At 58.5% G+C, this 376,046-nt stretch carries 338 protein-coding genes, 8 tRNA genes, 2 other RNA genes and 1 pseudogene; 142 read left to right on the top strand and 207 right to left on the bottom strand.

Translation table 11 applies throughout. From position 1 onward, the window contains the following. Positions 1-369: 369 nt before the first annotated feature. From D6851_RS10130 to D6851_RS10120, 3 genes are all read right to left on the bottom strand, one after another. The gene (locus D6851_RS10130; RefSeq protein WP_238474029.1) at positions 370-1,515 is read right to left on the bottom strand and encodes an NHL repeat-containing protein; all 1,146 of its coding nucleotides are present in this window, start codon (positions 1,513-1,515) and stop codon (positions 370-372) included. Positions 1,516-1,596: 81 nt separating this feature from the next. Further along, positions 1,597-2,670, bottom strand: a complete 1,074-nt coding sequence (locus D6851_RS10125; RefSeq protein WP_210210344.1) for a pyridoxal phosphate-dependent aminotransferase — start codon at positions 2,668-2,670, stop codon at positions 1,597-1,599. Positions 2,671-2,751: 81 nt separating this feature from the next. Next, positions 2,752-3,570, bottom strand: a complete 819-nt coding sequence (locus D6851_RS10120) for a sulfite exporter TauE/SafE family protein (RefSeq protein WP_238474028.1) — start codon at positions 3,568-3,570, stop codon at positions 2,752-2,754. 366 nt (positions 3,571-3,936) lie between these two features. Here D6851_RS10120 and D6851_RS10115 point away from each other — a divergent pair, with 366 nt between their 5' ends. Together D6851_RS10115 and phoA are read left to right on the top strand one after the other, a co-directional pair. Further along, the gene (locus tag D6851_RS10115) at positions 3,937-5,160 is read left to right on the top strand and encodes a mechanosensitive ion channel family protein (RefSeq protein WP_120324747.1); all 1,224 of its coding nucleotides are present in this window, start codon (positions 3,937-3,939) and stop codon (positions 5,158-5,160) included. 86 nt (positions 5,161-5,246) lie between these two features. Beyond that, the gene (phoA, locus tag D6851_RS10110; RefSeq protein ID WP_120324746.1) at positions 5,247-6,677 is read left to right on the top strand and encodes an alkaline phosphatase; all 1,431 of its coding nucleotides are present in this window, start codon (positions 5,247-5,249) and stop codon (positions 6,675-6,677) included. 58 nt (positions 6,678-6,735) lie between these two features. Here phoA and D6851_RS10105 read toward each other — a convergent pair whose 3' ends face one another. Then, entirely contained in the window at positions 6,736-7,128 is a 393-nt protein-coding gene (locus D6851_RS10105) for a response regulator transcription factor (protein WP_120324745.1), read from the bottom strand. A 316-nt stretch (positions 7,129-7,444) separates the two neighbouring features. Between D6851_RS10105 and D6851_RS10100 the strand changes: the two genes are divergently transcribed. Continuing rightward, on the top strand, positions 7,445-8,419 hold the full coding sequence (locus tag D6851_RS10100) for a MarR family winged helix-turn-helix transcriptional regulator (RefSeq protein WP_120324744.1): 975 nt from the start codon (positions 7,445-7,447) through the stop codon (positions 8,417-8,419). A gap of 2 nt (positions 8,420-8,421) precedes the next feature. Here the strand turns inward: D6851_RS10100 and queF are convergent, their stop codons facing one another. After that, positions 8,422-8,889, bottom strand: a complete 468-nt coding sequence (gene queF, locus D6851_RS10095; RefSeq protein WP_120324743.1) for a preQ(1) synthase — start codon at positions 8,887-8,889, stop codon at positions 8,422-8,424. 116 nt (positions 8,890-9,005) lie between these two features. Here queF and D6851_RS10090 point away from each other — a divergent pair, with 116 nt between their 5' ends. The 4 genes from D6851_RS10090 (at position 9,006) to D6851_RS10075 (ending at position 13,497) form a co-directional block, all read left to right on the top strand. Beyond that, a complete protein-coding gene (locus D6851_RS10090) occupies positions 9,006-10,247 on the top strand; it encodes a superantigen-like protein SSL4 (RefSeq protein ID WP_120324742.1) in 1,242 nt (413 codons plus the stop codon). Positions 10,248-10,316: 69 nt separating this feature from the next. Further along, positions 10,317-11,162 carry a 3-mercaptopyruvate sulfurtransferase gene (sseA, locus tag D6851_RS10085; RefSeq protein ID WP_120324741.1) on the top strand — a complete coding sequence of 282 codons (846 nt, stop codon included), beginning with the start codon at positions 10,317-10,319 and terminating at the stop codon, positions 11,160-11,162. Then, positions 11,159-12,361: a cystathionine beta-lyase gene (gene metC, locus D6851_RS10080; protein WP_120324740.1), complete on the top strand. Its 1,203-nt coding sequence runs from the start codon at positions 11,159-11,161 to the stop codon at positions 12,359-12,361. Before sseA ends, metC begins: the two co-directional genes overlap by 4 nt. Further along, a complete protein-coding gene (locus D6851_RS10075) occupies positions 12,358-13,497 on the top strand; it encodes a mechanosensitive ion channel family protein (RefSeq protein ID WP_120324739.1) in 1,140 nt (379 codons plus the stop codon). The genes metC and D6851_RS10075 overlap by 4 nt, the downstream gene beginning before the upstream one ends. A gap of 158 nt (positions 13,498-13,655) precedes the next feature. Here the strand turns inward: D6851_RS10075 and D6851_RS10070 are convergent, their stop codons facing one another. Beyond that, a complete protein-coding gene (locus tag D6851_RS10070; RefSeq protein WP_120324738.1) occupies positions 13,656-14,198 on the bottom strand; it encodes a TetR/AcrR family transcriptional regulator in 543 nt (180 codons plus the stop codon). A gap of 19 nt (positions 14,199-14,217) precedes the next feature. Between D6851_RS10070 and D6851_RS10065 the strand changes: the two genes are divergently transcribed. The 7 genes from D6851_RS10065 to D6851_RS10030 all read left to right on the top strand — a co-directional run bounded on the left by D6851_RS10065 (position 14,218) and on the right by D6851_RS10030 (position 19,890). Next, positions 14,218-15,336 (top strand): Rieske 2Fe-2S domain-containing protein, encoded by a 1,119-nt coding sequence (locus tag D6851_RS10065; RefSeq protein ID WP_238474027.1) that lies wholly within the window; start codon positions 14,218-14,220, stop codon positions 15,334-15,336. A 203-nt stretch (positions 15,337-15,539) separates the two neighbouring features. Then, positions 15,540-15,839: a hypothetical protein gene (locus tag D6851_RS10055; RefSeq protein ID WP_120324735.1), complete on the top strand. Its 300-nt coding sequence runs from the start codon at positions 15,540-15,542 to the stop codon at positions 15,837-15,839. A gap of 88 nt (positions 15,840-15,927) precedes the next feature. After that, positions 15,928-16,689, top strand: a complete 762-nt coding sequence (gene cobA, locus D6851_RS10050) for a uroporphyrinogen-III C-methyltransferase (protein WP_120324734.1) — start codon at positions 15,928-15,930, stop codon at positions 16,687-16,689. Next, complete coding sequence (locus D6851_RS10045) at positions 16,686-16,985, top strand: DUF2849 domain-containing protein (RefSeq protein ID WP_120324733.1); 300 nt, start codon at positions 16,686-16,688, stop codon at positions 16,983-16,985. The genes cobA and D6851_RS10045 overlap by 4 nt, the downstream gene beginning before the upstream one ends. Next, positions 16,985-18,619, top strand: a complete 1,635-nt coding sequence (locus D6851_RS10040; RefSeq protein WP_120324732.1) for a nitrite/sulfite reductase — start codon at positions 16,985-16,987, stop codon at positions 18,617-18,619. Before D6851_RS10045 ends, D6851_RS10040 begins: the two co-directional genes overlap by 1 nt. Further along, on the top strand, positions 18,612-19,061 hold the full coding sequence (locus tag D6851_RS10035; RefSeq protein WP_120324731.1) for a DUF934 domain-containing protein: 450 nt from the start codon (positions 18,612-18,614) through the stop codon (positions 19,059-19,061). Before D6851_RS10040 ends, D6851_RS10035 begins: the two co-directional genes overlap by 8 nt. A 4-nt stretch (positions 19,062-19,065) precedes the next feature. Further along, positions 19,066-19,890 (top strand): phosphoadenylyl-sulfate reductase, encoded by an 825-nt coding sequence (locus D6851_RS10030; RefSeq protein WP_120324730.1) that lies wholly within the window; start codon positions 19,066-19,068, stop codon positions 19,888-19,890. 101 nt (positions 19,891-19,991) lie between these two features. Here the strand turns inward: D6851_RS10030 and D6851_RS10025 are convergent, their stop codons facing one another. From D6851_RS10025 to D6851_RS10000, 6 genes are all read right to left on the bottom strand, one after another. Beyond that, positions 19,992-22,568, bottom strand: a complete 2,577-nt coding sequence (locus tag D6851_RS10025; RefSeq protein ID WP_120324729.1) for a TonB-dependent receptor plug domain-containing protein — start codon at positions 22,566-22,568, stop codon at positions 19,992-19,994. A 295-nt stretch (positions 22,569-22,863) separates the two neighbouring features. Next, the gene (locus D6851_RS10020) at positions 22,864-24,852 is read right to left on the bottom strand and encodes an NAD(P)/FAD-dependent oxidoreductase (protein ID WP_210210343.1); all 1,989 of its coding nucleotides are present in this window, start codon (positions 24,850-24,852) and stop codon (positions 22,864-22,866) included. A gap of 15 nt (positions 24,853-24,867) precedes the next feature. Further along, positions 24,868-26,343, bottom strand: a complete 1,476-nt coding sequence (locus D6851_RS10015; RefSeq protein WP_238474026.1) for an amino acid permease — start codon at positions 26,341-26,343, stop codon at positions 24,868-24,870. Between the two features lie 29 nt (positions 26,344-26,372). Continuing rightward, positions 26,373-26,912 (bottom strand): hypothetical protein, encoded by a 540-nt coding sequence (locus D6851_RS10010; RefSeq protein WP_120324727.1) that lies wholly within the window; start codon positions 26,910-26,912, stop codon positions 26,373-26,375. A 23-nt stretch (positions 26,913-26,935) separates the two neighbouring features. Further along, entirely contained in the window at positions 26,936-28,249 is a 1,314-nt protein-coding gene (aptA, locus tag D6851_RS10005; protein WP_120324726.1) for an omega-aminotransferase AptA, read from the bottom strand. Between the two features lie 120 nt (positions 28,250-28,369). Then, positions 28,370-29,296 carry a LysR substrate-binding domain-containing protein gene (locus tag D6851_RS10000; RefSeq protein WP_183030053.1) on the bottom strand — a complete coding sequence of 309 codons (927 nt, stop codon included), beginning with the start codon at positions 29,294-29,296 and terminating at the stop codon, positions 28,370-28,372. Positions 29,297-29,693: 397 nt separating this feature from the next. On the opposite strand from D6851_RS10000, the gene D6851_RS09995 reads away from it, so the two are divergent. The 4 genes from D6851_RS09995 (at position 29,694) to D6851_RS09980 (ending at position 35,790) form a co-directional block, all read left to right on the top strand. Beyond that, positions 29,694-31,193 (top strand): CoA-acylating methylmalonate-semialdehyde dehydrogenase, encoded by a 1,500-nt coding sequence (locus tag D6851_RS09995; RefSeq protein WP_120324798.1) that lies wholly within the window; start codon positions 29,694-29,696, stop codon positions 31,191-31,193. 302 nt (positions 31,194-31,495) lie between these two features. Beyond that, positions 31,496-32,125, top strand: a complete 630-nt coding sequence (locus tag D6851_RS09990) for a (2Fe-2S)-binding protein (protein ID WP_120324724.1) — start codon at positions 31,496-31,498, stop codon at positions 32,123-32,125. Continuing rightward, the gene (locus tag D6851_RS09985; RefSeq protein WP_210210342.1) at positions 32,122-34,386 is read left to right on the top strand and encodes a xanthine dehydrogenase family protein molybdopterin-binding subunit; all 2,265 of its coding nucleotides are present in this window, start codon (positions 32,122-32,124) and stop codon (positions 34,384-34,386) included. The genes D6851_RS09990 and D6851_RS09985 overlap by 4 nt, the downstream gene beginning before the upstream one ends. Positions 34,387-34,455: 69 nt before the next feature. Next, positions 34,456-35,790, top strand: a complete 1,335-nt coding sequence (locus tag D6851_RS09980) for a c-type cytochrome (protein WP_183030052.1) — start codon at positions 34,456-34,458, stop codon at positions 35,788-35,790. Positions 35,791-35,832: 42 nt separating this feature from the next. Here D6851_RS09980 and D6851_RS09975 read toward each other — a convergent pair whose 3' ends face one another. The 5 genes from D6851_RS09975 to obgE form a co-directional block, all read right to left on the bottom strand. Then, the gene (locus tag D6851_RS09975) at positions 35,833-38,406 is read right to left on the bottom strand and encodes a TonB-dependent receptor (protein WP_183030051.1); all 2,574 of its coding nucleotides are present in this window, start codon (positions 38,404-38,406) and stop codon (positions 35,833-35,835) included. Between the two features lie 222 nt (positions 38,407-38,628). Beyond that, entirely contained in the window at positions 38,629-39,042 is a 414-nt protein-coding gene (locus tag D6851_RS09970; protein WP_120324721.1) for a VOC family protein, read from the bottom strand. 171 nt (positions 39,043-39,213) lie between these two features. Then, positions 39,214-40,128: an NAD-dependent epimerase/dehydratase family protein gene (locus D6851_RS09965; RefSeq protein ID WP_120324720.1), complete on the bottom strand. Its 915-nt coding sequence runs from the start codon at positions 40,126-40,128 to the stop codon at positions 39,214-39,216. Then, positions 40,125-41,258 carry a glutamate 5-kinase gene (gene proB / locus D6851_RS09960; RefSeq protein WP_120324719.1) on the bottom strand — a complete coding sequence of 378 codons (1,134 nt, stop codon included), beginning with the start codon at positions 41,256-41,258 and terminating at the stop codon, positions 40,125-40,127. Before proB ends, D6851_RS09965 begins: the two co-directional genes overlap by 4 nt. Before the next feature lie 158 nt (positions 41,259-41,416). Beyond that, positions 41,417-42,472 (bottom strand): GTPase ObgE, encoded by a 1,056-nt coding sequence (gene obgE, locus D6851_RS09955; RefSeq protein WP_120324718.1) that lies wholly within the window; start codon positions 42,470-42,472, stop codon positions 41,417-41,419. Positions 42,473-42,824: 352 nt separating this feature from the next. Here obgE and D6851_RS09950 point away from each other — a divergent pair, with 352 nt between their 5' ends. Next, the gene (locus D6851_RS09950; RefSeq protein WP_120324717.1) at positions 42,825-44,336 is read left to right on the top strand and encodes a catalase; all 1,512 of its coding nucleotides are present in this window, start codon (positions 42,825-42,827) and stop codon (positions 44,334-44,336) included. A gap of 89 nt (positions 44,337-44,425) precedes the next feature. Here the strand turns inward: D6851_RS09950 and D6851_RS09945 are convergent. The 26 genes from D6851_RS09945 to D6851_RS09820 all read right to left on the bottom strand — a co-directional run bounded on the left by D6851_RS09945 (position 44,426) and on the right by D6851_RS09820 (position 71,281). After that, positions 44,426-44,501: transfer RNA gene (locus D6851_RS09945), tRNA-Ala, on the bottom strand. Positions 44,502-44,592: 91 nt separating this feature from the next. Continuing rightward, positions 44,593-45,465, bottom strand: a complete 873-nt coding sequence (locus tag D6851_RS09940) for a hypothetical protein (protein WP_183030050.1) — start codon at positions 45,463-45,465, stop codon at positions 44,593-44,595. 153 nt (positions 45,466-45,618) lie between these two features. Next, positions 45,619-46,359 (bottom strand): Bax inhibitor-1/YccA family protein, encoded by a 741-nt coding sequence (locus D6851_RS09930; RefSeq protein ID WP_120324714.1) that lies wholly within the window; start codon positions 46,357-46,359, stop codon positions 45,619-45,621. 137 nt (positions 46,360-46,496) lie between these two features. After that, a complete protein-coding gene (locus tag D6851_RS09925) occupies positions 46,497-47,303 on the bottom strand; it encodes a pyrroline-5-carboxylate reductase family protein (protein ID WP_120324713.1) in 807 nt (268 codons plus the stop codon). A gap of 102 nt (positions 47,304-47,405) precedes the next feature. Beyond that, positions 47,406-47,912 (bottom strand): type III secretion system chaperone family protein, encoded by a 507-nt coding sequence (locus tag D6851_RS09920; RefSeq protein WP_120324712.1) that lies wholly within the window; start codon positions 47,910-47,912, stop codon positions 47,406-47,408. Between the two features lie 159 nt (positions 47,913-48,071). Further along, the gene (locus tag D6851_RS09915; protein WP_147395458.1) at positions 48,072-49,667 is read right to left on the bottom strand and encodes a tetratricopeptide repeat protein; all 1,596 of its coding nucleotides are present in this window, start codon (positions 49,665-49,667) and stop codon (positions 48,072-48,074) included. Positions 49,668-49,737: 70 nt separating this feature from the next. Beyond that, positions 49,738-51,270 carry a cell division protein FtsZ gene (gene ftsZ, locus D6851_RS09910; protein ID WP_120324710.1) on the bottom strand — a complete coding sequence of 511 codons (1,533 nt, stop codon included), beginning with the start codon at positions 51,268-51,270 and terminating at the stop codon, positions 49,738-49,740. 116 nt (positions 51,271-51,386) lie between these two features. Continuing rightward, entirely contained in the window at positions 51,387-52,670 is a 1,284-nt protein-coding gene (gene ftsA / locus D6851_RS09905; RefSeq protein WP_120324709.1) for a cell division protein FtsA, read from the bottom strand. Then, positions 52,671-53,582: a cell division protein FtsQ/DivIB gene (locus D6851_RS09900; RefSeq protein WP_120324708.1), complete on the bottom strand. Its 912-nt coding sequence runs from the start codon at positions 53,580-53,582 to the stop codon at positions 52,671-52,673. It abuts the gene before it with no gap. Further along, positions 53,579-54,544, bottom strand: a complete 966-nt coding sequence (locus D6851_RS09895) for a D-alanine--D-alanine ligase (RefSeq protein WP_120324795.1) — start codon at positions 54,542-54,544, stop codon at positions 53,579-53,581. Before D6851_RS09895 ends, D6851_RS09900 begins: the two co-directional genes overlap by 4 nt. 8 nt (positions 54,545-54,552) lie before the next feature. Next, a complete protein-coding gene (murB, locus tag D6851_RS09890; RefSeq protein WP_238474025.1) occupies positions 54,553-55,515 on the bottom strand; it encodes a UDP-N-acetylmuramate dehydrogenase in 963 nt (320 codons plus the stop codon). Continuing rightward, the gene (gene murC, locus D6851_RS09885; RefSeq protein ID WP_120324707.1) at positions 55,512-56,927 is read right to left on the bottom strand and encodes a UDP-N-acetylmuramate--L-alanine ligase; all 1,416 of its coding nucleotides are present in this window, start codon (positions 56,925-56,927) and stop codon (positions 55,512-55,514) included. The genes murB and murC overlap by 4 nt, the downstream gene beginning before the upstream one ends. Then, positions 56,924-58,117, bottom strand: coding sequence for an undecaprenyldiphospho-muramoylpentapeptide beta-N-acetylglucosaminyltransferase (murG, locus tag D6851_RS09880; protein ID WP_120324706.1), 1,194 nt, complete (start codon positions 58,115-58,117; stop codon positions 56,924-56,926). Before murG ends, murC begins: the two co-directional genes overlap by 4 nt. Further along, on the bottom strand, positions 58,114-59,337 hold the full coding sequence (locus tag D6851_RS09875; protein ID WP_120324705.1) for an FtsW/RodA/SpoVE family cell cycle protein: 1,224 nt from the start codon (positions 59,335-59,337) through the stop codon (positions 58,114-58,116). The genes murG and D6851_RS09875 overlap by 4 nt, the downstream gene beginning before the upstream one ends. Continuing rightward, on the bottom strand, positions 59,334-60,701 hold the full coding sequence (murD, locus tag D6851_RS09870) for a UDP-N-acetylmuramoyl-L-alanine--D-glutamate ligase (RefSeq protein WP_120324704.1): 1,368 nt from the start codon (positions 60,699-60,701) through the stop codon (positions 59,334-59,336). Before murD ends, D6851_RS09875 begins: the two co-directional genes overlap by 4 nt. A gap of 10 nt (positions 60,702-60,711) precedes the next feature. After that, on the bottom strand, positions 60,712-61,782 hold the full coding sequence (mraY, locus tag D6851_RS09865) for a phospho-N-acetylmuramoyl-pentapeptide-transferase (protein ID WP_120324703.1): 1,071 nt from the start codon (positions 61,780-61,782) through the stop codon (positions 60,712-60,714). Then, positions 61,783-63,240, bottom strand: a complete 1,458-nt coding sequence (locus tag D6851_RS09860) for a UDP-N-acetylmuramoyl-tripeptide--D-alanyl-D-alanine ligase (RefSeq protein WP_120324702.1) — start codon at positions 63,238-63,240, stop codon at positions 61,783-61,785. It abuts the gene before it with no gap. After that, positions 63,237-64,703: a UDP-N-acetylmuramoyl-L-alanyl-D-glutamate--2,6-diaminopimelate ligase gene (locus D6851_RS09855; protein ID WP_120324701.1), complete on the bottom strand. Its 1,467-nt coding sequence runs from the start codon at positions 64,701-64,703 to the stop codon at positions 63,237-63,239. Before D6851_RS09855 ends, D6851_RS09860 begins: the two co-directional genes overlap by 4 nt. Further along, positions 64,703-66,424, bottom strand: a complete 1,722-nt coding sequence (locus tag D6851_RS09850) for a peptidoglycan D,D-transpeptidase FtsI family protein (protein ID WP_120324700.1) — start codon at positions 66,422-66,424, stop codon at positions 64,703-64,705. Before D6851_RS09850 ends, D6851_RS09855 begins: the two co-directional genes overlap by 1 nt. Further along, on the bottom strand, positions 66,421-66,936 hold the full coding sequence (locus D6851_RS09845; protein ID WP_120324699.1) for a hypothetical protein: 516 nt from the start codon (positions 66,934-66,936) through the stop codon (positions 66,421-66,423). The genes D6851_RS09850 and D6851_RS09845 overlap by 4 nt, the downstream gene beginning before the upstream one ends. Beyond that, positions 66,933-67,874 carry a 16S rRNA (cytosine(1402)-N(4))-methyltransferase RsmH gene (gene rsmH, locus D6851_RS09840; protein ID WP_120324698.1) on the bottom strand — a complete coding sequence of 314 codons (942 nt, stop codon included), beginning with the start codon at positions 67,872-67,874 and terminating at the stop codon, positions 66,933-66,935. The genes D6851_RS09845 and rsmH overlap by 4 nt, the downstream gene beginning before the upstream one ends. Continuing rightward, complete coding sequence (locus D6851_RS09835) at positions 67,871-68,371, bottom strand: division/cell wall cluster transcriptional repressor MraZ (protein WP_238474024.1); 501 nt, start codon at positions 68,369-68,371, stop codon at positions 67,871-67,873. The genes rsmH and D6851_RS09835 overlap by 4 nt, the downstream gene beginning before the upstream one ends. Before the next feature lie 229 nt (positions 68,372-68,600). Further along, a complete protein-coding gene (locus tag D6851_RS09830; RefSeq protein WP_183030049.1) occupies positions 68,601-69,500 on the bottom strand; it encodes a Gldg family protein in 900 nt (299 codons plus the stop codon). Positions 69,501-69,516: 16 nt separating this feature from the next. After that, the gene (locus tag D6851_RS17755; RefSeq protein WP_238474030.1) at positions 69,517-69,861 is read right to left on the bottom strand and encodes a hypothetical protein; all 345 of its coding nucleotides are present in this window, start codon (positions 69,859-69,861) and stop codon (positions 69,517-69,519) included. A 44-nt stretch (positions 69,862-69,905) separates the two neighbouring features. Further along, positions 69,906-70,901: a cysteine synthase A gene (locus tag D6851_RS09825; RefSeq protein ID WP_120324696.1), complete on the bottom strand. Its 996-nt coding sequence runs from the start codon at positions 70,899-70,901 to the stop codon at positions 69,906-69,908. Between the two features lie 62 nt (positions 70,902-70,963). After that, positions 70,964-71,281, bottom strand: coding sequence for a 2Fe-2S iron-sulfur cluster-binding protein (locus D6851_RS09820; RefSeq protein ID WP_120324695.1), 318 nt, complete (start codon positions 71,279-71,281; stop codon positions 70,964-70,966). Positions 71,282-71,387: 106 nt separating this feature from the next. Between D6851_RS09820 and D6851_RS09815 the strand changes: the two genes are divergently transcribed. Further along, a complete protein-coding gene (locus D6851_RS09815) occupies positions 71,388-72,005 on the top strand; it encodes a DNA-3-methyladenine glycosylase family protein (RefSeq protein ID WP_120324793.1) in 618 nt (205 codons plus the stop codon). Between the two features lie 28 nt (positions 72,006-72,033). Here the strand turns inward: D6851_RS09815 and D6851_RS09810 are convergent, their stop codons facing one another. Continuing rightward, positions 72,034-72,651 (bottom strand): hypothetical protein, encoded by a 618-nt coding sequence (locus D6851_RS09810; RefSeq protein ID WP_120324694.1) that lies wholly within the window; start codon positions 72,649-72,651, stop codon positions 72,034-72,036. Positions 72,652-72,824: 173 nt separating this feature from the next. On the opposite strand from D6851_RS09810, the gene D6851_RS09805 reads away from it, so the two are divergent. After that, the gene (locus D6851_RS09805) at positions 72,825-74,783 is read left to right on the top strand and encodes a S9 family peptidase (protein ID WP_120324693.1); all 1,959 of its coding nucleotides are present in this window, start codon (positions 72,825-72,827) and stop codon (positions 74,781-74,783) included. A 61-nt stretch (positions 74,784-74,844) separates the two neighbouring features. Here D6851_RS09805 and D6851_RS09800 read toward each other — a convergent pair whose 3' ends face one another. Continuing rightward, positions 74,845-75,132 (bottom strand): 4a-hydroxytetrahydrobiopterin dehydratase, encoded by a 288-nt coding sequence (locus D6851_RS09800; RefSeq protein ID WP_120324692.1) that lies wholly within the window; start codon positions 75,130-75,132, stop codon positions 74,845-74,847. A gap of 53 nt (positions 75,133-75,185) precedes the next feature. Here D6851_RS09800 and ccmA point away from each other — a divergent pair, with 53 nt between their 5' ends. Next, positions 75,186-75,764 (top strand): heme ABC exporter ATP-binding protein CcmA, encoded by a 579-nt coding sequence (gene ccmA, locus D6851_RS09795; protein ID WP_120324691.1) that lies wholly within the window; start codon positions 75,186-75,188, stop codon positions 75,762-75,764. Between the two features lie 41 nt (positions 75,765-75,805). Next, positions 75,806-76,435 (top strand): heme exporter protein CcmB, encoded by a 630-nt coding sequence (gene ccmB / locus D6851_RS09790; RefSeq protein WP_183030059.1) that lies wholly within the window; start codon positions 75,806-75,808, stop codon positions 76,433-76,435. A gap of 93 nt (positions 76,436-76,528) precedes the next feature. Here ccmB and D6851_RS09785 read toward each other — a convergent pair. Further along, positions 76,529-76,614 (bottom strand) — tRNA-Tyr (locus tag D6851_RS09785). 143 nt (positions 76,615-76,757) lie between these two features. Between D6851_RS09785 and rlmB the strand changes: the two genes are divergently transcribed. Together rlmB and D6851_RS09775 are read left to right on the top strand one after the other, a co-directional pair. Next, on the top strand, positions 76,758-77,549 hold the full coding sequence (gene rlmB / locus D6851_RS09780; RefSeq protein ID WP_120324689.1) for a 23S rRNA (guanosine(2251)-2'-O)-methyltransferase RlmB: 792 nt from the start codon (positions 76,758-76,760) through the stop codon (positions 77,547-77,549). A 22-nt stretch (positions 77,550-77,571) separates the two neighbouring features. Continuing rightward, positions 77,572-78,432, top strand: a complete 861-nt coding sequence (locus tag D6851_RS09775) for a hypothetical protein (RefSeq protein WP_120324688.1) — start codon at positions 77,572-77,574, stop codon at positions 78,430-78,432. Positions 78,433-78,587: 155 nt separating this feature from the next. On the opposite strand, the gene D6851_RS09770 is transcribed toward D6851_RS09775, so the two are convergent. The 8 genes from D6851_RS09770 to D6851_RS09735 form a co-directional block, all read right to left on the bottom strand. Continuing rightward, a complete protein-coding gene (locus tag D6851_RS09770) occupies positions 78,588-78,860 on the bottom strand; it encodes an HU family DNA-binding protein (protein ID WP_120324687.1) in 273 nt (90 codons plus the stop codon). A gap of 246 nt (positions 78,861-79,106) precedes the next feature. After that, on the bottom strand, positions 79,107-81,497 hold the full coding sequence (gene lon, locus D6851_RS09765; RefSeq protein WP_120324686.1) for an endopeptidase La: 2,391 nt from the start codon (positions 81,495-81,497) through the stop codon (positions 79,107-79,109). 429 nt (positions 81,498-81,926) lie between these two features. After that, positions 81,927-82,268, bottom strand: coding sequence for a YbaB/EbfC family nucleoid-associated protein (locus D6851_RS09760; protein WP_120324685.1), 342 nt, complete (start codon positions 82,266-82,268; stop codon positions 81,927-81,929). Next, a complete protein-coding gene (locus tag D6851_RS09755) occupies positions 82,265-84,184 on the bottom strand; it encodes a DNA polymerase III subunit gamma/tau (protein WP_238474023.1) in 1,920 nt (639 codons plus the stop codon). The genes D6851_RS09760 and D6851_RS09755 overlap by 4 nt, the downstream gene beginning before the upstream one ends. Positions 84,185-84,240: 56 nt before the next feature. After that, positions 84,241-84,335: signal recognition particle sRNA small type (ffs, locus tag D6851_RS09750), an RNA gene on the bottom strand. Between the two features lie 60 nt (positions 84,336-84,395). Continuing rightward, on the bottom strand, positions 84,396-84,674 hold the full coding sequence (locus tag D6851_RS09745) for an ETC complex I subunit (protein ID WP_120324683.1): 279 nt from the start codon (positions 84,672-84,674) through the stop codon (positions 84,396-84,398). Between the two features lie 32 nt (positions 84,675-84,706). After that, positions 84,707-87,124, bottom strand: coding sequence for an ATP-dependent helicase HrpB (gene hrpB / locus D6851_RS09740; RefSeq protein ID WP_120324682.1), 2,418 nt, complete (start codon positions 87,122-87,124; stop codon positions 84,707-84,709). Between the two features lie 111 nt (positions 87,125-87,235). Beyond that, on the bottom strand, positions 87,236-88,258 hold the full coding sequence (locus D6851_RS09735) for a polyprenyl synthetase family protein (protein WP_120324681.1): 1,023 nt from the start codon (positions 88,256-88,258) through the stop codon (positions 87,236-87,238). A 65-nt stretch (positions 88,259-88,323) separates the two neighbouring features. Between D6851_RS09735 and D6851_RS09730 the strand changes: the two genes are divergently transcribed. After that, on the top strand, positions 88,324-88,641 hold the full coding sequence (locus tag D6851_RS09730; protein ID WP_120324792.1) for a chorismate mutase: 318 nt from the start codon (positions 88,324-88,326) through the stop codon (positions 88,639-88,641). Positions 88,642-88,686: 45 nt separating this feature from the next. On the opposite strand, the gene D6851_RS09725 is transcribed toward D6851_RS09730, so the two are convergent. The 5 genes from D6851_RS09725 to D6851_RS09705 form a co-directional block, all read right to left on the bottom strand. Next, positions 88,687-89,079, bottom strand: coding sequence for an acyl-CoA thioesterase (locus tag D6851_RS09725; protein WP_120324680.1), 393 nt, complete (start codon positions 89,077-89,079; stop codon positions 88,687-88,689). A 67-nt stretch (positions 89,080-89,146) separates the two neighbouring features. Continuing rightward, on the bottom strand, positions 89,147-90,562 hold the full coding sequence (locus tag D6851_RS09720; protein ID WP_420797106.1) for a sensor histidine kinase: 1,416 nt from the start codon (positions 90,560-90,562) through the stop codon (positions 89,147-89,149). Positions 90,563-90,578: 16 nt separating this feature from the next. After that, positions 90,579-91,256 (bottom strand): response regulator transcription factor, encoded by a 678-nt coding sequence (locus D6851_RS09715; RefSeq protein ID WP_120324679.1) that lies wholly within the window; start codon positions 91,254-91,256, stop codon positions 90,579-90,581. A 101-nt stretch (positions 91,257-91,357) separates the two neighbouring features. Continuing rightward, positions 91,358-91,663, bottom strand: a complete 306-nt coding sequence (locus tag D6851_RS09710) for a PepSY domain-containing protein (protein WP_120324678.1) — start codon at positions 91,661-91,663, stop codon at positions 91,358-91,360. Between the two features lie 99 nt (positions 91,664-91,762). Continuing rightward, a complete protein-coding gene (locus D6851_RS09705; RefSeq protein ID WP_120324677.1) occupies positions 91,763-92,476 on the bottom strand; it encodes an SIMPL domain-containing protein in 714 nt (237 codons plus the stop codon). Positions 92,477-92,584: 108 nt separating this feature from the next. Here D6851_RS09705 and D6851_RS09700 point away from each other — a divergent pair, with 108 nt between their 5' ends. Further along, a complete protein-coding gene (locus D6851_RS09700; RefSeq protein WP_120324676.1) occupies positions 92,585-94,381 on the top strand; it encodes an ABC-F family ATP-binding cassette domain-containing protein in 1,797 nt (598 codons plus the stop codon). A 28-nt stretch (positions 94,382-94,409) separates the two neighbouring features. Here the strand turns inward: D6851_RS09700 and D6851_RS09695 are convergent, their stop codons facing one another. Continuing rightward, complete coding sequence (locus tag D6851_RS09695; protein ID WP_120324675.1) at positions 94,410-94,883, bottom strand: DUF6456 domain-containing protein; 474 nt, start codon at positions 94,881-94,883, stop codon at positions 94,410-94,412. A gap of 96 nt (positions 94,884-94,979) precedes the next feature. Between D6851_RS09695 and D6851_RS09690 the strand changes: the two genes are divergently transcribed. Together D6851_RS09690 and D6851_RS09685 are read left to right on the top strand one after the other, a co-directional pair. Continuing rightward, positions 94,980-95,552, top strand: coding sequence for a helix-turn-helix domain-containing protein (locus tag D6851_RS09690; protein ID WP_120324790.1), 573 nt, complete (start codon positions 94,980-94,982; stop codon positions 95,550-95,552). Then, positions 95,549-96,730: a glycosyltransferase gene (locus D6851_RS09685; RefSeq protein ID WP_120324674.1), complete on the top strand. Its 1,182-nt coding sequence runs from the start codon at positions 95,549-95,551 to the stop codon at positions 96,728-96,730. The genes D6851_RS09690 and D6851_RS09685 overlap by 4 nt, the downstream gene beginning before the upstream one ends. Positions 96,731-96,754: 24 nt before the next feature. On the opposite strand, the gene secF is transcribed toward D6851_RS09685, so the two are convergent. Genes secF through yajC form a run of 3 tightly spaced genes read right to left on the bottom strand, consistent with a single transcriptional unit; the run spans position 96,755 to position 99,711 of the window. Continuing rightward, positions 96,755-97,732, bottom strand: coding sequence for a protein translocase subunit SecF (gene secF / locus D6851_RS09680; protein WP_120324673.1), 978 nt, complete (start codon positions 97,730-97,732; stop codon positions 96,755-96,757). 12 nt (positions 97,733-97,744) lie between these two features. Then, positions 97,745-99,346 (bottom strand): protein translocase subunit SecD, encoded by a 1,602-nt coding sequence (gene secD, locus D6851_RS09675; protein ID WP_120324672.1) that lies wholly within the window; start codon positions 99,344-99,346, stop codon positions 97,745-97,747. A 44-nt stretch (positions 99,347-99,390) separates the two neighbouring features. Continuing rightward, positions 99,391-99,711, bottom strand: a complete 321-nt coding sequence (gene yajC, locus D6851_RS09670) for a preprotein translocase subunit YajC (RefSeq protein ID WP_120324671.1) — start codon at positions 99,709-99,711, stop codon at positions 99,391-99,393. 181 nt (positions 99,712-99,892) lie between these two features. On the opposite strand from yajC, the gene D6851_RS09665 reads away from it, so the two are divergent. The 5 genes from D6851_RS09665 to accC all read left to right on the top strand — a co-directional run bounded on the left by D6851_RS09665 (position 99,893) and on the right by accC (position 103,208). Next, positions 99,893-99,969 (top strand) — tRNA-Pro (locus D6851_RS09665). A 254-nt stretch (positions 99,970-100,223) separates the two neighbouring features. Next, entirely contained in the window at positions 100,224-100,637 is a 414-nt protein-coding gene (locus D6851_RS09660; RefSeq protein WP_120324670.1) for a holin family protein, read from the top strand. Positions 100,638-100,845: 208 nt separating this feature from the next. After that, positions 100,846-101,280: a type II 3-dehydroquinate dehydratase gene (gene aroQ / locus D6851_RS09655; protein ID WP_120324669.1), complete on the top strand. Its 435-nt coding sequence runs from the start codon at positions 100,846-100,848 to the stop codon at positions 101,278-101,280. Between the two features lie 67 nt (positions 101,281-101,347). Then, positions 101,348-101,854, top strand: coding sequence for an acetyl-CoA carboxylase biotin carboxyl carrier protein (gene accB / locus D6851_RS09650; RefSeq protein WP_238474022.1), 507 nt, complete (start codon positions 101,348-101,350; stop codon positions 101,852-101,854). Between the two features lie 4 nt (positions 101,855-101,858). Further along, on the top strand, positions 101,859-103,208 hold the full coding sequence (gene accC, locus D6851_RS09645; RefSeq protein WP_120324668.1) for an acetyl-CoA carboxylase biotin carboxylase subunit: 1,350 nt from the start codon (positions 101,859-101,861) through the stop codon (positions 103,206-103,208). A 71-nt stretch (positions 103,209-103,279) separates the two neighbouring features. On the opposite strand, the gene D6851_RS09640 is transcribed toward accC, so the two are convergent. Beyond that, complete coding sequence (locus tag D6851_RS09640; RefSeq protein WP_120324667.1) at positions 103,280-103,756, bottom strand: Lrp/AsnC family transcriptional regulator; 477 nt, start codon at positions 103,754-103,756, stop codon at positions 103,280-103,282. A 205-nt stretch (positions 103,757-103,961) separates the two neighbouring features. On the opposite strand from D6851_RS09640, the gene D6851_RS09635 reads away from it, so the two are divergent. From D6851_RS09635 to D6851_RS09625, 3 genes are all read left to right on the top strand, one after another. Continuing rightward, the gene (locus D6851_RS09635; RefSeq protein WP_120324666.1) at positions 103,962-105,617 is read left to right on the top strand and encodes a sensor histidine kinase; all 1,656 of its coding nucleotides are present in this window, start codon (positions 103,962-103,964) and stop codon (positions 105,615-105,617) included. Between the two features lie 20 nt (positions 105,618-105,637). Then, entirely contained in the window at positions 105,638-106,633 is a 996-nt protein-coding gene (locus D6851_RS09630; protein ID WP_420797105.1) for a polysaccharide deacetylase family protein, read from the top strand. Between the two features lie 66 nt (positions 106,634-106,699). Next, positions 106,700-106,775: transfer RNA gene (locus D6851_RS09625), tRNA-Ile, on the top strand. Positions 106,776-106,829: 54 nt separating this feature from the next. On the opposite strand, the gene D6851_RS17750 is transcribed toward D6851_RS09625, so the two are convergent. After that, positions 106,830-106,982: a hypothetical protein gene (locus D6851_RS17750; RefSeq protein WP_183030047.1), complete on the bottom strand. Its 153-nt coding sequence runs from the start codon at positions 106,980-106,982 to the stop codon at positions 106,830-106,832. 182 nt (positions 106,983-107,164) lie between these two features. Between D6851_RS17750 and D6851_RS09620 the strand changes: the two genes are divergently transcribed. Together D6851_RS09620 and D6851_RS09615 are read left to right on the top strand one after the other, a co-directional pair. Then, on the top strand, positions 107,165-108,154 hold the full coding sequence (locus D6851_RS09620) for a helix-turn-helix transcriptional regulator (protein WP_183030046.1): 990 nt from the start codon (positions 107,165-107,167) through the stop codon (positions 108,152-108,154). Between the two features lie 87 nt (positions 108,155-108,241). Next, the gene (locus tag D6851_RS09615) at positions 108,242-110,425 is read left to right on the top strand and encodes a TonB-dependent receptor (RefSeq protein ID WP_120324664.1); all 2,184 of its coding nucleotides are present in this window, start codon (positions 108,242-108,244) and stop codon (positions 110,423-110,425) included. 43 nt (positions 110,426-110,468) lie between these two features. On the opposite strand, the gene D6851_RS09610 is transcribed toward D6851_RS09615, so the two are convergent. Further along, complete coding sequence (locus D6851_RS09610; RefSeq protein ID WP_120324663.1) at positions 110,469-110,681, bottom strand: hypothetical protein; 213 nt, start codon at positions 110,679-110,681, stop codon at positions 110,469-110,471. Between the two features lie 441 nt (positions 110,682-111,122). On the opposite strand from D6851_RS09610, the gene D6851_RS09600 reads away from it, so the two are divergent. Then, positions 111,123-111,749, top strand: coding sequence for a glutathione S-transferase family protein (locus tag D6851_RS09600; protein ID WP_120324662.1), 627 nt, complete (start codon positions 111,123-111,125; stop codon positions 111,747-111,749). 21 nt (positions 111,750-111,770) lie between these two features. On the opposite strand, the gene D6851_RS09595 is transcribed toward D6851_RS09600, so the two are convergent. From D6851_RS09595 to D6851_RS09570, 6 genes are all read right to left on the bottom strand, one after another. After that, positions 111,771-112,628: a pirin family protein gene (locus D6851_RS09595; protein WP_183030045.1), complete on the bottom strand. Its 858-nt coding sequence runs from the start codon at positions 112,626-112,628 to the stop codon at positions 111,771-111,773. Between the two features lie 325 nt (positions 112,629-112,953). After that, positions 112,954-113,982, bottom strand: coding sequence for a FecR family protein (locus D6851_RS09590; protein WP_120324660.1), 1,029 nt, complete (start codon positions 113,980-113,982; stop codon positions 112,954-112,956). Then, the gene (locus D6851_RS09585) at positions 113,975-114,535 is read right to left on the bottom strand and encodes an RNA polymerase sigma factor (protein WP_238474021.1); all 561 of its coding nucleotides are present in this window, start codon (positions 114,533-114,535) and stop codon (positions 113,975-113,977) included. Before D6851_RS09585 ends, D6851_RS09590 begins: the two co-directional genes overlap by 8 nt. A gap of 73 nt (positions 114,536-114,608) precedes the next feature. Continuing rightward, positions 114,609-117,569 (bottom strand): TonB-dependent receptor, encoded by a 2,961-nt coding sequence (locus tag D6851_RS09580; protein WP_120324659.1) that lies wholly within the window; start codon positions 117,567-117,569, stop codon positions 114,609-114,611. A gap of 112 nt (positions 117,570-117,681) precedes the next feature. Next, the gene (locus tag D6851_RS09575) at positions 117,682-120,426 is read right to left on the bottom strand and encodes a TonB-dependent receptor (protein WP_120324658.1); all 2,745 of its coding nucleotides are present in this window, start codon (positions 120,424-120,426) and stop codon (positions 117,682-117,684) included. 216 nt (positions 120,427-120,642) lie between these two features. Next, positions 120,643-121,347, bottom strand: coding sequence for an NPP1 family protein (locus D6851_RS09570; protein ID WP_120324657.1), 705 nt, complete (start codon positions 121,345-121,347; stop codon positions 120,643-120,645). Between the two features lie 238 nt (positions 121,348-121,585). Between D6851_RS09570 and D6851_RS09565 the strand changes: the two genes are divergently transcribed. Further along, positions 121,586-121,662 (top strand) — tRNA-Pro (locus D6851_RS09565). Between the two features lie 126 nt (positions 121,663-121,788). Here D6851_RS09565 and D6851_RS09560 read toward each other — a convergent pair. From D6851_RS09560 to D6851_RS09550, 3 genes are all read right to left on the bottom strand, one after another. Next, the gene (locus tag D6851_RS09560; RefSeq protein ID WP_120324656.1) at positions 121,789-122,976 is read right to left on the bottom strand and encodes a pyridoxal phosphate-dependent aminotransferase; all 1,188 of its coding nucleotides are present in this window, start codon (positions 122,974-122,976) and stop codon (positions 121,789-121,791) included. A 55-nt stretch (positions 122,977-123,031) separates the two neighbouring features. Continuing rightward, positions 123,032-123,856, bottom strand: a complete 825-nt coding sequence (locus D6851_RS09555) for a sulfite exporter TauE/SafE family protein (protein WP_120324655.1) — start codon at positions 123,854-123,856, stop codon at positions 123,032-123,034. A gap of 99 nt (positions 123,857-123,955) precedes the next feature. Beyond that, positions 123,956-126,583 (bottom strand): TonB-dependent receptor plug domain-containing protein, encoded by a 2,628-nt coding sequence (locus tag D6851_RS09550; RefSeq protein WP_120324654.1) that lies wholly within the window; start codon positions 126,581-126,583, stop codon positions 123,956-123,958. 384 nt (positions 126,584-126,967) lie between these two features. Between D6851_RS09550 and D6851_RS09545 the strand changes: the two genes are divergently transcribed. The 3 genes from D6851_RS09545 (at position 126,968) to D6851_RS09535 (ending at position 130,600) form a co-directional block, all read left to right on the top strand. Next, positions 126,968-127,633 carry a response regulator gene (locus tag D6851_RS09545; protein ID WP_120324653.1) on the top strand — a complete coding sequence of 222 codons (666 nt, stop codon included), beginning with the start codon at positions 126,968-126,970 and terminating at the stop codon, positions 127,631-127,633. Between the two features lie 9 nt (positions 127,634-127,642). After that, positions 127,643-129,166 (top strand): sensor histidine kinase, encoded by a 1,524-nt coding sequence (locus D6851_RS09540; RefSeq protein WP_120324652.1) that lies wholly within the window; start codon positions 127,643-127,645, stop codon positions 129,164-129,166. Between the two features lie 105 nt (positions 129,167-129,271). Beyond that, entirely contained in the window at positions 129,272-130,600 is a 1,329-nt protein-coding gene (locus D6851_RS09535) for a dicarboxylate/amino acid:cation symporter (protein WP_120324651.1), read from the top strand. Positions 130,601-130,654: 54 nt separating this feature from the next. Here D6851_RS09535 and D6851_RS09530 read toward each other — a convergent pair whose 3' ends face one another. The 4 genes from D6851_RS09530 to D6851_RS09515 all read right to left on the bottom strand — a co-directional run bounded on the left by D6851_RS09530 (position 130,655) and on the right by D6851_RS09515 (position 134,866). After that, entirely contained in the window at positions 130,655-131,218 is a 564-nt protein-coding gene (locus tag D6851_RS09530) for a CHAP domain-containing protein (RefSeq protein ID WP_238474020.1), read from the bottom strand. Between the two features lie 139 nt (positions 131,219-131,357). Beyond that, a complete protein-coding gene (locus tag D6851_RS09525) occupies positions 131,358-132,917 on the bottom strand; it encodes a PH domain-containing protein (protein WP_238474019.1) in 1,560 nt (519 codons plus the stop codon). A gap of 17 nt (positions 132,918-132,934) precedes the next feature. Beyond that, entirely contained in the window at positions 132,935-133,408 is a 474-nt protein-coding gene (locus tag D6851_RS09520) for a PH domain-containing protein (RefSeq protein WP_238474018.1), read from the bottom strand. A gap of 69 nt (positions 133,409-133,477) precedes the next feature. Beyond that, positions 133,478-134,866, bottom strand: coding sequence for a M20/M25/M40 family metallo-hydrolase (locus D6851_RS09515; protein ID WP_120324783.1), 1,389 nt, complete (start codon positions 134,864-134,866; stop codon positions 133,478-133,480). A 257-nt stretch (positions 134,867-135,123) separates the two neighbouring features. Here D6851_RS09515 and ettA point away from each other — a divergent pair, with 257 nt between their 5' ends. Continuing rightward, entirely contained in the window at positions 135,124-136,806 is a 1,683-nt protein-coding gene (gene ettA, locus D6851_RS09510; RefSeq protein WP_120324782.1) for an energy-dependent translational throttle protein EttA, read from the top strand. A 207-nt stretch (positions 136,807-137,013) separates the two neighbouring features. Here ettA and D6851_RS09505 read toward each other — a convergent pair whose 3' ends face one another. Beyond that, positions 137,014-138,381, bottom strand: a complete 1,368-nt coding sequence (locus D6851_RS09505; RefSeq protein ID WP_120324650.1) for a chloride channel protein — start codon at positions 138,379-138,381, stop codon at positions 137,014-137,016. A gap of 232 nt (positions 138,382-138,613) precedes the next feature. Here D6851_RS09505 and D6851_RS09500 point away from each other — a divergent pair, with 232 nt between their 5' ends. Beyond that, complete coding sequence (locus D6851_RS09500) at positions 138,614-139,459, top strand: RcnB family protein (protein WP_120324649.1); 846 nt, start codon at positions 138,614-138,616, stop codon at positions 139,457-139,459. A 45-nt stretch (positions 139,460-139,504) separates the two neighbouring features. Here the strand turns inward: D6851_RS09500 and D6851_RS09495 are convergent, their stop codons facing one another. Next, complete coding sequence (locus tag D6851_RS09495) at positions 139,505-140,041, bottom strand: cytochrome b (protein ID WP_120324648.1); 537 nt, start codon at positions 140,039-140,041, stop codon at positions 139,505-139,507. A gap of 115 nt (positions 140,042-140,156) precedes the next feature. On the opposite strand from D6851_RS09495, the gene D6851_RS09490 reads away from it, so the two are divergent. After that, the gene (locus D6851_RS09490) at positions 140,157-140,837 is read left to right on the top strand and encodes a prolyl hydroxylase family protein (protein ID WP_120324647.1); all 681 of its coding nucleotides are present in this window, start codon (positions 140,157-140,159) and stop codon (positions 140,835-140,837) included. Between the two features lie 61 nt (positions 140,838-140,898). Here the strand turns inward: D6851_RS09490 and D6851_RS09485 are convergent, their stop codons facing one another. Continuing rightward, positions 140,899-142,506, bottom strand: coding sequence for a lysine--tRNA ligase (locus D6851_RS09485; RefSeq protein WP_120324781.1), 1,608 nt, complete (start codon positions 142,504-142,506; stop codon positions 140,899-140,901). A 130-nt stretch (positions 142,507-142,636) separates the two neighbouring features. Between D6851_RS09485 and D6851_RS09480 the strand changes: the two genes are divergently transcribed. The 4 genes from D6851_RS09480 to D6851_RS09465 all read left to right on the top strand — a co-directional run bounded on the left by D6851_RS09480 (position 142,637) and on the right by D6851_RS09465 (position 148,541). Then, positions 142,637-143,512: a mechanosensitive ion channel family protein gene (locus D6851_RS09480; protein WP_338014747.1), complete on the top strand. Its 876-nt coding sequence runs from the start codon at positions 142,637-142,639 to the stop codon at positions 143,510-143,512. A gap of 66 nt (positions 143,513-143,578) precedes the next feature. Next, positions 143,579-145,120, top strand: coding sequence for a tannase/feruloyl esterase family alpha/beta hydrolase (locus D6851_RS09475; protein WP_120324646.1), 1,542 nt, complete (start codon positions 143,579-143,581; stop codon positions 145,118-145,120). A 116-nt stretch (positions 145,121-145,236) separates the two neighbouring features. Next, entirely contained in the window at positions 145,237-147,987 is a 2,751-nt protein-coding gene (locus D6851_RS09470; RefSeq protein ID WP_120324645.1) for an ATP-dependent DNA helicase, read from the top strand. Between the two features lie 20 nt (positions 147,988-148,007). Further along, entirely contained in the window at positions 148,008-148,541 is a 534-nt protein-coding gene (locus tag D6851_RS09465) for a SixA phosphatase family protein (RefSeq protein WP_120324779.1), read from the top strand. A gap of 99 nt (positions 148,542-148,640) precedes the next feature. Here D6851_RS09465 and D6851_RS09460 read toward each other — a convergent pair whose 3' ends face one another. The 8 genes from D6851_RS09460 to D6851_RS09425 all read right to left on the bottom strand — a co-directional run bounded on the left by D6851_RS09460 (position 148,641) and on the right by D6851_RS09425 (position 153,648). Next, on the bottom strand, positions 148,641-149,027 hold the full coding sequence (locus D6851_RS09460) for a MerR family transcriptional regulator (RefSeq protein ID WP_120324644.1): 387 nt from the start codon (positions 149,025-149,027) through the stop codon (positions 148,641-148,643). Next, positions 149,027-149,326 (bottom strand): integration host factor subunit alpha, encoded by a 300-nt coding sequence (locus tag D6851_RS09455; protein WP_183030057.1) that lies wholly within the window; start codon positions 149,324-149,326, stop codon positions 149,027-149,029. The genes D6851_RS09460 and D6851_RS09455 overlap by 1 nt, the downstream gene beginning before the upstream one ends. A gap of 125 nt (positions 149,327-149,451) precedes the next feature. Then, the gene (locus D6851_RS09450; protein ID WP_120324643.1) at positions 149,452-150,417 is read right to left on the bottom strand and encodes a beta-ketoacyl-ACP synthase III; all 966 of its coding nucleotides are present in this window, start codon (positions 150,415-150,417) and stop codon (positions 149,452-149,454) included. Next, entirely contained in the window at positions 150,414-151,472 is a 1,059-nt protein-coding gene (plsX, locus tag D6851_RS09445; RefSeq protein ID WP_120324642.1) for a phosphate acyltransferase PlsX, read from the bottom strand. Before plsX ends, D6851_RS09450 begins: the two co-directional genes overlap by 4 nt. Positions 151,473-151,502: 30 nt before the next feature. After that, positions 151,503-151,682, bottom strand: a complete 180-nt coding sequence (gene rpmF, locus D6851_RS09440) for a 50S ribosomal protein L32 (RefSeq protein ID WP_120324641.1) — start codon at positions 151,680-151,682, stop codon at positions 151,503-151,505. Positions 151,683-151,834: 152 nt separating this feature from the next. Beyond that, positions 151,835-152,521, bottom strand: coding sequence for an MBL fold metallo-hydrolase (locus D6851_RS09435; RefSeq protein ID WP_120324777.1), 687 nt, complete (start codon positions 152,519-152,521; stop codon positions 151,835-151,837). Between the two features lie 94 nt (positions 152,522-152,615). Continuing rightward, entirely contained in the window at positions 152,616-152,918 is a 303-nt protein-coding gene (locus D6851_RS09430) for a hypothetical protein (RefSeq protein ID WP_147395457.1), read from the bottom strand. Between the two features lie 61 nt (positions 152,919-152,979). Further along, positions 152,980-153,648, bottom strand: coding sequence for a LexA family transcriptional regulator (locus D6851_RS09425; RefSeq protein ID WP_338014746.1), 669 nt, complete (start codon positions 153,646-153,648; stop codon positions 152,980-152,982). A gap of 110 nt (positions 153,649-153,758) precedes the next feature. Between D6851_RS09425 and D6851_RS09420 the strand changes: the two genes are divergently transcribed. After that, on the top strand, positions 153,759-153,947 hold the full coding sequence (locus tag D6851_RS09420) for a hypothetical protein (protein ID WP_120324639.1): 189 nt from the start codon (positions 153,759-153,761) through the stop codon (positions 153,945-153,947). Beyond that, a complete protein-coding gene (locus D6851_RS09415) occupies positions 153,937-154,290 on the top strand; it encodes a hypothetical protein (RefSeq protein ID WP_238474017.1) in 354 nt (117 codons plus the stop codon). The genes D6851_RS09420 and D6851_RS09415 overlap by 11 nt, the downstream gene beginning before the upstream one ends. 42 nt (positions 154,291-154,332) lie before the next feature. Here the strand turns inward: D6851_RS09415 and D6851_RS09410 are convergent, their stop codons facing one another. The 5 genes from D6851_RS09410 to D6851_RS09390 all read right to left on the bottom strand — a co-directional run bounded on the left by D6851_RS09410 (position 154,333) and on the right by D6851_RS09390 (position 160,283). After that, positions 154,333-155,283, bottom strand: a complete 951-nt coding sequence (locus D6851_RS09410; RefSeq protein ID WP_338014745.1) for a D-2-hydroxyacid dehydrogenase — start codon at positions 155,281-155,283, stop codon at positions 154,333-154,335. A gap of 111 nt (positions 155,284-155,394) precedes the next feature. Further along, entirely contained in the window at positions 155,395-156,846 is a 1,452-nt protein-coding gene (cysS, locus tag D6851_RS09405) for a cysteine--tRNA ligase (protein WP_120324638.1), read from the bottom strand. Positions 156,847-156,907: 61 nt separating this feature from the next. After that, a complete protein-coding gene (cobT, locus tag D6851_RS09400; RefSeq protein ID WP_120324637.1) occupies positions 156,908-158,728 on the bottom strand; it encodes a cobaltochelatase subunit CobT in 1,821 nt (606 codons plus the stop codon). 4 nt (positions 158,729-158,732) lie between these two features. Continuing rightward, the gene (gene fsa, locus D6851_RS09395) at positions 158,733-159,389 is read right to left on the bottom strand and encodes a fructose-6-phosphate aldolase (protein WP_120324773.1); all 657 of its coding nucleotides are present in this window, start codon (positions 159,387-159,389) and stop codon (positions 158,733-158,735) included. Positions 159,390-159,527: 138 nt separating this feature from the next. Further along, positions 159,528-160,283 (bottom strand): DUF4197 domain-containing protein, encoded by a 756-nt coding sequence (locus D6851_RS09390; RefSeq protein ID WP_120324636.1) that lies wholly within the window; start codon positions 160,281-160,283, stop codon positions 159,528-159,530. Between the two features lie 66 nt (positions 160,284-160,349). Here D6851_RS09390 and D6851_RS09385 point away from each other — a divergent pair, with 66 nt between their 5' ends. Then, a complete protein-coding gene (locus D6851_RS09385; RefSeq protein ID WP_120324635.1) occupies positions 160,350-162,527 on the top strand; it encodes a primosomal protein N' in 2,178 nt (725 codons plus the stop codon). A 9-nt stretch (positions 162,528-162,536) separates the two neighbouring features. Here D6851_RS09385 and tatC read toward each other — a convergent pair whose 3' ends face one another. The 9 genes from tatC to D6851_RS09340 all read right to left on the bottom strand — a co-directional run bounded on the left by tatC (position 162,537) and on the right by D6851_RS09340 (position 169,992). Beyond that, positions 162,537-163,361, bottom strand: a complete 825-nt coding sequence (gene tatC / locus D6851_RS09380; protein ID WP_120324634.1) for a twin-arginine translocase subunit TatC — start codon at positions 163,359-163,361, stop codon at positions 162,537-162,539. Between the two features lie 8 nt (positions 163,362-163,369). Continuing rightward, positions 163,370-163,852 (bottom strand): Sec-independent protein translocase protein TatB, encoded by a 483-nt coding sequence (tatB, locus tag D6851_RS09375; protein WP_120324633.1) that lies wholly within the window; start codon positions 163,850-163,852, stop codon positions 163,370-163,372. A gap of 21 nt (positions 163,853-163,873) precedes the next feature. Next, complete coding sequence (gene tatA, locus D6851_RS09370; protein ID WP_420797107.1) at positions 163,874-164,119, bottom strand: twin-arginine translocase TatA/TatE family subunit; 246 nt, start codon at positions 164,117-164,119, stop codon at positions 163,874-163,876. A gap of 36 nt (positions 164,120-164,155) precedes the next feature. Continuing rightward, positions 164,156-164,809, bottom strand: a complete 654-nt coding sequence (gene scpB / locus D6851_RS09365) for an SMC-Scp complex subunit ScpB (protein ID WP_120324631.1) — start codon at positions 164,807-164,809, stop codon at positions 164,156-164,158. Beyond that, on the bottom strand, positions 164,809-165,579 hold the full coding sequence (locus D6851_RS09360; protein ID WP_183030056.1) for a segregation and condensation protein A: 771 nt from the start codon (positions 165,577-165,579) through the stop codon (positions 164,809-164,811). The genes scpB and D6851_RS09360 overlap by 1 nt, the downstream gene beginning before the upstream one ends. A 26-nt stretch (positions 165,580-165,605) precedes the next feature. Continuing rightward, complete coding sequence (gene nagZ / locus D6851_RS09355; protein WP_120324772.1) at positions 165,606-166,634, bottom strand: beta-N-acetylhexosaminidase; 1,029 nt, start codon at positions 166,632-166,634, stop codon at positions 165,606-165,608. Between the two features lie 118 nt (positions 166,635-166,752). Continuing rightward, a complete protein-coding gene (locus D6851_RS09350; protein WP_120324629.1) occupies positions 166,753-167,481 on the bottom strand; it encodes an SPOR domain-containing protein in 729 nt (242 codons plus the stop codon). 3 nt (positions 167,482-167,484) lie between these two features. Then, entirely contained in the window at positions 167,485-169,230 is a 1,746-nt protein-coding gene (gene argS / locus D6851_RS09345) for an arginine--tRNA ligase (protein ID WP_120324628.1), read from the bottom strand. A 111-nt stretch (positions 169,231-169,341) separates the two neighbouring features. Further along, positions 169,342-169,992 carry a hypothetical protein gene (locus D6851_RS09340; protein ID WP_120324627.1) on the bottom strand — a complete coding sequence of 217 codons (651 nt, stop codon included), beginning with the start codon at positions 169,990-169,992 and terminating at the stop codon, positions 169,342-169,344. 75 nt (positions 169,993-170,067) lie between these two features. Here D6851_RS09340 and ispH point away from each other — a divergent pair, with 75 nt between their 5' ends. From ispH to rnhA, 3 genes are read left to right on the top strand one after another with little or no spacing between them, the layout of a single operon-like run. Further along, entirely contained in the window at positions 170,068-171,039 is a 972-nt protein-coding gene (gene ispH, locus D6851_RS09335; RefSeq protein WP_120324626.1) for a 4-hydroxy-3-methylbut-2-enyl diphosphate reductase, read from the top strand. A 12-nt stretch (positions 171,040-171,051) separates the two neighbouring features. Next, positions 171,052-172,032: a homoserine kinase gene (thrB, locus tag D6851_RS09330; protein WP_120324625.1), complete on the top strand. Its 981-nt coding sequence runs from the start codon at positions 171,052-171,054 to the stop codon at positions 172,030-172,032. Between the two features lie 14 nt (positions 172,033-172,046). After that, on the top strand, positions 172,047-172,490 hold the full coding sequence (gene rnhA / locus D6851_RS09325; protein ID WP_120324624.1) for a ribonuclease HI: 444 nt from the start codon (positions 172,047-172,049) through the stop codon (positions 172,488-172,490). A 67-nt stretch (positions 172,491-172,557) separates the two neighbouring features. Here rnhA and D6851_RS09320 read toward each other — a convergent pair whose 3' ends face one another. Both D6851_RS09320 and D6851_RS09315 read right to left on the bottom strand, forming a co-directional pair. Next, positions 172,558-173,655: an NAD(P)/FAD-dependent oxidoreductase gene (locus D6851_RS09320; RefSeq protein WP_120324623.1), complete on the bottom strand. Its 1,098-nt coding sequence runs from the start codon at positions 173,653-173,655 to the stop codon at positions 172,558-172,560. Then, positions 173,652-174,614: an alpha/beta fold hydrolase gene (locus tag D6851_RS09315; protein WP_120324622.1), complete on the bottom strand. Its 963-nt coding sequence runs from the start codon at positions 174,612-174,614 to the stop codon at positions 173,652-173,654. The genes D6851_RS09320 and D6851_RS09315 overlap by 4 nt, the downstream gene beginning before the upstream one ends. A gap of 140 nt (positions 174,615-174,754) precedes the next feature. On the opposite strand from D6851_RS09315, the gene D6851_RS09310 reads away from it, so the two are divergent. From D6851_RS09310 to D6851_RS09280, 7 genes are all read left to right on the top strand, one after another. Further along, positions 174,755-175,237, top strand: coding sequence for an A24 family peptidase (locus D6851_RS09310; RefSeq protein WP_183030055.1), 483 nt, complete (start codon positions 174,755-174,757; stop codon positions 175,235-175,237). 74 nt (positions 175,238-175,311) lie between these two features. After that, a complete protein-coding gene (gene cpaB, locus D6851_RS09305; RefSeq protein WP_120324620.1) occupies positions 175,312-176,337 on the top strand; it encodes a Flp pilus assembly protein CpaB in 1,026 nt (341 codons plus the stop codon). Continuing rightward, entirely contained in the window at positions 176,334-177,857 is a 1,524-nt protein-coding gene (locus D6851_RS09300; protein WP_120324619.1) for a type II and III secretion system protein family protein, read from the top strand. The genes cpaB and D6851_RS09300 overlap by 4 nt, the downstream gene beginning before the upstream one ends. 14 nt (positions 177,858-177,871) lie before the next feature. After that, positions 177,872-178,549, top strand: a complete 678-nt coding sequence (locus tag D6851_RS09295; protein ID WP_120324771.1) for a CpaD family pilus assembly protein — start codon at positions 177,872-177,874, stop codon at positions 178,547-178,549. Between the two features lie 3 nt (positions 178,550-178,552). Further along, entirely contained in the window at positions 178,553-179,857 is a 1,305-nt protein-coding gene (locus tag D6851_RS09290) for a pilus assembly protein CpaE (protein ID WP_120324618.1), read from the top strand. Positions 179,858-179,890: 33 nt separating this feature from the next. Beyond that, on the top strand, positions 179,891-180,862 hold the full coding sequence (locus D6851_RS09285) for a type II secretion system F family protein (protein ID WP_120324617.1): 972 nt from the start codon (positions 179,891-179,893) through the stop codon (positions 180,860-180,862). A gap of 19 nt (positions 180,863-180,881) precedes the next feature. Next, a complete protein-coding gene (locus D6851_RS09280) occupies positions 180,882-181,889 on the top strand; it encodes a type II secretion system F family protein (RefSeq protein ID WP_120324616.1) in 1,008 nt (335 codons plus the stop codon). Between the two features lie 21 nt (positions 181,890-181,910). Here the strand turns inward: D6851_RS09280 and D6851_RS09275 are convergent, their stop codons facing one another. Next, a complete protein-coding gene (locus D6851_RS09275; RefSeq protein WP_120324615.1) occupies positions 181,911-182,879 on the bottom strand; it encodes a quinone oxidoreductase family protein in 969 nt (322 codons plus the stop codon). Positions 182,880-182,983: 104 nt separating this feature from the next. Here D6851_RS09275 and D6851_RS09270 point away from each other — a divergent pair, with 104 nt between their 5' ends. After that, positions 182,984-183,862: a LysR family transcriptional regulator gene (locus tag D6851_RS09270; RefSeq protein WP_120324614.1), complete on the top strand. Its 879-nt coding sequence runs from the start codon at positions 182,984-182,986 to the stop codon at positions 183,860-183,862. Between the two features lie 35 nt (positions 183,863-183,897). Here the strand turns inward: D6851_RS09270 and D6851_RS09265 are convergent, their stop codons facing one another. The 4 genes from D6851_RS09265 to D6851_RS09250 form a co-directional block, all read right to left on the bottom strand. Next, positions 183,898-184,377, bottom strand: a complete 480-nt coding sequence (locus D6851_RS09265) for a MarR family winged helix-turn-helix transcriptional regulator (protein WP_120324613.1) — start codon at positions 184,375-184,377, stop codon at positions 183,898-183,900. Positions 184,378-184,452: 75 nt separating this feature from the next. Beyond that, a complete protein-coding gene (mtnP, locus tag D6851_RS09260; RefSeq protein WP_120324612.1) occupies positions 184,453-185,331 on the bottom strand; it encodes an S-methyl-5'-thioadenosine phosphorylase in 879 nt (292 codons plus the stop codon). 112 nt (positions 185,332-185,443) lie between these two features. Next, complete coding sequence (clpB, locus tag D6851_RS09255) at positions 185,444-188,023, bottom strand: ATP-dependent chaperone ClpB (RefSeq protein ID WP_120324611.1); 2,580 nt, start codon at positions 188,021-188,023, stop codon at positions 185,444-185,446. A gap of 160 nt (positions 188,024-188,183) precedes the next feature. Then, entirely contained in the window at positions 188,184-189,014 is an 831-nt protein-coding gene (locus tag D6851_RS09250) for a hypothetical protein (RefSeq protein WP_120324610.1), read from the bottom strand. A gap of 219 nt (positions 189,015-189,233) precedes the next feature. Here D6851_RS09250 and D6851_RS09245 point away from each other — a divergent pair, with 219 nt between their 5' ends. Then, positions 189,234-192,146, top strand: a complete 2,913-nt coding sequence (locus D6851_RS09245) for a M16 family metallopeptidase (protein WP_120324609.1) — start codon at positions 189,234-189,236, stop codon at positions 192,144-192,146. Between the two features lie 49 nt (positions 192,147-192,195). Here the strand turns inward: D6851_RS09245 and D6851_RS09240 are convergent, their stop codons facing one another. The 7 genes from D6851_RS09240 to rpsU all read right to left on the bottom strand — a co-directional run bounded on the left by D6851_RS09240 (position 192,196) and on the right by rpsU (position 199,281). Further along, positions 192,196-194,337 (bottom strand): AsmA family protein, encoded by a 2,142-nt coding sequence (locus D6851_RS09240; RefSeq protein ID WP_238474016.1) that lies wholly within the window; start codon positions 194,335-194,337, stop codon positions 192,196-192,198. Positions 194,338-194,430: 93 nt separating this feature from the next. Further along, positions 194,431-194,889 carry a tRNA (cytidine(34)-2'-O)-methyltransferase gene (locus D6851_RS09235; protein WP_120324607.1) on the bottom strand — a complete coding sequence of 153 codons (459 nt, stop codon included), beginning with the start codon at positions 194,887-194,889 and terminating at the stop codon, positions 194,431-194,433. Positions 194,890-194,926: 37 nt separating this feature from the next. After that, positions 194,927-196,423, bottom strand: a complete 1,497-nt coding sequence (gene gatB, locus D6851_RS09230; protein ID WP_120324606.1) for an Asp-tRNA(Asn)/Glu-tRNA(Gln) amidotransferase subunit GatB — start codon at positions 196,421-196,423, stop codon at positions 194,927-194,929. A gap of 1 nt (position 196,424) precedes the next feature. After that, positions 196,425-197,906, bottom strand: coding sequence for an Asp-tRNA(Asn)/Glu-tRNA(Gln) amidotransferase subunit GatA (gatA, locus tag D6851_RS09225; protein ID WP_120324605.1), 1,482 nt, complete (start codon positions 197,904-197,906; stop codon positions 196,425-196,427). Positions 197,907-198,030: 124 nt separating this feature from the next. Beyond that, the gene (gene gatC / locus D6851_RS09220; protein ID WP_120324604.1) at positions 198,031-198,333 is read right to left on the bottom strand and encodes an Asp-tRNA(Asn)/Glu-tRNA(Gln) amidotransferase subunit GatC; all 303 of its coding nucleotides are present in this window, start codon (positions 198,331-198,333) and stop codon (positions 198,031-198,033) included. A 96-nt stretch (positions 198,334-198,429) separates the two neighbouring features. After that, a complete protein-coding gene (locus D6851_RS09215; protein ID WP_120324603.1) occupies positions 198,430-198,978 on the bottom strand; it encodes an FKBP-type peptidyl-prolyl cis-trans isomerase in 549 nt (182 codons plus the stop codon). Positions 198,979-199,074: 96 nt separating this feature from the next. Further along, positions 199,075-199,281 (bottom strand): 30S ribosomal protein S21, encoded by a 207-nt coding sequence (gene rpsU / locus D6851_RS09210; RefSeq protein ID WP_120324602.1) that lies wholly within the window; start codon positions 199,279-199,281, stop codon positions 199,075-199,077. Positions 199,282-199,577: 296 nt separating this feature from the next. On the opposite strand from rpsU, the gene crcB reads away from it, so the two are divergent. The 5 genes from crcB to D6851_RS09185 are packed head-to-tail and all read left to right on the top strand — an operon-like array spanning position 199,578 to position 202,750. Beyond that, positions 199,578-199,988 carry a fluoride efflux transporter CrcB gene (crcB, locus tag D6851_RS09205; protein ID WP_120324601.1) on the top strand — a complete coding sequence of 137 codons (411 nt, stop codon included), beginning with the start codon at positions 199,578-199,580 and terminating at the stop codon, positions 199,986-199,988. Beyond that, positions 199,985-201,184 carry an RluA family pseudouridine synthase gene (locus D6851_RS09200; RefSeq protein ID WP_120324600.1) on the top strand — a complete coding sequence of 400 codons (1,200 nt, stop codon included), beginning with the start codon at positions 199,985-199,987 and terminating at the stop codon, positions 201,182-201,184. Before crcB ends, D6851_RS09200 begins: the two co-directional genes overlap by 4 nt. A 3-nt stretch (positions 201,185-201,187) precedes the next feature. Next, complete coding sequence (locus tag D6851_RS09195; RefSeq protein ID WP_120324599.1) at positions 201,188-201,844, top strand: HAD-IA family hydrolase; 657 nt, start codon at positions 201,188-201,190, stop codon at positions 201,842-201,844. Further along, positions 201,837-202,052: a hypothetical protein gene (locus D6851_RS09190; RefSeq protein ID WP_120324598.1), complete on the top strand. Its 216-nt coding sequence runs from the start codon at positions 201,837-201,839 to the stop codon at positions 202,050-202,052. Before D6851_RS09195 ends, D6851_RS09190 begins: the two co-directional genes overlap by 8 nt. Next, the gene (locus D6851_RS09185; RefSeq protein WP_120324597.1) at positions 202,049-202,750 is read left to right on the top strand and encodes an ATP12 family chaperone protein; all 702 of its coding nucleotides are present in this window, start codon (positions 202,049-202,051) and stop codon (positions 202,748-202,750) included. Before D6851_RS09190 ends, D6851_RS09185 begins: the two co-directional genes overlap by 4 nt. Positions 202,751-202,759: 9 nt before the next feature. Here D6851_RS09185 and D6851_RS09180 read toward each other — a convergent pair whose 3' ends face one another. From D6851_RS09180 to D6851_RS09160, 5 genes are all read right to left on the bottom strand, one after another. Continuing rightward, positions 202,760-202,993, bottom strand: coding sequence for a hypothetical protein (locus tag D6851_RS09180; RefSeq protein WP_147395456.1), 234 nt, complete (start codon positions 202,991-202,993; stop codon positions 202,760-202,762). 145 nt (positions 202,994-203,138) lie between these two features. Next, positions 203,139-203,744: an ABC-type transport auxiliary lipoprotein family protein gene (locus D6851_RS09175; RefSeq protein ID WP_120324595.1), complete on the bottom strand. Its 606-nt coding sequence runs from the start codon at positions 203,742-203,744 to the stop codon at positions 203,139-203,141. 14 nt (positions 203,745-203,758) lie between these two features. Further along, the gene (locus D6851_RS09170; RefSeq protein WP_120324594.1) at positions 203,759-204,697 is read right to left on the bottom strand and encodes an MlaD family protein; all 939 of its coding nucleotides are present in this window, start codon (positions 204,695-204,697) and stop codon (positions 203,759-203,761) included. 9 nt (positions 204,698-204,706) lie between these two features. Then, positions 204,707-205,693: an ABC transporter ATP-binding protein gene (locus D6851_RS09165; protein WP_120324593.1), complete on the bottom strand. Its 987-nt coding sequence runs from the start codon at positions 205,691-205,693 to the stop codon at positions 204,707-204,709. Then, on the bottom strand, positions 205,690-206,799 hold the full coding sequence (locus D6851_RS09160) for an ABC transporter permease (protein WP_120324592.1): 1,110 nt from the start codon (positions 206,797-206,799) through the stop codon (positions 205,690-205,692). The genes D6851_RS09165 and D6851_RS09160 overlap by 4 nt, the downstream gene beginning before the upstream one ends. Positions 206,800-206,885: 86 nt before the next feature. Here D6851_RS09160 and D6851_RS09155 point away from each other — a divergent pair, with 86 nt between their 5' ends. From D6851_RS09155 to D6851_RS09145, 3 genes are all read left to right on the top strand, one after another. Beyond that, positions 206,886-209,597, top strand: a complete 2,712-nt coding sequence (locus D6851_RS09155) for a valine--tRNA ligase (RefSeq protein ID WP_120324770.1) — start codon at positions 206,886-206,888, stop codon at positions 209,595-209,597. Positions 209,598-209,736: 139 nt separating this feature from the next. Continuing rightward, positions 209,737-210,471: a 7-carboxy-7-deazaguanine synthase QueE gene (locus D6851_RS09150; protein WP_120324591.1), complete on the top strand. Its 735-nt coding sequence runs from the start codon at positions 209,737-209,739 to the stop codon at positions 210,469-210,471. Beyond that, on the top strand, positions 210,468-211,922 hold the full coding sequence (locus D6851_RS09145; RefSeq protein ID WP_120324590.1) for an MATE family efflux transporter: 1,455 nt from the start codon (positions 210,468-210,470) through the stop codon (positions 211,920-211,922). The genes D6851_RS09150 and D6851_RS09145 overlap by 4 nt, the downstream gene beginning before the upstream one ends. A gap of 54 nt (positions 211,923-211,976) precedes the next feature. On the opposite strand, the gene D6851_RS09140 is transcribed toward D6851_RS09145, so the two are convergent. The 5 genes from D6851_RS09140 to D6851_RS09120 form a co-directional block, all read right to left on the bottom strand. Further along, positions 211,977-213,680, bottom strand: coding sequence for an ATP-binding protein (locus tag D6851_RS09140; RefSeq protein ID WP_120324589.1), 1,704 nt, complete (start codon positions 213,678-213,680; stop codon positions 211,977-211,979). Positions 213,681-213,778: 98 nt separating this feature from the next. Further along, positions 213,779-214,534 (bottom strand): TIGR02186 family protein, encoded by a 756-nt coding sequence (locus D6851_RS09135; RefSeq protein WP_120324588.1) that lies wholly within the window; start codon positions 214,532-214,534, stop codon positions 213,779-213,781. Further along, positions 214,531-215,442 carry a sulfite exporter TauE/SafE family protein gene (locus D6851_RS09130; protein WP_120324587.1) on the bottom strand — a complete coding sequence of 304 codons (912 nt, stop codon included), beginning with the start codon at positions 215,440-215,442 and terminating at the stop codon, positions 214,531-214,533. Before D6851_RS09130 ends, D6851_RS09135 begins: the two co-directional genes overlap by 4 nt. 70 nt (positions 215,443-215,512) lie before the next feature. Next, positions 215,513-216,631, bottom strand: a complete 1,119-nt coding sequence (locus D6851_RS09125; RefSeq protein ID WP_183030043.1) for a hypothetical protein — start codon at positions 216,629-216,631, stop codon at positions 215,513-215,515. A 188-nt stretch (positions 216,632-216,819) separates the two neighbouring features. After that, the gene (locus D6851_RS09120; protein ID WP_338014744.1) at positions 216,820-218,238 is read right to left on the bottom strand and encodes a glycosyl transferase family protein; all 1,419 of its coding nucleotides are present in this window, start codon (positions 218,236-218,238) and stop codon (positions 216,820-216,822) included. A gap of 103 nt (positions 218,239-218,341) precedes the next feature. Between D6851_RS09120 and nhaA the strand changes: the two genes are divergently transcribed. Next, positions 218,342-219,562, top strand: coding sequence for a Na+/H+ antiporter NhaA (nhaA, locus tag D6851_RS09115; protein ID WP_420797104.1), 1,221 nt, complete (start codon positions 218,342-218,344; stop codon positions 219,560-219,562). 99 nt (positions 219,563-219,661) lie between these two features. Here the strand turns inward: nhaA and D6851_RS09110 are convergent, their stop codons facing one another. Both D6851_RS09110 and D6851_RS09105 read right to left on the bottom strand, forming a co-directional pair. Continuing rightward, positions 219,662-220,102, bottom strand: coding sequence for a VOC family protein (locus D6851_RS09110; RefSeq protein ID WP_120324584.1), 441 nt, complete (start codon positions 220,100-220,102; stop codon positions 219,662-219,664). A gap of 121 nt (positions 220,103-220,223) precedes the next feature. Next, a complete protein-coding gene (locus D6851_RS09105) occupies positions 220,224-220,970 on the bottom strand; it encodes a TorF family putative porin (RefSeq protein ID WP_120324583.1) in 747 nt (248 codons plus the stop codon). Between the two features lie 260 nt (positions 220,971-221,230). Between D6851_RS09105 and D6851_RS09100 the strand changes: the two genes are divergently transcribed. Continuing rightward, positions 221,231-222,064: a metallophosphoesterase family protein gene (locus tag D6851_RS09100; RefSeq protein ID WP_120324582.1), complete on the top strand. Its 834-nt coding sequence runs from the start codon at positions 221,231-221,233 to the stop codon at positions 222,062-222,064. A 42-nt stretch (positions 222,065-222,106) separates the two neighbouring features. Here D6851_RS09100 and rnpB read toward each other — a convergent pair. The 4 genes from rnpB to D6851_RS09080 form a co-directional block, all read right to left on the bottom strand. Continuing rightward, positions 222,107-222,519, bottom strand: an RNA gene (rnpB, locus tag D6851_RS09095) — RNase P RNA component class A. Positions 222,520-222,528: 9 nt separating this feature from the next. Further along, positions 222,529-223,230, bottom strand: a complete 702-nt coding sequence (locus D6851_RS09090; RefSeq protein WP_120324581.1) for an N-acetylmuramoyl-L-alanine amidase — start codon at positions 223,228-223,230, stop codon at positions 222,529-222,531. A 1-nt stretch (position 223,231) separates the two neighbouring features. After that, positions 223,232-223,873: a histidine phosphotransferase family protein gene (locus tag D6851_RS09085; RefSeq protein ID WP_120324580.1), complete on the bottom strand. Its 642-nt coding sequence runs from the start codon at positions 223,871-223,873 to the stop codon at positions 223,232-223,234. A 161-nt stretch (positions 223,874-224,034) separates the two neighbouring features. Continuing rightward, entirely contained in the window at positions 224,035-224,394 is a 360-nt protein-coding gene (locus D6851_RS09080) for a M67 family metallopeptidase (RefSeq protein ID WP_120324579.1), read from the bottom strand. 96 nt (positions 224,395-224,490) lie between these two features. Between D6851_RS09080 and D6851_RS09075 the strand changes: the two genes are divergently transcribed. From D6851_RS09075 to mtgA, 3 genes are all read left to right on the top strand, one after another. Continuing rightward, on the top strand, positions 224,491-225,447 hold the full coding sequence (locus tag D6851_RS09075) for an RluA family pseudouridine synthase (RefSeq protein ID WP_120324578.1): 957 nt from the start codon (positions 224,491-224,493) through the stop codon (positions 225,445-225,447). A 117-nt stretch (positions 225,448-225,564) separates the two neighbouring features. Further along, the gene (gene rpoH, locus D6851_RS09070; RefSeq protein ID WP_120324577.1) at positions 225,565-226,479 is read left to right on the top strand and encodes an RNA polymerase sigma factor RpoH; all 915 of its coding nucleotides are present in this window, start codon (positions 225,565-225,567) and stop codon (positions 226,477-226,479) included. A 182-nt stretch (positions 226,480-226,661) separates the two neighbouring features. Next, positions 226,662-227,333 (top strand): monofunctional biosynthetic peptidoglycan transglycosylase, encoded by a 672-nt coding sequence (gene mtgA, locus D6851_RS09065; RefSeq protein WP_120324576.1) that lies wholly within the window; start codon positions 226,662-226,664, stop codon positions 227,331-227,333. 177 nt (positions 227,334-227,510) lie between these two features. Here mtgA and D6851_RS09060 read toward each other — a convergent pair whose 3' ends face one another. After that, positions 227,511-227,717 carry a hypothetical protein gene (locus D6851_RS09060; protein WP_120324575.1) on the bottom strand — a complete coding sequence of 69 codons (207 nt, stop codon included), beginning with the start codon at positions 227,715-227,717 and terminating at the stop codon, positions 227,511-227,513. Positions 227,718-227,873: 156 nt separating this feature from the next. Continuing rightward, on the bottom strand, positions 227,874-230,345 hold the full coding sequence (locus D6851_RS09055; protein ID WP_120324574.1) for a TonB-dependent receptor: 2,472 nt from the start codon (positions 230,343-230,345) through the stop codon (positions 227,874-227,876). Positions 230,346-230,712: 367 nt separating this feature from the next. Between D6851_RS09055 and D6851_RS09050 the strand changes: the two genes are divergently transcribed. Next, positions 230,713-231,681, top strand: a complete 969-nt coding sequence (locus tag D6851_RS09050) for a cation diffusion facilitator family transporter (protein WP_120324573.1) — start codon at positions 230,713-230,715, stop codon at positions 231,679-231,681. Here D6851_RS09050 and D6851_RS09045 read toward each other — a convergent pair. The 3 genes from D6851_RS09045 to D6851_RS09035 form a co-directional block, all read right to left on the bottom strand. Beyond that, positions 231,678-232,628, bottom strand: a complete 951-nt coding sequence (locus D6851_RS09045) for a bifunctional helix-turn-helix transcriptional regulator/GNAT family N-acetyltransferase (protein WP_238474014.1) — start codon at positions 232,626-232,628, stop codon at positions 231,678-231,680. The genes D6851_RS09050 and D6851_RS09045 overlap by 4 nt on opposite strands. Positions 232,629-232,819: 191 nt before the next feature. After that, positions 232,820-234,085, bottom strand: a complete 1,266-nt coding sequence (gene clpX, locus D6851_RS09040; protein ID WP_120324571.1) for an ATP-dependent Clp protease ATP-binding subunit ClpX — start codon at positions 234,083-234,085, stop codon at positions 232,820-232,822. Positions 234,086-234,336: 251 nt separating this feature from the next. Next, positions 234,337-235,041 (bottom strand): ATP-dependent Clp protease proteolytic subunit, encoded by a 705-nt coding sequence (locus tag D6851_RS09035; protein ID WP_120324570.1) that lies wholly within the window; start codon positions 235,039-235,041, stop codon positions 234,337-234,339. A 117-nt stretch (positions 235,042-235,158) separates the two neighbouring features. Between D6851_RS09035 and D6851_RS09030 the strand changes: the two genes are divergently transcribed. Then, the gene (locus tag D6851_RS09030; RefSeq protein WP_183030042.1) at positions 235,159-235,599 is read left to right on the top strand and encodes a lysozyme inhibitor LprI family protein; all 441 of its coding nucleotides are present in this window, start codon (positions 235,159-235,161) and stop codon (positions 235,597-235,599) included. Positions 235,600-235,757: 158 nt separating this feature from the next. On the opposite strand, the gene tig is transcribed toward D6851_RS09030, so the two are convergent. Next, the gene (gene tig, locus D6851_RS09025; protein WP_120324568.1) at positions 235,758-237,368 is read right to left on the bottom strand and encodes a trigger factor; all 1,611 of its coding nucleotides are present in this window, start codon (positions 237,366-237,368) and stop codon (positions 235,758-235,760) included. A gap of 41 nt (positions 237,369-237,409) precedes the next feature. Then, a tRNA-Leu gene (locus D6851_RS09020) sits at positions 237,410-237,494 on the bottom strand. A 190-nt stretch (positions 237,495-237,684) separates the two neighbouring features. Between D6851_RS09020 and D6851_RS09015 the strand changes: the two genes are divergently transcribed. Together D6851_RS09015 and D6851_RS09010 are read left to right on the top strand one after the other, a co-directional pair. Beyond that, entirely contained in the window at positions 237,685-238,020 is a 336-nt protein-coding gene (locus D6851_RS09015; protein ID WP_120324567.1) for a hypothetical protein, read from the top strand. Positions 238,021-238,052: 32 nt separating this feature from the next. After that, positions 238,053-238,373 (top strand): DUF3297 family protein, encoded by a 321-nt coding sequence (locus D6851_RS09010; RefSeq protein ID WP_120324566.1) that lies wholly within the window; start codon positions 238,053-238,055, stop codon positions 238,371-238,373. Between the two features lie 93 nt (positions 238,374-238,466). Here the strand turns inward: D6851_RS09010 and D6851_RS09005 are convergent, their stop codons facing one another. Then, positions 238,467-239,135, bottom strand: coding sequence for a CHAP domain-containing protein (locus D6851_RS09005; protein WP_120324565.1), 669 nt, complete (start codon positions 239,133-239,135; stop codon positions 238,467-238,469). Between the two features lie 206 nt (positions 239,136-239,341). Here D6851_RS09005 and der point away from each other — a divergent pair, with 206 nt between their 5' ends. From der to D6851_RS08990, 3 genes are all read left to right on the top strand, one after another. Next, entirely contained in the window at positions 239,342-240,760 is a 1,419-nt protein-coding gene (der, locus tag D6851_RS09000; RefSeq protein ID WP_120324768.1) for a ribosome biogenesis GTPase Der, read from the top strand. A gap of 22 nt (positions 240,761-240,782) precedes the next feature. Then, positions 240,783-241,184 (top strand): metallopeptidase family protein, encoded by a 402-nt coding sequence (locus D6851_RS08995; protein ID WP_120324564.1) that lies wholly within the window; start codon positions 240,783-240,785, stop codon positions 241,182-241,184. A gap of 139 nt (positions 241,185-241,323) precedes the next feature. Continuing rightward, positions 241,324-242,583, top strand: a complete 1,260-nt coding sequence (locus tag D6851_RS08990; RefSeq protein WP_120324563.1) for a GGDEF domain-containing protein — start codon at positions 241,324-241,326, stop codon at positions 242,581-242,583. A gap of 83 nt (positions 242,584-242,666) precedes the next feature. On the opposite strand, the gene bfr is transcribed toward D6851_RS08990, so the two are convergent. The 4 genes from bfr to D6851_RS08970 all read right to left on the bottom strand — a co-directional run bounded on the left by bfr (position 242,667) and on the right by D6851_RS08970 (position 246,122). After that, a complete protein-coding gene (bfr, locus tag D6851_RS08985) occupies positions 242,667-243,161 on the bottom strand; it encodes a bacterioferritin (protein WP_120324562.1) in 495 nt (164 codons plus the stop codon). A gap of 135 nt (positions 243,162-243,296) precedes the next feature. Further along, positions 243,297-243,488 carry a (2Fe-2S)-binding protein gene (locus D6851_RS08980; RefSeq protein WP_120324561.1) on the bottom strand — a complete coding sequence of 64 codons (192 nt, stop codon included), beginning with the start codon at positions 243,486-243,488 and terminating at the stop codon, positions 243,297-243,299. Positions 243,489-243,578: 90 nt separating this feature from the next. Further along, a complete protein-coding gene (locus D6851_RS08975; RefSeq protein ID WP_120324560.1) occupies positions 243,579-244,856 on the bottom strand; it encodes a DUF418 domain-containing protein in 1,278 nt (425 codons plus the stop codon). Positions 244,857-244,898: 42 nt separating this feature from the next. Continuing rightward, the gene (locus tag D6851_RS08970) at positions 244,899-246,122 is read right to left on the bottom strand and encodes an SPOR domain-containing protein (protein WP_238474013.1); all 1,224 of its coding nucleotides are present in this window, start codon (positions 246,120-246,122) and stop codon (positions 244,899-244,901) included. 386 nt (positions 246,123-246,508) lie between these two features. Between D6851_RS08970 and D6851_RS08965 the strand changes: the two genes are divergently transcribed. Next, on the top strand, positions 246,509-247,825 hold the full coding sequence (locus D6851_RS08965; RefSeq protein WP_183030041.1) for an SPOR domain-containing protein: 1,317 nt from the start codon (positions 246,509-246,511) through the stop codon (positions 247,823-247,825). A gap of 39 nt (positions 247,826-247,864) precedes the next feature. On the opposite strand, the gene D6851_RS08960 is transcribed toward D6851_RS08965, so the two are convergent. Continuing rightward, positions 247,865-249,094: a dihydroorotase gene (locus D6851_RS08960; protein ID WP_120324557.1), complete on the bottom strand. Its 1,230-nt coding sequence runs from the start codon at positions 249,092-249,094 to the stop codon at positions 247,865-247,867. After that, positions 249,091-250,143: an aspartate carbamoyltransferase catalytic subunit gene (locus D6851_RS08955; protein ID WP_120324767.1), complete on the bottom strand. Its 1,053-nt coding sequence runs from the start codon at positions 250,141-250,143 to the stop codon at positions 249,091-249,093. Before D6851_RS08955 ends, D6851_RS08960 begins: the two co-directional genes overlap by 4 nt. Positions 250,144-250,266: 123 nt before the next feature. Between D6851_RS08955 and sppA the strand changes: the two genes are divergently transcribed. Beyond that, positions 250,267-252,159: a signal peptide peptidase SppA gene (gene sppA / locus D6851_RS08950; protein WP_120324556.1), complete on the top strand. Its 1,893-nt coding sequence runs from the start codon at positions 250,267-250,269 to the stop codon at positions 252,157-252,159. Positions 252,160-252,283: 124 nt separating this feature from the next. Then, positions 252,284-252,358 (top strand) — tRNA-Val (locus D6851_RS08945). Positions 252,359-252,397: 39 nt separating this feature from the next. Here the strand turns inward: D6851_RS08945 and D6851_RS08940 are convergent. Beyond that, positions 252,398-253,693, bottom strand: a complete 1,296-nt coding sequence (locus D6851_RS08940; protein ID WP_238474012.1) for a sulfotransferase family protein — start codon at positions 253,691-253,693, stop codon at positions 252,398-252,400. A 168-nt stretch (positions 253,694-253,861) separates the two neighbouring features. Here D6851_RS08940 and serS point away from each other — a divergent pair, with 168 nt between their 5' ends. From serS to D6851_RS08915, 4 genes are read left to right on the top strand one after another with little or no spacing between them, the layout of a single operon-like run. Continuing rightward, a complete protein-coding gene (gene serS, locus D6851_RS08935; RefSeq protein WP_120324555.1) occupies positions 253,862-255,142 on the top strand; it encodes a serine--tRNA ligase in 1,281 nt (426 codons plus the stop codon). A gap of 31 nt (positions 255,143-255,173) precedes the next feature. After that, entirely contained in the window at positions 255,174-255,929 is a 756-nt protein-coding gene (surE, locus tag D6851_RS08930; RefSeq protein ID WP_120324554.1) for a 5'/3'-nucleotidase SurE, read from the top strand. Next, positions 255,926-256,711 carry a M23 family metallopeptidase gene (locus D6851_RS17555; RefSeq protein ID WP_183030040.1) on the top strand — a complete coding sequence of 262 codons (786 nt, stop codon included), beginning with the start codon at positions 255,926-255,928 and terminating at the stop codon, positions 256,709-256,711. The genes surE and D6851_RS17555 overlap by 4 nt, the downstream gene beginning before the upstream one ends. Positions 256,712-256,714: 3 nt before the next feature. Then, a complete protein-coding gene (locus D6851_RS08915; RefSeq protein WP_120324553.1) occupies positions 256,715-257,797 on the top strand; it encodes a potassium channel family protein in 1,083 nt (360 codons plus the stop codon). Between the two features lie 12 nt (positions 257,798-257,809). On the opposite strand, the gene D6851_RS08910 is transcribed toward D6851_RS08915, so the two are convergent. Next, positions 257,810-258,211 carry a DUF1761 domain-containing protein gene (locus tag D6851_RS08910; protein WP_120324764.1) on the bottom strand — a complete coding sequence of 134 codons (402 nt, stop codon included), beginning with the start codon at positions 258,209-258,211 and terminating at the stop codon, positions 257,810-257,812. Between the two features lie 78 nt (positions 258,212-258,289). Here D6851_RS08910 and rimO point away from each other — a divergent pair, with 78 nt between their 5' ends. The 9 genes from rimO to D6851_RS08865 all read left to right on the top strand — a co-directional run bounded on the left by rimO (position 258,290) and on the right by D6851_RS08865 (position 269,613). Beyond that, complete coding sequence (gene rimO / locus D6851_RS08905) at positions 258,290-259,660, top strand: 30S ribosomal protein S12 methylthiotransferase RimO (RefSeq protein ID WP_120324552.1); 1,371 nt, start codon at positions 258,290-258,292, stop codon at positions 259,658-259,660. Between the two features lie 87 nt (positions 259,661-259,747). Further along, a complete protein-coding gene (locus tag D6851_RS08900; protein WP_120324551.1) occupies positions 259,748-260,164 on the top strand; it encodes a secondary thiamine-phosphate synthase enzyme YjbQ in 417 nt (138 codons plus the stop codon). A 47-nt stretch (positions 260,165-260,211) separates the two neighbouring features. Next, positions 260,212-261,030, top strand: a complete 819-nt coding sequence (locus D6851_RS08895) for a transglutaminase-like domain-containing protein (protein WP_238474011.1) — start codon at positions 260,212-260,214, stop codon at positions 261,028-261,030. A gap of 162 nt (positions 261,031-261,192) precedes the next feature. Beyond that, complete coding sequence (gene zwf, locus D6851_RS08890) at positions 261,193-262,626, top strand: glucose-6-phosphate dehydrogenase (protein ID WP_120324550.1); 1,434 nt, start codon at positions 261,193-261,195, stop codon at positions 262,624-262,626. Then, positions 262,619-264,430: a phosphogluconate dehydratase gene (edd, locus tag D6851_RS08885; protein ID WP_120324549.1), complete on the top strand. Its 1,812-nt coding sequence runs from the start codon at positions 262,619-262,621 to the stop codon at positions 264,428-264,430. Before zwf ends, edd begins: the two co-directional genes overlap by 8 nt. Before the next feature lie 3 nt (positions 264,431-264,433). Continuing rightward, complete coding sequence (gene glk, locus D6851_RS08880; RefSeq protein WP_120324548.1) at positions 264,434-265,426, top strand: glucokinase; 993 nt, start codon at positions 264,434-264,436, stop codon at positions 265,424-265,426. Next, positions 265,423-266,049: a bifunctional 4-hydroxy-2-oxoglutarate aldolase/2-dehydro-3-deoxy-phosphogluconate aldolase gene (gene eda, locus D6851_RS08875; protein ID WP_120324547.1), complete on the top strand. Its 627-nt coding sequence runs from the start codon at positions 265,423-265,425 to the stop codon at positions 266,047-266,049. Before glk ends, eda begins: the two co-directional genes overlap by 4 nt. Then, positions 266,046-268,838 (top strand): phosphoenolpyruvate carboxylase, encoded by a 2,793-nt coding sequence (locus D6851_RS08870; protein WP_120324546.1) that lies wholly within the window; start codon positions 266,046-266,048, stop codon positions 268,836-268,838. The genes eda and D6851_RS08870 overlap by 4 nt, the downstream gene beginning before the upstream one ends. Positions 268,839-268,926: 88 nt before the next feature. Further along, on the top strand, positions 268,927-269,613 hold the full coding sequence (locus tag D6851_RS08865; RefSeq protein ID WP_238474010.1) for a L,D-transpeptidase family protein: 687 nt from the start codon (positions 268,927-268,929) through the stop codon (positions 269,611-269,613). A 16-nt stretch (positions 269,614-269,629) separates the two neighbouring features. Here the strand turns inward: D6851_RS08865 and tilS are convergent, their stop codons facing one another. The 5 genes from tilS to D6851_RS08840 all read right to left on the bottom strand — a co-directional run bounded on the left by tilS (position 269,630) and on the right by D6851_RS08840 (position 275,242). After that, the gene (gene tilS / locus D6851_RS08860; RefSeq protein ID WP_120324544.1) at positions 269,630-270,622 is read right to left on the bottom strand and encodes a tRNA lysidine(34) synthetase TilS; all 993 of its coding nucleotides are present in this window, start codon (positions 270,620-270,622) and stop codon (positions 269,630-269,632) included. Further along, positions 270,588-271,538 carry a tetratricopeptide repeat protein gene (locus tag D6851_RS08855; RefSeq protein ID WP_238474009.1) on the bottom strand — a complete coding sequence of 317 codons (951 nt, stop codon included), beginning with the start codon at positions 271,536-271,538 and terminating at the stop codon, positions 270,588-270,590. The genes tilS and D6851_RS08855 overlap by 35 nt, the downstream gene beginning before the upstream one ends. A gap of 125 nt (positions 271,539-271,663) precedes the next feature. Further along, complete coding sequence (locus D6851_RS08850) at positions 271,664-272,497, bottom strand: helix-turn-helix domain-containing protein (RefSeq protein ID WP_120324542.1); 834 nt, start codon at positions 272,495-272,497, stop codon at positions 271,664-271,666. Positions 272,498-272,626: 129 nt separating this feature from the next. Next, positions 272,627-274,897 carry a phosphoenolpyruvate--protein phosphotransferase gene (ptsP, locus tag D6851_RS08845; RefSeq protein ID WP_120324541.1) on the bottom strand — a complete coding sequence of 757 codons (2,271 nt, stop codon included), beginning with the start codon at positions 274,895-274,897 and terminating at the stop codon, positions 272,627-272,629. A 189-nt stretch (positions 274,898-275,086) separates the two neighbouring features. Continuing rightward, positions 275,087-275,242 carry a YdcH family protein gene (locus tag D6851_RS08840; protein WP_120324540.1) on the bottom strand — a complete coding sequence of 52 codons (156 nt, stop codon included), beginning with the start codon at positions 275,240-275,242 and terminating at the stop codon, positions 275,087-275,089. A 190-nt stretch (positions 275,243-275,432) separates the two neighbouring features. On the opposite strand from D6851_RS08840, the gene D6851_RS08835 reads away from it, so the two are divergent. The 8 genes from D6851_RS08835 to D6851_RS08800 all read left to right on the top strand — a co-directional run bounded on the left by D6851_RS08835 (position 275,433) and on the right by D6851_RS08800 (position 284,243). After that, positions 275,433-275,630, top strand: a complete 198-nt coding sequence (locus D6851_RS08835; RefSeq protein WP_120324539.1) for a YdcH family protein — start codon at positions 275,433-275,435, stop codon at positions 275,628-275,630. 147 nt (positions 275,631-275,777) lie between these two features. Next, positions 275,778-276,281 (top strand): DUF1465 family protein, encoded by a 504-nt coding sequence (locus D6851_RS08830; protein WP_120324538.1) that lies wholly within the window; start codon positions 275,778-275,780, stop codon positions 276,279-276,281. A gap of 64 nt (positions 276,282-276,345) precedes the next feature. Then, positions 276,346-277,215, top strand: coding sequence for an MBL fold metallo-hydrolase (locus D6851_RS08825; protein WP_120324537.1), 870 nt, complete (start codon positions 276,346-276,348; stop codon positions 277,213-277,215). Then, on the top strand, positions 277,212-277,883 hold the full coding sequence (locus D6851_RS08820) for a DUF4230 domain-containing protein (RefSeq protein WP_238474008.1): 672 nt from the start codon (positions 277,212-277,214) through the stop codon (positions 277,881-277,883). The genes D6851_RS08825 and D6851_RS08820 overlap by 4 nt, the downstream gene beginning before the upstream one ends. Further along, positions 277,880-278,884 (top strand): quinolinate synthase NadA, encoded by a 1,005-nt coding sequence (gene nadA, locus D6851_RS08815; RefSeq protein ID WP_120324535.1) that lies wholly within the window; start codon positions 277,880-277,882, stop codon positions 278,882-278,884. Before D6851_RS08820 ends, nadA begins: the two co-directional genes overlap by 4 nt. A 183-nt stretch (positions 278,885-279,067) precedes the next feature. Continuing rightward, entirely contained in the window at positions 279,068-280,426 is a 1,359-nt protein-coding gene (locus tag D6851_RS08810; protein ID WP_120324762.1) for a DUF2254 domain-containing protein, read from the top strand. A gap of 117 nt (positions 280,427-280,543) precedes the next feature. Then, positions 280,544-282,937 (top strand): TonB-dependent receptor plug domain-containing protein, encoded by a 2,394-nt coding sequence (locus D6851_RS08805; RefSeq protein WP_120324534.1) that lies wholly within the window; start codon positions 280,544-280,546, stop codon positions 282,935-282,937. Positions 282,938-282,947: 10 nt separating this feature from the next. Continuing rightward, the gene (locus D6851_RS08800) at positions 282,948-284,243 is read left to right on the top strand and encodes an aminotransferase class V-fold PLP-dependent enzyme (protein WP_238474007.1); all 1,296 of its coding nucleotides are present in this window, start codon (positions 282,948-282,950) and stop codon (positions 284,241-284,243) included. A gap of 58 nt (positions 284,244-284,301) precedes the next feature. On the opposite strand, the gene D6851_RS08795 is transcribed toward D6851_RS08800, so the two are convergent. Continuing rightward, positions 284,302-286,125: a DUF885 domain-containing protein gene (locus D6851_RS08795; RefSeq protein ID WP_183030039.1), complete on the bottom strand. Its 1,824-nt coding sequence runs from the start codon at positions 286,123-286,125 to the stop codon at positions 284,302-284,304. Positions 286,126-286,277: 152 nt separating this feature from the next. Between D6851_RS08795 and D6851_RS08790 the strand changes: the two genes are divergently transcribed. After that, positions 286,278-287,138 carry an HpcH/HpaI aldolase/citrate lyase family protein gene (locus tag D6851_RS08790; protein ID WP_120324532.1) on the top strand — a complete coding sequence of 287 codons (861 nt, stop codon included), beginning with the start codon at positions 286,278-286,280 and terminating at the stop codon, positions 287,136-287,138. A 48-nt stretch (positions 287,139-287,186) separates the two neighbouring features. Here D6851_RS08790 and D6851_RS08785 read toward each other — a convergent pair whose 3' ends face one another. Next, positions 287,187-287,510, bottom strand: coding sequence for a hypothetical protein (locus D6851_RS08785; RefSeq protein WP_147395453.1), 324 nt, complete (start codon positions 287,508-287,510; stop codon positions 287,187-287,189). A gap of 7 nt (positions 287,511-287,517) precedes the next feature. Continuing rightward, entirely contained in the window at positions 287,518-288,189 is a 672-nt protein-coding gene (gene lipB, locus D6851_RS08780; RefSeq protein WP_120324530.1) for a lipoyl(octanoyl) transferase LipB, read from the bottom strand. Between the two features lie 64 nt (positions 288,190-288,253). Here lipB and D6851_RS08775 point away from each other — a divergent pair, with 64 nt between their 5' ends. After that, a complete protein-coding gene (locus D6851_RS08775; protein ID WP_147395452.1) occupies positions 288,254-289,090 on the top strand; it encodes a hypothetical protein in 837 nt (278 codons plus the stop codon). Between the two features lie 88 nt (positions 289,091-289,178). On the opposite strand, the gene D6851_RS08770 is transcribed toward D6851_RS08775, so the two are convergent. The 3 genes from D6851_RS08770 to D6851_RS08760 all read right to left on the bottom strand — a co-directional run bounded on the left by D6851_RS08770 (position 289,179) and on the right by D6851_RS08760 (position 290,916). Continuing rightward, on the bottom strand, positions 289,179-289,790 hold the full coding sequence (locus tag D6851_RS08770; protein WP_120324760.1) for a class I SAM-dependent methyltransferase: 612 nt from the start codon (positions 289,788-289,790) through the stop codon (positions 289,179-289,181). Between the two features lie 142 nt (positions 289,791-289,932). Next, entirely contained in the window at positions 289,933-290,277 is a 345-nt protein-coding gene (gene arsC, locus D6851_RS08765; RefSeq protein ID WP_120324528.1) for an arsenate reductase (glutaredoxin), read from the bottom strand. A gap of 66 nt (positions 290,278-290,343) precedes the next feature. Continuing rightward, complete coding sequence (locus D6851_RS08760; RefSeq protein WP_120324527.1) at positions 290,344-290,916, bottom strand: (2Fe-2S)-binding protein; 573 nt, start codon at positions 290,914-290,916, stop codon at positions 290,344-290,346. A 203-nt stretch (positions 290,917-291,119) separates the two neighbouring features. On the opposite strand from D6851_RS08760, the gene D6851_RS08755 reads away from it, so the two are divergent. The 5 genes from D6851_RS08755 to D6851_RS08735 all read left to right on the top strand — a co-directional run bounded on the left by D6851_RS08755 (position 291,120) and on the right by D6851_RS08735 (position 295,262). Then, the gene (locus D6851_RS08755; protein WP_120324526.1) at positions 291,120-291,656 is read left to right on the top strand and encodes a 2,4'-dihydroxyacetophenone dioxygenase family protein; all 537 of its coding nucleotides are present in this window, start codon (positions 291,120-291,122) and stop codon (positions 291,654-291,656) included. Between the two features lie 11 nt (positions 291,657-291,667). Continuing rightward, entirely contained in the window at positions 291,668-292,201 is a 534-nt protein-coding gene (locus D6851_RS08750) for a 2,4'-dihydroxyacetophenone dioxygenase family protein (RefSeq protein ID WP_120324525.1), read from the top strand. A gap of 68 nt (positions 292,202-292,269) precedes the next feature. Further along, complete coding sequence (locus tag D6851_RS08745) at positions 292,270-293,121, top strand: SDR family NAD(P)-dependent oxidoreductase (RefSeq protein ID WP_120324524.1); 852 nt, start codon at positions 292,270-292,272, stop codon at positions 293,119-293,121. A gap of 16 nt (positions 293,122-293,137) precedes the next feature. Next, entirely contained in the window at positions 293,138-294,259 is a 1,122-nt protein-coding gene (locus D6851_RS08740) for an NAD(P)-dependent alcohol dehydrogenase (protein WP_120324523.1), read from the top strand. Between the two features lies 1 nt (position 294,260). After that, positions 294,261-295,262 (top strand): alcohol dehydrogenase catalytic domain-containing protein, encoded by a 1,002-nt coding sequence (locus tag D6851_RS08735; RefSeq protein ID WP_120324759.1) that lies wholly within the window; start codon positions 294,261-294,263, stop codon positions 295,260-295,262. A 10-nt stretch (positions 295,263-295,272) separates the two neighbouring features. Here D6851_RS08735 and D6851_RS08730 read toward each other — a convergent pair whose 3' ends face one another. The 7 genes from D6851_RS08730 to D6851_RS08700 form a co-directional block, all read right to left on the bottom strand. Then, complete coding sequence (locus D6851_RS08730; RefSeq protein ID WP_120324758.1) at positions 295,273-295,683, bottom strand: DUF1489 family protein; 411 nt, start codon at positions 295,681-295,683, stop codon at positions 295,273-295,275. Positions 295,684-295,707: 24 nt separating this feature from the next. After that, positions 295,708-296,592 carry a kinase gene (locus tag D6851_RS08725; protein ID WP_183030038.1) on the bottom strand — a complete coding sequence of 295 codons (885 nt, stop codon included), beginning with the start codon at positions 296,590-296,592 and terminating at the stop codon, positions 295,708-295,710. Next, a complete protein-coding gene (locus D6851_RS08720; protein WP_210210341.1) occupies positions 296,589-297,554 on the bottom strand; it encodes a 2-hydroxyacid dehydrogenase in 966 nt (321 codons plus the stop codon). The genes D6851_RS08725 and D6851_RS08720 overlap by 4 nt, the downstream gene beginning before the upstream one ends. A 52-nt stretch (positions 297,555-297,606) precedes the next feature. After that, positions 297,607-298,458 carry a molybdate ABC transporter substrate-binding protein gene (modA, locus tag D6851_RS08715; RefSeq protein WP_120324521.1) on the bottom strand — a complete coding sequence of 284 codons (852 nt, stop codon included), beginning with the start codon at positions 298,456-298,458 and terminating at the stop codon, positions 297,607-297,609. Next, complete coding sequence (locus D6851_RS08710; RefSeq protein WP_120324520.1) at positions 298,427-299,884, bottom strand: NAD-dependent succinate-semialdehyde dehydrogenase; 1,458 nt, start codon at positions 299,882-299,884, stop codon at positions 298,427-298,429. Before D6851_RS08710 ends, modA begins: the two co-directional genes overlap by 32 nt. A gap of 174 nt (positions 299,885-300,058) precedes the next feature. After that, entirely contained in the window at positions 300,059-300,952 is an 894-nt protein-coding gene (gene nudC, locus D6851_RS08705; protein ID WP_120324519.1) for an NAD(+) diphosphatase, read from the bottom strand. A 10-nt stretch (positions 300,953-300,962) separates the two neighbouring features. Continuing rightward, positions 300,963-302,258: a serine hydrolase domain-containing protein gene (locus D6851_RS08700; RefSeq protein ID WP_120324518.1), complete on the bottom strand. Its 1,296-nt coding sequence runs from the start codon at positions 302,256-302,258 to the stop codon at positions 300,963-300,965. 128 nt (positions 302,259-302,386) lie between these two features. Between D6851_RS08700 and D6851_RS08695 the strand changes: the two genes are divergently transcribed. Further along, positions 302,387-302,608, top strand: coding sequence for a hypothetical protein (locus D6851_RS08695; RefSeq protein WP_120324517.1), 222 nt, complete (start codon positions 302,387-302,389; stop codon positions 302,606-302,608). Positions 302,609-302,626: 18 nt separating this feature from the next. Here the strand turns inward: D6851_RS08695 and mutY are convergent, their stop codons facing one another. After that, entirely contained in the window at positions 302,627-303,652 is a 1,026-nt protein-coding gene (gene mutY / locus D6851_RS08690) for an A/G-specific adenine glycosylase (RefSeq protein ID WP_120324516.1), read from the bottom strand. Positions 303,653-303,666: 14 nt separating this feature from the next. On the opposite strand from mutY, the gene D6851_RS08685 reads away from it, so the two are divergent. The 4 genes from D6851_RS08685 to D6851_RS08670 all read left to right on the top strand — a co-directional run bounded on the left by D6851_RS08685 (position 303,667) and on the right by D6851_RS08670 (position 309,329). After that, on the top strand, positions 303,667-304,293 hold the full coding sequence (locus tag D6851_RS08685) for a DUF721 domain-containing protein (protein ID WP_238474005.1): 627 nt from the start codon (positions 303,667-303,669) through the stop codon (positions 304,291-304,293). After that, the gene (locus tag D6851_RS08680; protein ID WP_120324514.1) at positions 304,290-305,000 is read left to right on the top strand and encodes a DsbA family protein; all 711 of its coding nucleotides are present in this window, start codon (positions 304,290-304,292) and stop codon (positions 304,998-305,000) included. Before D6851_RS08685 ends, D6851_RS08680 begins: the two co-directional genes overlap by 4 nt. 129 nt (positions 305,001-305,129) lie before the next feature. Next, the gene (locus D6851_RS08675) at positions 305,130-305,876 is read left to right on the top strand and encodes a thioredoxin domain-containing protein (protein WP_120324513.1); all 747 of its coding nucleotides are present in this window, start codon (positions 305,130-305,132) and stop codon (positions 305,874-305,876) included. Between the two features lie 27 nt (positions 305,877-305,903). Then, the gene (locus D6851_RS08670) at positions 305,904-309,329 is read left to right on the top strand and encodes a chromosome segregation SMC family protein (protein ID WP_120324512.1); all 3,426 of its coding nucleotides are present in this window, start codon (positions 305,904-305,906) and stop codon (positions 309,327-309,329) included. A 1-nt stretch (position 309,330) separates the two neighbouring features. Here the strand turns inward: D6851_RS08670 and soxR are convergent, their stop codons facing one another. Then, a complete protein-coding gene (soxR, locus tag D6851_RS08665) occupies positions 309,331-309,789 on the bottom strand; it encodes a redox-sensitive transcriptional activator SoxR (RefSeq protein WP_120324511.1) in 459 nt (152 codons plus the stop codon). Between the two features lie 123 nt (positions 309,790-309,912). Here soxR and D6851_RS08660 point away from each other — a divergent pair, with 123 nt between their 5' ends. After that, positions 309,913-310,284 carry a VOC family protein gene (locus tag D6851_RS08660; protein WP_120324510.1) on the top strand — a complete coding sequence of 124 codons (372 nt, stop codon included), beginning with the start codon at positions 309,913-309,915 and terminating at the stop codon, positions 310,282-310,284. 125 nt (positions 310,285-310,409) lie between these two features. Further along, complete coding sequence (locus D6851_RS08655; RefSeq protein WP_120324509.1) at positions 310,410-311,630, top strand: MFS transporter; 1,221 nt, start codon at positions 310,410-310,412, stop codon at positions 311,628-311,630. A gap of 103 nt (positions 311,631-311,733) precedes the next feature. Here the strand turns inward: D6851_RS08655 and astD are convergent, their stop codons facing one another. Next, positions 311,734-313,146 carry a succinylglutamate-semialdehyde dehydrogenase gene (gene astD, locus D6851_RS08650; RefSeq protein WP_120324508.1) on the bottom strand — a complete coding sequence of 471 codons (1,413 nt, stop codon included), beginning with the start codon at positions 313,144-313,146 and terminating at the stop codon, positions 311,734-311,736. Between the two features lie 87 nt (positions 313,147-313,233). Continuing rightward, positions 313,234-314,640, bottom strand: a complete 1,407-nt coding sequence (locus tag D6851_RS08645; RefSeq protein ID WP_120324507.1) for a protein adenylyltransferase SelO family protein — start codon at positions 314,638-314,640, stop codon at positions 313,234-313,236. 122 nt (positions 314,641-314,762) lie between these two features. On the opposite strand from D6851_RS08645, the gene D6851_RS08640 reads away from it, so the two are divergent. The 5 genes from D6851_RS08640 (at position 314,763) to D6851_RS08620 (ending at position 320,626) form a co-directional block, all read left to right on the top strand. Further along, on the top strand, positions 314,763-315,647 hold the full coding sequence (locus D6851_RS08640) for an alpha/beta fold hydrolase (protein WP_120324506.1): 885 nt from the start codon (positions 314,763-314,765) through the stop codon (positions 315,645-315,647). A gap of 25 nt (positions 315,648-315,672) precedes the next feature. After that, positions 315,673-316,830: a glycosyltransferase family 4 protein gene (locus tag D6851_RS08635; RefSeq protein ID WP_120324756.1), complete on the top strand. Its 1,158-nt coding sequence runs from the start codon at positions 315,673-315,675 to the stop codon at positions 316,828-316,830. 124 nt (positions 316,831-316,954) lie between these two features. After that, positions 316,955-317,752 carry a tetratricopeptide repeat protein gene (locus tag D6851_RS08630; RefSeq protein WP_120324505.1) on the top strand — a complete coding sequence of 266 codons (798 nt, stop codon included), beginning with the start codon at positions 316,955-316,957 and terminating at the stop codon, positions 317,750-317,752. An 11-nt stretch (positions 317,753-317,763) separates the two neighbouring features. After that, positions 317,764-319,122: an outer membrane protein assembly factor BamB family protein gene (locus D6851_RS08625; RefSeq protein WP_120324504.1), complete on the top strand. Its 1,359-nt coding sequence runs from the start codon at positions 317,764-317,766 to the stop codon at positions 319,120-319,122. A gap of 112 nt (positions 319,123-319,234) precedes the next feature. Beyond that, complete coding sequence (locus D6851_RS08620; RefSeq protein ID WP_238474004.1) at positions 319,235-320,626, top strand: methyltransferase family protein; 1,392 nt, start codon at positions 319,235-319,237, stop codon at positions 320,624-320,626. A gap of 24 nt (positions 320,627-320,650) precedes the next feature. Here the strand turns inward: D6851_RS08620 and D6851_RS08615 are convergent, their stop codons facing one another. Together D6851_RS08615 and D6851_RS08610 are read right to left on the bottom strand one after the other, a co-directional pair. Beyond that, complete coding sequence (locus D6851_RS08615; RefSeq protein WP_120324503.1) at positions 320,651-322,021, bottom strand: glutamate--cysteine ligase; 1,371 nt, start codon at positions 322,019-322,021, stop codon at positions 320,651-320,653. A 59-nt stretch (positions 322,022-322,080) separates the two neighbouring features. Beyond that, a complete protein-coding gene (locus D6851_RS08610; RefSeq protein WP_120324502.1) occupies positions 322,081-322,845 on the bottom strand; it encodes a 16S rRNA (uracil(1498)-N(3))-methyltransferase in 765 nt (254 codons plus the stop codon). Between the two features lie 39 nt (positions 322,846-322,884). Between D6851_RS08610 and ubiA the strand changes: the two genes are divergently transcribed. Beyond that, positions 322,885-323,817, top strand: a complete 933-nt coding sequence (gene ubiA, locus D6851_RS08605; protein ID WP_120324501.1) for a 4-hydroxybenzoate octaprenyltransferase — start codon at positions 322,885-322,887, stop codon at positions 323,815-323,817. Between the two features lie 26 nt (positions 323,818-323,843). Here ubiA and D6851_RS08600 read toward each other — a convergent pair whose 3' ends face one another. Both D6851_RS08600 and D6851_RS08595 read right to left on the bottom strand, forming a co-directional pair. Beyond that, entirely contained in the window at positions 323,844-324,584 is a 741-nt protein-coding gene (locus tag D6851_RS08600) for a hypothetical protein (RefSeq protein WP_120324500.1), read from the bottom strand. A gap of 316 nt (positions 324,585-324,900) precedes the next feature. Then, positions 324,901-325,347: a glycine zipper 2TM domain-containing protein gene (locus tag D6851_RS08595; RefSeq protein ID WP_238474003.1), complete on the bottom strand. Its 447-nt coding sequence runs from the start codon at positions 325,345-325,347 to the stop codon at positions 324,901-324,903. Positions 325,348-325,510: 163 nt separating this feature from the next. Here D6851_RS08595 and rarD point away from each other — a divergent pair, with 163 nt between their 5' ends. Further along, positions 325,511-326,425, top strand: a complete 915-nt coding sequence (rarD, locus tag D6851_RS08590; protein WP_120324499.1) for an EamA family transporter RarD — start codon at positions 325,511-325,513, stop codon at positions 326,423-326,425. Here rarD and D6851_RS08585 read toward each other — a convergent pair. Next, a complete protein-coding gene (locus D6851_RS08585) occupies positions 326,402-327,724 on the bottom strand; it encodes a dihydroorotase (protein ID WP_120324498.1) in 1,323 nt (440 codons plus the stop codon). The two genes, rarD and D6851_RS08585, sit on opposite strands and share 24 nt — an antisense overlap. Positions 327,725-327,899: 175 nt before the next feature. Between D6851_RS08585 and ygfZ the strand changes: the two genes are divergently transcribed. After that, positions 327,900-328,634: a CAF17-like 4Fe-4S cluster assembly/insertion protein YgfZ gene (ygfZ, locus tag D6851_RS08580; protein WP_120324497.1), complete on the top strand. Its 735-nt coding sequence runs from the start codon at positions 327,900-327,902 to the stop codon at positions 328,632-328,634. 36 nt (positions 328,635-328,670) lie between these two features. Here ygfZ and D6851_RS08575 read toward each other — a convergent pair whose 3' ends face one another. The 4 genes from D6851_RS08575 to rplU form a co-directional block, all read right to left on the bottom strand. Continuing rightward, positions 328,671-329,291, bottom strand: coding sequence for a TetR/AcrR family transcriptional regulator (locus D6851_RS08575; RefSeq protein WP_120324496.1), 621 nt, complete (start codon positions 329,289-329,291; stop codon positions 328,671-328,673). A gap of 178 nt (positions 329,292-329,469) precedes the next feature. Further along, positions 329,470-330,039 (bottom strand): GNAT family N-acetyltransferase, encoded by a 570-nt coding sequence (locus D6851_RS08570; protein WP_120324495.1) that lies wholly within the window; start codon positions 330,037-330,039, stop codon positions 329,470-329,472. 202 nt (positions 330,040-330,241) lie between these two features. Next, the gene (rpmA, locus tag D6851_RS08565; protein ID WP_120324494.1) at positions 330,242-330,511 is read right to left on the bottom strand and encodes a 50S ribosomal protein L27; all 270 of its coding nucleotides are present in this window, start codon (positions 330,509-330,511) and stop codon (positions 330,242-330,244) included. Positions 330,512-330,537: 26 nt separating this feature from the next. Beyond that, a complete protein-coding gene (gene rplU / locus D6851_RS08560) occupies positions 330,538-330,843 on the bottom strand; it encodes a 50S ribosomal protein L21 (protein WP_120324753.1) in 306 nt (101 codons plus the stop codon). Between the two features lie 253 nt (positions 330,844-331,096). Here rplU and D6851_RS08555 point away from each other — a divergent pair, with 253 nt between their 5' ends. Continuing rightward, the gene (locus tag D6851_RS08555) at positions 331,097-331,627 is read left to right on the top strand and encodes a hypothetical protein (RefSeq protein WP_120324493.1); all 531 of its coding nucleotides are present in this window, start codon (positions 331,097-331,099) and stop codon (positions 331,625-331,627) included. Between the two features lie 240 nt (positions 331,628-331,867). Here D6851_RS08555 and D6851_RS08550 read toward each other — a convergent pair whose 3' ends face one another. The 14 genes from D6851_RS08550 to coxB form a co-directional block, all read right to left on the bottom strand. Further along, the gene (locus tag D6851_RS08550) at positions 331,868-332,329 is read right to left on the bottom strand and encodes a molybdenum cofactor biosynthesis protein MoaE (protein WP_120324492.1); all 462 of its coding nucleotides are present in this window, start codon (positions 332,327-332,329) and stop codon (positions 331,868-331,870) included. 4 nt (positions 332,330-332,333) lie between these two features. Continuing rightward, entirely contained in the window at positions 332,334-332,573 is a 240-nt protein-coding gene (locus D6851_RS08545; RefSeq protein WP_120324491.1) for a MoaD/ThiS family protein, read from the bottom strand. A gap of 7 nt (positions 332,574-332,580) precedes the next feature. Then, positions 332,581-333,588 carry a GTP 3',8-cyclase MoaA gene (gene moaA, locus D6851_RS08540; RefSeq protein WP_120324490.1) on the bottom strand — a complete coding sequence of 336 codons (1,008 nt, stop codon included), beginning with the start codon at positions 333,586-333,588 and terminating at the stop codon, positions 332,581-332,583. A 4-nt stretch (positions 333,589-333,592) separates the two neighbouring features. Further along, positions 333,593-333,934, bottom strand: coding sequence for a Rossmann fold domain-containing protein (locus D6851_RS08535; protein WP_120324489.1), 342 nt, complete (start codon positions 333,932-333,934; stop codon positions 333,593-333,595). A 2-nt stretch (positions 333,935-333,936) separates the two neighbouring features. Further along, entirely contained in the window at positions 333,937-334,308 is a 372-nt protein-coding gene (locus D6851_RS08530; protein ID WP_120324488.1) for a dihydroneopterin aldolase, read from the bottom strand. Between the two features lie 48 nt (positions 334,309-334,356). Beyond that, entirely contained in the window at positions 334,357-335,250 is an 894-nt protein-coding gene (locus D6851_RS08525) for a class I SAM-dependent methyltransferase (protein WP_120324487.1), read from the bottom strand. After that, positions 335,250-336,650: a threonine synthase gene (gene thrC, locus D6851_RS08520; protein WP_120324486.1), complete on the bottom strand. Its 1,401-nt coding sequence runs from the start codon at positions 336,648-336,650 to the stop codon at positions 335,250-335,252. Before thrC ends, D6851_RS08525 begins: the two co-directional genes overlap by 1 nt. 73 nt (positions 336,651-336,723) lie before the next feature. Beyond that, complete coding sequence (locus tag D6851_RS08515) at positions 336,724-337,317, bottom strand: SURF1 family protein (RefSeq protein WP_120324485.1); 594 nt, start codon at positions 337,315-337,317, stop codon at positions 336,724-336,726. A gap of 132 nt (positions 337,318-337,449) precedes the next feature. Then, a complete protein-coding gene (locus D6851_RS08510) occupies positions 337,450-338,271 on the bottom strand; it encodes a cytochrome c oxidase subunit 3 (RefSeq protein WP_120324484.1) in 822 nt (273 codons plus the stop codon). A 60-nt stretch (positions 338,272-338,331) separates the two neighbouring features. Continuing rightward, on the bottom strand, positions 338,332-338,904 hold the full coding sequence (locus D6851_RS08505; protein ID WP_120324483.1) for a cytochrome c oxidase assembly protein: 573 nt from the start codon (positions 338,902-338,904) through the stop codon (positions 338,332-338,334). 1 nt (position 338,905) lies between these two features. After that, positions 338,906-339,034: a hypothetical protein gene (locus D6851_RS18205; protein ID WP_274379052.1), complete on the bottom strand. Its 129-nt coding sequence runs from the start codon at positions 339,032-339,034 to the stop codon at positions 338,906-338,908. Next, complete coding sequence (locus tag D6851_RS08500) at positions 339,031-339,957, bottom strand: heme o synthase (RefSeq protein ID WP_120324482.1); 927 nt, start codon at positions 339,955-339,957, stop codon at positions 339,031-339,033. The genes D6851_RS18205 and D6851_RS08500 overlap by 4 nt, the downstream gene beginning before the upstream one ends. A 138-nt stretch (positions 339,958-340,095) precedes the next feature. After that, positions 340,096-341,811, bottom strand: a complete 1,716-nt coding sequence (gene ctaD, locus D6851_RS08495) for a cytochrome c oxidase subunit I (protein ID WP_120324481.1) — start codon at positions 341,809-341,811, stop codon at positions 340,096-340,098. A gap of 34 nt (positions 341,812-341,845) precedes the next feature. Next, positions 341,846-342,934, bottom strand: coding sequence for a cytochrome c oxidase subunit II (gene coxB / locus D6851_RS08490; RefSeq protein WP_238474002.1), 1,089 nt, complete (start codon positions 342,932-342,934; stop codon positions 341,846-341,848). Between the two features lie 243 nt (positions 342,935-343,177). On the opposite strand from coxB, the gene pyrE reads away from it, so the two are divergent. From pyrE to D6851_RS08450, 8 genes are read left to right on the top strand one after another with little or no spacing between them, the layout of a single operon-like run. Then, positions 343,178-343,759 carry an orotate phosphoribosyltransferase gene (pyrE, locus tag D6851_RS08485; RefSeq protein ID WP_120324480.1) on the top strand — a complete coding sequence of 194 codons (582 nt, stop codon included), beginning with the start codon at positions 343,178-343,180 and terminating at the stop codon, positions 343,757-343,759. Further along, a complete protein-coding gene (locus D6851_RS08480; RefSeq protein WP_120324479.1) occupies positions 343,756-344,502 on the top strand; it encodes a pyridoxine 5'-phosphate synthase in 747 nt (248 codons plus the stop codon). Before pyrE ends, D6851_RS08480 begins: the two co-directional genes overlap by 4 nt. Next, positions 344,499-344,909: a holo-ACP synthase gene (acpS, locus tag D6851_RS08475; protein ID WP_120324478.1), complete on the top strand. Its 411-nt coding sequence runs from the start codon at positions 344,499-344,501 to the stop codon at positions 344,907-344,909. Before D6851_RS08480 ends, acpS begins: the two co-directional genes overlap by 4 nt. Positions 344,910-344,942: 33 nt before the next feature. Beyond that, complete coding sequence (gene lepB / locus D6851_RS08470; RefSeq protein ID WP_120324477.1) at positions 344,943-345,836, top strand: signal peptidase I; 894 nt, start codon at positions 344,943-344,945, stop codon at positions 345,834-345,836. Further along, positions 345,823-346,920, top strand: coding sequence for an AI-2E family transporter (locus D6851_RS08465; RefSeq protein ID WP_120324476.1), 1,098 nt, complete (start codon positions 345,823-345,825; stop codon positions 346,918-346,920). Before lepB ends, D6851_RS08465 begins: the two co-directional genes overlap by 14 nt. After that, positions 346,910-348,196, top strand: a complete 1,287-nt coding sequence (locus tag D6851_RS08460; RefSeq protein ID WP_120324475.1) for a DUF3089 domain-containing protein — start codon at positions 346,910-346,912, stop codon at positions 348,194-348,196. The genes D6851_RS08465 and D6851_RS08460 overlap by 11 nt, the downstream gene beginning before the upstream one ends. Further along, the gene (gene ruvX, locus D6851_RS08455) at positions 348,178-348,660 is read left to right on the top strand and encodes a Holliday junction resolvase RuvX (protein ID WP_120324474.1); all 483 of its coding nucleotides are present in this window, start codon (positions 348,178-348,180) and stop codon (positions 348,658-348,660) included. The genes D6851_RS08460 and ruvX overlap by 19 nt, the downstream gene beginning before the upstream one ends. Before the next feature lie 2 nt (positions 348,661-348,662). Next, positions 348,663-349,238 carry a septal ring lytic transglycosylase RlpA family protein gene (locus D6851_RS08450; RefSeq protein ID WP_120324473.1) on the top strand — a complete coding sequence of 192 codons (576 nt, stop codon included), beginning with the start codon at positions 348,663-348,665 and terminating at the stop codon, positions 349,236-349,238. Between the two features lie 5 nt (positions 349,239-349,243). Here D6851_RS08450 and D6851_RS08445 read toward each other — a convergent pair whose 3' ends face one another. From D6851_RS08445 to argH, 4 genes are read right to left on the bottom strand one after another with little or no spacing between them, the layout of a single operon-like run. Continuing rightward, complete coding sequence (locus D6851_RS08445) at positions 349,244-350,059, bottom strand: siroheme synthase (protein WP_120324472.1); 816 nt, start codon at positions 350,057-350,059, stop codon at positions 349,244-349,246. 7 nt (positions 350,060-350,066) lie between these two features. Next, the gene (gene lysA / locus D6851_RS08440; protein WP_120324471.1) at positions 350,067-351,326 is read right to left on the bottom strand and encodes a diaminopimelate decarboxylase; all 1,260 of its coding nucleotides are present in this window, start codon (positions 351,324-351,326) and stop codon (positions 350,067-350,069) included. A 7-nt stretch (positions 351,327-351,333) separates the two neighbouring features. Then, positions 351,334-351,579, bottom strand: a complete 246-nt coding sequence (locus tag D6851_RS08435; RefSeq protein WP_120324470.1) for a hypothetical protein — start codon at positions 351,577-351,579, stop codon at positions 351,334-351,336. Next, positions 351,579-352,955 carry an argininosuccinate lyase gene (argH, locus tag D6851_RS08430; RefSeq protein ID WP_120324750.1) on the bottom strand — a complete coding sequence of 459 codons (1,377 nt, stop codon included), beginning with the start codon at positions 352,953-352,955 and terminating at the stop codon, positions 351,579-351,581. Before argH ends, D6851_RS08435 begins: the two co-directional genes overlap by 1 nt. Positions 352,956-352,974: 19 nt before the next feature. On the opposite strand from argH, the gene D6851_RS08425 reads away from it, so the two are divergent. Continuing rightward, positions 352,975-353,586 (top strand): TlpA family protein disulfide reductase, encoded by a 612-nt coding sequence (locus tag D6851_RS08425; RefSeq protein ID WP_238474001.1) that lies wholly within the window; start codon positions 352,975-352,977, stop codon positions 353,584-353,586. A 63-nt stretch (positions 353,587-353,649) separates the two neighbouring features. Here D6851_RS08425 and D6851_RS08420 read toward each other — a convergent pair. The 8 genes and pseudogenes from D6851_RS08420 to D6851_RS17915 form a co-directional block, all read right to left on the bottom strand. Beyond that, positions 353,650-353,725: transfer RNA gene (locus D6851_RS08420), tRNA-Val, on the bottom strand. Between the two features lie 296 nt (positions 353,726-354,021). Beyond that, positions 354,022-357,963 (bottom strand): cadherin domain-containing protein, encoded by a 3,942-nt coding sequence (locus tag D6851_RS08415; protein ID WP_183030037.1) that lies wholly within the window; start codon positions 357,961-357,963, stop codon positions 354,022-354,024. A 281-nt stretch (positions 357,964-358,244) separates the two neighbouring features. Next, positions 358,245-370,202, bottom strand: coding sequence for a cadherin domain-containing protein (locus tag D6851_RS08410; RefSeq protein ID WP_183030036.1), 11,958 nt, complete (start codon positions 370,200-370,202; stop codon positions 358,245-358,247). A gap of 823 nt (positions 370,203-371,025) precedes the next feature. Next, positions 371,026-371,807: pseudogene (locus tag D6851_RS08405) on the bottom strand (IS5 family transposase). A gap of 60 nt (positions 371,808-371,867) precedes the next feature. After that, positions 371,868-372,677, bottom strand: a complete 810-nt coding sequence (locus tag D6851_RS08400) for a cadherin repeat domain-containing protein (RefSeq protein ID WP_147395451.1) — start codon at positions 372,675-372,677, stop codon at positions 371,868-371,870. 310 nt (positions 372,678-372,987) lie between these two features. Further along, a complete protein-coding gene (locus tag D6851_RS08395) occupies positions 372,988-374,067 on the bottom strand; it encodes a transposase (protein WP_120324465.1) in 1,080 nt (359 codons plus the stop codon). A 54-nt stretch (positions 374,068-374,121) separates the two neighbouring features. Continuing rightward, the gene (locus D6851_RS08390; RefSeq protein ID WP_120324464.1) at positions 374,122-375,720 is read right to left on the bottom strand and encodes a cadherin repeat domain-containing protein; all 1,599 of its coding nucleotides are present in this window, start codon (positions 375,718-375,720) and stop codon (positions 374,122-374,124) included. 129 nt (positions 375,721-375,849) lie between these two features. Then, positions 375,850-376,046: hypothetical protein (locus tag D6851_RS17915; protein WP_210210340.1), on the bottom strand; the 197-nt coding region annotated here is incomplete at its 5' end.

The raw sequence follows: 376,046 nt of genomic DNA, 5'->3' as shown, positions 1-376,046 counted from the left end.
CAGCAGCGGCCCGATCAGCGCCCACTCCTCATCCGCTACACCGATCCGCTCGCCCAACGCTGCCTCCAAAAGGTAGCCTTGAATCAAGCGCTCAGTCTCAGGTCAAGCTTTGTCCACGAAGCCTAATGTTTCGCGACTGGGATGGCTGGCGTGAGAGCGATAATGAAAGTGAAGAGCGACAAGCGGGATAGTGGCATATAAAGATTATTCCGTTCCATATGTATTCTATGTTCACTAAGCCTATTCAGTCTATATAGATGAATAGGATCAAAGAATAAGAGAATATACGCTTCCATCACATTGATTAGATGGCTAGTTTGCTTTTGAAGTAGAAAGTTTTGCCGAAACGCTTATCCCGAGCATCACCTGTCAATCATCAAATCCGGTAAAGACAAAGCGCTGAACCCTGCGGCCAGTCCCGACTTCGGTTGTGTAGACATTGCCCTGACTATCCACGTCTACGCTATGCAGCCAGATGAACTGGCCGGGATATCGGCCATTCTTGCCGAAACTGCCAAGAATTTCGTGCGTCTTGCGTAGCAAAATCCACACCCGGCCATTCATCATGTCAGCCACATAAACATACTTGCCATTGGGGCTGAAAGCGACATCCGAAGCAGTACGCGTCCCGCCGGTTTCAGGGGCAATGACAATATCGCGCAAAAATTCGACACCCTCCGGCGTTTCCCGGAACAGCTGCAAACGGTTGTTCCGGCGATCACAGACATAGACGGTCCGTTCAGGTCCCCGGACCACGCAATGGACGATGTCGCCAAAACTTGTGGATTCGGTGTCAGCACCGCCATCACTGGAGCTGGTCGCCTGGCTCTGGTCAAAGGCGCCTTCGCGCGCGGGCGCAGAGGGACGCTTTCCATAAGCTCCCCACATGTAAGCAAGATCCAGCGCATCTGAATCAAATGCCGCAATGCGTTTATTGATGTAGCCGTCGGCAATCAGAATGCGTTCGTCATTTGCGCTGATGTCTGCCGGGTTGCCCAGCGCAGTTTCCGACAGATTGCCCCCGGTTGTGCCCCGCCTCCCGATCTGACGGATATACTCTCCATCCATAGTGAAGTTGAGGACTACATGATCGCCATCACCGTTCCCGCCGATCCAGATCGTTCCATCATCAGCGGCATGAAGGCCATGCACATTGGCAGGCCATTGATTATCTCCGCTAAACTCCGCAGCATAATCCGCACCGCCCCAGGCCAGCAGCAAATTCCCTTCTTGATCGAAGCGCATCACATGAGGCGGCGTAGTGCAGCATGCCACAGCAGATGGTGGGTTCGTATCAAGTCCACGATCAGTTGGACTGAGTGAATTAGGCCGAGTCAGAATCCATATCGTATCTTCCTGATCAACCGCCAGGCCGGGCACCTGCCCCAGAATCATTTCTTCAGGCAAACGAGGCCAGGATGCATCTGCCTTGAAAACAGGGAAGGGAACCGTGTGCTCCAGTCTTTCACTACTGATATCAACCAGCACGTCGGCCGCAGCTGGTGATACAGACACGCATGCCAAACCCGCTGCTAATGCAATCCTGTTTCCAATCCTCACCATGTGGCCCCGGCTCCTCTCCTGCCAGCGACTGATCTATACCCGGAGCTTGTCGATAATCTCCGGCAAGGCAGCCGCATATCGCTGCACATCGTCCATCTTACCTGTGCTGACGCGGGAATATTGTGTCCAATCGCCATAAGCCCCGCGGATCGAAACCCCTCTTTCCGCCATGGCCTTTTGCACCGCATCCGCATCAGGCACTTCAACATACACGAAATTGGTCTGAGAGGGCAGAGCCGTCAGCCCCGCCCGCGACACGGCATCGAGGATCATTTCCCTCCCTTCCCGAATCATCGCTTTAGAGCGTGTGAGAAAGGCTGTATCGTTGTAGGAACCGATGGCTGCCGCAAGACCGGAGACATTGCCGCCAAAGCTCATCAGATAGCCACGGATCAGACTAGCATTTTCCTCGCTGGTAATCCCATAGCCGACTCGCATACCGGCCATGCCATAGATTTTCGAGAATGTTCGGCAGACAATGACATCTTTCCCGTCACGGACCAGATCAATCAACGAGTTACCCTCTGGGTCATCGACCAGCTCATTATAGGCTTCGTCCACAAGCAATGTCGCTTTGGGCAAAACCTGTCCGGCGAAACGGCGCATTGCGGCCGGATCGGCCAGCATCGCGGTAGGGTTGTTCGGGTTGCAGATATGGACCAGCGAAACGCTGTCATTCATCGCTGCCTGCATGGCCGGCAGATCGACATTCATATCGCCTGCCAGTGGCACGCGGATAGCCTTGGCGCCCTGCCTTTCACCATATTGCACCGTCGTGTCCCAGAAGAGCCCGGGACACAGAATGGATCCCTTACGCCCCCAGGCCAAAGCAACGGCGGAAAGGATTTCCGTCGATCCCGAACCGACAACGACCTGCGAAGGCGATACATTATGCCGCTCCGCAATCATTTCGGTCAGCTTGCGAACACCTCTATCGGCATAATAACAGCCTTTCGCCATTGTATCGGATACGGCCTGCAAGGCGCTTGGCGCAGGGCCGAATGGGTTTTCATTTCGACTGAGCTGCGCATTGCCTGCAAGAGGACCGAACAGCCCGCCAACCTGTTTTGCCTGTGCCGTTGCCGCCAGGACCTGCGTATTTGCCATGGCGGCAAGTCCTGTAGCTGCGGCCGATCCTGTTAGAAACAATCTGCGATTTACATCTGTCATCATCTGCCCCCTGACTGTTTAGCTATTGGTCATCATCGTCACGCCTACAACGACCAGATATACTCCGAAAACTTTGCGCAGCAGCGCTGGGCTGAGCTTGTGCGCCGCCGCCACGCCCAGCGGAGCGGTCAGCATAGATGTCGCAATAATGGCTAGCGCGGCAGGTATATTGACATAGCCGAACGATCCCCACGGCGTACCTGGCTGCGCCAGCCCGATGGCAATAAAACCTATAGTGCCAGGTATCGCGATAATGGCGCCCATACCCGAAGCTGTCCCGATGGCACGATGAATGGGCGTGCCGCAACTCGTCATCACAAGGGTTGCAATCGTTCCCCCGCCAATGCCGAGCAGCGCGGACAACATGCCCAAACCTCCGGCAAGACTCATCCGCACAGCACCATCTGGCATAGCTGCAAAGGCACGCCGCTCAGCTTTTGCCGGGATGAGAAAATAGGCGGCAAAGAGCAACACGCCGACACCGAAGATCATGGCCAGCGTCACACTGGATACACGCCCTGCAACGAAGGAACCCAGCACGGTCCCCAATACCACCCAAGGTGCCCAGCTTCGCAATACGCTTACATCCACCGCGTCACGCCGGGCGTGAGCCGAAACCGAGCGCAGCGAAGTAAAGATAATCGTCGCCAGAGAGGTTCCGATCGCAACATGCGTCACCTCACCCGGCGAAGCTCCCAGTAATGGCAGGATCAGCATAAGGGCCGGAACCACGACAAAGCCGCCCCCAATACCAAAAAGTCCACCGGCGAAACCGGCCCCCGCCCCTGCAGCGAGAAGCGCGAGCAGAGGAACGAACAAGGATGAATAGTCAGTCACGTTGGATACAAATACACCGGATTACGAGACCGTCCAGCCCGAATAGCGTTTTACAGCAAGGAACGCGTCATTTCGGCAAAAATTGCCTAATTTTGTTGAAAATAATGCGTCAATCAAAGGATATTAGCGTCAAATTTGCAGGATTCACAATGCTTAAAGACTATCAGCATAGATTATCATCAAAGCTCTCCTTCGCTCTATATTGAATACAATGAGACTAACGTCTCACCCTTCGCAAACGCAGCGCGACAGGCGCTGAGACAGTCAAAATTTGTCAATTGAAATCCAGCACTCTAGGCACAACGCTCTCGGCAATTATCGCCACTTCAGACCGATCACGATCAGAGAAGAGCCAGCCATTTTATCATGACTTCCCTATCAAGTGCCTCCGACCTGATTCCTACTATCGCAAAAGACCTGCCTTTCTGGGTCGAGACCCTGATCGGTATCGCCGTTCTCGCTCTGGCTTCCAGCCTTGCCAATCTCATCGTCAAAAAGGTGATCCTGCGCTTTGCTATCCAGCTTTTGCCGCATGACACCCCCGCTCCGGCAGCAATTGTCGCTCGTCTTGCCAATATTGTGCCGGTGCTGATTGTGTCGGGCGGTGTTACAGCCATTCCGCATCTTTCGCCCGAGCTGGTATCGCTTACGCGCAATATCTGCACGGCTTTCATCATTCTCACAATCGTTCTGGCAATCAATAACGCACTCAATTTTGCCAACGAATTGTATCGCCGCCGTCCCGATGCGGCGAGCAGGCCAATCAAGGGTTATATTCAGGTTCTGAAAATCGCGATGTTCGCCGGTGCCGCGATTCTGATCATTGCGGCTTTGCTCGAACAATCCCCGCTACTGATACTCTCCGGACTTGGTGCGATGGCCGCAGTTCTTCTGCTGGTATTTCGCGACACGATCCTCTCTCTGGTGGCATCTGTTCAGCTCACATCGAACGACATGCTCCGCGTCGGCGACTGGATCGAGATGCCCGATCTGAACGCCGACGGGGAAGTGTTCGACATCGCACTGCACACGGTGAAAGTTCGCAATTGGGACAAAACGATCACCACCATTCCAACCCATCGACTGATATCGGAAAGTTATAAAAACTGGCGGGGAATGGAAGAATCCGGGGGACGACGGATTATGCGTGCACTTCCTATCGATCAAAATACAATCGGTTTTCTTACCGAGGAGCAGATCAGTAACCTTCATCGCTTCGCACTGATTTCCGATTATCTGGACGAAAAGTCGAAAGAATTAACCGAATGGAACGGAATGCTGGACGATGGCGATCCGCTCAATCAACGCCGGATCACTAATATCGGAACATTCCGAGCCTATGTGATTGCCTATCTCCGTCACCATCCAAGCTTGTGGAGCAATCGCATATTGATGGTCCGTCAGCTCGACCCAAGCGCCCAGGGCCTGCCTCTACAGATCTATTGCTTTACGCAAACCACTGCCTGGACCGAATATGAAGCCATTCAAGCCGATATATTCGATCATCTGATCGCTATTCTGCCCGAATTTGGATTACAGCTTTTCCAACAGCCCAGCGGTCGTGATTTTCGAGCGCTGAGAATCAATTGAACGCCCGCTCCGGCTTTTGTCATTATCATGTCATACATAGGGCGAAATGGGCCCTCTCAGGTTGCCCCCATTTGTCAGGAGTGATTATGCCCCGCCTATTCCGTTCCGTTCTTCTGAGCGGCGTGCTCGCCACAAGTATTACCCTGTCTGCCGCCGGTATGGCGCAGGACAGCCCGAACCTGTCTCGCGCGGCCAAGGGCGTTTTGAGTGAAAAAGGTGGAGCAAGGCGGTTGAAGGCCACCGATATGACCGACGAATATCGTAGGTTGCTAAAGGATGGTGACGTTCACAACGTTATTTTGCTGATCGGCGATGGGATGGGCGATTCCGAGATCACTGTTGCGCGCAATTATGCAAAGGGCGCCGGTGGTTATTTCGAAGGTATCGATGCTCTGCCGTTTACAGGTCAATACACGCATTATTCGCTCCACCGGGAAACCGGTAAACCGAATTATGTAACGGACTCAGCTGCCTCAGCCAGTGAGTGGGCTACCGGAGTTAAGACTTATAATGGCGCGATTTCCGTTGATATTCACGGCCAGCCGCATCCCAGCCTGCTTATGCTCGCAAAACAGGCTGGCTATGCCACAGGTGACGTTTCCACCGCCGCTATTCAGGATGCGACACCAGCAGCTCAGATCGCCCATGTCGTGCAGCGCCGCTGCTACAGCCCTTCGGTTACCAGCGAAAAATGTCCTGAAAATGCGCTCGAAAATGGTGGTGCAGGCTCCATTTCGGAGCAGCTGCTCGATTCGCGCCCCGATGTGACACTAGGGGGCGGCTCGGCATCCTTCGAAGACACCGCAAAAGCCGGCGAGTGGGCCGGTAAAACTCTTTCGACTCAAGCCTTAGAACGCGGCTTTACCATTGTACGCAATGCTCAGGAGCTGGCTGCTGTCGATACAGCCAATCAGCGCAAACCTTTACTTGGGCTGTTTTCAGAAGACACTATGCCGACCCGCTGGACCGGGCCTCGGGCCACTCACTACGGCAATATCAATGAAGCACCCGTGCGCTGCACCGCTAATCCCGAACGCACTAACGACATTCCCAAGCTTGCTGCAATGACTGCCAAGGCGATCAATCTTCTGAAATCCAATCCAAAAGGCTTCTTCCTGCAGGTCGAAGGCGCATCGATCGACAAACAGGACCATGCTGCCAATCCTTGCGGCCAGATCGGTGAAACTGTCGATCTCGATGAAGCCGTGCAGGTTGCATTGAATTTTGCCAGGGCCGACAGACACACTCTGGTAATCGTAACCGCAGACCACGCCCATACCAGTCAGATTGTTTATAACGATGTGAAGTCACCTGGACTCACCCGGTCGCTCATCACAGCAGACGATGCGGTCATGACAGTCAATTACGCTACCCAGGAAGAAGGTTCACAGGGCCATACCGGAACGCAGCTTCGGGTAGCGGCTTTCGGTCCGCATGCTTCTAATTTTCTGGGACTGACCGATCAGAGCGATATGTTCTTTACCATCAGCAACGCGCTTAATCTGGACAGTAAGTAAATCGTCCGGCGAACAGGACCGCCCCGGATGCCAGTAAAGATACGTGGCCTCCGGGGCGTCAAAATGTCGGCCGGGCACGGCGGAATTTTTGATCCATGAGCTGTTCTGCGCGAAACACGAGCTCATCCGGATCAAACGGCTTTGTCATGTAGTCATCCGCCCCTTCGTAGAAGGCGATATTCTGGCTCTGCTTAGCATCAATAGCAGTAAGCATGAGAACCGGTACCATGACCAGACTTTCAATCACACGCATCTCACGCAGTACCATTCCGCCGTTCATAACGGGCATATTCTGATCGAGAATAGCAAGATCCGGTGGACGAAAACGCATAGCACGCAAAGCCTCGTCCCCGTCCTGTAGCCACCCTACAGCGTGGCCGGCATTCATCAACGCATCGATTACAATCTGCGCAACGATTTCATCATCCTCTGCGTAAATGATGCGACCCATTTTCACGCTCTCACTATGTCAGGCAAGGCGTACATTTGTGCATTTTTTGCGCCTTGCGATGATAACAAAGTTAATTTGTACCGTGATTTTATTAATAATTTCTATAGGTTATATACAGTGTTTCACCCTAAGGCGGAGAAGCGGATAAGGCGCGGTTCTGTTTATTTTACCGAGATAATTTACACTCCCATGAAGCGATCAAAGGCATTTTTAACGTTTTCTTTTACTTATTGACCAACGATATTAGTAGCTTTCGAATACTAACATTCGGTGGTATTTGGATTGGATAACAATCAGGTAATCGGCAGTCATTACTATGCAAACTGCACTTCTCGCTTCGGAACAGGATACGTTTAATTCCGACACGGAATTAATGCAGCAGTTTCTTTATAAGCCTGGATTTCTTGCCGCACGCATTGACCAGATTTGCACGGTTCTGTTCGCCGAACTGACACCGGATGTCACTTTACCACAGGCGGAACTGATGCTGCTGATCGATCGTCGCGGGGCGATGTCACAGATTGATCTGGCCCGGGCTGCAGGAAATGACAAATCAACAACGGCCTATATTGTCAGTAATCTGGAAAAAGCTGGCCGCATGATACGTTACAGCGATGCGAAGGACCGACGCGTCCTGCTGGCCGATCTGAGCGATAGGGCACGCGACGAAATGACAGCAATAAGGGAACATTTTGCCAGGCTTCAGGTCTGGCTTGCCCAAGGCGATAGCGCAGAAGCCCATCAGGCCCTTATCTCTATATTACAAAACATCGCTCGCGATGGTGAAACCGCCGCTCCTCCCTGGCAACGCGATCCGTCAGAAGGCGCGCCCGATCTCGACGATGCGACAAGCTTTCTGGTCCGCCGCTTACTACAGGCTCTTCAAGCAGAATGTATCGCTCGCACAGCCGGGCTTAACGTTACACTGCGGCAATTCTCGCTGCTGTTCATTCTGCGTCATCGTCGCTCGATCACACAGGGAGCCTTTTCACGACTGTTCGGGCTCGATCCTTCGACCTGTTCGGTCATCATGCGCGGGCTGGAAAAGCGCGGAATGATCGGCTGGAAGCGTTCGCAGACCGATAAGCGGGAGCGTATCTACCAGATCACCGAACTGGGCCAACAGACATTTCCGGAATATTACGAGCAAGTCCGTATCGCCCAGCGATGGATCATGCGCCAGAATAGCCAGGACGATTTCGCTTTAATGGTCGACCAAATGCGCCGGATCGTGCGCGTCCATAATGCAGTGCTGCGCTATCCGGGCATGGTGGCCGAACTCATCGGATAAATCTAACCACGCCCGCGATAGGAGGCGACTCCCTGATCGGGCACCCACAGGCCTTCAGGTGGCGAACCGCTCTGCCAGAAAACATCGATCGGAATACCGCCCCGTGGATACCAATATCCACCAATCCTGAGCCAGCGTGGCTTCATTTCATCAAACAGGCGCTGACCGATTCCGACCGTCACGTCTTCATGAAAACCGCAATGATTGCGAAACGAACCAAGAAAAAGCTTCAGGCTCTTGGATTCCACGATCGTTTCCTCCGGCGCATAGTCCAGCACCAGATGAGCGAAGTCGGGCTGCCCTGTCACCGGGCAGAGCGACGTAAATTCAGGTGCCGCGAAACGGATCAGATACAGGCTGCCTTTGCGCGGGTTCGGCACATAGTCCAGTACCGCATCTTCGGGCGAGACCGGCAAGGCACTTTGCTGGCCGAGGTGAAGTGGATGGGTCTGTTCGGGAGTGTCACTCATGCAACGCTGATGCCCTGATCGAAGCCATCGCACAAGTAGTCGGTTTGACGTGAATAATTCAGCCGCTATTCAGCGCTTCCCCGCTTGGCGCATTTTTAGCGCATAACATCCGAGCTATGACCATTCGTCACCTTATCCTTACCGGCCTGGCCCTCCTGATCGCTGCCCCCGTCTCGGCGAATCCGAATTCCATAACCGGATTCCAGCTACCCCCTTCAAGCGATGAGACTCCTGAAGTGCAAGGGCCGGTGGTTGAAGATGAACCGGCTCCCACAACGCCCCGGAACGCACCTGCTCGCGAGCCTGAACCGGCACCGGAGCCGCAAGAAGATTCAAGCCCTCGACCGGCAGTCACTCCGCAACCCAAGCAAACACCGCGCGCCACGCAAATACCGACGCCTGAGGTACAAGTACCCGCGCCCGTTCCGCAAACCCAGGCACAGCCTCCACGGTCAACGCCATCCCCGACGCAGCAAAGCAGTGAGCCGGCCACCACGGCAGAGAGCAACGCAGCATCTGCGCCCGAACAGGCACCGACCACAACGGAGCATGAAGGCACTGTCGAGCCAGCAGCGCCCGAAACCGCAGCCGCACCGGCTCCGGAACCAGCAGTCAATAAGGAACCGGGTGAAACTGCATTCTGGCCATGGTTGATTGGCTTCCTGGTGCTGGTCGTCGGTGCGGCGGGCGGTTTCGTCTGGTGGAAACGCCACAGCGCTTTGCGCAAGCCTAAACGGATCGAACCTCCCATAGTTTCTCCTGTCGCAAAACCAGCCCCAAGCCAGCCGATACGCCAACCCGAACCGCCCCCCGTACCGGTTGAGCCAGCCTCTTCCAGCGAGGAGATCGAGAAAGAAGATAATACGGAAGCATCCCAGCAGGGTCCGCTGAGGATTGCACTGGATGTGCGTGAATTATCGCTTACCCTGCTGAACGCCACATTATCTTACCGGCTGATGCTGAGCAATAATGGCGAAGGGCCACTACGAGATCTCGCGCTCAGCGGTGATCTCATCGCTGCCCACGCCTCACTGACCCGCGAAGAGCAACTGGCCAGCGAACTGCACACCATGGAGGAGCTGGAACGAATCGATTATCTGGCACCGGGCAGCAATTACGTCTTCAACGGCGAATTTCGCCTGCCTTTCGGCCACATTCGACCGATCCGTCAGGGTAACGCCTCTCTTTTTGTCCCACTCGCTCGATTCCGCGTTTCTGCCGAAGGGCTGCCTAAAACATTGATCCAGACATCGCTTGTCGGTCTTCGACCCGCCCGCTCAGGAGGTGGTTTGCAGCCGTTCCGCCTCGATCAGGGGCCACGCGTCTATACCGAATTATCGCAACGCGCCTTTGCCTGATCCGAACTCAGCCGGGTTGGACAACTCGCCCCTCGACGGCTCGTGCTACACAGTCTACCCCTTAGAGCCATGGAATCTCTTGTTTCGACCAGATGGCTGGCGGCAAGGCTGGATGATCCGGACCTCGTAATCCTCGATGCGTCCAGCCATCTCCCCACCGCGCAGCGCAATGCTGCGGCAGAATTCACCGAAGCGCATATTCCGGGTGCCCGTTTTCTCGATCTTTCACGCCTGATCGATCCTGAAAGCCCCGTTCCCGCCGCTCTTCCCCGCCCCGATCAGCTGGCCGAACGATTGACCAGACTGGGTGTGAGCGAGACCAGCCGCATCGTGATCTATGATGACAGCGATGTGAAAACATCCGCTCGCGCTTGGTTCATTCTCCGTCATAACGGTGCCCGCGATGTAGCGATTCTCGATGGCGGACTTGCCAAATGGCGCGCTGAAGACCGGCTTCTTGAACATGGTTATAATGAAGGCGGTGGCGGCCAATTCACACCTTCTCAGGGGCCCGGCGAAGTCCGTAGCAAGGCCGAGATACTCGTCAATTGCACCAGCCAGTCAGAACAAGTGCTCGATGCACGCGATTCCGGACGGTTCAGCGGCATAACGCCCGATTTTCGCGGGAATATTCCCAGCGGCCATATTCCCGGCTCGCATAATTTGCCTTTCAACTTCCTCTATCGGGAAGATGGCACCTTCAAATCCACAGACACCATACGGGCTATGTTCGAACAGGCCGGAATCGACCTGTCCAAACCGCTGATCACGACTTGCGGCAGCGGCGTTACCGCCGCAGTGCTTCTGTTCGCAGCTCATCTTCTGGGTAAGGACGATGTCGCTCTGTATGATGGCAGCTGGAGCGAATGGGCCGCCGATCCCGAAACCCCCAAAGCGACAGGACCCGCTGAATGAGTTCGCATAAAGACTGTAAGCCTGCCACCCGGATCGTTAGTGGTGGGCGCCGCAAGGAATGGACATGGCCGGTAGTTAATCCACCTGTTTGGCGCGGTAGTACGCACCTCTATGAAAACAGTCAGGATTTACGCGGCGGCCATCCCAATGCAGACGGGCATTTCCATTATGGCCGCCGGGGTTCGCCAACACAGTGGGCTCTGTCGGAAGCCCTGACCGAACTGGAACCGGGTGCCTATGGTACGGTACTGTTTCCAAGCGGTCTTGGAGCGATCTCCGGCGCGTTGCTAAGCGTGCTCAAAGCCGGCGATGTGCTGCTGATGACCGATAATGTCTATGAGCCGAGCCGGGATGCGGCGCGTACCTTGCTGGCCGATTTCGGTATCGAGACACGCTTTTTCGACCCGCTGGATCTGGACGGTTTTCCCGATCAGTTCTGCGACAGGACAAAAGCCGTTCTGCTCGAAGCACCGGGCAGTCTGACGCTGGAAGTCTGCGACATTCCGGCCCTTGCCGCCATTGCGCGCGACAAGGGCGCACTCAGCCTGATCGACAATACCTGGGCCAGCCCGCTCGGCTTCAACCCGCTCGTCCATGGCTGCGATATAACTATCATGGCTCTGACCAAGCATGTCGGCGGACATTCCGATCTCATGATGGGCAGCGTGGCAGCCGGGGAAGAATTGTACAATCGGGTGCGGCTGAAGTCGCAGGCGCTGGGCATTGTAGTCTCGCCCGATGACGCAGCCCTCGCCTTGCGCGGTTTGCGCAGCATGCATGTCCGGCTGAAGCAATCTACAGCTACAGCGCTGAAACTGGCGGAATGGCTGAACACCCGCCCGGAAGTTGCGCGGGTCATGTGCCCCATGCTGCCCGGTGCACCGGGGCATGATCTCTGGGCCCGCGATTTTACCGGTGGCTGCGGTTTGTTCAGCTTCCTTCTGCGCGATTGCGATGTACAGGCGCAATCGCGCTTTATCGATGCGCTGGAACTGTTCGGGATCGGCTATAGCTGGGGCGGGTATGAAAGTCTCGCCACACCTTTCGAACCCAGCCGCGCTCGCAGTGCAACCGCCTGGCCCCCCGAAGGCATATCGCAGAGCGACCGATATGGGATCAGGCTTGCCATCGGGCTCGAAGACGCCGATGATTTGCTGGCAGACTTGGCCCAGGCCTTTGAAAAAATGGAACCCGGATGACAGCTTCCGCCGATACAGCGGCTCCTGAAACAGGCAATTCACTCACCAGCCTGCTTTACCCGCAGGCTGGTGAAGCTGCGTCGTCAGCCTCATCGACAGCTACTCCGGCGGCACAACCCACCGAGCAGGCTGTCGGAGCTGCGGAAAGTATCAAGGATGCCGTTACTCAGCATTCGGTGACAATCGGCGGAATTATCGAAAAGCTGGATGCCATCGGCTTTACTGTCGGTTCCACTCGCATTTCCGTGTGGAGTGCGCTTCTGGTCGTCATGGTGCTGGCCGCCATCGTTGTGTGCGCGCAGGTCGGCAGCAAATTGGCGCATAGTCTTTTCAACCGTCTGACACGGCTCAATCCGGCGCAACAATTGCTTGGCGAAAAGCTGCTGACTCTGGTGGTCTGGGCAATCGCCATTCTGATCGGGATCGATATTCTCGGCATTAATCTTACGGCTTTGACTGTGTTTTCCGGGGCTTTCGGCCTTGCCATCGGCTTCGGTCTGCAAAAGACATTCGGCAATCTGATCGCCGGAATCATTTTGCTGATGGACCGTTCGATCAAGCCGGGTGACGTGATTGCGATTTCGGATCAGGCAGGCAATTCCACCTTCGGGCAGATCCGCAAGATCGGGATTCGTGCGGTTTCTGTGACCACCAGAGACCGGCGCGAATATCTGATTCCGAACGAACAATTGATGATCAATCAGGTGGAAAACTGGTCTTATTCCAGCAAGGTTGTGCGGATTCAGGTGCCGGTGGGAATTTCCTATCAATGCGATATCAAACTGGCCGAAGAGCTGATGCTGGAGGCCGCCAAGAAGGCCAAGCGGGTGCTGGACACGCCGCCCCCTTCCGTCTGGCTCGACAATTATGGCAACAGTTCGGTCGACTTCGTGATTCAGTGCTGGATCAACGATCCTGAAGATGGTGTGGGTAATGTCCGTTCCGAAGTGCTGAAAAATCTGTGGTGGCTGTTTCAGGAAAAAGGGATTGAAATTCCGTTTCCCCAGCGTGACCTTAATTTGCGCTCCAACGCACAATTCGACCAGCTTATAGCAGCAATATCTCAACGCATCGAACAAAGAGGGGGTGACACGGGTACCGCCCCTTCCTCAGACGGGGCGCAGAACGGCTCCTAACAGGGCCAGAAAGCCGCCGAACGGGGCCAGAACCGAAGCGAGCAGAGCCATTGTCCGCCCGACCCGCTCGCGAAATGGTCGAAGCCATCGGTAAGGCTTGCCCTCACCTGAGCGGAAGGCCAGCTTCGCTCCTCCACAATCCGCCTTACCGCGGAATCTCAGCGTCTTTTGGCAGCTATACTATGGATACCTTCGATGAGCACTTCGATCGCATACCCGATTTCTCTGGCCCCTTCGCGACCCGCCACATTGCGCCCAAGAGTGGTCCAGCCTGTAACCAGAGCTTGAACTGAAGTCTGAGCGAAGGCCGCCTGGTCAGCGTCGGCACCTAACCGCGTTAACTGGCCGATCAAGTCCATCCTCAATGCTGACAGAGTTTCATTGTCAGGCCGGGCCTGGAGTATTAATTTCTGAATATCGGGAATATCGACCTGCGCTTGCCAAAGCGACATCCCGAAAGCTTTGAGCCAATCCTCCCAGTTGGAACAAGCCGGCACCTCTTCCACGCATTTCCGGAATATCCGACCGGACATTAAAGTATAGAGGGCCTCTCGATCCTTAACATGCCAGTAGAGCGAAGAAACGCTCGCATCGAGCCGCTTGGCAACCTTGCGCAAGGATACACCCGACAAACCCTCTTCTTGAAGAAGCTGGATCGCCTCCGCGATTATCAAATCGGCTGAGAGTTTCGAAAATGACATATCTGCCCTTGACCATACCTTGGGAAAAAGGGAAACCCTGAACAAAACGAACAGTGTTCGATTCGTTGGGAGATGGATTATGTACCCCTTCAGGGAAGGTTCTTTCGCACCCCGCAACTGCTGGTATGTTGCGGCATTTAGCACAGAAATCACCGAGAAGCCGCTCGCGCGCACAATCCTTGGCCTTCCGGTAGCGCTATATCGCAAGGCGGATGGCGAAGCCGTTGCTGTGGGTGGCCGTTGCCCGCACCGCAATTTCCCGCTTGGCAAAAGTACGGTAAACGGCGATGATATCGTATGCGGATATCACGGGATCGCTTTTGGTCCCGATGGCCGGTGCACCCACATCCCATCACAAAAGGTCGTGCCTGGAACATATAAAATCCCCACCTACCCGCTGGTGGAACACGGGATCTGGCTGTGGATCTGGATGGGTGATCCGGAAAAGGCAGATCCTTCCCTTCTTCCCGACCTCGAGGAGATTGGCTTCTACACTGAAGGAACCAAGGCTGAGCCGATCTTCTTCAACGAGGTCAAATGCCGGTATCAGTTGCTGAACGACAATCTGCTCGACCTCACTCACCTCGCGTTCCTGCATGGCACCAGCATCGGTGTGCTTGAGAATGCGACAGTTCCGGAAGTCGTAACGCAGGACGCCAATGTCCTGCGCAGCAGACGCCATATCGTCGGGGCTCCCGCCACACCTCACATTCAGAAGCGTTTCGGCTATACCGGAGCAGTCGATCAGGTCGTTGGCATGGATTTTTATCTCCCCAGTTTTCATGCCGGCTTCTCAAATCACATATATGCAGCCGATCACCCGGAGCTGGCGGGCGAGCCGATCCAGCGAGGCCTCGTCTTCCACGCGATCACGCCCGCTACCCGGACGACCAGCTACTATTTCTTTGCAATCGCAACGATTGGCGAGCAGGCGAATGTTGAAAACGCGAAAAAGAGCCTGGGACCGGTCATCGAAGAGGATATCTTCGCCTCGGAGGAAATAGAGAAGATGATCGAACTTGTCGGTGGAAACCCGACTGAACTCATGATCAAAACCGATCGCAATGCGGTGCTTGGACGGCGCATGTTGCAGGCGATGATGGATGAAGAAACCGAGGCGGCCAAAGTTCCGGCCTGACCAAGAGCCATAACCGATAACATCATGGACTACCTGCGGGTCCAGAAGAGAAGGTGCGGCCTTTTACAGCAGAAGTTCCTGCGCGCGCCGTTAGGGGTCGGCGATTTCCGCAAGAATGCCGAGGTCGATCGTATCTACCCTCCGGAGAAGGTAGACATCTTCAAAAGACTTACGGGTACGGACCGGCGGTACCCCGGAGCTGGATGACACGCACTTCTGCGAAATTGCGTCCAGCGAAGGGGGAAACCGGTTTCATTGCCGCCTCGGTGCTGCGCTACAAGCCGCTGCCTTATGACGCTGAACTTTTCGAGGTCGGGACGGTCGCGCCTGCCTTTGAGGATGCGGTAATATTCTGTGGAGCTTTCCCGGCTCATGCCGCCGATCGGACCTGTCCTGCGGCATCGTCTCTCTCCCCTGCACGGCGTGAATCGTGCCATTGTGAGGGCCGATATTTACCGTGGCGGGCGGAAGAACGCGAAGAAGGCGCCATAGCCTGTCTTTAGCTCCCGGGCTCAGAGCCTAAAGCTTACCTACCCTGCGCCAAAACCATTCTCGCTGGCACTCTGCGGCCTGCTTCGCCATCTCGGGGCCATGGAACAGGCAGGAACAGTCTATCTCGTGGGGGCAGGCCCCGGCGATCCCGACCTTCTCACTTTGCGCGCCGCCCGGCTGCTGATGGAAGCGCGGCTGATCGTGCATGACGGGCTGGTGGACCCGAAAATTCTCTCCATGGCACGGGCCGATGCCCGGCTGATTTCGGTCGCCAAGCGCCGCTCGAAACATACGCTGCCGCAGGAGGAGATCAATGCGCTCCTGATCCGCGAAGCGCGTGCGGGGCGCGATGTGCTGCGGCTCAAAGGCGGCGATCCGCTGATTTTCGGACGCGGCGGCGAAGAAGCAGAAAGCCTGCGGGCGCATGGGGTGAAGGTCGAAATCGTCCCCGGCATCAGTGCGGCCAACGGTGCGGCCGCGGCGGCACAGATAGCGCTGACCCATCGCGACCATGCCAGCATCGTCAGCTTCGTGGCCGGCCAGTGCAAGGGCCTGTCGGATCAGAACTGGGTCGGCCTGGCCGGAAAGGGCCGCACGCTGGTAATCTATATGGGCGTCAAAACCGCACCGCTGATCGCCGAGAAGCTGATGGAAGACGGCCTTTCGCCCGATATGCCGGTGGCAGTGATCGAAAATGGCGCCCGCCCCGAAATGCGCGTATTGCGCAGTTCTCTCGCCGGGCTGCCCGATATGGTCAGCGCCGAAAAAGTCAAAAGCCCCGCTCTGATCGTGATCGGGGATGTCACCGCGCAGGCCGATGATGCCGCGCTGAACCACATCGCGCTGGAGGCGCAGAAATGAAAATCCTGACGGGCAATGATCTGAAATCGGGCGCTGTCGTGTGGTGGACCGGCAAAGGCTGGTCAATCCATGTCGACGATGCCGTCGATGCGGGTGAGGAATGGGAAACCGTGCTCGCCAGCGAGGAAGCGGAGCGCCGGGTGAATGTGCCCTATGCCGTGGAAGCGGAACAGCGCGCTGACGGCAGCATCCGCCCGGCCCATATCAAGGAACGCATTCGCGCGCTCGGCCCCACGGTCCGCGCCGATCTTACGCTCAAACCCAACGATCCCGATGCGATCGCAGAGGTAGTCTGATGTATCAATATGACCAATATGACCAGGCGATGGTCGATGCCCGGGTCGCGGAATTTCGCGACCAGTGCCGCCGCCGCCTCGAAGGCCACCTGACCGAAGACCAGTTCAAGCCGCTGAGGCTGATGAACGGGCTCTATCTCCAGCTCCATGCCTATATGCTGCGCGTGGCGGTGCCCTATGGCACGCTGAACAGCCGGCAAATGCATATGCTGGCCGATATTGCCGACAAGTATGACCGTGGTTACGGCCATTTCACCACCCGCCAGAACATTCAGTATAACTGGATCAAACTGGAAGATGCGGCCGATATTCTGGCCGACCTCTCCAAGGTGGAAATGCACGCCATCCAGACCAGCGGCAATTGCATCCGCAATATCAGCTCGGACCATTTCTCCGGCGCAGCCGCCGATGAAGTGATCGATCCGCGTCCCTATGCCGAACTGATGCGTCAGTGGTCGAGTTTTCATCCGGAATTCAGCTATTTACCGCGCAAGTTCAAATTCTGCGTGATCGCTTCCGAAAAGGATCGCGCGGCGATGCGGCTGCACGATATCGGCATTCGCATTCTGAAGAATGAAAAGGGCGAAGTGGGGGCGCGTTTCCATGTCGGGGGCGGCATGGGCCGCACGCCGATGATCTCCCCGGTGATCCGCGATTTCGTGCCGGTGGATCAGCTTATCACTTATGCCGAAGCCTGCCTGCGCGTCTATAACCGCTATGGCCGCCGCGATAATAAATATAAGGCGCGTATCAAGATCCTCGTCCATGAACTGGGCAAGGAAGAATATACCCGTCAGGTCGAGGAGGAATTCCAGCATCTGCTCGATCAGGGTGTGGAGCCGCCTTATGCCGAACTGGAGCGGATCAAAGCCTATTTCGCCGATCCCGCTTTCGAAGAGGGACTGAGCGACGATCTCGATCTGTCCGATCCCGATTTCGCGCTGTGGGTGAAGACCAACACCAATCCGCATAAGCAGGCAGGCTATGTCAGCGCGGTAATCAGCCTGAAGCCGGTGGGCGGCATTCCGGGCGATGCCACGGCCGAACAGATGCATCTGATTGCCGATCTGGCGAAAGACTACAGCTTCGATGAACTGCGCGTGATGCACACGCAGAATATCGGGCTGCCCCATGTGAAGAAGGCAGATCTCTACGCCATCTGGCAAAAGCTCGATGCCGCAGGGCTCGGCACGGCCAATCTCGACCAGATCGGCGATATGATCGCCTGCCCCGGCCTCGATTATTGCAGCCTTGCCAATGCCCGCTCGATCCCGGTGGCGCAGAAGATTTCGCAGCGTTTCGACAAGAACGGCAAATCCGCTGCGCTGGGCGAATTGAAGCTCAAGATTTCGGGCTGCATCAATGCCTGCGGCCATCACCATGCCGGCCATATCGGCATTCTCGGCGTGGACCGGAAAGGCAAGGAGAATTACCAGCTCTCCTTCGGCGGTTCGGAAGGCGAAGATACCTCGCTCGCCAAGATCACCGGCCCCGGTTTCGACGAAGACGGCGTAGTCGATGCGGTGGATAAGGCCACCGATGTCTATCTGCGCGAAAGGCAGGATGGCGAACGGTTCCTCGATACTTATCGCCGCATTGGCATGGCTCCGTTCAAGGAAGCGCTTTATGACTGAGACAGCTCCCGAAAATCACGTGCAGTTCCGCTTCCGTGACGACGCTCAGGTGAGCGATCCGGCGGTAACGGTGGATGCCTTTCTGGGGCAGACCAATGCTGCGGCTGTGCGGATCGAGCCGGGCGACGATGCCCGCCAGTTGCTGCCGCATCTCGACCGTATTGCGCTGGTGGAAGTGAATTTTCCCGCTTTCACCGACGGGCGCGGTTATTCCGCCGCCCGGTTGCTGCGCGAGGAAGGCTATCAGGGCGAATTGCGCGCCGTGGGCGATGTGCTGATCGATCAGCTTTCGCATATGAAGCGCTGCGGGTTCGATGCTTTCGCACCCGACGCTCCGCTGAATGAAGAAGACGCACAGGCCGCCTTTAACCGCTGGCCCGAAGTCTACCAGTCCGCCGCCGACGATCGCCAGCCGATCTGGGCCTTGCGGCATAAGGGGTAACAGCATGACTGACAGCACGAATATCGCTCATGACGAAACCCGGTCGGTCGACCGGATCGATACGGCTGCGCGCTTTTCGGAAGCGGATGCCATCCGCCTCAACCGAATGTTTCGCGGGCAGGAGACGATGGACGTGCTGTATGCTGTGCTGAAAGACGGGCTTGCCGGCGATGTCGCGGCAGTGTCCAGCTTCGGGGCGGAAAGCGCCGTGCTGCTCCATCTGATGGCGCAGGTCGATCCGGCGACCCCGGTCCTGTTTCTCGAAACGGGCAAGCATTTCCCCGAAACGCTGGCCTATCGCGATGAACTGATCGAAAAGCTGGGCCTTACCAATCTGGTCAATCTGACGCCGGATGCAGAGGAACTGGCCAAAAAGGACGATAACGGACTGCGCTGGTCATGGGACCCGGATGGCTGCTGCGAAATCCGTAAAGTGAAGCCGCTGGCCGGGGCACTGGCGCATTATGACGCATCGCTGACCGGACGCAAAAGCTTCCAGTCCAGCACCCGCGCCAATCTGCCGCGTTTCGAAATCGATCATTCGGATGCGCAGGGCCGCCTCAAGATCAACCCGCTGATCGACTGGCAGGCGGAAGATTTGCAGGCCTATATGGACCGGCACGACCTGCCGCGCCATCCGCTGGTGGCGCAGGGCTATCCCTCCATCGGCTGCATGCCCTGCACCAGCAAGGTGGCGCCGGGCGAAGATCCGCGTTCGGGCCGCTGGGCCGGCTGGGACAAGACCGAATGCGGCATTCACAGCCCGAACAATCCCGATAATAAGGGTGACGAAGGCGATCTGCCTCCGGGCTACGAACCGGCTTTCTGAGGGTCGAAAGAATATTGGCGCTTCGGCGCGGTCTGTCATCATAAAAAGGGCGGCATCGCATGGATGCCGCCCTTTTTCGATATCGGTGGATCGCCTGTCCGTCAGAACGAAGCGTTGAGCCTCACATACCAGAAACCGCCATTATAGCCGAAAGGCGAGCTGTCGACATAGCGGTTGCCGCTCACCGTCGCCTGGGTCGGCACATACCAGTTGGAATTGGGCTGGCCGGGCGCGCGGATATCCTTATCCGGATAATTGTCGAAGAGATTCTCCGCCCCGACTGCCAGAGTCACACTGTCAGTGACCCGATAGCGCGCTTCGAGATCGGCCACGAATTCGCTGCCGACATTAAGCGGACCGCCATCTTCGGGCTGCGCCCAGTTCGTGAAGCTATCGTAGAAATAGCCCCGCGCGGTCAGCGAGAAACGGCCGAGCGACCAGTTTTCGGTCAGCGTGGCCTGCCATTTGGGCAGGCTGTCTTCGATATTGCCTTCACGCATTTCATCGACCACCGCCGGATCGCGCGAAAGCACTTTGGTAGCATTGTAATTCAGCGCCAGAGTGGTTTCGAACCGGCCGATACCGGTGCTGGTGCGGTGGCTCGCGGTGAGATCGACACCCTGCGTGCGCGTCTTGAATCCATTGGCGAAATAACGCACCAGCCCGACTGTCGCCCAGTTGGTCAGCCCCGCCTGACGCAGGATCTGCCGCTGTTCATCATTCTCGATCAGAATGAAGCTGGCTATGCCCATCCGGTCACGCACTTTGATGTTGTAGTAATCGACCGTGAGATTGAACCCGCCGCCCGGCGTCAGAACGAAACCGGCCGACAGATTGGTCGACTTTTCAGGGACAAGCGGCTTTGACCCGAAAGCGATAGAGGCCGGATTATCCGCCGGTAGTGTCAGCAGCTCCACGGGGTTCGGACCGAAAAAGCCGGTAATTCCCGCTGTGGTAAAAAGTTGCCCCGGTGTCGGCGCACGGAAGCCCGTGCTGGCCGTCCCGCGCACCGCCAGCATTGGCGATACGGCATAGCGGGCCGAAATCTTGCCATTGGTGGTGCTGCCGAAATCGGAGAAATGCTCATAGCGCCCGGCAAGGCCGAGCGTCAGCCCTTCGACAATGTCGGTTTCCACATCGATATAGCCGGCATAGCTGCGCCGCGAACGGTCTACCGCAAAGCTCGGTGAATAGCCGGGAAACCCACTGACGCCCGGTGCCTGCGTGGCGAACCCTCCGCCGCTGAGCGGCTGCACGGTGTAAGGCCCCGCCACATAAGAGGGATTGTCTCCGATACCGATTTGATAGGCTTCGGTGCGGTGTTCGGCCCCGATGGCGATCGTTACCGGAGAGGCCAGACCGATCTCCCAGGGATAGGCCAGATCGGCATTGAAATTGGTCTCACGCTGTTCGAGCGAGCCCATATAGAAACTGGTCGGCGAATCCGGGCCAAGCGAGGCATTGAGCGAATTGTCCATCGAATATTCGACATGGCTCTGCCCGTAACTGGCACTCACATCGTAAGTCACGCCGCTATCCAGTTCGCCCTTATAGCCACCAACCAGCGAAATATCGGTGATCTTGCCCTGAAATTGCGGTTTGAACCCGTTGGGATAAAGATCGGCGAAATTATAGGTTGCCCCATCGGTATCCCAGCTCCCGTCAGGCAACTGATCGAGATAGATATCGTTAAACACGCTGGAGCGCGGATAAAGCGCCGTGCCGGTCCCGTTCTGGTCGGGGCCGGTTGCATCCACCGGCTGACGCCAGTTGAATTCGACCTGCTGCTTGCTCCAGCCATAATTGCCGAACATATACAGTTCCGAACTGTCCGACAGCGCAATACCGCTATTGACGAACAGGCGATAGGATCGCGATTTGGGATTGCCGATCTTCTGGATCGGGTCGGTCACCTCCACATCGGGGCGCGATTGCGACACCGCCAGCGCACCGATCCGCTGCCCGCCGCGACTGGTATAGCCGGAATCGAGAAATTCGCCCGATACATTCATGAAACCGTCGGGGCCGAGCGGCAGGCCGACATTCATGGCTGCCTGATAATCCTTCCCGTCGCCTTCATAATACTGGCCGTAGCGCGTGCGCACATCCACACCCTCGCTGGCTTTGCGCAGCGAATAATTGATGACCCCGGCAATCGCATCGGACCCGTATTGCGCCGAGGCGCCGTCGCGCAGCACTTCGATACGCTCGATCGCAATGCTCGGAATCTGCGACACGTCCGGCCCCTGCGCCCCGCTCGCCAGCGGACCGCCATTGAGCTGAACCATCGCCGAGCGATGCCGCCTTTTGCCATTCACCAACACCAGAATCTGATCGGGCGGGAGGCCGCGCAAGGTGGGTGGACGGACGAAACCCGACCCGTCGGACAGGATGCCGACAAAGCGCCCGACATTATAGGACGGGATCAGCGAACGCAGAATATTGTTCATGTCTCCCGAGGACTGGCTTTCGAGATCGCCTGCCGTGAATACATCGATCGGTGCGGCGGATTCGAGCACCGAACGGTCGGTCCGGCGGGTGCCGGTGACGATGATCGTATCTTCCTCATCCGCCATATCCTGCGCCGCTGCCTGTGCCTGCGCTTGCGCCTGTGCAGGCATGGCGCAGGCGCAAGCCGCCGCTATGGCAAACATACTGGTTACATTTCGAAACATCATTGGCTTCCCCCATCTGTGAAACACATAGCCCGAACAGACGCTGCGGATCTTTCCCGCAGCGCTGGCCCCTGAGTTCGAAGCGGCTTTCAGCCCGAACCCGCATTACGCATTGTCATGTTCGTTGGGATACAATCATCGCACAGATCTGCGGATAAGGGAGTGGTCAAGTGCGTACACTATGTTGCCTTTTAAGCACCGATTCCCTGAATTCAGGTGTTTATATCTCATTCCCCATACGAAAGAGCTGCCATCCTTGCGGATGACAGCTCCTCATATAGCACTATATGTGTACGATTTAGGTGCGACGAGCGAAAGGATAGGTCTCGCGCTCGATCGTTTCGCTGACCGCCCGATGCGCTTCGAGAATGGCCGCATCCGTATGCGGGCTGGCGGCCGCATCGGAATTGGCAATCGAAATCAGCCCGTAAGGCTGGCGTCCGACCACGCAGGGGCGACTATTGGTTTCGCTATAGACCCATTCGACCGGATCGTAGAGGCTGTTATAGGTATAGGCATAGCCATGCGGCCAGCGGTTCACCGTGATCGCGGCAATATCGCGCGCCGGATCGAAGCCCGCCGGGCCGAGCAGACGAGCAAGCTGGCTGCGGGTCTCGCGTTCGAATGTCTCGAAGCTCATTTCCAGAAGTTCGGCGCGGCCGACGCGATGCTGATCGCGGCGCGGCAGGCCGGGCTTGTTCATGAATTTGGTCAGGTGCAGCGCAATCGGCTGGTCGGCCGAACGGGCATGCGACAAGGCCCCCAGATCCACTGCTTCGGTCAAGGCCACCGTATCGTGGAACATGGTCGGGCAGGAGAAGGTCGAAACGCCCAGATTCTTGAACGCTTTCCAGTTGCGCAGCGCGACACTGGTATAGACCAGCGGCCCCTTGACCCCGTAATGCAGCGCTTCCTGCTGTTCGGCGGGAAGTTCGGGCATCATATAGGGGATCACCATGTTCCAGCAGGCCAGGATCACCGATTTGCCGCGCACCGATTTGAGCTTATCGCCATTGGCATAGGTCACCACCGCTTCGGTTGCCGTGGCGGGATCGCCATCGTGCCGGACATTCACGACAATGCTGCTGAGGCGGATACGCACCGGGTTGGAGGGCAGATCGAGCTTGCCGTAATCGAAAGTGGCAGTCCCCATATCCTCCTGCGTGCGCGCTTTCGTGGCATTGGGCACCAGTGAAGAGACCAGCAGCCGCGCGAGCGTAGCGTTCCCGTCGGGGAAATGGATCGCATCCCAGCTTTCCTTCTGCCGCCCGTGCTGCCCGCCGGGCAGATCGGCGAACAGACCTTCGGGAATATCGCCAAGCCCCAGGCTCTCGAAGCCGGGATAGCCCTGCACCCAGCCGAACAATGCAGGCGTGGCATCGGCACCGACACAGAAGCTCGGATTGCCCATCTGCTGGAAAAACCACATCGCTTCGGGATCGAGCTTCACATAATTGAGATAATAGTCCCGGAAAGATGTCGTCGCGAGAAGCTCCTTCTTTTCGGCAACGCTCATCCCGGCCAGATAATCGGGCTGATCGGGCGAAACCAGACGCATCATGTCAGCCCGCGCTTTCGGGGAAAGCGGGGTTCTTTCGAGAAATTCCGTGGTGAACATGGCGCGCATATCGCCGAAATTCGTCGGTGCACCCTGAGGAACGACCAGCCGGTCTTTCTTCCAGGTTTCCTTGTCGAAGAAATGGCCGCGCCGCAGCCCCATCGAGCTGTAAAGCTTCTCTGTATCGGTGTTGGCGGCGCGATAGCGTTCGGCATCGATACCCATATCGTCGAGCACTTGCCGCGCCCAGCGATTATAGCGCTGCGGCGCCTCGATATTGAGCGTACCGCCATTGATGACCACGAGCTTGCCATCGACCATGAATTCGTTGCGCTTGGCATGCCCTCCAAAATCATCGTGATTTTCGAGGATCAGGATACGCGCATCGCGGCCAACCAGCTTGCGATAGAAATGCGCGGCGGACAGGCCGCTGATCCCGCCGCCGACAATCACCAGATCGTATGTCTCGCCCTGATCGGCGACATCATCGATCGGAAGCTCGCCATCGCGCAGCAAATGGGCCACTTCGAAGGAACCGGGATGGCTGCCGCGCATACCGGTCTTGGCGGGTGGATAGCTCTCGGTGGCGGCTCCGGCGAGGCTGCCCGCCATCGCCGGGCTGCTCAGGCTGGCGGCTCCGATCGAGCCGATCGCCACAGCCGTTCCATTGAGGAAATCGCGCCGCGCAATCGGGCACCCCATTCCCAGGCGACGATCATCATCAGTCATGGCAGGACTCCTTGTTCAATTTGCGTCAATATGGGCGAGCGGGTCGAGCGGGTCGAGCGGGTCGAGCGGGTCGAGCGGGTCGAGCGGCTCGGCCTTGCCTCGTCTGAGAAAGAAATAAAGCAGCGCGAAAAAAGCGGTCACGGCAATGCTCGACCAGAATTCGGCAGCCATTCCGGGCGTGGCGGCCATCGCTGCCAGAATGATGCAGATCGCGGCCACCCCCAGATAGCTGCCCCAGGGGAAGAACCATGTGCGAATGGTCAGCCTTTCGGGGCATTCGGCTTCGAAACGCCGGCGCAGGCGGATCTGCGAAAGTGCGATCATCAGATAGACGATCAGCATCAGCGCGCCCGATGCGTTGACGAGGAAGCTGAACACCACTTCGGGCGACAGGACCGACGCGGCCAGAGCCACATAGCTGAACAGGCTCGCCATCACGATCGCCCGGACCGGCACTTTGCGCTTATTGACCGAGACGAGCGCCTGCGGTGCATCGCCGCGCCCCGCCAGCGTGAATAACACGCGCGAAGTCACGTAAAGGCCCGAATTGAGGCAGGAGAGGACCGCCACCAGCACGATGACCTTCATAATCATCGCCGCGCCGGGAATACCCACAGCCGACAGAGCGGCGGTGAAAGGCGATTGCCCCGGCACAATGGTGTTCCAGGGCACCACCGCCACGATCAGGAAGACCGACAGGATGTAAAATACAAGGATACGCAGCGCGACCGTGCTGGTCATACGGGCCACCGTGCGTGACGGCTCGGCGGATTCAGCAGCCGCAATGGTGGCGATTTCCGCCCCCACAAGCGCGAAGATCACGCTGGTCGTCGTAGCCAGTACCGACATCGCACCATTGGGCGCAAAACCGCCATATTCGGTGAGATTGCCGAAAGTCGGCCCTGCGGGATTGAGCACACCCAGCGCATAACCACCCGTTATCAGGATAAAGACGATAATCCCGGCCACCTTGATCGAAGAGAACCAGAATTCGAATTCGCCATAGGATTTGGTCGACATCAGATTGACCGCGGTCAGCACCGCCATCAGCCCCACACCGATCAGCCAGGTCGGCAAGAGGATCCAGCTACTGATGATGACCGCACCGGCAATCGCTTCGATCGCGACGACAACCACCCAGAAATACCAGTAGAGCCAGCCGGAAAGGAAACCGGCCAGATGGCCCAGACCCAGCCGGGAAAATTCCGGGAAAGACTGAATGCCGGGAATAGCCACTGCCATTTCACTCAGCATTCGCATAATGATCAGCACAATCGCCCCGGCCAGCCCGTAACTCAGGATAACCGCCGGTCCGGCAGAAACGATGGCGGTGCTGCTGCCGACGAACAGGCCGGCCCCGATAATCCCGCCAATCGCGATCATCGACACATGCCGCGCCTTGAGCGAGCGACCGAGTTCGGCTTCCGATTCCCCCGGATAGACGTCTGCGCCGGTATGGATATCGGCCTCGCTCTGCATCGTATTACTCATGGATATGTCCCGCCCATTGCTTGCGCCCCTTATTTCTTGCGGACCCATTTAAGGTCATATTCGATGGTCCAGTGCTCGCCATCATCCTCCGAGCCTCTGGACAGTTCACGGATCGTTCCATCGGGCATGGCGGTCAGCGTCCAGTGCCGCACACGGACACCCCCCTCCGCTTCGGGCGCTGGCTGCCGCGTCACATAACGCATCTCGCCCGGCCCGACCCGTTCGCCGCGGAAGCGCGATGTCGATCCCGTGTCGCTGGCCCAGTGATAGCCCCAGTCGCCATGCAGCGGAGAATAGCTGAACAGGCCGATTCCGTTACCCGTCTCCCGTCCCCCGGTGACCGTCCAGTGTTCTTCTATCGCACAGTCCCTCAGCACCGGTTCCATGCGGACTTCGGCAATTTTTACCTCTCCGGCATAGACATCCCACTCGCCGAGCGTGAAATCCTGCTGGCGAAAGCCTTCCTCCGCCCGGCAGCGATCCTTATCGGGAACAGGCTGCGCCTGCGCCGGAAGCGCCGTCATGGCCGCCAGAAACACGAAAATCGACTGTCCGAAAAACCGCATCATCCGTTCCCTGTTTCCTCGCCCGCTCAATCGACGCTGCTCAATGTGTCACGCAGAGTTTCCACCATCCGGTCGATATGATGTTCTTCCACTGTCAGTGGCGGGGACAAAGCGACGATATCGCCCGTCACGCGGATCAGGACACCCGCTTCCCAACAACGGCGATACACTTCGAACCCGCGCGTGCCGGGACCTTCCGGGCCCGCTTCGAGCTCGATCCCGGCAATAATGCCAAGATTGCGAATATCGGTGACATGGCGGGTTCCACGCAGTGAATGGATCGCATTCTGCCAGTAAGGTTCAATCGCGGCGGCACGTTCGAACAGGCCATCTTTCTGATAGACATCCAGCGTTGCCATAGCCGCAGCGCAGGCCAGCGGATGGCCCGAATAGGTGTAGCCATGCGGCAATTCGATGGCTCCCGCCGCCGCAGCCTCGCACAGCGTGTCATAAATATCCCCGCGCGTGAGGACCCCGCCCATCGGCACAGTGCCGTTGGTCAGCCCTTTGGCCATGGTGATGATATCGGGCGTGACGCCGAAGCGCTGCGCGGCAAAAGGCGTGCCCAGACGGCCGAAGCCGGTAATCACTTCATCGAAAATCAGCACGATACCATGGCGGTCGCAAATCTCCCGCAGGCGCTGGAGATACCCGGCCGGCGGCACGAGAACACCGGTGGAACAGGCCACCGGCTCGACGATGCAGGCCGCAATCGTATGCGCACCGTGCAGCGCCACCATTCGCTCCAGATCGTCGGCCAGATCGGCGCCATGAGCAGGCATTCCCTGCGAATAGCGGTTGCGCTCCGGGTCATGTGTATGCCGCAGGTGATCCACTCCCGCCAGCATCGCGCCGAACATCGCCCGGTTGCCGACAATCCCGCCCACCGAAATGCCGCCGAAATTGATCCCGTGATAACCCCGCTCGCGTCCGATCAGCCGGGTGCGGGTGCCCTCGCCCCTCGCACGCTGATAAGCCAGCGCTATTTTGAGCGCCGTTTCCACTGCTTCGGAACCCGAATTGCAATAAAAGACCTGTCCGAAGCTTTCCGGCGCCATGCCGACAAGGCGGCTGGCCAGCGCGAACTGAATCGGTGTGCCCATCTGGAAGGGCGGTGCATAATCGAGATCCGCCGCCTGCGTCTGGATCGCTTCGACAATATGCGGATGGCCATGACCCGCATTGCTGCACCACAAACCAGCGGTACTGTCGAGTATCTCGCGCCCATCGCTTGTCTGAAAATACAGACCCTGCGCCCCTACGATCATCCGCGGTGCCGCCTTGAACTGCCGATTGGCAGTGAACGGCATCCAGTAACTCGACAGATCGTTTACACTCATGCGCGCCCCTTCCCGAAAAATGCTTCGGAAACGGGTCTAATGGGCTCCCTCGCCGGTCAGAAGATGACAATAATGAAGGAAGCGGTGCCCGATGGGCAACACCTCTGATCTGACCCGCCATCAGGCCGGCTCATTGGCCATGGTGCTTTGCAGCCATTTGCGGAATCGCACGATGACCGGCGCATTCCAGCGATCTTCGCGCGCCAGAAACGTATAGGCACCGAAATTGACCGGCTTGAAATCGCCCGTCCGCGGCGTGATCCGCACCAGCCGGCCTTTCTCCAGATCGTCGCTCAGCAACATGTGATTGGCGAGCGCAATACCATGCCCCTGCCGCGCGGCATTCAGGGTCAGATGCGCATGCCACAGGCGCGAACCGGGCATCCGATCTTCGATATCGAGCCCCTGCGCCCGCAGCCAGTGCAACCATTCGAGATCGTTATTCTCATGCAGCAAAGGGCAATCGAGCAGATCCGCCGCCGTCTGGATCGGTGGCAATTGCGCCGCACAGGCCGGGCTGGCTACCGGAAACACATAAGGCCGGGCGAATTCGAACCGCCGGGCAAACCGCGAAACATCCGCCTCTTCCCATTCGCGCAGATAGCGAATGTCGCCATGCACTTCCTTGGTACGAAAATCCGGGCTGTTATCGGCCGGACGGAAATCGACGCTGACATTCGGGTTGCTGGCAATGAAATCGCCCAGATGGTCGGCCAGCCAGAGAAAGGCAAAACCTGGTATACACCACAGGCTGAAAGACAATTCATTGCCCGAATGCAGCAGCTTGCCGGTCGCCGTGGAAATGGTCGTCAGAGCGGAATAGATTTCTTTGTAATATTCCTCGCCTTCGCTGGTCAGCTGATTGGCCGATCCATTGCGGATAACCATCTGGGTATCCAGCCAGTTTTCCAGAGACCGGATATGCCGGCTGACCACCGCATGATCGATCCCCAGCTCCTTTGCGGCACGCCGGATACCGCCGAGACGGCCAACCGCCTCGAACGCCCGCAGCGCTGCAAGAGGAGGAAACAAACGGCTGTTGGACAATGAGCAACCCCTTAATTCTTCTGACGCTATGCCCTTTATGGGATACATTCTAGCCATACAGAGCCATTTTCCAACGATTTCAGACAAGTTTTATCAATAAACAACCAATCCTCGCAGGAATCCGCCAGTTTGCGGTGCCTCCTGGGCACCATGTCCTGACATGATGGCAACTTGTGCCGCAGGCCGGACAGCGAAAAAAAGGGTTTGCAATACAGGGGCGGATCAGCGGAGGCCGCATCATTATCATGGCATACTGGCCTCACCGGTATCGGAGCTTGCTAATATCATGCCCGGCCACGCCGCGCCCGATGGCGGCATATGCTGCATTACCTGCCCGGCCCTGCCCGATCATTCCGCCGGCCACAGCCCGGCCAACTTAAATTATCAAAGGGAAATCATGTCCTATACCGTTCCGAATTTCATCGACGGCATGCGCCAGCCTTCCGAAAATGCGCAGATGGGCGATATTTTCGATCCCAATCTGGGTCGCGTGCAGGGGCAGGTCGCTTTTGGCGATGCCGCGCTGATCGAAACCGCCATCGCTTCGGCCCGCAAGGCCCAGCCTGCCTGGGCCGCGGTCAATCCCCAGCGCCGCGCGCGTGTGATGTTCAATTTCAAGGCACTCATCGAAGCCAATATGGAAGATCTGGCCCGGCTCCTGTCCTCCGAACACGGCAAGGTGATCGACGATGCCAAGGGCGACATTCAGCGCGGGCTCGACGTGATCGAATTCGTCTGCGGCATTCCGCATCTGATGAAAGGCGATTACACCGAAGGCGCCGGCCCCGGTATCGATGTCTATTCCATGCGGCAGCCGCTGGGCATCGCCGCCGGGATCACACCGTTCAATTTCCCGGCCATGATCCCGCTCTGGATGCTGGCCCCCGCCATTGCCTGCGGCAATGCCTTTATCCTCAAACCTTCCGAACGCGATCCCTCGCTGGCCATCCGTCTGGCGGAACTGGCGATCGAAGCGGGCCTGCCCGCCGGTATCCTCAATGTCGTGCATGGCGGCAAGCCCGTGGTCGATGCGCTGCTCGACCATCCGGCCATCGCCGCTGTCAGCTTTGTCGGCTCGTCAGATATCGCCCAGCAGGTCTATGCCCGCGGCACGGCCGCCGGCAAGCGCATGCAATGTATGGGCGGTGCGAAGAATCACGGTATCGTTCTGCCCGATGCCGATCTGGATCAGGCCGTGGCCGATATTATCGGGGCCGCCTATGGCTCGGCCGGGGAGCGCTGCATGGCTCTGCCCGTAGTCGTGCCGGTGGGCGAAGAAACGGCACAGGCCCTGCGCGAGAAGCTGATAAAGGCCATAGCCGATATCAAGGTCGGTCACTCGACCGACCCCGATGCCGATTACGGCCCGGTGGTAAGCGCTGCGCATAAAGCCCGTATCGAAGACTATATCCGCATGGGTGTGGAAGAAGGCGCCGAACTGGTCGCGGACGGGCGCGGCCTCAGCCTTCAGGGATATGAGGAAGGCTATTTCCTCGCCCCCACTTTGTTCGATCACGTCACACCGGGAATGCAAAGCTATCGGGACGAGATTTTCGGCCCGGTGCTGCAAATCCTGCGCAGCGACACGCTGGACGAAGCCATCGATCTGGCCACAAACCATCAATATGGCAATGGTGTGGCGCTCTTCACGCGCAACGGAAATGCCGCCCGCGAATTCGCTTCCCGGGTCGAGGTCGGGATGGTCGGCATTAATGTGCCGATCCCTGTGCCGGTTTCCTATCACAGCTTCGGCGGCTGGAAACGCTCCGGCTTCGGCGATCTCAATCAGTATGGCGAAGACAGTATCCGCTTCTTCACACGGGCGAAAATCGTCACCCAGCGCTGGCCTTCAGGCGGCGCTGTATCGGAAAAAGGCTTCCTGATCCCGACCATGTGACGAAGCACCGGCGGGAAGGACTTCGGTCGCTGTTTCCTTCCTGCCGGTTCATTTGCAAAAAGCATACAAACTATATTCATGGGAATATAGAAAACCTGACCTGTTGCAAAGTCGCATGGGTGAATGAATCTCACCAATGCAGCGAAAATAAACCGCTTGCCGCCTATACCCTCAAGCCTCTAATTTACGGTATTCCTGCAGAAAGACTTTGCAAATCGGGTGGCACCCTCAGGAAAACACCTAATACGGATACAAAGTGCCGGTCAGAGGCTTTCGGGCAATAGTAGAAAGGTGACGCAGCAATGCAGCTTCGGATCAATGGTGAACTGCGCGAAGTCGATGCGGACGGGGATACGCCGCTGCTCTGGGTGCTTCGAGACGATCTTGGCATGACCGGCACGAAATATGGCTGCGGCCTCGCGCAATGCGGGGCCTGCTCGGTTATGGTCGACGGCACGGTCACACGCTCCTGTGTCACACCGGTGGACAGTGTGGTCGACAGCGCCATCACGACTATCGAAGCGATCGAGCAGGACGAAACGGGCAAGCAGGTCGTGGAAGCCTGGGTCAGGCATCAGGTGCCCCAATGCGGCTATTGTCAGTCAGGTCAGGTGATGGCAGCCACCGCGCTGCTCAAGGAAAACAGCGCGCCCTCGCTGGACGATGTGCGCGATGCGATGGTCAATCTGTGCCGTTGCGGCACCTATAATGCGATCCACGCCGCCATGCTGGATCTGGCCGGTATCGACGATACCGTAAACGAGGCAGATTCCGGTGGCGTGCTGATAAGCGATTACAGCACCACCGCTATTGTTGCAGGCGCTGCTGTGGCCGGCGGTGCGGCGGTTGCCGGCGCAGCTTTGTATCAACGCTCGAAAAAAGCAAAGACTGCCAGTCAGCAGGATTCCCACCCGGAGGATGAAAGCGCATGAGCATCCGCATGACCCGTGCCCGCAGCGATCAGCAGCGGCATTTTCCCACCGGAGAGCCGACCAATATTTCACGGCGCCGCTTCCTGCTCGGTTCCGCCGGTGTCGCAGGCGGTGCCCTCGTTCTGGGTTTCGGCATTCCGCTCGGCGCGCCGAAGGCCATGGCGCAATCGGCTCCTCCACCCATCCAGCCAACCGTTCCCGCTTTCATCGAAATCCGGCCCGATGACACGGTGCGTTTCCTGAGCCCCTTCATGGAAGGCGGTCAGGGCGTGCATACGGCTATGGCACAAATCGTGGCCGAAGAACTCGATATGGATCCTTCCGTATTCGTGGTGGAGAGCGCGCCGGCAGGAAAGGTCTTTCAGGTCATGCAGGGCGGTATGCGCATTACCGGCGGCAGCATGTCGGTGCGGCTGACCTATGACTTCATGCGCCGCCTGGGCGCTTCGGCCCGCGCCATGCTGCTGCAGGCGGCTGCCGGGCGGCTCGGCGTTGCGGTCGATACGCTTTCGACCGAGCCGGGAGTCGTGTTGCATAAGGCCTCGGGCCGGTCGCTGCGCTATGGCGAGCTTGCCCCCTCTGCGCTCGACCTTCCGGTCCCCGATCAGTCGACGCTCAAACTGAAAGACCCCGCGCAATTCCGCTGGATCGGCCAGCCGGTCGCACGGCTGGATGTGTATGAAAAGTCGGTCGGCAAGGCGATCTATACGATCGACTGTGCAGTGGACGACATGCTCCATGCTGCCGTGCAACATGCACCACGTCTGGGCCAGACGATCGGCACTATTCGCAATGAAGATCAGGTCAATGCGATGAAAGGCGTGCATTCGATCCATCGGCTCGACGGTGCCGTAGCGGTCGTGGCGCAACGCTGGTGGCATGCCAAACAGGCGGCCGAAGCATTACTGGTGGACTGGCGCGATCCCGAACCCGATCCCGAACAGCGTTATATGCCTGCCGATTTCAGCAGCGATGCTTTTCTGGACAGTCTCGCCGCGTCCACCGATGCCGGAGAGGAAGCGGAAAGCGAAGGCGATCTGGCCGGGGCTATGGATAATGCCAGCCAGACGATCGAAGCAACCTATCGCAGCCAGTATCTGCATCATGCTCAGCTCGAACCGCCGAGCGCTCTTGCCCGATTCAATCCGGACGGAACGCTCGATGTCTGGGCGCCCAATCAGGCGCCCGATATGTTTCAGGGCGATATGGCGCGCGTCGCCGGGCTCGATCCATCGCAGGTGACAATTCACAGTCCTCTGCTGGGCGGTTTCTTCGGGCGGCATTTCCTCTATCCCTCGGGCAATCCCTATCCGCAGGCAATCAAGCTAGCCAAAGCTACCGGACGGCCCATCAAGCTGATCTGGAGCCGCGAAGAGGAATTTTTGCGCGATCCGCTACGTCCGATTGCCGCTGTCCGCTTTCGGGCCGGACTTGATGACAAGGGCATGCCCGTCGCTATCGAAGCTGTCAGCGCCTGCGAAGGGCCGACCGAAGGCATCGCCAATAAACGCGGCCCTTCTATCGATGAAAGCGCGCTCGAAGGCCTGACCAAAAAAGCCTATGCGATCCCCAATCGCCGCATCGCACAACATTTCGTGAAGAACCCGGTGATGCTCGCTTACTGGCGTTCGGTCGGCAATTCGATGAACGATTTCTTCTATGAAACCTTTCTCGATGAAGTGGCCGATAAGGGCGGCATCGACCCCTTCGAATTGCGCCTGAACCTGCTGCGCGACAATGACCGGCTGACCACTCTGCTGCGCTCTGTAGAAGAGCTGGCCGGCGGATGGAAGCGAGGCCCCTTCACGGCAGCGGACGGCACACGTCGCGCGCGCGGCGTGGCGATGGCTTCCCCTTTCGGCAGCGAAGCGGCGGCCATGGCGGAAGTTTCGCTGCGAGACGGTGAAGTGGTTGTCCACGATGTCTGGGAAGCAATCGATCCGGGCAGCATCGTCAACCCTGCCATTATCGAAGCACAGGTCAATTCGGCGGCAGCGCTGGGATTGTCGCAGGTGCTAATGGAAGAAGCCGTCTACAAGGAAGGCGAACCCGTCGCGCATAATTACGATCTGTATCAGATCCTGCGACCGGACCAGATGCCGCGCGTTCATGTCAAGATCGTCGAAAGCGGAGCCCAGATGGGCGGCATCGGTGAGCCGCCTCTGCCCGCCGTTCCGCCCGCAGTGGCCAATGCTGTCTCCACGCTCACCGGCCAGCGTGTACGCAGCATGCCGCTATCGCGCCTGACATTCGAAAGCTGACAAGCTTCACTTCTCCCGTGAAGCGCCCGATACGGGCCTTCACGGGACCCAATCACATGGGAAGACCCGTTGAAAAAAGCTCTCTGGATCCTCTTGCCAGCCATCGTCATCATCGCTGCGGCTACGGCATGGTTCGTGAACCGGACACCGGCCTCCCCGTTTGACGGGCAGGAAAGCGGAGCCGCCTCTCCGGCGCTCATCGCGCGCGGGGAAAAGGTGGCGCGTGCTGCCGATTGCGTGGCCTGTCACGGCCTGCCCGATCAGCCGGCCTTTTCCGGCGGGCTGGAAATGGCCACCCCGCTCGGATCTATCTATGCGACCAATATTACACCGGACAAGGATACAGGGATCGGCGGCTATAGTCTGGCCGATTTCGACCGGGCCGTGCGCTCGGGCGTCACGCCGGACGGGCATCGCCTCTATCCCGCCATGCCCTATCCATCATACACAAAGCTGAGCGATGCGGATGTCAAAGCGCTCTATGCCTTCTTCATGAACGGCGTACCGGCAACGAAGAAAGCGAACCGGAAAAGCGAAATTCCCTGGCCGCTCAATATGCGCTGGCCGCTAGCCTTGTGGAATGCCGTCTTCACCGATCCGGGCCGCTATGAAGCCAAAGCCGGGCAGGATGAATTGTGGAACCGGGGCGCCTATCTCGTGCAGGGAGCAGGCCATTGCGGCAGTTGCCATACGCCGCGCGGCTTTGCGATGAACGAAAAAGCGCTCGATGACAGCGATCCGCTCTATCTGGCAGGCAATGTGCTCGATGGCTGGTATGCCCCCAGCCTGCGGGCCGACCCCAATCGTGGCCTCGGTCGCTGGAGTGAAGCGGAAATTTTCCAGTTCCTCAAAAAAGGCCGCAACCGGCATGCAGTGGTTTATGGTTCGATGACCGAAGCCTTCAACAATTCGCTTCAGTTCATGGACGATCAGGACCTCAAGGCCATGGCGCATTATCTCCATGCACTGCCCGGCGATTCCTCGCGCGACGGTGAACCCTGGCAGTATGAAGCGAAAATGGATGCCGGTCTCGCCGCAAGCAGCGGGGCTCAGACCTATATGAGCCGGTGCAGCTATTGCCACGGGCGTGACGGACGCGGGCAGGCCCCGTGGATTCCTCCGCTGGCCGGGGCCGCATCTTCTCTGGCGAAAGACGGTAAAGTGTCGGCTATCAATGCCACACTCAACGGTTCGGGCCGGGTCGTCGCGCAGGGCATACCCGATGCCTATCGTATGCCCGCTTATCGCAATCAGCTATCCGACAGGCAAATCGCCGAATTGCTTTCCTTCGTGCGCCATGCCTGGGGCAATGAGGGTGGCGATGTTTCGGAAGACGATGTGGCCGACCTGCGCGAAAAAACCGATCCGGCCAGCACTGATCCCATCGTGCTGCAAATGCATTAAGCAGGTTTGAAGGGGACCGGCGAACCGGCCCCCTCCCTTTCGTCAGTATCGCAGCGCTGCGGTGACACCGATGCTGCGCGGCTCCCATGTCCGGTCGGTCCAGACCAGCGCACCGGCATGAGTCCGGGCAAGACTGGGTGCCTGATTGGTCAGGTTGCGGGCAAATAGCGAGAGGTCGATAGAGGAGAAGCGCAAACCTGCGCGAACATTGACCTGCTCGGTCTTGCCGATCGGGTTGAGCGTTGCATCATAACTGACTGTCTGCGGATCGGTATCGCCAGTCTGCCGCATGGCACTGCTATAAAGGTAATCCGCATGGAGATAGAATTCATCATCGGCCAGCGGAATCGTGTAATCGCCTGAAAGGGTAACCTGCCAGGGTGCCCCCGAATCCGGTATCGCGGACCCTTTGGAATAGACCACTGCCCCGGCCGGCGCGATTTCACTGTCGAAGCGTGTATGGTTATAGGCCACTGTCAGCCCCAGAGTGAGCGGGCGCATCGGGTGCAATGTCAGGTCGAGATCGAACCCTTTGGCCGTCGCATCGTCCAGATTGGTGACGAAGCTCTGGTAACAGGCATTGACGAAAACCGAAGACTGAATGTTCTTCCATTTGAGATAATAGCCGCTCACCGCATAACGCAGCAGATTACCGCCAATCGCCCCCTTGGCCCCCGCTTCATAGCTCCACACCGAATCTGAATCGTAACTGGTCGGCGCCGCGCCATTGCCGTTTTCATCGGTATATCCAAGCATCACCAGCCCTGCATTGCAGGCCGGGGGCAATCCGGCCTGACCGCCGCCGGGGCGGAAACCCTTGGTGGCGCTGGCATAAATCATATTCCGTTCGTCGAGATCGTAAGACAGCAGGAATTTGGGCGAGAAGGCGGTTTGCGCGGTTTCGTTCTCCGCCGAAAGATAATTGATGGCATAGGCGCCTTCGCCCGGTGTGCATCCGCCTTCCTGCGTACAGGGCCGGCCGAGCGGTGCGTTGAGATTGTTCTGCGGACCGGAATAATCGGAATCGAACCTGTTTTCGACCCGCGAAAGCCGCGCGCCGACAGTCAGCTTCAGCCGATCGGTGATGTTATAATCGAGCTGGGCAAAGGCGGCATATTGCTTGTCCAGCGTGCGGAAGTGGCCATACCATGTCAGGACACCGTCAATCGGATCCTGACCGTACCAGTTCAGATAAGCGCTCGATCCCGGTCCGAAAGGCGCGCCGTCCTGCACCGCCCCGTAAAGCCGGGGCAATTGCCCCATGAAATTGGACCGGACTGGCTGTTCGGCCACCTGATCGGCATGCTGATAGAACAGGCCCGCAATCCAGTTGAACGGACCGTCACTATCGGTCGGTTGCAGGCGCAGCTCCTGCGTCCAGTTTTCCTGCCGGTTGATATAATTGGCGTAGCTGAAATTCCCCGGCTGCGGAACCGGGAAGCCCGCATAAGTCAAATCATAGAGAATATAGGAATTGTAGTAGGAACTCGATTTGCGGTTGAAATAGGCCGTATCGGAAATCAAGGTCAGGCCACCGATTTCCCATTCGGCATTGAGCGAAGGCAGCCAGAATTTTTCGCGCGAAGGCTGATGGACCGGCCCGTCGATCGGCACATGCGCATCGTCCACGGTCGGTTCGAAACGCGGCGCCTGAAAGTCCCCGCTGCCGTAATCGGACATGGTGGCCCAGAATGTCTGAACCGATTCATGCCGGTAAACACGCTGATAATTGAGCGAGGGTGAGAGAGTCAGATTGTCACCCAGCCTGATTTTCAGCGCCCCGCGCAAAGCAAGCGTTTCGGCCCAGTTGGAATCCTTGTCGGTCCGTTCATCGCGGTCGAAGCTGACCGAATCCACTCCGGCCGCCCCGGTCGGATCTTCTACATTGGCCGTGCCAGTATAATAATCGATCCAGCCGGCATCGCGCCGGAAAAAGGCGCTCGCACGAAACCCGATCCGGTCTTCGACAAGCGGACCGCCCACTGCCCCGCCTATTTCATAAGCTGTGCCACCATTCTTGGTCGTCGACACTTCAGCGCGCCCATAAGCGGAATATTCGGACAGGCCCGGCTGAGTCTGGATAAACCGCACCGTACCGCCTTCCGAGCCTGCACCGAACAACGTGCCCTGCGGCCCGCGCAGCACCTCGACCCGCTCCAGATCGAAAATGGTCGGATAGAGATTGCCGGGCGAGTAGCCGATAGCACGCGACTGGATCGGTGTATTATCGATATAAACTCCCGTCGTCGCGGCACCGGCCGTCGAGGAAATCCCGCGTATCGAGATATTGCTCCCCCCGGTCGGTGAAGGCGTAAGAACCAGACCTGGGCTGAAAGCCGCCAGATCCGCCGCAGACTTGACCGCACGAACATCCAGTTGCTGCTGATCGAGAGCCAGCACACTGGTCGGCGCTTTGAGAATGGATTCGTCACGGCGATTGGCACTGACGATAATTTCGGGAAACCCGCCATCGTCTGCCGCCGCAGCCTGCCCCTCTCCGCTCTGCATCGCATTGCCGGTTTCCTGCGCATAAGCGCCGGTGCCAGTCACCATCGCAATGGCCAGCAAGGCCCCGCCGGCAAGAAGAGACCGCCCCGTCCTGATCGTACACCTCATCAATATGCCCCCGTCTGTTGTCGGATTATTGCCTGTGTGTCTGTTCGACAGGCACAGCTTTTCACATCGGGGCGCCGAAGGAAGGTGATTTGATCCGACCGGGCGGTGTAAATCTGACACCGCCATAGAAAGGTGGAAACGGTCGGGCTTGCAGACCGGGAGGCAAACCTCTCAGCCGGTATGCTTTTTCCTGGAGGGCATTCTGCCCTTCTTCGATGAAGCCTATTCCGGAGCCTGTTCAGCCAGCGGTTGCCACAGCTCGATCTTGGTCCCGTCGGGATCGAGAATCCACGCGAACCGGCCGCCAGGGTCACCATCGTCACGTTTGAGCACAGTCACACCTTGCGCTTCCAGCCGCTCCAGCATGGCGGTGAGATCGTCCACCGCGAAATTGAGCATAAATTCGCGCCCGGAAGGTTCCATATAATCGCTCGAACGGTCAACCGCATTCAGAACCAGTACCGGCGGGTGATCGGGTGCATCGTATGGCAGCAGCGCACCGCCCCAGGATTCGATTCGAATGCCCAGAACATCTCTGTACCAGGCCATCAGAGCTTCCGGATCGTCGCTTTTCAGGAAAATACCGCCCACCCCGGTCACGCGGCCTGCCGGTTCTGCGCAGAGTGGCGCAGGCATTATCGATAAGCCCAGTATCGAAAGGGCCGGCACAATGCCTACAAACAGCCTGCAAAACCACAACACAGCATCAACACCCCCGGTGATTGAGCGTTCTTTCACGATCTGTTTCTATGCTGCCCGGTGCTGCACCGCAAGCGGTATTCCACACAGCTCGTTGCCGGCTCAGCTCTACAACCAGCCTTCCTTGCGATACCATTCGGCGGTTTCAGCCATACCCGTTTCGCTGTCGACAGATGGCGTCCACAGACCGGCAGGCGGGGCCTTGTCGGGCGCGCAAACCCAATCCGGATAGCACATATAACGCACCCGGTCGGCGGTCAGCTTTGCACCGGTGCCGCGGAAAAATCCATCCAGCTTCGCCACCCATTCAAGGGTGGTTTGCGAAAGATGCGGCACCCATATTGTCTTGCGTCCCACAGCGCGGCCGATCAGCCGTGCCAGTTCGCCATGCGCCCAGCCGCCCTCCTGCCCATCATCGGGCTCCAGAACAGCCTGACCAGTATCATTACGCACCGGCAGCAGCGCCAGCAGCAGCCGGGCAAGATCCGCGACATGAATGATCGACGCCCGGCCATCGGCAGGCGGCATCGGCACGATGCCCCAGCGCGCGGCACGGAACAATTCGAAGATTTCCTTGTCGCGCGGGCCGTAAATCGCTGGCGGGCGCACAATGGTCCAGTCCATTCCGCTCGCTGCAACGATACGTTCTGCATGACGTTTCGACGCACCATATTCAGACAGATCCGGCTCACGCGCCGACAGCGAAGAAACGAAAACCAAGCGCGGCACACCGGCAGCCACAGCGGCTTCCACCACTTGCAGCGTGCCGTTCACATTGCCTTTCTGAAACCCCATCCGATCGGGCGCATTGACCACACCGGCGACATGAATCACGGCTTCTGCATTGCGCATCAGACGCTTCAGGGCGCGGCGATCGGCAAGATCGCCCGTCACCCATTCCACCCCTACGCGCGGTGGCTGCGCCTTACGAGTCAGAGCCCGGATCGGGATATTCTGTCGTGCGGCTTCTTCCAGCAGCGTCTGGCCAACGAATCCCGTCGCACCAGTGACAGCTATTGTCACAGCACCACCAGCTGATCTCTGTGAATCACGGCAGAACGCGGCGAATAGCCGAGCAGATCTTCATGTTCCTCGCTGCGATGGCCCATGATCTTGTCCACATCTTCACGATCATATTCGACCATGCCCTGTGCGATTCGTTCACCGTCTTCATTCTCGACCGCTACAGGCTGACCGCGATTAAACCCGCCACGCACATCGATAATTCCGGCAGCCAGCACGCTGCCGCCATCTTCGAGCGCCTTGGCACAGCCTTCATCGACCACCAGCGCACCGCGCATGCGCTGACGTCCGCCCAGCCATGCCTTGCGTGCCGTGTCATGGCGGCGAGGCAGGAACAGCGTTCCGGTATCGCTTTCCAGCGCATTGCGGAAAGGCGCATCTTCCATGCCATTGAGAATGGCGAGCGCGATCCCGGCGCGTTCGGCGATTTCCACCGCCTGCAATTTGGAGGTCATGCCCCCTGTACCCACGCCCGAGCTGGAATCGCCGCTGGCCATTTCGTGATGGTCCTGCGTCACGCCCTTGATGGTTTCGAGCAGATTGGCATCGGGGTCTTTCGGGTCGCGGTCATACAGGCCATCGACATCGGAAAGCAGGACGACAGCCTGTGCCCGGCCTGCCTGCGCCACACGCGCGGCCAGCCGGTCATTATCGCCGAAACGCAATTCATTGGTCGCGATCGAATCATTCTCGTTAATCACCGGCACGGTGCCGGCTTTCAGCAGACGCCCCATCGTAGCCGAGGCATTGAGATAGCGCCGCCGATATTCGAGATCTTCCAGCGTGAGCAAAAGCTGCGCCGCGACGAGACCATATTGCGAAAGAAGCTGCGCCCACAGACCCGACAGGGCAATCTGGCCAACCGAGGCAGCGGCCTGTTTATCGGCCAGTGAACCGCGCCCGCCTTTTTCGAGGCCGAGTCTGGCCGCACCGAGCGCCACAGCGCCGGAACTGACGACGAGGACCTGTTGCCCTCTCTTGCGCGCGTCCGATATTTCCCCGGCGAGGCTGTTGAGCCATACATTCCGGACCTCCCCGTCTTTTCCGACGAGCAGAGACGAACCGATCTTGAAGACCAGTCGCGGAGTTTTGATGGGATCGGCGAGATCGGATAGCGTTGCAATAGACATGGCCGGTCCTTTAGCGAAGCTTGATGAGAATGAGAACAGCCCTCCCGTGGCTTATTCTCCTAACAAGTCGCCAGCCCGGAACGTTCCAGCGCAGATGAACTGAATTTTACGGCATCAGAATTCATTAGCGCATCATTCCGGCACTGGCAGCAAAGCGGTCAAAGCGGAGACCAGGGTTTTTCTTCCGCTTCGTCCTCGATTTCATTGCCAGGATGCTCTGTCATGGTTTTGTGCGGCAGATAGCCAAGAATAGCATCGAGCAGCGCCTCCACGCCCGCGCCGGTCGCACCGGAAATGGGAAAGACCTTCTCCGCACCCACGGCTTTCAGCTCTTCCGCAAACCCTTCGAACAGCTCTTCATCGGCAAGATCGAGCTTGTTGAGGGCTACCAGACGCGGCTTGTCTTCCAAACCCGCGCCATAGGCTTCCAGCTCGCCTTCCACGACTTCCATCGCCCGCGCCGGATCTTCGCCCGAAATATCGATCAGATGAATCAGTACCCGGCAGCGTTCGATATGGCCGAGAAACCGGTCACCGATACCTGCCCCCTCGGCGGCGCCTTGGATCAGGCCCGGAATGTCGGCCAGTACGAATTCGCGCCCTTTGTGATTGACCACACCGAGCTTGGGAACCAGCGTGGTGAAGGCATAGTCGCCCACCTTGGCGCGTGTGTTGGTCACCTGATTGATGAATGTGGATTTACCGGCATTGGGCAGTCCGACCAGCCCGACATCGGCCAGCAGTTTGAGCCGCAGCCATACCCACATTTCCTCACCCGGTTCGCCCGGCTGATGCTGGCGCGGTGCACGATTGGTGGAGGTCTTGTAGCTGGCATTACCGCGCCCGCCGATACCGCCATGCAGCAGCGTGACACGCTGGCCTTCTTCGACCAGATCGACCAGCACATCCTCTCTGTCTTCGGAAAGGATCTGTGTGCCGACCGGCACTTCGATAATCAGATCGTCGGCCCCCGCACCCGTACGGTCTTTACCCATGCCATGGCCCCCGCGCTTCGCTTTGAAATGCTGCGCATAGCGAAAATCGATCAGCGTATTGAGCCCGGGCACCGCCACGAACACGACATCGCCACCCTTCCCGCCATTGCCGCCATCGGGGCCGCCATATTCGATATATTTTTCCCGCCGAAAGCTGACGGCACCCGGCCCACCGGCCCCCGAACGGAGATAAATCTTGGCTTGATCGAGAAAATGCATGGTGTGTTTCTATGCTGTCCGTAAGTGGCGCGGAAGGGGGTTTGTCCGGAAAGACAATAAACCGGGATAACGGGACCGAAGCGCAATGTCAGCCGCGCCCGGAGCAATGCAGCCTGTCCCGATATTCCGGCAGAAACGGCCCTGCCGAACATAATGATCGATACCGGCCATAGACCGTCCGCCCTCCGCCGGGCCGAACGAAAGCGCGCCTTTAAGCGATATCCTTCACCATGACAAGCCGAACCGCCCGATGACCCAACACTCTGTCGTCGCCGCGCATCTGCGGAACCTTTGGGTTTTGTGGTTCGTAACATTCAGGCAGGACGATTATTAATGGGAAAGGCGTATTATCATGGCCAGCGACAAAACCTCCTCACCGCCGACGACAACCGATGCCGGTATTCCGGTCCCTAGCGACGAACACTCCCTGACGATCGGGCGCGACGGCCCGATCGTGCTCAACGATCACTATCTGCTGGAACAGATGGCCAATTTCAATCGGGAGCGGATTCCCGAGAGACAGCCCCATGCCAAAGGCAGCGGCGCTTTCGGCTATTTCGAAGTCACCAGCGATGTCAGCCAATATACCAAAGCCAAAGTTTTCCAGCCCGGTGCCAAATGTGATGCACTGGTACGCTTTTCGACCGTGGCGGGTGAACGCGGCAGCCCCGATACTTGGCGCGACCCGCGCGGTTTCTCGGTCAAAATCTACACCGAAGAAGGCAATTTCGACATGGTCGGCAATAATACGCCGGTCTTCTTCATTCGTGACCCGCTGAAATTCCAGCACTTCATCCGCTCACAGAAGCGACGCGCGGATAACGGTCTGCGCGATCACGATATGCAATGGGACTTCTGGACACTGTCTCCAGAAAGCGCGCATCAGGTCGCGATTCTGATGGGTGATCGCGGCATTCCCAAAACCTGGCGCGAAATGAACGGCTATTCCAGCCATACCTATATGCTTATCAATGCGCAGGGTCAGAAATTCTGGGTCAAATTTCACTGGAAGACCGATCAGGGCAACGATTTCCTGACTCAGGATGAAGCCGACAGGCTGGCCGGTGCCGATGGCGATTATCATCGCCGCGACCTGTTCAATGCTATTCGCGACGGCGATTACCCGAGCTGGACGCTGCAATGGCAGATCATGCCCTATGAAGATGCCAAAACCTATCGGATCAATCCTTTCGATCTGACAAAAGTCTGGCCGCATGCCGATTATCCGCCCATCGAAGTCGGCAAATTGGTGCTGGACCGCAATCCGACCGATTTCCATACAGAGATCGAACAGGCCGCCTTCGAACCCAATAATATGGTGCCCGGTATAGGCCTTTCACCCGATAAGATGCTACTGGCACGCGGCTTTTCCTATGCCGATGCCCATCGCGCCCGGCTGGGCGTGAATTACAAGCATATTCCGGTGAACAAGCCGAAATGCCCGGTCCATTCCTATAGCAAGGATGGTGAGATGCGCACGGAGAACGTCTCCGACCCCGTCTATGCGCCCAATTCCTATGGCGGCCCGGCAGCGCAGGATCCGGGCGGCGAAGCCGGACTGTGGTATGCCGATGGCGATATGGTGCGCGAAGCCTATACGCTGCGTGAAGATGACGACGATTTCAGTCAGGCACGCAATCTGATCCGCAATGTGATGGATGAGAGCGCCCGCGCAAGGCTGGTTAACAATGTCGTTGGCCATTTATGCGATGGCGTGAGCGAGAAAGTCCTCCTGCGCGCTTTCGAATATTGGCGCAATATCGACGAAGAAACCGGCCGCAAGATCGAACAGGGCGTGCGCGATACACTCGGCGGAGAGTCAAAAGCACCCGGGCTTGCTTCTGCGAAAAGTATCGGCGGCTAATGAAACAAGCAGTAGCGTTTTTGCAACCCTGCTCTCCTTGCAGTCAGGGTTGCAGAGCGCTCTTTCCTTGCGATGGTTACCATATTCACTGGTGGAGCCGAGGGGAATCGAACCCCTGACCTCGTCATTGCGAACGACGCGCTCTCCCAACTGAGCTACGGCCCCGTTCCAGCGATGTTACCGGCATAAGGCCGGAGAAAGCAGCCCGCCTCATAGCGAAACTATACAGCGAGCTCAAAAAGAAATTCCCGACATATTACCGGCCGCCGGAAGAAGTTCCTTTGCCTGCCTCTATGGCGGAAACGATGCTCCCGGTGACCGGACTTGAGGTCATGAACTGTGCGCCCACAACAGGTGTCAGGCTTCCTTCCCGCACCGGGGCGGCTGCACCGGAGGAAGCGGCCTCCTGCCCCTTATCCCCCGACAGAATATCAGCCGAAACATAGCCGGGCTGAGAAGCGCCATATTCAGCACCGTATCTGGCGTCCCAGGACTGCACCGCAACCCGGTAATTCTCATAGTCGGTATAGAATTCCTCGAAAGCGGCTTCGAACTGAACCAGCGTGGTAGCCGCATAGCTATCGATATCATCCGGTTCCATCAGAAGATAATTATTCGCCGCAGCCAGAGCTGCCTCGCAAAAATATTTATGGGCTGGAGGAAGAGCGAAATAATTATATACCTTGGTCATATAATCTTCCCGCTCGCTCTTATAGGACCGGCCATATTTTTCACGATATTGTGCGTCGAGCGCTCTGTTGGTCGAACTCAGCCGCTTTTTATGATCCTCGAGCATCTTGCTATAGGCCTTCAGGATCGGCTGATACTGCAATTCATTGCAATTGAGCGCTGCGACATTGAAGCCCGAGCGCATATTCCAGGTCATCTGTGCCGGATTGAGATTGTGATTGATGGTATCGCGCACGCCATCGGGCCCCCTTTGCGGAATAGCCATAACCGGCGGAGCGCCGCCCGGTGGTGTCGGACGGGCGGGAACAGGCTCGGGCTCCGGTGCCGGTGGCGGGGGTGGAGGCGGGGGTGGCGGCTCAGGTGTCGCGCAGCCAGCGAGCAAGGCCAGACCGGTGACGGCCAAAGTCTTGCGAAACGGTATGCGACGAATAGACAACATCTTCCCTGCTTTCTCCCGACAAAACGGCATCCCCGATATATGAGCCGTTTTTCCCAAGTCTTGAGTATGTAACCTACAGATCGCAACATGCAAAGAAAATGCCCGGGAATCACTGTGGAATCCCGGGCACGTTCAGTCGTTTTTTCTATGCGGTCAGTTGCGCTGTCCCATGAAGGAAAGCAGGAACTGGAACATATTGATGAAGTCGAGATAGAGGCTCAGCGCACCCATCACGATGACTTTGTCCACGAATTCCGTGCCGCGAACGCTGTAATACTGACGCTTGAGCATCTGTGTGTCATAGGCAGTGAGGCCTGCGAAGATCAGCACACCCAGGAAGCTCACGGCCCACATCAGACCGGTCGATTGCAGGAACATGTTGATAACGCTGGCAATCAGCAACCCGACCACACCCATAATCAGGAAGGTGCCCATGCCGGACAGATCCTTCTGCGTGGTGTAACCGAACAGGCTCAGACCGGCAAAAGCGCCCGCCGTAGCGAAGAAGGTCGCCGCGATGGAAGGCCCGGTATAGACGAAGAAAATCGTTGTCAGCGACATTCCCATGAGAACGGAGAATGCCCAGAACATCCCCTTGAGCGCGCCCGCGGAAAAGCGGTTCGCACCGAAACTCATCGCCAGAACGATCGCCAGCGGTGAAAGGAAAATGAGGAAGCGCAGCGGTGATGCGAAAAGCGCATAGCCCAGTCCGCTCGCGAACAGCCCCAATGCCACGGCACCGGACAGAAGAACGCCCGAAGCCATGTAATTATAGATTGAAAGCATATAGCGGCGCAGGCCAGCATCATAGGCGACGCCGGACGCCTCACCCCGCAGGCTCGGAGACGATCCCATACCCCGCTGGGTCGTCCGAGGGTCGTTCCAATTTGCCATTTGTAGTACTACTCCATTGAAAGCCCACGCAAACAGGGCCGGTTTCTTCACCAATATCGCGATTTGACCGTCAATTTTCAAGAAATACCGGATCACCTGAAATGTTTCGTTACATTTTCGGCTTTCCGGGATTTTGTTCAGTCTTTGGCGCGCGCCTCTTCAGCCATTGCAACACTGCGGTCCCGGGCCGTGGCAAGCGTTTTTTCCATCAGACGATTGATCGCTTCACCCTCATCCAGCACATCGAGCCCGGCCTGCGTTACACCGCCGGGGCTGGCCACACGGCGGGCCAGTTCTCCTGCATTATGCGGTGAGTTGGCGGCCAGCGCTGAAGCGCCTTCGACCATTGCTACCGCAAGGCGTTCGGCCTGCTCAGCGGGCAACCCTTGCGCCGTCGCCCCCTTGGCCAGGGCATCGATAAAACGATAAACGAAACCGGGGCCCGATCCAGCCAGCGCTGTGACGAGATCGAAGTCGCTCTCATCGATCCATTCGGGAGTTCCCAGCGGCTCCATAAAGCGCTTGATCGCCTCCATATCCTCGTCGGACAGCCCTTCGGCCGCCAGAGCCACCGGAGCTTTTCCGAGCGCTACCGCGAGATTAGGCATAACACGGACATTCTGAGCCCGGGGAAAGCGTTTAGCGAGTGTTTCAAGCTGCACACCGGCGAGGATCGACAGCATGGCGACATCCGGGCCGGCCAGCTTTTCGACATCCTCAACCACATCGCCCAGCATTTGCGGTTTTACGCCCAGCAAAATAGCGTCGAAAGTTTCGCCCTCGGGTAACTCGCGCAGCAGACGAACGCCCTCGGGCAATTCTTCGCGCTTGGGATCGACAACCGTAAAGTTCTGCGGCGCTATGCCCGAAGCGAGCCAGCCATCCAGCATTGCTCCGCCCATATTGCCGCAACCGATGATGAGTATGGAATCAAATTTTGTCATAGCCCTCATGTGCCGCATGAGGCTCTTCAAGTCACCCCCTGCCCCGCCCTTTTGGTTCAGCAGAAAGCTTCATTGCATTCAATGATCGACCAGCCGTAATAGTCAGGCTTCGCCCATAGGATCGACCAGCGCCGCTTCGAGCGCTTCACGCGGCCGTTTGTCGCCCCACATCAAAAACTGGAAAGCGGGATAGAAACGGTCACATTCGGAAACAGCGGACTCTACCAGAGACTGCGCCATTGGCAGGCTCAGCAGACCATCATCCCCGAGCATAAGCCCGTGCCGGTAGAGAAGGATATTGCCATTCGACCACAGATCGAAATGCCCCAGCCATAGCTGCTCATTCACCAAAGCGAGCAATTCATACGACGCCCGACGGCGCGCATCCGGCACTCTTATATCGGGCATGCATAAAAGCTGAAGAACATGGTCTTCCTGCCGCCAGATCGCGCGGATCTGATATTGCGTCCAGGCGCCCTGAATCTCACCGCTCAATTCCTCGTCTCCGAGAAATTCGCAAGGCCAGCCACGGGCTTCGAAGAGCTGCACCAGCATATCCACCGGCGCGCTGTCCTGCATTTCTTCCAGCGGTTTTCTGCCGATATCCATGGTTAATTCCCGTAGCTGCCCCAAATGCCCGCCATATTTGCAGGCAGCGCCCTGCCCAATGCAATCCAATATGGTCGCGTGGCTGGGCAAAACCCGACAAGCCTGTTCACAAGCTGTGCACAAACCGGGCATAAGCAAGGGATAAAACAAGCGCCCCGCTCAGTCGAGCGGGGTGATTTTTTCGCCCTCTTCGCTGGTAAAAGTGAAGGAATCCACACCCTTCTCTTTCAGCGATTTCACCATAGACTGCGCATCGGAAAGATCAGGGAAAGGGCCAAATAACAACCGGTTAGCTTCAACCCATGGCACCGTGTAGGGAGTTTTCCCATCAAGCAAACCATCCGCTTTCCGGCTAATTCTTTTCCAGTCGAACCGGAAGGCAGATACATTCTTGCCAGTTGCCACCTGCACCCAGTTGCGGCTCGGATGCGCCGGTGGCTTGGGCTTAGGCGGTGGCGCAGGTTTTTCACGCGGCGCTTCGAATTTGCTGAGATCCACCGCTCCGCTCGGCACGACCGGGGCCGAATCCCGGGGCGAAAGGGTGAAATCGCTGAACGCATCTGCCAAGCTCTGCATCTTCACCTGTTCTTCGGGAACCGGCCGCACCGGTTCCGCAGGCGCAGCCTCGGCAGAAGCTCCCGTGTCAGCCTTCACCAGCGCGGCACCCGGCCGTTCCTTGGGCCGTTCCGGCGCTGCCGGAGATGGTTGAGCGGGAGAAATGGCTGGAAGCTCAGAATCTTCCGCCATAGCTGTCCGGCCCGGTGCGATTTTGGCAGCGCCCCTCCGGGCAGCGGCCTGTTCTCCGCTTGTTTTCTGGCCCAGCTGTCGACCTTTCGGCACCAGCCGCTCTTCCATATTCACCGAAGAAGCAGACGCCGCATCATCTGCCGCGGCTTTCTCGGTATCGCCAAAAGCGAGCATAGCCGGATCGTCCCGCCCGATTTTCGTCGCATCGGGGAATTTGCCGAGATTGGCGGCCGCAGCCTGCTGCGCCCTGGTCAGGCGGGGCATATAACGCAGATAAGGCGCAATTCTGTCAGAGAATTTCTCCGGAAGCATCGCTTCTGCAATCGAGACGGCTTCCTCCGTTTCGCCAAGCACGGCCAGACCAAAGGCACGCGTACGAAAGGCAGACAAATCCTGTTGCTGCAACAAGGGTAGCAAAGTGGCTTCGAATGCAGGTTTATCACCCGAAATGGCCTGGCTCATGGCCAGTTGACGGCGCAATTGCGGATCCTCTCCGCTCGCCAACGCGACTTTATAAAGCTGCTGCGCACGGGCATTATTGCCCACGAGGTCATAAGCCAGTGCCCGATCTGCGGCATAAGGCGCCATCGTCAGACCGGCCTTTTCGGCTTCGTCATATAATTGCAGCGCTCTGACGGGATTGTCTTGCCGCAAAGCGATGCCAGCCAGCCCCGCATTAATTCTCGGATTGTCGGAGGAAATGGCCTGCGCCCGGCCGAGAAAACCCAGCGCAGCATCGATATCGTCCAGCTTGATGGCCGCTTCACCCGCGGCAATCAGAGCGTCCACATCTTCGGAATTTCTTGCCAGCGCTTTCAGCGCATCGCTCAATTCACCCGAAGCAGCAGGCGGCAAAGGTTGCACAACGGGTCGCGAAACACTCTGGGCCTGCACCAGAGCCGGGCAGCATAGCAATGCCATCCCCAGACTCAACGCCAGATGGAAAGGCAGGCGTGCTCCTCCTGTATAAGAGAATCGCCTTATGCGTCCATCTGCCGAGCCCAACATGCCTGTCCCTTAACAGAAACGGCCTGAACGGCCCGCAAATATCGCGGGCCATTCGATCATTCTGTCTTGTTTACTGGTTATTCTGCCGTCCTAAAAAGCGCGGGATGCGCAGAGAGGATGCGTCATCCTCTTCGTTCTCATCCTCAGCTTCATCGGCAGAGTTATTGCGCGACAGATTAGCCATCCGTTCGAACAAAGTGCTGCCGCCACCGGATGCCGGCCGTGAAGGGGCCGGAGTGGGAGCAGGAGCCGCTTCCTGCCGGGCCGGTTCCGATGTTGACGTCAGATCATCGAACATCGTGTTGCGTGCAGAAGAGGCTTCGGGCTCCGGCTTTTCAGTTTCGGTGAGGCGGGTGGCATCCAGCCGCAATTCATCATCCTGAGAAGCCGCCGCAGATTTATTCTCTTCCGGTGCCTCATCGGCCAGCGAGAGATCGAGCAGATCGTCATCCTCATCCGCCTGACCAGCGCCTTCATTCGAAGCAGCGGGTTCCGTTGTCGGAGCAGATGCGCTGGCCGCTTCACGCTCTTCAGCATCGCTGTCGGGCAGATTGCCGGGTACGGCAACGGACGGCTTTTTCGGCCCGCGCGAAGTCGACAAATTCAGCGGCTGGCGCGCCTGTTCAGCCATTTCGGCATTCTGTTCAATGCCGGTGGCCACGACGGAAACGCGGATCTTGCCTTCCAGATTGGGATTGAACGCCGATCCCCAGATAATATTCGCATCCGGATCGACCAGTTCACGAATATGGTTCGCCGCCTCATCCACTTCGAGCAGGCGCATATCTTCGCCGCCGATAATCGAAATGATAACGCCCTTGGCGCCTTGCATCGACACACCGTCAAGCAGCGGATTGGCAATGGCACGTTCCGCAGCTTCAAGCGCGCGGTTCTCACCCTCCCCTTCACCGGTGCCCATCATGGCCTTGCCCATTTCGCCCATCACCGAGCGAACATCGGCAAAGTCCAGATTGATAAGGCCCGGCATCACCATCAGATCGGTGATCGAGCGGACACCCTGCTGCAGCACTTCGTCGGCGAGCTGAAAGGCTTCCTTGAAGGTCGTATCGGCCTTGGCAATCAGGAACAAATTCTGGTTCGGGATGACGATCAGTGTATCGACATGCTTTTGCAGCTCTTCGATCCCGGCCTCCGCCGCACGTGACCGGCGGGTGCCTTCAAACAGGAAAGGCTTGGTCACCACACCAACGGTCAGCACGCCTTTGCGCCGCGCGGCTTCAGCGATAACCGGGGCTGCACCGGTGCCCGTACCGCCGCCCATACCGGCAGCGATAAACAGCATATTCACGCCTTCCAGCGCCCGTTCGAGATCTTCCACCGTTTCTTCGGCAGCGGCACGCCCCACTTCCGGGCGGGCACCGGCACCGAGACCCTGCGTGATTTCCGGGCCAAGCTGAATCCGGTGTTCTGCCACCGAATTGTTGAGTGCCTGCGCATCGGTATTGGTGACGATGAAATCGACACCTTCGATTTGCGCCGCGATCATATTGGCGATCGCGTTGCCGCCGGCCCCGCCGACACCGATCACCGAGATCCGCGGGCGTAGTTCTTCAACCGAGGGCGGGCCGATATTAATGCTCATTCAAGCTCTCCAGGGAGGCAATACAATTCTACAGTTGCAAGGACTTGTGCCACAAAGCGAATCACAGGTGCAAAAGATAAATGCCCTTATCCACAACGAGAAGCGCCTCGCAGCCATCAAAAATACTCTTTCATCGCGATCCAGACACGCCGCAACAGGCCCCACAGGCCAGTTCCCGCATGATCGCCTGCGCGAAGGCTCATAGTGCGAATATCGGCCGGACCTTCGACAGCATAGCATACAAGCCCAACCAGTGTCGCGAAACCGGGGGTCGAGTGCGCTTCGGGCAGGCCGCGCAATTGCGGCGGTTTGCCGATCCGCACCGGGCAACCGAGCGAGCTTTGTGCGTAGTCCGCGAGCCCCGCAAGTTCGGCACCTCCCCCCGTAAGCACAACCAGTTGTCCCTGCGGACCCGAAAAGCCCATTGCCTGCAAAGACCGGCCCACTTCGGTCATCAGTTTATCGAGTTGTCCGGTCACCACCGAAATCAGTTCCGAACGCGGAATGCGGTTCTTGTCATCCGCGCCGCGCGCAATCGGGCCAATCCGGTCTTCTCCCGGACCGTTGACCGGGATCATTTCGCGGTGATCGGTCGGGCTGGCAATGGCGGAGCCGAACACGCATTTGAGTCGCTCCGCCTGAAAGCGGCGAATCCCGAATGACGATGCGATGGCATCGGTAATATCGGTGGAACCGATCGGAATGGACCGCAGCCCCACCAGCATACCGCCGACATAGACTGCGACATTGGTCACTTCAGCGCCCAGTTCGACCAGTGCCACACCCAGATCGCGCTCCTCTACTGTCAGACAGGCATAGCCCGTGGCCAGCGGCGAAGCGATAATGCCGTTCACATCGAGATGGGCGCTTTGCACCGCTTCCCGGATATTGCGCAAAGGCGCACCGTCCGCCAGCATGACATGGACGTCCACGCTCAAACGCTCAGCATGCAGCCCTGCGGGATGAGACACGCCATGCAGACGGTCGATCGTATAAAAGGCTGGCTGCGCATGCAGCACGGTGCGCCCATCTGGTTCCAGCGCTTCGCGCGCGGCATCGAGCAGATGACGAATATCGTCATCCTCGATCTTGCGCCCGCCGATCTCGATTTCCGCCTGATCGATATGGCTGTCCATTCCGGCGCCGGAAAACCCGATCCAGACTGAGGAGACACCCGTTTCCGCAAGCTTTTCCGCCCGTTCCACGGCATCGCGAATGGCATAGGTCGCAGATGCCATATCGACGATATGCCCCCGCTTGATGCCCTGCGCCGCCCGATGCCCCGAGCCGAGCACGATCATTTCACCATTTTCGGTGATCCCTGCAATGATTGCCGAGACACGAAAAGAACCGATATTAACCGCGCCGAACACGCGCGAAATGCGTTGCTGGCTGGCCAATCAGTTTTCCTTCCTGGTGCTCATGGACTCCGCTTCAGCCCGCCCTGGCACGCGCATATAAATGCGATCAGGCGTACGCATATCAAAATAAGTCACTTTCCCGCCCAGCAGACGGTTGACACCGTCCAGCCTCGCAAATGTCACCAGCGCCCCTGCACCCTTTTCCTCACCTTGCGGAAGAGCGAGCATCTGGCCGGTTTTGAATTTCAGATTCCAGCGACGATTGCCGATCCATTGCGCTTCCACGACCTGCGGTTTCAGTGCCGGTGCGGCATCGAGCAGGCGCGACAAGGCTTCCACCTGCTGCTGTGCGCCCGGCCCGCCGATTTTGAGCATCCCTTTCGCCTTTTCGGCCGAAACAGGCTCAAGCATGTGGCCCGTTGCGTCGATCAGCATCAAACGGACCGGGCGCTTCAGCACCGCATGAGGCGTGCGCTCAACAATGTCGATCACCACTGTATCGGGCAACTGACGGGAGACCCGCGCATCTTTTACCCAGCTCAGTTCGAGCAGCTTGTCGCGTACAGCGTCAATGTCGAGCAGAGGCATGGCGCGGTCTTTCTCGCCCAGAACGCGCTCATAAACCTTCAGTTCGTTCATTCGTTTAACACCGCGCACTTCAACGCGTTGCACTTCGAAACCCGCACTGGCCGCCATATTGGCGAATTTCTGCTCGGCGAGCGTGTTCAGCCCGGCAAGGCTGGCGACAAACAGTGCCAGCGCCAGCGCTCCGATAAGAATCAGGGTCAGGAATATCTGATGGAGTTGCTGCTCGGTGAAGGGCAGAACCCGCATCACGGCATCCAGAAAGCTGTTCGTCTGAGCGCGCGCCTTGCGGACCTGGCGCTTGGTATCCTGCGCTCTGGCCTGCCGCCTTACCCCTTTTGCTTTCCGGCTGATCGTCTGGCTCATGGGGCGGGACTGCCTCCCCCGGCTTTAGCGAAAAAGGTCAGCGCATCGGCAATGACAATTTCCACCAGTTCACCATAGGAAATGCCGCATTGGCGCGCCTGTTCGGGCACCAGACTGAGCGGCGTCATGCCCGGCTGCGTGTTGGTTTCAAGCAGGAACAAGCCCGCCTCACCCTGCTCGTCATCCCAGCGGAAATCGGACCGGCTCGTCCCCCGGCATCCCAGTAAACGATGGGCTTTCAGAGCATATTCCCTGCACAATTCCGCAATATTGTCGGGAATGTGCGCCGGGCAGACATGTTCGGTCATACCATCGGTATATTTCGCATCGAAATCATAGAAACCTGATTTAGGGACCAGTTCGGTCACCATCAAAGCGCGGTCCCCCAGTACGGCCGTCGTGAGTTCGCGCCCGCGAATATAGGGTTCGGCCAGCAGGGTTTCGAATTCCTGCCACGGCCCGCCCGCATCGCGAGCGATCGGATTGCCGAAATTGCTGTCATCGGTGACAATCGCCACGCCAACCGAAGACCCTTCGTTCACCGGTTTGAGCACATAAGGCCGCGGCAGCGGATCGCCGTCATAAAGGTCGGCACTGCGGACAATACGGCCACCGGGCATCGGCACGCCATGCGGGACGAGCGCCTGCTTGGTCAGCTCCTTGTCGATAGCGATGACCGAAGTGGCGAGGCCCGAATGGGTATAGGGAATGCCCATCAGATCGAGCATGCCCTGCACTGTACCGTCTTCTCCGGGCACGCCATGGAGCGCATTGAAGACCACATCAGGTTTCGCTTCCGCGATCCGGGCGGCAACATCATGGTCCATATCGATCCGGGTCACGCGATAGCCGCGCTGTTCCAGCGCATCGGCCACACCATTACCCGACATGAGCGAAACTTCACGCTCATTGGCCCAGCCCCCCATCAGAACGACGATATGAAGGCCTTTCGGCAAGGTCACGGTGCTGCTCATGGACGTCCTACTCGCTTGATTTCCCATTCCAGAGTCACACCCTGACTTTCTGCGACACGACGGCGGACTTCTTCGCCCAGCTCTTCAATATCGCTGCTTGTGGCATCGCCCGTATTGATGAGGAAATTAGTGTGTTTCTCACTAACCTGCGCGCCACCGAGCGTGAGGCCCCGGCAGCCCGCCGCATCGATCAGCGCCCAGGCCTTCTCGCCCGGCGGGTTCTTGAAAGTGGAGCCGCCCGTCTTGGTACGCAAGGGCTGGCTCTCTTCGCGCGCCTGCGCAATTTTGTCCATTTCCGCACCGATCACTGCGGGATCGCCAGGCTGCCCCTGAAACCGGGCTGACACGACGACAGCGCCTTCGGGCAAAGCCGAATGACGGTAACTATATTGCAGATCGCCAGCGGGCAATGTCACGAAATCACCGCCCGGCAGAATAACATCACAATCGACCAGAATATCGGCCACTTCACGACCATAGGCGCCGCCATTCATACGTACGAAACCGCCCACGGTGCCCGGAATACCGCGTAGAAATTCCAGCCCTGCAATCCCGGCATCGCGCGCTTTGGAAGATACGAGAATACCGCTCGCTCCGCCGCCGCAATGCAGAACACTTTCGGTATTTTCATGCAGCTCGGCAAACGCTTTGCCAAGGCGGATAACCACACCGGGCACGCCGCCATCGCGAATAATGAGATTGGACCCCAGTCCCAGCGCCATAACCGGTGTGCCCGGCTGGACCTGTTCAAGAAAAGCGATCAGATCTTCACGATCAGCCGGTTCAAAAAGCCAGTCCGCCGCGCCGCCGCTTTTGAACCAGACCAGCTTCGCAAGCGATGCGTTGCGCGTCAGTTTGCCCCGGATATTCTGCGGAATAAAACTGTCGGGCGCGGGCGCCTCGCCCGATCCCGGCGCCTGACAAACGCCGCTGGCTATCCGGTCACCATGCTGCATCATGCGGCCTGCTCCCGCCGGGTGGTAATCGCTGCCGCAAGACCTGCGGCCCATTTGGTGATATCCCCTGCCCCGAGACAGACGATCATGTCACCGGGCTGAATGTCCTGTGCCAGTTGTTCGGCCAGAGCTTCCGGCCCGGCAATACTCCGGGCAGAACGATGGCCGCGATCTTTTAGCCCGGCAACCAGATGATCGGCATCCGCCCCTTCGATGGGCACTTCACCGGCCGGATAGACCGGAGTCACAAACACCGTATCGGCATCGTTGAAGGAGCCCTGAAAATCGTCCATCAAATCGTGCAGGCGGGTATAGCGATGCGGCTGCATGACCGCGATCACACGATTGGTTGCCGCTTCGCGCGCTGCAGAAAGCACAGCGCGGATTTCCACCGGATGATGCGCATAATCGTCAATCACCGTAGCGCCGCCGACTTCACCCATCCGGGTAAAGCGTCGGCGAACACCGCTAAATTTGCCGAAGCCGGTGCGGATCGTATCTTCGGCACAGCCCAATTCCAGCGCCACCGCAACGGCGGCCAGCGCGTTCTGAACATTATGGCGCCCCGGCATCGGCAAATCGATATTCTCGATCCGCCGCAAAGACCCGTTCCTTTCGCGGATAACGGCATCGAAGCGATTACCACCTTCATGCGGGCGTACATTGTCGCCCCGCACATCGGCCTGAGCGGAAAAACCGTAAGTAATGACCCGGCGGTCCCGCACTTTGGAAATGACGCCCTGCACTTCCGGGTGATCGATGCACAGCATCGCCGCGCCGTAGAAAGGCACATTCTCGATAAATTCGACGAAGGCTTCCTTCACCTTGTCAAAACTGCCGTAATGGTCGAGATGTTCGGGATCGATATTGGTGACCACCGCAATCGTGCCGTCAAGCCGCAAAAAGCTACCATCGCTTTCGTCGGCTTCCACCACCATCCAGTCACTATCGCCGATACGCGCATTGGAGCCATAGCTCTCGATCACGCCGCCATTGATGACTGTGGGATCGACCCCGCCCGCATCGAGCAGGGCGGCGATCATGCTGGTGGTGGTGGTTTTCCCATGCGTACCGGCTACGGCCACGGTATTTTTGAGACGCATCAGTTCGGCCAGCATTTCAGCCCGGCGTACCACAGGTATGCGCCCTTCCAGCGCTGCGACGACTTCAGGATTATCACGCTTTACCGCCGTGGACGTCACCACCACGGCTACGCCGGCAACATTGTCTCCGGTATGGCCGATATAGATCGGAATACCTCGCTGGCGCAGGCGCTGCACACTCGCGCCTTCAGCAATATCAGAGCCTTGCACGCTATAGCCGAGATTATGCATTACTTCGGCGATGCCCGACATACCGATGCCGCCAATACCGACAAAATGGATCGTGCCAATATCGATTCCGACACCCTTCATTCGCTGGCACTCCGTGTCGCAACCGCACTTCTGACACCTGCCCGAACGGCCGAAGCCGTATCTCCGCTAACCCGGATAACATCCTGAATCGGCGCACCTCCGAAACTCTCGACCAGATCGGCAAGCTTCTCGGCAGCATCGGGACGACCGCAATTCCAGGCAGCATGCGCAGCATTGGCAAGCGTTTCAGGGTGCTGGGCCATAGCCTGAATCTGTTTGGCCAGTTCCTTGCCGGTGAAACTGGGCTGGCGAATAGACCGCGCGCCCCCTGCTTTGACCATTTCCCGTGTGTTGACGGCCTGATGGTCATCGGTCGCAATGGGCAACGGCACGAGGATGGCAGGCCGGCCCACCGCCGTCAGTTCGGCAATGGTGGAAGCGCCTGCACGGCCGATAAACAGATGCGCATCGGCCAGCCGGGTTTCCATATCTTCGAAATAAGTGGCCAGCTCGGCCGGAATATCATGGGTGGCATAACGCTCCCGAACGGCTTCGAGATCTTCCGGGCGGCATTGCTGCGTCACCTGCAGCCGCGCGCGCAAAGCCGGAGGAAGCATTGCCAGACCGTCGGGCACGACCTGCGACAGTATCCGCGCGCCCTGGCTGCCTCCCGTCACCAGCACACGCAGCAGGCCATCCTCGGTAAAGGGTGGAAACGGCTCTTCGCGCAGCGCCAGCACCGCCGGGCGCACTGGATTGCCCACCAAATGTACCTTATCGGCAAATTTAGACTGCAACCGGTCCACCTCGGGATAGGCAGTCGCAATCGCATCGACCGTTCCTGCCAGCAAACGATTGACCCGGCCCAGCACGGCATTCTGTTCGTGAATGACGCTTGGCAGACCGGCCGATCGCGCAGCCAGCAAGGCAGGCAGTGCCGGATAGCCACCAAAGCCGACCAGAGCGCTCGGTTCGAAACTTTCGAACAGGCGCAGTGCCATTCGGCGGCCTTCCATCACCGCAGACGCCCCCTTGATCCATTTGAGCGGATTCTTCCCGAAGCGCCCCGCCGGCAGCACATGGGCAGGCAGGAAATCGGGTTTGCCGGGTATCTCTGCACCGCGCCGGTCGGTAATCAGCGCAATATGGTGGCCGCGCCTCTCCAGCTCATAAGCGAGCGCAAAAGCGGGCGTCAGATGGCCACCCGTTCCGCCGGCAGCAAGAACAAAATGTTTCGATGCACTATTCATGCAACAGGTCTCTTTTCCATGGCAGCGCGCAGAGAGAATTTCGCGCGCGTAAGGAACGGATTGCGCCGTGTCACCGCCAGAAGCAAGCCGATGGTGAAACATTGCGCGATGGTCGAAGAGCCCCCATAGCTCACCAATGGCAGCGTCATCCCCTTGGACGGGAAAAGTTGCAGATTGACGAGAATATTGATGAAGGCCTGCCCCCCGAAAAGTGTAATCAGGCCGGTCGCCGCCAGAATGGTGAACAGGTCGTCTTCCTCCACCAGCCGGATCAGCACCCGCAGCACGATCGCAAGATAGACCAGCACGACCACGCCGCATACCAGCAGACCGAATTCTTCCCCGATAACCGAGAAGATGTAGTCCGTATGCGCTTCGGGCAGGCTCATTTTCCGTGTGCCGAGCCACAGGCCCGTACCGGTCCACCCGCCGGCCATCAGTGTGCGCCGGGCCAGATCGACCTGATCGAAAGCGGTACCCCCGCCCAGAAAAGCATCGATGCGATGGCGCGCATTATCGTAGAAGAGATAGGCCGTGGCAAGCAGCCCCACACCTGCCCCCATCAGCCAGACGATACGCTGCAAGGGAAGCCCGGCGAGCATCACCATGACCAGCCAGCAACCGACAAACAGAATCGTGTCGCCCAGATTGGGCTGCATCATCATGAAAGCCGCCACCAGACCAAGCAATGCGCCGCTAATATAGATCACCGGCAAGTTGGGATCGCGTATCCGCCAGGAAAGGATCCACGCGGTTATAATCGCAAAAGCGGGCTTGAGGAATTCGCTCGGCTGAAAACCGATACCCAGATTGAGCCAGCGGCGCGCGCCATTCACTTCCACGCCGATAAAGGGCACCAGCACCAGCGCAACCAGCATAGCCGCCCCCAGCAAAATCGACAGGCGCCGCGCCCATTCGCGCGGTATCATAGAGACGCACAACATTACGGCGATAGCCAGCGCCTGCCAGCGCAGATGGAGCCAGAAGAAATAAAGATCGCCCAGATCGGCATGGGCCGTAGAGAGACGCCGTGCGCTGGCGGGTGACGCCGCTGCAACGGCAACCGAACCAATCGCCATCAACGCCAGGACAAGGCCGATCAGCACCCGGTCGACTTCACGCCACCAGATCTTAACATAGGTTTTGCGGTTCTGCGGAAAGCTGTGTCTCGCCGCAGCCCTTTCACCCATGCGAGGAATATAGGGCCTGGCGGAATTCATGCCGGGGACCTCCCGACAAAGCCGGGCGCATTCTCCACACCTCCTGTCATACTCTCGACGATTGCGCGGAATGTATCTCCGCGTACTTCGTAGTCGCGAAACTGATCGAAACTGGCGCAGGCAGGTGAAAACAGGATCACATCGCCGGGCTTCGCCGCAGCATGGGCGCGATTGACCGCCTCGAAAAGCATCTCGCAACGCTGAACGGGCATGACCGGTTCGAGCAAACGGGCAAATAGCGCCCCGGCATCGCCGATCGTATAGGCCGCCGCGACATTCCCGAAAGCCGCTGCGCATTCATCGAGATTGTCCGATTTGGGCAGACCGCCGCAAATCCAGTGAATCCGCTTATCCGGATCGGGCGGGAAAGCGGCCAGCGCCGGGGCAGTAGAAGCCGGATTGGTCGCTTTGCTGTCATTGATATAGAGAATGCCGTCATGCTCGGCGATACGTTCCATCCGGTGCGGAAGCCCGCGAAACGATGCGAGCCCGTTGGCGATCTGACCGTCGGACAGCCCCATTTCACGCGCCATAGCGATGGCAATAACAGCATTCTGGAGATTATGCGGCCCTTGCAGCGATGGCCACTGGCATTGCATATCCGCCCATGGGCCCGCGGCCGCGCAAACCGCCCGCCCTTCGGGACGTCGCGCCGCTTCGGCCTGCTGCACGGCACAGGTTTCCGGATCGGCACAACCGAAAACAGCGAACTGCCCGGCGCGCTGCATAGCGAACAGACGCGCCTTGCTGGCGGCATATCCGGCGAATCCGTCATACCGGTCGAGATGGTCGGGTGTAATATTGGTCAGCGCCGCGCCATCGCAGGCCAGTGTACGGGTGAGATCGATCTGATAGCTCGACAGTTCGAGCACATAGACACCGGCCCCTTGTGCATTGGGCTCAAGCGGTTTTTCCCCCATGACAGGCAGACCGATATTGCCTCCCATCCTTACAGGCACACCCGCATGATCGAACAGATGATGCAGCAAAGCCGTCGTGGTGGATTTGCCATTCGTCCCGGTAATGCCCACCACCCGATGCGACGGCAGATCGGCACGAGCCTGCGCGAATAATTCGATATCGCCGATGAGCGGCACACCTGCATCGCGCGCCTTTTGAGCAATCGGATGCCGGTTGAGCGGCACCCCCGGAGACACGATCACCGCATCGACCATCCGCAGGTCAATGTCCAGCGGATCGGCCAGTGTCGCCCGGCCCGCCACCTGATCGCGGGCATTGTCCTGCCGATCCCACGCAGTCACCTGCGCGCCGCTCGCCAGCAGAGCATCCACCACGGCCAGCCCGGATCGCGCGAGCCCGAGGACCGCGTAATGTTTTCCGGAAAAGGCGCGTGACGTGATCACTTCTGCCCCGTTACCTCAGCTTCAGTGTGGCAAGACCGAGAATAGCCAGCACTATGGAGACGATCCAGAAACGGATAACCACTGTGCTTTCCGCCCAGCCAAGCTGTTCGAAATGGTGATGGATCGGTGCCATGCGGAAAATCCGCTTTCCGGTTCGTTTGAAGAAGAACACCTGAATGATAACCGATGCGGCCTCCAGTACGAACAGACCGCCCACAATGGCGAGCACGATTTCGTGATGCGCTGCCACGGCGATGGCCCCAAGCGCGCCGCCAAGTGCAAGACTGCCCGTATCGCCCATAAACACAGCGGCAGGCGGCGCGTTGAACCACAAAAAGGCCAGCCCTGCCCCCATAATCCCTGCGCACAGAATCGCCAGTTCGCCCGCGCCCGGAACATAGGGAATGCCGAGATATTCGGAATAGTCCACACGCCCCACCAGATAGCAGATGATGGCAAAAGTGCCCGCTGCAATGATGACCGGCATAGTAGCCAGCCCGTCCAGCCCGTCCGTCAGATTGACAGCATTGCCCGCTCCAACAATCACAAAAGCGGCAAAAACGTAATAAAACGGCCCTAGCGGAATCGCCCGGTCGGAAAAGAAGGGCACATACAGATTGGTGTTGAGCTGACTGACGATGATCCACGAAGCGATCCCCGCCACGATAAATTCCATCAACAGGCGGACTTTGCCCGAAACACCCTTATGGCTGGCCTTGGTCACCTTGTCGAAATCGTCGAGGAAACCGATCAGCCCGAAGCCCAGCGTCACCGCCATACAGGCCCAGACGAAGGGATTGGTCAGATCCATCCACAGGAGCATGGAGATAGCCAGAGAGATGAGAATCATCAATCCGCCCATGGTCGGCGTACCACGCTTGGCGAGATGGGTCTTCGGCCCGTCTTCACGAATCGGCTGGCCCTTGCCCTGCCGGACCCGGAGCATGAGAATGAAACGCGGGCCAATCACCAGACCGATCAGAAGCGCGGTCAGCAAAGTCGCGCCGGTACGGAAGGTCTGATACCGGATAAGGTTCAGAATTCCTTCAAACTCAAGCCATTGTGCAAGAAAATAGAGCATTCAGCTTTCCCTGGCGGTAAAGTGCGCGACGACGCGCCCCAGTCCCACCGAATTCGATCCTTTTACGAGAACGGCATCGCCGGCGAGGAGGCCGAACTCCTCCAGAGCCGCAATAGCTTCGCCCGGCCCGGCGCAATGGGCAAAGGGGATGGCCTTGCCAAGCGCCTTTTGCGCTTCGCTCCCCAATTCCCGTGCCAGTGCGGCCATTTCATCACCCACCAGCACCGCAAAATCGACATTGGCCTGAAGCAAAGGGTTGGAAAGCTGCGCATGAAACCCTTCAGCAAAATCACCTAATTCCTTCATGGCCCCCAGAACAACGATACGGCGTGAGGCAGGTGTTTGCCCCAATTGTGCAAGAGTGGCACGCATCGACGCCGGGTTCGCGTTATAGCTTTCATCGATGAACAGGGCATGGCCGCCCGGCGCCTGAATTTTGTGCCTTGCGCCACGCCCTTTCAGCCCTCCCATTTCAGACAGAGCCAGCCCCGCTGCACCAAGATCGCCCCCGGCCGCTTTCACCGCCCCCATGACCGCGAGCGAATTGGCCACCCAGTGCTCACCCGGCTCGGCCACGCTGTAGCACAGCCTCTCATCGCCCAACGCAGCCGTGACCAGCGAGCCGCCATTGGCTGCGGGAATTGCATCGAGCAGGCGAATATCGGCATGATCGGCCCGTCCGAATCCCATCACCCGTATGCCGCGCGCAAGGGCAGCTTCGCGCAGCCGTTCGAAATGCCGGCTATCGGCTGGAATGACAGCCGTCCCGCCGGGCTCCAGACCTTCGAAGATTTCCGCCTTGGCGTCGGCAATCGCTTCTTCGGACCCGAGATTTTCAATATGGGCCGGTGCGATCGTAGTGATGACCGCCACATGCGGGCGGACCTGCACGGTCAGTTCAGAAATCTCACCCTTATGGTTCATTCCCATCTCGAAAATGCCGTAGGTGCTGCGCGAGGGCATCCGCGCGAGACTGAGCGGCACGCCGACATGATTATTGTAACTGCGGACCGAGCGATGCGCACTGCCCCGGCTGGAGCGTTCAAGCGCAGCAAAAATCGCTTCCTTCACGCCGGTCTTGCCGACCGATCCGGTTACGCCGATAATGCAGGCTGCCGCCCGCTTACGGGCAGCAGCGGCCAGCCGCTCAAGCGCCCGGTTGGTATCGTCCACCAAAATATGCGGCCAGTCTATCGGATGATCGACCACCGCTGCACTGGCGCCATTGGCAAAAGCCTTGTCGAGAAAACGATGACCATCCGTCGTGTCGCCTTTCAACGCAAAAAACAGATCGCCGGAGCGCACATCGCGGGAATCGATTTCGACACCCGCTACGCGGAAATCCCCGCTGGCCACACCGCCGGTCGCTTCGGCAATCGCCCGCGCATCCCACAGACTTGTCGAAAGTGCATCGCGATCGCGCTGCGGCCAGTGGAGAACCTGCTGCAACGCGTTCATGTCTGCCCACCCGCTTCGGCAGCGCATTCGCGCGCTACGGTCACATCGTCGAATGGCAGCACACGCATGGTCTCTCCTGAACCGATGATCTGGCCCTGCTCATGGCCCTTGCCTGCAATCAGAACAATATCGTGAGGACCTGCCTGACGTATTGCAGCGGAAATTGCTGCCCTTCGGTCGCCGATTTCCACAGCTTCCGCAGCGCCTTCAAGCACTTGAGCGCGAATCTTTGCAGGATTTTCACCGCGCGGATTGTCGTCGGTAACGATCACGAAATCGGCAAGGCTGGCCGCCATATGCCCCATAGCCGCCCGTTTACCCGTGTCACGATCACCGCCGGCACCGAAAGTGACGATCAGCTTGCCCGAAACATGCGGACGCAAAGCCTGAATGGCGGCGCCCAACGCATCAGGCGTATGCGCATAATCGACATAGACGGGTGCACCAGCAGCGCTGATAACGGCGCGCTCCAGCCGGCCGCGAACCGGCTGCAACCGATCCAGTGCGTCGAAGACCCGTTCGGGGTCGCTCCCGGTTGCAATACAGAGGCCTGCTGCGACCAGCGCATTGGCGATCTGATAGGCACCGATCAGCGACAATCTGACAGTCCGCTCCTCACCCCTGAAAGCCAGCGTCAGTTCCTGCCCCAATTGCCCGGCGCTTTGTCCGATGAGGCGGATATGCTGCCCGCGATGCCCCACCGTTAACACGGTCAGGCCGCGTTTTTCGGCCCGGGCAATCGCTCTGGCCGACCAGTCGTCATCAGCCCAGATGACCGCCACACCATCATCCACAATCACTTCATCGAACAGACGCATTTTGGCTGCGAAATATTCCTCCATATCGGCATGATAATCGAGGTGATCGCGGCTGAGATTGGTGAAAGCACCCGCTTTGACCGGCAACCCTTCATTGCGGAATTGCGAAAGCCCGTGGCTCGAAGCTTCATACGCCACATGGCTGACCCCTTCGCGCGCCAGACCTGTCATATTGGAGAGGAATGTCACAATATCGGGCGTGGTAAGGCCGGTGGAGACACTTTCATCGGGCGTCGTAACGCCCAGCGTCCCGATAGAAGCCGCGCGTTCGCCCGTCATGCGCCAGATCTGGCGCGTCATTTCCGCTGTAGAAGTTTTGCCGTTGGTCCCGGTCACCGCCACGATAGTGTCCGGCACAGGACGAAAGAATTGCGCCGCCAGCAGAGCGAAAGCCCGGCGCGGTTCATCATCGGCTATATGCAGCGCGCCTTCCACGCTCGCTTCAGGCCGCGCCACCACGGCAATGGCTCCGGCAGCTATCGCAGCGGGAATGAAATCTTCACCATTGGCTCTGGCGCCCTGAAACGCCCCGAACACGGTACCCGGTGCGACTTTCCGGTTATCGATGGCAAAGCCCGTCACCTGGCGATCGGAACCGGGCTCCTCATCGCGTCCCGCAAGCTGCAACAGCTTCGCCAGCTTCATCACTCACCTCCATGCACGAGCGGCTTCAGATCGGAGAGGTCAATATCGCGTGAACTGTCCGGCTTCACCCCCAGCATGGGACCAATTCGGGGGACAAGTCGCCCGACAATCGGGGCAGCGTTCCATGCTGCGGTGCGCTGATAGGAGCTCGCCTGCGTCCCTTTGGGCTCATCCAGCATGGCAATCACGACATAGCGCGGCTTGTCCATCGGGAAAGCGGCGGCGAAGGTCGAAACCAGCGTGTGATGGCGATAACCTCCCTTGCCCGGCTTTTCAGCCGAACCGGTCTTGCCACCCACACGAAAACCGGGTGCATCGGCGCTGCGTCCCGTGCCATAGACCGAGACCATTCGCAGCAACTGGTTCATCCGCGCGCTGGTGCTGGCCTTGAAGACGCGCCGCCCGCGCGCAGCTTCTCCAGGCTTGACCTTGAGCAGGGTGGCCGGGCGCCAGATTCCGCCATTCACCATCGCCGCATAGGCAGAGGCAAGATGCAGTGGCGTCACAGCCACACCATGGCCATAGCTCACCGTCATCGCCCGCAGCCGGCTCCAGTCGGATTTCTGCCAGATCGGAAAGCCGCGCGCGGGCAGTTCGATATAGGGCCGTTCATTCATACCGAGCTCAGCCAGTGTTTTCTTCAGCCGCGCTGCGCCCAGCCGGTCGGCAATCTGCGCGGTGACGATATTGGACGAATGGATCAGCGCTTCGGGGACATTAAGCGTGTCGCCCATCGGATGGCTGTCCTTGATGTGAAATCCACCGATCGCCAGCGGCTTGCGTGACTGATAGCGGCGCGAAAGATCGGTGATGACGCCATCGTCGATCGCTGCCGCCACAGTCAGCGGCTTGAAGGTCGAACCGAGTTCATAGACCTGATTGGTCACCCGGTTGAACATGTTCTTCTCGCCTTCCGCATCGATCTTGTTGGGATCGAATTCGGGCAGCGAAGCGAGCGCCATGACTTCACCCGTATCGACATCGAGGACGATACCCGCGGCCCCCACCGCATCCACCATCAGCATACCGCGACGCAGCTCGTCTTCCAGAGCACCCTGCACCCTTGTGTCGATCGACAGCTTCTGCGGTGCAGAACGCGTTGCCGGATCGGTCAGTTGCTTGTCGAGCACCTGCTCCATACCCACACGCCCATGCCCGTCGGCTGCGACATAGCCGAGAATATGTGCTGCCATTTCTCCCTGCGGGTAATAGCGGTCCTTCTCCTGTGGCAGTTCGAGCGCAACTTCGCCGATTTCGTGGACCTGATTGGCTTCTTCGGGCAGTACCCGGCGACGCAGATAGCCTGCTTTGCCCGACGCCAGCCGTTCAGCGACATCCTCTTCATCGAGATCGGGAAAAATCGCCTTGAGCCGCGCGGCGACTTCTTCGGGCGATTTCACCAGTGGGGAACCATCGTCCCCCATCGCCCGGGGATTATACCACAAGGCATAGGCCGGGAAGGCGCGCGCCAGCGGCACACCGTTGCGATCGGTGATTTCCCCGCGGGAAGGCAGCAGCGCTTCGGCCATGGAGCGGGTCTGCGGCGCAGGCTGGACGATGCCGATATAGGCAAGACGAAAAAGGGCCGCACAGGCGACCAGAGTAAAAACGACGATGATGATGAGCACCCGCAGGCGGGCGGTCAGCAGCGAATGCTGTTTGATATTAACGAGCCGAACCCGGCCCTTGCCCAAGGCAGCACTCGCTGTCAGTGCGGTCATTCAGTACCGCCTCCCGCCACAGCGCCCAGCGCAATTCGCATTGGGCCGCTATCACCGAGAGGACTTCCCGAAGCCCGGCCATGCTGCCCGCCCGGCGCGATAATCTTCTCATCTACCGGCTTGCCGGTTAGCGGCGAGACGAATTGCGGGAATGGCGGTGCGCCATCGGCATCGCCATTGCGCGCCACCCGGATCGGTTCAGGTGCTCCGACAGCTCGCGGCGTACCGAGGCTCGCCAGTTGCCGTTCATTTTCGATGAACTGCCCTGCACTGGGCGCGCGATAGCCAAATTCGAGCCGGTTCCAATTGGCCAGTTGCTGCTGACTGGCCCGCGTTTCGAATTCGGTTTCCAGCAGTAATTTAGCATTTTCGAGACTAACGATCTGCCGTTCCGCACGCACGACATCGCTGCGCACGGCATGCACTTTCAGATGCAGCATCAGATAGAGCCCCGTGCATAAGGCCAGCACAGCGATCCAGCCAATACGGCGAATGCGGCTTTGCGATGTCATGCGACCTCCCTTATCGGTGCTGTCGTGCGTCTCGCGCTGCGCAGGGTTGCGGAGCGTGCACGTGGATTTCTGTCTGTTTCACTGTCGGATGGGCGGATGGCTTTGGAAACATCGGCGAACACCGCCTGTGTCCGATCGGCCACCAGCGGCATATGGCGCGATCCGCGGGCATTGCCGCCCGACGCATCGCGCAAAAAACGCTTCACAATGCGGTCTTCAAGGCTGTGAAAACTGACAACGGCCAGCCGCCCGCCGGGCCGCAGCACATGCTCTGCCGCACGCAGACCGGCTGTCAGTTCGTCCAGCTCGGCATTCACGTGAATACGAATGGCCTGAAAACTGCGGGTCGCCGGATCCTTGGGCGCGCCAGGACGATAGCCCAGCGCCTTGCGAACCACCTGCGCCAGCTGCGCAGTCGTTTCCAGCGGGCGCGCCGCGACAATCGCCCGTGCCACACGACGCGACTGACGCTCTTCACCGTACTGGTAAAGCACATCGGCAATCAGACTTTCATCGGCATTGTTAAGAAAATCGGCCGCGCTTTCGCCATCCTGACTCATCCGCATGTCGAGCGGCCCGTCCTGCGAGAAAGCAAAACCGCGCCCTGCCTGATCGAGCTGCATGGACGACACGCCGATATCCATTGTCAGGCCATCCACCTTTTCGACACCTTGCCCGGCAAGACTCTCGGCCATTTCGGAGAAACGGCGCGGATGCAGGATCAGTCGCGGCGGCGTTGTCTGGGTTTCGCTCCATTGGTGCCCCGCCGCAATCGCATCGGGATCGCGGTCAAAAGCATGGACGGTGGCGCCCGCATCGAGCAAAGCGCGCGTATAGCCGCCCGCACCGAATGTGGCATCGACGATGACATCACCCGGTTTCGGCGCCAGAGCGGCCACTACTTCATCGAGCAGGACGGGGATATGCGGCGCGTTCATGCCTTTTTCCCCCTGGCTGCGTTTTCCGTTTCGAGCTGACGGCAGGCTGCCTGAGCAGGCTCCCAGCCCGGCCCCATCTGATAGAGTTCCTCCGGGTTCCACAGCAGGAAAAAGCTACCAGCCCCCTGAAAGAACACACCTTTTTCGAGCCGCCCCAGTTCCGCGAGGTGATCGGGCATCACGAAGCGACCGCTGGCGTCGAAAGGCAGTTGGGAAAAACCATAAAGCTGCATCGCCCGCATATCGCGGTCGAAATCACGACCGAGGCGCAATGCGCGTTCTTCTTCGCGGTCGATCTGGGTTTCCAGCTCACCGCGGCGACTTAGGCCAAAGCCAGTCAGGCAATTCCAGCGTTCATGCTTGGCAAGGCAAAGGATGCGGCCATCGCTCGATTCGGTAACGGGTTTGCGGAAAGCGGGCGGCAGCACATAGCGGCTCTTCTCGCCCCGAAGCGAAAAAGCTTGCCCGCTATATCCAATTGGCTGCGTCTCGGCCACTGAGCCTGCGCCCCTGTTTCCTACCCTGGTTACACACCATCGGCACAGAGCTTCTCCGCAAGGCGCGTGCGACCACACGGCCCGACACTCAGCTCATGAGCGCATGCCAAGAAACTTGCCCGATAAGGCAAGTCTTACCCCGACTGGAGACGGGATGGAAGGGGAAAACACGGGATATTCGGGGATATGAATATAAATTATTGTTTTTATTAAACTTTATGATGGTTACTTAAGTCTTACACCCCCTTGTAACAGCCCCTGAATCGGTCGCTTTTACGGGATATCCCGCAGCATCCCCGATCACTGCACGATGATCTCCCGCAATATCCCCGATCGGGCCATTCCGTTCACTCGCTTCCCGCACTTTCCCGTATGCGAGATTCGTCAGATAGCGCAGCGCAGCAGGGGCCGTACACGCTGCCAAAGTATGATCCAGCACAGCCCCGTCAGCCCAGATCACGACTCGCCCTTCCCCGATCGCGCATTCCGCCAGCACCCCATCCTGCGCCAGAGTGCATTGCGCAGGCGCTGCGCGATTCGTGTTCAACAGACTGAAAAAGCCGGGAAGATTAACCGGAAGCGATATTGCGCCATCGACTATTTCGGAGGGGCCTTCAGGCTGAAGGTCGTCGAAATGAAGCTGCAAACCCCAGCGGGCGAGTATCGGGGACAGCAAAATGACATCCTGCGGACGCCGTTTATCCCCGATGGGAAAGGCGGAATGACCGGTCATCATCGGATCGGCAAAAAGCAGCAAATGACCGCCCGAGCGCACCCAGTCATCCAGCGCGACATTTTCAGAAGGAGCCAGCGGGCGCGGTTGCGCGAGCAACAAAATGCGCTTGCCTTCCAGGTTTTCTGCGCTGAGCGTGCTGAGCGGTTCGAGCCGATAACGCTCTTCCAGCACCGCTCTTGCCCAGTGGGGTTCCGCCTTGCCTGTCAGCAGATCCCCGAATTTCCCCACTTCACCCCAATAGACCGGAATGGTCCCCATAATGGCCAGTTCTTCACGCCGCGGCGAAGATGTGTCCAACGCCCCCTGCCCCGCAGCGGCGGCACCGGCACCGGCCAGCGTCAGAGACAGCGTAAGCGTCAGGGCAAACCATATTCGCAAGGAAGCAGGCGACAAAAGTCTGCACACCCGGTCAGGGAATAATCTGGTCAGGGTCCACATCGCCGGACTGGGGCAGCATATTGGTTTCGGGCGACGGCTTTTCCGGTTTTTCGGAAGGCAGATCGGGCACGACACCGGCATCGGCCAGCGGATCGCTGCGCTGCGCATCTTCACTAGGGGCAATGGTCGGCGCAGCGTCGGGCACGGCGGTGGACTGGGTCTGCTGTGCCTGATCGATCACGACATTCGCCAGACCGACCAGCAGCAGCATTGCAGCAATGCCGGCAAAACCGACCTGAAGCCGCTGAATAGATTGCCTGCGCGAACCCGCCAGCGGCGCTTCGGCCTGCTCGCTACCTGTATCCAGCCCGAGCATTTCTTTCACATTCTGCGCCATAGAGCCAGATTACCATCTGCAGATTAACGCAGCCAGTCGAAAACCGGCAGCCCCTTCGATTCGAGCCATTCGCGATTATAGAGTGAGGAGAGATAGCGGAAACCGGTATCGCACAGGATCGTCGCCACGCGGGATTTCGACCCGAGCTTGCGGCCCAGCTCGATAGCGCCTGCCACATTGATCCCCGAAGACAGGCCGAGACACAGCCCCTCTTCACGCAGCAGGCGCGCCACCCATTTCAGCCCTTCCTCATCGGAAATGCGGAATTGCGTGTCTACCGGCGCACCCTCGAGATTAGCGGTGATACGGCCCTGCCCGATCCCCTCGGCGACCGAAGACCCTTCAGCCTTCAATTCTCCGCAGGCATAATAATTATAGAGCGCTGCGCCATAGGGATCGGTCAGCGCGATCGTGACATTCTCGTCATGCGCCTTCAGCCCCATGCCGACACCGGCCAGCGTGCCGCCAGTGCCCGCCGCGCAGGTAAACCCGTCGATCCGCCCGTCCATCTGCTGCCAGATTTCAGGTGCGGTGCTGTCGATATGCGCTTTGCGATTGGCGGTATTATCGAACTGATTGGCCCATACGGCGCCTTCGGTCTCTTCGGCAAGGCGGCGTGACGTATGCACGAAATGCCCCGGATTTTTGTAAGGCGCGGCTGGCACCAGCACAAGCTCGGCACCCAGAGCGCGCAACGTATCCATCTTCTCACGCGATTGCGTTTCGGGCATCACGATAATGGATTTATATCCCCTGGCATTTGCCACCAGCGCCAGGCCGATCCCGGTATTGCCGGCCGTGCCTTCCACCACCGTGCCGCCCGGTTTCAACAGGCCGCGTTCTTCCGCATCGCGAATGATCCACAAGGCGGCCCGATCTTTCACCGAAGCACCGGGATTGGCAAATTCGCATTTGCCGTAAATTTCGCAACCGGCTTCTTCGCTGGGGCCTTTGAGAAGCACCAGCGGTGTGTTGCCGATCAGTTTGAGCGTGTCGTCAAGAGCAGGAAGAACAGTCATGCCCCATGAGGTAGGGCGTCCTTTCCGCTTAGGCAACGCAGTAACGCTACGCCTCCGATAAATCAGTCTTCTTCGGCGATCCGCACTTTCAGACCGTCCAGCTCGTCGCGCATCGGGATCTGGCAGGACAGACGTGAATGCTCGTCACGATCATCGGAACTGTCGAGCAGATCGTCCTCATCCTCGCTCATCGGCGGAAGCATCGCCTTGAAGGCCGGGTCGACATGGACATGACAGGTCGCGCAGGAGCAGCAACCACCGCACAAAGCCAACAATTCATCGAACCCGTTATCGCGGATATTTTCCATCACCGTCAGGCCCGATTCGGCTTCGACTTCGTGTTCTTCTCCATCGCGATTGACGACGATCAGTTTGGGCATTGTGCTCGGTTCCCTGTATTGGCTAGCGGATATAAGCCGCCTTTGGCGAGGGAGCTATGGCAATTGCCCCCGTCTTGGCAAGTCACGGAACAGGAGTATGCGCGCTATGGGTCTGAAAAATGCGGAAATCCGCAAGGGACTGGACGATATTGCCGCGCGCGAACCCGCGATAGCCCGCGCACTGGAACTGGCAGGCTATCCCGAGGAACGCATTCGTGCGAGAGGTTACCGCACCTTGCTGCGCACCATTGTCGGCCAGCAGGTCAGCGTGGCGGCGGCGGCAAGCGTGTGGAACAGGCTCGAAACGCTGCTGGGAGAGGATATGCCGCCCGAAGCTCTGCTGGCACAGGATTTCGACACATTGCGCGGCTGCGGCCTGTCGCGCCAGAAACAGGGCTATACACGCAGCCTGTGCGAACTGGTGGTGAGCGGCGATCTCGATCTCGACAATCTGCCCGCGGATGATGAAGCCGCAATCGCCGAACTGGTACGAATCAAGGGTATCGGACGCTGGTCGGCGGAAATCTATCTTCTCTTTGCCGAAGGGCGGCCAGACATCTGGCCCGCAGGCGACCTCGCCGTGCAGGCAGGAATCGGCAAATTGCTGGGGCTGGCCGAACGACCGGGCGAGAAACAGACCCGCGCGCTTGCCGATCCCTGGCGCCCGCATCGCGGCTCACTCGCCATCTTCACCTGGCACTGCTACAACAATCCGGCCCTTTAAGGACCGGATATGCGAGGGCCGATGGGCATCAGCGTTTGCGATAGACCCAGTATTCGGGCCCCATCTGACGCTCCATCTCAGCCAGACATTCGCGATGGATTTCACGTACCCGTTCGGGCGTCAGCGCTTCGGCCGGGTCGATTTCCTCGATGGTTAGGGTGGATTTATCCTCATAAAGATGTTCGCCCTTCAGCCGGGCCTGATCGTCATAGGGCCAGACGAAAGCCTGTTTCGAACTCACCAGATAGAGCCCGTCATCCTTTTCCGCCCTATGGCCGAGCTTGCGCAATTCGGCGCCGGTCGACATCTGGTGAAACCACATTTCATCGGCGATTCCCCAATCGGCCACCGCCAGCATATCGCCCGAATTCCACAGCACGATATCTCCGATCGAGGCATAGAAGGCGGCCACGCCTTCGCGCCCTTTCACCACTTGCGGAGTTTCACCCCAGCTCACCCGGTAGACCGGATTGTCGCTCATCATGTCCTCAGCGGTGATCTCTTCGAACATGGCCGCGCCTTCGAGGTGCACATGACGCCAGAAATTGAGCAATATCGCCTTGTGGAAGGGGTTCTCCGTCCGGTGATACAATTCCAGCGTCGGATTCATGCAGTCATAAACGGCCTGTTCGTACCGGCTTGCCATTGGTCGCTCTCTCTTTCCCATTATGTTCTGTCGTCAGTCCTGTCGCTGGCGGATTATGCCCGTGCAGTTCCGGAGAACAATATTCCCCGCCGCCCCTTTCAGGACCCGCGCAGCATCGCCAGATAGAAGCCTATTCCGCCATCCCGGCATCTGTAAACCTCATGGGAGATTGCATGACCCTCAGCCCGGCAGCCGCAGCAGACCTCGACACCTTTCCCCTGATCCCGCGCGATGCGCTGTATGGAAATCCGACCCGCGCCGCAGGTCAGATCAGCCCGGACGGGAAATGGATCAGCTGGATGGCCCCGCATGAGGGGGTAATGAATGTCTGGATGGCTCCGGCGGACGATCTCACTGCCGAGAAACTGATGACCTGCGCCACAGAGCGGCCCATTCCGCAATATTTCTGGTCCCCCGATTCGCAGACCCTGCTCTATGTGCAGGATAAAGGCGGGGACGAGAATTACCTGCTTTACGGAATCGATATTGCCAGCGGCGAAGAACGCGCCCTGACGCCTTTCGAAGAAACCCGCGTGCAGATCGTCGGCACGTCGGAAACGATCCGTGACACGATTCTGGTCGGCCTCAACAATCGCGATGCGCGGCTTCACGATATCTACCGGCTCAATCTGCACACGGGCGAACTGACGCTGGTGCTGGAAAATCCCGGTTTCGTCTCCTTCCTCGCCGATGACAGCCTGACGCTGCGCTGGGCGATCCGCCCCAATGCACAGGGCGGGATGGATTTTTTCGAAATAACAGACGGCACGACCATAGCCGAAACCCCGTCCGAAAGCACTGCGCTGGAAGATGCGCTGACCACCAGCCCGGCCGGCTATACGGTGGACGGCAAAACGCTCTATTGGATCGACAGTCGCGGACGGAACACGGCGGCGCTGATCGCGCAGGACAGCGAAACGGGCGAAAAACGCGTGATCGCCGAAAATGACAAGGCCGATATCGGCGGCACGCTCACCCATCCAAAAACCGGCGAAGTGCAGGCCTATTCGGTCAATTACCTCGTCAATGAATGGGTCGTGCTCGATCCCGCGATCAAAGAATCGCTCGACTGGCTGGACAAGCAGCTCGAAGGCGAATTCGGCGTTTCCTCACGCACCGAGGAAGACGATCGCTGGATCGTCTGGAACGACCCGCTCGTCGCCCCGAGCCGGGCCTATATTTACGACCGCCGCGCACAGACGCTGGAACTGTTCTATACTACCCGCCCCACTCTGGAAGGTGCACCGCTCCAGCCGATGCACCCGCTCGAAATCACAGCGCGTGACGGGCTGGTTCTGCCCAGCTATCTGACCCTGCCGCCCGGCACCGATCCCGAAGCGAGCGGTATTCCGGCGAGCCCCGTTCCGATGGTGCTGCTGGTCCATGGCGGCCCCTGGGCACGCGATGTCTATGGCTTCAACCGCGCGCATCAATGGCTCGCTAATCGCGGCTATGCGGTGTTGTCGGTCAATTATCGCGGCTCGACCGGCTTCGGAAAGGATTTCATCACTGCGGCCAATCTCGAATGGGCGGCCAAAATGCATGACGATCTTATCGATGCTGTGGATTACGCTGTCGCCAAGGGCATTGCCGATAAGAGCAAGGTCGCCATTATGGGCGGTTCCTATGGCGGTTATGCCACGCTGGTTGGCCTGACCCAGACGGGGGACCGCTTCGCCTGCGGGGTCGATATTGTCGGCCCGTCCAATCTCGAAACGCTGCTGGAAACCATCCCTCCCTACTGGGAACCGATGATCGCCCAGTTCCATGAACGGATGGGCAATCCCAATACGGAAGATGGCAAAAAACTACTGCAAGAACGCTCCCCGCTCTACAAGGCCGGGCAGATCGAAAAGCCGTTGCTGATCGGTCAGGGCGCCAACGATCCGCGCGTCAAACAATCCGAAAGCGACCAGATCGTGCAGGCAATGCAGGAAGCCGGCATTCCGGTGACCTATGTTCTGTTCCCCGATGAAGGCCACGGCTTCGCCCGGCCTGAAAACAATATCGCTTTTAATGCGATTGCGGAGAATTTCCTCGCCACCTGTCTGGGCGGCCGGGCCGAAGCGATGGGTAAAACGGTCGCCGCATCGACAGCGGAAATCGTGACCGGGGCAGAACTGGTCCGTTAGGATCAGGCACTCTTACGAGCATCTATAGGGAGTCGGGCCACATATGCCGGCCCGGCTCCGCTCAGAAAGCCTCAATCGCTTCGGCCATTTTTATATCGCGCTGCGAAAGACCACCAGCGTCATGGGTGGTCAGCGTGATATCCACCCGGTTATAGACATTCGCCCATTCGGGATGGTGGTCCATCTTGTCCGCCAGCAGCGCAACGCGTGTCATAAAACCGAAGGCTTCGTTGAAATCGGCAAAAGTAAAACGGCGCGCAATCGCGCGGCCGTCCTCGCTGAGAGTCCATCCCGCAAGCGCCGTCAGCGCCTCATCGCGCTCGCTCGGGGTCAATCGGGAAATTGCCATGGCCTGTCTCCTGAACTTGTCGCTGGTGATCCTTTGGCCTAACGCCTGAGATCATGAAAGAGTGCCGTCTCGCTGCCCATGACCTTGCCTGTTTGCGCGGCGAACGCTTGTTGTTTCGCCATTTATCGCTCAGTCTGTTCCCCGGAGAAGCCTTGCATCTGGCCGGACCGAACGGAATCGGCAAATCCAGCCTGATCCGCATTCTCGCCGGCCTGCGGCGCCCCTATGCAGGTGATGTGCAGCGCGACGGAGCTATCGGCCTGCTCGATGAACATCCTGCGCTCGATGAACATCTGCCGCTCGCCAAAGCGCTCCGCTTCTGGGAACATCTGGACGGCAGCACAGCAGCCGGATGGGACAGTCTCGGCCTCGAACGGTTGCGCGATGTGCCTGTGCGCTATCTCTCCACCGGCCAGCGCAAACGCGCAGCGCTTGCCCGCCTTGCCGGGCAACAGGCCCCGATCTGGTTGCTCGATGAGCCGCTTAACGGGCTCGACAGCGATGCTGTGGCCCATTGCGAGCGGATGGTGGCGGAACATTGCGCGGCAGGCGGTATTGCCGTCATCGCCTCGCACCAGCCTTTCACTATGGCAGGGCTTACCCGGCTGATGCTGGCGGAGCATGCTTTGTGAGCGCGCTTTTCACCCTTCTGCGGCGCGATCTCGCTTTGCTGATGCCCGGCAGTACGGGCGGTGGCGGACGACGCGGCGGCACCATGCTGCCGCTGCTCTTCTTTCTCGCCGTGGCCATGCTCTATCCCTTCGCCGTGGGGCCGGACGCGCCGCTGCTCGCACGCACCGGCGGCGGGGTGATCTGGGTCGCGGCGCTGCTCGCAGCGATTCTCCCGCTCGACCGGCTGCTGGCGCCCGATATGGAGCAGGGTTTCTTCGATCAATGGGCCCTGCGCGGCATTTCCGAAGAAATGGTCGTTGCGGTGCGCGTGCTGGCCCACTGGCTGAGCTTCGGCCCGCCGCTGATGCTGGCCACGCTCCCGGCAAGCGCCTTGCTGGGTATTGACGGGGAGACATTGCGCCTTGTCGAGCTGGGCCTGCTGGCCGGCACGCCGGGGCTCGCAGCCATCGGCATCATCATCGCCGCCCTGACCGTGTCTCTGCGCTCGGGCGCTGCGCTGTCGGGTCTGCTCGTGATCCCCCTCGCCGTGCCGCTGCTGATCTTCGGCGCGGGCAGCCTCTCGACCGGAGGCGAAGGCGGCCTGGCTCTCGCCGCCGCAATCAGCCTCGCGCTGGTCGCCGCAGCCCCCTTCGCCGCCGGAGCCGCCATCCGAGCCGCCCGCGAGGGCTGAGAGCCCTCACAGCGCCCTGTAGCGCCAGCCACCATCACGGCTCATGCCCGCTTATGGACATGCTGCTTGCCCAATTTTCCGGAAGGGGCGAGATGGTGGACAGGGCTGGATTCGAACCAGCGTACGCTTGCGCGGGCAGATTTACAGTCTGCTGCCTTTAACCACTCGGCCACCTGTCCACCGGGTCGCCGGTTGCGGGAAGAACCCGCTTGAAAGCCCTCTCGAAAGAAGAACCGTCCGGCCGAGTGCGGCGCTCAATGGCGAAGCGAGGCTTGCCTGTCAATGGGGGTGCTGGCATGCGCGGCATAAATAAGGAGATTTCATGGCCAAACGTGGTGATAAAAAAGCTTTGCGCGGGCGCGCAGGCAGAATGCAGGGGGGACGCGGCTCCGGCCGGGGGACGCAGGGCCATGTGCGGCTCTGGGGCCGCCATGCGGTCGAAGCCGCATTGATGAATCCCCGCCGGCAACACAGAAAGCTGTGGGCAACCCGCGAAGGTATCGATTCTCTCGACGGTGAATTGCCGCCAGATTTTCCTGTGGAATATGCTGCGGTCACCGATCTTGCCCGGCTCGTTTCGCGCGATGCGCCCCATCAGGGGCTCGTACTCGAATGCGAACCACTCGACGATCTGCATCTCGACGACGTGCTGGACGGTGATTCGCCGCGCCCCATCGTGGTGCTCGATCAGGTGACCGACCCGCATAATGTCGGCGCCATTCTGCGCTCGGCCGCGGCTTTCGATGCCGTGGCTATCGTGACGCAGGATCGCCATGCTCCGCCCGAGAGCGGCGTTGTGGCGAAATCGGCCTCTGGCGCGCTGGAAGTGGTGCCCTGGGTGCGCGTGGTCAATCTCGCCCGCGCGCTCGATGAAATGGCCGAAGCGGGCTACTGGCGAATCGGACTGGCCGGGGAAGCCGAATCCGGTTTTGCCGAAGCACTGCCCGCCGGACCGGTCGCGCTGGTGCTGGGGGCCGAGGGCGAAGGGTTGCGCCATAATATCGCACAGCATTGCGATGCGCTGGCCAGATTGCCGATCAGCGAGCGGATGGAGAGCCTCAACGTCTCCAATGCCGCCGCCATCGCGCTTTATGCCGCCGCGATGCGGACCTGACTTCAAGATTATAGGAATGACGATGACAAACTGGAAAAAACTGCGCCGCCCGGTGGCCGGGGCGCTGGCAGCCGGTATGGCGCTGTTGCTGGCTGCCTGCATGCTGATGCCCGGTACATTCGATTCGACCCTGCATTTGCGGCGCGACGGAACTTTCACCTTCACTTATACGGGCGACGTCTATCTGCTCGGTCTCAGCCAGATGGCCGAAATGGCCGATGAGGCTGACGGCTCAGCGGAATTCACGCCCCATTGCTACGATGAGGAAACCTTCGAGGATCGCGACTGCACCGAAGAGGAAACCGAACAGCAGCGCAGCGAATGGGAAACCCGCCAGGCCGATAGCGATGCGGAAGCCGAAATGGGCATTGCCGCGATGTCTGCCATGATGGGCGGAGTCAATCTGGACGATCCCGATGCCGGATCCGAAATCGCCGCCCGTCTGCGCCGTCAGGCCGGGTGGAAGTCAGTCGAATATGCCGGTGACGGGCTGTTCAAAGTCGATTTCGCCATCACCAGCACAATCACGCATGACTTTGTCTTCCCGACTTTCGAAGACATGCAGATGGCCGATAAATTCCTGATGGTGACCCGCCGCGCGAATGACACGGTGCGGATCAATGCGCCCGGTTTCGTTTCCGAAAAAGGGACTTCGATGAGCGGCATGATGGTCGCCATGGCCGAAAAGGAAAGCGACACGGATCTCAACCTGCCGGAAATCGACGGCACCTTCCGTGTCATTACCGATGGAACCATTCTGGCCAACAATACCGACGAAGGCCCGCAAGCCGCGCCCGAAAAGGACGATGGGCAGATGTTGCAATGGACACTCACCCCGCGCAGCCGGACCGCGCCCACTGCGCTGATTCAGCTCGAACCCTGAGCGCTTCGCGGCCCGGCCGATCCCGGCGGGGCCGTGAACACTCCCGCAAAGCTTCCCCCGATAAAGAGGGACATATACAAAAAGGCCGCTCCCTGAAGGGGCGGCCTTTTCCGTTCCTCCCGCCCGAAAGCGGCGAAACAAGTTGGAAAGGATGCTTAGTTCACGGCATCCTTGAGGCCCTTGCCGGCCTTGAATTTCGGCTGGGTCGATGCCTTGATGGTCATCGGCTCGCCAGTGCGCGGGTTACGGCCGGTCGAAGCCTTGCGCTTCGCAACCGAGAAAGTGCCGAAGCCGACGAGACGGACTTCATCACCCTTGGCGAGGGCCGTGGTGATCGTATCGAACACGCCTTCGACAGCCTTGGTTGCGTCGTTGCGCGAAAGACCGCTGGCATCCGCGACCGCGCCAATCAGTTCATTCTTGTTCATTATGTGAATAACCCCCTCAGGTTGTTCGTGTGGGAAAGATATTTGAATCGCCTCGCGATGCGAGGAATTGAGCCGTTTTTCATCGCTCTGTCAAAGGCTAAGCGTCGGAAAAATGCGGTTTTCTGGAAAGTTAGCGTCTCCGACAGTCGATGATGCGATGCAACAAGAGGGACATCTCCCTTCCGTTAACCACGGAATAGGAACACATCCCTCGATTGTGCAGTGCAGGCACGGCAGACCGGGCGCTTAATGCGCCGTACCGCGCCTTTGATCGGGTGCCGGCGGCGCTGGCTGGCTGGCCAGATCGTCCGCCTCGGTCCATTCGATCGCTTCGGGTTCGGATGTCAGAGCGATATCGAGCACTTCATCCACATGCTTCACGGGAATGATCGTCAGCCCCGTTTTCACATTTTCAGGAATTTCGGCCAGATCCTTCTGATTCTCATCGGGAATCATCACCGTGGTGATTCCCCCGCGCAAAGCTGCCAGCAGCTTTTCCTTGAGCCCGCCGATCGGCAGAACCCGGCCACGCAAAGTGACTTCGCCGGTCATCGCGACATCGGGCCGCACCGGGATACCGGTCAGCGTCGAGACGATCGAGGTCACCATGCCGATGCCGGCGCTCGGCCCGTCTTTGGGCACAGCCCCTTCGGGCAGGTGAATATGGATATTCTTGCGCTGGAAAATCGACGGCTTGATGCCATAGGCAGGCGCCCGCGCCTTGACGAAACTGAACGCGGTCTGGATCGACTCGTTCATCACTTCGCCCAGCTTGCCGGTCGAGCGGATTTCACCTTTGCCCGGTGTGGTCACGCTCTCGATCGACAGGAGCTGGCCCCCCACTTCGGTCCAGGCCAGCCCGGTTACGGCGCCAACCTGCGCTTCTTCTTCCGACATATCGTGACGGAATTTGCGCACCCCGGCGAAATCGCCGAGATTATCCGGTGTGATGGTGACGCTGGTCACTTCCTTTTCGAGAATCTTGCGCAACACTTTGCGGCACAGACGCGCGACTTCGCGTTCGAGCGTCCGGACCCCGGCTTCGCGCGTGTAATAGCGAATCAGGTCGCGCAAACCGTCTTCGGTCAGCTCGAATTCGCCCTTTTTGAGCCCATGCGCTTCGATCTGCTTGTCGATCAGATGACGCTGCGCAATCTCGACCTTCTCGTCTTCCGTATAGCCTTCGAGACGGATGATCTCCATCCGGTCGAGCAGAGCCTGCGGAAGGTTGAGCGAATTGGCCGTGCAGACGAACATGATATCGCTGAGATCGATATCGAGTTCGAGATAGTGATCCTGAAACTTGGAATTCTGTTCGGGATCGAGCACTTCGAGCAGCGCAGAAGCCGGATCGCCGCGGAAATCCTGCCCGAGCTTGTCAATTTCATCGAGCAGGAAGAGCGGGTTCGACGCGCCGGCCTTTTTGAGATTGGTCACGATCTTACCCGGCAGCGAGCCGATATAGGTCCGGCGATGGCCGCGAATTTCAGCCTCGTCGCGCACGCCGCCCAGCGACTGACGGATAAATTCACGCCCGGTCGCCTTGGCAATGCTTTTGCCAAGACTGGTCTTGCCAACGCCCGGAGGGCCAACGAGGCACAGGATCGGACCTTTCAGCTTGTTGGTTCGCGCCTGAACCGCCAGATATTCGACAATCCGGTCCTTCACCTTGTCGAGCGCATAATGATCCTGATCGAGGATTTCCTGCGCCTTGCCGATATCTTTCTTGAGGCGCGATTTCTTGCCCCAGGGCAGGCCCAGCAGCACATCGAGATAATTGCGCACCACGGTCGCTTCGGCGCTCATCGGCTGCATATGTTTGAGCTTTTTCAGCTCGGTCTGCGCCTTGGCCTTGGCTTCCTTGGACAGTTTCAGCGTGTCGATTTTTTCCTGCAATTCGGCCAGTTCGTCGGCCTCTTCGCCATCGCCATTACCCAGTTCGGACTGGATCGCCTTCAACTGTTCATTGAGATAATATTCGCGCTGGGTCTTTTCCATCTGGCGCTTCACGCGGCCGCGAATCTTACGTTCGACCTGCAGGACGGAAAGCTCCCCTTCCATGAAGGAGAAGACCATTTCCAGCCGCTTGAGCGGATCGGGTTCGGTCAGCAGAGCCTGCTTGTCGGAAACCTTGGAGGAAAGATTGGCGGCAATCGTATCGGACAGCTTGCCCGCATCGTCGATCCCGGCCAGCTCATCTTCCAGCTCATCGGGGAGCTTCTTATTGAGCTTGGCATATTCGGCGAACTGATCGAGTGCGGAACGCATCATCGCGGCGACTTCATTGCCGGCCGCCGTTTCTTCTTCCTGCACTTCAACCTGACCGACCACCAGACCGCCTTCTTCACGCATCGTGTCGAGCCGGGCGCGCTGCTTGCCTTCGACCAGCACGCGCACCGTACCGTCGGGCAGTTTCAGCAATTGCAGCACCTGCGCGACCACGCCCATATCATAGAGATCGGCGCGCTGCGGATCGTCACAGCCCGGATCGAGCTGCGCCAGCAGGAAAATATCCTTGTCACCTTCCATCGCCGCTTCGAGTGCCGCCACCGATTTTTCACGGCCGACAAACAGCGGAACGACCATGCCGGGGAAAACGACAATGTCGCGCAAGGGAAGCAGAGGGTATAAATTCATCAGTAATTCTGCCGTTCGTTGACAGCGCTTCACAGCGCCATTCCCGGTAAACCGGCTTGAGACCGATATGGGAACGCTGCCTTTATCCTGCAACGCCCGCTTCCATAACCATCCCATGCCTGCTCCGCACTATGGGCTATTTTCCCTGTCAGGCCAGAGCAGAAACCCCTAAAACGGCGGAAAATCCGGAGATTTTCGGTATATTCACGCCATATTGGACCATTAAAGGCGTTTTGTCACAGGCATGACGGAGCACACAGGGCTGCCGCGTAAAGGATTCGTGCCGAGACTCTTCTGTCTGCGGCCCTCGCGGCGCAGGCAGAGGGAAACGGGTTCTTCGGCCCACGATCAGGCCAAGCTGCAGCATGAGGCGCATCGCGGCCTCAGAAAGCCACCGCCCGGCCCCGATGCTATCGGCCCATAGGGGTGTCAGCCCATGCCGGGAAAGTTAAAGCCCGGCGGCAGGCCCATGCCCTGCTGGACCTTGCCCATTTCCTCATTGGCGGCCTGATCGGCCTTGCTGCGGGCATCGTTGAGAGCGGCCGTGACGAGATCTTCCAGCACCTGCTTTTCTTCCGGCTTCATCAGGCTGTCATCGATAGAGACACCGAGCATCCGGCCCTTGGCGCTACAGCGGATCTTGACCAGTCCGCCGCCCGAACTGCCTTCCACTTCGATCGAATCGAGCTTGGTCTGCGCCTCGCCCATCTGTTTCTGGATCGTTTCGGCAGCCTGCTGGGCTGCCTGCAACATTTCTTCCATGCTCTTCATGCGCGTTTGCTCCATTGTCTGTCGCTTTTCAGCGTATCCGTTTCATCGATCAGCTCCGCGCCGGGGAAAGCTTCGAAAGCCGCTTTCACCAGAGGCGCTTCGCGAATTTGCCGTTCGGTTTCGGCTTTGGCCGCCTCTTCCTGTTCGCGCAGAGACGGCGTCCCTTCTTCCTCCGAGCGTTCGACCGTCCAGCGCTCCGCCGTTGCATTGAACAACGCCTCACGCAGCAAAGCGGTCGGATCTTCGGGCAGGCCGGGGGCGAGCGAATAGATCAGTTCGCCCTGTTTCAGGCTCACTACCCTCACCCAGTCACGCATAGTCTGCCAGGCACGCAACTGGCCCGAATGTTCGACCTGTTCGAGCAGTTCCGTCCACCGGACCGGCGGCCCCGCCGCAGCCGGAGCTGCGCTGCCGCTCTCCCCGGCCGGCCCTTCCGAACCCTGCCCCGCTGCCGGTGCAGAAGCCGGGGCCATGCCATTGGCCGCCATATCCTGAAGCGTGCGGGCAAGCTGGCCGGGATCGGGCATGCCCGAAGCGTGCAGCACGCGCAGCAGCGCCATTTGCGTCGCCACCAGCGGATCGGGCGCCTGCCGCACTTCGTCATAGCCCTTGAGCAGCAATTGCCACAGGCGATGGAGCTGTGCGGCGGAAAGACGCCCGGCCCATTCCTCGATCGCTTCGCGCTCTTCCAGTGTCGGCGCATCCGCGGCATCGCCGCCAACCTGCGCCACGGTGATGCGGTGCGTCAGATCCATCGCGCCGCGCATCAGCGCCAGCGGTTCGACACCGAGCGCATATTGCCGGGCGATTGCATCGAGAAGAGCTTTGGCTTCTCCCTGCAGCATGGCCTCGAACAAAGTGCGCTGCGCGCTCTTATCCGACAGGCCGAGCATGTCGCGCACACGTTCTGCCGTGACCACCCCGCCTTCATCGAGATCGGCATGAGCAATCGCCTGATCGAGAATCGACAGGCCGTCACGCACCGAGCCTTCAGCCGCTGCGGCCACCATGGACAGCGCTTCTTCTTCCGCCTCGACATTTTCCCGGCGGCAAATGCTTGCAAAATGCTGCCGGAGCATCGGTGTCGGAATACGGCGCAGATCGAAACGCTGCGTCCGGCTCAGCACCGTGACGGGCAGTTTGTCCACCTCGGTCGTTGCAAAAAGGAACTTCACATGCGCCGGTGGCTCTTCCAGCGTCTTGAGCAGCGCATTGAAGGCATTGCGCGACAACATGTGAACTTCGTCGATAATATAAATTTTGTAGCGGGCCGAGACCGCGGCATAGCGCACCGCCTCGATAATCTCGCGCACATCGTCCACCCCGGTATGCGAAGCCGCGTCCATCTCGATCACGTCGATATGGCGCCCTTCGGCAATCGCGCGGCACGGTTCGCACTGGCCGCAAGGATCGATCGTCGGACCGCCCTGCCCGTCCGGCCCGATACAATTGAGCGCCTTCGCAATCAGCCGCGCGGTGGATGTCTTGCCCACCCCGCGCACCCCGGTCATCAAAAAGGCATGGGCGAGACGGTCACGCTCGATCGCATTGGCGAGCGTGCGGACCATCGCATCCTGACCGATCAGTTCGGAAAAGGTCTGCGGGCGATATTTACGGGCCAGAACACGGTAAGGCTGAGCAAGATCCGGCGCCGGTGCAGGCGAATTGACAGGCGAAGCGGGCTGAGGCTCTGCGGAAGTGCTTTCTGGCCCTGCTGAAGGCGCTTCTGGCCCTGTTAGAGTCTTTTCAGGCTCCCTTGTCGGCGCAGGCATTTTCGGCGCGGATTCGGCTGTTTCAGGCTGACCCTGGGGCAACTCTTCCCCACCGAAAAGCGCGGATTGCCCGGCTTTTTCCAGCTCTTCTGCACTGGGTTGCGACTCGTCACGCTCCTCTTCGGGAGGCCGGTCGCCAAACATGTCCGCGGAATCATTCATGGCAGACAAGATAGGGGCTGGTGCTCATAATGTCAGGGGGAAAAGGAGCCGAGCGACCCGTCGCAATCCGGTATGGCTGCTTCCTTCCGGACCTGACCAGGTTAACGAACGCAAACGTCCGCCCGACTCCCGGCGCGCCATATGGCGGGAATGAAACAGTTTTGCAACCGGTTGCCTTGCGGCGGGTCTTCAATCAGCGAAAATTATCAGCATAAGCCTGAATTTTCAGACGCTTGGGCGGCACGGCATGAACAATGGCAGAAATGCCATATTTGTCCGCATAAGCCTGCGCTGCTTCCTGTGACGGAAATTTGAGCTGGACCTGTTCCCGCGTATCGCCACTGCCAGCCCATCCCATCAACGGGTCGGGCTTTTTGGCCTCGGCGGGCACAAATTCGAGGATCCACTGATCCACCAGCGCCTTGCCGGATTGCATCGCATTCTTCGGTCGTTTGTAGATACGTGCCTGCATAAATGTCGCTTTCCTGCGAATTGACGTGAAAATCAAGAGCGATCGAAGGCTTTCTTCGTTTTCAAACTCGGTCTCTCAGCCCAGGGTTCCTCCGGCCAGCGATGTTTGGGATAGCGCCCTCTCATATCCTTGCATACATCGCGCCAGCTTCCGCGCCAGAAACCGGGCAGATCGCGAGTTGCCTGAATGGGTCTCCCGGCCGGGCTGGTCAGATTCAGCAGCAGCGGCGTACGCCCGATCATCGGGTGCGAATCGAGCCCGAAAAGCGCCTGAACCCGCACTTCTACAGAAGGGGCTCCTTCCCCGGCATAATCGATCCGGTGATGCGTTCCTACCGGCGTCGTGAAGTCGCGAGGCGCCTGCCGGTCGAGAGTCTGCCGTGTGTTCCAGTCGAGCCGTGCCAGCAAAGCCTCTGTTAAAATGCCTTTCGGTATCTTCAGATCGCGTCTTTCCGACAGGGCCGGAGCCAGCCATTCCTGCGCTTCTGCCTCCAGACGGTCGGGTTGAAACGCATCGAGCCCGACAAACCGGGCTCGCGCCATCAATTCTGCCGGCACAAGCAAATCGAGCCGCTCCACTGCTTTTTCGAGCAACAGCGCCTCCACCGCCTGCGAGTCAGGATCAGGGTCCGGCCCGCTGGCCATTGTAATTGCGCCCAGCCGCCGTTCCACGCGAGCCTCAACTCTTTCATTCGCCCAGCGCAGAACGGAGCGACGTTCGATTCGCTCTCCAAGCCATTGCTCGACATCTTCGGACGACAGCGCCAGCCCGGCAGTAATTCGCGCTCCGCGTGCCTGCCCCTGTGCATCGCTGATTACCATCCATTCGCTTCCTGCCAGCGGAGAAGCCGTGTCACAAATATAGCCGCGCCCGCCTGCGGAGAGCCAGTTTTCTCCCGATGTATCGCGCCGCCGTGCGACATTATCAGGCAGAGCATAGGCCAGGAGAACACTCAAAGGCGGCGCAGCATCTTCTACCGAAGAAATCAGCTTTTCTGCGCGTTTCGCCCAGCCTTCAGCCAGTTTGCGGGACGCTGTGGCCCGGCCCGAACGATCCGCATTCCAGCGAGCCAGCCGCTGCGCCAGATCCTCCCCGCGGCCGCCCAGCCCCCGCTCCTGCATCAGCAAGGCCAGCCGGGCAGCATCCCGAGCCACACCGTGGCGTGCGCCGAAAAGCAGCATGGCAGCCTGCCAGGGCGCCATCGGCAAGGCAGCGATCTTCCGTCCCCAACTGGTAATCCGGCCGTCTAAATCGAGCGCATTCAGGGCCTGCAGGCGCTCGTAGGCGGATGACAGAGCTTTGTCTGGCGGACTATCCAGCCATTGCAGCGACGCCGGGTCACCCACTCCCCATTGCGCGAGAGCGAGCGCAAACGGAGCAAGATCCTGTGTAGCAATTTCGGGCGGATCGAATGCCGGACGCCCGGCATGCGCCGCTTCTTCCCACAAACGATAAGCGACACCAGGCCCGGTTCGCGCTGCACGCCCGGCCCTTTGTGCCGCCGATGCCTGACTGGCACGCACCGTCACCAAATGAGTCAGCCCTGCGGCAAGATCGAATTCGGCACGACGAGCGAGACCGCTATCGACCACAACCGACACGCCTTCGAGCGTAATCGAGGTCTCAGCTATCGCCGTGGCCAGCACGATTCGACGACGATCTTCCTCATCACGACGAATCGCTGCGCGCTGTGCAGCGGGCTCTACCTGTCCGTGGAGAGGCAGAATGGGAACATGCGGGAGCTTTTCTTCCAATCTTTGCCGGACACGCTCGATTTCCCGAACACCGGGCAGAAAGGCCAGAATATCGCCCTGCTCATCGCGCCATGCCTGAAGCACGGCGGACGTCATTGCTTCTTCGACCCGCAATTCCGGTCTGCTGCCAAGCCATTTCACCGTCAGAGGCCAGGCTTTGCCTTCGCTTTCGATTACGGGTGCATGATCGCCCAGCAATCGTGCAAATCGCGCGCCGTCGATCGTTGCCGACATAACCAGAAGACGAAGATCGTCCCGCAGAATCTGCTGGCTCTCCAGCGCGAGAGCGAGGCCAAGATCGGAATCCAGATGCCTCTCATGCGCCTCGTCAAACAGGACAGCCGACACACCCGGCAACTCCTGATTTTCCAGCAATTGCGCGACAAAAATTGCCTCGGTCATCACCAAAATACGCGTCTCGCCTGAGCGCTTCGTATCAAGCCGGGTGAGATAGCCAGCACGCTGCCCCACTTTCTCGCCTAAAATCTGCGCAATCCGCTCTGCTGCGGCTCTGGCAGCGACACGGCGCGGGCTGAGAAGGATGATCGTGCCACTGCACCATTCCTCATCGAGCAGTGCGGGGGCTACCGCCGTCGTCTTGCCTGCTCCCGGTGGTGCGATCAGCACAGCGGAATTGCGCTCCCGCAAGGTAGCCAGCAAATCGGGCAAAACCGTATCGATCGGCAAGTCACTCACAGGACAACTCCTGCCGAAAATCGCATATTATGGCGAGAGCCGGAGTAAGAAAACCGGATCGCATAAGAGACGGAAAGCTAAAACGGGAATAGCCTCGCCCTGCCAGTTAGCTCAGTAAAGCCGGGAGACAGCGAATTGCGCCGCCTCCACCATTGCCGCCCGGGCCTCGCTATCGGGAAATATTGACAAGGCATCACAGGCCTTCTCCGCAAATTCCAAGGCCTTTTCACGCGTTGCAGCCACCGTATCGTGCTGATGTATCAGCTCAATCGCATATGCCAGATCTTCATCTTCATTGCGGAAACCGGCAATCGCTTCCTGCCAGAACTTGCGCTCTTCGGCGGAACCTTTAGCATAAGCGAGAATCACAGGCAGAGTCATTTTGCCTTCGCGGAAGTCATCGCCCTGATCCTTACCCATCTCCGCGCGTTCGGAATCGTAATCGATCGCATCGTCAACAAGCTGGAAAGCAATACCGAGATTGCGCCCGTAATCGTCGAGCGCCTTTTCCTCTTCCGCACTACGCTCGGCAATAACGGCGGAAATCCGGCTGGCAGCAGCGAATAACGCTGCCGTTTTGGCGCCAATGATATGAAGGTAATGATCCTGGCTGGTTTCGATTTTGCGCTGAGCAGTCAGCTGATCGACTTCCCCCTGCGCGATCACGACACTCGCATCGGACAGCACTTTGAGAGCCCGGAGATTGTCTGCATCCACCATCAGCTCGAAAGCCCGGGCAAACAGAAAATCGCCCACCAGAACAGTGGCCGGATTCCCGTACACAATATTGGCTGCTTTCTTTCCCCGGCGTGTTTCCGAACCGTCTACCACATCGTCATGCAGCAAAGTGGCAGTGTGGAGAAATTCGACTGCGGCGGCGAGCTTGTAGTGATGATCTCCTTTATAGCCGACCAGTTCAGCACCGGCGAGTGTCAGCATCGGGCGCATACGCTTGCCCCCGCCTGAAATCAGATGGCCGGCCAATGCAGGAATCAGCGGAATTTCGCTCTGCATTCTTTCAAGAATCACGGAATTGACCGCCTCCATGGAAGGGGCGGTCAGTGACAGGATCGGCTCCAGACTGGGCTGGTTTTGACGATCCTTCGTCTCAAGAGATACTGCCTCTGCGCTCATACATGCCGCAAATGGTCGGTATTGCCCCGCTTGGCAAGCGCGGAATAGATGCTAGCAAGGGTGATATGGCCAATATCGAAGACCAATCACCGCCCCGGACAAGCCCTGACAAGGTTCTCAGCGGCTTTCGCAAGAGCATCGACAATATCGATGCTGCATTAATTCACATGCTTGCCGAGCGATTTCGGATCACGCAGGCGGTAGGGGCCTATAAGGCGGAAAACAAGCTTCCTCCAGCCGATCCGGCTCGGGAAGAACGGCAGATTAGACGGCTGCGAACATTGGCAGAAGAAGCTGATCTCGATCCGGAATTCAGCGAAAAATTCATTCGTTTCGTAATTGAGGAAGTGATCCGTCATCACGAACTCGCTCGCCGTGACTGACCGGTAAGGACAATTTGCCTCACCTCATGCATGAGGTGAAACCGGTCATTTCCCATCCGACCCGATAAAACGTCTGGCCAGGTCGCCAGCCACGCGCATCGGGCGATGCGAAACCGAATCGAGACAACACCAGCAACTCGTCACTTCAGCCAGAATTTCCTCACCCCGGCGAAACAAGGTACGAAAAAAAGTCCGGGCGCCCTGCACTTCCTGCGCGATCACCTCTGCAATCACCTCATCGTCGAGGAAAGCCGGCTTACGATATGTGATTTCATGCTTAAGGGCGACCCACAGATGCGAGGCCTGCGCCTCTGACGGGGCGACCGCTTCCCAGTATTTCACGACTGCATCCTGTACCCAGCGCAGATAAACGGCATTGTTCACATGACCCATGTGATCAATGTCGGTCTGTACGATATCCGGCGCATAGCGAAACATGGCGCAATCCTCCTTATCTTGGAAGAATTTTAATTTACAGTATTGTTAACCATGCTGCAAGGCAGCATCATCCTCCGGCGCGCGGCAAGTCGAGCTGAACCAGCAACCCGCCCAGGTCCTCGCTTTCATGGAGGGAAACGTCGCCGCCATAGATATGAGCAACGTCGCTGACGATGGCCAGGCCGAGTCCGGTGCCTGGCTTTTCGGTATCGAGTCTTGCGCCACGGGCAAAAATACTCCTGCGGTCTTTTTCAGGAATGCCCGCACCATCATCCTCAACCCAAACACGGCATAGGCGTTTTTCAGGCGCGGCATCGACCGTAACAAAAACGCTTCCGCCGCCATATTTCGCCGCATTCTCGATCAAATTGCCCAGAATTTCGTCGAGATCCTGTCGCTCGATCGCCACCTCCGCATGGTCATTGCCATCGATATCGAAACGCACATTGGGGTAGAGTCGCGACACAGCCCGTTGCACCGCAACAGCACTGTCGAGCACATTAGCGCGTGCCTGCCCGACGGAACGCCGTCCGGCAGCCCGAGCCCGCGCCAGATGGTGATCTACCTGCCGCCGCATCGCCGCCGCTTCGCGCAGCACTGTCTCATCGAGATCCGGCGAATGGGCACTGGCTGCGTTGGTCAAAACAGTCAGCGGGGTTTTAAGCGCATGAGCAAGGTTCCCCGCATGGGTCCTCGCTTCTTCAGCCTGCTTTTCCGAATGGGCGAGCAGCGCGTTCAATTCCTCCACCATAGGCTGCACTTCCTGCGGCAACGGGTCGGTAACGCGATTGGCGCCAGCGGTGCGGATACGGGCAATAGCCAGACGAACCCGGCGCAGTGGGCTGAGACCATAGAAAATCTGCATGGTGGCCATCAGCAAAAGGCCAATGCCCAGAATGGCGAAACTCCAGATCAAGATCCAGCGGAACCGGGCAATCTGGGCATCCAGTTCTTGCCGGTCAGCCGCCACAAGGAAATGCCATTTCGTGTTGCTGCCGGGTAATATGATAGTGCGCTCTACCACCCGCAACGGTTCGTTATCGAACTGGCTGCTGTCATAATAATGTGGCTGATAATCCTCCTGCAGACCCCGCATTTTCAGAGTACGATCCCAGAGCGAGCGGGAGAGATAATCCTCATGCCCTTCCCCGCTAATTTGCCAGTAATGGCCGCTATTGGGCTCCAGAAAGCGCTGGTCACCAAGCAGGCGATTGAAGTAGACCTCGCCTTCCGGACCGATTTCTGCCGAGCCAATCATGGCTGTCAGCACATAATTGAGCTGATCGTCGAACTGGTTGGTCACAAGACCGGTCAGTGTGCGGTCAAGCGCTACACCGCCAAGCAGCAGCAGAATGGTGATCCACCCCGCCGCAATCAGCATCATGCGCCGGGCAAGACTTCCCGTATGCGGAGGCGCGGCACCGGCAGCGATAGCCTGCTCCTCCAGCGAGCCGTCTCCGCCGCCTGTCGACGGAACGGCCATGCCGGGGGAACCCGGCTTATTCGCGCGGGGCTGCGTCGGGGTCGTCGAGGCTGTAACCGAGGCCACGGATGGTTGTAATCACATGAGCACCCAACTTTTTACGGATGCGCGTTACGAAGACCTCGATCGTATTCGAATCGCGGTCAAAATCCTGATCGTAAATATGCTCGATCAGTTCGGTGCGGCTGACCACCTTGCCCTTATGGTGCATCAGATAGGACAGCAGCTTATACTCCTGTGCAGTAAGTTTCACCGGCTCACCGTCAAGCGTCACCCGTCCCGAACGGGTATCGAGGCGGACATTACCCGCCACCAGTTCGGAAGACGCATTGCCCGAAGCACGGCGGATCAACGCACGAAGCCTGGCGATCAGCTCTTCCGTCTGAAAAGGTTTAGCGAGGTAATCATCAGCCCCGGCATCGAGACCGGCAACCTTGTCCGACCAGCTATCACGCGCAGTCAGAACCAAAACGGGAAAATTCCGGCCTTCCTTACGCCACATACCAAGGACAGTAAGCCCGTCGATCTCGGGCAGACCGAGATCGAGAATCACGGCGTCATATTCTTCCGTACTGCCTAGAAAATGGCCATCTTCGCCATCTGTGGAAAGATCCACTGCATAGCCATTCTGCTCTAGCGACGATTTCAATTGCTGGCCGAGGGTCGGTTCGTCCTCGACAATCAGGATACGCATGCACTTTCCCCTGCGGTTAAGGCGGCCCGTGATGTGGGCTCTTCCATGGAACACGTCAACTGCATGACGGGTTTCCACTGAATGGGTTCAGGTGCCACTATTCAGTTCGAACGGCTGATAATTCGGCCCGATCGTGCATCCACATCGATAAACACGACCCGCCCATCTTTGATAAACTTCAGACGATAGGCTTTGGCTGCCGCATCATATTCAGGGCCGAGATATTCGTGCCCCTTCATTTGCGGAAGAACCTTGCGTTCAATATCACGCAAGGACTGGACATTGCCTTCACGGATGGCCTTGCGCACCTGCCCCTGTTCGTCACGAGACTGTTCAGCCGCAAACGAAGGTGCTCCCAGACACAAAAAGGCGGGAAGAATAGCAAGAGCAACAGTGAGTTTTCGCATTACGCTATGATGCCTAATAGCAAGGCATTGAACAATGACTGAATAATGTTTCCTCCAGAAAGGAGCAGACCGGCCGGAAATGCCGGTCTGCGCACATGATCAATTGGTCATTTCATACTTAACGGCAACGGTAACGCCTGTTTCCACCATACCCGGCTTGATGGGTGTGGATTCCGCCTGCGGGGCTGCAACCGCCATCATCCGGTCGCTCATAATCGGCTGACTGCGCGAAATTGCCTCGCTCACCTCCAGCAAACGTATGTTGGAATAGCCAGCCCATTGCGCATATTCCATGGCCTGCTTTTTTGCGCTGTCGAGTGCTTTACGCCGAGCTTCGGCTTTGACATTCTCGTCATTGTCCAGCGACCAGTTCGGGCCATTGAGATCTGTCGCGCCAGCGGCCACCAGTGCATCAAGCGTAGGCCCGACTTCATCAATGTCCCGCAGGGTGATATTCACACGGTTGCTGGCCTGATACCCACGAAAAATCTGTTTACGGGTTTGCTGGTCATAATCGTAACGCGCACTGAGATTGATCCCGGATGTCTGTACATCACGATCCTCAATGCCCAATGCGGTTATTCGCTTGATGACCGCATTCATCTGTTTTGCATTAGCCTGCATCGCTTCCACTGCGGTTTGCGCTTCAGTGGTCACGCCCGCACTCATATTGACAATATCGGGTTCGGCTTTGACCCTTTCATTCACATTCAGCTCGATTACCGGCCCAGTGGCCTGAAGATGCACTTCGGCAGCTATGGCCGGGCTGGCAATCGCGCTAGCGGCAAGAAGCGGCAGGGCATAACGGATCATAATCAAGCTCTCCTCGGTAGAACGCGCCTTTTTTGCGCCTGTTGGAATTACGCCCCGATGAACCTGGTGTTCCTTGCTACTTGGCGTAACAGTTCCTAATGGCCGCATATGGCTGAAGCACCGATTTTAAGTTGGGAGGGTCTGGGCCTCCATCAGGGTACAGGCTGGCTCTTCAAGGATCTCGACGTTAACATCGCCCCGCGCGACCGACTTGCGCTGATCGGGCGCAATGGTGCGGGCAAGACAACATTGCTCAAGCTCATTTCAGGCGAGATCGAAGCTGATAAAGGTACGCGCTCGGTTCAGCCGGGCACACGAATCGTGGTGCTTGAACAGGATCCCGACTTCACTGGTTGCGATACGCTGATGGACTATGCGCTGGGTGGAAAAGACGCCCCACAAAGTTTCGAAGTCGAAGCAATTGCCGGTCAGCTTGGAATCGACATGGAGCGCAAAGCGCATAGCGCGAGCGGCGGCGAACGGCGTCGTGCGGCTCTCACCCGTGCGCTGGCAATGGAACCCAATCTCCTGCTGCTTGACGAACCGACAAACCACCTCGATCTCGCCGCAATTGACTGGCTGGAAGGCTGGCTTTCCCGCTATAAAGGGGCCTTCGTCACAATCAGCCATGACCGGACATTTCTCCGTAATCTTACTCGCGCAACCCTATGGCTCGACCGGGGAAGTCTGCGACGCAAAGAAATCGGCTTCGGCGGCTATGAAGCATGGGAAGAACAGGTCTATGCTGAAGAAGCCCGCGCAGCCGATAAGCTCGACGCCAAGCTGAAGATAGAAGCACACTGGCTTCAGCGCGGCGTAACGGCCAGGCGCAAACGTAATCAGGGCCGCCTCGAAAAACTGCATCAGATGCGCGCACAGCGAGCGGCGATGACAGCACCGCAGGGCACTGCCAAGATGAAGCTGGCAAGCGACGATGTAAAAACCAAATCGGTTATCGTGGCCGAGAATGTTTCCAAGAGCTTTGGCGAACGCCCTATCATCCGCGATTTCAATCTGCGCATTCAGCGCGGTGACCGCATCGGCATTGTCGGCGCCAATGGCGCGGGCAAGAGTACATTGCTGAAACTGCTAACCGGTGAAATCGAACCCGATAGCGGCACGATAACTCTCGCCCAGACATTGAGCGGCGTAATGATCGACCAGCAACGCAGCCTGCTTTCACCGGAAAAAAAAGTCCGTGATATCATCGCCGAAGGCAGCGACTGGGTGGATGTGCGCGGCACACGCAAACATATCCAAGCCTATATGAAGGATTTTCTCTTCGATCCGTCGCTGGTCGAAGCCAAGGTCGGTACCTTGTCAGGAGGCGAAAGGTCACGCCTGTTACTGGCGCGCGAGTTTTCCCGCCTTTCCAACCTGCTCGTGCTGGACGAGCCTACTAACGATCTCGATCTCGAAACGCTCGATCTGCTGCAGGAAGTGATTGCCGATTATGATGGCACGGTACTGATTGTCAGCCATGACCGTGACTTTCTCGATCGCACGGTGAACGTCACTCTCGGCCTCGATGGTAGTGGCTATGTCGATATCATCGCCGGTGGCTATGAGGACTGGCAGGCCAAACGCACCCAGCGCAACCTTACTGGTACCAAAAGCAAAAGCGCCGAGGACACAAAACCCGCTTTCAGTCCCCCTCCGCCTAAGAGCAAGAAACTCTCTTATAAAGATCAGCGCGATTACGATTTGCTGCCGGGCCAGATCGAAAAGCTTGAGGCGCAGATAGTACGCGGAGAAGACGCACTTTCAGACCCGGAACTCTATACGCGCGATCCGGGCAAGTTCCAGCAACTGACCACAGCACTGGAAAAGGTTCGCGCTGAAAAAGATGCTGCTGAAGAACGCTGGCTGGAACTCGCCGAACTGGTAGAGATGGCGGAGGAATAAACGATATGAGGTCTCCGCCCTTTCTTGATCATTTCATTCGATAAAAATCGGCAACCCGGTCCAGAGCGAGCCTCAGCACCAGCTTGCCGCTGCGAGCAGGCCATTGAAGCCCTTTTTCCGCAGTTGTCAGCGTTTCTCCAGCACATACCACCCGCCAGAGAATGTCCTGCAACCCCCGACCGGCCACCGCAAGCGCACCGTCAAATCGCTCCTTGGCCGCCAATTGCCTTTCGGTCGGGGTCATACGCTGGCCGGCACCGCCTTTGATATGCACAGGCGTCCAGTTCATCGTGATGCTCGCAGAAAGTTGCGCGCGCTCATAGTCCCGACGCAATTGCTCGCCTGCGGCAAATAGCCGGTCATCGAGATGACCGTGTGCATGCAACCAGGAAAGAGGCGACTCCGCCAGATTAACCGTCGCCACTCGCCCTTTGCGCCCAACTTTGCCTTTTCTGCGCGGCCCTTCGCTGGTGAGCGGACAAATGGCATATTCGGCTCTCATAGTAGTCTCCTCTTAGCATCCTATAAACGAGACTTGCCAAATAGGGGTTCATGTAGGAAACATAAAAACCATATCGGTTATTTTGTAGAGGTGCAGATGATCAATCGCATTCGCGACATTCGCAAAAGCAAAGGCATGACGCTGGCTGAAGTGGCGGAAAGGTGCAGCCCTCCCACCACCGCGCAGACTATCGGCCGCCTCGAAACAGGCATGCGTAATCTCTCTCTGAGCTGGATGAATCGGATTGCCGCCGCTCTCGATGTCGAACCGGAAATGCTGGTAAAGGACGAAAGACACCCCACCGCACAGTTCGTCGCACGACTGACTGGAAACGGCGCAGAAACATTAGACAAGCCGCGCGATGCCATCCTGCCCGTTGAGCTCAACAACAGCGCCCCTTTGCTATGTGTCGACATTGAAGTTGCACAAGGTGAATATCGGGCTGGAGATCAGCTATGGATGCGCAAATTGCCGCCAGACGAAGCGCAAACCTGTATTAATCGAGACGTACTCGTCCCACGCAAGGGCGGGCGTTTTGCGTTTGGCCGACTGATCGATCGGCAGTCCAGACTGGTCGGAATTCTTCCACCGGGCATCGGACAGCGGCAAATCGTGGTAGATAATCCGTCATGGCTGGCCGTGGCAGAAATGCTGGTGCGTAAGTTGTGAAACGGGTTCTCTCGCTTTCCACACTCTATCCCAATATCGCAGCCCCGCGTTTCGGCACTTTCGTGGCACGACAACTCGAAGCACTCGCTGCAAGGGGAGACTGGGATGTCACGCTCATCAATCCCATCGGATTACCACCCCTCCCATTCGGCCGTTATCGCACGCTGGCAGCGGCCAGAGCGGATGGCGAAGAGCAAGGCGTACAAATCTACCGTCCGCGTTTTACGCTGCTTCCTAAATGGGGCGGCCCGATCAACCCCGCAATGATCGCACGCGCAGTCATTCCCTTGGCGCGCAATCTCCATACGAAAAAACCTTTCGATCTGGTCGATGCACAGTTTTTCTATCCCGATGGCCCTGCAGCCGAACGAATCGCTCATGCACTCGGTTTGCCGTTATCGATCAAGGCACGGGGAGCCGATATTTCCTATTGGGGCACACAGAGTTCACCCCGCAAACAGATGCTGGCCGCAGCAAAAAAGGCCGCCGGCTTACTGGCTGTGTCAGAACAACTGGCGGAAGACATGGCGGCCATGGGTCTACCGCGCGAAAAGGTTACAGTCCATTATACCGGGCTCGACCACAAACTGTTTCACCCGCTCGATCCGCAAGAAAGCCGCCAGCGGCTGATAGAACGATTTCAGCTCGCCATTCCTGAAAATGTTTCGCTTCTGGTGACCGTAGGTGCCTTCATTCCGCGCAAGGGTCAAAGATTGGTGATCGAAGCTCTGCTCGCCCGCAAGGACACACATCTGCTGCTGGCCGGTCAGGGCCCGGATGAGACGATGCTGCGCCAGATGGCAGGTGAGCTGGGCCTTGCCGAGCGTGTTCATTTCCTTGGCTCCCTGGACGACATAATGCTCCCGGTGCTGTTTTCTGCTGCCGATGCAATGGTATTACCGTCCGAGAGTGAAGGACTGGCAAATGTCTGGGTTGAAGCACTTGCTTGCGGGACCCCGCTCGTCATCACACAGGTTGGCGGGGCTGGTGAATTGTTGCGCTCTCCCATTGCCGGACGGATGGTGGAACGCAATACGCCTGCCATCGTCGAAGGGATTGAGGCGGTACTCACGTCTACTGCTCCGGCGGCAGATATCGCAGCGACAGTGGCCCATTTCAGTTGGGAGAACAACGCCGCGGAACTGGCGGCTTATTTTACGGAGATCGCGGACCGATAAGCCGGTCCGCGATCTTCATTACGATCAGCTCTCGCCTCGAGCAGCTTTTTCTTGCTTATCTACCTTGCTTTCCACCGGCACAAAGCTGTTGGAGCTTACCCCGAGCCAGATCAGAATCGGCGCCGCCATATAGACCGAGCTATATGTACCGACAAAGATACCCAGGGTGATTGCTGCCGTCAGACCGAACAGACTTTCCGGCCCAAAGAAGAGCAATGGAATCAACGCTACCAGCAGCGTCAGGGAAGTCATGACGGTACGCGCCAGCGTTTCATTCACCGACAGATCAAGCATTTCGACAATCGGCATCTTGCGATATTTCTTCAAATTCTCGCGAATACGGTCATATACCACGATCGTATCGTTGAGCGAATAACCGATGATAGCGAGGATTGCGGCAATAATCTGCAGGCTGAATTCGAGCTGGAACAGTGCAAACATGCCCAGCGTCAGCGAAACGTCATGGAACAGAGCGAACAGCGCGCCTACGCCGAACTGCCATTCAAAACGAATCCAGATGTAAAGCGCGATAGCCAGCATCGCGGCCACCAAGGCGTAAATGGCATTGATACGGAATTCGCCGGAGACTTTCCCCGACACAGTATCCACACCGTCTACCCGCAGATCGGCGTAGTTTTTCTGCATCGTAGAGACAATTTTCTGGGACATTGCCTCAGCAGCACCAGGTTTACCTTCCGCACTTTCCGGCAACGCCACCCGAATGGAAATTTCATTCGGTGCCCCGAAACGCTGAATGACAGGATCACCATAGCCAAGCGTACCGATCTGGTCGCGTAACTCCGCAATTGGCGCGTCCTTCGATTGCGTGAAAGTTGCCCGGATTTCCTGACCGCCAGCAAAGTCGACGCCGTAGTTGAGGCCCTTGGTCAAAACCAGCGCCCAACTGGCGGCTATCAGCAAAACGCTTATGATGTAGAAAGGCACACGCCATTTCAGGAAGTGGATATTGGTGTTCTCGGGGACGAGTTTGAGCAGTCTCATGATCCGGACCCCTTAAATATTCAAATCGTTCGGGCGTGCCTTGCGCAGCCAGCCAGCAACCCACATGCGGGTTAACGGAACAGCCGTGAAGACCGAAGTGAACAGACCGATCACCAGCACGACGGCAAAACCGCGGACCGGACCGGAACCGAACAGGAAAAGCAGCACGCCGGCGATAAAATTGGTGATATTGGCATCATAAATAGCACGGCTGGCTTCGCGATAACCGTTTTCAACCGCTGTAAACACTCGCCGCCCGCGCTTTCGTTCTTCGCGTATGCGCTCATTGATAAGCACATTGGCATCTACCGCCGCGCCGATTGTCAGCACGAAACCAGCAATCCCTGGCAGAGTCAGCGTAGTGCCTAGCACAGCCATGATACCCAGAATCATCAAGACGTTAATAACCAGAGCGCAAGTCGCGTAAATGCCGAAACGACCGTAATGCGCGATCATCAGCGCAATCACCAGAAAGGAACCGATGCCCATTGCAATCAGGCCCTTGCGGATCGAATCCGCCCCAAGATCGGGCCCGACCGTACGTTCTTCCACCACGGTCAGATCGACTGGCAGAGCGCCCGAACGCAATGCAATGGCAAGCTGGTTGGCCGATTCGACCGAGAAGTTGCCCGAAATTTGCGCGCTGCCGCCCAGGATCGGCTCGTTGATATTGGGAGCGCTCAGAACTTCGCCATCGAGAATGATGGCGAAAGGCTTGTCGACATTCTCACTTGTCAGACGGGCGAATTTCTGTCCGCCCTGCTGGTCGAAAGTGATCGAGACAACCGGACGGTTCTGCCGGTCGAAGGTCTGCTGCGCATTGGTAAGCGAATCGCCACGGATACCACCGAGGCGCTTGACCGCAATAGAGGTACCGGGTGTATTGCTGCTGGCTGCATAGGGCACGATTTCGCTGCCCGGAGGTGCGATACCCTGTTCAATATCGGAGGGCAGCGCGGTTGTATCGACAAGTTTGAATTCGAGATTAGCCGTCTGCCCCAACAGATCCTTCAGCGCCTGCGGGTTCTGCAGACCGGGAACCTGCACCACAATCCGGTTATCCCCCTGACGGATAATGGTAGGCTCCCGTGTACCGAGCGCATCGATACGTTTGCGGACAACTTCGGTAGCGCTGTCCATTGCCTGCGTGACTGCCTGATCCAGCCCGGCGCGGGTCTGCGTGATGACGAAACGCGTGCCGTCCACCACCCGAATATTCCAGTCCCGCTGTCCGGTGAGCCCGGCCCCCGACGTCAGCGGCTGAATCGCTTCACGCGCAGCATCGACCTGTCCTGCATCTTCCAGCAGAAAAGACAGGCGGCCATTCGCGCTGGAGAAATCACCATAGCGAATGCGCGGCTCGGCATTGCCTAATGCGCCTCGCACGGCCTCTTCCATGCTTTCAAGGCGCTGGCGCTCTACCTGATCGGGATTGGCTTCCAGCAAAATGTGGCTGCCCCCGGCAAGGTCGAGGCCGAGATTGACTTCAGGGTCGGGCAGAAAGTCCGGCCAGGGTTCCCCGGTTATGGAGAAGAGCGAAGGGATAGCTGCTGCAGCGATGACAAGCGCCACCATCCACAGCCAAATCTTTTTCCATCGGGGAAAATCGAGCATATCTGCGCAATCTGTCCTGTTATCAGCGTCTGGCCGACTGTGTTTCAGTCGTTAGCGGGTTTGCTTCCTGGCTCGATCACATCGCTAATCGTGCTTTTGACGATCTTGACCTTCACACCCTGAGCAATTTCCACATCGGCATAGTCATCATCCACCTTCATGACCTTGCCGACAAGCCCACCAGCCGTCACGACCTTATCGTTCTTGCGAATGCCAGTGATCTTCTGCTGATGTTCCTTTTGCCGCTTCATTTGCGGGCGAATAATCAGGAACCAGAAGATCAGCACCATGCCGACCAGAGGAAGAAAGTTGAACCAGCCGGGAGCACCGGCCCCGGAGGCACCGGCGGAAAGAAAATCAAGCATAGTGACGACTCATTCTATCGGGAATATCCGAAAATTCGTTGGGTTGAAGCCATGTAGCGCCTTTAGAAAACGTACACTTCCTCGTCCCGTGGCGCGCCGACTAGCAGCAAAGCACAGAAGTAGCAACGCAGCGGGTTGCCAAGGCAGAACACACGCCGTATAGGCGCCCCTCCACTGGCGGCGGGACGTAGCGCAGCCTGGTAGCGCATCACACTGGGGGTGTGGGGGTCGCTGGTTCGAATCCAGTCGTCCCGACCAGTGGTAAGCTCAACCCATGAGCCGAGAAAACGGGTGGCGTAAGCCGCCCGTTTTTCTTTTGTACCTTTGGCTTGTGGCGAAAGCCGCGCTCTCGAATCAGAAGATTTGCCACCTGACAAGACAGCACAAAGCTCGCCTGCCCCGTTCGGTGATGCCCGGCGGTTTGTCAGTCGATGAGCAAACCGACATCCCGCTTTCCTACACAAACCATATAGATTCAAAATCATCCACTCTAAAACCAGTGGAGATTACCGATGCCCCTGCTCGATTCGCTTATCGGCCCCCTCGCTTCGATCATCGACAAAGTGATTCCCGACAAAAACGCCCGCGACAGAGCCAAGCTGGAACTGCTCCGACTGAAAGGGTCACAGGAACTTGACACGATTGAAGCCCGTCTCTCGGCCATTGTGGCCGAAGCGAAATCTACCGATCCTTGGACCAGTCGTGCCAGGCCAAGTTTTCTTTATGTCATTTATGCTTTGCTTCTCTGGTCGCTGCCGATGGGCCTTCTGGCCGCTTTTCGTCCAGGTACAGCGCAGGACATCACACAAGGTATGAATGCTTATCTCAACGGCCTGCCTGAACCGCTCTACGCGCTCTTTGGAACCGGCTATCTCGGCTACACCGCAGCGCGGCAATGGGGGAAAATGAAAGGCTCCGACAAATAACAGGAAATGTGCTCCTGTCGAAAATGTCTTATCCGACCAGTACCCTTCTCATTATTACCCAATTTTAGAGGCGTTAATGAGAAGGGCTATTTTTCACCGGCACCGCAACCAAACGCCTATTCTCCGATTTACCCTTGTAAGACAGCCTTCTTGCCCTCACCTCGACGAGGCGTCATGGCTACAGGCAGATCAAATCAAGGGATATTCAATGTCCGATACAGTTTACGTCCTTAACGGCCCAAATCTCAATCTTCTCGGCGTGCGCGAACCGGAAATTTACGGCGCCGATACGCTGGATGAAATTGCAGGCGGTCTTGAGGACAAGGCCAAGGCTCTGGGCCTTGAACTTGAAGTGCGCCAGTCCAATCATGAAGGCCATCTGATCGACTGGATGCATGAAGCACAGGCAGAAGGTGCCAAGGCTATCATTCTCAATGCCGGTGCGCTTACCCATACGAGTCTTGCGCTCTACGATGCCATACGCGGCATTGCCCTGCCGGTGATCGAAGTGCATCTTTCCAACCCGCACGCACGCGAAACCTATCGTCATAAAAGCTTTGTCGGAATGGCGGCAACCGGCTCGATTTCAGGCTTCGGACCGCTCAGCTATGAGCTCGCTCTTGAGGCTGCAGCGAAACTGTAACATGTTTATCCGATGGGCCTGCTCTTGCCATTAAGGCTGTTCATCCGCATAGCGCCCGCATAATTCGATGACCCGTGAGGATTTTATGGGCGATAGCAAGCGCGACAACGGAATGAAAATTGACAGCTCTCTCGTCCGCGAACTGGCGGACATGCTGGCCGATACCGGCCTGACTGAAATTGAAGTGGAAGACGGTGATCGCAAGATTCGCGTCTCCCGGGGCGGTGGCTTGATGCCAGCTACCCAGATGGCACCGGCCGCACAGACAGCAGTTCCGGCACCTGCCGCAGCACCAGCAACCGCTGCAGAAGCACCGCCAGCCGATTCCGCGACGGATCTGGCGGGTGCGGTCAAGTCCCCCATGGTGGGAACGGCTTATCTCGCCCCTGAACCGGGTGCAGCGGATTTCATCAAAATCGGTGATTCCGTAAATGCCGGCGACACGCTTCTCATCGTTGAAGCGATGAAAGTGATGAACCCGATTACTGCCACCAGTTCGGGCAACGTGAAACAGATTCTGGTAGAAAATGCTCAACCGGTCGAATTCGATCAGCCACTGGTCGTGATTGGCTGACAGTATGGGTATTTCCCGCATATTGATCGCCAATCGCGGCGAAATCGCCCTGCGCATCCATCGCGCAGCTCATGAAATGGGCATTGAAACGGTTGCTGTTCATTCAACTGCCGATGCCGATGCCATGCATGTCCGGCTGGCAGATCACGCCATCTGCATCGGCCCGCCATCGGCCACGGACAGCTATCTGAATCAGGCTGCAATTATTTCCGCAGCCGAAATTTCGGGCGCCGATGCGATTCATCCGGGTTACGGCTTTCTTTCTGAGAATGCGCAATTCGCTGAAATCGTCGAAACGCACGACATTAAATGGATTGGTCCCAAGCCTGAACATATCCGCACGATGGGTGACAAGGTTGAGGCCAAGCGCACTGCAGGCGCGCTCGGCCTGCCGCTTGTTCCTGGATCGGATGGCGCCATCAGTTCGATCGAGGAAGCCGCAGAAGTTGCAGAGCAGATCGGCTATCCGGTTCTGGTCAAAGCCGCATCGGGCGGCGGTGGCCGCGGGATGAAGGTCATCCCGACTGCGGCGGATCTGGCAAGTGCTGTGGCGCAAGCCAAAAGCGAAGCCAAAGCTGCTTTTGGCGATGACACCGTCTATCTCGAAAAATATCTCGGTAATCCGCGCCATATAGAGTTTCAGGTTTTCGGCGATGGTAACGGTAATGCCGTACACTTGGGTGAACGTGATTGTTCGCTTCAACGACGCCACCAGAAAGTCCTTGAGGAAGCACCCTCGCCTGTTCTTTCACAGGAAGAACGGCAGCGAATGGGCAGCATTGTCGCCAAGGCAATGGCTGAAATGGGCTATCGCGGGGCCGGAACGATTGAATTTCTGTGGGAAAATGGCGAGTTCTATTTCATCGAAATGAACACCCGTCTGCAGGTCGAGCATCCCGTAACGGAAGCGATTACCGGGGTGGATCTGGTTCGCGAACAAATCCGCATTGCCGACGGAAAACCGCTCTCAGTCCAGCAGGACGAGATAGAGTTCAAAGGCCATGCCATCGAATGCCGGATCAATGCTGAGGACCCGTTCAATTTCATTCCCTCTCCGGGTTTGGTGACCACCTATCATGCAGCAGGCGGTATGCATGTGCGTGTCGATAGCGGTCTTTACGCCGGGTACCGAATCCCGCCTTATTACGATTCGATGATCGCCAAGCTGATCGTTTATGGCCGCACCCGCGAAGGTTGCATCATGCGCCTGCGTCGTGCGCTGGAAGAAATGGTGATCGAGGGGGTCAAAACCTCTATCCCGCTTCACGAAGCTTTATTGAACGAGCCAGATATTCTGGACGGGAATTATTCAATCAAATGGCTCGAAGAATGGCTCGGCGAGCGCGAAGCCTGATATCGTTTTGATACATTTGATACTAAAAGGGGCGGAACAATCCGCCCCTTTTTCTATTCCGAATCTGTCGCTCAGTCGCCCGAAGGATCGAGCGGTACGCCGGGCACCTGTTTCGCTGTCCGGATAGTGAGCGAGGTTTTGACACTCGCGACATTGGGCGCCGGCGTCAGCTTGCTCGTGAGAAATTCCTGAAAGCTTTGCAAATCGCGGCTGACGATCTTCAGGATAAAGTCGATTTCACCATTGAGCATATGACATTCCCGAACTTCGGGCAGCGTCAGAATATGATCTTCAAATGCACGCAGAGCCTCTTCGGCCTGACTACGCAGACTGACCATTGCAAAAACAGTGATTGCAAAGCCGAGCTTAGATGCATTCAGATCGGCATGGTAACCGCGAATGACGCCGTCATCCTCCAGTGCCCTCACCCGGCGCAGGCAAGGCGGAGCCGTCAGCCCGACGCGCTGCGCCAGTTCCACATTGGTGACTCGTCCTTCTGCCTGTAACTCGGCCAAAAGGCGGCGATCGATTTTATCGAGCGTAGCCATCGGTCTGTGCCCCGTATCTGTAAGGCGGGAACATCCCCCCTACCCGCAATTTCACGAATATCGCCAAAAGGATGCGATAATTTTATTATCTATGGACGCAATTGTCCCGCTTTGCAACGCAGGAACTGAATGGCTTTTATAACAATTTCGAACCACTAAGGCAGAACCCGCCGTGAACTGCCCGTTTTCCGCGACCGGAGTCTGAATGCATTTTGACGATCGCCTTGCTACTGTTCTGCGCGCCCGCAGCGGTAACAGGCATGCCGCATGCACTCAATTTAGGCAATTGCTCGACATACTCGGCTCAGAAACGCATATAATCGGAAACACCCAAAAGGATAGGGCGCTGGCAAGGCTGCACGACCTGACACAGAAGCTGCCCGCCTCGACACTGGAAAAGATTATCAGAACGCCGGGCACAAGACTGCGTAACCCTGAACTTCTGGCAACTTTGTGCGATGGAAATCCCAAACTTTCCGCCGCAGCCTTGTCCGTTGCCCGGCTGACTGAAGAGGAATGGGCAGATCTCATTCCGCAATTGCCCATTTCAGCTCGCGGCTTCCTGCGCCATCGCAGGGACCTGCCCAAAGCGGCCGAACGCATTCTTGCCGATCTTGGGGTGCAGGATCTGGTACTGCCCGGCCCCGTACATGCCGCAAATTCTTCATCCCTGGAGCCATCGGAACAAGTCACGGTGGATCATATCGGCGTCTCTCACGAAAGCGATATTTCCTCACTCGTCGCACGGATCGAAACCTACAGGCAAAGCAGCACTCAAGCGGACACTATACGATCCCGGCCCAAGCGCATGGCAGGCTGCGATTTTGCCACAGATCGCGCCGGGCGAATCAACTGGGCCGGAGAGCCAGCCACCTCCTTGCTGGTTGGTTTTTTTCTGCCCATTCATGAAGCTCTGACCGAAGGCCATGACCGTCAGCTCGGGGATCTGATTCGCCGTCGTCAACCTATCAGCAATATCCGCATCGATCTTTCCGGTGCCGAAGCCATAAGCGGACCGTGGAACGTCAATGCCAGCCCCCGCTTCGATAAAGAAACAGGACGCTTCATCGGATATGCCGGTCGGCTGAGCCGTCTTCCTGACAAAGATCTTCTGCCTGAAGATCCGGATACTGACAGTAAATCCGACAAGATCAGGCAGATGCTGCATGAATTGCGCACGCCGGTGAATGCCATTCAGGGTTTTGCCGAGGTTATTCAGCAGCAGGTTCTTGGCCCCGCACCTAACGAATATCGGGCGTTGTCAGCCGGAATAGCCGTGGATGCAGCGCGTCTTCTGGCAGGCTTCGAAGAGGTGGATCGACTGACCAAATTGCAAAGCGGTGCTATGCAGCTCACCGAAGGCGCATGTGACATGCGCGAGGTGGTGACCGACACGGTCAAACGACTTGAAGGTCCTTTACGCCCCCGCGGAGCCGCTCTCGGCCTGCATTGCAAGGATGAAACATATCCGGTGGCATTGACCGAAGAAGATGCGCAGCAAATGATCTGGCGTATACTTGCAACCGTTGCCGGCGCTCTCGCCCCCGGTGAAGTGATCGAATTGCATCTTAGCGGCGATAATATGACGCTTCAGCTTGCTGTCGATCTTCCCATGGCCATGCTCGATACAGAGGATCTCTTTGCCCCCTCTACAGAAACGCGAACGCGCCCCCTCTCTGCAGGCATGTTCGGACAAGGTTTCACACTTCGCCTCGCACGGGCGGAAAGCAAGGCGGCAGGCGGTACATGCAACATTATCGATGAGCGGCTTATATTAACCCTGCCCATCTTGACCGCAGACACACAGATTAATAGCCACTCTAATACAGAGGAAAATAGCCCTTCGCCAATTTGGCAATAGATCTGGGAGGCAGGTTGCCGATGCGCTCGATTATCGAACCTCCACCAGCTCATGCCATCGCCCGGTTCAGTGATGAATTCGGTCAGCGCTTTTTGTTGACTGTCGACACAGAAGAAGAGTTCGACTGGAATAAACCCCTGACCCGTGATGCCTATGATCTGCACCATCTGGTTCATCTGGGCAGGTTTCAGCAGTTCTGTGAGGAAGAGCAGGTGGCTCCGGTCTATCTGATCGACTGGCCAGTTGCCAATTCCCCACTGGCGGAAGAGATTCTGCGTCCGGCAGTCAAACGGAAGAAAGCCGAAATCGGCATTCAACTGCACCCCTGGGTCAATCCACCTTTTGAAGAAGAGGTCAATCAACTCAATTCCTTCGCCGGCAACCTTTCCCGATCACTGGAGCACAGCAAATTCCACCTGTTGCGCAATATGATTCAAGACCGCTTCGAAATAGCGCCAGTCATGTATCGCGCGGGCCGCTACGGAGCGGGACCTGACACCGCAAAAATGCTGCAAAAAGATGGTATTGCCATCGACAGCTCAGTGCGTGCACGCTTCAACTACAATGCTCAGGGCGGACCTAATTATCAGTCACATCCGCTCTGCCCCTACTGGTTGGACGATACTCACCAGCTGCTCGAACTGCCTCTGACAACAAGCTTTTTCGGTTTACTGCGAAAACAGGCGGACAGCATCTATCCGATGCTGCGGCGTTTTCCAGCATTGCGCGGAATCTTATCACGCCTGGGACTTATCGAGAGAATCCCGCTGACTCCTGAGGGCGTCAGCATCGAGGAAGCTATTCGGGGAATCGACATAGCGCTGGATGACGGCCTGCCAATGCTTGTCTTTTCTTTCCACAGCCCCTCGCTCGCACCGGGTCACACGCCATATGTTCGCGACGATAAGGATCTCGACCAGCTCTATGCATGGTTCCGGCACATTTTCGCCTATTTGAAGCAGCGCAAGGTACGGCCTGCATCGATCCGCTCCGTAATGGATGCGGTCATCCGCTAAAGAATGATCGTGGCGCTTGCCAGCCGCAAAAGGCCAAGCTAGGCACGGCTCCGCGCGAAGCGATAAGGGCCTGTAGCTCAGTGGTTAGAGCTGGCCGCTCATAACGGCTAGGTCGCGGGTTCGAATCCTGCCGGGCCCACCATCGCTTCGCGTTTTCCATTTTAAAGCAACATCTTATTTTTGGGTTAGCTAAACTTTATTTAAAAAAGTTAGCCAAACCCATTATCTCCATTGCACGATCAGCCATGGCTTCCTGCTCTGCTGCGCGGGTGTAACGGGACATTTCAGAATCACTTGTATGGCCGGTGATTGATTTGATGAACTGATTGCTCAGCTCCATTTCAGTCACTCGCCGGCCGGCCGCTTTGCCGCTTTGCGTAAGCCATGCATGCTGAAACCATCGAGCCCCGCATCCACACATCGATGAGAGAACCAGTTTCCAAAGCTTGCATCGGATTGATACGCCGCGCCTTTCTCTGTGGTCACAAAAACCCCGAAGACATTCGCCAATATAGCGCAGTGAAGCAATTTTTGCTATCACGTCTCATTATCGTTAATGAAATTGGCGATGCGCGAACTACTTATATGATGATGGAGATGGGCGCCGCCGCGTCAAAAGATCGAATGGACCAGAACGAACCGGAAACAGTTTCTCGTATCGAACAGATCGGCCGCGCCAGCGGGGTGGTATCGTCGATGCATGTGGTCAATTCTCCTAACGGAATTCTGCATCACACAACCGAAGTTCGAAATTATGAGAAACATTACAAGGCATCGGTCCCTGCCGGATTGCATTTGAGCTGCGGCATAGCCACTCTGCAAACCTCAGAAGCCGATTTTGGCACCGCGTCATTGGACGGTAGCGGTCTGATTGCGATGTATTGTGAGGAAGACCGGCCCCACTTCTCTACACGGATCGCTGCGGGGCCCACACGGTCTTGCGGTCTTTTTGTGCCGTTATGCGAGGGGTTTAGCTATCCGCAACTGGAAGAGATTGCCCGGCGCCTCACTTCTGCAAAAATGCATGCCAGCGAGGCGATACCGCCAGATCGCATAGCTGCATTGTGTGCACCAATCGATCCCTGGTTTCAGGGCGATGCACGCGACCTCATGATGGAGGCCCGCGAGATAGAACTTATTGCCCTTTTCTGGAACTGGATGGAGCAGCGCGCCGACAGCGAGCGCATATCAGCCGCACACAGCCGCTATGCACAAAAAGCCTGTGAATATATCGAAGCGCATTTGGCTAATCCTCCATGTCTGAGAGATTTGGCGCGCCAGGTAGGCATCAATGTCCGCAGTCTCACGACGGCTTTTAGGCAAACATATGGCATCTCGATCGCAGCCTATGTCACCAAAAGGCGCCTCGAGCATGCGGCTGAGTATATGCGCGAAGGGATGAGCGTCAGTTCAGCAGCTTATGCGGTGGGATATACGCCGGCCCATTTTTCCAACGCCTATATGCGACACTTCGGCATACGCCCACGTGAAATCGCCAATATCCGATTCCGGGGACCGTAATTCAAACGCCCAATGCCGCAAGCCATCATGATTGCGGGCTCGCAGGCCACTCCCTAGTTGCGAGTAAATCGCAACTAGGGAGTGTATATGTCTACCCGTTTCCGCTTTGGAGCATGTCTGGTCAGTCTTAGCTATGCCTTGAGTAGCACGACGCAGGCCTGGAGCCAGGACGCTGCTGAAGCACCCGCCGACACATCGGAGATTGTTGTTACGGCAACGCGCACTGATGAAACGCTGATCGACGCACCCATTTCGGCAACTGTGTTGACAGAAGACTTCTTGCGCGATGCGCGTATTCAGTCTCTGCGCCAGATCGACGACTACGTTCCCAATGTGCAATTCAATCAACTCGGCCAGGTCGGCGGCACATACATCACCATCCGCGGTATCGAATCCAACCCCTTCATCGTCAATCGCGCCGCAGTCTATATTGACGGTATCCCTTTCAGGCAGCCATCCGATCAGGCGCTGGGCTTCGCAGAACAGGTCGAAGTCCTTCGAGGTCCGCAAGGTACGCTCTATGGCGCCAATACCGAGTCCGGTCTGATCCTGATCCGTACACGCCAACCCTCCGACCATCCCGAAATCGAGGCAACCGCTTCTGCTTACAGATTTGGTCATGGTTCCGGCTTGCAGGGGCGCGCATCGATCGCCGGCCCCATTACGGCTGACACGCTGGCCGGCTCGCTGGTGCTGACACATGACACAGCTGACAGCTATGTTCGCAATCGAGCATCATCGATCGATGAAGAAGGCAAGATCCACAAGACCTTCGTGCAAGGCAAGTTGCGCTGGACACCCGACAGTGCGCTCACCGTCGATGTGATCGGCTATGCCTCGCTGCTGCGTGCGCCGGGTCTGTACGAGCAGGAATTTCTGCCGATGGACCGTGACCGTTACGACGCACTTTACGGCGCCTATAATGGAGGGCGCAGGTCGGGGCGTTACGACCTGTTCCATGATGCACCCAAGAGAACGCATGAAAACGAGTATGTGCTCGGCGCGAATGCCCGATACGAGTTTGGATGGGGCAACCTCGATACCAGCCTTTCCTGGCGGAAGGTAAGCGACACCAGCGTCGGTACCGATCTCGACATGACGGGGTCACCGGCAACGGCAGGGGGGCATGAAGACCGCGACCAGTACTGGAATTTCGAGGGGCGGCTATCCTCTCCAGCCGCAGCGGACGTGCAATGGGTTCTCGGGATCAATCATTATCGCGACAAACGCCGCAAGCGCCTGTCCACTCTTGTCGGAACCGGTGGCCTGGACGACTATAACTATGCACCGCCGCAAACCAGTCGGGCACGCGACACCGCCGGCTTCGCGCAGGTTACCGTGCCCGTCGTGCCGAATTTACGCCTCACAGGAGGCCTGCGGTACGAGCATGCGGCGCGCTACAAGGAGCAGGCAGAAGGCTCATTGAGCCTTGGCCCGGCGGGCGAATTTACTTTCCCGGCGGAAGAGCTTGAGGACAGTTTCGATGCGGTCCTGCCACGGGTTTCAATCGACTGGAAGCCCGTTGAGACGGTCACGCTGTACGCTTCAGCCGCCAAGGGGTGGATCCCAGGCGGCTTCAATCTCGCAGCGACCGGGGCAAACATTGAGGGCAACTTTTCGAGCTATGATCCAGAGCGTCTCTGGACATATGAAGTGGGCTTCAAGGCATCCTTGGCCAACAGACGACTGCTGTTCGGGGCAGCTCTCTTTCACACCGATGTCGACAACTGGCAGGAATACAATCTCCTTTACACCGACACAGGCCAGGTCGCCTCGACCACGCTCATCACCTCCACTGCGCGCGTCAGAACACGCGGATTTGAGGTCGAGCTAACCGGCAAGCCCACAAGGCGCCTGGATATAGCTGCTTCATTAGGTGTGGTGGACGCGAAATATCGTGAATATCAGTTCGGAATCGATCAGGATTTCGCCGGCAATCGAGTGAAACTGGTTCCTCGATGGGACGCCTCGCTCTCAGCGAGCTGGCGCCCTTGGAAAGGATTGTATCTGCGCGGTGAAGCGAACGGAACCGGAGCATCGTCGTTGCGGGCGGACAGTGCAGCATGGCAGGATGCTTACTGGCTCGCAAATTTGCAGATCGGCTGGGAAGCAGAGCACTGGGATTTGCGGCTCTATGCGGACAATTTAACCGACGAGCGCGCATTCGTCACCAGCGCCTATACCAACTCTCTCTTCGGCTATGATGGTACCTACTACGCTGGCGTTGGCGCCCCACGCGTGGTCGGGATCGAAATGGGCCTGAAATGGTAGGTGTTTTTGTCTAGATCCGCCAACATTGCTGTCGCCCGCTAGCTCATCTGGAGTTGTCGATATCCGCCATTCCCTCACCAGATGCATCCGGCTCCCCAAAGCGCAGGGAGCCGGACGGACTTTTACCGGTTTTGCGCCGGTCGTTTTCAGTTACTGCAAACTTCCGAACACCCTCTTCCGGCAGAAGCTGGTCAAGCGTGACTTCTCCGAAGCGCGTCATGAATAGCGCGGTTGCAGCGTTCAGCGTATCTGCCATCACCTCATTGACGCTACGCTCAATAAAGCACTCGGTCGGACGGTCCCGATTCCCGATGCGCACCGCTGGCTGACCCGTTCGGTCGCGTTTAGTCAGCACGGGGGAACCGATGCTGCAAAGAACGGGACGATGGCGAGGATGATGCAGGACCGCCTACCCCTCGGAACGCCTGACGAGGAGGAAGACCTGTTGCGTGAAGCCGGCTTTTCAGACGTGGAAATGTTCTATGCTGCATTCAGTTTTCGAGGTTGGGTCGCGTCAGCTTAGAAAGCGTAGTCAAGTCTGGCATTTACGGCTCATTGCCTGTTTGTCGGTTATGGGCGGATCTTCGGATGGTTGCCGTGTTCGCGCCGCTTCCGTTCGAGACTGGCCGCTCTGATTTCGAAACCATTGCCCAGTTAACCCGTTTCGCCGAATAACTGCGAAAAGGAATTTAGACGAATGGAACTGTACACCTGGAACACACCCAACGGACAGAAGCCAATGCTGATGCTGGAGGAAATCGGAGCGGAATACACGATTGTACCGATCGACATCACAGCCGGTGCACAGGATGAGGCAGCATTTCGTCAGATCAATCCCAACGGGAAAATACCCGCCATGCGCGATAGCGATCTGGTCATCTTTGAATCGGGTGCCATTCTGTTGCATCTGGCCGAACGCTCGGGCCGGTTCCTGCCCGAAGACCCGTCTGCCCGCATGACAGCCCTGTCCTGGTCTTTCTGGCAGGTTGGCGGGCTGGGACCGATGGCCGGTCAATGGGGCCATTTCACGCGCCGCGAAGAGCGTAATCCCTACGCAGAGAAGCGCTACCTCGACGAAACGCTGCGGCTGTTCGGCGTGCTGGAACAGGCGCTTGACGGAAAAGACTGGCTTGCCGGAGGCAGCTATTCGATCGCTGACATGATGGCCTGGCCCTGGGTGAGCGGAATTTTCGATATCTTTGCCGCCAATGGCGACAAGTGGGCGGAGGATTATCCGGTCGTCAATCGCTGGTGTGAAGCAATCGCCACTCGCGAGGCCACAATTCGTGCTCTGGAGAAGCTCAAACGTGCCGTTGAAGATTGATATGGTGAAACGAAATTGCGGTCATGAGAGCGGCTCGAGCCGCCCCATCGCACCGCTCCGATAGCGCATGGCAGCCTCGCCTATCTGTGCCTCGCTGTTCATGATGAACGGACCGTATTGCACCACCGGTTCGTTCAGCGCCTGCCCGCAAAGCAGAACGATACGCGCATCACTATCCGAACCAATTCGCAGCGAATCCGCCGCGTCGCTCACGCTAATCGCCACGGCATCGCCCGCCGTCAGCACACTTTCATTTGCTTTGGCGGTAAGGCGCACCTCACCGCTTTCGCAATAAACCAGCATGTTCCGGCCCGCCTCGAGCGGAAAGTCAAGGTCACTACCGGCGATGAGAGCACAATCAAGCAGATCGATGGAGTCTGCGGACTGAAGCGGAGATGCGATGCCCCGATAGCTGCCAGCCACAATGCGTACCGTGCTACCGCCGGGGACCGTACTAACCGGAACTTCGCTTCCGTCGAGACGCATGACCAGCGGCGGAGTGTTCTTGGCAGCAGCGCTCATATTGATAAATATCTGCAGGCCGTGGACTTCGCGTCCGGGCTTGGCAGGAAGTTCATCATGCAGCACGCCTTCCCCTGCCTGTGTCCAGACGATGCCGCCCGGCCCGACGACGAAATCGTTACCGAGCGAGTCCCGATTACGCAGGCCACCGGTACTGTCTTCGAACAAATAGGAAATGGCAGAGAACCCGGCATGGGGGTGCGGCGCAAAGGTTACCGCATTCATGCGATAGTGGTCGAACCCCATGATCGGGTCCGCCGCACCACCGAAACGACCCGGCTCCACTCTCAGGGCAGAAAAACCGGAGCCAAGCTCGGCCTTCTCGGCGGCAATCACGGATGAAAACTGAATAGTCATGTTAAGCGTATCCGTTAGAACGGCTCCCTCAGGCGGACGCAGCCAGATCCAGACCCACATCGATATTGCAGTGCATCGGAATGGAACGAAAACTGGGCCTGTGCCGTGATCGCTACAGCCGCGAATTGAACAGTTTCTAGATGGGTAGAGATAGAGCTTACGCAAGGTTTGTAGCCGCCACTACCGCCCTAATCGATTAGTCCTCCGCCCGCACCGCAACCGCTGCGCTGTGACCAGACCGGTCTCTAATCCTTGCATATGCCAAATGCACGGTTCGGGAAGCGCTGATTCTGCCGCAATGTTATGATTTCATGGCCGATAATCTTCACCCTCGATCCGTTCGGACCAGATAGACCGCGCCATTCCTTCTTTTTGTCTGCAAACCGAAAAGCGCACCGATCAGTTCCAGCGAAGCCATAGGCTCCCCCAGCCGGAAGCGGCCGCTAAATCGCAGATCGGCGAGTTTCGGATCGTCCAGTTTCAGCGGTGTCGCACTGTAACGTGCCAGCCGTTCGACCGCGAAACCGAGCCGCATGGAATCCGCATCCAGCCAGTCATTCTGCCAGTCCTGATGCATATCGGGATCGAAGGCACCGGTACGGATGGAAGCATTATTGACCTGCGCCCATTTCCGGGCGGGAAGGACCAGTTGCCCCCCGTCATGCGCATCAAGCTGCACCCGACCGGAAAATACCCTCAGTTCGCTCGCATCCGAAAGGTGATCGACACTGAAGCTGGTACCCAGTGCCGTCATATCGGCCATTGGCGTATGCACTTCGAAGGGGCGCTCAGCATCATGCCGGACATCGAAACGCGCCGCCCCATGCTCCAAAACGAGCCGGCGACGCCGATCGGAAAAATGCACGCTGACCGCTGAAGAAGCATCGAGCAGCAATCCAGACCCGTCTGGCAGAGTAAGATGGCGCCTTTCACCTACGGCACTGGCAAAATGCAGTGTCCGCTCCGAAGTCTCACTTCGATCCTCATGCAGGAGCCAGTAGCCAGCCAGTGGAACAGCCAGTGCACCTGCCAGTCCCGCAGCCATTGCCTGACGGCGGCGCAGCGGTCGTGCCATAATCGATGGTTGGCGAGAGGCGGAATGGCGTGGCGCTGCAGGGCGACGGAGCGATTGCTGCACCGGTTCCGGCTCAGCAGCATTCATATCCGCCATTTCCAGCGCTTCGGTCAGCGCCGTATCGCTTATCAGGCGACGCATCCGGTTAAAGGCCTGCGCGTGTTCCGGTGCGTCCTGTAACCATGTGACAAGCCTGCGCCGTTCAGCCTCGTTCAGCTCATCGAAGCGATCAGCCCAGTCGGCAGCAATTTCGAGTATGGCGAGCTGCTGCTTATCCATTATCTTTATTTCCCATTCCAACCGGTCCCAGATCGCCCTCCAGCGACAGAGTCAGGTCAGCCATGGCGCGCACGAGATGTTTTTTCACCGCTTCGATACTCAGATTCAGCTCTTGTGCGATTTCCTGGCGTGACTTGCCGTCAATATGTCGCATCCGGAACACGATGCGCCGCTGCGGCGTCAGCCTTGCCAGCGCAGCTTCGAACCGGGCGAGACGCTGCCGGTAATCGAGCACTTCGTCGGCCAGCGGCAATTCGCAAACCAGTTCGGGACCGTCCAGACCGGTTTCCCGCACAGATTTACGTGCACCGGAAAGGATCACCGAATCCGCCACTCTGAAAGCATAGGCCAGCGGTCGGTCGATCACCTGCCGTTGCTCCTGCTCCATCACTCTGACAAGCGTTTCCTGCACAATATCCTCCACCTGATCGGGATCTCGCATGCGCTTGCGGATGTAACTCTTCAGCCGGGTCATGCCTGCAGATAGCTGGAAGGCGGTACTGCTCATATCCATGTTCAGTATCCCGATCGTGCGGACATCCTGCCCGGCCATCCCGAACCTGCTCCTTTAAGAGGCACAAAGAACGGTTGCGGGGACAGGAGAGGGATTAAAAAAGACATCATGGTCAAAACCGAAACCGCATTCCGACGGAAAAAACGCGGCCGCTGCGGGTCTTTGCCAGCAACCGTCGGGCCTCCTGGCCAGTATATTGGATGACCGGGGCATTGGTGAGATTGCGCGCTTCGAAAACGGCTTTAACGCACGCGGCGAGACTGACATGCGCCGCGAAATCAAGCGTGACGCTGCTTTTGATCCACTCGCCCAGATTGCCATTATTGCCGAGACCCGACCGATACGTTCCCCGATAGGCCGCAGCAAGCCGCGCATCCCATCGCCTGCCGCTGTAATAAACGGTCGCATTGCCTGACCAACGCGACAAATCGATCAGCGGCAGATCCACGGCTTCGCCATTATAGGTCACATCGCTATCACCCGAAACGAAGGTCGCATTGACCTGTACGCCCAGTCTGTCGAGCGGTGCGGGCAGAAAGCGCAGATCCTGCTGAACAGCCGCCTCGATACCGAAAATAGTGGCCCCCTTCCCGTTTACCGGGCGGATGACATTGTAGAGGCTTGCCCCGTCTTGTCCGGGGTAGAGAAAGGCCAGCGGATAGCCCGTATCGGCATAAGCCATAAGGCTGGTTTCCGAAGTGATGAAAGAATCGAGATGTTTATAAAACAGGCCCAGCGAAACATAGCCGTCCCGATCGCTATAATGTTCCAGCGACAGATCGAGCGCATCCGCTGTAAAGGGCCGCAAGGCGGGATTGCCGGTTGTGATCGTGCCACCGAAAGGTGTGGCATTCACTTCGGCAGCGGTGCGCAGATCGGCGACGTCCGGCTGGCTGACATTACGGCTGGCAGCCAGCCGCAGCAACAGATTGCGATGCAATTCCAGACGTGCTTCGAATGAAGGCAATACAGTGCCATTGGAGCTGGTCTGGCTGACAGTGATCTGATTAAGATCATCACTTGCCTTACCGGTCGAATGGGTGCGAACATATTGATATTGCAAGCCGAATTCCGCCTGCACTGGCAAGCTGCCAGCTGTGCCCTCAAAAGCCACCAGAGCGAAGAGGGCCGATGTTCGCTCCGCGATACGATAATCGCCGCCCGGTATGTCATCAGCACCTGTCAGGACCCTGTTTTGACCGGTGGCGAGGAATGTCCGACGGACATCACCGACAATATAGGGTGCAAAAGACGGCCCGTCGAACAGTGACAGCACTGCATCGGGCGCAGCAGGATTCTGCTCATAATCGACCCGGGCACGCCTTTCGTACCCGTCATTTCCGAAAAAGCGATAGGCACTGCCTGCACGCAGTTCGAACCCCGGACTAAGCCGATGCGACAGTTCCAAACGGACCGTCGCATTCTCATTCACGATCGAATCTTCACGCGTATCCGCCCGCATAAGCTCCCAGCTGGACGGAGCGCTGGTATCGAAACCGTAAATATTGCGCGGGTGCGATCCGGTTGCCGTAAAGATGAAATCCCGCCCGGACGATTCGAGGAATACCTTGTCGAAGACCGGCTCGTCGAAGTCCGATCTGGCATAGCCTGCACGAGCTGTCAGCAAAGTGTCCCGACCGAGCGGATATTCGAGCGAAAGGACCGCCTGATCGAAATCGGTGTGGTCTTCGGTGCGTTTATGCTCAGTGCGCATATCCACACCGCTCAGGGCCGCCGTCACAAGCGTATCGCCGCTGATCGTCGCGGAACGGAGCCTTTGCGTGCCGGTCACATCGCCGGTGAGACCGTTTGTGCCGGCAGCGGCCAGGGAATATTCCTCCCGATGATTGCTGAGCCGCGCATGAAGGAGATCGACAGCCAGCTTGAAACCGCTATCCGCTTCATGCTGAATCGATGCCGCCATGTTCAAACGGTCAAAGCGATTGCTCCAGGTCGAATAAGTCTGCGCGCGCGCCATATAGACCGGTGCGCCTTCGCCAAGGAGACGGGCACGCTCCGCATCCGCAACATCAGGCCCGATATTGTCCGCTCCGAAAACAACCGGAACCCAGTCCCAGTTGCGATAGCCATATTCGGTGACCCGGTTATGACTATAGGAAACCGTTGCGAGAACGCCCCACCGGGCATTACGACGCGACAATTCGACCACCACCTGTGGTGTAAAACCCTCACTATTGCCGCTGGTGCGGGCCTGCCCGGCCACAAGCGTTGCGTCTCCCGGCAGGTCGAAGGGTCGCATGGTGCGGAGCGCCACTGTCCCGCCCACACCGCCGGCATCGCGATCGGCAGCCCACGATTTTTGCACCGCCACTTGCGAAAACAAGCTGGCATCGAACACCGAATAATCGAACCGGCGCTGCCGCGCTGCTGCACCGCGATTATCGAAACCCGATGCAGTCGTCGCGAGCGCTTCCATTCCGTTAAGTGTGGTACGGGTGAATAACGGCCCCAATCCGCGCAACGAGACCTGCCGCCCTTCCCCATTGTCGCGACTGATCGTCACACCCGGCAAACGCTGCAACGCATCGGCAGCATTGTGATCGGGGAAAGCGGCGATATCTTCAGCGCGGGTAATTTCCACAAGGGTTTTCGCTGCATGTTTAACAGCGGCGGCCTGCCGCAAACTCTCGCGATAACCGATAACCGTGATTGGCAAGTCGCTTATTTCCGGCACAGCAACCGGGGCGGATACAAGCCGGGCAACCGGGGACGATGCAGAAGCAGGAGCGGGCGAGACCGCAAAACCGCTTGTCATGCGGGTGATATGCACCGGCAGTCCCTGCGTGATGCCGGCAAGCATTTGCTGCACTGTGCAGCGGCAGCGAAAACTGCGGGTAATGCGCAGATCGGGGCTGATGGATGTGACGATCTGAATATCCGCCTGCCGGGAAATCGCCTGCAAGGCATCGATCAGACGGCCGGAGGGAATGTGAAAGGACACAACTTGCGCATCCGTCCTGTCCCGTGCTTCGACGGGCTGCACGCCAAACGACACAGTCAGGGTAAGACATGTGCAGAAGACAAGAATACGGCCCCATTCGCGCAAAGACACAAAGCGCCCTCCTGCGCGGGCGGCTATCAGCTATGCGTGACAGAGATATGACTGGCCAGAAGGGGATCGGGGGACCGAAACAGCCCCCCCGATCCTGGCATGTCCGTTCCAATCAGAACTCGAAGCGAACGCCGCCCATCAATGTCGTCCCTGAACGGGTATTCACATAAAGACGCTTGGTGCTGTCCGAATACTGCTTCTCATGCTGATTGGTGAGATTGATCGCATCCAGCGTGATCTGCACATTGTCGGTCAGCTTATAATGGGCGGACATATCCAGATAGATCGTCGGAGCATAGCCCGACAGGTCCTGATCCTGCCCGCCGCCGCTGGTGATCGGCGCTGCGCTGTAGACATAGCCGCTGCGGTAATTAGCCGAGACCCGCATGTCGAACTTCGTATCCTGATAATATAGCGTCGCATTGCCGTTATATTTGCTCAGACCTTCCAGCCTGGTATCGGCACCGCCGCTATAGATCGTCGAATAATCGAAATTCGAATCGACATAGGTGAAGTTGAGCGCCGTGCCGAAACGATCGAACGGAGCGGGCAGGAAAGTGAAATCGGTCTGCGTCGAAAGTTCAATGCCGTACAGATCGGTCTTGCCCAGATTGACCGGGTGCGAGAATGTCTGCACCGGTGTATCCGCCGTCAGGCCCGGTAGCAGATCGGTCGGCAGACCCGTCGCGCTGTAAGGCACATCGTTATCCGTCCGGGTGGTAATGAAGCCATCCAGCGTCTTATAGAACACGGCTGCGGCCATCGAGCCGACCTTGCCGAAATAATATTCGAGCGAAAGATCCAGATCGGTCGACTTATACGGGCGAAGCTGCGGATTGCCGACAGATACGCTATATTCGCCATTTTCTTCCGAAACGCTGCCATTCACCGCCATCGCGCCGAGCGAAGGCCGGTTGATGTTGCGCGCTGCAGCTGCCCGCAGCAGCAGGTCCGGATTGAGTTCAAAAATGAAATTCGCGGCTGGCAGAATGCCGTCATAATGGCCGTCCACCGATAGCGAACCGACATTGGCAATACCGGTCGAGGTAATGTCCGTACTGTAATAGCGCGCACCTATGTTGCCCCGGAATGGAATGCTGCCCAGATCATGATCCCAGCTATACTGGACGAAACCGGCAGCCGTCCGCTCTTCCACCGCGAAGACATTTTGCGGGTCGCTCAGTTGCGCCTGACGACTCACGCCAAGCTGTGAAAGCGCTTTACCGTAATCGGCCACCACCCAGTCCTGGCCGCTAAAGCCGGTATAGCTTGTGGCGTAGCCGGAGATATCGTCACTGACTGAACCGTCCTGAAAGCTGCTCCGCAAGACGTTATCGGCGGTTTGCGAATAGCCGCTATTCTTGAACCGGCGCCATTCGCCGCCAATACTCAGCGTATCGCCGGAAGAAACCTCATAATCGAGCTTGCCCTTGACGTTATCGAAAGCGGTATCCTGATAATTGGCAGACATGTCGATTTCATGCGCATGGTAATTCGCCGGATCGCCGGTATCCCAGCCAAAGCTGTTAACCAGTGAATAGGTGCCGCCACGATAGTCGGAAACGACATCGCCGAACGCTTCGGTATAGAATTTGTCGCTCAGCGGCATATCGTAACTGGAACGTTCGATACCGCCGAGCACTGTCAGTTTGAGCCGCGAAGTGAGATCGGCATCGCCATTGAAAACCACCTGCTTGAAGGTGTTCTTGGTATTCTGAATACGCGTTTCGGAAGCGGTATTGCCACCCGATACGTCCAGATATGTCACCTCGTTCTGGTCATTCCATTCAATCGCATTAATCGTCGAATTGGGATAGGTCACACCGGCATGGGTGGTACCGCCCCCCAGCCAGGTCGAACCGAAGGATGCGCGCGAAGCAAGATGGGTTTCGAAGCGGTCCGCCTTGAACTGACCATACAGGCCGTCAAGTGTGAGATGGACGGCATCGGCAGGATTCCACTGGATCGAAGCGGTCAGGCCAAAACGGTCCTGCTTGCTGTCCCATACGGAATAGCGATTGCCACGCGGGAAACGCAAACCGCCGGCATTGATGGCATCCTGCTCATCCTGGGTCAGGTTTGAAATGTCGCTGCCATAAGAACCGCCGCTGCCATCGGCTGGATCATAGGGCTCGTTCAGGCGCCAGCGATAGGTGTCGACACCTTCTTCGCGGGTCTTGCGATGGCTGTAAGCGGCGGAAACGAGGATACCGAAATCGCCCCAGTTCCTGGAAACGAGACCGGTCAGGCGCGGCTGGAAATCCTCCGTGAGCGTGTTGGTACCGCCCTGCGCCGAAACGACGAACTTGGTGCCGTCATAATCGAACGGGCGCGCCGTGTAGAGGCCGACAGTCCCGGCCAGACCGCCTTCGGTCTGTTCGGCTGAATAGGACTTCTGAACATCGACACGGTTGAACAGTTCGGCCGCGAAAATATTGAAGTCGAAGGCACGGTCACGCGAATTCTGACCGCGGCTGTCCTGCGGCGAATCCACATTGCCGAGAACTTCCATGCCGTTGAGCTGGACGCGGGTAAAATCGGGCCCGAGGCCGCGCAGACTGACCCGGCGCCCCTCGCCTGCCTCGCGATTGATTGCCACACCGGGCAGGCGTTGCAAGGCTTCGGCCAGATTGAGATCGGGAAAAGCGGCAATATCGGAAGCAACGATGGAATCCTGAATAATCGTCGCATTGCGCTTCACATCGCGCGCCTGTTCCAGACTGGCGCGATAGCCGGTGACGACGATAGTATTGTCCGGCGTTTCCGCAGTGCCTGCCGTTTCCGCCTGAGCGAAAGCGGGTTGCGCGACAAAAGCCATGGCCGTCGATACAAGCCAGAGGCTGTGCTTCATTCTCATGATAAGATCCCTCACTTCTACATCCGACACCCGTCCATCCGGGCTGTGAACGATGGTGAAGAGGGAAAGTCCGCTTTAACGGGGACAAATATTTTTGTTAAATTTCAAAGACAAATTGTGACATTTTAAAGAATTTAATTAAAAATGGGAAAATTTAATATTATTAAAACTTCTTTTTAAATTATTGCTTGATAAAAATTAGAAATATATAAAATATTATTTGAAATACGCTTTTTCGATGTTTTTAAAGAAATTGCTATCTTTCATCGGTACATTACCTGCACCGAAATCGGTATCAATCAATGCATCACGCGCTACGTCAGGTAGTTTTTCCCAGTGAATTAAAGGCTGTTCGGTTCCTTCAGAATCTGTCGAACCGAGCTGATGATGCGTGATACCATTCGTGTAATATTTTACCTTGGAGTGGAATCCATCGAGGGGTGGCGAGGTGGTGCTGGTGTACCCGCCATGAGCCGAATAAGACACGGCAACGATGTTGGCGGTTTCGCTGCAAGCGGAAAGCCAGACGACAACATTTTCCCAATCATGTCTGTGCCCGTCGCGAACCTGATCCTTGGGGAAATACCAGGCATACATAACCGCACACAGACTATCATAATGGTGGGCCCGCACATAAACCTGGCCGACACTGGATGCGCAGTCGCCATTGCGCGCACCGCTCGGTCTGAGACCGCCGCTGCTATTGCCATCGGCATCAACTGCCGGAAATGGAACGCACCCGTCTTCTACCTTCAGCTCAGGCTGGAACTTGAACAAATATTCCTGCGCTGCGGCAGAAAGAGGCTGAACCGTATCATGGGCAATGACAGCGGCACGGGCATTTGCGCCAAAACTGAAAGCCAGCGCCAGTGCTACTGCGAGCCAGCCGGTAAGGGACCGCATGGAAATGGTAAGATACATCGAAATCGTCCTTCCCTCGTGCCGCTGGAGCAGCAGACACACACGACAGAAGACACTGCAGACCCTAAAGCGGGGACAGGCCCATGCAAGAGTCCTGCATTAAAGCCATTTAAGAGGATCACCTGACGGATCGGGACGAACTGCAAGCCGTGTCTCGCCCGGCCATCTTTATTGTATCTCTATGCTATGCTTTTCAGGCTTGCGGAAGAAAGCTGTCCCCCCTAAGGGAGCCGTGGCTCGGGGAGTAGCGCAGCCTGGTAGCGCATCTGTTTTGGGAACAGAGGGTCGCAGGTTCGAATCCTGTCTCCCCGACCATTTTCCGTTATATCGCCGGAAACAGGCTCTTTCATCCGAAGCGACGGCTTTCAGATGAAGAACCGGGATTTCGTGCGTGACGGCAACGAAACGCCGGTCCCCCCTTTTTACACACCCCTTATCGTCTTAGCCCAGCATGACCTTGTCTACTGCCAGACAGAATTTTTCCATATCCTCGGCCGAGCCCACCGATACGCGCGACATTTTGGGGTAAGCTGTCCATGACCGGCCGATCTGGACACCTTCGGCCAGCAAAGCCGCCATCATTTCCTTGGGTGTCCGGTCTTTCCATTCGACCATGAACATATTGGCCCTGCTTCCCGGCAGAACCGACAGGCCGCGTTTCTTCAGATGATCGGTCGCCATTGTCCGTGCAGCGATCATTTCATTGCGGCGCGCCTCGATCTGCGCAGCCAGCGTCAGTGATGCCGTGCCGGCGGCTACAGCCGTCATCGGCAGCATATTGATCACCTGCATACCGTCATAGCGCATCATGCGTTCGAGCAACTCCGGGGCGCAGAAAGTCAGTCCCAGACGCATACCCGCCATGCCGAACAGCTTGGAGAAGGTCCGCATGACGATCACATCGTCGCGCTCCACTGCCAGCCGGGCGGCATTGGGCGCCCCCGCAAAGTGAATATAGGCTTCATCGACCAGGATGATCGCATCTTTGGGCTTATTCTCGGCCAGCCAGATGATATCCTCGATCGGCGTCAGCGTTCCGGTGGGGTTGTTGGGGGAGCAGATGTAATACAGGCCCGCCTGCGGGTCCGCCGCCAGCATGGCTTTCACATCATGGCGGTAGTCCGCTGTCAGCGGCACTTTGGTTACTTTGGCACCGATCCAGTCTCCGGTTCGCCAGAGCACTTCATAGGTTGGATCGGCGGTAACGATGCCGCGCTCGGGTGAAGCGAAAGTGACGGCGGTACGGCTGAGCGGATCGCTCGATCCCGGCCACGCCGTGATCCGGTCGATCGGCACGCCTTCCACCTGATTTACCGCTTCGAACAGTTTGGCGTGGTTATTATCGGGTTCGTAGCGATTGCCTTGCTGGACGATCAGCATCGCCGCTTCGGCTCCGGCGGGAAACGGTCCGGTCCAGCACTCATTTGAGCCGATACGCACGGCACCGACCACAGCCTTCGCGGATTGCTGTGCGAAAGCGGGCGTAATCGTCTGGGCCAGCGCCACACCGCCTCCCAATAATGTCGCTATACGGCCGAAATGACGCCGCGAATAACCGCGCGAGAGCAAGTCTCGCTGCATATCGTCACTGACCGGGCGGTCGAGGACCGGGTTTTCATAGTCTGCCATTGGTTAAACTCCTTGATCGGTTGGAGAAGCGACGGAGCGCCTGAAACGGCCCGGATCAGGCCGCATTGCGGAACATCACGAAAGCGATGACAATCAGATAAATTCCGAAAATACGTTTGAGGGTACGCGGTTCGAGCGCGTGGGCAGCGGCCACCCCGAGCGGCGCTGTCAGAATCGACATGGACGCAATGGCTGCCGTTGCCGGTATGTTGACGAAGCCGAGCGATCCCCAGGGCAGACCCTTTTCATGCAGGCCGATTATGGCAAAGCCGATGGCACTTGGCACGGCAATCAGCGTCCCCACTCCCGAAGCAGTGCCGACAGCGCGGTGGATCGAACGGCCGCACAGGGTCATGACCATAATCGCGATCGTACCGCCGCCAATGCCCAGCAGAGAGGAGAAAGTGCCCAGCCCTCCCGCGATGCCCACACGCGCAACGCCTGAGGGCATCTGATCGGTCAGCACACGATTGCCGAGCTGAGGCAGGAGAAAATTGAGCGACATAAGCAGAACGCCGGTGGCAAAGATCATGGTCAGCACGCGCCCGTCGACATGGCTGGCGAGCAGCACACCCACGCCATCGCCAAGGATAATCCATGGCGCCCAGCTTTTGAGAATTTCGAAATCCACTGCGCCGCGTTTGTGATGGCTCATCACCGAGCGCAAAGAGGTAATGATGATCGTAGCGGCGGATGTCCCGATGGCGACATGAGCATATTGCGCCGAATCCCCGCCCAGCAGCGGCATCATCAACAGCAAGGCGGGCACAACCACAAAGCCGCCGCCAATCCCGAAAACGCCGCCGGCAAAACCGGCGGCAAGACCTGCTGCCAGAAGTCCAAGAACAGGGATCAGCCAATCTATCGAATCTAGGTGCACAACTGTCACTCCAGTCACTGTCTATTGTGAGTTAGAAAAACGTATCGTCAAGCAGAGACACCGCCCGGAGCAGCACCGGGCGGTGTCGGGTTCATGATGTCAGAAGTCGAGTTTGATCCGGCCGTAATAATAGCCGCCATTTATGCCGTACGGAGAGTTGGTGGGATAAACACTGGTGGCATAACCACTGGATCCGGCAGCGAGATAGGCTGCACGAATATTGTCGTAGGATCGTTTGGTAGGATATTTATTGAACAGATTGTTCGCCCCCACCGAAATCGTCACCCCTTCGACCGGTTTGACCCCGATTTCGAGATCGGTAATGAAAGAGGCCTTGACGGGTTCCGTGATGTCCTGCCCGGCAACGGGGCTGCCGCCCGGTGCGGTGGTGAGCGAGGAGACTTTGGAATAGAAGCTCTCGCGCAGATTGACACTGAACAGGCTCGATTCCCAGAACATGCCCAGCGTAGCACGGAATTTCGGCGTGCTGTTTTCGAGCGTCCAGACCGTATATTTGTCGATCAGTTCGGTCGCTGCCGGATCGACCGAACTGGTATAAAGGGCCGAGGGAAGACCGGCGATTTCATCCACTTCATTTTCGTTATAATTGCCGGTCAGGCTCCAGTGAAGATCGCCAAAGCCGGTCGGCATGTCGTATTTGAGCGAGAGATCGACTCCGCGCGTGGTCATGTCCGCGCCATTGGCAAAGGTCTGGATCCGGACGGTACCGCTCATATTCCGGTCCCCGTTGACATCCATCAGGACATAAGCCGGAATCGTGCCGCCAAGGGCGGAAGAAACCGCATCGTAAACCGCCTGCTGGTTGTAGATGTTATAAGTGTCCTCGACATAGGGCACACAGCTTGACGCATTGCCGCCAGCATAGCCTGACGGGCAATACTGGCCGTAAAATCCGTAAAAGGAGCCGGTAATCAGGATGCGGTTGCGAATATCGATCCAGTAACCGTCCACCGTCAGGCTGACGCGCGGCGTGGGCGTGAACACGAAACCCGCGCTGAAGTTGGTCGATTTCTCAGGCTGCAGCCCGCCGAAACCGAGCGCCCCGGCAGCATCGGAATTGGCCGGCAAAACCCCGCCGACCGAATTCGGCCCAACCGAAATGCCCGAATAGAAACCTTCGCCCAGTGTCGGTGCGCGGAATCCGGTCGATACGGTGCCGCGAACGGCAAAGGCGGAAGAAATATCATAGCGGCTGGTCAGTTTGAAAACGGTCGTATCGCCGAAATCGCTGTAATGTTCATGGCGCACCGCCCCGTCGATCAGCCATTCAGGCGTCGGCTTTAACGAAGCATCGAGATATTGTGCGAAGTTCGTGCGATGATGATCGCCGGCATTTTCCGGCGCATAACCGAAGAAGGACTGCGCCCCGCTGCCATAATAGGATGCCGGATCGCCCGACACGATCCCGAACGTATCGCGCCGCCATTCCAGCCCGCCAGCCAGATTGACCGGTTCGGACAGGCCGATATCGAGCGGATAATTCAGATCGAGCGTATTGGTCCATTGCGAGGCTTTGAAGTCACCATTGTGGAACTCGGTCGGGGTGAAACCGGTATCGCGATAAAGCGAGGAGTTACCCGAATTCTCGACATGAACGTGAACGAGATCGTCCCCATAGGTCGAGGCCAGATCGAAACCCATTCCGCCGATCTGGCCCCGAAAACCACCGGTTACCGCATAATCCGTTTCCCTGACGGCTTCGAGCGGAGAAAAGCCCGAGGGGTAGAAGGGCTCTCCATTCTCATCCACGATAATCCCGGCGGTGCGATAGTTCTCATAGGCCCGCGCATATTTGTGGCCGTAACTGCCGAAACTGTAGAGTTCGAAATCGCCGAACTGATAGCCGGCATTATACATCACCGTCGTCTGATTGACGGACGGATCGCCCAGAATGCGGTTTACATAAGGGTAACCCGGCTGATTGACCGTATCCGGATATTGCGCGAGATTGGTTTGAGCGATTCCGTTATCGCCATAGACACGCGGATCGAAATCACCGCGGAAGCTGAAACCCTTTTTCTTCTTCTGGACCGAAATGTTGAAATAGGAATTTTCAATCGGGGCGAAACCGACATTTCCCGACAGGCTGTAAGTATCGCCACCTTCATCCATATACTGGCCGACCGTGCCGCTGATACTACCGCCGGCATCCTGATCCTTCAGAATAATGTTGATAACACCGGCAATCGCATCGGTGCCGTATTGTGCCGCCGCACCATCCTGCAAAACTTCGATATGATCGATCGCGCTGGGCGGAATGAAGCTCATATCGGGCGCGGCGCTGCCACCGTAAGGCCCCCCGGCAATCGAGATATTGGCGGTGCCATGCCGGCGTTTTCCATTGATAAGAATAAGCGTGTGATTAGGGCTGAGGCCGCGCAGCTTCATCTGCAGATTCATCGCCTGCATATCGCCGCCGAATGCCTGAGCCTGAACCGAAGGCAGCGACTGGGCGAGGCTCTGGATCAGATCGGGCTGCCCGGTACGCTCCAGTTCGGCACTGTCCATAAGTTGAATCGGCGCCGGGCTGTCGGCGGCAGTCATACCCGTCGTCCGTGTACCCGTCACGATGATGGCTTCGCCGACCACTTCATCCGCTGCTGCCGGAGGCGGAGGAGCCGCCGCATCCTCGGCAATGGCAGGCGATACCGATGTAAATAACGATGCACCAAGCGCAATAGCAGACGCTGTATTGATGAATTTCATTTATTATCCCCCAATAATAGAAACCCCCAATCAGGTACCCTCAAAACAGCACTGGCCAATTGTGATTACTTTTGTAATTTATTGAATATTGGCCTTATTCTTCCCTGCAACGGCCTGCGAAGATGCCATGCGATGGCAAACCTCGCCGCAGTCGCTGTATTCATTTTTTCGTCTTGCAGGATGAAACGTAAGCCCGGCGACCTGTCATCAATCTGTCAATAGCGCCGAAGAACAAAAGAAAATGCGCCTGCGCGACAGATTGATGACAGGTTCTTGCTGAAAACTGCCAATCTACTACTGGATACAAATATTCAGCAGGGTGACAGAGACGGCCAGCGGCGGACGCAAGGAAGCCGAGACAACTCGTTTTAGGGGAGTGAGCTGTTGCGCGTAATGATCGTGGAAGATGATCGCAGTCTGGCACGGGGCATGGAAGCCTCGATGTCCGCCGCCGGATTCGCGCTCGATTGCGTGTTCTCGGGGGAAGAGGCCATCGATGTACTGACTACCGAACCTTATAATCTCGTTATTCTCGATCTCGGCCTGCCGGGCATGGACGGTCTGGAAGTGCTGGGCTGCCTGCGCCGCAGAGAAATGCAAACCCCCGTTCTGATCCTCACCGCGCGCGATGCCGTCAATGATCGTATCGCAGGGCTCGATTGCGGGGCGGATGATTATCTGACCAAACCCTTCCATCCGCGCGAGCTGGCGTCCCGCGTTCGCGCGCTGATCCGACGCAGTCAGGGGACCGCCGATCCGGTGCTGCGCATCGGTGCGCTCACGCTCGACCGCTCTACCCGGACTGTCGAACTGAACGGCACCACTATCGATTTACGGCGGCGCGAGCTGGCTGTGCTCGAAACGCTGATGGGCCGCCCCGGCAAGGTAGTCACACGCGAATGCCTGATTGCCGAAGTGTTTAATTTCGCCGATGCCGTCGCGCCCAATGCACTCGATGTCTATGTCAGCCGCCTGCGCCGAAAACTGATGCCGGACGGGCCGGCCATCCGCACCATCAGAGGTCTGGGCTATATGCTCGAAGGGGAGTAAGCCCCGCCCATGACATCCCTGCGGGCCCGTCTGACAAGTGCGGTGATGATGCCTCTTCTCGCGCTGGCGATCACCTTTGGCGGAATCACCTGCTGGATGATCCACCGGACCTTTTCCATGACATCGGACCGGATACTGGTCGGTTCGGTCACCACGATCAGCCGGGCAGTGCTGGCCCGCGAATCGGCGGGGGTGGAGCTTCTGCCTTTTGCGGTTCACCTGCTCGACAATCCGACCACCCCGGTTTCGCATTACAGCGTTTTTATCGGTGACAGGCTCGTCTCCGGCACAGCCGGGCTGCATCCGCCCGGCGATTACGATCCGCAGGCCGGAACAAGGCAACCGCTCCATCCGCCGGCCCATTTCCCCAACAGTTTCCGCTACCCCCGTCTGACCCGCGGTTATGTCGATGCCCATGATGCCAGAGGCGTGCTTCAGCCGGCCTATCTTCGCTATACGACACTGGAAGGCCGCCCGGTCCGCGTGGCGACCGAAATCCGCCTGCTGTCGAACAGCGATGTGCCCGCCGTGATCCAGGTGGCGGATTTTCTTGATGACCGGCGCGCCTATGAGCAGAGCTATTTCCTGCGCGTTCTGAGCGCCGGCGTGCTGGTCGCGATGATTGCGCTCCTTCTGTTTTACGGAGCGATCACCTGGGGGTTGCAGCCCTTTGCATCGCTAACCCGCCAGATCGACGATGCCCGACGCCATCCGATCGCCAATATCCGCGTGGCGCTTGACCACAAGGCCCCGCGCGAAGCGCAATTGCTGGCCAATGCCTTCAACGATCTGATGGTGCGGACAGAAAGGGCCACCGAAAGCCTGCGCCAGTTCACCGCCAATGCCTCGCACCAATTGCGCACACCGCTGGCCATTATGCGTGTACATATGGATGTGCTCAGAGGTTACGGCGCCGCCTCGCGCGAAGGCACGATGGCACTGGCCGATATCGGCGCAGCGGTCGATTCGCTCGAACGGCTGCTTGCCCAGCTTATCGCCCTTGCCCGGCTCGACGAACAGCAGGAAGGCAGCGGCCAGCCCGGATCTTTCGATCTGGTACCGCTGGCGGCCGAGATCGTTGCGAACCGGGTGGCACAACCCGACGCCAGCACGATGGATATCGGGCTGGAAACACCCGAAGGGCCGGTGATGGCATTGGGAGAGGAATCGCTGGCGCGTGAAATGATGGCCAATCTGCTCGATAATGCGATTCGCTATAATCGGGCCGATGGCATGGTCACGCTTCGCGTCCTCCCGCAGAAAAGCGGGCCCGTCGTCGAAATCGAGGATGACGGCCCCGGTCTGCCCCCTGAGGAGCGCGAAAAGGTGTGGGAGCGTTTCTATCGCGTTCCCCGTGCCGATACACCACCGGGGCACGGGCTGGGCCTGCCGATCGTGCGCGCGCTTGGTGCAAAGATGGGGGCCGAAACCTTTCTGACCGAAGGAGAAAGAGGCCGGGGCCTTAAAGCCGTCATCACCTTTCGTCCGGCTCCGGCAGAAAACAGCTCCGGAGGAGAAATTCCTGCGGTTTAACCGCCGCCATGACAGCTTTCTGACAGACTTTTTGAAGCAGTTTCAGAATGCATCTTTCCGCTTTCTATCAACGGGGCAATCAGACCGCATAATGACGATAACCGTATGACATCAGCCGACAGTTCTTTCGGTAATCGGGGGTACAAAGGACAGGAGCAGTTGCCTCCCTCTTCCGGCAGCCGCTGGCCACGATTACGCTCGCATATGCTTCTGCTGGCCGGTTTCGTGATCGGTACAGGCGCCGGCACGCTGGTGGAAGTATTCTATCCGGACCATCCCCTTACGAGCCAGCTCCTCATCTGGTTCGTCCGCCCGATCGAACAGATTTTTCTCGGCACTTTGTTCCTGCTTATCGTGCCGCTGCTGTTTTCCGCCATCGTCAGCGGAGTCGCCCGGGCATATGGCAATGTCGGCATGCCGGGGCTGGTGTTCACGACACTCGCTTATATGCTCGCCGTATCGGCTTCGGCAGCGGTGATCGGGCTGGCCATGGCCAATCTGTTCCGCCCCGGTGACGGTATTCCTCTGGAAATCGGGCAGCAATTGCTGGGGGCCCGTTCCCAGTCGCTTCCGCAAAGCCTGCTCGGCCTCGCTCCGGCGCTCCGCTCGATCAACGGGGTGGTCGCCGGAATGGTGATCCTGTCTTTCACTATCGGGGGTATCCTCCCGCTGGTGCGCCGGCATAACCGGCGGCGACTGCTGACGGCCTGCGAAACGCTTTACGCTATCGGTATGCGCATTCTCGCATTGGTCACGATGTTCGCCCCGCTCGCCGTAGCCTGCTTTATGTTCGATCTGGCCGTGATGTTCGGCTGGAACCTGCTGCTTTATCTCAGCGCCTATGTCGGCGTGGTGATTGCGGCGCTGGCGCTCCAGATCGTGCTGAGCTTTTTCGCGGTCGTGTGGATGCGCGGAGAAATGTCGCCCTTTGCCTTTTTGCGCTGCGTCCACGAGGCCGCGCTGATTGCCTTCAGCACATCATCTTCCAATGCCACGCTGCCTACTGCGCTCAAGGTTGCGGAAACCGACCTTCACCTGCCCGACAAGGTAGTCCGCCCGGTTCTCGGCATGGGAACGGTCGCCAATCAGAGCGGAACGACAATCTATGTCGCAGTGACAGTGCTGTTCGTCGGGCAGTTCTTCGGCATGGATCTCACGCTCGACCGGCAGGCGCTGGTTTTCGTGGTGGCGACTCTGGCGGGCATGGGCACGATAGGCGTGCCGGCGGGCGGTCTGCCGATTGTCGCCACTTTACTGACGCTGACCGGCCTGCCGCCCGAAGGAATCGGGCTGGTGATCGGGGTGGACCGGCTGCTCGACATGTTCCGTACACTGGTTAATGTCGTGGGAGATCTGGCGATTGCCGTTGCGATCACCCACCAGTCGGTTGCCGCGACGGAAGAGCCCTCACCGGTCAGCCGCGATATGCGCTGATGGAATAGAGCCGCCCTGTTCAACCGTCCTGTTCAACCGCCCTATTCGACTGCCCTATTCGACTGCCACGCCGGCGGTATCCGTAGCGGCGATCTGCATACCTTCAGGCAGCAGAGGCGCGGGGCCGGGCTTTTCATTATAGATGAAGCCGTAAACCGGATTGGTGCGCCCGCCCAGCGCGTGAATAGGGGCATACCATACGCGCACTTCGCTCCAGTCGCCTTCGGGCGATACATCGACCGCCATGACATTCTTTTCGATCATGCCGGGGCGCGACCAGTTGGCATGGCTGATTTCGATATGGCGGTCATCGACGATCTGACTGACCACTGCAACATGACCGAGCGGCATGGCTCTGGTCGGTTCGAAAGCGATCACTGCGCCGATTTCAGGTGCACTACCGCGGCGATATTGCCCTTTGGCCTGCCCCCACCAGGTCCGGGCATTGCCATGAATGGAAATGCCCGAAAGCTCACGTGCATAGGGCACGCACTGGAGGGGCGAGGCCTGGGCCGGTGTGGTCACCGCCACCGTCATCGCCAGACCTGCTGCTGCCAACCAATGGCCACGTCCAAACACATTCGTTACGCATACAGCAAGCTGCCCAAATGACGGCATGAGAGCCTCCCTCTTTTCCGATCCGGGGAGGGAGATACATTATCTCATTGGATTGGACACTCCCCCCGACAGGCATCGGTCGCAGCGGACATTCATCCTGTCGCAAGCTTTGCAGAAAATGCGCCGGGAGGATATTTTCTCAGCGTGGAAGGTCCGAAAAATCGACCCCCGCAATGGAGGTCAGGATCGAATCCCGTATCGCGAAAGCCTCCCCCAGCGGTATGCCGGGAATCGACAATTTACCCCCGGCCAGCCCGAAATGGAGGGTGCCATATCCCAGCCATCGCCCGAGCGGCCCGCAGGCGATTTCCACCGACTGCAATTTTACCCTCTGCACCATGACCAGTTCGGGCGTGATCCACCCTTCGCGCACAAAAAGCTGACGCGGGCCGAGCGCATGGCGATGGCGCTTCCAGGCATAATATTGCCGCAAAGCGATCAGCGGAAGGCCGAGACAGGCCAGCAGAACACCCCAGACCCAGTGGCGTTCGACAGCGAGAAAGATCGCCCCGGCCAGCACCGGAATCGCCGCGATCACACCCAGCGCGAACCAGCGATCCGCCTTGGGCCTGTGCCACGCCAGATCGGCCGACGGCGGCTCCAGCCCGGCTTCGCGCGCAATCGGCCAGATTTCGGCCATCCTCGCGAAAGGCGCGACCACATGGCTCGCCGAACCGCTATCCTGCGCCAGACTGATAAAGGTCAGCCCGTGCCAGCCGAACAGGCGCCGCAAAATACCCGTATCGATGCTTGCCGCCTGCACGCGATGGACCGGCATCACGACATCGGTCCGGGTGAACAATCCACGGCGCCGGCGAAAACCGCGTGACGTTCGCTCCAGCCGGAAAGCCCAGTCGCGCGCAAATGTCCGCGCCAGCCCGGTCACAATGCCGAGCGACAGCACACCGGCCATAATGATGAGCGTAACGGTCAGCGAGACCACCGCATCCGCCGCCACCTGCTCATTGTCCCGCCACAAAGACCGGAGCGCCACCCAGTTCTCCGAATCCCACAGATCGAAAGGCAGGAGAAATTCCACCTGCTGCATCATGCCGAGCAGCACCGCGAAGATCACCAGCGAGAATTCGAACAGGCCGAACAGCAGCAAACGCTTCGGATCCATGGCAAACAGAAGACGCCCGCTCTCTTGCGGCAAAACCGGATCGTCCGCCTCTTCAGGCCCCGGCCCGGACGCGGCTTCGGATTTGGAATCGTATGCGAATGGCTGGCCGGGTCCGGCCTCTCGCCGCTCGCGCACCAGTTCGCGCAGACTTTCGCCTTCCTCATACGTGACGTAGGAAAGCTCCAGCTCATCCTTGCCCCCGGCTCCGGTTTCGAAACGGATCGTGGTGAGGCCGAACAGGCGCGGCAGCAATTTCTGTTCCAGGCTGACATCCTGAATACGCTCATAGGGAATGGAGCGTGCTTCGCGGCTGATAATGCCGCTTTCGACCCGGATATCCTCCGGCCCGACGAAATAGCGCCGCCGCGTCCAGCCCAGCCATGCCACACCGGCATTGAGGGTGATGATGATCAGCCCGATCGCAATGCCCAGTTCCAGCCCCCAGTCGCCGATCTGCCGTGTACCGAACAACACCGCAATCACCGGCAGAATAGCTTTGCGCACGCTTTCCAGTGCCTGCACCACAAAGCCGAGCGGGCTGGTGCGCTGCCCTTCCCCGGCCGGGATGCTTTGCACGTCCCGCTCCACCTGCGTCACAGCGTCTGGCGTTTGATATGGCTGCGGATTTCTTCGCGCATCGCATCGGCGGTTTCGCGTTTCAGCCCGGCAAGCGAAACCGAAGCATTATGCGTCCCCGCCGTATGCACCACCAAAGTGGCAAGGCCGAAAAACCGTTCCAGCGGCCCCTGCATGACATCGATATGCTGAATACGACCGAAAGGCACCACTGTATCGGAACGGAAAAGCAGCCCCCTGGCGATACGCAGGCGATCGGGCGCCATGTCATAACCCTTATGGGCATAGCGCCGCGCCGGGAGCCGGATAATCCAGAACAGCGCGAAGAGCACGGCAAGCGCCAGCGCATACCAGCGCAGCACGGGAAGCCCCTCCCCTATAGCAAGAGCCGCCAGAACGGCCGCTGCCGCCAGGCCGAAAGACTGGATACGCAGAACTTTCACATGATCCGGGTGAACCCTGCTCAGCGTTTCACCCTGCATATCGTCCATCGGCACCCCCTTTGAGAGAATAAGCGCCGCGCCAGCTCCCTGCCCACACAGCGCTTATCCTTTCTTTTATCACTGCGTTTTGATCGGTCCGGCTTCATTCGACAAAATGCCGACCACCTGCGTCCAGACGGCGACATTCTGTCGCAATTGCGCCGGATCGATCTTGTCCAGCGTATCGTCGGGCGTGTGGTGCAAATCGAAATAATGCGTGCCGTCCTGCGCCAGATCGACATGGCCGGTCTTCTGCTGGTTGATAACCGTCAGATCCTCGCCACTACCGGCTTCGCGGTTCGATCCTTCGACGCTGAACCGCTCGACCGCGCGCACCAGCTTTTTATGCAATTCGGCATTGCTGTCCGAAAAATTGGTCCGCAACTGCCAGATACGGTCAGCGCCGAAATCGCTTTCAAGACCGACCGCAAAAGGTTCGTCCGCATGGGCTTTCGCATAGGCTTTGCCGCCCCACACGCCGGTTTCTTCGGCGCCGGCGAACAGCACGCGGATGGTCCGCAATGGCTGGCCCGCTTCGGCCACATGACTGGCCGCGGCGGCCGCAATCGCACAGCCCGCGCCATCGTCGATCGCGCCCGTGCCCAGATCCCAGCTATCGAGATGGCAGGCGAGCAGCACCGGCGGGAGCGAAGGATCGCGCCCGACGATCTCACCGGTCACATTGCCCGACCGGGTCTGACCCAGATTGCGCGGGGTGAGCAGCAAATGGAGTTTCACATCGTCCGAACGCTCCAGCATCCGCACCAGATTATCCGCATCGGGATTGGACAGAGCCGCCGCCGGAATCGGCTTCACTCCCTCGGCGAATGTCGTGCCGCCCGTATGCGGCGTGCGATGGCTGTCGGTCCCGACCGAACGGATCACCACAGCTATCGCCCCCTTGCTCGCAGCGAGAGACGGCCCGGTCCAGCGCACCGGCCCGGCAAAGCCATAGCCCGAACCGTCCTGCGTGCGCTTCATATGATGATTGATAAAGGCGATCTTGCCTTTGAGGCTCCCCTCGGGCGCATCGGCGAGAGCGGCATAGCTGTCGAAACCGACAACCTGCGCCTTTATGCCCTCAGCCGGCGTGGCGGCCGAATTGCCCAGTGCCACCAGCGTGAGCGGCTGGGGGAAAGGCGAGAGGACCTGCGCCTTTTCCTCTCCGCGCACCCATGTGTCCATCATGAAGGGTTCTTCGGTGACATGAGCGAAGCCTTGCGCGGTGAGCCATTTTTTCGCCCAGTCGCGCGCCCGCTGTTCCGCTTCGGTGCCCGACTGGCGCGGCCCGACTTCGGTGGTGAGACCCTCGACGAAATCCCAGGCGATGGAATCGCTCTCCAGCGCTTTATCGGCCATTGAAGCGAGCCTGTCGCCGTCAGCGGCGTTAAGCGAGGATGTCTGAGCGGAAAGCGGCGCGGCCAGCAAGGCGGCTGCCGAAGCGAGAAGCAAAGAGAGTTTTGTCATGGCCGCCAAAGCTAGCAGCTGCGAGGCTGCTGCCAAGAGGCTTATAGCTTATCGAACCGAGCAATCCCGAGTGGCGCTCTCCTGCCTGCTGATTTCAGTTTCGATCCGCTATCCTAATTGGACTCCCGCCCTCGCGGGAATGACGGACTATGAATGGCTCAGACATCCCCGAGCTTCTGCTTGCCCCCGGCGGCGACACATCCTATTTGCGGGCGCAACTCTCAAACAGATACACAGATCGATCCGAAGGACCCCGCATGGCCGCCCAATACGCATATGTCATGAAGAACATGACGAAGACTTTCCCCGGCGCACAGAAGCCGGTTCTTTCCGATATTAATCTGCAATTCTATCAGGGGGCCAAAATCGGCATCGTCGGCCCGAACGGTGCCGGTAAATCCACCCTCATGAAGATCATGGCCGGAATCGATACCGATTTCGCCGGCGAAGCCTGGCCGGGAGAGAATATCACGGTCGGTTATCTGCCGCAGGAACCCGAGCTGGACGAAAGCAAGACCGTCCTCGAAAACGTCAAGGACGGGGCACGCGATATTGCCGATATGGTTGACCGCTTCAATGCGATCTCGGCCGAAATGGGCGACCCCCAGGACGATACCGATTTCGATGCGCTGATGGAAGAAATGGGCGAACTTCAGGGCAAGATCGATGCTGTCGATGGCTGGACGCTCGACAACCAGCTCGAAATCGCGATGGAAGCACTGCGCTGCCCGCCATCGGACTGGTCGGTGGACAAGCTTTCGGGCGGTGAAAAGCGCCGGGTCGCCCTCACTCGCCTGCTGATCCAGAAGCCTTCCATCCTGCTGCTCGACGAACCGACCAACCATCTCGATGCGGAAAGCGTCAACTGGCTGGAAAATCACCTCGCCGAATATGCCGGTGCGGTTCTGATGATTACCCATGACCGCTATTTCCTCGATAATGTGGTGGGCTGGATTCTCGAACTCGATCGCGGGAAATATTTCCCTTACGAAGGCAATTATTCGACCTATCTGGAAAAGAAGGCCAAGCGCCTCGAACAGGAAGAGCGCGAGGAATCGGGCCGCCAGAAATCGCTCAGTCGCGAACTGGAATGGATCCGGCAGACGCCCTCTGCCCGCCAGACCAAGAGCAAGGCGCGTATCCGCAAATTCGAACAGCTTCAGGATTCGCAGAGCGATCGCAAACCCGGCAAGGCGCAGATCGTCATTCAGGTGCCCGAACGGCTCGGCGGTAAAGTGATCGAAGCCAAGAATATCTCCAAGAGCTTCGGCGACAAGGTATTGTTCGAAGACCTCTCCTTCATGCTCCCTCCTGGCGGCATTGTCGGCGTGATCGGCCCGAACGGGGCGGGTAAATCGACCCTGTTCAAGATCATCACCGGCAAGGAACAGCCCGATAACGGCACGATCGAAATCGGCGAAACCGTCCATCTGGGTTATGTCGATCAGAGCCGCGATCATCTCGACGACAAGCACAATGTCTGGGAAGAAATTTCCGACGGGCTCGATTATATGAAGGTCAATGGCCACGATATGAGCACGCGCGCTTATGTCGGTGCCTTCAACTTCAAGGGGCAGGATCAGCAGAAGAATGTCGGCAAGCTGTCGGGCGGTGAACGCAACCGGGTTCACATGGCCAAGATGCTCAAGCAGGGCGGCAATGTTCTGCTGCTCGACGAACCGACCAACGATCTCGATGTCGAAACGCTCTCCGCGCTGGAAGACGCCATCGAAAACTTCGCCGGCTGCGCCGTGGTCATTTCGCATGACCGCTTCTTCCTCGACCGTCTGGCGACACATATTCTCGCTTTCGAAGGGGACAGCCATGTCGAATGGTTCGAAGGTAATTTCGAAGCCTATGAAGAAGACAAGCGCCGTCGCCTCGGTGATGCCGCCGATCGTCCGACACGGCTCGCTTATAAGAAGCTGACGCGCGACTGATCGATCGCGCGAAGAAGTCGGTTCTTTCGAACCCCGCCGGTCAGTTTTCAAAAAGCTGACCGGCGGGGTTTTGCTTTGCTGAAAACAGCACGGAGCGAAGTGAAGGAACTGGTTTTGCCCGAACGAAAAGCGGCAGGCTTCTCTTACAGGCCGTTCTGGCCCTGTTAGAAGCGTTAATGGCCCTGTTCGGAGCCTGTCAGCGCCCGCTCAATCCTCTTCTTTGTCGATTTCGGTGGTCTCTTCCAGCCGTTTTCCAGGTCGCAAAGACTTGTCGCCGCCCGGCATGAAATCCGCCGCCAGTGCATGATAGAGCCGGTGCTTGCACACCAGCCCTCCGGCCCAGTCGCCGATCAGGCAAGTGACGAAAAGCGGCAGAATGACATCGGTGGTTCCGGTCGTTTCGGACAGGATGATAACCGCTGTCAAAGGCGCCCTCACAACCCCTACGAAATAGGCTGCCATGCCCAGAATGATAACGGTACCAGCATGTTCTGCCGGGAAGAAGGGAGTCAGCAGATTGCCCAGCCCGGCCCCCACCGCAAGAGCCGGTGCGAAGATTCCTCCCGGCACGCCGCTCGCACTGGTGGCAATAGTGGCGATGAATTTGGCAGGGCCGAACCACAGATCGCCGTCATCGCCCTCCAGCAGAGCGCGGGTGGGTTCGTAACCGGTGCCCCATGTCGCACCATTGGTAGCAATGCCGATAGCGGCCACGATCAACCCGCAAACCAGTGCAGTCAGGAGCGGATTCTTCTTGAGAATCGGCCGCCAGGCGCCTTTCCCACCATTACAGGCAAGAAACAGACGTGAGAAAAACCCGCCGGCCAGACCGCCGAGCAACCCTGTCAGCGGTGCGACAACGATCAGAACGGTCAGCGGCAGACCCGATGTCGTTAATTGTCCGAAATAGACATAATCGCCCGCAATGCCCTGACTGGTGAGACCGGCAATCATCACCGCCCCCATCACGATAATGGCGACCCGCTGTTCATAGGCGACGGCCAGTTCCTCAATCGCAAAAGCGATCCCGGCCAGCGGCGTATTGAAAGCCGCAGCCACACCGGCTGCACCGCCGGCGATCACCACCCCGGGCGTGACCCGGACTCCGAACAGGCGATGGATTTGCACCATTACAGCGGCACCGACCTGCACTGTCGGCCCTTCGCGACCGACCGACGCCCCGCCGAACATCGCGCCCACGGTTAGCGTCAGTTTAGCAAGTCCGGCTCGCAGGGAAAGCAATCCGCGAGCCGTCAGCCCTTCAGGATCGCGACTGGCGGCAATAGCCTGAGGAATACCCGATCCGCGCGCCTCAGGAGCCACAGAGCGCGTGACAGCCGCTATGATGACGAACAAAGCAGGCGTGAGAATCAACGGGCTGTAAGGCTCGGCCTTCTGAATGCGGCTGAACTGAGTCTGCGCAAAATCCCCGGCCCAGGCAAAAGCTATGGCAATAAGCCCGACAAGCAATGCGCCTGCCAGTGTCGCCAGCCGCCTTCTCCATTCCTGCAATTTTTGCAAATCGGTCGGGATGGAATCGGCGATTTTTTCAAGCCTGCCAGAGAGAAATCTCATAACAGGCCTCTACCGGGCGAATCGGCAAAGGTCCACCAACTGCCGGTAGCCGGAGCATGAAATATTTCAGCGTGCTGCTACGCGATAACTCGCAGCCCCATTGTTCATAAAAACTACCGCTAATATTAACATTAAGATAAATGAGAGGTTCAGTGAACGGACAGGTGCCGCGCGATAGGTAATCCCTGTAGCCGGCCATGGATTCATGGCCTGAATCAAGGAGATGCCGCAAATGCAGCTCGGAAAACTCTTCAGAACAACGGCCTCAGCGACGCTTGTTCTTTCGCTTGCCGTCCCGGCGCTTCCGGCGCAGGCAGCCAGTGCGTCGGGATACAGCCAGCGCGACAATCATCGGGCGGAACGGCGACAGGGCCCTGCAGCCAGAGCAGAGCGACGCGCCCAGCGTCGCTCCGTCGAAAGAGCGCAAAAACGCAGTAAACGGCGCGAAGAACAACGCGAACGTGTTGCGCGGGTCAAAGCACACAGTCAGCGAAACACCGAGTCGGCCCGCCATGATGACCGGCGAACGAGTTCGAACTGGAATGATCGCAGACGCTCTGCCGAACGCAATCAGGTCGATCGAAACAGAGCCGAACGCGCCAGACATTACGAAAGAGACAAGCGCCGGGCCGAAGAGAGACGCGCCAGGGACATCCGTCGCGAACATCGCAAATGGCAAAAGGAAAACCGACGCGAACGCGAAAGGAGCTATCGCAAGCGCCAGTGGGAGCGGGAAAAGCACTATCGGGAGGCGCGCCGCGATTACCGGCAATGGAATCGCCGCTGGCGTTCCAACAACCGCTATAACTGGTATCGCTATCGCTCCTCCAATCGGGGGATCTATCATCGCGACCGTTATTATGCGCCTTATCGCGATTACCGGTATCGGCGGCTGAGTATCGGGATCAATCTGGGATCGCTGTTCTATTCGAACCGCTACTGGATCGACGATCCCTGGCGCTATCGCCTGCCGGATGTCTATGGCCCCTATCGCTGGGTCCGCTATTATGACGACGTTCTTCTGGTGAACACCTATACCGGCCGGGTGGAAGACGTGATCTACGACTTCTTCTGGTAAGATCAAAAGCCCCCGTCTCATGTGAGGCGGGGGCTTTTGCTCAGCTCAGCCGCGTGGTGTGCCGAAAGGTAACATGCGATACAGTTCACCATTACGATCCAGAATATGGTGCTTGAGCGCGCCCAGAATATGCAGTGCGATCAGTACCAGCATTGTGGTTCCCAGCAATTTATGGAGATCGTAAAGGGATCCGCCCATATCCGGATCACCCGCCACAGGCAGTGCCGGAATGGTGAAGAGCCCGAACATATCAATATCCCGCCCAAATGCCGAATTGGCCACCCAGCCGATCAACGGCAAAGCGATCAGAAGAATATAGAACAGCGCATGGACCGCTTTCGCCACAACCACTTCCCAGCCCTTCACCGATGCCGACATCGGAGGATGCGTGTGTGTCAACCTCCACGCAATGCGCAATATGGTGAGAAACAGAATGGTGATACCCAAAGCTTTATGCGTCCCCATTAGAGACATCGCCACTTCTCTGGACGCCCCCTCTGTCGCTTCCGCCAACCGCCAATTGGTAATTACTGCTATAGCAATCGCCCAGTGAAGAATGATCGCTCCGGTCGAATAACGCATTTGTTGCACGGCACACTCCCTTGCCAGCCGCCATTGACAGCGCCAGCGTAACGCACTGTCGCGGAACGGCAAGCTTCGCTTGCGATGAGTCTATCACGGCGGATAATAGCGGGTCATGTTTAAGCAGACGACCACATCTCCTGACACGATTCCCGATCAGGCCGGGCTGGCCGCAATCGGCGCGCAGGTCCGCCAGAGGCTGGACGCCAATCCACAGGCCTATCGCGTCCCTAACGATCATATCGAACTTTATGCGGTAGGTGATTTTCTGGATGCCAGGGAATGCGATCGCCTGATCGCCATGATCGATCAGGTTGCCCAGCCTTCGGCGACATTCGAGGATGGCAAATCGAGCCATCGTACATCCTATTCGGGCAATGTGAATCCGCACGATCCCTTCATTAAGAAAGTTCAACGGAGGTTTGACGATCTGCTCGGTATCGATCCGACTTTCGGTGAGACCATGCAGGGGCAGCGCTACGAACCGGGGCAGGAATTCCGCACGCATTGTGACTGGTTTTATCCGGAAGGCAACTACTGGCCAGCCGAGCAAAAACGCGGCGGGCAGCGCAGCATCACAGCCATGGTGTTTCTCAACGATGTCGAGGAAGGCGGCACCACCGACTTTCCGCATCTCGGTATTTCGATTGCACCGCAGCGCGGAGCCTTGCTGATCTGGAACAATGCCGATCGCGAAGGCAAACCCAGCACCTGGACAGCCCATGCCGGAACGCCCGTGGTCAAGGGCGTTAAATATATCATCACGAAATGGTATCGCACCCGGCGCTGGGGATAAACCAGCCGGCAGCCAGCCAGCGCCCTTCCGTTTAAATCGGTGGAAGGGCGCCGTCTGTCGTTCAGCGATTGAGCGCTTGGGCAATCAGCTTGCGCGTATTCTCTACACCGTAAAGCGCTATAAAACTGCCCATACGCGGCCCTTGCGAAGAACCCAGCAGTGTTTCGTATAATGCTTTGAACCAGTCGCGCAGATTTTCGAAACCGAATTCTTCTTTCTTGCCGATTTCGTAAACAGCCGTTTGAAGATCTTGTGCTGACGTTGTTTCATCGAACCCGGCCAGTGCAGCATCGAGCGCTTTCAAGGCTTCGGCTTCATGGGCTTGCGGCGCACGTTTTTGCAGCGTCGGCGCTACGAAATCCCGATTATAAGCCAGCGCACTCGTCACCAGAACATCGAGTTCAGGATGCGCCTCGGGAGACGGATTATCGATATAATTGCCGAGATAAGACCAGACCTGATCGTGATCGGCCTCCGCCCCCAGCACACCCACCAGATTAAGCAGCAGGCCGAACGTCACCGGCAGCGTATCGCCATCTCCGCCCTGATAGCCATTGGCCCGCAGCAAATGCCACACCGGATTACCTAGCTGTTTATCTGCCTTCTGTTCGGGAATCCTCTCGCGGAACTGCCAATATTCATCGACGGCCTTGGGAATAATCCCGACATGAAGCTGCTTGGCACTTTTGGGTTCGCGAAAAAGATAGAAACTGAGACTTTCTTCCGTACCGTAACGCAGCCATTCCTCAATGGTCAGGCCGTTGCCCTTGGACTTGGATATCTTCTCTCCCTTTTCATCGAGGAAAAGTTCATAGATGAGACCTTCAGGCCGGCGTCCGCCAAGAATCTTCGCAATTTTGCCCGATTGCGTACCGGAATCGGTCAGATCCTTGCCATACATTTCATAATCGACGCCCAGCGCAACCCAGCGCATCGCCCAGTCCACTTTCCATTGCAGCTTGGCCTGTCCGCCAAAAATGCAATGTTCGATTACTTCGCCCTCATCTTCAAAGCGAATAAGCCCGGCTTCGGCGTCCACAACCTCGACCGGAACCTGCAACACGATACCACTTTTCGGGCTGATCGGCAGAACCGGCGAGTAGGTCTGGCGACGCTCTTCGCGCAAAGTGGGCAACATCACGCCCATAATCGCATCGTAATGCCGCAGAACATTTTTCAGCGCATCGTCGAATGCACCGGAATTGTAGCGGTCGGACGCAGAGACAAATTCATAATCGAACCCGAAGCGATCAAGAAAAGCGCGCAATTGGGCGTTATTGTGATGAGCAAAACTCTCATGCGTTTCAAAAGGATCGGGAATTCGGCTGAGTGGCTTGCCGAGATTGTCATCCAGTACTGCGCGGTTCGGAATATTGTCGGGCACCTTGCGCAAACCGTCCATATCGTCACTGAATGCGACCAGACGTGTCGGCGCACCGTCCGTCAGCACTTCATAGGCTCGCCTCACCAGCGTGGTGCGCAGCACTTCCTGAAAGGTTCCGATATGCGGCAACCCCGAAGGGCCATAGCCCGTTTCGAACAGGACCGGCACGAGATTACCATCGGCATCGCGTTTCCCGTCCGGATACCGTTTGACGAGTTTCTGTGCCTCCTGAAAAGGCCAGGCTTTAGACACGCGGGCGGCGGTGATGATTTCTTCGTCAAACATGGCGGCAGCCTTTCGCCCAAGCGCCGCTTTTTCGCAAGTACCAACCATTCGCTAAACTGTGATAAGCGCCCTTTCATGGAACAAACGCCACTGTTCGGCGATTGATGACGCCCAAGCCGTTGGGGGAATAATGCAAGTGAATTATATCGAGACACTCGAAGCGCAGTTAGAAGGTATGGCGCGCAGCTTTATCGCCGCTTTGCCGAGTATTGCCATTGCGATCATCGTTCTGGTCGTAACATGGGTCGTCGCCCGGATTGCCGTCAGCATGATAAGCCGGATGGTCGGACGTGCCCGTGTCCGCGAAGATCTCAAGCAACTGGTGCAGACGCTCGTCAAACTCGGTGTATGGCTCACCGGTCTGATGATCGCCGCCACCATCATCCTGCCGGGTATGACAGCCGGAGGATTGATCGCCGGTCTGGGTGTCGGTGCCGTCGCCATCGGTTTTGCTTTTCAGGATATTTTCGAGAATTTCCTCGCCGGCGTGCTCATCATGCTGCGCGAAAAAATGCAGATCGGCGATATGGTCGAGGCTAACGGTATTCTCGGCAAGGTCGAAAAAATCACCCTGCGCGAAACCCATATCCGCCATTATTCGGGTGAACTGACAATTCTGCCCAACTCGATGGTTTTCAAGAATGCAGTTAAAATCTATACCGATGCGACCCAGCGCCGGAACGATATCGTGGTCGGGGTGTCCTATGATACCGATCTGGAAAAGGCTGAAAAAGTCATTCGCCAGGCGGTGGAAAGGATCGACAAGCTCGCCCCCGGTAAAGGGGTGGACGTCTATGCGCAGGAATTCAATTCAAGCTCTGTGGACTTCCTCGTACGCTGGTGGATCGACATCACCCAGCAGGACTTTCTCGGCGTAAAGAGCGAAGTGGTTTTCGCTATAAAACAGGCGCTGGACGATGCGGATATCGAGATCCCGTTCCCCTATGTCACCCATACGTTCAAGGAAGCCATTCCTCTGGCCCAACCCCGAAACGATGCGGCCTGAACAAGGCCTTTTTGCTCCACAGAGTTAAATGTTATCACTCTCCCGAACACATTTTGGGAGAGTGATATGCTTTTACGAACAGGGGTAGCATGGACCGGTCTTCTGGCACTGGCGGCCTGCTCTGCGCCACAGACTGAAATATCGGCACCCCTGCGCGAAAGCCCGGATTTCAGCGGCACCCGAACCGCCTCGGCCTGCTCTTCGATCAAAGCAAATGATTTCGGCGCCAAAACGCTCAGCACAAGCTGGGTCGCAGCGACCCCTTCTGCGAACCTTCCCGCCTATTGTGAAGTAACAGCTACACTGGCGCCTGCCGAAGGTTCGTCCATTGGCGTCGTCTATCGCCTGCCCGAAAACTGGAACGGCAAAATGCTCGGCCTTGGCGGCGGTGGATGGGCGGGGAATGTCACGCTCGAAAGCGCATCGCAGGGGCTGATGCGCCATTATGCCACGGCCCAGACCGATGGCGGCCATCCCGGCACAAATCCGTGGGATACGAGCTGGACAAGCAGCGCGCCATCGGTCACCGACTTCGCCTGGCGCGCAGTTCATGACATGACGGTGGCAGGCAAAAAGCTTGTCGCAACCTATTACGGCAATCCGCATAAAAGTGCCTATTTTCAAGGCTGTTCGACCGGCGGACGTATGGCGCTGATGGAAGCGCAGCGTTTCCCGGATGATTATGACGGCATTATTGCGGGCGCCCCCGTCTACAGTCTGCAAGTGCAGACCAGTGCGGTTTTGCGGAACAATTTATTTGCCCGGCCCGGCGCAGCTTTCTCACAGGCAGATCTGCAACTGGCGCAGAATGCGGCTCTGGCTGCCTGTGACAAGAAGGACGGGGTGGCCGATGGCGTGATCGCCGATCCGCAAAGCTGCCAATGGAAACCCTCTTCGCTGATTTGCAAAAAAGGGCAGACCGAACAATGCCTTGCAAAGCCTCAGGCCGAAGCGCTGGAGATCGCCTATCGCGGTATTAGAACCAGCGATGGAAGCTGGGCCATGTTTCCGCTCAGCAAAGGGGGTGAAGCGGGCTGGAGCACATTCAACGCAACCGACGGATCGGGTATGGATGCCACCGGCGGCGGCGGGATAACAGGTCTTACGCCTTTGCTTTTCGGAACATCGTCCTTTGATTACAATAAGATGAAGCCAGACGATGTGTTGCGAGCACGGTCCGGAGCCTTTGCCGATATGTATGAGGCCGATGATCCCGACCTCTCCGCCTTTTTCAGCAAAGGCGGGAAATTGCTGCTCTGGCATGGGGAGAACGATCCCGGCCCCAGTCCGGTCGGCACGGCCGATTACTATCGTGCAGCCTTCGCGCTTCACCCGGCACAAGCCACTGAAAATATGCGCTATTTTGAACTCCCCGGAGTCGAACATTGCCAGGGCGGACCGGGTGCGGACATGCTTGACAGCCTGATGGCTATGGACCGCTGGGCCTCAAGCGACCGGGCACCCGAAAGGCTGGTGGCGACAAAGGCGGACAAATCGATGATCCGCCCGCTCTGCGCCTTTCCGCAAGTGCCGCATTTCCAGTCGGGCGACCCGAACGATCCGCAAAACTGGGTCTGCGAAGCCCCTGCCCGGCACTCTGCCGGGTGACGGGGGCCAGACAAGCACATAACAGGGCCATAAACACCCCGAACAGAGCCTGAGATACACAGAAAAGCAGCCGGGGCGGCGTTTACTTTCGTCGCCCCCTGTCGCATTCTCCGGCCATGCCCGCTTTGCCTCTTCCCGCCCTGCATGCCAGCCATGCCGGCACCTGGCTGCGCCAGCCCAACGGAGCGGAGAATGCGACCCGTCCGGTGGCCAAGGGCGAGGCGGTGATGGCGGCGGCCGACACACCGCTGCTGCTTATCAATGCGCCGCTGCTGGCGACGCGGCTGGGCTATCCCGACCTTTCCGGGCTCGACCTGCTCGAACTGTATGCTTTCGTGCATCCCGCCCGCTTCGTCGTGCCGACACCCAAAGGGCTGGCCCATGCGCTGGGGCTGACCGAACCGGCGAGCGACGATGAAGTGCCGGCCCTGCTCCAGCAGGCTGCCGGTACATTGCTCGAAACCTGCGAAAGCGCCGACTGGGCAGAACGCGAAGGCGCCTGGAGCATTTTGCAGCCACTCACCCGGATGCGCTGGCCATGGGCGGGGATCCTGGCGCCGCATATAGCCCGGCCCGACCGCGCCGAACGCTGGCTCTTTTCCCGTCTGCCCGAATGGGAAGACGCACCCGAAAGGCCGCAGCCAGCACAAGTCCTGATGGATGAGCTGGAAGTGGAAGCCCGGCTCGAACATCTGACCGGCGAAGGTGCTGAAAAACGCGAAGGCCAGCAGGCCTATGCCCGCGAGGCCGCGCATGTCTTCGCGCCGCGCCAGACCAGCAAACGACCGCATGTGCTGCTGGCACAGGCCGGAACCGGCGTGGGCAAGACGCTGGGCTATCTCGCCCCGGCCTCGCTCTGGGCGGAAAAGGCGCAGGGGACGGTCTGGGTTTCGACCTATACCAAGAACCTCCAGCGCCAGTTGCGGCGCGAAAGTGCCCGGGCCTGGGGCGCGCGGCGGGCCGATGGCACCAAGCCGGTGGTAGTGCGCAAGGGCCGCGAAAACTATCTCTGCCTGCTTAATCTGGAAGATGCCCTGCAAGGCGGCTTCGGCGGCCGTGCGGCGGTGCTTGCCCAACTGGTTGCCCGCTGGGCGGCCTATACCACCGATGGCGATATGATCGGCGGCGATCTGCCCGGCTGGCTCGGCACGCTGTTCCGCAAGCGCGGGATCACATCGCTGACCGATCAGCGCGGCGAATGCGTCTATGCCGGCTGCCCGCATTACCGCAAATGTTTCATCGAACGCGCCGCACGCGATTCCGCGCAGGCCGACCTCGTTATCGCCAATCATGCGCTGGTCATGATAAATGCCGCCCGCGGGCGTGACCATGCCCAGCGCCCGACCCGCATCGTGTTCGATGAAGGCCACCATGTCTTCGAAGCCGCCGACAGCACCTTTGCCGCCGCCTTTACCGGCATGGAAGCCATTGAATTGCGGCGCTGGATTCTCGGCCCGGAACGCGGATCGAAAGGCCGCCGCCGGGGCCTTTCCGCCCGGCTGGCCGATGTCGCCAGCTATGACGAAGTCAGCAGCCGCTGCGTGACCGAAGCCTGCGAAGCGGCCGAAGCCCTGCCCACCGGCGGCTGGCTGCAAAGGCTCGCCGACGGCACGCCTGCGGGGCCGGTGGAAGAAATTCTCGCCGTGGTCCGCACCACCACCTATGCCCGCGATGAAAGCGGGGGTCAGGAAATGGGCTATGGGATCGAGACCGAAGCCGCCCAGCTCGAAGGCAATTTCGTGCAGCTTGCCGGGCAGGCGCAAAGCGCCCTCGCCGCGATCCGCAGCCCGCTGATCCGCCTTGGCGTCCAGCTCGAAGCGATGGTGGAAAATGCGCCCGACTGGCTCGATGCGCAGGGCCGCGCGCGGATCGAAGGGGTGCGCCATTCGCTCGCCTGGCGAATAGAAACGCTGGCCGCATGGGAAGCGCTGCTCGATCGGATGGGCGGCCCGGCCGATCCCGATTTCGTGGACTGGCTGGCGGTCGATCGCAGCGAAGCGCGCGAATATGATATCGGCATTCACCGCCGGTTTCTCGATCCGATGAAGCCCTTTTCGCAAACCGTTCTGGAAGGCGCGCATGGCGTGATGCTGACCAGCGCCACCCTGTCCGAACGGGGCGAGGACGGGATCGAATGGGGCACTGCCATCGCCCGCTCGGGCGTCACCCATATCGATGTCTCACCGCGTCTTTCCTCGGCGGAAAGCCCGTTCGATTATGCCAGTAATGCCGAAGTGCTGATCGTTACCGACGTGAAGAAAGGCGACCTGCCTGGCCTTGCCGGGGCCTATGCCCGGATCATTGAAGCAAGCGGCGGCGGTGTGCTCGGCCTGTTCACCGCTATCCGCCGGTTGCGCGCCGTGCATGGGCGAATCGCCGACCGGCTCGCGCGCAATGGCCTGCCCCTTTTCGCCCAGCATGTCGATCCGATCGATACGGGCACGCTGGTCGATATTTTCCGCGATGATCCGCGCGCCTCGCTGCTCGGCAGCGATGCCTTGCGTGACGGGGTGGATGTGCCCGGCACATCGCTGCGCTGCGTGGTGATGGAACAGGTGCCCTGGCCCAAACCGTCCATTCTTCACCGCGCCCGCCGTGCAGCGCAGGGCGGTTCGGCCTATGATGACCGGATCATCCGCGCAAGGCTGGCCCAGGCCTTCGGGCGGCTGATCCGCAGCAAGGACGATACCGGCCATTTCATCGTCCTGTCACCCGCCTTCCCTTCAAGGCTCCTCAACGCCTTCCCGGAAGGAACACCGGTCATCCGGCTTCCGCTTGAGGACGCTTTACATCGGGTGGCACTCGGTGTTTCTGGACAGGGCGCAAACAGCCCGGCCCCTCTGGCCGGAGCGAGCAAGGAAGGATGAGGGCCAAAGGTGATCGCAGCATGAAATGTCTCGGCCTGTTCCGTCATGCCAAATCCGACTGGGACGATCTCGCCCTGCGCGATTTCGACCGCGGACTGAATGACCGCGGCAAACGCGGCGCGGCGCTGATGGGCGACCATATCCGCAAGCATGGTATTAAATGGCAGACCGTGATTGCCAGCCCTGCCGCACGCGTGAAGCGCACGCTGGAATCGGCGCGGCTCGACATGCCGGTCACATGGGAAGAACGGGCTTATCTGGCGGATGAACAGACGTTGATGGATCTTCTGCGAGGAGTCAGAAACAATCCCGATACGCTGCTTTTGTGCGGGCATAATCCGGGCCTGCAACAGCTCATCTTCGAACTGGTCTCTCCCGATGCCCAGGGCGAATTATGCGCCATCGCTTCGGATAAATATCCGACCGCGACCTTTGCGGTGCTCGAACTGGATATCGATGACTGGGCCGATTGCACAGCGGGCTGCGGCAGGCTGGTTCATCTGGCGCGGCCGCGCGATCTCGATCCCGAACTGGGCCCGTTGCCGCATTCATAAGACCGGGATCCAGCGGCTGACCGGATAGCTACACGGGTAGCCGCGCCGGAGCCATAGCGAACAAAAGCACCCTCGAAACGGAGGCTGACTCGCAGGGCTTTATTGCGCCAGAGCGGTGGCCAGACGGGCGCGGATCTGGCGCAATTGCGGCAGGATATCCGCAGCGGCAGACGGGCTGACCGCGCCTGCGGCTTCGCTCTGCATTGCGGGCATCTCGCCCTTTTCCAGTGCCTGTTTTGCACCCTTGATTGTGAAACCCTGCCCGTTGACCATCGCATCGATGGCCTGAACCAGACGAATATCGGCGGGCCGGTAATAACGCCGCCCGCCGCTGCGTTTCAGAGGCTCAAGCATCGGGAACTGCTGTTCCCAATAACGCAGAACATGCTGCTTGAGCCCGAGCGCTTTGGCAACTTCCCCGATCGTACGCAGAGCGTCATCGGCCTTGCCGTCATCGAACTGCAATGAAGGGAAGCGCGTATCCATCAGGAGGCTGCCGAGATACGGTCTTTAAGTTTCTGGCTGGCGCGGAAGGTCATCACACGGCGCGGCGTAATCGGTACTTCCACACCCGTCTTGGGGTTACGACCGATACGTTCATTCTTATCGCGCAGCACGAAGCTGCCGAAGCCGGAAATTTTGACATTTTCGCCGCTGCTGAGAGCGTCGCACATTTTCGCCAGAATGGATTCAACCATATCCAGGCTTTCGGATCGCGAAAAGCCCATCTTGCGGTTGATCGTTTCGGCGAGATCGGCGCGTGTCAAAGTGCCGACGGATCGCATATTATCCATCTCTCTCTCATTCACAATTCAGAGGCGACCCAACGCGGTCTCTCTAGCCAGTTACACAGGAATTGCAATGAGACTGAAGAAAAGCTCCGTAAAGATTTTTACGACGAAGCGTTGGTTTACATCCTTACAAGACTTGCGCCCCAGGTGAAACCGCCCCCCATCGCTTCGAACATGACGAGCTGGCCCGGCTGGATTCGCCCGTCGCGCATGGCGACATCGAAGGCCAGCGGCACGGAAGCGGCCGAGGTATTGGCATGGATATCCACCGTCATCACCACTTTTTCCGGCGGCAGGTCCAGCTTCTTGGCTGTAGCTTCGAGGATCCGGCGATTGGCCTGATGCGGGACCACCCAATCGACATCGGCGGCAGAAAATCCGGCACTTTCCAGCACTTCGCTCAGCACTTCGGCCAGATTGACGACCGCATGGCGGAACACTTCGCGGCCTTTCATGCGCAGCTTGCCGACCGTGCCGGTGGTGGATGGCCCGCCATCGACATAAAGCATCGCATTATGATCGCCATCGGCATGGAGACGGGTGACGAGCACGCCCGGCCCGTCTTCGGCCACATCTTCGGCCTGAAGCACGATGGCTCCGGCGCCGTCGCCGAACAGCACGCAGGTTGCGCGGTCTTCCCAGTCGAGCAGGCGGCTGAAAGTTTCCGCCCCGATGACCAGCGCACAGCGGGCCATACCGCTGCGAATCATCGAATCCGCCGTTCCCAGCGCATAGAGAAAGCCGGAACATACGGCCTGCACGTCGAAAGCCGGGCCGCCATTGCAGCCCAGTGCCGCCTGCACCCGGGTGGCCGTCGCCGGGAAGGTCTGGTCGGGCGTGGCGGTGGCCACCACGATCAGATCGACCTGTGCGGCATCGATTCCGGCCGCGTCGAGTGCGCGCCGGGCAGCATCGGTGGCGAGGCTGGCAGTGGTTTCACCGTCGCCGGCAATATAGCGCTGCGTGATGCCGGTGCGTTCACGAATCCATTCGTCGCTCGTATCGACCTGCTGCGCCAGTTCGTCATTGGTGACGATTTTTTGCGGCAGGGCCGAGCCGGAACCCTTGATAACCGAACGAATCATTTACCGGCTCCCGAAGAATGTGTCTCGCGCAGCCGTTCTTCGCCCAGTTCGGCAAGGCCGGCGGAAATACGCTGTGTCAGATTGTCTTCCAGCAGCCGCGCGGTCACCGCCACGGCATTGGCGACCCCGGCCGCATTGGCGCTGCCATGCGACTTCACCACCACACCGTTCAGGCCGAGGAAAACCGCGCCATTGTGGTTATTGGGGTCGAGATGGGTGCGCAGAAGATCGGTCGCCGGACGGGAAATCAGAAAACCGATTTTCGAACGCAGCGAACTCATGAAGCTGCGCTTGAGCAGATCGCCCACAAAACGCGCAGCGCCTTCGACCGCCTTCAATGCGATATTGCCGGAAAATCCGTCCGTCACCACCACATCGACATCGCCGCGGCTGATCTTGTCCGCCTCGACAAAGCCTTCGAACTGCATGGCAAGGCCCGTCGCGGCGCGAAGCTGCGCGGCGGCATCCTGCAGGGCATCGGTGCCCTTGATGTCTTCGGTGCCGATATTGAGCAGCCGCACGCGCGGTTCGGCCTGCTGGGTGACGATCCGCGAATAGGCCGCGCCCATAATGGCGAACTGCACCAGATTGCGCGCATCGCATTCGGTATTGGCGCCGAGATCGAGCATAATCATGTCATGCTCGCCCAGTGTGGGCAGCAGCGCCGCAAGTGCAGGCCGGTCGATCCCGGGCATGGTCCGCAAAGCGAGCTTGCTCATCGCCATCAGCGCGCCGGTATTGCCCGAACTGACAGCAGCCCCGGCATCGCCGCGTTTCACCGCGTCGATAGCGAGGCCCATGCTGGTCGTCTTGGCACGACGCAGCGCCTGTGTCGGCCGCTCATCGCCGCCGACAACATCGTCACAATGCAGAATTTCGGACGCTTCGCGCATGTTGGGGTGATCGTCCAGCGCATGTTTGATGCGCTTTTCGTCCCCGACAAGCAGGAATTTGAACTGCTCGTGACGGCGGCGCGCCAACGCCGCGCCCGAGACCATCACGCGCACGCCCTCATCACCGCCCATCGCGTCCACTGCGATACGCGGCAGGCTCATGCGCTCATCCTCCGGCCCGAACGATCTGGCTTAAAGCCCGACCGAAAGGATTTCGCGACCGTTATAGTGCCCGCAAGCGGTGCAGAGATTGTGCGGACGCTTGAGTTCACCACAATTGGAGCATTCGTGAAATGCTTCGGCCTTGAGCGAGTCATGCGCACGGCGGTTGCCCCGGCGATGCGGCGATACTTTTCTTTTAGGGACAGCCATTGCGGCACCTGTTCCTTGAATAAAATACGGTTTCTGGTGGTCGGCCTAGGCCAAGCCCCCGCTCCGCGCAAGGGCGACGGCAAGAGGCCAGCCATCCGGTGAAGGCGCGCCATATAACGGTTTCTCGGCAAGTTGCAAGTCGCAGCAGAGCCTCAGCCCTGCCCTGCCCCCTGTTCGGCCATCACGGCATCGCTGACAAACATATTGCTTTCCCGCTCGCGCCCGAACGTGCTGGGCCGTCCATGGCCGGGTACGAAGGTAACCTCATTACCCAGCGGCCACAATTTCTGCGTGATCGAATCGAGCAGATCCTGATGATTGCCGAGCGGGAAATCGGTCCGCCCGATTGAACCTTCGAACAGAACATCGCCGACAAAGGCGAAGTGAGTCGGGCGGTGAAAAAAGACCACATGGCCGGGCGTGTGTCCGGGGCAGTGGATCACCTCCAGCTCCAGCTTACCCACCGTCACCTTGTCGCCATCCTTCAGCCAGCGATCGGGTTCGAAGATCTGCCCCTGAATGCCGTATTTCGCCCCGTCATCGTCGAGCCGGCTGATCCAGAAGCGGTCATCCTCATGCGGCCCTTCGATCGGCACATCCAGCTCACGCGCCAGAATGCCCGCCTGCCCGCAATGATCGATATGGCCATGGGTGATGAGAATTTTTTCCAGCGTGACGCCCGATTTGCCAAGCGCTTCGCGAATTTTGGGAAGGTCGCCGCCCGGATCGACCAGCGCCCCGCGCATGGTCTCGCTGCACCAGATCAGCGAACAGTTCTGTTGCAGCGGGGTTACGGGAATCAGCGCAGCGCGCATGGGCGAAGGGGTTGTTCCAGTCATAGGCCCGAATGTGGCCACGGCAGAGCCGGAATGCAATCGCGAGAGGCCGGACAGCGCTCCGTGACAGAAACAGACACACTATCAGCGGCTGGCCTCAGCCATCATCCCTGTCAGGACTGTCGGAGATACCCGAACTATCGGATCGCGGCGCAAAACGCGCTTCCCCCACTTCGATGCCGCTGGTCTGCAAATAGCGCAGACCGAAAAACACCGCCGCGACCAGAGCGACAAGAAAAGCGGCCAGAAAAATATTCCACAACAAATGGCCGGGCTCGTGAAATTCGACCCAGAGCGGAATGGCCAGCGCCAGGCCGACCCACAGCATCATATGCGCCACATAACGCTTCGTCTTGGGCACCGTGCCCATAAGCCTCTCCTGCCGATCATCGGTCAGCATAGGGCTTCAACCCGGTTTGACAAACCCTGAAGAAACGGGCGCAAGTCAGAACCATACGCCCCTATAAACGCCCGCTTTTCCACACCACACGACCGATCAGTTCGATATCCTCCAGCCCCACTTCGAAAGGAGCATAGGCGTGATTTTCGCTGATGAGCACGACTCGCCCCGGCGGCCCGGCCTGCACCCGCTTCACATGCAGCGCATCGCCGATACGCACCACATGAACACCTTCGCGAAAGTTTGACGGACTGTGATCCACCAGCACTTCGTCACCATCACGCAGCAAGGGCTCCATACTGTCCCCCACCACACGAATCGCGGAGAGCTTGGCCGGTTCGAATCCCTGCTGACGCAACCAGCGGCGTGAGAAACGGAATGTATCGAAAGGCACTTCCTCGGCCGGCAACTCCCCCGGTCCGGCCGATGCGCTGAGCGAAAGGCGCGGCACTTCGACCCAGTCTGCTTTCCTGCGAGACACAGGAATATCGTAGGATATTTCTCTACGTCCACCCAGTTCGCTTTCCGGCACGCCGAAAAATTCCGCCAGTTTCTCCCGATCCGCTTCATCCAGACGGCGCGGACTACCCTTGGTGATATATTGCTGGAGATAGCTCGCATTGCGACCGATCATCCGGGAAAGCGATGCCAGGCTGACGCCAGCTTCCTGCGCCAGTTCCGCCAGTCTTTCTCGCGGATCGCCAGTTTGTGCTCTGCCCGATGCCATCATGTGTCCCATTTTATCATAGGATTTTTCCTAGACAAGTAGGATTTCCTTCGCAATCTCTTTTTACCTCATTGATTCGGCCAGACTCACAAAAAGGCAGAAAGGGGGCCCACATGCTGATTCGAAAGATAGAGGTTTTCCTGAGACATACGGGAATGCCCGCAACCAAATTCGGCCGGCTTGCGGCGCATGATCCGCGCTTCGTGCTCGATCTGCGCAATGGGCGCATTCCGCGCAACGGCACGGAAAAGCGGATCGAACAATTCATGACAGACTATCGGGAGACGATCCATGCATCTTGAAACAGGCGCCATGCGCCCCACCAGAACACGGCGCAGCAATGCCGACCATTTGCGCGACGCGCTCGATGCGCTGGCCGGCGGGCAGGCGCAATTTTTACGGCATGAGGAGAAAAGCTGGGCGAGCATCACCTTTGCCGGAGCACGTCATAGCTGGCGCTTGCGCTTCGACGGTGCGGATGCCGTGGCAGCGGCGGAATATCTGATAGCCGAGCTGCCCGAGCATGAATTCACCATTCCCGGTCAGCTTGTGGCCGATGCCACGATCTGTGCCGTCGATCACACTATGCTGCCCGAACCGCATATGATCGTGGATCTCGAATTGCTGATGCTGGAAGAAAGCTGACAGCCTGCTCGACAAAAGCGAGAGGCTCACCCGCTCCACCGGTCAGTAACCGCGCTTCGGGTCGTAACGGCTTATCATTTTGTGGTCTTCCCCCGCCAGAAAGTGACGGCAGTTTTCCAGAAAGCGCTCCGCGGCGACCTGCCTGCCCTTGGTGTTGGACAGGCCCGAAAGATGCATGGAAATATGCGCATTATCGAGCGACCAGAGCGGGTGGTCCGCCGGCAGCGGCTCGGGTGTAGTCACTTCGCAAAAAGCGGCATGAATGCGCCTGTCGCGCAAAACGTCCACCAGCGCATCCTGATCGACAACATCACCACGCGCAATATTGACGAGCACTGCCTCACTTTTCATCGCCGCCAGTTCTTTTGCGCCGATCATGCCGGTAGTCTCATCGGTGGAAGGCACGGCCAGCACGATCCAGTCGAATTCATCCAGCCGCCCGCGCCATTCATCCGGCCCCAGCGCGCCGTCCTTCGCCGAATGGCGGACCGGCACGCATTCCACTCCGAAAGCGGTCAGTTGCTGCCCGATCAGACGACCGATCGTGCCATATCCCAAAATCAGAGCCCGGCTGCCGGCGAGCTGGCGTGTGCCCGGCGGTTCGCTCAGCCATTCATGACGATCCTGCGCCCGGACGATAGCAGGGTAATCCTTGGCAATGGTGAGCATTCCCATCAGCGCATATTCGGCCACTGCGGAGCTGTTGATCCCTGCCCCGTTGGTGACGATCAAACCTTCGCGTTCGAGCAAATCGGGAGGAATGAAATCCAATCCGGCAATGCCGGTATGTAGCCAGCGCATATGTTGCGCCTGCCGGATCGCCTCGATCATCGGCGGTTTATGACGCTGATCGAACCAGCCGATTTCGGCCTCAGGGGCCAGCTCCACCATCTCTTCGGGTGTGTCGAACCACAGCGGCTCTATCCCCTCGGGCAAACGGGCTTCCAACTGATCGCGTAAATCGGCGGACAGAATGGCAACGGGCAAAAGCACTCTCCGTGAAACGAACCTGACGGTCTACTTATGCAGCAACGCATAGCCGTGCAGCGCGTTTCCACCCGATATACGCTCAACGGCCTGTCCGGTTCTTACACCGCACGCAAATCAGCCCAGCGACCACTCCCAGCCCAGCGGATCGCCATCCATAACGTCCACACCCTGTGCCGACAGCTCATCGCGGATTGCATCGGATGCAGCAAAATCCCTGGCCGCACGCGCATCCTTGCGGCGGGTGAGCGCCGCTTCGATCTCTTCCTCGGTCATCGTCGCATCTCCGGGGCGCAGACGCAGATCGGCACGCCGCAGAGACAGCAGATCGAGCCCCAGCACCGCATCCATCCGCGCAATTACCGCGCGTCTGGCTTCGGGCGTCACTTTCTTCATCGCCAGCGCCTCTTCCATCGCGGTAAGCGCGACGGGCGTGTTGAGATCATCGGCCATGGCAGCATCGAACTTATCGAGCAAAGGTGCGAATTTGGGATGGATATCCGCTCCCTCCTGCGCATCCTGCACACGCTCGGCCACCATCACCATGCGCTTCAGCCGCGTGAGTGCGGCGCCAAGGCCGTCCCAGCTAAATTCCAGTTCGCTGCGATAATGCGCCTGAAGGCACATCAGGCGATAGGCGAGCGGGTGATAGCCCTTCCCGATCAGCAAGGGCAGGCGGAGAAATTCGCCTGCGGATTTGCTCATCTTGCCCGACCGGTCGACCAGAAAATTATTGTGCATCCATATGCGCGCACCAGAATGGAGCGGATCGTCCAGTCCGCCACAGCCGCAAAAAGCCTGATTCTGGGCGATTTCATTCGGATGATGGATCTCGCGATGATCGATCCCGCCCGTATGGATATCGAAGGGAAAACCGAGCAGCTTCCCGCCCATCACCGAACATTCGAGATGCCAGCCGGGCGCGCCTTTACCCCAGGGCGAATCCCATTCCATCTGGCGTTTCTCGCCTTCCGGGGTCTTGCGCCAGATGGCAAAATCGGCCGGATGGCGCTTGCCTTCCACCGCTTCGATCCGCCCCTCGCCTTCCTCATCGCTCTGTGCACGGGCGAGCCGGCCGTAATCCTCGACCGTCGAAACATCGAAATAGAGCCCGGAGGGCAGTTCATAGCAATGATCGGGCGCGATCTGCTTCGCAAAAGCGATCATATCGTCGATATAATCGGTTGCCACCGACCAGTGGGCGGGCTGCCGGATATTGAGCGCTTTGATATCGGCCCAGTAAGCTTCGGTATAATGTTGTGCGATATCCCAGATCGATTGCGCTTTGGCGGCGGCCGCCTTTTCCAGCTTGTCTTCCCCCGCATCGGCATCGTCGGTCAGATGGCCGACATCGGTGATATTGATGACATGGGTGAGCCTGTACCCCCGCGCGGTGAGCGTCCTTCCCAGCACATCGGCAAAGACATAAGCGCGCATATTGCCGATATGGGGATAGTTATAAACCGTCGGCCCGCAGCTATAGACCCGTGCTTCACCGGGATGGACAGGCTGGAACGTCTCCAGCCGGCGAGTGAGCGAATTGAACAGTTTGAGCGGGGTATCGGTCATGGCACAGCCATTGGCCCGAAGCCGGGCGGATGGTCAAGCAGAGCTTTGTGAGCGGACGGCCCTATTCCACTTCGAACAGATCGGCGAGCTGTTCGATGATCGTTCCACCCAGTTGCTCGACATCCATGATCGTCACCGCGCGCTTGTAATAACGGGTCACATCATGGCCAATCCCGATGGCGACAAGCTGGATCGGGCTTTTCGTCTCGATCCAGTCGATCACCTTGCGCAGATGCGTTTCGAGATAGCCCGCGCTGTTCACGCTGAGCGTGGAATCGTCGACCGGCGCCCCGTCTGAAATCACCATCATGATCCGGCGATCTTCGGGCCGGGCCAGCAGCCGCTCATGCGCCCAGAGCAGCGCCTCGCCGTCGATATTTTCCTTCAGGAGCCCTTCGCGCATCATCAGGCCGAGATTTTTGCGTGCGCGGCGCATCGGCTCGTCGGCCTTCTTGTAGATGATATGGCGCAGATCGTTGAGCCGCCCCGGATTGGGCTCCTTACCGCTATTGAGCCATTTCTCCCGCGACTGGCCGCCCTTCCACGCTCGCGTGGTAAAGCCGAGAATCTCCACTTTGACACCACAGCGTTCCAGCGTGCGCGCCATGATATCGGCGCTGATCGCGGCAATCGAGATCGGCCGCCCGCGCATCGAGCCGGAATTGTCGATCAGCAGCGTGACGACCGTATCCTTGAAGTCCTGATCCTGCTCGACCTTGTAGGAAAGCGAAGAACCGGGCGAAACGATCACCCGCGCCAGCCTTGCCGCATCGAGCAGGCCTTCTTCCTGATCGAAATCCCAGGCGCGGTTCTGCTGCGCCATCAGGCGGCGCTGCAAACGATTGGCGAGCCGCGTGACAATACCCTGCAAGCCGGTCAGCTGGCTGTCGAGATAGGCCCGCAGCCGCTGCAATTCTTCCGGATCGCACAGCTCCGCCGCTTCGACCACTTCGTCGAATTCCTCGGTGAAGACCGTATAATCGAAAGTGTCCGGGTCCATCGTCCAGGGGCGATTGGCGCGGACGGGCAGCATGCCCTCTTCCCCTTCTTCGCCGCCTTCACCATCGGCCATGTCCTCATCGCCGGACATTTCCTGCTCGGACTCGCCCTCGCTCTGACCTTCGGCACGCTCATTGGAGACATCGGGCGAAGGCATTTCGTCGCCTTCATCGTCCTGCTCTTCGGGCTGGTCCTGTTCCTGTTCGCCGCTTTCGCTCTCGCTATCGTCTTCCTCACCCGAATCCTCGGGCTCTTCCTGTTTGACGAGGTCGAGATGTTTGAGCATGTCGAGCGAGAGCGACTGGAAAGCCTGCTGATCGTCGAGCGATTGCGCCAGCCGCTCGAAATCGTCCCCCGTCCGGCTTTCGACGAATTCGCGGACCATCTCCACACCTTCGCGCGCACTTTCGGGGATCGGCTGCCCGGTGAGCTGTTCGCGCAGCATCAGCCCGATAGCGGTCTGCAGCGGCACATCATCGGATTTTTCGGCCCGGGCAATCGGGTCACTATCGGTGCGCTGTTCGATCGCACTGGCCAGGTTATCGCGAATCCCCGCATAGTGATTTTCGCCCAGCGCTTCGTAGCGCGCCTGCTCGATCGCATCGTAGCAGGCACGAGCCACCGGTTCGGTCGGCATGGCACGCCGATGCATGGCAGCATTGTGATGGCGCATCTTGAGCGCGAAACTGTCCGCCGCGCCGCGCGCTTCGCTCACCTGTTCGGGCGGCAGAGACCGCGCGGGCATAGGCACGCGCATGGACTTGCCGACATCCTGCGGCTTATCCTGGCTCCACGTCACATCCACTTCGGGATCGCGGGCAAGCGCGCGGCTCGCGCCGGTCAGCGCAAGCCGAAAGCGATCGAGAGGCGTTTCCTCGGACAATGGCTTACTTGAGGATGCTCTGACCGGTCTTGGCCCAGTCAGCCATGAAGCCTTCAATGCCCTTATCGGTCAGGACATGATTGGCGAGCGCCTTGATGACTTTAGGCGGCATAGTGGCGACATCGGCCCCGATCCGCGCGCTTTCCAGCACATGCGTGGCATGGCGCACCGAAGCGGCAAGAATCTCGGTTTCGAACATATAATTATCGTAAATCAGACGGATATCGCGGATCAGTTCCATACCGTCGAAGCCGTTATCGTCATGCCGCCCGATAAAGGGCGACACGAAAGTCGCCCCGGCCTTGGCAGCCAGCAGCGCCTGATTGGCGGAGAAGCACAAGGTCACATTGACCATGGTGCCGTCGGAGGTGAGCGCCTTGCAGGTTTTGAGCCCGTCAATAGTGAGCGGCACCTTGATGCAGACATTATCGGCGATCTTGCGCAGAACTTCGGCTTCTTTCATCATCGTCTCGTGATCGAGCGCGACAACTTCCGCCGAAACCGGCCCCTCGGTCAGGCCGCAGATTTCCTTCGTCACTTCCATGAAATCACGCCCCGATTTGGCAATCAGCGACGGATTGGTGGTGACACCGTCAAGCAGACCGGTTTCGGCCAGTTCCTTGATATCGGCGGTGTCGGCAGTGTCGGCGAAGAATTTCATGATGGCTCCGATGGGGCATTTGAGTCTGTTGGAGCTGCTATAAGAGCCATAAGCCCGCAGGGCCACCCCTCTTGCCTGCTTCTCGCTTCATCATTTCCGCCGGCACAGGAATTGCGGCAATCGAACGATCGGTGTTTGTTACCGCCCCAGCCCCTTTGCGCCGTTCAGAACGCTGATAAGCATCGGGTCATGCGTGCTGGAAGGATCGGCGCGGATGGCGGCTTCCTCGACACCGATCTGCTCCCAGATCACATTATCCACTTCACCGGCGAAGTGACGCGCTGCGCCGGCCATATCGATCCCGGTAAGCGCCGCCAGCGCCTGCCCAACCAGCGGATCGTCCGCCGCCCGCAGCGCATCGCTGACTTCGGGCACCATCGCTTCGACAAGGCTGGTGGGCATTTCCCGCCGTAGAAACGTCGTCGCCGCATTGGGGCCGCCATTGATAAGCGCCAGCGCATTGGCAATGCCGATTGTCTTCACCGCTTCGGTCACCACCGGCGCCGCGCGATAAGACGCATCGACGGCGATATCGGCAAAGGCGTCTTCCAGTCGCGATTTGAACAAAGCCGATGTCAGGATCGAGCCCAGCACATCGCCGCGCGCGCCAAGAAAGTCATTGAGATCGAGCCGGGCCACCGCATCGTCCCAATAGCCGCCTGGTGCTGTCAGCCGGGCAAAGGCGCGGTCGCTGGAAAGCAGCAGCATCCGGCGCACCGCTTCCGTCAGGCTGAAGCCGCCCATGCTCTGACAGGCGGGCAAGGCGAGCATAGTTGCGCCCAGCGCGCCGCCCATCAATGCCTTGCCAAGAAAATTCCGGCGCCCCAAACCGCTTTCGGAGACGGCGGAAACGGGGGGATTTTGCCTTTCCGCCGGCGTTATAATTTCACACATCGTTACGACCTCATTATCTATGCGCTTGCAGCGCCCTCTCCCCACCGCCCATATAGGCGGCATCTCATGAACCGCGTCCGACTTGTCATATTCAACGCCGCCCTCGGCCCGCTCGATTATCGTGTTCCCGAAACTATGCAGGTGGAACCGGGATCGGTGGTGGTCGCCCCGCTCGGTCCCCGGCAGATTATCGGGATTGTCTGGGAACCCGAACGGCTACCCGCAACCGAGGTTCCGGATTCCAAGTTACGGCCTTTATTGGGAAAATTGCCGGTTCCGCCTCTGAAAGCCGAATTGCGCCGGCTGATCGAATGGACCGCCGATTATTATTGCGCGCCGCTCGCTTCGGTGGCGCGCATGGTACTGGCGAGCGGCGGTGCGCTCAAAGGCCCGGCAACGATGACCGAATATCGTCTGACCGATAAGCAGCCCGACCGGATGACACCGCAGCGCGAAAAGGCGCTGGATGCGTTGCAAGGCGAACAGGCCACAATGCGCGAACTTGCCGAGCTTGCCGGAGTCAGCGTTGGCGTGTTGCGCGGGCTGGTCGGGCAAGGCGTGCTCGAACCGGTCGAGGTCGATTGCGACCGGCCCTATCCGCGCGCCCATCCGGCTCACGACGCGCCCGATCTCAGCGACAGCCAGCACGAAGCCGCGCAGCGTTTCATCACCGCAATGCGCAAGGGCGGCTTTGCCCCCTTTCTGCTCGATGGCGTGACCGGCTCGGGCAAGACCGAAGTATATTTCGAAGCTATTGCCGAAGCGCTGACCAGCGACCGGCAGGTGCTGGTGCTGCTCCCGGAAATCGCTCTGACCGAAGCGTTTCTGCGGCGCTTCGAAAACCGTTTCGGCAGCGCGCCGGTGGTCTGGCATTCCTCGCTCAAAAGCACCGAACGGCGGCGGGCATGGCGCGCTATCGCCACACCTCCCGCGCAGGGCGGCGCGCAGGTGGTCGTGGGTGCTCGCTCGGCGCTGTTTCTGCCCTATGCCGCGCTTGGCCTGATCGTGGTCGATGAAGCGCATGAAATATCCTTCAAGCAGGATGAAGGTGTGCGCTATAATGCCCGTGATGTGGCGGTCATGCGCGCCCGTTTTGAGAAAATCCCGGTGGTTCTGGCCAGCGCTACGCCCGCGCTGGAAAGCCTGCAAATGGCCGAAAGCGGAATTTACGAAAAGATCGACCTCGCCAGCCGTTTCGGCGGGGCGCAATTGCCCGAAATCGCCACCATCGACTTACGCGAAACCCCACCCGAACGCGGGCGCTGGCTGGCCCCGCCGCTGGTCGCGGAAATGACCGCCCGGCTCGAACGCGGCGAACAGTCGCTGCTGTTCCTCAACCGGCGCGGCTATGCGCCGCTGACCCTGTGTCGCCATTGCGGTTATCGCTTCCAATGCCCCAATTGCAGTGCCTGGCTGGTCGAACACCGCCTTTCCAGCCGTCTTGCCTGTCATCATTGCGGTTATGAGACCCCGCCACCGCCCGCCTGCCCCGAATGCGGTACCGAAGACTGTCTGGTCGCCTGCGGCCCCGGTGTCGAACGGATCGCCGATGAAGTGCGCGAAGTGCTGCCGCAGGCGCGTGTCGCCCTGGTCACATCCGACACGCTCAATTCCCCCGAAAAGGCCGCCGAATTCGTCCAGCTTGCCGAAGAAAGGCTGGTCGATGTGATCGTCGGCACGCAGCTTGTAACCAAAGGATTCCATTTTCCCGAACTGACTCTGGTCGGTGTGGTCGATGCCGATCTGGGCCTCGAAGGCGGCGATTTACGCGCGGCGGAGCGGACCTATCAGCAGATCGCGCAGGTTGCCGGCCGTGCCGGGCGCGGCTCCAAGCCGGGTGAAGTGCTGATCCAGACCCGCCATCCCGAAGCTTCGGTGATCGCGGCGCTGGCAGCGGGGGATCGCGATGCATTCTATACCGCCGAAACCGAAGCGCGCCGCCATGCCGGGGCGCCGCCTTTCGGCCGCTGGGCGGCGATTATCGTATCATCCGAGGATGAAGCCGAAGCCCGCGATGCAGCGCGCGCCATCGGCGGCTCTCGCCCCGAACTGCCCGATGTCGCAGTGCTCGGCCCGGCCCCCGCCCCTATGGCATTGTTGCGCGGGCGCTATCGCTATCGCCTGCTGATTAATGCGCGGCGCAGCGCACAGGTGCAGACGGTCATCCGCGAATGGCTCGGCGCGCTGGACTTTCCGCGCGGCGTGCGTGTGGGCGTGGATATCGACCCCTACAGCTTCGTGTAAGCGGCCCGGTCAGGCTTCCCGATTCTCGGCTACGCCGCCCTCGGCTTTATCCTCCTCAGCCTTCTCCGCACGAAGTTCGGCTTCTTTCTTCTCACTGAAATACATCAGGATGAGCGAGCCTTCGAACAGGATCAGCAGCGGCGCGGCGAGCAACAATTGCGTCACCACATCGGGCGGCGTGATGACGGCTGCAAGAACGAACACACCCACCACGACATAGCGCCGCATCGTCACCAGTTGCGCGCGCGTCACCAGACCGGCGCGATTGAGCAGCATCAGCAGCACCGGCAGCAGAAAGCTGATCCCGAAAGCGAGAATGAACTGCATGACGAGCGAAAGATAATCGCCCATCGCAGGGAGCGCTTCCTGTTTCAGCCCGCCCGACACACCTTCGAAGCCGAGAAACCATTTGAAGGCCATCGGCATCACCACGAAATAAGCCAGTGAACCGCCCAGCGTGAAGAGCACCGGTGTGGCGATCAGAAAGGGCAGAAAGGCTTTTTTTTCGCGGGCATAAAGCCCCGGCGCGATAAAGGCCCAGAGCTGATTGGCGATAATCGGAAAGCTGATGAAAAAGGCGGCGAAAAGCGCCACTTTAATCTCGACGAAAAAGGCTTCGTAGAGCTTGGTATAGACCAGCCGCCCCTGCCCCGGCGGAAAGGCCGACGTCAGCGGGCGTACGAGAATGCCGAAAATATCGTCGGCAAAATAGAGGCAGGCGGCAAAGGCGATACCCAGAGCGATCACGCAGCGCATCAACCGCCCGCGCAATTCGATCAGATGTTCGAGCAGCGGAGCCTGCGTATCGTCAATATCCTTGATTTGAAACGCCATCCGGGTGCTCACGAATTACGGGTTGCGCGATCGGCCGATGCCGATGGCTCGTCAGCGGACGTCCCGCTTATATCAGATGCCTTTGTCTCGCTCTCAGCGCCTGTTGCGGGGCGCTCTGCGCCTGCTTTGCGGCTCTCGGCACTGGCAGAATCGGCAGCGACATCGTCTGTTTCGGTCACCTTCAGATCACCCTCGCCGCCTGCACTTTCAGAAGGCGCAGGCAGCGCATCGGCATCCTCTTCGTTCAAGGGCGGGGACGGATTCTCAGCCATGATTTTGGCGTTCTGCTCCCGCCATTTCTTTTCCATTTCCTCCATTTCCGCCTCACGGACCATCGCATCGAGGCCGGTGCGGAAATGACTGGAAACGCGCCGGAACTTACCGATCCAGCGTCCAGCGGTGCGAAGAGCCAGCGGCATGTCTTTCGGGCCGATGACGATTACCGCCACCACCACGATCATCAACAATTCGCTGGCGCCGAGATCTAACATGGGCGGCGCTCGATCAGCAGATCAATGGGTGGTCTTGTCGGCCGGTTTCGGCTCGGAAGCAGCTTCGGAAGCAGGCTTGGCTTCATGCGAGGGCCCTTCAATCTGGGCCGGTTTCGATTCGGAAGAAGCAGCTTTTTCCTCTTCACTGAGGCCCTGGCGGAAGCTTTTCACGCCTTTGCCGAAATCGCCCATCATTTCGGATATCCGGCCGCGGCCGAACAGCACGAGAATGACGAGTGCGACAATCAGGATCTGAAACGGTCCGATATTCACAGGAAAACTCCAATTGCGTTAAACCCCTGTCTACTCGCTCTCTTCGGGTTTTTCCAGCACAGACCGCGCCTCATCATCGGAATCGCTCGAATTGTCCGACATATCGGCCTTTTCGCCGCTCTCACCCATCAGGGCGTCATAAGCATCTTCGACCGGATCGAGCAGTCCGGCAGCCTTCAATTCATCGATTCCGGGAAGATCGCGGCGGCTGGAAAGGCCGAAATGGGTAAGAAAATCGGGCGTCGTGGCATAGATGACCGGGCGCCCCGGCACTTCACGTCGCCCCGCGATCCGCACCCAGCCCGCTTCCATCAGCACGTCGAGTGTGCCCTTGGCCGTTTGCACACCGCGAATATTTTCGATCTCCGCACGGCTGACCGGCTCATGATAAGCGACAATCGCCAGCACCTCAGTGGCCGCGCGCGACAAGCGGCGAACCTGCTCACGCTCGGGCCGCAGGAGATGAGCGAGATCGGCGGCTGTGCGGAACTGCCAGCGCCTCCCCAGCTCGACAAGCTGCACACCGCGCGGTGCATAATGGGCCTGCAAGGCACGCAGAGCGGGCCGCACATCCGCACCGTTGAGATGGGTCGCAATCGAATCGGCGGACATGGGCTCTTCTGCCGCGAACAGGATCGCTTCCACCGCCCGCGCCAGATCATCTGGTTCGCCCCCCTCGCTCATCAGTTGAGCCGTCGCAGATGAAGCGGGCCGAAAGTGCTGTCCTGCCGCAGCTCCGCCTTGCCCAGCCGGGCGAGCTCGAGCGCGGCGACGAAACTGGAAGCCAGTGCCGATTTGCGCAGTCTCGCTTCGGCATCCACCGGCAGAAATTCCCGCAATTCAATCCATTTAAGCGTAACGCCCAGCATCGAAGAGACACGTTCCAGAGCGCTGTCGAGCGTCATGACAGGCCGTTCGCGTACCATATGCACAGCGGGCTGCGTGCGCGCCCGAAGCTGGCCATAGGTCTGGATGAGCGTGAACCAGTCGCAATCCCAGGCATTGCGTTTCAGAACGCGCAGCCCTTCTGGCGCACCGCGGGCGAACACATCGCGCCCCAGCCGGTCCCGCGCCATCAGCCGGGCCGCCGCCTCGCGCATCGCATGGAGGCGCTGGAGCCGCAATTGCAGCCGCAAAGCGAGTTCTTCGGGACTGGGATCTTCCTGCTCTTCCTTGGGCAGCAGCATCGCCGATTTGAGATAAGCCAGCCAGGCCGCCATCACGAGATAATCCGCCGCCAGTTCCAGCTTCAGTGCCTCTGCCTGATCGATATAGTCGAGATACTGATCGACCAGTTCGAGGATCGAAATCCGCCGCAAATCGACCTTTTGCCGCCGCGCAAGATCGAGCAGCAGGTCGAGCGGCCCTTCCCAGCCATCGAGTTCAAGATAGAGCTTGTCATCTCCGGCCTGCCCCGGCTCACCGGCGAAGCCGTGTCCGGAGCCGGTTGGCAGCGCATCTTCGGCCCGGCCGGGTTCGCTCACGCAGTTTGCTCCACCAGAGCGAGCAAAGCATCGCGCTTCGCCAGCAGATCGGCCTGTTCGCCCGCTGCCGCTTTACCGGCCACAGCGCCTGTCACAGCCAGCGCGCGATCGAGTTTCGCACGCACGGTATCGCTCATTGCCGGAAGGCACGCAGCAATACCTTCCATATCGTCCATCTTCGCCCAGCAGTTCAGCGCAATCTCACACCCTGCTTCCAGCGCCCGCACAGCGCGTTCGGGCACCGTGCCCGACAGAGCCTGCATATCGAGATCGTCGGTCAGCAGCAGACCCGAAAAGCCGATGGAACCACGAATGATATCTTCGATCACGCGCGCAGATTGTGTCGCGGGGTTATCACTGTCCCAGGCCGTATAGCGGACATGCGCTGTCATCCCCAGCGGCGTATCGGCGAGCGGACGGAAGGCGGCGAGGTCGCTTTCCAGCGCCTGCGCAGAAGCGGTCACGACGGGCAATTCCTTATGGCTGTCCGCCCCGGCCCGGCCATGGCCGGGCATATGTTTGATACAACCGGCAATACCCGCGCGCTCCAGCCCCTGAAGCACGGCGCGTCCCAGCGCCGCCACACGCAAAGGATCATGGCCCAGAGCGCGGTCTCCGATCACATCATGCGCGCCATCCTGCCGGACATCGAGCAGCGGCGTATAATCCACTGTGATACCCGCTTCGGCAAGATCGAGCCCCAGTGCATGGCCATTGGCTCGCGCCGCTTCGATGGCGCTGGCCGGAGCCAGATCGTATAACCGGTCGAACACCGCAGCAGGCGGGAAAGCGCGCCATTCGGGCGGCTTCATCCGGGCGACACGCCCCCCTTCCTGATCGATCGAAATGAACAGCCGCTCACGCCCGTGAATATCGCGCAGCGAATCGGTCAGCGCTCGCAGTCGGGTGCGATTTTCAACATTACGCCCGAACAGCACATAACCCGCCGGATCGCTTTCGCGAAAAAAGGCACGTTCATCATCGGTAAGAACAGGGCCGGACAGGCCGAAAATTGCTGGTGTCATACTGGCCAGATTCGCAGCAATCGACCCATTGCGCAAGGTGGGAGAGATGCCTGGTCATCACTCCCGAATTCCGCTGGATTATCATCCTGCGATGCAGGTTGACTGAACGCAGTGAGCCCTAGCGTTTAACCTGACAGGCGCCGCCCTGTGCCTTCAGCGCATTGCAAAGCGCTTTGGCTTCAGCGCGGGTAGCTGCCACTGCCTGCAAACGGAAGACATGGCCGATATCGGCCTGCCCTTCGACAATGCGATGCTTCACCCCGTCAAGCGAGGAATAGCGTCTTGTAAGCTCCACCCAGCCCTGCCTTGCGCTCTCTTTGCTGGTATAAGCACCGACCTGCACGCCCACGCCCGGACTCTGCCCCTTTTCAGCAGGCTGAGCGATCGCTTCGCGCTTGGTATCGGCCTGTGCAGCCTGTGCGCTTTTCTCCGGTTCCAGAGGTGTTTCGGCGACCCTGCCTTCGCGCGACTGGCCTTCGCCGACTGCAAAGCTGGTATCGCCTGTGCCGCGATATGTCATGCCGCCCGGATCCTCGGGCTTTGTCTTATACGGCCCTTCGGGTGCCGCAACCGTGCTGCCATCGGGCATCAGAGTCGTTTCATCGCTGGCATTGAAATACCACCAGAGGCCGCCGACAATCACCGCAAGAATAAGGAAACCGGCCAGTGCGAAACCGATAATGCGTGAAGAATCGACGCCTGTGCCGTCCTCTTCCTCATCCGCTTCCAGCCATGGCAGGCTTTCATCGTCGGCAAAAGCCGCGCCATCGCGTACCGGATCGCCGAGATTCATCAGGCCTTCGCTTGCGAAAGACCGTTTGTCCTCACTGCCCGTTCCTGCATTCATGACTCACAGCTCCTCGACAGCCTCCACACCCAGCAAAGCCAGACCGTTACGGATAACCTGCCCGATCTGATCCGCCATGAACAATCTGCTTTGCGTCAAATTAACCTTATCTGACAAGATAATCCGCTTGGAAGGATCGTCATTGCCCAGATTCCAGAAGGCATGGAAAGCAGCCGCCAGATCGTAGAGATAGAAGGCGATGCGATGCGGTTCGCGCGCCTGCGCAGCGGCTTCGACCTGACGCGGAAATTGCGCGGCCAGCTTCACGAGAGCGAGTTCCGCTTCGCCCAGCAGGTCGAGCGAATCATCTGCAGGATGGATATTTTCCGCCGCCGCCTTGCGCCGGGTAGAGGCGATCCGGGCATGGGCATATTGCACATAGAAAACCGGATTGTCTTTGCTCGCTTCCACCACTTTGGCGAAATCGAAATCCATCTGCGCTTCGGGTTTGCGGGTGAGCATGGTGAAACGCACCACATCCTTGCCCACTTCTTCCACCATATCGGCGATGGTGATGAAATTGCCCGAGCGTTTGGACATTTTCACCGGTTCGCCGCCGCGCAGAAGCTGCACCATCTGGACCAGCTTCACATCGAAGGGAATCGGTTTGCCTTCGCCCTCGGACAAGGCAGCCACGGCAGCCTTGATCCGCTTGACGGTACCCGCATGATCGGCACCCCATATATCGATCAGCTCGTCGGCCTTTTCAGCTTTCTGCATGTGATAAGCCAGATCGGCGCCGAAATAGGTCCAGTTGCCGTCGCTCTTTTTGATCGGGCGGTCCTGATCGTCGCCGAACCGTGTGGAGCGGAACAGTGGCAGTTCCACAGGCTCCCAGTCTTCGGGGGTCTTGCCCTTGGGCGCTTCGAGCACACCGTCATAGACCAGATCATGCGCCCGCAGCCATTTCTCGGCGGCTTCGGGCTTACCGGCCGCCTGCAATTCGGCTTCCGAAGCAAAGACATTGTGATGGATCCCCAGCATGGCGAGGTCGGCGCGGATCATATCCATCATCGCTGCGACCGATTTCTCGCGGAACAGGCCGAGCCATTCGCTTTCGGGCGCTGCAACATAGGCATCGCCGAATTCATCAGCCAGTTTCTGCCCGACCGGTTTGAGGTAATCGCCCGGATAAAATCCTTCGGGGATTTCGCCGATATCCTCGCCCAGCGCCTCGCGATAACGCAGATGCGCCGAACGGGCGAGCGTCTGCACCTGCGCCCCGGCATCGTTGACGTAATATTCGCGGATCACCGTATGTCCGGCATATTCGAGCAGCGCCGCCAGCGCATCGCCCACCACCGCGCCGCGGCAATGGCCCATATGCATGGGCCCGGTGGGATTGGCCGAAACATATTCGACATTGACCGTCCGGCCTGCTCCGCGCACGGAGCGGCCATAATCGCCTTTCAATGCGGCGATAGTGCCGATCTCGCGCAGCCAGTTAGCATTGGCGAGTCGCAGATTGATGAAACCCGGCCCGGCGATCTCCGCCGCATCGATCAGCGGATCGTCGGACAGTTTCTCCACGATCTTTTCCGCCAGCGCACGCGGATTGGTCTTCGCCTGCTTGGCCAGAACCATGGCCGCATTGGTGGCCAGATCACCATGCGAAGGATCGCGCGGGGGCTCCACCGTCACATTGCTTCGGCTAACACCGGCAGGCAGAACGGCTTCGGCTTCCAGCGCTTCGAGCACTGCATCGATCTTCGCGGCAAAAGCCGCATGGAGAGTTTGCGTTTCGGACATGGCCGCCCGTTAGCGGCAATTTGCCGCTTGGGGAAGACGCAGAAGGGCCCGGCGCTACATGCTTCGAATTTCCGGAGCTTCTCCGCCGACTGACCGGCCGTATCCGGCGCCTTATTTCGTGGCGTTATAGGCGATCTGCGATTCGCTGAGCTGGAAACCCACCAGAAGTTCGAAATTGGCGCGGTTGAGCGCGGCCCGCACTTCGGGATCGTTCAGCGGATCGACCGCCGCATCGGCATCCCCGGCCTTGCGCTTACGGGTAATGCGCTCCCGAATATCCTCGGGCAAAGTGGCTTCGGCCTTGTCGATATAGGCCCCCGCCTTCGCCGTGGTGTGGGCGAGTGCTTCGCCATCGGCAAATTGCAGCGTCACTGTGCCGACACGCTTTGCAACCACCGCGCTGGACCCGCGCATCACTGTGGAGAAATAGGGCAGTTCCACCGTGCGTGCGCCCTGCGTATGGGTGCGGCGGGCATAAACGTCGAAAGTCGCCGTGGCATAGACCTGATCGCTGCTATCGTCGCATTGCGACTGCACATTGGTAATATCCGCCACAAGGTCAATGGCATCGGCGGTGCGCGCATCGGCCGGTGAGAACAATGTGACATCGCCCGTATAATCGGGAACACCCACAGCCGGGCAGACAGAGCGCAGGGCCGTGATGCCCACCCCTTGTTCCACCACGAGATCGCCTTCCGAACGGCACCCGGCAAGAGCGGCGGCGGCAACGGTCGCAATCAGGAGAGGATGGCGAAATTTCATCAATATTCCCTTTCAAGGCAGTCGCGGCGGTCCTAGCCCTTTCGCCGCAGCCTCACAACCGCTAGAGACAGCCCCATGAACGCGCCCTTTCCAAATCCGCCCGCAAAAGGCGAAAAATCAGCCCTTACGCTCCTGATTGCCGCCCCGCGCGGATTTTGTGCCGGTGTGGACAGGGCTATCGAAATCGTCGAACGGGCGCTCGAACGCTACGGTGCGCCGGTCTATGTCCGGCATGAAATCGTCCATAATCGCTATGTCGTGGATTCGCTGAAAGCCAAGGGTGCGATTTTCGTCGAGGAACTCGATCAGGTACCCGATGATGTGCCGGTCGTATTCAGCGCGCATGGTGTGCCCAAATCCGTGCCCGCCGAAGCCGAAGCGCGCAAGCTGACCTATGTCGATGCAACCTGCCCGCTGGTCAGCAAAGTGCACCGTCAGGCCGAACGCCAGATCGAAGCCGGGCGGCATATTCTGTTTATCGGCCATCGCGGCCATCCCGAAGTGATCGGCACATTCGGCCAGGTCGATCCCGGCGGCATGACGCTGGTAGAAACGCTGGAAGATGTCGCCACGCTCGATTTCGCTCCGGAGCAGCCGCTCGCTTTTCTGACCCAGACGACGCTTTCGGTGGACGATACCGCTGCTATTGTCGATGCGCTGAAAGAACGGTTCCCGCATATTGTCGGCCCCAAGGCGGAAGATATCTGCTACGCCACCTCCAACCGGCAGGCGGCGGTCAAAAGCATCGCACCGGGCAGCGATCTGGTGCTTGTCATCGGCGCGCCCAATTCATCCAATTCGCTGCGTCTGGTGGAAGTTGCCGAACGCTGCGGCACCTCTGCGAAGCTGATCCAGCGCGCCAGCGAAATTCAGGAGGAATGGCTCGCAGGCGTGGGAACGGTCGGCCTGACAGCAGGCGCCTCCGCACCCGAAGAGCTGGTCCGCGAAGTGGTCGACAAACTGTCTGAATGGCGCGTGGTCGAAGAACATACACTGACTTCGGCCGAGGAAAAAATGGTCTTCAAGCTGCCGCGTCAGCTCGCCTGAGAAGGAAACCGCATGGCAGTCTATACGCATCTCTCCGCGGACGATTTCGCGCGTCTGCTCAGCCATTACGATGTCGGCGACGTCATCTCCTCCAAAGGCATTGCCGAAGGGGTGTCCAATTCCAACTGGCTGATCGACACGACCGGGGGGCGCTTCATTCTCACCATGTATGAGAATCGGGTGGAGCTGGACGATCTGCCCTTCTTTCTCGGCCTGCTCGATCATCTGGCAGCCAAAGGCAGCCCGGTTCCGCGCACCATCCACGATCGCGACGGTGCGCCCTATCGCATGATGGACGGCAAGGCCGTGGCGCTGATCGAATTTTTGTCCGGCGTTTCTATCGACACGCCCACCCCGGCGCAGGCCGAAGCCGTCGGCATCGCCCTTGCCGGGCTGCATATCGATGCACAGGACTTCCCGCAGAGCCGCGCCAATTCCATGGGGCTTTCCGCATGGCGCGATCTTTTCGGACAATGCGGCAAGGACGGACTTGCCAGTATCGATCCCGCCCTGCCCGCTCTGGTCGCAGACCGGATGGATTTCCTCGCCGTCCACTGGCCGGATCATCTGCCGCAATCGGTGATCCATGCCGATCTGTTCCCCGATAATGTGCTGATGCTGGGCGACGAAGTGCGCGGCCTTATCGATTTCTATTTCGCCTGCAACGATCTCACCGCCTATGATCTGGCTGTAACCCATGCAGCATGGTCCTTCACGGCGGACGGCACTTTCCGCGAGGATATCGCCACAGCGCTTATTGCAGGTTATCAGTCGCGCCGTCCGCTTACCGAGGAGGAACGCGACGCACTGCCCGTTTTGGGACAGGCCGCCGCCATGCGTTTTATCGCCACACGTGCTTATGACTGGCTCAACACACCGGCCGATGCACTCGTCACGCGTAAGGACCCGATGGATTTTGCCCGGCGTCTCCAGTTCTATGCACAAAATGGCGCAAAGGCCTTTCCCGGAGCCTTCCCTCCCGCCGCTGGCTAGGGCATGGAACATTCATGAAACGGGTAGAGATTTTCACCGACGGTGCCTGCAAGGGCAATCCGGGCCCCGGCGGCTGGGGCGTGCTCCTGCGCATGGGGCGGCACGAAAAGGAACTGTCCGGCGCCGAACCGGACACCACCAATAACCGCATGGAAATGACGGCGGTTATCAAGGGCCTCAATGCGCTGATCGAACCGTGCGAAGTCGATCTGTATTCCGACAGCAAATATGTGATCGACGGGATCACAAAATGGGTCCACGGATGGAAAAAGAAGGGCTGGATTACAGCCAGCAAGAAGCCGGTGCGCAATGCCGATCTGTGGCATGAGCTGATCGCCGCTGCCAAAGCCCACAAGATCGAGTGGCACTGGGTCAAAGGGCATGACGGCCATGAAGAGAACGAGCGGGTAGACCGGCTCGCCAGCGATGCAGCGGAAGCTCTGGCGCGAGGGGACTAAAACGCCCTGAAAGCAGGTTTTTCTCGCCCGACAGCCCGGCCAGAAGGCCGTCAGGCGAGCATTGTCATCAGCGGAAACGGGCCGGTGAATAGAGATCCGGCGTCAGTCCCATAGTCATGGCATCGCGCCCGCTATTGCGCAGCAGCTGGCTGCCGAGACGGGCCGCCGCCGGAGCGGTCTGAATGCCGAAACCGCCCTGCCCGGCAAACCAGAAAAACGCCTTATCTTCCGGGTCGAAACCATAGACGGGCAGGCGGTCGGGCGCGAAGCTGCGCAGACCCGCCCAGCGATGTTCGACCCGGTCGACAGTCCAGTTGACCGCCTGTTCGAGCCGGTCGATCGCCACGGCTACGTCCATTTCCTCGGGCGCGGCATCACAGGGTTCGGACGTGGTTTCGTCATGCGGACTGAGCCACAAGCTGCCATGTTCTGGCTTGAAATAGAAACTGCCATCGAGATCGAATGTGAGCGGCAGCTCATCCGCAGGAGCAGGATTGACCGCAAGCTGCACCATGGTGCGGCGATAGGGTTCCACCCCGATACGCGGCAATCCGCAAAGATCGGCCACCTTGTCCGCCCAGGCTCCGGCCGCATTGACGAGAATTTCGCAGGTAAACTGCTCGCCTGCCGCGGTTTCGATGGTCCAGCCGCGCTCCGTCCGCTCAGCCGCCACCAGTTGAGAACGGCAGTGCAGAGCGACGCCCTGCTCCTTGCCCAGTTTGAGATAATGCGCATGCAGCGCAGCGACATCGATATCGCTGCAATCGGGTTCGAACGCACCGAAGGCCCATTGTTTGTCGAGGCCGGGCACCATCTCCGCCGCCCGGTGGCGGTCGGTCCATTCGATCTGCACGCCAGCCGTTGCGAAACGGTGGACGAAATCCTCCAGCCCGACTTCCTGATCGGCCCGCGCGAGCGTGAGCGCACCGCGATTCCTGAGAAAGCCGCCATCGCGCAAAAAGCGCCCGGAAGCGGTGGTGAGCGGCTGAATCAGCGGACCGCCATAGCTCTCGGTCCAGAAGGCGGCGGACCGCCCCGTGGCATGATAGCCCGGTCGTTCCTCTGCCTCCAGCAGCAGGACCGAATCCGTATCGGACAATTCGGCGGCAAGACTGGCCCCGGCCATACCGGCACCGACGATGGCAATCCTGAAATGTTCACTCATGATGTCGGCAGCCGATCAAGGAAATCGTCCAGCGCTTCAAGGGCCCGATTGCGCACAGGGTCGATTTCCCGCAAAATTTCATGCGCGGCTTCCTGGCCGAAAAAGAGTGTTTCGCCATGCGGAAGGCGTGCACCGGCCCGCTCTATCGCCGAAAAACTGACCAGCTTATCCGCCCGCGTAGCCAGAAGAAAAACCGGAATTTCAATCGCTTCGAGAATGCCGGGCCGTTCCAGCAGGCGAATCGAAGCGAGCGCGCTGCGCACCCAGCCCCAGCTTCCCGGCCCCATCACCAGCTCAGGACGCTTATCGCGCCACCATTGTTCATCGCGATAGCGATCATCGTCATGGGTAAGCAAAGCTTCGCGACCGGTGGGCAATTCTCCCGGCTTCTCGCTCCATTTCCAGGCAGGCCGTTTCGAGTCGCCGAGCCAGTTCATGAACCGGGCTGCCTGATGCAGCACGATACTGGGCACCGATTGCGGCAGCACACCCAGCATCGGCGCCGACAGAATCAGTGCATCGGGCTGCACGGCACCTTCCGCCACCGCACGCAAAGTAAGATGACCGCCCATGGAATGGCCCGCCAGTACATGCGGCCCCGGCCTGTGAGACCGCCATTGCGCCCAGAAATCCCGTAAATCCGATACCCACAGGCCGAAATCGTCGGCATGGCCGGTCACCGGATCGGCCCCCAGACGGCCAGACCCTGCCTGCCCGCGCCAGTCCGCCGCACTGACCTGCCAGCCCTGCCGCGCCCAGTGATCGAGCGTTTCGAGATATTTTTCATAAGAATCGCCACGCCCCGGCATGAACAGCAGCGAGCCGCGCACCGGCCGGTCTGCCGGGGCCGACCAGTCTATCCGGCGGATCTGATGGCCATCCATGGCTTGCCAGTATCCTTCCCGCGCCTGGGCAGGAATGGACCGGCGATCGAAGGAACTGGCAGGCCGGGACATCATAAACGGACCACTCTCCTCACTTTATTGCAGTGTGATTACGATTCGGCTCGGTCTGGTTACCGTTTGGTAAGTCATGCTCGTTAACCATCGGATCGTCGCAACGCCCAAAGCAAAAAAAAGGGGCACCAGAAGTGAATGAGATGATCCAGTACGGGCTGCTTGCCGCCTTGGCAATTGCGCTCGTCATCGCCGCCATAACCGACCTGACATCGCGCCGAATCGCCAACTGGCTCAATCTGGCAGTGGCTGTCGGCGCCCCCCTTTTCTGGTTAGCCAGCGGAATGGATCTCTGGCCCGATATTGCCTGGCAGATCGGCCTGGCGCTGGTCACTTTCGTCGTTCTGGCAGGGCTCTTCGCGCTCGGCGGAATGGGCGGCGGCGATGTCAAACTGCTGACCGCGCTCGCTCTGTGGATCGAACCTGCGCTGTTCCTGCAAATGATCGTGCTCATGGCGCTGATCGGCGGTGTCCTGACCGTCCTGTTCGGCGGCTGGCATGTGATGCGCCGCAAGAAGACCAAAATCGCAATTCCCTATGGCGTGGCCATTGCGTCGGCGAGCCTGCTGGTGCTCGGCGCGCATTACCTGCCTGCGGCTTCATCCACTGCAGCCATCGCGGGTTGAACCAGATTTTAACCATTTAGCCGCCAGAAAGTCTCCAAAGAGATCAATGGGTTCGCAAAGGGGTGCTCAGCACCATGGATAAAAGAAAGCTCATATTGCTGGTGGGCGCGTTAATCGTCGCCATCGGCACGGCGCTCGCAGCGAGAAGCCTGTTAACCGGGTCTTCCGCGCCTCTGGCCGAAGCGGCCAGCACCGTACCGGCCGGCCCGAAAGTGCTGGTCGCCAAACGCGCTTTGCCTGTTGGCACCATCCTCACAGCCGAATCGGTCGCCTATCAGGAATGGCCGCAAAAACTGATGAAAGATGTCTATTTCACCGAAGGTGCGGACGACATGGCCGATCTGCTCGGCACGGTTGTTCGCTATCCGGTTACAGCCGGAGAACCGGTAACCAAAGGCTCGCTCGTCGCACCGGGCGATCGCGGTTTTCTGGCCGCCGCTCTCGGCCCCGGTATGCGCGCCGTTACCGTGCCCGTCTCGGAGAATACCGGTGTCGCCGGTTTCGTCTTTCCGGGGGACCGCGTCGATCTGGTGCTTTCGCAGACTATCAAGGAAGGACAGGGACAGGCTTTCAACACGGCGGAGACCATTCTGCGCAATATACGTGTGCTCGCCACCGACCGTTCTACCTCTAGCGGCAAGACCGAAGACGGAATGACCGAAGTGCGCGGCTTCAGCAATGTGACGCTCGAAGTGACACCGCGAATCGCGGAAAAGGTCGCCGTCGCGCAAAATGTCGGCACGATCACCCTGTCACTGCGCTCGATTGCCGACAACCAGTCCGAACTGGAGCAGGCACTGGCCTCGGGCGAAATCGAATTGCCGGCCGACGCCACACCCGAAGAAGAAGAAAGGCTGCTGAAAACAGCGCTGAGCTATCCGCATGACGGGCAGAGCAGCTATGTCACCGGGGGCGATATTTCGCGCTATCAGCCCAGCACAATGCCGGCCCCGGCTCCCTCACGTCCGCCGCTTCAGCCGGTCGTTATGGGCTCGCAGCCGACGAACGACACTGCCGCGCCCAGGATCAGCGGCCCCGTCGTCCGTGTCTCACGCGGTAACAACACGGTGATCGTTCCGGTCGGAAAGGATTCGAAATGACATCCCGTTTTTGCAAAATCGCGCTGGGAACGAGCTGCGCGCTGATGGGTCTCGCCATGCTGCCCGTTTCGCCTGCCGGAGCGCAATCCATCACATCCTCGGCCATCGCATCCTCGGCAATGGCATCTTCAGCCATCGTTTCTCCCGCGCAGGATATCTCCCTGTCGATCGGGCGTGGCCATCTGGTCAATGTGCCAGGCGCCATGGCCGATGTCTTTGTGGCCAATGATTCGATTACCGATGTGCAGGTCAAATCTGCGCGCCAGCTCTATGTGTTCGGCAAATCGGGCGGCGAGACCACGCTTTATGCTAGCAATGCGGCGGGCGATATCATCTGGTCGGCCAATATCCGCGTGGGCAATAATATTCAGAGCATCGATCAGATGCTCGCGCTCGCCATGCCCGAAGCGAAAATTTCCGTCGCCACCATGGGCAATAATATGGTGTTGCTGACCGGCACGGTCGCGCAGCCCGAAGATGCAGCCGAAGTCGAAAGGCTCGTCACCGCCTTTGTGGGGGACGGCACCAATGTGGTCTCCCGCCTGCGCACCGCCACGCCGTTGCAGGTCAATCTGCAGGTCCGCTTCGCCGAGGTAAACCGCACGCTGGTCCGCGCCCTGGGTGCCAATCTGCAAAGCCGCGATTCGACCGGCGGGTTTAAATTCGGCATTTCGCAGGGACGTGCCAATCTGGCCGTGAATGGTGACGACGTTTCGGTGAACGGCGTGGCCGATGGCACCACGATTGGCGGGTTCGGCAAATTTCTCGGCCTCGACCTTACGGGCGCGCTCGATCTCGCCGAACAAAACGGCCTCGTCACCACCCTGTCGCAACCCAATCTGACGGCGCTTTCGGGTGAAGCAGCAGAATTTCTCGCCGGCGGTGAATATCCGATCCCGGTCAGTAACGGCAATAATAACGGCGTTACCATCGAATATCGCAAATATGGCGTCAGCCTGCGCTATGCACCGACCGTGCTGAGCAATGGCCGGATTTCGATGCGCGTGCGCCCCGAAGTGTCCGAACTGACCAGCGAAGGTGCGGTCAGTATCGAGGGATTCCAGATCCCTGCGCTGACTGTCAGGCGGGCCGAAACCACGGTGGAGCTCGGCTCGGGCCAGAGCTTCATGATTGCAGGTCTGCTCTCCAACAGCTCGCAAAATATGATCCGCAAGGCGCCGGGCCTCGGCGATGTGCCGATCCTTGGCAATCTGTTCAAATCGACCGAATTCCAGAAAGGGCAGACCGAACTGGTTATCGTGGTCACGCCCTATCTGGTGAAACCGGTCAATGCGAATGACATCGCTTTGCCGACCGACGGATTCAAGGCAGCTACTGCGACTCAGCAGTTTTTCGGCGGAGAAACCGGCTCGACAACGGAAGAACCGCGCCCTGTGCCGCGCCTTGCCGCACCCGAGGACGGGCAACCCGCCCGCAGCGGAGCGACTCCGGACGATCCGCGCAACCGCGCTCAGGATACACCAGAAGAGACAGCCGAACCCGGCTTCAGTTTCGAATGAGAAAGGCTTTTCCGATGGCTCCTTGCACCAAAGGCGCGCTTGCCGCGGTCTTCCTCCTCTCCGCCGGAACCGCGCTTAGCGGCTGCAACAGTGCCGGTCCGGCCAATCGCACGCTCTATTCTGCCCGCCAGCCGGTGGTCGAACGGGGCAGCTATGCGCTCGATCTGCGCGCGGGCACCGGCGGCCTCACCGCCCCCGAACGGCAGCGGCTGGCCGGCTGGTTCGCCGCCATGGATGTCGGCTATGGTGACCGTATCGCCGTGAGCGATCCGGCGGGCGGCGGGGCTGTCGCCAGAGATGTCGCTGCGCTGGCAGGCCGTTATGGCCTGACGCTGAGCGAAGCGATGCCCGCCAGTGCCACGACCATCGAACCGGGCATGGTCCGCGTCACAGTGATGCGCTCGAGCGCGCATGTGCCCGGCTGCCCGGACTGGAGCGACGACGATTCCGCCCATTACAGCAATGAAACCGCGCGCAATTTCGGCTGTGCGACCAATGCCAATCTCGCAGCCATGGTGGCGGACCCCGAGGATCTCATTCGCGGGGCAGAAGATCCGGACAGCACCCGGATCATGACATCGAACAAGGCCATCGCGGCCTATCGCAATCAGGCGGCCACCGGTGCCACGGCCAATGAGGATCTCAATTTCCTCAAAAATGGCTCGGCCTCGGCCACAACGGAGGAGGACTGAACCATGAATGCACCATGGAAAGGCTCTCTGCCCGCCAATCGCGACCCCTTCGCCGCCTTTATCTGCGACGAACTGACGGTGGATGCCATCCGGCCGATGGCGGTGGAAATGGGCTGGGCCCCGGAAAAGGTCGCCAAAGGCGGTCTGCGCAGCGCCGTCCAGTCGCTGTCGATTGCTTCCAGCCCGGCAATTTTGATGGTCGATCTGTCCGAATGCAGCGATCCGCTCAATGAGATCAACGCACTGGCCGAAGTCTGCGAACCGGGCACGGTGGTGATTGCGCTTGGCACGGTCAACGATGTGCGGCTCTATCGCGATCTGCTCGCCAGCGGGATTCACGATTATTTGCTGAAACCGCTCCAGCCGAGCCAGATACGCGATACGCTGCAGCAGGCGCAGGCAATCTTTACCCAGCCGCGCCCGCAGGAAGCGGATAGCCCCGTTCGCCATATCTGCACCGCCATTGTGGGGACCCGCGGCGGTGTCGGTGCCTCCTCGCTGGCAACTTCGCTCGCCTGGCAGTTCAGCTCCGAACACAAGAAAAGCACCGGCCTGCTCGATCTCGACATTCATTTCGGCACCGATGCGCTGGCGCTCGATCTCGAACCGGGCCGCGGGCTCGCCGATGCGATCGACGATCCCAGCCGGATCGACGGATTATTTCTCGAACGCGCCACGATTCAGGCCAATGAACGTCTGTCGATACTCTCGGCAGAAAGCCCGATCAGTTCTCCGCTGCTGACCGACGGTTCCGCCTTTATCCAGCTCGAAGACGAATTTCGCGACGCTTTCGACATGATGGTGATCGACATGCCGCGCAGCATTCTCATCAATTTCCCGCATGTGCTGGAACGGGTCGATGTGGTGGTGCTGGTGGTGGAAATGACGCTCGCTTCGGCGCGCGACACGATCCGCCTGCTGGCATGGCTCAAACAGAATGCACCCGGCACGCAGATCGTGCTCGTCGCCAACAAAATGCAGGGCACGGGCGGCGAAATCAGCCGCAGCGATTTCGAAAGCTCCGTCGAGCGCAGGATCAATTATGCCGTACCCTATGATTACAAAGCCGCAGTGAATGCCGCGAAACTGGGCCAGACGCTGGTGGCGGCCAGCCCCGCCAGCCGAACCACCGCGCCGATCCGCGAAATGGCCGCCACGCTTGCCGCCATCGGCAGCGATGAAGATGTGAAGCTGGAAGAAAGCGGCCCCGTCTCGCTGCTCAGTAAATTCGATCTCAAATCGCTGCTGATGAAGAAAGAACCGCGCCGGGAAAAGAATGAAAAGGCAACTGCCGGAGCGCGCAGCTAAGCGCGCCCCGAAGGCAGCCGGGAGACGATATCGATGGAGACCATCCAGCTTATCCTGATCGGGCTCGGCCTGCTGCTCGGGCTGGTGCTCGTCTATCTTCTGCTCGGCACTTCTTCACCCGACAAGGAAAGCCAGCGCCGGCTGCGGAATCTGCGTATCCGCCATTCGGACAATCCCGAGGAGAAGGTGGAATCGCAGCTCAAGAAAGCCATCGCTGCGCGGCGCCCGAAACGGCATCATGCCGCCGGGCAAAGCTCACGGCTCAAGGCCCTCGAACTGCGCTTGCAACGGACCGGCAAAGGCTGGTCCTTGCAGCAATATTTCTACGCTTCAGGGGGGCTCGCCCTGGTCGTGATGCTGCTGACCTATTTCGAATCGGGTGCCTTTTTGCTTTCGCTGCTGCTCGGCGTTCTGATCGGGGCGGGCCTTCCCCATATGGCGGTGGGCTATTTCATCAATAAGCGGGTGACCGATTTCATCGTCAAATTTCCCGACGGGATCGATCTGATCGTGCGCGGGCTGCGCGCCGGCTTGCCGGTAGCCGAAACGCTGACATTGATTTCGCACGAAATTCCCGGTGCCGTGGGCGAGGAGTTCCGCGCTGTAAGCGAACGCATCCGGATCGGCCGCACCATGGAGGAAGCGCTTCAGGAAACCGCCACCAAGCTCGCTTTGCCCGAATTTCAATTCTTCGTCATCACGCTGGCAATCCAGCGCGAAACCGGAGGCAACCTCTCCGAAACGCTGAAGAATCTGAGCGATGTGCTGCGCAAACGGTCGCAAATGAAGCTCAAGATCAAGGCCATGAGTTCGGAAGCCAAGGCCTCGGCCTATATTATCGGCGCGCTGCCCTTTCTCGTCTTTGCCATGCTGATGACGCTCAACCCCGAATATATGACCGGTTTCTTCACCGACGACCGGCTGATCCTCACCGGGCTGGGCGGCCTTACCTGGATGGGGCTGGGTGTTTTCATCATGTCCAAAATGGTCCGGTTTGAGATCTGAGCGGGAGGAAAGACGCAATATGACTGCCAGTTCCGGCCCCACTCTTCTCGGTATCGATGTCGTACTGATCGGCACCGTTCTGGTCGGCATCGCCGCTGCAGCGGTGATGCTGGCGATCTATGCGGCGATTACTGTGCGCGATCCGATGGCCGACCGGGTCAAGGCGCTCAATGCCCGACGGGAGGAGCTGAAAGCCGGTATCGTCGCTCCCCCGTCCCGGCGGCGGCGCCTGATCCGCCGTAATGACACGACCGACCGGCTGAAGGAATGGCTCGAAAAGCTCTGTGTCCTTCAGGAAAGCCAGCTTGCCGAAATTCAGCAAAAGCTCGCCCATGCGGGCTATCGCAACAAGGAATGGGCCGTTGCGGTGATCTTCGCACGGATGATGCTGCCGATCACTTTCGGCACGCTGGGCGGGTTGTTTCTCTACGGTTTCGATATTTTCCCCGACTGGGGTGCGCTCAAGCGTTTTCTGGCCTTCGCCGCATTGCTGATCGGGAGCTATAAAGGCCCGGAAATCTTCCTCAAGAACAAGACCAGCAAACGAACGGACGCCATTCGCAAAGGTTTGCCCGATGCGCTGGACCTGCTGGTGATCTGCGCCGAAGCGGGGCTGACAGTCGATGCCGCTTTCAACCGGGTGGCGCGCGAACTGGGCCGGGCCTATCCCGAACTGGGCGATGAATTCGCTCTTACCTCAATCGAACTGTCCTTCCTTACCGAGAGGCGGCAAGCCTTCGAAAATCTCGCTTACCGGGTCGATCTCGACGCGGTACGCGGTGTGGTGACGACCATGATCCAGACCGAGCGCTACGGCACTCCGCTTGCTTCGGCGCTGCGTGTGCTGTCGGCCGAATTCCGCAATGAACGCATGATGCGTGCCGAGGAAAAGGCCGCCCGCCTGCCCGCGATCATGACGGTGCCGCTGATTCTGTTCATCCTGCCAGTGCTGTTCATCGTCATCCTCGGCCCTGCTGCCTGCTCTCTCTCCAGCGTCTTCGCCGAAGGCGGCGCGGCGGCAGGGTGATTGCGGGAAGGAAGCTTCCGGTTATGGAATCAGCACAATGTTGCCAGTAGTCTGCCCCGCTTCAAGATCGCTCTGTGCTTTTGCCGCAAGGCTCAGTCTGTAGCGGCGGTGTGTAAGCGGCAGGATACCGTCGGCCATGGCGGCAATCACTGCCTGCGCGGCAAGGCGATAGGTCGCCCGGTCCGCCATATAGGCCATGATGCTCGGGCGTGAGAGCGACAAAGAGCGTGCCGGGCCGAGAGCCTCGACCGGCACAGGCGCAATCGGCCCGGCCACCTGTCCGATGGACGCGACCATACCGAAAGGCCTGACACAGCCCAGCGTACGGGGCAAAGTCTCTCCGCCGATCCCGTCTATTGCGTAATCGACCAGACGGCCGCCGGTCAGCCGGCCGATATCCGCCGCAATATCGGCATCGCGCCCGATCACGACATGCTCCGCGCCATGCGCGCGCGACATTTCCGCTTTTTCCGGGGAACCGGCGGTCGTGATGACATGCGCTCCGATCCGGGCGGCCCAGCGGGTCAGCGCCGCGCCGAGTCCGCCGGCACCCGCATGAACGAGCAAATGTGTACCCTTCGCCACCGGGTAAATCCGGGTCAGCAGCATATGCACGGTCATCCCGCGCAAAAACGCGCCGCCGGCCGCTATGGGGCTGACATTATCGGGCAATTTGATCGCCCGCCAGCCGGGCAGCAGGCGGGTGGTGGCATAAGCGCCGGGAAGGCCTGCATAAACGATGCGGTCTCCCGCTTCGACATGGCTTACCTGCGCGCCCACCGCTTCGACGATACCGGCCCCTTCCACCCCCGGAACCGCAGGAAGCGGCAGAGGATAGAGCCCTGTCCGGTGATATATGTCGATGAAATTAACGCCTATAGCCTCATGACGGATGCGCAATTCACCGGGGCCGGGTTGTTGCGGCTCACCAGGAACCACTGCCAGCCCCCCGACACCGCCCACTGTCTGCAATTCCACTTTTCGATCCATCACCTTTCTCCATTTCCGGGAAAGGCTCTGCGCCATCGACAATAGTTAGAAAATTCCCTAAAAATTTACCTTTGACGTTAAAAATTTAACCGAACCTGCCTATTATGAACTGGGACGATCTTCGCCATTTCGCTGCACTGGCTTCCGCCGGATCGCTTTCCGCTGCCGCCCGCATGCTGGGTGTCGAACATGCGACCGTGGCCCGGCGCATCGCCTCGCTCGAAGCCAGTCTGGCTATCGCTCTGGTCGATCGGCGCGGACGACGCTGGAGCCTCACAGCAGACGGCGAGAGAATCGCTGCCATTGCCTCTCGCATGGGGCTGGAAGCGGAAGCCGCGCGGCGAACTGCCAGAAATGCGCAGTCGGACCTTTCGGGCACGGTCACCGTCAGCGCGCCACCGCTGCTGGCTGCGCAGCTTCTGGCCCAGCCGCTCGCCCGGTTTCAACAGCAGCATCCGCAACTCGCCATCCGGGTTCTGGGAGAAACGCGCAAAGCCTCGCTCGACCGGAGCGAGGCCGATCTCGCTATCCGGCTAAGCCGTCCGGAACGCGGTGATCTGACGATTGTCCGGCTCGGGCAGATCAACTTCCATCTCTATGCCACGCCCGACTATCTCACAGCGACAAAGGAGGAGGACTGGCGCTTTATCGGCAATGACGGCGATTTGCGCAGCGCTCCGCAACAAAGCGCGCTGGAAAATGTCGCAAAGGGGCGCAATTTTGCCTTTTCGGCCAGCACGATGGAAATTCAGCGAAACGCGGCACAGGCCGGGGCCGGTATCGCCGCCTTGCCCGATTTCATGATGTCGGATGAGACAATGCTGATCCGGGCAATGCCCGAAAGCGTGCTGCTGTCACGCGAAATATGGCTGGTAATTCATTCGGATCTTACACGGTCCGCACCGGTCAAAGCCGTTGCCGCCCATCTGCGCGGGATTTTCGCAAAGGCTTTCGCACATGCCCCGTCCGGCAGAACCGATTAAGGCAGACCACCTTGCGCACCGTCGGCTAAGCCGGTTCAGCGCACGCCGAAATTGCCGATAAACAGATCTTCCGTATCGAGCCCGTCCGCCTCATGCCACACGCGGTCGAGCATTTCGCGAAAAGTCTGCAACTCGGCATCGCTGAAATTGGCGAACAGGCGCTTTTCCATTTCCTGCGCAACGGGCATGATCTCATCATGCATCCGGCGCCCGGCGCGAGTGAGTTCGAGCAAATGGGAGCGGCCATCCTGCTCATTGGGCTTGCGCGATGCAAGACCGCGATCTTCGAGCACTTTGCAGGCCCGGTTGACGGCCACCTTATCCATCACGGTCAGCCGGGTGAGGTCACGCTGAGTCAGCGACCCTGCATCGCCCAGCACCGCCATCACACGCCATTCGGGCACTTTGAGATCGACCTTATCGTGATATTCCACAGCAATCCGCGCGCTCACGGCATTGGACGTGATCGAGAGCAGATAGGGCAGAAAATCCGACAGACGGTTATATTCAATCATTATGCCTATGCTCTGGGTCAGCAAGACAATGATTGCAAGACAATATTATTTCACGTGCAACTTAATTTGCAGCTCTTAAACTGCGCGGAACAGCCTTCCGGCTACTGCATCCAGTCGCGCAGCGATGTCAGGCTTCCAGAACCGGCGCGGTGTGATGATGGCATTGTCGAGCGCCCGGTCGATCGCATTGGCCGGCCTTTCGGGTGGCAAGGACGAAGCGAGTTTGCGCAGAGAGAGGCGCGCCTTTGCGGCATTTTCTTGCGCCACTTCCAGCACCTGAGCTACATCCACCGCCTCGTCATTTTCGCGCCAGCAGTCGTAATCCGTCACCATACCGAGCAGCGCATAGGGCAGTTCGGCCTCACGGGCGAGGCGGGCTTCGGGCATTGCCGTCATTCCGATCACATCGGCGCCCCATTCGCGATACATATGGCTTTCGGCGCGGGTCGAAAATTGCGGCCCTTCAATCGCGACATAGCACCCGCCGCGATGGGTCGGCACACCGGCCTGTTCCGCGGCATCGACCACCCGCTCCGACAGGAGCGGACAGGTCGGATCGGCGAGACTCACATGCGCGACCAGCCCTTCACCGAAAAAGCTGCGTTCGCGCAACACAGTCCGGTCGATTAGCTGATCGATAGCGATGAATTCTCCGGGGCGGATCGGTTCGCGCAGAGAACCGATGGCTGAGAGCGCCACAATATCGGTAACGCCGCAGCGCTTGAGCACGTCGATATTGGCGCGGTAATTAACGGTGGAAGGGGACAGGCGGTGGCCTTCCCCATGGCGGGCCAGAAAAGTGAACCGAATGCCATTCAGCGAGCCAGTCGTGACCGGACCGGAGGGTTCACCGAAGGGACTTCTGACGGAAATGGACTGTTCGTCATCGAGGCTTCCCGGCGCATAGAGCCCCGATCCGCCTATAACGCCGATATGCCAGCCCTGTTGCGCCATTATGGCCCCTTTCCATGCGTCTGTGGCTCCGTTCGGTGCCGTTATGGCCCTCTTCTCCCGGCACCATAGCCGAACGGAATATCCGCCCGGCTATGGTCGGAAAAAGAATCGATCAGGCAACAGCGATATTCAGCTGCCCATCGCCTTCATCGATATGAACCGTCGATCCATCGGGCACATCGCCAGCCAGAAGTTTCTCGGCCAGCGGGTCCTGCAGATAGCGCTGAACCGCGCGTTTGAGCGGCCTTGCACCATAAACAGGATCGTAACCCACCCGGCCGAGCCAGCGCCTTGCCGCCTCGGTCAGATCAAGTGTGATCTTGCGGTCGCTGAGCAGCTTCTGAACACGATCCACCTGGATATCGACGATCGGTGCCATATCGGCCTGTCCCAAACGGTGGAACAGAATAACTTCATCCAGACGGTTGAGAAATTCCGGCCGGAAATGCGCCCGGACCACATCCATCACCTGCGATTCCACATCGGCCACATCCTGCCCTTCATCGAGATTGGACAGATACTGGCTTCCCAGATTGGAGGTCAGAATGATGAGTGTATTGGAGAAATCAACCACCCGGCCCTGCCCGTCGGTCAGACGGCCATCGTCGAGCACCTGCAACAGCACGTTGAACACGTCGCTATGGGCTTTCTCGACCTCATCGAACAGGATCACCTGATAAGGACGACGACGCACGGCTTCGGTCAGCACACCGCCTTCCTCATAACCGACATAGCCCGGAGGGGCGCCGATCAGACGGGCAACCGCGTGTTTCTCCATGAATTCACTCATGTCGATCCGCACCATCGCGCTGTCATCATCGAACAGGAATTCGGCAAGCGCTTTGGTCAGTTCGGTCTTGCCGACACCGGTCGGGCCGAGGAACAGGAAGCTGCCCAGCGGCCGGTTCGGATCCTGCAAACCCGCCCTTGCGCGGCGCACTGCCTTGGAGACGGCTTCCACCGCCTGCTTCTGCCCGATTACGCGCTGACCGATCACTTCCTCCATTTTGAGGAGCTTTTCGCGCTCACCTTCGAGCATTTTGTCGATCGGAACGCCGGTCCAGCGGCTGACCACAGAGGCAATATCCTCTTCGGTCACTTCTTCGCGCAGCATGGCATTGGAAGACTGTTCATGTGCGGCCGCCAGAGCCTTTTCCAGCTCGGGAATCTTGCCATAAGACAGTTCGCCCGCTTTGGCGAGATCGCCGCTACGCTGCGCCTGCTCCAGCTCGATCCGCGCCTGATCGAGTTGTTCCTTGATCTTGCCCTCGGACGCGATTTTGTCGCGTTCGTTCTGCCAGCGTGTGGTCAGTTCGGACGATTGCTGCTCCAGATTAGCGAGTTCCTCGCGCAGATTGGCCAGCCGATCCTTCGACGCATCGTCGCTTTCCTTGCTCAGTGCGGATTCCTCGATCTTGAGCTGGATAATCCGGCGATCAAGATTTTCGATTTCCTCAGGCTTGGATTCCACTTCCATCCGGATGCGGCTGGCCGCCTCATCCATCAGGTCGATAGCTTTATCGGGCAGGAAGCGATTGGTGATATAGCGGTTGGACAGCTGCGCGGCAGCGACAATCGCTGCATCCGTGATGCGTACACCGTGATGCAACTCATATTTTTCCTTGAGACCGCGCAGGATCGAAACCGTATCTTCAACGGTCGGTTCATCCACGAAAACCGGCTGAAAACGCCGCTGCAAAGCTGCGTCTTTCTCAACATATTTCTGATATTCATCGAGCGTGGTTGCACCGATACAATGCAATTCACCGCGCGCCAGAGCCGGTTTCAGGAGGTTGCCTGCATCCATCGAACCTTCGGACGCGCCCGCCCCTATCAGCGTGTGCATCTCGTCGATGAACAGGATAATTTGCCCGTCGGAATTTTTGACTTCATCGAGCACGGCTTTGAGCCGCTCTTCGAACTCACCACGATATTTGGCGCCCGCAATCAGCGATCCCATATCGAGCGCCATCAGTGTGCGATCCTTAAGGCTGTCAGGCACGTCGCCATTGGCGATACGCAGTGCCAGCCCTTCCACTATAGCGGTTTTACCGACACCGGGATCGCCGATCAGCACCGGATTATTCTTGGTACGGCGCGCCAGAATTTGTACCGTACGACGGATCTCCTCGTCGCGACCGATCACCGGATCGAGCTTGCCCGAACGGGCCGCCTCGGTGAGGTCACGAGCATATTTCTTCATCGCATCATAGCTTTCTTCAGCGCTGGCTGAATCCGCCGTGCGGCCGCCACGCAATTCCTCGATTGCCTTGTTAAGGCCTTCCGGCGTCACATTGGCAGCAGCCAGAGCCTGCCCTGCCTTCGTCGTCTTGGCGAGCGTCAAGGCCAGCAGCAAACGCTCGACAGTGACGAAGCTGTCACCCGCTTTGGTGGCGATCTGTTCCGCCTGATCGAGTACGCGGACTGCATCATTATCGAGACCGGGCGTCTGCTGTGCCCCGCCGCCCGATACGACAGGCACTTTTGCCAGGGCTGCGTCGACTTCATCGGCCGCGAATTTGGCATTGCCACCCGCCCGCTGGATCAACCCGGCAGCCATACCTTCATTATCTTCAAGCAGTGCCTTGAGCAGATGCTCAGGCGAAATCCGCTGATGGCTCATGCGGATAGCAACAGTCTGCGCCGACTGGAGAAATCCCTTGGCGCGGTCAGTGAATTTTTCGAGATTCATGTGATGCCCTCATTCCTTTCCCGCTTGAGATAGTGTTGCATTTCAGCAACACAAGACCCCATTCAATCTTTTCCGATACAGGTCATGCAGAGAAAGCCGCGATCCCCGGATAAATAGGGGGCGCGACTTTCGTTGCAAGATCGCGACACTGCCTGAAACCTCATTCCGCCAACCGGAAATTGCTGAACAGCAAACGGGCTCCATGCCGTGTCCGGGTCGGCGCACTGATAAAGAAATATTTGGCCGGATTGTTGTCGAACAATTTGGCATCGGCGATTTTCTGCTGATCGAAATAGACCTGCATCATATCCCCGTCCACAGCGATAGAGACGTGCATGGTCCGGTTCGCATAATCGCGCAAATCCAGCTTGCTGGCATGGTAATAGCCCGTCGCGCTGCTGCTGACCGACGTGCTGCCTGCAAAATTCGCATTCACTGCCGCAATACCACCATCATTATGCGCATCCATCACGTAGCTTTGTACGCTGTTATTGCGGGTGAAACCGAAATAGAAACCACCTGCATCGCGGGTCGTGTCAGCTGCGATCACCATATCGAATTCGACTGTGAAACTGGCCGGCAATTGCGGTGCATCGGTGAGCTTATAGGTGGCGAATGGCTGAAGGGCGAGCCAGTTGCCCGGAATGCCGCCGACACTGACGACCGAGCCGGAACCGTTCGTCTTCCATTCTTTCGGCATAGCGCCAATTGGCGTATCCGAAAAATCGTCCTGCACAATGGTTCTTGCGCCGGCCCTGAAATCGAAGCCCTCATTGATCTGCAGGCTCTGCCCATCGGCATCGTCGATCCGCCCGTCATCATTGCGCACGTCACCCCGATCACCCCGCACCTGCCGGTTGACTTCCTGCTCCACCCGGTCCTGCACCGCTCCGAACAAGCCGCCCAGCTGGGCAGAGGCAGGCACCGCAAGCACCATCAGCGGCAGGGCAAAACCGGCATAACGAAGCGGACGGGAAAGCGAATGCACCATAATAACTCCTGAGAACATTTATCTGCCCGGCTTTCTGCCGGTGTCTGTCTTCTGCGACCGTTTAGAATATTCCCGAAGCGATCATGCAAGCCATTCGCGAACAAAATTTTCACTCATCCCCATTCATTCTGACAAAACGGTCAGTTGCAACGGATATGCTTTGCAGATGAGAGGCTCATGCTACAATGGTATCTTTGATTCCACCTTTCGGGAACTGCTATGCGCTACCTGCTTGCTTCCGCCATACTATCATTGACATTCAGTACCTGCGCTATTGCGCAATCAGGTCCGATAGCGGAAGCAACAGCGTCGGCATCCTCCGAAAACCAGTTTCAACCAGCCACTCTCGCTTCGCTGGTCGATGAAGTCGATATTCCCTATGAAACCTTCACGCTCGAAAACGGTTTAACCACAATCGTTCATACCGACCGCAAGACTCCGGTTGTTGGTGTGACGGTTTATTACAGGGTGGGCTCCAAGAGCGAACCAAGGGGCAAGACCGGCTTCGCGCATCTTTTCGAACATCTGATGTTCGGGGGCAGCGCCAATGTGCCTAATTTCGATATTCCGCTAGAAGCGGCCGGCTCCACCAGCACTAACGGTTCCACCTGGTATGACCGGACCAATTATGTCGAAACGGTGCCGACCGGTGCGCTCGATCTGGCGCTTTTCATGGAAAGCGACCGTATGGGTCATTTGCTGCCTGCAGTGACGCAGGACAAGCTCGATAAACAACGCGGTGTCGTTCAGAACGAAAAGCGGCAGGGGGATAATCAGCCCTATGGTCTGGCCGATTATGCGATTGGCGAAGGATTGCTCCCGGTGGGGCATCCCTATCGCCATTCCACCATTGGCTCGATGGCCGATCTCGATGCGGCGAGCCTTGCCGATGTACGCAAATGGTTCATCGACAATTACGGGCCGAATAATGTGGTGATCGCACTCGCCGGCGATATTGATGCGGCAACGGCGAAAAAGAAGATCGAACACTGGTTCGGCGATATTCCGCGCGGCCCCGATATCGCTAAGGTTTCCGCAGAACCGGTAACTCTGGCCGCACCGGTCAGCCGGGAAATGACCGATCAGGTTCCGGTCACGCGGATTTACCGGGCCTGGAGCGGACCGGCCCTTACCAGCCCGGACTCGGTACCGCTGGCTATCGGGATGCATGTTCTGGGCGGGCTGGCCAGTTCCCGGCTCGACAATGTGCTGGTGCGTGATGAACAACTTGCGGTGAGTGTTGCTGCTTATGCTCAGCAGCATGAGCAGCTTTCTTTCCTTGAAATTCAAATGGATGTGAAGCCCGGTATTGATCGGGCTGTGGCCGAGAAACGGCTGGACGAAGTGGTCCGGCAATTCGTGAAGCAAGGGCCGACACAGGACGAGCTGAACCGTGCGGCGACCGAAATGGTTTCTCAGCAGATCGGTGCACTGGAAGTAGTGGGCGGCTTCTCCGGCAAGGGCGCGACCCTTGCTGAGGGGCTGCTTTATGCTGATAATCCAGCGCTTTACAAGGATCAGCTCGATCAAATGGCAAGCCTCACCCCGGCGCAGGTTACCGCGGTCATGCAGCGCTGGCTGTCGCGGCCGGTTTACCGTCTGGCAGTGATTCCAGGCGAACGAAGCGAAAGCGGCGCCGCGATGGGCGGTTGGGGTGACGAAGATACTGCACAGCAAATATCGCCGCAGACACGGGGCGCTGACAGCGACACAACAGGGCCAGAGGCCGCGAAACTGGCAGCAGAAACCGAAGCCCAGGCGGCAGAACCGCGCACCGCGCCGGAACTGAGCCAGACACGCGATCTCACCTTCCCGGATATTCAGCACGCCACCTTGTCCAACGGTATGGCAATATCGCTCGCCCATCGTGACGCTATTCCCAAAGTCCTGATCGCGATGGAATTCGATGCCGGCTATGCGGCGGACGGTTCCGCCGGGGCTGGCAAGCAATCGCTGATGATGGATATGCTCGAAGAAGGCACCACCCATCGCGATGCCATCGCTATTGCCGAAGAGCAGGAGCGGCTCGGCGCGACGATCTCGACCGGAACCTCGCTCGATACCTCGTCGGTCATGCTCTCGGCACTGACCGCCAATCTTGCCCCCTCACTCGATCTGATGGCGGATGTCATCCGCAACCCGGCCTTTACGCAGGAAGATGTCGCACGGGTGAAAGGGCAGCGTCTGGCCGATATCGCGCAGGCCGAAGCATCGCCTTTCGGTATTGCCCGAAGGGCTATCGAGCCGATCCTTTACGGGCCGCAGCATCCCTATGGCTCGGTCGGGGCGCTCGGCACGACAGCGGTCGTCGAACCGCTCACCCCTGCCGATCTGCGCAGCGAACACAGCCGCTGGCTACGCCCCGACCTCGCCCGCATCACCGTGGTGGGCGATATCACGATGGAGCAGCTCATTCCGCAGCTCGAACGGGTTTTCGGAGACTGGCAGGCCCCGGCCGCACCCGCGCCAGGCAAGGACCTCACCACGCCCACCCCCAAAGGATCGGCGCGGATCGTCGTGATCGACCGCCCCAATTCGCCGCAAAGCGCCCTGATGTTCGGCAAGGTCCTGCCGCTTACCGGGCAGGATGCAGGGCAGGAACCGCTCGATCTTGCCAATGAGGTGATCGGCAACGGTTTCCTCTCGCGCCTCAATACGGATCTGCGCGAGGATAAGGGCTGGACCTATGGCATTCGCACCAGCCTGTCCGATGTCAAAGGGCCGCGCAGCTTCGAGGTGATGACACCCGTTCAGGCAGACCGCACGGCGGATTCCATAAAGCTGATCCTCGCTGATATGAAAGCCTTTCCCACCGCCAGGCCGGTCGACGATGTGGAATTGCAGCGCGTAACGCAGGGCAATATTCGCGGCCTGCCCAACCGGTTCCAGACCAATGCGCAGGTGCTGTCGGGAATTATCGCCAATCAGCATCTGGGCCGCCCGGACGATTATTACGCCGATCTGGCCGATATTTATCGCGCGATTGACGGCAAGGATATCGACGAGGCCGCCGCTTCCTATCTCCAGCCCGACAATATGGTGATCGTGGTCGTCGGAGACCGGAAAGTGGTGGAACCCCAGCTGGCAGATATCGGCCTGCCGGTCGAATATATCGACAGCGCCGGAGAATGACGGAAACGCAAGGGGACAGCGCCGGCTGGCCCCTTGCACCGCCGCAGGCTCAGTGCCCGTGCGTGAATGTCTGGCGCTGTTGCTCCTTGCTGGCATCGGATTGCTCACCGCTTTCCGATTTGGCGGTGGACCCGTTGCCCACATCGTCCCGCGGCTTGCCGTCTTCGGTCTTTTGCGCCGAGGCTCTTGCGCCTGAAAGAACCGGTTCGCATTGCGCTGCCTTGGCATCGCCCGGATCGATAAAAGCGAGCAGGCCTGCTACCGGTGTAGCTGCCACGGCGAGCCCGAGACCCGCCCCGGCCCGGCCGACCAGATCGCCGCTGATCGGATTGATCCCCGGCGCGCCGAAATAACCGTTTACGCCCACCGGAGACTGTCCGGAAAACAGGCTGAAGGTCTTGGCATCGGCGCGCACCGCCATGTCGAGCGCTTCGCTTTTAAAGCTGAAGCCGCCCCGGCCGAGAATGACATTTTTCTTGGTGTCGATCAGAATGGGATCGGCGGCGGCCACACCATCCCGCACGGTAAAGGCGATCAGGCCGCAATTAATCTGCACCGGTTTTTTGAGCTTATCTTCGAACATCTTCTGCACGAAGGTTCCGATATCGAGTTCGACAAGCTGGATATTGCGCGTCCAGAACGTTCCGGCAGGCATGATGAAAGCCATCCGCCCGTTGGAATGGGCCAGACTCTGCCGCAAACTGTCACCCGTACCGGCAAGCTGGATACGGGCCGAAACCGTGCCGCTGGTGCCCGATCCATCCGCCCCGAATGTCGCCAGAAGCTTGCCCATATTGGTCGGCGAAAGGCGAATATCATATTGGGTTTTCACAAGAGGTGCGCGCGCATCCAGCGTGATATCCGACGTAAGAGTGCCGCCTGCGACCGTGGCTTTGAGCGGTGACAATGTCAGCAGTGAATGATCGAGACCCAGCGTCAGATCGATATTGCTGACCGGAAAACTTTCGGCTTTCAGTGTCTTGACCGTATAATGAACATCGGCATCGAACTGGCCGATCGCATCCATGCGCAGCGTGGCATCGGGCAGCACACGGGGATGGCCGTTGACCTGCCGGATCGCTCCCGATTTGCCCATCGCATCGAGCCGTTCGGGATCGTAACCGATAAAGGGGCCGACATCGATCACGTCGAGCGTGTCGGTGGCAAGATCGGCATCGAGTTTCAGCCGGTTATCGGGCATGGCAATGGTCATCGACCCGCCAATGTCGCTATCGCCGAAAATTCCGTCGAGGCCGGTAAACTGCCATTCGCTGCCCGTATAAGTGAGCGCGCTTTTCAGGCGATAGGCACGCGTATTGGGCACCGCAATGCCGAGAAAATCGAACAGATTGGCGACATTATAGCCGCGCACGGCAAAATTGAGATCCGCCCCTACAATCTGCGTAGCACCGGGCAATGTACCCGAGACATCCAGCTTCGTGCGCGCTGCTTCGGCATGAATTGTAAGCTTGTTCCGCCCGCCGGCCAGCGTCTGATTGGGGCTCAGCAAACTGCCCGAAAGCGTAAAGGGTTGCTTGCGCATAGTGCCTTCGCCTGTGAAGCGAATATTGCTGTCGAATGCCGTATCTTCCGCTTTCACCGTATCGACACCGATATCGGCATTGAGCTGAAGCCCCGGATCGCGATAGAAAATCGTGGTGCCGGTGATGGCGGCCCGCTCGATAGCAGGGAGCTGGAAGGGTTCCGCGGCGGCATCGGGATCGCCGAAAGTCCAGCTATTGCGCGCCCTTTCTTTATCCCATTCCAGATCCACCGTCCCTTTATCGAGCACCAGTGAGCGGATATTGCGCTGCCCGATCAGCAGCGGCAGCGTGCTGATCCGCATATCGATTAGCCGGGCAGCGAAAAAATCATCCTTCCCCGCCCATTCGGGGTTGGTGACACGCATATTCTCGGCCAGAAATTTCACATTGAACGGCGCGAAATAGAGGTTGAAATCGCCCTTCACCGTCACATCGCGTTCCATGATGGAAGATGCGATGCTTTCGAAAGGATGCTTCAGAAAGCGGCCTTTGGTGATGAACAGAACCAGCCAGATGGTGAACAGCACCAGCACGAAAATCGCCACGGCCCGCGCGGCAATACGCATCGGCCGGGGACGCTGCTGAAGCCAGCCCGGCGACCAGGCCCTGCCGGCATAATTGCGCATATGCGCTAGGGAACGTGTCATATCCATAAGAGGAAAAACCTCTTTGGATTGAGAGGGTTCCGGCACAATAATTATATTGCTAGCGGAATAGTCCGCTTTCAGACCATGCAGCCTTCAGGGCCGGTACTGCCCTCGCAAGGCCTGATAAGCGACCGCCGTGGCCGTATTCGCCAGATTGAGCGAGCGGATTTTATCCGAGCGCATCGGCAGATGGAACAGCCTGTCCCGATGCGCTTCGATAATCGCTTCGGGCAGGCCTTTGGTCTCGCGCCCGAAGACGAGACAGGCATCCTCGGGATAATCCGCTTCGTAGAAGCTGCGTTGCCCGAATTCCTCGAACAGAAAGAGCTGATCCGCACGCGGGGCACGTTCGGCCATAAAGGCCTCCCAGCTCGCAAATTCAGCGAGCCGGACATGCTGCCAGTAATCGAGCCCGGCGCGCTTCAATTGCTTGTCCGACAGGACGAAACCATAGGGCCGGATCAGCACCAGCTCCATGTCGAGCGCCACACAGGTCCGCCCGATAGCCCCCGTATTATGGGGAATTTCGGGCTGGACCAGCACGATAGACATGCCGCTCTTGCCGGAGGGCGCGCGCATCCCGGAGATGTCAGCCGAGCTTCTGTTTGAGAATCTCGTTGACCACCTGCGGGTTGGCCTTGCCCTGCGTCGCCTTCATGGTCTGCCCCACGAAGAAGCCGAAAAGCTTGTCCTTACCGCCGCGATATTGCTCGACCTTGTCCTGATTGGCAGCGAGCACTTCGTCGATCTTGGCTTCGATGGCACCGGTATCGGACACCTGTTTCAGCCCTTCGGCATCGGCAACTTCTTCCGGATCGCGGCCGGTCTTCAGCACGATCTCATAGATCTCCTTGGCCTGACCGCCCGAAATTTCGCCCGCATCCTGCATTTTCAGGATCTTGGCCTGCGCTTCGGCCGTCGAATGGGCAGGATCGGCCTCTTCACCCAGCGATTTCAGCACGCCCGGCGCGACGGAAAGCGACCAGTTGGCGACCTGCGTCGCCAGTTTCGCCTCATCCTTGCCAAGAGCTTTCGCAGTTTCGGCCAGCAGCGTTTCGAAGCGCGCGAAGGTTTCGACCTCTGCGGTCAGTTCGCGGGCATTATAGGCCGTCAGCCCCAGTGTTTCGACATAACGCGCGCGCTTGGCATCGGGCAGTTCGGGCAGGCTTGCCTTGCATTCCTGCAAAAACGCATCGTCCAGTTCGACCGGCAGCAGATCGGGATCGGGGAAGTAGCGATAATCATGCGCATCTTCCTTGCTGCGCATAGACCGCGTGGTGCCGCTGGTGGGGTCGAACAGGCGGGTTTCCTGTACCACCGTACCGCCATCCTCGATCAGTTCGACCTGACGGCGGGCCTCCACTTCGACCACCTGCATCACGAAGCGGACCGAGTTCACATTCTTGGTTTCGGTACGGGTGCCGAAAGGCTCACCCGGACGGCGGACGGAAACGTTCACATCGGCCCGCATAGAGCCCTGATCCATATTGCCATCGCACGATCCGACATAGCGCAGGATCGAACGCAATTTGGCAAGATAGGCCCCGGCTTCAGCGGGCGAAGTCATATCGGGGCGGCTGACGATTTCCATCAGCGCCACGCCGCAGCGATTGAGATCGACATAGGACATGGTCGGATGCTGATCGTGCATCAGCTTGCCCGCATCCTGTTCCACATGGATACGCTCGATCCCGATCACCTTATCTTCGGGAAGACCGGCCTTCTCATCCGCTTCGATCAGCAATTCGCCCTCGCCCACGATCGGGTGATAGAGCTGGCTGATCTGATAGCCCTGCGGCAAATCGGCATAGAAATAATTCTTGCGGTCGAAACGCGAATATTTGTTGATCTGCGCGTTGATCGCCATGCCGGTGCGCACAGCCTGACGGATGCATTCCTGATTGGGAACGGGCAACATGCCGGGCATGGCCGCATCGATCAGCGAAACCTGCGTGTTCGGCTCCGCCCCGAAACTGGTGGAAGAGGACGAAAACAGCTTCGCCTCCGACGTGACCTGCGCATGAACTTCAAGGCCGATCACGACCTCCCACTCACCCGTTGCGCCCTGAATACGATAGTTGCTCATCTTACCACCACTTCTGCGGCTTGGCTGTAAAGCCAGCGCGTTCTTCAAGGGCGAGGCCGGCGTTGAGTACGCCCTGCTCGTCGAAAGGCTTGCCGATAATCTGCAGGCCGAGCGGCAGGCCCTCTGCATTGAGGCCCGAGGGTACGGACATGGCCGGAAGACCTGCCAGCGAAGCAGGCACGGAGAACACATCGCCCATATACATTTCCAGCGGGTCGCCGGTCTTTTCACCCAGCGCGAAGGCGGCTGTGGGGGCTGTCGGCGCGAGGATCACGTCGCATTGTTCGAACGCATTCGTGAAGTCGCGCTGGATCAGCGTGCGGACTTTCTGCGCCTGATTGTAATAGGCGTCGTAGAAACCGGCAGACAGCACATAAGTGCCGATCAGAATACGGCGCTTGACCTCATCGCCGAAACCGGCGGCGCGGGTGGCGGCGTACATGTCCTGAAGATTGGCGCCTTCGGGCAGATCGCGCAGCCCGTAACGCACACCATCATAGCGCGCGAGGTTGGAGGAGGCTTCGGCAGGCGCGATAATGTAATAGGAGGCCAGCGCATATTTCGTATGCGGCAGGCTGATCTCCACCACTTCGGCACCGGCATCTTTCAGCCATTGCACGCCATCGTCCCATGCCTTCGCGACATCGGCGGAGAGCCCGTCCATCCGATACTCTTTCGGGATGCCGACTTTCTTGCCCTTGAGATCGGCGCTGAGCGCTGCTTCCCAGTTCGGCACAGGCATATCGAGGCTGGTCGAATCCTTGGGATCGAACCCGGCCATGGCTTCGAGCATGATCGCGCAATCGGTCACATCCTTCGCCATCGGCCCCGCCTGATCGAGCGAGGATGCGAAGGCGACAATGCCCCAGCGCGAACAGCGGCCATAGGTCGGCTTGATACCGGTAATGCCGGTAAAGGCCGCGGGCTGGCGGATCGAACCGCCCGTATCGGTGCCGGTGGCAGCAGGCGCAAGGCGCGCCGCAACGGCCGCGCTGGACCCGCCCGAAGATCCGCCCGGCGCCAGCTTCGCATCGGAGCCCTGTTTGCGCCAGGGGCTGACCACTTCACCGAAATAAGAGCTTTCATTGGAAGAGCCCATGGCGAACTGGTCAAGATTGACCTTGCCGAGCATTCCCGCACCCGCTTCCCACAATTTGCGGCTGACGGTGCTTTCATATTGCGGCGTAAAGCCTTCGAGAATGTGGCTCGCAGCGGAGGTTTGCACGCCTTCGGTGGCGAACAGATCCTTAATGCCCAGCGGCACGCCGGCCATCGAGCCCAGCGCCTTGCCGGCCGCGCGATCAGCATCCACTGCGTCAGCGGATGCGAGCGCCTTTTCGGGCGTGGCGGTGATAAAGGCATTCAGCTTTTCCGCTCCGGCGACGCTGGCATTGAAAGCCTCTGCCACTTCGCGGGCGGTAAAGTCACCGGCTTTCACGCCTTCGCGGATCGCCTTGATGCCCAGTTCTGTAAGGTCGGTCACACTTCGTGTCCTGATATGAGTGTCGTGATGTCCGCCCAGGCGGGAATTCGGAATGAAACCCTGCGCGCCCTGCCTCCGTTTCCCGCCTTTACGGGCATAGCGGCGGAGTCGGCGCAGGCCATCGTCATTCGATAACTTTCGGCACACCGAAAAAGCCGTGTTCGGCCGCGGGTGCATTGGCCAGCACCTTGTCGCGAATATCGCCGCCGGTCAGCGGATCGGCATTCACCTTGTCTTCGCGCAGACGCTGGTGATTGGGGATCACCGATGTCATCGGCTCGACGCCTTCGACATTCACTTCGCTCAGCTGCTCGACGAAATTGAGGATATTATTGAACTCGGGCACCAGCGTGTCGAGATCCTCTTCGCTCATATTGATCCGGGCCAGCGATGCGATCCTGGCCACGGTCGCTCTATCGACGGACATAGCGTCTGCGCCTCTTTTTCAGAAAAAACCTGTGATGGATGCGGGGTACCAGCCACAGGGGTGCGCTTCAAGCGGCACCCCTGCCGGCAACCCGTCTTACTGACCCGGTGCCGGAGCGCCCGGTGCCCCCGGCGCGCCGCCCTGCATACCCTGCAATTGCTGCATCATCTGTTGCTGCTGCATCATTTGCTGAATCTGCGCCTGGCTCATGAAATCGAGCAGCGTCACTTCAAAAGTAAGGTCGCTATTGGCCGGGATCGGGCCACGGTCCTTATCGCCATAACCCTGATCGGCGGGAATATGGACGCGATATTTGCCACCCTTCTGCATTGCCTGCAAAGCGGTGGAGAAACCGGGTACCACGCCGTTTACGGCAAGCGGTGCGCGTTCATTCTCATCGAAGACGGTTCCATCGTCCAGCGTACCGCGATAATTGACCAGCGCCATATCGGTCTTGCCCGGCGAAACGCCAGTGCCCTCTTCCAGAACCTGCAGCGTCACGCCATTACCCAGCTTCTCGACATGAGGAGCGGCGGCATAGGCAATGGCCGCAGCGGCCAGCAAAACGACAGCAACACCGATCCAGAGCTTCGTAAGCGAGCCCTTCCTGATCGGCTGCAGCGGAACACGGGTGATTTCAGTCATAACACTATCCTGAAAAGCAAAAGGCGCGGGATTTCTCCCGCGCCCCTTTGGCCTAACCCGGCTACGGGTTCAAGCGAGTCTTGTGAATTGGACGCCTTACTTGGCACCGTCACGTTCGGCGCGCTTACGTTCCAGCTTGCGTGCACGACGCACGGCAGCAGCCTTTTCGCGAGCGCGCTTTTCGCTCGGCTTTTCGTAATGACGACGCAGCTTCATTTCGCGATACACGCCTTCCCGCTGCAACTTCTTCTTCAGCGCACGAAGAGCCTGTTCCACATTGTTATCGCGAACCATGATCTGCATAAACTAAATCACCTCTGGAAATCCGATCAAAGAAACCTGCCACGCCGGCCGGCTTTACCTTGTAAGAATCAAACGAAAAAAGCGCCGACTCCAATCAGGGATCGGCTCTAACCGGCGCGCCTCTAAGCCAAATCGATCCGATTGGCAAGCAGTTTGGCGCAAAGGCTGTTTGCCGCGCACCGGCGGTTACGTATCGAATAATATGGGGGTATTGCCGGAAATTACAAGTTTTTCCCGGCCACCGGGTGACAGGACAATGTTTCCACAGCGGACGAATCCCTCTAAGGGGCACAGCCATGGCAACTCCTTCTCCTCTTCCCGCTTCGCTGCTGGTCGCCTGCGGCGGCGGTATCGGCGCAGTCATGCGCTATCAGCTCGGCCGCTTCATGACCCATCTCATGGGCGTGCAGGCCGTCACCACATTCCCCTGGGCGACGCTCGCGGCGAATATTCTGGGCAGCATGGCGATGGGCCTTCTGGCCGGTTTCCTCGCCCGGCACGGGCATGGCGGGCACGAATCGACCCGACTCTTTATCGGAGTCGGCCTGCTGGGCGGCTTCACCACCTTTTCTTCCTTCAGCCTCGAAATGATGCTGCTGGTCGAACGCGGGCAAAGCGCCATGGCGATCACCTATGCCGGTATTTCGCTGCTGGCCGGTCTCGCCGCGCTCTATATCGGCCTTATCGTGATGCGGGTGGCAGGATGAGCGATCAGGTTCGCCAGTTCACCATCGCGCGCGACGATGACGGTATCCGTCTCGACCGCTGGTTCAAGCGCCATTTACCGCAAATCGGTTTCGGCACCGTGTCCAAATGGGCACGCACCGGCCAGATTCGCGTGGACGGCAAGCGAGTCAAACCCGATGACCGGCTGTCCAGCGGGCAGCTTCTGCGCGTGCCGCCGGGCGGCGACTCGACCCCGAAGCCGCGTGCCATGCGCGAGCTGACGCAGGAGGAGCGCAATCAGGCGGAAGATATGCTCATTCGCCAGACACGGTCGGCCATCGTCATCAACAAGCCGCCGGGCCTTGCCACACAGGGCGGCACCAAAACGACGCATCATGTCGATGGCCTGCTCGATGCCTATGCCGGAGAAGATGAACCGCGCCCGCGCCTCGTCCACAGGCTGGACAAGGATACGTCGGGCGTATTGCTGGTTGCCCGCACACCGGGCAGCGCCGCGTTCTTTTCCAAGCGCTTTTCCGGACGCTCGGCCAAGAAGATCTACTGGGCGCTGGTGGTGGGTGTGCCCGATCTGTCGGAAGGCACGATCGATGCCCCTCTGGCCAAGCAGCCGGGTTCGGGCGGCGAGAAGATGCATGTCGATATGGAAGGCGGCCAGCCGGCCAAAACGCTCTATCGCGTGGTCGAGCGCGCGGGCAACACCGCAGCCTGGGTCGAGCTGCAACCGCTGACCGGGCGCACGCATCAGCTGCGCGTTCATCTCGCTGCGATCGGCCATCCGATTGTCGGCGATGGCAAATATGGCGGGCAGGAAGCATTTCTCACCGGCTCGATCAGCCGCAAGATGCATCTTCATGCGCGCCGCCTGATTATCGATTCGCCCGATGGCAGCACACTCGACGTGACGGCCAATCTGCCTGAGCATTTCGCGGCATCGATGGAACAGCTCGGTTTCGATCCCACGCTCAGCATGGCCGAACCCGAACAGGGGCCGCCTCCACCGAGCAGGGAAGACAAGAAACAGGCCGCGCGCCAGCATGCCAAGCAATATCGCAAAGAACGGCGCGGGGAACGGCGCAAACGCGCCACCGGCCCCGGCAGCGATCGCCCGGTGAAGAAATCGGGGCCCAAAAAGGGCAAAGGCAGCCCGGTGCCCAAATCGCAGCTCAACCGCAAGAAGCCGGTCCGCGGAAGCGGCCCGAAGAAAGGCAAAGGCTAGATCATGAGCATTCGGCTCGCGGTGTTCGATTGCGACGGGACTCTGGTGGACGGACAGGCGGCTGTCTGCACGGCGATGGAACGCGCCTTTGCCGATAATGCCCTGCCCGCGCCCGACCGCCACGATATTCGCCGGATCGTCGGCCTCAGCCTGCCGCAGGCGATCCGGCTGCTGGCTCCCTTTGCCGAAAGCGACACGCAGGCCAATATCGTCGAAGCCTATAAGTCCGCCTTCCGGCAGGCGCGGCTCGACGGATCGCTGCGCGAACCGCTTTTCGACGGGATCGGTGAATTGCTGCGCGATCTGCACAGGACCGGCTGGACGCTGGCCGTGGCGACCGGCAAGTCGGATCGCGGCCTCAAAAGCTGCCTCGCCAGCCATGGGTTGAGCGACCTGTTTACAAGTCTGCAAACCGCCGACCGGCACCCGTCGAAACCCAGCCCGGAAATGCTCGAAGCCGCCATGGCGGATGGATTTGCCGATGCGTCCCAGACGGTGATGATCGGTGACACAGTTTTCGATATGGAAATGGCCCGCGCAATCAATGTCCGCGCGATCGGCGTTTCCTGGGGCTATCACGAGGCCAACGAATTGCTGCATGCGGGAGCCGAAGCCGTGGCCCGCAATGCCGCCGAACTGGGAGAATTGATCCGTGGCTGATCCTGCCAAGGGCCGTTTTTTCATCATCGCACTGGTGCGCCTTGCCGGAATCGGCATGATTCTGCTGGCGCTGATGATCTATTACAAGGAAATCGCGGCGCCCGAAATCGTCGCCGGGGTGCTCGCCATTCTCGGCCTGCTGACCATGTTCGGCGGCACGCGCTATCTGGCGCGTAAATGGCGCAGCGGAGGCAGTTGCTGCGAATGAAGCGGTTCTATAGCGATGTGAACGTTACACCGGCGCCGGGTGGCTTTCAGGTGACGCTGGACGGGCGCGGAATCAAAACCGCCAAAGGCGCAGCGCAGATCGCCCCCTCCCGTCCGCTGGCCGACGCCATGGCAAAGGAATGGGCACAGCAAGGTGAGGAGATCGAGCCGGGCCGCTTCATTCTGCGCGACCTTGCCGATTATGCAGTGGATATTGTCGCGCCGGAGCGTGCGGCAACACAGGCCGGAATCCTCGCTTTCGGGGAAAGCGATACGCTGTGCTATCGCGCCGATCCCGGGGATGCTCTGTTCGAGCGGCAAAGCGAGCTGTGGGAACCGTTGCTGAGCGAAACCGAGCAGCGCCATGACATCCGTTTCGAACGAATCAGCGGGATTATCCATCGCCCGCAGCCTGCCGACACGCTGGCAGCATTGCAGCGCCATCTGGGCGCGCAGGACGATTTCACCCTCGCGGCCCTGCAGACCTGCACATCGCTTGCCGCCTCGCTCATTATCGGCCTTGCCGCCATCGCACCGGATGCCGATGCGGAGGGCCTGTTTACCCTCTCCAATCTCGAAGAGGACTGGCAAGCCGAATTATGGGGCTGGGATTCCGAGGCCGAGAAAGCCCGTGCCACAAGGCGCGACGCTTTCTGCCATGCGGTGCATTTTGCAAAGCTTGCCCGCCAGACCGGTTAAACCCGCCGGTCAGCGCCGGCGGTCTCTGATCGTAAAGCTCGCAATCCACAATATCAGCGCCACACCGCCCGCTGCACCTCCGAGCGAAAAGAGCTTTTGCCCGTCCTCCGGCGTCAGCTTATCTCCCACCCCGACCAGCGTCGGTGCGGTAAAAGCAGCAATCGCCACAATCAGCCCGATCGTACCGAAATAACGCAGCAAAAACCGCTTCTTCTCCGCTTCTGTTCGATTACGTCTGCGCATGCTTCCGTCTGTCACGATCCCCGGGAGCAGCACAAGACAAAGCCTGCCGAGACGAATGATAGTTCCGGCAGGCTGCCTCTGGCATAAGCCGCTATTACGATATGCGGGCGGGCCTATCGCATGGCCTGTCGAATAGAATGACCGTTCAGCCGACCCATTCCGCAACTTGCCCGGCTATATCGTTCGCCGCATCATTAAGCGCAGGACCGACCTGATCCGCTTTGGCCGAAAGGCCCGGCTGCACACTTTCGAAACGGCGGGTCAGAAGCTGGCCGTCGGGCAGTTGCAGCGTGGCATCGAAGCGCATGATGACGCTCTGCGTCGGCACATCGAAGCCCATTTGCGTAATCCGGCCCGACAGGCGCGTAGCTGCCATGGTCTGTAATTCGGCATCGTCCACCACCAGCCGGGTGCCGGAGGAGCGGATTCGTTCGCTCAGCAAACGGGCGAACAGTTCGGCCGGTTTATCGACCCAGAACGCATCCTTGAGGTAAGCGAGGCTGGAATCGTCCACCTGCACCGGCACGCGATTGACATCGAGAGCCTGCGTGGCGGTGATCCCCATGATCGCAAGCGCAGCTTCGCGCGTGCCTTCCGCAGCGGCACCCGCCGGTGCCGGGCTGCTCGGCGTGAGAGTCAGCAGCCGGTCGGGCGGATCTTCCCCGAAACTGATACAACCTGCCAGCGCCAGCGCAGCCGAGGCCATCGCCGCGCCGCGCAGAGCGCCTCCGATGCGTTTCCTCCCGATCATGCCCCGTATCCTTCTCATTTCTCGTAATCCGGCAATTTGGTGCCGCCGAGCAGCGAACCCGCGCCCTGATGGTTAATCTTGTCGGTCACCTTACGCAGCGCTTCGCTGGTTTCGCGAAGATCGCGCAAGGTCGCCTCGGCAGCCGGCAGCGTATCGTTGTTGAACTGCTTTGCTGCCGGTGTGGTTTCGTTCAGCGTCTTTTGAAGAGCTTCCGATGTCTCGCGGGCGGAAACCAGCGTCTTGCGCAATTCATCCGCCAGAGATGGCCCTTCCTTGTCGAGCATATCGCCAGCATCGTTGAGCGTGCTTTCGAAAGCCGCCAGCGTCCTGGTCGCCTGATCGAGCGTCGTCTGCAATTCGCCCAGTGTCCGGTTCACTTCAGGGGCCGTATTGGCCAGTCCTTCAGTGATCCGCGCCGTATTGGCGAGGATTTTCTGGATCGATTCCTGATTGTCATCGGACAGAGTGCGCGTCAGCCTTTCGGTAAGCGTCGCCAGTCTTTCGAGCAGCAGTGGCGCACTGGCGAGAATTTCGCCCAGTCCGCCCGGCTTGGTCGGGATCACCGGCACCCCTTCCGGCCCCGGTTCGATAATCGGCGGAGCGCCCTTTACCGCACCATCGAGCAGAATGGTCGAAACGCCGGTAAAGCTGGCCTGGATGCTGGCCGTGGTACCCTGAACCACCGGAATTTCCTTGCGCACGCTAATCCGCACGCGGACATATTCCGGATCGGTTTCCCACAGATCGATTTCCTCGACCTCACCTGCCGGAACGCCGGAAAAGGACACGTCCGAGCCCTTCGCAAGGCCACCGACCGATTGCGAGAAGAAAATATCGTATTCCTTGCGATCCTGTGTGCCGAGCTGCGCCAGCCACACGATGAACAGCGCCAGAGCGGTCAGCAGCAGCAGCGTGACAGCGCCGACCCATATATGGTTTGCCCGCGTTTCCATCAGCTTGCCCTATGCCTTTCCGCCATCATCTTTGTCCATGGCCTCCCGGCCCGCATTCTGCGCCAGATCATTATCGCGTCCCCTGTTGCCCTGCACAGTATCGGAAGCATTGCCTGACGCATCGCTTTCGGCCCGGCGGGCATCCTTCTCTATACCACGTTTATGGCTGGCAGCCGCAGCCCGGCTGCGCGGGCCATTAAAATATTCCTGAATCCACGGATGCTCGCTTTCGAGCAATTCGGGGATCGTGCCGACCGCAATCACGCGTTTATCGGCCAGCACCGCCACCCGGTCGCAAATCGCATACAGCGTATCGAGATCATGCGTAATCAGAAAGACTGTAAGCCCCAGAGTGTCGGTCAGTTCCCGGGTGAGCTGATCGAAATTGGCCGCGCCCACCGGATCGAGTCCTGCCGTCGGCTCGTCGAGGAACAACAGCGCCGGGTCGAGCGACAATGCGCGCGCGAGACCGGCGCGTTTGCGCATCCCGCCCGATAATTCGGAAGGATATTTGCTCGCCGCATCGGCCGGAAGTCCCGAGAGGACGACCTTGTAGCGGGCGATTTCCTGTCGCATTTCGGGCGATAATTCGGGGTAAAACTGTTTGAGCGGAACCTCGACATTCTCCTCCACAGTGAGCGTGGAGAACAAAGCGCCGCCCTGAAACAGAACCCCCCAGTGCGAGCGCACGCCGATCTGTTCGTCGGGCGCGGCTTTGGTAATGTCCTGCCCGAACACTTCGACAGTCCCTTCATCGGGAATCTGCAAGCCGATGATAGAGCGCATCAGCACCGATTTGCCGGTGCCGGAGCCGCCGACCACACCGAGAATCTCTCCGCGCCTGACCTTGAGCGAGAGATCCTCATGGACGACCTGCGACCCGAAACTGTTGCGCAATCCCTCGATCACAATGGGGCAATCGCCTTCATACTCGTTGACGAGTTCGGGAAGCGCTTCTTTTTCGACTTCGTGCTTAATGGCGTTTTCGTCACTCATCCCCAGCCCACCTCGCTGAAGAAGACGGCAAAGAAAGCATCGAGCACAATGACCATGAAAATCGCCATCACCACAGCCTGCGTGGTGCGGGCGCCCACTTCCTCTGCATTGCCTTTGACCTGAAGCCCCTGATAGCACCCGGCCAGCGCCACGATCAGGCCGAAAACCGGCGCTTTGGCCAGGCCGACCCAGAGATCGTGGATCGGCACCACATCCTGAATACGCGACAGGAAGGTGAGAAAGGGAATGTCGAGCGTTATGTCGGCAATCACCGCCCCGCCGATAATCGCGATAATCGACGAGTAGAAACCGAGCAGCGGCATCATGAACACGGCCGCCAGAATGCGCGGCAGGATCAGCGCTTCCATGGGCGAAACCCCGATAGTGCGCATCGCGTCCACTTCTTCAGTCAGCTTCATGGTGCCCAGTTGCGCGGCGAAAGCCGATCCGGAACGGCCCGCTACCATGATTGCGGTCATCAGCACGCCCAGTTCGCGCAGAGTGAGCCGCCCGGTGAGATTGATAGTATAGATTTCCGCCCCGAACTGACGAAGCTGCGCTGCGCCCTGCTGTGCGATCACGACGCCGATGAGAAAGCTCATCAGCCCGATAATGCCGAGCGAGGAAACCCCTACCAGTTCAATCTGACGGACCAGCGCTTTCAGCCTGAGGCGTGAAGGATGGCGGATCGTGTTCCCGATCGTAATCATCACCGCACCGAGAAAGCCGATCACGCCAACCGCGCCATGTCCCATATCGACGACCTTGTCGCCCACGGTTTCGGGCACGCGGATCAGAGTCTTGTCACGCGGCGCGGTGATCGGCTCATCGCTGTCGCATTCTTTCACTGCAGCAATCAGCCTTTCGGCCTGTTCGCTCGCATTGATAATCTGGGCGTCCTTTTCGCGCGCGAAACGAACCACCAGCCATGCCCCGACCGTATCGATCGTTTCGACATCGGTGAGATCGATCTGCTGCACCGAATCCGCATAGTCACGTAGCTGACGGTCGAGCATCGCCACGCTCGACACGAGGAGCGGCCCCTGCAACGCGATCGTCTCGCGCCCGCCGCCTTCTTTCACTGTATATTCAGCCCATTCACGCATTGTGCATCGCTATGTGAGGAAAATGTGGCTTCGACAAGGCAAACAAGTTGCCCTTGGCTTTGGGCGCTGGCAAAGGCCAGCCTGTCATGACAAGCCAGCTCGATACAACATTCGATCCCGCCGCCATCGAAAAGCGGTGGTATGCCCATTGGGAAGAAAACGGTCTGTTTCGTCCGGAACGCCCGGATGCAGAACCTTTCACGATTGTGAACCCTCCCCCCAATGTGACCGGCTCGCTTCATATCGGCCATGCGCTTGATAACACACTACAAGACATTGTGATCCGGTATCAGCGCTTAAAAGGTAAAGATGCCCTCTGGGTGGTCGGCACCGATCATGCCGGTATCGCCACGCAGATGGTGGTGGAGCGCAATCTCGAATCGCAGGGTATCAAGCGCGCCGAGATCGGCCGCGAGGCATTTCTTCAGCATGTCTGGGAATGGAAAGAGCAGTCCGGCGGCACGATCACCCGCCAGATGCGCCGCCTCGGCTGTTCGATGGACTGGAGCCGTGAACAGTTCACCATGGACGAGCATTTTTCCAAAGCCGTCCTCAAGGTTTTTGTCGACCTTTATAATAAGGGCCTGATTTACCGCGATAAGCGTCTGGTCAACTGGGACCCGAAACTGAAGACTGCGATTTCCGATCTCGAAGTCGAGACAAAGGATGTGAAAAGCGGCTTCTGGCATTTCAAATATACGCTGGCTGACGGTGTGACCTTGCCCGATGGCCGCGATTATATCGAAGTCGCCACCACGCGCCCTGAAACCATGCTGGCAGATATGGCCGTGGCCGTGCATCCCGATGATGCGCGCTATACCCCGGTTATCGGGAAGGACATCCTTCAGCCGATCACCGGTCGCCGTTTCAAGATCGTGGCGGACGAACATGCCGACCCGGAACTGGGCTCGGGCGCGGTGAAGATTACGCCGGGGCATGATTTTAACGATTTCGAGGTGGGCAAGCGAGCCGGGATCAAGCCCGCCAATATGCTCAACATGCTCGATCAGGATGCTGCGGTGATACAGACCGCTGACGGTCTGGTGCCGGAAGAGTTTATCGGGCTCGACCGTTTCGATGCGCGCAAGCTGGTGGTCGAACGGATGAAGGAACTGGGCTTCCTCATTCCCCACATCACCAAAAACAAGGATGGCGAGGAAGAACTGCTGGACGCCGAACCGCGCACCGTCGCCACACCTTTCGGCGATCGCGGCGGCGTGGTGATCGAGCCATGGCTGACCGATCAGTGGTATGTCGATGCCGAAACGCTCGCCCAGCCGCCGATGGAAGCGGTGCGCAAGGGCGATATCGAAATCATCCCGAAGACATGGGAAAAGACCTTCTTCAACTGGATGGAGAATATCCAGCCCTGGTGTGTCTCACGCCAGCTCTGGTGGGGGCATCAGATCCCGGCATGGTATGATGCCGATGGCAAGGTCTATGTTGCCGAAAGCGAGGACGAGGCACAGGCGCAGGCCGGTGACGGAGCCACCCTTACGCGCGATCCCGACGTGCTCGATACATGGTTCTCCTCCGCTCTGTGGCCCTTCGGCACGCTGGGCTGGCCGGACGATACCGAATTGCTGCGCAAACATTATCCCAATGATCTGCTGATCTCCGGCTTCGACATCCTGTTCTTCTGGGATGCCCGCATGGCGATGCAGGGCATTGAATTCATGGGTGAAGTGCCGTGGAAGCGGCTTTATCTCCATGGGCTGGTGCGCGCGGCGGACGGGCAGAAAATGTCTAAATCGAAGGGCAATGTGGTCGATCCGCTGACCCTGATCGACAAATATGGCGCCGATGCGCTGCGCTTCTTCATGGCCTCGATGGAAAGTCAGGGCCGCGATGTGAAGATGGATGAAAAGCGTGTCGAAGGTTATCGCAACTTCGCCACCAAACTGTGGAATGCCGCGCGTTTTTGCCAGACCAACGGCATCGTCGCGAGCGATAGCGTGGCCGCGCCGGAAGCCAAACTGGCGGCCAATCAGTGGATCATCGGCGAAGTGACCAAAACCGCCGAAGCGCTCGACAAAGCGATGGGCGATTTGCGTTTCGATGCGGCTGCCAGTGCGATTTATCAGTTCACCTGGGCGACCTTCTGCGACTGGTATCTCGAACTCATCAAGCCGGTTTTCCAGGGCGATCCCGATGCCATGCCGGCAAAGGAAACCCGCGCAGTGGCCGGCTGGGCACTCGATCAGATTCTGGTGATGCTGCATCCCTTCATGCCCTTCGTCACCGAAGAATTGTGGCATGCGCAGGGTAAACGCCCCTATGAACTGATTCTCGCCCAATGGCCGCAACCCGAAGCCCGCATCGATGCTTCGGCCACCGATGCGATAGACTGGGTGATCCAGCTCACCACCGCCATTCGTGCGGCGAAAAACGAACTGGGCATTGCCCCCGGCGCCAAGCTGGCCGCTTATTGCCCCGCCCCGTCCGATCTCGCCAGACGGGTGGTGGAGCGCAGCGCAGCAGCCATCGAACGGCTTGCCCGGCTCACTCCGGTCGCCTTTAACGAAGCCCCGGCAGGCGCCGCCATGCAGGTGATGGCGGGTGAGGATGTGTTCATCATCCCACTCGAAGGCGTGATCGATGTGGAAGCTGAAAAGGCTCGCCTCGCCAAAGCCAAAACCGCTGCGGAAAAAGAGCGGGACAGCCTCGCGAAGCGGCTCGACAATCCCAAATTCGTCGAGAAAGCCAAGCCCGAAGCGGTCGAAAAGGCCCGCGCTGACCATGCCCATCACGCTGCCGAAGTGACCCGGCTCGACGCGGCGCTGGCGCGTCTGGGGTGATGGGTTCGCCCCGGCCCTCCCCTTTCGTCATTCCTGTGCGAGCGGGAAACCGAAGCGGATGGCGCTGGTCTTCGCCGGCGTCCCCCCCGCGCAGGCATGGCGATAGGAGCGGCATAAGGAGCGCGAAAACGGGGCAGTCATGCCGCTGACTCTGGCCACGACCACACCGGGCGAGCCGGAAATCTTCGCTTCGCTGCAGGGCGAAGGGCCGAGCATGGGCAAGCCATGCACCTTTATCCGCCTGTCGCGCTGCAATCTCGCCTGCGAATGGTGCGACACGGCCTATACCTGGCATTTCGAGGGCGATAATCGCCCGCATCGCCGCGATCCCACCTATCCGCGCGCCGCCAATCAACTGACGCTGAGCGAGGAAGATGCCGCCCGGCAAATCGCGGCATTCGGGCAGGACCGGCTGATTATCACCGGCGGCGAACCGCTGCTGCAAGGCGCCGCACTCGCCCGGATGCTGGGGCATCTGCCCGGTATGATCGTGGAGATCGAAACCAACGGTTCGGTGGCACCGCATCCCGCGCTCGACCCGCTGGTGAGCCAGTATAATGTCAGCCCCAAACTCGCCCATTCGGGCAATCCGGCCGATCTGGCGCTCAATCCCGAAAGGCTCGCCCACTGGACGCAGGAACCGCGCGCGACATTCAAATTCGTGATCGCCGAGCCTGCCGATGTGGACGAAGTCCTCGCGCTGCAAAAAGCCCATACCATTCCATCCGCCAAAATCATGCTGATGGCCGAAGGGACCGAAGCCGACGTGCTGGAACAGCGCGAAAGCTGGCTGGCGGAAATCTGCATTGCCCAGAAATTGACTCTGTCCAAAAGGTTGCACATTCGGCTTTTCGGAGACACTAGAGGGACATGAGCGAAAACGCCTCTTCCAAACCCATGCGCGGCGATCTGACGCAAGGTCCGATTTTCCGAACGTTGATTCTGTTCAGCCTGCCCACTCTGCTCAGCAATTCGCTGCAATCGCTGAACGGGACGGTCAATTCCATCTGGGTCGGACGGCTGATCGGCGAAAACGCCCTCGCCGCCACGGCCAATGCCAATATCATCATGTTTCTGGTGATGTCCGCCGCTTTCGGTTTCGGAATGGCGGGCACGGTCAAAATCGGTCAGCGCTACGGCGCACGCGATATTGACGGAGCAAGGCGCACTTTTGGAACCGCCGTAGGCTTCTGCTTCCTGATCGCTCTGGCCGTGGCCATGATCGGCTGGTTCGGTGCGCCGTGGCTGCTCGATGCGCTGGGCACACCGGGCGGCGCATGGCAACTGGCGCTCGATTATCTGCGCATGGTCTTCATCGCCATACCCTTCGTCATCATCTCGGTCATTCTCACCATGGGCCTGCGCGGCGCGGGCGATGCGCGCACACCGCTTATTTTCATGGGGCTGACCGTACTGCTCGATGTGGTGGTGAACCCGCTGCTCATCACCGGCTGGGGGCCGCTTCCCGAACTTGGCATTACCGGTTCGGGCCTGTCCATGCTGATCGCCAATCTGATCTCCTTCGCGGCGATGATCGCCTATGTCTATGCGAAGGATCTGCCGCTCCGGCTGCGCGGCGCGGAACTGGCCTATCTCAAGCCCAGCCGGGACGAACTGGGCTTCATCATCGCCAAGGGTCTGCCGATGGGCGCGCAGATGCTGCTCATGTCGGCCGCCGGAATCATCGTGGTCGGTCTGGTCAATCGCGAAGGCCTGCTGATGACCGCCGCCTATGGCGCCGCCATGCAGCTTTTCACCTATATCCAGATGCCCGCCATGGCCATTGGCGGCGCGGTCAGTGCAATGGCCGCGCAATATATCGGCGCACGTCAGTGGCACCGGCTCGATGCGCTGACCCGCAGCGGGATCATCATCAATTTCGCCATGACGGGTTTTCTGACCGTCGCGCTGCTGCTGTTCGACAAGACGGCGCTGTCGCTCTTTCTGGGTTCGGACAGTGCCGCCGTGCCGATCGGGCAGCATATCCAGCTTCTGGCGAGCTGGAACTTCATCCTGTTCGGCGTGACCATGGTCTATACCGCCACGATGCGTGCGGGCGGTGTGGTGATCGTGCCGCTGATTATTCTCGGCATCGCGCTCTATCCGGTGCGGCTCGGCTTCTACTACCTGACATATGACTGGCTGGGTTCGGATGCGATCTGGCTGTCATTCCCGGTCAGCGCTCTGGCGGCTTTCCTGATGGCATGGTGGTATTATCGCCGTCCCGGCTGGCGCAAACGGGCGATTGCCGAAAGCGAAGCCGAAGCGCGCGAGCAGGCCAATACGGACGGCGACCCGGCAGGCCGTTTCGCTCCCAATGTGTGAGAGGATTGAGATTGGGAAAACGAACGTGAGCGACCACTCCGCCCGTCTCTGCACCTACTTGCTCTGACTGCGCCAGCGCTGAACGATCCGGTCCAGCATCGCCGGATCGATCGCCATATCGCGCCAGGCTTTCGAAAAGCTCGGATCGTCCGAAGCCGGCCGCCGGGACTCTTCCAGTTCATCGAAAGACACACGCACCGGCACGGTCACGCCTTCACCGCAAATGATGCATTCACGATTACGCAAGGCAGCGATGGAATCGAGAAAACCGCGCGCACCTTCAGGCATGGCCGCCCGCACGAAAGCCTGATCGCGCTCATTATTGAGCCGCATGGACAGGATCGTGCCGCATTGCGACAGAACGCCTTCGGCAAGATCGGAGGGACGCTGCGTTATCAGACCCAGCGAAACGCCGTATTTGCGCCCTTCCTTGGCGATTCGTGACAGGACACGGCCAACCGAACTGCCATCGGCATTCTTTTCATTGGGAACGTAGCGATGCGCTTCCTCGCAAACGAGCAGCAGCGGGCTCGTCGCTTCGGTGCGCCCCCAGATGGCGAAATCGAACATCAGCCGACTGAGCAGCGCCACCACCGTCGCCGTGATATCGGACGGTACGCCTGAGACATCGATGATCGAGATCGGCTTACCCTCTCCCGGCATACGGAAAATCTTGCCGAGAAACTGCGTCATCGTGTCGCCCACCAGCATTCCGGAGAACATGAAACTGTATCGCGGATCGCCTTTCAGATCCTCGATCTTGGATTTGATACGGATATACGGGATCGAGGAGGTTGCCTTGTCGAGCTGCCCCATTTCATCCTGCAATGACTTGGTGAGATCGGACAGGAGATAGGGGATCGGCGAGTCCACCGTGATCTTGCCGAGACTTTCGGCAAGCCGGTTCTTCGAGCGCGCTTTCAGCAGGCATTTGGCCAGAATATCGGCATCTTCCTGCCGGGAATCGCCGGTCGAGGTGAGGAACGCTTCGCAATGTTCCTCGAAGTTCATCAGCCAGTAGGGCATCTGCAGATTGCCGACATCGAAAATCTCCCCGCTATCGCTGAACGCGGCGGCATATTCGCCATGCGGATCGATCATCACGATATGCCCTTCGGGCGAAGCATCGCAGATCCGGTGCAGGATCAATGCTGCGGCGGTCGATTTGCCGGTGCCGGTCGAACCCAGCAGCGCAAAATGCTTGCCCAGCATGGCATCGACATAGATCCCGGCACGGATATCGGCCGTCGGATAGACCGTGCCGATCTGAATGGCGGAGCGCCCGTCCGAGGCATAGACCTGTCGCAAATCGGCATTTCCGGCAGGATAGACCGGCGATCCGGCCATCGGAAAGTGGGTGACACCCCGGCGGAAACGCTCCAGCTGGCCCGGTATCTGCCCGGCATCGCCTTCGCCCATGAAATCGATATGGGCGAGTATGCCATGGCGGCCGTTATGCGTGCCCTGCGCCTGATCGCGCAGATTGGCGAGCACCCAGCCCGTGCTACTGCGGATTTTGACCTGACTGCCGACCTGCCCGGCCTGCGCCACGCTTCCATCGCTATCCACCGCACATTCGCGCAGCCGCTCCATATCGAGGAATATGCGCGAATCCGATCCGGAAACCTCCAGCACCGCCCCGATGGGCGGGCCGGGATCGGCCGCCGCAGGCTCAGCTTGCACAAAGGTGGAACCACTCGCTTCGAACGGGCGATGGTCAGCAGCCTCACCCGGTCCGGGTCGTTCAAAATCGGTCATATCGCGTCCCTGTGTTTTTGTTGCCGGTTACCGGCAAGTTACGGGGAACATACGAGTATCTGCGTTAAAAAGCGGTCAATGCCGGTGTGCAGCTCATGTCAGATGAAAGAGAAGAGCCGCCCGGCCAGCCAGCCCATAAACACAGACAGGAACACTGCGAAAAGGCCGTAAAACAGCGAATAATCCTGCGCATATTGCGCGACCAGCCCCTCGAGACCGGCCTTGCGCACATCGACATCCGCTGTCGCCGATGCGATGACACGCCCCTTGGTGATGGCGAAGGTCTCCGCTGTGTAACGCCCCGTCTGCACATTGGATGGCAGCTTGATCCGTGCCTGATACAGCACGCCTTCGCTGATCGTCACACCTTGCATATCCTGCTGATACAGCCCCTGCCGCTCCCGCAGATCGACCAGCCCGGCCTTGAAACGTGTCTGCTCTTCGGGATCGATCGCACCGATCGGCGAAAGCTGCATGAATTTGAGGCCCAGCTCATAAATCGCCGCTGTGCGCTCATCGACGATTTCGTCGATCGGGCGCGAACTTGCCACGGCGAAATAAGACGGGGCAGAGCGAAAAGCCGTATTGTTGGCATTCACCCAGATGCCGAACACTTTCTGCTTTTCACGCAGCCGGATCGCATCGGTCGGCCCCTTGAGCACCACGACGATATCGTATTGCGAGGCGGCGCGGCTGCCGCTCGGATCGAGAATGGCGCCGTAAAGCAGCAATTCTGTGCCGGTGAAGCCCTGTCGCACTTCGATATCGTGCTGCGAAACTTCGGGCACCAGAATCGGATCGCGCTGCGCTGTCAGAGCGAAAAAGGCCAGCAACAGGAAAGTCAGCCGCTTCACAGCGGTACCACCGAATAAACCTCGCTCGGCCGAATTCCGAGCCCGAAAGCCATGCGCAACGCCACGGCAAGAACGATCAAAGCGAGAATCAGGCGGAGAAATTCGGGCTTGGCTTTCTCGGCGAATTGCGAACCGAGCTGCGCCCCCGTGACCGAGCCGACCAGCAGCAACCCTGCCAGCACCACATCCACCGCCTTGGTAGTCAGCGCGTGCATCATGGTCGTGACCATGGTGACGAAAAGGATCTGGAACAGCGAAGTACCGACCACGACATTCGCACTCATGCCCAGAATATAAAGCATGGCGGGAACGAGAATGAAGCCGCCGCCGACCCCCATCAGCATGGTCAGAACGCCCACGCCCATGCCCAGCAGCAGCGGCGCGAGCGGTGAAATATAAAGGCCCGAGCGGTAGAAGCGCCAGCGCAGCGGCAGGCTGGCAACGATCGGGTGATGACGCCGCCTGGCCGCTTTGCGCGGACCTTTTCCCTTGCTCATCAGCGTTTGCAGGCTTTCGCGCCCCATGAGCGAGCCGATCGTGCCCAGCAGCACGACATAGAGAATATTGATCGTCGTATCGATCTGGCCGATCGCTTCGAGCAGGTTGAACAGGGCCGCGCCGATTCCGGTGCCGATCACCCCGCCCACGACCATGACCGAGCCCATCTGATAATCGACTCCGCCGCGCCGCGTATGCGCGAAAACGCCCGATACGCTTGCCCCGGTCACCTGGCTGGCAGCCGATGCCGCAGCGACGGTGGGCGGTATGCCATAGAAAATCATCAGCGGTGTGGTGAGAAAACCGCCACCGACGCCGAAAATTCCTGACAATATGCCGGTTGCCGCACCCAGCAGGATGATGACCAGTCCGTTGACCGCAAGATTGGCGATGGGAAGGTAGACATCCATATCTTGCGGTTAGCCCAGTCCGGAGCGAGAGGAAAGCGCTCAAACGCGTTCGATCACAGCTTTCACCCGTTCAAAAGCCAGCAGATACGGTCAGCACCGGACCGGAACCCGGCTCCGCATTGCCGGCAACACGAAACCGCCAGTCTGCGGCGAACCGGGCCATGGCACGGCCCAATTGCAGATTCATCAGAAGGCCGGGGCCAAAATCGACCCGCGATGTCCCCTTCTGCGCTCCGCCCCACAGCCCCACCCCAAGCTGGAAACCGGCCGGTCCGAGTGTCCCTGCAGGCCGGTCTATGCGCGCCTGCCCGTCCACAAAGGGGGTTTTCCACCGGCCGCCGACATATCCTCCCTGCAAATAGACTTCCGCCCGGCTGCCTAAAGGCAAAGCGAAAGGAGGAAACTCGCTGACCGCAAAAATCGAAGGGCGCAGATCGTAAGTAGCGCCGGCCTTCGTCACGCGCGCTTCGGCCGACAGCGCAACCGGTATATCGGGCAGGGGCCTCACCGAAAGGCCCGCCGCCGCTTCGCTTTCCTGCACACCCTGCAGGGCCTGCGAACCGCGGATATAAGCCTGAGGGCGATGACTGCTGCCCGGCGTCAGCTTATAGCGCAGCACGGCGCCCATCTGACTGCGCCCGTAAGAGGGTTGAGACGGGGCAGCCTGCGTCTCGTCATCAGGGCGGAGCAACAGCCAGCCATCGGCAGACCAGCGCGAACCCGTTTCCCCTCGCGCATCCTCGGGCACGGGCGCGGTTAGCACAGCGTCGGACGGGTCGAATGCAGGGCGTGCCTCCTGTCGCCGCGGCGCAATGGCACGTCTGGCAGTATGCGGGGCCGACAAGGTCATTCTCTGCTCCTGACCGGCCGCATGAGCGAGCGGCGGCAATTCCTGCCCGTAGCGGGAAGCCGCAAGCGGGCGGGTGACCGGGGCCGGTACAGATTGCATCTTCTCGGCAAAGTCGTTCTCCGAGCCCAAATCGCGCCGCTCCTCCTCCGCAACCGCCGAAGGTCGTTGCCCATAGGGGCTGCCCCCGTTTACCGGTCTGACAGGCGCAAAGTAGGAGAGAGCCCGGTCAGACCCTGCCCCTAAGACGCTTTCCTCGGCACGCAGACCTGCACCAGGCTCTGCCTCTTCCGCGCGGAAGAGCTCTGCTCCCGGATCGTCCTGCCGGATAGTATCCAGCACGAAAGCGCCATCCGTTTTTCCGGCATAAGAAGACGATTGTGAAGAAAATCCGGAAAATTCCGACATATCATTTACAGAATAAGCACTAACCGGTGCATTATTATAATATGCAAAACGATATATAACCCACATTAAAAGAATAAGAACGATAATATAAATCGGGCTCCCACTCTTTAATGATTCCGTTTTCATTCATCCTTTTTACAGTAATTTTGCGTAGGATGAGCATGATGAATAGTCTTGTCCCATTTTGGCGCAACGCCTTTCATGCTTTTTACATAAGCCGTCAGCGCTCGGCGGCCTGCCAGAATGGCAATCAAATTGGCTACAGGAATCCGAAAAATCGCCAGAATGCCTTGTCCCCAGCCATATTCCCGGGCGGTAAATGCAAAACGCATCAGCACGCGCCAGCCCAGCCCGATAATATTGGCCGCAACCAGAAAGCGGATCAGCGGTCTGGCGGGAAATGGCGGCAAGGCCCCCGTCCAGCGCAACAGGCCAAGCCCGATAACAAGAATCAGCAAAAGATAGCTGACCGCCAGAACGATCGCCGCAAAAGGGCCGCGCCGGTCACGCAGGCGCATCCACATTTCCAGCGGATCGCCGGTCCAGCCGAGCCGGTCCCAGCCTTGCAGCGCGATTCCCTGAATCCAGCGTGCTTTCTGGCGGATCGCCGCTTCCAGCGTGTCAGGGAAATAGGCTCTTGTGGCCACCAGCTCACCATCTTCACCGCGCGCCCGCAGAAAGAGCGACCGCGCGCCGAACTGTCTGACCCGCAGGCCCAGTTCGTAATCCTCGGTCAGCGATTCGGAGGAAAACGGGCCGGTAGCACCCTCTCCGGCAGCTCGCGCCCGCTGTGCCATCCGGTCGAGCAATCTTCGTGAAAAAGCGCAGCCAACTCCGGCAGCAGGCAATCCGGTGCCCAGCGCCTGCCTCACCGGCAAGGCCTTGCCATGCGCCTCGGCAAATTCGTCGCAATAATGGCCGCTGACGAACGGCGATGCCGGATGCGGCTGAGGCAGGACCGGGAGCTGAATGAAATCAGCATCTTCCAGCGCCCGGTCGCATAAAGCGAGCGCTGCCGGATCGACCATATCCTCGGCATCGTGCAACATGACCATACGAAAGGCCTCGCCGCGCAGCCCTTCTTCGAGCGACAGAACGGTCAGCAGACGGTTGAGACAATCCGCCTTGGTGGTCGGCCCGTCCACCTCATGCACCACCACTTTCACGCGCGGATCGCCCTTTGCTGCCTGCATCGCCGCTGCAATCGTGCGTAAATCGTTGCGATAACAGCCGATGAACATCGTCAGCCGTTCCTGCGGCCAGACAGCACGGGCATGGCGGATCGTATGGCCGATTACGCCGTCTTCCTGCCATGTGGGAATCATCAGCGCTGCAGGCCCCAGCAAAGAAGACTGCTCGGCAGCGAGACGCGAAATGCGCCTTGTGCGGATACGCCCGGTCAGCCGCATCCAGAACCACAGCAGATCGACCGCCAGTTCGTCCGCCACACCGATCAGCAGAAAGATGCCGGCGAAGAGCAGCAATTCCCTTTCAGCGATCAGCACCCATTCGAGAAGCGGAAATGCCCCCATTTCCATCATGATTCCCCCAAGTCCCCGCAGGTCAGGCTATGCCGAATGTCGATTTTTGGCAATTGTTCTCCAGCAAGGCTTGCAAGAGCGCGTTAATTGCGAAATGGGAAACATGATGTCTCAGCCCACAATCATCTCCGCCGCCGCCCGTCCGTTTAAGGCGCTGTTCAACAGCGATGCCTTTGAAGGGGTGCTGCTCATCATCGTCGCGCTGATTGCGATCCTGATCGCCAATTCACCGCTCGCGCATGATTACCATTCGCTCTTCCACGGAACGCTTAGCTGGACACCGATTGCCAAGCTCGACAATCTGCATCTGTGGATCAATGACGGGCTGATGGCGATCTTCTTCTTCGTGGTCGGCCTCGAAGTGAAGCGCGAGATTATCGCGGGCAACCTCTCGGACCCTGCGCAGCGTCGCCTGCCGGTCCTGTCTGCCATGGCGGGTATGGCGGCTCCGGCGCTGATTTATTTCCTCCTCGCCGGGAGCGAACCCAATCTCAGCCGCGGCTGGGCGATTCCGGCAGCAACCGATATCGCTTTCGCCATGGGCGTGCTCGGCCTGCTCGGCAATCGCGTGCCCGGCCCCCTGCGGCTGTTTCTGCTGACGGTAGCGATTGTCGACGATATCGGCGCCGTACTCATCATCGCTTTGTTCTACACCGCCAATATCAAACTTGCCTGGCTGATCGCCTCGCTAATCGTTGCAGCGATCATGTTTGGCATGAACCGGTTCCGGGTGGACCGGATCTGGCCCTATATTATCGGTGCGCTGATCCTGTGGTTCTGCGTGCTCAATTCGGGCGTTCATGCGACCATCGCGGGGGTCGCCGCCGCGCTTACCATACCGCTGCACCGGCGCGACGGACACAGCCTGCTCGAAAATATTGAACATGGGCTGGTGGGCTGGAACGCTTATCTGATCGTGCCCCTGTTCGGCTTTGCCAATGCCGGTGTGGAACTGGATGGAATCGGGCTGGACGGGGTATTCGCACCGTTACCGCTCGCCATTGCGGGCGGCCTCGTCATCGGCAAGCAGCTCGGTATTTTCAGCAGTATCGTGATTGCCGACAAGCTGGGCTTCGCCAAACGGCCCGAGAATTCCTCCTGGTTGCAGATCTGGGGCATGGCGGTGCTGTGCGGGATCGGTTTCACCATGAGCCTGTTTATCGGCGCGCTCGCTTTCCCGCGCTATCCGCTGCTGGTGGAAGAGGCCAAGATCGGCGTGCTGGGCGGCTCGGTCATCTCGGCACTGCTCGGCTATATAATCCTGCGGCTGGCCCCCACCAGAGCGAATGCGGAGAGCGAAGAGACCGAAAGCGCGGCGGACTGACTGACGCCTTTCTCATCCATCGAAACCCAAAAGGGGCGGCTCCGCAAAGAGCCGCCCCTTTTTGTGTCGCTCCGGCAAAATGCGAAAGGCTGGAAGATCTTACCAGCTTCCGGTATTTTCCATGCTTGCCCAGGGTTCCTGCGCCGGCAGCGCGTCGCCTTTCTGAAGCAGTTCGATGGAAATACCGTCGGGCGTCCGGATAAAGGCCATATGCCCGTCACGCGGCGGTCGGTTGATCGTCACGCCATGATCGGCGAATGTCTGACACATCGCGTAAATGTCATCCACTTCGTAAGCGAGATGGCCGAAATTGCGCCCGCCTGCATAGGTTTCCGCCGGGCTGCCATCTTCGGCGGGCCAGTTATAGGTCAGTTCCACTTCGGCAATCCCTTCCTGCCCCGGCGCGGCAAGGAAGATGAGCGTGAAGCGTCCGGCTTCGACATCCTTACGGCGGACTTCTTCGAGCCCCAGCAGATTGAAGAAAGCGATGGTCGCATCCGCATCGGTTACGCGGATCATCGTGTGGAGAAATTTGGTCATAAGATGGGCCTCCAGAGGGTGAGAGTGCATCGCACCTGCCTCTAGGGTCAGGGCTCCTCCGGCACAAGAAAAAGCCCGCCCTGTTGCCAGAGCGGGCTTTTCCGAAAAGACGCAGCGCTTTTTAGAAGCTGGCGCTCAGCGTGGCGACAACCGCATCGTCGGTGAAATCATAGGCACCCGGCGCATAATCGCCTTCGGCCGCGACATAAGACACACCCACGCTGATATTCTGGGTCAGCGCATAATCGGCACCGATGGACCAGTCGAAGGCATTTCCGTCATTGGTATAGGTCAGGAAATTACCGTCGGTGTAACCGAGATGAGCGGACAGTGAGACCGGCGTATTCGGCACGCCGAGCCCCAGATCGGTATAGACATACAGATTGTCATTATCGCCGAGCGAATTCTGTTCCGGCGCATAGGCCACCCCTACCGTGGCGCTGGCCGGGCCCATCGCGAAGCCGACCGAACCGTACATTTCGATATAGTCGTAATCGACCCCCGGCGCGTCCGGCGCATTGGGATAAACATAATAGATAGCGCCGACATCGACACTGACCGTATCGGTCAGATTACCGCTCCAGCCGCCATAAAGGTCGAGTTCGGTATGGCCGTAACCCACTGTGTCTTCATCGAGCGAAGACCCCCAGGTTCCGATATAGATACCGCTCGAATGGCTGAGATCGACACCACCCTGAATCGCAATATCACCACCCGAATAATCAACGCCGCGGAAGCGGTATTCGCTGACGATCGCCGTATTGGCGGACAGTGAAAAATCTGAATCCTGTGCCATGGCCGGAGCAGCCGCGAAACCGGCACCGGCAACAATAGCAGCAGCCACAAGGCTGCGGACGGACGTAAGCATATGGCAATTCCCTCAATTGCTGAATTTCTGCCTAAGTCCCACCTGCGCGCTCAGGGCCGCTTCTTTATCGAGCGATCTCCGTTGAGCACGTAATGAAAATGCCTTTCCATGCGTGTTCAAACAAGGATTATTGCGCGATAATCCCATTATTCCGAATTGTGTGGACTTTCAGCACCACATTCAGCTTCTGTTTATGCTGAAATCGCCACACTAAGATATTTCCTCTTCTCAAAATCGGGGCATACTGAGACATCGTCTTCATGCGGAAATTTTTCGATAAACTGCTCGGCAAGGCATCTGCTGAAACCGTTGCGCTCGGCTCTCATGCGGCTGTTCCCGGAGGCCGGCGGGTCTATGCGGTGGGCGATATTCACGGGCGGCTCGATCTGTTCGAAGCACTGCTTGCGAAGATCGATGCGGATGACGCAGCGCACGGTCCGGCGCAGACCACGCTGATCCTGCTGGGCGATCTGGTCGATCGCGGGCCGGACAGCGCGGGTGTCGTGCGCCTCGCCCGCAAGCTTCAGAGTGAGCGCGACATGCATATTCTGGGCGGTAATCACGAGGAAATGTTTCTGCGCGGCTTCGAGGAAACCGATGTTCTGCGCCCCTTCCTGCGCCATGGCGGCAAGGAAACCCTGCTAAGCTTCGGCGCCGATCCGGCCGCGCTGCGCCGCGCCGATATCAAGGAGGCGCAAAAGCTCATGCAGCAGACGGTTCCGCAGGAGGACCGCGACTTTATCGCCGGTTTCGAAGAGCATGTGGTGATCGGAGATTACCTCTTCGTCCATGCCGGGATCGAACCGGGCACCCCGCTCGACGAACAGAAGAGCGAGCATAAACGCTGGATCCGCGAACCCTTCCTGTCGCACCCCGAAGAGCATGAACATGTCGTCGTGCATGGCCATACGATCACCCATGACGCGCAGGATCGCGGCAATCGCATCGGGATCGATACGGGGGCTTTCGAAAGCGGACGACTGACCGCGCTGGTGCTGGAAGGGCAAAATCGCCGCTTTCTGCAAACGCGCGTGGAAGGCGATGACGAAATTATCTGCGACGCCTGGATACCGGAACATTTCGAAGCGGCCTGAGGCAGTCCGAAACCCGCCCCTTTCGCTTTTTCTGCGAAACGGTACGCCAGAGGGTCTGTAAGCCGGGTTCTGTCAATGCGGCCCGTATCCCGAAGGACGCAGCCGCAAAGGGCAACCATTCATCTTGGCGACGCATTGCTGCGTGCGCTCCAGCAACCAACCCGGGCGTCCTCGGTCCGAAACAGACCTGCCGATAAATCGGCGCGGCGCCCCTATTCGGTTTTGCTCCGGGTGGGGTTTACCATGCCGCTTCCGTTGCCGGTCGCGCGGTGCGCTCTTACCGCACCCTTTCACCCTTACCGTGAGGCATGAAGCCTCTTTGGCGGTTTGCTCTCTGTGGCACTTTCCCTTGCCCCTTGCGGGGCCGGCGGGCGTTACCCGCCACCCTTGTTTCGTGGAGCCCGGACTTTCCTCGGCGGGTGCGAATGCCCCGACGCGGTTGCCCAACCCTCTGGCGTAAAACGCTACCTAGTCTTTCCGCGGTCACGATCAAGCAGCAAGGCGAAAAGAAGTGCCCCGATTTCCAGATCGATCTCCCCATCGATCCGTTCGGGCCGCCAGCGCCGCTGAAATGCGGTAACAGCGGCGCGCCCGTCGGAAATATCGTAACCGAAGCGTTCGAGCGCGAGATAGAAGGCCCCCTCATTGGGGAACGGATCGCCCAGCTTCACTTCGGGCCGCCCCAGCGCGAGCCGGTGGCGGGCCAGCCGCGACCAGTCGAACAATTCGCCCGGATCATCCTTGCGTGCGGGCGCGACATCGGAATGGCCCACCACATTGGCGCGCGGAATATCGTGTTTCCGCACGATCTCCCCGAGCAGCGGCAGCAACGATTCCATCTGCGCTTCGGGAAAAGGGCGATAGCCCCATTCATGCCCCGGATTGACCAGTTCGATCCCGATACTGGCCGAATTGACGTCACTTTCACCACGCCAGTAGGATCGCCCGGCATGCCAGGCACGCTTATCCTCGGCCACCAGCCGCGATACGGTGCCGTCTTCATCGATCATGTAGTGGGCCGAGACTTCTGCCGCCGGATCGCACATGCGCTCCAGCGCCTCGGCCGCGCTTCTCATGCCGGTATAATGCAGAACCACCATCGAAACGGGGGCCTTGCGCTCATTGAAATTGGGCGAAGGCGCCTCTCGATGGATCAGTTCCTGCATATCAGACCTGTGGCAAAACCGCGCCCAGAATCAGCGCATCGTCCTGCTGCATATATTGCACACCGCCACCTGCATTGTCAGCCAGCAGATACATCATATAGGCGGGCGCCGTCCGCGCGGAAATGCGGCTTTCGTCGAGCGATCCGTCCAGCGCTTCTCCGATCGTCGGATCGAAAGCGATTCGCGTGCCCGAGGCACGCACCACCAGTTCGGTCGCCTGCTCACCCCTTTCGCCCGCAATATCGAGCTTGCCGCCGCGCGGCAGCGCATCCATGCCGATGGCCGCGAGATTGAGCAGCATCTTCACCGCCGGTCTCGCCATCTGCGTACCGCCGACCTGCCAGTCCAGCGTGATACGGCCATTATCGCCTGCCAGTGCTGCAATCAGCGCGCGCGGCTCTTCCAGTGAAACCATATCGTCCGCGTGCCCTGCCCCGCCATAGGCCAGACGGAAGAATTTAAGCTTGCTCGCACTGATATGAGCGCTCTGTTCCAGCAATTCGAAACAGCGCTGCCGCATATCGGGGTCCTGCTCTTCGGACAGCAGTTCCAGCCCGTTGGTCAGCGCACCGACAGGGCTGAGCATGTCATGGCACAGGCGGGAACACAGAAGGGAAGCAAGATCGGCGGGGGAAACTGTCATATAAATTCCGGTACTGTAATTCTCGGGGAAAACCCGGCGTGATAAAAGAATGTCTGAACAGGCTGCGACAGAATGCGAAAACCAGTCCGGCGCGAATCGGCATACAGGCCGCTGCACACCGTTCCGCTTTCCCATTACAGGCAGCCATGCTTTTGCAATCCTTAGCTATCTGTAATGCGATAAGAAAGCTCCGCAAAACCCTCAGGATCGTCCGTCCAGAACGTTACGTCGTCTTTCGCTATAATCGCCCACACCTTTCCATCGCCTGACGCCCTGGCCCGATCGGTCGGCGAAGGGGCCGCCCGACCCACCGGATGCGAATGGAAATAACCGATCAGCTCCGGCCCGCCCTGTCGTTCGGCCCGATGGGCATCGATCAGCGCCTGCGGATCGATTTCGAAATGGCGCAGCGGCTCGGCGGCCACATTGCGGACGGGCACGGCGCGGTCGATTATACCGCTCGCCCCCAGCAACAACCCGCAAGCCTCCTGCGGCAGAGCGTCCGCGGCAGCCATGCGCATGATCGCCAGCGCTTCTGAACTGATACGGACAGATGAATCGGTGATAGGCGCTCTCCTTCACTTGCCAGGCGGCGCAAGCTTACCCATTTCATAGGCATGGGGGCGACAAATACCATCCGGGGTGTGCTTGCAAGCGACGGTCAGCGGCTCGACAAGGCGCTGAGCGATGCCACCGAACTTTCGCGCGAACGGATCAAGGCGCTGATTGCCGAAGGGCAGGTAACGCTCGACGATGCGCCCCTTACCAACGGCAAAGCCAAAGCCCGCGCGGGCAGCCATTTCACTATCGATCTGCCGCCCGCTGCCGAGCCCGAAGCGAAGCCGCAGGATATTCCGCTCACCATCGCTTATGAGGATGCCCATCTGATCGTGGTGGACAAGCCCGCCGGCATGGTCGTGCATCCCGCAGCCGGCAATCCCGATGGCACGCTGGTCAATGCGCTGCTTTATCATTGCCGCGGCCAGCTTTCGGGCATTGGCGGCGTTGCCCGCCCCGGTATCGTCCATCGGATCGACAAGGATACGTCGGGCCTGCTGGTGGTGGCGAAAAGCGATGCCGCCCATGAAGGGCTGGCGAAGCAATTTGCCGATCACTCGCTCGAACGCGCTTATTATGCCGTCACCAACGGGGCTCCGATACCGCCATCGGGTACAGTCCGCGGGCGAATCGGGCGCTCGGATACGAATCGCAAGAAAATGGCCGCGCTGTCCGACGATTCGACGCGCGGCAAACATGCAGTGACGCATTATCGCACACTGGAGCGGCTCGACCATGCCGCGCTGATCGAATGTCGCCTCGAAACAGGGAGAACGCATCAGGTACGCGTTCATATGGCGTCAATCGGTCATGCGCTATTAGGGGATCCTGTATATGGACGCCCCCATGCCCGGATTCGCCCGGTTTTGAACCGACTCGCATTCCACCGTCAGGCCCTGCATGCAGCCATTCTCGGTTTTGTCCATCCGGTCAGCGGAGACCGGCTGCACCTCACAAGCGACATGCCGGAAGATATGCGGGAACTGATCGACGAAATCGGTCATTTAAATCGATGAAATGCGAACAATACCGTCCGAATTCGTGTATAAGGATGGGCAGATACGTGGCCGCACCCCGCTGATGCCCGGCAGGGGTCAGCAAATCGCGGTCGACGCAGGAAAGGTTTGGGTATTATGAGCAACACAAAAAAGAGCACAGCGCTGACTGTTCCCGCCCTGGGCGGTGAAAACAGCCTCAACCGCTACCTCACCGAGATCAAGAAGTTCCCGGTCCTGAAGCCCGAGCAGGAATATATGCTCGCCAAGCGTTATCAGGAACATGGTGATCCCGATGCGGCAAAACAACTGGTGACGAGCCATTTGCGACTCGTGGCGAAAATCGCCATGGGCTATCGCGGTTACGGCCTGCCGGTGAGCGACCTCATTTCCGAAGGCAATGTCGGCCTGATGCAGGGTGTGAAGAAATTCGAGCCCGATCGGGGTTTCCGCCTCGCCACTTATGCCATGTGGTGGATCAAGGCCTCGATGCAGGAATTTATCCTGCGCAGCTGGTCGCTGGTCAAAATGGGTACCACTGCCGCGCAGAAAAAGCTGTTCTTCAACCTTCGCCGGATGAAGAAAAATCTCGAAGCCTATGAGGATTCGGATCTCAGCGCCGAAGATGTCGCTCAGATCGCTACCGATCTGGGTGTTCCCGAACAGGAAGTCATCAATATGAACCGGCGCATGATGATGGGCGGCGATGCTTCGCTGAACGTCTCCATGCGCAATGATGAAGAAGGTTCGGGCCAGTGGCAGGACTGGCTGACCGATGATCGCCCCTTGCAGGACGAAACGGTCGCCGATGCAGAAGAAGCGTCCTATCGCCACGACATGCTGATCGAAGCGATGGACAGCCTCAACGATCGTGAGAAACATATTCTCAGCGAACGGCGCCTGACCGAAAATCCGCAGACGCTGGAAGAGCTTTCGCAGGTTTACGAAGTCAGCCGCGAACGGATCCGCCAGATCGAAGTGCGCGCTTTCGAAAAGCTGCAAAAGGCGATGCAGCGTATCGCCGGCGACAAGCTGCTTCCCGCCGAAGCCTGAAATCAAAGGCTGCCAGGCCGGGCGAACGGTTCGAAAAGCCCCGGAGCGCCAGATGCTCCGGGGCTTTTTCATGCCTGTTTTATGCAGGCCGGACAGAGCGACTGCGGAAAATGAATATGCGGCGCATATCCGGGAACAGTCCGATTGCGCAGCGATGATGCAGCGGATAAATCGGCGGGATCATGCTTCTTGCCATCACCCGCTTCATCGCCTGGATCGTCGTCTGGTTCTGCATTATCAGCGTCGGGCTCGTGCTGCTGTTCCGCTTCGTGCCGCCGCCGGTGACGGCAACCATGCTGCTCGACGATAATGGCTATACGAAAGACTGGGAGCCGCTCAGCCGGATAGACCGCAATATGGTCAGCGCGGTGATCGCGGCCGAGGATTCGAAATTTTGCAGCCATGACGGATTCGATCGCGAGGCCATCGAAAAGGCGATCGAACATAATGCGCAGGGCGGCCGGATTCGCGGCGGCTCGACCATTTCGCAACAAACCGCGAAGAATGTTTTTCTGTGGCAGGATGGCGGTTATGTCCGCAAGGGCCTCGAAGCCTGGTTCACCCTGCTGATCGAAAGCATCTGGGGCAAACGGCGGATCATGGAAGTCTATCTCAATGTCGCCGAAACCGGAATCGGCACTTACGGCGTCGAAGCCGGTTCGCAGCGTTATTTCAAACATAGCGCCGCGCGGCTCTCGCGTTCGGAGGCGGCCCGCATGGCTGCCGCCCTGCCCCTCCCCAAAAAGCGCGGCGTGGTTCACCCGACAGGCTTCACTCGCCGCTATGGCAACACCATTCAGGCACGCATCGGCGTTGTCCGGCGCGATGAGCTGGACGCCTGCATCTATCGGTAGGAAAAACGCGCGCTGCGGAAGCGAGATGCCGGATCATGCAATGTCCGGTCGTTCGTTGCCCCCGCGGCAGGCGATATGGTTCTGTTAATGCGGTTTATGGCCCCGATAGAGGCGCTTATGGCCCTCATCGGAGCCCGTCTGCGCCCGCTATAGTGGTAAAAATGGGGTCAGTCGGGCTTAATCATCTGCTTTGGGCGTCACCCAGACATCCACCGGCGCAATGAATTTGCCCGGTGCCGGTTTGCCGACATCGACCCTTTCGGCATTCACCAGTTCGCCGGTTTCAAGCGTAAAAGACGCCCAGGGTTTGGGCATCCGGCCGAATGTCATCTTCTGGATGGGGCGGCCGGTACGGGTGTTCATGATTGTTGCGATAATGCTCATGGCACTGCGGTAATCGGCCCGGCCAGGATTCGGAATATGGCCTGCAGGATAATTGTGGATTGCCCGGCAAAGGCAACCTAATATTCTGAAAACAAACAAAAAGGCGCGGAAGAGTTCCCCCTCCCGCGCCTTTGTTCGAGCTATGCCCGGATTGGCTTAGTAACCGATAATCAGCGAGATGCTGGCTGCACGCGGCGGGCCGATCTGCACATATTCACTCGTCGAAGCGAGGCCGGAAGTATAGTTGCCGACATAGAGATTATCGAACAGGTTGGTCACATTGACCTGCACGGCCATATTGTCACGGAAGTTATACCGCGCATCGAGATCGACCAGCGTGTAACCGTCAATCTTGATGGTGTTGATATCGTTCAGATAACGCGAGCCGGTATACTTAACCTGAGCACCCAGCTGGAAGTCACCGAATTCAACCTGTCCGCGACCGCCAACACTCCAGCTCGGAGCGCCGCCTTCACGCTTGCCACCAGTAGCGACGAAGAACTGATCGCCGACATTCATGCAGGGGTTTGTCGCATCATCGACATTATCCTGGTCACAAATGCCACCCAGAATGTCGTTCTTGATTTCGGAGTCGTTCCACGAACCGAACACATAGAGCATCGTCTGCTGGGTCGGCTTCCACGCGACCGAGCCGTCGATCCCCCATTTGTTCACCTTGCCGAGGTTACGATAGATCGATTCATCGAGCACCGGATCGTAGGATGATGCCAGACGATCCTTATACTGAGTGAAGTAACCGGCCAGCTGCGCCTGAATCGTGCCGCTCTGATAACGGGCACCGAAGTCGAAACTGTCGGTCGTTTCCGGAGCGGGACGCGCTTCTTCCGCATCGACGAAATAGAGCGAGTCATACAAAGGATCGGTACCGGGGACCGAAAGGCCCTTGGCATAATTGAAGAAGATCGATCCGTTTTCGACCACATCAAGCGTGAAGCCCACATTCGGCAGCAGCTTGTCATAGGTGTATTTGCGCGACAGCGGGGCCACAGCATTCGGATTGGCAGCTTCGTAAGCCGTCGGATCCTGCGTACCGATGCAGTCCACATAACCGCTGGCCGAGGTCGTGTAGCAATACTGATTCAGTTTGCGAGTAAAGAAAGGAGCGCGCAGGCCGAGGTTAACTGCGAGCGGACCGAAATTACCGCTATATTCACCGGACACCTGATTCAGGATCGCGAAGGATTTACGGTTACGCTTGTTCAGCTCGAAACCGTCCGCCGTAACCAGCGCATCATCCATCGGGAAAACGTCAGCGATTTCGCCATTGGACCGCATCAGCGATGTCTGGCCAGTCTGGCGATGGCGGGCGTGATCGAGCGTATAGGCGATACGAACGCGGTGGTCGGGATTGATCTCGTAAGCGAGCGAAGCGATCAGGCCATAACGGCGAGTGCGCGTCTGGCTCGGATCGTTACCGTTCACTTCATCAAGCATGTCCCCGTCACCATTGAGGTCCATGCCGTAATAATAACTGCCGCGAATAAAGCCGGTATATTCGACACCGCCGACATTGCGCGTCCCTTCCAGCAAAGTCTCATCGCCGCCGCCATTGGCCTTGACCCACTGGAAGCTGGGATCGACCGTCAGAATGAGGCCATCGGAAAGAGTGAAGCGCGAAGAACCGCGGATATTACCCGTATTGGAGGGGTTATAACGGCGATCGAATTCCATGCCGCATTCATTCGGCTGATCGGCCACACCGGTAACCGCACCGGGAATGGTGCAAGGGTAATCGATGTCGTAAAAACGGTCAGCCTTGGTGTCGGGGAATTCGTCGGTCGTGTCCCCTTCGCCAGTGAAGCGCTTGGAACCGAAGAAGTTGTTGCGATTGACGTTCACATGCGCAGCAAGCGACATGAAATCGCCATTGTCGCCCAGCGGCTGATAGATGCGGCCGTTAAACTGGGTCTTCTTGTTTTCGCCGTAATTGTTGAACGGGTTGTCATAGTTGAGCGTGCTGGCCGAGATGAAGGCACGCAGACCGCCATCGGTCAGGCTACCCGTATCGACCATGCCGAAAAACCGGTAATAAGGGCGATTACCCGAATGGTTGGCCAGAATGTTACCGTAGCTGGCAGAAGCCATCACACCGGCTTCTTCATCGGGAACACGGGTAAGCAGGTTCACCGTACCGCCCACTGCCGAAGCCGTCGGGCTATCGACGTCGGTGGTGCCCAGATTGACATTCACTTCCTGCAGGATTTCCGGATCGACCTGCTGGTTCGTGTACATGGCGTAGTTGCCGGAATCGTTCAGCGGAACACCATCCAGCGTTTGCGATACGCGGTCTGCCGAGAAGCCGCGAATGGTGAAGCCACCACCGCCCGACCCCCAGGGATCGTTGTTCTGGAAGCTGACGCCCGGAACGAGATTGATGATATCGTTGACCGTCTGCCCCGGGCGCTGTGCGCGAATAATTTCTTCGCCCAGTACCTGCTTGGCTTTGGGCGTGTTGGGAACTTCCACACCACCCACTTCGTTCTGCCACGCACCGGTGACAACGATTTCATCTTCCTGGAAGTCGATCGACCCGGTCGATTGTGCATGAACCATGGCGGGCATTGCCAGCGCCACCAATGCACTACTGCGAAGGAGCATTTTCTTCATTATGCTGATCCCTTGTCTGTCTCAGACACGAATATGGATGCGGTGACGCTCTAATTGATATTTGGCGCCTGCCACTGACGCGCGCCTTAGCCCCGGAAATATGACCAAGAGAAGACAGTGCGCAAATTGCCTTCAAAATCGGAGATTTTCACTTAATATATTGATATTATTGTATTTTATTTCCACCAAAGGCTCTGTTCAGTATAAATCGGTATTCAAATTCATACTCCGACAAGACGTTTATCGCCGCACTGCGGCATTTTTGTCACGTAAACAAACCGTCTTGTTGCAACAAAGATGCAATAAAGCGTTCAATTCATAAGCTTGCGCCATTGTCGCTCCGGCGTTGCTTGTTTAGTCAGGCAGTATGGACACAAAACGGGAATCGCTCGCGACGGGTAGTGGTGATGCTCATGCACATCATCATGGACATGGGCACCATCATCACGGTCACTCCCATGCGCCTGCCGATTATGGTCGCGCGTTTGCTATCGGGATCGCCCTCAACACGTGCTTCGTCATTGTAGAAGCCTCTTTCGGCATTATTTCCGGCTCAATGGCACTGGTGGCGGATGCAGGGCACAATCTTTCCGATGTACTCAGTCTGCTGATCGCCTGGGGTGCCAATATCGCCAGCAAGCGCCCGCCCAGCGCACGATTCACATATGGTTACAAATCGAGTTCAATTCTGGCGGCCATCGGCAATGCCGCCCTCCTACTGATCGCGCTGGGGGCGATTCTCTATGAGACGATTCATCGTTTCATGAGCCCCGCCCCGGTCGAAGGAATGACGATGATCGTGGTCGCCGGAATCGGCGTGCTCATCAATACGGGAACGGCTCTACTCTTCATGCGCGGACGCAAGAACGACATCAATATTCGCGGCGCTTTTCTCCATATGGCAGCCGATGCCCTTGTTTCGATCGGCGTAGTAGCAGCCGGCTTACTGATTATGGCAACCGGCGCGCTGTGGATCGATCCCGTAACCAGTCTGATTATCGTTCTGGTGATAGCAGGCGGGACCTGGGGTCTTTTAAAAGACAGTGTCAGGATGGGGCTGCTCGGCGTACCCGAGGGAATCGATGAGCAGAAAGTATCCGCCTACCTTGCCGAACTCCCCGGAGTGGACGCTATCCATGATTTACATATCTGGCCTATGAGCACGACCGAAACCGCGCTAACCGCCCATCTCGTCATGCCACAAGGGCATCCTGGTGACGCATTTCTCCATCACCTCGCTCATGAACTGGAGCATCAGTTCGCGATTGGCCATACGACCGTCCAGATCGAACAGGCGCTTGGCGATTGCAGCCTGCAAGATCGTCATACGGTTTAGAATGTTCCCGTGAAGAGCATTGCGACATCACAGCGAGCATAGCGTGCGCCATAGCGCTCCATTATTCCTGCATCGTGGCTGAAACCCAGTTTTTCATAAAGGTGAATGGCTGGCTGGCAGGCGCTGTTGGTTAGCAAATAGAGTTCCTGTGCGCCAATTTCTCCGGCTCGACATATAGCTGCTTGGAGCAGAAATTCTCCAGCTTTCAGTCCGCGCGCAGTGGATCTGACGCCCATCTTGGTCAATTCAAAACTGCCCTGCCCCGTCTTGCGTAGCGCGCAGGTTCCGATCACCCCCAAATCGGGCGATTCGACAAAGAGAATCTCTCCTCCCGGCTGGATTATAGCCTCTTGCGGATGATCGAGCACTTCAAGATCGGCATCTTCAACCACGAACATGTCATCAATCCATTCCAGATTGATGTCACGGAAACAGGCAGCCACCGATTCTTCATAATCGCGTATCTGCAAAGCCGGTCTGTGGGTATGCGGGCCATATTCGGCCAGCCTTTTTTCCGCCAGCTTTGCTTCAATGGCTGCAATCTGTTCACAAAACAAATCGGGCGAGATCGGGCATATTTCTTTTACGGCTGCATCGAGCCGCGGCCAGACAAGAGCTCTGGCACGCACCATCATCGCTTTACCCGCAGGTGTCAGCGATGCCAGTCGGCGTCTTTGATCCTCAGTACACTGCGTTTCCGCCAGTCCCAGTTCAACCAGTTGCGCGACACTGCGTGTAACACCCGGCTGGCTCATCCCTACCGCTTGGGCAAGCTGTCCGATCAGCATATTTTCCCGGTCGAGCGCCGCCAGCACCGGCATATGCGAGGGCTGAACACCCAGCTCAGCTTCGGCAAGAACTTCTGCGGCCCCCGCTTGCAGGCGCTCTGCAAGGCGCTTCAACCGGCTGCCGAGAAAGACCGGACCAAGATCCTCAAGAATATCCATAAGCGACTCCATAAAGTGTTATATAACAAGTTATGGATATTGCCGATTATAGCAAGAGCCGCGTTAGATTTTCGGCAAAACAGATCCCAAAAAGCGATCGCCCGCTCGTCCGGTATGGACGGGCGGGCGATACGAGCCAGTCTCGGTTGGAAGGAGCGACAACCAAATGAGACCGGACTAAACGCTTTCGGTCAGGCAGCTTCTTCCTTCTTCTTTTCGCTGCCCAATACGCGAACGGGTTCCTTGCGGCCTTCGACCACTTCACCATCCACGACCACTTCTGAAACGCCTTCCATGCTGGGCAGATCGAACATCGTATCGAGCAGCAGCCCTTCGACAATGGATCGAAGCCCGCGTGCGCCGGTCTTGCGTTCAATCGCCTTCTGGGCAATCGCCACCAGCGCATCATCAGTAAAAGTCAGTTCCACATCTTCGAGATCGAAGAGCTTTTGATATTGCTTCACCAGTGCATTTTTGGGCTCCCGGAGAATCATAACCAGCGCATCGACATCAAGATCGTTCAGCGTGGCGATCACCGGCAGACGCCCGACAAATTCGGGAATAAGTCCGAATTTCAGCAAGTCTTCCGGTTCGCACTTCTCAAGCAGTTCCCCCACCCGGCGTTTATCGGGATCGGCCACATGTGCACCGAAACCGATCGAACGCTTCTGCAGACGATCCGCAATCACTTTTTCGAGCCCTGCAAAAGCACCGCCGCAGATAAACAGGATATTCGTCGTGTCGACCTGCAGGAATTCCTGCTGCGGATGCTTACGGCCGCCCTGCGGCGGAACCGAAGCCGTAGTGCCTTCCATCAGCTTGAGCAGTGCCTGCTGCACACCCTCACCCGATACGTCACGGGTGATGGAAGGATTTTCCGCTTTACGGGTAATCTTATCGATCTCGTCAATATAGACGATACCGTGCTGCGCCTTATCGACATTATAATCGGATGCCTGAAGCAGCTTCAGGATAATGTTCTCGACATCTTCACCGACATATCCAGCTTCGGTCAATGTAGTGGCATCGGCCATAGTGAAAGGCACATCGAAAGTCCGTGCCAGAGTCTGCGCGAGAAGCGTTTTCCCTGAGCCGGTCGGTCCGACGAGCAGAATATTGGACTTGGCCAGCTCTACATCGCCGGATTTTCCGGAATGCTTCAAACGCTTGTAGTGGTTATGGACAGCCACGGAAAGCACCCGCTTGGCGCGATCCTGACCGATCACATAATCGTTCAGCGTTTCGAAAATATCCTTGGGCGTAGGAACGCCGCCTTCTTTCTTACCGGCAAGCCCGCCCTTGGTTTCTTCCCGGATGATGTCATTGCACAGTTCAACACACTCATCACAGATGAAGACGGTCGGGCCGGCGATGAGCTTCCTTACTTCATGCTGCGACTTGCCGCAGAAACTGCAGTAAAGGGTACTCTTGCTATCCGATCCACTCAATTTGGTCATGCCTTTGTCCTATTCCCTTCACACGGGATTCGCGGAAAGGAAAGGCAGAGTGTAACTCCGCCAATTTCAATATCAATCAGGCTAACCTTAAAGATTCAAGCTTTCGCGAGGCTGAAAAGACAAGGTTGCCAAATTACTACAGCTTCAAGTGGCCATTATAGCCCTCTGGCGCAACCCCCTGCATTATGCAGGAAATCACCTGAAACATGCAGCATACAGGCCCGGCCTTCAAATGGCCGGGCCCTGCAAAATCATTCGGGCGCACCACCCGAACCGCTTTCGTCGCCAATCTGGTCAGCATCGGGACGGGTTTCGAAAACCTTGTCCACCAGACCGAACTTCATAGCTTCGTCAGCTTCGAGAAAAGTATCACGATCCATCGCCTTTTCGATATCGGAAAGGCTCTGCCCCGTATATTTCACGTAGAGATCGTTCATCCGCTGACGGATACGCAAGATCTCCTTGGCCTGAATTTCGATATCCGACGCCATGCCCTGCGCACCGCCCGAAGGCTGATGAACCATGATACGGGCATTGGGAAGCGCAATGCGCATACCCGGTTCGCCGGCGGCAAGCAGGAAGCTGCCCATCGAAGCAGCCTGTCCCACGCACACTGTAGAAACACGTGGTTTGATATATTGCATCGTATCGTGAATCGCCATTCCGGCCGTCACTACCCCGCCAGGCGAGTTAATATACATGCTGATAGGCTTGGACGGATTTTCCGACTCGAGGAACAATAGCTGCGCGACGATCAGCGACGCCATATTGTCTTCCACCTGGCCGGTGACGAAAACGATACGTTCACGCAGCAGGCGGCTAAAAATGTCAAAACTGCGTTCACCGCGGCTGGTGCTTTCGACAACCACCGGCACGAGAGCGCCTGTTACCGGGTCACGCGTAAACTGGCCCTGAGTGCCGTGAATTTCGCCCGAAGAGCCGAACAGATCGATCATGTAATTCCTCATCTTTGAAGGTCGAATGCCTATGTCGCGTCTATGGTGAAGATGTTCAAGAGCATTAACCTCCGCTATGGTGAATACTCCTCGGCCCTCATGGGAAGGATTATCTCCATGCCCCTTTTTCTCCCTATTGCAGCCGTTCTGACAGCCAGCGCTACAGCTAATGCGCCTTCACGCTGCACCGGAGAGACAACGCTGGAAGTCAACGCCTGCCTCAACGAACAGCTTGGCGAAGCAAATGTGGAAATGGAACAATACGCTGAAACTGCCCTCGCGATCATGGAAAGGGACGCAAAGGACGAATTTTCCGACGCGCTTGAAAAGGACGCTCCCGATGCATTTCGCAGGGCGCAAAAAGCGTGGACTGATTATCGAGAAGCTGAATGCGAAGCGCTTTACGACAATTGGAGCGGCGGCACGATTCGCAATGCCATGACCATTTCCTGTGAAATTCGGATAACCCGCCAGCGGACACACACGATCTGGGAAAACTGGCTCACTTTTATGGACAGTACGCCGCCAGTCCTGCCCGAACCTTCGATTAAACTTTAAGCCTGTTTGCAGGCTGCGCGGATCTTCCTCAGTTCCCGCAACGATTGGATAAACTGCTGTACGGCAAAGAAAACGGGCGTCTTCCACTCAGTGAAAACGCCCGTTTCTGTTTCGAAGCTCTGTCCCACGACATAGCGCCGCCGGACCAACTATCGATCTTATTCCTTATCTGCCGCTTTCTTGGCCGGAGCCTTCTTCGCAGCAGGTTTCTTCGCCGGAGTCTTCTTGGCAGCCGACTTCTCTTCACCTTCAGCATCAGCTTTTTTAGCAGGCGCTTTCTTGGCAGGTGCTTTCTTCTTCGGTGCAGCTTTCTTGGCAGCCGGCTTCTCTTCACCTTCCGGCTCGGCATCGGCTTTATCGTCAGCCTTGGCCGTAGTCTTCTTAGCCGGAGCTTTCTTCTTCGGTGCTGCCTTTTTTGCCGCAGGTTTCGCTTCTTCGCCTTCCTCGGCTTCGATAGCGGCTTCGAGCTCTTCACGCGTTACATCGCGTTCGGTAACTTCAGCCTGTTCGAACAGAAAGTCGACAACCTTGTCTTCATATAGCGGCGCGCGAAGCTGCGCCTGAGCCATCGGTTCGCGCTGAATATATTCGAAGAAACGCTGACGATCTTCCGGACGATATTGCTGAGCAGCCTGCTGCATGAGCATCTGCATTTCCTGCTGTGTCACTTCGACACCGTTGGCCTGGCCGATTTCGGACAGAAGCAGCCCCAGACGCACGCGTCGTTCTGCGATCTTGCGGTAATCGTCCTTTTCGGATTCGATTTCCTTCATCGCTTCCTCAGGATTTTCCTCACGTGAGGCTTCCTGCTGAAGCTGCTGCCAGATCTGGTCGAATTCCGCATCGACCATGCTCGGCGGCACAGGGAAATCGTGATCCGCTGCCAGCTTGTCGAGAAGCTGCCGCTTCATCTGCGTGCGGGTAAGATTGGCCGTTTCCTGCTCAAGCTGGCCGCGCAGAATATTCTTCAGCGTTTCGAGATCGTCGACACCGAGATTCTTGGCGAAATCTTCGTCAATCTTGGTTTCTGTGGGGACCTTGACCTGCTGAACGGTGATGGCAAACTGCGCATCCTTACCCTTAAGATGTTCTGCCGGATAATCCTCCGGGAACGTCACGGTAATAGTCTTTTCCTCACCGGTCTTGGAACCGACAAGTTGCTCTTCGAAGCCTGGGATAAACTGGCCTGAACCGATAACCAGAGCGGCGCCTTCAGCCTTACCGCCTTCGAATTCTTCACCATCGATGCTACCAGCGAAATCGATGATGAGCTGGTCGCCGTCGCCAGCCTTCTTGGTCTTGGCAGCATCGCGATAGCTCTTCTGATTTTCAGCGAGCTTTTCGAGCGCTTCGTCCAGCGCTTCGTCAGCCACAGGCACATTCAGCTTTTCCAGCTTCAGGCCTTCGATCGACGGCGCTTCGATTTCCGGAAGAATTTCCAGTTCAACGGACAGCTCGGCATCCTTGCCCTGCTCATAATCCGTGCCGAGATCCACCTGCGGTTGCAGTGCAGGACGCAGCTTCTTTTCGCGCATCAATTCATCGACCGATTCGCGCACAGCGTTATTGAGTGCGTCGGAATGCAGGGCTTCGCCATGCATCTTGCGGACGAGATTTGCCGGAACCTTGCCCGGACGGAAGCCCGGCATACGGACCTGCGGAGCGACCTTCTTCACTTCGCTGTCAATGCGCGCTTCGATGTCGCCTGCCGGAATGGTCACCGTGTAACCGCGCTTCAGGCCTTCATTGGTGGTTTCAACGATCTGCATTAAATGCCTTCCAAACTCTACCTGGCCCCGGATGCCAGTACTGGTGCGGGCGAAGGGACTCGAACCCCCACATCTTTCGATACTGGAACCTAAATCCAGCGCGTCTACCAGTTCCGCCACGCCCGCGGCTCATGAACTTTATACAGGCTCATCACCTGTGAAACAGGGAGAGGCCCTTATAAGGACATGGCGAAAAGGGCAAGCACAACGGCAATTTGCCTGTTTCGCTGGAACATAGGATGCTATTCTACCGTTGTGCTCATGTCACGCCCCTATCAGGCCAATACGCCGGTTTCTCCGGCGGAAAGGACATCCGATGGACCGCAACGACTATTCGGAAAAAGATTATCACGAACCCCATGTTCCGCCTGCAACACCACCGGCGATCGATCCGCATGCCGATCCCGAAGAAGCAGCGAAGCTGGCTATGGACAACGGTGACAGCGACTATCCCGGCTCGCATGAAGCCAGTTTCGATCGCACGCTGGAAGATGATAACATTAATCCCGGGGATCATCCCGATGAAATCCGGCCCGATAAGGGCGATACGATCAGACCGAAGGCTCCCGATGAAGTGGGACCGGATCACGAGGGAGAAGAAAAGCCGGCTCCTGACACCGAAACACCAGAAATCAAATCTCCTCCGGATTGATTTTTGCAAAACTCCGTGGCTAAGCGGCGAACATGACTGAAGAAACACAGAACAACACAGCGTCCAGCGCATCTTCTAGCAATGCTTCGGACGTTCCACCCGACCGGATCGCCATCAATCCGCGCAGCGATTATTTCGATGCAGAGAAGTTGCAACGCGGCATCGGAATCCGTTTCAAGGGTGTGGTTCGGAACAATGTCGATGAATATTGCATATCCGAAGGTTGGGTGCGCGTTCAGGCAGGCAAAACTATGGATCGCAAAGGCAATCCACTCACGATCAAACTGAACGGCCCGGTCGAGGCGTGGTATGAAGATCTGGGCGAAAACCCGCCTGTCGCCAAGGCTGGTTAAACAAGCAGACTGATCGCCCCTGCAATACCGTCATGCCCGACACAGGTCGGACAAAGGAGGTTCGGGGGCGAACTGTCACGAATCCTTTCGCCCTCAAAAATCTCTGAAAGCTGTCTGAAAAGCGTTCGAAGGCATTTGTTGTGACGTCGGTGCCGTTGCCGGAGGATTACGGCGAGCCGGAGCCCGTGCGATCTGCGTCGCGGGCATAGCCTTTTCTGCGATTTTCGGTTCAGATAACGGCTTCCCGCCATTATAGATAAAACCGTAAACCGGCCAGGCTGTCGCACCCAGATCATTATTCGGAGCATACCAGACGCGCACCGCGCTCCAGTCATTATGCTTCGATACATCCACCGCAAGCACGTCCCTCTCGATCTGTCCGCGTCGGCCGTTAATGGGTGACCAGTTCGCATGGCGGATGAGGATATGGCGCTTATCGATTACCCGGCTGACCGTGGCGACATGACCGAGCCGCAGATTGCCATGCGGCTTGAAAGCCATCACCGCCCCGATCCGGGGCGTATGTCCCCGTTCATAGCGATAGGCAGCCTTGCTCCACCAGGTCATTGGATCGCCGTAAATATCGACTCCCGATGTCTGGCGGGCATAATCCATACTGCGGATATAAGCCGGCAATTCACCGGCCTTATAATGCGCGGCATATTGTTGGCCTGGAACACTCGCTGCACCGGCCAGAGCCGGAGCTGGAAGTGTTATCAACGCAAGAGCGAAGGGCGAATAAGACAGAGCCTTTTTCATCATGCCCGGATATTGGGCGCGCGAATCTTAGTTCAGCCTATCAGGCTTTGGTAAATCTGATTTTAACTATAATTCCCGTTTTTTGCCGATCCAAACATAGCGTCACCAGACTGCATCATAGGGAGCGGGAAGCACATTCCTGCCCTTCATATTACCGCTTTGGCTTGCCAAGTGCCCGGCAAGTCGCCACCTCCCGAATCGCCATGAAAATGCATCAAACTCCCCAGGTCATCATTATCGGCCGCCCGAATGTCGGTAAATCGACCCTGTTCAACCGGCTTGTCGGCAAACGCATCGCGCTGGTTGACGATCAGCCGGGCGTCACGCGTGATCGCCGTTTCGGTGAAGCCGTCCTGCTCGGTATGGAATTCACCGCTGTCGATACTGCCGGCTGGGAAGATGAAGACCCAGGCTCACTGCCCGGCCGGATGCGCGCGCAAACAGAAGTTTCCCTGAAAGGCGCAGATATTGCCTTGTTCGTAATCGATGCAAGAGCAGGTGTTACGCCGCTGGACGAGGAAATCGCCCGCTGGCTGCGAGGTCAAAACGTGCCGGTGGTGCTGGTCGCCAACAAAGCCGAAGGACGCGCCGGAGAGCCGGGGCTGCTTGAGAGCTACTCACTCGGCTTTGGCGAACCTGTTGCCCTCTCCGCCGAACATGGCGAAGGGGTTGCCGATCTGTTCGAAGCCTTGCAGCCGCTTATTGAAAAGGATGAGAGCGGCGATACTCATTTAACCCCGGAAGTGAATGTTCCGGTGGAACTGGATGAGGATGGCGAAGTCATCGAGAACGATCTCTCGGCGGCACCCTTGCATCTCGCCGTGGTCGGTCGGCCCAATGCCGGTAAGTCCACTCTTATCAACCGCCTGCTGGAAGAGGATCGTCTGCTAACCGGCCCGGAAGCAGGCATTACCCGCGATTCCATCGCTGTCGACTGGGAATGGACCGATCCCAAATCCGGCCAGCTTCGTCCCGTACGACTGGTCGATACGGCGGGGATGCGTAAAAAAGCCAGGGTGATCGACAAGCTTGAACGGCTTTCAGTGCTCGATGCACAGCGTTCCATTGATTACGCTGAAGTGGTTGTGTTGCTGCTCGATGCGACGCGCGGCCTCGAAACACAGGACCTCAAAATTGCCAATCTCGTGCTCGAAGAAGGCCGGGCGCTGATTATAGCCATCAACAAATGGGATGTGGCGCAGGAGCCCAGCTCATTGTTCAACGGGATTCGCGCAGCGCTTGAAGAAGGACTGGCCCAGTTACGCGGTGTACCGCTTATTGCTGTCTCGGCCGTTACCGGTAAGGGGCTGGACAACCTTCTCAACGCCGCTTTCGATGTGCGGGAAGCATGGAGCCGGCGTATTCCCACCTCGGCTCTCAATCGCTGGTTCGATGATGCCTTATCCGCCAATCCTCCACCTGCGCCGGGCGGCAAGAGAATCAAGCTGCGCTACATCACGCAGAATAAGACACGGCCACCCAGCTTCGTCGTGTTCGGCACACGGCTCGATGCCCTGCCCAAAAGCTATGAGCGCTATTTGATGAACAGCATTCGCCGCGATCTTGGCTTTGGCGCCGTGCCTGTACGCCTTGCCCTGCGCAGCCCGAAGAACCCTTACGCTTCCTGACAACACACCTTATATACCGGGTATGGAACTGCATCCCCTGCCCGGCCCCTCGGGGTCAGAAATCGAAACATTGGCCTTTCGTGTTTTTCGGGCCATCCCGTCCCCTTTTGCAGAGCATCTGATCGATATCGAAGTCCGGGTGGAAGAATTTGCCGATCAGGAAGCCTTACATGCGGTCGGGCTCGACAATCCCTGGCAACTCGTAGGGCTTTATCAGGGACATCCGATCGATAAGCAGTCGGTCTGGGCATCAGGTGATCTCCCTCCTCTGATCCGTCTGTTTCGCAGTCCGTTGCTGCTTGAATGCCGGGAGAGGCAATGCAGTCTCGGCGAGATGGTGCGCCATGTGGTGGTCCATGAAGTTGGTCATCATTTCGGCTTTTCAGACGATGATATGCATGCTTTGGAAGATGAGACGGACTGAGCACTGAGTTCGAATGACCAGGTCGGCGCAACACACGTTGAAATTGCGGCTTTTCAAGATAGTGTTAACCGACTTTGCTATGGGAACGGGAAGAGTCTGAGTAGCCCTGGTATATACAAGGACCAGCAAAGGAATCCTTTTGCCATCAGCACAATCATCTACAGCACCCGGCCCAGCCTTTTCCGGTTATGCAGATCCGGATGTCACCACTATCATTGCCTGCGTAACAGCACTGTCTGCAGTCATTTGTCTGATTTCCGCTCTGTTCTGGCTTAAGGAAGGACGCCATAGGAATCAGTTCTGGTATGTAGCGCCTTTCGCTTCCGGCGTAATTGCCGGAATCATGCTAGGTTACCCTGCCATGTTCAGTTATCTCTGGGCACTGCGCATCGGCCATACAGCGGTCATTTTTAGCTATGGTGCCGCCTGGCAAGCCAGTCGGGTCCTGTGTAGCCGGCCGACACGGCCTGTTCCCGTGATCGTAACTTGTGCACTCTGGTTCATTTATATGCTGTCATATGTGCACAGCACCTCGTTATTGACGATAGCGCCGATGATCTACGCCGTGATTATCGGTGGGTTCAGTGCACTCGCAGCGATGGAGTTTCGTCAACTCGTCACGCCACGCCTTCCCTCTGCGACTATGCTGTTCTGGATTTTCGCAAGTTACGCGGCAATCAATTTTATCCGTGTTCCACTGGCGTGGTTCCTCCCCGCCCCTCTCGGACCTTATCCGCCAACCTGGTGGTCTATCGCCATTTTCGCGCTGCTGGCAGTCATGCATGGTATTCTGACCACTGCCTTCATGATCGCTTTCGCACGCGAGAAACTGGCCGCAGAAAATTATCTGTTAGCTCTGATTGATCCGCTTACCGGAGTCGGCAATCGCCGGGCTTTGAAAGAATGTACGGAAGCGCTGACTGCACACTTGCCCGAAGGCAGCCTTGTCGGTTGTATCACTTTCGATATTGATCGTTTCAAAACTATCAATGATCGCTTCGGACATGATTTTGGCGATAAAGTGATTGCGCTGGCCGCTAAAATTGCCTGCCGTACCGTGGGAAGCGATAATGTATTCCGCACAGGTGGAGAAGAATTTGCCTGCATTCTGTGCGGCCCTCACCCCGAAGACGGTATCGCCGCAGCGGAACGCTTACGCAGTGACTTCGAGCACCAGGCGCAGAATATCGAGGGGGTCGATATCTCAGCGACGATCAGTGTCGGCGTTGCGATCGGAAATATAGGAAGGGAATGGGGCGATCTGCTGAAACAGGCAGATACCGCGCTTTATGAAGCAAAATGTTCGGGGCGCAACCGGACAATTCTGGCGAAGGAGGATAATCCGGTCTTGGATAATCTATCGATTTTCCCGGCCCAGACTTCCCGCCCGACCGGATAATACGGTGATAGTTTTAGAAGATGAAAAGGCGGCGCCAACTTTATGTCAGCCCCGCCTTTTTCGAGCAAATCCGACAGAGAAACTCAGTCGCCCGTACCGCCACCAGCAGCATAATTGCTGTTGAGTTGCACATAGTTCTGAAGCCCCATCAGTTCGATCTGGTCGAACTGGGTTTCGAGGAAATCGACATGCTCTTCCTCACTGGCAAGAATGTCTTCAAAGATCTGACCGGAGGTGTAATCCTTGATTTGCTGGCAATACTCCGCCGCTTCGCGCAACAGGGGAATGGCTTCCATTTCCATTGCCAGATCGGCTCGCAAAATTTCCTCGACCGTTTCGCCGACCTTCAGCTTGTGAAGTGCCTGAAAGTTCGGAAGACCTTCAAGGAACAGGATACGTTCGGCCAGCGTATCGGCGTGCTTCATTTCATCAATCGATTCGCCGCGTTCATAAGCAGCAAGTTTGTGCACACCCCAGTGATTCAAAGTGCGGTAATGCAGCCAGTACTGGTTGATCGCGGTCAGCTCATTTGTGAGCGCCTGATTGAGAAATTCGATGACTTTCGGGTCGCCCTTCATAAATCTGTCCTTATCCAATGACTGGCCGCTACATGGGACAAACTGACCCATGCTGGCAAGTAGAAGGAAAGAAATGAAGGCTTAAAAAGCGCAGAAATCCGCGCTTCTGAGAATGCTTAGCAGAATTACACCGCGTCAGGCGGCGAGCGTCTCCTGACCAGCCATATCGCGTTCTTCAAGGAGAATGTCTTCGGCCTCTTCGAGACACTGACCACATTGCGGTTGCTTGCCCAGACAGGAATAAACGGCATGAGCATCGCCGGGATTGAGCCGGGCAGCATGGCGCAGTTCATTTTCCCGGATCACATTGCAAACGCATATAATCACATCGAATCTCCTTGCCTGAAAAGCAAGCTAATGCGAATGGGTTGCAGTATCAAGCATTAATGCGAGAAATTATCAATTATTTTTGCGCGCTTACCGTTTGATATTAAAGGCTTTTCCGTAAGCGAGGCAACGCCAGAGCCATTCGAGCGGGCCGTAGCGGAAGGTGGTGAGCCATGATTTCGACCAGCCGAGCATGGCGATCCAGCCGAGCAGGACAATCGGCAGCAGCGCCATGCGATGCAAATCGCCATACAGCCCCCCTGCCCATCCCTGAAAAATCAATAACATAAGCGCTGATGTACCGACATAATTGCTGAATGCCATACGCCCTGCGGCAATGACGCGGCTGCCCAGCCAGCTCCTCGCACAAACGGGCGCCCACAGCGTCAAAAGCCCCGCCATACCCAGACTTACGGCGAGTCGCGGGAAGGCCGAGGGGCCGTTGAACAGGAACTGGGTGAGGAAAGGCGGAAATCCCGTTTCAATCGCCCAGAGCCCCAGTGGCAGCGACAAAAGCACCCCGCCTATAAGGGCCACAACGCTCCATAAGAGGCGCTGAGACGAGTCTAGCGGGGCCATAAAGAAGCCGCGGCGATACAAAGCCATACCCAGCACCATCAGGGGCGCGGTTTCGAACAGGACCACGATGAGCAGCTCGGCAAGCTGTCCGCTTTGCTCGGCAAAACGGAACGCAACAATGTCCCCGTAGCTGCCTTGCTGCATGACCGATGTTTCACGCGCCGCTTCGTCGATCCGGTCCTGCCAGCCCGCCATCATCGTCTGCCACTGATCGGGCGCCGCTGCCGGATGAGCTTCGATCACCGCCGGCATGGCGAGCAGCCCGGTCAGGATCAGCGCACCCAGCAAATACCAGACCAGCCCCGACCAGAACTGGCGCTCTGCACTCCAGCACAGCATTGGCAAAACCAGCAAACCGGCTATCGAATAGAGAAACAGAATATCGCCGACAAAGAGCAGATAGAAATGCGCAAGGCCGAACAGCATGAGCAGGAACAGGCGCCGGGCCTGCAACCAGCGCGAACCGCCCCGCGCCCAGACACGCTCCATGAACAGCATCATGCCCGCACCGAACAGCAGTGAGAACAGCGCGCGGAACTTGCCATCGATAAATACGAACTGGAACAGCCAGATTGCATCGTCCGCCAGAGTCGCGCCGCCCGGCAGCGCATCGGGCCAGGAATAAGCGAGCATCGGATGCGCGAAGGCGGTGATATTGGCGAACAGAATGCCCAGCACAGCAACGCCGCGAATAAAATCGAGCGACACCAGCCGCTCCGCCCCGCGCACCGGCCTTTCGGGCAGCGTATCATCCTCGCTCATATCGAGCGATTGTTCCGGACTGGTCATACAAGCGCCCCGCCATCATTTCACGCGCCTGTTGTGAGAGCTTTAACGCGAAGTCACAAGACAATCCTGCCCGCCCCGTTTCAACGCCCGGCACGCCGCATCGGCAGAACTCCGGCTGGCAAAACCGCCCGCCTGCAATTTCACGACCCGCCCTGCCGGAACATCCATACGCGGATGGCCCTTCAATTCGGGCCGGTCCTTCAGTCTGGTCCATAAGCGGTCGGCATTTCCGGCGACCGAAAATGCACCGATCTGGACCCGCCACGGACCGGATGCTGCAGCAGCCTGTCGGGTCTCCGTCTGCGCCTTATGATCGGCCTGTGCCTTACTGTCAGACTGTGCCTTACTGTCAGACCGGGGCTTATCGATAGCGGAAGGAGTCTCCACGGCAGAAGACGCAGCGGGCGCCTTCCGGCCCGTTCCGGCCTGCGGCATGGCACTGCGCGAAACGAAAGATGCGCCAGCCTGCGCCGGGCTGTCCGTACCGGTCGCCTGCCGCGCCTCAACCAGCGCAGCGCGAGCCAGTACGGCACCCTCGCCCTTATCCGGGGAAACAGTGCCGACTGTCCGCGCAGGATCGGCCTTTGCGCTAACGGCAGCGGGAGCGGTCGCGGGCGGTGCGGCACCGGCCATGCCCGCTTCGTCATCACCCGCTGTCAGTTCCGCCGCGGCCAGCACCGTAGCGCGTTCGCGTTCTGCTTCGGCTCGCATGGACGAGGCCAGCCCGGCGGCTTCCTGCCGCTGTTCCAGCGGAATATATTCGTCCATCTGGGCAATCGCCGGAGCCGCCTGCGGCAGGCTCTCACTATGGGCCAGCGTCATCAGCGCATAGGCGCGAACCCAGTCTTTCTCGACAAAATCGCCATTGAAATGGGCGATGCCGAGCAGATATTCGGCCCGTGGATCGCCCCGCCGCGCCGCCGCTTCGACATAAGGCAGCGCTTCTGCGCGCCGTCCATCCTGAAACAGCATCAGACCATAGGTATCGGCGGCACGAACATGGCCTGCGGCAGCGGCCTGTTTGTACAATTGCTCGGCCCGCGCTTTGTCCTGCGGCACACCCTGCCCCAGCCGGTAGGCCTGCCCCATATTGAACAGCGCATCGGGATCGCCTTCGGCAGCGGGCCCCTGCCATTCGCGAATGGCAGCCGCATAATCGCCCCGGCTCCATGCATCGACACCATCCTTGACCGTAGCCATGGCCGGTACGGCAGCCAGCAGTGACAAGCCCATTACCAGGCTCCGTCCCAAGATAGTCCACCGCATTCCGTTCACTTCCTTCCGCATGACAGCTTTGCCGGATAAAACGGACCGGCCCGACTGAATGATCCCACGCATTGGCATAGTGAATAACCCGTTAGCAAAAGCTTTCCCCCGATCGTTCTGAAGCGGGGCATTGTTTCTATCATGCCATCTCGCCGCTTCGCCATTAAGGATAATTTAGGGATGAGTTGCCAGAATTGTGACACCGGAAAGGCTGACGATACGCAGCCGTCCGGGCGGGCGATTGCGCCCCGGGGTTCGCAACAGAAAAGGCCAGAATAATGGGCATGTATATTTTGGGATCGCACAGGGCTGTGCCACTTCGCAGACGGCAGTTTTCCGGGCATCGGCGCTAAAATCATTCCATGTTCCAATCGGGTCCCTCTCTCATGAACCGCCTTTTTCCCGCCAAAACCTCTTGCCATCTCGCCCTTACCGCCTGTGCCGGACTGGCCCTGATCGGATGCACCACGCCCGAAAAACCGGATAGCGGGATTCGCAGTGCGGGTGCTTCGGCCCATAAGGCCGAAACGCAGCCGACAGGCAGCAAACATGACAAGACCATTCGCCAGGCCGAATCGGCCGTGCAGAGCGATCCGCGCAACCCAACCTATCGCGCTGCCCTGGGCTCGGCCTATCTCGATGCCGGGCGCTTCGCCTCGGCAGCGACAACATTCAACGATGCCGTCCTGCTCGGCGATCGGAGCGAACACACTGCGCTGCAACTGGCGCTGGCGCTGATCGGCAGCGACCAGAAACAGGCTGCGGCAGACCTGCTCGATCACCGGGCCGGGAGTATGGCACCAGCCGATGCCGGGCTCGCCTTTGCCCTTGCAGGCGACACGAGACGCGGCATTGCCATTTTATCCGTCGCGATCCGCTCGGGCGATAACACTATGCGTATCCGGCAGAATCTGGCGCTGGCCTATGCTCTGGCCGGACAATGGCGCGAAGCCAGAGCCATGGCGGCGCAGGATATACCGCCTGCAAAACTGGGTGATCGTATGGAGCAATGGGCACAAATGGCCATGGCGAAGAAGGCTGCTATTCCGGTTGCCCGCCTGCTCAATATCACACCCGCAGGGCAGGATTCAGGCCAGCCTGCCCGTCTGGCGCTCAACACCGTTGCTCCTGCCATGCTGGCGCAGGCAGCCGCGCCGCTTCCGGCCACTTCCCTCTCCGCCGGGGCTGCTGCGGCAGAATTGCCGCCGCTCGCTCTGAACACCGCCGCGCCCACCGAAAGCCAACATTATGCGCGCCGCAGCATCGCTCCATCGGGGCAGCGGACATCCATTTCCTTTGTCGCTCCGGCACCTGGCCCTGTCGGCAGCGAAGATATGGAAGCCCAGCTCGCTTCGGCCACAAGCCTGCCTTCCCCGGCTGCCATAGCACCGCAACCGCCTCACCGGCTGGTCGAAACACATCTGGTTCAGCTTGGCAGCTTTGCCAGCGAACAAGATGCCCGGCGGGCATGGACGATCTATCAGAGTAAACTGCCATCGCTGGACGGGCACCGGCTTATCCTCACCCGTGCACGTGTCAAAGGTCGCATTTTCTGGCGCGTGGCGGCAGGCGGTTTCGACAAGGCCAAAGCAATCTCTGCCTGCGCCGCCTTTAAACGCACCGGGCAGGGATGCCTCGCTTATGCCAGCAGCAAACCCCTGCCCGGAACGCTTGGCCCTGTCACACAAATGGCCTTGCGATAGAGGGGAACATCCCCGCGAGCGAACGCGCTGCGCCGGAGGTCAATCGACCTCCACGCCGCCCTTCCACAAAGCTGTGACCCGCCCCTGTGCAGGCTGTTTGTCGAACGGCGTATTGCCGGCGGCAGCTTCCATTTTGTCCGAATCCACGATCCACGGTTTTTCAGGATCGATCAGCGCAATATCGGCTTCCCAGCCTTCGACCAGAGCACCCGCCTGAACGCCCAGCAATTGTGCCGGATTGCGCGCAATCAGATCGAAAGCGCGTTCCATGCCGATGGCGCCGTCGCGCACCAGCGTCAGAACCATGGCCAGCAGCGTTTCGGCCCCGGCCATGCCGGGCTCGGCATCGGCGAAAGGCAGGCGTTTATCTTCCGGTCCGCGCGGATCGTGGCCCGATGCGACGATATCGATCGTGCCATCGGCAATCGCATCGATCACCGCCAGACGATCCTCATCTTCGCGCAGCGGTGGGGACAGGCGAGCGAATGTGCGGAAATCGCGGATGGCGAGATCGGACAGCATGAAATGCGCCGGTGTCACACCCGCTGTCACCGCTACACCGCGCTTCTTGGCCGCACGCACCAGATCGAGCGCCGCAGCCGTCGTCACCTGTCGGAAATGGAGCCGGGCACCCGCCATTTCGGCCAGCGCAATATCGCGCGCCACGGCCAGTGCTTCGGCTTCGGCGGGTGCACTGGGCAACCCCAGACGCGTAGCCATCAGCCCGGCCGTCGCCACCGCATCGCCCGCAATGCCGGCATCCTCGGCATGGGCGATCACCACCATATCGAGCATCGCGGCATATTGGAGCAGGCGCAGCATAGTGCCGCTATCGCCGATCCAGCGCCGCCCGGTCGCCACCGCCTTCGCCCCGGCATCGCGCATCAGTGCCAGTTCGGCGAGGTTTTCGCCTTCCAGCGCCAGTGTCGCTCCGGCAAAGGGATGGACCCAGAAATCGGGCTTCCCGCTCTGTGCCGCAAAGCGCACGCGCGCCGGATGGTCGAGCGGCGGCGACTGATCGGGCATCAGCCCGGCACGGGTGATACCGCCGAAATGGAACGCTGGCTTGTCGATGGCAAAGACACCGAAATCGACCAGACCGGGCGCCACCAGTGCGCCTTGCGCATCGACCAGCGCATCGCCTTCCTGCGGAGTGACATCGCCGACCGAAACGATCCGCCCGGTTTCACAGCGCAAAGACCCGGCTTCGATACCGCGGGGCGTGACGAGGCGACCGCCGGTAATAACGAGAGGACGCGGCTGTTTCATACCCACTGGCCTTTCTGAGCCGTCGCATCCCAGCCGGGCACACCGCGTGCCCTGCGGGTCAGCACATCGAGGCAGGCCATACGAATGGCAACGCCCATTTCCACCTGATTGGTGATGATCGACCGTCCGGCGAGATCGGCGACATTGCTGTCAATCTCGACCCCGCGATTCATCGGCCCCGGATGCATGATGATGGCATTCTCGCTCGCCTTCTCCAGCCGCTTCTCGGTCAGCCCGAAAAGATGACGATATTCACGCGGCGAAGGAATGAACTGGCCCTTCATCCGTTCGTTCTGGAGGCGCAGCATCATCACCACTTCGGCGCCGTCCAGCGCCTTGTCGAAATCGTGACAGACCGTCACACCCATCTCCTCGGCTCCCTTCGGCATAAGCGCCGGCGGGGCGCAGAAACGCACTTTGGCCCCCAGCGCCTGCAGGCACAGCGCATTGGAGCGGGCCACGCGGCTGTGCAGAATATCGCCGCAGATCACCACTTCGAGCCCGTTAAATTCCTCCCGCCCGCTTTCACGCAACCGGGTGCGCAGCGCCAGCGCATCGAGCAACGCCTGCGTAGGATGTTCATGCTGCCCGTCCCCGGCATTGAGCACCGGGCAGTCCACCTTGCCGGCAATCAGCGCCACCGCTCCGCTGGACGCATGACGGATCACGATCGCATCGGCGCGCATGGCGTTGAGCGTCACCGCCGTATCGATCAGCGTTTCGCCCTTTTTCACGCTGGACTGCGCGGCGTGCATATTCACGACATCGGCGCCCAGCCGCTTGCCTGCGATCTCGAAAGACAACAGCGTGCGGGTGGAATTTTCGAAAAAGGCATTGATGATCGTCAGTCCGGCCAGCGCATCGTTATGCTTGGTCGGCTGGCGATTGAGGTGGACCCATTGCTCGGCCTCATCGAGCAGATAATGGATCTGGTGCGTTTCGAGCTGACCGATCCCGAGCAGGTCGCGATGGGGAAAGGCGAGCCCGCCAGCCGGATACTGGCTATCCGGATAGTGCTTATAGGGCGAATTGTCTGGGGTGTTGTTCATCAAAGCCATGCCCTTAATCAAGCCCGGCAGGTCGCTCAAGCGGTTTCGGGTGGAACATAACGCCATACCCGCCTAGAACGCACAGGAATTATCGGGACAATCATTTTGCGAGGCGGTTCTCTCATGGCATTTGCAGGCAAGGTCTGGCGTCTTCTGGTCGGGATCAAGGATGCGCTGGCGCTGCTCTTCCTTCTGCTTTTCTTCGCTCTTCTTTTTGCCGCGCTGAGCGCAAGACCCAGCCCCGCCTCGGTGCATGACGGCGCCTTGCTGCTCGATCTCGACGGGCGCGTTGTGGAAGAACCCGCCCTGATCGATCCGCTCAACGCGCTTCTGTCCTCCGCCGCCCCGGTTCATGAATATGCCGCGCGCGATATCGTCCGCGCGATCGACACGGCAGCAGGCGATGACCGGATCAAGGCTATTGCGCTCGACCTGTCCAAATTTACCGGCGGCGGACAGGTCCATATGCAGAGCATCGGCGCCGCGCTTGACCGGTTTCGCCAGACCAAGAAGCCAGTTCTCGCCTATGCCGTGGCCTATACCGATGACTCGCTGATGCTGGCCGCCCATGCCAGCGAAGTCTGGGTCGATCCGATGGGCGGCGCAGTGATTTCCGGCCCCGGCGGCCAACGCCTCTATTACGGCGCATTGCTCGACAAGCTGAAAATTCACGCCCGCGTCTATCGCGTAGGCACCTATAAGAGCGCGGTCGAACCCTATATGCGCAGCGATATGTCACCCGCCGCGCGCGAAAATGCGCAGGCGCTTTACGGCGCCTTGTGGGAAGAATGGCAGGCCAATGTGAAACAGGCCCGCGCCAAGGCCGATATCGGCATGGCGACCGGCAATATCGACCAATGGCTCACCGCCAGCAAAGGCAATCTCGCGCAGGCGGCCCTGGCCGCCGGCCTCGCCGACCGCACCGGAACCAAGGTCGAATGGGGCAAACGAATCGCACAGGTCGCCGGGGATGATCGCTGGGGCAAGACGCCCGGCAGCTTCGCTCATACCGATCTCGACACCTGGCTCTCCGCCAATCCCGTTTCCACCAAGGGCAAACCCATCGGCGTTATCACCATTGCCGGTGAAATCAGCGATGGCGAAGCCGGCCCCGGTTCGGCAGGCGGTGAACGCATTTCCCGTCTGCTCGACGAAGCGCTGGACAAGGATCTGGCCGGTCTGGTGATCCGGGTGGATTCGCCCGGTGGCACGGTCACCGGCGCCGAAGCCATTCGCCGGGCCATTCTGCGCCAGAAAGCACGCAATATTCCGATTGCCGTATCGATGGGCAATGTCGCGGCGAGCGGCGGCTATTGGGTGTCCACTCCGGCCGACCGCATCTTCGCCGAACCTGAGACCATTACCGGCTCGATCGGCATTTTCGGGGTAATTCCCACTTTCGAAGATGCGCTGGCCGAATGGGGTGTCACCACCGATGGCGTGCGCACCACCCCGCTATCGGGCCAGCCCGATCTGTTCGCCGGTTTCACCCCTGAAACCGAAACCATGATCCAGTCCACTATCGAGGATGGTTACGATCGTTTCCTCACTCTGGTGGCCCAGTCACGCGGTAAGACCAAGGCCCAGATCGACGAGATTGCGCAGGGCCGTGTGTGGGATGGCGGCTCGGCCCGCCAGCTCGGCCTGGTGGATGAATTCGGCGATATGCACGCCGCGCTTGCCTGGGTGGCCAAACAGGCCAAGCTCAAGGATGGTGACTGGCATCCGCTTTATCTGAAAGAATCCATCGATCCCTATACGGAAATTCTCCAGCAGCTTCTGAGCAGGGAATCGGAGAAAGCTTCGACCGGCTCAACCGATATGGTTGGCCTCTTCGCCGGTCGCGAGGAGCGTCTGACCGGACAGGTCATGGCCGATCTCGACAATCTGCTCTCGGTCCGCGGTATGCAGGCACGCTGCCTCGAATGCGCCGCGCCCGAATACGCCCCGCCCGCCCGCACTCAAAGCAAGCCGGCAGGGTGGCAATTGCTGATGACGAAAATACTGCTGGACTGAACACCGGGCAGGAATCCGCAGCGCGTAAACTGAAAAGCAAGGGGGTATTTCCCCCTTGCCTTCACACCACAGCCATGGCAAAGGCGCGCCCCTGCCGTGAACGAAGGGCTCTTCGTCAGCGAGCGGGCGCGTAGCTCAGTGGTAGAGCACACCCTTCACACGGGTGGGGTCGCAAGTTCAATCCTTGCCGCGCCCACCATTCCTGCAGAAATATCAAACTCTCCGGCCCTCCGCCGTTTCAGGCCATCACACCCGTTTTGGCCAGCCGGTCCATCCGGTCTTCCAGCGGGATACCGAAGCTTGTTATGTAGTCGTTCAGTTCGTGCAGCACCTGCCCGGCGGACAGTCCGAATTCTTCCAGACTATATTGATGGGGATGCCGCTTATAGATCGCCGTGCGATCCATATAATGTTGCATCGCCGGCAGGCTCGGTTCGATATCCATGTCGAGAAATTCGTAGATCCGCCGCATCGTGCCGCGCCAGTCGCGGTCCATCTCGTCATAGCGAACGTCGATAATCCTGTTGCCCGGCACCATTTTGCGCGCCTGACGCATCCGTGCGATCTGGAGATTCGTCTTGCGCAGCCATTCCTTGCCGATCCGCTCCGGCTGGGCATGATCGGAATAGATAATCGTCTGATTCCAGGCGAGCGAGGCAGCGCTGCCCACCACTGACAGCGGGTCTCTATGGGTGAAAATCAGCCTTGCATCGGGGAAAACCTTCATAAGCGCAGGCAGGTCCATCATATGCTGGGGAGTTTTCAGCACCCATGGCCGCAGGGAGGAAACCTGTTGCGACCAGCCGACCAGTTTCAGCAGACGTGCCATCTGTCGATAGGCAGGCACCGCATCTTCCCTTTCGCACCATCGGCCATAATCGGGCACCCACCACTGGGCTTCGTGCTTCATACCCCAGAAGGAATTGACCAGCAGACCCAGTTCTTCTTCCGGTTCATATGGCCCGGTCGGGTGGATGGTCAGCGTACGCGGATTGGCGAAGCGCGCCACACGCATAATACGTTCGGCCAGTCTGACACGAGGATCGGGCTTGCCCGGCACGAAGCCGGGGCGCGGGACCGGTGAAATCGTTTCGAAACTGCGCATATGCGAGAAACGGTGATCGGCTGACAACAGGCGATGCAGGCGAGTCGTTCCCGAGCGCATGGGCCCGACGATAAAAACCGGCCGGGGAAGCGGGCGGCCAAGAATTTCGGGATGCTCCCTGAACCACTGTTCGGCCCAGAGCCGGTCATGCAGAACCTTTTCGAACTGCTTCTTCGCAGCCCATTCGCCCGCCGCATTCAGGCGAGCCTGATCGTGCAGATTTTCAAGCAGCCGATCGAGCGGCTTGTGGAACCAATCATCGCCAAAATCGGAATAGCCGGTAAACCGGGCCGCGTTATCCATCAGTGCCGATTTACTGAGATCGGGGGCTTCCATCAGCCCTTTGCGGCGGGCAAACCCCATACCGGCATTCAGCATATCGATGAAAGCTGTGCGCGATGGCGGAGAGAAATCTGACGCTTTCTGCAAAGTCCCTGCAATCCGGTTATTATTTGTTAAGTGGGAAAGGCATTTCCCGAGAAGATACGGTAAAACTACAAATCAACCATCAGGGCGTTCCCTGTCCAGTAACGGATGATCGGTTTTGGCGCGATCGCTACTGGACAATGGCAGGTTCGAAGGGGCATAGCGCGCGCCATGCACGACCTGCGATTTATCCGAGAGAATCCCGAAAGCTTCGACGAAGGGCTGAGAGCCCGCGGAGCGGACCCTGCCGCGCAGGCTGTCCTCAGGCTGGACGAGAAGCGCCGCGCCCTCACTACGCGTGTGCAGGAGGCTCAGAGCCGCCGCAACGAAGCGTCGAAAGCGATCGGCAAGGCCATGGGTCAGGGGGACACGGAAACAGCCGACAGGCTGAAGGCCGAAGTTACCGAACTCAAACAGACGCTGCCCGCTCTGGAAGAGGAAGACCGCGCCCTTGCCACCGAACTGAACGACCTGGTGGCCCGTCTGCCCAATCTGCCCGCCGCAGGTGTGCCTGAAGGCGCGGATGAAGACGATAATCAGGAAGTGGAGCGCTGGGGCAGCCCGCGCGAATTTTCTTTCGAAGCCAGGGAACATGCCGATATCGGCCCGGCTCTGGGGCTCGATTTTGAAACCGGCGCGGCCATTTCCGGTGCGCGTTTCACTTTTCTGCGCGGGCAGATGGCCCGGTTCCAGCGGGCCATTGCGCAATTCATGCTCGATTTTCAGACGGTCGAGCGAGGCTATATGGAATGCGCCCCGCCGCTACTGGTGCGCGATGAGGCTGTGTTCGGCACCGGACAATTGCCGAAGTTCGCCGAAGACCTGTTTCGTACGACCGATGGCCGCTGGCTGATCCCGACCGCAGAAGTCAGCCTCACCAATTCGGTGCGCGAACAGATTATCGAGGATCTTTCCAGCCCGCTGCGGCTCACCGCTCTGACACCCTGTTTCCGCTCGGAAGCCGGGGCGGCCGGCCGTGATACGCGCGGCTATATCCGCCAGCATCAGTTCGACAAAGTTGAACTGGTGACGGTTTGCCGTCCCGAAGACTGGCAGGCCGAGCACGATCATATGGTCGCTTCCGCCGAAGCTATCCTTCAGAAGCTGGACCTCCCCTATCGCAAAATGCTGCTATGCACCGGCGATATGGGCGCCACGGCAAAGAAAACCTATGATCTCGAAGTCTGGCTGCCCGGCCAGAATGCCTATCGGGAAATCAGCTCCATCAGCTGGTGCGGCGATTATCAGGCACGCCGGATGAATGCCCGCTACCGACCCGAAGGCGCGAAGAAGACCGAATTCGTCCATACGCTGAACGGATCAGGTCTCGCCGTTGGTCGCACACTTGTCGCTCTGCTTGAAAACGGCCAGCAAGCGGACGGATCGGTATGTATTCCCGACGCCCTGAAACCCTATTGCGGCGGACTGGAAAAACTCGAACCCGTCACCTGACAACCCATCCCATTTTCCGATAAAGGCACCTATGCGCATTCTCCTTTGCAACGATGACGGCATCCACGCTCCGGGCTTTGCGGTGCTCGAAAAAATCGCCCATGCCCTGTCGGACGATGTGATCGCCTGCGCACCGGCGGAGGAAAATTCGGGGGCAGGCCATTCGCTCACCTTACATCACCCGGTGCGGTTGAAGGAATTCGGGGATAAGCGCTATGCCGTCACCGGTACGCCGACCGACGCCGTCAATCTGGCGCTGCGCAAACTGTTTCCCGATGGCGGCCCGAACCTTATCCTTTCAGGGGTCAATAATGGCGAGAATCTTGCCGATGATGTGACCTATTCGGGCACTATTTCCGCTGCTATGGAAGGCGCTCTGGCGGGTATTCCGGCCATCGCTCTCAGCCAGGCGATGCGTGAAAGCGCTGCCGGCTTCGAAGCGGCGGAGCAATGGGCCGCGAAAGTGCTCAAACCACTGATCGAAGCTCAGCTTCCCAAACGGACCGTCGTCAATGTGAATTTCCCCGCCCTTCCCGCCAATGCCGTGAAAGGCATTCGAGTCGTACGGCAGGGCTTTCACGATTATGCCCGCGGTTCATTACTCGAAGGCACCGATCCGCGCGGACGGCCTTATTACTGGTTCGGCCTCGACGATATCGAACATTCGCTCGATCACGGAACCGATCTGGAAGCGATTTCGGAAGGATATATTTCGGTCACACCGCTGCAGCTCGACCTCACCCATCACGCATCGCTCGGCAGTCTGGCAGAAAGCTTCGATACGTGAAATCCCGCAGGTTTCTCGCCGTCATATGGGCGCCCTGCGCGCTTTTGCTGATAGCGGCGAGCGACCCGGCAACCGAGACACACCATGTCGTGCAACAGGGCGAAACGCTGAAAGGCATCGCCAATCGCGCAGGCGTGGCGCTGATCGTGATTGCCGAAGCCAATGGCATTCCCGAACCCTATGCCATTCGCAGCGGGCAGAAACTCGTCATTCCGCGCCAGCAAAGCCACGTGGTGCAGTCGGGCGAAACCGCTTCCGGTCTCGCCGAAAGCTATGGCGTACCGTATTCGCTTCTGGCGCTGGCCAATAACCTGCCGGACAATGGTGCTATCCGGACCGGCCAGCGGCTGATTATCCCCGCCCTGCTCCCCGAACGGGCTCTGTCTGGTGCCCCGCGCAAGCCGCATTTTCAGAGACCGCATGACGGCAAAATCGTGCTGGACTGGCAGAAACGGCCCGATGGGGGCGGGCATGACGGGCTCGATTTTGCAGCCCGCCCCGGCGATATGATTCGCGCCGCATCTTCGGGCACGGTCACTTTTGCAGGAGAGGAGCCCAAACGCTTCGGGCGGCTGGTGATTATCGATCACGGCAATGGCTGGCAGAGCGCCTATGGCCACCTGTCCCGCATTACAGTGAAAAAAGGCGATCCCATCACCACCGGGGAACGGCTCGGACTGGCGGGGCAGGCAGGCGATGCGGACCGCCCCGAACTGCATTTTGAAATAAGGCATGATGGAGAAGCTGTTGATCCGGCGCCCTTTCTCGGCTTGAAGGGCTGAATTATGGCCAGATCGCATCGCAGCAAGAAACAGGCAGCGGAATTAAGAGCCCGCCGCTTTCGTCCCCTGCGCCGCGCCATTAAGGTGCCGGTCTGGGCCGATATCGGCATCCGGCTATCTGCCGCCCTCGGCCTCGTCTTTCTGGTGGTGATGGTCCACTGGTGGGACCGCAGCGGTCTGGTGGACAATCTGGATGGCGAAGTCAGCTTTCTGGACGTCGTCTATTTTACCATGATCTCGATCACGACCACGGGATTCGGCGATATCGCCCCGATCAGCGATCGTGCCCGGCTGGTCGAAGCGGTGATCGTGACACCGATCCGCTTCGCCGTGATTTTCATTTTTGTGGGCACAGCCTATAATTTCATCATTAAGCGCAGTTGGGAGAAGTTTCGCATGGCCCGCATTCAGGACCAGCTGTCCAACCATGTCGTCGTGCTGGGCTTCGGCGTGTCCGGTTCCGAAGCCGTGGGCGAACTGATCGAACGCGGTACGGACCCATCCTGCATCGTGGTGATGGATACCAGCTCAGATCGCCTCGGCCAGGCTGAAGCTCTGGGCTGCAACGTGATCGAAGCCGATGCCACACGCGATGAAAGTCTGATAGCCGTACGTATCGCAGAAGCGCAGACCGTGCTTGTCTCCGCGGGGCGTGACGATGCATCGATTCTCATCGTGCTGACCGTGCGCCATCTGGCGCCCAATGTGCCGATCAGTGTAGTCGTGCGCGCAGCGGATAATGAAGTGCTCGCCCATCAGGCTGGGGCCGACAATGTCATCAACCCTGTGCGCTTTACCGGCCTGCTGCTGGCAGGCAGTGCGCAAGGGGCGCATATCGCCGATTATCTCGCCGATCTCGCCTCGATTACCGGCCGGGTGCAGCTGGTCGAACGGTCGGTCCTGCCGGAGGAAATCGGCAAACCGCTCAGCGAATTATCGACCGGAGGACGGGGCCTGCGTGTTTATCGCGGTAATGGTGCCCATGGATTCTGGGAGGACGAAGCCGGCACTTTGCAATCGGGCGACATTGTCGTCGAAGTACGCCCCACGCGCGATCCCGTGACCGATGACGAATTTTCGACCTGAGCCCGGCTTCGTTTAACGAAAGGCCAGAAAGACCAGCCCCATAGCCGTCATGCCGACAATCAGATGACCGGCATCGATAGCGAAAAGTTTCCATGATTTACGCTGGAAAAGATAATTGATTCCGATGGCTGGCGCCATGATCGTCGCTCCGAAACCGGTCGCAATCATCATGAGACCGCGCGGGGAGGGATTTGTCCGGGCATATTGATGCCCGAGCATCAGAGCGATCAGCAATTCGAACAGGAAGGCGAGCACGAAAATCAGTGCCATATTGTGCCCTCTGGCGATGGTCCCGTCGGTAATCCCCGCTTCGCGCTGCCAGATTTTGCCGAAGAGCAGGCCGTACCACACCATTCCGATGACAAAGAACGCCAGTGCGGCCAGAAAAATGGCCAGCATATTGATTTCGCCCATGATCCGTCCCATGCTTTACTTGCGCGAGATGCTTTTCGCGCGTGACTTCGTGACATTGAATAGCTAGGGGCGCGGCTTATGGCCACCCGCATTCCCGATCAACGCCGCGTCGGCATGGTCAGCTTAGGCTGTCCGAAAGCCCTCGTGGATTCAGAACGTATCCTTACCAAGCTGCGTGCCGACGGTTACGCGATGAGCCCCGACTATGCCGGGGCCGATGTGGTGCTCGTCAATACTTGCGGCTTTCTCGACTCCGCTAAGGAGGAAAGCCTGTCCGCGATCGGAGAGGCGATCAAGGAAAATGGCCGGGTGATCGTCACCGGCTGCATGGGAGAGGAAGCGGAAACGATCCGCGCCAAATTCCCACAGGTTCTCGCCGTCACCGGTGCGCACCAATATGAGGATGTGGTGAATGCGGTGCATGACGCTGCCCCGCCGAGTCAGGGACCGTTTATCGATCTGGTGCCGCAGCCCGATATCAAACTGACACCGCGCCATTACAGCTATCTGAAGATTTCCGAGGGCTGCAATCACTCCTGCTCCTTCTGCATCATTCCCGATCTGCGTGGCAAACTGGCGAGCCGCCGGGTGGATGCCGTGCTGCGCGAGGCCGAAAAGCTGGTCGCGGCCGGAACGAAAGAATTGCTGGTCATCTCGCAGGATACCAGCGCCTATGGAGTCGATACACGCCACGATGTGCGGCAATGGAAGGGTCATGATGTCCGCGCGCATATGACCGATCTCGCCCGTGAGCTCGGCCAGCTTAAAACACCCGACGGCCGAACGCCCTGGGTAAGGCTGCATTATGTCTATCCCTATCCGCATGTGGATCAGGTGATTCCGTTAATGGCAGAAGGGCTCATCACGCCCTATCTCGATATTCCCTTTCAGCATGCTGCACCTTCCGTGCTCAAAGCGATGAAGCGCCCGGCCAATGAAGCCAAGGTGCTCGATCGACTGAAAAAATGGCGGGATATTTGCCCCGACATTACGATCCGCTCGAGCTTCGTGGTTGGCTTTCCCGGCGAAACGGAAGAGGATTTCCAATATCTGCTCGACTGGCTCGATGAAGCACAGCTCGACCGTGTGGGCGGCTTCCGCTTCGAACCTGTCGAAGGAGCGGCCGCCAACGATCTGCCCGGCGCCGTGCCCGAAGAGGTCAAGGAAGAACGTTACGTCCGCCTGATGGAAAAGACCGAAGCGATCAGTGCCGCAAAGCTCGGCGCGAAAATCGGCACGATGCAACCGGTCATCATCGACGAAATGGGCGAACCCGATGAAGATGGCGATATCGGTGCAACCGGCCGCAGCCGGGCCGATGCTCCCGAAATCGACGGTGCGGTCTATCTGCGCAATGTGCCCGCAAATGTGCAGGAAGGGGATATTGTCGATATCATGGTCGAAGATGCCGATGCCCATGACCTTTTCGGCGTGATTGTCGAAGATTGAGCGCTGCGGGCCAGTGAGCGGCCCGGCTTTCGGCATAGTGCCGGGTTGTGCTCGCCAATACCCTCTGAAAGCGACACGGAGCGTTTTATGCGACAAATGCACACGACACTCACTGTCTCTACCCATGGGCAGAGCCTGACCGAATGTACGCACGATATCGCAGAATGGATTGCCGATAGCGGCATTGAAGAAGGTGTTTTGACAGTCTTTTGCCAGCACACATCGGCGTCATTGCTCATCAATGAAAATGCCGCCCGCGAAGTGCCGGGCGACCTGCTGCGCTGGCTCGACCGGAGCGTGCCTGAAGGTGACCATTATGCGCATGACGATGAAGGGCCGGACGATATGCCCGCACATATCAAATCCATGCTCACCGGGAACAGCCTCACCATTCCGGTAATCGGCGGGCGTATGGCTCTGGGCACATGGCAGGGCGTTTTTCTGGCCGAACATCGCGCCATGCCGCAAGGCCGGCGGATCGTATTGCATCTTCTCGGGGCCTGATCGCCACTTTCACGAAACAAGCATGGCACGAAACAAGCACGGCTTCCATGCGTTCGCATCATATGACCATCGAGATATCCGCGCATTTCACTTTTGAACTGGACGGGCCGACAGATATTCTGCTGCAATATGAAGCGGCAGACATTCCCGAACAAAGCGTGCTGTGGACGGACAGCCGGATCGACAAATCGGATTATTTTGCACGCGTAGCGGCGCAGGACGAGATCGGCACACGCATCTGGCTGCGCAAGGAAGGCCATTGCGAAGTGGATTACAAAGCCCGCATCGCGATTCACCGCCTCACAGCCGACCTCTCTGCCCTGCCTGCGATGCAACAGCATGAACTTCCCGGCGAAACTGTCCAGTATCTCTTCGATTCACGCTATTGTCCGGCCGAACGGTTTCATTCCTTTGTCCAGGAAGAATTCGGTACGATTGAGGGCGGCGCCAAAATCGTTGCCATGCGCGACTGGGTGGCCGATCATATGAGCTATGAGCCCGGCAGCAGCCATTCGAACACTACAGCGCTCGATTCTTTCGTCGAACGACGCGGCATCTGCCGGGACTATGCACATGTCATTGTGACCATGGCCCGCGCCGCAGGCATTCCAGCCCGCTATGTCAGCGTCTATGCGCCCGACGTGGCCCCGCCCGATTTCCACGCCATTGCCGAAGTTTTTCTGGCCGATCCGGACGGATCAGGCAGGGGGACATGGCATATGGTTGATGGCACATTCATGGCCGATCCCGAGCATACGGTTAAGATCGGTGTTGGACGCGACGCCGCGGATGTCAGTTTTCTCACCAGCTTCGGTGCATGCGATTTCAGGGAGAAGACTGTGCGAACCGAGATCGTCAGCGATTGACAGCGCAAGCCAATTGCGCGAACGGGCTTTACGTATTGCGGCCCGATCGCTCTGGAAAGGTAATGACCGGGCTGTTAGGCTCTTTTGCACCGCAACAATATTATAAGTGCTCTATATGCGCGACACATATAGATTGAGATAGCTCCGGGAGATTATCTGCACATGACTTTCACTGCCGACCGACTGCTCCTCTTCGGTGCGACCGGTGACCTTTCGCAAAGAATGTTGCTGCCATCCCTCTGCGCACTGGATGCCGATGGATTGCTCGCCCCGGATCTGAGGATTATCGGCACGGCGCGTTCTGAACTGAGCGATCTCGACTTCCGTAACTTCGCACGGGAAGCACTGGAAAAATATCTTCCGGCCGACCGCCGCAGCGGACTGGCCGATTTTCTCAACCGGCTGAGTTTCCAGCCCCTCGATGCGACCGATATGGCAGGTTATACTGCACTGGCTGAAAAGGTCGGCACACCGCAACACGGCCTCGCCATCTTCCTTTCGACGGCGCCCAGCCTGTTTGAGCCGACCATTAAAGGACTTCAGCAAGGCGGCCTTGCCGGAGAGAATGTGCGAATCGGGCTGGAAAAGCCGCTCGGTGTGGATCTCGGTTCAAGCTGTGAAATCAACGATGCTGTAGCCGCAGCTTTTCCCGAAACGCGCACCTTCCGCATCGATCATTATCTCGGCAAGGAAACGGTGCAGAATCTGCTTGCCCTGCGCTTTGCCAATATCCTGTTCGAACCGCTGTGGAATGGCAATTATATCGATCATGTCCAGATTACGGTGGCGGAAACGGTCGGACTGGAAAGCCGGATCGACTTTTACGACGATGCCGGCGCGCTGCGCGACATGGTGCAGAACCATATGCTGCAACTGCTCGCGCTGGTGGCGATGGAGCCGCCGACCAGTTTCGCTGCGAGCGGCGTGCGCGATGAAAAGGTAAAAGTGCTGCGTGCATTGCGCGATATCAGCGCGAATGAGACCGTTACCGGACAATATCGCGGCGGTGCGGTCAACAGCCAGATCGTTCCCGGCTATGATGACGAGCTGGGGCGCAACAGCAGTACGGAAACCTTCGTCGCGCTCAAAGCCCATGTCGATAACTGGCGCTGGCGCGGTGTGCCCTTTTATTTGCGCACCGGCAAAAGGCTGTTCCGGCGCAAAACCGAAATCGTAGTGCAATTCCGGGAGGTACCGCATTCGATCTTCGCCGGGGCCAGAAGCGTTCCCAACAAGCTGGTGATCGGTATTCAGCCGGAAGAAAATATTTCACTCAATCTCATGGCCAAGGTTCCCGGGCTCGATCGCGAAGGGCTGACATTACGCTCGGTTCCGCTCGATATTGCCATGCCCGATGCCTTTATCGGCGCTCATCGCCGGATTGCCTATGAACGGCTGCTGCTCGATCTGATCGAGGGCGACCAGACGCTGTTCGTTCGCCGGGACGAGGTGGAGGCGCAATGGTCATGGATCGACCGTATTCGCGACACATGGAACAAGGAAGGCCAGACGCCGAAGGAATATAGCGCAGGGAGCTGGGGCCCGAGCGCAGCCATCGCACTGGCCGAAAGGGACGGAGTAAGCTGGCATGAGTAAACTCAATCCGGTGGTCGAGCGCGTAACTGCGCGGATCATCGAGAAATCGAAGGATAGCCGCGCGGCCTATCTGGAACTGATGCAGCGCGAAAGCGATACCCATCGCGATCGCAATGTAATGCCCTGCTCCAATCTCGCCCACGGTTTCGCGGCGGCAGGGGAAGACAAGGATTCCATCGCCTCCCGACGCGGCCCCAATATCGGCATTATCAGCGCGTATAATGACACGATTTCGGCCCATCAGCCCTATGGCGCCTATCCGCCGCAAATGAAGATCTATGCCCGCGAAGTGGGCGCCACCGCACAGGTCGCCGGCGCGACTCCGGCCATGTGTGACGGCGTGACGCAGGGACAGGACGGGATGGAACTCTCGCTCTTCTCCCGCGATGTCATCGCTCTCGCCACGGCCGTCGGGCTTAGTCATGCCATGTATGACAGCGTGGCCCTGCTCGGTATTTGTGACAAGATCGTGCCCGGTCTGCTGATCGGTGCGCTGCGTTTCGGCTATCTTCCCGGCATCTTCGTTCCGTCGGGCCCTATGCCTTCGGGTATCGCCAACAAGGAAAAGCAGAAGGTTCGCCAGCTTTATGCCGAAGGCAAGGCAACCCGCGCCCAATTGCTCGAAAGCGAAAGCAAGAGCTATCACTCCGCCGGAACCTGCACTTTCTACGGCACGGCCAATTCCAATCAGATGATGATGGAGCTGATGGGGCTTCACATGCCGGGCGCTGCCTTCGTTCCGCCCGACACGCCCTTGCGCAAGGCTCTCACCCGCGGTGCGGTGCATCAGCTCGCCAGAATTACCCGCGATAGCGAGGATTACCGCCCGCTGGCGCAGTGCGTGGATGAAAAGGCTATCGTCAATGCCGTGGCGGGGCTGCTCGCTACAGGCGGATCGACCAATCATGCAATTCATATTCCGGCCATGGCCCGCGCGGCCGGCATCAAGATCGACTGGAGCGATATTGCCGAACTCTCCTCCGTCACCCCGCTATTGTGCCGCGTCTATCCGAACGGCTCTGGCGATGTGAACCATTTCCATGCAGCTGGCGGCATTGGCTTCGTCATCGGCGAATTGCTCGATAACGGCCTGGCCCATCGGGATATCATGACTGTCGGCGGACAGGACCTGTCTTCTTATGCGCAGGAACCCGGCTTCGATGGCGACAATCTGATCTGGCGCGATATTCCCGAAAGCGGCGATACCGAAATGGTCCGTCCGGTTGGGAAGCCTTTTCAGGAAACGGGCGGTATGCGGCTTGTCGAAGGCAATCTCGGCCGCGCCTGTTTCAAGACCAGTGCAGTCGATGCGGAACGGCTGACAATCGAAGCACCCTGCCGCGTCTTCGAACATCAGGAAGAAGTCTCAAAGGCTTTCTCCGCCGGTGAACTGGATAAGGATGTGATCGTAGTGGTCCGCCATCAGGGCCCTCGCGCCAACGGGATGCCCGAATTGCACAAGCTGACCCCGCCGCTCGGCGTGTTGCAGGATCGCGGTTACAAAGTGGCGCTGGTAACCGATGGCCGCATGTCCGGGGCCAGCGGCAAGGTTCCGGCAGCCATTCACTGCACGCCCGAAGCCCTGGGCGGTGGCCCGCTTTCGCTGGTTCGCGATGGCGATATTATCCGCCTTTGCGGCAAGACCGGTACACTGGAAACCACGGCAGACCTTTCTGCCAGAGAACCCGTTCCCGCTCCGGCTCCGCAGCAGGGCATGGCCCGCGAATTATTCGGCATGTTCCGCGCCAATGCTGATAGCGCCGAGCTGGGCGGCTCTGCGATGCTTGCCATGGGAGGTCTGTAAGCCATGCAGGGTCATGCAAGCGATCTCGTCGCCATGGATATCGGCGGTACGCATGCCCGCTTTGCGCTGGCGCGTTTTACCGCGGATGGTGGCATCGAACTCGACGAGCCCGTCACACTCAAAACCAGTGACTATGTCTCTCTTCAGACCGCGTGGGAGGAATTTGAACGGCGGGTCGAGGGACCAGTGCCGCGCCGCGCTTCTCTCGCTCTGGCGGCACCGATCCAGGGTGAAACGGTGCGTCTCACCAATAATAGCTGGGTCATTCATATCGGTGCACTCGATACGCAGCTTGGTCTTGAGAAGGTTACCGTGCTCAACGACTTCGCCGCCGTTGCGCATGCCGTGGCTCGCGCACCCGAAGATCAGTTTCTGCATCTGACGGGCCCTGATAAACCCTTGCCCGAAAACGGCACAGTCAGCGTGATCGGCCCGGGTACCGGCCTTGGCGTGGCGCAGTTCTACCGGGTCGATGGAACCTATCACGTACAGGCTTCCGAAGGCGGCCATGCCAATTTCGCACCGGTCGATCATATCGAAGACGAGCTGATGAAGCGCCTGCGCCATCTGCATCGCCGGGTATCTGTAGAGCGAGTGGTTTCAGGCCCGGGCATCGTCGGCATATATGAAACACTCGCTTCGCTCGAACATCGCAGTGTCGAGAAGCTCGATGATCGCACCATCTGGGAACGCGGTCTCGATCGCAGCGACATGCTGGCAGTCAATGCGATAGAACGGTTCTGCATGGCTCTGGGCAGCGCCAGCGGTGATTTCGCTCTCACGCATGGCGCCAGTGCCGTCGTAATGGCCGGCGGACTCGGCTATCGTATTCGCCACGTGCTGCATTATGCCGGATTTGGTGAGAGGTTCCGTTTTAAAGGCCGGTACGAACCGCTCATGGCCAGTATCCCCGTCAAATTCATTACTCATCCTCAGCCCGGCCTGTTCGGCGCGGCTGCCGCGTTTCAGCGTGAACATCTTTCGGAGAAAGCATGACTACGACCCCCGCCCCCATCGAACAGATCATGCTGACGGCCCCGGTCATCCCGGTGCTGGTAATCGAGGATGCGGCTCATGCCCTGCCGCTCGCCAAGGCACTGGTGGCAGGCGGCCTGAGAGTGCTCGAAGTCACACTGCGCACCGAAGCGGCGCTTGAAGCGATTTCCATCATGAAACAGGTCGATGGTGCGATTGTGGGCGCCGGAACTGTGACCAATGTAAACGACTATCGTGCCGCCATGGAAGCAGGCAGCCAGTTTATCGTTTCACCCGGTCTCACCAATACTCTGGGTGAAGCGATCCAGGCGGACAACACACCTTTCCTTCCCGGCATCGCCAATGCAGGCGATATTATGCGCGGGTTGGAACTGGGGCTTACTCATTTCAAATTCTTTCCGGCCATGGCGAATGGTGGCATCCCGGCGCTGAAAGCGCTCGCCGCTCCCTTCGGCCAATGTAAATTCTGCCCCACCGGCGGTATCAGCGCACAAAATGCGTCCGAATGGCTGGCACTCGATCCGGTCTTGTGCGTCGGTGGAAGCTGGGTCGCGCCAAAGGGCGAGCCCGATCCGGCTCATATCGAAAATCTCGCCCGCGAAGCGTCAGGATTGCCTAGATGAAAACAGTCGGAGAGCTTCTCGATCGCCTGCAGGAATTGCGCGAGCGGACCAATGAAACGCCGCTTTTCAATCCTGTCTTTCAGCTATCGCTGGACCTCTCCCGACTGCTCGAATCCGGCGAACGAAGTCTCGACGATTTCGAAAGCTGGATTGCCGAGCTCGAATGCGATGCGCTGCAAAGCCGTGCAGCCCATTTACGGCGGCTGGTTCAGCCCGTTTTACCCGAAGACAATCGCGCCGGCTTTTCTGCCATGCTGGATAAGGAACCGGGTGATTTCGCAGCCTTCCGCCAACGCTGGGAGCAACCGCAACTCCATGCGGTCTTTACGGCCCATCCTACATTCCTGCTGACACCGCAGGAAAGCGAAGCCGTTGCCACCAATGCCGCACAAGGCGGAAAAATCGACGAAAGCGCCTGCCCGGTACCCGGTAAAAGGCCGGATATTACGCTCGATTATGAACATGGCCGGGCAATGCGGGCGATCACCCATGCGGCTGCGGCACGTGACCAGCTGGTAGGCTTGCTGCTCGAAAAAGCGCAAAAGCAATGGCCCGATCAATGGCATGATTTTGCCCCGCTCCCGTTCCGCTTCGCAAGCTGGGTCGGTTATGACATGGATGGCCGAACCGATATCAAATGGTTTGATTCCATCGGTTTCCGCCTAGCCGAAAAAGCAGAGCGACTGGCCCACTATGTGACCACGCTGGAAGAGCTGGATACAGATCATCCCTTGCTGCGCGAATTGCGGCCGGCCACGGACTGTGCGCAGGAGCGAGCGCAGGATTTTGCCGCCGATCTGAGCGATCCGGCAGCACTTTCGGTCGCCGCCAACCGCCTTACGGCCACCGATCCTCGCAAACTTCTGTCGCTTTCCGGTACTATCGACCGGCTCGATGCGGAAGCACGTGATTGTGACGATCCTGCCAGAGCTGTGAAACTTAAGACACTTGCCGCTGCAATGCGTGCCGATGGTCTGGGCATGGGCTGGATCCACTTTCGGGTGAATGCCAAACAGCTTCACAATGCTATCCGGCGCCGTCTTGATGACGGGCATGGCAGTGAGCTTAACCTCGCCAGCAAAGGAGCCCTTGCCCGGCTGCGAAAGGCCGTGGAAGACGTCCGCCCGCTTCAGACCAATTTTGCCGCGCTGGCCATCGAAAGCAGCACGGCTATCCGCCAGTTCATCGCCATAGCACAAATCCTGCGTCACGTGGATGCGGATGCACCGATCCGCATGCTGATTGCCGAATGCGAAGAACCGGCGACAGTTCTGGCAGCTCTTTATTTCGCCAAATTATTCGGCGTCGAAGGGAAGGTAGACGTTTCTCCACTCTTCGAAACGGAAACTGCGCTCGAACATGGCGGCCGCTTCCTCGATGCGCTGCTGGCCGAACCTGTCTATCAGGAATATGCACGCAACCGCGGCCATGTAGCGATTCAAACCGGTTTTTCCGATGCCGGGCGTTTTGTCGGCCAGATTCCCGCAAGCCTTGCCATCGAGCGTCTGCAAGGCCGGCTGGCTGATGCGATGAAGGAAAACAATCTCAACGACACTGCTGCGCTAATTTTCGATACGCATGGTGAAAGCATGGGCCGCGGTGCCCATCCCGACAGTTTCGAAGACCGGCTGGCCTGGCCGCTCAGCACATGGTCGCGTCGGCGCTTCATGCGAGCCGGTATCCGGCTGGAACCCGAAGTCAGCTTTCAGGGAGGCGATGGCTATATGTTCTTCGCCAATCCCGAGCTGGCCCTGGCGACACTCACTCGCATTGCCGAGATTCGTCCCGCCGAAACCGATACAGATCTGCCGCCTGACCCATTTTATCGTCGCACGGACCTCAGCCTCGATTTCTATCGGGCGATCCGCGACCATCAGCATGGCCATCTGGAGAGCCGTACCTATTCGCGCGCAGTCACCGCTTTTGGCCTCGGTATGCTCAATTCTACCGGTAGCCGCGTATCGCGGCGCCAGTCGGATTTATCGGCGGATCGGGAAATGAGCCTGCGCCAGATTCGCGCAATCCCGCATAATGCTATTCTCCAGCAGCTCGGCTATCCGGTAAATGTCATTGCCGGGATCGGCAGTGCAGCCGACGGCAAGTTCGAAGAAATGGCGCAGTTGCTGCGCGACAGCGAGCGCGGCCGGCAGTTGATTCGTCTGGCTCGTGCAGCCAATGCTCTGGCCAGTGTAAAAACGGTGGCAGCCTATGGTGAGCTGTTCAACTCAGCCTATTGGGCCAGCCGCCCTTATCGCGGCACAGAAAGCCACCTGTCCGAACCGTGTCAGGCGCTGAGCGAATATCTCGTGAAAGATGACCGGATGGGCGTATTCCGCCGCCTTGCTTCGCGCCTGCGTGTGGACGCCCTAAAGCTTCATCGTCTGCTCGAACTGATCCCGGTGGAAAGCTCACTGGCAGATCGCGAACCGATCCGCCGTGCCATCGGTGTGTTGCAGGCCGTGCGCTTCGCCTTATTCCAGCACATGTTCATCCGTGTGGTGTCGATCCCGGTTTTCAGCCGGGCAAACGATATCAGCCGCGAAGATGTGCTGGAAATGGTCTTCACCCTGCGCGTCGATGATGCTCTTGCCCAGTTACGCCGCGCCTTTCCGACCGAGTTCCCCCGAATTGACGATTTCGATCTGACCGAAACAACCGAATATCCCGATGGCGGCGACGCCGGTTACGACACGATCCGGCGCGATTATATCGATCCGATCGATCGCGCTTATGCCCTGTCTCGCAGGATTACCACGGCAATTGCCAATGAATTCGGGGCGCATGGCTAACGTTAAACCGTCTCACACAGGGACCATGGCAGCATGATAGCTTGGCGAAAGTGCTGCAAACAGCAATAAAGCAGCCATGGACAGAGCGGTGAAATGGATACTCGGCGCAACGCTGGCGGTTATGTGCGCCATTGGCGCAGTATTCGCAGCCGGTCAGTGGTTTGCCGAGCCTGACGGGCCAGCACAGACTGCCCAAGCCGACATCCAAAATAGTAATGATGTGCTGACGGCCAGCATGACCCGACCCATAGGGACCACTTCTGAAACCCCGAGCAATCCAAAACCCGACCCTGCACCGGATACAGGTAGACCCTTCGTCATCAAACGCATCCTGCCTATCGAAGGGCCCATCAAATATGGTGAGTGGTATTGGGACGATGATGGTGTGCCCGACGGCCCTCTGGTTATGACGGTGGACCTAGATGCCCGCGTCCTGTCTGTCTTTCGCGATGGTTATGAAATCGGCGCAACGGCCGTGCTGCTCGGCACGCAGGACCATCCTACCCCGCTCGGTACTTTTCCGATTCTGGAAATGAAGAAGGAAAACTACTCCTCTATCTATGACAATGCGCCGATGCCCTACACAATGCGGCTAACCTGGGACGGTGTCTCGATCCACGGGTCACAGGTGGAAAATGGCTATGCCAGCCATGGCTGTATCGGCGCCCCCAATCCCTTCGCGGCAAAGCTCTTTGCGCTGGCCAGCAAGGGAGACAAAGTTATCATTACAAGAGGAAAGATGGCCGATATCGGCGATCCGCTGATTATTCAGTAGAATCTGGATCGAAGCTTTACGAAGGGCCGGAAATGCGTCGCGGTGGTTCCTTGCGGAAAACCCAGACACCATGGTCACTTCGGGCGATGACACCACTCAACGTCGAATCCTTGCCATTTTGCAGGCGCATGATGAGATTGGCCACCGCCCCGCCCCGGGGGCTGCCGCCCAGCATATTAATAGCACGCAATACCACGCGCATGACCACCAGCTTGGGGCTGTGCGGCCGGTAACGGATCGCGCCGTCTTCCCCCACGGTGACCCGTTCCTTCCATTCCCGGTCCGATGCCCAGGCCAGCACTTCCTCCGCATCGGCCAGATGGCTGGCACTGGCTGCCAGAGCCTGCGGCTCGAGCCAGTCCGCCTCGGCCAGTGCCTGCCGGATACGCACGCGGTCAAAGCGCGGATTGAAATTACTCGGATCGTGTACCGCCTGAAGCCCTGAGCGTTCGACAATCTTTGCCAGATCGGAGCGACGCCAGCTGAGCAAAGGCCGCAGAAGAGCCAGTTTAGTTCCCGGCACCATGCCTCGCGGACGCACGCCGGCCAGCCCGTTGATCCCGCTTCCGCGGTTGAGCCGCATCACCAGCGTTTCGGCCTGATCGTCCGCATGATGTGCGGTCGCAATTGCTGAGAGGTCCCGCTGCTTCATCCATTGGGCAAAGGCAGCATAACGCGCCCGCCGGGCCCGGTCCTGCAAATTGCCGGACGGGACAGTGACCCGCGCCATTTCGCAGGGAATATTATAGGCCGCGCACAGCTCTTTCACCATCGCGCATTCGCCTGCGCTTTCCGCACGCAAACCGTGATCGACGGTTATGACTTCGACACGTCCCGGCAAAGCCACCCTGGCAAGTAACAGCAGGGCAAGACTGTCAGGCCCACCCGATACGGCTAGTCCGAGCCGGTCCCCATCAGGCCATAACCGTGCGAGATCGCCCGTAAATCGGGCGATCACATTATGCGGTATGGCTTCACTGACAGGTGACGCTGGAACGGTTGCGTTCATATTGCTTCTGTAAACGGCCTGTCGCCAGAGCCGGATAAGTGTCGCCAAATTCCGCCAGAGCGATACAGGCGCGGTTTGTATCGCCCATCTGAATCATGGACTCCGCCAGATATAAAAGGCTGTCAGGCGCGCGAACACCCTGCTTGTCAGACTGATAGTTCTGCAGAAAATAAGGTGCTGCTTCACGCGGCTTACCTTCATCGAGATAGGCTCGGCCAAGCAGATTGCGGCCATAACTCACCCGCCAATGCGAAGGATATGCCTTCAGAAATTTAGCAAGCTGCTGTTCGGCTTCCGGATAATAGCCTTCGTTCCACAGACGATAGCCATAGACATATTCATCATCACCCGCATCATCCGTAGACGGTTTGGTAATGGCCTGCACCGCTTCCACCCGTGCCGGGCTGGGAGCCGACCGGGATACGGAAGACGACGAAGCCGGAGCAGGTGTTGGTGCCGGACTGCCCGAATTACCGCTGGAAGATTCCGGCACGGGAATGAAGCCGCTCGGCCCGGAAGTGGTTGCTCCGGATAAAGGAGCCGCAGAAACCTGCTTCAGCTTCTCTTCAAGCTGAGCAATCTTGTTGCTGTTTTCCTCGCTCCTTGCAGTCAGCTGCCTAAGCTGGCCTTCAAGCGCATCGAGGCGCGACAGAATATCCGAAATAGCCGATGTGGAAGGCGTACCGATTGTCTGTGTCGGCGGCGTCTGCGCAGTATTCACTTCCGGGGTGAAGAAGCGGCCATCGCTGTTGGGAAAGACTTTTCGCTGCAAGGCTTTCACTTCTGCCTCGATCTTACGCAACCGCGCATCGGCATCCTGTGCGTAGGCAGCAGATGGCAAGGCTACGCCGCCTATCGCTGTTACGGCCAGGACAGTGGCCAAAGCACGCGGCTTCGCCCATCCGGAGATATTCACTGGCATACCCTCCTGTAATCGGATCAATGTGGAATCCCGATACATATCCGGCCTGAAACAACGGCTGAACATGACGCGGTGCAATAGTGTCAATCAGCGATACACTTGTCGACCCGCTGTTAACCTTATTGTGACGGTGAGGCGCTGTTATCCGCATTGTCACGCGCCAGCAAGGCCGCGGCGCTGATTTTCATATCACGGATAACCATATCGTCATCCGCCAGACGCGGCACGTTCTTACCGCCGATCGTGATAGACAGCGCATCGGGCCGCCCGGTCCATATTTGCGGGTCTTCGGCGTCGGCAGGCACGGTGTAGCTCTCACCCTTGCTCATGATCTTCTGCATGAGTTGCTGACCGTCACCATCGTAAAACTTGACCCAGACCTGATCCTCCATGGCAGTGAAGACAACCGGGCCTTGCGCCGCAGAACCGTCTCGCGTCTGTGTCGCAGGCCTTTCCGCAGATGCCGTTGCGCGTTGCTCCGCCGCCTGTTGCGCCTGTTCCTGCTCGGTCAGAGAGGGCAATTCACCCGAGGGAGCATAGATCGGCTTGAGAAAAACAAAGCCCGCAATCAACAACGCTATAACGACGACAACGGCGAGCCAGCCCAGCCTCGCCGATGGCACACGCGCGGGATCGCCTGGTTCAAAATTAGCCGGTCTTGTCGGCTTATCGGGCTCCTGCGCATCGAGTTCTGAATGGACCTGCTCCACAAACTCATCCTGGTCGAGCCCGAGTAGCTTGGCATAGCTTCGCGTAAAACCGAAAGCGTAAGTTCGACCGGGCAGATCTGCGAATTTATCCGCTTCCATAGTTTGCAAGTGTCGCAGAGGAATCCGGCTTTCCTTGGCGACATCCTGCAACGTCAGCCCCTGCTTCTCTCGTTCGGTGCGCAAGCGCTCACCAACATTGGCCAGTTGCAATTCAGGTTCTGCCTCAGGGTTTTCGTCTACCATTCCATATCCGCTCGCGGTGTCTGACCCGGAACAAGTCAGCGACCTGCAAAATGAAGAGACGGTTCGGCCTGTCAAGCCGTTCCAGCTTTACTATAGACTTGTTTGACCGGTCATTCAGTCAGATAAGTCCTAATCCACATCAATGTTTCGTTCTTCGGCCCATCGTTGCAAGGTTTCGCGCATATTGGCCGGAGGATAAGCCAGCCAGCCGCGCATGGCTTCTCCGATTTCCTGCGTGTCGATCTTGCAAACCAGTTCCTTGATCGGACCAACCGCCGCCGGGGTGATCGACAGGCGCCGGATACCGAGACCGATAAGTGCCAGTGCTTCAAGACGACGTCCACCCATCTCTCCGCAAACGCCCAGATCGATCGGATAATCCCGTGAAGTTTCTACAATCCTCTGGAGAAAACGAAAGATGGCAGGGCTGAGCCAGTCATAGCGTTCAGCAAGCTTTGGATTGGACCGGTCTGCCGCAAACAGGAATTGTGTGAGATCGTTGGTCCCGATGGACATAAAAGATAATTTCGGCAGCAGATGGTCCAGCATTTCTGCCAGAGCGGGCACCTCCATCATCACGCCATACCGGATCGCTTCGGGCAATTTGCGCTTCTGCCCTTTTAGAAAAGTGAGCTGTGTTTCGAAAACCTGCCGGACAGCATCGAATTCCCACGGTTCGGACACCATCGGGAACATAACGTTGAGTGTGCGGCCACCGGCAGCCTCGATCAGAGCACGGGCCTGCACCTTGAGCAGCGCTTCACGCTCCAGAGCCAGACGCAGCGCACGCCAGCCCATAGCCGGATTTTCGTCCTCGCGTGAGGTTTCGTTGCGCAGATAGGGCAGAGATTTATCCCCGCCAATGTCGACCGTGCGAAAAATGACCGGCTTATCGCCAGCCGCTTCAAGCACATCGCGATAAAGGCGCATCTGCCTGTCACGCGCGGGCAAAGCCGCCGAGACTAGAAACTGAAATTCGGTCCGGAAAAGGCCGATTCCATCTGCTCCTGTCAGGCTGAGCATCGGCGTATCGTCACGCAGCCCGGCATTCATCATAACCTGAATACGCTGCCCATCGCGCGTGATCGGCTCAACATCGCGCATCTTGGCATATTCGGCCTGCCGTTCCTGCGAACGGGCGAAACGCATATCGAAAGCTTCGATGGCATCGGAAAGCGGCCGGACAACCAGCGTCGCCCGCGTTGCATCGAGCAGCACATCATCCCCTTCACGGATCAAAGCCCGCGCATTGCGGACCCGCCCGAGCACCGGCACTCCCATCGCCCGCGCCACGATCACCACATGGGCCGTAGGCGAACCTTCTTCCAGAATCACGCCTTTCAGCCGCCGCCGGTCATATTCAAGCAGTTCGGCCGGGCCGAGATTTTTGGCAATCAGTATGGCATCGCCATGCAGACCGAGACTGGCCGCCGTGCCGAGCTGCCCCGACACGATACGCAGCAACCGGTTCGCGAGATCTTCCAGATCGTGCATCCGGTCAGCCAGCAGCGGATCGTCGATTTCGCGCATCCGCATACGGGTGCGCTGCTGCACACGCTCAATCGCGGCTTCAGCTGTGAGCCCGGAATCGATCGCTTCATTGATGCGGCGAGACCAGCCTTCATCATAAGCGAACATCTTGTAGGTTTCGATAACCTGTTCATGTTCACCATCGACGCCGAATTCCGCCTGGTTGGACATATGCTCGATCTGCTCGCGCATTTTGTCGAACGCCAGATAAACGCGCTGTCTTTCAGCTTCGATATCTTCCGCCACGGTCTGTTCGATCGTAATGCGCGGCTGGTGAAACACCGCCTGTCCGCGGGCGAGCCCTTTCACCAGCGTCAGGCCTGTCAGCAGTTCTTGCCCGGAATGGGCCACCGATTGCCCATCCATATCCTCATCGTCCACCAGACCGGCATTCTGGATCATTTCCGCCAGAACCATAGCAACGGTCTGCAAGGCTTCGATCTCGACATCCTCATAGCGGCGCGGATCGAGATGTTGCACAGTCAGCACGCCGATAGCCCGCTCCCGGCGGACGATCGGCACACCGGCGAAGGAATGGAATTTTTCTTCGCCTGTTTCTTCGCGATACTGGAATTCGGGATGCGCTGCCGCATGAGCAAGATTTAGCGTTTCGACATTGCGCGCGATCGTTCCGGTAAGCCCTTCGCCTACGCCCATCCGCGTCACATGGACGGCGCTCTGATTCAGGCCCCGCGTCGCATAAAGCTCGAGCATCCCTTCACGGAGAAGGTAGATCGAACAAACTTCACTATGAAGCGCTTCACCGATAATATCGACGACCTGATTGAGTTTGCCCTGCGCATGCATGCGCGAAGCCATCAATTCATGAAGCTGTGTGAGAATAGAGCGGGCGGCAGCGGCGGCTAACATAATCATCGCCTATAACATGACGAAAGCTTTGGGAATAATTACCCGCTGCCGATTTGAGAAATTCTTGCGACTTACATCGATTTCAAGAAGGAATATCCCTGTATCACGATCAAAAAACGCAGCCCCAGAATAAAAGAGCGCCCGACAGGCCAATGCCTTTCGGACGCTCCGAACATTCAGGCTGCTCACTCAGTGCAGCGCAATCTCTTCCTTGATGCGCAGCTTCTGTTTCTTGAGCGTCTGAATTACGGTCTCATTGGGCGATGGTCGGTTCCTTTCATCGCGCAATCTTTGTTCCAGGCCCCGGTGCTTGGCATTCAAAGCATCAATATGAGTCGTAATCATACGCTTCTCCTTGGGTTGGGTTGCTCCCTCGTTTAAGCCCGAACGCGACTCACTTTACCTCTCTTCGAGCCGCGTAATTGTCATCAAATCATAATACTCCTAAACCAGCAAATCCCATCGCGCTGAATCGGGCATGATGGGCGATATTATGTCTCCATGTCTGCAAACGGATTGAGGATCGAACAAAGCGGTGACCGAAGATGAGATGCGCAAGCGGCTGGCCGCGCTCATGATAGAACATCGTGATCTTGATGCTGCAATCGACGCGCTCAGCACCGCCGACAGCAAAGATCAGTTACAGATTGCCCGTCTCAAGAAACGCAAGCTGCGCCTGAAAGACCAGATTTCGATAATTGAGGACTATCTGACACCCGACATCATCGCGTAATTCATCACCTTAAGCCTCTGCAATAATAGGAAGATGTCTGGACAAAATAGGCATTCGCCCCGGATTGGGACAAGCGCCACAAGTGCTATATTTCTACGTGGAAACACTCTGGTTTCCCCTACCCTAAAAATATAGCGGGCCGCACAAATGACAAAGCAACTATCCAATATCCATCCAGCGATCATCGAATCGCTGTATCAGCAAGCGCTGGCACTGGCCGAAGAGGTACGTTCTGCATTTGGCGGGGACGATATATCGCCCCCGCCAGCTCCCCCTTCCATTGCCGGCAACAGCACTGAGGACATTCCCGCTCTGGCGAGATTTATCGTCGCCCGCCAGGCCACACACAGCACCGCCGTTCTGATGCATATTCTGGCCTGGACGCTCAATCAGCGTGCCTTTCTGGAAGGTACCTTGAACAAAGCGGAATTGCGCCGCCATTGCCGCTTGCCGCAGCCGGTTCTTTCGGCCGATGACCTTGAGGAACGCGCGCTTTTGCCGGATTCGCTGCGCGATCTCGTGGAGCGTATTCATGCCTTTCATGCCCGCATTTTGCGGCTTGATCGGCAGGCGAAACGGCCAGCGCCAGTGCCAGAAAGGGTACAGCACGAACCACCAGTTTCTGTTGGTGCATTGCAAGCGATAAGCTGAAAAAGCGCCGGAAACAGGGCTTCACGCTCGACTTTACGGCTGGCTATCCCCATATGGCCAGCCTATGGCATTGCCTCCAAAACCCTGGCCTACAGGCCTTTGCGAAGAGCTCGAACCACTGGTGCGCCGGGTGCTGGCACCCAATGCTTCACCCTATACGTTCACAGGAACACAAAGCTACCTGATCGGCACCGAACAGGGCCTGACAGTGCTCGATCCGGGGCCGAACGACCCTCAGCATCTGGCTGCACTCGAACAGGCGATCGGTTCTGCTAAAGTCACTGCCATTGCCTGCACGCATACTCATCGCGATCATTCCCCGGCCGCCGCACCGCTTGCGCAATTAACCGGCGCGCCGGTCATCGGCTGTGGGGCGGTGATTATCAAAAGCGACGAGCCGCGCGCCGATGCGCCCTTCGATCTCGACTATACGCCCGATCATGTGCTGGAGGATGGCGAATGCCTCGCCGGGCCCGGCTGGACGCTGACAGCCATTGCCACGCCGGGACATACATCGAATCATCTGTGTTTCGCGCTGAATGAAAGCGGGGCATTATTTACCGGCGATCATGTGATGGGCTGGTCCACCAGTGTCGTTGCCCCGCCCGATGGCGATATGGCGGATTATCTTGCCAGTCTCGACAGGCTCTATCAGCGCGACGACCGCATCTATTATCCCGCACACGGCCCTGCCATCACCAAACCGAAACAACTGGTACGCGGTATGATCGGCCATCGCCGCCAGCGCGAAAGACAGATCATGCGTCTGCTGGAACAGGATTCGCATGAATTGGCGCAAATGGTGACACTGATGTATAAGGGATTGAACGAGGGGTTGATCCCCGCAGCGTCCCAGTCGGTCAAGGCGCATCTCCTCGATCTGGAACAGCGTGGCCTTGTGGCTCGTTCAGGTGACATATGGTCGGCAATATGAACTCATCGGAAACACCTTCTCCTCGTCCCGATCCGGGCAAGCAAAAATCGCTGGCCCGGATTCAGGCTGTGCCATGGCTGTTGTTCATTGCAATGCTGGCGCTGGCCGCTTTCTTCGCATGGCGTGCCTATGGGCCCGACGATCTGGGTGATCCGCTTTCGACCAGCGTTACCGCTTTCGAAAAACAGAATTCGCTGACTGTCTTTTCGGCTCAGTTATCGCCTGTTGTCGCTTCCACCGACAGCCGCCTGTTCGGCGCCATTCAAAGCCGGCAGGTCGCAGTTATCCCGGCACGAGTGAATTATACGCTCGACCTTTCGCAGGTCGATGCCAGCCGCCTTGCATGGGACGATGCCAACCGCACACTGCATGTCCAGCTTCCACCGGTACAGGTCGGCAAACCCAATCTGGACGAAGCCCGGGCTCAATATCTGCGCGAAGGCATCTGGATCAGCCGGAATGCGCAGGACAAGCTGACTCGGGACAATACCCGCCTCGCCGAACAACAGGCAGTGGAACAGGCCACCAATCCAGTCTTGATGGACCTTGCGCGAACTGCTGCTAAGGAGGCGGTGGAACAGAATCTCGCCATTCCCCTGCAGGTTGCAGGCTATGGCGATGTCATCATCAAAATCCGCTTCGACGGGGAAGAAGAAAATACACAATGAGCGTCGAGACCACACTTCCGACCGGCACCGATCTGCGCGCTGAAATCGAGCGACTGCGCAAGGAACGTAATGCCGTCATCCTCGCCCATTATTACCAGAAACCCGAGCTTCAGGATCTGGCCGATTTCGTAGGCGACAGTCTGGAACTGTCGCGCAAGGCCGCCGAAACCGATGCCGATGTGATCGCCTTTTGCGGGGTGAAATTCATGGCCGATACGGCCAAGATTCTTTCTCCCGAAAAGATCGTAGTCCTGCCCGACATGGATGCCGGATGCAGCCTGGAAGACAGTTGCCCGCCCGACAAATTCAGGGCTTTTCGCGAGCAGCATCCCGACCATATCGCACTGACCTATATTAACTGCTCGACCGAGGTGAAGGCGCTCAGCGATGTGATCGTCACCAGTTCCAGCGCCGAAACCATCCTGCAGCAAATTCCCGAAGATCAGCCGATCATTTTCGGGCCTGACCGTCATCTGGGCGGCTATCTCAACCGCAAGTTCAATCGCGACATGCTGCTCTGGCCGGGTGTATGCATCGTGCACGAAGCCTTCAGCGAAAAGGAGCTGATGAAGCTGAAGGAGGAATATCCCGACGCGCCGGTCGCGGCCCATCCCGAATGCCCGCCGCATATTATCGATCATGCGGATCATGTCGGATCGACCAGCGCCATCCTGCAATTCGCCAACACTTTCGACGGCGATACGCTGATCGTGGCCACCGAACCGCATATTATTCACCAGATGCAGAAAGCCTTGCCGGAAAAGAATTTCATCGGTGCGCCGGGTGCCGACGGTAACTGCAATTGCAACATCTGCCCCTATATGGCGCTCAATACGATGGAAAAACTCTATACGTGCCTGCGCGACCTGGAGCCACGGATCGAGATTGCAGAGGGTTTGCGCCTGAAAGCCAAGCGCAGTCTCGATAATATGCTCGATATGGCGGCGGGTACGATCGGCAAGGGTGATCTCGGCCGCATCAAGATCAGCGGCGATCTGTAAGCACTTTTCGCTCCTGTATTGTGCGGTTTTCATCGTGCAAAAATAGCTTCTATAAAGGCGGCCACCCATTCGGTTCGAACGGATGGGTGGCCGCCGGCCGCAGCGCTCGCCTCAGGCTAAAGGATGCCGGGCATGCGGCTTGAGAGCGCTGCCATGCGCTGACCAATGCCGGGAGGCCATGCAATGCTGACGCAAATTCGGGAAATCTGGCGGCGGCTCAATGCAAGCTACTGGTTCTATCCCGCTCTCTTCGCTATTTCCGCCCTTGCTCTCGCCATTTTCACAGTCTGGATCGACCGGACGGGGCGCGCCGACTGGATCGGAGATCTGACAGCGGTCCATATTGCGCGACCGGACGGCGCCAACACGCTGCTCAGCGTTATTGCCAGTTCGATGATCGGTGTGGCGGCCACGGTCTTTTCCATCACCATTGCCGCGGTGGCTTATGCCAGCGGCAATTACGGCCCGCGGCTGCTCACCAATTTCATGGAAGACCGGGGCAACCAGCTCAGCCTTGCGACCTTTATCGGCACATTCGTCTATGCGATTACGGTGCTGCGCACTGTCCGCGCCGAGGATGAAAGCACCACTACCGGTATTGCCATGGCCGGTCACGACACCCTGCCTGGTTTCGTGCCGCAGCTATCTTTGCTCATCGCTTATGCGCTGCTGGCCATTGCGATTATGGTGCTGGTCTACTTCCTTAATCACATTCCCGCTTCGATCCGCGTCAACACGGTACTGGAAGGGATTGGCGAGCGGCTGCTTAAAGGCATTGTCAACCGCTTTCCCAATGACAATGTCGGCCAGCTCCCCCTTACCCGGCCGGAAGGTCATCCGATCTGCGCCACGGGCACCGGTTATGTTCAACTGATCGACTTCAACCAGTTGCATAACATAGCCGAGCGCAAAGACGGCAAGCTGATGCTGGGGATACGCCCTGGCGACTTCGTCCATCCCGGCGTGCCGTTATGCTACTGGTACGATGTCTCGATCATCGAAGAATCGCCCGACGAAGAAATTCGCGGCGCATTCACACTCGGCGGTATGCGTACTCCAGGGCAGGATATTCAGTTCCTGATCGATGAGCTGGTGGAAATCGGTTGTCGTGCTCTTTCGCCCGGGATCAACGACCCCTTTACAGCAGTCACCGCTATACACTGGCTGGGCGCCGCCATCAGCGAACTTGGCAAACGCGATTTACGAATGCGTTTCGGCGACGCAGTGCGCCCGGAAGACGATTTCCTATATCTTCTCGACGATGATTACGACCATTTCCTGTTTCGCGGCTTCGGCGCTATGCGCAATGCCGTGGCGGGTAACCGGATCGCCTGTCTGGTCACTTTCGACACGCTGTATAATGCCTCTCTCTCGCTGAACGACGATTCACGCAAAGCCCAGATCAGGCAGGAAGGCGACCGTCTGGCGGAACAGGCCCGTTGCTTTCTCGAGGGGCCTGCGCTGGACGATGTCGAAGCGCGTTATGTCAGCTTCTGCCATAAGATGGAGGGCCCCGCCCTACCCCTTGGCGATAATGGATGAAGCACGCATAGGTCATGCAAATGTAATACTGTATTCGAAAAGACACCAAACGGAAGTAACCAAGTCATAATCCGTCCCTAGGGCGCCGTCAGACACTTACGGGTCCAGGGAAAATTCATGACATCGAACATTTACCGCCTCGCTGCGGCGCTTCCGCTTATTTACTGTTCACCAGTTCTGGCACAGACAACCGACACCGCATCGGCAGCCAGCGGCCCGACCGATGCGGGCCTTGGTCAAACCATTATCGTCACGGGTACGCGCGAAGCGACCCGTACCCAGTTCGATACGATGGCGCCGGTCGACGTTCTGAGTGATGCCGCCGTCGATGCCAGCGTTTCGGACGATCTTTCCGACACGCTGGCGCAGCTCCTGCCCTCCTTCAACGTGCAGCGCCTTCCGGCTGCAGATGGTGCGGCTTTCGTGCGTCCGGCCACATTGCGAGGCCTCTCGCCCGACCAGACTCTCGTACTGGTGAATGGTAAGCGCTATCACCGCTCCGCCCTGCTGGGCAATCGCGGGGCGCAGGCAACAGATCTGGCTTCGATCCCCAATTCCGCCATCAAACGTATCGAAGTGCTGCGCGATGGCGCCTCGGCGCAATATGGTTCGGATGCGATTGCCGGGGTCATCAACATCATCCTGGACGATCAGCCGGGCATCAATGGCTATGGGCAAATCTCGCAATATTATAAAGGTGACGGCGAAACCTATCAGGGCGGGCTGCAAGCCGGTTTTGCTCTCGGCTCGCGGGGCTCCGTGGTTTTTTCGGGCGAATATAACAAATCCGAAGCCACGTCTCGCACGCGTCAGCGCCCGGATGCGATTGCTCTTCAGGAAGAACATCCCGAACTCGACATACCCGATCCGGTACAACGCTGGGGCCAGCCCGAACTCGAAGCGGTGCGTGGTGCGGTCAATGCCGATTACGACATTACCGACAGCGCCGAACTCTATGCCTTCGGCACAATCAATGACGGCGACGGCGTCACCGATTTCAACTGGCGTAACCCGGAAACCACCGGCAACGTTTTCAAGAATACGAGCGTTTTTCCGGATTTCAATTTCAACAGTATCTATCCAACCGGCTTCACCCCGCGCTTCGGAACGGATTATAACGATATCCAGTCTGCCGGCGGATTGCGCAGCGCGGATCGCACAGCGGATTTCACCTATGATCTGAGCGCTGGCTGGGGCCGCAGCCGGATCGAATATAATATGACCGAATCGCTCAACGCCTCGCTCGGCCCGAACAGCCCGACAGACTTTTATCTCGGTCGGCTCGAACAGCGCGAATTCAACCTGAATGCCGATTTTGTCTATCGCCTCGATGCGGGCGGCTATGCACCGGTCAATATCGCTTTCGGCGGGGAACGGCGTGTGGAAACCTATCAGGTCTCGCCCGGCGATCCCGCAAGCTATGCAATCGGACCGGGCGCTGCCGAAGGGCTGGCCGCCAATTCCAACGGCTTCCCCGGTTTCAGCGATCAGGTGTCCGGCGAATGGGATCAGACCAGCTATGCCGGCTATGCCGATCTGGAGTGGCAACCGGTCGAAATGCTGACGCTCGGCGCCGCTGGCCGGTACGAGGATTTCTCCGAATTTGGCGACAAATTCACCTATAAGCTCTCCGCCCGCGTCGCACCGACCGATGGCTTTGCCCTGCGCGGCACATTCGCCACCGGTTTTCACGCACCGACACCCGGCCAGCTCAACACGTCCAAGACCACGCAGGGTCTCGACACCAGCACGATGACTATCTTCACATCGGGCCGTCTCTCACCCAGCGATCCGATTGCCGTGGCGCTTGGTGCCGAACCGCTGAAACCCGAAACGTCCAAATCGCTGACTTTCGGCTTCACGGCACAGCCTGCCCGCGGATTATCGGCCAGCGTCGATTTCTATCGCGTGGATGTGGATGACCGCTTCGGCCTCTCGGCCAGCCAGTCAGTGCCCGAAGGTGTCGCCAACCCCAACGGTTATACCCGGGTCAATTACTACACGAACGACTTCGCGACCCGCACGCAGGGTATCGATGTAGTCCTGAGCTATCAGTCCCAGCTTGGCAATGGCCGCCTGTCAGCCAATCTCGCCTATAATTACAACGATACCAACGTGCGTAATGGTCTCTCGGCTACGATCGGCAATGAAGATCAGAAGGAGCGGTTCGAAAAGGCCCTTCCTAAACACAATGCTACGGCGTCGCTGGGATATGATATTGGCCGGTTCGGGCTTCTGGCACGTGGACGCTATTATGGGTCGTGGACCGATTATTCGGACAATGCCGATGGTCAGATCTTCCAGGATTTCGGCTCTATGATACTGGTCGACCTGTCGGTCAGCTATGACGTGACCGATGCTATTTCGATCCGTGCCGGAGCGGAAAATCTGTTCAACTCTTATCCCGACGAGGCCACGTATCAGGCCGTGCGCGGGCTGATCTATTCGCGTAATGCGCCCTATGACACCGATGGCGGCCAGTATTATGTCCGTCTGGGCTTCAGCTTTTGAGGATGCGGATTTGACACTTGATCGCAGAATGTTCGTGAAAGGGGCGGCACTGACCAGTGCCGCCCTCACCCCTTCCGCTCTGCAGGCCCGCCCGCCCGCCAGTCTGCCGACAGATGGGAAAGCCGCGCCCGACGATGAAGCCTATTGGGCCCGGGTTGCCGCGCAATATGATGTGACCCGCGAAGTCATCCAGCTCGAAAACGGAAATTGGGGCATGATGGCCCGTCCGGTGCTCGAGGCCTACAAGGCGCATATCGAACGCGTGAACCGCGATACGAGCTATTACACGCGCCGCCTGTTCGGCCGGGACGCAATCGACGTGCAGCTCCGGGTCGCTGCCAAATTGATGGTCGATCCGAACGAACTCGTCTTCACCCGCAATGCAACCGAAGCGCTCAAAAGGCTGATTACCGGCTATAATCGCCTCGGTTCTGACGATGCGGTGCTCTATGCCGATCTCGACTACGATTCGATGCAGGCAGCCCTTGTCAGCCAGGCCCGGCAAAAAGGCGCGCGCATTATACGTATCGCTCTGCCCGAACCCGCCAGCCGCATGGCCGTTCTGGATGCTTATCGTCATGCTTTCGAAAGCAATCCCGATCTCAAACTGGTGCTGCTCACCCATCTCAGCCACCGCACCGGTCTGGTTATTCCGGTACGCGAAATCGTCCAGCTGGCCCGTGAGCGGGGAATCGATACGATTGTCGATGTGGCCCATAGCTGGGGGCAGCTGGATTTTTCCTTACCCGATATCGATGCCGATTTCGTCGGCCTCAATCTGCATAAATGGATCGGTGCACCACTGGGCGTCGGCGCGCTCTATATCCGCCAGTCTCACCTGACGGCGATCGATCCGGACCCCGCCGATACAAGCGGCGACCTCGACGCGACCTATTCGCGCGTTCATACCGGAACGACCGATTTCGCGGCTCTGCTATCGGTACAGCAAGCGCTCGATTTTCGCGAAAGGCTGGGCGATGCGCCCATTCGCCGGCGGCTCCAATATCTGCGCGATCGCTGGGTGAAACAGGTTCGCGATATACCCGGCCTCACCGTGCTGACGCCTGACGATCCGCTCATGCATGGGGGCATTACATCCTTCCGTTTCGCCGGAAAAACGAGCGTGGAAGATAACAAAGCCATCGCCCGGGCATTGCTGGAACGGCACCGGATTTTCACTGTGCATCGCGATGGCGTGGAGAAGGGTGCCTGCTTGCGCATTACACCGGCACTGCATAACAGCATTGCAGACATGGATGCGGCGGCTGCGGCGCTGAAAGAGCTGGCTGGCAATATGCCGGTCTGACATCCCTCCGGCTGGCGACGCTCCGTCCGTCTCAAGGACAGGCGGAGCGCCGGTTCGATCAGTCGATCGGCAGATCGAACAGTAATTCACGCACATATTTTACCGGTGGCGATCCATGGCTCAGCACCGCATCGTGATAGCGCCTTAAGGTAAAATCCTTGCCCCAGCGCCGCTCAGCCTCATGTCGCAATGCCCAATGCTCCTCATAGCCGGTAAAGTAGCTCAGCAGCTGCACTGATGAGAGGTTAGCGCGCACCCATTTGCCCGCGGCTTCGCGTTCCTGCTGGAAAGCGCCCTTCATCATCAGATCCATCGCTTCATCGCGCGTCATACCTTCGGTATGCACACCAATATCGAGCAACGTATTGGTAACCGCTCGTAACCGCATCTTGAGCACCGATATCTGAAGCAGCGGATCGTTATCCATATAGCCGAGATCGACCATCACTCTCTCGGAATAATTGGCCCAGCCTTCCACGAAAGGCCCGCTCATCAATACAGCACGCAGAATATCCTTATTGCGATTGGCATGATCGAGCTGGAGATAATGACCGGGCACACCTTCATGCATCGACAGATCGTGCAGCATGTAGAGATTATATTCCGACAGGAAGCTTTTAGCCTGTTCGTCGCTCCAGTCCTCGGGCACAGGTGAGATTGCGAAGAAGTTCGGCAGATCGCTTTCCAGCGGCCCCGGCGGATCGTCATAAGCCACCGCATTGCCTTGCAGGAATTTGGGCACGGTGATGATCTTCACTTCGCCGCGTGGCATATCGACAAAGCCCTTTTCGCGCGTGAAAGCGGTGGTCTGGGTCAAAGCATCCTGCGCCGCCTCGACCAGCTTGTCGCGCGGCGGCCTGGCATCATAAGTATATTGCAAACCCCGTTCGATTACGGATTGCTGCGTCGCCTGATCGGGATTTTCGGGCAAATTTTCACCCTCACGGTCCCTGATGATCTGGCGGGAAAGATCATACATTTCCGAACGGATCTGCGCTTTGGCTCTCAATGCACGCTGCTTCAGTTCGGGCCGTGTCATCCGGCTCATCAAAGCGAAACGCATCTTCTGATCGTAAAGTTTAGCGCCCAGACGGAAATCGCCCTTCGCATTAGGTACCAGTTGTTCATCCAGCCAGCGCTGCTGTTCAGCCACCGCCTTTTTCAGATTGGCCAGCGCCGCATCGAAACGCGTCCGGGGCACGCCGCTCTTCTCAACTTCAGGCAGCAACACGGCATTGATGATTTCCAGAATGCCCTGATTCTGCTTGGCAACCGTCTCGGCGTAGATTTTCGGTACTTTATCCGGATCGAGCTGCTTGCGCGCTTCGGCCAGAAAGGCGGGCAGCTTTTCCATACGCGCGACGATAGACTGGAACCGCTCAGGCCATGGTGCGAAATCGCGCTGCACCAAACTATAAAGCGAATAGCTGGCTGTATCGTTATAATATTGCGGATTCCATTGCCATTCGCGCAGCACTTCGTCCTGCCAGATGGCATATTCCAGTGCATTTTCGAGCAACTTGTAATCGACCTGATTGTCGCGACTGAGCTGACTGAAATCGATTTCATGGACAGCCTGTAATAGCGCCTTATTCGCGGTCAGTCGGGCATTGCGTCCCTCTGCATCGATCCTTGGCAGCAGGTCATCATTCTCATGCGCGCCAAGCTGCGTACCAGCAACCGGATTGAGCCGGGTCAGGGTCTTGATATATGCATCGGCAATGCGGTCGAAAGCCGTATCCATCGGGCTTTCATCCGCTTCACCGCCCGGGGCATTCTCCATCGCTCCATCTGCAGGCGGCGGACTGGTTTCCATCGGTGCCGGGCTGGTGGCACATCCCGCCAGCGCCAGCCCCGTCATAACCCCGATAAGCCTGCGCATTGTCATCTCCTGTCTTTCCGATCATCCGGCACTATGCTTCTGTGCGAAGAGACTGTTACGCGGAATATTATACGAAACAAGGTCGCTGATTGGTGGAACGCCTCGCTTGCGCTATCTTTTCAATACAGAAGAGAACAATGGAGTGACATAAGATGCGGTCCTGGCTGTTTGCCCCCGGTGATAGCGCAAAGAAACTGGCCAAGGCCCCTTCAAGCGGTGCCGATGTAGTCATCGCCGATCTGGAAGATGCGGTGCCACTCGATGCCAAGGATCTGGCACGCGCGCAGGCAGCTGAATGGCTGGCCGACAATGAAACCGGCCCTGCGCGATGGGTTCGCATCAATGCTTTATCCACCCCCTTCTGGCGCGACGATCTGACATATATTATGCAGAGCCGCCCGGCTGGTATTCTGCTGCCCAAAGCCAGCGGACCGGACGAACTCGCTATTCTCGATGCCGAGATAAGTGCCTGGGAACAACGCATCGGCATTCCTTCAGGGCATACGCAGATCATGCCCCTGGTCAGCGAGACGCCGCGCGCTGCACTGACTATCCCTGCTTACGGAACCACCGCAATAGACCGATTAACAGGCCTCACATGGGGATCGGAAGATCTGATGACCTCGGTGGGTGCCAGCCGCAAACGGGACGGCTCGGGACAATGGACCGACCTGTTCCGCATGATCCGGGCGCAGCTCCTGCTCGCAGCACACGCGACGGGCGGGTGGGCTATTGATGCGCTGTACAGTGATTTTCGTGATCCGGACGGGCTGGCACGAAGCGCAGCCGAAGCCGCAGCAGATGGCTTTACCGGAATGCTGGCCATTCATCCTGCACAGGTGTCCGTTATCAACGAGGCGTTTCAGCCCAGTGCCGAAAAGCTCGCTCAGGCACGCGCCATCGTAGCCGCTTTTGCCGCCAATCCCGGTGCAGCCGTGCTGCAGCTTGATGGCCGGATGATCGAGACACCGCATCTGAAACAGGCGGAGAATCTGCTGCAGATGGCGGGATAGGCGGGGTTTTACCCGCGGCTGCGGCTGGTAGTAAAAATTCTCTGAACCCTAATCGTCGTTTTCGGTGGCGGATTCCGCTCCCTCAGCCACTTCGGCTGCTTCAGCCGCACTATCGGCGGCCGCGGCAGCCGTTGCATTCTCATCCGCCGCATCACCCTGCGACGCCGATCCGCCATTTGATACCTTTACTTCCAGATGCGGGGGCTGAGATGTAAGTTTATCGCTGGCAATCATCGAATCGCTGATCGTACCTTCCAATACTTCGCCCGATGCCGTGCCCTGCGTCTCCTCAGAGGAGGGCTTGTCACCACAGGCGCTGAGCCCCGCAAGCAAAGCTGCGGCGATACAGAAGCGTGTTGTCATTCCCGGCATTTTCATCTCATTCCTTACCCGTCAGCGCAGCGAGAAAACCTCCTGCCCGACGCTCCATGGCCTCATCCCATTGTTCGAGCGAAACATCCAGCCCCAGCCGTTCCAGACTGGTGACACCGAATTCGCTGATCCCGCAGGGTACAATACCGCCGAAATGGTCGAGATTTGGCGCAATATTGACCGAAAAGCCGTGCATCGTCACCCATTTGCGCACTCGCACTCCAATCGCCCCGATCTTGGCTTCCGACCCGTCAATATCGCGTGTCCAGATACCGATACGGCCTTCCGCACGCCAGCTTTTCACTTCGAAATCGGCCAGCGTGTCGATCACCCAGCCTTCAAGTGCATGAACGAAACCCCGCACATCGCGCCCGCGCTCCGCCAGATTGAGCAGGATATAACCAATCCGCTGACCCGGTCCATGATAGGTATAACGCCCGCCACGGCCTGTTTCGATCACATCGAATTGCGGATTGCGCAGATCCTCAAAAGATGCGCTGGTCCCTGCCGTATAAACCGGCGGATGTTCCAGCATCCAGATCAGTTCGCGCCCGGTTCCGGCGGCAATGGCGGCATTGCGCTCTTCCTGCTCCATCAGTGCAGTACGATAGGGAACCGGTGCGGCATCGTGGCGCCATTCGACATTTGTATCGGCTTCGAGTGCATGTATGTGCGACATGAGAATTGCGTGAAACCTTCGCAGCGTCTTATCAAGTCCCAAGCCACAACAAGGGGGATGAAAATTGAAATTCGATATGAGCACGGCCTGGCGCGATGCGGTTTCGATGCTGAATGCCAATCGTGAAGTGATGCTGATCGTGGCGGGAATTTTTTCCTTCCTGCCCAGCCTGGCTGCCTCCTTCCTCGCCCCTCCGATGCAGATAGCGCCGGCCGGTATCGGTGACACCGGTGAAGATGCCGATCTGATCATGCAGCAACTGGTGCAGGCCTATACCGATTACTGGTGGGTTTTCGTCCTGATGATGCTCGCACAGTCTGTAGGGTTCATCGCCCTGCTTGCATTGCTGCGCGACACTAAACGACCCACTGTTGGGGAGGCCCTGAAAATCGGCCTCTACGGCTTCATCCCCTATTTCGTTTCTTATATGCTCCTTTGTCTGGCTCTGGGCCTGGCGATAGGCATTGTCGCCACAATCTTTTCGCTGACCGGTGTCATGGCACTGGTCGGACTGGCTTTTGCCGTCGGGTTTGTGGCGGCAATTTACGTCATGGTGAAATGTTCGCTGACCCCGGCCATTGTCGCTATTGAAAAGGTCTATAACCCGATCGCCATGCTGGTGCGGAGCTGGAAGCTGACCAAGGGCAACAGTTTGCGCCTGTTTGGCTTCTTTGTCCTTATCGGCGTTGTCTATCTGGTGATTTCAATGATCGTCGGCATGATCGTACAGGCGCTCTATATCGCTCTGGGGCAGGCCTCTGTCGCCGCACAGGTAGTGAACGGTCTTGTCAACGGACTGGTCGGCGCAATTGCAACCATGGTCTTCGTGGCTGTTCTGGCGGCTGTGCATCATCAGCTTGCCGGCCCTTCCACCGAACAGGTCAGCGAGACTTTCGAATAGGCCGCTTTCGAACATCCCATACAAAAGGGCCCACTTCCCTGACGGAAGCGGGCCCTTTTTATTGCCGTATATTCTCAATTGAGAATGTTCAGTCTTTCCAGCCCCAGGCCAGAACGCAAGGCGGGACATTCTTCCATTCGAAGCCCTTATCGACCCGCTCGAAATGTTTCGCGGTATAGTCACGCGCCACGGTGCTGAACTGATAGGTCAGGAACGCACCGCCTGAACGGATCACCCGGTAAGTCGCTGCGGCAATGGCCGGAGCGACGCCTTCGGGCAAAGTCGAAAAGGGCAGGCCGGACAGGACATAATCGGCATGGTCGTGTCCACATGCCTTGACGATCTCTTCCACATTCTCAGCCGAACCGAGAACGGGCCGGAAGCGACTGTCGGTAATGGTGCGCTTCAGAAAGTCGATAAAAAGCGGATTAGTGTCGATCACGATCAGTTCGCCATCGCGGGGAAGCCGATCGAGCACAGGCTGGCAGAAAGTGCCGACACCCGGACCATATTCGACAAACACCTTGCATTCATCCCATTTCACCCGATCCAGCATCTTGCGGATCGTGTAACGCGATGACGGGATGATCGACCCGACCATTACGGGATGTTCGACAAAGCCACGAAAAAATACCCCTGCCGGCCCCAATGCACGGGAAATTTTTTGTTTCAGCTTCACGCCCTTACGCTGGCCGACCAGCTCACTTCCGTTTACCAAAACACATTCCTAATATTGCACCCTCTTCCAGCGAGGGCCGGTAACCGAGACAGCGGCACTCGCAAATATGCCGCTTATTTGCAAGGACAGGGTCCTGCAAAAGCTATGAATTGCATTGAACTATTTAGAGAATTTCCTGAATTTTCTCTGGCGGACGACATAGGCGCACGCCTTTTTCCGTTTCAACCAGAGGCCGTTCGATCAGTTTAGGTTCCGCCGCCATGGCATCGAGAACAGTATCGTCATCGGCATCGGGCAGGCCGCGTTCTTTCGCATCGGTGCCCGTCAGACGCAGACCTTCGGCAGGTGAGAGGCCGGCATCACGATAAAGCTGGGTAAGCTTCTCACGCGAAGGTGGATTTTTGAGATATTGCACGATAGTCAGTTCGATCCCGTCCTGCTCCTGCAAAGTTGCAAGCGCAGCGCGGGATTTGCTGCAATTGGGATTATGCCAGATCGTGGCTTTCATCGAAACGCTTTCTCCTGTGTTTCACGCAAGGGGTTAGACCTTGCCAGCATGTAAGTGCAAGGCATGTCAGTCGGTCGCCTCATCCTGTCGATCGGCCTCTTCCGGAATGACCCGCATGGCCGGAACCGCACGCGCCGCATCTCTGGCATCGATACCGGGTGCAGGCGCAGCACTGATTCGCTCCTGCCGCGATGCGACCCTGCCCGCCCGCTGAATGGCACGAACGAGCCGCGGATAAACACCGCAGCGACACAGATTGGGAATGGCAGCGACAATCTCTTCTTCGCTGGGAGAGCGATTCTTTTCGATCAGAGCGGCCCCTGCCATCACGATACCGGGCGTACAGAAACCGCACTGAATAGCCTGTTCCGCCACCAGTGCCTGCTGCACAGGATGCGACCGATCCCGTGCCAGACCTTCGATCGTGGTAATGAACCGCCCTTCGGCTTCCCCGATCGTCACCAGACAGGACCGCAGCGCTTCCCCGTCCACCAGAACCATACAGGCGCCGCAATCACCCACTCCGCAGCCATATTTGGTGCCGGTAAGATTGGCGGCATCGCGCAGAGCCCAGAGCAGAGGCGTATCGGGATCCATATCGAAACGGACCGGGCGCCCATTGACGGTCATTCCTGGCATGGTTTGCTTCTTAGCGGTTCCATCGGGACTGCGCCAGCACGCACATTGCCTATGATACCATCTGGCCTGTTCTTTGCCTCAGTCCGACCGTTGCATCAGTCGGAAGAGCTTGCGACGCAGCGGCGCAATCCATAGTCTGCCAAATGGAACAACAGAGACGAATCCGTGCAAAACGGCGCTCTATAAAATGGGAGAATATCTGTATGGCTACCATGACGGCTCCTCCGTCCGACAAAGCGGAAATTGTCGATGTCCCTTTCAATCATCGCGGACTGGTCGAACGCCTTTCCCCCGGTGGACGTTATATCGATGCACAGAGCGATGTGGACAGCCCATGGGTCCCCTTCGGCGACAATGCCTGCATCAAACATCTTGCTTTCGATGTCCGGCAAAATCTGTTTTCCAATATCTTGTGGATCAAAAGCCCCGGTGTCATCGGCACACATCTTCACCGCGGCACGATCACCATGGTCTGCCTCGAAGGCAGCGTGCGCTATCTCGAATATGACTGGGTAGCGACGCCCGGCGGCCTGATTCTCGAAGTGCCGGGTGAAAGCCATACGCTCGTCACCGAACATCCCGAAGGTTGCAAGCTCTTCGGCTGGATGCAGGGGCCGATCGAATTTTACGATTCGGATGCCAACTTCGTCGAAACCACGGATGTGTGGTGGTATATCAACCACTACGAGACTTACTGCAAAGAAAACGGCATCGCTATCAATCCCAAGCTCTACGTCTGAGGAGGCGGACCATGGCCAGCATGACCGCACCGCCTTCCGGCGCGTACAAGATCGTCGATGTGCATGAACCCTTTCGCAGCCTGATTGGCAGACGTGGCCAGGAGGGCACCTATATCGGTGGATCGGAGGAAGAAAGCCCCTGGGTTCCCTTTGGGGATAACGCCGCTATCCGCCATCTCGCCTTCGATGTGCGGCAGAATGTCTATTGCAACATTCTGTGGATCAAAAGCCCAGGTGTCATCGGCACGCATAAGCATCGCGGGCCGGTCTGGGCTGTGGGGCTGGAAGGGTCTTTCCGCTACCTCGAATATGACTGGGTCTGCAAACCGGGTGAATTCATCACCGAAACGCCGGGTACGGCACACACGCTGGTGACCGACGATCCTGAGGGAATGAAAGCGTTGTTCTGGATGCAGGGTGCCAATGAGTTCTATGACGAAGATGGTACATTTGTCGAAACGCTCGATGTCTGGTGGTTCATGAATCACTATGAAACCTATTGTCGCGAGCATGGCCTCACACCCAATCCGCAACTTTATATCTGATAGAAGAAGGAGGTTCTGGTCCGGCCTCCTCCCTTTTTTCTGCCGCTAATTTTTCAGTGGGAGGCGTTATGAAAACGCTCGATCAGTTTGACCTTACCGGCCGATCCGCCCTCGTTACCGGAGCCGCTTCCGGGATCGGCCTCGCCTATGCGGAAGCCGCCGCGGAGGCGGGCGCCTCCGTTACGCTCACCGATGTGGACGGTGATGGTGCCGAGAGAGAAGCTGCCCGGCTACGCGATGAAGGCTTCGTCGCTCGCGCACAGAGCTGCGATGTGGCACAACTCGATCAGGTAGCCGCCGCTTTCGACGCGCATGTCGAGACTTTCAGCGGTTGCGACATCGCTTTCGCCAATGCCGGATGGGACGCCGGAAATGGGTTCTGGACGCCCGAAGGAAAGCGCAATCCTGACGGGCAAATCGACAAATACGATCCCGAGCGCTGGGATCGTTCTATCCGGATCAACCTTACCGGCGCTTTCCATACAGTTCGGGAAGCGGCACGCGTTATGAAGCAAAATGCAGAACGCAATGGCCGGCGCGGTGGCTCTATCGTCATGACATCTTCCAATGCGGCAGAAGTCAATGAAGCAATTGTCGGCGTGCCCTATATGCCTGCAAAAGCCGGTGTAAAGCACTTCATGCGTCACATGGCCTATGAGCTGGCTGCCTTCGGTATACGGGTCAACGCCATAGCGCCGGGGCCCTTCGTCACCAATATCGGGGGTGGATGGCTCAAGAAAGATCCGGCTGCACGGAAGGCGTGGGACGAGCTCGTTCCTGTCGGTGCAGTAGCGGAAACCTATCAGATCAAACCGCTCGCATTACTACTGGCATCGGATGCCGGGAGCTATATGACGGGTGCGCACGTTATGATTGATGGCGGTATGCAGCTTGGGCCTGTCAAACCGCTTGATTTTTGATCTGGAGGATAAATTCATGGCCACAAAGGCACGCGCCGCCATTTGTCACGGCAATTCGGAACCCTTCAAAATCGAGGATGTAGAGCTTGCCGCTCTGCGCCCCGATGAATTGCGCATTCGCATTGTCGCCTGCGGTATCTGTCATACCGATATGGCTGTGCGCGATCAGCAATTGCCTGTTCCCCTGCCTGTTGTGCTCGGTCATGAAGGAGCCGGAATTGTCGAGGAAACAGGAAGCGAGGTAACTTCGGCCAAAGTCGGAGACCGCGTGGTCATGAGCTTCAACAGTTGCGGCCATTGCCCGAGTTGCGATGCGGATGCCCCAACCTATTGCTACAATTTTTTCCCGGAAAACTGGTCTGGAGCGCGCCCGGATGGCAGCGCGACATTGCTGAAGGATGGCGAGAAGATGAATGCCAATTTCTTCGGCCAGTCGAGCTTTGCCACCCACGCCATTGCGCATGATCGAAATGTGGTAAAAGTTCCCGATAGTGCGAAAGATCTGCCGCTCGAACGGCTGGCCCCGATCGGCTGCGGATTGATGACCGGAGCAGGCGCGGTGCTCAATTCCATGAAAGTCCGCAAGGGCTTGCCGATTGCTGTAGTCGGCGTGGGCACTGTGGGCCTCGCCGCCATTATGGCAGCCAAAATCGCCGGCGCCGATCCGATCATTGCGGTCGACATGCATGAAAGCCGGCTGGAACTGGCCAAAGAGCTGGGGGCGACACACTGCTTCAATGCAAAGGATGATGCGATGGGCAAGATCAAGAATCTTGTCCCCCAGGGACTGGGCTACGCTTTCGATACGACAGGGATCAATAAGGTGATTCAGGATCTGTTCGGCCTGCTAGCCCCGATGGGCATTGTCGGCATGGTCGGCGCTTCCGACCCGGCCGATCTCATCCAGTTCAACGAAGCCGAATTTATGGGTGGCGGTCGCCGCGTCATGGGCATTCTCGGCGGAGATAGCGACATCGACCATTTCCTGCCCGAGCTGATCGAGTATCATTTGGAGGGCCAGTTCCCGTTCGACAAACTGATCGGCTATTTCCCCTTCGAAGACATCAATGAAGCCATCGAAGCAAGCGAGAGCGGCAAAGTTGTGAAACCTGTGCTGCGCATCGCGGAAGATGCCTGATATGCGCGCGGCCGTCATGCAGGGTCTGCACCAGCCGCTTGCGGTAGAGACTCTTCCAGACCCCGTCCCTGCTGAAGGAGAGGTTGTAGTGCATGTCGGCCGCTGCGGCATTTGCGGATCCGATCTGCATATGACCGAGGATGCGGCTTATGGTTGCTCCAAAGGCGATGTGCTTGGTCATGAATTTGCCGGCGAAGTGGTAGCAACGGGCAAGAATGTCGCCGGGCTGCAAAGCGGCGATCTGGTCTCGGTCATTCCGCTGATGAGTTGCGGCCATTGCGAATATTGCCGCCGAGGCGAAGTGCAATGGTGCGGTAATTTCGGGTTACAGGGCGGTGGCTATGCCGAATATGCGCTGACCCGCCCCAATCAATGCGTAAAACTGCCGCAGAATGTCTCGATTGCCGACGGAGCCATCATTGAACCGCTTGCCGTCGCGCTGCACGGCGTCAATCTGTCGGGCCTGAAAACCGGAGACAAGGTGCTGATCCTCGGTGCGGGTCCTATCGGTCTGGCGGTTGCATTCTGGGCTAAACGTTTCGGCGCTGCCTCTGTGGCGGTACAGGATCTGACTGACTATCAACGTAGCCGTGCGCTCGATATGGGCGCCGATATTTTCGTGGTCGATCCGGAAAACCCGGTCGCGAGTGCCGAACAATGCCTGGGTGGCAAAGCCGATATCGTCTTCGAATGTGTCGGTGTGCCCGGCCTGATCGCGCAAGGTGTTGAGCAGGTGAAACCGCAAGGTACAATTTTATTGCTCGGCTTGTGCACGAAGCCCGACACATTCAATAGTTTTGCCATGCTGAGCAAGGAAGTGCGACTGGTTACCAGCGCCTTCTTCACACGGCAGGAATATGAAGCCGCGCTTGAAGCGCTCAGCCAGGGTGCCATGCAGCCACGTCTGCTGGTAAGCGATACGGTCACGCTCGATAACACGCCCGAAATATTTGAAAGCCTCAAGCAGCGCACCGAACAATGTAAAGTGCTGATCGCACCCTGAAAATCGGACGCTAAATCAGCGCCAGACGATGCAATTCGTTCAGTAATTTACCGGGTATGACATCATCGCCCACTGCTCCTGAAGGCAAATCGCGCGGTGCATCCCTGGCTTCGAGATAGCGCCAGCCCTGATGAGCCCGTTTGGGCTGACCTTCAACCGGGATCAGCTCCGGATCGAGCCGGATCCACCAGCGCCCATCCTCCTTGCGCTGTTCGAAGCCGAGGATGGGAGAGCGCGCCACCAGCACATGATCCATGATCCAGTAGAGCGAACCGTCGAGCATTTCTTCATGACGCTTGGGGAGATAGCGCGTCACAATCCGCGCTTCGCCACCCCACTCCTGCGCCCGCATGGCCAGCCGGTCAGCCAGTTCCTGAGGATGGTCGATCCCGTAAGCGATCTTGGTCATGTGAAGAGGCATGAGCAACAGATAAGGGGCCTGCACTCAGCTCTCAAGCACCGCAGGCAGGCTTTTGGGTGTCTGCCGGTCATCCAGCTCGAACGTGACATCCGCCCGCCCCGGCATTTCCTCCAGCATAAAGCGGGTCAGCCGCTCATAATGGCTGATAAAGCGCAGCAGTTCCTCCTCACCCATAATCGCCGTACCGTCCGGACTACGCTCCGCCAGTTTCTCTTCCTGCCGTCGGCGATTGGCGCGAACATGTTCAAAATCGGGCACCCTGAACATGATGAGCAGATCGATCATGCGGAACAGACGGGCATATTCTCCCGTCAGTTCCTCATTGATCTTGTGTCGCCAGATACTATCGGGATCCTCCTCGGCTTCAAGGCGATTAATCGGTTCGGCTAGGCTGATGTCGGGCATGGGGCGAGCCCCCACGCACCACCCCTCGAACAGCACCACATCGACCGGGCCCGAAACCGGAACGCCCTTTTCCGCCCGGTCATCCATGCTCTTGTCGAAACGCGGCAAGGTCACTGATTTGCCTGCTAAAAGACCCTTCAGCACTGCCGTTCCAAGCGCCACATCATGCGTACCGGGCACACCCCGTGTGCGGAAGAGCGGGTGAACGCTGCGCGCCATGGCTTCACGCTCTGCCCGCGTTGCATAGAGGTCGTCGAGAGAAAGAATAACGGTTTTCAGCCGGTGCCGTTCTTCGAGAATATGCTGCAAAAACAGGCAAGCGGTAGATTTGCCCGCGCCCTGGGCGCCGTTTATTCCGACCAGCAGCGGGCCATCGTTTTCCGCTCTATCAGCAATAAAACGCGCCAGCGGACGCCAGAAGCGATCGACAGTTTTCGCATAATCGGCGGGCAATCCTTCGCTCTCTATCAGCCGGGCGACAGTCTGTTCGATCGTCGGCCTCATGATACGGCATCCGGGAGATTCTGTCCGGTCGCCCAGGCATGAATATTGGCTATCACCTTGCGCCCCATGGCTTCACGGGTTTCGCGGGTGGCACTGCCAAGGTGCGGCAGCAGCACGACATTGGGAAGCGCCAGCAGCCTTTCGGGTACTTTGGGCTCCTCGGGATATACATCCAGCCCTGCACCCGCGAGATGCCCGCCGGTCAGTGCATCGGCTAATGCCTCATGATCGACTACTTCACCGCGGGCCGTATTCACCAGATAGGCCCCTTCTCGCATGGCCTTAATCGCCGCAGCATCGATCATATGGCGCGTTTGTGTCCCGCCCGGCACATGGAGCGAGACCATATCGGCAGCGCGCAGCAACGCATGGAGATCGGGATAGAAATGGGCATCCAGATCACAGGCGCATTTGGAGTCCGCAGGATGACGCCCGTAATAGGCGATTTTCATGCCGAAAGCCCGTGCCCGGCAAGCCGTGGCTTGTGCAATCCTCCCGAAACCGACCAGTCCCAGCACCTTCCCATGCAATGAGGAGCCGAGCAGATGCGTGGGCCGCCAGCCAGTCCATTGCCCGGCGCGCACTTCGCGCTCCCCTTCTCCGCCACGCCGCGTTGCCATCAACAGCAATGTCATGGTGAGATCGGCTGTGGCATCGGTTAGCACGCCCGGTGTATTGGTCACCGCTATGCCTTTTGCACGCGCTGCTTCGAGCGCGATATGATCGAAACCGACCCCATAATTGGCAAGCAGTTTCACACGATCGCCCCCGGCAATAACATCCGCATCGATCCGGTCTGAAACAGTGGGGCACAGCACATCATATTCGTTCATCGCACTGGCCAGTGTCGACTGATCGAGCGGTTTGTCACTTTCATTGAAAGTGACGTCATAATCCTCCGCCAGTTCCTGTTCGACAGCTTCCGGCCAGCGACGGGTCACAAGGATACGGAGCTTTGCCACACATATTCTCCATCATCTGCCGCACCGGTTTGGAGGCACTAACCGGGCAAAGTCAATCGCTGTCGGCGTTCGCCTTGCTGACAGAAGTGAAACCGAAGCGCCGAAACACAGCCTGCCCCCGCTGCGAGCCGAGATAATCGAGAAAGCCGGATACGTCGGGATGAGTCGAGGTGCTCAGCAGCGCGGCAGGGTAACGGATAGGTGGATGACTGGAATCGGGAAACGTCGCCAGCACCTGTACCGCGTCACTCGCCGCCGCATCGGTAGCATAGACGACACCGAGCGGAGACTGACCGCGCTCGACCAGCGCCAGTGCCGCGCGGACATTTTCGGCGCTCGCCACTTTATCGGATACGCTGTTCCACAAGCCAAGACTCTGCAGACCGGCCTTGCCATATTTGCCCGCCGGAACCGCATCGGGATTAGCCATAGCCAGCCGCCCGCCATTCAGCGCAGCAAGCAAAGCATCGCTGTTGTCGAGCAATCGGTCATCCGGTTCCCCCTTTCCCGCCGGCCCGATCAGCACAATCGCATTGCCCAATATCGTTCGGCGGCTGGCGAGCTGAATATGCCCGCCTTGCTCGACATTATCCATCCAGTCCTGATCGGCCGAAACGAAGACATCGCCCGGCGCACCGCTATTTATCTGGCGAGCGAGAGCGGAACTACCGGCAAAGGACAGGATAGGACGAGAATGGCCCTGTGCGGCCCAGTCATCCGCCGCCGCTTCCATGCTTTCCTGCAGACTGGCCGCCGCCAGAACGACCGGCCCCTGCGCATCGCCCCCGGAGTCCCCGCTCCCGCTACAGGCAGCCAGCAGAGCGCACAGCCCGGCCAGCAACCCGATGATAAGCTGACGGTTTTTATTGATGTTACAGCTCTGCCTGACAGAGATATTTGACATTCAGATATTCCTCCAGCCCGTGATGCGAGCCTTCGCGCCCGAGGCCCGACATCTTGACGCCACCAAAAGGCGCGAAAGGCGTGGAAATGAGGCCGGTATTGATGCCGACCATACCGCTTTCGAGCCCCATACTGGCCCGTTCGATAGTCTTCGGATCGGAAGAACACAAATAGGCGGCAAGGCCGAAAGGCGTGTCATTGGCAAGACGCAAGCCCTCTTCGAAGCTGGAGAAAGTGATGACACCGGCAAGCGGTCCGAAAGTTTCCTCACTGGCCAGCTGTGCATCCTGAGGCACGTCGCCAAGCAGGGTCGGCTCGAACAGCAAGCCGCCCGGTTCGCCGCCGCCGGCCAGACATTGCGCCCCGCCTTTCAAGGCAGAATCACGATGCGCCTGCACTTTGGCGAAACCGTCGGGATCGATGAGCGGACCGACGTCAGAGGCTTCGTCGAACCCGTCGCCTGCCTTCATGTCTTTTACCTTCTCGGCGAAGGCGGACAGGAAGCGATCCTTGATGCCATCCTGCACATAAATCCGGTTTGCTGCCACACAAGTCTGCCCGCTATTGCGGAATTTGGCGACCATCGCCGTATCGATTGCGGCATCGAGATCGGCATCGTCGAAAATTAGCAGCGGCGCATTACCGCCCAGCTCCATACTGATCTTCTTCATCGTTTTGGCGCAGGCTTCATACAATTTCACCCCGACTTCGGTGGAGCCTGTGAAAGTCAGCTTGCGGACCAAAGGAGACGATGTCAGCACATCGCCCAGCACCGAGGATTTACCTGTAATGCAGTTGAATACGCCTTTCGGCAGGCCAGCCTCTTCACCCAGTCTGGCGAAAGCAAGTGCGGTGAGCGGCGTCTGACTGGCCGGTTTGGCAATCATGGTGCAGCCTGCCGCCAGCGCCGGACCGACCTTGCGCGTCAGCATGGCGAGGGGAAAGTTCCACGGAGTAATCGCAGCACAGACGCCTACCGGCTGCCTGTCCGCCTGCATTCTGCGCCCCGGCTGGTTGGCCGGGATGATTTCACCCATCATCCGCGTGGCCTCTTCGGCATAGAACTGGATGAAACCGTTACCATAGGCAACTTCGCCCTGCGCTTCCTTGAAAGTCTTGCCATTTTCCAGCGTCATTAGCCGCGCCAGATCATCGGTATTTTCGTCGATCAACTCAGACCAGCGACGCAAAATCGCACCTCGCTCCGAAGCCGTTTTTGCTGCCCAGTCGGGAAAAGCACGATGCGCAGCATCGATAGCGCGTCTGGCATCATCCTCATCAAGCGAAGGGACAGTAGCAAAATCTTCCTGTATAAAGGGATCATCCACCGTAATCGGTTCGGCTGAACCGATTACCCACGTCCCGTCGATCAGCGCCTTTTCCAGCAACAGATCGGAATTGGAGAGGTTTACGCGCGGACTGGCCATGGGGAGTCTCCTTGAATTGGTAGTTTGTTACACCAATGCGTGAGAAGCAAATTCGTGGCCCGTATCGGCAGAGAAACCTCTTTCCTGAATGATTGCGGCTAAACTCGGCCTCTGACATTCCGAATGCAGAGCAGGAGAAACGGAATCCAGCTCCCGTTTCAAAGAGCGCAGCTTCTATTGCTGCGCCACCCACCAGCGAAGCATATAATGCGCAATCGCCTGAGCCGGCGGCGCAATAAATGCATTATCCTCATGATCGCCTGCCAGGGCAGCCTCGATTTCGTCCTTCGTAAACCAGTCTATATCAGCCAGTTCGGTTTCATCGCGGGTAATATCTTCATTGATCGCCATGGCGTGACAGCCCAGCATCAATTGCGAAGGAAAGGGCCAGGGCTGGCTGGCAATATACTTTACATCGCGCACGCGAATGCCCGATTCCTCTTCCACTTCGCGCGCCACGCATTCTTCAATACTTTCGCCCGGCTCGACGAAACCGGCCAGCGCCGAATAGCGTCTTTCAGGAAAGTTCAGCCCCCGGCCAAGCAGCAGACGTCCTTCATGCTCGACCAGCATGATCGCCACCGGATCGGTGCGCGGGAAATGCGAAGCGGCACAATCGCCATTGCTGCAATCGCGCTGCCACCCTCCCTTCGCCGGGCGGGTAGTATGGCCGCAAACCGCACAGAAACGATGCCGGGCATGCCAGTCCACCAGACTGCGTGCCGTTCCGTAAGTCGCCAGATCCTCCGGCTGAAGCAAGCCTATCGCTTCCCATATTCGGCGATGAGCATAGGCCGGATCGGGATCGCCCGCTTGGGGCACCATGGCCACATGCGCCATACCGTCTCGCATACCGAGAAAAACCAGTTCGGCATCACCCGGCGCTTCGGATAAGGCACCCCATATCAGTCGATTATCGGCATCGAGAACAGGTGCAAGGCCATCCAGCTTCAGCAATCGCGCCGATGGCAGCATAACCTTACGCAAACGTTCAGGATCGTTGCGAATATGATCGGAACGGTCGATCGACGAGCCAGAAAATAATGGCCCGGCAGCAGATAATGTCATGAATAATGGCTCAATTCTGAGTGGCAACGAGATCGGCAGCGACGGCCTGCGGAAATTCCTCCTGAACAGGATAGGTCTCAACCGGCATATATTGCGTATAAAGACTATGGCGCAAACCGCGCTTCATATCCACAAAACCGATCGTCCCGGCAGCCCCCATCCAGCCGTAAATACCTGCCTGAGCCCCTTTACCGACACGCCCGCCCGCGCCAAATCCGTAATTTTGCGCAAAGCTGTCGGTCGGGGCCAGCGTATCGGGCAAAAGATCGGAAGTGCCCAGCCGGACTGCCGCAGGGCTCATTACCCGCTGCCCTTCGATTTGCCCCTGCCCACCGATCATCTGGAGGAAGCGATCGTAATCGCGCGGGCTGCTCACCAGCCCAGCACCGCCGAAAGGAAAAGGCGGCTTATCACTGTAAACGGAATTGTCGGGCGTATCGATCGGAAGAAGCACCCCGCCCAAAATACCGTAATTGGTCGTCAAACGATACAGATCGTCGGGCGCGACCATAAATGCGGTGCTCGTCATACCGCAGGGATCGAAGATCCGCTTCTGCAAGAACGCATCGAATGCTTCGCCGGAAACCACTTCGATAATACGCCCCATCAGATCGAGACCGACCGAATAGCTCCACCGCGTACCGGGCTGATAGACAAGCGGCATTTCGGCCAGCCTGTCAGCGAATTCAGCAAGGCTGTTCACCGGCTCTCCGCCGAAAATCTGCGGAACATCGAGCTTCGTCACTTCGCCCGGAATAAGGCCGTTACGCATATAGGCCTGTGCCAAAGGCCCTTGCTGTACGAAATTATACCCCAGGCCCGCAGTATGAGTGAGGAGATGGCGAATGGTAATCGGTCGCTCGGCCGGTTCCAGATTGTCCGGAGTGATCGGCCCGTCATAGACTTTCTGCACCTGCATATCGCGGAATTTAGGCAGAAAATCGGAAATCGGCTGGTCGATTTCCATGAGCCCCGCATCGATCAGCATCATGGCCGCCATGCCCGTCACGGGTTTGGTCATCGAATAGATACGATAAAGACTGTCCTGATCGGATCGCCGCTGGCTGCGCAAACTATCCGTTCCCTGCGCAAAAATCTGCGGAGCATCCTGCCCCCAGCCCAGCACCGCAACCATGTCGGCCAGCTTTTTAGGCTCCACATATCGGGTCATAAAATCCTGAACATGTTGCCATTTTTCCGGAGTGCGCGCGAAAAGCGAATGGCCCGGAGCCAGGCTTGCCAGCGCCCCCGCTATCGCACCGCTGCGCAGAAGGGTCCGCCGGTCAAACATGGATTTTGCACTCATTTCACGATCCAGCCCTTTATCGATGTAAGGTCAGTGGGCACGTTAAGCCTGTTTGAAGGATAGACAAGCCCGCCCTGTCGGATCGAACGGAGCTTGCCTTATTCCAGTGTATTATCTATGTAATACACATGTTCAATCTACTCTCCATCCTGATCGGCCTTGTCGCCTTAATTCTCGCCATTCCCTCCGCTATTCCCTTTCTGGGATGGGGCAACTGGCTGGTCCTGCCCATTGCGGTCGCAGGTGCAGGAATCGGGGCATTGTCCCGCTCGGATGGCGGGCGCAACTTCTGTCTGATCGTTTTCGTGATCGCCACGGTCAGGCTGGCGCTGGGCGGCGGCATTATCTGACCGGATGTGCGCTCACACTCACCGCGCCAGAACCAGAGTAGCAGCCCGGGCAAAAGCGGTCGGCAACCCAGCTTCCTCAAGCTGCGCCACAGGCCACCATTCGCCCTCATCCTCGGGCAACGGGCCATTAGCCAAATCGCGATGCAGTTCCAGTGTGAGTCCGAAATGGGTGAAAACATGGCGGATAGCGCCGCAATTCTCCCAAGTTCCGGCGAAAGGCGGATGGCCATGACCGTCCGCACGGGCAGACCAGCCATCATCGGGTAAGGCCCGCATCCCGCCGAGCATGCCTTTGCCGGGCCGCCGGATAAGCCAGACCCTGCCATCCCGCTCGATCCAGAAAGCACGGCCACGACGCTCGGGCCTGGCTTTCTTCGGAGCCTTAACCGGCAGGCGCGCCGGATCACCCTGCGCCCGGCCTGCACAATCGGCGGAAAGCGGGCATAGCAGGCATTTCGGATCGCGCGCTGTACAGATCGTCGCGCCCAGATCCATCATTGCCTGTGCAAAATCACCGGCCCGCCGGTCGGGCGTAATCCGGTCGGTTGCCGCACGAATAGCCTTGCGACCGGCGGGGAGCGGTTCGTCGATGGCAAAAAAACGCGCCACCACCCGCTCGACATTGGCATCGACGACCACGGCACGCTTGCCGAAAGCGATCGCAGCGACCGCAGCAGCAGTATAGGCCCCCAGCCCCGGCAGCTTGAGAAGCGCCGCCTCTTCCTCCGGAAAACCGCCCATTTCCGCGACTTCCCGGGCGCATTTGACCAGATTTCTGGCACGCGAATAATAGCCGAGCCCCGCCCATGCCGCCATCACATCCTCCTCCGGTGCAGCAGCGAGATCCTGCACTGTGGGCCAGCTTTCGGTGAAGCGGATGAAATAGGGTGTGACCGCCGCCACAGTGGTCTGTTGCAGCATCACTTCGGACAACCAGACGCGATAGGGATCGGGCGCTGCTTCCCCCGGCAGAGCGCGCCATGGGAGCGCCCTTGCGGATTTGTCATACCAGTTGAGAAGCTGTGCCGAGACCCTATCATCCATGCCCGGCCTATGGCATGAGCGCAGACAGGATGGAACGCAAACCGCATAATTCGGCTTCGGGCGCCCCGGCAGAAGGGGGCCAGAAAGCGACCAAGCAGGGCCAGAAAAGCACTGCGAAGGGCCAGAAGCGAGCCGGGACAAAGCCGAAAACCTATGAACGTCCGCGTGGCGGCCCGGCCCGGCAGATTGCCGATCTGATGCCGCAAATCGGCCGCATGGCGTTTCGTCGTTTCGGATTTGTCCAGTCGAGCGTGGTGACACGCTGGCCGGAAATTGTCGGCCCGCGTCATGCTGAAGTCTGCGCACCCGAATCGATCCGTTTCCCGCCCGGCGAAAAAAGCGAGGGCATTTTGCAGCTCGTCGTGCGCCCGGCCCATGCACCGCTGATCCAGCATGTGATCCCGGAGATTATCGAGCGGGTCAATCGCTTCTTCGGTTATAGTGCCGTGTCGCGAGTCAAAATCCGGCAAGGCGAGGTTCAGGGGCCATCTGCTCAGAAGCCGGCGGAAACGCCGCCATCCCTCAAACCGATCCCGATTGAGCTGGGCGATTCCCTGCGCGATATCGGCGATCCCGAATTGCGCAAAGTGTTGGAAGGATTGGCGCGCAGTCTTGGCGCGCAGGAGGACCAAGGAAAATGAATCGCCGCATTCTGGCTGCCGCGCTGGCAACCACCGTCTCGCTGGGTATGGCCGGCACGGCTCTGGCACCGGCACAGGCCGCTTCGGGAAAAGACTGGACGCAAACCACATCGCAAAGCGAGGATGGCGGCCACTGGATGGGCAATCCCGATGCAGAGCTGCAGTTGCAGGAATTCGTCAGCTATACCTGCATTCACTGCGCGCATTTCACGCAGGAATCCGACGTGGCGATGCGGCTCGGCTATGTTCATGACGGGAAGGTCCGCATCGAAGTGCGCCATCTGATCCGCGACCCGATCGATATGACTATCGCGCTGTTGACCAATTGCGGCGATCAGACAAAATTTTTCGGCAATCACCGCGCCTTCTTCAATCGCTATGACGATTATATGGACAAGGCCCGCGCCGCGACGCCCGATCAGATCAAGCGCTGGAACGATGCCCCGCTGGATTCGAAATTCAAACTGATTGCAGACGATCTGGGGCTTTACGGCATTATGGAAGCACGCGGCTTCGCCCGGGCCCAGCTCGATCGCTGCCTCAGCGATGAAGCCAAAACGCGCGAGATCGCCCGGCAGTCCGCCGCCGGCATGAACGCGTATAAGATCAAGGGCACGCCCAGTTTCGTGCTCAACGGAAAGCTGCTGCCCGACGCACATAGCTGGGACACGCTGAAGCCCGAACTGGACGATACGCTCGGCCTGTAAAGGCGGAGCGGTTCCGCTTGGCGGAGAGAGCGGACCGGTATTCGCCCTCTCCGTAAATCCCTATGGCTTTGCTATCGCATTCAGTTGCGCTAGCTTGTTTCTTCAATCTTTCGACAGACGGATTTCATCATGACCCTGTTTCGCTGTGCTTCTCTGGCCCTGCTGGCCGCACCGCTCACACTCGCTCTGGCTTCCTGCGGATCGGGCGACGATGCCGGGGGAGACATTACCGGCGATGCGATTGCCGCCATTCCGGCGCCCGAAGGCCAGAGCTGGCTGGAAACGACCACGACCACACCCGAAGACGGCTATGTTCTGGGCAATCCCGATGCCCCGATCAAGCTGATGGAATATGCCTCGCTCACCTGCCCGCATTGCGCCGATTTTGCCGAGGAGGCATCCGGCCCGCTGACAAAATATATCGAAAGCGGCGTGGTCAGCTACGAATTGCGCAATCAGATTCACGATCCGCTCGATCTCACCATGTCGATGCTGGTGCGCTGCGGCTCGGATGAGAGTTTTCACCCGCTTGCCGAACAGGTCTGGGCCAATCTCGAACAGATCGTGACATCGGCGCAAAGCAATAGTGATGCGCTGAACAACGCGATCAAGGCCGATGCCGATACGCGTTATCAGAAAATCGCCGAGGCTGCGGGCCTGATCGATTTCTTCGCCGCCCGCGGGATCAGCCGCGATCAGGCGATGCAATGTCTTGCCGATAGCGACGAAGCCGAAACGATCGTGACGGATTCGGAAACCCAGTCCGACAAGCTGGACGTTACCGGCACGCCCACTTTCTTCCTCAATGGCCGCAAGCTCGACAGCAATAGCTGGGCACAGATCGAACCGGCTTTGCAGAAGGCCGGCGCCCGGTAATACGGGCAGCCTTGCCCGGGCTCCACGATGCAGTTTCGGAAGCTCAAACTTTCCGGCTTCAAAAGCTTCGTAGAGCCGACAGAATTGCATATTGAAGCGGGGCTGACCGGAGTGGTCGGCCCCAATGGTTGCGGCAAGTCCAACCTGCTCGAAGCGATGCGCTGGGTGATGGGTGAAAACTCACCCAAAAGCCTGCGTTCGGGCGGGATGGAAGATGTTATCTTTGCGGGCACCGCCCAGCGCCCGCCACGCGATTTCGCCGAAGTGGTGCTCAACGCCACCGACAGCGAAGGCGAGGAATTGCAGGTCACGCGCCGGATCGAACGCGGCGCGGGCAGTGCCTATCGCGTCAATGGCCGCGATGTCCGGGCCAAAGACGTCGCACTGACTTTTGCCGATGCTGCCACAGGTGCGCATTCTCCCGCTCTGGTCAGTCAGGGGCGGATCGCGGCGGTCATTGCTGCCAAGCCTGCCGAAAGGCGGCAGATGCTCGAAGAAGCTGCCGGGATCGCCGGGCTGCATGTCCGGCGCCGTGACGCGGAAAGCAAATTGCGCCAGACCGAAAGCAATCTTGCCCGGCTCGACGATCTGATGGCCGGGCTCGACAGCCAGATCGCATCGCTGCGCCGTCAGGCGCGGCAGGCCGAACGCTACAAGGAATTGTCGGGCGAAATCAGACTGGCCGAAGCGCGGCTGCTCTATGCCCGCTGGCGCGATGCCGCCGCCGCTGCGAAGGCAGCGCGTGCAGAAGCCGGAGCCTGCGATAAGCGGGTCACCGAAGCGCAACAGCGTACCAGCGAACTGCAAAAGACCCAGCATCGTCTGGCCGAAGAGCTTGCCGCCGCGCGCGATATTCTGGCCGACCGGCGTGACGATGCCCATGCACAGAGCCACCGGCTCGCGACGCTCACCAGCCAGCTCGAAGCCGCCGAACAGCGACTGGCCGATCTCGACCGGCAACAGCAAAGGCTCGAAGAAGATCGCGGCGAAGCAGACCGAATCACCAGTGACGCCGCCGAACAATTGCAACGGCTCGAAAGCGCGCTGGCCGCCAATGAAGCCGCGCTGGCCGAGGATGAAGCGGCCCGGCCCGGTCTTCAGCAGCAGGCGGAAAAGGCCGAGCAGACAGCACGCACAGCGGAACTGGCGCTCGCCAGAGCCAATGCCGATCATGCCGGTGTGGAGGCTGAATGGCGCGTGGCCGAAAGCGAAGTCGCGCAGGCCCGCCTTCGCCGTGAGCGGCTTCAGGCCGAAGCGGCAAAGCAAGCCTCCTTGCGCGAAGCGCTGATGGCCGAAGACGATCCCGAAGAAGCCCTTGGCCTCGCCCGTATAGCGGTGGAGACAAGCGCCACGAAGCTCGCCACTGCGCGCGATACGCTCGAAAAGCAGCAGGCCCACAAACAGGCGCTGAACGAAGAACGGGATGACGCCGCCAGTGCGCTGGCTGCTGCGAAAGCCGATCTGGCGGGAATGGAACGCGAATATCAGGCGCTGGCGCGAGACCGCGAAGCACGGCGCAAACAGGCAAGTAACAAACACGGCCTGCCCCCGGCGATCGACCGGGTTCGCGCCGCCAAAGGCTATGAGCGGGCACTGGCCGCCGTGCTGGGCCGCGATGCCAAAGCGCCGCTCGGGCTGCCCGAAGGGGCTGCGGAAGGCCGTTTCTGGAGCGGCAGCGAGGCCCCCTCTCCTCTGGCCGACAGTCTGGCCCGGCATGTGCCCGACTGCCCGGACCAGCTCGCGGCAAGGCTCGCTCTGGTCCATGTGGCCGACACGGATGACGGACGCGCGCTGAAACCCGGCGAATGGCTGGTGACGCTGAAAGGTGCGCTACGTCGCTGGGATGGATTTATCGCGCGCGGCGAAGGCGCGGCCGAAGCGGCGCGGCTGGAAGCGGAGAACCGTTTCACCGAACTGGAAGCCGCCCTGCCGCCTTTGCGCGAGGCTGTGCAGCATGCCGAAGCCCGCCAGAGCGATGCGCAGGAGAAACTCAATACATTGCAGCGGGATCTGGTGGCGATGGAACGCGCGGTGACGCAGGCTGCCGAGGAGGAGCGCCAGGCTTATCGCGCGCTCGATCAGGCCGAAGCGGCACGCGAACGCTTCACCCGCCGCTTACAGGAGCTGGAACAGGCGGCCGACGATCTCGCGCAGCAAAGCGAGCAGGCACAACAGGATGTGGCGCAGGCCGAAGCGCGCAAGTCGGCTTTGCCCGATCCGGCCACCGGCCGCGCCGCGCTGGAAACCGCGCAGGCCAGACATGAGGCGGCGCGTTCGGCGATGCAGGCGGCCGCTGCCGGTCTGGCCGCGCACGATCAGGCGCTGGCCGTCGCCCGAGAGCGGACCGTGACTCAGCGGGCCGATATCAAAGGCTGGCAGGGCCGCGCCGGGGATGCGGCGAGCCGCCTTGCCGAGATGGGCCGCCGGTTCGATGAAATCGCCGCAGAGCGCGCACTTGTCGCAGCCAGACCCGAAAGCCTGATGCGCGATATCGAACAGGCCGAAGCTTCGCGCGACAGGCTCGGTAAGGAATTTGCGGCAGCCGAGGAAAAGCTCGCCGCCATCACCGAAAGCTCTCGCTCTGCCGATAACGCTCTTGCCGAAGCCAATGAAGCACTCTCCTCCGCCCGCGAAGCACGCGCCGGGGCCGTCGCGCGGGCCGAGAATGAGGAAGCGCGGCGTGAAGAGCTAGCCCGCGAATCGGGTGAGCGTTTTCAGTGTCCGCCACCGATCCTGTGCCGCCAGTTCACCTTCGCGCCAGAGGATATTGCGGCGACGGGCACCGAGAGCGAGGCGCTCGACAAGCTGGTCGCCAGCCGCGAACGGATCGGGCCGGTTAATCTGGTGGCAGCCGACGAGCTGGCCGAAGTCGAGGCACGCCATGGCGAAAGCGCAGCGGAACAGGCAGAACTGGCCGAAGCGGTGCATCGTCTGCGCGGTTCGATCGGCAATCTCAATCGCGAAGGGCGCGAAAGGCTGCGCGCCGCTTTCGAAGCGGTGAACGATCATTTCATGCGGCTGTTCACCCGGCTCTTTCAGGGCGGGCAGGCGCATCTGGCACTGGTGGATAGCGACGATCCGCTCGAAGCGGGTCTGGAAATCTATGCCCAGCCGCCGGGTAAGAGGCTGCAATCGCTCTCGCTGCTGTCAGGCGGCGAACAGGCGCTTACCGCCTGCGCACTGATCTTTGCGCTGTTCCTCACCAATCCGGCGCCGATCTGCGTGCTGGACGAAGTGGATGCGCCGCTCGACGATGCCAATATCGACCGCTTTTGCGATCTGCTCGACCAGATGGCCCGCGAAACCGCGACGCGTTACCTCATTGTCACGCATAATGCAGTGACGATGAGCCGGATGCATCGCCTGTTCGGCGTGACTATGGTGGAACAGGGTGTTTCGCGCCTCGTCAGTGTCGATCTGGGCGGCGCGGAAGAACTGCTCGCCGCCGAATAGATCAGGCCGGCTCCAGATCGACATGCGGCCCCGGCCCCTGATCGGCCGCGCGGTCACCGGGATTGAAAAGCTGACATTTCGTCAGGCTGAGGCAACCGCAACCGATACATTGATCGAGCCTTTCGCGCGTCTGGCTGAGCAACGCCATCTGATCGTCGATCCGCGCGCGCAGATGGCTGCTGATCTGGGCCCAGTCCTTGACTGTGGGCGTGCGCCCCTGCGGCAAACTGGCAAGCTCCCGCTCGATCTCTTTCAGTTCGAGGCCCAGCTTCTGCGCGATCAGGATAAAACTGATCCGCCGGATATCCGAGCGCAGGAAGCGCCGCTGATTGCCCGCGCTGCGAAAGGACCGGACCAGACCCTTTTCCTCGTAAAAGCGAATCGCCGACACGGCGACACCGGTACGCCGCGCCAGCATGCCGATAGGAATTGTCCGGTCACCTTCAGTTTTTGTTGTCATGGACTCACTCCAGAAAATCCTTGACCTAAAGTTAGCTTGAGATCGTAAGGAATGCAAACGGGGTTTCACCCGTCGCGGCGCAGGGGAAATGTGGCGCGTTATACGACTTTAGCGGAGGGCATCATGGCTACGGCACGGCTTGAACATGTTAATTTGCGCGTCAGCGATATCGAGCGTTCGGCGGCGTTGTTCGAAAAACTCTGCGGCTGGCACCAGCGCTGGCGCGGCGCGGCCATTCATGGCGGAGAGACGATCCATTGCGGCGAGCAGGAAACCTATCTGGCACTATATAGTAAGAATGAATCGCTGGAAAGGTTCAAGAAAGGCGAGCCACTGATGCATGTCGGCATTGTTGTGGATGACCTCGACCATGCGGAGAGCGTGGTTTCCGATGCCGGGTTGCTGCCTTTCAATCATGGCGATTACGAACCGGGACGGCGGTTCTATTTCCTCGACTGGGACGGGATCGAATTCGAGGTGGTCAGCTATGAATGAGATTATTCCTCGCGAACCGCTTTTCGGCCCGCCCGCATCCGCGCCCAGGCCGGCCAACAGACCCGGCTGGCTCACCGGCGCCATGAGCAGGCTCACCTGGTTCCTCAAAGGAGGCAAGCTGTCTTATGCTCCGGCCTGAAACCCGCACTATTCTCCCGGCGCTGGCCATTATTCTGGTCGGCATCAATCTGCGCCCTGCTCTCGCTTCGGTCAGCCCGCTGCTCGACACGATCCAGCACCATACCGGGCTGGGCGATAGCAGCGCGAGCCTGCTGACCACCCTGCCGGTCCTCCTAATGGGCGTTTGCCTGCTCGGCACGCGCAAACTGTTTGCCAGAATAACACCGGATCGCGCCATTCTCGCCAGTCTGGCGCTCATCGCGGCAGCCTGCGCCGCCCGCTTCCTGTGGCCCGGCGCTGGCAGCCTGCTGCTTACAGCGGTGATCGCCGGGATCGGGATCGCCATAGTGCAGGCGGTGATCCCGATCGTTATCCGGGCACGCAGTGGCGATGCCGCCAGCCGGATGATGGGGCTTTATTCCACCGCCATTATGGGCGGCGCGGCGCTCGCCAGCGCAGCCACACCGCTGATTGCGCAAGACGGGCACTGGGCCGCCGGGCTCGGCATATGGAGCATTCCGGCGCTGCTGGGTATGGCCGCATGGTTCATCGCCAGCCGCAACAGCGCTCCGCTCACCCCCGCCGATTCCGCTCTAACGGTATCGGCTCATCCCCGCGCCTGGCTGCTTATGGCCTTTTTCGGCCTCGGTACCGCCGCCTATACACTGGTTCTCGCCTGGCTGCCGCCTTATTATACGCGCATGGGCTGGTCCGAAAGCGCTGCGGGCGCGATGCTTGGCATAGTCACGCTGGCCGAAGTCGGTGCGGGCATTCTGGTCTCGGCGGTGATCGGCCGGTTCCGTGACCGCCGCCCGGCCCTGCTCGTCGCGCTGATGGCCCTGCTGCTCGGCCTGCTATGTCTGACGCTCGCTCCGCGCGGATTCCACTGGCCGGCGATCATCCTCAGCGGCCTTGGCATCGGGGCGCTGTTCCCGCTCTCACTAATCCTCGCCATGGATCACGGGCGCAATGCTGCCGAAACGGGTGTCATCATCAGTTTCGTGCAGGGCGGTGGTTATATTCTCGCAGCATTCATGCCTTTCGCGGCGGGCATCATTCGCGAAAACATGGCCGGTCTCGCCCCGGCATGGGGCCTGATGGCCGGGCTGACGTTTATCATGGTGTGGATGCTTCACCGCTTCGCACCCGGGCAATTGCTGGATGCTTCGCCCGGGCGGCAAACCAGACATTCACAGCGCGATCGGGCACAGTCACCCTGCCGGTGACAGCCCGATACGGGAGCGGTTTTTCTCCAGTTTTACGATCCCTTCCGTCCCGGCAGGAAAACCGCACCGGGGCGGGCTGACATTTACGAAATGCCGGTCCGCCCTACCCTTCGAAACCGACCCCGACACTGGCGCGCGGCTGATCCAGTTCGCTGCTCGCCACCGGATAGGCGCAGTAATCGGCGGCATAATAGGCGGCGGCGCGGTGATTGCCCGACAGGCCGATCCCGCCGAAAGGCGCCGCCGAAGAGGCACCGTTGGTGGGGCGGTTCCAGTTGACGATCCCGGCCCGAATATTACCCCAGAAGCGATTATATTGCTCTGGCGACCCGCCGACCAGCGAAGCCGAAAGGCCGAAGCGGGTATTATTCGCCTCGGCAATCGCCTCATCCAGCTCATCCACCCGGATCACCTGAAGCAGCGGACCGAAAATCTCCACATCGGGCCTTTCGGGCATAGCGGTCGTATCGATCAGACCGGGCGTGACGAAAGGCAGATCGCCATAGGGACGCCGCATATGCGCCAGCGCTCTGCCGCCATGGGACATCAGATAAAGAAAGCTCTCGGTCAGTTCGTCCGCCATATTGCGATCGATCACCGGCCCCATAAAAGGCTGCGGATCGTCGAAGGGTGCGCCAATCACCATCCGGTCGATCAGCCGTATCACCTCCTCCACCACCGCATCATACATGGCGGATTTCACGATCAGCCGTCGCGCCGCCGTGCAGCGCTGCCCCGCCGTGGTGAACGCCGATTGCACAACCAGTGCCGCGACATCGGCCAGCTTGGGCGTATCCCAGACGACCAGCGGATTATTACCGCCCATTTCCAGCGCCACGATCTTGCCCGGATTGCTCGCCAGCCGCCGGTTGATCGCAATGCCCGCCTGCGCCGATCCGGTGAACAGTACCCCGTCAATATCGGGATGCGCCACCAGCGCCTTACCTTCCTCGGCCCCGCCAACCAGCAATTGCAGAACATCCCCGGGCACACCGGCCCGATGGAAACAGCCGACCAGAAATTCACCCACGGCAGGCGCTTTTTCGGAAGGCTTCACAATCACCGCATTGCCAGCAATCAGCGCCGGAACGATATGGCCATTGGGCAGATGTGCGGGAAAATTATAGGGGCCGAGCACCGCCATCACGCCATGCGGCTTGTGACGCAAAGCCGCTGTTCCCTGCAAGGCACTGTCGAGCCGCCGCTGGCCGGTGCGTTCTGCGTAAGCGCGGATCGAAATCTCTACTTTGGCGATAACCGCAGCGACTTCGGTTTTCGCTTCCCACAGGGGCTTGCCCGTTTCCCGTGCGATCAGTTCGGCGAAAGGCTCTTCCTGGCGGCGTACTTCATTGGCGAAACGGCGCATCAGTTCGATCCGCCTGGCATGGGGCTGTGCCGCCCAGTTACCCCAGGCGCGCCGTGCCTGCTGGACGATATCATCGACATCCTGCACTTCTGCGCTCCAGAAGGGCTGGCCTGTCGCCGGTTCGATCGAAATAATCTTCGTGTCGCTCACTCGAACATTCTGCTCTCATCTGCGGATCGGCAAGAGTGATAGCCGCTTGCCCGCAGCCGCGCCAGAGTGCGCGCCCGGCCCGTCCTGTCAGCCGGTGGAATGACCTGCCGGAGCCGGCGCCTTGCCCAGCGCATCGCCCATCCGGCGCAGCCCGACGATTTTCTCTTCCAGCGGCGCCCAGTCATCGCGTTCGGCGATGGCGCTCCATAGCGTCTCGACTTCCTCGATATGCATCGATTGCACCGCTTCTTCGGACCAGTATGGATGCGTATCGTCATCCGTCGCCCTGTAAGCCTGCAAAGCCTCGCCCAGAGCGCTGTCGGCATTCCGGCCACCGCGATGGCGATAGAAGAAATCGTCCGGGCTCATCCCGCCTGCCACCATGGCCTTTTCCGCCTGCTGGATCAGCGCGAAATCGGATTCCTCACCCCGGCTTTCCACACCCAGCCGCCAGCAGAAACGCCGCATGGTTGCCTGTTTGTAGCATTCGCCGAAACGGTCGAGTGCCGCCACCAGCGGGTCCGAATCGCAAACGCGCCGCAGAGCAATCGCCAGTTGCGCGCAATTCCAGCGAATCGCCTCGGCCTGCCGCCCGAAAGCATAGAGCCCGTTCCGGTCGAAATAGGCCGCCACGAAGCCAGGCTGCCATTGCGGTGCCCAGCGCCAGGGGCCGTAATCGAAGCTTTCCCCGGTAATATTCATATTATCGGTGTTGAGCACGCCATGCACGAAACCCGATACCATATAAGAGGCAGCGAGATCGGCCAGCCTCTCGACCACCTGATGGAGCAGGATCGCCGCCGGCTCTTCACGCCCCGGCGCCTCTGCGGGCGGGAGCGGCCCCGGAAACTGTTTGAGGCAATAATCGATCAGCGCACGCATATGATCGTCTTCTTCCAGCACGGCGAGGCGCTGGAAACTGCCGATCCGGATATGCGAATGCGAAAGACGCACCATCACCGCCGAACGGGTGGGGGACGGTTCGTCCCCGCGCCACAATTCCTCGCCCGTCTCGACCACGGAGAAAGTCTTGCTGGTATAGACGCCCTGCGCTTCGAGCATTTCGGTAGCGAGAATTTCGCGCACCGCACCTTTCAGCGTCAGCCGGCCATCCCCCGTGCGGCTATAAGGCGTGAGCCCGCTTCCCTTGGTCCCGCAATCGAGCAGCCGCCCTTCCCCGTCACGCATCTGGGCGAAGAGAAAACCGCGCCCATCGCCAATGTCAGGATTATATACGCGAAACTGACGGCCGTGATAACGCAGCGCCAGCGGCTGCGGCAGATTGTCCGGCAAAGGCTGGAAGGCGGCGAAATGGTTTAACCATTCCTCCTCGCTCAGATCATGCAGCCCCACAGCCCTGTCCCACCGGCGATTGCGGTATCGCAATTGCCGTTTGGGGAATATAGCGGCTTCGACAGGATCTCCCAGCCATTCGGCGATGGAAAGAATTTGCGGGTCCGCCCGGTAGGGCGCGTCTTGCGGTTCGGCTCGCATATGGCATTAGTGGGGTGCTAGCGCAGACAGTGCAAGGCAGGCGGCAGGGAAAAGCGGGTGATTCGCGCTTTCGCTTCCTGCTTCGAACGCAAATAAAGAGGCCGCACAAGATTCACGACCGCATGAGCGAAACGACTTTCACCCATGGCACCTGGCTAAGCGCTGACGGGCTGTCTCTTTCCTACAGGGATTATCCCGGCAACACGGATCGCCCGCCGATTCTGTGCATTCCCGGCCTGACCCGCAATGCCCGCGATTTCGAACCCGTGGCGGATAATTTCGCCGGGGAATGGCGGGTGATCTGCCCCGACCTGCGCGGCCGGGGGCTGAGCGATTATGCCAAAGATCCGGGCAGCTACATGCCCGAAACCTATGTCGATGACATAGAAGCGCTGCTTCAGCAGCTCGGGCTGGAAAAAGTGGTGGTGATCGGCACCTCGCTCGGCGGAATCGTCACCATGATGCTGGCCGCCCGCAATCCTGAACCGCTGGCCGGTGTGGTTCTCAACGATATCGGCCCGGTTATCGAGGCTTCCGGGCTCGAGCGGATCAGCGAATATGTCGGACAGGGCCGAACCTTCCCAACCTGGATGCATGCAGCAAGGGGATTGAAGGAAATTTCCGGTGCGGCACATCCCGATTTCGAATTGTCCGACTGGCTAACGCTCACCAAGCGGCTGATGTGCCTCAGCGGCAATGGGCGAATCACTTTCGATTACGATATGAAAATCGCCGAGACATTCGCCACACCGCCCGACAGCCCGCAGATCGATCTGTGGCAGGCCTATCGTGCGCTGAGCGGGCGGCCCGTTCTCGCTTTGCGCGGCGAATTATCGGATCTGCTTTCGGAAACGACGCTGGCGCGTATGGCGCGCGAGATACCCGGTGCCGAGATCGTCACTGTTCCGCGTGTCGGGCACACCCCCACTCTGGCAGAACCCGCTGCTCAGGAAGCTATTGCCCGCCTGCTGGCAAGAACGCTTCAAAGCGCGCCTGCCACAAGCTGACACTTTTCATCCCTTCACGGATTTTATGGCCAAATCACCTCTTCGCCCGCGTTTCCTTCACCTTCATTCGACCTTCGATGCCGGAGGGAAGGAATTGCGCTGTGTCCGGCTCATCAACGCCTTCGGATCGGCCGCGGACCATGCCATCGTGTCTGCGGAGCCCGCGGCGATGGGGGCACAATCGCGCCTGTCGCGTGTCGCCAATTGCCGGTTTCCTGAATTTCCTTCGCTCAAGGGCAAGCCAACACCCGGACGGCTCAAAAAGATCGCCGCCGCCATGCGCGGTTACGATCTTATTCTGACCTATAACTGGGGCGCTATGGATGCGGTAATGGCGCATACGCTGTTTGCCGATGTCTATCAGTTGCCGCCGCTGGTCCATCATGAAGACGGATTCAATGCGGATGAAGCGGTGAAGCTGAAAACCAGCCGCAACATCTATCGCCGCATCGCGCTGGGCCGCAGTGCCGCGCTGGTGGTGCCTTCCAGAAAGCTGGAGGATATCGCACTTAACATCTGGCAGCAGCCCCGCAGCCGGGTCCAGCGCATCGCCAACGGTATCCCCACCCAGCCCTTCGGCAGAAAACCGAAAGCCGATGCGCTGCCCAGTCTGGTCAAACGTAATCAGGAATATTGGGTCGGCACGATTGCCGGTTTGCGCGCTGTCAAAAATCTCCCGGCGCTGGTTCGCGCGATGGATGGCCTCGGCGATCACTGGCATCTGGTGATCTGTGGCGAGGGGCCGGAAAAAGCCGCCATCATCGCCGAAGCCGAAAGGCTGAATATGGATGACCGGGTGCATCTGCCGGGCCATATTGCCGAACCGGAAAAGGTGATCGGCCTGTTCGATATTTTCGCGCTGTCATCGCAAAGCGAGCAATTTCCGATCTCGGTGGTCGAAGCCATGGCAGCCGGGCTTCCCGTTGTCGCGCCCGATGTGGGCGATATTGCCGACATGGTTGCGCTGGAAAACCGGGATTGCATAACCCCGCCGGGCGATGAAGACGCGCTGACCGAAATGCTCCAGCGCCTGGCCGCGGACCCGCAAAGCCGCGGCGCCATCGGCAAAGCCAATCGCGAAAAAGCCCGCACGGAGTATGACGAGAAACAGATGATTGCGCGCTATCGCTCGCTTTATTGGGGGCTTATGGGGCGCAACGCATTGCGTTCGGAGCACAAATAATGCTTCATTGCCCATTCACCCGAGACAACGCAGGGAACAATCATTGATTGAATTGGCTGGTCCATGCGTTAAACAGCCGCCGAAATCGGATCATTCCAAGTCGTGCAAGGAAGCGCCTTAAATCGTGGCTCTCAGACCCAATCGCAATCAGGACCCGGCCGATAAGGCAGCCAATCGTCAGGCAGCAGAGCATGAAGTGCTCATGCGCGAAGTGGACGAGGCTGTCCGGCAGGATCAGATGGCCGATATCGGCCGCAAATATGGCCTGCCCATCATCGTCATTATCGTCGTTGCCCTGCTGGGCTTCGGCGGCTGGCTATGGTGGGATTCACATCAGGAAGGCGGGCTGGAAGCCGATTCCGAACAATTGGTGAAAGCGCTCGACAATATCGATGCGAATAATCTCGATGAAGCGGACGAAACGCTGACGCCCTTGTCGCAAGACAGCAGCAAAGGCATGACGGCCGCAGCCGACATGCTGCGCGCCGGGATCGCCATGCAGCAGGACAAACCCGCAGAGGCGGCCAAGCTGTTCGACGCGATGGCTGCCGATGACAGCCTGCCGGAAATCTACCGCAATCTCGCGACGATTCGTTCGGTCAGCATCACATTCGACGATATGAAGCCGCAGCAGGTGATCGACCGGCTGAAGCCACTGGCCGTACCGGGCGAAGCCTGGTTCGGCAGCGCTGCGGAACTGGTCGGTATGGCCTATCTCGAACAGGGCAAGAAAGACCTTGCCGGACCGCTTTTCGCTTCCATCGCCAAGGATGAAAACGCCCCGCAGGGCCTGCGTTCGCGGACCCGTCAGATGGCCGGCATGCTCGGCTATGATGCGGTGGAAGATGTAGATGAAACCCTGCAGCAATTGCGCGAAGAAGGCGGAAATACACCCGCTGGCGCAGCCGCAGCGGCGCAATAGGAATTAGCTGAATGACGAAGCCGTTCGACACTCGCCGTCCCGCTCGCCATGCGGCGCGCTTTCTGGCCCTTCCCGCGCTGATCGGTGCCAGCCTTGCCCTGTCCGCCTGCGGCGGCAAGGACCGGCCCAGCACGCCCACCGTGGGTAAGCGCGAACCGATCCTGTCCCGCATCGCCTCGCAGATCGAACCCGATCCTGCACTGACCTCCACATCGGTCGTCGTTCCGGCTCCGCACGAAAATGACGAATGGTCCCAGCCGGGCGGCAATGCGGCCAATAATCCGGGCAACCTGGCCTTCACCGATACACCCAGCCGCGCCTGGACTGCCAAAATTGCCGGGTCTTCTAACAAAGCCCGCCTGGCCGCCGCCCCGGTGATTGCCAATGGCATGCTCTTCGTGGAAGACACAGATGGCGTAATCCACGCCTTCAATGCGCAAAATGGCGACAAGATCTGGTCGCATAATTTCGCCGGCAAAGGTGATAAACGCTCAGTCCTGTTCGGCGGTGGCGTGAGCTATTTCGAAGGCCGCGTTTACGCCACTAACGGGGCGGGCGAAGTGGCCGCACTGGATGCCAAGACCGGCCAAGAAATCTGGAAAGTCCAGCCGGCCGGCCCGCTGCGCGGTTCGCCGACGGTTGCTTTTAACGCCATCTATGTGATGACGCAGGACAATCAGATCCTTGCACTCGATATGAAAGACGGTTCGGGCGTTTGGCAGGATTTCGGCGCTTCGGGCCAGTCGGGCGTGTTCGGCGTGGCAGCGCCGGCTGCCGGGCAAAGCACCGTTGTGGCCGGTTACAGCACTGGCGAGCTGGTGGCCTATCGCTATGAAAACGGGCGCAATCTGTGGTCCGATGCACTGGCCCGCACTTCGATTTCCACCGAAGTGGGCACGCTGACCGATGTGGATGCCGATCCGATCATCGATAATGGCCGGGTCTATGCGCTGGGTCAGGGCGGCCGCATGGCAGCCTATGAGCTGGTCACCGGGCAACGCATCTGGGAACTGACCATCGCGGGTATTTCCACCCCGGTCGTAGCCGGTGAATGGATCTTCACCCTCACCGATCATGCTCAGCTTCTCGCGATTGCGCGGTCGAGCGGCAAAATACGCTGGATGACCGAACTGAAGCGCTGGAAAAATCCCGATAAGCGCAAGAATGCGATTTTCTGGACCGGTCCGGTGCTGGCGAATAACAAGCTGTGGGTCGCGAGTTCGCGCGGCGAAGTGATGACGGTGGATATCGCTAACGGAACTGCCACCCGTTTCACCGAGCTGGGTGACGGCGTGTCGCTGCCCCCGGTTCTGGCCAATAAAACACTCTATATTCTCGACGATGGCGGGACGATTACCGCCTGGCGTTAACCGCCGGGGCGGACCGGCTTTGCCGCTCCCGTCCTATTGCCGGACACACGGCTCTTCTCTATCCCCGGCCTGACCCTTTCGGTCTATCGCCGGGGCTATGGAGGCGAGCAGTTTGACATCCGATCACACTTTCGGCGCCGGAAATACAGCCGAAAACAACGACAGATCCAGCGCCAGCCGCCCGCCGAGTGACGTGTCATGGGCGGTCGGATGTGCCGGTCTTACCACCTTACTGGGCTGGATCGTTGTGTGCCGCGCCTGGCCGCATATTGCCGATGCTCTGGCACTGAGCGGGCCGCATCGGCCGATGAACGGCCCGCTTTCCGCTCTCACGGCTATGGCGCTGGCCGGTCTCGCCATGGGTTTATGGTCGGTGCTGATCGAAAAAGTCCATCGCCGCCCGTCTACCGGAATAGACTGGAACAATCCGCGCCCGCTTTCCGCTATTGCCGAGATTTCCGTGACCAAGCTCGCCGGGCTGTGGGCCACCTGGGCGGTTATCGGTATGCTCTATTGCCTCGCGCGGTGGTACTGGCAGGGACAATATCTCTTCGCGATGGACGTACTCGCGACGGCAGCTATCCCGCTTTTTCTCCTGTCGATTCCTTATGTCCTGTGGCTCGACCGGGTGACGATCGAACCGCGCGATCATAGCTGGCATTTCGGCGCCATGCTGATCGGTCGCGAGCCATGGGATCGGGCACAGGTGGCAAAGCACTCGCGAGCATGGATCATCAAGGGCTTTTTCGGCGCCTTCATGATCTCGATCCTGCCGCCCGGTTTCGCCTTTATCGTCAATGTCCCGCTCAGCGAAATCTGGGGCCACCCGGTGCGTTTCGGGCAAACGCTGTTCCAGCTTCTTTTCGTCATCGATGTGCAGATCGGCACTGTCGGTTATCTTCTGACCCTGCGTCCGCTCGATGCGCATATTCGCAGCGGCAATCCTTTCGTTGCCGGCTGGCTTGCCGCGCTGTTGTGCTACCCGCCTTTCGTCAACGGTCTGCTCGGACCCGGCGGAGCGATTGCCTATGAAGTGAATACGGCAGACTGGGGTTTCTGGCTGCACAATCACACCGCCCTTGCCTGGATATGGGCCGGCGGCCTCGGCCTTCTCACCGCCATTTATGCCTGGGCCACGGTGGCTTTCGGCATTCGCTTTTCCAATCTGACCTATCGCGGGGTCATCACTAACGGGCCTTACGCCTTTTCCCGCCATCCGGCCTATCTGTCGAAAAACCTTTTCTGGTGGGGGTCGGTTCTGCCCTTCTTCGTCACCAGCGGCAATCCGGTCGACATCGTGCGCAACTGCTTCTTTCTCGGCTGCGTCAATGCGATCTATTTCTGGCGCGCGAAAACCGAGGAAGCGCATTTACTGCGCGAGGACATGAAATATCGCGCCTATCACCAGTGGATGGCGCAGCACGGAGCGATCACCAGCCGGTTGAACCGGCTGGCCCGCCTGCTGACACGTCACCGGGCAGGCCTTTCTTCATCCGGCACTTAGCCGGCAAAGTGGTCTGCCCAGGGATCAGAAGCTGTATTTATAGATCCGGCTGACATCGCCGGTCCATTCGCCATGATATTTGTCGAGCAGGCGCTGCGCCGGAACCTTGCCGCTTTCGACGATCTCGCCCAGCGTTTCGAGGAAACCGGTCTCATTATCGCCGCTGGCATTGAGGCAATTGCGCGCGGACAGCCCCTTATGCGCGATATCGAGCACTTGCCCGGCAATATCGTGCAATGTGCCCCCGCCGGGCAAAGGCGCATCGAGCGCGAGTTCGGGCACGGCGTTACGCAGCGCCTCACGCTCTTCCATGTCCCAGTCTTTCACCAGATCCCATGCCGCATCGAGCGAGGATTGCTCATAGAGCAAGCCGACCCAGAAAGCGGGCAGCGCACAGATCCGGCTCCAGGGGCCGCCATCGGCACCGCGCATTTCGAGAAAGCTCTTCAGGCGTACTTCGGGAAACGCGGTCGAGAGATGATCCCACCAGTCGCTTTCACGCGGCTTTTCACCGGGCAGAGCAGGCAGTTCCCCTTTCAGGAAATCGCGGAAGCTCTGACCCGCCGCATCGATATACCGGCCATCGCGGAAAACGAAATACATCGGCACGTCGAGCATGTAATCGACATAGCGTTCATAGCCGAAATCCTCATCGAACACGAAAGGCAGCATACCCGTGCGCGCCGGATCGGTGTCCGACCAGATATGGCTTCGATAAGAGAGATAGCCATTAGGCTGGCCTTCGGTGAAAGGCGAATTGGCGAATAGCGCCGTAGCAAGCGGCTGGAGCGCCAGCCCGACACGGAATTTTTTCACCATGTCGGCTTCGCTCGCATAATCGAGATTGACCTGAATCGTACAGGTCCGCAGCATCATATCGAGCCCCAGCGAACCCACTTTGGGCATATGGCGCTTCATAATGCCATAGCGCCCTTTGGGCATGGTCGGCAGTTCGTCACGCGCCTTATCCGGCCACATGCCGAGTCCCAGAAAACCGACACCGCAGGCTTCGCCGATCTGCTTTACCTGATCGAGATGACGCCCGGTTTCGGCGCAGGTCTGATGGAGATTTTCCAGCGGCGCGCCCGATAATTCGAGCTGACCCGCCGGTTCGAGACTGACTGTCCCGTCCGGCCCGCTCATCGCGATAACTTTGCCGCCTTCCTCGACCGGCTCCCAGCCGAATTGCTGCAATTGCAAAAGCAAATCGCGAATTCCGCCTTCCTCTTCATAAGAAGGCGCATGTTTGTCGCTTTTCTTATAAACGAGCTTCTCATGTTCGGTTCCGATCCGCCAGTCGGAACGCGGCTTCTCCCCCGCCTGCATCGGCGCCACAAGCTGATCGCGGCTTTCAATGACGGGATCGTTTTCGACGGAATCCTTACGCGTGCTCATAAAAGGCCGTTAGATAGGATTTGCTCGTCACGCCAGCGCAAATTTGCCAATTTTGTTGACTATGTCTGCGTATATTCCTGCCGCCAGTCACCCGCCAGCCCCATCCACAGCGCAATGGCCGCAATAGTCGCGGTTTCGCCCCGCAGGATACGTGGCCCCAGACTTATGGGCTTTGCACTGGCAAGAGAACGAATGGCTTCGCGTTCCGCATCGTCGAATCCCCCTTCCGGGCCGACCAGCAGCGCCGCCGCTCCGGATTGCGTTGAAAAGACTTTATCAACCGGCTCACCGCCCATTTCATCGGCAAAAAACAGCATACGATTGTCCGACCATCCGCGCAGCAACGCATCGAGTTTCACCGGCTCGGCCAATGTCGGCAGCGCCGTGCGGGCGCATTGTTCGGCCGCTTCGGTTATCGCATGGCGGGCGCGGTCCATATTCAGCTTATCGGCCACGCAACGCCGGGTGATGACTGGCTGAATATGCCGCACACCCAGCTCGGTTGCTTTTTCGAGCACCAGATCGAACCGGTCTTTCTTGAGCAGCGCGGCGCACAGGGTGAAATCGGGCACCTGTTCACGGTCACGCAGATGGTCCACCGGGCGAAGCGTGCAGTCCCGTTTACCGGCAGCGGTGACTTCCGCCGCCCATTCGCCGGTTGCGTCATCGCATAAAATCACTGCATCGCCTTCCTTCACCCGCATTACGCGAAGGAGGTAATGCGCGGACTGCCCGTCGAGCCGGACGTCGCCATTCACTGCCAGCGGCCCCTTCACAAAGAGACGCGGCGCGCTGCGCGGGGGCCATGCGGGAGTAGCAACCATGGCTTTCCCCTAGAGCGCGACCGGGCTAGGAAGCAAGCCATGACAACGCATGATGCCAGCCCGGCCAGTACCGCAGATAATATTGTCCCCGACAGCGAACATCGCGGGCTCGTCGCAAGACTGCCTCAGCCTTTACGCGATTATGCCATGCTCGGCCGGTTCGACCGCCCGATCGGCTGGTGGCTGCTGTTCTGGCCCTGTGCCTGGGGTGTGTGGCTCGCCGGTACGGGCTGGCAGCCGGGGCTGATTGCGTGGATGTTTCTCGGTTCGGTCGCGATGCGCTCAGCCGGCTGCGTTTATAATGACATCGTCGATGCCGATCTCGACCGTAAGGTCGCGCGCACGGCAGAGCGTCCGGTGGCAAGCGGCCGGGTCAGCAAGAAAGCGGCCTGGCTCTGGCTGCTGATCCTATGCGGCGTGGGGCTGATCGTGCTGCTGCAATTGCGCCCGGTCGCGCAGATCGTCGCGCTGGGCAGCCTGGTGCTGGTTGCAGCCTATCCTTTTATGAAGCGGATCACCTGGTGGCCGCAGGCCTGGCTCGGCCTGGTCTTCACATGGGGGGCACCAACCGGCTGGGTCGCCATGCGTTCGGATCATTTGCCTACCATGGTCGCGCTTTATGCCGGCGCTTTCTTCTGGTGCATCGGCTATGACACGATCTACGCCCTGCAGGATCGCGAAGACGATGCGCTGGTGGGGATCAAATCGAGCGCCCGGCGGCTGGGTAATGCGGTGAAGCCGGGTATTTTCGTGCTTTATGGTGCGGCGCTGGGTTGCTGGGCCCTGAGCTTCTGGCTGCTGCGCCCTGACTGGCTGGCCCTGCTCACGCTGCTGCCCGTGGCCTTGCATCTGCTGTGGCAGGCAGCGACACTCGATCCTTCCGACGGGCATAATCCGCTCGCCCGCTTCCGCTCCAACCGAATGGCTGGCTTACTGCTCGCAGCGGCCTGTTTCGTCGTTGGCAATGCCTGAGAGCGCGATGTGGAAAGATCAGCAAGTCAGCCGCCGCTGGTAATCAGATCCACTTCGGTCGTCCCGCCTTCCAGCTTGCGGGCATAAACCACATAAGAAGATGCGCCTTTGACGCCACCCAGCACATCCTCGCGCCCGTCGCGCACATGCTGCGCCGAAAAACCCGCATTGGCAGCGCGCGTGTAGTAGAAATTCAGCACATCGGTGAGCGGCACGGCGGTCTGGAAATTGACCACCCGCAGCGAACAGCGCCCTTCATCGGTTCCCGCCGCTTCCTGCACCGACCCGCGCGGATAGACAGGGAAGGTTTCAGGCAGTTTTGCAGCCCATTGCATCGTATAGCGCGCTTTCTTCGCACAATCGCCCTGCCCGGCAGGCGATGCTGCCGCCCGTGCCGCCGCGGTGAGCGTGGCGCTTGCCGGCAATTGCCCTGCAACCGTTTCGGCCTGCGGAACCACTTTCATCCGACTGGCCCCGCCGACCATTTGTTGTGCATCGGTTCGCGCCAGAGCGATAGCCTGCGCCCCGCGCGCTTCGGGCGGTAAAGCATTGCTCGCCGGGCGCGTCGTCGCAGCATTGGCCGCTTCATTCTGGCCAACAAGATCGGGATCGACCGTGATCTGATCGCCCAGCGCGCCGCTCAGTCCCGGGTCTTCGTCACCTGCAGGCTTTTCCGCTGCACTGTCCTTCCCCCCGCTACAGGCGGTCAGCAGGATGGCGGGTGATAGAGCCACCAACAAAGCAGCATAGGGGACGCGACGGATCATGCTTGGCCTTTCCTCACGCAGAACAATCTCGTGACCTATGCCATCTATCGCGATTTTCGAAAGGGCGGGAAAGCAAATGCCCCCTGTACCACTTCGGGAAGGGCCATTTCGGGAAGAGTGGCTTTTCGGGCGAAGGCCGCTCCATTTTGCAACACAGAAAACGCCGGGAACAGGTGCTGTTCAAGGCGCCCATACGGCACGGAACCGCATGAGCGCCTTGGCACGACCCTCTCTATGGAGTTGCGACCCGAGGGTCGCGCGATGTCCGGGGCTCTAGAGCAGAAATCCCGGACACCAAAGCACTGATTTTCAACAATTAGCGGCAACGCGCATCGGAACGGTCGATTTCACGGCCCAGCAGACCGCCGCCCACTGCGCCGAGGATCGCCCCCAGCGTCTTGTCGCCACGACCGGCAATCTCATTCCCGGCCAGACCGCCGACAGCAGCACCGATCAGAAGGCCGGTCGTGCCGTTATCCTTCTTGCAGCGCCAGCGTCCGTCACGGTCGCGCCAGACGCGCGTATTACGGGTCACACGATCACCGCGATAGCGGCTATGGGAATAATACCGATCACGATTACCGCGACCGCGATACCAGCCTTCATGCCGGCCACGATCACGCCCGTGGTTCCAGCTAATTTCCGTCGGAGCGGCATGAGCGGCTCCGACAGGGGCCATTTCGATTGCCGCTGCGGGCATCGCCGTAGCGGTCATACCGCCGGCTGCCAGAGCAAAGATCGCGGCCTTGAGTGTCTTTGTCATATCTAATCTCCTATCGCACCCCTCTAAGACGGTTAAGACTTAGCGTTGGTTTCCTGAACACAGGACAACTTTGCGATTTCCCGTAAAATCAGCGACAGGCCGAGGCCCGCGTTGCGACGAAACGAAGCTTGTGACCGCCATGCGCATGGCATACCTGCGGATTATGAACGCAGAATCTGCCCCATTGGATCGCACAGCTCTTTCGAGTGCCCTGCTCGCTCATGCTTTCTGGGGCACGATGCCGCTCTATCTGATGCTGGTGCGAAGCGTCCCGCCGGTGGAATTCGTCGCCTGGCGAGTCGTGATGTCGCTACCCTTTTGTTTTGCGATCGTCTGGGCCCGCGGCATGATGCCCGAATTCCGTGCCATACTGCGTAATCGCAAAACCGTGCTGACGCTGGTGGCCACTTCGCTTGCCATCGGGATTAACTGGGCGAGTTATGTCTGGGCGATTCAGACCGATCACGTCTATGCGGCCAGTATCGGCTATTATATTCTTCCGCTGGTCATGATGGTGCTGGCCCATTTCGTGCTCGGCGAACATCTGACGAAGCGGCAATGGATCGCTGCGGGACTGGCCGGACTGGGCGTAGCGGCGCTGATCGGCGGCGCGCTCAGTAATCTGTGGGTCAGCCTGGCACTGGCATCGACCTTCGCCTTTTACGGATTGATGCGGAAAACCGTGGCGGCGGGCGCCATGGTCGGGCTCGCCCTCGAAACGCTGCTCTTGCTGCCGATCGCAGCAGGGGTTCTCATCTGGTATAGTATGACCGGGCCCGGAATCAGTTTCGGCAAAGAATGGGGGACAAGTGCCGCCATCATGCTGAGCGCACCGATGACCGCGCTGCCGCTGCTGTTCTTTGCCATAGCGGCGCGGCGGCTGCCTTATTCGCTGATGGGCTTTCTTCAGTTTCTTTCCCCGAGCATCATTTTCCTGCTCGGGCTCATCATTTTCGGAGAGAAGCTGGCAGCCAATCAGCTTGTCAGTTTTGTCCTTATCTGGACGGCGGCGGCCTTGTTTCTGCGGGAAATGCTGCGCCGCCGCCCGAAACCGTCAAAGGCAGCCGGCAAAGCGTAGCGGTTCGCCTGTGGCGCTTTGCGGCAGCTCGCTTTCCCACATAACCTGCTGACCGCGAATGATAGTGCCGATCACCCGGCCATCCAGCTCCATACCGGTAAAGGGCGACCAGCCGGCCCGGCTTTGCAGCCACTCCTCGGTGATCGTAAACCGGCCCTTGCGGTCGATAATGGTGAAATCGGCATCGTAACCGGCAGCAATACGCCCCTTGCCCACCAGACCGAAAATACGCTGCACGCCAGCGCTGGTCATATCGATCAGCCGCTCCATGGTCATATGCCCTTTCAGCACATGATCGAGCATCAGAGGCAACAGAGTCTGCACACCGGGCATACCACTGGGACTTTGCGGATAGGGTTTGGCTTTTTCCTCCGCCGTATGCGGCGCGTGGTCGGAACCGATCACATCGGGCACCCCGGCGCGCAGCCATTCCCACAGACCCGCACGATGCGCTTCGGACCGGATGGGCGGGTTCATCTGCGCATAAGAGCCGAGGCGCGGATAGGCATCCTCGGCAGGGAGCGTCAGATGCTGCGGCGTCACTTCGCAACTGGCGACATCGCGATGCTGCGAAATCACTTCCAGTTCGGCAGGCGTGGTCACATGCAGAATGTGAATCGGCCGCTTTGCTTCGCGCGCCAGTTTCAAAATGCGCTGCGTGGCCAGCATGGCGCTTTCATCGTCGCGCCAGACCGGATGGCTGGACGGATCGCCTTCCACTCGCTCACCCTTGCGGGCATTCATCCGCTCTTCGTCTTCGGCATGGATCGCCACACGGCGGCGGCCATTGGCAAGCACCCGCGCCAGTTCCTTATCTTCGGCCACCAGCAGGCTGCCAGTGGAAGCGCCCATGAAAATCTTGACGCCTGCCGTGCCGGGGATGCGTTCGAGATCGCCCAGTTCTTCGGCATTATCCGCCGTTGCTCCGACATAAAAAGCATGATCGCACCACATCCGGTGATAGGCCCGGTCGAGCTTGTCATGCACGCGCATAACGCTGTCCGTATTGGGATTGGTGTTGGGCATTTCGAACACGGCGGTAATTCCGCCCATCACGGCGGCGCGGCTGCCGCTTTCCAGATCTTCCTTATGTTCGAGCCCCGGTTCGCGGAAATGAACCTGGCTGTCGATCACACCCGGCAGAATATCCAGCCCGGTACAATCGACGCGTCTGGCCGCATCGGGATAAGAGCCGACACCGATAATCTTACCATCGCGCATGGCCACATCGGCCTGCACAACACCCGATGGTGTATGGACCGTGCCGCCGGCAAGAACGAGTTCAGGGGATTGCGTCATGGAAGGGCTCTCTCGATTCCGCTTATGTGAATAGGCTAAGCCCATGCCACAGCCGCACGGCTTCGTCACCTGCTGCGCCGGAGATGGCAGGGGCTTGCCGCAAACAGGATCGGGAAATGCGACCGGCTCGCAAGGAAAGAGTTGATTCCCGCGCGGTAAGGGCCAATTTGGCGGCATGTCTCAAACACGCCTTTTCACCCGCGCCCTTATTCGCGTTCACGCTCCGGACGATACAGAGGATGCAGTTACCTTTCTGCAAGGCCTCGTCACCAATGACGTGCTGCATGGCCTGCCTGTCTATGCCGGATTGCTAAGCGCGCAGGGCAAGACCATGTTCGATTTTATCGTCTGGCCCGCCGGACAAGGCGGCGTGCTGATCGATTGCGAAGCTGATCTGGCGGATGAACTCGTAAAGCGCCTTTCGCTCTATCGTCTGCGGCGCAAGATCACGATCGAACGCGACGATTCTCTGGGCGTTTACTGGAAAGCCGAGCTGGGTGACGGAGGCGTGCCCGATCCGCGGCTGGCCGATCTGGGCGAACGCTGGATCGCCAAGGCATCAGAGGATGACGAATCGGCTGACGATCTGTGGCTGAAACATCGCCTGTCGCTCGGCGTGCCCGAAGGGCGGGCAGAACTGGGCGATATTCTGTGGCTCGAAACCAATGCCGGGGAGCTTCACGGCGTCAGTTTCAACAAGGGGTGCTATATCGGGCAGGAAAACACTGCCCGGATGAACTGGCGTCAGAAAATCAATCGCCGCCTGATCGTGGTGCCTCTCGCAAAGTCCGAGGAAAAACGGTGCAAGGCCGCTTATCCCGATTACGGCTTTGCCGTGGATCATCTGCGTGTAGCCAATATCGATCCGGCGCTACTACCAACCTGGCTATCACTCGAAACCGAAGAATAGCGGAAAACGAGCGCGGCTGGAAAAGCGGTCGGGCTGTCAGCCCGCCTGGCTGGCCAGTTCCCGGACACGGGCATCGGGCACAGCCTGTTGCAGCATATGCTCGGCCCGCTCACGCGCCGTACTGCGATCAAGATCGAGCGACGCAGAAAGCTGGCTGCCTAGCAACGCATCCCCCAATGCCATCAGAACCAGTCCCAGTGTAACTTCCCTGAGATCATGCGCTGCTTTTTCCGGATCGTCTGCCGTGGTCGGGGCGAATTCGTCCATGAGAGAATGGATCGATTCGACGATCGGATTGAGCGCATCCTCATTCCCCGAAACCAGCATCCAGCTGGCGAGCTGGCCGCCGCCTTCCCGGTCGAACGCGTCGAAAGTGAGATCCACCACTTCGCGCGCCGAAGACAGGCCCGCCCGACGGGCACGCATTGCATCGGCAATGGTAGCACAGACCGTTTTGGCGAGATGCTCGGACAAAGCGCTCTGTAAGCCCGCAGCCGAACCGAAATGATGCAGCAGATTTGCATGAGTCCGGTCGATCCGGGCAGCGACGGCTTTCAGCGTCACGCTTTGCGGTCCGCTTTCAATCAGCAAAGCACGAGCGGCTTCCAGCGCGACCATACGGCTTTCTTTGGAGGAGAGGCGTTTTCTGCTTAACATGGTGGCGACCCTTGTTTGTATCTGCCTTTATCGACAGTTTTGTAGAGTCATTTTTGGCAGGCAAAAGACGGTATCACAACCCATTGATTATACGCAGAGCACCTTATTTTGTCCGGAAATTGCACAAAAGCTCCGGTTCGCAGCGAACCGGAGCTTTCTTTACACCACGCATTTCCTTTCAGGCGGCTTGCATTTCCGGGTCCGGCACATCGGAGATATCCGCTTTCGCGCTGCCCCCGGCCAGCTTACAGACATAACGGCAGGTAAGGACCGCCTCGCCGCCACGGCCTTTGCTGACAAGCCGGCGCACTTCACCGGTGCGACGGAAACCGAGCCGCGTCAGAACACGACCCGACGCGGGATTGTCGAGATAATGCCCGCCATGAATCTGCTTATGGCCCAGCATCCGCACGACTTCGAGAAATCCCTTACCGGCCTCGGTGGCATAACCTTGGCCCCAGCGATCACGCCGGATCCAGTAGCCGATCTCCGGCCCGTCCTCATGGCAATTGAGCCCGATCTGGCCGATCAGCGGTGCGCCCTTCTCTCCCGGTATGGTAATGGCAAAACCGGGCAGGAACGGATTCTGCGCCCGGCGCACGAATTCGCGGGCATGCGCCGGCTCATAGGGCCAGGGCGCGTTGGCCAGCATCCGCACCAGGTCGCGATCATGCAGACCCTTGTAAAGGGCCTGCCAGTCTTCCTCGAAAACGGGCCTCAGGAACAATCTGTCCGTGCGAACAAACATCGCTTCGCCTCCTTCACCCCTCTCAACCGCGCCTCTAAACGGGCTTCGTGACAGGGTTATTGCGCCCGTGGCGGGATTGCCGCAGCGCTTTGGAGGGAGACATGAAAAAGGGGAGACGGGGTGGCCCCATCTCCCTCTTTGGCCGGATTTTCAGCTCCGGCGGGGCCATCCCGGTGGATGACCCAGACTGTGAATCATCCGATTATTCGGCAGCTTCCGCCATGGCGTCCACGGACACATATTTGCGACCGAGTTTACCGTCATGAAAGCGCACGCGACCTTCGGTCAGGGCAAAAAGGGTGTGATCCTTACCCATGCCGACATTCACGCCCGGATACACTTTGGTACCGCGCTGACGGATAATAATGTTGCCGCCGATCACTTCCTGACCGCCGAACTTCTTGACGCCGAGGCGACGGCCGATCGAGTCGCGGCCGTTGCGGGATGAACCGCCTGCTTTTTTATGTGCCATTGCGAATTACTCCAGAATCTCTCGGCTTACTTCGAATCGCCGACCGACAGGATGCGAAGCAGTGTCATCTGCTGACGATGGCCCTGCTTGCGGCGATAATTGTGCCGACGACGCTTCTTGAAGACGACGACCTTTTCGGACTTCGCCTGAGCGATGATTTCGGCAGAAACGGTCACCTTGCCGGCGTCCTTCAGTTCGCCACCGTCACCGGCCAGCAGGACGTCGCCCAGCGTGACCTTTTCACCGGCTTCGCCAGCCAGCTTCTCGACAGCGATCTTGTCTCCTTCGGCGACCCGGTATTGCTTGCCGCCCGTGCGCACTACTGCGAACATGGTATCATCCATCCAATCTAAAGCTGTGCCGCCCCGCCTGCGCTATCCGGTTCTGCCTGACGAAAAGGCAATGCCGGACAATAGGGCGACGCGCCGTGCGCCCATAAGAGCGCCGGAAGAATGGTTGCCGTTAAGCCAAAGCCCCCGTGATGTCAACGCTGCTGCGCTTCGATCCCGGAAAAAGAAAGCCCACCACAGACACGATGCTTATGCCGGGCAAAGCATGTGCTGGAAAGCAACCGGAGAGCGGGCTATGGCCGAGGAGATGAGAAAACGCAATGCAGCTCCGCCTCTTCCCCTGTGGATCGCCGGTCTCGGCCTGCTGGCCCTGTCCGCCTGTTCCACAAGCGGCGGCTATCCTAGCCTCGCTATTCGCGAGGAAGAACGGGTCAGCGGTTCGATGGAGCCTGTGGCACCCGAACCCTATATACCGCCGAAGACGCAGCCCGATCTTCTCGATGAAATTGCCAGTTTGCGCAATCAGGCACTCGATGCGCACAAACAGTTCACCGCCACCAGCGAAAGAGCGCGCCGTGCCGCCAATGCCGCGCGCAATGCCAAAACGGGCGGCGAAAACTGGGCGGTGGCGCAGGTTGCGCTGTCGGAACTCGAATCGAGTCGCAGCCAGACCATGTTCGCGCTGGCCGATCTCGACCGCATCTATGTGGATGCCGCCATCAATGCCCGCGAGCTGGAACCGGCCGCCAGCGCACGCAGCGAAGTGATGGCGCTGGTGGAACAGGAAGACACGGTGATCGGCGAGATCGGCGCACTGATTCGCTGACTGACCGGTTCACCCGACCGGCTGCCAAAAAAAGGGGGCCGGCGAACCGGCCCCTTAAGAAGATTGGGAGAATGCCTGAGCGTCAACACATAACGCAAAGGGTCGGCCGGATGACACGGAGCCCCAGTTTGCGGGACGTGCAAGGTACGGAGAGAGGCCAGCAGTGACTGGCCTCCGGGGTCCGCCTCATCCAGTCACCATCTTATTGAACCGAATCGGCGTATCGCGCTTTGACACGGGTCAATCTTGCTCTGTCAGAATGTCCCACCGGGAAAGATCGTTATGATCCTGCCCGCGCGGTTCGATCCAGTGCCAGCCATCGCTGCGCCTTTCGCGCTTCCAGAACCAGGCATCGCTTTTCAGATGATCCATCGCGAAATCGACCGCTTCGAACGCATCGCGCCGATGGCGGGCACCTGCCGAGACCAGCACAATGGGTGCACCGGGCTGCATAATGCCGACGCGATGCCAGATCATCAGCCCGTCCAGCGCCCAGCGTTCGAGCGCCCGATCGGCCAGCGCCTCCATGCCGGGCAGAGTCAGTGGTTCGTAATGAGATAATTCGAGTGCTTTGACATCCTGTTCGGCGCGCACTTTTCCAACAAAGCTGACGATACCGCCGGCATCGGGAACGGCCTGCGCGAATCGCGCCAGCCCTTCTCCGGCCGAAAAGCCTGTATCGAACAGCCGCACATCCTTCATCGCCTCAGCCTCCGCTGACCGGCGGCAAAAGCGCGATTTCGCTTCCGTCCTCCGCCTGCAAGGCCGTCTTGTCCGCCAGCAATGTGCCATTGAGCGCAAGCCGCACTTTTTCGCCTTCCACCAGCGCCTTCGCTCCGGCGGGCAGGTTTTCGAGTAACCCGGCCCAGTCGAGCGGCGCATCCATGTCACGCTCAGCCCCGGCCAGATCGGACAATTTGCCGAGGAATAAGACCCTGACGCTCATACTTATCCTATCCGCCGGTCATCGACATATGGCGCGGTTGCGCCGGAGCGGCTCCGCGCTCATCGATCCGGAAATGATGCTTTTCGGGTTTGATCCGCATTGCTTCATCAAGCGCTGCGGCCAGCGCGTCATCGGGTGTATCCGAACGCAGAGCGGCACGCAGATCAACCTTTTCGGCTCCGCCAAGGCAGGCATAAAGCTGCCCCGTTGCCGTCACCCGGATACGGTTGCAGCCGGAACAGAAATTATTGGTCAGCGGTGAAATCAGGCCCAGCCGACCGCCGGTTTCCTCAATATCGAAATAGCGCGCCGGCCCCCCGGTGCTGGCCGCGGAGGGTGTCAGCGTAAAGCGCTGTTCGAGCCGTTCGCGCACCGCAGTCAGCGGCAGATAGTGATCCACGCGATCATCCTCCACATCGCCCAGCGGCATCACTTCGATCAAAGTCAGGTCATGGCCTTCGCCATGCGCCCAGCCGATCATTTGCGGGATCATATCTTCATTGATCCCTTTCAGCGCCACTGTGTTAAGTTTGACCCTGAGCCCCGCTTCGCGTGCGGCGGCAATACCTTCCAGTACCGATTCGAGCCGGTCACGGCGCGAAAGAGCGGCAAAAACATCCGGGTCCAGCGTATCGAGTGACACATTCACCCGGCGAATTCCGGCAGAGGCGAGATCATCGGCAAATTCGGCCAGCCGGGTGCCGTTGGTGGTCAGCGTCAGCTCTTCGAGTGCACCACCAACATGGCGGCCCAGTGCGCGCACCAGATCGATCATATCGCGGCGAACCAGCGGCTCCCCCCCGGTCAGGCGGATCTTGGTAATACCCCGCTGCATCATGCCCAGCGCCAGCTTGTGCAGCTCTTCCAGGGTGAGCACATCCTTGCGCGGCAGAAACTGCATTTTCTCGGGCATGCAATAAGTGCAGCGCAGGTCGCAGCGATCCGTCACCGAAAGGCGCAGATAGCTGATCCGACGATTGAAGGCGTCGACTAAAGGTCCGGTCCCGCAACTCATATGGCTATAATGCCTGAATTTCCTGTGCGTTTCCAGCAAAGCGCAGCAATTGCCCGGTAATCCCCGGCGCCTGCTCCAGCCAGCGCGCCATATCCTGTGCGGACCGGCCCTCCGGCCCGGCCATCGCATTCACGCGTTTGGGCGTGCTGGCGCGGGCAAGCGACTGGATTGCCGCCAGTTGCCAGCCGCGCTGATCGTTCTGCGATTCCGGGAAATGGATCACCAGAGCATCCGCCGGACCGGCCAGCATATGGCGTGCCTGCGGCAGATAATCCGCATAAAAAAGGCCAGCCGCATCCAGCGGATTCTCTGGCAGATCCATAACAGGCAGGACGGCCTGTGCCACAGTCAGCGCCTTTCGCGGCGAAGCGTGATGCCGATTTTCTCATTTCGCTCGCTCAATGCGAGCTTGACGATCTTCACCGTCACCGCCGTCACCCGGTCATCCTGCATGAACAAGGTGTTGCAGACATGATCGGCCACCGCTTCGATCAGCTTGAAATGCTGCCCTTCGGGAAAGGCTTCCGAAGCGGCAAATTTCAGATCCATATAATTCTTGCTCGCATCGAGCGGCGTTTCCGGATCGTAATAATCGATCGGCTTGAACTGCACGGTGATCGTAAAGCGCAAGGGCTGCGGCTTGCCGGTTTCTTCCGATAATATCCCGGTCAGGACATCATGTTCAAAATCGGCCATTTCAAGTGTCAGACTGTCAGCCATTCATGGCTCTCCCAATATTACCGCCACCCGGGGGCGGCGGCTTACATCCTATCCGTTCGACCAGCGCGCGAAAATCGCGGTCGGCAAGAGACGTCCGTCTGCACCATCTTCGCGCACCGCCAGATCGCCATGTTCGATCGTGCCGGGCAGATCGTGGAACAACTCGGCCAGCAGACCGCCCAGCGCCAGGCTGGACATGCGCACAGCATAGACGGTGAGAAACAGAAACCGGCTTTCCGCATCGAGAAGCTGGCGGCAATCGCTCACCAGATCGGGCAGGCCCTGTTCGATTCGCCAGGTTTCGCCCTTGGGGCCGCGGCCGAATTTGGGCGGATCGAGAATGATCCCGTCATAGCGGTTGCCCCGGCGCACTTCGCGCGCGGTGAATTTGCCCGCATCGTCGATCAGCCAGCGAACCGGGCGATCCTCCATGCCCGACAAGGCGGCGTTATCGCGCGCCTGTGCCACCGATTTCTTGGACGCATCGACATGCGTGACCTTGCCGCATTCGCTCAGTGCCAGCGTGCCGACGCCGGTATAACCGAACAAATTGAGCGTGCTCGCATCCGGCTTTCCGGCAATCCGCTCACGCATCCAGCTCCAGACCGGAGCCATATCGGGAAAGAAGCCAAGATGGCGGAACGGGGTACATTGCGCCGTGAAGGCCACTTCGCGCCAATGCAGCTCCCATCCCTCATGCGGAACCTGTCCGGAATAGTGCCAGCGCCCGCCGCCATCCTCGTCCGAACCGGGAATGAATTCGCCATCGGCCTGCCAGTCGCCATCATCGAAACGCGGCATCCACAACGCCTGCGGTTCGGGACGGATAAAGCGATAGGGGCCATAACGTTCCAGCTTGCGGCCATGCCCGCTATCGACCAGACCATAATCGGCCCAGCCCTGCCCTTCGAGGACAATCGGCTGCTGCGCCAGCTGTGCCATCAGGCCGAAGGCGTCGCCCGTTCGGCGACATAGGCCGCGACCGCATCGTAATCGCCGGGCAGACGATCATAGCGTTCTTGCCGTTCGAACAAATCGCCCACTCGCGCCGGCAAGGACGCGCGCTTGCCGGTAGCGGTTTCTACCGCATCGGGGAATTTGGCCGGATGCGCCGTGGCGAGCGTCACCACCGGGATAGCGGAATCGATCCCTGCCGAACGCGCGGCATGGAGTCCGATGGAAGTATGCGGATCGATAATTTCACCGCATTTTTCAGCCGCCCAGTGCATCGCGGCCTGCATATCCGACCGGTCGGCGCGCGCGCTGGTGAACAGCGCTGCAGCGCCTTCGCGCTGCGCATTGGTGAGCTGCATCGCCTTGCTCTGTTCGAAGCCGCGCATCTGGTCTGCCAGTGCCGCGCCATCGCGTCCGCCCGCAAGGAACAGCAGGCGTTCGAAATTGGAACTAACCTGAATATCCATCGAGGGGGCATCGGTGGGCGTCACGGTTCCGGCAGAATAATCGCCGCTCGACAAGGCGCGGTGGAGAATATCGTTCACATTGGTCGCCACGATCAGCTTTTCGATCGGCAGCCCCATTTGCGCCGCAACATAGCCAGCGAAGACATCGCCGAAATTGCCGGTCGGTACGCTGAAGGCGACTTTGCGATGGGGCGCACCGAGCTGGAGCGCGGCGGCGAAATAATAGACCACCTGCGCCATCAGCCGCGCCCAGTTGATCGAATTGACCGCGCTGATGTGAAAGCGCCCGGTCATCGCTGTATCGCCGAACATGCGCTTCACCATGGCCTGTGCATCGTCGAAACTGCCGTCGATGGCGATATTATGCACATTGGGTGCCAGCACGGTGGTCATCTGGCGACGCTGCACATCGCTTACCCGCCCATCGGGATGCAGCATGAAGACATCCACCCGGTCGCGCCCGGCTACCGCGTCGATGGCGGCAGACCCGGTATCGCCACTGGTCGCCCCGACAATGGTCAGGTGATCGTCACTTCGGGACAGGAATTCCTCGAACAGACGGCCGAGCAATTGCAACGCCACGTCCTTGAAAGCGAGCGTGGGGCCGTGAAACAGTTCGAGCAGCCAGTGCTGTTCGGTGAACTGGGTAAGCGGGGTCACCGCATCATGGGCGAAACTGCCATAGGCGCTTTCGCATAGAGCGCGCAGCCGGTCTTCGCTCAGGCTTCCTTTCACGAAAGGCCACATCACCCGCGTGGCCAGTTCGGCATAAGGCAGGCCCCGGAATGCGGCGATATCCTCCGCCGAAAAGCGCGGCCATTCGCGCGGTACATAAAGACCGCCATCGGAAGCCAGACCGGCGAGCGTTACGCCTTCGAAATCAAGCGCCGGAGCGCTGCCACGTGTGGAGATATAATCCATGATGGCCCGCGCGTTAGCCCGCCCGGCGCTCTGGTGCAATATAGGGTGACGATTCGCCTTCAGGAAATGGCGCTTACGCCACCCGGCCGTTGTGATCGCGCCACTTGCGCCGCAAAGCCAGCGCATAGATGACGAGCGCGGTCAGCGCGAAGAAGAACCACTGCACGGCATAGGACATATGATTGTTGGGCAGATCGGCCGGATCGGGCCGGGCATTGGCCTCCAGCCCCGCCAGCGGCGGATCGGCGATCAGCCGGGCTGTGCCGCCCCGCCCCGGCCCGATCACCCCGCGCACCGGGCCGCCTGCCCATGTGCCTGTCTCCGGACGCCGTTGCCAGCCGAGTACCAGATCGGCTTCCCCGCCCGCTGCCAGACGGCAATGCACGCTTTGCACCCAGCCGCTGCGCCCTTTCGCATTGCGCCCGGCCATTGCATCCTGGCTCAGCACCTGCGCGCATTCCACCATGCTGCGGCGATAGAGCACATCCTCCACCGCATCGGGGTCTGTCGGGAATGCCACCGGCGGGAGATTTTCCGCCGCCGCATAGTGATCGAGCAGAGCGGCTTTCCACTCCGCGCGGCGCAATTGCCAGATACCCAGCGCAATCATTGCTGCCACGGCCAGCCCCACGCACAGGGTCGGGACGAAAGGCAGACGGTGTTTCATGCAGGCCCTCCTTCAGCCCCGTGTTTCGGCCCTATGCAAAAGGGAAAAGCGGCCGCGCCGCATCCGGCAGGCCGCCTTTCCCTTTGTCGCAAGCGCATCGCGAAACGGTGCCAGCGCCGGCTGCGAGCCGGATCAGTGAATCTCGGCGCCCCAGCCACCCCAGATATAGACGGTGATGAACAGGAACAGCCACACCACGTCGACAAAATGCCAGTACCAGGCGGCGGCTTCGAAACCGAAATGTTCGCGCGGGGTAAAGTCGCCTTTATAACTGCGCACCAGACAAACGATCAGAAAGATCGTGCCGATAATCACATGGAAGCCATGGAAGCCGGTCGCCATATAGAAGGCCGAGCTATAGGTGTTGCCGCCGAAGGCGAAAGGCGCATGAGCATATTCATAAGCCTGAATGGCACTGAACAGGATGCCCAGCAAAACGGTGGCCCACAGGCCTTGCTTCAATCCTTCGCGGTCCCCATGGATCAGCGAATGATGCGCCCAGGTGACCGTGGTGCCCGAGCAGAGCAGGATCAGCGTATTGAGCAGCGGCAGATCGAACGGGTCCATCACCGCCTCGATCGCTTCAGGTGGCCAGACCCCGCCGATCACATCGGTCATATCGGTGGGAAACAGCGCAAAATCGAACCAGCTCCAGAACCAGCCGACAAAGAACATCACTTCGGAGGCAATGAACAGAATCATCCCGTAGCGCAGATGGAGCTGGACGACCGGCGTGTGATAGCCTGCGCGCCCTTCCTGAATGATCTTGCCGAACCAGCTGAAAAAGGTTGCGATCAGCCCCGCAATGCCCAGCCCCAGCACCAGCCAGGCCATCGCCATTTCGTGCATGAACAGCACCATGCCGCTGGTAAAGGTCACCGCCGACATCGAACCGATAAAGGGCCAGATATCGGGCGGGAGAATATGGTAATCGTGGTTCTTTACGCCAGCCATGGTTTTCCGTCCTGTTTTTCAAGCATCGACCCTCTGCGGGACTGATAGCGTGTCAGCCGCTCAGGAGGTCGGGTCCTCTGCCTCGTGAAATGTATAGCTCAATGTAATCTGTTCGACATCCTTCGCATTCTCATCGTCGAGAATAGCGGGATCGATATAATAAAGCACCGGCATTCTGACCTGCTGTCCCGGCTGCAAGGTCTGCTCAGTAAAACAGAAACACTGGACCTTGTTGAAATAGGCCCCGGTCTGTTCGGGTTCGACATTGAAGGTCGCCGTGCCGGTAATCGGCCGGTCCGAATTATTGCGCGCGGTGAAGATCGCCATGTCGCGCTGGCCGATCGTTACCGTATCCTTGACCTGCACCGGCGCGAAATCCCACGGCATGCCGCGTTCGACATTGGCATCGAAACGCACCGATATATCGGTGCCTCCGGCGCTGCGGGCGAAGCGCGAAGCGAGATCGGCATCGCCCTGCGTTGCGCGTTGCGTGGTTCCGCCGAACCCGGTGACCGAACAGAACATCTGATAAAGCGGCACGGCCGCATAACCCAGCCCGAGCATGCCGAGCGCCACCACCGCAAAAAGGATCGCGATACGGCGGTTCTTCTGCTGGAGCGGGGCAGTGCTCATATTATCCTCCCAGCCGGGCTATGGTGATAAGATAAAACAGCAGGACGAAACCTGCCAGCGTCAGGCCCAGCGCAATATTGCGTGAGCGGCGCCGCGCCTTATATTCGCGTTCTTCATCCGGCGTCATCACAGAGATAACCCTCCCCCGAGAATCAGGCGATCGGCCACCAGCGCGCCGAACAGGATGAACAGATAGAGAATCGAATAGCCGAACAACCGCTTTTCAGGCTTCATCCTGTCATCATCGCCGCTCTTGCGCCGAAAGGCCACCGGCAACGCCTGAACCAGAAACAGGCCCGACAGAACAAGCGCTGACAGGCCATAGATCAGCCCGGTGCCGCCGATCCACCAGGGCGTAAGGCTGAGCGGCAGAAGCACGATGCTGTAAAGGAGAATCTGCCGGCGTGTCGCGGCTTCCCCCGCCACCACGGGCAGCATCGGAATGCCCACCTTGGCATAATCGGTCTGCACGAACAGCGCCAGCGCCCAGAAATGGGGCGGCGTCCAGAAGAAGATAATGGCAAAAAGCAAGAGCGGCATGGGCGTGATATGCCCCGTCACCGCTATCCAGCCGATCAGCGGAGGGAAAGCGCCGGCCCCGCCCCCGATCACGATATTCTGCGGTGTGCGCGGCTTCAGCCAGATCGTATAGACCACAGCATAATAGAGGATCGACACGGCCAGAATGGCCGCGGCCAGCCAGTGAATCGCCAGCCCCATGACCAGCACCGAACCGACCGACAGCATGATACCGAAATCGCGCGCATCGGTGCGGTTGAGGCGTCCCTGTGGTAGTGGTCGGCGCGATGTTCGCTTCATGCCCGCATCGATATCGGCTTCCCACCACTGATTGAGCGCCGCCGCGCCGCCGGCCCCGATGGCGATGCACAGGACCGCGGTAAAACCGAGAATCGGATTGATCGATCCGGGTGCCGCAAGCAATCCACACAGGCCGGTAAAGACCACAAGGCTCATCACGCGCGGCTTGGTCAGCGAGAGAAAATCGCGCCAGTCGGCAGGCAGCCTTGTCGTGGCAGGGGCAGTGGTTGGCATAGGTCCAGTATCGATTTCAGCAACGTCCAGAGGCGCGCCATACCGGAAGCGGGGCGATAAAGGTAGGGGCGCAGCGCTCACGATGCGCCTCCCGCCATTTCGGGCCTCTCGACACAGGGCACGCAGGCGCCCATCCGCTCAGGCGTGCGCCGGAGCCGCACCGCCGCCATGCCGGTGCGAATCCGCCCCGTCATCGATCACCGGCAGCGTTTCGAACTGGTGATAAGGCGGCGGGCTGGACAGTGTCCATTCCAGCGTGGTCGCCCCTTCGCCCCAGTAATTGGCCGGGGCCTTTTTACCCGCCACCAGACTGTAACCGATATTGATGAAGAAGATCACCATGGAAGCGCCCATGATTTCATAGCCATGCGTGGCGACCGAATTCCACAGCTCGAAAGCCGGGGTATAATCGGGATAGCGCCGCGGCATACCGTTCATTCCGAGGAAATGCATCGGGAAGAAAATCAGATTCACGCCGATGAAAAACACCCAGAAATGCAGATGGGCGAGGAATTCATTGTGCATGCGCCCGCTCATCTTGGGGAACCAGTAATAGAAACCGGCGAACAGAGCGGTCACGGCGCCGAGCGACAGCACATAATGGAAATGGGCCACCACATAATAAGTGTCGTGCAGATTATCGTCGATCCCGCCATTGGCGAGCACCACGCCTGTCACACCGCCCACCGTGAACAGGAAGATGAAACCCAGCGCCCAGACCATCGGCGATTTGAAAGTCAGCGAACCACCCCACATGGTCGCGATCCAGCTGAAAATCTTGATGCCCGTAGGCACCGCGATCACCATGGTGGCCGCAGTGAAATACATTTTCACATTCACGCTGAGGCCCACCGTATACATGTGATGCGCCCAGACCACGAAACCGACCAGACCGATGGCGACCATGGCATAGGCCATGCCGAGATAGCCAAAGACCGGTTTGCGGCTGAATGTCGCGATGATCTGGCTGATCATGCCGAAACCGGGAAGAATCATGATGTAAACTTCCGGATGGCCGAAGAACCAGAACAGATGCTGATAGAGCAGCGGATCGCCCCCGCCCATCGGATCGAAGAAGGTCGTTCCGAAATTGCGGTCGGTCAGCAGCATGGTGATGGCGGCAGCCAGCACCGGCAGCGCCAGCAGCAGCAGGAAAGCGGTCACCAGCACGGACCAGACGAAAAGCGGCATTTTATGCAGCGTCATGCCCGGTGCGCGCATATTGAAAATGGTGGTGATGAAATTGATCGCCCCCATAATCGAACCGGCGCCGGCCAGATGCAGCGAGAAGATCGCGAAATCGACCGAGGGCCCGGGAGAGCCCGATGTCGAAAGCGGCGCATAAGCGGTCCAGCCGATTCCTGCACCATTGCCGGTGCCTCCCGGCACGAAGGCCGACAGCATCAACGAAATGAACCCGGCGAAAGTCAGCCAGAAAGACACATTGTTCATGCGCGGAAAGGCCATATCCGGCGCGCCGATCATCAGCGGCACGAACCAGTTGGCAAAACCGCCGATCATGGCCGGCATGACCATGAAGAACACCATAATCAGGCCATGCGCAGTAATCAGCACGTTCCACAAGTGCAGCGTCTGGTCGAAACCGGCTTCGCCGCCCATGAACTCGACCCACCAGCCGAGATATTGAATCCCCGGCTCTTTCAGCTCGAAACGCATGATGCCAGATATGGCGCCGCCCACGACCCCCGCGAAAATCGCGAAGATCAGGTAGAGCGTACCGATATCCTTGTGATTGGTGGACATGAACCAGCGCGCGAAGAAGCCCGGCTTATGGTCAGCCTCGTGATGATGCTCTTCGGTATGAGCCTGGAATGTATCTGCGGTTGTGACCATTGTGTCGGACCTTGTTCAGTTCAGCTCAGCGGGCTCAGACTTCCGCATCAGCGGCGGGCGAATCGAGTTCGGTCGGGGGTGCACCGGCACCGGGCGCCCCTTCAACCGAGCTTTCGGGTTCCTGCAAATCGGCCGGTTCGGCCATATCGGCCTCTTCCGCCTCTTCGCCGATCGTTCCGCCCTGCGCGCGGACCCATGCTTCGAATTGCGGACGGGGCAGTGCTTCTATCGCAATCGGCATAAAACCGTGGCGCACACCGCACAATTCGGAACATTGCCCATAATAGATGCCGGGCTCCCTGATCGTCAGTTCGCGCTCATTCAGACGGCCGGGCACCGCATCGAGCTTGAACCAGAGCGATGGCACGGCGAAGGAATGGATCACATCGGCGCCGGTGGTCTGTATGCGGATCGGCTCGCCTGCAGGCACCACCATGCGGTTATCCACCGCCAGCTTGGGCGGCAGGCCACGATCCAGCGCTTCGCCGTCTTCCAGCATGTTGGAAATGACTTCGAAGCCGCCATTATCGGGATAGGAATAGCCCCAATACCACTGATAACCGGTCACTTTCACGGTCAGCGCATCTTCGGGCGGGCTGTCATATTGCCGTACCAGCAAAGTGATGGACGGCACCGCGATGATGAACAGGATCACCACCGGTAAAACGGTCCAGATCACTTCGATCAGCGTATTATGGCTGGTGCGAGAAGGGTCGTTATTGGCCCGGCGATTATAGCGCGCGATGACCCAGAGCAGCAACGCCAGCACCAGCAGCACGATCACCGTGATGATCGGCAGCAGCACCACATTGTGCATCCACAGGCCATATTCGCCAATGTCGGAATATTGCTTCTGAAAGCCCAGCGCGCCCGATTCCGGCTGACCTTTGATCCATTCCGGGCTCAGCGGCTGATAGGCATCGGCCCCGACGGCGGGATCGGTGGTCTGTCCCTCGGCCGCCTCTTCAGGCGGCAGGGAATCATCGGCTACATTGGGCGCGCGGGCATCCGCTTCGCCGACGCTCATGGTCTCGGCAGCAGGATTTCCAGCCTCCTGCGCCCGCCCCATTTGCGGGGCAAGAGCGGCCCAGAAAACCGCCATTGCCGCCAGGAAAGCAGCCATTCTTTTAAATTTTACCCGCTTTTCAGCGACATCCCCAAAATTCATATGTCTCACGCTTTCCCATTCGAAAACTGAGGCGTAGACATGTCCCCGCATTTCGGGAACTGCCCCCTATTATGGCATGAGGTATACGCGTGCTTGCCCCTCGCCTCAAGCGCTTCTAGGGAGTTTTTCGAAAGATTTGATCCCGGCCAATGTTCGACGGGGTTCTGGAAACAACAATCAAAGGTTTGATTTCATACGATGACCGAAGACGAGGTGCTCGCGGAATTTCGCGCCAGTCGCGCCCTTCTGGAAGGACATTTCAAACTGTCCTCGGGGCTTCATACCGCGCATTATCTGCAATGCGCACGCGTTTTGATGGACGCGGAGAGGGCCGCGAAACTGGCGATTTCGCTGGTTCACAAGATTCCCCGCGATCTGCGTCACTCGATCGACAAAGTGATTTCGCCGGCCATGGGCGGGATCATTATCGGCCATGAAATGGGCCGCGCGCTGGGCAAGGAAGCGATGTTCGTCGAACGCCCCACCGGCACATTCGAACTGCGCCGCGGCTTCACACTGACACCGGGTGAAAAAATTCTCGTGGTGGAAGATGTCGTCACCACCGGCCTGTCCTCGCGCGAAGCGATCAAGGCCATCGAAGAGGCTGGCGGCAATGTCGTCGCGCTGGCTTCGCTGGTCGACCGGTCGGGCGGCGAAGTGGCTTTCGATGTGCCCTTCTATCCGCTCGTCGCGCTGAATTTCCCGACCTGGCCTGAAGATCAGATCCCGCCCGAACTGGCGGCAAAGCCGGTGGAAAAGCCGGGGAGCCGCAAAAATTGAACGATAGCGGGCAATCTTCCGGCAAGCTGCGCCTCGGCGTGAATATCGATCACGTCGCCACGATCCGCAATGCGCGGGGCGGCGAACATCCCGATCCTGTGCGCGCGGCAGAAATCGTCGCGCAAGTCGGCGGGGACGGGATCACCGCCCATCTGCGCGAAGACCGGCGCCATATTCGCGATGCCGATCTCAGACGCATCCAGCAATCGACCGATCTGCCGCTCAATCTGGAAATGGCGGCGACCGAGGAAATGCTGGCTATCGCCCTTGCCCATAAGCCCCATGCCGCCTGTATCGTGCCCGAAAAGCGCGAGGAGCGGACCACGGAAGGCGGGCTCGATGCCGCCGGGCTGCATAATCAGCTCGTCCCCGTGGTCGGTCGCCTGCTCGATGCCGGTATCCGGGTCAGCCTGTTCATCGCACCCGAGGAACGCCAGCTCGAAGCGGCCATGCGGCTCAGGGCCCCGGTGGTCGAATTCCACACGGGCGAATATGCCAACAGCACCGGCGAGGCCTGCGCCGCGGAACTGAAACGCATTGCCGATATGTCCGCCCTTGCCGCGAAGAACGGTATCGAACCGCATGCCGGACACGGCCTTACCTACGATAATGTCCAGCCGATCGCCGCCATTCCGCAGATCGCCGAACTCAATATCGGCCATTATCTGATCGGCGAAGCGATCTTTTCCGGCCTGGAAAGCGCCGTGCTGCGGATGCGCGAACTGATGGATGCGGCGCGGTGATTATCGGTCTGGGGTCCGATCTGTGCAATATCGAGCGGATCGCCGCCGCGCTGGCGCGCCATGGCAACCGCTTCGAACAGCGCTGCTTCACCGAAGTGGAACGCGCCAAGACCGCCCGCCGCCCGCATACGCAAGCCGGTACCTATGCCAAGCGCTTTGCTGCCAAGGAAGCCTTTTCCAAAGCTGTCGGGACCGGATTCAAGCGCGGTGTGTTCATGAAGGATATCGGGGTCGTGAACGCTCCCTCCGGCGCACCCACCCTCGCTCTCGAAGGCGGGGCCAGGGCGCGGCTGGAAGAGCTGACACCGCCCGGCCATGAGGTCACCATTCATGTGACACTCACGGACGATCATCCATGGGCACAGGCCTTCGTGATCCTCGAAGCCCACCCCATCAAGACGCTGTGAGCCTGTATTTTGGAAAGAGAAGAACCCGCCGGCATGACTGCTTCCCACAGCAAGGACACCAGCAAGAAGAAAGTGAACTGGTTCGCGGAATTGCGCGGGCTGGCGCTGATGCTGCTGGCCGTGCTGGCCTTCCACACTCTGATTGCCAAGCCCTTCTATATCCCCTCCGCCTCCATGGTCCCCAATCTGCTGGTGGGCGACCGTCTGGTGGTCAGCAAATATCCTTATGGCTGGAGCTGGGTTTCGGCCTCATTCCATCTGCTGCCGCGCAGCGAGTGGCGCATCGCGCCCAGCACACCGCAATATGGCGATATCGTGATCGCCGTGCCGCCGGACAAGAATGAGGATTATATCAAGCGCGTGATCGGCCTGCCGGGAGACCGGATCGCGCTGGTCAACGGCCAGATCATTCTCAATGGCGAGCCCGTGCCGCAGCAGGTCGAACCGCCGGTACGCATTCCGGTCTCCGAACAGCAGATGTGCAACGGCATACACTGCCTGTCCGATTTCGAGCCCTATCGCACCCGCCTGCCCGATGGCTCGCAGGTTTACGAACCGCCGACCTATCGCGAAACGCTGCCCAACGGCGCGACCTATCTTATCATCGACCATATGAAGCAGCCGCTCGACAATATGGCGGAAATCACCATTCCCGAAGGCCATGTCTTCCTGATGGGCGATAATCGTGACCATTCTGCCGACAGCCGCGCACCGGCCGGGCCTTTCGGCAACGGTCTTGGCGGGCCGGTGCCGATTGCCGATGTCGGCGGACGGGCGGAATTCATCACTTTCTCGCTCGATGGCAGCGAGAGCTGGAACCCGCTGAGCTGGTTCTCCAGCCTGCGCCCCGGCCGCTCCTGGACCTCTCTGCGCCCCGCCCTTGTTACAGAAGGGGATACGGAAGGAACGGGCGATGGCGCGCAATGAGCATGACAAGGACGATCTCGACCGGCCCATCGGTGTAAGCCCGACTTACATCACCAATCCTGTTTTGCGTCAGGAAGCGGGCAAGGCGCTGGTCTGGGTCCTGATTGTCGGCCTTGCCATCCTCACCGTCTATATTTCCCAGTCTTTGCTGGTGATTTTCGGCGGCATGGTCTTTGCCTCGATCATAGACGGGGGCGCCCGCCTGATCGGCAAATTTGTGCCGATCAACCGCCCGACCCGCATTCTGATCGTGCTGCTGCTCGCCATCGCTTTCCTTCTGTGGCTGGGTTATTTCGCCGGCTCGCAAGTGGCGCAGCAGGCAGCCGCACTGCCCTCGATCATCGAATATCAGGCCAATCGCGCGGTAGGCTGGGCGCAGCAGAACGGTTTTGCGATCGAGGCGCGCAGCATAGAAAGCATTGCCGGGCAACTGATGAACGGTGTCAGCACAGTCACCCGCGCGCTGACCGGCGTGGTGGGCGGTTTTACCACTTTGTTCCTGATCCTCATCATCGGCATTTATGTCGCATTCGAACCGCGCCTTTACGAACGTGGCGTCGCGTGGATTCTGCCTGCCCCGCGCCGCACATCCTTCCATCTGACGATCCAGCGTATGGCCGAAACCATGCGCCGCCTGATGGCCGGGCGCCTTCTCGGCATGGTGTTCGAAGGCATTTTCACCTATATCATGCTGGCGCTTTACGGTGTGCCCATGGCCGTGCTGCTGGCCATTCTCACCGGCGTTCTGGCCTTCATTCCCAATATCGGCGCGGTGGTATCCGGCGTGCTTATGGTTCTGGTCGGCTTTTCCGGCGGAACCGATATGGGGCTCTACACGATCTTCGTCTATGCGCTGGTGCAGACTTTCGACGGATATGTGGTGATCCCGCTGATTGCCAAGAAAACCGTCGATCTGGCCCCTGCACTGGTGCTGGCCATGCAGCTCGTGATGGGCATTCTGTTCGGCATTCTCGGCCTGTTTCTGGCCGATCCGCTGCTGGCCATGATTAAGGTTGCCCTTGAGCGGCGTTCCGAAATCCATCGGGACTGGCAGGAAAAGATGAAAGCCAAGGATGGCGCGTAAATTTCTTTATATATTTGCCTTTCTGATCGTTTTGACACTCGGCGCGCTGGTTGCGATGCGCGTCTGGTCGGACGAACTGACCCGGCTGGCCTTTGTCCCCACGGCCGAATTTGTCGAACAGGCACCTCTTGAGGAAAATGCCTATCAGAACCCGGATATGTGGTTTGCCCGGCCCGGCATGGAGCAGGGGCAGAATCCGGCGCGCTGGCAACCCTCTTTTATAGAAGCGAATGCGGAGGATGACGGAGATCGTAATCGCGATGCGCTGAAGCTTCAGGAAGCCGCCGCGCAGAATCAGGACATGCCGGAGGATGAGAGTAAGGGTGGTACGGCAATGGCCGCTGATGGGGCCGAGCCCGCTCCTGCGGCAGCCGCCACAAGCCCCGCCCCTGCCACCGATGCGAAACCGCCGCGTTTTGCAGTCTTCTTCGTGCATCCGACCAGCTATCTCGAAAAGAAACACTGGAACGCACCGCTCGATGACATCAAATCGCAGCAGCGCGCGCAGATTTTCGTGCGCGGCCTTGCCAGCCCGTTCAATCAGGCGCGCGAAATCTGGGCTCCGCGTTACCGTCAGGCCGCTTTCGGTGCCTTTCTCACCGATGCTCCCGAAGCGGGGCAGGCCATCGATGCGGCCTATCAGGATGTCGAGCAGGCTTTCGATTATTTCGTGCAGAATATTCCCGCCGATATGCCGATAGTGCTGGCCGGGCACAGTCAGGGCTCGCTCCATATTCTCCATCTGCTGAAAGACCGGATTGCCGGCACGCCGCTGCAAAACCGCATCGCCATGGTCTATCCCATCGGCTGGCCAGTCTCGGTCGAACACGATTTGCCCGCACTTGGCCTGCCCGCTTGCGAAACCCCCGATCAGGGCGGCTGCATCGTCACCTGGTCGAGCTTCGGCGAACCGGCCAATCCCGGCCCGGTGATGGATATTTACGGCGAATCCCCCGGCTATGACGGGCAATTGCGCGGTGACAGCCCGATCCTTTGCGTCAATCCGCTATCGGGGACGCTCGATGGCGATGCGCCGGCCAGTGCCAATGTGGGAACGCTGGTGCCCAACGATGCGCTGACCTCGGGCGAACTGGTCGCCGGCGCAGTCCCTGCCCGCTGTGACGGGCAGGGCTTGCTGCTGATCGGCGATCCGCCCGATCTCGGCCCCTATACGCTGCCGGGCAACAATTATCATGTTTATGACATTCCGCTGTTCTGGATGAATCTGCAGCAGGATGTCGCAAGACGGGTGAGCGCATGGGCCAGAACGCATTGATTACCACCGGCACGCTCGATTTCGGCGATGCCCTGCCCGATGGCGGCGTGCTGATGGCGCTCGATCTGGGCACCAAAACCATCGGCACCGCTTTTTGCGATGCCGGGTGGCATTTCGCCAGCCCGGCCAAGACACTGCCGCGCGGTAAATTCACGCGCGACAAGGCAGCGCTCGAAGCGCTGGTCGCTGAACGGCAGGTCAAAGGCATCGTGATCGGCCTGCCGCTCAATATGGATGGCAGCGAAGGGCCGCGCGCCCAGTCCAGCCGTGCCTATGCCCGCAACCTCGCCCCGCTCGGCCTGCCGATCCTGATGTGGGACGAACGCTGGTCCACCGCCTCGGCTGAAAGCGCGATGATCGCGCAGGATATGAGCCGCGCCAAACGCGCCGACAAGATCGATGCCCATGCTGCGGCGGTGATCCTGCAGGCGGCCATCGACGCGCTGGCCGGAAGCGCGTTCTGAAAATGGCGGGGGCGAACTTCTCCCTGCGGTCTCTGCGTCTCTTTCCGGTTGCCCTGCTTGCGCTCGCTCTGGCCGCCTGCGGCGGTGGCGTGCATTACCGGCCCGTCAGCGATACGCCGGTGCGGATCGGTCCGCCTTATACGGTGCGCGGCACGACCTATGTGCCTGCCGCCGACCCGTCTTACGATGCGGTCGGCTATGCAAGCTGGTACGGATCGGCATCGGGCCATCAAACCGCCAATGGCGAGAAATTCCGCCCCGACGGAGTCAGCGCCGCGCATACCACGCTGCCCCTGCCCAGCTATGCCGAAGTGACCGACCTCGATACCGGGCGCACCATTCTGGTGCGGATCAATGACCGGGGACCGTTTTCGGGACGCGGGCGAATCATCGATCTGTCCGAAGGCGCGGCTCAGCAGCTCGGCATTCGCCGCAAGGGAATCGCCCCGGTGCGGGTCCGCGCGGTCGAGCCTCCAAACAAGGATCGCAAGCGGCTGCGCGATGGCAAGGAAGCGGTCGAGCGGCCCCGCATGTCGCGCCGCGAACTGGCCGAATGGCGCGCACGACTGGGCCTTTGACGCGCTTATCCGGCCGACTGGCTCCGTAAAATCACCGTCAGGCCCCGCTCAGCAGCTTTCTGGCCCTGTTCTGTGCCGTTCTGCCCCCCTTTGCCCAGGGCAATCCGCCTTGCATCGGCCCTTGCACGGTTCAAAATGGCCTGCGGCACCTGCTCGTCGAACAGGATAATGTCAGCGCTGCCCAACAGCCGAATCTGGCGCAAAGTCAGCTCTTCGGGATCATCCGACAGCAGGCGGATTTCCACTTCTCCGCCCACCGGCTTGCTGCCCTCGGAATCCAGCCAGACCTGTAACCTTCGCACACTATTTTCATCGAGCGGATCGAGCATTCCGCCCTCCCCCAAGGCCTGATCGAGCGCTTGCCTCCGGTCACTGGACAAAGGGAATTTCTGGCGGATTTCCGCCCTTTTTTCCTGCAATGCAGCAGCCAGCCTGCCGAGCGACTGGGGCAGCAGCGCTTCCAGCCGCAAGCGCAATTGCTTGGCCAGACCCGCCGAAGCCCCCGAAGTGCCGATGGCCAGCAGCACCGGATCGCGCTCCAGAATGCTGGGCGTGGTAAAATCGCACAAGTCGGGCCGGTCCACCACATTGACCAGCAGCCCCGCTTCCTTCAGTTTTTGTGCCGATTTTTCGCAGTTTTCCACGGATTCCAGCGCCACGAAAGCCAGCCGGGCACCTTGTGCAATACCCGCCTCGATATCCGCCACCGCGACAGCACCGGCCCGCTCGACCAGCCGGCGTTTGGGCTCCGCCATCGGCCCCTCTCCCAGCACAATTACCGGTTCTCCGGCAATCCGATGGAAGAGCGGCAGACTTCTCATTTTTCCCTCAATCGAGCCATTCCGGCACTCTTTCGGCGGCGAAGATCGTCTCCGGTTCCAGCCGGTCCGCAACAATCGCCCATTTATCGCCATCGACCATCACTTCAGGCACCAGAGCGCGGCTGTTATAGGTATTCGCCATGGTCGCACCATAAGCGCCCGCCGTCCGGAAAATCGCCAGATCTCCGGCCTTTACTGTATCGATTTCACGATTTTTGGCAAATGTATCGGAGCTTTCGCAGATCGGCCCGACAATATGCGCCACCATCTTTTCACCAGTGGGCCGCACTGCCAGAAAATCGTGCCAGGCATCGTAGAGCGAAGGCCGCGCCAGATCGTTCATCGCCGCATCGACCACCACGAAAGGCGCATTCACCCCGGGTTTCACACGAATGACTTCGGTCAGCAAAACTCCCGAATTTCCGGTAATGACCCGCCCCGGTTCGAACATGATCGTCGCATCCCAGTCACGCGTCACCTCTTCCACCATAGCACCGTAATCGGCCGGCCCCGGCAGTTCTTCACCCAGCCGATAAGGCACACCGAGCCCCCCGCCAAGATCCATATGGGTGACGGTAAAGCCCTGTTTACGGAGGGTTTGCATCAGTTCACCCATCTTGAGAAAAGCCTGACGCGAAGGTTCGAGATCGGAAATCTGGCTGCCGATATGAACCGCCAGACCGCGCATCGTCAGTCCGTCCAGAGCCGCAAGGCGAGCGTAAATTTCGGCTGCATCGCCATACGCCACACCGAATTTATTATCCGCCTTGCCGGTCGAAATTTTGGCATGTGTCCGCGCATCCACATCGGGATTGACACGCAGCGTAGCGACAGCCTGCATGCCTTTGGAAAGAGCGATATCCGCCAGTTCAACGCCCTCTTCCTCGCTTTCGAGATTGAACTGACCGATCCCCGCATCCAGCGCCGCAACCAGTTCCCGCCTGCTTTTGCCAACCCCGGAAAAGACGATATCAGCCGCCGGTATACCGGCAGCCAGCGCCCGCTTCATTTCACCTTCGGAAACCACATCGGCGCCATAACCTTCCTTTTTCAGCAGGCTCAATACGGCGAGATTGGGATTCGATTTGACTGCAAAAGCCAGATGCGTCCGCGCAATGCCCGCCAGCGCTTCCCGGAAAACCCGGGCATGACGTTCCAGCGTCGCACGCGAATAGATATAAACGGGCGTGCCCACTTGTACGGCAATCTCAGCCAGCGGCACATCCTCGGCGCAGATTTCACCGTTCTTCAGTTCAAAATAATCCATGGTTCACTCAATCGTCGGGTGGCAGGTCGAATGGGTCGTCTTCACGTTCTTCCGAACGTTTTCGCAATTCGACGCTGCGCTCAGGGGCCGCCTGTGTCCTCAGTTCCAGCAACTCTTCCGCAGTTGGCTTCTCTTTCTGCCCATAGGGGGCCTGCGGCAAATCATGCCCCGGCAAAGGCTTGAGATCGGCCGTCTGCCCGCAAGCAGCGAGCAGCAAAGGAGAAAGACAAAGACAAACCGATTTGCAATGCATCACACGGTAATTCCCAGTTCCTGCGCCGCCGCAGCCACTTGTCTGCGCACCTGATCGGGAGCCGTGCCGCCAAGGCTTGCACGCGCAGCCACCGATGCTTCGACAGACAAGGCAGGATAGACGCCTTCATCGATCCTGCTGTCAATCGCCTTCAGCTCCGCCAGCGACAGTTTTTCGAGCGCCACGCCTTTGCTTTCCGCCAGCTTCACCGCCGCCCCCGTAATGTGATGGGCTTCGCGGAAAGGAATATCGGCTTCACGTACCAGCCAGTCGGCCAGATCGGTTGCGGTGGCAAAACCCATTTCCGCCGCCTGCCGCATTTTATCGGTGCGGAAAGTTGTATCGGCCACCATTCCGGTCATCGCAGCAATCGACAGGCCCAGCAGGCCAGCCGCTTCGAAAACCGGCGGTTTATCGTCCTGCATATCCTTGGAATAAGCCAGTGGCAGCCCTTTCATCGAGACCATCAGCGACGTCGCACATCCAATGATCCGTCCGGCATGCCCCCGCACCAATTCGGCTGCATCGGGGTTCTTTTTCTGCGGCATGATCGAGCTGCCGGTGCTGAGCGTATCGGGCATACGGACAAACCCGAAGGGCTGGCTCGCCCAAATAATGAACTCCTCGGCCAGACGCGACAGATGCAGTGAACATTGCGCCGCAGCCTGCAAGTAATCGAGGGCGAAATCACGGTCCGAAACAGCATCCAGACTGTTCCGCGTCGGTGTATCGAAACCGAGCGCCTGTGTGGTCATCTCGCGATCGATCGGAAAGCCCGTTCCCGCAAGGGCCGCAGATCCCAGCGGGTTTTCATTGAGACGTCTGCGCGCATCCTGGAAGCGCGACCGGTCCCGCCGGATCATTTCATAATAAGCCATCAGATGATGGCCCAGCGTTACGGGCTGCGCTGTCTGCAAATGGGTGAATCCCGGCATGATCGAGCCGGCATGTTCGGAAGCCTGCGCCACCAGTGCCCGCTGCAGGGCCGCGAGGCCCGCATCCACTTGGTCGATAGCATCCCGTGTCCAGAGCCGAAAATCGGTCGCCACCTGGTCATTGCGGCTACGCGCAGTATGGAGGCGGCCCGCCGCCGGGCCGATCAGTTCGGCAAGCCGGCTCTCGGTGGTCATATGAATATCTTCAAGGTCCCAGTTTTCAGGGACTCCATTGGTTTCATATTCACCAGCGATGCGATCAAGCCCGTCTTCAATCAGTCTGGCATCCTCCACACTGACGATGTCACAGGCTGCCAGCATCGCAACATGCGCCTTGCTCGCAGAGATGTCCTGCCGCCAGAGCGCCTTGTCGAACGGGATAGAGGCGTTTATCTCGCGCATAATTGCACTCGGGCCCTCGGCAAACCGCCCGCCCCACATCTGGTTGGAGTTCACCCCCGTGGCCAAACTGCCCTCACCTGTCTTGTCCGTATCGCTCACGCTCGCCTTTGCCTCCTTGCTTTCGGCTTGCGATAGGCAAAGCACGGAGCCTGCGCAACAGAAGGAAGAGACCGTCAAGGATTTGCCCGATGGAACGAGCGGCACGGTAAGTCGGAATCATGCCGGGGAACCGCTCCCGGACATTACGGTAAGCGATCCATCCGGCACAACGCTGGATCTGACGGCTCTCAAAGGAAAACCGACCCTCATTAATCTCTGGGCGACCTGGTGCGCCCCCTGTATTGTCGAAATGCCGCAGCTCAACACGATTGCAGGAGAGCGTAAGGATCACTTGCGTGTTCTGACTATCAGTCAGGACTTGCAGGGTGCAGAAAAAGTCGTGCCTTTCTTTGAGCAAAAGAAATTCACCAATCTGCCGCGCTGGATGGATCCGGAAAACGATCTGATCTTCGCCTATCAGGGCGGGGAATTGCCGCTCACCATTCTCTATAATGCGAAAGGCGAAGAAATCTGGCGCGTCACTGGCGGTTTCGACTGGAGCGGCGAGAAAGCCACCAGACTGATCGACGAAGCTATCGAACCTCAGCCAGCCGCATCCTCTGCGACATAGCGACAACTGCACTATTCAATCGGCCTTTTTTCCATAAGCAGGCCACAGATAAAATGTTTTGGATGGTGGGCGGTGACGGGTTCGAACCGCCGACCCTCTCGGTGTAAACGAGATGCTCTACCAGCTGAGCTAACCGCCCTAAGCGTAAATCCACGCTTGGAGAGCCGCGCTAATGGTTGATTCTTATCGGCTGGTCAATGGGGAAAATCGGAAAAGTCCTCCAACCAGCACAGCGCCATTAATTGTGCCCTGCCAAACCACAACATCTACACTTTGCAACAAGCCCTTCCGTCACGGGTCCTAAGCGTAAAATCAGCGGCAACGGGGTGAAGCGCTTTTCAAGGCTGCACCATCGTGCTCTTCCGATGAAAAAGCCGGGCCTCATAGCGCGAAGCCCGGCTTTTTCAGAGATACGCAAATTAAAAGTCGTTTGATTTAAGAGAATGAACCATCTGCATTGGACGCCTGGTCCATCGCATATTCCGCCAGCATGGAAGCGGTCATATCGGCCACGGCCAGCGGCGCCTCCACATGATCTGCCTGTACGAAACTCGTGGACGGCTCCATCGCTGCAGCAAAGGCTGAAAGCACAGCCGTATCGCTTGTTGCACTATCGAGATCCACGCTCTCTGCTGCCGACAGATTCTCCGTCTCAGCTGTCAGGCCAGTTGGGAATGTGCCGTCATATTCTTCAATCAGCAGGTTAACCGATCCACTTTCATAAAGATCGTATGTACTGCCATTATATTCGATCTGCCCACTGGCTGTATATTCCGCCAAATTCAGGACGCTGTCGCCACTTCTGAGGCTGACGATGAGCGAGGCTTCACCGTCAATTCTCAGATCGCTGACCGCGGATATAAAATTGGCTCCTACTACCAGTTGTACCGGGCTGCCCGGCGACGCTGAATTAATAGTCGCGATCCCTTCAATCGAACTCACATTATAAGGAGTGGCGTGGGGAGCCAGCGGACCATCATAGCGAAAATCATAACCGGTTCCGTCGATAACGAGGACATCAAAGCCACTCCCGCCATCGACATCACCGAATGCACCGCCGGTGACAATCATTCGGTCATCGCCGGCGCCTCCGCGATAAATATCGTCAGATCCGCCACCTTCGAGAACATCGTTACCGCTGGTGCCGACCAGCACATCTGACCCGGCAGTGCCGGTTATAGTGGTGCCCGTTTGCCCATCGCCTGATCCATATATAATGTAAGACTGGCCTGCCTCAGCACCGTCTCCCGTTGTATGGGGAGCACCGATGAGCAAATCGTCAAAACCATCGCCATCCACATCTCCTGCCGCGGAAACAGAATAGCCAAAAAGAGCGTCCGCTTCTTCCCCAATGACTTTAAAGCCATCTTCCGTACCGAGAGTACTCACATCAAGCAGGCGCCCTCCGCTGCCGTCATCAGTACCGAACCCGTCAGCACCGCCGTAAATCACGTAGACCAGCCCCGGTGCGTCCCCTTTCTCCGCCTGAGTAGCGCCCAGAACGATATCCGCATAGCCATCACCGTTCATGTCTCCGGCCGAAGATACAGACCAGCCCAGGCGGTCCTGCTCTGCCTCCCCTCTGATCGTGAAGCCCTCTGCAGCGTCAATGGAAGCTACATCGATGATTTGTCGTCCTCCGGAAGCCGTTCCGAAAGAGCCATCGGTTCCAAAGATGACGAAGGCATCGCCAGTTGCATAATTTGTGGCATAACCTCCGACCAGAATATCGTCGAAGCCATCGCCATTGATATCGCCGGCATCCGACACAGACCACCCAAGCATCATCAGCGAAGCATTTTGGAGGACAAAACCTTCACTCGCATCCAACGTCGCCAAATCGACAGTTTGAATGCCGGATACTGCAGTTCCATAAGTCTGATCGGAGCCAAAAATCACATAAGCTTCTCCGGCATAACTGTTGGCGTATCTTGCACCCACAATGAAATCCGCAAAGCCATCACCATTAATATCGCCCAGCGTCGATACAGAGGCCCCGAGAGAGCCGTCTGTCGGGCCGCCATTCATCAGGAAACCCTGCCCGGCTGACAAAGTCGCTAAATCGATAACCTGCCGCCCGGCGCCATCACTCGTCCCAAAAGAACCGGAACCGCCATAGAGCACATAGGCAGAACCATCGCCCTGTTCAGCACCAAGAAGGATATCATCATAGCCATCACCATTCACATCGCCTGCCGATGACACAGAATATCCCAGACGCTGATCGGAACCCGCCCCATGGATCATGAAACCATCGCTCGCAGAAAGCGTGGTAACATCGATATCGGCATGGCTTGTGCCTTCTTGCCCGAAAATCACATAGGCCGCACCGGAGGCGGGCCCGCCGGTATCTTCATTATAAGCACCGAGAATGATGTCATCCAGACCGTCACCATTGATATCGCCTGCTGACGAGACCGACCAGCCCAGAAAATCGAGATCTCCTTCGCCCTGAACGATATAGCCGTCAGCGCTGGAAAATGAGCTTAAATCGAAATTGGCTCGCGTTGTGCCGGACAGGCTGTCCGTCAGGCCGTTTCCGCCATACACCACATAGACCATACCGGCTCTGTCACCGCCGGTACTGTCAAAGGGGCTCGCCAGAATGAAATCTCCCCACCCGTCACCATTCACATCGCCTGCTGCACTTACCGAATAGCCAAGCTGGCTTCCGGGGGTGCCGGAAGGAACGACGAACCCATCTTCTGGTGGAAGATCGGAGGCTTCGAGATCCGCGGAATCGGTGACGGTGATTTGCAGGGTCTGGTATGTTGTATTGGTTCCGTCAGAGACAGAAACTTCCACCTCATAGACATTATCTTCATCGGCATCACCCGGTGCCTCATAATCAGGCGCGGCGGTGAAAACCAAAGCCCCGGCTCCGTCGAACTCAAAAAGAGCCGCATCGGCACCACCCGTTATGGCATAGTTCAAGGTCCCGCCCTCGGGATCAGCCGCCGCCAAAGTGACTGCGGTGGTTTGATTTTCCTGAATGGCAATGGATGACGCATTGGTGAAATACGGGCTTTCATTGCCTGTTTCGTCTTCCACTGTGACAGTGACAGACTGTGAGCTGGAAGTAATCCCGTCGCTTACCGATATGGTGAGATCATAGACATTATCGCCTCCCGTATCCTGAGGATTTTCATAATCCGGCGCAGCATTGAATGTCAGTTCCCCGGTGGCTGCATTGATTGAAAACAGGCTGGCATCGCCCCCTGCCTCAATGCTGTATGTCAGCGTTTCACCATCGCCTGCTGTGGAGGTAATCGTGCCGATATTAACGTGATTTTCCAGCACCGTGAACGCATCGGCACTGGTGATTTCAGGCGTTTCCGTAACATTGCTCACGGCAATAGCCACGGCCTGTGTGGTTGTCGTGGTACCGTCGCTGGCAGCTACGATCACGTCATACACATGGTTGGCCCCGGCATCTCCCGGATTTTCATAATCCGGGGCGGAAATGAAGCTGAGTTCCCCGGTCGAAGAATCGATCTGAAACAGAGCGGCATCCGCCCCTCCGCTGATGGAATAGGTGATTGTATCGCCATCGGCATCGTCGGCAGCCACGGTCATAACAGCGCTTGTGTTTTCCTCGATAGTCGCCGTGGCAGAGCTGGTAAATTCGGGAGCGGTATTCTCATTGGTCACCGTAATGGTGACATCCTGACTGACCGTGCTGGAACCATCGTCCACGGTCACAGTCACCTCATAGACATTATCGCCGTCGCTATCGCCGGGATCGCCGTAATCAGGGGCTGTTTTGAAAGTGACGACACCGGTCGAACTGTCGATCGTGAACAAATCCGCATCCGTGCCGGAAAGACTGTAGGTCAGCGTGTCCCCGTCAGCATCGCTGGCCACTGCGCGATAGGCACTGGTCGAACCGTCCGTGACCGAAGAAGAGGCAGAGCTGGTGAAAACCGGCGCATTGTTTTCAGAGCCCGGCTCGTCACCGCCTTCATCCCCGTCGGGAATAGAATCCCCATCGGCATCAACGGCATCTGCAACTGCAAAACCCGCTACACCCAGCCCGACCGCGCCCAGCCCGATCTGCGCTGCGCCCAGCCCGGCGCTGGAAGCGGCGGCTGCGGCAGATGCCGCTTCCATACTCGCCATGGCCGCTTCGGTGACGAAGATCTGCCCGTTCACCGCTGTAAACTGGCCGGGCGCCACTGTTACGGTCTGGCCATTCGCCATCGTTACTTCCAGAGAACCATCGGCCAATGTCTGCCAGGAGTTCACATTATCGATCGTTCCAAGGGCGATACTGGCATCCGCACCGGTCTGAGCATTGGCATGGACGGACAAGCCCATACCGATTGCGCCCATCACCGCAGACAGCCCTTTGGCCGAACGAATTCGTCTTTTCGTCATGAAAGTTACTCCTTCGATAGTTCCTTTTCTCTGCCGAAAGTCCTCCATCATTCTGGTGCGATCAATTAAGGGGCCGTACCTAAGGAATTGGCAAGGCCGCAAAACCATTTATTTTTAAGAGAAAACCACCCGATAAAACCAGCGGACAGGGCAATACTCACTTTATTACTTATGAGCGTGGCCTGCTGATTTCATCAATTCGCGGCTTATAAAGAAGAAGAGAGCCCAGGGCGCATAACCCCGGCTCTCTTTCTCCATTTCCTGCGATCCTTTTCAGCGGATCATGACACGATATCATCCGTATGGGAGGGATCGTGCAACCCGGCCAAATCCGTATCCATATGCGTATCGGTGGCCGGATCGCCGGTCGCCGCCGGCTGATCGCCCGGCATTACAGAAGCAGGGCTCCCCATATCCAGAGCGGAAGAGAAACCGGCCAGCACAGCCTGATCTTCAACCGGTGCATCGAGATCGGCTGCGGTATCGGTGGAATAATCCTCCACCGACAGGCCATAGGCATCTGCCGATGCCGCCACCGGAGCCATGGAGGCGAGCGTTGCCGCCATATCCTGGCTGACCAGCAGATTGGCATTGCCGCTTTCATAGAGATTATAGGTCACGCCATCGTTCACATAGGTGCCATTGGCCGTGAAGCCTGTGGCGGTGACGGTATCCCCGGCATTGCCCTCCACGATCATCCAGGCTTCGCCACCCATGCGCCAGCCGCTGACATCGAACACAGAGGCAGCATCCACGATCAGCGTATTATTGCCTGTACCGGTCAGGTCGATCACTTCGACAGACTGAATTTTGGCGGGCAGCGTTGTGGTCAGGTCCAGCGTTGCGCCGCTGGCGGTGACACCCAGCGTATCCATGCCCCTTCCCCCATCGATTTCGAGGAAAGACAGGTCAGCTACCGTTATCAGATCATCACCCGCCCCGCCATGCAGCGAATCCGCACCACCTGCCCCGATCAGCGTATCGTCACCATTGCCGCCGACCAGAACGTCACTCGTCACCATGCCGTTGAGATACCGGCCCTCTTGTTCACCCTGCTGGCCATACAGGGCACTGCCATACAGCACATAGACTTCCCCGGCATCCTCCCCGCCATCGTCACCATAAAAGGCACCGACCAGCAGATCGTCATAGCCATCGCCATCGATATCCCCGGCTGAAGAAACGGTTCTGCCGAGATTGTCACCTGCCATATCGCCCTGGATGATAAAGCCATCGGCGGCGGTAAGAGTATCGAGATCCACCGTGCCGAAGCCCGAGGCCTTGCCGAAAATCACATAGGCCGCTCCGGCATCGCTACCGCCAGCGTCGTTCTGATAGGCCCCGATAATCAGATCGGCATAGCCATCGCCATTCACATCGCCCGCAGAGGACACCGAATAGCCCAGATAATCATCCACAGCCGCGCCCATAATCTTGAAGCCATCACTGGCACTCAGCCCGCTGCCCAGATCCACTGTGCCAAAGCCCGAAGCCTTGCCGAAAATCACATAGGCTGCGCCTTCATCATCGCTGCCACCATCGTCGTTGGCATAGGCCCCGACAATCACATCAGCATAGCCATCCCCGTTCACATCGCCCGCAGAGGACACCGACATGCCCAGATAATCGTTAGATGCGTCACCTGTGATCTTGAAGCCATCACTGGCACTCAGCCCGCTGCCCAGATCCACCGTACCGAAGCCCGAAGCCTTGCCGAACAGCACATAGGCCGCACCGGCAGCACTGCCACCAGCGTCATTACCATAGGCCCCGACAATCACATCGGCATAGCCATCCCCGTTCACATCCCCCGCAGAGGACACCGACTGGCCCAGATAATCGCTATCATTATCACCATAGATTTTAAAACCATCCGAGGCGCTGAGCGAAGACGATGTATCCACCGTGCCAAAGCCCGAGGCTTTGCCGAACAGCACATAGGCCGTGCCTGTATTCGTTCCGCCATCGTCATTGTAATAGGCCCCGACAATCAGATCGTCATAGCCATCTCCGTTCACATCCCCCGCCGAAGACACCGAATAGCCCAGACTATCGCCAGATGCGTCGCCTATGATCTTGAAGCCATCACTGGCGCTCAATCCGCTGCCCAGATCCACCGTGCCAAAGCCCGAAGCCTTGCCGAACAGCACATAGGCTGCTCCGGCATAGCCGCCGCCCTCATCGTTGCGATAAGCTCCGACGATCACATCGGCATAGCCATCCCCGTTCACATCACCCGCAGAGGACACCGAATAGCCCAGATAATCATCGGTATTTTCACCCAGAATGGCAAAACCCTGCGAAGCGCTGAGCGAAGACAGATCAATCACCCGGCGGCCCGTCGCATCCGGTGTTCCGAAACCGCCCGCTCCGCCGAACAGTACATAGGCTGCACCTGTATTCGTTCCGCCCTCGTCGTTCTGATAGGCCCCGACGATCCAGTCATCATACCCATCGCCATTGACATCGCCCATATTCTGCATCGAACGATAGCCCAAACGATCATCCGCTTCGTCACCCTGGACGATAAAGCCGTAATGTTCCTTGAGAATGCTCGTATCGATCACCGGCGCAATGCCGGCGGCATTATTGGCGACCGCCACATCCTGCGCCACCAGCAAATTGGCATAGCCGCGTTCATAGAGGTTGTAGGTCACACCCTCATAAATCTGCGTGCCGCCATAGGTGAAGCCCTGCGTCACCACGCTGTCCCCGGCATCGCCGGTCACCAGCATATACGCCTCACCATCCATCCGCCAGTCACTGATATCGAGCAGGTTTTCCCCGCTGATCGTCAGCACATTGTCACCGCTGCCGGTCAGATCGATCGCTTCCACAGAGCGCAGATCGCCCGGCAGAATGGCGGTCAGATCGAAATTCAGCCCGGCTCCGTCCAGCACCAGACTATCGAAACCGCGCCCGCCATGGATATCTTCAAAGGTGAAATCGGTGAGTGTGATGCGATCGTCGCCGGCGCCGGCGCGGATTACGTCCAAACCGCCGCCTCCGGTTATCACATCATCGCCATTACCGCCGATAAGGATATCCGCAGAAACCGTGCCGGTCAGCGATTGCGCAGCCTGTTCACCCTGCGCCCCCATTTCGGCGCTGCCGTAAATCACATAGGCTTCCCCGGCATTACTGCCGCCATCGTCACCCAGATAAGCGCCGACCACGATATCGCTGTAGCCATCGCCGTTGATGTCTCCTGCCGAAGACACGGCACGGCCCAACCCGTCACCGGCCACATCGCCCAGAATGGCAAAGCCCTGATCGGAAGACAGACTCGTGACGTCAACTACCTGCTGACCATCGATTGCCGTCCCAAAGCCTTGATCCGAACCGAACAGGACATAGGCAGTTCCGGAATCCACTCCGTCAGAATCGGCCAGATAGGTGCCGACAATCAGATCCGCGAAGCCATCGCCATTCACATCACCGCCTGAAGATACGGCATAGCCCAGCCCGTCATCGCCTGTTCCCGTCAGCAGAAAGCCCTCTGCAGCAAGCATCGAGCCAAGCCCGATCGTCTGCCGCCCATTGGCATCCAGTGTAACGCTTCCAGAACCGTTTTTGCGCCCGAAAACGACATAGGCACCGCCTTTCGCGCCGACAATTACATCGTCATAGCCATCGCTGTTCACATCGCCGGCATCGGAAACGGACATGCCCGCTTGCATGGCCGCATCGCCCTGAAGCACAAGGCCGAGATCGCTCGTTAGCGAACCGACGCGCAGGACCTGACGGCCGCTCACATCGATACCGAAACCGGAATCCGTGCCGTAAACGATATAGGTCTGGCCGCCATCGACCCCTGTATCGTCACCGTAATTGGCGCTAATCAGCAGATCGTCATAGCCGTCACCGTTGAAATCCCCGGCGGAAGATACGGAATATCCAAGCCGGTCGCCATTGGCGCCCCCTTCGATGATAAAACCTTCGCTGGCCGTCAGCGTGGTGACATCGATCACCTTACGGCCACTCTCTTCATCGCCCATCAGGGCTGCGCTGCCGAAGACGACATAAGCTTCACCGGCATTGGAGCCGCCATCGTCGCCACCACGCGCGCCGACAATCAGATCGTCATAACCATCGCCATTGATATCTCCCGCGGAAGAGACGGAAAAGCCCAGCGTGTCTCCTCCCGTATCGCCCTGGATAATAAAGCCCTGCGCTTCGCTGAGCGTTGTGAGGTCCAGAACCCGGCGTGTGCCGGTCAGCTCACCGAAACCGGACGCATTGCCGAAGACAACATATGCCTCACCGGCATCGACACCGCCATCATCTCCCTGATAGGCCCCTACGATAATATCGGCAAAGCCATCGCCGTTCACATCTCCGGCGTCGGAAACGGAGTAGCCAAGCTGATCGCCTGCCATATCGCCCTGGATGATAAAGCCCTGCGCCGGAGTAAGGGTGGTAAGATCGAGAATCCGCCGGCCGGCCAACAGAGTACCGATGCCGCCTGACTGCCCGAAAATAACATAAGTCTCGCCCGCATTAAGGCCGCCATCATCACCGTAATTGGCCCCGACCAGCAGATCGTCATAACCATCGCCATTCACATCGCCCAGCGAAGAGACCGAATAACCGGTGCCATCGTCGATCGTATCGCCCTGAATGATGAAACCCTGCGTTTCGGCCAGAATGCTCGTATCGATCCCTTCGACCGCATCGGTCACATTGATCGAAATCGCTTTCTGGACGATATCGGTGCCATCACTGACTTCAATGAGCAGATCGTAAAGATTGTCACCATCGGCATCGCCGGGATTCTCAAAATCGGGGGCTGCGACAAAAGACAATTCTCCTGTCGTCGCATCGATGCTGAACAAAGCGGAGTCCGCACCCCCTGCGATGGCATAGACCAGCGTATCGCCATCGTCATCGCGGGCTTCGATCTGAAGCGTGGTTTCATTTTCGGCCAGATCGAGAATGGCCTCGCTGTCGATCACTGGAGCGTCCTGTGCGTCCGTTATCGTGATGGTCAGCGCCTGTTGTGTTCCTTTCAGGCCATCATCTGCTTCGACGATGATCTCATAGATATTGTTACCGTCAGCATCGCCCGGATTCTCAAAATCAGGAGCGGTGAGGAACGACACTTCACCCGTTATCGCATTGATTACAAACAGATCTTTATCCGCTCCTCCGACGATAGAATAGCTTATAACATCGGAGTTCGGATCAGTTGCGGCAATGGTTGTCACAACCGTTTCATTTTCCGCACTGCTTACCGCATCACTGCTGCTAAAGACCGGCGGATCGTTTGAATCTGTAATTGTAACCGTTACATTTTGTTCAGTAATGTCAGTTCCATCACTGACACTGACGGTCACTTCATAGACATTATCGGTATCGGCATCGGAAGGGTTTTCGAAATCCGGTACCGAAATGAAAGACAATTCCCCTGTCTGGGCGTCTATAACAAACAGCGCAGAATCGGCGCCGCCAGCAATAGCATAAGTCAGCGTGTCATCCGTATCAGCATCCTCAGACGTAACCTGAACAACCTCAGTTTCTGCTTCAGCCAGCGTAATCGCCGCATCACTGGTGATAACCGGCGCTTCATTTGCATCCGTCACCGTGATCGTCACCGCCTGCTGAACACTGGCTACGCCATCGTCAACTTCCACAATGATTTCATAAACATTGTCCCCATCGCTATCGGCAGGGGCTTCAAAGTCAGGTGCTGTAATAAAGGATACTTCACCGGTAACCGCGTCAATCGTAAACAGTGCGGCATCATCTCCGGCAATAATAGCGTAGCTCAACGTATCGCCATCATCATCGTCTGCGACCATATCAAAAGAAGCAGCCTCATCCTCTGCCAGCGTTACATCGGCATCGCTTGTAATAACCGGTGCATCATTTGCATCTGTTATCGTTACCGTGACCTCTTGCTCTGTCGTATTGAGTCCATCGCTAACGCTGACAATAAGCTGATAAACATTGTCCCCATTTGCATCCGTTGGGTTCTCAAAGTCAGGTGCAGTGATGAAAGACAGTTCTCCGGTAGCGGCATCGATTGTAAACAGTGAGACATCGTCACCACCTGCCAGAGCGTAGACAAGTGTTGACACATCGTCATCAATATCACTTGCAGCAACTGTCGAAACTGAAGTAATATTTTCATTTAAAGATATATCTGCTTCACTGGTTATCAATGGCGGGTCATTTGCATCAGTTACTGTAATAGTGACATCTTGTATTACCGTTTCACTGCCATCGAAGACGCTTACAGTTAAAACATAAATATTATCGCCATCAGCATCGCCTGGCGCTTCAAAGTCCGGCGCAGTAATAAAGGTCAGCTCACCCGTATCTGCATCAATGGCAAACAGCGAAGCATCATCGCCGCCAGCAATTCCATAGACAAGCGCATCACCATCAGGATCACTGGCTTCTACAACAGCAGCTATTTTCTCATTTTCAGCAATAGTAATGGAGCTGTCACTCGAAATAACCGGAACTTCATTTTCATTAGATACGGTCACCTCTATCAATTGTTCAACGATATTGGATCCATCCGTCACCGTCACCATCACTTCATAAATGTTGTCTCCATCCGCATCTGATGGGTTTTCGAAATCCGGTGGTGTAATGAGAGACAATTCACCTGTTCCGGCATCAATCGTGAACAAGGCACCATCATATCCAGAGGCGATACCATAGACCAAGGATGCCGCGTCATCGTCCGGATCCGCCGCAGCTACAGTGGTCACTACAGTGTCACCTTCACGCAGAGTGACAACAGCATCACTGCTTATCACTGGCGGATCATTTGCATCCGTGATCGTGATCGTAACGTCCTGTGTCACAACATGCGTGCCATCGTTCACCGACACTGTAAGCTGATAGATATTATCTCCATCGTCATCCGCCGGAGTTTCAAAATCTGGCGGCGTGATGAAAGCCAATTCACCGGTCGTGCCGTCAATCGTGAACAAGGCAGCATCCGCACCACCCGCAATCGCATAGATCAGATCATCTGCAGGGTCCGTATCGACAGCTTCAATCGTTGAGACATTTACACTATTTTCAGCCATCGTAATGGCTGCCTGACTGATGATAACGGGGGCATCATTCTCGTTGAGAACGGTTACGGTTATATTCTGCAGGACTGAGCCGCCATTGCCATCATCAACCTGGACTCTCACTTCATAGACATTGTCCTGGTTGAAATCCTCGGGATTTTCGAAATCCGGCGGCGCAATAAAAGACAATGCACCGGTTTCGTTATCGATTGTGAAAAGACGGAAATCGACACCTCCGACAATTTCATAAATGAGCGCATCGCCGTCATCATCCGATGCCTCGACAGCTGTAATTGCCTGGCGCTCTTCCTGAATTGTGAAGGCAGATTCACTCGTGATAACCGGAACATCATTTTCATCTGTGACAGCAACACTAATCGCCTGTTGGGTAGTTCTGGTGCCATCACTGACTTCAACGATTATTTCATAGATATTGTCCCCATCGAAATCGTCAGGATTTTCGAAATCTGGTTCCGAAACGAAAGATACCGCTCCGGTTGATCCATCAATGACGAAACTGTCTCTGTCTGCACCGCCAACAATGGTCCAGGAAAGAGTATCACCTTCATCGTCAGTTGCTTCGACAAGGAATGCTCCAAGCTCGTTTTCTCTGACTGAGAAAGAATCAGTGCTGGAAATAAAGGGTCCTTCATTGGCATCGCTGACTGTCACCAGAACGGTCTGGCTCGCCGTCCCGCCATTCCCGTCCGATACTTCCAGCACCACTTCATAGACATTATCGCCATCGAAGTCGGCAGGCGCTTCAAAGTCGGGCGCCGCAATAAAGCGCAGCGCGCCTGTCGTCTCGTCAATTGCGAACAGGGCCCCGTCAACACCGCCCGCAATCGACCAGGCAAGCGTATCGCCATCCGCATCGCTCGCAGTGGCGACAGACACACTGCTCCGGTTCTCCTCAACCGTCACCGCAGCACCGCTCGTAATCTGCGGAAGATCGTTGCTGTCACTCACCGTCACACGCATCTGACGGATCGTGCTCACCGTCCCGTCCGATACCGTGACTTCTACCTCATAAACATTGTCTCCATCATCATCGCCCGGCGCCTCATAATCCGGCGCAGCAACAAAGCGCAGCTCCCCGCTCGATCCATCGATCGTGAACAAAGCCGCATCCGCGCCACCTGTCAGACTGAAGCTCAGCGTATCGCCATCATCATCATCGCTGGCACCAACCACTCCGGCCAGCGTCACTCCTTCCGCCAGCGTAAACGTCCCGTCCCCTCCAATCTCCGGCGCATCGTTGCTATCGGTCACGCTGACCGTCACATTTTGCTGCACGGTGCTCACACCGTCGAAGACAGAGACAATCACTTCATAGACATTATCGCCATCCGCATCGCCCGGCGCTTCAAAATCCGGCGCATCGCGGAAGGCAAGCGCACCGGTGGCGTCGATCGTGAACAAGGCGCCATCCGCACCTCCGGCAATCGCATAAGTCAACGCATCGCCATCCGCATCGCTCGCCGTCACGCTCAGCACCGCCGTGACATTCTCACCGAGCGTAATCGTATCCCCGCTCGTAATCACCGGCGCTTCATTCGTGTCCGTCACCGTAATCGTCACCGCCTCGGTCACGCTCTTACCGTTCCCGTCCGACACAGTGACATTCAGTTCATAGACATTGTCGCCATCCGCATCCGCAGGTGACCCGTAATCCGGCGCGCTCACAAAGCTGATCGCTCCCGTCCCCGCATCAATCGTGAACAAACCCGCATCCACACCTCCGGCAATCGACCAGACAAGCGTGTCTCCGTCCGGATCGCTCGCCGCAATCGTCACCGGCGTCACATCGTCTTCCGCCAGCGTCACATCCAGCGCACCGGTTATCACCGGCGCTTCATTCGCATCGCTCAGCGTCACCGTGATCGTCTCGCTGGTTACAACCGTCCCGTCCGAGACCGTCACTTCCAGTTCATAGACATTGTCGCCATCATCATCGCCCGGTGCCTCGTAATCCGGCGCAGACACAAAGCGCAGCTCTCCGCTCGACGCATCGATCGTGAACAAACCCGCATCCACGCCCCCCGTGATCGACCAGGTCAAAACATCCCCATCATCGTCAGCGGCATCCAGCGTGGTCACAAGGGTCCGGTTCTCCGCCAGGGTGATCGCCGCATCGCTCGTGACAACGGGGGCTTCGTTCTTGTCATTCACCGTCACCAGCACGTCCTGCGTGCTCGTGCTCGTGCCATCCGACACCGATACTTTCAGACGATAGACATTGTCCTCATCCGCATCGCCCGGCGCCTCATAATCCGGCGCAGACACAAAGCGCAGCGCTCCCGTCGACCCATCGATCGTGAACAGCGCTGCATCCACACCGCCCGCAATCGCATAAGTCAGCGTATCGCCATCGCCATCGCTCGCTTCCACGCTCATCACATCCGCGCGGTTCTCGACAATCGTCACACCCGCATCGCTTGTGATCACCGGGGCTTCGTTCTTGTCCGTAATCGTGACCGTTACCGCTTCGGTCACACTCTTGCCGTTCCCGTCCGACACGGTGACGCTCAGCTCATAAACATTGTCACCATCGCTGTCGGCAGGCGCCTCATAATCGGGCGCATCCACAAAACGCAGCGCTCCTGTCGTCTCATCGATCACGAAGAGCGAGGCATCCACGCCGCCTGTAATCGACCAGTTCAGCACATCTCCGTCGCTGTCGCTCGCCGCAAGGGTCACCACAGCCATGCGGCCTTCCCCAAGGCTAATCGCCCCACCGCTCTCTATCACCGGCGCTTCATTGCTGTCGGTAACCGTCACACTCACACTCTGCGTGACCGTGCCGCCATTCCCGTCCGATACTTCGACCAGCACTTCATAAACATTATCGCCATCGGCATCTGCCGGGCTCTCATAATCGGGCGCAGCAACAAAGCGCAGCTCCCCGCTCGACCCATCGATCGTGAACAAACCCGCATCCGCACCGCCCGCAATCGCATAAGTCAGCGTATCGCCATCCACATCGCTGGCTGCAATCACCGTCGCCAGGCTCTGGTTCTCCGCCAGCGTGACCGCCGCACTGCCCGTCGCCGTCGGCGCTTCATTGGCATCGCTGACTGTCACCAGAACGGTCTGGCTCGCCGTCCCGCCATTCCCGTCCGATACTTCCAGCACCACTTCATAGACATTATCGCCATCGAAGTCGGCAGGCGCTTCAAAGTCGGGCGCCGCAATAAAGCGCAGCGCGCCTGTCGTCTCGTCAATTGCGAACAGGGCCCCGTCAACACCGCCCGCAATCGACCAGGCAAGCGTATCGCCATCCGCATCGCTCGCAGTGGCGACAGACACACTGCTCCGGTTCTCCTCAACCGTCACCGCAGCACCGCTCGTAATCTGCGGAAGATCGTTGCTGTCACTCACCGTCACACGCATCTGACGGATCGTGCTCACCGTCCCGTCCGATACCGTGACTTCTACCTCATAAACATTGTCCCCATCATCATCGCCCGGCGCCTCATAATCCGGCGCAGCAACAAAGCGCAGCTCCCCGCTCGATCCATCGATCGTGAACAAAGCCGCATCCGCGCCACCTGTCAGACTGAAGCTCAGCGTATCGCCATCATCATCATCGCTGGCACCAACCACTCCGGCCAGCGTCACTCCTTCCGCCAGCGTAAACGTTCCGTCCCCTCCAATCTCCGGCGCATCGTTGAGATTGGAGACAGTTACAGTGACATCCTGTTCAACGGTTACATCTCCGTCATTCACCAGGACGATTAATTCATAGACATTATCGCCATTTGCATCTGCTGGATTTTCGTAATCAGGTGCTGTCACAAAGGACAGTTCTCCGGTATTCGCATTAATTGTGAATTGCGCAGAATCAGGGCCACTCAGCGCATAGGTCAGTGTATCGCCATCCGCATCGCTCGCTGTCACGGACGTGACTGCAACTTCGTTCTCAGCCAATGTGATCGCTGCGTCGCTCGTAATCACCGGAGAATTATTTACATCGGTGACCTCAACAGTCACCGCCTGCTCATCAGATTCACCGTTCCCATCGCTCACCCGGACAGTCAGTTCATAGACATTGTTGCCATCCGCATCCTGGGGCGCATCATAATTTGGTGCTGTTTTAAAGGATAACTCACCGGTCACTTCATCAATTGTAAACAACGCTCCATCACCGCCTGCGACAATCGTATAGACCAATATATCGCCGCTATCTGCGTCCGTTGCATTGACATCCAGCGCCGCCGCCTGGCCTTCCTGCAGACTGATCGAGCTGTTGCTGATTATTACAGGAGCCTCATTTACCCCGGTCACCGCCACGCTCACAGGGACGGCCGTTACGCCACCTTTTCCATCACTTACAGAAACAGTCAGTTCATAAATATTGTCACCATTCGCATCGGATGGATTCTCGAAATCAGGTGCATTCCGAAATGACAGCTCACCCGATGCATTGATCGTGAAAAATGCGCCATCACCGCCTGCCGCAATCGAATAAGCAAGCAGATCAGCCTCATCATCGGCTACCAAAAGCTGGCCTGCCACACGGCTGTTTTCCGAAAGTGTGAAGGAATCCGTCCCAGTCAGAACTGGCGCTTCATTCCGATCTGCCACAATGATCTGCACATCATGCCGAACTATATTCGAACCGTCAGTTACGACTATGGTCACATCGTAAATATTGTTTTCATCAATATCCGCAGGGTTCTCATAATCTGGCGCCTCAATGAATGACAGCTCACCCGTTCCACTGATCGTAAACAGCGCTGCATCAGACCCTTCAAGACTATAATTCAGCGCATCGCCATCACCGTCATAAGCATCTGCATTCATTACTACACTGCGATTTTCCACCAGGGTAATAGCAGCGTCGCTCTCGATAATGGGTGACTCGTTGCGGTTCGTTACCGTCACAGTCACCGTTTCAGTTATAGAGTCTTGCCCGTCGGTTACAGTAACCTGAAATTCATAGACATTATTGCCGTCTGCATCGGCAGGATTTTCAAAATCGGGGGCATCGCGAAAACTGAGTTCGCCCGTCTGACCGTCAATTATGAAAAGAGGCGCATCACCACCTGAAATGGAATACGTAACGCTTTCTCCGTCACTATCTATAGCGATAACAGAACCGAGGTGGGAGCTTTCTTCCTGAACCGTAATATTAAGATCGGAAGTAATTTCGGGAACTTCGTTCTGATTGGAAACCGTTACTGAAATATCCTGGACAGCCATATCTTTGCCGTCCGATACCCCGATTTCCAATTGATATATGTTGTTACCATCGGCATCTTGAGGGCGTTCAAAATCAGGAGAAGACTTAAAAGATAAAAGCCCTGTATTTTCATCTATAACAAAATAATCGGCATCGTCGCCACCCTCAATTGAATACGTTAAATTGTCTCCCTCTGCATCATCAGCATTCAACGTCGTGACAGTTTGACGGTTTTCTATAACTGAAAAAGCAGCTTCGCTTGTAATAACGGGTGCCGAGTTATCCGAAGTGATGCGTATGTTAAATGTGTGGCTATCGACAAATGAACCATCTGTAACCTGAACGGTCACATTATAAGTGTTATCCCCATTCTCATCTTGTGGATTGCTATAGTCTGGCGCACTTAAAAACGATAATTCGCCAGTATCAGCATTAATCTCGAAAAGATCAGAATCCCCGGAATTGGAAAGAGACCATATTAAATCATCATTGTCGGAATCTTCTGCCTGAACAGTTAAAACGGAAATACTTCCTGCAGAAAGTGTCAGATCGGGGCTGCTAATGATTCTAGGTCGCTCTTCAACATCGAGAACTGTTATAGAAACCATCTGCGTAGTGGTTACTTCTCCATTACTGGCTTCCACAAGGACCTGATACAGATTATCTCCGCCAAAATCCGATGGGTTATCATAGTCCGGGGCAGATTTGAAAAAGAGGGCTCCAGTATTGGAATTAATACTAAAAAGATCTTGATCGACACCACCCGCAATTGCGTAGGTGAGGCTCGATCCATTTCCATCTTCTGCAGAAATCGCCAGAACATCAGTGACGTTCTCATAAACACTAGGCCCTGTTGACATAAGATTTCAGCCACAGGCGCACTGAAGCGAGATTGAGGAAGCTTGCGAAGGACAGGGCGGTCTTGTCGTAGCGGGTGGCGATCCGGCGGGCCTGCTTCAACTTGTTGAACAGGCGCTCGATGCGGTTTCGGTCGCGATACCGACGGTAGTCGGGGTGCTCGGGCACCTTACGGTTCGAGCGGGGCGGGATGATCGGCAGAATGCCGCGGACGAGCAGGCTTTCCCGAAAGCGATCGCCATCATAGCCCTTGTCCGCCAGCAGCCCCTTGGGCGTCGTGACAGGGATCGCCATCAGCGGCTCGGCGGCGGTGTAATCTGAGGCCTCGCCGCCGGTCAGGATGAAGCCGAGAGGGCGTCCTTTATTGTCGCAGCGGGCGTGGATCTTGCTCGTAAAGCCGCCGCGCGATCGACCAAAAGCCTGATTATGAGTCCCCCCCTTGCGCCGGCGGCCTGCGAATGGCCCCGGACACTGGTGCTGTCGATCATGTGCTGCCAGTCGTCGGTAAGTCCCAGATCGACCAGCGTTTGCAGTAGCGCATCCCATACGCCCTGTTCGGCCCAGCGTCGGAAGCGCACATAGACCGAGTTCCACTTGCCGTAGCGCTCGTGCATGTCGCGCCAGGGGCACCCGACCCGCAGGACATGGAGCATTCCGTTGAGGAAGCGCCGGTTATCTCCCGCCGGCCGTGAATGCCTGCCTCGCTCAGGCGGCAGCAACGGACCAATCACCGCCCATTCCTCGTCCGTCAGATCTCCGCGCGCCATAGCAGCTCCCGTAAAAAGCAGCTGTGAATCAGAGATCAGCCTGTTTGGGAATCCCTTTTGTCAACAGGGCCTAACAGATGAATCATTAGCAAAAACTAAAGGCTCACTTTCATCTGTAATATTAATATTTAAATTTTTGCTTATTACTGAAACGCCATCAGATACAGAAACAGTGATATTATAGACATTATCCAGATCAGCATCGCGCGGATTTTCGTAATCAGGCTCCGAAACAAAAGATAATTGGCCATCCGAATTTATAGAAAAAAGATTAGCATCTGAACCACTAATAGAGTAGGATAGAATATCGCCGTCTCCATCATATGCCATAATGGTTGTAATATCCAGACGATTTTCCTTCATATAAATATCGTCATCTACAGATATTACTGGCTTTTCATTAGTGTCTATTATAGTTACAGACAATAATCTTGTACTTATTGCACCATTTGAGTCACTTGCAGACACTTCTACTTCATAGACATTATCGCCATTACTATCCGCAGGGTTCTCGTAATCCGGAGCGTCCACAAATTCCAGAGCACCCGTATTGCTATTTATTTTAAATAAAAGGCCATCATTGCCGCCGGTAATAGCATAGGTAACTTGATCATTTTCCAGATCAACACCCGATATATCCGCGACAACATTACGATTTTCGATCAAACTTATTGTTTGACTTGTTAATATTTGTGGAGCCTCATTAATATTGTCTACTGTTACAGTTACATTTTGCCTGGCAAAAGCTTCACCATCACTGACCTCCACCACGACGTTATAAATATTATCGCGATCAAAGTCCTGAGGATCTTCATAATCCGGTGCATTCTTGAAAGATAAGGCACCAGTACTGGTGTCGATTGTGAACAAATCCCTGTCCACACCGTCGACGATTGACCAGTTTAACGCACCTCCCTCCACATCAGAGGCCGAAATTACAGTTACCGATGTTCGGTTTTCATATATGCTAACAGCCTGCTCTGGTAATAATTGAGGCGCCTCGTTTATGTCATTGACGATAACCGTATAAGCTGGACACCCGCAATAACCATGGTTTCGCTGTCACTTTTATGAAGGGCGACGACCTTGCAAGCAGATCGGCGATCTGAGCGCCTGATTGGCGGGGCCTGTCGGTTAGGTTCTGGTCATTTCCTGCCTCGCCCGTAGTTTCCGGGCGTACTTATCCTGTGTCGGCCCTTTGTTCGTGGAAGATCAGGCGGTCGAAGTTATAGGCCAGATTGGCGAGCGTGAGTTTGGCCTGAGCCCTGGCGAGGCCGATGGTGCGGATGAACAGGCCGTAGCGCCCCTTTTGGTGTGCGAAGACATGCTCGACCCTTGCTCGCACGGCGGACTTGGCAGCATTGGCCCGTGATGTGCGTTCGGGCATCGGCTTGCCCTTGGGCTTCCTGCGATGGATGCGGCTGGTGAACATATGCCGGGTGAGCCATATCTCATTCTTTCGGCTGCGATAGGCACTATCGGCCCAGACATCTGAGGCGGTGTTGTGCGGGTCCACCACATGGCGCAGTTCCCGCCCGTCGCTATGGGCTGCCGAAGTCACCTTGCCCTTGCGGATAAAGCCGAACCGCCGGTCGATGCTGATATGCGACTTGTATCCGAACACCGGGGTCGCGATTTGCGGTAAGGGCGTTCCATCGGGACGATAGCGGATCTTGCCGCCGACCTTCACCGTCCAGCGCGCATCGACATCCTTTTGGTGCGCCTTGTTCGGCTTTCCCGGCCAGATCTTCTTTGCTGATTTGCCCGCCTTAACCGCGACCTTCTCTTCCTCGGTATTGCGCTGCTTGGGAGCGGGAACCAGCGTGGCATCGACGATCTGACCGCCCATGGCGAGATAGCCGCGTTCGCGCAGTTGCTGTTCAAAGGCCTGCATCAGCGCATCAAGCGTCCCGCTCTCGGTCAGCCGGTTGCGATAGTGGCGGATGGTGTTCTCGTCGGGCATCGTGTCGCCCAGATCAAAGTCGAAGAAGCGCATCCACGAAAGCCGGTCGCGGATCATGAACTCCATGCGGGCATCGGACAGGTTATGCTGTGCCTGCACCACCAGCACCTGAAACATCGAGACCGGGTCGAATGGCGGCCTGCCGCCCTTTGCTCCATCGCTGTATCCCAACCCCTTTACCAGCAGCGGACGGAAACGCTCGAAATCCACGGCCTCGCCCAAAACTTCAAGCGGGTCGCCATCCCGGCTCAGCCGCTCCAGGTGCTCCGAAAGCGAAAACAGGCTCGATGGGTGCATCACCGTTATCTCCTCGCCAACGCTGAATCATATCAGCACCGGAAATGCGAGGGGTTATTGCGGGTGTCCAGCTCGGGAAACACTGCTTCCCTGGTTGTCGCTAACCGTAACAGTGAATGTATATTCATTATCCTCATTGAAATCTTTAGGATCTTCATAATCCGGCGCATTGCGAAATGTGATCGAGCCAGAAGAACTGATCCGAAAAAGGGATGCATCATCTCCGCTCAGGGCATAGGTAAGTGAACCACCTTCCTGATCGGTTGCCAAAACGCGGCCGACAGCAAGCTCCCCCTCAGCAACCATTAAAATGTTATCGCCTTCGATAACAGGCGCATCATTTTTATTCGATATAATGACTGACATCGAAGCTTGTGAAGCAGTCGTTCCATCGTCAACAACTACAACTAAATCATAGCGATTATCTGAGTTAAAGTCGGCTGGGTTTTCATAATCAGGAGCATTACGAAAAGAGAGGTTGCCGCTCGAATCTATTTCGAAAAGGGCAGCATCATCACCGGTCAGTGAATAGGTGAGCACATCGCCATCAGCGTCTGTCGCGCTTACTTTGGTAACCGGTATCGTGTTTTCAGAAATTGTTATGTCAGAAATACTAGTAATTACAGGAGCAGTGTTTTGTTCACCCTCAATCACATCGAGAACACTCACCTGAATGGCTTTTGTAACAATAGACTGGCCGTCACTGATCGAAATGTTCAGTTCATAAATGTTATTCCCACCCGCATCTTGAGGGGTTTCATAATCAGGGGCTGAAACAAAATTTAGCGAACCAGTTACCGGATCTATTGTGAAGAGGGCAGCATCGGCTCCACCAGCAATGGAGAAAATCAAATCGTCGCCATCATCGTCCCGAGCCTGAATAATAGCTACAGAAACATTCCCTTCCACTACTGAAAAGGAGTTTTCGCCCATGAATTGGGGTGCGGTATTTGTACCTCCCGTACCATCGTCGATAACTTGTAGCGTGATAGATTTGGATGAAGTGGAAGAACCGTCGCTAGCTATTACTCGAACATAATACGATCCCTCCGTAATCCCCTCAGGATCATTGATGGTGACCGCACCGGTCGCTGAATCGATTGTAAACAAGCCTGAAAATAGCCCAGGCTCGATTCCAAAACTTATCTGATCCCCATCATAGTCAATCGCCTTTACAGCGACTGGCGACTTCCCGCTGGTGTACATCGTCAAGACTTCACCAGTGGTAATCGACGGAGCACCAGCCGGGGACGCAGCTTGAGGCATTACAGAAGCCGTATGGACATTGTCTGCAATATTAGCGGGCGAATGCTCTTCACTTGGAACATCCGGACTTTCCGCTTCAAATGTCTTGGAGTTTAGAAAGCTACCTGAAACTTCTGTTTTTGCGTGATCCAGTCCCTCAAGAACACGCTCCGGGATCAGGATCTTTTCGTTGAAACTCCGAAAAGATCCTGCGGGGATGGTCAAAAAAGCACCATCTTCCAATTCCACATGTGCTGAGCCATCTAAATTCTCTTCCCACCACCGCACATTATTCAAAACCTGGAATTCAGCTTTTTCTATCGCATCACCTTTAACCGAAGGCGTTAAATCGCCGCTTTCAGTGACTGAGTCTGCATTCGGGATGGACGAGCGCGACTTGAAGGACATGCAAAAGCTCCTGTGACATAGTTACCTTATGGTATTACGTCACTGGTCCCTTATATTCCTCAACAGTTCAATAAGGTATATCTACTTAATAAGTATTATATATTGAAAATAAAGAACCATTAAGCGATATCACTTAATTTTTACAATTCCAAAATTGAAATTCGATAATGCACACTTCAGGTGCAAGCGAATAGCGGTGAGCTGGACACCGGCAATAACCCCTCGCTTTGAGTAGCGGATTGTGATTCTGTGGAGGCATTGGATGGAGAGTTTCGATGCAGCCACGCAGCCTGTTTTCTCTGACGGAGCACCTGGACCGGTTGAGC

The sequence above is a fragment of the Altericroceibacterium spongiae genome, from assembly GCF_003610805.1.
GTDB lineage: Bacteria > Pseudomonadota > Alphaproteobacteria > Sphingomonadales > Sphingomonadaceae > Altericroceibacterium > Altericroceibacterium spongiae.
The sequence above is the reverse complement of the archived record's forward strand: the minus strand, read 5'-3'. Positions and strand labels throughout refer to the sequence as shown.

What these genes read in the sequence shown, in the direction of transcription:
- D6851_RS10125 (WP_210210344.1), bottom strand. Translation starts at nt 2,670, where the DNA reads ATGGCAAATACGCAGGTCCTGGCGGCAACGGCACAGGCAAAACAGGTT.
- D6851_RS10115 (WP_120324747.1), top strand. Translation starts at nt 3,937, where the DNA reads ATGACTTCCCTATCAAGTGCCTCCGACCTGATTCCTACTATCGCAAAA.
- phoA (WP_120324746.1), top strand. Translation starts at nt 5,247, where the DNA reads ATGCCCCGCCTATTCCGTTCCGTTCTTCTGAGCGGCGTGCTCGCCACA.
- D6851_RS10105 (WP_120324745.1), bottom strand. Translation starts at nt 7,128, where the DNA reads ATGGGTCGCATCATTTACGCAGAGGATGATGAAATCGTTGCGCAGATT.
- D6851_RS10100 (WP_120324744.1), top strand. Translation starts at nt 7,445, where the DNA reads ATGCAAACTGCACTTCTCGCTTCGGAACAGGATACGTTTAATTCCGAC.
- queF (WP_120324743.1), bottom strand. Translation starts at nt 8,889, where the DNA reads ATGAGTGACACTCCCGAACAGACCCATCCACTTCACCTCGGCCAGCAA.
- D6851_RS10090 (WP_120324742.1), top strand. Translation starts at nt 9,006, where the DNA reads ATGACCATTCGTCACCTTATCCTTACCGGCCTGGCCCTCCTGATCGCT.
- sseA (WP_120324741.1), top strand. Translation starts at nt 10,317, where the DNA reads ATGGAATCTCTTGTTTCGACCAGATGGCTGGCGGCAAGGCTGGATGAT.
- metC (WP_120324740.1), top strand. Translation starts at nt 11,159, where the DNA reads ATGAGTTCGCATAAAGACTGTAAGCCTGCCACCCGGATCGTTAGTGGT.
- D6851_RS10075 (WP_120324739.1), top strand. Translation starts at nt 12,358, where the DNA reads ATGACAGCTTCCGCCGATACAGCGGCTCCTGAAACAGGCAATTCACTC.
- D6851_RS10070 (WP_120324738.1), bottom strand. Translation starts at nt 14,198, where the DNA reads ATGTCATTTTCGAAACTCTCAGCCGATTTGATAATCGCGGAGGCGATC.
- D6851_RS10055 (WP_120324735.1), top strand. Translation starts at nt 15,540, where the DNA reads ATGACACGCACTTCTGCGAAATTGCGTCCAGCGAAGGGGGAAACCGGT.
- cobA (WP_120324734.1), top strand. Translation starts at nt 15,928, where the DNA reads ATGGAACAGGCAGGAACAGTCTATCTCGTGGGGGCAGGCCCCGGCGAT.
- D6851_RS10045 (WP_120324733.1), top strand. Translation starts at nt 16,686, where the DNA reads ATGAAAATCCTGACGGGCAATGATCTGAAATCGGGCGCTGTCGTGTGG.
- D6851_RS10040 (WP_120324732.1), top strand. Translation starts at nt 16,985, where the DNA reads ATGTATCAATATGACCAATATGACCAGGCGATGGTCGATGCCCGGGTC.
- D6851_RS10035 (WP_120324731.1), top strand. Translation starts at nt 18,612, where the DNA reads ATGACTGAGACAGCTCCCGAAAATCACGTGCAGTTCCGCTTCCGTGAC.
- D6851_RS10030 (WP_120324730.1), top strand. Translation starts at nt 19,066, where the DNA reads ATGACTGACAGCACGAATATCGCTCATGACGAAACCCGGTCGGTCGAC.
- D6851_RS10025 (WP_120324729.1), bottom strand. Translation starts at nt 22,568, where the DNA reads ATGATGTTTCGAAATGTAACCAGTATGTTTGCCATAGCGGCGGCTTGC.
- D6851_RS10020 (WP_210210343.1), bottom strand. Translation starts at nt 24,852, where the DNA reads ATGACTGATGATGATCGTCGCCTGGGAATGGGGTGCCCGATTGCGCGG.
- D6851_RS10015 (WP_238474026.1), bottom strand. Translation starts at nt 26,343, where the DNA reads ATGAGTAATACGATGCAGAGCGAGGCCGATATCCATACCGGCGCAGAC.
- D6851_RS10010 (WP_120324727.1), bottom strand. Translation starts at nt 26,912, where the DNA reads ATGATGCGGTTTTTCGGACAGTCGATTTTCGTGTTTCTGGCGGCCATG.
- aptA (WP_120324726.1), bottom strand. Translation starts at nt 28,249, where the DNA reads ATGAGTGTAAACGATCTGTCGAGTTACTGGATGCCGTTCACTGCCAAT.
- D6851_RS09995 (WP_120324798.1), top strand. Translation starts at nt 29,694, where the DNA reads ATGTCCTATACCGTTCCGAATTTCATCGACGGCATGCGCCAGCCTTCC.
- D6851_RS09990 (WP_120324724.1), top strand. Translation starts at nt 31,496, where the DNA reads ATGCAGCTTCGGATCAATGGTGAACTGCGCGAAGTCGATGCGGACGGG.
- D6851_RS09985 (WP_210210342.1), top strand. Translation starts at nt 32,122, where the DNA reads ATGAGCATCCGCATGACCCGTGCCCGCAGCGATCAGCAGCGGCATTTT.
- D6851_RS09975 (WP_183030051.1), bottom strand. Translation starts at nt 38,406, where the DNA reads ATGAGGTGTACGATCAGGACGGGGCGGTCTCTTCTTGCCGGCGGGGCC.
- D6851_RS09970 (WP_120324721.1), bottom strand. Translation starts at nt 39,042, where the DNA reads ATGCCTGCGCCACTCTGCGCAGAACCGGCAGGCCGCGTGACCGGGGTG.
- proB (WP_120324719.1), bottom strand. Translation starts at nt 41,258, where the DNA reads ATGTCTATTGCAACGCTATCCGATCTCGCCGATCCCATCAAAACTCCG.
- obgE (WP_120324718.1), bottom strand. Translation starts at nt 42,472, where the DNA reads ATGCATTTTCTCGATCAAGCCAAGATTTATCTCCGTTCGGGGGCCGGT.
- D6851_RS09950 (WP_120324717.1), top strand. Translation starts at nt 42,825, where the DNA reads ATGGCCAGCGACAAAACCTCCTCACCGCCGACGACAACCGATGCCGGT.
- D6851_RS09940 (WP_183030050.1), bottom strand. Translation starts at nt 45,465, where the DNA reads ATGTTGTCTATTCGTCGCATACCGTTTCGCAAGACTTTGGCCGTCACC.
- D6851_RS09930 (WP_120324714.1), bottom strand. Translation starts at nt 46,359, where the DNA reads ATGGCAAATTGGAACGACCCTCGGACGACCCAGCGGGGTATGGGATCG.
- D6851_RS09925 (WP_120324713.1), bottom strand. Translation starts at nt 47,303, where the DNA reads ATGACAAAATTTGATTCCATACTCATCATCGGTTGCGGCAATATGGGC.
- D6851_RS09920 (WP_120324712.1), bottom strand. Translation starts at nt 47,912, where the DNA reads ATGGATATCGGCAGAAAACCGCTGGAAGAAATGCAGGACAGCGCGCCG.
- D6851_RS09915 (WP_147395458.1), bottom strand. Translation starts at nt 49,667, where the DNA reads ATGTTGGGCTCGGCAGATGGACGCATAAGGCGATTCTCTTATACAGGA.
- ftsZ (WP_120324710.1), bottom strand. Translation starts at nt 51,270, where the DNA reads ATGAGCATTAATATCGGCCCGCCCTCGGTTGAAGAACTACGCCCGCGG.
- D6851_RS09900 (WP_120324708.1), bottom strand. Translation starts at nt 53,582, where the DNA reads ATGAGCCAGACGATCAGCCGGAAAGCAAAAGGGGTAAGGCGGCAGGCC.
- murB (WP_238474025.1), bottom strand. Translation starts at nt 55,515, where the DNA reads ATGATGCAGCATGGTGACCGGATAGCCAGCGGCGTTTGTCAGGCGCCG.
- murC (WP_120324707.1), bottom strand. Translation starts at nt 56,927, where the DNA reads ATGAAGGGTGTCGGAATCGATATTGGCACGATCCATTTTGTCGGTATT.
- murG (WP_120324706.1), bottom strand. Translation starts at nt 58,117, where the DNA reads ATGAATAGTGCATCGAAACATTTTGTTCTTGCTGCCGGCGGAACGGGT.
- D6851_RS09875 (WP_120324705.1), bottom strand. Translation starts at nt 59,337, where the DNA reads ATGAATTCCGCCAGGCCCTATATTCCTCGCATGGGTGAAAGGGCTGCG.
- mraY (WP_120324703.1), bottom strand. Translation starts at nt 61,782, where the DNA reads ATGCTCTATTTTCTTGCACAATGGCTTGAGTTTGAAGGAATTCTGAAC.
- D6851_RS09860 (WP_120324702.1), bottom strand. Translation starts at nt 63,240, where the DNA reads ATGAACGCGTTGCAGCAGGTTCTCCACTGGCCGCAGCGCGATCGCGAT.
- D6851_RS09855 (WP_120324701.1), bottom strand. Translation starts at nt 64,703, where the DNA reads ATGAAGCTGGCGAAGCTGTTGCAGCTTGCGGGACGCGATGAGGAGCCC.
- D6851_RS09850 (WP_120324700.1), bottom strand. Translation starts at nt 66,424, where the DNA reads ATGACCGCACTGACAGCGAGTGCTGCCTTGGGCAAGGGCCGGGTTCGG.
- D6851_RS09845 (WP_120324699.1), bottom strand. Translation starts at nt 66,936, where the DNA reads ATGACATCGCAAAGCCGCATTCGCCGTATTGGCTGGATCGCTGTGCTG.
- rsmH (WP_120324698.1), bottom strand. Translation starts at nt 67,874, where the DNA reads ATGAACGCGCCGCATATCCCCGTCCTGCTCGATGAAGTAGTGGCCGCT.
- D6851_RS17755 (WP_238474030.1), bottom strand. Translation starts at nt 69,861, where the DNA reads ATGCTCGGGCTGGATACAGGTAGCGAGCAGGCCGAAGCGCCGCTGGCG.
- D6851_RS09825 (WP_120324696.1), bottom strand. Translation starts at nt 70,901, where the DNA reads ATGACTGTTCTTCCTGCTCTTGACGACACGCTCAAACTGATCGGCAAC.
- D6851_RS09820 (WP_120324695.1), bottom strand. Translation starts at nt 71,281, where the DNA reads ATGCCCAAACTGATCGTCGTCAATCGCGATGGAGAAGAACACGAAGTC.
- D6851_RS09815 (WP_120324793.1), top strand. Translation starts at nt 71,388, where the DNA reads ATGGGTCTGAAAAATGCGGAAATCCGCAAGGGACTGGACGATATTGCC.
- D6851_RS09810 (WP_120324694.1), bottom strand. Translation starts at nt 72,651, where the DNA reads ATGGCAAGCCGGTACGAACAGGCCGTTTATGACTGCATGAATCCGACG.
- D6851_RS09805 (WP_120324693.1), top strand. Translation starts at nt 72,825, where the DNA reads ATGACCCTCAGCCCGGCAGCCGCAGCAGACCTCGACACCTTTCCCCTG.
- D6851_RS09800 (WP_120324692.1), bottom strand. Translation starts at nt 75,132, where the DNA reads ATGGCAATTTCCCGATTGACCCCGAGCGAGCGCGATGAGGCGCTGACG.
- ccmA (WP_120324691.1), top strand. Translation starts at nt 75,186, where the DNA reads ATGAAAGAGTGCCGTCTCGCTGCCCATGACCTTGCCTGTTTGCGCGGC.
- ccmB (WP_183030059.1), top strand. Translation starts at nt 75,806, where the DNA reads ATGCCCGGCAGTACGGGCGGTGGCGGACGACGCGGCGGCACCATGCTG.
- rlmB (WP_120324689.1), top strand. Translation starts at nt 76,758, where the DNA reads ATGGCCAAACGTGGTGATAAAAAAGCTTTGCGCGGGCGCGCAGGCAGA.
- D6851_RS09775 (WP_120324688.1), top strand. Translation starts at nt 77,572, where the DNA reads ATGACAAACTGGAAAAAACTGCGCCGCCCGGTGGCCGGGGCGCTGGCA.
- D6851_RS09770 (WP_120324687.1), bottom strand. Translation starts at nt 78,860, where the DNA reads ATGAACAAGAATGAACTGATTGGCGCGGTCGCGGATGCCAGCGGTCTT.
- lon (WP_120324686.1), bottom strand. Translation starts at nt 81,497, where the DNA reads ATGAATTTATACCCTCTGCTTCCCTTGCGCGACATTGTCGTTTTCCCC.
- D6851_RS09760 (WP_120324685.1), bottom strand. Translation starts at nt 82,268, where the DNA reads ATGAAGAGCATGGAAGAAATGTTGCAGGCAGCCCAGCAGGCTGCCGAA.
- D6851_RS09755 (WP_238474023.1), bottom strand. Translation starts at nt 84,184, where the DNA reads ATGTTTGGCGACCGGCCTCCCGAAGAGGAGCGTGACGAGTCGCAACCC.
- D6851_RS09745 (WP_120324683.1), bottom strand. Translation starts at nt 84,674, where the DNA reads ATGCAGGCACGTATCTACAAACGACCGAAGAATGCGATGCAATCCGGC.
- D6851_RS09735 (WP_120324681.1), bottom strand. Translation starts at nt 88,258, where the DNA reads ATGAGCGCAGAGGCAGTATCTCTTGAGACGAAGGATCGTCAAAACCAG.
- D6851_RS09730 (WP_120324792.1), top strand. Translation starts at nt 88,324, where the DNA reads ATGGCCAATATCGAAGACCAATCACCGCCCCGGACAAGCCCTGACAAG.
- D6851_RS09725 (WP_120324680.1), bottom strand. Translation starts at nt 89,079, where the DNA reads ATGTTTCGCTATGCGCCGGATATCGTACAGACCGACATTGATCACATG.
- D6851_RS09720 (WP_420797106.1), bottom strand. Translation starts at nt 90,562, where the DNA reads ATGGCCGTTCCGTCGACAGGCGGCGGAGACGGCTCGCTGGAGGAGCAG.
- D6851_RS09715 (WP_120324679.1), bottom strand. Translation starts at nt 91,256, where the DNA reads ATGCGTATCCTGATTGTCGAGGACGAACCGACCCTCGGCCAGCAATTG.
- D6851_RS09710 (WP_120324678.1), bottom strand. Translation starts at nt 91,663, where the DNA reads ATGCGAAAACTCACTGTTGCTCTTGCTATTCTTCCCGCCTTTTTGTGT.
- D6851_RS09705 (WP_120324677.1), bottom strand. Translation starts at nt 92,476, where the DNA reads ATGATCCGTTATGCCCTGCCGCTTCTTGCCGCTAGCGCGATTGCCAGC.
- D6851_RS09700 (WP_120324676.1), top strand. Translation starts at nt 92,585, where the DNA reads ATGGCTGAAGCACCGATTTTAAGTTGGGAGGGTCTGGGCCTCCATCAG.
- D6851_RS09695 (WP_120324675.1), bottom strand. Translation starts at nt 94,883, where the DNA reads ATGAGAGCCGAATATGCCATTTGTCCGCTCACCAGCGAAGGGCCGCGC.
- D6851_RS09690 (WP_120324790.1), top strand. Translation starts at nt 94,980, where the DNA reads ATGATCAATCGCATTCGCGACATTCGCAAAAGCAAAGGCATGACGCTG.
- secF (WP_120324673.1), bottom strand. Translation starts at nt 97,732, where the DNA reads ATGAGACTGCTCAAACTCGTCCCCGAGAACACCAATATCCACTTCCTG.
- secD (WP_120324672.1), bottom strand. Translation starts at nt 99,346, where the DNA reads ATGCTCGATTTTCCCCGATGGAAAAAGATTTGGCTGTGGATGGTGGCG.
- yajC (WP_120324671.1), bottom strand. Translation starts at nt 99,711, where the DNA reads ATGCTTGATTTTCTTTCCGCCGGTGCCTCCGGGGCCGGTGCTCCCGGC.
- D6851_RS09660 (WP_120324670.1), top strand. Translation starts at nt 100,224, where the DNA reads ATGCCCCTGCTCGATTCGCTTATCGGCCCCCTCGCTTCGATCATCGAC.
- aroQ (WP_120324669.1), top strand. Translation starts at nt 100,846, where the DNA reads ATGTCCGATACAGTTTACGTCCTTAACGGCCCAAATCTCAATCTTCTC.
- accB (WP_238474022.1), top strand. Translation starts at nt 101,348, where the DNA reads ATGACCCGTGAGGATTTTATGGGCGATAGCAAGCGCGACAACGGAATG.
- accC (WP_120324668.1), top strand. Translation starts at nt 101,859, where the DNA reads ATGGGTATTTCCCGCATATTGATCGCCAATCGCGGCGAAATCGCCCTG.
- D6851_RS09640 (WP_120324667.1), bottom strand. Translation starts at nt 103,756, where the DNA reads ATGGCTACGCTCGATAAAATCGATCGCCGCCTTTTGGCCGAGTTACAG.
- D6851_RS09635 (WP_120324666.1), top strand. Translation starts at nt 103,962, where the DNA reads ATGCATTTTGACGATCGCCTTGCTACTGTTCTGCGCGCCCGCAGCGGT.
- D6851_RS09630 (WP_420797105.1), top strand. Translation starts at nt 105,638, where the DNA reads ATGCGCTCGATTATCGAACCTCCACCAGCTCATGCCATCGCCCGGTTC.
- D6851_RS09615 (WP_120324664.1), top strand. Translation starts at nt 108,242, where the DNA reads ATGTCTACCCGTTTCCGCTTTGGAGCATGTCTGGTCAGTCTTAGCTAT.
- D6851_RS09610 (WP_120324663.1), bottom strand. Translation starts at nt 110,681, where the DNA reads ATGGCAGATACGCTGAACGCTGCAACCGCGCTATTCATGACGCGCTTC.
- D6851_RS09600 (WP_120324662.1), top strand. Translation starts at nt 111,123, where the DNA reads ATGGAACTGTACACCTGGAACACACCCAACGGACAGAAGCCAATGCTG.
- D6851_RS09595 (WP_183030045.1), bottom strand. Translation starts at nt 112,628, where the DNA reads ATGACTATTCAGTTTTCATCCGTGATTGCCGCCGAGAAGGCCGAGCTT.
- D6851_RS09590 (WP_120324660.1), bottom strand. Translation starts at nt 113,982, where the DNA reads ATGGATAAGCAGCAGCTCGCCATACTCGAAATTGCTGCCGACTGGGCT.
- D6851_RS09585 (WP_238474021.1), bottom strand. Translation starts at nt 114,535, where the DNA reads ATGGCCGGGCAGGATGTCCGCACGATCGGGATACTGAACATGGATATG.
- D6851_RS09575 (WP_120324658.1), bottom strand. Translation starts at nt 120,426, where the DNA reads ATGAGAATGAAGCACAGCCTCTGGCTTGTATCGACGGCCATGGCTTTT.
- D6851_RS09570 (WP_120324657.1), bottom strand. Translation starts at nt 121,347, where the DNA reads ATGTATCTTACCATTTCCATGCGGTCCCTTACCGGCTGGCTCGCAGTA.
- D6851_RS09560 (WP_120324656.1), bottom strand. Translation starts at nt 122,976, where the DNA reads ATGGCAGACTATGAAAACCCGGTCCTCGACCGCCCGGTCAGTGACGAT.
- D6851_RS09550 (WP_120324654.1), bottom strand. Translation starts at nt 126,583, where the DNA reads ATGAAATTCATCAATACAGCGTCTGCTATTGCGCTTGGTGCATCGTTA.
- D6851_RS09540 (WP_120324652.1), top strand. Translation starts at nt 127,643, where the DNA reads ATGACATCCCTGCGGGCCCGTCTGACAAGTGCGGTGATGATGCCTCTT.
- D6851_RS09535 (WP_120324651.1), top strand. Translation starts at nt 129,272, where the DNA reads ATGACATCAGCCGACAGTTCTTTCGGTAATCGGGGGTACAAAGGACAG.
- D6851_RS09530 (WP_238474020.1), bottom strand. Translation starts at nt 131,218, where the DNA reads ATGCCGTCATTTGGGCAGCTTGCTGTATGCGTAACGAATGTGTTTGGA.
- D6851_RS09520 (WP_238474018.1), bottom strand. Translation starts at nt 133,408, where the DNA reads ATGGACGATATGCAGGGTGAAACGCTGAGCAGGGTTCACCCGGATCAT.
- D6851_RS09515 (WP_120324783.1), bottom strand. Translation starts at nt 134,866, where the DNA reads ATGACAAAACTCTCTTTGCTTCTCGCTTCGGCAGCCGCCTTGCTGGCC.
- ettA (WP_120324782.1), top strand. Translation starts at nt 135,124, where the DNA reads ATGGCCGCCCAATACGCATATGTCATGAAGAACATGACGAAGACTTTC.
- D6851_RS09505 (WP_120324650.1), bottom strand. Translation starts at nt 138,381, where the DNA reads ATGAGATTTCTCTCTGGCAGGCTTGAAAAAATCGCCGATTCCATCCCG.
- D6851_RS09500 (WP_120324649.1), top strand. Translation starts at nt 138,614, where the DNA reads ATGCAGCTCGGAAAACTCTTCAGAACAACGGCCTCAGCGACGCTTGTT.
- D6851_RS09495 (WP_120324648.1), bottom strand. Translation starts at nt 140,041, where the DNA reads ATGCGTTATTCGACCGGAGCGATCATTCTTCACTGGGCGATTGCTATA.
- D6851_RS09490 (WP_120324647.1), top strand. Translation starts at nt 140,157, where the DNA reads ATGTTTAAGCAGACGACCACATCTCCTGACACGATTCCCGATCAGGCC.
- D6851_RS09485 (WP_120324781.1), bottom strand. Translation starts at nt 142,506, where the DNA reads ATGTTTGACGAAGAAATCATCACCGCCGCCCGCGTGTCTAAAGCCTGG.
- D6851_RS09480 (WP_338014747.1), top strand. Translation starts at nt 142,637, where the DNA reads ATGCAAGTGAATTATATCGAGACACTCGAAGCGCAGTTAGAAGGTATG.
- D6851_RS09475 (WP_120324646.1), top strand. Translation starts at nt 143,579, where the DNA reads ATGCTTTTACGAACAGGGGTAGCATGGACCGGTCTTCTGGCACTGGCG.
- D6851_RS09470 (WP_120324645.1), top strand. Translation starts at nt 145,237, where the DNA reads ATGCCCGCTTTGCCTCTTCCCGCCCTGCATGCCAGCCATGCCGGCACC.
- D6851_RS09465 (WP_120324779.1), top strand. Translation starts at nt 148,008, where the DNA reads ATGAAATGTCTCGGCCTGTTCCGTCATGCCAAATCCGACTGGGACGAT.
- D6851_RS09460 (WP_120324644.1), bottom strand. Translation starts at nt 149,027, where the DNA reads ATGGATACGCGCTTCCCTTCATTGCAGTTCGATGACGGCAAGGCCGAT.
- D6851_RS09455 (WP_183030057.1), bottom strand. Translation starts at nt 149,326, where the DNA reads ATGCGATCCGTCGGCACTTTGACACGCGCCGATCTCGCCGAAACGATC.
- D6851_RS09450 (WP_120324643.1), bottom strand. Translation starts at nt 150,417, where the DNA reads ATGATTCGTTCGGTTATCAAGGGTTCCGGCTCGGCCCTGCCGCAAAAA.
- plsX (WP_120324642.1), bottom strand. Translation starts at nt 151,472, where the DNA reads ATGAGCCTGCCGCGTATCGCAGTGGACGCGATGGGCGGTGATGAGGGC.
- rpmF (WP_120324641.1), bottom strand. Translation starts at nt 151,682, where the DNA reads ATGGCTGTCCCTAAAAGAAAAGTATCGCCGCATCGCCGGGGCAACCGC.
- D6851_RS09435 (WP_120324777.1), bottom strand. Translation starts at nt 152,521, where the DNA reads ATGACTGGAACAACCCCTTCGCCCATGCGCGCTGCGCTGATTCCCGTA.
- D6851_RS09430 (WP_147395457.1), bottom strand. Translation starts at nt 152,918, where the DNA reads ATGCTGACCGATGATCGGCAGGAGAGGCTTATGGGCACGGTGCCCAAG.
- D6851_RS09425 (WP_338014746.1), bottom strand. Translation starts at nt 153,648, where the DNA reads ATGATGGCATCGGGCAGAGCACAAACTGGCGATCCGCGAGAAAGACTG.
- D6851_RS09420 (WP_120324639.1), top strand. Translation starts at nt 153,759, where the DNA reads ATGCTGATTCGAAAGATAGAGGTTTTCCTGAGACATACGGGAATGCCC.
- D6851_RS09415 (WP_238474017.1), top strand. Translation starts at nt 153,937, where the DNA reads ATGCATCTTGAAACAGGCGCCATGCGCCCCACCAGAACACGGCGCAGC.
- cysS (WP_120324638.1), bottom strand. Translation starts at nt 156,846, where the DNA reads ATGACCGATACCCCGCTCAAACTGTTCAATTCGCTCACTCGCCGGCTG.
- fsa (WP_120324773.1), bottom strand. Translation starts at nt 159,389, where the DNA reads ATGAAATTCTTCGCCGACACTGCCGACACCGCCGATATCAAGGAACTG.
- D6851_RS09390 (WP_120324636.1), bottom strand. Translation starts at nt 160,283, where the DNA reads ATGTGTGAAATTATAACGCCGGCGGAAAGGCAAAATCCCCCCGTTTCC.
- D6851_RS09385 (WP_120324635.1), top strand. Translation starts at nt 160,350, where the DNA reads ATGAACCGCGTCCGACTTGTCATATTCAACGCCGCCCTCGGCCCGCTC.
- tatC (WP_120324634.1), bottom strand. Translation starts at nt 163,361, where the DNA reads ATGGCGTTTCAAATCAAGGATATTGACGATACGCAGGCTCCGCTGCTC.
- tatB (WP_120324633.1), bottom strand. Translation starts at nt 163,852, where the DNA reads ATGTTAGATCTCGGCGCCAGCGAATTGTTGATGATCGTGGTGGTGGCG.
- scpB (WP_120324631.1), bottom strand. Translation starts at nt 164,809, where the DNA reads ATGAGCGAGGGGGGCGAACCAGATGATCTGGCGCGGGCGGTGGAAGCG.
- nagZ (WP_120324772.1), bottom strand. Translation starts at nt 166,634, where the DNA reads ATGACACCAGCAATTTTCGGCCTGTCCGGCCCTGTTCTTACCGATGAT.
- D6851_RS09350 (WP_120324629.1), bottom strand. Translation starts at nt 167,481, where the DNA reads ATGAATGCAGGAACGGGCAGTGAGGACAAACGGTCTTTCGCAAGCGAA.
- argS (WP_120324628.1), bottom strand. Translation starts at nt 169,230, where the DNA reads ATGTCCGAAACGCAAACTCTCCATGCGGCTTTTGCCGCGAAGATCGAT.
- D6851_RS09340 (WP_120324627.1), bottom strand. Translation starts at nt 169,992, where the DNA reads ATGAAATTTCGCCATCCTCTCCTGATTGCGACCGTTGCCGCCGCCGCT.
- ispH (WP_120324626.1), top strand. Translation starts at nt 170,068, where the DNA reads ATGAACGCGCCCTTTCCAAATCCGCCCGCAAAAGGCGAAAAATCAGCC.
- thrB (WP_120324625.1), top strand. Translation starts at nt 171,052, where the DNA reads ATGGCAGTCTATACGCATCTCTCCGCGGACGATTTCGCGCGTCTGCTC.
- rnhA (WP_120324624.1), top strand. Translation starts at nt 172,047, where the DNA reads ATGAAACGGGTAGAGATTTTCACCGACGGTGCCTGCAAGGGCAATCCG.
- D6851_RS09320 (WP_120324623.1), bottom strand. Translation starts at nt 173,655, where the DNA reads ATGAGTGAACATTTCAGGATTGCCATCGTCGGTGCCGGTATGGCCGGG.
- D6851_RS09315 (WP_120324622.1), bottom strand. Translation starts at nt 174,614, where the DNA reads ATGATGTCCCGGCCTGCCAGTTCCTTCGATCGCCGGTCCATTCCTGCC.
- D6851_RS09310 (WP_183030055.1), top strand. Translation starts at nt 174,755, where the DNA reads ATGATCCAGTACGGGCTGCTTGCCGCCTTGGCAATTGCGCTCGTCATC.
- cpaB (WP_120324620.1), top strand. Translation starts at nt 175,312, where the DNA reads ATGGATAAAAGAAAGCTCATATTGCTGGTGGGCGCGTTAATCGTCGCC.
- D6851_RS09300 (WP_120324619.1), top strand. Translation starts at nt 176,334, where the DNA reads ATGACATCCCGTTTTTGCAAAATCGCGCTGGGAACGAGCTGCGCGCTG.
- D6851_RS09295 (WP_120324771.1), top strand. Translation starts at nt 177,872, where the DNA reads ATGGCTCCTTGCACCAAAGGCGCGCTTGCCGCGGTCTTCCTCCTCTCC.
- D6851_RS09290 (WP_120324618.1), top strand. Translation starts at nt 178,553, where the DNA reads ATGAATGCACCATGGAAAGGCTCTCTGCCCGCCAATCGCGACCCCTTC.
- D6851_RS09285 (WP_120324617.1), top strand. Translation starts at nt 179,891, where the DNA reads ATGGAGACCATCCAGCTTATCCTGATCGGGCTCGGCCTGCTGCTCGGG.
- D6851_RS09280 (WP_120324616.1), top strand. Translation starts at nt 180,882, where the DNA reads ATGACTGCCAGTTCCGGCCCCACTCTTCTCGGTATCGATGTCGTACTG.
- D6851_RS09275 (WP_120324615.1), bottom strand. Translation starts at nt 182,879, where the DNA reads ATGGATCGAAAAGTGGAATTGCAGACAGTGGGCGGTGTCGGGGGGCTG.
- D6851_RS09270 (WP_120324614.1), top strand. Translation starts at nt 182,984, where the DNA reads ATGAACTGGGACGATCTTCGCCATTTCGCTGCACTGGCTTCCGCCGGA.
- D6851_RS09265 (WP_120324613.1), bottom strand. Translation starts at nt 184,377, where the DNA reads ATGATTGAATATAACCGTCTGTCGGATTTTCTGCCCTATCTGCTCTCG.
- mtnP (WP_120324612.1), bottom strand. Translation starts at nt 185,331, where the DNA reads ATGGCGCAACAGGGCTGGCATATCGGCGTTATAGGCGGATCGGGGCTC.
- clpB (WP_120324611.1), bottom strand. Translation starts at nt 188,023, where the DNA reads ATGAATCTCGAAAAATTCACTGACCGCGCCAAGGGATTTCTCCAGTCG.
- D6851_RS09250 (WP_120324610.1), bottom strand. Translation starts at nt 189,014, where the DNA reads ATGGTGCATTCGCTTTCCCGTCCGCTTCGTTATGCCGGTTTTGCCCTG.
- D6851_RS09245 (WP_120324609.1), top strand. Translation starts at nt 189,234, where the DNA reads ATGCGCTACCTGCTTGCTTCCGCCATACTATCATTGACATTCAGTACC.
- D6851_RS09240 (WP_238474016.1), bottom strand. Translation starts at nt 194,337, where the DNA reads ATGACACGTTCCCTAGCGCATATGCGCAATTATGCCGGCAGGGCCTGG.
- D6851_RS09235 (WP_120324607.1), bottom strand. Translation starts at nt 194,889, where the DNA reads ATGTCTATCGTGCTGGTCCAGCCCGAAATTCCCCATAATACGGGGGCT.
- gatB (WP_120324606.1), bottom strand. Translation starts at nt 196,423, where the DNA reads ATGAGCAACTATCGTATTCAGGGCGCAACGGGTGAGTGGGAGGTCGTG.
- gatC (WP_120324604.1), bottom strand. Translation starts at nt 198,333, where the DNA reads ATGTCCGTCGATAGAGCGACCGTGGCCAGGATCGCATCGCTGGCCCGG.
- D6851_RS09215 (WP_120324603.1), bottom strand. Translation starts at nt 198,978, where the DNA reads ATGACTGAAATCACCCGTGTTCCGCTGCAGCCGATCAGGAAGGGCTCG.
- rpsU (WP_120324602.1), bottom strand. Translation starts at nt 199,281, where the DNA reads ATGCAGATCATGGTTCGCGATAACAATGTGGAACAGGCTCTTCGTGCG.
- crcB (WP_120324601.1), top strand. Translation starts at nt 199,578, where the DNA reads ATGGCAACTCCTTCTCCTCTTCCCGCTTCGCTGCTGGTCGCCTGCGGC.
- D6851_RS09200 (WP_120324600.1), top strand. Translation starts at nt 199,985, where the DNA reads ATGAGCGATCAGGTTCGCCAGTTCACCATCGCGCGCGACGATGACGGT.
- D6851_RS09195 (WP_120324599.1), top strand. Translation starts at nt 201,188, where the DNA reads ATGAGCATTCGGCTCGCGGTGTTCGATTGCGACGGGACTCTGGTGGAC.
- D6851_RS09185 (WP_120324597.1), top strand. Translation starts at nt 202,049, where the DNA reads ATGAAGCGGTTCTATAGCGATGTGAACGTTACACCGGCGCCGGGTGGC.
- D6851_RS09180 (WP_147395456.1), bottom strand. Translation starts at nt 202,993, where the DNA reads ATGCGCAGACGTAATCGAACAGAAGCGGAGAAGAAGCGGTTTTTGCTG.
- D6851_RS09175 (WP_120324595.1), bottom strand. Translation starts at nt 203,744, where the DNA reads ATGATCGGGAGGAAACGCATCGGAGGCGCTCTGCGCGGCGCGGCGATG.
- D6851_RS09170 (WP_120324594.1), bottom strand. Translation starts at nt 204,697, where the DNA reads ATGGAAACGCGGGCAAACCATATATGGGTCGGCGCTGTCACGCTGCTG.
- D6851_RS09165 (WP_120324593.1), bottom strand. Translation starts at nt 205,693, where the DNA reads ATGAGTGACGAAAACGCCATTAAGCACGAAGTCGAAAAAGAAGCGCTT.
- D6851_RS09160 (WP_120324592.1), bottom strand. Translation starts at nt 206,799, where the DNA reads ATGCGTGAATGGGCTGAATATACAGTGAAAGAAGGCGGCGGGCGCGAG.
- D6851_RS09155 (WP_120324770.1), top strand. Translation starts at nt 206,886, where the DNA reads ATGACAAGCCAGCTCGATACAACATTCGATCCCGCCGCCATCGAAAAG.
- D6851_RS09150 (WP_120324591.1), top strand. Translation starts at nt 209,737, where the DNA reads ATGCCGCTGACTCTGGCCACGACCACACCGGGCGAGCCGGAAATCTTC.
- D6851_RS09145 (WP_120324590.1), top strand. Translation starts at nt 210,468, where the DNA reads ATGAGCGAAAACGCCTCTTCCAAACCCATGCGCGGCGATCTGACGCAA.
- D6851_RS09140 (WP_120324589.1), bottom strand. Translation starts at nt 213,680, where the DNA reads ATGACCGATTTTGAACGACCCGGACCGGGTGAGGCTGCTGACCATCGC.
- D6851_RS09130 (WP_120324587.1), bottom strand. Translation starts at nt 215,442, where the DNA reads ATGGATGTCTACCTTCCCATCGCCAATCTTGCGGTCAACGGACTGGTC.
- D6851_RS09120 (WP_338014744.1), bottom strand. Translation starts at nt 218,238, where the DNA reads ATGATGGAAATGGGGGCATTTCCGCTTCTCGAATGGGTGCTGATCGCT.
- nhaA (WP_420797104.1), top strand. Translation starts at nt 218,342, where the DNA reads ATGATGTCTCAGCCCACAATCATCTCCGCCGCCGCCCGTCCGTTTAAG.
- D6851_RS09110 (WP_120324584.1), bottom strand. Translation starts at nt 220,102, where the DNA reads ATGACCAAATTTCTCCACACGATGATCCGCGTAACCGATGCGGATGCG.
- D6851_RS09105 (WP_120324583.1), bottom strand. Translation starts at nt 220,970, where the DNA reads ATGCTTACGTCCGTCCGCAGCCTTGTGGCTGCTGCTATTGTTGCCGGT.
- D6851_RS09100 (WP_120324582.1), top strand. Translation starts at nt 221,231, where the DNA reads ATGCGGAAATTTTTCGATAAACTGCTCGGCAAGGCATCTGCTGAAACC.
- D6851_RS09090 (WP_120324581.1), bottom strand. Translation starts at nt 223,230, where the DNA reads ATGCAGGAACTGATCCATCGAGAGGCGCCTTCGCCCAATTTCAATGAG.
- D6851_RS09085 (WP_120324580.1), bottom strand. Translation starts at nt 223,873, where the DNA reads ATGACAGTTTCCCCCGCCGATCTTGCTTCCCTTCTGTGTTCCCGCCTG.
- D6851_RS09080 (WP_120324579.1), bottom strand. Translation starts at nt 224,394, where the DNA reads ATGCGCATGGCTGCCGCGGACGCTCTGCCGCAGGAGGCTTGCGGGTTG.
- D6851_RS09075 (WP_120324578.1), top strand. Translation starts at nt 224,491, where the DNA reads ATGGGGGCGACAAATACCATCCGGGGTGTGCTTGCAAGCGACGGTCAG.
- rpoH (WP_120324577.1), top strand. Translation starts at nt 225,565, where the DNA reads ATGAGCAACACAAAAAAGAGCACAGCGCTGACTGTTCCCGCCCTGGGC.
- mtgA (WP_120324576.1), top strand. Translation starts at nt 226,662, where the DNA reads ATGCTTCTTGCCATCACCCGCTTCATCGCCTGGATCGTCGTCTGGTTC.
- D6851_RS09060 (WP_120324575.1), bottom strand. Translation starts at nt 227,717, where the DNA reads ATGAGCATTATCGCAACAATCATGAACACCCGTACCGGCCGCCCCATC.
- D6851_RS09055 (WP_120324574.1), bottom strand. Translation starts at nt 230,345, where the DNA reads ATGAAGAAAATGCTCCTTCGCAGTAGTGCATTGGTGGCGCTGGCAATG.
- D6851_RS09050 (WP_120324573.1), top strand. Translation starts at nt 230,713, where the DNA reads ATGGACACAAAACGGGAATCGCTCGCGACGGGTAGTGGTGATGCTCAT.
- D6851_RS09045 (WP_238474014.1), bottom strand. Translation starts at nt 232,628, where the DNA reads ATGGATATTCTTGAGGATCTTGGTCCGGTCTTTCTCGGCAGCCGGTTG.
- clpX (WP_120324571.1), bottom strand. Translation starts at nt 234,085, where the DNA reads ATGACCAAATTGAGTGGATCGGATAGCAAGAGTACCCTTTACTGCAGT.
- D6851_RS09035 (WP_120324570.1), bottom strand. Translation starts at nt 235,041, where the DNA reads ATGATCGATCTGTTCGGCTCTTCGGGCGAAATTCACGGCACTCAGGGC.
- D6851_RS09030 (WP_183030042.1), top strand. Translation starts at nt 235,159, where the DNA reads ATGCCCCTTTTTCTCCCTATTGCAGCCGTTCTGACAGCCAGCGCTACA.
- tig (WP_120324568.1), bottom strand. Translation starts at nt 237,368, where the DNA reads ATGCAGATCGTTGAAACCACCAATGAAGGCCTGAAGCGCGGTTACACG.
- D6851_RS09015 (WP_120324567.1), top strand. Translation starts at nt 237,685, where the DNA reads ATGGACCGCAACGACTATTCGGAAAAAGATTATCACGAACCCCATGTT.
- D6851_RS09010 (WP_120324566.1), top strand. Translation starts at nt 238,053, where the DNA reads ATGACTGAAGAAACACAGAACAACACAGCGTCCAGCGCATCTTCTAGC.
- D6851_RS09005 (WP_120324565.1), bottom strand. Translation starts at nt 239,135, where the DNA reads ATGATGAAAAAGGCTCTGTCTTATTCGCCCTTCGCTCTTGCGTTGATA.
- der (WP_120324768.1), top strand. Translation starts at nt 239,342, where the DNA reads ATGCATCAAACTCCCCAGGTCATCATTATCGGCCGCCCGAATGTCGGT.
- D6851_RS08995 (WP_120324564.1), top strand. Translation starts at nt 240,783, where the DNA reads ATGGAACTGCATCCCCTGCCCGGCCCCTCGGGGTCAGAAATCGAAACA.
- bfr (WP_120324562.1), bottom strand. Translation starts at nt 243,161, where the DNA reads ATGAAGGGCGACCCGAAAGTCATCGAATTTCTCAATCAGGCGCTCACA.
- D6851_RS08975 (WP_120324560.1), bottom strand. Translation starts at nt 244,856, where the DNA reads ATGACCAGTCCGGAACAATCGCTCGATATGAGCGAGGATGATACGCTG.
- D6851_RS08970 (WP_238474013.1), bottom strand. Translation starts at nt 246,122, where the DNA reads ATGCGGTGGACTATCTTGGGACGGAGCCTGGTAATGGGCTTGTCACTG.
- D6851_RS08965 (WP_183030041.1), top strand. Translation starts at nt 246,509, where the DNA reads ATGAACCGCCTTTTTCCCGCCAAAACCTCTTGCCATCTCGCCCTTACC.
- D6851_RS08960 (WP_120324557.1), bottom strand. Translation starts at nt 249,094, where the DNA reads ATGAAACAGCCGCGTCCTCTCGTTATTACCGGCGGTCGCCTCGTCACG.
- D6851_RS08955 (WP_120324767.1), bottom strand. Translation starts at nt 250,143, where the DNA reads ATGAACAACACCCCAGACAATTCGCCCTATAAGCACTATCCGGATAGC.
- sppA (WP_120324556.1), top strand. Translation starts at nt 250,267, where the DNA reads ATGGCATTTGCAGGCAAGGTCTGGCGTCTTCTGGTCGGGATCAAGGAT.
- serS (WP_120324555.1), top strand. Translation starts at nt 253,862, where the DNA reads ATGCACGACCTGCGATTTATCCGAGAGAATCCCGAAAGCTTCGACGAA.
- surE (WP_120324554.1), top strand. Translation starts at nt 255,174, where the DNA reads ATGCGCATTCTCCTTTGCAACGATGACGGCATCCACGCTCCGGGCTTT.
- D6851_RS08915 (WP_120324553.1), top strand. Translation starts at nt 256,715, where the DNA reads ATGGCCAGATCGCATCGCAGCAAGAAACAGGCAGCGGAATTAAGAGCC.
- D6851_RS08910 (WP_120324764.1), bottom strand. Translation starts at nt 258,211, where the DNA reads ATGGGCGAAATCAATATGCTGGCCATTTTTCTGGCCGCACTGGCGTTC.
- rimO (WP_120324552.1), top strand. Translation starts at nt 258,290, where the DNA reads ATGGCCACCCGCATTCCCGATCAACGCCGCGTCGGCATGGTCAGCTTA.
- D6851_RS08900 (WP_120324551.1), top strand. Translation starts at nt 259,748, where the DNA reads ATGCGACAAATGCACACGACACTCACTGTCTCTACCCATGGGCAGAGC.
- D6851_RS08895 (WP_238474011.1), top strand. Translation starts at nt 260,212, where the DNA reads ATGCGTTCGCATCATATGACCATCGAGATATCCGCGCATTTCACTTTT.
- zwf (WP_120324550.1), top strand. Translation starts at nt 261,193, where the DNA reads ATGACTTTCACTGCCGACCGACTGCTCCTCTTCGGTGCGACCGGTGAC.
- edd (WP_120324549.1), top strand. Translation starts at nt 262,619, where the DNA reads ATGAGTAAACTCAATCCGGTGGTCGAGCGCGTAACTGCGCGGATCATC.
- glk (WP_120324548.1), top strand. Translation starts at nt 264,434, where the DNA reads ATGCAGGGTCATGCAAGCGATCTCGTCGCCATGGATATCGGCGGTACG.
- eda (WP_120324547.1), top strand. Translation starts at nt 265,423, where the DNA reads ATGACTACGACCCCCGCCCCCATCGAACAGATCATGCTGACGGCCCCG.
- D6851_RS08870 (WP_120324546.1), top strand. Translation starts at nt 266,046, where the DNA reads ATGAAAACAGTCGGAGAGCTTCTCGATCGCCTGCAGGAATTGCGCGAG.
- tilS (WP_120324544.1), bottom strand. Translation starts at nt 270,622, where the DNA reads ATGAACGCAACCGTTCCAGCGTCACCTGTCAGTGAAGCCATACCGCAT.
- D6851_RS08850 (WP_120324542.1), bottom strand. Translation starts at nt 272,497, where the DNA reads ATGGTAGACGAAAACCCTGAGGCAGAACCTGAATTGCAACTGGCCAAT.
- ptsP (WP_120324541.1), bottom strand. Translation starts at nt 274,897, where the DNA reads ATGTTAGCCGCCGCTGCCGCCCGCTCTATTCTCACACAGCTTCATGAA.
- D6851_RS08840 (WP_120324540.1), bottom strand. Translation starts at nt 275,242, where the DNA reads ATGATTACGACTCATATTGATGCTTTGAATGCCAAGCACCGGGGCCTG.
- D6851_RS08830 (WP_120324538.1), top strand. Translation starts at nt 275,778, where the DNA reads ATGACAAAGCAACTATCCAATATCCATCCAGCGATCATCGAATCGCTG.
- D6851_RS08825 (WP_120324537.1), top strand. Translation starts at nt 276,346, where the DNA reads ATGGCATTGCCTCCAAAACCCTGGCCTACAGGCCTTTGCGAAGAGCTC.
- D6851_RS08820 (WP_238474008.1), top strand. Translation starts at nt 277,212, where the DNA reads ATGAACTCATCGGAAACACCTTCTCCTCGTCCCGATCCGGGCAAGCAA.
- nadA (WP_120324535.1), top strand. Translation starts at nt 277,880, where the DNA reads ATGAGCGTCGAGACCACACTTCCGACCGGCACCGATCTGCGCGCTGAA.
- D6851_RS08810 (WP_120324762.1), top strand. Translation starts at nt 279,068, where the DNA reads ATGCTGACGCAAATTCGGGAAATCTGGCGGCGGCTCAATGCAAGCTAC.
- D6851_RS08805 (WP_120324534.1), top strand. Translation starts at nt 280,544, where the DNA reads ATGACATCGAACATTTACCGCCTCGCTGCGGCGCTTCCGCTTATTTAC.
- D6851_RS08795 (WP_183030039.1), bottom strand. Translation starts at nt 286,125, where the DNA reads ATGCGCAGGCTTATCGGGGTTATGACGGGGCTGGCGCTGGCGGGATGT.
- D6851_RS08790 (WP_120324532.1), top strand. Translation starts at nt 286,278, where the DNA reads ATGCGGTCCTGGCTGTTTGCCCCCGGTGATAGCGCAAAGAAACTGGCC.
- D6851_RS08785 (WP_147395453.1), bottom strand. Translation starts at nt 287,510, where the DNA reads ATGCCGGGAATGACAACACGCTTCTGTATCGCCGCAGCTTTGCTTGCG.
- lipB (WP_120324530.1), bottom strand. Translation starts at nt 288,189, where the DNA reads ATGTCGCACATACATGCACTCGAAGCCGATACAAATGTCGAATGGCGC.
- arsC (WP_120324528.1), bottom strand. Translation starts at nt 290,277, where the DNA reads ATGAAAGCCACGATCTGGCATAATCCCAATTGCAGCAAATCCCGCGCT.
- D6851_RS08760 (WP_120324527.1), bottom strand. Translation starts at nt 290,916, where the DNA reads ATGCCAGGAATGACCGTCAATGGGCGCCCGGTCCGTTTCGATATGGAT.
- D6851_RS08755 (WP_120324526.1), top strand. Translation starts at nt 291,120, where the DNA reads ATGGCTACCATGACGGCTCCTCCGTCCGACAAAGCGGAAATTGTCGAT.
- D6851_RS08750 (WP_120324525.1), top strand. Translation starts at nt 291,668, where the DNA reads ATGGCCAGCATGACCGCACCGCCTTCCGGCGCGTACAAGATCGTCGAT.
- D6851_RS08745 (WP_120324524.1), top strand. Translation starts at nt 292,270, where the DNA reads ATGAAAACGCTCGATCAGTTTGACCTTACCGGCCGATCCGCCCTCGTT.
- D6851_RS08740 (WP_120324523.1), top strand. Translation starts at nt 293,138, where the DNA reads ATGGCCACAAAGGCACGCGCCGCCATTTGTCACGGCAATTCGGAACCC.
- D6851_RS08735 (WP_120324759.1), top strand. Translation starts at nt 294,261, where the DNA reads ATGCGCGCGGCCGTCATGCAGGGTCTGCACCAGCCGCTTGCGGTAGAG.
- D6851_RS08730 (WP_120324758.1), bottom strand. Translation starts at nt 295,683, where the DNA reads ATGCCTCTTCACATGACCAAGATCGCTTACGGGATCGACCATCCTCAG.
- D6851_RS08725 (WP_183030038.1), bottom strand. Translation starts at nt 296,592, where the DNA reads ATGAGGCCGACGATCGAACAGACTGTCGCCCGGCTGATAGAGAGCGAA.
- modA (WP_120324521.1), bottom strand. Translation starts at nt 298,458, where the DNA reads ATGTCAAATATCTCTGTCAGGCAGAGCTGTAACATCAATAAAAACCGT.
- D6851_RS08710 (WP_120324520.1), bottom strand. Translation starts at nt 299,884, where the DNA reads ATGGCCAGTCCGCGCGTAAACCTCTCCAATTCCGATCTGTTGCTGGAA.
- nudC (WP_120324519.1), bottom strand. Translation starts at nt 300,952, where the DNA reads ATGACATTATCTGCTGCCGGGCCATTATTTTCTGGCTCGTCGATCGAC.
- D6851_RS08700 (WP_120324518.1), bottom strand. Translation starts at nt 302,258, where the DNA reads ATGAGTGCAAAATCCATGTTTGACCGGCGGACCCTTCTGCGCAGCGGT.
- D6851_RS08695 (WP_120324517.1), top strand. Translation starts at nt 302,387, where the DNA reads ATGTTCAATCTACTCTCCATCCTGATCGGCCTTGTCGCCTTAATTCTC.
- mutY (WP_120324516.1), bottom strand. Translation starts at nt 303,652, where the DNA reads ATGGATGATAGGGTCTCGGCACAGCTTCTCAACTGGTATGACAAATCC.
- D6851_RS08685 (WP_238474005.1), top strand. Translation starts at nt 303,667, where the DNA reads ATGAGCGCAGACAGGATGGAACGCAAACCGCATAATTCGGCTTCGGGC.
- D6851_RS08680 (WP_120324514.1), top strand. Translation starts at nt 304,290, where the DNA reads ATGAATCGCCGCATTCTGGCTGCCGCGCTGGCAACCACCGTCTCGCTG.
- D6851_RS08675 (WP_120324513.1), top strand. Translation starts at nt 305,130, where the DNA reads ATGACCCTGTTTCGCTGTGCTTCTCTGGCCCTGCTGGCCGCACCGCTC.
- D6851_RS08670 (WP_120324512.1), top strand. Translation starts at nt 305,904, where the DNA reads ATGCAGTTTCGGAAGCTCAAACTTTCCGGCTTCAAAAGCTTCGTAGAG.
- soxR (WP_120324511.1), bottom strand. Translation starts at nt 309,789, where the DNA reads ATGACAACAAAAACTGAAGGTGACCGGACAATTCCTATCGGCATGCTG.
- D6851_RS08660 (WP_120324510.1), top strand. Translation starts at nt 309,913, where the DNA reads ATGGCTACGGCACGGCTTGAACATGTTAATTTGCGCGTCAGCGATATC.
- D6851_RS08655 (WP_120324509.1), top strand. Translation starts at nt 310,410, where the DNA reads ATGCTCCGGCCTGAAACCCGCACTATTCTCCCGGCGCTGGCCATTATT.
- D6851_RS08645 (WP_120324507.1), bottom strand. Translation starts at nt 314,640, where the DNA reads ATGCGAGCCGAACCGCAAGACGCGCCCTACCGGGCGGACCCGCAAATT.
- D6851_RS08640 (WP_120324506.1), top strand. Translation starts at nt 314,763, where the DNA reads ATGAGCGAAACGACTTTCACCCATGGCACCTGGCTAAGCGCTGACGGG.
- D6851_RS08635 (WP_120324756.1), top strand. Translation starts at nt 315,673, where the DNA reads ATGGCCAAATCACCTCTTCGCCCGCGTTTCCTTCACCTTCATTCGACC.
- D6851_RS08625 (WP_120324504.1), top strand. Translation starts at nt 317,764, where the DNA reads ATGACGAAGCCGTTCGACACTCGCCGTCCCGCTCGCCATGCGGCGCGC.
- D6851_RS08615 (WP_120324503.1), bottom strand. Translation starts at nt 322,021, where the DNA reads ATGAGCACGCGTAAGGATTCCGTCGAAAACGATCCCGTCATTGAAAGC.
- D6851_RS08610 (WP_120324502.1), bottom strand. Translation starts at nt 322,845, where the DNA reads ATGGTTGCTACTCCCGCATGGCCCCCGCGCAGCGCGCCGCGTCTCTTT.
- ubiA (WP_120324501.1), top strand. Translation starts at nt 322,885, where the DNA reads ATGACAACGCATGATGCCAGCCCGGCCAGTACCGCAGATAATATTGTC.
- D6851_RS08600 (WP_120324500.1), bottom strand. Translation starts at nt 324,584, where the DNA reads ATGATCCGTCGCGTCCCCTATGCTGCTTTGTTGGTGGCTCTATCACCC.
- D6851_RS08595 (WP_238474003.1), bottom strand. Translation starts at nt 325,347, where the DNA reads ATGACAAAGACACTCAAGGCCGCGATCTTTGCTCTGGCAGCCGGCGGT.
- rarD (WP_120324499.1), top strand. Translation starts at nt 325,511, where the DNA reads ATGAACGCAGAATCTGCCCCATTGGATCGCACAGCTCTTTCGAGTGCC.
- D6851_RS08585 (WP_120324498.1), bottom strand. Translation starts at nt 327,724, where the DNA reads ATGACGCAATCCCCTGAACTCGTTCTTGCCGGCGGCACGGTCCATACA.
- ygfZ (WP_120324497.1), top strand. Translation starts at nt 327,900, where the DNA reads ATGTCTCAAACACGCCTTTTCACCCGCGCCCTTATTCGCGTTCACGCT.
- D6851_RS08575 (WP_120324496.1), bottom strand. Translation starts at nt 329,291, where the DNA reads ATGTTAAGCAGAAAACGCCTCTCCTCCAAAGAAAGCCGTATGGTCGCG.
- D6851_RS08570 (WP_120324495.1), bottom strand. Translation starts at nt 330,039, where the DNA reads ATGTTTGTTCGCACGGACAGATTGTTCCTGAGGCCCGTTTTCGAGGAA.
- rpmA (WP_120324494.1), bottom strand. Translation starts at nt 330,511, where the DNA reads ATGGCACATAAAAAAGCAGGCGGTTCATCCCGCAACGGCCGCGACTCG.
- rplU (WP_120324753.1), bottom strand. Translation starts at nt 330,843, where the DNA reads ATGTTCGCAGTAGTGCGCACGGGCGGCAAGCAATACCGGGTCGCCGAA.
- D6851_RS08555 (WP_120324493.1), top strand. Translation starts at nt 331,097, where the DNA reads ATGGCCGAGGAGATGAGAAAACGCAATGCAGCTCCGCCTCTTCCCCTG.
- D6851_RS08550 (WP_120324492.1), bottom strand. Translation starts at nt 332,329, where the DNA reads ATGAAGGATGTGCGGCTGTTCGATACAGGCTTTTCGGCCGGAGAAGGG.
- D6851_RS08545 (WP_120324491.1), bottom strand. Translation starts at nt 332,573, where the DNA reads ATGAGCGTCAGGGTCTTATTCCTCGGCAAATTGTCCGATCTGGCCGGG.
- moaA (WP_120324490.1), bottom strand. Translation starts at nt 333,588, where the DNA reads ATGAGTTGCGGGACCGGACCTTTAGTCGACGCCTTCAATCGTCGGATC.
- D6851_RS08530 (WP_120324488.1), bottom strand. Translation starts at nt 334,308, where the DNA reads ATGGCTGACAGTCTGACACTTGAAATGGCCGATTTTGAACATGATGTC.
- D6851_RS08525 (WP_120324487.1), bottom strand. Translation starts at nt 335,250, where the DNA reads ATGGCACAGCTGGCGCAGCAGCCGATTGTCCTCGAAGGGCAGGGCTGG.
- thrC (WP_120324486.1), bottom strand. Translation starts at nt 336,650, where the DNA reads ATGGATTATATCTCCACACGTGGCAGCGCTCCGGCGCTTGATTTCGAA.
- D6851_RS08515 (WP_120324485.1), bottom strand. Translation starts at nt 337,317, where the DNA reads ATGAAACACCGTCTGCCTTTCGTCCCGACCCTGTGCGTGGGGCTGGCC.
- D6851_RS08510 (WP_120324484.1), bottom strand. Translation starts at nt 338,271, where the DNA reads ATGGCTGGCGTAAAGAACCACGATTACCATATTCTCCCGCCCGATATC.
- D6851_RS08505 (WP_120324483.1), bottom strand. Translation starts at nt 338,904, where the DNA reads ATGAGCACTGCCCCGCTCCAGCAGAAGAACCGCCGTATCGCGATCCTT.
- D6851_RS08500 (WP_120324482.1), bottom strand. Translation starts at nt 339,957, where the DNA reads ATGCCAACCACTGCCCCTGCCACGACAAGGCTGCCTGCCGACTGGCGC.
- ctaD (WP_120324481.1), bottom strand. Translation starts at nt 341,811, where the DNA reads ATGGTCACAACCGCAGATACATTCCAGGCTCATACCGAAGAGCATCAT.
- coxB (WP_238474002.1), bottom strand. Translation starts at nt 342,934, where the DNA reads ATGGCTGCTTTCCTGGCGGCAATGGCGGTTTTCTGGGCCGCTCTTGCC.
- pyrE (WP_120324480.1), top strand. Translation starts at nt 343,178, where the DNA reads ATGACCGAAGACGAGGTGCTCGCGGAATTTCGCGCCAGTCGCGCCCTT.
- lepB (WP_120324477.1), top strand. Translation starts at nt 344,943, where the DNA reads ATGACTGCTTCCCACAGCAAGGACACCAGCAAGAAGAAAGTGAACTGG.
- D6851_RS08465 (WP_120324476.1), top strand. Translation starts at nt 345,823, where the DNA reads ATGGCGCGCAATGAGCATGACAAGGACGATCTCGACCGGCCCATCGGT.
- D6851_RS08460 (WP_120324475.1), top strand. Translation starts at nt 346,910, where the DNA reads ATGGCGCGTAAATTTCTTTATATATTTGCCTTTCTGATCGTTTTGACA.
- ruvX (WP_120324474.1), top strand. Translation starts at nt 348,178, where the DNA reads ATGGGCCAGAACGCATTGATTACCACCGGCACGCTCGATTTCGGCGAT.
- D6851_RS08450 (WP_120324473.1), top strand. Translation starts at nt 348,663, where the DNA reads ATGGCGGGGGCGAACTTCTCCCTGCGGTCTCTGCGTCTCTTTCCGGTT.
- D6851_RS08445 (WP_120324472.1), bottom strand. Translation starts at nt 350,059, where the DNA reads ATGAGAAGTCTGCCGCTCTTCCATCGGATTGCCGGAGAACCGGTAATT.
- lysA (WP_120324471.1), bottom strand. Translation starts at nt 351,326, where the DNA reads ATGGATTATTTTGAACTGAAGAACGGTGAAATCTGCGCCGAGGATGTG.
- D6851_RS08435 (WP_120324470.1), bottom strand. Translation starts at nt 351,579, where the DNA reads ATGCATTGCAAATCGGTTTGTCTTTGTCTTTCTCCTTTGCTGCTCGCT.
- argH (WP_120324750.1), bottom strand. Translation starts at nt 352,955, where the DNA reads ATGTGGGGCGGGCGGTTTGCCGAGGGCCCGAGTGCAATTATGCGCGAG.
- D6851_RS08415 (WP_183030037.1), bottom strand. Translation starts at nt 357,963, where the DNA reads ATGACGAAAAGACGAATTCGTTCGGCCAAAGGGCTGTCTGCGGTGATG.
- D6851_RS08410 (WP_183030036.1), bottom strand. Translation starts at nt 370,202, where the DNA reads ATGGCTGTCCAGGATATTTCAGTAACGGTTTCCAATCAGAACGAAGTT.
- D6851_RS08395 (WP_120324465.1), bottom strand. Translation starts at nt 374,067, where the DNA reads ATGCACCCATCGAGCCTGTTTTCGCTTTCGGAGCACCTGGAGCGGCTG.
- D6851_RS08390 (WP_120324464.1), bottom strand. Translation starts at nt 375,720, where the DNA reads ATGTCCTTCAAGTCGCGCTCGTCCATCCCGAATGCAGACTCAGTCACT.